Source organism: Roseateles sp. FW305-36 (genome assembly GCF_058787015.1).
On the sequence record NZ_JBYSZK010000001.1, the window covers coordinates 222,046 to 549,377 of the forward strand.

Genomic DNA, 327,332 nt, shown 5'->3' on the forward strand with positions numbered 1-327,332 from the left:
TCATCGTCACCTGCCCCTGCGCCTTGACCTTGGCCGCCCCGGCCGCCTGGCTGACGGCCAGCGGGTCCTTGGCGCGGCGCGGCTTGCTGCTGGCCGACCTGTCGGCGCTGGACCGCCTCTGTGCCGTCGACACCGTCGTCTTCGACAAGACCGGCACGCTCGGCGAAGACCGCCTCGTGCTGCGTCGGTACTGGGCCGTGGGCGCCGATGCCGTTGCGCTGCTCGCCGGGGCCCGCAGCCTGGCCGCGCTGTCGCGTCATCCGCATGCAAGGGCGCTGGCCGACGGCGGGGGCCCGGGTGTCTGGACCGATGTGCAGGAGATCGCCGGCCGTGGCCTGCAGGCACGGGACGCAACCGGCCGGCTCTGGCGCCTGGGCGCGCCGGGCTGGGTCCGTGAGCGTCCCGATGAATCAGCAAGGCTGGCCTTCGGCAGCGAGGGCTGCGTGCTGTGGCTGGATCTGGCCGAAGCGCCGCGGGCCGATGCGGCCGAAGCTGTCACCGCCTTGCGCAAGGCCGGCCTGCGCGTGCGCCTGCTGTCGGGTGACCATCCCGCGGCCGTGGCACGCATGGCCGGGCAACTGGACCTCGTGCATTGGCGCGGTGGCGCGACGCCGCAGTCCAAGCTCGCCGCGGTGCGCGAGTGGCAGGCCGGTGGCGAGCATGTGCTGATGGTGGGCGACGGCATCAACGACGCCCCCGTGCTGGCGGCGGCCGACGTGCGCATCGCGATGGGGCAGGGCGCCATGCTGGCCCGCAGCGCGGCGGATGCCTTGCTCGTCTCCAACCGCCTGATGGCCCTGCCGCAAGCCCTGGCCCTGGCGAAGAAGACCCGCCGCGTGCTGCGCCAGAACCTGGCCTGGGCGGCCCTCTACAACCTGGCCTGCGTGCCGCTCGCCCTGGCCGGCTGGCTGCCGCCGCTGGCGGCCGGCATCGGCATGGCGACGAGTTCCCTCTTCGTCGTCCTCAACGCCCAAAGGCTCAACCGCTGAAGTCAGGCTGATGGACATCCTCTACCTCCTCATCCCCTTTTCCGTCGTCCTGGTGCTGCTCATCGTGGCCGTGTTCGGCTGGGCTGTGAACTCCGGCCAACTCGACGGATTCGAAAACGAGGCTGAACGCATCCTGCTTGACGAGGATCAAGCCGCCTGAGGTCTGCTCCACGAAGAATCGTTTGCATCAGACTGAAGGAGTCGCGATGGCGAACGAAAAGGTCCCGGTGGCGTCCGGGGCGACATACGAGGATGGACCGGTGCGTGCCTTTGCGCTGGCAGCGGTCCTGTGGGGCGTGGTGGGCATGGCCGTGGGTGTCTTCATCGCCGCCCAGCTGGCCTGGCCCGAACTCGGTGCCGGCATTCCCTGGCTCAGCTACGGCCGCCTGCGCCCCCTGCACACCAATGCGGTGATCTTCGCCTTCGGCGGCTGCACGCTGATGGCGACCAGCTATCACGTCGTGCAGCGCACCGGCCAGACGCGGTTGTTCGCACCCGGCCTGGCCTGGTTCCATTTCTGGGCCTGGCAGGCCGTCATCGTCGGTGCCGCCATCACGCTGCCCATGGGGTTCACGCGCGGCAAGGAATACGCGGAGCTCGAGTGGCCCATCGGCGTGCTGATCACCCTCGCCTGGGTGGCCTACGCCATCGTCTTCTTCGGCACCGTGGGGCGGCGCAAGATCCGCCACATCTACGTGGCCAACTGGTTCTTCGGGGCCTTCATCCTGGCCGTCGCCCTGCTGCACCTTGTCAACGGCGCCGTGCTGCCGGTCAGCCTCTGGAAAAGCTACTCGGCCTACGCCGGCGTGCAGGACGCCATGGTGCAGTGGTGGTACGGCCATAACGCGGTCGGCTTCTTCCTGACCGCGGGCTTCCTCGGGATGATGTACTACTACATCCCCAAGCAGGCCGAGCGCCCCGTCTACAGCTACCGCCTGTCCATCGTCCACTTCTGGGCGCTGATCTTCACCTATATGTGGGCAGGCCCCCACCATCTGCACTACACGGCCTTGCCGGACTGGGCGCAGAGCGTGGGCATGATCTTCAGCCTGGTGCTGCTGGCGCCGAGCTGGGGCGGCATGATCAACGGCGTCATGACGCTCAGCGGTGCCTGGCACAAGCTGCGCGATGACCCCATCCTGAAGTTCCTCATCGTGTCGCTGTCCTTCTACGGCATGTCGACCTTCGAGGGCCCGATGATGTCCATCAAGACGGTCAATGCGCTGTCGCACTACACCGACTGGACCGTGGGCCATGTGCACAGCGGTGCCCTGGGTTGGGTGGGCCTGATCTCCATGGGCTCGCTCTATCACCTGATCCCGCGCATGTTCGGCCGCACGGAGATGTACTCCAGGCGCGCCATCGAGCTGCACTTCTGGATCGCGACCCTGGGCATCGTGCTCTACATCGCCGCGATGTGGATCGCCGGCGTCATGCAGGGCCTGATGTGGCGCGCCGTCAATCCCGACGGCACCCTGGTCTACACCTTTGTCGAGAGCGTGAAGGCCACCTGGCCCTTCTACGTGGCGCGGCTGGCGGGTGGCCTGCTGTATCTGGCCGGCATGCTGGTGATGGCCTGGAACGTCGTGAAGACTGTGCAGGCCGGCAAGCCTCAGCAGGTCCGCATCCCTCAAGTCCTGGCGCATGCCTGAAGGAGGCATCGACATGAGCACCAATACTGAACGCTATTCCGGCCACCAGCGCATCGAGACCAGCAATCTGCTGATGATCATCCTGGTGCTGCTGACGGTCTTCGTCGGCGGCTTCGTCGAGATCGTGCCGCTGTTCTTCCAGCGCTCGACCACGCAGGCCGCTCCCGGGCTGAAGCCCTACACGGCCCTGCAGGTGGCCGGCCGCGACATCTATGTCCGCGAGGGTTGCTACAACTGCCACTCGCAGATGATCCGCCCGCTGCTGGCCGAGACCCTGCGCTACGGCGCCTACTCGACGGCCGGCGAATTTGTCTACGACCACCCCTTCCAGTGGGGCAGCAAGCGCACCGGTCCTGACCTGCACCGCGTCGGCGGCAAGTACAGCGACGACTGGCACCGCATCCACCTGAACAACCCGCGTGATCTGGTGCCGGAGTCCAACATGCCTGCCTACTCCTGGCTGGCCAACGCGCCGGTCGACGCGGCGGCCCTGCCGGCCAAGATGACGGCGCTGCGCACCCTGGGCGCGCCCTACACGGACGCCGAGATCCAGGGCGCTCCCCAGGCCGCCGCCGGCAAGACCGAGCTGGACGCCCTGGTCGCCTATCTGCAGGTGCTGGGCACCGCAGGCCCAAGCAACAAGGAGGCTTCTCGTGGGAATCAATGAACTGCGCATGGCCGTGACCGTGGTGTCGCTGGCCGTCTTCATCGGCATCGTCGTCTGGGCCTGGCGCGGCCGCTTCGAGGCCGCCGCCGAGCTGCCGCTGCAAGGGGAGGAGCAATGAGCGATTTCATCAGCCCCGGCTGGTCGATCTTCGTCGCCGCCGCCACCGTGCTGGGCCTCATCGCCTGCATCGTGCTGCTGCTCATCGCCAGCCGCCGCCAGCCTTCGGCCGCCGACAACACCACCGGTCATATCTGGGACGAAGACCTGCGTGAGCTGAACAATCCCCTGCCGCTTTGGTGGATGGGCCTGTTCGTGCTGACCATCGTCTTCGCCGGCGTCTATCTCGCCCTCTATCCGGGCCTGGGCAGCGCCGGCGGCAAGCTGGCTTGGACGAGCGTCAATGAACACGCCGCCGACGTCAGCCAGGCCCGCGCCGCGATGGCGCCGGTCTATGCCGGCTTCGCCAACATGGCGCCCGAGCAACTGGCCAAGGACGAGAAGGCGCATGCCATCGGCGAGCGTTTGTTCGCCAACAACTGCGCCCAGTGCCACGGCGCGGACGCCAAGGGTTCCAAGGGCTTCCCCAACCTGACCGACAAGGACTGGCTCTGGGGCGGCAGCTTCGAGACCATCACCGAGACGATCACCAAGGGCCGCGAAGGCAATATGCCCGTGATGGCACCGGCCGTCGGCACGAGCGAGGACGTGCGCAACGTCGCCCACTACGTGCTGTCGCTGTCCGACAGTCCGCACAACCCGCTCTACGCCCAGCTGGGCAAGCCCAAGTTCGTCGTCTGCGCCGCCTGCCACGGCCCCGGCGGCAAGGGCAATCCAGCCCTGGGCGCACCGAATCTCTCGGACAAGATCTGGCTGCACGGCTGGGGCGAGGAAGCCGTCATGGCCATGGTCAACAACGGCAAGCACAATGTGATGCCGGCGCACGGCGAGCGACTGACGCCCGAGCAGATCCGGGTGTTGGCGGCTTATGTCTGGGGCCTCAGCAACTGAGTCATGGCCGATTCCGAAGCCGTCATCCGGCTCTACCGCTCTGAAGACAAGATCCACCCGCGCGCGGTGGACGGCTTCTACGCGCGCTGGCGCTGGGCCCTCGTCGCCCTGACCCAGCTCGTCTTCTACGGCCTGCCCTGGCTGAGCTGGGGTGACCGGCCGGCCGTGCTGTTCGACCTGGCCGCGCGTCGCTTCTACGTCTTCGGCCTGGTGCTGTATCCGCAGGACTTCGTCTATCTCGCGGTGCTGCTGATGGTCTCGGCCTTCGCCCTCTTCCTGTTCACGGCGGTGGCGGGGCGGGTCTGGTGCGGCTATGCCTGCCCGCAGACCGTCTACACCGAGATCTACATGCGGGTGGAGCGCTGGTTCGAGGGCGACCGCAATGCGCGGTTGCGCCTGGAAAAGGCGCCCTGGTCCTTCGACAAGCTGTGGCGCAAGGCCGGCAAGCAGTTCGTGTGGATCGTCATGGGTCTTTGGACGGGTTTCAGCTTCGTCGGCTACTTCACGCCCATCCCCACACTGGGCGCCGAGGTACTGAGCCTGGGGATGGGGCCGTGGGAGACCTTCTGGGTGCTGTTCTACGGCTTTGCGACCTACGGCAATGCGGGCTATATGCGCGAGCAGGTCTGCAAATACATGTGTCCGTATGCGCGCTTCCAGAGCGCGATGTTCGACCGCGACACGCTGATCATCAGCTACGACCCGGTGCGCGGCGAGCCGCGTGGCAAGAACGCCCAGCGCGGCAAGAAGGGCGAGGCCCGCGTGGAGGCCGTGGGCGACTGCATCGATTGCGGCCTGTGCGTGCAGGTCTGCCCGACCGGCATCGACATCCGCGATGGCCTGCAGTACGAATGCATCAGCTGCGCCGCTTGCATCGACGTCTGCGACGGCGTCATGGACAAGATGGGCACGCCGCATGGCCTGATCCGCTACGACACCGAGAACGGCCTGGAGCACGGGCTCAGCCGCGCGCAGCGCTGGCGCCGCGTTTTCAGGCCGCGTGTGCTCGTCTACGGCACGGTGCTGCTGCTGATCTGCGCCGGCGCCCTCTACAGCCTGGCCTCGCGCCACAGCTTCCGCGTCGACGTGGTGCGCGACCGTGCCGCCCTGGCCCGCATCGTCGAGGACGGCTGGGTCGAGAACGTCTATCGGCTGCAGATCATGAATGCGACCGAGTCGGCGCAGCGCTACCGTCTGGAGGCCGACGGCCTGCCCGGCCTGAAGATCAGCCAGGCGAACACCATCGAGATCGGGCCCGCCGAGGCGCGCTGGGTGGCGGTGTCCCTGCGCATGCCGCCCGAGGCTGCCCTGGCCCTGAAGTCCGGCGCCCATGCGCTGCAGTGGCGCGTGAAGCGCGAAGCCGACGGCGAGACCGTCGCCGAGAAATCCACCTTCGTCGTGCCGCGCTGACGCGGCAGGAGACTTCGATGAACGTCATTCCCACCACCTCCACATCGCCCTGGCGCCAGCCCATGTTCTGGCTCGTCGTGTCCGGCCCGGCCCTCGTCGTCATCGCCAGCTTCTACACGCTGAGCCTGGCCATCCGCCATCCCGACCCGCCGCTGGAACTGCGTCACACCGCGGCCCAGGCCGCCGATGACGTGGCCGACCTGCGCGCCCACGAAGGCGACCCCGTGCCGGCCCTGGTGGCTCGCAACCACGCCGCCACCGGCACGGCAGGCCTGAAGAAATGAACGGTCCCGCCGGCCCCTCGCGCGTCAGGCGTTTCGCGATGGCGGTGGTCTGGTCGTCCTTCCTGGCGGCCGGCGTGATGGAAGCCCTCGTCTTCGCCGTCGTCGACCCGGCCGACCTGCGCTGGTTCGGCGGTGCGTCCCTCGAACTGTCGGCGCAGGCGATCTACACGCTGAGCTTTTTGATCTTCTGGGGTGTCATTGCCCTGGGTGCCAGCCTGTCGCTGCTGCTGGTGAGCCTGCCCGAGGACGACGTCAGGCCTGCGCGTCGCGCGCCGGGCTGGCCTCATTGAGGGCGGCATTGGCGACGACGCGGGCACCGCGGTCGTAGGTCCAGTAGGCCCAGGCCCAGTCCAGCAGCACGACGAAGCGGTTGCGATAGCCGATCAGGAAGTAGACGTGGGCGAACAGCCAGAACAACCAGGCGAAATAGCCTGAGAAGCGCAGCGGCCCGGCCGGCGTGCCGAGATCGACGACGGCGCTGTTGCGGCCGATGGTGGCCAGGTTGCCGTAGTCGCGGTAGCGGAAGGCCTGCGTCGCCTCGCCGCGCAGCCGGCGCTGGATGTTGGCGGCGGCGCAGCGGCCCATCTGCTTGGCAGCGGGCGACACACCGGGGACCGGCTTGGGCGCCTGGCCGGGCGCATGGCTTTGCGCGGCGGCGAGGTCGCCGATGACTTGGAGGGTGGGATGGCCCTTGAGGCTGAGGTCGGGCTCGACGAGGACGCGGCCGGCGCGGTCCAGCGTGCAGCCGGTGGCTTCGGCCAGCACGCGGCCCAACGGTGAGGCGGCCACGCCGGCGGCCCAGACGACGCAGCGGCTCGCCAGGCGTTCGGCGCCGGCACCCGTCGTGACGTCCAGGCCTTCGGCATCGATGCCGGTCACGCGGGCACCCAGGCGTACGTCCACGCCCAGCGCGACGAGTTGCTCGCGTGCGCTCTCGCTCAGCGAATCAGGCATGGCAGCCAGCACACGCGGCCCGCCTTCGACCAGCAGCACCTTGGCCTGGCGCGGGTCGATGCGGCGGAACTCGCCGGGCAGGGTGTGGCGGGCAATCTCGGCAAAGGTGCCGGCCAGCTCCACACCCGTCGGCCCGGCGCCGACGACGACGAACTGCATCAGCGCGGCGCGCTTCACCGGGTCGTCCTCGCGCTCTGCGGCTTCGAAGGCCAACAGCACGCGGCGGCGGATCTCGAAGGCGTCTTCCAGCGTCTTCAGCCCCGGCGCGTGGCTGGCCCAGTCGTCGCGGCCGAAATAGCTGTGCGTGGCGCCGGCCGCGACGATGAGATGGTCCCAGCCCAGCACCGCGCCGTCCTTCAACATGGCAGTCTTCGCACCGGCGTCGATGCCGGTCACCTCGCCAAGCAGCGTCGTCACATTGCGCTGGTTGCGAAAGAGATGGCGGATGGGCGCCGCGATGGACGGGGCCGAGAGGCCGGCCGTCGCCACCTGGTAGATCAGGGGCTGGAAGAGGTGGTGGTTGGTCTTGTCGACGACGGTGATGTCGACTGCAGCAGCGCGCAAGGCACGCGCCGCCTCCAGGCCGCCGAAGCCGCAGCCGATGATGAGGACTTGGGGACGCATGAACCCCATCCTACGCCTGGTTTGCTGCGCTGCAGCATGGGTTCGGTCAAGCCCCGTTTCCTGCTGTTGCAATGGATGCGAAGCTGGGGAGAGGCTGGGCGCGACGGGCCTCATAGGATTTGGAGCGCCCGGTGCAAGGTCGGGCGCAGCCTGCCCGATGTCCGCTACCGCCCTGGTCACTCCCGTCCTCCCATCTCCCACCTGGCAACGCCTGCGCAGCGAAGGCCTGCACGGCCTGTCCTTCCGCCAGGGCCTGCTGGCCGTCTTCCTGTTGATTGCGGTCGCCCTCGGCGGCGCGGCGGCCCAGGCCATGCTGGCGCTCGAGCATGTCGCCCTGCAGGGCCGCGAAGCCTCCCAGGACGCCGCGGCGCTGTCGGCCCAGGTGCAGCGCCTGGCTGAGCGCACCGTCGCCATGGAGCGCAGCGCGCGCCAGTTCCTGGTGCTGGACGATGCCGGCCTGCGCGAGCGCTTCCAGTCCGCTTGGGTGGACGCCCGCGACACCCAGGCAGCATTGGCCATCACGCTTCCCGTACAGGGCGCGCGTCAGCTCTTTGTCGACTGGAATGCCCAAGCCGATGCGGCTTGGCGCGTCGTGCAGAACCCCGGCCGGGCCCGCCAGGTGGCGCTGCAGCGCTTGACGCCGCTGTTCGCCCGCCTGCACGGCATCAACCAGGCGCTGAGCCAGCAGAGCCAGCAGGCCATGGACAGGCGCAGCGACGCCGTGCTGGCCGAACTGGAGCAGCAGCGCCGCCTCATCAGCGCGCTGGTCGTCGGCGCCATCGTGATCGCCGTGCTGCTCGGCCTCGCCTTCGGCCATTGGCTGCTGCGGCCGCTGACGGATGTGGAGGCGGCCATCGGCCGGTTGGGTGACAACCGCTTCGACCAGCCCGTCGATGTGCGCGGCCCGGTGGACCTGCGGCGCCTGGGGCGCCAGCTGGAGTGGCTGCGCCAGCGCCTGGCCACGCTGGAGTCCGACAAGACCCGCTTCGTGCGCCACATCTCCCACGAGCTGAAGACGCCCATGGCCTCCATCCGCGAAGGCGCGGCCCTGCTGCGCGATGGCGTGGCCGGCCCGCTGACCGGCGACCAGGCCGAGATCGTGCGCATCCTGGGCGACAACAGTGCGGCCCTGCAGCACCAGATCGAAGGTCTGCTGAGCTACCAGGCCCTGGCTTCCGACGCCCAGCAGCTGCGCCGTCAGCCGGTGGAACTGGGGGGCCTGCTGGCGCGTGTCGTCGACGAGCAGCGCCTGCTGTGGCAGGCCAAGGGCTTGCAGGTGCAGCTGGAAGCGCCGGACACCACGGCGCTTGTCGACGGCGACAAGCTGGCCGCCGTGCTCGCCAATTTGCTCGTCAACGCGGTGCGCTTCAGCCCACCAGGCGGGACCATCCGGCTGCTGCTGGCGCAGGACGCGGCCGGCATCAGCATCGACTGCATCGACGCAGGCGCGGGTGTCGCGCCCGAGGACGTCGAGCGCATCTTCGACCCCTTCTACCAGGGCCGCCATCAGCCCCCCGGCGCGCGCCGCGGCAGCGGCATCGGCCTGTCCATCGTGCGCGAGATCGTGCAGGCCCATGGCGGCAGTTGCCGGCTGCTTGCCAGCGAGAGCGGCGCCCAATTCCGGATCGAGCTTCCCCATCATGTCCATACCGCCCCGACGACTGCTTGAGATGGGCCTGCTCCTGCTGCTGGCGGCCTGCCAGACGCCGGCGCCCGCGCCCCTGCCGCCCGAGCCGGGCTGTCCCGAGCCGCCGCCAGCGCCAGTCGCCAGCGATGACAACGCCAAGGCCCTGCAGGGCTATGTGGCCGATCTGCACAAGGCCCTGCAGCTCGGTCAGGGCCGCAGCGCCGCCGACCAGGCCCAGGCCACGGCCCAGCTGGAGGCCCTGGGCAATTCCAGCGACCCCCAGGCGGAGCCGCTCAAGCCTCTGGTGGCCCTGGCAACGGCGCGCATGGCCGAGCAGAAGCGGCTGCAGGACAGCATCGACAAGCTCAGCCAGCAATTGCGCGACAGCCAGCGTCGCAACGAGCAGCTCAACGAGAAGCTGGAAGCGCTGAAGGCCATCGAGCAGACCCTGCCGGCCAAGCCCGGCGCGAGATGAAGCCCCTCGTCCAAGGAGTACCTTGGCCGGTCCCCAGGGGGGACGGCGATGCTTGCCGGGTTGACCGGCAAGCACATCGCCCAACGCGGGCCGGCTAGGGAGCGGCCCGGCGCTCGGCCCGCTAAGACCGACAGGAGCCTGCATGACCGCTCAAGCCACCATCCTCGTCGTCGACGACGACACCGACCTGTTGCGTCTGATGACCATGCGGCTGACCGCCGCCGGCCATGCGGTGCAGGCCGTCTCCAGCGCCGAGGCCGCGCTGGCCCATCTGGCCGTGCGCCTGCCGGCCCTGGTCATCACCGACGTGCGCCTGCCCGGACTGGACGGCCTGGCCCTGTTCGATGAGATCCGCGCCCATCACCCCTCGCTGCCCGTCATCCTGTTGACCGCCCATGGCAGCATTCCGGATGCCGTGGAGGCGACGACGCGCGGCGCCCACGCCTATCTGACCAAGCCCTACGACGGCAAGGAGCTGCTGGGCAAGATCAACCAGGCCCTGCGCGTCAACGCGCCCCAGCCCCTGCCTTTCGACGGCGACGGTGAATGGCGCAGCGAGATCATCAGCCGCAGCCCGCGCATGGCCGAGGTGCTGGCCGAGGCGCGGCTGGTGGCCGGGACGGACGCCAGCGTGCTGATCGCCGGCGACAGTGGCAGCGGCAAGGAGCTGCTGGCTCGCGCCATCCACCAGGCCAGCCCGCGAGCGGCCAAGCCCTTTGTCGCCGTGAACTGCGCGGCCATTCCCGAGGCCCTGCTGGAGTCCGAACTCTTCGGCCATGTGAAGGGCGCCTTCACCGGCGCCCAGGGGCATCGACAGGGCCTGATTCCGGCGGCCGAAGGCGGCACCGTCTTCCTCGACGAGATCGGGGACATGCCGCTGGCCCTGCAGGTCAAGCTGCTGCGCGTGCTGCAGGAGCGCGTCGTGCGGCCGGTGGGCAGCAACGAGGCCGTGCCCGTGGACGTTCGCGTGCTGTCCGCCACCCATCGCGACCTGGAGCTGGCCATGGCCGAGGGCGGGTTCCGGCCCGACCTCTATTACCGGCTCAACGTCGTGCAGCTGCGCCTGCCGCCGCTGGCGGAAAGGCGCGAGGACATCGCGCTGCTGGCCCAGCACTTCCTGCTGACCCTGGCCGGGCGGCATCGCAAGCCAGTGCGAGGCTTTGCGCCCGACGCCCTCGACGCGCTCGTGACGGCCCCATGGCCGGGCAATGTGCGCCAGCTCTTCAACGTGGTGGAGCAGGTCTGCGTGCTGGCCACCGCGCCGCTGGTGCCGTTGGCCCAGGTGCAGCGCGCCCTGCAGATGCCGCCGACCGCAGTGCTGAACTATCAGCATGCCAAGCAGCGCTTCGAGCGCGACTATCTGAACCAGCTGCTGAAGCTGACCTCGGGCCAGGTGGCCGAGGCCGCCCGCCTGGCCGACCGCAATCGCACCGAGTTCTACCGCCTGCTGCAGAAGCATGGCCTGGACCCGCAGCTGTTTCGCGGCGACGCCGCCCCCTAGCCCAGCCGTCGCAGTCTGGCGACAGGACGTTGTCAGATGGATCAAGCACTTAGGCCGCTGCCGCAGGGGAGGCGTCGCCACCCGGCGACAAAACGTGCGCCTCGCGACCCTCGTCATGCGTGAGTTCTCCGGCAAGTGCTTGATCTGCAAGGGAAACCGCAAGCTGGCACAGGCCTTGCGCTAAGGCGGAGGTGGCGCCGCCCGGTGCCGCTTTCGATTCACGCATCTCAGGAGATTCCGCATGCGACAAACCTCGACCTTCGCCCGACTGCTGACCGCCGCCCTGATGGCGGGTGCCGCGACCGCGAGCTTCGCGGCCGACCAGGCACCGGCGCCCTCCACCGCGCCGGCCGAACAGGTCGCGCAGGCACAGCCGGCCGGTGATGCCGCCATCGCCAGTCAGGCCCAGGCCGCCCTGCAAAAGGACAAGGACCTGCAAGCCCTGCCGTTGACCGTCAGCAGCACGAGTGCTGGCGTGATCGTCCTGAAGGGCGCTGCACCCACCGCCGACCTGGCCCAGAAGGCCGTTCAGCTGGTGCAGGCCGTGCCCGGCGTGAAGGAAGTGCGTAACGAGATCAAGGTCGGCTGACTGCTGTTCGTCCTCTGATCTCGAGGCCCCGCGCGCCCCCGCGGGGCCTTTTTTGCGCCCGCCAACCGGGCACCAGTATTTCGGGCCGAGCGCTGGGCCGTTCCCGAGCCGGCCCGTCTGGCGATGTGCTTGCGGTTCAAGGCCGCAAGCATCGCCGTCCCCTCGGGGGACCGACTGGGGTTGCCTGCGTTCAGCAAGGCAAGACCAGGCGAGGGGCGTCAGGCCTGGCTGTTGTTGACCAGGGCCTGCAGGCCGTCCTGATCGAGGATGCGCAGCTGGCGCTGCCTGACCTCCAGCAGACCGTCTTCGTGAAAGCGCGAGAAGGCACGGCTGACGGTCTCGAGCTTGAGGCCGAGGTAGCTGCCGATCTCTTCGCGCGTCATGCGCAGCACCAGGCTGGAGGCCGAGAACCCGCGGGCCCGCAGGCGCTGCGTCAGGTTGAGCAGGAAGGCCGCCAGCCTCTCCTCGGCGCGCATATTGCCGAGCAGCAGCATGACGCCATGGTCGCGCACGATCTCGCGGCTCATGATCTTGTGGAACTGGTGCTGCAGCACGCTGAATTCGCGCGACAGGTCCTCCAGCTGGGCGTAGGGAATGACGCACACCGACGAGTCCTCCAGCGCGATCGCGTCACAGTGGTGGTGGTCGCTGCTGATGCCGTCCAGGCCGAGCAGTTCGCCGGCCATCTGGAAACCGGTCACCTGGTCGCGGCCGTCCTCGCTGCCGACGCAGGTCTTGAAGAAGCCGGTGCGCACCGCGTACAGCGCTTCGAAGCGCTCCCCGTTGCGGAACAGCGGCTCGCCGCGCGGCACGCTGCGGCGCCGTGCGACGAGGCCGTCCAGGCGCTCCAGGTCCTGGGGCTTGAGGCCGACGGGCAGGCAGAGCTCACGCAGATTGCAGCTGGCGCAGGCGACCTTCAGAGGCTCGATGGCAGTGGGGTCCTTCAGTGGCGTCTGCATGGCTGTCTTTGGGTTGGATCAATTGCCGTCATTCTTGGCGCTGCCCTGCGCTGCACGCTTGACGTGGATCAAGGCCGCGGCCCCGGGGCGACTGCACAGTGGCTGCATGGACGCCGTGACCCACCCAACGCTGGACCCCGAACTGCTCGACGCCAACATCCGGCGCCATGACGTGGCGGGGCCACGCTACACCTCCTACCCGACCGCCGACCGCTTCGTCGAGGCCCACCAGACGCCACAGCACCTGCAGGCCCTGGCCCAGCGCGGCGCAGCCCAGCCGCTGTCGGTGTATGTGCACATCCCTTTTTGCGAGCAGCTCTGCTACTACTGCGCTTGCAACAAGATCATCACCAAGCACCACGAGCGCTCCCAGCCCTATCTGGATTCGCTCGACGTGGAGATGGACCTGGTCGTCGCGGCCCTGGGCGGGCATGCGCCGGTGTCGCAGCTGCACCTGGGCGGCGGCTCGCCGACCTTTCTGTCGGACGCCGAACTCGGCGCGCTGATGGCCTCGCTGCGCCGCCATTTCCGGCTGCTGCCGGGCGCGGAGCTGTCCATCGAGGTCGACCCGCGCACGGTGGACGCCGGGCGCTTGGCGCACCTGCGCCAGCTGGGCTTCAACCGCCTGTCCTTCGGCGTGCAGGACTTCAACGCCGACGTGCAGAAGGCCGTCCATCGCGTGCAGTCTCGCGAGTCGGTGGCGGCGCTGATGAGCGCGGCGCGTGAGCTCGGCTTCGCCTCCATCAGCGTCGACCTGATCTACGGCCTGCCGCTGCAGACGCCGGAGTCCTTCGCCCAGACCATCGCCCAGGTGGCCGAGCTGCGGCCCGACCGCATCGCGATGTATGCCTATGCCCATCTGCCGCAGCGCTTCAAGCCGCAGCGCCGCATCGCCGCAGAGCTGCTGCCGGCGGCCGGCGACAAGCTGACCATGCTGTCGGGCGCCATCAGCTCCCTGCTCGGCGAGGGCTATGCGTACATCGGCATGGACCATTTCGCACTGCCCGACGATCCGCTGGCCGTCGCCAAGCGCCAGGGCCTGTTGCACCGGAATTTCCAGGGCTATTCGACCCAGCCCGACTGCGATCTGATCGGCCTCGGCGTGTCGGCCATCAGCCGCGTCGGCCCCACCTATGCGCAGAACGCCAAGACGCTGATCGAGTACGACGACGCGCTGCGCCAGCACCAGCTGCCCATCCAGCGCGGCCTGGCCCTGACCCGCGATGACCTGCTGCGCCGCGCCGTCATCATGGCCCTGATGTGCCAGGGCCGGCTGGAGTTCGAATCGATCGCGGCGTCCTATCTCGTCGACGTGCCGACCTATTTCGCGCCCGAGCTGGAGCGGTTGCGCCAACTCGCGGACCAGGGCCTGGTCACGCTCGAGCCGGACGCCGTCCAGGTGACGCCGCTGGGCTGGTATTTCGTCCGCGCCGTCGCCATGGTGTTCGACCGCTACTGCCAGACCGACGCCAGCCGCCAGCGCTTCTCCAAGATCCTCTGAAACCGCGATGGACGCCGCGCTGATCGCCTCGGCGACGCTGATGGGCCTGGCCGGCATGCCGCATTGCGCGGCCATGTGCAGCGCGCCCTGCGCCCTGGCTGGCGGGCGGCGCCCGGCACGCCTGCTGGCGGGCCGCCTGCTGGGCTACACCGCTGCCGGCGCGGTCGCGGCTGCGTCGGCCCATGTCCTGGCCAGCGCCACCCAGAGCGTCATGCTGCTTCAGCCCGCCTGGGTCTTGCTGCAGGCGGCCGTGCTGCTGCTTGGGTTGACGCTGCTGGTGCGCGGTCGCATGCCGGTCTGGCTGGGCGCCGTGCGCTGGCGTCCCCAGCCCCGCCATGCCTTCGCCACCGGGCTGGCCTGGGTCGCCTTGCCCTGCGGGCTGCTGCATGCGGCCCTGCTGCTGGCGGGTCTGTCGGGTTCGGTGCTGAGCGGCGCGACGGCGATGGCAGGCTTCGCGCTGGCCAGCACGCCGGGCCTGATCGTTGCGCCGCTGTGGCGCGCGCGCCTGCTCAAACGCGGCACGGGCGGCGAGGTGCTGGCCCTGCGCCTGGCCGGCCTGGCCCTCGTGCTCGGCGCGGCCTGGGCCCTGGGCCACGGGGTCTGGCAACGGGTGATGCTGGCCTGCTAGCCAGCGCGACGGCCGGCCATAAACTCGCCGGGTTTCGTCGTTTCCCCGTCTCTGTCGCGAAAGCTCACTAGCCATGACCCAACACATCCAGGTGCCCGAAGGCGGCCAGAAGATCACCGTCAATGCCGACTTCTCGCTGAACGTGCCCGACCACCCCATCATTCCCTACATCGAGGGTGACGGCACCGGCCTGGACATCACGCCCGTCATGCTGAAGGTGGTGGATGCAGCCGTGGCCAAGAGCTATGGCGGTGCCCGCAAGATCCACTGGATGGAGATCTACGCCGGCGAGAAGAGCACCCGGGTCTACGGCCCGGACGTGTGGCTGCCCGAAGAGACACTGCAGGTGCTGAAGGACTATGTCGTCTCCATCAAGGGCCCGCTGACGACGCCCGTCGGTGGTGGCATCCGCTCGCTCAACGTCGCGCTGCGCCAGGAACTGGATCTCTACGTCTGCCTGCGCCCGGTGCAGTATTTCGACGGCGTGCCCAGCCCCGTGAAGGAGCCCCACAAGGTCGACATGGTCATCTTCCGTGAGAACTCGGAGGACATCTACGCCGGCATCGAGTACGAGGCCGAGAGCGACAAGGCCAAAAAGCTCATCAAGTTCCTGCAGGACGAACTGGGTGTCAAGAAGATCCGCTTCCCGAACACCTCGGGCATCGGCGTCAAGCCGGTCTCGCGCGAGGGCACCGAGCGTCTGGTGCGCAAGGCCATCCAGTACGCCATCGACAACAACAAGCCCAGCGTGACCATCGTGCACAAGGGCAACATCATGAAGTTCACGGAAGGCGGGTTCCGTGACTGGGCCTATGCGCTGGCCCAGAAGGAGTTCGGCGCCCAGCCCATCGACGGCGGCCCGTGGTGCAAGTTCAAGAACCCCAAGACGGGCAAGGACATCACCATCAAGGACAGCATTGCCGACGCCTTCCTGCAGCAGATCATCCTGCGTCCGGCCGAGTACAGCGTCATCGCGACGCTGAACCTGAACGGCGACTACATCTCCGACGCGCTGGCCGCCCAGGTCGGCGGCATCGGCATCGCGCCGGGCGCCAACATGAGCGACTCCATCGCCATGTTCGAGGCCACGCACGGCACGGCGCCGAAGTACGCCGGCAAGGACTATGTGAACCCGGGCTCCGAGATCCTGTCCGCCGAGATGATGCTGCGCCACATGGGCTGGAAGGAAGCCGCCGACCTCATCATCAGCTCGATGGAGAAGGCCATCCTCAGCAAGAAGGTCACCTATGACTTCGCCCGCCTGATGGACGGCGCGACCCAGGTGTCCTGCTCCGGTTTCGGCCAGGTCATGATCGACCACATGGCCTGACGCGCCGCGCTCGGCCCGGTTCCCGTGCTGAACCCCATCGCGGCCCGCGGCGATGGGGTTCTTGCTTTGGGAACCAGCCTTTTGGGCGTCTCGGTATGCTGCGCTGCACCAGCCGAGGAGTAGCCATGGATCTCGACCCGTCAGGCCTTGCCACCCGCCGTGCCGTGCTAGGCGATGCCTACGTTGATGCAGCGCTCGCCAAGGTCACGCCCTTCAGCGAGCCGCTGCAGGAACTGGTCACCCGCCACGCCTGGGGCAACACCTGGCAGCGGCCGGGGCTGGATCTGCGCACCCGTAGCATCGTGACGGTGTCCATGCTGGTGGCCTTGGGCCGGATGCAGGAGCTCAAGACTCATGTGCGCGGCGCGCTGAACAATGGCGTGACGACGGAGGAGTTGCAGGAGATATTCCTGCACGCGAGCGTCTACTGCGGCTTCCCGGCAGCGGTGGATGCCTTCCGTGCGGCGGCCGAAGTCGTCGACGCCGCGTCCGCATGAGCGCGGGCCATGGCGGCTTGATGGTCTAACGCCTAGACTCCGGGCATGCCCGACTACGCCAACACCTACGTTGCCGAAGAACAGCTGCTGATCTACGAGGGGGCAGACTTCGATGAGGTGGTGCTGGCGGATCGCTCAGGCCAGCGCGGTGCCCAGGTATGGTGCTGGACCCGCCGCGAGACCGACCTCGACAAGGCGAGCTGGCTGCGGCTGATCGTGGCCGTCGACGACAAGGATTCGCCCGAGACTGTGGAGCGGGTCAGGAGTGCCTTGAAGCCGCATCCGCTGCCCGATCCCTTCCGCAGGCCCCTGCCGCACTGAACGGCGCCTGAAAAGGAAAACCCCGGCGTAGGGCCGGGGTTTTGGGGCGCCTCGTGGTGCTTCACTCGGCGTCCGGAAAGGGGCATTGCAGGAGGTCAACGCCTAGTATCAGACTGTATAAAAAGATTGCTGAGCTTGCCTTGCTGTTGCATTACGGACTTCACCTGAGCGTGAAAACCCGACGCGGCTGCTAAAAGCAAAAAGGGGCGCCGATGGCGCCCCCTGGGTTGAGCGGCAGCGGATCAGCTGGCCAGCTTCTGCAGGACCGCGTTGAAGGTGGCGCTGGGGCGCATGACCTTGTCCAGCTTGGCCACGTCCGGCAGGAAGTAGCCGCCGATGTCGGTCGGCTGGCCCTGGACGGCCTTCAGTTCTTCGGCGATCTTGGCTTCGTTGGCGGCCAGGGCCTCGGCCACCGGCTTGAAGCGGGCGGCCAGGTCGGCGTCTTCGGTCTGGGCGGCCAGCTCCTGGGCCCAGTAGAGCGTCAGGTAGAAGTGGCTGCCGCGGTTGTCGAGCTCGCCGGTCTTGGGGCTGGGGCCCTTGCCGTTGTCCAGCAGCTTGCCGGTGGCGGCGTCCAGGGTCTTGGCCAGCACGGTGGCCTTGGCGTTCTTGTTCTTCAGGCCCAGGTCTTCCAGGCTGACGGCCAGAGCCAGGAACTCACCCAGCGAGTCCCAGCGCAGGTGGTTTTCTTCCACCAGCTGCTGCACGTGCTTGGGCGCCGAGCCGCCGGCGCCCGTCTCGTACATGCCGCCGCCGGCCATCAGGGGCACGATGGACAGCATCTTGGCCGAGGTGCCCAGTTCCATGATGGGGAAGAGGTCGGTCAGGTAGTCGCGCAGGATGTTGCCGGTGGCGCTGATGGTGTCCAGGCCACGGATGACGCGCTCCAGCGTGTAGCGCATGGCACGCACCTGGCTCATGATCTGGATGTCCAGGCCGGTCGTGTCGTGCTCGTGCAAGTACATCTTGACCTTGCGGATCAGCTGGGCCTCGTGGGGGCGGTAGCTGTCCAGCCAGAAGACCACCGGCATGCCGGAGTTGCGGGCGCGGTTGACGGCCAGCTTGACCCAGTCGCGGATGGCGGCGTCCTTGACCTGGCACATGCGCCAGATGTCGCCCTGCTCGACGTTCTGGCTCAGCAGCACTTCGCCCGTTTCCAGGTCAGTGATGTTGGCCACGCCGTCTTCGGTGATCTCGAAGGTCTTGTCGTGCGAGCCGTATTCCTCGGCCTGCTGGGCCATCAGGCCGACGTTGGGCACCGTGCCCATGGTCTTGGGGTCGAAGGCGCCGTGCCATTTGCAGAAGTTGATCATCTCCTGGTAGATGCGGGCGAAGGTCGACTCGGGCATCACGGCCTTGACGTCCTTCAGGCGACCGTCGGCGCCATACATCTTGCCGCCGCTGCGGATGGCCGCCGGCATGGAGGCGTCCACGATGATGTCGTTGGGCGAGTGGAAGTTGGTGATGCCCTTGGCCGAGTCCACCATGGCCAGCTCGGGGCGGTGCTCGTGGCAGGCGTGCAGGTCGCGCTTGATCTCGTCCTGGGTGCTCTGCGGCAGCGTGGCGATCTTGGTGTAGAGGTCCACCATGCCGTTGTTGACGTTGACGCCCAGCTGCTCGAACAGCTTGGCGTGCTTCTCGAAGGCGTCCTTGTAGAAGATCTTCACGCAGTGGCCGAACACGATGGGGTGGCTCACCTTCATCATGGTGGCCTTGACGTGCAGGGAGAACATCACGCCGGTCTTGCGGGCGTCCTCGATCTCGCGCTCGTAGAAGGCCAGCAGGGCCTTCTTGCTCATGAACATGGAGTCGATGACCTCGCGGTCCAGCAGCGAGACCTTGGGCTTCAGGACGATGGTCTTGCCGCTCTTGGTGATGAGCTCCATCTTCACGTCGCGGGCGCGGTCCAGGGTCATGGACTTTTCGCCGTGATAGAAGTCGCCGTCATGCATGTGCGAGACGTGCGAGCGCGAGGCCTGGCTCCAGGCGTCCATGCGGTGCGGGTTCTTGCGGGCGTATTCCTTGACGGCCTTGGGGGCGCGGCGGTCGGAGTTGCCTTCGCGCAGCACCGGGTTCACGGCCGAGCCGATGCACTTGTTGTAGCGGGCGCGGATGTCCTTCTGCTCGTCCGTCTCCGGCTTCTCGGGGAAGTCGGGGATCTTGTAGCCCTTGTCCTGCAGTTCCTTGATGGCGGCCTTCAATTGAGCCACCGAGGCGCTGATATTGGGCAGCTTGATGATGTTGGCTTCGGGCTTGAGCGTCAGCTTGCCCAGGGCTGCCAGGTTGTCGGGCGCGCGCTGGTCTTCGCTCAGCAGCTCCGGGAACTGGCCCAGGATGCGTCCGGCCACCGAGATGTCGCTGGTGACGACGTCGATGCCCGCCTGGGCCGCGAAGGCCTGGACGACCGGCAGCAGCGAGGCGGTGGCCAGGCGCGGTGCTTCATCGGTCAGGGTGTAAACAATCTGGGGCGTCTTTTCGGCGGTCATGAACGTGGTCCGGTAAGGGGGAAATCCGTGCAGCGCGCAGCGGCCAGGGCCCCGCGCGCAAGCCATGGACTTTAGCAAGCCGGGGCGTTCGTCGAAATGGCACCCCGCCATGCGAAAGCCCCGTGGCCTTGCGGCTCACGGGGCTTTTTCGGGGTGATCCGCTCAGGAAGCCTGCGGCTGCTCCATGCTGCTGCGAGCGGCTTCCATCGGCGTGATGTTCTGGGCAAGCTGGCCCTTGGGTCCTTGAACCAGATCAAACTGGACCTGGCTGCCTTGTTTCAGCGTTCGGAAACCCTCCATCTGGATCGCCGAAAAGTGGGCGAAGACGTCATCGCCGCCGGCCTCCGGCTCGATGAAACCAAAGCCCTTGGCATCGTTGAACCACTTGACTTTGCCCAGCGCCATCATCTTGTCTCCATTCTTTTGCTGCGCCCCCAAAAAGAGGCGGACGCGATTTTGGTAGCGCGACAAATGGCGTCAATTCAGGACCTTCCCGGCCGGGTTGACCCGAAGCTGCTTGCAATTTCACCGGGCGTCGCCAACTGCCTGCGGTCGGCGGGGGGATACCCCCGTCGATAGAATCCCGACATGCCTGTGCTCCCCGTTTTTTCACCGCGAAACCAGTCGGCTCCGCCTCCGCCCGTGCCTCCCCTGAAGCCGGGCAAGGACGAGGGCGAAGGTGCGGTCGTCGTCGAGCGCCAGACCCAGAAAACCGAGCCTCCGCGGCTCTACCAGGTCCTGCTGCTGAACGACGATTTCACGCCGATGGAGTTTGTAGTCATGGTTCTGCAGGAATTTTTCCGGCATGACCTCGATACGGCGACGCAGATCATGCTCAAAATCCACCATGAGGGTCGCGGGGTCTGCGGTGTGTTCACCAAGGACGTCGCTGCGACCAAGGTGGAGCTGGTTCTGGCCGCCTCACGGCGCGCCGGCCACCCCCTGCAGTGCATTATGGAGGCCGCATGATTGCGCAAGAGCTTGAAGTCAGTTTGCACATGGCGTTTGTCGAAGCACGCCAGCAGCGGCATGAATTCATCACCGTCGAGCACCTGCTGCTCGCTTTGCTCGACAACCCCAGCGCCGCCGAGGTGCTGCGCGCCTGCGCGGCCAACCTGGACGACCTGCGCAAGAGCCTGACGCAGTTCATCAAGGAAAACACGCCGATGGTGGGCGGCAGCGACGAGGTGGACACTCAGCCGACGCTGGGCTTCCAGCGCGTCATCCAGCGCGCCATCATGCATGTGCAGAGCACCGGCAGCGGCAAGAAGGAAGTCACCGGTGCCAATGTGCTGGTGGCCATCTTCGGCGAGAAGGATTCGCACGCCGTCTACTACCTGCATCAGCAGGGCGTGACACGCCTGGACGTCGTCAACTTCATCGCCCACGGCATCAAGAAGACCGACCCCGAGCCGCCCAAGAACCCGGAAGGCCAGGCCCCCGGGAGCCAGGAAGGTGAGCGCGAGGAAGGCGAGGGTGGCAGCGCCAAGGCGTCGCCGCTGGAGCAATTCACCCAGAACCTCAACCAGAGCGCCAAGGACGGCAAGATCGATCCGCTGATCGGCCGCGAGTTCGAGGTCGAGCGCGTGGTGCAGGTGCTGTGCCGCCGCCGCAAGAACAACCCGCTGCTGGTGGGCGAAGCCGGCGTGGGCAAGACGGCCATCGCCGAAGGCCTGGCCTGGAGGATCACCGAAGGCGAAGTGCCCGAAGTCCTCGCCGATGCCATCGTCTACTCCCTGGACATGGGCGCGCTGCTGGCGGGCACCAAGTACCGCGGCGACTTCGAACAGCGCCTGAAGGCGGTGCTGAAGGCGCTGAAGGACCAGCCCAACGCCATCCTCTTCATCGACGAGATCCACACCCTGATCGGTGCCGGCGCGGCCTCGGGCGGCACGCTGGACGCGAGCAACCTGCTCAAGCCGGCGCTGTCCAGTGGCGCGATGAAGTGCATCGGCGCGACCACCTTCACCGAATACCGCGGCATCTTCGAGAAGGACGCGGCCCTGAGCCGTCGCTTCCAGAAGGTCGACGTGGCCGAGCCGTCGGTGGAGCAGACCATCGAGATCCTGAAGGGGCTGAAGAGCCGCTTCGAGGAACACCACTCCGTCAAGTACGCCCTGGGCGCCCTGCAGGCCGCGGCCGAGCTGTCGGCCAAGTACATCAACGACCGCCACCTGCCGGACAAGGCCATCGACGTCATCGACGAGGCCGGCGCTGCCCAGCGCATCCTGCCCAAGAGCAAGCAGAAGAAGACCATCACGCGTGCCGAGGTTGAGGACATCGTCGCCAAGATCGCGCGCATCCCGCCCGCCTCGGTCAACAGCGACGACCGCAGCAAGCTCAAGACCCTGGACCGCGACCTGAAGAGCGTCGTGTTTGGCCAGGACCCCGCCGTGGACGCGCTGGCCGCCGCCATCAAGATGGCGCGCTCGGGCCTGGGCCGTCCTGACAAGCCGGTGGGCAGCTTCCTGTTCAGCGGCCCCACGGGCGTCGGCAAGACCGAAGTGGCCAAGCAGCTCGCCTACATCCTGGGCATCGAGCTGATCCGCTTCGACATGTCCGAGTACATGGAGCGCCATGCCGTCAGCCGCCTGATCGGCGCGCCTCCGGGCTATGTCGGCTTCGACCAGGGCGGCCTGCTGACCGAGGCCGTCACCAAGAAGCCGCACGCCGTGCTGCTGCTGGACGAGATCGAGAAGGCCCACCCGGACGTCTTCAACGTGCTGCTGCAGGTCATGGACCACGGCACGCTGACGGACAACAACGGGCGCAAGGCCGACTTCCGCAACGTCATCATCATCATGACGACCAATGCGGGCGCCGAGGCCCTGAACAAGGCCACCATCGGCTTCACGACCCAGCGCCAGCAGGGCGACGAGATGGCCGACATCAAGCGCCTGTTCACGCCGGAGTTCCGCAACCGCCTGGACGCCATCGTGTCCTTCCGGCCGCTGGACGAGGAGATCATCCTGCGCGTGGTCGACAAGTTCCTGCTGCAGCTGGAAAGCCAGCTGCAGGAGAAGAAGGTCGAGGTCAGCTTCTCGGACGCGCTGCGCAAGCACCTGGCCAAGAAGGGTTTCGACCCGTTGATGGGCGCGCGGCCGATGCAGCGCCTCATCCAGGACACCATCCGCCGCGCCCTGGCCGACGAGCTGCTGTTCGGCAAGCTCGTCGACGGTGGCCGCCTCAGCGTGGACGTGGACGACAAGGGCGAGACGGTGCTGGACATCCAGCCCACGCCGCCCAAGGCAGCCAAGGACAACAAGCCCAAGGCCGAGCCAGCCACGACGGCCTGAGCCTCATCGCGCTGAACTGGAAGGGACGCCGAGGCGTCCCTTTCTTCATTCGGCGGCGGGGTCCTGCCTGAAGAAGCCGGCCAGCAATTCGTACATCGCCGGCTCCTCGGCCCGCATCGCCGCGGGGGCGACGAAGAAGGCCTCGGCGGCGACGGCGAAGTATTCCTCGACGGCCTCGCCGCCATAGGGATCGATCAGGGTCTCCTCACCGGCATCGATGCGGGCGCAGAACTTCTCCCATTCGGCGTCGATGACGGCGATCCAGCGCTCGCGCTCGTCTGCACCCAAGGGCGGCACGCCATCGGCCAGCCCGTCGCGCATGTCGATGACATGGGCGAACTCGTGGATGACGACGTTGTAGACGGCATCGGCGCCGAACTCGGCCGGGTCATCGCTGACGGCGATGGCGTTCCAGGTCAGCATCAGCGGGCCGCCTTCCATGGCCTCGCCGGCCAGTTCCTCGTCGTACTCGTGGACGACGCCGTCCTCGTCCTCGAAGCGGCGCTGGGCGACGACCTCGCCCTCGTGCATGACGATGCCGACAAAGCCGTCGTACCAGGACAGGCCCAGGCGCAGCACCGGCAGGCAGGCCTGGGCCGCGACGGCCACGGCGACCTCGTCGCTGACCTCGAAGCCGCCGACGCCGTGGAACTCCTTGGTCGACAGGAAGAGGCTGCACAGCCGCCGCAGCTCGGCAAGATCGTTTTCGCTGCGCTGGGCCAGGAAGGGATAGCGCAGCAGCGTCAGCTGCCACAGCGCATCCGGGATGGCATGGCGCTCGACGGCGCGTTGCTCGCGCCAGTTGCGAATGGCCTTCAGGATCACAACGGCAGGCGTTGCAGACCGGCGGCCGACAGGCGGATCACGTCGCCGCGTGGCGGCGTCGCGTCCAGATTCCAGTCGGACAGCACGATGCGCTTCATGCCATGGCCAAGATCATGCTCGCCGGGGCGGTGCGTGTGACCATGGATCATCGTCGTCGCGCCGGCTTCGTCCATCAGGGCTCGACAGACATCGGCATCGAGATCGCTGGCCTGCAGTTGGGCAGCCTGCGCCGCACGGCTGCCTTCGCGCATCTGGAGGGCGAGTGCCTGGCGGGCCGCCAGCGGCTGGGCCAGCAGCTCGGCCTGCCATCGGGGCGAGCGAACCTGGTTGCGGAAGAGCTGGTAGGCGGTGTCAGCCAGGCACTGCGCATCGCCGTGCACGAGCAGCCAGCGCCCGCCGAAGGCGGACAGCAGGGTGGGGTCGGGCAGGGCGGTCATGCCGCAGTCGGCCAGCATGTCGTTGCCGACGAGGAAGTCGCGATTGCCATGCATGAAGAAAACGTCCAGCCGTTGGCTGGCCTGTTTCAGCATGGCGACGCAGGCGGCTTCGAAGGGCTGGTGGCGAGAGTCGTCGCCGACCCAGACCTCGAAGATGTCGCCGAGCAGCAGCACGGCATCGGCCGGCGTTTCGGCCAGGTATTTTTCAAGCCGGGCGAAGGTGCCCGGCGTGTCCGGCCCGAGGTGCAGGTCGGACAGCAGGTCGACCTGCCGCCATTGCGCCGGGGCCGTCAGCGTGTGGATCAAACCTCGACGGCCTTCTCGATGATGACGTCCTCGACGGGCACGTCGCCATGGCCGCCGCGGCCGGCGGTCTTGGACTTCTCGATCTTGTCGACGACGTCCTTGCCCTCGATGACCTTGCCGAAGACGGCGTAACCCCAGCCCGACGGGCTCTCGGACTTGAAGTCCAGGAAACCGTTGTTGGTCGTGTTGATGAAGAACTGCGCCGTCGCCGAGTGGGGCGCGTTGGTGCGCGCCATGGCCAGGGTGTAGTGGGCGTTCTTCAGGCCGTTGTTGGCCTCGTTCTGGATGGGCGCCTCGGTCGACTTCTGCTTCATGCCGGCTTCGAAACCGCCGCCCTGGATCATGAAGCCCTTGATGACGCGGTGGAAGACCGTGCCGTCGTAGTGGCCGCTGCGCACATAGCTGAGGAAGTTGGCGACCGACAGCGGCGCCTTTTCGGCGTCCAGCTCGATGAGGATGTCGCCGTGATTGGTGGTGAGTTTGACTTGGCTCATTTTTTGACGGGCTCGACGAGAGCCTTGGTGATGAAGATGGGCTTGACCGGGAAGTGCTGGTGCATGCCGTGAGGGGCGACTTCGGCGGCGCGGATCTTGTCGACGACGTCCATGCCCTCGATGACCTGGCCGAAGACGGCATAGCCGCTGGCCTTGTCCTCGGGTTCGCCGTCCAGGCGCAGGTTGTCTTCGACGTTGATGAAAAACTGAGAGGTGGCCGAGTTCGGGTCGTTGGTGCGCGCCATCGCGATGCTGCCACGCACATTGCTGAGGCCGTTGTGCGATTCCAGCGGGATGGGAGGCTTGGTGGGCTTCTGGTTCAGCTTGGCGTCGAAGCCGCCGCCCTGGATCATGAAGGTGGCGATGACGCGGTGGAAGAGGGTGCCGTTGTAGTGGCCCGCTTTCACGTACTGGACGAAGTTGGCGACCGACTTGGGCGCCTTCTCGGCGTCCAGCTGGATGCGGATGTCGCCCTCGGTTGTCTGCAGCTTGACGGTCTGGGCCTCGGCGCCCAGCGTGACCAGCAGGCCGGCGAGGAGGAGGGGAAGGAACTTGGTCATGGGAGGCGGAGGGTTAGTGGGTTCGCAGTTCGCGGGTCAGGGCCAGCGTGCGGTTGATCTTGCCGGCCAGCGCGTCGCTGGGCATCAGTGACGCCTTCTGGGCACGCTGGTAGGACCGCAGGGCCAGCCGCAGCAGCACATCGCCGAGATTCTCCTGGGCCTGGGCATGCTCGGGGTGCAGGCGCAGGGCCTGTTCCAGCGCGGCCTTGGCCTCGTCGAGCTCGCCGTTTGCGGCATGCAGGACGGCGAGATTGTTGTAGGGGTCGGCCAGGTCGGGGAAGTCCTGCGTGAGGCGCGTGAAGATGTCCAAGGCCTTGGCGCGCTCGCCGAGTTCCATGCGCATGACGCCCAGGGCGAAGCGCAGTTGCAGGTCGTCGGGTTGGCGGGTCAGGGCCTGTTCGACCTGCTCGACGGCCTGGGTTTTCTGGCCGGCCAGCCACAGGCGCTGGGCGCTTGCGAGATCGTCGGCGCGGGCTGGCGTGGCGGCCAAGGCAGCGAGCAGCAGGAGGGTGGAGAAGGGCAGGCGCATGAGGGTTGTAGCGGGGGGCGGTGTCAGGGTCGACCGCTATACTGAATTCATTCTATGAGCCCCGCCTGGCCGGACCCGGTGCGGGGCTTCTTGTTGGTGGCTACCGCCCGTATCTCTCCCATGTCCCTGCGCGTTTTCAATTCCCTCAGCCGCACTCTCGAAGACTTCCAACCGCTCGTGCCTGGCCAAGTGCGCATGTACGTCTGCGGCATCACGGTCTACGACCTGTGTCACATGGGACATCTGCGCATGAACATGGCGTTCGACGTCATCTATCGCTGGCTGCGCGCCAGCGGCCTGGACGTCACCTATGTGCGCAACATCACCGACATCGACGACAAGATCATCAAGCGTGCCGTCGAGCGCGGCATCACCATCCGTCAGCTGACGCAAGAGATGTCGGCCGCGATGCACGAAGACTTCGCCGCCGTCGGTCTGCTGCGCCCCGACCATGAGCCGCGCGCCACCGACTACGTGCCGCAGATGCTTTCGCTGATCGAGCGTCTCGAAGAGCGTGGCCTGGCCTATCGCGCTGAAGGCGGCGACGTGAACTACGCGGTGCGCAAGTTCGAGGGCTACGGCAAGCTCAGCGGCAAGAGCATCGACGACCTGCGCGCCGGCGAGCGCGTGGCGGTGGACGACGGCAAGCTGGACCCGCTGGACTTCGTGCTGTGGAAGGCCGCCAAGGCCGAGGAGCCGGCCGACGCCAAGTGGGCCGCGGCCTTCGGGGAAGGCCGCCCGGGCTGGCATATCGAGTGCTCGGCCATGAGCTGCGCCCTGCTCGGCGAGGCCTTCGACATTCATGGTGGCGGCACCGACCTGCAGTTCCCTCACCACGAGAACGAGATCGCCCAGAGCCAGGGGGCCGGCTATGACTTCGCGAAGTACTGGCTGCACAACGGCTTCCTGAACGTCGACGGCGAGAAGATGTCCAAGAGCCTGGGCAACTTCTTCACCATCCGCGACGTGCTGCAGAAGTTCGACGGCGAGACCCTGCGCTTCTTCATGCTGCGCACCCATTACCGCCGGCCCTTCAATTTCAGCGACGCCCACCTGGAAGACGCCCGCACAGCGCTTACTCGCCTGTACACGGCGCTGGACGCCGTACCGCCGGCTGATGTCGCCATCGACTGGACCGAGCCCAGCGCTGCCGCCTTCAAGACGGCCATGGACGAGGACTTCGGCACCCCCGGCGCCATCGCCGTGCTGTTCGACCTTGTCAACGAGGTCAACCGTGACCGTTCGCCCCAGCGTGCCGGCCTGCTGAAGGCCCTGGCAGGCGTGCTGGGCATCCTGCAGCAGCAGCCGCTCGCCTATCTGCAAGGTGGCTCGGGCGACGAGGCGGCCTGGATCGAGGAGCGCATCGCCGCGCGTGCCGCGGCCAAGGCGGCCAAGGACTTTGCCGGCGCCGACGCCATCCGCGCCGAGCTGACGGCCAAGGGCATCACGCTGAAGGACGGTGCCGGCGGCACGACCTGGGTGAAGAGCTGATGCCGCCAGAAGTGATCCCGGCCTACTGGGACGAGGCCTGCAAGCATCTGGTCAAGCGCGACCGGGTGATGAAGAAGCTCATCCCCCAGTTCGGCGAAGCCCGGCTGCAAAGCCGGGGCGACGCCTTCGCCACGCTGGCCCGTTCCATCGTCGGCCAGCAGATCTCGGTCAAGGCGGCCCAGTCGGTCTGGAACCGTTGGGTGGCGCTCAGCCCCAAGCTCCAGCCCTCCGCCGTGCTGGCCTTGACGGTGGAAGAGCAGCGCGCCGCCGGTTTGTCGGCCCGCAAGGTCGAATATTTGGCCGACCTGGCCAAGCATTTCGACTCCGGCCAGGTCCATGTGCGCCAATGGGCGCAGATGGACGACGAAGCCATCATCGAGGAACTGGTCGCCATCCGCGGCATCGGCCGCTGGACGGCCGAGATGTTCCTGATCTTTCATCTGATGCGCCCCAACGTGATGCCCTTGGACGACATCGGCCTGCTGAAGGGCATCAGCCAGAACTACTTCTCCGGCGAGCCCGTGTCACGAGCCGAGGCCCGCGAGGTGGGCGACGCCTGGGCACCCTACCGCTCGGTTGCGGTTTGGTACATTTGGCGCAGCCTGGATCCACTACCCGTGGATTACTAGCCCACGTCCTACCGCCTCCTCGCGGTAGAAAGATGGTGGGTGTTTGATATCAGGACGACTGATGAGCAAGAAGCACTTTCTAGAGTTCGAGCAACCCATTGCCGAGCTCGAGACCAAGATCGAAGAGCTGCGCTATGTGCAGAGCGAGTCGGCCGTCGACATCTCGGAAGAGATCGACCGCCTCTCCAAGAAAAGCCAGCAGCTGACCAAGGACGTCTATTCCAACGTCGCGCCTTGGCAGGTCTACCAGGTGGCCCGCCACCCGCAACGCCCCCAGACCCTGGACTACTGCGCCGAGGTCTTCACCGAGTTCCAGGAACTCCACGGTGACCGCCACTTCGCCGACGACGCCGCCATCGTCGGCGGCATCGCCCGCTTCAACGGCCAGGCCTGCATGGTCATCGGCCACCAGCGCGGTGGCGACGCCAAGGAGCGCACCCTGCGCAACTTCGGCATGCCGCGCCCCGAGGGCTATCGCAAGGCCCTGCGCCTGATGAAGCTGGCCGAGAAGTTCGGCCTGCCCGTCTTCACCTTCATCGACACCATGGGCGCCTATCCCGGCATCGGTGCCGAGGAGCGCGGCCAGTCTGAGGCCATCGGCCGCAACATCCTCGAGATGGCCCAGCTGGAAGTGCCCATCATCGCCACCGTCATCGGTGAAGGCGGCTCGGGCGGCGCTCTGGCCATCGGTGTGGCCGACCAGGTGCTGATGCTGCAATTCGCGGCCTATTCCGTCATCTCGCCCGAAGGCTGCGCCTCCATCCTGTGGAAGAGCAGCGAGCGTGCATCGGACGCGGCCGAGGCCCTGGGCATCACCGCCCACCGCCTGAAGGCCCTGGGCCTGATCGACAAGATCGTCAACGAGCCGGTGGGCGGAGCGCACCGCGATGCCAAGCAGATGGCGTCCAACCTGAAGCGCGCGTTGAGCGACTCGCTGCGCCAGGTCAGCGACCTCAAGACCCGCGAGCTGCTGGACCGTCGCTACGAGCGCGTCCAGGCCTATGGCCGCTTCAGCGACACCAAGAACCGGTGATGCGGTCGCCGTCGCCTTCAGCGGCGGCCTCGATTCCACGGCCCTGTTGCATGCCACCGCCCGTGCGGGGCAAGGCACCAGGGTCGTTGCCTTTCATGTCCACCATGGCCTGCAGCCGCAGGCAGACGACTGGGCCGCGCATTGCGAGCGCGTGGCGCGTAGTTTCGGTGCCGACTTCGCCTGCGCGCGGCTGAGCGGTGCGCCGGGGCGGGGTGACAGCGTCGAAGCCTGGGCCCGCGAAGGGCGGCATCGTGCCCTGCACGAGATGGCGGTGGCGGCCGGTGCGGACCTGCTGGTCCTGGCCCAGCATCGCCAGGACCAGGCCGAAACCTTTCTGCTGCAGGCCCTGCGCGGCGCCGGCCCGGCGGGTCTTGCCGGCATGCCGAAAGCGCAATGGCGCGACGGCGTCTGCTGGGCGCGGCCCTGGCTGGACCAGCCGCGCGCCGTCATCCTGGCCTATGCCGAAGAGAAGGGGCTGAGCTGGATCGAAGACCCCAGCAATGCCGACCCGCGCTATGCCCGCAACCGGCTGCGGCAGACGCTGTGGCCGGCCTTTCCGGCGGCCGAACCGGCACTGGCCCAGGCCGCGCGTTGGGCGCAGCAGGCTGCGGATCTGGCGGCGGAAGTCGCTGCTGCCGATCTTGCTGTCATTGCTGACCCCGAGCGGCTGGATCTCGTGGCGCTGTCGGCTCTGTCGCCCGCCCGTGCCAGCAATGCGCTGCGGGCCTGGTTGTCGACTTTCACCGCCGCACCGGCCAGCCTGGTCGAGCGTCTGCTGGCCGAATGGCGGCCTGGCGCCACCTTGTCCTGGCCCGCGCCCGGCGGTGCCCTGCATGCCTACCGCGATGGCCTCTACTGGGCTGCCGAATCGGCTTCGTCACCGCCCGCATCGACGCTTGACCTGAGCCGCCCTGGCCTCTACCGCCAAGCCGCTTGGCAAGGTGCCTGGCAAGTCGAGCTTGCCTCACCGGGCATCGCACCCGAACGCCTCGTTCAGCTGACTCAGCGCGATCGCGCCGGCGGTGAGCAGTTCCAACGCGCACCGGCCTCCATGCCGCGCAGCTTGAAGAAGGCCTGCCAGGAGGCGGGCCTGCCGCCCTGGCGGCGCGGCGGACCGCTGCTTTTCGATGCCCGACAGTGCCTGATCGCCGTTGCCGGCCTGGGCATGGATGCCCGTGCCTTCGCCAATCAAGATGAGCCGCAGCTGTCCTTGCGCTGGCTGGACGACTCAGCCTTGCCGCAGAGCGAAGGCGACGGCGGGACTGCCGCATAAAATCAGGGGTTTGCGAGCATGCCGTCCCGGCGGCTCCGTCTTCAGCCTTCGCTCAATCTCATGGCTCTGATCGTCCACAAGTACGGCGGCACCTCGATGGGTTCCACCGATCGCATTCGCAACGTCGCGAAGCGCGTCGCCAAATGGGTGCGCGCCGGCCACCAGATGGTGGTCGTGCCCTCGGCGATGAGCGGCGAGACCAACCGCCTGCTCGGCCTGGCCAAGGAGCTGTCGCCTTCCAGCACGAGCGCGGAAGTCAACCGCGAGCTGGACATGATCGCCGCCACCGGCGAGCAGGTCTCGGTCGGCCTGCTGGCCATCGCGCTGCAGGCTGAGGGCGTGCAGGCCGTCAGCTACACGGGCTGGCAGGTGCCGGTCGCGACCGACTCGTCCTACACCAAGGCCCGCATCGAGAGCATCGACGACAAGCGCGTGCGCGCCGACCTGGCCGAGGGCAAGGTCGTCGTCATCGCCGGCTTCCAGGGCATCGACGCCGACAACAACATCACCACGCTGGGTCGCGGCGGCTCCGACACCTCGGCCGTGGCGATTGCCGCTGCGATGAAGGCCGACGAGTGCCTGATCTACACCGACGTGGACGGCGTCTACACGACCGACCCGCGCATCGTGCCCGAGGCGCGCCGCCTGCACACCATCAGCTTCGAAGAGATGCTGGAAATGGCGTCGCTGGGCTCCAAGATCCTGCAGATCCGCTCGGTGGAATTCGCCGGCAAATACCGCGTGCCGCTGCGCGTGCTGTCCAGCTTCACGCCCTGGGACATCGACATCAACGAAGAAGCCAAGTCCGGCACCCTGATCAGTTTTGAAGAGGACGAAAAAATGGAACAAGCCGTCGTTTCGGGCATTGCCTTCAACCGTGACGAGGCCAAGGTGACGCTGCTCGGCGTGCCCGACAAGCCCGGCATCGCCTTCCAGATCCTGGGCCCCGTGGCCGAGGCCAACATCGACATCGACGTCATCATCCAGAACGTCTCCCACGACGGCAAGACCGACTTCTCCTTCACCGTGCACCGCAATGACTACGCGCGCACGATGGAGCTGCTGCAGAACACCGTCGGCCCGGCCACCAACGCCAGCAAGGTCGTCGGCGACCCCAAGATCTGCAAGGTCTCCATCGTCGGCATCGGCATGCGCTCGCATGTCGGCGTGGCCAGCAAGATGTTCCGCGCGCTGTCGGAGGAGGGCATCAACATCCAGATGATCTCCACCAGCGAGATCAAGACCAGCGTCGTCATCGACGAGAAGTACATGGAGCTGGCCGTGCGCGCCCTCCACAAGGCCTTCGATCTGGATCAGGAAGCGACCGCGGCTTGATTTCTGTCTGAGAGGCTTCCGCGCTGGTATAGAATGCGCGGCTGTGCTGGAGTCGTGACCGAGTGGCCGAAGGTGCTCCCCTGCTAAGGGAGTATGTGGGCAAAACCTGCATCGAGGGTTCGAATCCCTCCGACTCCGCCAAGTACAAGAAAGCCCGTCCTCGTGACGGGCTTTTTCTTTGGCGCCTCCCGTCGTCGACGTCGGCGCTTCCGGGCGATTCGTCACGAATTAACCGTTTCGAGTTCAAATTTGCCAAATCGACCCTCGATCCGCTTATTTATGATCGGTGGGTGGCGATCAAGACAAGAAATAGGTTGGGAAGGGCGAGTTGCGCCCTGTTGGCGCTGACCAGTGCTTTGCTGGCCGGCGCTGCAGCGCATGCCGCCTCGGCCACGGCGTCGGCGGTGCGGGTGTTCGTGCCCTTCATGGCCGGCGGTGAGGCCGATGGCTCGGCGCGCAATTTCGTGCAGAGCGCGACGCGTGTGGGCGGCCAGGGTTTCGAGATCATCCATCTGACCGCCGAGTCGGGTGCTGCCGCCGGGCGCGCCGTCAGGCAGGCCGCGCCCGACGGGCAGACGCTGCTGCTGGCCCGCACGGGCAGCGTCGCCATCCTGCCGGCGCTGTCGCCTCGCACCGCCCCGCCCGTGAGTGACTTCACGGTGCTCGCGGTGCTCGACCAGGCGCCGCTCATCTGCGCCGTTCGCACCGGCACGCCGATCCAGTCCCTGCGTGAGCTGCTGGCCGCCATCGCCGCCACGCCGGGTCAGTTGCGCTACAGCACCGCCGGTGCCGGCACCCTGCAGAACCTGGCCGTGCGCTATCTGCTGGCGCTTAACGGTCTGCCCGCCGAGGCCGCCAAGCCCCTGCATTTCGGCCAGGGCTCGCTGGCCACCCAGGCCCTCATCAACGGCGAAGTGGACTTCAGCTGCAACAACGCGCGCAGCATCGCCCCGGCCGTGCAGTCCGGGGCCCTGCGCGGGCTGATGACGACCGCACAGGGGCGCCTGCGCGCTTTGCCGCAGCTGCAGAACGCCGCCGAACTCGGACTGCGAGACATGCAGCAACTGCAGGGCTGGTCGGCCCTGCTCGGTCCGGCCAACATGTCCGCACAGGCAGTCGAGCGTTGGCACGTGCTGCTCGACAAGGTGGCTGCGGATCCCGACTGGCAAGCCGGCACCGAGGCCCTGGGTGCCTCCGGTCGCATCCGGGCGATCAAGGATCCGACCTTGTACCTGCGCCAGCAGGCCCAGTTCTACGAGCGCCTCGTGACGACTCTGGAGGCGCGGCCATGAAAGCCCCGCCGCGTCGCTGGTTTTGGCCCTGGATGCTGGATGCAGTGCTGGTCGTGCTCATCCTCGTAGTGGGTCTGGCCGGCAGCTTGGGTGCCTACCGCTCGCTGTCCCTGAAGGCGGCGAGCCAGCAGCGCGAACTGTTGACTGCGATGGGGCAGAGCGTCGTCGGCGCCTTCGACCTGCAACTGGTGCGGGTGGTCGAGACGCTCCAGGCGGCTGCCCAGATGCTGTCGGCCCAGCCCGAGCTGACGCGCGCCCAGTTCTCGCGCTATGGCGCCGGCCTGGTGACCGATTCATCGCCATTGACGCTGCTGGAATGGCAGCCGCTGGTGCCCCGGGCGCTACTGGCGGAGTTCGAGAGGCAGGCGGCTCGCGAGCAACCGGGTTTCCGGGTCGTCGAGCCGGCGCCGGAGTTCCAGGGCGAAGGCTTCGTGCCCGCCCGCGAGCGCGAAGTGCACGTGCCGGTGCGCTACTCCTGGCCTGAAAGCGGCGCGGCTGTTGGCGTGGACATGGCCTTCGACCCGCGCCGCATGCGCTCCAAGCTGATCGCGCGAGATGCCGGCGTGCCCATCGCCTCCGAGACCTTCGCGCTGATCCGCCGCGGCCAGCAGGGGGCCGCCATCAGCGGCTTCGCCGTGTCGGCGCCGGTCTATCGGGTGGCGCGGCCCGCGACCGTCGAGGAAAGGCGTCGGGAGCTGACGGGCTATCTGGCCGGTGTCATCGAGCTGCCTGCGCTGATGGCCGAGGCGGCATTGCGCGCCGATGCCAACGGGCTGGACCTCTTTGTCTTCGACCAGGAACAGAAGCACCGTCTCATCTACTCTTCCGCGGGCAGCGAGCCCTTCCGCGGCGACGATCGCGACACGGCCCTCAGCGTCGATGTGGGCGGGCGCGCCTGGGAACTGGTGCTCAGGCCTCGTGCCGTCGCGTTGGGCGCGGAGAGCGACGGCACGCCGCTGCTGGCCCTGGCAGCAGGCTGCCTGGCGACCTTGCTGGTCGCGCTGGCGGTGGCGCGCAGCCTCATCGTCAGGCGGCGTCTGGAGAGAACCGAGGCCGACCTGGCCGAGGACCGCCAGCGCATGGCCAATGTGCTGGACGGCACGGCGGCGGGCACCTGGGAGTGGCATATGGACGACGGCCGCCTGGTCGTCAACGAGCGCTGGGCCCAGATCCTGGGCCGCAAGCTCGCCGAGCTCGAGCCCGTGACCGGCATGACCTGGGAAAGGCTGTGCCATCCGGGCGACCTGATCGAGGCCAACATGGCCCTGAAGCGCCACCTCAGCGGTGCCGACGAGCGCTACACGGCCGAATTCCGCATGCGCCATGCCGCCGGCCATTGGGTCTGGGTGCAGGCCAATGGCCGGGTCTTCGAGCGCGACGCCGAGGGGCGGCCGCTGCGCGTGGCCGGCACCCACATGGACATCTCGCGCCGCCGCGCCGACGAGCAGCGCCTGCAGGACGACGCCCGGGCCCTGGAGGCTGCCAACCGCCAGCTGCGCGACCTGGCCATCGTCGATGCCCTGACCGGCGCGTTCAACCGCCGCCATTTCAACGACGTCTGCCTGGCCGCCCTGGCCGGCGCCCAGCGCGGCCAGGCCGTGGCCCTGTGCATGCTCGACGTGGACCACTTCAAGGCCTACAACGACCGCTACGGCCATCAGGCCGGTGACGCCGTCCTCAAGGCCCTGGCGCAGACGCTCAAGGACAGCCTCAAGCGTTCGACTGACGCGCTGTTCCGGCTGGGCGGCGAGGAGTTCGGCGTGATCTTCTCGGCCACCTCGGCGGACATGGCGCGGCAGTTCGTCGGCCAGCTCAGCGCGGCCCTGCACGCGCTCGCCCTGCCGCACGAAGGCAGCCCGCTGGGCTGCGTCACGGCGAGCTTCGGGCTGGCCTGGTGGGCCGCACCGAGCTCCCAGCTGACGCCCGAGACCATGTATGCCGAGGCCGATGAGGCCCTGTACGAGGCCAAGCGCTGCGGGCGCGACCAGGTGGTCATGCGCTGCTTCCTGGCCGGCGAGGGCGAAGGCGAGGCCAGGCAGTCCGAGTCGATGGCCCTGGGCAGTTCTCAGGCGTAGCGCGTCGCGCGGCCATCGCGCACGAAAGCCCAGAGCTGCAGGCCCAGGCCGCGCGCCGTCGCAATGGCCAGGCTGCTGGGCGCCGACATGCAGGCCAGCAGGCCGGCACCGGCCATCGCGGTCTTGTGCACCAGCTCGTAGCTGGCGCGGCTGGACATCAGCACGAAGCCACTGGCCGGGTCGGCGTCGCGGCGGGAGAGGGCGCCGATCAGCTTGTCCAGCGCGTTGTGGCGGCCGATGTCTTCGCGCGCCAGCAGCAGCTCCCCGTCCAGCCTGCACCAGGCGGCGCCGTGCAGGCCGCCGCAGCGGCTGTTCAGCGGTTGCGCGGCAGGCAGGGCAGCCAGGGCCCGGTCCAGGGCGCCTGCCAGCAGGGCCGGTGCGCGGACGGCAGCGGGCCGCAGCGCGCTGAGCTGAGCCAGGCTCTCGACGCCGCACAGGCCGCAGCCGGTGCGTCCGGCCAGGGTGCGCCGGCGTGTCTTCAAGCGCTGTTCGCAGGCAGCCGTCACGGTCAGCGCCAGCTCGAGGCCTTCGGGGCCAACCTCGGTCTCGACATCGAGCAACTCGCGCCGCGACGTGAACCAGCCTTCCGCGAGACCGAAGCCGAGGGCGAAGTCCTCCAGATCGGTCGGCGTGGCCAGCATGACGGCCTGCGAGATGCCGTTGACGGTCAGGGCCACGGGCACTTCGACGGCGACCTCTTCATCGGCCGCCGTGTTCAGGGGTTTCAGCGTTTGCAGGGCATCGACATTCAGCATGGCGGCGATGATAGGCATCTGAATTCACCGGAGCCGCCGTGTACCAGCCCGCCCACTTCAAGTCCGCCAATCTTGACCATGCCTTGCGCCTGATCGCGGAGCATCCGCTGGCGCTGCTGCTGGGACCGGACGCGACGGGGCAGAGCTTCGGCAGCCACCTGCCGCTGGTCGTTGTGCCGGAAGAGAGTGGCCTGGTGCTGGAGGGGCATATGGCGCGAGCCAATCCACACTGGGGCTGGCTGTCGCAGCAGAAGAGCCTGCTGGCCGTCTTCAGCGGCCCCGGCGCCTACGTCAGTCCCAGGCATTACGAGTCGGCGCAGAACGTGCCGACCTGGAACTATGCGGCCCTGCATGCCTACGGCGACATCGAGCTCATCGACGGCCTCGCCGACAAGGACGCACTGCTGAAGCGCCTCATTGGTCGCTTCGAGCCCGAATACGCCGAGCAGTGGCGTGGCCTGAAGGAGGACTACCAGCACAAGCTGCTGGGCGCCATCGTCGGCTTTCGCATCCGCGTGACGCGCTGGGAGCTCAAGCTGAAGATGAGCCAGAACCGCGCGGCCACGGAGCGCCAGCGCATCCGTGATTCGCTGGCAGCATCGGAGCGCGCCGAAGACCGCGCCACCGCCGAGTGGATGGCGCGGCTTGAGGCCTAGGCTGGTTGGCCGGCAATCCACGCCCGCGCCTCGGCCAGCGTGGCGAAGACCTGGTAGGGAGCCGTGATGAAGTCGTAGCTGCGGAACTGGTCGATGGCCGCGAGGATGTCGGGTCGTCGGGCAACGGCCACGATGAGCAGGCCGGGGTTGGTGAACAGCGGCCCCACATGCAGGGCGGCCATCTCGGCCGTCGATTCCGGGGTAACTTCGTAGGCGTCCACGGCGAGGTAGTCGGTCAGCGCATAGCGCAGGCCGTCGAAGCGATGGTCGCCGCAGATGACGTCGAAGGAAGCTCGCCGTTCCGCGATGCTCAGATCGCCGAAATAGGCCCGATAGACGCCGTCGGGCTCCCAGTGGATGCGATAGGGCATGGCCGCGTCCTGCTCATGAACATGGCCATGATAAGCAGACCGGTTCAGTAGTCGATGCCCACGCGGATGCCATAGGTACGGGGGTCGTTCCAGTACGCCCTGACGAAGCCGCCGCCGTCCTGCACCGCGTTCTTGGTCATCTGGTTGGTCGCGTTCAGCACATAGAGCTCGGCGTGCCAGGTCTTGGGCGCCTGCAGCTTGAGGCTGGCGTCGATCTTGGTGAAGGCCTTCTGCCCGTCGGAGATGTGCGGGTTGTCCAGGTTCAGCATCGTGAAGTACATCTTGTCCTGCCACTTCAGGTTGACCCAGGGCGTCAGCTCCCAGCCCTCGCCGAACATGAAGCTCTGCGAGAAGTTGATGCCGAAGCTGTACTTGGGCGACAGCGGCAGGTGGTGGCCGGTGATGTCCAGGATCTGGCGGCCGGCGAATTCGCGGATGGGGCCGGCATAGGGCTCGGGGCAGGCCGGCGCGCCGACGTCCGCGCGCACGCCGCAGTTCCAGGTGTCGCTGTAGGACGGGTAGTCCTTCATCTTGCTGTTGATATAGCTGAAGAAGGCCCCCAGGCGGGCGCCGGCCCAGGGCTTGTAGTCGAGCTCCAGCTCGAGGCCGGGGATGCTGACGACGCCGACGTTGACCGTCTGCCACTTGGTGACGATGTCGCAGGTCGGGTTCTCCGCGGGGCAGGGTTCCGTGCGCTTGATGCGCGAGGCGAAGTTGTCGCCGGTGACCTGCATGTCCTTGTAGCGGCTGAAGAACAACGTGGCCGACAGGCTCAGCCGCTTGTTCAGCATCAGGCCCTTGTAGCCGATCTCGAAGTTGGTGACGGTCTCGGGCTTGTAGGGGAAGAAGGTGTATTGCGGGCCGGCGGGGCCGTCCACGCAGTCATGGCCGCCGCAGCGGTCGTCCTTGTCGCCGAAGCCGCCGGCCTTGTAGCCGGTGGACAGGGACGTATAGACCATGTCCAGCGGCGTGAGCTGGTTCTGCAGACCCAGGCGGTAGGTGATCTTCTTCCAGCTCTGCGAGTTGTCGTTGCCGGCCGGCGGGCCCCATTCGGCGTAGGCGGCGGTGCCGCCAAAGGGCCCCATCTGCTCGGTGAGGTCGCGGCCGTTGTGGGCGCGGAAGCCCGGATCGCCCGGCGTGCCGGGGTGGAAGAGGCCGTTGTAATAGGCCGGCGTGGAGCCGTCCCAGCCGCCGAAGACCTGGCCGCCCTTGTCGGTCTTCTTGTCGAGGCTGTAGCGGGCGCCCAGCGTCGCCGTCCAGGTCGGCGCGAACTTCCAGTCGGCCTGGGCAAAGACGGCCTTGGCGTCGATCTGGCGGTCGGGCTGGTGATAGAACTGGCTGGTCGGGAAGCCGAAGGGCGCCGTGACGAGCTGCTCCTGCGCATAGTCGATGGCGTTCTTCTCGTGCATCCAGAACAGGCCGGTGACGAGCTGCAGCGTGTCGGTGTGGTGCTTGAACTGCAGCTCGTGCACGCTGGACTTGTAGCTCGAAGCCAGCGTCAGCGAGGTCATGTCGCTGATCGGCCAGGTGCCCCAGTCGCCGTCGGGGCCGACGGGCAGGCTGGCCGTCACCTGGCTGGCGATGGGGTGGTAGCCGCCGTCGTCGTCAGCCTGCTGGCTGCGCTTCTGGTTGGCGAAGGCGAAGCCGTACTCGAGGCTGCTACTGGGGCTGAGGTTCCACACCAGGTTGGAGCGCAGCGTGCCGATGGACATGTCCGTCTTGCCGGGCACGTTGATCTTGACGTCCCATTTGCCACCCGTGCAGGCGAAGGCCGTGCCGGCCGCCATGTCGCAGTCCTTCATCGCCACGTCGCCGGCACCGTTGTTCTGGAACTTCTCGTAGGCCAGCAGCCATTCGACGTTGTCGCTGAGCTTGAGCCGGCCGGCGATGCGGGCCGCCCATTCATCGCGGTTGTAGTAGTAGCGGCTCTTGGAGACGAGGGCGTTGCGGCGCTGGTCGACATCGGGAATGCCATCGGCGATGAAACCGTGCGCCGGCAGGTTGACGTCGGTGAAGTCCTGCTGCTGGTTGATCCAGCCGTCGCGCTGCACCTTGCTGACCGTGGCGCGCAGCGCGAACTTGTCGTTGATGGCGATGTTCTGGATCAGGTTGATCTGGCGCTTGCGGTAGTTGCCGAAGTCGGCCTCGACATTGCCGTAGGTGGAGCCGAACTCGGGCTTGGCCGGGATGATGTTGACGCTGCCGCCGGTGGAGTTGCGGCCGAACAGCGTGCCCTGCGGGCCGCGCAGCACCTCGACCTGCTCCAGGTCGAACATCAGCGCGAGAGCGCCCTGAGGCCGGGGCGAGTACAGGCCACCCACGTGCAGGCCGACGGCGGGGTCACCAATCTCGGTGAAGTTGGTCGAGCCGACACCGCGGATGTTGATCTGGATGCCGGAGTCGGCGCCCGAGGAGATCTGCAGATTGGGCACCGTGCCGGACAGGCCGCGCACATCGTGGATGCCCTCGCGGCTCAACGCCTCCTGCGTGATGGCGGTGACGGCGACCGGTGTCTTCAGCAGATTGGAGTTGACGCGCGTCGCGCTGACGGTGACGGTGGGCAACTCGTTCTTGGCGTTGTCCTTGTCCGCTGCGGTGGTCGTGTCCTGCGCGAAGGCCGTGCTGGCCAGCAGGCTGACAGCGGCGGCGGTGAAGGTTTTCTGGAATCCAGCTCGGTTCGGTCTCATCGCTCTCGGCTCCTTGTGTCGTTGTATGGGCGGTCGCCGTCCTGGCCCGAAAGCCATGGCGTTGTTGAATCAGGAAATCAGGCCCCTGGTCTGGGCTTGGTCTGTGAGAACAGCTGCGCCAGCGAGACGGTCTCGTTGCGCACCAATGGCCTGGCCCAGGCGCTGACGCTCAGGATGTAGGCCAGGGTCAGGAAGACGGTGGACATCGCGGCGCGCAGCCCGATGGCATCGCCGAGCACGCCGACGATCATGGGTGCGATGGCGCCGCCGAGGATGCCGGTACAGAGCACGCCGGAGAAGGCGCCGTGGTGGCGCGGCACGGAGTTCAGGCCCAGCGAGAACACCACGGAGAACATCACTGACAGGAAGAAGCCCGACGCAGGGAAGGCCAGCTGCGATGCGGCGGCGGGGCCGAAGAGGGCGATGGCCGCGCTGCCCATCGCCAGCACCGTGAAGCCGGCCAGCACGACGCGCGAGTCCAGCAGCTTGAGCAGCACCAAGCCGAGCAGGCAGCCCAGCGACATCAGGCCCCAGAAGCGGCCCACTGCGTCGGCACCGGCATCGGTGGCCGAGACGCCGTGATAGGTGGCGAGGAATTGCGACATCCAGTTCGCCAGCGTCTGCTCGGTGCCGACATAGGCCATGATGCCCAGGAAGAAGAGGCGCACGTCGCGCCGCGCCAGCAGCTCCTTGTAGGCCGCCCAGCCGCCCATGCGTTCATCGTCCTTCAGTTCGACCCGGGGCAGGGGCAGGGTCTGGTTGGCGACGATGAGGGCGACGAAGCCGGCGACGAAGGCCCAGTAGAAGGCGATCCAGACGAGGTGGGTGCCGGCCGCGCCGGGCCTCTCCATCAGCCACTGGAAGGCCATGGGGCTGAGGAAGGAAGCCAGGCCGAACACCAGCTGACCCATCACCGAGAAGAAGGCGAAATGGGCCTCGCCGCCGGCCGTGCGCATCAGCGGGTTGATGACGACCTGCAGCAGGGCCATGCCCAGGCCGATGACGAAGAGGCCGGCGATGGCCGTGGCATAGCCGGGCCACATTGCGATGGCCAGCGACCCGGCCAGGTTGAGCATGAAGGCGACCAGGATGGTCAGCCGCGGCCCCTTGGCTTCCACCAGCATGCCGCCCGGAATCGAGACGAGACCATAGGCGAGGAAGAAGGAGAACGGGAGGAAGCCGGCAAGAGCCAGGCTGAGCTTGAAGTCCTGGATGATGATGGGCATCAGCGGCCCGATCAGGTTGGTGACGAAGGAGATCACAAACCAGATCACCAGGATGTAGCCGACGATGAGGGCGCGGTGCTTCATGGTGTCAGGCTACACAGGCCGAGAACTCGCCGGCCTTGATGGTCTTGCGCGGGAAGCGCGACAGGATGGCCCGCGCGGTGCGGCAGCCGGCGGCCAGGGCCTCGGCGAGATGGGCGCCACGCAGGCGGGCTGAGAGGTAGCCGGCATTGAAGGCATCGCCGGCGCCGATGGTGTCGAAGATGTCGGCCGGTTCGGCGTCATGTTCGATGCGTCGGCCGCCTTCGAAGCCCAGGGCGCCGCGCGGGCCGACCTTGACGACGAGGCTGGCGCCGGGCTTCAGCACGCGGGCGATCAGCACCAGGGCCACGTCGAGGTCCTCGGTGCCCGAGATGCTGCGCGCCTCCAGCTCGTTGATGAGGAGGTGGTCGCAATGCGGCAGCCAGGCCAGCACCTCATCGCGCACTTCGGGCGTCCAGCCCTCGGGCGGCCAGCCGGTGTCCAGCGCGATGCGGTAGCCGCGGCTGGCGGCTTCGGCCAGCAGGTCAGCGTAGCGGGCGCGCAGCTCGGTCAGCAGGAAGGGCGCCGTGAAGAGGGCGATGGCAGGCACGTCGCTGGGCAGCAGATGCTTGAGCACATGCTGGACCGACAGCTGCTGCAGATGGCCCTCGGTGGTGAAGAAGTTGCGGTCGCCGCAGGCATGCATCAGGCCGACCGAGATGGTGGTCTCGCGGTCGCAGACCTCGAGGTTGCTGCGCAGGCCGTTGAACTCCTCGGCCAGCCAGTGGCCGAAGTGGTCGTTGCCGACGGCCGAGATGAGTTGGGTGCGCTGGCCGATGTGGCGGGCGGCCAGGGCCGCGTTGGCGCCGGAGCCACCGGCACGCAGTTCGCTGCGCGGCATCAGCAGCTCGGTGCCGATGCGGGGCCAGCCATCGAGGGACCCGAGAACCAGATCGACGCCGACGTCGCCAACGATGCTGAGCTGGGGGCTGAAAAGTGCGCGATCCGTGTCCATGGGGCGCGACTATAGAAGCGCCCTGGAAGCCATGTCAATAAATAAATCCAGTGGATTGAAATATTTATCCGGCGCGCTTGGCGGGGGGGCGGTGGCCCAGCAGCTCGGCCACGTCGGCGTCGCCGCGGCGGTCCTGCTGCAGCACTTCCAGGCGCGGCGACAGCATCTCGTAGATGGGCAGCACGGCCGCGCCGAGGATGGAGGAATCGTCCTGGCGGTCGGACAGCACGATGCGGGTCTCGGGCGTCGCCACGCCGCCGCGCACCGAGCGGTGCCAGGGCTGGGCGAGGGCGACGAGATGCTCCACCAGCACCTTGGGCGCCGAGCCACCGATGACGATGGAGCGCGGGTCCAGCATGTTCTCGATCATGCAGACGGCGTCGCGCAGGCGGTCGGCCGCCTGGCGGCACCAGCGGTGCAGGGCCTCGTCACCGGGCTGCTGCAGTCGTTGGGCCAGATCCAGGGTCCAGACATCGTGGTCGCTCACGCCAAGGGCTTCGGCCAGGGAGTGCATGGAGACATAGCGCTCCAGGCAGCCGCGGTTGCCGCAGTAGCAGGGCGTGCCGCCGGGCACGATGGGCACATGGCCGATCTCGGTGGCGTTGCCGTCGGCGCCGGGGAAGGCCGAGCGGCCGATGACCAGAGCCCCGCCCAGGCCCAGGCCCAGGTGCAGGTAGAAGAAGTCGTCGAGGTTCTTGGCAACGCCGAACAGCGTCTCGCCGAGCGCTCCGGCAACGCTGTCGACACGGTAAAAAAGAGGCAGGCCGGTGGCTTCACGCAGTTCGTCCAGCACCGACAGGTCGCTCCAGCCCTCCAGGGCCGTCGGGCCGATGAAGCTGATGTCGGTATGGCCCAGCGGGCCGGGGAGGGCGACGCCAATGCCCCAGAGGCGCTCGGTCGACTCGCGGCGCAGGCGGGCGACGAGTTGCAGCATGGCGGCCAGCATCTGCTGGCGGTCGCTGGTGTCCATCTCGACTTCGCTGCGGTGCAGGATCTCGCCGACGAGATTGACGAGGGCGGCCGAGGCGCGCCCCGGCTCCAGGCTGATGCCGATGGAGTTGCCGGCCTGCGGGTTCAGCTCGAAGGCAATGGGCGGCTGGCCGCGGGTTTTGTCGACCTTCTGCCGGCGCGACACGATGAGGCCGATGGACTCGAGGTCGTTGGTGATGTTGGCCACCGTCTGGGGGCTCAGCGACACCATGTCGGCGATGTCCTTGCGCGAGGCGGCGCCTTGCTGGCGGATGAAGTCCAGCACCACGCGGCGGTTGTAGGGGGCACTGGACTGTTGGGTGGCTCCTCGGCCGGTGGTTCTCATGCGTGCTCGAAGCTGGGCAGGGGTGACGTGGGTGCCATTCTGGCTCAGGGGCGGGCCTTGTGACCTTTCGGCGGCGAAACAAATATAAACAACCAATGGATTTAAATATTGACGACGCGGGATGAGGGCGCCTACAGTCGCGCCGCTCTTTGGCACAACCCACCCGTGGCATCGCCCACTGACAACTGTTGAGGCAAACATGCAAATTCGTTCTCTCGGTTCCTGTGCAGCCCTTGCGCTGTTCGCTGTCTCATCGCTGGCCGTCGCGGCCGGCGGTACTTCCAACGCGGAGAAGTCCACGGCCTTCGTGCAGGATGGCTGGCTCTATACCAAGACCGAGACGGCCAGCGGCCAGGCCCTGGTGACGGCGGTGCAGCCGGCGGCCGCGAGCGGTGTGATCCCGGTGGGCGACTCGCGTGTGTACGGAAACGTGTTCGACAAGAACCGCAAGCTGACGGTCGCGCAATGGCAGGCCGTGCTCAGCATGGATGCCTACCCGGAGAACGGCACCACCAACTACCAGGACGCGGGCCCCTGGCGCTATTGCGAGGTGGACTACGAAGCCAGCCAAGGCATTTCCGACTACCGCGGCGACACCTTCGGCCCGGTCGGCGTGACGACGGTGGGCGACTTCCCCGAGTACTTCAAGAACGCCTTCTCGCCCTATGTGCTGGGCAAGACGGGCGCCACCAACACCGACATGAAGAACTGGGGCGCGCAGGTCACCGGCGTGTCCGCCAGCAACTTCAAGGCCGACGACACCCAGCTCGATCCCTATCCCAACCTGAGCCGCTCCAACGCCACCAAGCGCGCGGCCCTCACCAAGATCTGCAAGGCCCTGCAGTCGGCCTTCGACACCCAGCAGGACAAATACGTGATGAGCCACTACGCGCACATCAACAACGACAAGCTGCTGCCGGCGCTGAGCGCGCTCAAGGGCATAGGCTTCACGGCCTTCGACAAATACAACCTCATCGGCCTGGCCTTCCAGGTCCAGGTCAACACAGGCTCCATCGCCAGCGTGTCTGCCTTCACCTCGGTCAAGAACGCCGGCAACTGCGGCAGCATGAGCAACGAGACCTGCTTCGCCACCTATCTGACCGACCAATACATCCGCTGGCTCAAGTCCTCCAGCCTGGGCGACGATGCGGGCAACTGCTGGCGCGCCAGCATGGCCCTGGACATCTACAAGAAGAACCCGGCCATGAACAGCGTCAGCACGGTCAACTCGGTCATCAACAGCAGCTACCCGAACAACAGTGGCAAGTGCCCGACCTCGGGCATCAAGTGGTCCAAGAACATGGCATGGGAATGAAGCGAATCCTGATGGCAGCGGCCCTGGTGGCTGCAACGCCACTGTGCGTGGCCGCTGAGACGGTTGCGGCGGCCGCGCCGGTGACGACGGTCTCGGTGCAACTGCCCACCGACCCGCTGCTGGTGCAGCTCAACCAGGTGGCGCTGGAGCGCGTCGGCCCCAAGAAGGCCGTCGTCGAGTCCACGGGCCCGGCGCTGGCCGGGCGCTACCGCGTGCTGGCAGCGGGCAAGGTCGTCGCCCAGGGCGAACTCAAGGCCTTGCCCGAGTTCTCGGCCTGGGGCGCCGGCAAGCGCTATTTCGAGGTGGACTTCTCGGCGCTGCAGGTGCCGGGCGTCTATCGCGTCGAGGCCACGCTCGGCGGCAAGCGGGCGCTGTCGGCGCCCGTGCGCGTGCGTGACCAAGCCCTGTTCACGACCATCGCTGACAAGAGTCTGGACTACTTCCACCGCAGCCGCCACACGGGCAAGGGGGACAGCCACATCCGCATTTTCGAGACCGACAGGTTCGTGGACGTGCACGGCGGCTGGAAGGACGCCGGCGGCGACGCCGGCAAATACCTGTCCCACCTCGGCTATGCCAACTTCTTCAACCCGCAGCAGACCTCGATGGCGGCCTGGGTGCTGGCCTACACGGCGAGCACTTCAAGCGACCTCTACCGCCGTGCTGGCCTCTTGAAGCGCGCCGAGGACGAGGCCTTCTGGGGCGCTGACTATCTGCACCGCATCCTCGATGCCGAGGGCTATTTCTACACGACGGTGTTCGATCGCTGGGGCGACGAGAAGGCCGAGCGCATGGTGGTCGGCTACGAGGGCGAGGAGGGGACCTATACCCAGCTCTACCGCTCGGCCTACCGGGCCGGCGCGGGCATGGCCATCGCGTCACTGGCGCGCGCTTCCCTGCTCGCCAGGCAGTCAGGCCGCCAGGGCGAGTTCAGCGGCGCGACCTATCTGGCCGACGCGGTGCGCGGCTTCGACCATCTGCAGCAGCTCAACGCCCAGTACACGGCCAATGGCGTCGAGAACATCATCGACGACTACACGGCGCTGATGGCGGCCGTCGAGCTGTTCAACGCGACGCGCGAGGCCCGCTTCCTGGATGCGGCCCGGCTGCGCGCCGAAAGCCTGATGGGCCGCCAGACGGCCGCCGGCGGCTTCATCAGCGATGGCGGCACGCGGCCCTACTACCACGCGGTGGAGGCCGGCCTGCCGGTGCTGAGCCTGTCGCACTACCTTGCCGTCGAGACCCAGGAGGCGCGTCGCAGCCGCGCCACTGCGGCCATCGCGTCGGCGCTGAAGTACGAGCTCGCCATCACCGAGCGCGTCTCCAACCCCTACGGCTATGCCCGCCAGGCCTTCCAGCTGGCCGGCAAGGACGGCAAGCCCGAAGGCGAGGTGAGGGAAGGCTTCTTCATCCCGCACAGGAACGAGACCGGCTATTGGTGGCAGGGCGAGAGCGCCCGCCTGGCATCGCTGACGACGGCCATGGTCGTTGCAAGCCGCCAGCCGGGCGTCGAGATGCCGGCCGGCTGGGCCAGCTATGCCCAGAGCCAGCTCGACTGGACCCTGGGCCGCAACCCCTACGGCATCTCCATGCTCTACGGCTTCGGCAAGCGCAACCCGCCGACGGTGGCGTCCAGCGCGGGCGACATGTTCAAGGGCGGCATCTCCAACGGCGTCACCGGCGCCGTGGGCAGCGACACCGGCGAAGGCATCGCCTTCGGCCCGGGACCCGATGGCGAGCAATGGCGTTGGGTGGAGCAGTGGATCCCGCATTCGGCCTGGATGCTGCTGGCGGCCGTGGAGACAGCGCGTCGTTGAAGTCACAAACGTGGGGGGCTGTTCCGTCAGGAGGGAGTTCAGCCACGAAACTCCCGCCATGACCGACGACGACCTCTCGCCCACCGCCCGCGCCCTGCGCTTTGACCGCGACCACGCGCGCCGCCTGCGGGCCCTGGCCTACCGCATGCTCGGCTCGCGCGCCGAGGCCGAAGACATCGTGCAGGAAGCCTGGCTGCGCTGGGCCGAGGTGGACGCTTCCACCGTCCAGCACGAGGGCGCCTTTCTGTCGCGTCTGGTGACCAATCTCTGCCTGGACAGGCTGCGCTCGGCCGCCGTGCAGCGCGAGCACTACGTGGGTGTCTGGCTGCCCGAGCCCATGCTGGAGGACGAGGCCCTGTTTGGTTGGGTGCCCGGCCCCGAGAAGCAGGCCGAATTCGCCCAGGACGTCTCCATCGCCTTCATGCTGGCCCTGGAGCGCCTGTCGCCGCTGGAGCGTGCTGCCTTTCTGCTGCACGACGTGTTCGACATGGACTACGACGAGATCGCCCGCCACCTGGACCGCAGCGAGGCCAGCTGCCGCCAGCTCATCAGCCGGGCACGCAAGAACGTCAAGGCCGACTATGCGCGGCGTGAGGTGGCCAAGGAAGAGGCCGACCGTCTGGTGCATGCCTTCATGGATGCGGTGCGCAGCCAGGATGTGTCGGCCCTGGCCCGGTTGCTGAGCGACGACGCCGTCATGATGGCCGACGGCGGCGGCAAGGTCAGCGCGGTGCCCCAACCCCTGCATGGCAGCGCACAGATCGCGCGCATCTTCATCGGCTTTGCGCAGATGCCCACCAGCCAGGGCTGGCGCCTGGTGCCCACCCACGTCAATGGCCTGCCGGGCGTGCTGATCGTCGACGACAGCAACGGCGGCCACCTGGTGCAGACCATTGCCCTGGCGCCGGCCGCCGAGGCGGGCCAGGTGGGCGCCGTCTACATCCAGCGCAACCCCGACAAGCTCGGTGGAATCAGGATGCGTGTCACAAGCGGCGAAGCTGATCCGTCTTGAGGATGTGGGCGCAGCAATCACGCCGGCCCTATCGACCCAGGAACCATCATGAGCCACCCAGAAGCCCGCCTCGACTACTCCCGCCAGTCCCCTGAGCTGTTCAAGAAGTACCTCGACTTCAGCATGGCCTTCAAGATGGACGAGACCCTGGCCATCCTGATCGACATCCGCGCGTCGCAGCTCAACGGCTGTGCCTTCTGCCTGGACATGCACATCAAGCAGGCCAAGATCCACGGCGAGCGCGAGCTGCGCCTGCACCATGTCGCCATCTGGCGCGAGTCCCAGCTCTTCACGCCCAAGGAGCGCGCCGCCCTGGCTTGGACCGAAGCGCTGACCCGCATTGCGCCCGAGGGCATCTCCGACGCCGCCTTTGCCGAGGCGCGCGAACTGTTCTCCGAGGAAGAGCTGTCCACGCTGACCTGGCGCGTCGCCGCCATCAACGGCTGGAACCGCATGAACGTCGCCTTCCGCAACCCGCCCGGCTCCAAGGACAAGATGTACGGCCTGGACAAGGCGGGTCTGGCCTGAGGCCGCATGGCGCAGCGGCTGGCCTATGCTGAGGCCATGAAGCCCGCCATCCTCTCCCTGCTGCTAGCCGCCTTCTTCGTCGCACCGGTCTCGGCCCAGGAGGCCGATCCGGTCGCCACCCTGGTCGCCCATCTCGATCTCGAGAAGTACAAGGCCACCATCAAGGGCCTGACCCAGTTCGGCGACCGCCGCCAGGGCACCGAGCGCAACCGCAAGGCCCTGGACTGGATCGAGGCACAGCTGAAGAGCTATGGCTGCACCAACACCGAGAGGCTGCAGTACCAGTTCACCGAACCCGCCAGGCGCAACCCTGCCGCGCCGCGGGCGCCGCTGGCCGGCGGTCCGGCCGGGCAGGGCGGCAGCACGCTGTTCGGCAAGCGGGCGCCCATCGGCGTCAACACCGATCCCATGGCCCAGACCGACGACAGGCTGCGCAAGCTGAACGAGGAACCCACGCCCGTCGGCACCGGCCTGCGCGAGAACGTCTACTGCACCAAGGTCGGCACGACCCGGCCCGACGAGATGTACATCGTGGGCGCCCACATGGATGGCATCGGCTGGGGCGAGGCGGCCAACGACAACGGTTCAGGCACGGCCCTGGTCATGGAGCTGGCGCGCATCTTCAGCCTGCCCGGCGTGACGACGGAGCGCTCCATCCGCTTCGTGCTGTGGAACAACGAGGAGACCGGGCTGAACGGCGCCTCTGCCTATGTGGAGCAGCGCAAGGGCCTGCAGGGCATCGAGTTGCCCAAAGGGTCGGGCAAATACCCCGAGCCGAAGTGGCTGGGCATGATCCAGCACGACATGATGATGTTCGACCACGGCATGCCCGTGCCCAAGCTGGACGCGAATGGCAAGCCGGTGCTGGATGCCAAGGGCCAGCCGGTCTATGCACCGCCCAAGGAGCAGCGCGCCGAGGCCGACGTGAACATCGAGTATCAGTCGACGTCCAGGTTCGCGGACGCTGCCGCCAAGCTCGCCTGGCACTTCCGGGCCGCCAACGACAAGTACGCGACGAACTATCCGGCGGCTGTCGGCTTTCACATGACCAACACCGACTCCACGCCCTTCATGGACGAAGTGCCGGCCATCTCGCTGAGGGAGAACGAACGCGGCCAGCAGATCGGCGCGGGCTGGAATCCGCACTGGCACCAGCCCACGGATCTGTTCTCCAGTTACACGGACAAGGATTTTCTGCTGGGCCTCAACGCGGCCCAGACGACACTGGCGGCAGTCGCTCAACTGGCGGGTGTCAAGGTCAAGCCCTGACCCCGTGAATTCGTTCCGCCCGCATTCGCGGGGATGTACAAAAGTTTCAAATGGATACAGTCCGGTCCCATCGCGCAGTTGCTAACCATCTTCATGCGCGGGCACTAGACGTCGCCGGGCCCTGAGGCCCGAGCGCGCAGCAGGGGGAGCAGGCCGTTCGCGGCCATCCGTGAGTCCACTTGAGGTGGGCTCTTTTGTTTCCCCCGACGCCGTGCGGGCCTCTGGCCTGTTACGGAGTCCATCGCCTGCTGCATCGTGGAATCCAACACCGCTCTCGCCCCGTTTTACGTCGGGGCGTCCGACCTGGCGCGCGAGCCTGTCCAGCGTGACGCCGCCGACCTCATCGTCGACGCACTGGCCGCCCTCGGCGTCGAATACGTCTTCGGCGTGCCCGGCGGCGCCATCGAGCCCCTCTACAACGCCCTCGCACGCAGCGCCCGCCGCGGCGGCCCGCAGGCCGTCGTGGCCCGCAACGAGCAGGGCGCGGCCTATATGGCCGACGGCTATGCCCGCGAGACCGGCAAGCTGGGCGTCTGCATCGCCACCTCGGGGCCGGGCGCCACCAACCTGATCACCGGCGTGGCCTGCGCCTATGACAACAACGTGCCCATGCTGGTCATCACCGGCCAGCCGCCGATCAAGAACTTCGGCAAGGGCGCGCTGCAGGAGTCGAGCTGCACCGGCATCAACACGATGGCGATGTTCCGCCCCTGCACCCGTTACAACTCCCTGGTCTCGCACGCCGAGCAGCTGCCCACCAAGTTGTTCAACGCGCTGATGCAGGCGCAGCGGGCGCCGAGCGGGCCCAGCCATCTGTCCATTCCGGTGGACATCATGCGCGCCCCACTTTCAAGCGACGTGGAAACCCCCGATTTCGCCGGCCTGCTGCGCCGCGCGCCGGCCCTCGTCGACCTGCCGGCCGTGCGCCAGCTGGCCCGCCTGCTGTTCTCGGCCCGCCAGGCGGTCTGGCTGATCGGCGACGGCTGCGGCGAGGCGGCCAACGACCTGATGCAGCTGGTGCAGCGCACCGACGGCCACTTCATCACCACGCCCGATGGCAAGGGCTTCATCAACCCGCACCACCCGCGCTTTCGCGGCGTGTTCGGCTTCGGCGGCCACGCCAGTGCGGCCGAGTTGCTGCAGGGCGAGCCCGACCTCGTCATCGCGCTGGGCACGGGCTTTGGCGAGTTCAGCAGCGGGGGCTGGTCCACGGCCCTGCTGAACAGCCGCCTCGTCCATGTGGACGACAGCGACGAGAACCTGATGCGCTCGCCGATGGCGCGGCTGCATGTGCGTGGCCACATCAAGTCGGTCTGCGAGCAGCTGATGACGCTGCTGGCCTCGCCGCAGGAGGGTGCGCTGCTGCCCTTCATGCATCCGCAGGTGGCGCGCCAGGCCTATGAGGCCATGGTCGACAGCCCCCAGGCCCTGCGCAGCGACGACGCGCCGGTCAAGCCGCAGCGCCTCGTCGCCGCGCTGGGGGAGCGCTGCCCGCCCCAGACCCGCTTCGTGGCCGACGCTGGCAACAGCGCGGCCTGGGCCGTGCACTACCTCGCGCCCCATGACAAGCGCGGCGCCCGCATGCCCGGCGGCGCCTATCTGCCGGCCGGCAAGGAGAGGCGCACACGCACATCCAGCTGGCTGCGCGTGACCATGGACTTCGCCCCCATGGGCTGGGCCATCGGCTCGGCCGTCGGCATCGCCATGGCCAACCGCCGCTGTCCCGTCGTCTGCATGACCGGCGACGGCAGCTATCTGATGAATGGCCAGGAAATCACGGTGGCTGCCGAACTCGGCCTGCCGGTGCTCTATGTGGTGCTGAACGACGGGGCGCTGGGCATGGTCAAGCACGGCCAGCGCCTGGCAGGCGCCGAGCCCATCGGCTTCCAGCTGCCCAAGGTCGATTTCGCCATGATGGCCGCCGCCATGGGCATTCCGGGCCATGTGATCCGCTCGTCGCAGGACCTCGATGCGCTGGACTTCGATGCCCTGCTGTCGCGCCGCGGCCCGACGCTGCTGGATGTTCGCATCGACGGCGAGGAAGTGCCGCCGATGAATCTGCGCATGAAGACGCTGGGCACGGCCCGATGATCAGCCAGGTGCACACGCGCATCTGGCACGAGGACGCGGAACCTGCCAACAGCTTTGCGACTCGCAGCGCCCTGTGCCACGGCTATGACGTCTATGGCGACATGCTGGGCCAGGCGCGCTGGGTGGAGATGCTCTTACTGCTGCTGCGCGGCGAGGCGCCGTCGGCCAGGCAGGCCCGCTTGCTGGACGCGTTGGCGCTGGCGTTGGCCAACCCGGGACCGCGTGATGCCGCGGTGCATGCCGCGATGTGCGCGGGCGTTGGCGGTTCGACGTCGGCCGCTGCCTTGATCGCGGCCTTGTCCGTGGGCGCCGGCAAGGCCGGCGGTGCGCGCGAGGTCTGGGCTGCCATGCAGCGCTTCCAGGAGTGCGGCCGCAGCCCGTCGGCCTGGGAGCGCGCGCTGGCCGCACCTGTCGTGGAGCGCGCCGGCATCTGGCCGCAGACCGATCATCCGCCCGGCTTCGATCCCCACGCCAGGCAGGCCTGCGGCATCGTCGTGCGCACCCTGGAAGTGCTCGCGTCGCTCAGCGATGGCCACTACCTGCCCTGGTTGATGCAGAGCCGGATTCCGCTGGAAGCCGCAGCCGGTCACGGCCTGGCCATGACGGGTGTCGCGGCCGCTGCCTTCGGCGACCTGGGCTTCACGCCCGACCAGGGCGAGATGCTGCATCTGCTGCTGCGCCTGCCCGGCGCCGCGGCCCATGCGCTGGAGCAGCGAGAGCGGGGCCACAAGAGTTTCCCCTTCTTCGCGCTGGACCTGCAGAACGATCCGGGAGTCGCCGCATGAACGGTCCCGAAGCCCTCGTGGCCAGCGCCGACCGCATGGCCACCCGCATGGGCCAGGCCTTCGTCGGCACGCGCGCCGTCTTCCGCGGCCAGGACTTGCATGCCGAGCTGCGTCATCTCGACTGGATGGCTCTGTATGTGCTGGGCATCACCGGCCGCCACCATGACGAACCGCAAACCAGACTGCTGCATGCCCTGTGGGTCTGCACCAGCTACCCCGACGCCCGCATCTGGAACAACCGCACCGCGGCCTTGGCGGGCTCGGCGCGCAGCACGCCGGGGCTGGGCATCGCCGCGGCGCTGGCCCTGTCCGAGGCCACCATCTACGGCGGCCATCCCTACGTCAGCAGCATCGACTTCTTCATCCGTGCCCGCGCCCACGAAGAGCAGGGTGGGGCGCTGACCGAATTTGTCGAGGCCGAGCTGGCCCGGGGCCGCATCTATGGCTATGGCCGGCCCATCGCCACCATCGACGAGCGCCTGCCCTGGGTGCTGGGCATCGCGCGCGAACTGCAGCTCGACGGCGGGCCGCATCTGCGCATCGCGCTGGATGTGGAGCGCCAGCTGGTGGCGCGCAGCCCCAAGCTGCGCATGAACTACGCGGCGTTGATGTCGGCCCTGTGCGCCGACCTGGGCTTCTCGGCCACCGAGATGCACCACTTCCAGGTCCCGGTCTTCATGGCCGGCATGTCGCCCTGCTTCATCGAGGCAGCAGAAAAGGCGCCGAACACGGTGTTTCCGCTGTCCTGTGACCACATCAACTACGAAGGCCCGGCCAAGCGCCGCTGGCCCACCGAAGCATCACCAACCTGAGCCCGACGATGAACCCCTATCCGCACTACGCGCAGATGCGCGCCACGACGCCCGTGCACTTCAACGCCGAACTCGGCGTGTGGGAGGTCTACGGCTATCACGACATCCAGACCGTGCTGGGTGACGCCAAGACCTTCTCGTCGGACCTGTCGGACGGCAAGATGATGGTCTTCATGGATCCGCCGCGGCACACGCAGTTCCGCCGCCTGGTGGCCCGCGCCTTCACGAGCAAGGTCATCGCCGATCTCGAGCCCAGCGTGCAGGCCATCACCGACGCGCTGCTGGACCGCGTCGAGAGCAGCGGACGCATGGACCTGGTCAGCGACCTGGCTTTCGCGCTGCCCGTCACCGTCATCGCCGCGCTGCTGGGGTTGCCGGCAGCCGACCACGACAAGTTCAAGCAATGGTCCATCCCCGCCATCCGCGCGGCGGAGATGGAGCTGATGGGCCAGGTGCCTGCTGCCGAGTTCGTGCAGGCTGTCGACGAGCTGGACGCCTATCTGGCCGACCTCATCGCCAGCCGCCGCGATGCGCCAACCCAGGACCTCGTCAGCGGACTGCTGGCCGCCGAGGTCGATGGCGAGAAGCTGACGCTGCAGGAAGTCGCCAGCACCTGCCGCCTGCTGCTGATTGCCGGCTTCGAGACCACGGCCAATCTCATCGGCAACACCTTGCAGCTGCTGCTGACCCACCCGAAGGCGCTGGCCCAACTGGTGGCCGAGCCCGAACTGCTGCCTCAGGCCATCGAGGAGGCCCTGCGCTTCAACACGCCCTTCCTGTTCTTCGCCCGCCGCGCGACGTGCGACGTGGTGCTGGGCGGCCAGCTCATCAAGGCCGGCCAGCAGGTGATGACGTTCAACGCCTCGGGCAATCGTGACGAGTCGGCCTTCCCGCATGCCGACCGCTTCGACATCACCCGCACGGCCAATCGCCACCTCAGCTTCGGCCACGGCATCCATTACTGCCTGGGCGCGGGCCTGGGCCGGCTGGAGGCGCGCGTGGCCATCGCCACGCTGCTGCGCCGCTTCGGTGGGCTGCGCCAGGACGACGGCCGCGCGGCCGAGCCGCTGTCGTCCTTCGTGCTGTTCGGCTTCAGCAGCCTGCCGGTGCGCTTCGAGAACTCAGAGGCGGTAAGCGGCCTGCACGTAGAGTGAGCGTCGCGCCAGCGGGATGTCGTTGGGCAGACCCGCGCCGGGCGCCATGCTCGGTTCGCGGGCATCGGCGTTGAACAGGTTGCGCACCGAGACCGCGAAGTCCCAGCTGCCGCGGCTCTGGGCACTGCGGACAGTGAGGTCGGCCGTCGTGTAGTCGGGAATGGCCGGCCGGGCATCGCCGGCGGAGCGCAGGCGCTTGGCGACATGGTTGACCTGGCCGCTGAGCAGCCAGCCGTTGGTGATGCTCCAGTCGGCCCGCGCGTTCAGGTGCTGGCGGGGCGCATAGCCCGCGTCGGTGCCCGTCATGTCCTCGATGGAGCGCTGCAGGCCGAGGTTGCCGCTCAGACGAAGCTTGCGCGTCACGTCCCATTGCGCTTCCAGCTCCAGGCCCGTGCCGTGCTGCGACCCGATGTTGTTGAACTGGGCCGCCCCGCCGCCGCTGTCCGTCGTGCGGATGATGTCCTTCATGTCGTAGCGGAACAGGCTCAGGTTGAGCTGGGTGTCCGCCCGCGCCTGCCAGGAGAACGCCGCCTCGAAGGTGCTGATGGTCTCGGGCTTCAGGGCCGCGTTGCCGCGGATGACGGGGTTGTTGATGCTGTACTGCTCGGTGAAGGCCGGAGCGCGGAAGGCCCGGCCGTACAGCAGCTTGGCCGTCAGATCGAGATTGGCGTCCCAGACCAGGGCCACGCGTGGGTTGGTGGTGGTGCCGAAATCCGAATAGCGGTCGTGGCGCACGCCGGCCGTCAGCGTCCAGTCCTTGGCCACGCTCCATTCGTCCTGCATATAGACATAGCTGACCGTGCGGCGGTGCGGCGTGACGTAGGACTCCTCGACCGGGAATTCCTTGACCTCGCCGCTCGGAATGGGCACGGGCAGGCCGATGGCGGGGCCGCTCGGGATGATGGTGAAGTTCTTGAACTCCTGGGTGCGGTACATGTTGAGGTCGTCGTGCCCGACGCCCAGGCGCACGCTGTGACCCCTGATGCCGCTGTAGGAGGCCACCGCCGCCAGGCGGACCTGCCGCTCCCAGGTGTTGGGCGCGCCCAGCATGCCCTTGGGAAAGGCGCCGCCGAAGGCGCCCGGCGGGAACAGCTGCAGCGGCACATTGAAGGTCTGCTGGTAGTGCAGATAGCTGGCCGTGAGGCTGCCCCGCCAGTCGCTGCCGAGGTCGATGTCCGACCAGGAAAAGTCCGAGGTGATTCTTTCGATCCTGAAGCGGCCGACGGGGTCCAGCGCGGCGGCGACGCCGGCACCCGTCTGCAGGTCGTCGCGCAGCTTGTAGCTGCCCCGCAGGCGCAGCTTGCCGCGGCCGATCTCGGCATTGGCATCGACGGCCTTGAAGCCGACATTCATCGGTCCCGGTGCCAGGCTGGCCTTGGTGCCGAACAGGCCGTCCAGCAGGGTCTGCTGGTCGGCGCTGACGATCTCCTTCTGGCCATCGGTGCTGCCCACGCGCAGATAGGCGGCGACGTCATAGTCGCCCAGCTTGCTGCCGTACTGCAGCCAGCCGTCGCGGCTCTTGAACGAACCGACGCGCACGCCGAGGTCCGCGCCGCCCACGTCGGTCGCCGTCTTGGTGATGACGTTGATGACGCCCGAGAAGGCGTCGGCACCGTAGAGGGCCGAACCCGGTCCGCGGATGATCTCGATGCGGGCGATGTTCTCCACGGGCATGTCGCCCCAGCCCAGGCCGCGGTTGCCCACGAAGAGGGTGGTCAGGGGCACGCCATTGAGCAGCATCAGCGTCTGGGCGTTGAATTCGCTGTGGATGCCGCGAATCAGGTAGAGCGGCGCAAAAGCGTTGTTGCTGCGGCTGACATGGATGCCGGGCACGCTTTCCAGCACCTCGTCGATGCCCGTGGCGCCCATGGCCGCGATGTCCTGGGCCGTGATCACCGTGGCCACGGCCGGCGCGCGGCGCAGGCTCTGGGCCGAACCCGTGGCGATGCTGACGGTGGTCTTGTCGCCGTAGACCTGGGCCAGTTCCTCTTCTTCGCTCGGGGTTTGGGCGAGGGCGATCAACGGCCCGGCCGTCAAGCAGACGCTTCCCAAAACCACCAGGCCAAAGAAAGGTCGCATTGCCAGCTTCTCCGAGGGGAACGGTGATGGGCGCGTATTGTGGGGGCGGCCAACGGCCGTCAGCGGAAAGTGAGGGGCAGGCGTGGCTTCGGCGCGAAAGCCGGCGGGTGTTGTGCCAAATCCTGACGGATGACGCGGCGAATTTGGGCGGCCGGGCGCAGCCTTCGCGTTTGCTTCAAGCAGGCTTTCGCCTGTGGTCGACCATGGGCAAGCCCTGTACCGCTATTGAGGCTCCATGGCGAAAAAGTGACCGCGCGATTTGCATAATGCCGCCCACCCGTTCTGACCTCGCTACGCAGCACTTCTTCACTTGACTGAGCCTGGTTGCCCCGCCGACGCCACACGCCGCGCCTTGTTGCGCCAGGCCCTGGGCGGCGCCGTGGCATGGGCAGGCGGTTCGGCCGTCGCGGCGGAACTGGGGCGCTCGCTGGTGGTCGTCTATCCGGAGCTGGGGGAGCCGTTCCGGCAGGTCTTCACCTCCATCATCGAAGGCATCGAGGACAAGCTCGGCGGCGGGGTGACCAGCCTGGCGGTGGCCAACAACGCCAACCCGGCCCAGGTCGCCGAGGACATCCGCAGGCGCGAGGCCAAGGTGCTGATCGGCCTGGGCCGCGGCGGCATGCGCATCGCGGCCGCGATGGCCGACGAACTGTCCGTGCTGGTGGGTTGCGTCGTGTCGGTGCAGGAGTCGGAGGCGCGCAGCTTTCCCGTCCACACGCTGGCCCCCGACCCGGCGCTGCTGCTGGCGCGCCTCAAGCGGCTGAGGCCGGGCGCGCGGCGTGTGCATCTGGTCTACGACGCCAAGCTGAATGCCTGGCTGACGAAATTGGCGCGTGAGGCGGCAAGGGCCGAGGGCCTGGAGCTGGCCGCCCAGGAGGTGGCCGACCAGGCCGAGTCCTTGCGGGCCTACACCCAGCTGCTCGCCGCCGCCGATCCGGCGCGCGACGCGCTGTGGCTGCCGCAGGACCCCACGACGGTGGACGACAATGCCGTGCTGCCCCTGGTGCTCAGAGAGGGCTGGAACCGCAACATCACCGTGTTCTCCAGCCATCTGGCCCATGTGAAGCGCGGTGCGCTGTTCTCGCTTTACCCCGACAACCACGAGCTCGGCCGCACGCTGGCGGTGTCGGCCCAGCGCCTGCTGGCGGCGCCGAAGTCCGCCTCGGGCGTCCTGCCTTTGCGCCAGGCCCGCGCGGCCATCAACATTCGCACCGCTGCGCATCTGGGCATCGACGCGGCCGCCGCGCAAGCCGGATTCGATCTGGTCTATCCCTCCAGCTGAGGCCACTGAGTGACACCTCCCTATCCACTCGACAGCCAGCCGCCCGCCATCGCGCGCGACGAGGAGCCGAGCCCGCCCGCCGCGCCGCCGCAGCGGTCCTGGCCGCTGCGGGTCTACGCCCGCTGGCTGCGCGAAACCTCTTTCCGCCGCCACCTCAGCGTGGCCGTTGCGCTCGGCACGCTGTGCCTGGCCTTGCTGATGGCCGCGGTCAATGCCTGGCAGGGCGGCCGACAGGTACGCGCCATGCTGATGGAGCAGGGCGGCCGCGTGGCCGCCAATCTCGCCTCCAACAGTTCGCTGGCCCTGCTCTATGCGGCGGCCGACAACGCCGAGGAGGCGGTGCGCGCCTCCCTGGCCTTCCCCGACGTGATGGGCATCGAGATCCGCGATACCAAGGGCCGGCTGCTGCTGGCCCTGGGTCCCGAGCGCGACCGGCTGCCCGCGGGGGCGACGCCCATCGCGCCCGACCGGGCCGCCAGCGAGCCCTGGCTGGATCAGGAGACCGAGGACAGCTGGGCCTTCGCCGCCCCGGTCTGGACCCGCCCGGAGGCCTCGCCCTTCGATGTGACGCTGCGCCCGCCGCAACTGCTGGGCCATGTGCGCGTCATCCAGAGCAAGGCCACGCTGCACCGCACCCAAGCCTCGCTCTTCCTCGCCAACTTCGGCGTGGCCGTGTTGTTCACGACAGTCTTCCTGCTGGCGGTGCGTTTCCTGATCCTGAGGCTGACGCGGCCGCTGGGCGCCCTGTCCAAGGCCATGGAGCAGGTCGAGGGAGGCGACAGCGATGCGCGCGCGCCGGCCGGCGGCCCGCGCGACATCGCCGCCATGGCCCACACCTTCAACCGCATGCTGGCCGCCCTGCAGGAGCGCGAGGCCGAGCTCGGTGCCCACCGTGATCACCTGGAAGACCTGGTGCGCGCGCGCACGCTGGAGCTCAGTGATGCCAAGGAGCGCGCCGAGATCGCCAGCCGTGCCAAGAGCCAGTTCCTGGCGCGCATGAGCCATGAGCTGCGCACGCCTCTGAACGCCGTCATGGGCTATGCCCAGATCCTGAAGATGGACAACGGCCTCAGCCCCAAGCAGCGCAACGGCCTGGACATCATCCACAGCAGCGGCCAGCACCTGCTGACGCTGATCGTCGACATCCTCGATTTGTCGCGCATCGAGGCCGGCAAGGCCGAATTGCGCATAGCCCCGGTCGAGCTGGTGGCGCGCCTGCAGGCCGTCATCGACATCGTGCGTGTGATGGCGGAGGATAAGCACATCACGCTGGACCTGCAGCTTGATCCGCAGCTGCCGGCCGTCGTGCTGGCCGACGAAAAGCGGCTCAACCAGATCCTGTTGAATCTGCTGGGCAATGCGGTCAAGTTCACCCATGTGGGCGGCGTGACCTTGCGGGCCGAAGTCGTCCATGGCGCCGACATCGAAGCCGGCCACTGCCTGCTGCGTTTCGACGTGCAGGACACCGGCGTCGGCATCGCCGAGGACCAGGCCGTGCGCCTGTTCGAGCCCTTCGAGCAGGCCGGCAGCGCCGAGCAGCGCGTCGGCGGCACGGGCCTGGGCCTGGCCATCAGCCGCCAGCTGGTGCGCATGATGGGCGGCGAGATCCAGCTCGAGAGCCGGCTGGCCCAGGGCAGCCGGTTCTGGTTCGAGATCAGCGTGCCCGTGCAGGCTTGAGCGCCTTCGCTCCCACGTAGTCGGCGAGGTGCTCGCCGGTCAGCGTCGAGCGCGCCTTGACCAGCTCGGCCGGCGTGCCCTCGAAGACGACCTTGCCGCCGTCATGGCCGGCGCCCGGGCCGAGGTCGATGATCCAGTCGGCATGGGCCATGACGGCCTGGTGGTGCTCGATGACGATGACGGACTTGCCCGCGTCGACGAGGCGGTCCAGCAGGCCCAGCAGCTGCTCGACATCGGCCAGGTGCAGGCCGGCGGTGGGTTCGTCCAGCACATAGACATCGCCCTTCTCGGCCATCTGCGTGGCGAGCTTGAGGCGCTGGCGTTCGCCGCCCGACAGCGTCGTCAGCGGCTGGCCGAGGCTGAGATAGCCGAGGCCGACGTCGGACAGACGTTCGAGGATGGCGTGGGCCGCGGGCGTCAGCTTGGAGAAGAAGGCGGTGGCCTCGCCGACCGACATGGTCAGCACCTCGCTGATGTCCTTGCCACCCAGCTTGTAGTCGAGCACCGCGGCCTGGAAGCGCTTGCCGCCGCAGTCCTCGCAGACCGTCGACACGGTGGCCATGGGCCCCAGGTCGGTGAAGATGAGGCCGGCGCCATTGCAGGTCGGGCAGGCGCCTTCGGAGTTGGCGCTGAAGAGAGCGGGCTTGACGCCATTGGCCTTGGCGAAGGCGCCGCGGATGGGGTCGAGCAGGCCGGTATAGGTGGCCGGGTTGCTGCGCCGCGAGCCGCGGATGGCGGTCTGGTCGATGGCGACGACGCCGCCCTGCCTGGACACGGAGCCGTGGATCAGGGAGCTCTTGCCCGAGCCGGCCACGCCGGTGACGACGCAGAGCACGCCGAGCGGGATGTCGACATTGACCTTCTGCAGGTTGTGCGTGCTGGCACCGCGCACCTTGAGCGCGCCGTGGGACTTGCGGGTCTTGTCCTTCAATGCCGCGCGGTCGTCCAGATGCTTGCCGGTCAGCGTGCCGCTCTTGCGCAGGCCCGGGACTTGGCCCTCGTAGACGATCTCGCCACCTGCCGAGCCGGCACCCGGGCCGAGGTCGACGACATGGTCGGCAATCGCGATGACCTCGGGCTTGTGCTCGACGACCAGGACGGTGTTGCCCTTGTCGCGCAGGCGCTTGAGCAGGCCGTTCATGCGCTGGATGTCGTGCGGGTGCAGACCGGTGGTCGGCTCGTCGAAGACATAGGTCACGTCGGTCAGCGCCGAGCCGAGGTGGCGGATCATCTTGACGCGTTGGGCTTCGCCGCCGGACAGGGTGCCGCTGGGCCGGTCCAGGGACAGGTAGCCCAGGCCGATCTCGGCGAAGGCATCCAGCGAATGCACGAGGGCTGTCAGCAACGGCGCGACGGTGGGTTGCTTGAGTCCGCGCACCCAGTCGGCCAGGTCGCTGATCTGCATTGAGCAGGCGTCGGCGATGCTGAGCTTGGCTATCTTGCAGGAGCGTGCCGCCTCGCTGAGCCGCGTGCCCTGGCATTCCGGGCAGGTCTGGAAGGTGATGACGCGGTCGACGAAGGCGCGGATGTGCGGCTGCAGCGCGTCGACGTCCTTGGACAGGAAGGACTTCTGGATGGACGGGATCAGGCCGGCATAGGTCAGGTTGATGCCATCGACCTTGATCTTGGTCGCTTCCTTGTGCAGCAGGTCGTGCAGCTCGCGCCTGGTGAACTTGGCGATCGGCTTGTCGGGGTCGAAGAAGCCGCAGCCGCGGAAGATGCGGCCGTACCAGCCCTCCATGCTGTAGCCGGGAATGTTGATGGCGCCTTCGTTGATCGACTTGCTGGCGTCGTAGAGCTCGTTCAGGTCGAAGTCGCTGACATGGCCCATGCCTTCGCAGCGCGGGCACATGCCGCCGGTGCGCGAGAAGGTCTGCTTGACGGCCTGGCTGCTCTCCCCCTTGTCTACGGTGATGACCCCGGTGGCCTGCACCGACGGCACGTTGAAGGCGAAGGCGCTGGGCGGGCCGATCTGGGGCGTGCCGACGCGGCTGAACAGGATGCGCAGCATGGCGTTGGCGTCGGTCACCGTGCCGACCGTGGAGCGGGCGTTGGCGCCCAGGCGCTCCTGGTCGACGATGATGGCCGTGGTGATGCCCTCCAGCACGTCCACCTCGGGCCGTGCCAGCGTGGGCATGAAGCCCTGCACGAAGGCGCTGTAGGTCTCGTTGATGAGGCGCTGGGACTCGGCCGCGATGGTGCCGAAGACCAGGGAGCTCTTGCCCGAGCCCGACACGCCGGTGAACACCGTCAGTTTGCGCTTGGGGATGTCGACGCTGACGTCCTTGAGGTTGTTCTCGCGCGCCCCTTGGACGCGGATGCGGTCGTGGTTGTCAGCTGTGGTCATGTTCAGTTTCTTGCGGGCCGAGCGACGGGCCGCTCTCTAGCCGGCCCGCCCTGGCGATGTGCTTGCGGCTCAATGCCGCAAGCATCGGCGTCCACTCGGGGGACCGACCAAGGTAATCCTTGGGCGAGGGGCTTCAAGTTCTTTCTTGAATGCGCAGGAGGTTGCCGGCGGGGTCGCGCACCGCGCAGTCCCGCACGCCATAGGGCTGCATGGTGGGCTCCTCGACGATCTCGGCGTCCTCGGCCTGCAGCCTGGCGAAGGTCTTGTCCAGGTCGGCCGTGGCCAGGATGAGCATGCCGAAGGTGCCCTTGGCCATCATCTCGGTGATGGTGCGGCGCTCGTCTTCGGTGATGCCGGGCGTGATGGCTGGCGGGTGCAGCACGATGGAGGTGTTGGGCTGGCCGGCCGGGCCGACGGTGATCCAGCGCAGGCCGTTGTAGCCGACGTCGTTGCGCACCTCGAAGCCGAGGGTGTCGCGGTAGAAGGCCAGCGACGCCTCGGGGTCGGTCTGGGGCAGGAAGCTCGAGTGAATGCTGATGTCCATGGTGTCAGTCTCCGTGGTGGGTTAGGTCCATGGAAGGCAGTCTAGGTTTCGCTCGCTTCCGGCGCTTCTCGATTCCTGATCGGTTTGGTCACCTGGCGGGCCACGCAGGCCGGCATGCCCGCCGTGGCCTGGGCCTGGTCGCGTTTGTAGGCGCTGGGCGACTGGCCCACCAGTTCGCTGAAGCGGGTGCTGAAGGTGCCCAGCGACGAACAGCCCACCGTGAAGCAGACCTCGGTGACGCTGAGGTCGCCGCGGCGCAGCAGGGCCATGGCGCGTTCGATGCGGCGCGTCATCAGATAGCTGTAGACCGATTCGCCGTAGGCGATGCGGAACTGCCGGCTCAGATGGCCGCCCGACATGTGTACGCCGTGGGCCAGGGCCTCGACGTCCAGCGGCTGGGCATATTCCCGGTCGATGCGGTCGCGCACGCGGCGCAGCCGGGTGAGGTCGCGCAGATGCAGTTCGGAACCGGGCTTGGTGGTCATGCCGGCATGCTGCCAGCTTCAACGGCGCGCGGCGAGCGGGCCAGCCGGTCGCGCAGGCGCAGGCCGGGCTTCTCCACCAGATAGTGCAGGGCGGCGCCGACGGCGAGGATGACCGCGGCATAGACCGGGAACAAGGCCAGCCCCCGCAGGGGCAGGTCCGGTGCGATCCAGGTGGCCACGGCGTGCATGGCAAGCTTGTGGCTCAGGTAGAGGCTGTAGGACACGGCGGCCAGCCAGCCGGCACCGGGCACGCGGCGGCGCCAGGCGCTGGCGGCCAGCACGATGAAGCCGAAGCCGGAGGACAGCAGGGGCCAGCCGACGGCGTTGGCGGCGAGGCCGGTGCGATTGGTGAAGAGGGTGAAGGCGAGGGCGGCCAGGGCGAGGCCGGCCAGCATCAGCCCTGTCGAGCGCGCCTGCAGCCGCGCCCACAGCCCGGGCCGGTAGACGTGCAGCGTCGCCAGCATGACGCCCACCAGCAAGCCGTCCAGCCGCATCCAGGTCGGGTAGTAGATGTCCTCGATGAACCAGGGGCGTTGCGGCTGCAGGGCATCGTTGTGCAGCCAGACGCCGGCGCGCAGCGCGATGCCGCCCAGCACCAGCAGGACGCACAACGCGATGAAGCGCGGTGCCGAAGGCCGGCGCGTGAACCACCAGGCCAGCAGCGGGAAGACCAGATAGAAATGCTCCTCCACGCACAGCGACCAGGCGTGCGAGAAGGCCTGGTTGTGGCCGTAGTCGATGAAGAGGTTCAGCGTGAAGCTCGCGAACTGCCACCAGCTCTCCAGGTTCGGCTCCTCGCGCAGCACCGGGAAGGCGACGTAGACCGCCAGCACGACGGCGAAGGCGGGCAGGATGCGCCAGGCGCGGCGCCAGTAGAAGTCGCTCAAGTGCAGGGCGTCGCCACGCTGCAGCTTGCGCAGCAGCTGCGAGCCGATCAGGAAGCCGCTGAGCACGAAGAAGATGTCCACGCCGGCCCAGCCGAAGCGGGTCAGCCAGGTCCAGTCCGGACCCAGGCCGCCGATGAGGAAGGTGTGGAAGCACATCACCCAGACGATGGCGATGCTGCGCAGCAGGTCGAGGCCGGGAAGGCGTGGCATGGAAAGCGGGCGACAAAAAGGGATGGCAGCGTAACGCTGGCTGCAATGGCTGCCGTTCGTCAGGTGACGGCGTGTTCAGCGGGTCAGCGTGACTTCGCCGCAGTCCTGGTCCATGCCCTGGTGCCGGGCCCGCGGCCGCGGCGGCTTGCCGCTGGTCATGACGTCATGCCAGTGCCAGCTGGCCTTCAGGCGCAGCTTGCCGGTGGTGGGCAGCGTGAAGGCGTCGTTCAGGACCAGCTCGGCGCTCAGGCTCTGGCCGGGCGCCAGGCGCAGATAGTCGTCGGCCGCAGGGTCGCCGCGCTTGCGCATGGCGCCCTGGAAGCTCAGCTCCCCGTCGACCGTGCTGGCCTGCACGAAGGGGCCGAACCAGGCACCCTCGAAGGGGCTGCCCCAGCGCAGCAGATAGAGCTCGCGCGGCCCGCTGTTGATCAGCCTGAACTGCAGCGCCACCTGGCCGTCGGGCTTGGGAAGGGCCTGGAACAGGCAACTCAGGTCGGCGGTGGCGGTGGCGGGGGCTGCGGCCATGGTCAGCGGGCTGGCGGCGAGCAGCGCGAGGGCTGCGGCGAATCGGCGAAGGCGCATCATGGCAGCGAGCCTAGCCGACGCAGGGCGCGGTCGGCAGCCCCCATGAAAAAAGCGCCGCCCGAAGGCGGCGCAACACGAGGGATGTCATACCCACCGCCCGGCAGGGCGATGAGGCCAGTCCGATGTCGGACTCAGTTCTGCGCGGGGTTGTTCTCGGCGAAGTATTCGTGGTTGTCCGAGTTGTCCAGGGCCTTGGTCGGGTTGGACTTGGCCAGGCTCTTGGCCGCGCTCTGGCCATAGGCCCAGTCGTCGGTGCTGGCGATGACGTTGAAGTGCATCATCTCGTGCACCAGGGTGCCGCCCTTGCTGTCGGTGCCCGTCATCGGCGCGCTCCAGAAGGCGCCGCAGACGTAGATCTTGTACGGCTGGGTCGGGTAGACGTAGGCATAGGTGCCGCTGTCCTTGCAGCTGCAGTCCAGCGTCAACGCGGCGGTCTGGAAGGCATTGCGGGCCTTGGTGTAGTGGTCGCGCGCGGTGGCCCAGCGCGACGAGCTGTAGGCGCCGAACCAGGTCGTGTAGCGCGGCGTGGCCGAGGGCGTGCCGTTGAGGTAGTTGGTCGAGCTGACCGAGTAGTTGGTGGCCGCGGTGACGGCCGAGGCAAGCGAGGACTTCTGGCTGCTGGTGCAGGAGCCGGTGTAGGCGATGCTGGCCGCGGCGGCAGTGGCCTCCGCGCGTGCCATGGTGGCCGTTTCGGCATCGGCGCTGGCGGCGTCGAGCTTCTCGTTGCGGCCCTGCGTCCACAGATAGGTGGCCGCGGCGCTGTTCATGGACTGCGCGCCCGAGCCGTGGGTGCCGCGGTCGCTGTGGAACTCGATGGCGTAGCGGCCGTTCTTGCTGAAGTCGTAGTGGCCGGTCAGTTCGACCTGGTAGTTCAGCGTGGCGCCGGCGGCGATTTCGACATAGTCCTTGGCCGTCGGTGCGGCGCGCTTGATGATGGCGCCGGTGTAGCGCACGGGCTTGTCGTCGCGGGTCACCGTGAACAGGGAGCCGCTCATGCTGTCGCTGGGCAGCTGCCAGCGCAGCACCTGCACGGCGCTGCGGCAGCGGTTGGTCACGGCGACGTCCACATGGACGTCCACGTCGCCGTTGACGACGGGGTTGGCGCTGCTCAGGCGCACATCCAGGCACTCCGTGCTGCCGGCGGCATAGCTGGCGCTCGTGGCGACAACGGCAAAGGCGGCGGCGGTCAACTTGAACCAGGTCTTCATGCAAGCTCCTGTCGGCCCCCGGTCGGGGCACTGAGTTGAAGAAGCCGCGGATTCTGGTGAGCTGCGGGCCTCTCGCATCCTGGGACAAGCCTGTCCCTGAAACCTGCTGCGTATCTTGTCTAGACAGGTGTGGAGGCGGGACGACGAATCGCGGTTTCCCCTGAGAGACGGGGCGATGAAGAAAGAGCCAGCGCATCGTCGACGCGCTGGCTCTTCGGCCTGGGGCTTGCGGGTTTCTACGCGGCCAGCAGTTGCCTGAGGACGAAAGGAAGAATGCCGCCGTGGCGGTAGTAGTCCACCTCGATGGCGGTGTCGATGCGCAGGATGAGCACCACGGTCTGGCTGCTGCCGTCGGCGCGGGTGATGGTCATGACCGCATCGCCCTGGGGCTTGATCTCGTCGGCCAGGGTGATGTCAATCGTCTCGGCGCCCGTCAGGCCCAGCGACTCCCAGCTGACGCCGGGTTTGAATTGCAGGGGCAGCACGCCCATGCCGATCAGGTTGCTGCGGTGGATGCGCTCGAAGCTCTTGGCGACGACGGCCTTGATGCCCAGCAGCTGTGTTCCCTTCGCGGCCCAATCCCGACTCGATCCGGTGCCGTATTCTTCGCCGGCGAAGATGACGGTGGGCGTCCCTTCCTTGATGTAGTCCATCGCGGCGTCGTAGATGGTGGTCTGCTGGCCGCCCTTCAGCGTGTAGCCGCCTTCCTCGCGCGAGCCGTCGGCGCGGGCCGGCAGCATCAGGTTCTTCACGCGGACGTTGGCGAAGGTGCCGCGCATCATCACGTCATGGTTGCCACGACGGGCACCGTAGGAATTGAAGTCGGCCTTGATGACGCCGTTGGCGAGCAGGAACTTGCCGGCGGGCGTGGTCTCCCGGAACGAACCCGCGGGGCTGATGTGGTCGGTGGTGATGGAATCGCCGAACAGCGCCATGATCTTGGCGCCCTTGACGCCGGCTTCCAGCGCCTTGGGCACCATGGTGAAGCCCTCGAAGAAGGGCGGCTGGGCGATATAGGTGCTCTGGGGCCAGTTGTAGACCTGGCCCTTGACACCCTTGATGGCGTCCCAGAGCTTGCCCGGCTTCTTGGCCACCTTGTCGTAGTTGGCCTTGAAGGCCTTGGCGTTCATGGCGTACTTCATCAGCTGGTAGATCTCGTCGCTCGTGGGCCAGATGTCGCCCAGGAAGACGGGCTTGCCGCCCTTGCCATAGCCGACCGGCTCGGTCATCAGGTCGCGCCTGACGTTGCCGGCAATGGCGTAGGCGACCACCAACGGTGGGCTGGCCAGGAAGTTGGCCTTCAGGTTGGGGTGGATGCGGGCCTCGAAGTTGCGGTTGCCGGACAGCACGGCGGCGCAGACCAGGTCGTTGTCCTGGATGAGCTTGTTCAGCTCGGCCGTCAGATCGCCGGCATTGCCGATGCAGGTCGTGCAGCCATAGGCGGCGACGTTGAAGCCAAGCTTCTCCAGATAGGGCAGGAGGCCGGCCTTCTCCAGGTATTCGGTGACGATGCGCGAGCCCGGGGCCAGCGAGGTCTTGATGTGAGGCGCGACCTTGAGGCCGGCCTCGACCGCCTTCTTGGCCAGCAGGCCGGCGGCCAGCAGCACGCCGGGGTTGCTGGTGTTGGTGCAGGAGGTGATGGCCGCGATCAACACATCACCGTTCTTCACCGGGACGCCCGACTCGGTGACGAAGGGCTGGGCCAGCTTGTCGGCAGGCTGGTTGAAGCCGTTCTCGGCGATGGGCTTGCTGAAGAGCTCGCCGAACTTGCTCGACAGTTCGGTGATCTCGATGCGGTCCTGCGGGCGCTTGGGGCCGGCCAGGCTGGGGGCGACGGTGCCCAGGTCTAGCGAGACGACGGAAGTGAAGTCGATGTCGCCGGCCTTGGGCACGCCGTACATCTTCTGCGCCTTCCAGTAGGCTTCGAAGGCCTCGATCTCGGCCTTGCTGCGGCCGGTGCCCTTGAAGTAGTCGACGGTCTTGTCGTCGACCGGGAAGAAGCCCATCGTCGCGCCGTACTCGGGCGCCATGTTGGCAATCGTCGCGCGGTCGGGCAGGGCGAGGCTGGCGGTGCCTTCACCGAAGAACTCGACGAACTTGCCGACGACCTTGTGCTTGCGCAGGATCTCGGTGACGGTCAGCACCAGGTCGGTCGCCGTCACGCCTTCGCGCAGCTTGCCGGTCAGCTCGAAGCCGACGACGTCGGGCGTCAGGAAATAGACCGGCTGGCCCAGCATGCCGGCTTCGGCCTCGATGCCGCCCACGCCCCAGCCGACGACGCCGATGCCGTTGATCATCGTCGTATGGCTGTCCGTGCCCACCAGGCTGTCGGGGTAATAGACGCCCCCTTTGGTCTTGTGCACGCCACGGGCCAGGTACTCGAGATTGACCTGGTGGACGATGCCGAAGCCCGGCGGCACGACGCCGAAGGTGTCGAAGGCCTGCATGCCCCACTTCATGAATTCGTAGCGCTCGCGGTTGCGCTCGAACTCCAGCTTCATGTTCAGGTCCAGGGACTTCTTGCTGCCGTAGTGGTCGATCATCACCGAGTGGTCGACGACGAGGTCCACGGGCACCAAGGGCTCGATGGTCTTGGGGTTCTTGCCCAGGGTGGCGGCGACATTGCGCATGGCGGCCAGGTCGGCCAGCAGGGGCACGCCGGTGAAGTCCTGCAGCACGACGCGGGCGACGACGAAGGGAATCTCGTCGACCCGGGCCGCGGTGGGCTTCCAGTTGGCGAGCTGCTCGACGTGCTCCTTCGTCACCTTCTTGCCGTCGCAGTTGCGCAGCACGCTCTCCAGCACGATGCGCATGGAAATCGGCATGCGCGCCACGTTGGGGAAGGCCTTGGCCAGGGCGGGCAGGGAGAAATACTGGCCCGACTTGCCGGAGGCGGTCTTGAAGCTGGCCTGGGTGCTGGCGAAAGCGTGGGCGGCGGTGGGTTTCGGCACGGTTACTCCTTTAGGATTCCGGACCATTCTGGCGAGCTTGTCGTGACTTGTGTGAATTCCGCCTTTAAGGCTCGGGCATGACCGCGCCTTCCGCTCGCCCGCGTCTTTTTCCGCTGACCTGGCCCCTGCTGCTCGAGTTGCTGCTCGGCATTGGCCTGGGCGTCATCGGCACGGGCCTGGCGGCCCGGCTGTCGGACAACAGCGGCGCCGCCTTCGGCATTGCCAACCAGGTCTTCGCGGCCCTCTTCGTGCTGTTCCGCGTCATCGGTGCCGGCGTCAGCGTGGCGGTGACCCAGGCCCTGGGGGCCGGCCGGCGCGACCAGGCCGATGCCGTGGCCCGTGCCGTGGTCGGCGCGAGCACCTGGCTGGGCCTGGGTGGGGCGGCCCTGGCCCTGGTGGCCGCCGGGCCGATGCTGTCCCTGGTCAACACGCCGGCCGAGGTCGCGCCGCTGGCCCGTACCCTGCTGCAGGCCCTGGCCCCGGCCCTGCTGCTGGACGCCTGGAACGCCAACATGTCCAGCGTCATGCGCGCCCATCTGCGCAGTCGAGAGGCCTTGTTCGTCGTCGTCGTCATCCAGTCGGTGACGCTGGGCGTGGCCCTGCTGGCCATGCCCCACCTGGGCCTGCCGGGTTATGCGCTGGCCTGCATCCTGGGGCGCGGCATGGGCCTTGCAATGCACATCACGTTGTGGCGCGGCCGGCTGGACCTGAAGCTGAAGGCTCACGACTGGTGGCGGCTGGTGAAGGCGCCGCTGGCCACGGTGCTGCACATCGGCATCCCCGGCGCGGCCGAGAACATCGCCTGGCGCGCCGCCTTCATGACCAGCCTGGCGGCGGTGGCCCAGCTCGGCGCCCACGCCCTGGCGACGCACGCCTACACCATGCAGTTCCTGCACGTGATCCTAATGTTCGGCCTGGCCATCGGCTTCGCCGTCGAGATCCTGGTCGGCCACATGATTGGCGCCGGGGAGTTGCATGCGGCCCACAAGCTGGTGCGCAAGTCGCTCGGGTTGGGCATCGTCGTCGCCTTCCTCGTGGCCAGCAGCTTTGCGCTTGCCGGCCCCTGGCTGCTGACGAAGTTCACGTCCGACCCCGAGATCGTCGCCATGGGCTGCACCCTGCTGTGGTGGACGGTGCTGGTGGAGCCCGGGCGCACCTTCAACCTCGTCGTCATCAACGCGCTGCGGGCCACGGGCGACGCCCGCTACCCCGTCATCGCCGGCGCCGCCTCCATGGCCATCGTGCTGGCCGGGGGCAGCTGGTTCCTGGGCGTGCACCTGGGCTGGGGCCTGGTGGGGGTCTGGATCGCCTATGCGGCGGATGAGTGGATTCGAGGCCTGCTGATGTGGCGGCGTTGGGCGACACTGGGGTGGCTGCCGCACGCCCGGGCGGCCCACCGCAAGCTACGGTTGGCCAAGGTCGGGTAATCAGTATTTTCCTACCCAGTAAAACTTGAGGGATGTTTTCTACAATGCGCCCCTTTCGCCTTGCCACACGCCCACCCATGAAGTTCGCTCTGTCCAGCCTCCCTCTGGCCCTGATGCTCGCCTGCGGCGCGGCTGCCGCCCAGCAGCCCGCGGTGATCTTCGACATGGGCGGCAAGTTCGACAAATCCTTCAACCAGGCTGGCTACCAGGGTGCCGAGCAGTGGAAGAAGGAGACCGGCAAGACCTATCTCGAGTTCGAGATCAGCAACGACACGCAGCGCGTGCAGGCCATCCGCCGCATGGCCGAGCGGGGCGCCAGCCCCATCATCAGCATCGGTTTTGCCCAGGCTTCGGCCCTGCAACAGGTCGCCAAGGACTTCCCCAAGACCCAGTTCGCCATCATCGACGCCAAGGTCGAACTGCCCAATGTGCAGTCCACGCTCTTCAAGGAGCATGAGGGCAGCTACCTGGTCGGCGCCATGGCCGCCATGGTCAGCAAGACCGGCAAGGTCGGCTTTGTCGGTGGCATGGACATCCCGCTGATCCGCAAATTCCAGTGCGGCTACGAGCAGGGCGCCAAGGCGACCAACGCCAAGATCGAGGTCTTCTCCAACATGACGGGCACCACGTCCACGGCCTGGAACGACCCGACCCGCGGCGGTGAGCTGGCCAAGGCCCAGTTCGCCAAGGGCTCGGACGTCGTCTTCGCCGCGGCCGGCGGCACCGGCGTGGGCGTCTACCAGGCGGCCAAGGACGCCGGCAAGCTCGCCATCGGCGTGGACAGCAACCAGAACCACCTGCAGCCCGGCACCATGCTGACCTCCATGGTCAAGCGCGTGGACGTGGCCGTCTACAACGTGCTCAAGGGCTGGAAACCCGGCGTGCAGGTGCTGGGCCTGAAGGAAGGCGGCGTGGACTACGCCGCCGACGAGCACAACGCCAAGCTGCTGAACCCGACGCTGAAGGCCAAGGTCGATGCCGTGAAGGCCGACATCATTGGCGGCAAGGTGAAGGTCGCCGACTACATGGCGGACGGAAGCTGCAAGCTTTGAGGGATGGACCTGACGGCGTACCCGCCGGCAGCTCCGTCCCCAACTGACTCAGATTCAGCCTTTCGCACATGACCGCAGTCGCCGTTCGTCTCAACGCCATCTCCAAGCGCTTCGGCGCAGTCCAGGCCAACCGCGAGGTGTCCTTCGACATCGCCGCGGGGGCCGTGCATGGCCTGGTCGGCGAGAACGGCGCCGGCAAGAGCACGCTGATGGCCATCCTGTATGGCTACTACCACGCCGACGCCGGCCACATCGAGGTCAACGGCCAGCAGGTCCACATCGCCAATTCCCAGCAGGCCATTGGCCTGGGCATCGGCATGGTCCACCAGCACTTCATGCTGGTCGACACGCTGAGCTGCCTGGAAAACATCATGCTGGGCGCCGAGGGCGGCTTCTTCCTGACGCCGTCCAAGGCCAAGGTGAGAGCCAGGCTGGAGGCGCTGATGGCCGAGACCGGCCTGCAGGTGCATCTGGACGCCCTGGTCAGTGACCTCCCCGTGGGCGAGCTGCAGCGGCTGGAAATCCTGAAGGCCCTGTACCGCGGCGCCAGGATCCTGATCCTGGACGAACCGACAGCCGTGCTGACGCCGCAGGAGACCGACCAGCTTTTCGTCACGCTGCGCAAGCTCAGGGAGCGCGGCACGACCATCATCCTCATCACGCACAAGCTGCGCGAGGTCATGAGCCTGTGCAGCGCCGTGACGGTGATGCGCGCCGGCCAGGTCGTCGAGACGCGTCCCATCGTTCAATGGACAGAAGAGTCGCTCGCTGAATCCATGGTGGGCCGCAAGGTGACGCTGGGCCGGCCCGAGGGGCTGGAAGTCCATGCCGGCGAAGTGCGCCTGCAGGCTGCCGGCCTCAGCCTCAAGCATGCCAACGGCGTGCCGGCGTTGAAGGACGTGAGCCTGACGCTGAAGGCCGGCGAGATCGTCGGCGTGGCCGGCGTGTCGGGCAATGGCCAGAGCGAATTGCTGGAAGTGCTGTCCGGCCTGCGCGCGCCCGAGGGTGGCCGCATGGAGCTGGGTGGCCAGACTTTCTCGCCCGAGGCCTGGCTGGATACGGCTCAAGCCCGTCCGCTGCGCCTGGCCCATGTGCCCGAGGACCGGCATGCCGTCGGCCTGGTCATGAGCTTCCCGGCCTGGGAATCCGCCGCGCTCGGCTACCAGGGCCTGCCCAAGTACCGCAAGGGCGCGTCCATGAACCATGCCGCCATGCGCGAGGCGACGAAGCAGATGCAGGAGCGCTTCGACGTGCGCCCGCGCGACGAGAACCTGGGCTCGTCCAAGTTCTCCGGCGGCAACCAGCAGAAGCTGATCCTGGCCCGCGAGATCGGCGAACAGCCCACCGTGCTGCTGGTGGGCCAACCCACCCGCGGCGTCGACATCGGCGCCATCGAATTCATCCACCACCAGCTGCGCGCCCTGCGCGACGCCGGCTGCGCGGTGCTGCTGGTCAGCAGCGAGCTGGACGAGATCCTGGCCCTGGCCGACCGCGTCGTCGTCATGAACTGCGGCCGCATCACCGGTGAACTCGCCATCGAGGACTGCGACGAGAAGCGTCTCGGCCTGCTGATGGCCGCACAAGAAGAACGAGCTGCCGCATGAGCCAGCCTTTGACTCTCCCCCGCTGGATCGACATCGGCCTGCTGCCGCTGTGGAACCTCGCCATCGCCCTGGTCGTGGCCGGTCTCGTCGTCATGGTCATCGGCCACAGCCCCTGGCAGGCGCTGACCGTGCTGCTCAACGGCGCCCTGGGCAGCGTGCGCGGCCTGGGCTATTCGCTCTATTACGCAACGACCTTCATCTTCACGGGCCTGGCGGTGGCGGTGGCCATCCACGCCGGCCTGTTCAACATCGGCGGCGAGGGCCAAGCGACCCTGGGTGGCGTGGGCGTGGCCCTGGTGGCCCTGTGGCTGGGCGCCAAGCTGCCGGCCGTCGTCATGCTGCCGCTGCTGGTCGTGGCCTCGGCCTTCTTCGGCATGCTGTGGGCGGCCCTGCCGGCCTATCTTCAGGCCTGGCGCGGCAGCCACATCGTCATCACGACGATCATGTTCAATTTCCTCGCCGCCAGCCTGAACGGCTATCTGCTGGTGAACTGGCTGCGCCCGGCCGGCAGCATGGCCGTCGAGTCGGCCGAGTTCGCCGACAGCGCCCGCATGCCGGCCCTGCACCAGATCGCGGCTGCCATGGGCTATGAGCTGCCCTCGTCGCCGCTCAACCTCAGCCTCGTCATCGCGCTGATCGCCTGCGTCTTCGTCGGCTGGTTCCTGTGGCGCAGCGCCGCCGGCTACGCCGTGCGCGCCGTCGGTAGCGCCCCGCGCGCGGCCCATTACGCCGGCATCCGCCCGCGGGCCCAGGTGCTGATCGCCATGGCCATCTCCGGCGCGCTGGCCGGCATGGTGGGCATCAACGAGATCTCGGGCGTGCAGGGCAAGCTGACGCTGGACTTCGTCGCCGGCGCCGGCTTCACCGGCATCGCCGTGTCGCTGATGGGTCGCAACCATCCTGTCGGCATCATCCTGGCCTCGCTGCTCTTCGGCGTGCTCTACCAGGGCGGCGTCGAGGTGTCGTTCGAGTTGCAGGGCTTCAGCCGCGAGATGGTCGTGACGGCCCAAGGGCTCATCGTGCTGTTCTCCGGCGCCATGGCCACCGTCAGCGCGCCGCTGTTTGCGCGTGTCTACGCAAAGATCAAGGGAGGCCGCCATGGATGAAGTCCTGATCGCCTCGGTCATCGCCTCCACGCTGCGCGTCAGTGCGCCGCTGTTGCTGTGCGCGATGGCGGGCGTGCTGTCGGAGCGCGCCGGCGTCATCGACCTGGGCCTGGAAGGCAAGATGCTGTTCGCCGCATTCGCCGCAGCGGCAGCCGCCTCGGTCACGCATTCCACCGCCTACGGGGTGCTGGCCGCCATCGCCGTTGCCTGCGTGGCCTCGCTGCTGCACGGCTTTGCCTGCGTGACCAACCGTGGCGACCAGGTCGTCTCCGGCGTCGCACTGAACATGATTGCTGCGGGCCTCACGGTGGTTCTGGGCATTGCCTGGTTCCAGCAGGGCGGCCAGACGCCGCCCATCGACCCCGATGTGCGCCTGACGGCCATCGCCAAGGGCTTTGCCGAGCCCCAGCCCGGCAACTGGTTCGCCTCCGTCTTCGGCCACGGCTTCCTCAGCCACAACGTGCTGGTCTATGTCGCCTTCCTGATGGTGGCGGCGGTCTGGTTCTTCCTGGAACGCACCCGCCCGGGCCTGCGCCTGCGCGCGGTGGGCGAGAACCCGGCCATGGTGGAAGCCGCCGGCATGTCGGTCCAAGGCCTGCGCTACCAGGCCCTGTTGATGAATGGCGTGCTCTGCGGCCTGGCCGGCTCCTATCTGACGCTGGCGCAGAACGCTTCGTTCAGCCCCAACATGACGGCGGGCCGCGGCTTCATCGCGCTGGCCGCCATGATCTTCGGCAAGTGGAAGCCGCTGCCGACGATGGGCGCCTGCCTGCTGTTTGGCTTCCTGGACGCCATGGCCATCCGGCTCCAAGGCGTGCAACTGCCAGGCATCGGCGAAGTGCCGGTGCAATTGATCCAGGCGCTGCCTTATATCTTGACGGTCGTCCTTTTGGCTGGCTTCATTGGTTCTGCCATCGCCCCCAAGGCGCTGGGCCGCCCCTATGTGAAGGAGCGTTGAGATGGAACTGAGTCAAGAACTGCTGGACAAGCTCCTCGCCGAGTCGCTGCGTGCGAGGGAGTTCTCCCATGCGCCTTACTCCAAGTACAAGGTCGGCGTGGCCATCCTGGACGAGCAGGATCGCATTCACATCGGCGCCAACATGGAGAACGCGTCCTACCCGCAGGGCTGGTGCGCCGAGCCTTCGGCGCTGACGGCCATGATCATGGCCGGCGGCAAGCAGGCCAGGGTGGCGATGGTGACGGGCCCCGGCCCGGGCATCATCACGCCCTGCGGCGGCTGCCGCCAGAAGCTGCGGGAGTTCTCCGTCCCCGAAGAGCTCGTCATCATTGCCGGCGATCCTGGCGGCATCCGCCAACGCTGGACCCTGGCCGAACTGCTGCCCCACAGCTTCGGGCCCTCCCATCTGAATTTCTGAGGTCTTCCATGATCGACAACAACAAGCTCGACGTCGCGATCACCGCGAGCGTCGACAAGCTGCAATCCCTGTACGGCAATGCCCCCGAAGTCGCCGTCGTGCTCGGCTCCGGCTGGGCCGGTGCCGTCAGCCATGTGCAGGACGCCAAGAACCTGCCCTATACCGAGCTGCCGGCCTTCCCCCAGCCCAAGGTCGAGGGCCATGTCAACGAGATCGTCGTCGGCAAGATCGGCGAGCAGCGCGTCATTTTCCTGCGCGGCCGCGCCCACACCTACGAGAGCGGCGACTGCACCGGCATGGCCGGCGCGCTGCGCACGCTGAAGCGCTGGGGCGTGAAGCTGGTGGTGCAGACCAATGCCTCGGGTTCTTTGCGCGGCCACATGCCGCCGGGCAGTCTGATGTTGATCGCTGACCACATCAACGCGCCGCAGCGCAGCCCGCTGGTGGGCGAGCAGGGCAGCCATCGCTTTGTCGACATGGTCAACGCCTATGACGGCGAACTGCGCAAGCACGCCCTGGCCTTGGCCAAGCGCGAGAACCTGATGCTCGGCGAGGGCACCTATTGCTGGGCCCTGGGCCCGCAGTTCGAGACCGCCGCCGAGATCCGCATGTTCGCCGCCTGGGGCGCCGATGCCGTCGGCATGAGCACCGTGCCCGAGACCATCCTGGCCCGCCACGCCGGCCTCAAGGTCATGGGTATCGCGCTGATGACGAACATGGCTGCCGGCCTGTCCGCCGAAGCCCTGACGCATGACCTGACGCTGAAGCAGGCGCAGATGTCGGGCGAGCGTGCGGCCTCTTTCCTGGCAGCGCTGATCGCCAGCTTCAAGGACGTCGCGCTGTGACCACCGATCTGAAGGCGGCGGCCCGTACGGCGCTGGCCTGCCTGGACCTGACCAGCCTGAACGACGCCGACACCGCCGCGGACATCGACGCGCTGTGCCAGCGTGCGCAGACGGCGCACGGCCAGGTGGCTGCCGTCTGCGTCTGGCCGCGCTTTGTCGCCCAGGCCCGGGCTGCGCTGCCGGCTTCGATCAAGGTCGCGGCCGTTGCCAACTTCCCGGATGGTTCGCTGGACCTGCAACGCGCGCTGGCCGATGTGGCCGAGATCGCCCAGGCCGGCGGCGACGAAGTCGACGTCGTGTTGCCCTACCGCGCGCTGATGGCCGGCCAGACCACCGAGGTCGCCGAGTTCCTGTCCGAGGTGCGCTTCGCCTCGCGCCCGCTGACGCTCAAGGTCATCATCGAATCCGGCGAACTGGCCACGGCCGAGCGCATCGCCCAGGCCACGCGCATGGCTCTCGCCGCGGGTGCCGACTTCGTCAAGACCAGCACCGGCAAGACCAAGACCGGCGCCACGCCGGAAGCGGCCGCGACCATGTTGAAGGAAATCGCCGCCAGCGGCTTGCCCGCCGCCGGCTTCAAGGCTTCCGGCGGCGTGCGCTCGGTGGTGGATGCCGCCGGCTATATCGCCCAGGCCGAAGCGGCTCTCGGCGCCGCCGCCCTCAACCCGCAGCGCCTGCGCTTTGGCGCCAGCGGCCTGCTGACCGACATCGAAGCCGTGCTCTGCGGCGCCCCATCCGCGGCCACAACCTCCGCGTACTGAACCATGCTTGCCCAAGAAATCATCCGCGCCAAGCGCGACGGCCAGGCGCTCGACGAAGCGCAGATCAACCACTTCGTCCGCGGCCTCGTCGACAACTCCTGGAGCGAAGGCCAGGTGGCTGCTCTCGGCATGGCCGTGTTCCTCAAGGGCATGGGCCGCGACGAAGCCGTGCTGCTGACCCGCGCGATGATGAATTCCGGCCGCGTCATGCGCTGGCCCGACATGCCCGGCCCGGTGCTGGACAAGCACAGCAGCGGCGGCGTGGGCGACAAGGTCAGCCTGATGCTGGCGCCCATGGTGGCGGCCTGCGGGGGCTATGTGCCCATGATCGCCGGCCGCGGCCTGGGTCATACCGGCGGCACGGTGGACAAGCTCGAAGCCATCCCGGGCTACACGACGACGCCCGACCCGGCGAGGTTCGACCAGATCGTGCGCAGCCTGGGCTGCGCCATCATCGGCCAGACGGCCGACCTGGCGCCCGCCGACAAGCGCTTCTACGCGACGCGTGACGTGACGGCCACGGTCGAGAGCGTGCCGCTGATCACCGCCAGCATCCTGTCCAAGAAGCTGGCCGCCGGCCTCGAAGGCCTGGCCATGGACATCAAGTGCGGCAATGGCGCCTTCGCCTCCACGCCCGAGTTCGCCAAAGAATTGGCCGAGAGCATCGTCGCCGTCGCCGGTGGCGCCGGCCTGCGCACGCGCGCGCTGATCACCGACATGAACCAGATCCTGGGCAGCGATGTCGGCAACTCCCTGGAAGTCATCGAGACCATCCGCTACCTGAAGGGCGAGCGTCGTGAGGCGCGCCTGCACGAGGTCACGCTGGCCCTGTGCGCCGAGATGCTGGTGCTGGGCGGCCTGGCTACCGACACCGCCGGTGCGCGGGTCAAGCTGCAGGCTGCGCTGGACTCCGGTGCCGCCGCCGAGAAGTTCGCCCAGATGGTCGTGGCCCTGGGTGGCCCGGCCGACCTGATGGAGCGCCCCGAGGCTTACCTCGCCGCCGCGCCCGTCGTGAAGCCCGTGGCCGCACCGCGTGCTGGCGTCATCACGACCATGTCGACCCGCGACCTGGGCGTCGCCATCGTCGAACTGGGCGGTGGCCGCCGCAAGGCCGGTGATGCCATCGACATGCGCGTCGGCTTCTCCGAGGTGCGCCCTCTGGGCACGCGCGTCGCCGCGGGTGAGCCGCTGGCGCTGATCCACGCGGCCGACGACGCCGCTGCCGATCGCGCCATCGCTTCGTATCTGTCTGCCTGCACGCTGGGCGATGCCGACGTGACGGCGACCCCCATGGTGATGGCCGAGGTGGGTTGATGAGCGACGAGCAAGACCCGCAGCAACCGCCGCGCCGGGCCATCAAGAGTTTCGTCACGCGCGCCGGCCGCATGGGCACGGGTCAGATCAAGGCCCTGGCCGAGCTGGGCCCGAAGTTCGTCCTGCCCTACAAGCCCGAGCGTCTGGACCCCGAAGTGGTGTTCGGCCGCAAGGCACCCCTGGTGCTGGAGATCGGCTTCGGCATGGGCGGTGCGACGGCCGACATCGCGACCACGCTGCCCGACCATGACTTCATCGGCTGCGAGGTCCACGAACCCGGTGTCGGCGCCCTGCTCAAGCTCATAGCCGAGAAGCAGATCCCCAATATCCGTATCGTCCAGCACGATGCGGTCGAGGTGCTGCGCGACATGGTCGGCCCCGGCGTGCTGGCCGGTGTGCACATCTTCTTCCCCGACCCCTGGCACAAGAAGCGCCACAACAAGCGCCGCCTGATCCAGCCCGAGTTCGTCGCCAAGCTGGTGCAACACCTGGCCCCCGGCGGCTATCTGCACTGTGCCACCGACTGGCAGCCCTATGCCGAGCAGATGCTGGAAGTGCTGTCTGCCGAGCCGACTCTGGCAAACACGGCGGCCGGCTATGCTGACAAGCCGGCCTACCGTCCGCTGACCAAGTTCGAAGCGCGCGGCCTGAAGCTGGGCCACGGCGTGTGGGACCTGGTGTTCCGCCGCAAGGCCTGATCGACCGCGCCGACCGACACAACCTGCCTCTTCACTTCGCGACTTCCATGCCCGCAATGATCCGTTCCCTCGCCGTCCTCTCGCTGTTCGCCGCCGCGGGCGCCGCCCAGGCCGCTGCCTACCAGGTGCCCGAGAACATCGGCTACAAGGACATCACCATCATCCAGAGCAATGTCGTCGACGAATGCAAGGAACTGGGTCGCCAGCTGTCGGCCTCGCTGGCCTCGGAGCTGACCAAGACCGGTGCGGAAGTCCAGCGCGTCACGGCCCTGGACGCCGCCGCCGGCCCGGTCATCGACATCAAGATCAGCAACCTCGTCAGCGCCGGCAACGCCTTCATCGGCCATCGCAAGTCGGCCAGCGTCTGGGTCGAACTGCGCCAGGGCAGCGAGGTGCTGGGGGCCAAGGGCTTCACGCGCGACACCATGGGCGGTGCCTTCGCCGGCTTCAAGGGCTCCTGCACGGTGCTGGAGCGGGCGGTGCTGGTGCTGGGCAAGGACGTGGCCCAGTGGACGCAGAGCATCCCGCTGCGTGGCACGGCTGCCGCTCCGGCCGCGGCCGCCAGCGCCCCCTGAGCCCCATGACGCCGAGGTGAAGGCCATGCAGGATCAGCCCACCAGCCCCATGCATGGCAAGCATGTGCTGCTCGCGATGACGGGCGGCATCGCCGGCTACAAGATCGCCGAGCTGACGCGGCTGTTCGTGAAGGCCGGCGCGACGGTGCAGGTCATGATGACCGAGGCCGCCGAGCAGTTCATCACTGCCGTCACCATGCAGGCCCTGTCCGGCCGCCCCGTCTACACCAGCCAGTGGGACGCGCGGCCCGACAACAACATGGCCCACATCAACCTCAGCCGCGAGGCCGATGTGATGCTGGTGGCGCCGGCGAGCGCCGATGCCATCGCGGCCCTGGCCCAGGGCAGGGCGGACGACCTCATCAGCCTGACCGCACTGGCCCGTCGCATCCATGAATGCCCGCTGCTGGTCGTGCCGGCCATGAACCGCGAGATGTGGGCCCATCCGGCCACGCAACGCAATGTGGCGCAGATCCAGGCCGATGGCGCCGCCGTCGTCGGCCCGGCCAATGGCGACCAGGCCTGTGGCGAGATCGGCGATGGCCGCATGCTCGAGGCGCAGGAGATCTTCGACGACGTCGAAGCCTTCCTGGCGCCCAAGCTGCTGGCTGGCAAGAAGCTGCTCATCACCGCCGGCCCGACGTTCGAGCCCATCGACCCGGTGCGCGGCATCACCAACCACAGCAGCGGCAAGATGGGTTTCGCCATCGCCCGTGCGGCTGCGCAGGCGGGTGCCGAGGTCACGCTGGTGGCTGGCCCCGTGCACCTGCCCACGCCGCGCGGTGTGCAGCGCATCAATGTGCAGAGCGCCCAGCAGATGTTCGACGCCGTGCTGCCGCTGGCGGCGCATCAGCATGCCTTCGTCGCCTCTGCCGCCGTGGCCGACTGGCGTCCGGCGCAGGCTCACGAGCACAAGATGAAGAAGGCCGAGGGCGGTGCGACGGCCCCGACCATCGCCATGGCCGAGAACCCGGACATCCTGGCCGCCGTCGCCAGGCTGCCCAAGCCGCCTTACTGCGTCGGCTTCGCCGCCGAGAGCGAGAAGCTGGCCGAGCATGCCGACGCCAAGCGCCGCCGCAAGGGCATTCCCCTCATCGTGGCCAACCTCGGTCCGGCCACCTTCGGCCGCGACGACAACGCGCTGCTGCTCATCGACGAGCAAGGGCAGCGCGAGCTGCCCCGCGCCGACAAGCTCAGCCTCGCGCGCGAGCTGATCCAAGAACTCTCGAAACGACTTTCCTGATGCACGCGATTGATTTGCAAGTGCTCGACGCCCGCATGGCCGAGCAGATCCCCGCCTACGCCACGCCCGGCAGCGCCGGCCTCGACCTGCGCGCCTGCCTCGATGAGGCCATCGTGCTGGCCCCGGGTCAGACGACGCTGATCCCGACGGGTCTGGCCATTCACATCGCCGACCCCGGCCTGGCCGCCATCATCCTGCCGCGCTCGGGCCTGGGCCACAAGCACGGCATCGTGCTGGGCAACCTCGTCGGCCTCATCGACAGCGACTACCAGGGCCAACTGATGGTCAGCTGCTGGAACCGCGGCCAGACCGAGTTCACCATCCAGCCCTTCGAGCGCATCGCCCAGCTCGTCATCGTGCCGGTCGTGCAGGCGACCTTCCGCCGCGTGAACAGCTTCGACGCGTCCGACCGCGGCGCCGGGGGCTTCGGCTCCACCGGCAAGAGCTGAATTCCGTTACTGAATCAGTTGAGGACAGAGCTCGCTGCGCGAGGTCTGTCCCGCAATCAATGAAGCTGCTCGTCCGGCGGTGCGCCGGTCTGCACCATGAAGATGGGCTCGCCGACCGAGCCAGCCTGGACCTCCTGCTCGGTGGCCGCGCGCACGTCCAGCAGCGTCAGGTGCATGCGCAGGCCGATGCCCGCCAGCGGGTGGTTGCCGTCCAGCACCACATGCTCGGGGTAGACCTCGGTGACCGTGTAGACCGCATCCTCGGGCATGCCTTCGGTGACGGCGCCTTCGGGCATGCCTTCGAACTGCATGCCGGGCTCGACATCTGACGGGAACAGGCCGCGCGCCTCGAAGCAGACCAGGTTGGAGTCGTAGTCGCCGAAGGCCTCTTCGGGCTGCAGGGCCAGGTCGGCCTGGAAGCCGACTTCCTGGCCTTCCAGCGCGGCCTCGACCTTGGCGAACAGGTCCTCGCCGCCAAACAGGAATTCCATGGGTTCGGCCAGCTCGTCGATGAGCTGGCCCTGGGCATCTTCGAGTCTCCAGCGCAGGGAGACGACACAGGGGCGGGTCACTTGCATGGCGGCAATTTTCCCACACCGCCCTCGGCACAATGGCCGCATGCAGATTGCCCTCCCCACCCCCATGCTCGCCGGCCTCAGCCCGGCGCAGTTCATGCGCAAGCATTGGCAGAAAAAGCCCCTGCTGGTGCGCCAGGCCTTTGCCGATGTCGCGCCGCCCGCGTCGCTGAAGGAGCTCGCCGCGCTGGCCGCGCGTGACGACGTCGAGTCCCGCCTCGTCACGGCCTTCGATGGCGACTGGAAGCTCAAGCAGGGCCCCATCGCCCGCCTGCCGGCCATGAGCAAGCCGGGTTGGACGCTGCTGGTGCAGGGGCTGGACCAGCACCTGGCCGAGGCGCGCGCCCTGCTGGACCTGTTCCGCTTCGTGCCCGACGCGCGCCTGGACGACCTGATGCTGTCCGTCGCCAGCGATGGCGGCGGCGTCGGCCCGCATTTCGATTCCTATGACGTCTTCCTGATCCAGCTTGCCGGCCGCCGCCGTTGGCGCATCGGCGCCCAGCGCGACGCGGTGCTGCGCGACGACGTGCCGCTGAAGATCATTGCCAACTTCAAGGCCGAAGAGGAGTTCGTGCTGGAGCCGGGCGACATGCTCTATCTGCCGCCGGGTTGGGCGCACGACGGCGTCGCCGTTGGCGCCGGCTGCATCACGGGCTCGGTCGGCTTTCGCGCCTCCAGCGTCGAAGGCATGGCGGCCGAATTGCTGCCGCGGCTGCTGGACGATGTCGACAGCGCCAGCCGCCTCTATGCCGACCCGCGCCAGGAGGCGAGCACCGAACCCGCCCGCGTGCCGGCCGCGCTGCTGGATTTCGCCCGCCGGGCCGTCGAGGCCGCGGTGCAGCGTCCCCAGGCGCTGGAGCGGGCCCTGGGCGAAGCCCTGACGGAGCCCAAGGCCACGGTCTGGTTCGAGCCGGGCGAGCCGCTGCCGGACGGGCAGGGCGCCGCGCTGGACCGCCGCAGCCGCATGCTCTACGACGCAGCCCATGTCTTCCTGAACGGAGAGAGCTTCCGCGCCGGCGGCCGTGACGCCGCGCTGATGCGCAGCCTGGCGGACAACCGCATGCTCAGCGCCGGCGAAGTCGCCCGCCTGTCGCCCGATGCGCGTGAACTCCTGGATCAATGGACCGAGGACGGCTGGCTTCAGCCGATGACGCCATGAACGCACAAAACTTTGCCGGCCGCGCCGAGTTCCAGCGCCTGGTCGTCGAGACCCTGGCCTGGGCCGCCGAGCAGGGCTGCCGCGAACTGCACGCCTGGGATGCCAGCTTCGAGGAGTGGCCGCTGTCCGACGCCGGTGCGCTCACCGCCCTGGCGGCTTGGGCCCGTCATGGCCGCCAATTGCATCTGCTGGCCCTGCAATACGACGACGTCCAGCGTCGCCACCCGCGCTTCGTGCGTTGGCGTCGCGACTTCGCGCATTGCGTCACGGCCCGGGCCGTCGAGCCCGAGCTGAGGCTGGAAGCGGCGCCGGAGAGCTTGCTGCTGGCTGTCGGTCCGGAGTCCAGCGTGACCCTGCGATTGTTCGACCGTCATCTATGGCGCGGCGAAGTCAGCCTGGATGCGGGCCAGCGCCTGCGCGGACTGGAATGGTTTGATGCCCTGGCACAACGTTCCAGCGATTCATTTGCGCCGACGACTTTGGGGTTGTGAGCGTTAGCGACATGCAAACCCCTATAATCACTGGCTAGGCGAGGGAAGCGCTCGAGGTTTTCCGCGTCTTGTTCTGTCGGGGTCGGCAGTCAGTGTGCAAAAAGCACTGGCGCACGACCCCAAAGTTATGGTGTGCACCGTCGTTTAAACGTTTGAGGACAAGTAATGAATAAGTCGATCCTGTTGGCCTCCCTGCTGGCTGCCGTTGCTCTGACCGCCTGCAGCAAGAAGGAAGAACCCAAGGTTGAGGCTCCGGCCCCCGTCGTCGCTCCGGCCCCGGCCGCTTCGGAAGCCGCTTCGGCTGTTGCCGACGCCGCTTCGGCTGCTGCTTCGGCTGTTGTCGATGCTGCTGCCTCGGCCGCTTCGAAGTAATCGCTTCGTCCCCACGGAAAGAGCCGTCGCTGCGCAAGCAGCGGCGGCTTTTTTCTTTTTTGCGACATTTTGACGGTCATTGCAGGCGCGGTTACAAAACTTTGCCTGGATGACTTGGCTGACCCGCTCAGCTCAGGACCATCCAGTCCAGGCCCAACTTGGGATGGGCGATGCGAATATCTGACTGAGCATCGCCCAGGGTTTGGGACAGGGCCTGGCGCGCCAGTTCGGGCGTGTTGTTGTGCTCACTGAGGTGGGCCGCCGCGATGGTCTTCAGCCCCCCGTGCAGGCAGCGCGACAGCAGGTCGGCCGCTGCGGTGTTCGACAGATGGCCGTGGCTGCCCAGGATGCGCTTCTTCAGCGCCGGGTGATACGGCCCGCTGCGCAGCATGCCTTCGTCGTGATTGCACTCCAGCAAGAGCGCCTGGCAGCCTGCCAGGGCTTGGGAAACGTCCGCGGGCGCGCATCCCAGGTCGGTGACGATGCCCAGCCGCAGCGCGCCGTCGTCCAGCACCAGTTGCAGCGGCTCGTTGGCGTCATGCGGCACGGCGAAGGGCCTCAACGCCATGTCGCCCAGCGGCATCGCGTCGCCGTCTTTTGCGATGCGCAGCAGGGCCGGGTCGAAGTCGGCGCTGCCAACTGCCCGCCAGGTACCGCGGCTCATGATGAGCGGCCGGCGGTAGCGCATGGCAAAGGCCAGCGCGCAACCGATGTGGTCGCCATGCTCGTGGGTGATGAAGATCGCGTCGACGTCCTCGGGCTCGCAGCTGGCGCGGTCGAGGCGTTTGACGAGTTCACGCACGCTGAAGCCGGCATCGACGAGCAGGCGGCTGCTCGTGATGCCCTGGCTGGCTTCGATCAGCGTGGCATTGCCGCCGCTGCCGCTGCCGAGGCTGCAAAAGCGCATCACGGCAGGACTTTCTCAGGAGAAGGAGGCGCCTTACTTCAGGTCGTCCATCAGCAAGCTGAGGATGCGCTTGGCATTGTCGTCAGAGATGGCCTGGCCACGATCGTCCAGGATGCGCACCGTGCTCTTGACGCCCTCGGCCTTGACCGAGACGCGGTAGCGAACTGGCGTCGAGGCCTTGGCGCCGAACAGACGCTGGAAGAAGTTGGGCTCGTCCTGGCCGGCCTTCTCAGGGTCGGCGTAGCGCAGGTAGAACAGGCCGGCGGCGCGGTCGCGGTCCTCGATGGTGAAGCCATGGCGGTCCAGCGACAGGCCGACCCGGCGCCAGGCGCGGTCAAAGCCGTCGTTGACGCTGAGACTGTCGGGCACCTCGGACAGCGGACGGCGGGCGGTCTGGCCCTCGCCACCCACGCGCATGGAACTGGGCGTGGTGGCCGCTGCAGGCGAGCCGGCGTCGGCAACAACCGCTTTGGCCGCGTCTTCCTTGCCGCCGAGCTTGAGCATCAGGCGCGACAGCATCTCGGCTTCGAGATAGGGGTCGGCCGGGCGGTTCTGCCAGGCGGTGGAATCGCGGCCCTGGGAGGTGTAGACCTCCTGCATGCCGCGGTGGGTGATGAAGATATCGGTGCCCGTCGCGCTGCGCTCGATGCGGGTGCGGTACATGTCGCGCTCACCGGTGGAGTACAGGCCGTCGAAGACCTTGCCGATGGTGGAGCGGATGAAGTCCTGCGGCAGCTTGGCGCGGTTCTCGCCCCAGTTGGTTTCCATGGTGCCGATCTCGGGCTGCTCCTTGACGACATCCAGGCCGCGCTCCTGCCAGAACGTGCGGATCTGCGGCCAGAGCTGCTCGGGCGTGGCCGAGGTGTGCAACCAGCGGTCGGTGCCGCTGCGCTCCAGGCGCACGTCGCCGGTGGCATTGGCGGCCACGCTGCCGGCCACCAGGGACTGGGCGTTGGTGGAGTTGGCCGGCTTGACGGCGGACAGGGCAGACGCCGTGATCGAGCCGCCCTGCACCTGGGCACGGTTGTCCTTGGCGAGCTGGGTCAGGTCGGGCGGAACGTCCAGGCCCTGGGTCTGGCGCGAGGCCGCCTTGTAGTCGACCTTGTCCGTCGAGAACATGCTGTCGATGGTGCTGCAACCAGCGAGCGACAGGACAAAGGCCGTGCAGGCCAGACGGGTCGCCGTGGGGCGGAGCGAGGAAACAGACATCACGCTGGAAATCTCCGGGGAACTAGAACGCCGGACAAGGCCGGCGCAGCCGCGCATTAGACCAGAGCCTTCAGAGCAATCCGGCTTCGACCATCGCCTGGCCGACACTGGCCTGGCCGGCAGCCGTCAGCGGCGTGATCGGCAGGCGCAGCGCAGCGCCGCAGCGGCCCAGGCGGGACAGGGCCCACTTGGCGGGGCCGGGGCTGGGTTCGCAGAACAGCTGCTTGTGCAGGCCGAGCAGCTTCAGGTGGACCTTGCGGGCCTCGATGGCATTGCCGTCGATGGCCAGGCGGCACAGCTCGGCCATCTCGCGCGGGGCGACATTGGCCGTCACGCTGACATTGCCGTGGCCGCCGAGCAGCATCAGCGCGACGGCCGTGCCGTCGTCGCCCGAGTAGACGTGGAAGCCCTGGGGCGCATGCTTGATCAGGAAGGCGGCGCGCTCGATGTTGCCGGTGGCCTCCTTGATGCCGAAGACACCGCGCAGGCCGGCGCAGCGCAGCGTGGTCTCGGGCGCCATATCGGCGACGGTGCGGCCCGGCACGTTGTAGAGCATCATGGGGATGTCCACGGCCTCGGCAATGGCCTTGAAGTGCTGGTAGATGCCTTCCTGCGAGGGCTTGTTGTAGTAGGGCACGACGGACAGGGTGCAGTCCGCGCCGACTTCCTTGGCATAGCGGCTCAGCTCGATGGCTTCTGCCGTGGAATTGGCGCCGGTGCCGGCCAGGATGGGAATGCGGCCCTTGGCATGCTCGACCGCGACGCGAATGATTTCGCGGTTCTCTTCCATGCTGACCGTGGGTGATTCGCCGGTCGTGCCGACGACGCCGACGCAGGCCGTGCCGGACTCGACATGCCAGTCGATCAGGCGGCGCAGGGCGGGGTAGTCGATGCTGCCGTCCTCGTTCATCGGGGTGACGAGGGCGACGATGCTGCCAAGGATGGGCTTCATGGTGGGACTGTCTGAAGGAATCTGTCGATTTTAGGCTGCCGGCGATGACCGGACGGCCGCAACGCGCTGCACGAATCTCGGGTTGACGCCTGCCTCGAACAGGTCTTCGTAAGCCACGATGCGCCAGCCCGCGCAGACGCGAAGCAGTTCACCCCGCTGCAGCAGGAAATCGGGGCGCGCCGGGCGGCCGATGGTCTGCTGGCCGTCGGCAAAGGTCTCCCAGATCAGCCAGCCGCCGGGTTTGACGGCGGCGCGGATGTCGTCGAGCAGCGGCCGCCACAGGTAGTTGCAGACGACGACGAGGTCGAACTGCTGCTGCGGGAAGGGCCAGGGGCCGTTCTCGATGTCGGCATCGACGATCTTTGCAAGGCTTTGCAGCGCTGCCGTGGCTGCGGCGTCACGGTCCACGCCGGTGACCTGCCAGCCGGCGTCCGCCAGCCAGCGCAGATTGCGGCCCGAGCCGCAGGCGACGTCCAGAGCCGTCCCGGGCGGCGTCGGCGCAAAACGCTGCAACCAGGCCGAAGGCGAGCCGCTCATCCGAAGCAGGCCCAGATCTGTTCGCTGAGCTGCACCATGACGGCAGGATGGCGATACGCCAGCGCCGTCACGGCGAGCACGGCGATGACCAGGCTTGCTCCGAGCCAGCGGCGCGCTTTCATGCCGGCTGCGCCCTCAGGATGGGCGCCTCGCGGACGGGCAGATTGGCCAGCATGGCCATCACGCCCAGCGCCACCGCCAGCCACCAGACGACGTCGTAGCTGCCGGTGGCGTCATAGAGCTTGCCGCCCAGCCAGACGCCCAGGAAGCTGCCGATCTGGTGGCTGAAGAAGACGAAGCCACCCAGCATGGACAGATGCTGGGCGCCGAAGATCTGCGCGACGACGGCATTGGTCGGCGGCACCGTGGACAGCCACAGGAAGCCGATGACGGCGGCGAAGACGTAGACGCTCAGAGGCGTCAGCGGCACCGAGATGAAGGTGACGATGGCCACGGCGCGCAGGCCGTAAATGGCCGACAGCAGATAGCGCTTGGGGAAACGCTGGCCCAGCATGCCGGCGGCATAGGTGCCGAAGATGTTGAACAGGCCGATCAGCATCAGGGCGCCGGTGGACACGCCGATGCCCAGCCCATGGTCCTTCAGATAACTCGGCAGGTGCACGCCGATGAAGACGACCTGGAAGCCGCAGACGAAGTAGCCCAGCATCAGCAGCTGGAAGCTGCGGTAGCCGAAGGCCTCGCGCAGGGCCTGGGCGATGCTCTGGTGGCCCGCTGTCGATGCCGCCAGATTGCGCTCGCGCACGCCCAGGGCCAGGGGTACGATGAGCAGGGCCGCGCCGGCCAGCAGCCACAGCGCACCCTGCCAGCCGAGGTGGCCGATCAGCCAGGTCTCGACGGGGATCATGACGAACTGGCCGAAGGAGCCCGCCGCGGCGGCCACGCCAAAGGCCCACGAACGCTTCTCGGGCGACACCGTGCGGCCCAACACGCCGTAGATGACGGCATAGGTCGAGCCCGACTGGGCGATGCCGATCAGGACGCCGGCGCTGAGGGTGAAGGTCAGCGGCTGGGCCGACACGGCCATCAACAGCAGGCCCAGCGCATACATCAGTCCGCCGGCGACCAGCACCTTCCAGGCGCCGAAGCGGTCGGCCAGCATGCCGGCAATCGGGCCGGCCGCACCCCAGGCCAGGTTCTGCACGGCCATGGCGAAGGAGAAGGTCTCACGCGTCCAGCCCCGCTCCGTGATGATGGGCTGCAGCCAGAAGCCGAAGCCGTGGCGGATGCCCATCGACATCGTGACGATGAGGGCGCCGCAGAGCAGCACCTGCTGGACCGACAGTCCGGTGGCAGTGGGACGGGGGGTGTTCATGGGGCGAATGTAGTCACTGCCGCTTGGCCTTGCTGGACGTCTTGGCTTTGCCGGTGGCGGCCTTTTTCTTGCCGGCGGCCTTCTTCGGCGGGTCGGCGGTCGAGGTGCTGGCCTGCGAACTGGAGGCGGCCACATCCGCCAGGCGGGTCAGCAGCCGTCCCTGCTTGACGCGCAGCATCGGCGTGTCGACCTGCGCCAGGTCGGCCAGCGGGTCGCTGCCCAGCACCAGGAAGCTGGCCTCGCAGCCCGGCTCGAAGCAGCCCAGTTTGCGGCCCGGGAAGAGGGCCCGCGGCGTGTCCTGCGTGGCCAGGCGCAGCAGCGTGGCGCGGTCCAGGCCCAGCTCGTCCAGCGCGTGCAGCTCGGCCCGGGCGGTGGCGATGAAGACGTCGGAGCCGACCAGCAGCGGCACGCCGGCCGCCTGCAGGCGTGCCAGGTTGGCGCGCTGGACCTCGCGCACCGCTGCCAGCGGTGCGGCGTCGAGCTTGAAGAGGGCGGTGGCCGCGGTCGTCGTGATGACGGCGGTGTGCTGGCGCGCGGCGCGGGCGGCCGCCGCCTCGCTGATCGAGAAGCTGTCGGGCGCCTCGTCGATCGTGTTGGCGTAGCCTGGCAGGTGGGCGATGGCGTCGACGCCGGCGGCCAGGGCCGCATCGAAATCGGCGGCCGTCTCGACATGGGCGACGACCCGGCGGCCGTCGGCATGGGCCAGGCGTGTCAGCTCGGCCGCCGTGTCGGGCCTCAGGCCCAGGCGGCCGAACATGGCTGGCTGCTGTCTCAGCTCCGGCCTCTCGCTGTGGGCCAGCACGATGCGCAGCCAGGCGCCGCCGCGGGCCTTGATGGCCGGCCACTGCGCGATGGCCTGCTCGGGGCTGTCGACCAGCACGATCTGGTTCTGGGCCGCAGCGGCCTCGGCGCTGGGCTCCGGCAGCACGGCGGCCAGGGGGTAGCCGTCGGGCGAGGTGATGCAGGCGGTCACGAAGCTGACGTCGGGCGCGGCCGGCGTGGCCGCCAGCGGCTTGACCTCGGCGACGCCGGTCGGGTCGCCGCAGAGCATGGCGGCATAGAACACGCCTTCGTCGATGTATTTGTCGGCGAACTGGCCCCAGCCCCATGCCGTCTGCAGGTTGTGGTTGTGGGCTTCGGCCAGCGGGGCTATGAGGACCTGGCCGCGCATGTCCATCTTGCGGTTGACCTTGGCCGGCTTCTTGGCGACGAAGACGCCGTTCTCGACGTACAGGTTGCCGCGCTGGATCTGGCGGCCGTCAAACCAGCGGGCGTTCTTCAGCTCCCAGGACAGCGGGGCGCTGGCCTGGTAGGGCTGCTGCGGAGGCGGAGGGGTTTGGGCCTGTGAAAAAATACAGGTAAAACCCAAGCAAGCGATCAGGAATCTCAAGCGGCAGGACTCGGGGTTCGAGGGCCGCGAATCCTACTTCTTAGAATCCCGCCCCTATGTCGAGCCGTCCCCCCGTCACTCCCGCCGCCAAACCTGCCGAGTATGGCGAAGCCTCCATCCGCGTTCTGAAGGGCCTGGAACCCGTCAAGCAGCGGCCGGGCATGTACACCCGCACCGACAACCCGTTGCACTGCATCCAGGAAGTCATCGACAACGCCGCCGACGAGGCCCTGGCCGGTTTCGGCAAGCGCATCGACCTGACCCTGCACGTCGATGGCTCCGTCTCCGTGGCCGACGACGGCCGCGGCATTCCCTTCGGCCTGCACCCCGAGGAGGGCGTGCCCGTCGTCGAGATCGTCTTCACCCGCCTGCATGCGGGCGGCAAGTTCGACAAGGGCTCGGGCGGCGCCTACAGCTTCTCGGGCGGCCTGCACGGCGTCGGCGTGTCCGTCACCAACGCCCTGGCCAAGCGCCTGGAAGTGGCTGTCTGGCGCGACAAGCAGGTCGCCGGCATCGCCTTCGAGCATGGCGACGTCGTCCAGCAGGTCGTCACCCGCCCGGCCGCCGGCGGCGACCGCAAGCAGGGCACGACGGTGCGCGTCTGGCCCGAGGCCAAGTATTTCGAGAGCGCCGAACTGCCCCGGCATGAGCTGGTGCACCTGCTGCGCTCCAAGGCCGTGCTGATGCCCGGCGTCATCGTCACGCTGAAGATCGAGAAGACGGGCGAGGTCACGACCTGGCAGTACAAGGCCGGCCTGCGCGACTACCTGGCCCAGGCGCTGACGGCCGACCCCATCGTCCCGTCCTTCGAAGGCGAGGGCTTTGCGACCGCCGGCGAGAGCGAGAACTTCGCGGAAGGCGAGGGCGCCTCCTGGTGCGTCGCCTTCACCGAAGACGGCGCGCCGCTGCGTGAGAGCTACGTCAACCTGATTCCGACGGTGGCCGGCGGCACGCACGAGTCCGGCCTGAAGGACGGCTTGTTCGGTGCGGTCAAGGGCTTCATCGAGATGCATTCGCTGCTGCCCAAGGGCGTCAAGCTGATGCCCGACGACGTGTTCTCGCGCGCCAGCTTCGTGCTGAGCGCCAAGGTGCTGGACCCGCAGTTCCAGGGCCAGACCAAGGAGAGGCTGAACTCCCGCGACGCCTTGCGCCTGGTGTCGGCCTATGTGAAGCCGGCCTTCGAGCTGTGGCTCAACCACCATGTCGAGCACGGCAAGAAGCTGGCCGAGCTGGTCATCAAGCAGGCCCAGACCCGCCAGCGCGCCGGCCAGAAGGTCGAGAAGCGCAAGGGCTCGGGCGTGGCTGTGCTGCCCGGCAAGCTGACCGACTGCGAAAGCCGCGACCTGTCGCTGAACGAGGTCTTCCTGGTCGAGGGCGACTCGGCCGGCGGCAGCGCCAAGATGGGCCGCGACAAGGAGACCCAGGCCATCCTGCCGCTGCGCGGCAAGGTGCTGAACGCCTGGGAGGTCGAGCGCGACCTGCTCTTCAAGAACAACGAGATCCACGACATCTCGGTGGCCCTGGGCGTGGACCCGCATGGCCCGAGCGACACGCCGGACCTGTCCGGCCTGCGCTACGGCAAGGTCTGCATCCTGTCCGACGCCGACGTCGACGGCTCCCACATCCAGGTGCTGCTGCTGACGCTGTTCTTCCGTCATTTCCCCAAGCTGGTCGAGGCCGGCCATGTCTACGTGGCCCGCCCGCCGCTGTACCGCGTCGATGCGCCGGCCCGTGGCAAGAAGCCGGCCGCCAAGCTCTATGCGCTGGACGAAGGCGAGCTGACCGCGACGCTGGACAAGCTGCGCAAGGAAGGCGCCCGCGAGGGCTCGTGGAGCATCAGCCGCTTCAAGGGCCTGGGCGAGATGAGCGCCGAGCAGCTCTGGGACACGACGCTGAACCCCGAAACACGCCGCCTGTCGCGGGTCGAGTACGGACAGCTCGACTTCGCCGCCACGGTGGATGCCTTCAACAAGCTGATGGGCAAGGGCGAAGCCGCCTCGCGCCGCGAGCTGATGGAACTGCACGGCGACAGCATCGAGGTCGACGTCTGATGCAGACGGTCTACAACGCCGGGCACGCGGCCCATGCGGCAACGCATGAGTTCTTCCGCGGCCGTTTGGTGCCGGCGTTCGAGATCCCGGCGCGAGCCGACTACATCCTGCAGGCGGTGCAAAGCGCTGGCCTGGGTGAGGTGCTGGCGCCTGTCGACCATGGCCGCACGCCACTGGAGCGTGTCCACGCCAAGCGCTACCTGGACTTCATCCAGGGTGCCCATGCCGAGTGGCTGGCCACGGGTGGCGAGGGCGACGCCTTCCCGGCCGTGTGGCCCGTGCGCTCGCTGCGCAGCGATGTCGAGCCGGCGAGCTTCGCGGCCCGCATGGGCCTGTACTCCATGGACAGCGGCACGCCGCTGACGCCCGGCAGCTGGGCCGCGGCCTATGCCGGCGCCCAGGCCTCGCTGACGGCCCTGGATCGGGTGCTGGCCGGCCAGCGCTCGGCCTATGTGCTGACCCGCCCGCCAGGCCACCATGCCGGCGCCGACTTCTTCGGCGGCTATTGCTTCATCAACAACGCCGCCGTCGCCGCCCAGGCCGCGCGCGACGCGGGCCTGAAGCGGGTCGCCATCCTGGACGTCGACTACCACCATGGCAATGGCACGCAAGCCATCTTCTACGACCGCGCCGACGTCTTCTACGCCAGCATCCATGGCGATCCGCGCACCGAGTTCCCCTTCTTCCTCGGCCATGCCGACGAGACAGGGGCGGGCGAGGGTGTGGGCTTCAATGCCAACTACCCGCTGCCGGTGGGTGTGGCCAACGAGGACTGGTTTGCAGCGTTGGAGCAGGCACTTGGGAAGCTGACGGCCTACCGGCCCGAGCTGCTCATCGTGTCGCTGGGCGTCGACACCTATGGCGGCGACCCCATCTCCCACTTCAAGCTGGACGAGCCCGAGTTCCGCCGCATGGGCGAGCGCCTGGCCGCCTTCGGTGCACCGACGCTGTTCGTGCAGGAAGGTGGTTATGCCACCGAGGCCATCGGGCGCAATGTCGTCGCCGTGCTGCAGGGTTTTGAAGCGGCATGAGCCTGCGCCTGCGTCCCACCATGCTGTCCGATCTGGACTGGGTCGTCTCGCTCGAGCGCGACGGTGCCAATCTGCCCTTCATCACGCCCTGGGACCGCACCCAGCACGAAGGCGCCATCCGCTTTCCGGACTCGCGCCACTTCATCCTGGAAGAGGGCGACGCGCTCGACCGCATCGGCTTCGTCATCCTGCAGGGCTGCCGCAACCCGAACGGCTCGGTGGAGCTGAAGCGCCTCGTGTTGCAGCCCAAGGGGCGCGGCCTGGGGCGCGCGGCCGTGAGGCAGCTCAAGGCCATGGCTTTCGCGCAGTTGAAGGCGCACCGCTTCTGGCTGGACGTGAAGGCCTTGAACACGCGGGCCTTCGAGCTGTATCGCAGCGAGGGCTTTGTCGAAGAGGGCCGCCTGCGTGAAAGCGTGCGCGTGACCATCGACGGCGCCGACGGCTATGACTCGCTGATCGTCATGTCCCTGCTGGACCGCGAATACCAGGCCCGTGTGGCGCTGGGGGCGGAGGCCGCATGAGGTTCGCGTGGCTGTTGCTCTTCCTGGCGCTACCGGCCCATGCCGACCTGTGGGGCTATGTCGACGCGGCCGGCATGGCCCATTTCGCGCCGCGCCAGCTGGATGCGCGCTACGCGCCCGTACTCGGCAGCGTCGGCATGCAGCGCGTGCCCGGCAAGACCGACGCGGGCCTCGCCCTGCTGAGCTGGCTGGAGATCGCACCCGAGGTGAAGTCCGTCCAGCCCTGGCTGCGCGAGGCGGCCGCCCAGCATGGCGTGGACGCCGACCTGCTGAAGGCCATCATCGCCGTCGAGTCCGGCTATCAGCGCAACGCCGTGTCGCCTCGCGGTGCCACGGGCCTGATGCAGATCACACCCGAGACGGCCAGCCGCTACGCGACACCGGCCGACGCCGCCCGTCTCATCGAGCCGCGCATCAACATCCACACCGGCGCCCGCATGCTGGCCGACCTGATGCGCCGCTTCGGTCGCATCGACGCGGCGCTGGCGGCCTGGAATGCCGGTGAGGGCGCCGTGCGCCGCGCCGGCAACCGTGTTCCCGATATCGACGAAACCCAGGCCCATGTGCATCTCGTCCTCGAGCTGTACTGGGCCCTGCTGCAGCAGAGCCAACCGGCCCGCGCGCAGCACTTGACCTTGCATCCATGAGTTCCCAGACCACGATCGATTTCAACGGCCCCACCGATGGTGGTGGTGGCGACGACAGCAACGCGCTGACGCTGGCGGCCTACGCCCAGCAGGCCTATCTCGAATACGCACTCAGCGTCGTCAAGGGCCGCGCCCTGCCGTCCTATGCCGACGGCCAGAAGCCGGTGCAGCGCCGCATCCTGTATGCGATGAAGCAGCTCGGCCTGGGCTGGACCGGCAACTCCGGCGCCAAGCCCGTCAAGGGCGCCAAGGTCGTCGGCGACGTGCTGGGCGACTTCCATCCGCATGGCGACCAGTCCGTCTACGACGCCCTGGTGCGCATGGCCCAGGACTTCTCGCTGCGCTATCCGCTGATCGACGGCCACGGCAATTTCGGCAGCCGCGACGGCGACGGCGCGGCGGCCATGCGTTACACCGAAGCCCGCCTGGCCCCCATCGCCCGTCTGCTGCTGGACGAGATCGACGAAGACACGGTGGACTTCCGTGCCAACTACGACGGTCGCCTGCAGGAGCCCGTCGAGCTGCCGGCGCGGCTGCCCTTCGCGCTGCTCAACGGCGCCAGCGGCATTGCCGTCGGCCTGGCGACCGAGATCCCCAGCCACAACCTGCGTGAGGTGGCGGCCGCTGCCGTCGCGCTGCTGAAGGACGACAAGCTGTCCGATGACGCCTTGTTCGAGCTGGTGCCCGGTCCCGACTTCCCCGGCGGCGGCCAGCTGATCAGCGCGCCGGAGGACATCCGCGCCGCCTACACCAGCGGCCGCGGCAGCCTCAAGCTGCGCGCGCGCTGGAAGATCGAAGACCTGGCCCGCGGCCAGTGGCAGCTCGTCGTCACCGAGCTGCCCCATGGCACCAGTGCGCAGAAGGTGCTGGAAGAGATCGAGGAGCTGTCCAACCCCAAGGTCAAGGTCGGCAAGAAGACGCTGACCGCGGAGCAGCTGCAGCTCAAGGCCAGCCTGCTGGCGGTGCTGGATGGCGTGCGCGACGAGTCCAGCAAGGACGCGGCCGTGCGCATCGTCTTCGAGCCCAAGAGCCGCACCGTCGAGCAGCAGGACCTCATCAACGCCTTGCTGGCCCACACCAGCCTGGAAAGCAGCGCCTCGGTCAACCTGACCATGATCGGCGCCGACGGCCGGCCGACGCAGAAGAGCCTGCGCGAGATCTTGACCGAGTGGGTGGGCTTCCGCCAGACGACGGTGCGCCGCCGCACCGAGCACCGCCTGGCGCATGTCAACGACCGCATCCATGTTCTCGAGGGTCGGCAGCTGGTGCTGCTGAACATCGAGGAGGTCATCCGCATCATCCGCGAGTCGGACGAGCCCAAGCCGGCGCTGATCGAGCATTTCAAGCTCAGCGACCGCCAGGCCGAGGACATCCTCGAAATCCGGCTGCGCCAGCTGGCGCGCCTGGAAGCCATCAAGATCGAGCAGGAGCTGTCCAAGCTGCGCGACGAGCGCGCCAAGCTGGAAGACATCCTCGGCTCGCCCGCCGCGCTGCGCCGCACCGTCATCAAGGAGATCGAGGCCGACACCAAGCAGTACGGCGACGACCGCCGCACGCTGATCCAGGCCGAGAAGCGCGTGGTCGCCGAAGTGAAGATCGTCGACGAGCCCGTCACCGTCATCGTCAGCCAGAAGGGCTGGGTGAGGGCGCTCAAGGGCCATGAGGTCGACGTCGCCGCCCAGACTTTCAAGGCCGGCGACGCGCTGTGGGGGCATTTCCGCTGCCGCAGCGTGGACCCGCTCATCGTCGTCGGCAGCAATGGCCGGGTCTATTCCGTGCCGGTGTCGACCCTGCCCGGCGGCCGTGGTGACGGCCAGCCCATCACGACCATGATCGAGCTGGAAACCGGCTCGCAGATCGCGCATTACGTGGCCGGAGCGCCGACGCAGCGCCTGGTGTTCGCTGGAACGACCGGTTATGGCCTCGTCGCCCAGGTCGGTGACCTCGTCGGCCGCCAGAAGGCCGGCAAGACCTTCCTCAGCCTGGACGAGGGTGAAGCGCCGCTGCTGGCGGTGGTGCCCAACGACGCCGTCGCTCTGCAGCTCGGCGTGCTCAGTGCCCAGGGACGCCTCTTGAGCTTCCCGCTGGACGAGCTCAAGCACCAGCCCAAGGGCGGCAAGGGCCTGACGCTGATGGATCTGGAGGCCAAGGACAGCATCGCGTCCGTCGCCTGCTTCACCAGCCAGCTGCGCGTGCTCGGCAGCGGCCGTGGCGGCAAGCCGCGCGAAGAGCTGCTGAAGAACCAGTCCCTCGCGGCCCATGCCGGCAAGCGGGCCCGCAAGGGCAAGGCCGTGGACGGCCTGCAGAAGGTGGCGCGGCTAACGTCGGAATGATGCGGCGCCGCTCGAAGATGGTGTCAAGCAGCCGTGACTTGGTGCACATCTGACAAAGCTGGGGCGCCCGCTTACAAGCTGCTACAAGATAGCTGGGCGGCCTCCCTAGCCCATGGGGTGTCCCAGGCCTTCAACAGACTTCGCTGCACCGCACAATGATTTCCGGCGGTTGTGCTTGACCGTCAAAGTCAGGAGCTACGCAATGAAGTTGAAAACCATAGCCGCCGCCTCCGTGGTGGCGCTAACCACGCTCAGCAGCTATGCCGCTGATACCAACTGGGGTACGCACGACCAACTCGAAATTGGTCTGGGCACCACGGCGGGTGGCGCAATCTTCGACACCTTCTCGTTCTGGCTGGGTTCCCAATCCAGCGTCGCGAGCAGTGTCGTGTCCTTCGGTACCGTCATCGGCGGTGCCTACAGCCTGTATTCCTTCGGTGCCGATGGCCTGAAGGGCACGGGTGACGATGTCGGCATCGCCGCCTGGACGTTCAGCGGTGCACCGTCCGTGCACACCGTGTCCCTCGCCTCTGGCAACTACTACTACTCGGTCCTGGGCGGCGCGCCCGGCGCGGCCTCGTACGTGATCAGCTCGGCTGCCACCGCGGCACCGGTGCCGGAACCCGAAACCTATGCCCTGCTGGGTGCAGGCCTGGGTGTCGTCGGCTTCCTCGCTTCGCGCCGTCGTCGCGATTCCTGATCGGGTCAGGCCGGCCTGCGCGCTTCAGGAGAGCGGGCGGGCGGGCAGCACGATCTACCGGCCCTGCAGCCTCCCGGCTCCAGGGCTTTTTCATGCCCGCTCCAATCGGCCAGGCTAGTCGTCGAAGCCAGGGAAGAGCCGACTCGGGAAGACCATGCTCTGCGTGGTGCGCAGGACGACGCCGTCCTTGAAGTGGACGTTGAAGCGCATGCCATAGCCGGTCTGGTCGGGCTCGATGGTCCAGTCCCAGACGTCTTCGCCACTGTTGCGGAAGAAGACCCGCGAGCGCTCGCGGCCGAGGACGCGGCTCACCTGCTCGGGCGTCATGCCAGGCAGGATGCGGGCACGGCCGGCGGGGGCCAGGCCATCCTCGACGGCCAGCAGCCGGCCATCGGCGCCGAGGCGGACCATATAGCAGTGCTGGCCCAGGGGCTGGGTTGAATACTCCAGCGTGCGGCCGCCATCGGCCTCGGGCCAGATGCGGCCGGGCTGGCCGTAGATCGCCACGACATCGGCTTCCTGGCTCGCACCGGGCTGCAGCCGCGCATCGCGGTCCGGCGTCGCGCAGCCGGCGAGCAGCGCGATGCAGAGGGCGAGGGCGGCGAGGCGCATGGGAAAACTTCAGCGTTTGGCCAGGGCCTTCGCGCAGTCCGCCACGAGGCCCGGGCCCTTGTAGATGAGGCCGGTGTAGACCTGCACAAGGTCGGCACCAGCTTCGATCTTGGCACGGGCATCCTGGCCGCTCATGACACCCCCGACGCCAATGATGGGATAGCCGGCCGGCAGGGCCGCGCGCAGCAGGCGGATGACACGGTTGCTGGCTTCGAAGACCGGTGCGCCGGACAGGCCGCCCATCTCGTTGGCATGCGCCAGCCCCTGCACCTTGTCGCGCGCGATCGTCGTGTTGGTGGCGATGACGCCGTCGATGCCATTGGCCTTCAGCGTCTGGGCGATGACGGCGACCTGGTCTTCCTCGAGATCGGGCGCAATCTTGACGAACATCGGCACGCGCCGGCCGCTTTGCGCGTCGAGTTGCTGCTTGCGTTGCTGCAGCTTGCCCAGCAGCGCATCCAGGGCCTCGTCGCTCTGCAGGGCGCGCAGGTTCTTGGTGTTGGGACTGGAGATGTTGACGGTGATGTAGTCGGCATGCGGGTGCACACCTTCCAGACCGAGCAGATAGTCGTCGGCGGCGTTCTCGATGGGCGTCGCGGCGTTCTTGCCGATGTTCAAGCCCAGGATGCCGCCGGCCTTGCGGAAGCTGTGGGCGCGCTTCACATTGGCGATGAAGCTTTGCAGGCCCTCGTTGTTGAAGCCCAGGCGGTTGATCAGCGCGTTGGCTTCGGGCAGGCGGAACATGCGCGGCTTGTCGTTGCCGGGCTGGCCCTTGGGCGTCACCGTGCCGACCTCGATGAAACCGAAGCCCATGGCGCCCAGGCCGTCGATGCAGCGGCCGTTCTTGTCCAGGCCCGCGGCCAGGCCGATGCGGTTGGGGAAGCGCAGGCCGGCGACCGTTACCGCATCGCTGACGCGCTCACCGCACCACAGCAGCTGCGCGGGTGTGTTCTGCAGCTTGGCGATGCTGCCCAGCGTCAGTTCGTGGGCGTGTTCCGGGTCCAGACCGAACAGGAAGGGGCGAGAGAGGGCGTAGGGGATCAGCGGCATAACCCCCGATTGTCGCTAAGCGCGGCTGAGGCCGAACTCAGCCGCCGTCGGGGCGGTCCCAGGGCGGCACCTCGCCCATCTTCTCCAGCATGAAGTCGATCAGCGCCCGCACCTTGGGCGCCGGGTGGCGGCTGGGCAGGTAGACGGCGTACAGCGTGTTGGCGTCAGCCAGGCCGCCGAGCGGCTGCCAATCGGGCAGCACCGTCTTCAGCCGCCCGGCGCGCAGGTCGGCGCCGACGGCATAGGTGGGCAGCACGGCCAGGCCCAGGCCGGCCAGGGCTGCCACGCGCAGGGACTCGCTGCTGTTGGCCGTCAGACCGCTCTCGAAGCGCAGCGCGCCGCGGGTCTCGACCTCGGCTTCGCCCTGTTCGGGGTGGCGAAAGCGCCAGCGGTCGGGCGACTGCAGATAGCCGAAGCGCAGGCAGCGGTGGCCGGCGATGTCGGCCACGGCCTGCGGCTCGCCGTGGGCTTGCAGATAGCTCGGCGCTGCACACAGCACGAAGCGGATGGCCGCCAGGCGCCGCGCCACCAGGCCATCCGACGGCTTGTGGGTCAGGCGCAGCACGACGTCGAAGCCTTCCTCGGCCAGGTCCACATAACGGTCGTTCAGACCCAGCACCACGTCGATCTGCGGATGGCGGCCGCAGAACTCGGCCATCAGGGCCGTGAACTGCAGATTGCCGAAGGCCGTGGACACCGACAGCCGCAGCACGCCGCGCGGCTCGTCGCGGCGGCCGGCGAGTTCGGTCTCCAGGGCCAGCGATTCGTCCAGCAGCCGCAGCGCCCGCTCGTAGACGGCGCGGCCCTCGGCCGTCGGGCTGACGCTGCGCGTCGTGCGGTGCAAGAGGCGCGTGCCGAGCTGGTCTTCCAGCCGCACCACCTGCTTGCTGACGGCCGACTTGGTCGTGCCCAGCAGGCGGGCAGCACCGGAGAAGCCGCGGGCGTCGACGACGCGGGCAAAGGCTTGCAGGTCTTCGAGGCGGCCCATGGTAACTGTGCTCCGTTTGGAAACTCTGAATCGAATTTGTGCTGGATTGTGTCTTGGATATCTAATTTCTAGAGTGTGGACCTGTCTCTTCAAGGAGTCACCGCCATGTCCATCACCGTCTTGTCATCGCCCTGTGCCGCCCGGTCCTTCCGGCCCGGCCGCTTCGACCGCCTGCTGAGCGCCGCCGCGGCATCCAGCCTGCCGCTGCTCTTCATCCTGCTCTGGAGCAGCGGCTATGTGGCCGGCAAGCTGGCCCTGCCGCACACCGGGCCGATGACCTTGCTGACCCTGCGCTTCGGCCTCGCCGCCGTCGTGCTGCTGGCCGTGGCCGCCGCCACTGGCGCGCCCTGGCCGCATCGGGCGCGCGCCTGGGGCCATCTGGCCGTCGTCGGCCTGCTGATGCAGGTGCTGCACTTCTCCTGCATCTACTTCGCGCTGCAATGGGGCCTGAGCGCCGGCGTGGCCGGCCTCCTCATCGGCCTGATGCCGCTGGCGACGGCCCTGGGCGCGCACCTGTGGCTGGCCGAGCGCATCGGTTCGCGCCAGATGCTGGCGCTGCTGGGCGGGCTGGTCGGCGTGGCCCTGGTCATCGCCGACAAGCCGCTGAACGGTGCCTGGACGGCTTATGCCGTGGCCGGCGTCGGTCTGCTCGGCCTCGTGGCCGGCACGCTCTACCAGAAGCGCTTCTGCGCCCACATGGACCTGCGCAGCGGCGCCGGCGTGCAGATGGCGGTCTCGGCCCTGGCCGTGGCTGCCGTGGCCTGGCCCACTGAACACTTCGCCATCGACTGGAGCCTGGAGCTGGTCGGATCCTGGCTGTGGCTGGGCCTCGTCAACTCCATCGGTGCCTTCAGCCTGATGTTCATCATGATCCGCCGCGGCCAGGCGGGGCAGGTGGCGCGTCTCTTCTTCCTGATCCCCGGTGTGTCCGCGCTGATGGGTTTTGTGCTGCTCGGCGAGCGCCTGGAGCCGCTGGCCCTGGCCGGTTTTGCGCTCTCTGCGCTGGCCGTGTGCTTCGCGGCTGCCAAGCGGTGAAAATAGCGGGCTTCTCCGGAGCCCGTACATGAAACCTCTCGACGATCCCCACCACGACCGCGAAGCGGGCTCCCGCGACGAAACCCGCGACACCACGCGCACCGACGACACCCGCATCGGTGCCGTGCGCGCCCTGATCAGCCCGGCCCTGCTGCTCGAAGAGCTGGCCATCCCCGACGCGACGCTGGAGCTGGTCGAGCGCGCCCGCCAGGAGATCAGCGATGTGCTGCATGGCCGCGACGACCGCCTGCTCGTCATCGTCGGCCCTTGCTCCATCCACGACCACGACCAGGCGATGGACTACGCCCGCCTGCTGAAGGTCGCCCGGGACGAGCTTCAGCGCGACCTGCTCATCGTCATGCGCGTCTACTTCGAGAAGCCGCGCACCACGGTGGGCTGGAAGGGCTATATCAACGACCCGCGCCTGGACGGCAGCTTCCATATGAACGAGGGCCTGCGCCTGGCCCGCCAGCTGCTGCTGGACGTCAACGGCCTGGGCCTGCCGGCCGGCACCGAGTTCCTGGACCTGCTGTCGCCGCAATACATCTCCGACCTGATCGCCTGGGGCGCCATCGGTGCGCGCACGACCGAGAGCCAGAGCCACCGCCAGCTGGCCTCGGGCCTCTCCTGCCCGGTCGGCTTCAAGAACGGCACCGACGGCGGCATCAAGGTCGCCAGCGATGCCGTGCTGGCCGCCAGCAGCGCCCATGCCTTCATGGGCATGACCAAGATGGGCACGGCCGCCATCTTCGAGACCCGCGGCAACCGCGACTGCCACGTCATCCTGCGCGGCGGCAAGGCGCCCAACTACGACGCGGCCTCGGTGAATGCGGCCTGCGACGCGCTGAAGGCCTCGGGCCTGCGCGAGCAGGTCATGATCGACTTCTCGCACGCCAACTCCAGCAAGAAGTACGAGCGCCAGGTCGACGTCGGCCATGACGTGGCTGGCCAGATCGCGGGGGGCGATGCGCGCATCACCGGCGTCATGATCGAGAGCCATCTGCAGCCCGGCCGCCAGGACCTGGCCGAGGGCCAGACCAAGGCCGACCTCAAGCCCGGCGTGTCCATCACCGACGCCTGCCTGGGCTGGGCCCAGACCGAGCCCTTGCTGCGCGAACTGGCCGCCGCCGTTCAAAAGCGCCGCGGCTGACGCCGCCCAGGCGCCGTTGGCGCCATCAGCTGTCCACCCGTCGCAGCGCCCTCGCGCCGCGGCGGGGCGGTTTCCATCATTCAGCCATTCCCACTGCTGAATCTGGAGACCGCGATGAACAAAGCGCTTGCCGCTCTGATGGTGCTGCTGCCCTTGTGCAGCCAAGCCGCCGATGTGATCCTGGAGGTCGAGGGCCTGGACACCAGCCGCCTGGCAGGCGCTTCGCTGCTGGTGGGCGTCTACACCGAGCCGGCGAGCTGGCTGCGCCAGCCCCAGTCCGGCCATCGCTTCGGCCTCGAGGCCGCGGTCGGCGGCAAGCTCACCGTCGTGCTGAAGGACCTGCCCGAAGGTCCGCTGGCCCTCAGCCTCTTCCAGGACGCCAACGGCAACGGCCGCCTGGACATGAACCCCATGGGCATCCCGGTCGAGCCCATCGGCTTCTCCAATGACGCCGTCGGCAACTTCGGCCCGCCGAAGTTCGAACAGGCCGTCGTGACGCCCGTGGCCGGCACGCCGGTCAAGGTCAAGCTGAACTGAGCGAGGCGGCCATGACGATGAATCGCCGCTCCCTCCTTGCCGCCTTGCTGGCCGGCGGCCTCAGCCCCGAACTGCTGGCCCTGGGGCTGCCCGCCGACGCCTTCGCGGCCGACGCGCCCGAACTCGCGCCGTTGCGCGGCCTCAGCGGTGAAAGCCTGGATGCCCAGGCCGTCATGGAAGGCCGCCTGCCCGCGGCACTGAACGGCCGCTATTTCCGCAACGGGCCCGGCCTGATGCAGCGTGGCACCCAGCGCTATCGCCACTGGTTCGACGGCGACGGCCTGGTGCAGGCCTGGACGCTGGCCGACGGCCGGGCCAGCCACCGCGCCCGCTTCGTGCAGACCGAGAAGTTCCGCGCCGAGCAGCAAGCCGGCCGCTTCCTGCTGCCCGCCTTCGGCACCGCCATCCCGGCGCAGCGCCCGGTGCGCGGCCCCGACAGCGTCAATGCCGCCAACACCAGCGTGCTGATGCAGGGTGACCACCTCTATGCACTGTGGGAGGGCGGCAGTGCCTATGAGCTGGACCCGGCGACGCTGGCCACGCGCGGCGTCAAGACCTGGGCTCCGGAACTGCGCGGCATGCCCTTCTCGGCCCATCCCAAGGTCGAGCCCGACGGGACGGTGTGGAACTTCGGCACCGCCAACGGACGGCTGGTTCTCTACGAGATCGATGCCGCTGGCAGCGTGCGCCGCCATGCGGTGCTGGACGACATCGTGGCGCCAGCGATGCTGCATGACTTCGCGGTCTCGCAGCACCATCTCGTCTTCCTGCTCGCGCCCATCCGGCTGGACATGGCGGCCGTGCGGGCCGGGCAGTCCATGCTGGAGTCCATGCGCTGGGGGGGCGACCAGCCGACCCGCGTCCTCGTCATTGCCAAGTCCGACTTCTCGCGCCGACGCATCTTCGAGATGCCGGCCGCCCAAGTCTTCCACTTCGGCAACGCCTGGGACGACGGCCGACTGCTGCGCGTCGACTATGTGCAGGGCGTGCCGCTGCCCGAGTTCAATGCCGGCGCCGAAAGCATGATGCGCGGTGAGCGCAGCGGCCGCGAGGTGTCGACGGCACGCCTGCTAGAGATCGACCTGCAGACGGGCCGCCTGAGCCTGGCCTCGCGCGACGAGGCCGTCGAGTTCCCCGTCGTCGACCCGCGCGTCGTCGCGAGGCGCCACCGTTTCGTCTGGTACCCCACCGCCGTCGACACCGGCGCACGCTGGGGCTTCAACGGCCTGATGCGCCTCAACATCGAGACCGGTGCCCGCGAGCGCTTCAGTTTCGGCAACGACGTCGTCGTCGAGGAACATGTGCTGGTGCCCAGGCCCGGCAGCACGCGGGAAGGCGAGGGCTGGCTGGTCGGCATGGGCTATGACGTGAAGCGCCGGCGCAGCTTCTTCAGCGTCTTCGACGCGCTGCGCCTGGCAGACGGTCCCGTCGCGCGGGCCTGGCTGCCCTACTGGGTGCCCTACGGCTTCCACGGCAAGTTCCAGGCCGCCTAGGAGTCTGCACGGCAGAGGGCGTGGCCCGCGCCGGGGCGATTTGCGAGGCCAGGCAAGGCGCCGGCGAGGCGAGGGGTCGGGACCCACGACGAGCTGGCAACGCCGAATGGCCCCGCAAATCGCCCCGGCCCTTCGGGTTGGGCCTGGCAAGAGCGCATGCAGCGTTGCTCGTCGTTGTGGGCATGAGCCCACTGCCTCCTCGCGCCTTGCCTGCTCCCTTGCCAGGCCCAACGCGGGCTACGCCCTCTGCCGCGCAGACTCCCTGCCCATGCCCCCTGCTTCAAGGACAGGGCAGGGGACTCCACATTGACAGCCATCAGCCGCGCCCCTATCGTCCGCGCCGTTTGTTGAAAGCGCTTTCAGAAAGCGCTTTCACTTTCGGCGACCGGCAGCAGTACGTCGTCGCCAGGGATTTTCTTTTCCCTCCCCCAAAACCATGGAGACGACAACATGCTGAATCTGAAGACTAGCGTGGCCCTGGCCGCGCTGACGCTGGCCGGCGCTGCCGGCGCGGCGACAACCAATGGCTTTGCCGACGGCGGTTTCGAGACCGCGGGCAGCGGCCCCTTCATCGCCGCCGGCTGGCTGACCGCGGCCACCAACAGCCCGGCTTCGCTGTCCAGCGACGCCCATTCCGGCAGCCATTCCCTGCTGCTGAGCGCACCTAACGGCTTCGATGCCTCCATCGCCCTGCAGGACTCGGTCGGCCATGGCGGCATGCCGCTGCTCGGTGCCGCCAATGTGGGTGACACCCCCTGGTTGAGCTTCTGGGCCAAGGGCGACGCCAGCACCACCGGCAACGCCTTCGTCACGCTGCGCTACATGGGTGCCAACGGCATCATCAGCACCGGCCTGGACCAGCAGTTCCAGAGCCTGATCAACACCAGCAGCTGGAGCCAGGTCAGCTTCCAGGCCAGCGCCATCCCCGTCGGCACCACGGCCCTGTTCATCGAGATCGGCACGGCGGTCGGCCCCATCCTGGACGGTCGCCCCAATGCCGTCCTGGTCGATGACCTCTCGCTCGGCCTGCAGGTGGCCGCCGTCCCCGAGCCGAGCAGCTATGCGCTGCTGCTGGCCGGCCTTGCCAGCGTCGGCGCCATCGCCCGCCGCCGTCGCGCTTGAGATCGGGGAGATCCATCATGCAATCCAGGATCCACGCCCTCTCCAAGGTCGCCGCCTCGCTGCTGTTCTGCGGCCTGGCCGCCCATGCCAGCGCCGCCGGCACCGTCGTCATCGACACCTATGGCCCCGGCGATGACGTCAGCGGCTGGGCCTCGCTGCTCGGCCCGGGCCAGAACCTCGCGGTCGCCTTCGACATCGGCAGCGCCACCACCCTCCAGTCCTTCCTCACGTCCATCGACGGTGTGGGCGGCATCACCGTCGGCATCATGGCCCGCCAGGGCAATGTGCCCACGGGCAACAGCTGGCTCTACAGCACGCATCTGAGCGATCCCTGGGCCAATACGCTGCAGACGCCGACCGGCTGGAACCTGGCCGCCGGCAGCTACTGGCTGGTGACCCAGGCCGACGCCAACTTTGCCGGCCAATGGCAGAGCGGCACCGACACACCCAGCGCTGCCTGGGCCTTCTCGTCGTCGGGCAACTGGCAGGCCGTCACCTCCGGCTTCACCGGCGCGCCGGCCACCCGCATCACGGTCACCAGCGCCGTGCCCGAGCCGTCCACCTACGGACTGATGTTCGCTGGCGGCCTGCTGCTCGCCGCTGTTGCCCGCCGCAAGTCCAACGTTCAAGGATGAATGCCATGAATCGTCAAACCTTCAAGCGTGCGGTACTGGGCGGCCTGCTGCTGGCCGCCAGCACCTTCGCTTCCGCCAGCGTCACCAGCCCCGTCATCGGCAAGCTGCTCTGGTCCGAGGAATTCAACGGTGCCAGCCTGGACAGCACGCTGTGGACGAGCTACGACGGCAATGGCTGCCAGATCGGCCTGTGCGGCTACGGCAACCAGGAGCTGGAGTACTACCGGCCGGGCAACCTCGGCATCGTCAACGTGCCCTTCGAACCCGGCACGCGGGCCCTGGCCATCACCGCCAAGCGCGAGGTGATGGGCGCCAACCAGTTCACCTCCGGCAAGCTCGACTCGGCCGGCAAGGTGCAGGTCCAGTACGGCATGATCGAAATCCGCGCGGCCACACCGTCGGTGGGCGTGGGCCTGTGGCCGGCGCTGTGGCTGCTCGGCACCAGCCCTCAAGCCTGGCCGCGCAAGGGCGAGATCGACATCATGGAGCAGGGCGGCCGCCAACCCGCGGGCCTGCCGGCCGTGTCGCCGGACCAGTTCGTCGGCGCCAACGTCATCACCTTCAACCAGGCCGCCTGCGTGCCGGGCAATGAAAGCTGTGCTGCCTCCACCGCGTGGCAGACCAAGAACTGGGTGACGCCGTCGCGCTCGCTGGCCAACCGCTTCGTGCTGTATCGCCTCTACTGGACCGACACCCAGATCCGCTTCACGATGGTCGACAACGGCCGCGAGCTGGACATGTACAAGGCGCCCATCTCCACGGTCGGCTCGCCGGCTTTGCAGGCGCCGTTCTACCTGCTGATGAACATGGCCGTGGGCGGCAATTTCACCAACGCCGCCACACCCGCGCAGGTCACGGCGCCGCTGCCCGCCACGATGTACGTCGACTACGTGCGCGTCTACGAGCTGGACGGCAAGGGCGAGGTCAAGCTCGGCGTAGGCATCACGCCCGAGGCCGGCAAGTTTGGTGTCTTCACCGACAACACGCCGGTCGACAACGGCCAGGCCCTGGGCACGTCGGCGGACTTCTTCATCTGGAACACCGCCTCCATGGGCGGCGGCAACATCCCGGCGTTCGAGGGCTCCAACGTGCTGGCGCTGAACTACTTCGCGCCGGGGCAATGGTTCGGTGGCGCCGTCCAGTCGCGCCAGGCCCACGACATGAGCGGCTTCCGCGGCGGCAACATCAAGCTGAAGATCAAGGCTCCCGCCAATGTCGCCTTCAAGATCGGCATCCTGGACAACTACACCAACCACAGCTGGGTGACCTTCCCCGCCAACACCACGGCCTACGGCCTGGTGCGCAACGGTGAATGGGGCACGGCCACCATCCCGGTGGCCGAGATTGCCGGGCCGCTGGTCGCGCTGCAGTCCATGAACTCACTGTTCGAGTTCCTCAGCGTGGACGGCTCCAACCCGACCGCGCCTTTCCAGATGGCCTTCGACGACATCATCTGGGACTCGGGCGTGGCCGGCGTGGCCCCGATGGTGGTCAGCGCACCGACGATGGCCAAGACGGCGGCAGTGCCGACGGCCTCGGCCCAGACCGGATCGAGCACCGTCGAACTCGCCGCCACGGCAAACGGCTGGGTGGACGTGCACTACACGGTCAACGGCGGCGAGACCCGGACGGTGCGCATGCGCCAGGACGGGTCCTCCAGCCGCTACACGGTGGGCGGCCTGAAGAAGGGTGACGTGCTCGAGTACCGCTTCACGTCCTGGGACGGCAAGGCCCAGGTCGCCGTCGACTCGGCGGCCAAGAGCGTCACGGTGAAGTAAGCCGGAGGAAGGGATGGCCGCGGCCCGTCCGCGACCATCCCCGACAATCCGGCCCATGAACCAAGACCAGCTCAAGCAACTCGTCGGCCGCGCGGCCCTGGACTACGTCCCCGCCGGCCAGATCCTCGGCGTCGGCACCGGCTCCACGGTGGACTGCTTCATCGACGCGCTGGCGGCCAGCGGCATTGCGATTCCGGGCGCCGTGTCCAGTTCGGAGCGTTCGACGCAGCGCCTCATCAAGCACGGCATCAAGGTATTCGACGCGGCCGAAGTGGAGCGCCTGGCCGTCTACATCGACGGCGCCGACGAGATCGACGGCCGCGGCTTCATGGTCAAGGGCGGCGGCGCGGCCCTCACGCGCGAGAAGATCGTGGCCGACCTGGCCGACCAGTTCGTCTGCATCGCCGACGAATCCAAGCTCGTGCAGACCCTGGGCAAGTTCCCGCTGCCGGTCGAGATCATCCCCATGGCGGCAGCCCAGCTGACGCGTCGCTTTGCCCGCATGGGTGGCGCTGCGACCCTGCGCGCCGGCGTCGTCACCGACAACGGCGGCCACATCCTGGACGTGCGCGGCCTGGCCATCACCGATCCGCTGGGCTTCGAGGCCGAGGTCAGCCAGTGGCCCGGCGTCGTCACCGTCGGCGTGTTCGCCCGCCACAAGGCGAGCGTCTGCCTGCTCGGCGGGGCGGATGGCGTCAAGACGCTGACCTTCTGAGCCCATGCCGCAGCGCGGCGCCGGCTTCGACGCCGAGGATCACGAGAAGCACCATTGGTGGCGCAGCCTGCTGCTGCGCTTCGTCGTCTGCCTGGCCGTGTCGCTGCCGTTGTGGTGGTTCACCGGCTGGACCGGCACGCTGGTCACGCTGATGCTGTGGGCCAAGGTCTTCGCCGGCGACCTCTACACCCTCGGCGAAATCATCGGCCGAGCCCTGAAGCAACTGGCCTTGCAGCCGGTGCACGGCCGCTTCTACCAGTTCAAGGGCCACCCCGTCCGCGTGCTGGACGACGATATCGAACGCCAGCGCTGGATCGCCCTGGCCGACCTCGCCACGGCGCTTGGTGCGGCCATGCCGGCAGCCTCCATCCGCCGCCGCCGGCTCGATGCGCTGCGCGAGGAACGCGACGGTGTCTACGTGCTCGACGAGGTGGCTCTGGCCTGGTTGCGCGAGCAGCGCAGCGACCGGGCAGGGCGGCTGGCGCATTGGGTGGAGCGCGAGGTCTGGTATCCCGCACGGGGCCGCAAGGCCAGCTATGCCCAGAAAAAAAGGGCATCCGAAGACGCCCCTTCCGAGTGAACCCAGAGGCTCAATTCCGGCCGACGGCACTCCATGCCGCTGCCACGGCACTCGCCTCGGCACTGCCGGCACCGTAGAGCTCGTTGGCGGCCGCGATGGTGCCGGTGCGCGCGCTGGCATAGGTGGTGGACGAAGTGAATTTCGTCGTCAGCGCGCGGTACCAGATCTTTGCGGCCTTGTCCCGGCCGATGCCGGCCAGCGAGCCCGTGCCGGTGGCGACGCGGGTGTTGCCGGCCACGCAGGTCGGGCTCTTGCCGTAGGCGCTGTTGGTGCCTTCGGCGAGCAGGAAGAAGAAGTGGTTGGCCACGCCCGAGCTGTAGTGCACGTTGAGGCTGCCCACACCCGAGTACCAGCAGTCGGCCGAGGAGCCGTCGCTGCTGGGCTTGACCATGCTGCGCAGCGAACCGCCGCCCACCATGATCTTCTCGCCGATCAGATAGTCGCCGGCATCGCTGCTGTTGGCCGCGTAGAACTCGACCATGGTGCCGAAGATGTCCGACGTGCCTTCGTTGAGGCCGCCCGACTCGCCGGAATAGATCAGGCCGGCGGTGCGGCTCGTCACGCCGTGCGTCATCTCGTGGCCGGCCACGTCCAGGGCCACCAGCGGCTTGAGCTGGCTGCCGTCGCCGTCGCCATAGGTCATGCAGAAGCAGGAGTCCGACCAGTAGGCGTTGTTGTAGTTGCGGCTGTAGTGGACGCGGTTGTAGGCGCCCTTGCCGTCATTGGCGATGCCGTTGCGGCCGTGGACGTTCTTGTAGTAGTCCCAGGTGACGGCGGTGCCGTACTGGGCATCGGCGGCGGCGCTGTTGGTGTCGCTGGTGGCGTTGTTGCCCCAGGTGTTGTCGGTGTCGGTGGCGATGCTGCCGCCGCTCGTCTTGTTCTTCAGGTTGATGGTGTAGGTGCTGCCGCGGGTCGGGTCCCGCAGCTCGTAGCCGCCGCTGATGCTGTTGGTCGTCAGCGCGACATTGCCGCTGTAGAGCGTCTTGCCCGTGCCGTTGGCGGCCGCCGTCTGGACGTCGTCCCAGGCATCGAGCTTCTGGCCGTTGCCGGCGTCGATGATGATGTGCTTCTCGAAAGGCGTGCCGTCGTCGCCGTCGCCGCTGACCCGGACTTCCCAGGCCAGGCGGGGCAGGTCCTCGCGGGCCCAGATGACGAGCTCGGGGCGCGGCTGGATGTCGGCCATCGGGTACTCGACGAAGACGGCGAGCAGGGCGCGGGCAGCGCTGATGCTGGGCGTGGTCGATACGCTGGGCAGCATGCGGTTGCTGCGCTGCATGGCGGCGAGGTTGCCGTGGCGGTCGGTCTGCACGATGAGGTCGGCACCGATGGCGCGCAGGCCGGCGATACGGCGGTCGAAATGGACGTGGCTGCCACCGTCGTCGTCCTGTACGACGCGGCGCATCTCATAGCTGTGGTCGCTGCCATGCAGGCTCAGGCCAGGGAGCTGCCGGGCATAGTTCTCGGCGCTGCTGCGCAGCAGGGCCTGGGCGCTGGCGGTGGGGGCGTTGTCCGCCTGGGCCAGGGACGAGAGGGCGGCAAGGCCGAGCAGGGTCAGCTTGTGGCTGGTTCGGAACATGGTGGAACTCCGGTTGGGGTGTTGCTGCGGGAGTACTGCGGCAGCGGCCCGCGCGCCGGATGGGCGCGAGGTGCTGGCGCACTATGCGCAAGGCCTAACGGCCCGACCACTGGCGACCGTCCGTCGCCTCGTCCAGTGACGGGTAGTCCCGGATTTCCAACGCAAAGAGCCGGGCACATGGCCCGGCTCCGCTTCAGTCGCGCAACCTTGCGCGCGTCAGGACGTTTGCAGAACGTTCAGAACGTTTCCCAATCGCCGTCATCCGCTGCCGGTGCGGGGGCCGGGGATGGGGTCGGGCGCGCTGCCACGGCGGGCGCCGCCTTGGCAACGGGCGCGGCGGCCGGCCTGGGGCTGGCGACCGGCCGTGGGGCCGCAGCCGGGGCCTTGGTGGCCGGCTTCACGGCGGCCGGCTTCACCGGGGCTGGCTTGTGCGGGACCGGGGCCTTGGCTGCTGCCGGGCGATGGCCGCCGCCGCCGAGCCTGAATACGCTGATGGCTTCGGCCATGCGGGCCGACTGCTCGCGCAGGCTTTCGGCGGCGGCGGCGGACTCCTCCACCAGGGCGGCGTTCTGCTGGGTCATCTGGTCGAGCTGCACGACGGAACCGTTGACGACGCCGATGCCCTCGCTCTGTTCGCGGGCCGCAGCGCTGATCTCGCCAATGATGTCGGTCACGCGCTGCACGCTGGCCACGATCTCGGTCATGGTGGCGCCCGCATCCTGCACCTGCTGGGTGCCGGAGTCCACGCGCTCGACGCTGGCGCTGATGAGGCTCTTGATCTCCTTGGCGGCCTCGGCGCTGCGCTGGGCCAGCAGGCGCACTTCGCCGGCCACGACGGCGAAGCCGCGGCCCTGCTCGCCGGCGCGCGCCGCCTCCACGGCGGCGTTCAGCGCCAGGATATTGGTCTGGAAGGCGATGCCGTCGATGGTGCCGATGATCTCGTTGATCTTGCGCGAGCTCTGGCTGATCTGGTCCATGGTCGCGACGACCTGGGACACGGCCTCGCCGCCGCGCTGCGCAACGGTCGCGGCCGAGCTGGCGAGCTGGTTGGCCGTCATGGCCGCGTCGGCCGTCTGCTTGACGGTGCCGGTCAGCTCCGACATGGAGGACGCGGCGTTCTGCAGGTTGCTGGCCGTCTGCTCGGTGCGCTGACTCAGGTCCAGGTTGCCGGTGGCGATCTCGGCGCTGGCCGTGCCGATGCTGTCGGCCGCGCCGCGCACCTCGCCGATGAGCTTTTGCAGCGAGCTTTGCATCTCCTGCAGCGCGTTGAGCAGGCGGCCCACTTCGTCCCTGCCGCCGGCCGGGATGTCCTTGGTGAGGTCGAAGTGCGCGATGGCCTCCGCCACTTCGGCCGCGCGGCCCAGCGGCCCGGTGATGGAGCGGCCCAGGGCCAACGACAGCCAACCGGCCAGGGCCAGTGCGATGAGGGCAAAGATGACGAGGCTGGTGCGCGCGTTCGCGTTGGCGCTTTCCAGCGCCTTGGCGGAGGCATCAAGCTGGTCGCGCTGGGACTTCACGATGGCCAGCGTGGCTTCCGTGAGTTTGGTGACAGCCGGCCGGAACTCGTTCTCGTAGGCTTGCTTGGCGGCGGCCTCGTCGCCGGACTTCTTGGTTTTCGTCAAGGACTCGCGGGCGACGCGGTAGGTCGTGCGGGCCTGGTCGAGAGCCTTCATCAAGGCCTTCTCTTCGTCGGTGTCCATCTGGGGCTCGATCTTCTTGAAGATCTCGCTGGCCATCTCGGTGGACTTCGCCGCATGCGGGGCCATCTGGTCACCCAGGGTCAGGTCGCTGGACAGCGCAATGGCCATCGCGCGCACCTCGCCGCCGCTGACGAGCCGGTAGTACTCCGTCGCGTTGCGCTCGGCTGCGAGGTAGTCGTTGTACATCGTCGACGATTGCGTCGCCACGCGGTTCAGCGCGAAGAAGCCGATGGTCGAGCCGATGAAGGAAATCAGCAGCACCACCCCGAGCACGAGGGTCAGGCGTTGCGCAATGCTGCGCGATCCCAGCAAACTGTTGAACATGGGGTCTCCTCGTTGAGCCTTGGCGGCATTGCGGCAGCCGATGAGTTTGCCTTGACGGCACAGCGCTGAACAGCAAGTCAGGGCCCTGAAACCGCCGCTATTGCACGGCGCGAGCGCCTGAGTGAGAAGCGCAGTGGGTCGACAGCGTCCAGCAATTCGGCCTCCAGCGGCCGCGGCGACCCCAGGGCCAGCGCGGCCACGAGGCGGCCGGCCAGGGCTGCCCAGGTGATGCCGCGCGAGGCGAAGCCGGTGCAGACGACGAGACCGGATCGGCGGGCTTGCAGGCGCAGTTGATCGGCTTCGGGCGCGCCGGGCCGGGCCAGGCCGCCGATCAGCGGCAGGCGGTCCGGTGCGATGAGACGCCAGCCGACGCGGCCGGCCAGCGGCGCTTCGGGTACGCGGGCCAGGCCGGCCAGGCGGGCATAGCGCGTGAGGTTGTCGACCTGGTCGGCCTCGCGCAGGGCGGGGTCGAGGTCGCCGTCCTGCGTCGTCGCACCACACCAGATGCCGCCTCGGCCATCGGCAATCGCATAGCCCTCGCCGGCGATCGGCAGGGCCGGGCACCAGGGCGCGTCGGGCAGATGGCTCAGCTGCCCGCGCTGCACGGTCAGCCCTTCGGCCAGCTCACCGAGCAGCGGCAACTGGCCGTGGCCGCCGGCCAGCACGACCAGGGGCGCGGCCTCGATGAGCTGGCCGCCCGCGTCGAGCAGCTGCCAGCCGCCGTCGGTCTCGCGCAGTTCGGCGACGGGGGTGTTCAGGCGCAGCGCCGCACCACTTTCGGCCAGCAGCGCCCTCACATAGGCGGCCGGGTCCAGGGCGCCGCCGCCGGGGTAGAACCAGGCCGGATGGGCGAGGGCCGTTCCTGCCCGGCCCCCAGCCTCCTCGGCGTCGAAGGCCTGGACGTAGCCGGCCGCGGCCTGCATCTGCTCCCGGGCCAGCCGGGTCTCCAGCCGCAGCAGCCCCGGCTGATGCGGCAGGCCCAAACTGGCCAGCAGGTCTTGGGTTGCCAGTGCCGCGGCGCGGTTGAAGCGGGCGTGCGGTCCGTCGTCGGGGTTGACGGTACCGTGGAAGAGGCCGGCCGGATTGCCGGAACTGGCCTGGGCCGATGCTGGCAGGGCATCGACGACGGTGCAGGCCAGGCCGGCGCGCGACAGGGCCAGCGCGCAGGCGGCGCCCGCGAGCCCCGCGCCAACGACGACGGCGCTTCGTGCCTTGGGCGCCAGCGGCTCGCGGCCGACCGGGCGCCGCGGCGTGTGGCGAGGGGCGTAGCGGGCCACCGTCATCTCGGGCTTGTTGGCAAAGCCAGGCGCCAACTCGACCTCGAAGCCCAGCGAAGCCAGCGCCCGGCGCATCGGCCGGTGGATGCTCCAGGTGGCGGCGGTGGTGCCGGGCAGGGCGTGGCGCGACAGGCTTTTCAGCAGCCATTCGTCCCACATCTCCGGATTGCGGGCCGGGGCGAAGCCGTCGAGGTAGAGGGCATCGGCGTCCAGCACGAGTTCGCGCAGCAGCGTGCGGGCGTCGCCCAGGCCCAGCAGCAACTCGACACGGCCGCCCTCGAAGGCCAGGGTGTGCAGGCCCGGCGTCAGCGGCGGCCAGCGTTCCACGAGTTGCCGCGCCAGCGCGGCCAGCGGGCTGGCCGCATGGGCGCGGGTGAGGTCGTCAGGGCGCAGCGGATGCTTCTCGATGCTGACGAAGACGAGGCGCTCGCAGCGTGCCGGGTCCTGCCGCCAGGCGTCCCAGGTCGCCAGGAAGTTGTTGCCCAGGCCGAAGCCCGTCTCCAGCACGACGAAGCGCTCGCGTCCCTGCCAGCGGCCGGGCAGGCCGTTGCCGGCGACGAAGACATGGCGCGACTGGGCCAGGGCACCCGCCCGCGAGTGATAGACGTCGCTGAAGGCGGGCGAAGCGGGCGCGTCGGGCTCGGAGAAATCGACTTCGGCAGGGACGAGGGGCGTGGCCTTCAAAGCTCGACGGTCTCGCCGTGCTGGGGCACGCGCACGGACAGGCCGAGCTCGTCCTGGATGCGGCCACGCAGCGCATCGGCGGCCGCGGGTTCGCCATGCACGACGAAGACCTGGCTGGGCGGGCGGGGCAGGGCACGCAGCCACTGCATCAGGCCATCGGCGTCGGCGTGGCCGGAAAGACCGTCGAGATGGCTGACCTCGGCATTGACCGCCACCCAGCGGCCATGCAGCTTGATCTCGCGCTCGCCCGCCACCATGCGCGCGCCGCGCGTGCCGCCGGCCTGGAAGCCGGGGAAGGCGATGTGATGCCGCGGTTGCGGCGCCAGGGTCTCGATGTAGTTCAGCACGCGGCCGCCGGTGGCCATGCCGCTGGCCGAGATGACCACGGACGGCCTGGCGCGGGGCGCGGCCAGGCTGGCGGCCAGCTTCAGGCTCTGGGCCTGCTTGGTGACGTAGCGCACGCGGTCGGTCAGGCCGCGTGCCTCGCTGGCGGAGATGCGCAGCAGGCGGGCGTGCTTGATCGTCAGTTCGGTGGCCAGCTCGGCCATGGGGCTGTCCAGCCAGATGGGCACGTCCAGTGGCAGCTCGCCGGCATTGCGCAGGCGCTGAAGCAGCAGCAGCAGCGCCTGGGCGCGGCCGACGGCAAAGCTGGGCAGCAGCACGGAGCCGCCGCGCTTGAGGGTCGTGCGCAGGATCTGTGCGAGCCGGGCCTGCGCATCCTCGGCCGGATGCAGGCGGTTGCCGTAGGTGGATTCGATCAGCACCACGTCGGCCGCCGGCGGCACCTGGGGCGTCGGCATCAGCAGGTCGCCCACGCGGCCGATGTCACCCGAGAACAGCAGGGAGCTGCCGCCGCGGCTGACATGGATGGAGGAGGCGCCGAGCAGATGACCGGCCGGCGTGAAGCGCACGTCGGTGCCGGCCAGTGTCAGGCGGCCGTCGCGGGGCAGGGGCGCGAACTGCGCCAGCGTGGCCTCGGCCTCGCGCACGCTGTAAAGGGGCCGGGCCTGCTCGTGGCGGCTGGTGCCCTCGCGGTTGGCGCGGCGCGCGTCTTCCTCCTGCAGATGGGCGCTGTCGCGCAGCAGCACGTCGCAGAGGTCGCGCGTCGCCGATGTCGCGTAGATCGGGCCCTTGAAGCCCTGGCGGCGCAGTGCGGGCAGATAGCCGCAATGATCCAGATGCGCATGCGAAAGCAGCACGGCGTCCAGTTGCGTGGCCGGTGCGCCCAGGGCCATCCAGTTGCGTTCGCGCAGGGTCTTGTAGCCCTGGAAGAGGCCGGCATCCAGCAGCAGACGCTGCTCGCCCAGGGTCAGCAGATGGCGCGAGCCGGTGACGGTGTCGGCAGCGCCGAGAAAGGTGAGCTTCATGGTGCGCCCAGGGTTTGCATGGCGCCGGATTCGAGCACCTGCACGGCCGGGCCGGCTTGAGCCAGCGCAAGCCGCAGCGCGCGGGCGACGCGGTCGGCGGCGATGGGACGCCAGGTCTTGGGAATGAGGCCGGCGACGGGGCGCACCAGGCGCAGCGTCCAGGCTTCCGCCGTGCGGTGGGGCTGGCCCGTGGCTTCCCGCGGGCCGTCCAGCAGCGACGGCCGCGCGATGGCGAGGCGCTCGAAACCCATCGCGATCAGCGCGGCCTCGGCCTCGCCCTTGACGCGGTTGTAGAAGACGCCCGAGCGGGCGTCGGCGCCCAGGGCCGAGACGAGGCCGCAATGGGTGGCGCCACGCTCACGGGCGGCGCGCGCCACGGCGACGACGGCTTCGAAGTCGACGCCGCGGAAGGCCTCGCGCGAGCCGGCCTGGGCCATGGTCGTGCCCAGCGCGATGAAGACGCTGCGGGGTGCTGGCAGGTCGGCGGGCAGGGCGCGCAGGTCGACGATGGCTTCACGCCGCTGCGGGCTGGCGGCGATGCCGCTCAGGGGACGGCGTACCAGGGCCAGCACCGGCTCGTCGCGCAACTGCGCCAGCAGCTCGCGGCCGATCAGGCCGCTGCCGCCGGCGACCCAGGTCAGCTCGGGGGAGTTCATGCCCCCGATCTTGCCTGAGTACCGGCCTCACTCCAGCGTGATCTGCAGGGCTTGCAGGGCCGTGGCGCCGGGCGACCACCTGCCTTTGACGGTCAGTTCGCGGCCGTTGCGCAGGCCCAGGGCGCTGCCGCGGCCGAAGCGGGTGGCGGCCGTCCACCGGACCTGCCAGCCCTTGAGCATGAAGGTCTGCTGCGCGGTGTCGAGCGCGGTCAGCCGGCCGCTGATTTCCAGCGGCTCGGGCGCCTCGGCGGCGACCTCGGTGGCCACCAGCACGCCGTTGCGCATGCGGCCCTGCACCTCGGCTGCCGCGCCGGCCTGCAGCTGGGCCAGGCCCTCGATCTGCGCGTGGCTAGCGTCCACCGTGACGCCGTCGACGGCGAACTGGCGGGTCGAGGTGAATTGGGTCACACGCCCCTGCAGTTCGACGGCCAGGCCATCGGGCGGGCGCAGCGCGTCGTCGCGGGCCTGCAGCAGCTGCCAGCTGCCGTCGGCCAGGGGCGGGCCGAGCACCAGGCGGACGACGGCGCCGGACGCGAGGTCGGCCGGGATGAGGGATGGGTCTGCGGCGCGGGCCAGCAGCGTGCCGACCTGCAGCCAGTCGCTGCCGCGTGCGCTCAGCAGGCCGCGCAGCATGGGCGCGTCGTTGGGCTGGGCGCGTTCCAGCCGGGTGGCGACGATGCGGCCCGCGCTCAGGTCGAGCTGGCCCCAGACCTGCACGTCGGCCGGCGTGCCCGTGGCGCCGGGGCCGCGCTGCGCGCTCGTCGGCACGCTGACGTGCTGGCCCAGCACGAGCAGGCTGTGGCTGTCCAGCCAGCTGGCGCCGCCGACGACCTGGGTGTCGACGATGACCGAATAGGCCTGGGCCGAGGCGGCGACGATGGCGCCGGCCAGCACGCGGGCCGTCATGCCCTCGGCGAGGTCGTTGCCATGCAGCGGGGCGCCGTCGCCATCGGTCAGCGTGGCGCCGCCGGTGGCCAGGCTGACGCCGCCGACTGTCAGCGGCGCCGTCGCGGTGACGGCCGCGCTGATGAAGCTCTGGATGCGGCCCGTGCCGCCAGTGGACACGCCCAGCGGATGGACCGTCGGCGCGTCTTCGATGGCGCTGCTGCCGCCACCGCCGCAGGCCGACAGGCTGCTGGTGCCCGCCAGGGCCAGCCAGTGGCGGCGCGAAAGCCGGGCTTCAGTGGGGATTGGGGGCAGGCGTCGCATCGGAGGGCTCCGGATCGGGTTCGTGGAAGGTGAACACACCCAGGCGGGCGCGGTGGGTGCCGGGGCGGCCGGCGGCCTGGTCGGCGGCGATCAGCCGCTCCAGCTCGGGAATGAGTTCGGCACGCAGGCGGGCCCATTGCGCGCGGGCGAGGTCGGCGATGGCCGCGGCGGAGTCCTCGCTGAGCTCGTCGGCGTAGATGGCCTGCTCGAAATGGCGGCGGTCGCGGTGCACCACGTTGGCGGTGGCGGCGGCGAGGTGGTCGCCGACGTTGGCGCCCAGGAAGCCGAACATCTGCGCATCGTCCTGGGTGGGCGTGACGCGGTCGGGCTCGAAGTGCACGGTCTGGCCGTCGTCCGACAGGCTCACCAGGCCCAGGCGCAGCATCTCGTCGAGCAGGCTGCGCGGATGGACGTGGCGGGTGATGGACTGGGCCAGGCTCTCGAAGCTGGGCGCGGGGCCACCGCGGGGCAGGGCCAGCGGCTGACCGTCGGGGCCGGCGCAGTCGGGGTGGGTCATCCAGTGGGCGTAGAGGCGGCCGGCCGGGCTGGGGCGCTGGGCGGGCAGGGGTGGCAGCTCGCCGCTGAGCCGCGCCACCTCGCGCCGGCTCAGGCCGGTGGCCGTGGCAACCCGGCTCACGTCGCGTGCCCCGCTGCCGCTGCTGGCCTCGCGCGCGGCGCGCACGAAGGCGCGCTTGAGCAGCTCCTCCACCGGTGCATGCGCCAGGCCATGGGCCACGCACAGGCGGGCCAGGGGCACGAGCAGGGCCTCGAGGGCGGGGAGTAACAACTCATCACGTTTGTCCATTTGACGGGTCGATTCTGGGCGCGCAACATGAAATGCGCAATTTGTGCATTTGTTTGAAATCGTAAGCGAGAAGGAGGCACCCGATGCCGAGCTACACGTTGAATGTGAACGGCCGGGACCAGCAGGTCACGGTTGCCTCCTCCGACATGCCCCTGCTGTGGGTGCTGCGCGATGTATTGGGCCTCACCGGCACCAAGTACGGCTGCGGCATCGAGATCTGCGGTGCCTGCACGGTCTGGGTCAACGGCGAGCCGCAGAAGAGCTGCGACATGGACGTGTCCTCGGCTGCGGGCAAGCACATCACCACCATCGAAGGCCTGTCGCCCGACCGCAGCCACCCGGCGCAGAAGGCCTGGGTGCTGCACCAGGTGCCGCAGTGCGGCTACTGCCAGAGCGGCATGCTGATGAGCGTGGCCGGGGCGATGAAGGCCGGCCACCATGGCGCCGAGATCGCGGGCGAGGTCAGCAACCTCTGCGTCTGCGGCACCTACCAGCGCATCAAGACGGCCGTGGCCGGGCTGTGAGGGAGAACGCCATGAATGCACGCATCCCTGCAACGGCCGGCCTGGACCGTCGCCAGTTCCTCGCCGCCGGCACCGGCCTGACCCTGGGCCTGGTGTTGGCCGGCCAGGCCGAAGCGGCCACGGCGACGGCCGTGAACGCCTGGCTGACCATCGCCACCGACGGCAGCATCACGCTGGCCAGCGGCGCCTCGGACATGGGCCAGGGCTCGTTCTCGGGCCTGGCCCAGATCCTTTGCGAGGACCTGATGGTGGACCCCGCCGCCGTGCGCGTCGTGGCCGCGGCGCCGTCGCTGGCGGTGCCGGCACCGGTCGGCGCGGCCATCAACACGGTGGGCTCCAGCGTCACCCGCAGCAACTTCTGGCGGCTGCGCGACGCCGGGGCGATCGCGCGCGAGATGCTGGTCAGTTCGGCCATGGTCGAGGTCGGCGATGCCACGCGGGCCAACTACGCGGCGGCGAACGCGGTGGTCACCCATCTGCCCAGCGGCCGCAGCCTTGGCTATGGCCAGCTGGCCGCGCGCGCCGCGACGCTGCCGGTGCCAGCCGCGGCGCCGCTGGTGCCGGATGCGCAACTGCGCTGCATCGGCAAGCCGCTGCCGCGGGCCGACATCCCGGCCAAGGTGGACGGCAGCACGGTCTATGGCATCGACGTGCGCCGGCCCGGCATGGTGTATGCCGCCATCCGCCACTGCCCCACGTTTGGCGGCGTGCTGGCGGCGACGCCGGCCACCCCGGGTGGCGCGCTCGCCGTCGTGCCGGTCAAGGTCGCGCCCGGCACGGGGCGCGGGCTGGAGGCGGTGGGCCACGTCAACGCGGTGGCCGTCGTCGGCCCGACCACCTGGGATGCCTGGCAGGCTGCCCGGCGGCTCAACCTGAAGTGGACGCTGCCGGCCAATGCAGCGGCATTGAACAGCACGCAGTTCATGGCCGATGCCCAGGCGCTGATGGCCTCGGCCACGCCCTATGCGGCCGGCGCGGCCAACGGCCCCGGCACGGCCTACACGGTGGAGAGCAGCGGCGCGCCCGAGGCCGCCATCGCCGCGGCCGACGTGAAGCTGGAAGCCAGCTACAGCCTGCCCTATGTCTCGCACGCCTGCATGGAGGTGCTGAACTGCACGGTGGATTACCAGGCCGGCATCGGCTGCGAGGTCTGGGCGCCGACGCAGTCGGCCAAGTCGGCGCTGACCCTGGTGATGGCCTTGACCGGCATGACGGCGCTTCAGGTCACGATCCACGTCACGGCCCTGGGCGGCGGCCTGGGGCGCAAGGCCGAGCTGGACTTCATCTCCCAGGCGGTGCAGGTGGCCATGGCCGTCGGCAAGCCCGTCAAGCTGATGTGGCCGCGCGAGGAAGACTTCAGCCACGACCAGTACCGCCCCATGGCCCTGGTGCGCGTGCGCGCCGGGCTGAACAAGTCGGGCCAGGTGCTGGGCTGGACCTACCGCAATGTGTCGCCGTCCATCCTCGGCCAGCGCGGCGTGCCGCTGCCGGCCACGGGCGACAGCCAGGGCAGCGAGGGCTCCCAGGCGCTGCCCTATGACTTCGGCGCGCGGCTGACGGAATGGGTCAGCCACACGGCCGGCATCCCGGTGGGCTTCTGGCGCTCGGTGGGCGCCTCCATCAACACCTTCGCGGTCGAGTCCATGGTCGACGAGCTGGCACTGGCCGCTGGCGCCGACCCCTACCAGTACCGCCGCGCGCGGCTGACCGATGCGCGCTGGCTGGCCGTGCTGGACGCCGCGGCGCAGGCGGCCGGCTGGGGTGGCCCCGTGCCCACCGGCCGCGCGCGCGGCATCGCCATCGGCACGGCCTTCAACAGCATCGTGGCGCAGGTGGTGGAGGTCAGCGCCACCAGCACCGGCCCCCGGGTCACGCGGGTCTGGCTGGCCATCGACTGCGGTTGGGTGGTCAACCCGAACTCGGTGGAGGCCCAGCTCATCGGCGGTGTCGTGCATGGCCTGAACGCGGCCCTCTACGGCAAGCAGACCTTTGTCAACGGCGCGGCCCAGGCGCGCAACTTCAACGCCAGTCGCATGATCCGCCTGGGCGAGATGCCCCAGGTGGTTGTCAAGCTGATGCCCCAGCCGGCGCTGCTGAGCCGCGGCGCCGTGATGGGCGGCGTGGGCGAGCTGGGCGTGCCCACGCTGGCACCGGCCCTGGCCAATGCCTGGGCGCGGCTGAGCGGCAAGCGCGTGAGGGCGCTGCCCTTCTATCCCAACGCCACCATGAGTGACGGCTGAGCCAGCCGCCCGCAGGGGTCAGCCGCCCCCCCCCCCCCCCCGTGAACGGCGGCATCACCTTGTCATGCAAGGACATCGCCATGAAAGCTCTGCTCACGCTGTTCTGCGCACTGGCCGCCTCGGCCGCCGCGCCGGCCCAGACCACGGTGGCCCTCACATCGGCCGCCCCCAGTCCCTTCACGGCGCTGGAGCCGTTGGGCTGCAATGTCGCCAACACGGTCTGCCGCTACACCGATGCCGCCACGCATGCGATGAAGATCGTCGTGACCTTGCAGCCGGCGTTCGGTGTGACGGTGGACGGCGCGGGCTATGGCGTCACCCAGGTCACGTCGACCTTGCTGGTGGACACCCTGTATCGCAAGGTCGTCGACCTCGAATACACGCTGGCGCCGACCGCCACGCTGTCGGGGATGAGGACGATGGCGCGCAGCGGCTCGGGGCGCGGCGGCTGGGCCTGGCATACCCACTACGACTTCTCGGTGCTGACGATCTACTGAAGCGCAGGGCCTAAAAAAACGGCCCGCACTCCGGAGAGGGCAGGCCGTTGCCAGGCAGGTTGTTCAGCGCTTGGGCTGCGTCAGGCGCGGGCCGTTGTTGTGGCGCGGTGCGCCACCGTCACGGCTGGGCTGGCCGCCGGCCGGGCGCGGTGCATGCTGGCCTTGCGGCTTGGCGCCACCATGACCGGCGTGGGCTGCGGGCTTGCCGCCCGGACGGCCCTGGCCCTGCGGCTGGCCGCCGCGGCCTTGCGGCTGCTGAGCACCACGGCCCTGGCCCTGCTGGCCACCCCGGCCCTGGCCCTGGCCCGGACGACCGCCACGGCCACCATGAGGCGGCGGGTTGGGGTTGCGGCCCCGGCTGCCATTGGGGTTGAGCACGGTGCGGCCCAGCACGATGGGCTCGGCCTTCTCGTTGGGATCGGGCACGAAGCCGGGCACCGTCTCCTTGGGAATCTCGCGCTTGATGAGGCGTTCGATGTCGCGCAGGAAGCCGTTCTCGTCGACGCAGACGAGGCTGACCGCCTCACCCTGGGCGCCGGCGCGGCCGGTGCGGCCGATGCGGTGGACATAGTCCTCCGGCACATTGGGCAGCTCGAAGTTGACGACGTGGGGCAGCTGGTCGATGTCGATGCCGCGGGCCGCGATGTCGGTCGCCACCAGGCAGGTCAGGTCGCCCGACTTGAAGTCGGCCAGGGCCTTGGTGCGGGCACCCTGGCTCTTGTTGCCGTGGATGGCCATGGCACTGATGCCCTGGTCGTTCAGGTAGTCGGTCAGGCGGTTGGCGCCGTGCTTCATGCGCGTGAAGACGAGGACCTGATGCCAGTCGCCCGACTTGATCAGGTGGGCCAGCAGTTCCTTCTTGCGCTCGCGGCCGACCGGGTGGACCTTCTGGGCGATCGCGTCGTTGGTCTGGTTGCGGCGGGCCACCTCGATCAGCGCCGGCTGGTTCAGCAGGCGGTCGGCGAGGTTCTTGATCTCGTCGCTGAAGGTGGCGCTGAACAGCAGCGACTGCTTCTTGGCGGGCAGCAGGGCCAGCACCTTCTTGATGTCGTGCACGAAGCCCATGTCGAGCATGCGGTCGGCTTCGTCGAGCACCAGGATCTGCACCTGCGACAGGTCCAGGGTGCCTTGCTGCGCGTGGTCGAGGAGGCGGCCGGGGGTGGCGACGAGGATGTCGACGCCGTCACGCAGCTTGTTGATCTGCGGCTGCATGCCGACGCCGCCGAACATGACCATGCTCTTCAGCGGCAGGTATTTGCCATAGGTCTGCACGCTTTCCTCGACCTGGGCGGCCAGTTCGCGGGTGGGGGTCAGCACCAGGGCGCGGATGGCGATCTTGCCGCGCTTGTTCAGCAGCTTCTCGCCGGTGGCGAGGCGGTGCAGCATGGGCAGGGTGAAGCCGGCGGTCTTGCCGGTGCCGGTCTGGGCGCCGGCCATCAGGTCGCCGCCGTTCAAGACGGCGGGAATGGCCTGAGCCTGGATGGGGGTGGGGGAGGTGTAGCCGGCGTCAGCGATGGCCTTCAGCAGCGGAGCTGCAAGGCCGAGGGTGTCGAAACTCATCGAATCCTAGAAAGGGGAGGGCACGCCGAAAATCACCGGGGCTCGCCGTGCCGCCGGGGAGGCGACACCAGTCTTCGGGCAAGCCAGGCCGCGTGCGGGGGGCTCTAAAAAGTGAAACGCCGCGCAAGACTGTCAGCGCGGCGTTGAAAGACATTCTAGCGGGTTAACTATTTACGAATCGTGACCCAATCCATGCTTGCCCAGTTGTTGGCCGAATGCGGGATGCTGACTTCCTTGCGCATGGCCCAGGGAATGACCTGGCGGTGCAGCGGAATGATGTTGACCTGGTCGCGGTAAGACTGCAGGGCCGCCTTGACGACGGCTTCGCGTTTTTTCGGGTCGGCCTCGATGGTGGACGCCGCGGCCAGCGCGTCAGCGTCGTTGTTGACGATGCCACCATAGTTGGCCACGCCCACGCCCTGCTCGCCACGGTTGCGCAGCACCGGCGTCAGCATGGTCTCGGCATCGGTCGAACCGCCGCCCCAGCCCGTCAGGAAGAGACTGGTGTCGAACTTCTCGATCTTGGGGAAGTAGAGGGTGCGCGGCATGGCGTTGACCTTGACCCTCACCTTGACCTGGGCCCACATGCTGGCCAGGGCGATGCAGATGCGCTCGTCATTGACGTAGCGGTTGTTGGGGCAGTCCAGGGTGATCTCGAAGCCGTCCGGGTAGCCGGCTTCTGCGAGCAGCTTCTTCGCCGTGGCGACGTCATAGGGCAGCCGGCTTTCCAGCTTGGGATCGCCGTAGGCCCCGCGCGAAGACGAGGTCAGGCCGCCGGTGGGCGTCGAATAGCCGCTCATCAGCTTGGTCTTGATGGCCTCGATGTCGATGGCGTGATACAGCGCCTTCCTCACCCTCAGGTCCTTCAGCGGGTTCTTGCCGTCGGGCGACTGGCCGTAGAGCAGCTTGTCGCGGCTCTGGTCCATGCCGATGTAGACGAGGCGGTTCTCCTGGCCGTCGACAACCTTGAGGTCAGGCAAGGTGCGCAGCCGGGCGATGTCGCGCGGCGGCGGGTCGAGGACGAAGTCGATTTCGCCCGAGATCAGGGCCGCGGTGCGCGTTGCGTCGTTGCCGATGGGCAGGTAGACGAATTCCTGCAGATTGCCTTCGAACTTGTTCCACCAGTTGGGGTTGCGCTTGAAGACCGTCTTCACGCCCGGCTGGCGGCTGACCAGCATGAAGGGACCGGTGCCATTGGCGTGCTGGCTGGCATAGGACTCCTCCTGCTGCTTGTAGTTCAGCGGCCGCGCCACCCGGTGCTCTTCGCACCACTTGCGGCTCATGACGAAGAGGGTGGTCAGCAGCTCAGGGACGATGGGGTTGGGCTTGTCCAGCGTGAAGACGACCGTCAGCGGGTCGACGGCCTTGGGCGAGCCGACGGCGTTGGCGTAGACGCGTTGCGGCGAGTTGTCATCCCGCAGGCGCTGCATGGAGAAGACGACGTCGTCGGCCGTGAAGGGCGTGCCGTCGTGGAACTTGACCCCCGGGCGCAGCTTGAAGCGCCAGATCAGCGGCGTGACCTGGGTCCATTCCGTGGCCAGCGCTGGCATCGGGGCCAGATCCTTGCCGCGCCGCGTCAGCGTCTCGTAGACCTGGTTGTTCAGGCTGTTGGTCATGACCTCGTTCTGCGAATGCGGATCGGTGGTCTGCATGTCGCCCTGGCTGGACCAGCGCAGGGTCTGGGCTTGGGTCAGGCCGGCAGCGAGAACGAGCAGGGCGGCGAAAAAGCGGGGCATCTGGCTTCCTGGAAACGCGGCTCGGCGACAATAGCAGGCAATGCAGGCCCTCTTCCGGGGCCTGCCGCTGTTTCAGCTCCAAGGATCGCCCCATGGCCCAGTACGTTTTCAGCATGAACCGTGTCAACAAGACGGTTCCCCCCAAGCGCCACATCCTCAAGGACATCTCGCTGTCCTTCTTCCCCGGCGCCAAGATCGGCGTGCTGGGCGTCAACGGTTCGGGCAAGTCGACCATCCTGAAGATCATGGCCGGCGTCGACAAGGAATACGAGGGCGAGGCCATCCCGATGCCGGGCATCAAGATCGGCTACCTGGAGCAGGAGCCGCGCCTGAACGCCGACCAGACCGTGCGCGAGGCGGTGGAAGAGGGCATTGGCGGCGTGCTGGCCGCCAAGAAGCGCCTGGACGAGGTCTATGCCGCCTACGCCGAGGAAAACGCCGACTTCGACGCCCTGGCCGCCGAGCAGGGCGAACTGGAGGCCATCATTGCCGCCGCCGGCTCCGAGAACACCGATCTGCAGCTGGAACTGGCCGCCGATGCGCTGAACCTGCCGCCCTGGGATGCCCAGATCGGCGTGCTGTCCGGTGGTGAGAAGCGCCGCGTCGCCCTGTGCCGACTGCTGCTGTCCAAGCCCGACATGCTGCTGCTGGACGAACCCACCAACCACTTGGACGCTGAAAGTGTCGAGTGGCTGGAGCAGTTCCTGCAGCGCTTCCCCGGCACCGTCGTGGCCATCACCCACGATCGCTACTTCCTGGACAACGCCGCCGAGTGGATTCTCGAACTCGACCGCGGCCACGGCATTCCCTGGAAAGGCAACTACTCCGAGTGGCTGGACCAGAAGGAACGCCGCCTGGAGACCGAGCAGAAGAGCGAAGACGCGCGCATGAAGGCGATGAAGGAGGAACTCAAGTGGGTCCGCTCCAACGCCAAGGGCCGCCAGGCCAAGAGCAAGGCGCGTCTGGCCCGCTTCGAGGAGCTGAGCGACGTCGAATACCAGCAGCGCAACGTCACCAACGAAATCTTCATTCCCGTGGCCGAGCGGCTGGGCAATGAAGTCATCGAGTTCGAGAACGTCAGCAAGAGCTTCGGCGACCGCGTGCTGATCGACAACCTGTCCTTCAAGGTGCCGGCCGGCGCCATCGTCGGCATCATCGGCCCCAACGGTGCCGGCAAGTCGACGCTGTTCCGCATGCTGCAGGGCGTGGAGCAGCCGGACAGCGGCAACGTCAAGATCGGCAAGACCGCCAAGCTGGCCTTCGTCGACCAGAGCCGCGCCAGCCTGGAGGCCGACAAGACCGTGTGGCAGGACGTCTCCGGCGGCCTGGACAACATCATCGTGGGCAAGTTCATCATGCCCAGCCGTGCCTACCTCGGCCGCTTCAACTTCAAGGGCAACGACCAGCAGAAGCTGGTCGGCCAGCTCTCCGGCGGTGAGCGCGGCCGCCTGCACCTGGCCAAGACCCTGGCCCAGGGCGGCAACGTGCTGATGCTGGACGAACCGTCCAACGACCTGGACGTCGAAACCCTGCGCGCGCTTGAAGAAGCGCTGCTGGAGTTTGCCGGCTCGGCCATGGTCATCAGCCACGACCGCTGGTTCCTGGACCGCATCTGCACCCACATCCTGGCCTGCGAGGGCGACTCGCAGTGGTTCTTCTTCGATGGCAACTTCCACGAGTACGAAGCCGACAAGAAGAAGCGCCTGGGCGAGGAAGGCGCGCGCCCCAAGCGCATGCGTTTCAAGCCGATCAAGTAAGGGTTCGCCCGGTGAGGGCGGTTCACTAAAAGCAAAACCGCCCTCGGTTGCCGACACAGTTCTTTACCCTGGGCCCAAAGATGCCACACAGGCCCCCTGGAAGATGACCTCACTCCCCCTTCTTCCAGGAGACCTTTGATGAAAGCCTTCCAGATCCAGAACCTGTTGCGCGCCGGCACCGTGGCTGCGGCACTGGTCCTCGGCGGCGTTGCCGCCCACGCCCAGCCCGGCCACCATGGCGGCCCGGCCATGATGGCGCCCGGCGGCCTGTTCGGCGGCCACATGGACCATCTGCTCGATGCCGTCGGCGCGACGGATGCCCAGCGCAGCCAGATCGAAGCCATCTTCAAGGCCGCCCGCCAGGACCTCTCCGGTCAGCGCGACGCCGGCAAGAAGCTGCACGAGCAGATGGCCACCCTCTACACGGCCACCAACATCGACGCCGCCGCCATCGAGGCCGTGCGCGTGCAGATGAGCGCCCTGCATGAGACCGCCTCCAAGCGCCTGAGCCAGGCCAGCATCGACGCCGCCCGTGTGCTGACGCCCGAACAGCGTGCCAAGATCGCCGAGCTCATGAAGAAGCGCCAGGCCCGCATGGCCGCCCACCAAGCCGGTTGATTGGCTCTCTGCCTGGAGTTCTGCGATGCTTGAGCTTCGTTCCACCGGCGCGGACGCGCGCCGGCCTCCCTTTACTTCGCTGGCCCCGGTGATGAGTGCCCGACTGCTGCTGATTGACGACGATGCCCGCCTGACCGGTATGGTGGGCGATTACCTGCGCTCCGCTGGCTTCGAAGTCAGCACGGCCGGCAACCTGGCCCAGGCCCGCGAGGCCCTGGCCCATGGCCGCTTCGAGCTGCTGGTGCTGGACCTGATGCTGCCCGACGGCGATGGCCTGGACTTCTGCCGCTGGCTGCGCGGTGACGCGCGCTGGCGCCACCAGCCCGTGCTGATGCTGTCGGCCCGCGGCGAGCCCATGGATCGCATCCTGGGCCTGGAACTGGGCGCCGATGACTACCTCGCCAAACCCTTCGAACCGCGTGAACTTCAGGCCCGCATCAAGGCCCTGCTGCGCCGCCTGGAGCCCAAGCTCGACGGCGACGAGGTGCTGCGCTTCGGCCGCCTGGAGATCGACCTGGCTGCCCGCGTGGCGCGCCTGGACGGCAAGATCTGCGACCTGACCAGCCACCAGTTCGACCTGCTCGTCGTGCTGGCGCAAAGCCCGGGCCGCGTGCTGAGCCGTGACCAGATCATGGATGCGCTGAAGGGCCATCCGCTGGAAGCCTTCGACCGTTCCATCGACGTGCACATCTCGCGCATCCGTGCCGTCATCGAGGACGATCCCAAGAACCCCCGCCGCGTGCTGACCGTGCGCGGAGCCGGCTATGTCTTTGCCCGCAAGCAGGACGCCGACGCCGACGCCGCCTGAACGCCCTGGCTTGAAGTCACTCTACGTCCGCATCTACCTGACGCTGGTCGCGCTGCTGCTGGCATTCGCCTTCGGCTCCGCCTGGCTGTTCCAGCGCCACATCGAGCAGGAGCGCGGCAACGTCGAGTCGGCGGCCGGCGAGAGGCTGAACGCGATGGCGGCGCTGCTCAAGCTCGCCCTGCCGCCGGCCACGGCACCCCGCGAGGAACAGGCCGCGGCCTTCGCGGACTGGGGCTTGCGCCTGCGCATGCCCATCGCGCTGGAAGACGCCGACGGCAAGCGCATCGCGACGACGCAGATGTTCGTGCGCCGTGCCGATGATGCCGGCGCCATCATCGTCAGCGCCAACCTGGGCGACGGCCGCAGCTTGGAGATGGTGCGTTCCGTGCGGCCGCCCAACCCCCAGGTCGGCGCCTCCGGCAGTTCCGCGCCCGCTGGCCCGGGTGCCGCTCGCCCGCCGCGCCTGGACGAAGGTCCCTGGACCGGCCCCTGGCTGCACCGTCCGGTGTCGCCGGGTGCGCCGGCAGTGTCCACGCTGGCCGTCGTGCTGGTTTTGCTCTTCATCGGCGTCGCGGTCGGGGCCTATCCCGTCGTGCGCCGGCTGACGCGCCGGCTGGAGGCCTTGAAGCGGGGCGTCGAGAAGTTCGGTGCCGGCCATCTCGGCCATCGCGTCGACGACGGCGGTCGCGACGAGGTCGCGGCCCTGGCCACCAGCTTCAACCAGGCGGCCGACCGCATCGAGACCCTGCTGCGCTCCCACCAGACCCTGCTGGCCAACGCCAGCCACGAACTGCGCTCGCCGCTGGCGCGGCTCAAGATGGCCTTTGCGATGCTGGACGACGCCGCGCCGGCCCAGCGCCAGCGTCTGGCCCACGAGATCGACGTCAACATCGCCGAGCTGGATGCCCTCGTCGAGGAAGTGCTGCTGGCCAGCCGCCTGGAGGCGGGCAGCGCGGTCGGCGAGACCCATGCCGTCGAACTGCTGGCCCTGGGCGCCGAAGAGGCCGCCCGCGCCGAAGCGGCCTTCGAGCCGGAGACCGATGCCGCGCGCATCCAAGGCCAGGAACGCCTGCTGCGCCGCGCCCTGCGCAACCTGCTCGACAACGCGCGCCGCTATGGTGGTCCCGAGGTGGAGCTGGCCCTGCGGCCGGTGGCGGGGGGCTATGAATTCGTCGTGGCCGACCGCGGCCCCGGCGTGCCGGCCGATCTGCGCGAGCGCATCTTCGAGCCCTTCTATCGCCTGCCCGGCCATGCCGAGATGGCCGGTGGCGTTGGCCTGGGCCTGAGTCTGGTCAAGCAGATCGCCGAGCGCCACGGCGGCAGCGTGCGCTGCCAGGCTCGCGACGGCGGCGGCAGCCGTTTCGTGCTGTTCCTGCCGACGGCGAAGGCCTAACGGTTCTCGTCGAAGACGCGCTTCAGCAAGAGGCTCAGCATCAGCGCGGCCATCATCAAGCCGGCGGTGGCGGCCTGCCAGAAGCCCACGGCGCCGGCGCCATCGCGCCCGAAGGCCAGGAAGTAGCCTCCGCCAATGCCCAGGCCCCACAGCGCGACGACGTAGATGATCATCGGCAGCGTCGCGACCTGGTAGGCGCGCAGCACATAGGCGGCCACCGTCTGCAGCGCGTCGCCGAGGTGGAAGAACCACACCCAGACCAGCAGGGGCAGGGCGGCCGCCGCGGCTTCGGGGTTGTCGGTGTAGAGCTCGACGATGGGCTTGCGTGCCAGCGCGACGATGGCGCCGAGCCCGGCCGCCACCAGGGCGGCCAGCGTCATCGCGTGGCGGCCCACGATGCGTGCTTCGCGCTTCTGGTCGGCGCCCAGGTGCTGGGCCACCAGCGTGCCCGCCGCGGTCGCCAGGGCCAGGGCCGTCATGAACATCATCGCGACCAGATTGACCGCGATCTGGTGGCCGGCCACCGGCGTGGCGCCCAGCCTGGCGATGAAGAAGGCCATGAAGGTGAAACCCGTCACCTCGACCAGGATGGAGCCCCCCATGGGCAGGCCCAGGCGCACCAGGCCCAAGAGTTCACGCCAGTCCGGGCGCGTCTGCCAAAGATGGGGAATCTGGAAGGGCCGGTAGAAGGCGTCGCGCCGGATCAGCACCAGGGCGGCCAGGGCCTGGGCCGTCATCGCGATGGCGGTCGCCCAGCCACAGCCGCCCACACCCATGGCCGGGATGGGACCCCAACCGAACACCAGCACCGCGTTCAGCGGCACCTTGGCGGCCAGACCCGTCAGCTGCATGGCCATGACGGCCTTGGGCCGGCTGACGGCCGTCGAGAAGCCGCGGAAGGCCGTGAAGAGCAGGCCGGCCGGCAACGCGAAGGCTTCGGGACGGGTGTAGGCCCGCACCTTGCCGGCCTGGGTGGCATCGAGCTGGGCCAGCCAGACAAAGGGTTCGGGGAACCAGAGCAGCAGGCAGCCTGGCACGCACAGCAGCACGGCCAGCCACTGCGCCTGCAGGAAGCTGCGGCCGGAGCCGGGCAGGTCATCCGCGCCGAACTGCCGGCCGGCGATGGGCCCGACGGCGAGGACGACGCCCATCAGGCCGACGAAGATGCTGACGTAGGCCGCCGAACCGACCGCCAAGGCGGCCAGGTCCTGCGGGCCGACACGGCCCATCATCAGCGTGTCGACCGTGCTGAACATCATCACGGCGATCTGGCCGACGAGGACGGGCCAGGCCAGCGGTACGAGGCGGCGGGCGCTGTCGATGAAACGGATGCGGGTCATCGCGCGGCCCGCTCTGCGTAGCGGTTGAAGCGCCAGGCCGTACCTTCCTGCGTGATGCGATGCCAGACGATGCGCTTCTCGAAGGGATCGAGGGCCGGCCAGTGCTGCACCTCGTCGAAGGTGCGGCCACAGCCCTTGCAGACCGGGTCGCCCTGGGCGGTGGAGCAGATGGCGATGCAGGGCGAGTCGGGCGTCGTCGTGTACCAGGCCAGCCAGGCCTCCAGCGCCTTGGGCTTGAGGCTGTCGGCGTCGATGTCGGTCGCGCGGCTCAGCGCCAGCAGCGCATAGGCCTCGGCCAGGGCACGCACTTCGGGCGCGGCGCTGATGCCATCGGGCGACGGCGAACGCTCGCGCCACCAGTTGATGGCGGCCTCGAGGTCGGTGACATGGATCGGAGAACTCAAGCCACCAGCCCCATCGCCGCGCGCACCTCGCGCAGCGTCTTGCGCGCGACGGCGCGGGCGCGCTCGGTGCCGACTTCCAGCGTCCACTTCACCTGCTGCGGGTCCAGGGCCGCGGCGCGTTCGCGCCAGGGGGCCTGTTCCTTCTGGATGGACTCGATCAGCGGCTGCTTGCAGTCCAGGCAGCCGATGGCCGCGGTCTTGCAGCCGGTTTCGCAGGCGGCGCGGGTGGCCTCGTCGCTGTAGATCTGGTGCAGGGGCCAGACGGGGCAGCGCGCCGGGTCGCCGGCGTCGCTGCGGCGCACGCGCTGCGGGTCGGTCGGCATGGTGCGGATCTTGGTGGTGACGACCTCGGGCTCGTCGCGCATGGCGATGGCGTTGTCCAGGCTCTTGCTCATCTTCTGGCCATCGAGCCCGGGCACGCGGGCGGTCTCGGTCAGCAGGGCCTGGGGTTCGACGAAGACCGGTGCGGCCTCGGCGTAGAGGCGGTTGAAGCGGCGCGCGACTTCGCGGGTCACCTCGACGTGGGCGGCCTGGTCTTCACCCACCGGCACGCCGGCGGGCTTGTACATGAGGATGTCGGCCGCCTGCAGCAGCGGATAGCCGAGGAAGCCATAGGTGGCCAGCTCGGGATCGGCGGCGACCTGGTCCTTGTAGCTGGGCATGCGTGCGAGCCAGGAGGAGGGCGTGCACATCGCCAGCAGCGCGAACAGCTCGGCATGCTCGGGCATGCGGCTTTGCAGGAAGAGGGTGCAGCGCTCGGGGTCGATGCCGGCGGCCAGCCAGTCGGTCACCATCTCGTAGACGTGGCGGGTCAGCATCTCGCCGCTGGGACGCTGGGTGGTCAGGGCATGCCAGTCGGCGACGAAGAAGAAGCAGTCGTGCGTATCCTGCAGCCGCACCCAGTTCTTGAGGGCGCCGTGGTAGTGGCCGAGGTGCAGGGCGCCGGTCGGGCGCATGCCGGAGAGCACGCGCGGGCGGGTGAGGGTGGGTGTCGTCGACATGGGACGCGGATTGTCGCTCCCCTAAACTTGCGGCCCCATGAAGCGACTGGTCATTCTGATTTCGGGACGAGGCTCCAATATGGAGGCCATCGTCAGGGCATGTTCCAACGAGGGCTGGCCGGCGACGGTGGCTGCCGTCATCAGCAACCGGCCCGACGCCGGCGGGCTGCAATTCGCGGCGGACCGCGGCATCGCCACGGCCGTCGTCGACCACAAGGCCTACGGCAGCCGCGAGGACTTCGACGCCGAACTGGCCCGCGTCATCGACGGCTTCTCGCCCGACCTGGTCGTGCTGGCCGGCTTCATGCGCATCCTGACGCCGGGTTTCACGGCCCGCTATGCGCGCCGCATGCTCAATATCCACCCCTCGCTGCTGCCGGCCTTCACGGGACTGCACACCCATGAGCGGGCGATCGCGATGGGCTGCAAGATCGCCGGCGTGACGGTGCATTTCGTCACCGCCGAGCTGGACCACGGTGCCATCGTCATGCAGGCCGCCGTGCCGGTGCTGGCGGGCGACGATGCCAAGGCGCTGTCGGCCCGCGTGCTGACGGCCGAGCACCGCATCTATCCGCAGTCGGTGCGTTGGTTTGTCGAGGATGCGCTGGTGTGGGATGGTGAGGTGGTGCGCCACCGGGATGGCGCGGCCCAGGCGCTGCTCGTCAACTGATCAGTCCGGCCAGGATATTGATCGACAGGGCCAGCACGCCGGTGTTGAAGACAAAGGCGAGCAGGGCCTGGACGAGTACCAGCCGGCGCATGGCGCGGGAGCTGACGCAGACGTCCGAGGTCTGCGAGGTCGCCGCCACCGTGATCGAGAAATAGAGGAAGTCGCCGTAGTCCGGCGGCCCTTCGTTGTCGCCCGGGAACTCCAGCCCATGCCCGGCCTTGCCGCCGCTGTGATAGCGGCTGGCGTAGGCGATGCCGAACTCCACCGGCAGCAGCAGCCAGGAGCCGGCCACCGTCGTCAGGGCGAGCAGCACATAGCGCGGGTCATGCTGCTGCTTGGCGGCCTGCAATTCCAGCGTGATGGCGGCAAGACTCGCCAGCGCGCAAAGCACGGCCAGGGCCAACATGGCCACGACGCCTTCGTTCAGGCGTTGTGCGCGGCTTTGCACGTCCACCGAGCCGGCGCGGCCCAGCATCATCCACAGCGCCAGCGGCAGATAGATCCAGACGACGAGATTCCAGCCGATCAGCAGTCGTGTCTGCAGGCTCATCATCCCGGGCCAAGCCGCGGCCAGCGCGCTGCCCACGAGGATCGCCGTCGTCAGGCGGGGGCGCAGGCGCAACTGGGTCCAGAGCTTCATTCAGGGAGGTTGGGATAATGCGGCGATGCATCCTAATGCCCTGCTGGAGCTGTGCGCCGAGCTGATCGCCGCCGTCAACAAGCTCGACGCGCCGGCCGACGCCACCGTTTCGGCCTTCTTCCGTCAACACAAGAACCTCGGCCAGCGCGAGCGCGCCAGCCTGGCCGAAACCGTCTATGCGCTGCTGCGCGAGCGGCTGAAGTTCCAGAACCTGGCCCAGAGCGGCAGCGGCCCCATGCCGCGCCGTCTCGCCATGCTGGCCTGGCGCGGCAGCGACTCCTTCCTGCAGGGCGCACTGAACCCGACCGAGAAGCAGTGGCTGCAGCAGGTCAGTGCGATCGACCCGCAAAGCCTGGCCCCCAAGCTGCGCCACAACATGCCCGACTGGCTGGCCGAGCCCCTGCTCGCGCGCCTGGGCGAGGTGGAGTTCTGGAAGCTGGCCTGTGCCATGAACGAGTCTGCGCCGCTGGACCTGCGCGTCAACACCCTCAAGCTCAAGCGCGAGGAAGCCCAGGCGCAGCTGAAGGCGGCGGGTATCGAGGCGACGCCCACGCCCTACTCGCCGATCGGCCTGCGCATAGCCGGCAAGCCGGCGCTGAACAAGCTGGAGCTCTTCACCAACGGCAGCATCGAGGTGCAGGACGAGGGCAGCCAGCTGCTGGCCCTGTTGCTGGCGCCCAAGCGCGGCGAGATGGTGGTGGACTTCTGCGCTGGTGCCGGCGGCAAGACCCTGGCCTTGGGGGCCGCGATGCGCAATACCGGTCGCCTCTATGCCTTCGACGTCTCCGGCCACCGGCTGGATGCGCTCAAGCCCCGCCTGGCCCGCAGCGGGCTGTCCAACGTCTACCCAGCCCAGATCGCTCATGAGCGCGACGAGCGCATCAAGCGCCTGGCGGGCAAGATCGACCGCGTGCTGGTGGATGCGCCCTGTTCGGGCTTGGGCACGCTGCGCCGCAACCCCGACCTGAAATGGCGTCAATCGCCCCAGGCGGTGGCGGAATTGCAGGCCAAGCAGCGCGCCATCCTGGCCAGCGCCGCCCGCCTGGTCAAACCCGGCGGCCGCCTGGTCTACGCCACCTGCAGCCTGCTCGACGCCGAGAACGAGGTGATTGCGGCCGAGTTTGCCGCCGCCCATCCCGACTTCAAGCCGCTGCCGGCGGAGGAGGCGCTGGTCAAGGCCCAGGTCGAGCGGGCCGGCGAACTCGTGGAAAACGGCGCACTCCGGTTGTGGCCTCACGAACACGCCACGGACGGCTTTTTCGCGGTCGCCTGGGAAAAACAGGGTTGACCCGGGTCAAAGAACGCGTCGATTTGCACGCCGCCGCCTGAATGCGGTGCGCCAGACCCCTTGAATTTGGGGGCCGTCCTCTACAATTGACATTCCTTTGCATGGCCGCTCCGGCCGGAGTCCTGGACGCATGAACGACATCCTGAACGCGCTGATCGACTGGGTAGGCTCCGGCCTGCTGGGCCTCAGCGTCTGGCAATTGGTGATCTACACGCTGATTGTGACCCACATCACCATCGCTTCTGTCACCATCTTCCTGCATCGCGCCCAGGCTCACCGGGCCCTGGATCTCGGCCCCATCCCGTCCCACTTCTTCCGCTTCTGGCTGTGGATGACGACGGGCATGGTGACCCGTGAGTGGGTCGCCATCCATCGCAAGCACCACGCCAAGTGCGAAACCGAGGAAGACCCCCACAGCCCGCAGACCCGCGGCCTGAAGAAGGTCATGGCCGAGGGCGCCGAGCTCTACCGCGCCGAGGCCAAGAACGCCGAGACCATTGCCAAGTACAGCCGCGGCACGCCGGACGACTGGATCGAGCGCAACGTCTACCTCAAGCACAGCGCGCTCGGCGTGTCTCTGATGCTGATCATCAACGTCGCGCTCTTCGGCGCGATCGGCGCCACGATCTGGGCCATCCAGATGGCCTGGATTCCGTTCTGGGCCGCCGGTGTCATCAACGGTATCGGCCACTATTGGGGCTACCGCAATTTCGAAGCGCCCGATGCGTCGACCAATCTGACGCCCTGGACGCTGATCGTGGGTGGCGAAGAGCTGCACAACAACCACCACACCTACCCGACGTCGGCCAAGTTCTCGGTCAAGCCGTATGAGTTCGACATCGGCTGGATGTACATCCGCGGCCTGGAGATGCTGGGTTGGGCCAAGGTCCGCAAGACGGCGCCCAAGCTGAGCCTGGGTGAGATCAAGCCGGCCGATGCCCGCACGCTGGAGGCGCTGATCGCCAACCGATACGAAGTCATGGCCAGCTATGCCCGTGACCTGAAGGCCGCCTGCGCCACCGAACTGGCCCGCATCAAGGCCGAGGGTGGCAAGCACAGCGCGCGCTTCGCCGAGTTCAAGCAGGCCCAGCGCTGGCTGCATCGCGACCAGGAGCGTATTCCGGCTGCCGTGCATGGCGACCTGGCCAATGCCCGCGCCGCCAGCCCGGTCATCGACAAGCTGGTGACCATGCGTGAAGAGCTGCGCCAGATGTGGACCCGCACCAATGTGTCGGCCGAGCAGCTGGTGGCTGATCTGCAGGCCTGGTGCCGCCGCGCCGAGGAAAGCGGCATCGCCGAACTGCAGGCCTTCTCGATGCGCCTGCGCGCCGTGCACGCCTGAGCGACGACCGTTTCGCCAAGTAAAGGGCGCCCCGCGGGGCGCCCTTTTTTCTTGGCTGGCCTAGACTTGGCGCACGCAGTCACTCGATTAGGAGGCTTGCCATGAAAACCCGCTGGATCGCTTTGGGCCTGCTGTCGCTGGCCGCCGCCGCACAGGCCGACGTGAAGGTGAATTTCGTCAACCCCGAGAAGTTCACCGACATCAAGGACAACAACGGCTTCAAGCAGATGGAGGTCCTCAAGGACATCGAGGCCTATCTGGTCGAGCAAACGGCGAAGCGCCTGCCGGGGCGCGACGTGCGCATCGACGTGACGGACGTCGACCTGGCCGGCGAGGTCGAGCCCTTTGGCCGGCGCATGCAATGGCTGCGCGTGATGCGTACCGTCACCCTCCCGGCCATGACCTTCCACTATGAGGTGCGCGACGGGGACAAGGTCGTCCAGCAGGGCGAAGCCCAGTTGCGCGACATGAACTACCAGGACGGCTTCAACAGCTATTCCAGCAGCGATCCGCTGCGCTATGAGAAGCGCATGCTCGACCGCTGGATGCAGCAGGAGTTCGGTACCAAGGTCGCCGCCACCCATTGAGGGGCAGGGGCCCCGTGTCCCCCAAAAGCAAAACCCGCCAGCGTTGCCGCTTGGCGGGTTTTGTTTAGCTGGGAGAGCAGGGCGGCTGGGCCGCCCGGCGCATCACTTCAGCTTGATTTCCTTGTACAGGACGTGCTTGCGCGCCTTGGGGTCGAACTTCATGAATTCGAGCTTTTCGGGCGTGGTCTTCTTGTTCTTGTTCGTGGTGTAGAAGTGGCCGGTGCCCGCAGTGGACTCCAGCTTGATCTTCTCGCGGCCGCCTTTGGATGCCATGGTCGTATTCCTTTAGTGAGTCAGTGAACGACGATCAGAGCTCGCCTTTGGCGCGCAGATCGGCGATGACTTGGTCGATGCCGACCTTGTCGATCAAACGCAGAGCGGCGTTCGTGATGCGCAGGCGCACCCAGCGGTTTTCCGATTCCACCCAGAAACGGCGGTATTGCAGGTTCGGCAGGAACCGACGCTTGGTTTTGTTGTTGGCGTGGGAAACGTTGTTCCCGACCATGGGCTTCTTGCCCGTGACTTGACAGACGCGTGCCATGACGCTTCTCCGGTTTGACTTCTCTGACCAGCTGCTCGGGGAGAGCAACCCTTTGACCGCAAATGCCTACTAAATCCTCGGCTGAAAGCGTTGGATGCGGTCTATCCAGCAGGCAAGCCCGCGAGTATAGCGGAAAACCCCTTGCCAGCCTAGGAGCTGGCAAAACGGCCGGGTCAGCTGTTCTCTTGTTCCAGGAAGCGCTGGGCGTCCAGCGCGGCCATGCAGCCCGTGCCGGCGCTGGTGATGGCCTGGCGGTAGACATGGTCCTGCACGTCGCCGGCGGCAAACACGCCGGGCACGCTGGTCATGGTGGCGAAGCCGTTCAGGCCGCTCTTGGTGATGATGTAGCCGTCCTTCATCTCCAGCTGGCCTTTGAAGATGTCGGTGTTGGGCTGGTGGCCGATGGCGATGAAGCAGCCGTGCACGGCGATCTCTGCCTTGCTGTCGTCCTTGACGTTGTGCGTGCGCACGCCGGTGACGCCGGAGGCGTCGCCCAGCACTTCGTCGAGCTGCTGGAAGAGATGCAGCTTGATCTTGCCAGCGGCGGCCTTCTCATGCAGCTTGTCGACCAGGATGGGCTCGGCGCGGAACTTGTCGCGGCGGTGGATCAGATGGACCGTGCTGGCGATATTGGACAGATAAAGGGCTTCCTCGACGGCCGTGTTGCCACCGCCGACGACGCAGACTTCCTGGCCGCGGTAAAAGAAACCGTCGCAGGTTGCACAACCACTGACCCCGCGGCCCATGAAGGCCTGCTCGGAGTCCAATCCCAGGTATTTGGCCGAGGCGCCGGTGGCGATGATCAGCGCGTCGCAGGTGTAGGTGCCGCTGTCGCCGGTCAAGGTGAAGGGGCGCTTGGAGAAGTCGACGGCGTTGATGTGGTCGAAGACGATCTGGGTCTGGAAGCGCTCGGCGTGCTGCTGGAAACGCTGCATCAGTTCGGGGCCCTGCACGCCCATCACGTCGGCCGGCCAGTTGTCGACCTCGGTCGTGGTCATGAGCTGACCCCCCTGGGCCATGCCGGTGATCAGCGTAGGCTTGAGATTAGCGCGCGCGGCATAGATGGCGGCGGTGTAGCCGGCGGGGCCCGAGCCCAGGATGAGCAGGCCGTGATGTTGGGTGGTTGCGGTCATGGCAGGGGAAATGAGGGCGTCGAACGGGCTTGCAAGCCGGCTTTGGGGTGAAAACCCCAAGACCAAGCATTGAGGCAAGCGCTGTCACGTGTGCAAAATGCACGCCATTTTAGGCAGGCGCATTTATTGCCGCCGGCCTGGTGCCCCAAACCTGGAGATTGCATATGGCGATGATTTCCAACCTGGACCTGATCCGCCGGGTTCCGTTGTTCTCGATGCTGACCACCGATCAGGCTCAGTCCATCGCCGACAGCGTCGTCAAGCGCCGCTTCAAGCGCGGTGAACTGATCGTCGAGCAGGGCACCAAGTCCAACGCTCTCTTCATCCTGCTGAACGGCCGCGCCCGCGTGCTGACGGCCGACCACCGCGGCCGCGAGGTCATCCTGGCCGTGCTGCAGTCCGGCGACTACGTCGGCGAGATGAGCCTGATCGACAACGAGCCGCACTCGGCCACCGTGCGTGCCGAGGTCCAGACCGACATGCTGGTGCTGGGCCGCCTGGAGTTCGCGCGCTGCCTGCCCGAGAGCAGCAGCCTGTCCTACGGCATCCTGCGCGGCCTGGTGGCGCGGCTGCGCAACGCCGACCGCCAGATCGAGTCGCTGGCCCTGCTGGACGTCTACGGCCGCGTCGCCCGCACCCTGCTGGACATGGCCGAGGACGAGAAGGGCATCAAGCTCATCCGCGGCAAGGTCTCGCGCCAGGACATGGCCAAGGTCGTCGGCGCTTCGCGCGAGATGGTCAGCCGGGTCATGAAGGACCTGGAAGAGCGCGGCGTCATCGAAACGCTTGAGAACGGTTCGGTGGTCATCAAGGAACGGTTGACCCACGATTGACGGCGACAATGCGGGGATGAGTTTTCCCCTCGGTTCCCTGCTCGGTGGCGACGAAGCCGCCGGCGAGTCTGCCGCCCCCGTCAAACCCACCCGTCGCCAGGCGCCCAAGCGCGAGCCGGCGCCGCCGTCGGCCGCGTCGCGGCTGCTGCGCACGCCGCTGTGGCTGGCCCTGACGGCCTTCGTCCTGGCCCTGCTCGTGCTGGCGATGGCCACGCATGACCTGGGCGATCCGGCCTTCAGCACCAGCGGCAAGCACGACCTCGTCGCCAACCGCGTCGGCAGCGTCGGCGCCTGGGCGTCGGACGGCATGCTGTTCATCTTCGGCTTCTCGGCCTGGTGGTTGCCTTTGCTGGCCTTGCGCGGCTGGTTGCGCAGCCTGGCCGGCCTGCTTCGCCATGATGTCGCCCCCGTGCCGCGCTGGAGCCAGCGCGCCCGTTGGTGGGCGGGTGTCGTGCTGCTGATCGGCGCGAGCTGCGCGCTGGAGTGGAGCCGCCTGTACGCCTTTGAACCTCGCCTGCCGGGCCAGCATTCTGGCGGGCTGGTGGGCTATGTGCTCGGTCCCCTGGGCATGAAGGGCCTGGGCTTTGCCGGCTCCGGCGTCGTCTGGATCGTGCTGATGCTGACGGGCATGTCCTGGGCCTTCCGCTTCTCCTGGGGCCACCTGGCTGAGCGCATCGGCGAGCGCATCGAGCAACTGCGCGAGCAACGCATCGAGAAGCGGGAAATCAAGGCCGACCAGAAGGCCGGCGAGCTGGCGGTCAAGGAGCGCGAGCAGGAGGTCGAGGTCGAGCGCCAGATCGAGCGCCAGGTCGAAGCCGAGCATGCGCCGCTGGTCATCGAGGCGCCCGTCGTCGAGGTGCCGCAGTCCACGCGAGTCGCCAAGGAGCGCCAGCAGACGCTGTTCGTCGACGCCGGCGACGCCAAGCTGCCCCAGGTCGACCTGCTGGATGCCGCGCCCGGCCGCCAGGAGACGGTGACGCCCGAATCGCTGGAGATGACCAGCCGCCTCATCGAGAAGAAGCTGCGCGACTTCGGCGTCGAGGTGCATGTCGTCGCCGCCTCGCCCGGCCCCGTCATCACGCGCTACGAGATCGAGCCGGCCACCGGTGTGAAGGGCTCGCAGATCGTTGGCCTGGCCAAGGACCTGTCACGCTCGCTGAGTCTCGTGTCCATCCGCGTCGTCGAGACCATCCCGGGCAAGAACTACATGGCCCTGGAGCTGCCCAATGCGCGCCGCCAGACCATCCGCCTCTCGGAAATCCTGGGCTCCCAGGTCTACGCTGACGCTGCTTCCCAGCTGACCATGGGCTTGGGCAAGGACATCATCGGCCTGCCCGTCGTGGCCGACCTCGCCAAGATGCCGCACTGCCTGGTCGCCGGCACCACCGGCTCGGGCAAGTCGGTGGGCATCAACGCGATGATCCTCAGCCTGCTCTACAAGGCCGAGGCCCGCGATGTGCGCCTCATCCTCATCGACCCCAAGATGCTGGAAATGAGCGTCTACGAGGGCATCCCGCATCTGCTGGCGCCCGTCGTGACGGACATGAAGCAGGCCGGCAACGCGCTGAACTGGTGTGTCGGCGAGATGGAGCGGCGCTACAAGCTCATGTCCAAGATGGGCGTGCGCAACCTGGCCGGCTACAACAAGAAGATTGACGAGGCCAAGGCCAACGGCATCAGCATTCCGAATCCCTTCGCGCTGAACAACGACGATCCCGAGCCGCTGGAGCGCCTGCCCTTCATCGTCGTCGTCATCGACGAGCTGGCCGACCTGATGATGGTCGTCGGCAAGAAGATCGAGGAGCTGATCGCCCGCCTGGCGCAAAAGGCCCGCGCGGCCGGCATCCACCTGATCCTGGCCACGCAGCGGCCGTCGGTGGACGTCATCACCGGCCTCATCAAGGCCAACATCCCGACCCGGCTGTCCTTCCAGGTCAGCTCCAAGATCGACAGCCGCACCATCCTCGACCAGATGGGCGCCGAGGCGCTGCTGGGCATGGGTGACATGCTCTACATGCCCTCGGGCACCGGCCTGCCCATCCGCGTGCACGGCGCCTTTGTCAGCGACGACGAGGTGCACCGCGTTGTGGAGTACATCAAGTCCCAGGGTGAGCCCAACTACATCGAAGGCATCCTCGAAGGCGGCGTGCTCGACGGCATCGACGGCGAGGCGCCGGCGCCCGGCGAGGCCAGCGGAGAGCAAGACCCCATGTACGACCAGGCAGTCGCCATCGTCCTACAACATCGCAAGGCGTCCATCTCGCTGGTGCAGCGCCATCTGCGCATAGGCTACAACCGCGCCGCGCGGCTGCTGGAGCAGATGGAGAACTCCGGCCTCGTCGGCGCCCTGGCCGCCAATGGCAGCCGCGAGCTGATTGTTCCGAAGCGAGACGAATGAAGAAATTTCTGTTGTCCCTGACGCTGCTGGTCGCAGGCGTCGCCCATGCCGACGCCGTCGATGCGCTGCGCGCCTTCGCCAGCGAGGTGAAGAGCGGCAAGGCCAACTTCACGCAAACCGTTACCTCGCCGGATGGCAAGCGCAAGAAGGTGTCGTCAGGCAACTTCGAGTTCCAGCGTCCCAACCAGTTCCGCTTCGCCTACGCCAAGCCCTTCGAGCAGGTCATCGTGGCGGACGGCCACAAGGTCTGGATCTACGACGCCGACCTGAACCAGGCCAGCTCGCGCAAGCTGGCGGATGCGCTGGGTGCGACGCCGGCCGCCCTGCTGGCCGGCACCAACATCGAACGCGACTTCACGTTGAAGGCCCAGCCCGCCGAGGGCGGTGTGGACTGGGTGCAGGCGGTGCCGAAGCAGGCTGAATCGACCATCCAGTCCCTCAAGCTCGGCTTCAAGGGCAAGGAGCTGGCGGCGATGGAGATCGTCGACGGCTTCGGCCAGCGCTCGCGCTTGGACTTCAGCGCGGTGCAGGCCAATGTGGCCGTGGCGGCCGAGCGCTTCCAGTTCAAGCTGCCGGCGGGCGCGGACCTCATCGAGCAGTGAGCGGTTCGCTGTTCGACGACGACCCCATCCCCGACGCAACCCCTGCGCCGGCGGCACCGCTCGCCGGCATCCCGCTGGCCGAGAGGCTGCGGCCCAAGACCCTGGACGAGGTCATCGGCCAGCGCCATCTGCTCGGGCCCGGCATGCCGCTGCGTGTGGCCTTCGATGCCGGCCGCCTGCACAGCATGATCCTGTGGGGCCCGCCCGGTGTCGGCAAGACGACGCTGGCGCGGTTGATGGCGGGCGCCTTCGACGCGCAGTTCATCGCCATCTCGGCCGTGCTGGGCGGCGTGAAGGAGATCCGCGAGGCCGTCGAGCGCGCTCAGGTGGCGGCAGCGCAAGGGCGACGCACCGTTGTCTTCGTCGACGAGGTGCACCGCTTCAACAAGTCGCAGCAGGATGCCTTCCTGCCCCACGTCGAGGCCGGCCTCTTCACCTTCATCGGCGCGACGACCGAGAACCCGAGCTTCGAAGTCAACTCGGCCCTGCTGTCGCGCGCGACCGTGCAGGTGCTCAAGAGCCTGGATGCCGAGGAGCTGGGCCAGCTCATTGCCCGCGGTTCGGCAGAACTCGGCGTGCCCGAGCCCACGCCCGAGGCCGCGCAGCGCCTCATCGGCTATGCGGACGGCGATGCGCGCCGGCTGCTCAATGCCTTCGACACCGCGGCCTCGCTGGCCCAGGGTGCGCAGATCGACGAGCCGCTGCTGGAGCGTGCGCTGGGCGAGCAGCTGCGCCGCTACGACAAGGGCGGCGACCAGTTCTACGACGTCATCTCGGCCTTGCACAAGTCGGTGCGCGGCAGCAGCCCCGATGGCGCGCTCTACTGGTTCGCGCGCATGCTGGATGGCGGCGTGGATGCCCGCTACATCTCGCGCCGCCTGATCCGCATGGCCAGCGAAGACATCGGCCTGGCCGACCCGCGCGCGCTGCGCATCACGCTGGACGCGGCCGAGACCTACGAACGCCTGGGCACGCCCGAGGGCGAGCTGGCTCTGGCCGAGGCCGTGGTCTATCTCGCCATCGCGCCCAAGTCCAACGCCGTCTACAAGGCCTTCAACGAGGTCAAGGCCTTCATCAAGCAGGACCAGTCCCGCCCGGTGCCCGTGCATCTGCGCAATGCGCCGACGCGGCTGATGAAGGAACTGGGCTATGGCAAGGCCTACCGCTATGCCCACGACGAGCCCAATGCCTATGCGGCCGGCGAGCAGTACCTGCCGGACGGTCTCGAAGACCAGCGCTGGTACGAGCCCGTGCCGCGCGGTCTGGAGCTGCGCATTGCCGACAAGCTGGCCGAACTGCGCCGGCTGGACGATGAGGCTGCTGGCGAAGGCTAGCGCGGCACTCGCCGCGCTGTGCCTGGGCTTGGCGGCGCATGCCGCCGACGGCCCCACGCTGACCCGCGTGCGCGACACCGGCGTCATCGTCATCGGCTACCGGCCGGCGTCCCTGCCTTTCTCGTTTCTCGACGCCCAGTTGCGCCCCACCGGCTACACGGTGGAGTTGTGCGACCGCATCGTCGCGGCGGTGCGCACCAAGCTCCAGCTGCCCGACCTCGAAGTGCGTCGCGTCGAGGTCGCCTCGGCCACGCGCATGCCCCTGGTCATCAATGGCACGCTGGACCTGGAGTGCGGCATCACGACCAACACGGCCGAGCGCGCGCGCAGCCAGGCCTTCTCGCTGACCATCTTCATCGCCGAGACGCGGCTGATGACGCGGGCCGCCGATCGCGTGCAGGGCCTGTCCGACCTGGCCGGTCGTCCGGTCGCGTCGACCATCGGCACGACCAGCATCCAGCACCTGGCCAAGGTCAACGAGCAGCAGGCCCTGGGCATCCGCATCCTGGGTGGTCTGGACGACCCCGAGGGCTTCCAACTGCTGCGCAGCGGCCGCGCCGCCGCCTTCCTGATGGACGACGTGCTGCTGCGCGCCCTGCTGGCCCAGCAGGGGCCGGGCGCCGACGACTACCGGATCTCCGACCAGGCGCTGACGGTGGAGCCCTATGCCATCGGCCTGCGCAAGGGCGACCCGCAGTTCAAGGCGCTGGTGGATGAGGTGCTGGCCGGTCTCTACCGCAGCGGCGAGATCCACGCCATCTACCGCCGCTGGTTCGAGTCGCCGCTGCCCTCGCAGGGGCTGAACCTGAAGCTGCCGATGAGTGCGGCCTTCCGCCGCGTGATCGCGAATCCGACGGATTCGCCGGATCCCGAGAAATACCGCTGATCAGCGGAAGGCGTCCAGCTGGATGCCGTGCCGGTTCAGCTTGTCGTACAGCGTCTTGCGCGGCGTGCCCAGCAGTTCCATGGCGGCGGGCACCTTGCCCTGGACGCGGCGCAGGGCCTGCTCGATGAGGGCCTTTTCGATGACGTCCATCTGCTTGGCCAGCGGCAGGCTGGGCACGGCCTGCAGGGCGGCTTGTGGATCGAGGTCGTCCAGGGCCAGCACGAAGCGGTCGGCGGCGTTGCGGATCTCGCGCACATTGCCGGGCCAGTCATGGGCCATCAGCTCGCGTAGCTTCTCTGGCGTCAGCTCGGGCGCGGTGCGCTCGTAGCGGGTGCAGGCCTGGGCGACGAAATGCTCGAACAGCAGCGGGATGTCCTCGCGGCGCTCGCGCAGCGGCGGCAGTTGCAGCGTGGCGATGTTGAGGCGGTAGTAGAGGTCGCTGCGGAACTCGCCCTTGGCGGCCTGCTCCTTCAGATCGGACTTGCTGGCGGCGATGAAGCGCACATTGACCGGCAGCTCCTCGTTGGAGCCCAGGCGTTCGACGCGCCTTTCCTGCAGCACGCGCAGCAGCTTGATCTGCAGCGCAATGGGCATGGTCTCGATTTCGTCCAGCAGCAGGCTGCCGCCATTGGCATGCTCGATCTTGCCGATGCGGCGCTTGGCGGCACTCGTGAACGAACCTTGCTCATGGCCGAACAACTCGCTCTCGAACAGCGCCTCGGGCAGGCCGCCACAGTTGATGGCGACGAAATGGCGGTCGCGCCTCGCGCTCTGGTCGTGCAGGCAGCGGGCCACCAATTCCTTGCCCGTGCCGGTCTCGCCGACGATGAGCACATCGGCCGAAGTGCCGGCCAGGTTCAGCACCTGGCGCCGCAGCTGCTGCATGGCGGGCGACTGGCCGAGCAGGGCGGCCTCGATGCCGCTGGCGCGCTGCAGCTGGGTGCGCAGCTCGTCGGCCGAGTGGCGCAGGGTGCGCAGGTCCAGGGCCCGGCGGGCCACGTCCACCAGGCGCTCCGGGGCGAAGGGCTTCTCGATGAAGTCGTAGGCGCCGGCGCGCATGGACTGCACGGCCATGGTCACGTCGCCATGGGCCGTGATGAGGATGGTGGGAATGTTCGCGTCGGTGGCCTGCACATGGGCGAGCAGGGCGCGGCCATCCATGCCGGGCAGGCGCACGTCGGTGATGACGATGATGGGGGCGCCAGGCTGGATGTGGGGCAGGGCTTCCTCGGCGCTGCGGCAGGGCAGGACGGCGAAGCCTTCCAGCTCCAGCGTCTGCGTCAGGCTCACCCGCACCGGCAGGTCGTCCTCGACGAACACCACCTTGTAGCCCTCAAACATCTTGGCTCTCCCATGCTTCGACCCCGAGGTCGAACTCGAAACTCATGCCGTGCTCCAGACGCACCGCGCGCAGCGTGCCGCCGAACTCATGCACGATCTTGGCCGAAATGACCAGGCCCAGGCCCAGGCCTTCGCCGGCCGGCTTGGTGGTGAAAAAGGGCTCGAAGAGATGCAACAGCTGCTCTTCGCCAACGCCCGCGCCGCTGTCCTGCACCTGCACCAGCACGCGCCGCCCGCCATCCTGTGCGGTGGCCCGCACACGCAGGTGGCGTTCAGTCTCCTGCTGCATCGCGTCGATGGCGTTGCCGAAGAGATTGACCAGCACCTGCTCGAGCCGGTTGGCCTCGGCGCGCACGCGCAGGCCCGTGGGCACGTCGACGTCGGTCTGCAGGTCGATGGCGCGGCTGCGGTGCTCCAGCAGCAGCAGGGCGTTGCGCACGCAGTCCAGCAGCGACACGGCGCCCGTGACCTGCTCGTCGGCCTTGCGCGCAAAGCTCTTCAGCTGGCGGGTGATCTGGCCCATGCGCTCGACCATGTCGTCCATCAGCTTCAGATTTGTGGCGACGGCGTCCTGGCGGCCGCTCTCCAGCAGCCGGATCGAATTGCGCGCCAGGGCCCGCAGCGCCGTCAGCGGCTGGTTGACTTCGTGCGACAGCCCGGCCGACATCTGGCCCAGCACGGCGAGCTTGCTGGCCTGCAGCAGCTCGCCCTCGGTCTGCAGGCGCTGGGCGATCTGGGTCTTCAGCGCGTCATTGGTCTGGCGCAGTTCGGCGGTGCGGCTGTCCACCAGTTGCTCGAGCTGGCCATGGGCCAGCCTCAACTCGGTCTGGGCTTTGGTGATCTGGCGCAGCGCGCGCCGGCGCGAGGACAGATAGAGCACCAGCAGGCCGATGCTGGCGCCGAAGGCCGCGCCACCCCAGGCGGCGAGCTGGGCACGCTGCTTGACCTCCGTCAGGTCCGACAGGGCCACCAGGCGCAGGCCCAGCGGCACCAGCTGGCGCTGCTGGGCCAGCATGGGGCGTGCACCGGGCAAGGGCAGGGCGACCTGCTGGCCCTGGTGCACCTCCAGCGAGGCGGGCAGGTCGAGGTCGGCGCCGACGGCCTGCGGGTAGCGGGCGCTGGCCTGCAGGGCCTGGCGGCGCGAGGGGTCGGCGTGGCCGAGGACGGTGTACTTCCAGGCCGGCACCGAACTCATGATGACGACGTCCTGGTCATCGGCGACGAGGATGCGCTCGTTCTGCGAGCGCAGGCCAAGGTCGATCCAGGTGGCCTCCAGCGGCGCGAGGTTGAAGCGCACGACGATGACGCCGACCGCCTGACGGGCCTGGCGCAGCGGGTGCAGCAGATAGAAGTCGGTGCTGCCGGTGTTGGGGTCGGCGGCGAAGAAGTGGCTGCGGTCCTGGGCCAGGGACTCGGCCAGGCGCGCCGGCGGGGTCAACGTCTCGCTGGCGGACAAGACCCGGCCCTGGCTGTCGGCGATGAAGATCTGGTTGGTGCCGGCGCGCACGTTGACGCGGGCCAGCGTCTGGCTCGCGACGCGGCGGCGTTCGCTGTCCTCGGGTGCCTGCATCAGCGCCAGCAGCGTCGGGTCGATGGCCAGCAGGCTGGGCAGGGAGGCATGCCGGCCGAGTTCGGCAGCGAGGTTGCTGGCATAGAGCTCCAGCCTCTCGGTGCTGAGCGCCGACAGCTGGTCGCGGCCGCTGCGTTCACTCAAGCGGTGCGCGAGCACGAAGCCGAGCACCATCAGCAGGCCGGTCAGGAAGAGATGGAAGCCCGGTCGGCTCAGCAGCCGGAGCAGGCGCAGCGCGCGCGGACGGGGAGATTCAGACACAGGCATGGCAAAACGGCCGCCTAGTGTGCACACGCCGCAACGTGCTTGACAGGGGCCGCGGCAGTTTTTTAGGCCTTGGCGGAGAACCGCCCGCGGTCGCTGCGGTTTGTGCGGATTTCCGCCCAGTTTTCGGTGGCCGACACTCGTGAAATCTGACCAGGGCCGCCCTCGTGGGATAGATCGAACGGTCGGCTGTTTCAGACCGTCGGTGAATACCCTTGAAACACCGCCGCGAACCGTGTTTTGGCACGAGGGTTGCGATTTGTCCCAGGTCTCATGGCGCATGCTGCGCCCAACACAAAATCAACTGGAGCCCTTATGGAGACTCTGATTCAACAGATCATCAACGGCCTGGTGCTGGGGAGCATGTATGCCCTCGTCGCTCTCGGCTACACGATGGTCTACGGCATCATCAACCTCATCAATTTCGCCCACGGCGAGATCCTGATGGTGGGCGCCATGGTCAGCTGGACGCTGGTCACGGCCTTGGCGGACTCCGGCATCCCTGGCTGGCTGCTGATGGTGATCGGGCTCGCGGCCGCCATCATCGTCTGCGCCACCTTGAACTTCGCGGTCGAGAAGATCGCCTACCGGCCGCTGCGCAATGCACCGCGCCTGGCGCCGCTGATCACGGCCATGGGCATGTCGCTGCTGCTGCAGGTGCTGGCGATGATCATCTGGAAGCCGAATCCCAAGCCCTTCCCGCTGCTGCTGCCGACCACGCCCTTCGACCTGGGCGGCCCCGTCATCACCGTTACGCAATGCCTGATCCTGGGCCTGACGGTCTGCATCCTGGCAGCCCTGATGTACCTCGTGAACTACACGCGCCTCGGCCGCGCGATGCGCGCCACCGCCGAGAACCCGCGCGTGGCCGGCCTCATGGGCGTGAAGCCCGACTTCATCATCTCCACCACCTTCGTCATCGGCGCCGCGCTGGCCGCCGTGGCTGGCCTCATGTGGGCCGCCAACTACGGCACGGTGCAGCACACCATGGGCTTCATGCCGGGCCTGAAAGCCTTCACCGCCGCGGTGCTGGGCGGCATCGGCAACCTGGCCGGCGCCGTCGTCGGTGGCGTGTTGCTGGGCCTGATCGAAGCGATTGGCGCCGGCTACCTCGGCGACCTGACCGGTGGCGTGCTGGGCAGCCACTACGCCGACATCTTCGCCTTCGTCGCCCTCATCCTCGTGCTGACGCTGCGCCCCTCGGGCCTGCTCGGCGAGCGTGTGGCCGATCGCGCCTGAAGGGAGCCAGGACATGGACACCAAAAAGATCTTCACCTTCCTCGCCGCCGCCATCGGCCTGCTGGTTGTGCCGTTGTTCGCACAGCAGCTCGGCAATGGCCCGGTCCGCATCATCGACCTGGCACTGCTGTATGTGCTGCTGGCGCTGGGGCTCAACATCGTCGTCGGCTATGCCGGCCTGCTCGACCTGGGCTACGTCGCGTTCTACGCGGTCGGCGCCTACATGTTCGCGTTGATGTCGAGCCCGCACCTCAGCGAGAACTTCGAGGCCATCCAGGCTGCGTTCCCGACGGGTCTGCATTCGCCGCTGTGGCTGGTCATTCCGGCCGGTGCGGCCCTGGCGGCCTTCTTCGGTGTGATGCTGGGGGCGCCAACGCTGAAGCTGCGTGGCGACTACCTGGCCATCGTCACGCTGGGCTTCGGTGAAATCATCCGCGTCTTCCTGAACAACCTGGAATACCCGATCAATGTGACCAATGGCCCGCGCGGCATCGGCCAGATCGACTCCTTCCACGTCTTCGGCGTGGACCTCGGCAAGTCCTGGGAAGTCTTCGGCTTCACGCTGCCTTCGGTGACGCTGTACTACTACCTCTTCCTGGCCCTCGTGGTGGCGGGCGTGGTGATCTGCTATCGCCTTGAGCAGTCGCGCATCGGCCGCGCCTGGATGGCCATCCGCGAGGATGAGATCGCCGCCAAGGCCATGGGCATCAACACCCGCAACCTGAAGCTGCTGGCCTTCGGCATGGGCGCCACCTTCGGCGGCGTGTCGGGCGCGATGTTCGCCAGCTTCCAGGGCTTCGTGTCGCCCGAGTCCTTCAGCCTGCAGGAGTCGGTCATGATCGTCGCCATGGTGGTGCTGGGTGGCATCGGCCATATCCCCGGCGTCATCCTCGGCGCGCTGATGCTGTCGGCCCTGCCCGAGGTGCTGCGCTACGTCGCCGGCCCGCTGCAGCAGATGACCGACGGCCGCCTGGATGCGTCCATCCTGCGCCAGCTGCTGGTGGCCCTGGCCATGATCGGCATCATGCTGGCCCGCCCGCGCGGCCTGTGGCCGGCGCCAGAGCACGGCAAGGTCGCTCCGCCGGCCGCCAAGTGAAGGGAGGGGACACCATGAGCATCCACGACAACATCGTTCTCAACGTCAGCGGCGCGTCCAAGCGCTTCGGCGGCGTGCAGGCCCTGTCCGACGTCGGCATCCAGATCCAGCGCGGCCAGGTCTACGGCCTGATCGGCCCCAACGGCGCCGGCAAGACGACCTTCTTCAACGTCATCACGGGGCTGTACACGCCCGACGGCGGCAGCTTCTCGCTGGGTGGAACGCCCTACACGCCCCAGGCCGTGCACCAGGTCGCCAAGGCCGGCATCGCCCGCACCTTCCAGAACATCCGCCTCTTCGCCGACATGACGGCCATCGAGAACGTCATGGTCGGCCGCCACATCCGCACCAGGTCCGGTCTCATCGGCGCGGTGTTCCGCACGCCGAAGTTCAAGGCCGAGGAGGCCGCCATCAAGGCCCGTGCCCAGGAGCTGCTGGACTATGTCGGCATCGGCAAGTACGCGGAATACAAGGCGCGCACGCTGAGTTACGGTGACCAGCGTCGCCTCGAGATCGCTCGCGCCCTCGCGACTGATCCGCAGCTGATCGCGCTGGACGAGCCGGCCGCCGGCATGAACGCGACCGAGAAGGTCGTGCTGCGCGAGCTCATTGACCGCATCCGCAACGACGGCCGCACCATCCTGCTCATCGAGCACGACGTGAAGCTGGTCATGGGCCTGTGCGACCGCGTGACGGTGCTGGACTACGGCAAGCAGATCGCCGAAGGCACGCCGGCGGAGGTGCAGAACAACGAGAAGGTCATCGAGGCCTATCTGGGCGCTGGCCACAAGCCGCATTGATGACCCACCCCCGTAGCGCTTCGCGCTCCCCCTCAAGGGGGCGCACCCAGTGGCCTGGCAAAGCCAGTTCCACGGGTGCCGCTGGGTAAATCACGACGTGAATCGAGAGATCGACATGACAACAAAGCAAACCCTGCTCAAGGTCAGCGGCCTGAAGGTCGCCTACGGCGGCATCCAGGCCGTCAAGGGCGTCAGCTTCGAGGTGCGCGAGGGCGAACTGGTGTCGCTGATCGGCGCCAATGGCGCCGGCAAGACGACGACGCTGAAGGCGGTCACCGGCCTGCAGCCGATTGCTGCCGGCAGCGTGGAATATCTCGGCAAGGCCATCAAGGGCCAGGGCGCCTGGGACCTGGCCAAGCAGGGCCTGGTCATGGTGCCGGAAGGCCGTGGCACCTTCACGCGCATGACCATCACCGAGAACCTGCAGATGGGCGCCTACAACCGCAAGGACGGCGAGATCCAGGCGGACATCGACAAGGTCTTCGGCCTGTTCCCGCGGCTGAAGGAGCGCGCCAAGCAGCTGGCCGGCACCATGTCCGGCGGCGAGCAGCAGATGCTGGCCATGGGTCGCGCGCTGATGGCCCGCCCCAAGGTGCTGCTGCTGGACGAGCCGTCCATGGGCCTGTCGCCCATCATGGTGGACAAGATCTTCGAGGTCGTGAACGACATCCACCAGCAGGGCGTGACGGTGCTGCTCGTCGAGCAGAACGCCAGCCGCGCGCTGCAACTGGCCAACCGCGGCTATGTGATGGAGTCGGGCGAAGTGACGATGGACGGCGAGGGCAGTGCGCTCTTGAACGACCCCAAGGTCCGCGCCGCGTATCTGGGCGAATAGATCTCCCACAGCAAAAAAACGCCCGGCACTGCCGGGCGTTTTGCTTTGCGGGGTCGGCAGCCGATCAGAGGCTGGCCACCACGCTGACGTCGGTCACGCCGGTCGCCACGCGGACCGTCTTGACGCTGGCCACCGGCGACGCCGGCGCCGTGCCGCCGGCCTGGCGGGCCATCTTCTTGAAGGTGCAGAGCATCTCGGTCTTGCTCAGCGACACGACGGCATAGCCCTGGGCGTCGCTGTCGACATGCTTGATCCAGGGGTTGTTGACCGTCGGCGGCACGCCCGTCGTCGAGTTGGCGAAGGGGTTGAGGCGCTTCACGACTTCCGACGCGGGCACGAAGTTGGCCGGGATGCCCAGGGCCGCAGCCAGCGACTGCTGAATCAGGCCGAACAGCGTCATCGCGGCGACCGACTTGCCGGCACCGGCCAGCGCGGCGATCGTGCCCGCGACGATGGTGCCCATATTGCCGTTCTGGGTCTCGTCGAAGGTGTTGATGATGGCCTTGGACAGCGTCGCCGTCGGCGCGAAGGCTGCCGCCGGCACCTTGCCGGCCAGGATGGCGCCCTGCACGGCGGCCTGGATGGCCGCGGTGTTGCTCAGGTCGGTCACGCCGGCGGCGATGGCGATGGCGGCGCTCAGCATCTGGATGGCAATGCCTTCGGCCTCGGCCTCGCTGGTCGCGACCAGCGGCTTCAGCGCTGCGAACGCCGGCTGGGTGGCCGCGCTGTAGAAGTAGCTGAAGTTGGAGTTGCTGGACACGCCGGCCGTGACGAGATCGACCATGGCCGGCACGGGCGTGGCGGCGTCGTAGTCGGCCATCACCACGCCGGCATAGAAGGCGTGGATGTCACCGGTGACGGCCACCACGTTCTTCACGCCCTTGGCGAGCAGCTGGCCCATCAGGTATTTGCGCTCGGCGTTGAAGCCGTCCCACTGGTCGGCGTTCAGCACGAACTTGGCCTTGAAGGCGGCGGGCGCGGTCGGGATCTTGTTGCCGTCCATGCCCATGCGCAGCAGCGAGACCTCGTTGCCCCAGACCTTCCACTGCGCGGTGGAGGTGGTCATGGTCTGCACCCACCACTGGCGCTGCGCGCCGCCGAGCACGCTGACCAGGGCCAGCGGGTCGGGCAGGGTGGCGCCGGCGGCGATCTTGGCGGCTTCGACGCCGGCCAGCGTGGCCTGCGGCACCAGATAGCGAGCGCCGATGGAGCCGACGGCCTGGCCCGTCAACGGGCTGGGCGCGGCTTCGGGGATGAGGTGGTCGGCGCGGTAGAGGCGCTGGTCGGTCATGACCAGGTGCATCAGCTTGCCGAACTTCAGGTCGCGGTAGATGCGGATGCCGGTGATGCCGGCGCCCGGGTCCAGCGTGAACGAGATGTCGGCCGGCATGTTCTCGAACCAGGCCTGGTTGGCCGCCAGGCGGCGCGGCGTCTGGGCGGTGTTGTCGCCGACCTGGGTCGTCGCATTGAACGTGCCGTTGTCGTAGGTCTCGCGGTCCTGCCAGCAGTCGTCGCTGAACTCGTGGTCGTCCCAGATGGCCACGAAGGCGAAGCGCTCGTGCAGGTTCTGCAGGCGGCGGTCGGTGCGGTAGCGCTTGTAGAGGTAGCGGTAGTCGGCGAGGGTCGTCGCGTACTTGCCACCCGTGGGCAGGGCCGTGCCGTTGGGCAGGGCCAGCGCTGCGTGGGCGCTCTCGACGCCACCGGCCTGGTAGTCCGCGCCCACGGCTTCGTAGATGTAGTCGCCCAGGTGGACGATGAAGTCGATGTTCTCCTGCGCCAGCGAGTCCATGCCGGCCCAGTGGTTCACGCTCCAGTCCTGGCAGGACACGAAGGCGAAGTTCAGCGCGCTGACGTCGGCGTCGTTGGCGGGCGCGGTCTTGAAGCGTCCCACGCGCGACGCCGTGCTGCCGGCCGTGAACTGGTAGTAGTAGACGGTGTTGGCCTGCAGGCCGCTGATGCGGTGGCGCAGGCTGTGGTCGTAGAACTCGTAGACCGGCACTTCGGCACTGGCGTCGACCGTGCCCGTCAGGGCCGAGGTCGTGCCCAGCAGGGCGGCATTGCCCGCGGCGCTGCTGATCTTCAGCGTCACGGTGTAGCTGCCGGCACCGGCAGCGCTGGTCACGTCATCGGCCGTGCTGGGCACCACGCGGGCCCACAGCACGGCGCCGTCCGGCTTGGGGTCGCCCGAGGCGACCGACTGCGGGAACTTGAAGCTGCCGCTGGCGGCGGCGGTCGCGGGCAGCGGCGTCGACGTGCCCGGGAACATGTCGGGCAGCGGCTGGATGGGCGTCCCGGCGTCGCCACCGCCGCCGCAGCCGACGAGGCTGGACAGGGCGGTGGAGGCGGTGATCAGGGCGCCCGCTTGAGCGGCGCTGCGGCGAAGAAAACTGCGGCGATCCATGATGTTCGCCTCCTCAGAACTTGTAGTTGAACTGGACACCGTAGATGGTGGCCTTGGAGCTGTAGTTGCCGCGCACGGTCGAGTAGGCGCAGTTGCAGGGCTGCACGCCATCGCCGTCGTCAGTCGCACTCATCGAGGCGTCCTTCAGCGTCACGTGGCCGAAGGAGAAGTCGACGCTGGCGCTGTCCATGAAGGCCCAGTTGGCGCCCAGGGCGTACCAGGTGCGCGCCGCATCCGGCAGGGCGGGGCCCCGCGTGGCCGCGGGCACGGGCGACATGTCCTTGCTGAAGCCGGTGCGCAGCGTCACGGAGGGCAGGGCCTTCCATTGCGCGCCGACCGAGACCTTGGTGCTGTCCTTCCAGTGTTCGGCCGTGATGGAGTCGGCGGTCGAGTTCGCGAAGTCGATGCGCAGCTGCTTCAGCTGCGAATCGCGGGTGATCGTGAAGTCGCCCATGACGGCGATGGTCGGCGTCAGCTGCTGGAAGCCATGCAGCGACAGCGACTCGGGCGTGCGCACCGAGAGGCTGGCATCGGAGTCGTTGTGATCCAGGGCCGACACGCCGTTGTAGGGCGCGGCGGTGATGGCCGCCAGCACGGTGGCCGGCAGGTTGCTGGGCTGCGTCCAGTCGCCATGGCCCTTGAGCTTCTGGGCGACGCTGCTGCGATAGCTCAGGCCGACGCGCGTGCCGGCCGCGGGTTCCCACAGCAGGGCGACGTTGAAGCCCAGGCCCCAGTTCTTGCCGTCGACGGCGATGGAGCCGTCATAGCTCGGGTCGCCGAAGATCTGTGCCGCCTGCTGCTGCAGTTGCAGGGCCAGGCCGGGCGCGCCGCCCACGGCCGCCTGATGGGCGGCGTTCAGCAGGCCCGCCGCGTAGACGGACGCATACGGCACCGCGCGCTTCAGCTTGCCTTCCATGTACTGCAGGTTCAGGCCGGCTGCCAGCGACAGCTCGGGCGTCGCCTTCCAGGCCACGTTCGGGTTGATCGACAGCGACTTCAGCTCGACCGATTGCAGGTTGTAGCGCCCGCCCCAGTTGGCCGGGTAGTTGAGCTTGGTGCCCCAGGGTACGAACACGCCCAGGCCGTAGGCCAGGCCGTCGTCGCCCTGATAGCTGAGATACATATGCGGCACCGCCTGGCCCTTGGCGAAGCTCATGGTGTCGCCGGCCGTGCTGGTCGGGCGCGGCGCGAAGCCGGAACCGGGCAGGGAGATGTAGGAACCCGCGTCGGTGAACTTGGTCTTGGGGTCGACGTAGTCGAGCACGCCGGAGAAGTTCCAACCCTTGAGCCGCGTGATGCCGGCGGGGTTGGCGAACAGGGTGCTGGCGTCGGCCGCTTCAGCGCCGTTGGCGTTGGCGGTGCCTTCGGCAGCGGCGCTCTGGGTGCCGAAACGGTAGCCGGCGGCCTGGGCCGTCAGGGCCAGGGGCAGCAGCGCAAGGGCGACCAGCAACGGGCGCAGCGCGCCCGCGGGACGTGGATTTCTCATGATGGGTCTGTCTCCGTAATCGTGCGTAACCGCAGCGGATTGTGCGTAGCGACGATGTCACGCGGAGGACAAACCCGTCCAGGGAAACCCTGGACCCGAGAGGGCTCTCTAGATGTTGGCTGGGCGCAACCACCCAGCCAACCTAGGGATGACTCAGGCGCCGCGGACGAGCTTGGAGCGGGCCCAGTCGTCGGCCACGCGGGCCGGCGTCGAGTCGGCCGTCTGGACGCGCTGCAGCAGTTCCTCGACACGCTCGGCGATCTTGCTGACCTCGGCCATCACGGCCTTTTCTTCGCCCTCGTTGCGGTACTCGCGGGCGACGCTGATGATGCCGCCGGCGTTCACCAGGTAGTCGGGCAGATAGCAGATACCGCGGCGCTGCAGCGCGTCGCCGTCGGCCGGCGTGGCGAGCTGGTTGTTGGCGGCGCCGGCGACGAGCTTGGCGCGCAGCGTCGGCACGGTCTGCTCGTTCAGCGAGGCGCCCAGGGCGCAGGGGGCCAGCACGTCGACGTCGACGGCCAGGATGTCGGCCACGCTGACGGCGGTGGCGCCGAACTGGGCCACGGCGCGCTCGACCTTGGCCGAGTCGACGTCGGCCACGACCAGCTTGGCACCGGCCTGGTGCAGGAATTCGGCCAGATGCCAGCCGACGGCGCCCAGGCCTTGCAGGGCGACGCGCACACCGTCAAGCGACGAACGGCCCAGCACGAGGCGGGCGCCGGCCTGGATGGAGACGAAGACGCCCCAGGCCGTCTTGGGGCTGGGGTCGCCACCGAAGGCAGCTTCGCGCGGGATGCCGCTCACATAGGGCGTCATGGCCTGCATGCCGCGCATGTCGGCGGTCGTCGTGCCGACGTCCTCGGCGGTGATGTAGGCGCCGTTCAGCGACTGCACGGCGCGGCCGAAGGCGGCGAACAGGGCGGGGCGGTCGAACTGACCCTCGGGCTTCAGGATGACGGCCTTGCCGCCGCCGAAGGGCAGGTCGGCCAGCGCATTCTTCAGGCTCATGCCCTGGGACAGGCGCAGCGCGTCGTTCAGCGCGGCGGCTTCGGATTCGTAGTGCCAGAGGCGGCAGCCGCCGAAGGCGGGGCCGCGGGCGGTGCTGTGCACGGCGAGGATGGCCTTGAGGCCGGTGGCCGGGTCGGTGGCGAGCAGCACGCGCTCGTGGGCAGCTTGCTCGGGCAGGCCGAAGAGGGAGGTCGGGGTCATGACGGTGGGCGCTTTTGGCGCGGCAGTAGATGGACAAACGGCCACGCTTTTGGCGCGGCCGTTCGGGATTCTACGGATCTGGTGTCAGGGCCGGATCAGGGCCCCTGGAACCCGCCGCTTCGCAGCGTGATGACCAGGGTGTCGCGCCAACCGCGTTCGCCCGGCTCCACCGGCTGGATGGGCGTGGTCTCGTGGATGACGCGGGCGTCGTCCAGCAGCAGCGCCGTCCAGGGCTGGGTCATGGTGAAGCGCTGGCCGGCCGGGCCGTGGGCCTGGAAGACGCGCGACTCGCCGCCCTTGATGCCATGGCGGCCCACGAACAGCACTGCCACCAGGTCCACGCCGTCGCGGTGGGCGCCTTCGGGCGTGGGGCGACCAATGCCGTCGCTGGTGTCGATGCGGAAGGGGTGAGCCTCGATGAACCAGGCCTGCTCGCCCTTGAGCGCCGAGGCCGTCTTCGCCAGGCCCAGCAGCAGGGCCGTCCAGGCGGGCGAAGTGACCATCTCCTGGCCCAGCGGCACGAACCAGCGCTGGATGCCGCCGTGCAGGGCGTTGTAGTCCAGCGGCTGCCAGTGGGCGCGGTGGGGGGCCAGCGTCAGCGTGCCGCCCTCGGCGACGAAACAGCCGTGGCGGCGGAAGCGGTAGCGGCCGCCGTCGCGCAGATAGCCGTCGGGTGGCAGGTCGTCCCAGCAGGGGCGCAGCGCCTCGAGCTCGGCCGCCGACACGCCCAGCACGTCGAGCGACGCGGGCGCCAGCACGGCCTCGCCGTTGCGCTGCAGGGCGCCGACGACGTCGGCAGGATCGGTCCAGGGCGGCTCGAACATCGCGTTCAGCCTGCCGCGTGCTTGTCGGCTTCGGAGGTGAACGCGTCCGCGTAGAACTCTTCGTCAGGCAGCTTGCATTGGGCGACGAAATCCTTGTGCGCCGACTCGACCATGATGGGCACGCCGCAGGCATAGACCTGGTGGCCGGAGAGATCGGGATGATCTTCCATGACGGCGCGGTGGACGAAGCCGCTGCGGCCGGTCCAGCCGGCATCCGGCTCGGACAGCACCGGCACATAGCTCAACGTCGGCCACTCTTTGGCGATCTGCGCGGCCCAGTCGTTCAGGTAGAGGTCGGCCTGCTTGCGGGCGCCCCAGTACAGCACCATGGGGCGGGTCGACTCGATGTGGCGGGCCCGCTCGATGATGGCCTTGATGGGCGCGAAACCCGTGCCGCTGGCCAGCAGCACGATGGGCTTGGTCGCATCCTCGCGCAGGAAGAAGCTGCCGAAGGGGCCTTCCATGCGCAGGATGTCCTTTTCCTTCAGTGCGCCGAAGACGTGGTCGGTGAACTTGCCGCCCGGCATGTGGCGGATGTGCAGCTCGATCTGGCCCGGCAGCGAGTGCGGCGCATTGGCCATGGAGTAGCTGCGGCGCGAGCCGTCGCGCAGGATGAACTCGACGTACTGGCCGGCGCGGAACTGGAAGTTCTGGTTGGCGGCCAACTGCATGGTCAGCACGGCCACGTCGGCAGCAGGCTTCAGGATCGTCGTCACGCGGCTGGGCAGCTTCAGCACCGGGAACTCGCCGGCACCCGGCACGGTGCGGGCTTCGAGGGTGCAGTCGGTCTGGGGGCGGGCGCAGCAGGTCAGCACGAAGCCAGCGGCTTCTTCCTCGGCCGACAGGGCTTTGGGCTGATGGTTGCCGTGGATGACGGCGCCTTCGAGCAGCTTGCTCTTGCAGGAGCCGCAGGCGCCGTCCTTGCAGCCATAGGGCAGGCCGACGCCGTTGCGGATGGCGGCGGCGAGCAGGGTGTCGTCGCCCTCGGTCTGGTAGACGCGGCCGGCGGGCTGGATGGTGATCTGGTGGGACATGGTTTCCAAAAAGGCAGCGGCCCCGCATGAGATTCCCGGGGCCGTAGACTGCCCACTATTTTGCCCGAGAGACATGTTGACCCCCACGCTCGCAGGGCGAGCTGCCCCCGAGGGGGCGCTCAGCGCCTTCGGGCGGCCGTGCGCCGCTGATATGACCCCACGACTCCTCATCATTGGCTGTGGCGACGTCGGCCTGCGAGTGCTTGAAGCTCTGGCTGGCCGCTGGCGCGTGTTCGCATTGACGTCCAGCCCGGCGCGCTCGGCCGAGCTGCGCGCGGCCGGTGCCGTGCCGCTGGTGGGCAATCTGGATGAGCCAGCAACGCTGGCGCGGCTGGCTGGGCTGGCCGACTTGGTGTTGCACCTGGCACCGCCGGCGCGCGAGGGTGACACGGACGAGCGCACCCGCCATCTGCTGGCGGCTCTGGCGCGCCGGCCGCCGCAAGCCCTCGTGTACGCGAGCACGACCGGCGTTTACGGCGACTGCGGCGGCGACTTCATCGATGAGACACGGGCGCTGAATCCGGCCACCGACCGCGCGGCGCGGCGCGTCGATGCCGAAGCCCAGCTGCGCGCCTTCGGTCGCCGCCATGGCACCCGCATCAGCCTGCTGCGCATCCCGGGCATCTACGCCCGCGACCGCGAGGGTGGTCATCCGCGCGAGCGGCTGGCGCGGGGGACGCCGGTGCTCAGGCGGGAGGATGATGTGTTCACCAACCACATCCAGGCCGACGACCTGGCTCGCGCCTGCCTGCTGGCGCTGCTGCGCGGCCTGCCTCAGCGCGCCGTCAATGTCTGCGACGACAGCCAGTTGCTGATGGGCGACTACTTTGACCTGGCCGCAGACCTGACCGGCTTGCCGCGGCCGGCGCGCATCACACGCGCCGAGGCCGGCGAGACCATGAGCGCCATGCAGTTGAGCTTCTGGAGCGAATCACGTCGCCTGGCCAACACGCGGCTCAAGCGCGAACTGCGCCTGAAGCTGCACTACCCGACGCCGCGAGAAGGGCTCTAGCCGCGCCGCCGCGGCGAGCGCCAGTGGCGGATCAGCAGCCAGGCGCCCAGCATGCCGCCCAGATGGGCGAAGTGGGCGACGCTGCTGGAGCGGCTGAAGCCGAGGATGAGTTCCAGCCCGCCGAAGATGGCGACGAAGTACTTGGCCTTCATCGGGATCGGCGGGATCAGCGGCACGATGATGCGGTTGGGGAACAGCATGCCGAAGGACAGCAGCAGGCCGAAGATGGCGCCCGAGGCGCCCACCGTCGGCGCATGGGTGCCGATGGCCCAGGTGAACAGCAGTTGCACGGCCGCGGCGCTCAGCGTGCTGGCCACCAGGATCTGCGTGTAGCGCTTGGGCCCCCAGACCCGCTCCAGTTCACCGCCGAACATCCACAGGCCCAGCATGTTGAACAGCAGATGCTCGAAGCTGCCGTGCAGAAAGGCGTAGCTCAGCACCTGCCAGGGCATGAAGAGACCGGAGTTCAGCGGCCAGAGCTGGAACCAGAGCGCGAAAGCGCGAAAAGGTGCGAGCTCAAAGAGGCAAAAGACGCCGACGCAGGCCAGGATGAAGGCTTTGGTGACCGAAGGCAGCGGGGGCATGGAGCGTGGCGACGCGCCCGGGGCGGGCGCCTGCACCGGAAGGGCCGGTGCTTACCATTTTGAGTATGCCAGGGACTGGCCAGCCGTTTCGTTGGTGCCTCGGGCCGGACTCGAACCGGCACACCTTGCGGCGGGGGATTTTGAGTCCCCTGCGTCTACCGATTTCGCCACCGAGGCCCGTCGGAAACTGCTGACTCGCCAGCGCGGCGAGAGGGGCTGGATTATGCACTCGCCAAGGCTTGGTCTTTGAACCGGGGCCACAATCGTCGCCATGAACTATCCGACCCTCGAAGACGTCATCGGTGCGACCCCCCTGGTGCGACTGCAGCGCCTGCTCGGCGACGACGCCCGCGGCAATGTCATCCTGGCCAAGCTGGAGGGCAACAACCCGGCCGGCTCGGTGAAGGACAGACCGGCCATCAGCATGATCAAGCGCGCCGAGGAGCGCGGCGAGATCAAGCCCGGCGACACGCTGATCGAGGCGACCTCGGGCAACACCGGCATCGCCCTGGCCATGGCGGCCGCCATCCGCGGCTACCGCATGGTGCTGATCATGCCGGAGGACCTGTCCATCGAGCGCGCCCAGACCATGAAGGCCTTCGGCGCCGAGCTCATCCTGACGCCCAGGACCGGCGGCATGGAATACGCCCGCGACCTGGCCGAGCAGATGGCGCAGGAGGGCAAGGGTCGGGTGCTGGACCAGTTCGCCAACGCCGACAACCCGCGCGCCCACTACGAGAACACCGGCCCCGAGCTGTGGAAAGACACCGGCGGCCAGATCACCCATTTCGTCAGCGCCATGGGGACGACGGGCACCATCACCGGCGTGTCGCGCTTCCTGAAGGAGCAGAACCCGGCCGTGCGCATCGTCGGCGCCCAACCGGCCGAGGGTTCGCGCATCCCGGGCATCCGCAAATGGCCCGAGGCCTACATGCCCAAGATCTACGACCCGAGCGGCATCGACGAGCTGGTGCTGGTCAGCCAGAGCGATGCCGAAGACATGGCGCGCCGCCTCGCCCGTGAGGAAGGCCTGTTCGCCGGCATCTCGGCGGCTGGCGCCTGCTGGGTGGCCCTGCAGATCGCGCGCCGCGTCGAGAACGCGACCATCGCCTTCATCGTCTGCGACCGCGGCGACCGCTATCTGTCGACGGGCGTCTTCCCTGCATGACGGCCTTCAAGTTCTGCCCGCTCTGCGCGAGCGAACTGGCCCTGATCACCCAGGCCGAGGACGGCGGCGACAAGGAGCGCCTGCGTTGCCCGGCCTGCACGTTCACGCACTGGAACAACCCGACCCCCGTGCTGGCTGCCGTCATCGAATGCACCGACCGTGAAGGCCGGGTGCTGCTGGCGCGCAATGCGGCCTGGCCCGGGCGCTTCTTTGGCCTGATCACCGGCTTCATGGAGGCCGGCGAATCGCCCGAGGAGGGCATCCGGCGCGAAATCGCCGAGGAGACTTCGCTGGAGGTCGATTCGCTGCAATTGCTCGGCGTCTGGGACTTCCAGCGCATGAACCAGATCATCATTGCCTACCACGCGGCGGCGCGTGGCGAGATCCACCTGTCACCCGAACTGGTCGAGTACAAGCTGATCGCGCCCGAGGACGTGCGCTGCTGGCCCCAGGGCACGGGCCAGGCGCTGGCGACCTGGCTGCGGTCCAGGAACATCGAGCCCCAGTGGCTAGCCCTCCCAGACATGAAGCGAGAATGAGGCGATGGACGTCCAACGCGAGATCGACACCCGGGGCCTGAACTGCCCCCTGCCCATCCTCAAGGCCAAGAAGGCCCTGGCCGAGATGCAGAGCGGCGAGCTGCTGCGCGTCGTCGCGACCGACCCGAGCTCGACGCGCGACTTCCAGGCCTTTGCGCGCCAGACCGGCAATGAACTCGTGGCCCAGGAAACCCGGGCCGACGAGTTCATCCACGTCTTGCGACGCCGCTGAGAAAACCTGAGTCAGTTGGGGACAGAGCGGCTCGCTACGCTCGCTCGGTCAGTCCCTCAAGGCCTTAGAGATTCAGGTCCTTCAGGAACTCGCGGAAGCCCGGGCCCAGTTGCGGGTGGGCGAGGGCCAGTTCGACATTGGCCTGCAGGAAACCTTCCTTGCTGCCGCAGTCATAGCGCTTGCCTTCGTAGCGGTAGGCGAACACCTTCTCGCGGCGCAGCAGGCCGGCGATGCCGTCGGTCAGCTGGATCTCGCCACCCACGCCGCGCGGCTGATTGGCGATCTCGTGGAAGACGCCCGGCGTCAGGATGTAGCGGCCGGCCACGCCCAGGCGTGACGGTGCCACTTCCGGTGCCGGCTTCTCGACGATGCGGTTGACGTCCATCAGGTTGTCGTTGACCTGCGTGCCGGCCACGATGCCGTAGCGGCGGGTGTGCTCGGCCGGCACTTCCTGCACGGCCAGGATGGAGGCGCGCCAGTCGGCGAACTGCTCGACCATCTGCTTCAGGATGGGCCGGTCCGGAGTCGGGCCCACCATCAGGTCGTCGGCCAGCAGCACGGCGAAGGGCTCGTTGCCCACCAGGCGCTGGCCGCAGAGCACGGCGTGGCCGAGGCCGAGGGCCTGGGCCTGGCGGACATAGATGCATTCCATGTCATCGGGCTTGACCGAGCGCACCACGTCCAGCAGCTCCTGCTTGCCGGACTGCTCCAGGGCGACCTCCAGCTCGAAGGTCATGTCGAAATGGTCTTCGATGGGGCGCTTGTGGCGGCCGGTCACGAAGATCATCTCGCGCACGCCGGCCGCATAGGCTTCCTCGACGGCGTACTGGATCAGCGGCTTGTCGACGACGGGCAGCATCTCCTTGGGCTGTGCCTTGGTGGCCGGCAGGAAGCGGGTGCCGAGGCCGGCGACCGGGAAGATGGCTTTGGTGATCGGCGATTTGGACGAGGAGGCCATGGGCATACACTGGTTTGACAGGGTCGCGAAGATTGTGTCACGGGGGTTGTGACGCTCTGACCCTTGTGTCGGGCACATACAAACAATGACAGTCCTGATCCTGGAACCGTTGGAAGCCGAGGTGGTGCAGTGGCTGGCCGAGCGCCATGACGCCTGCTTTGCGCCCGAGCTGGTTGGCGACAAGCATGGCCTGCTGGACGCCTTGCGCGAGTCGCGCGCCCTGATCGCGCCGCCCGAGGTGAGGGTGGACGCCGACCTGCTGCGCGGGGCGCCGACGCTGTGCGCCATCGGCCGGGCCAGTGGCGGCGCCGAGAACATCGACATCGAGGCCTGCCGCAAGGCCGGCGTGGAGGTGGTGCGCTCCCAGAGCTCGACGGCCAGCGCCGAGGCTGAATTCGCCATCGGTGCGCTGCTCAGCCTGCTGCGCCGCGTGCCCGTGGAAGGCAGCGACGGCCTCAAGGTGGGCCGTGAGCTGGGTTGCTCCACGATTGGCGTGCTGGGCATGACGCCGACCGCCCAGGTGCTGGCCCAACTGCTGCACGCCTTCGGTTCGCGCGTCATCGGCTACGACCCCGGCATGCATCCCAGCGACGCGACCTGGGCGCGCTGGGGCATCGAGTCGGTCTCCTTGAGCGACCTCGTCGAGCACAGCGACGGCGTGGTGCTGCTGCTGCCCTATTTCGAGCGCTTTCGTGGCCTCGTCGGCGAGCGCCAGCTGGAGAACACGCGGGCCGGCCAGGTGCTGGTCGGCCTCAGCCACTCCAGCATCTTCGAGGAGGCCGCCCTGGGCCGGGCCCTGCGCAGCGGCAAGCTGCGTGCGGCCTGGTTCGACAGCCTGGAGCCGGGCTGGCTGGAGATGGGCCGGCCGCTGCATGGCGTCTCGACCCTGCAGGTGACGCCGCGTTTGGCGGGCACGACGCGCGAGTCGCGGGTGCGCGCCGCCTGGGCGGTGGCGCGCGGCCTGGACGAGTTGCTGGGCGCGCCGCCCAGGGGCAACAAGAAAAAGGCCGCCAGCAAGGCGGCCATCGACTTCTACTGAAGCTTCAAGCGGACAGGCGGGCGAGCTGCTCGGTCAGCCGCACAACCGTGGCCTGGTAGTCGGTCAGGCGAGCGCGCTCCTGCTCGACGACGGCAACCGGCGCTCGTGCGACGAAGCTCTCGTTGCCGAGCTTGGCCTCGATCTTGACGATCTCGCCTTCCAGTCGGGTCTTCTCCTTGGTCAGGCGGGTGCGCTCGGCCTCGACGTCGATCTCGACCTTCAGCGCCAGCTTGGCGGCACCGTGCAGCAGCACCGGCGAGGTCGCGCTCTGCTTGGCGAACTCGGTGTCGTCGGCAATCAGTTCGACGGCGGCCAGCTTGGCCAGCACCTTCAGCACTGCAGCCGCTTCGGTCAGGAAGCTGAGGTCACCGCCCACCAGCAGCGGCACGCGGTCGCTCGGGCTGAGGTTCATTTCGCTGCGCAGGCTGCGCGTCGTGCCGACGACTTCCTTCAGCTGTGCCATCCAGGCATCCGCACTGGCGTCGATGCGCTCGGGCTGGGCGACGGGGTAGGGCGCCTGGCCGATGTAGTCGACGGTCTTGCGGCCGGCCACGGGGGCGACGGTCTGCCACAGCTCTTCGGTGATGAAGGGGGCGATGGGGTGCAGCAGGCGCAGCGTGGTCTCCAGCACACGGATCAGCGTGCGGCGGGTGGCGCGCTGCTGGCTCTCGTCACCGGTCTGGATCTGCACCTTGGCGATCTCCAGATACCAGTCGCAGTACTCGTCCCAGACGAAGCTGTAGATGGCGTTCGCCACGTTGTCGAGGCGGTACTCGGCGAAGCCCTGGGCCACGACGGCTTCGACGCGCTGCAGTTCGCTGGTGATCCAGCGGTCGGCCTGGCTGAACTTGTTGTAGCCGGGCGGGCAGTGGCCTTCGGCGTGGGCGAGGCCACAGTCCTGGCCCTCGGTGTTCATCAGCACGAAGCGGGTCGCGTTCCAGAGCTTGTTGCAGAAGTTGCGGTAGCCCTCGCAGCGCTTGGTGTCGAAGTTGATGTTGCGGCCGAGCGAGGCGTAAGACGCCATCGTGAAGCGCAGCGCGTCGGCGCCATAGGCCGGCATGCCTTCAGGGAATTCCTTCTTCACGCGGGCGGCCACCTTGGGCGCCGTCTCGGGCTTGCGCAGGCCGACGGTCGATTTGGCCGTCAGCGTGTCGAGGTCGCAGCCTTGGATGAGGTCGACCGGGTCCAGCACATTGCCTTCGGACTTGCTCATCTTCTGGCCCTGCGAATCGCGCACCAGGCCGTGGATGTAGACGTCCTTGAAGGGCACCTGTCCGGTGAAATGGGTCGTCATCATGATCATCCGGGCGACCCAGAAGAAGATGATGTCGTAGCCGGTCACGAGCACGGAGGAGGGCAGGAAGAGTTCCTGCTCCAGCGTCTTCTGCGGCCAGCCCAGTGTCGAGAAAGGGACGAGCGCCGACGAGTACCAGGTGTCCAGCACGTCGGGGTCGCGCGTCAGCTCGCCGAGGTAGCCGGCGGCCTTGGCGCGGGCTTGCGCTTCTTCCTCGCTGCGTGCGACGAAGAGTTCACCGCCCGTGCCATACCAGGCCGGGATCTGGTGGCCCCACCACAGCTGGCGCGAGATGCACCAGTCCTGCAGATTGCCCATCCAGTGGTTGTAGGTGTTGACCCACTGCTCGGGGTGGAACTTGACCGCGCCGGTCTCCACCGCCGCGATGGCCTTGTCGGCAATGCTCTTGCCGTCGGCGCTGGGCTTGGTCACGGCGACGAACCATTGGTCGGTCAGCATGGGCTCGATGACCTGGCCGGTGCGCTCGCAGCGCGGCACCTGCAGCTTGTGCCTCTTGACCTCGACGAGCAGGCCTTGCGCCTCCAGGTCGGCCACCACGCGCTTGCGGGCGACGAAGCGGTCCAGGCCGCGGTAGGTCTCGGGGGCTTGATCGTTGATCTTGGCCTGCAGGTCCAGCACCGCGATCATCGGCAGCTTGTGGCGTTGGCCCACGGCGTAGTCGTTGGTGTCATGGGCCGGCGTGACCTTGACGACGCCGGTGCCGAATTCGCGGTCCACGTAGTCGTCGGCGATCACCGGAATCTCGCGATCCGTCAGCGGCAGCTTGACTTGTCTGCCGATCAGGGCGGTGTAGCGCTCGTCCTCGGGATGGACCATGACGGCCACGTCGCCCAGCATGGTCTCGGGGCGGGTGGTGGCCACGACGACCGAGCCGCTGCCGTCAGCCAGCGGATAGCGGATATGCCACAGCGAGCCGTCTTCCTCTTCCGACGACACCTCGAGGTCCGACACGGCGGACTGCAGCACAGGGTCCCAGCTCACCAGGCGCTTGCCGCGGTAGATCAGGCCTTCCTCGAACAGGCGGACGAAGGTCTCGACGACGACGGTCGAGAGCTTCTCGTCCATCGTGAAGTACTCATGGCCCCAGCTCACGGAGTCGCCCAGGCGGCGCATCTGGCTGGTGATGGTGTTGCCGCTCTCCTGCTTCCAGTCCCAGACGCGGGCGACGAAGTTCTTGCGGCCCAGGTCGTGGCGGCTCTGGCCGGCGGCCTGCAGCTGGCGCTCGACGACGATCTGCGTGGCGATGCCGGCGTGGTCGGTGCCCGGCACCCACAGCGTGTTGTCGCCCTTCATGCGGTGGTAGCGCGTCAGCGAGTCCATCACCGTCTGGTTGAAGGCGTGGCCCATGTGCAGCGTGCCGGTCACATTGGGCGGCGGCAGCTGGATGCTGAAGGAGGGCTTGGCCGGGTCCAGGGTCGGCTCATAGAGGCCGGCGGCTTCCCATTGGGGGCCCCAATGGGCTTCCAGGGCGGCGGGTTCGAAGGACTTGGCAAGTTCGGTCATCGCGGCGTCGCCCGCTGTGAAGCTGGGGCGAAAAGAGAGCTTTTCGGGGGCCCGCGATTGTAGGGGGCCGCACTGGGCGGCCCCCTCTGACGGTTCAGCGCGTCAGCAGCTTCAGTTGCAGCGGCGTGCCGCTGCTGAAGTCCAGGGCCATGTCGAAGCGCTCACCGGCGCGTACCGGCGGGCCGTAGAGGCTGTCCTGGGTGTCGAAGACCAGCACCAGGCGGTGGCCGGCCGGCACGTCGTAGCCGGTGGCGACCATGTCGAAGCTGAAGTCCTGCGACTGGCCCGGCGTGGCGGCGTGCACGGCGCGGGCGCCATGGGTGATCAGCGTGCCGAAGCCCACCAGGTCGACGTCATAGAGATAGGCCACCAGCATGCCGCGCTTCTGCGACGGGATGGCCTTGAGCTTCAGCGTCGGCGCGCCGCGCAGCTTCAGCGCCTGGCTGAGCCAGGGCCCCTCGTAGCGCACGCCGAAGGCCGGCAGCACGGTCGTCATCTGGTTGATGACCGGCAGGCCGACGCTCTCGGCGAGGGGCGATAGCACGGGGATAGGCCCGGTCGTGGCCGTCGTGTCCAGAGCGTTGTTGATGCTGTCGCGGCCGTTGGTGCTGCGGGTGCCGGTTTGCAGGTCGCCGGTGATGCCGCGCCAGCAGAAGCAGCCCAGCTCCCAGCGCACCGCGCCGCGCGGCGTGATCTGGTAGTCCAGGTTGCGCAGCTCGGGCGCCGGCCAGGTCGACAGGGTCTCCCGGTAGCTGGCGAACTTGGGCTGCAGCAGCACCTTGGGCTCGTTGTCGATGCCATTGGCCTGGCCCTTGAGCCAGCGGTCGAACCAGCGGTGGGCCTGGTCCCAGATCGCGTTGTCGACATCGAACAGCGCGCCCGGTATTTCAGCCGAAGCGTGGATGCCGGGTTGCAGCATCAGCTTCTTGGGCCCAGTCAGCTGGCTGAACAGGGCCAGCGAGGAGTTGGGCGAGAACATGTCGTCCTGCCAGTTCTTGCCGATGAAGACCGGCGCGCCGCGGGCATTGATGGCCGCCACGGCGCTGGCCGGCGAGCGCGGCCAGCCCCAGGCGGTGATCTCGGCGAGCTTGGACGCCGGCGTGTCGGGGTTCTGGATGGCGGCGTTGTACTCGGCCACGAGGGGATCCAGGCGGCCGGTCAACTGGCCGGAGATCTGCAGGATGTCCAGCCAGGTCGGGTTGGGCACCTGGTTGCGGTACATCTGGTCAAGCAGGGTCGCCCAGCCCGACAGGGCCGCGGCCGTCTTCAGCCGCGGCTCGGCGCCCAGGGCCAACAGCGACAGGCCGGCGCCATAGGAGATGCCGGCGGTGCCGACGCGGGCCGGGTCGGCCGGCGTCTGGGCCAGGGTCCAGTCCAGCACGCCGCTGACGTCGGCCACGTCCACCGGGCCGGCGACGCCGATGGTGCCTTCCGAGTCCCAGAAGCCGCGGGCCGTGTAGGCCACGGCGATATAGCCGTCGCGGGCCAGGCGCTGCTGCTGGCCCAGGTATTCGAAGAAGTCGGCCACGGCCCAGCTGGTGACGAAGATCACCGTCGGGTATTTGGTGGCCGAGCCGCTGCTGGCGCCGGCCGGCAGGAAGACATTGGCCGCCAGGCGCACGCCGTCGGGCCGCGTGACCTTGAGGCCGTTGAGGAAGCAGGTGCCGTCCTTGGGCGAGATCACGCCGGGCAGGGCCAGCGGCGTGGTGTAGGTGACGGCTTCCAGCGGCGTGGCGGCCCGGCAGCTCAGGTTGGCGGCCTGGGCGGATCCAAGAGCTAACAGGCAGCCCAACAGGGCCGCTCCCCGGGCGGCGCGGCGGCGCCAGCCCTGCAGAGAAACGTTCATGGCTTGTCTCCTCGGGGTTGATGTGAAGACGGTCGCCACCCCCGAAAAAAGCACGACCGTTCGTTCAATTTTTCGAGGTCCTGGCCGGCCGCCGACTGGGGAAATCCCGCCCGCCATGCTTGACGTTGTGGCGGCGGAACGTTCATGCGGGTTAGGGGAGGGCGACGTTGCGGCGAGCCGTGCTAGCGAGGCCCGTGGACGAAACAAAACGAAAAAAGGCGATACCGCGTCGAGATGCTCTGGCAGGCGCTAACGGGAAACATGCGTGCCATCCCAACCCCGGGCCTCGAGCGCCCTCCGGAGCACACCATGAACTTTTTTCGTCGCTGGCACGCCCACCACGAGTTCCATCACCACTTTGGCCACGGCCACCATGGCCATCATCTCGGCCGCCATGCTGATGGTTTCGCCCACCTCCTTATGGCCCGAGTCGGCGCCAAGCTGGACCTGGACAACGAGCAGCAGCGCCGCTTCGCCGCCTGGATCGAGCAGATCCAGAACCAGCGTGACGCCATGAAGGGCATGGCGCGCGGACCCGAGCTGGTCGGCCTCATCGCCGGCGAGCAGTTTCCGCGCGAGTCGGCCCAGCAGCTGCTGGACGCCAAGCTGGATGCGGTGCGCGCTGCCGGCCCCGGCCTCATCGGCGCCTTCGCCGACTTTTTCGATTCGCTGGACACCGAGCAGCGCCAGGTGCTGCGCTTCATGATGCGGCGCTTCAGCCATTCGCGCCGCCACGGCGACGCCGCTGCGAACTCGTGATGGACGCCCACTGCGGCAAGCAGCCGCGCGGCCTGTTCATGCCCCACATCGACCGCAACCGCTGCGAGGGCAAGGGCGACTGCGTGGCCGTCTGCCCCTTCAATGTCTTCACCTTGGGCAAGCTGGCGCCCGGGCAGCGCCAGGACCTGAACCTGTTCGGCAAGCTGCGCGGCATGGCGCACGGCTGGGAGCAGGCCTTCACGCCCAATGCCGCCGCCTGCGAGGCCTGCGGTCATTGCGTCAGCGCCTGTCCCGAGAAAGCCATCACCCTGGTTCGCGCCAAATAATCGCGACATGCACCGACTGCTGCTGATCGACGACGACGAGGCTCTCGCCGGGCCTCTGACCCAATACCTGGCGCGCTTCGACCTCCAGCTCGAAGCCGTCACCCGCCCCAGCGCCGCGCTGGAGCGGCTGGCGGCCGAGCGCTTCGATGCTCTCATCCTCGACGGCATGCTGCCCGAGATGGATGGCTTCGAGTTCTGCAAGCGCCTGCGGGGCGGCAGCGACGCCTGGCGCGACATGCCCATCCTGATGCTGACGGCGCGCGGCGACCTGACCGACCGCGTCGTCGGCCTGGAGCTGGGCGCCGATGACTACCTGCCCAAACCCTTCGAGCCGCGTGAGCTGGCAGCGCGGCTGCAGACCATCCTGCGCCGCACGCGCTTTGCGCCGCCGGCCGCGCCCGTCGTGGCCCAGGTCGCGAACAGGCTCAGCTTCGTGGGCCTGGAGATCGACACCACGCGTCGCGAGGTGAGGGGCGAGGGCGCCCTCATCGAGCTGACCGGCACCGAGTACGAGCTGCTGCTGATGCTGGCCCGCGAGCCGGGCAAGGTGTTCTCGCGAGACGACATCCTGAACCGCCTGCGCGGCCAGGAGGCCGAGCTGTTCACGCGCGCCGTCGATATCCTCGTCAGCCGCCTGCGCCGCAAGCTGGAGCCGCTGCAGGCGCTCAAGACCCTGCGCAACGCTGGCTACTGCTTTGCCCTGCCATTGAAGTCATGAAGCATCACGCCTACGACCACCGCTGGCGTGAGCGCTGGGAGCGCAAGAAGGCCAAGCGCGCCCGGCGCATGGGCCGTGACTGGGACTACCGCTGGCGGGTGCGGCATCGCTGGCACCAGCGCTGGCATCACCAGCACAAGCGCTTCAAGCACTCGCTGGGCGCGCGCCTGATCGCCATCTTCATGCTGCTGGCCTTTTTCAGCAGCTTCATCCTCTGGGCCGCCATGGGCAGCCCCTACGGCCTGCTGTGGGCGGTGCCCGCGCTGTGCGTGGTCACGGGTCTGGCCTTCGGCATGATCCGCCACATGGTCTGGCCCCTGCATGCGCTGGCCCTGGGCGCCGAGGCCTTCCGGCGTGGCGAGTTCTCGCACCGCGTGCCCGTCATCCATGGCGATGAGATCGGCGACCTGGCCATGCGCTTCAACCAGATGGCCGCCGATATCCAGGCCATGCTGGACGGCAAGCGAGCTCTGCTGCTGGCCATCAGCCACGAGCTGCGCAGCCCCTTGACGCGAGCCCGCCTGCATGCCGAGCTGGTCGACGAAGGCGAGTCGCGCGACGCGCTGCTGCAGGAACTGGCGCAGATGCGCGACATGATCTCGGCACTGCTGGAAAGCGAGCGCCTGGGCAGTGGGCACAGTGCGCTGCAACTGTCGGACTGCGATCTCGCCGCGCTGGCGCGGGAGCAGGCTCAACCAGGCGTGGAGCCGCACATCGAGCCCGATCTGCCGCTGATGAAGCTGGATCGGCTGCGCGTGCAGCTCTGCCTGCGCAATCTCGTGCAGAACGCCTTGCGGCACAACGATGCGGCTCGCGGGGCCGTGCAGCTCACGCTGGCACGTGATGGCATGGGCGTGCGCCTGACGGTGCGCGACTTCGGTCCCGGCGTGCCGGCCGAGTCGCTGCCTCAGTTGGGGCAGCCCTTCTACCGGCCGGACGAGGCGCGCACCCGCCACGGCGGCGGCGTGGGCCTGGGCCTGTGCCTGTGCAGGCTGGTGGCCGAGGCCCATGGCGGGCGGCTCGAGCTGCGCAATGCCGAGCCTGGCTTCGAAGCCTCGATCCGTTTCAGCTGAAGGCCGGGGGCAGACGGTCGAACCAAGGCTGCGCCGCTTCCAGCTCCGCGGCCAGCTGCAGCAGCAGGCCTTCCTCTCCTGACGCGGCGTTGAACTGAACGCCCAGCGGCAGGCCGTCGGCCGTCCAGTGCAGCGGCAGCGAGAGGGCCGGCGTGCCGGTCAGGTTGGCGAGCTGGGTGAAGGGCACATGGCGCAGGCTGTCGGTGGCCATCTGCTGCACGATGCCGTCCAGCAGGCCGGCGCGCTTGAGCAGGCCGAGCAGGCCCGAGGCGCGCAGCACGCCCAGGGCCGCGAGCTGCAGCGGCGGCGTGTCGCCGGTGCCGTGCAGCACGGGTGGCGAGGCCAGTGTGGGCGTCAGGTAGAGGTCGTAGCGCGAATGCAGGGCGGCCAGGCAGCGCCCGAAATCGTTCCACCTCTGCAGCTCCAGCGTCAGCTTCGCGGCGCTGGTGGCGCGGCCCAGCGTGGCGATCAGGCGCGTCAGCGGCTCGAAGCCGGCCTCGCGGCCGCCTTGCGCAACGGTGCGGTCCACGGCGGCGGCCACCTGGCCGAAGTAGATGTGCAGAAAGCTGTTGGCCAGGGCGCGGCCGTCGATGTCTGGTTGGGCCGGCTCGACGGTGTGGCCCAGGCTGCGCAGCAGCGTGACCGCGCCCTCGACGGCCAGCCGGGCTTCGTCATGCACAGGCTCGCCGATGGGAGAGTCGGCACACCAGGCAATGCGCAGCCGGCGCGGTGGCAGGCGCATCTGATCGATGAAGGGCGTGGCGGGCCGGGCAAGGGCGACGGGGTCACCGGGCTCGGGACCGCTGAGGACATCCAGGGCCAGGGCGGTGTCGCGCACGCTGCGCGAGATGACCCCTTCGCAGCAGGCGCCGAACCAGACTTCGCTGGCCGCCGGCCCGACGGAGACACGACCCCGCGAAGGCTTGAGCCCGACCAGCCCGCAGCAGGCCGCCGGGATGCGGAGGGAGCCGCCGCCGTCATTGCCCGCCGCCATCGGCACGACGCCGGCTGCGACGGCCGCTGCCGACCCGCCACTGCTGCCGCCGGGCGTGCGGTTCACGTCCCAGGGGTTGCTGCTGCGGCCGAAGGCCAGCGGGTCGGTGACGCCCTTGAGGCCGAGCTCGGGCGCATTGGTCTTGCCGAAGATGACGAGGCCAGCGTCCAGCATGCGCTTCACGACATGGGCGTGTTCGCGCGGCGGCGGCAGGGCGGCGAGGGCCTGGCTGCCCCAGCTCGTCGGCACGCCGGCGTAGTCCTGGGCCACGTCCTTGATCAGCCAGGGCACGCCGGCCAGCGGGGCATGGGGCAGGCCCTGCGCGAGCTGGGCGCGGGCCTGGCCTTCCATCAAACGGCAGACGGGGTTGAGCCGGGGTTGGACTTCGGCCAGGCGAGCCAGAGCCAGGTCGAGCAAGGCCTCTGGTTTGACCCTGCCGGCCGCCACTTCGGCGGCAAGCGAGGTGGCGTCGTGGCGGCGGTAGCTGGCGAAGTCCATCAGTGCGGCTTACATGAACAGATGTTCGCCCGCATTTTGGCTGCGCCGGCCCGCGGGCCTCGCGCAAAGCGCGAGGTGCTCCCCAGCGTTCCGCAGGGAATCACATGAACAGATGTTCGCCCGCATTCTCTCCGCCAAGAATGACGTAGTTGACCTTCTTCAGGTCCGCCAGCTGCGTGCCGCCTGCATAGGAGATCGAGCTTTGCAGGTCTTCCTGCATCTCGCGCAGCGTGTCGGCGAACTTGCCCTTGACCGGCTCCAGGATGCGCTTGCCTTCGACATGGCGGTATTCGCCCTTGTTGAAGTCGCTGGCCGAGCCGTAGTACTCCTTGTAGAGCTTGCCGTCGACCTCGACCGTCGTGCCGGGCGACTCTTCATGGCCCGCGAACAGCGAGCCGACCATGACCATGGATGCACCGAAGCGCACGCTCTTGGCGATGTCGCCATGGTGGCGGATGCCGCCGTCGGCCACGATGGGCTTGGTGGCCACGCGCGAGCACCACTTCAGCGCCGACAGCTGCCAGCCGCCGGTGCCGAAGCCCGTCTTCAGCCGCGTGATGCAGACCTTGCCCGGGCCCACGCCGACCTTGGTCGCGTCCGCACCCCAGTTCTCCAGGTCGATGACGCCTTCGGGCGTGCCGACATTGCCGGCGATGACGAAGGTCTCGGGCAGCTTGTGCTTGATGTGGGCGATCATGCGCTGCACGCTCTCGGCATGGCCGTGGGCGATGTCGATGGTCAGGTAGTCGGCGCCGACACCTTCGGCGGCGAGCTTGTCGACCAGTTCGAAGTCGGCCGGCTTGACGCCCACGCTCAGCGAGACGAGCAGGCCCTTGTCGCGCATGTCCTTGGCATAGGCCAGGCTGTCGAGGTCGAAGCGGTGCATCACGTAGAAGTAGCCCTCGCGGGCCAGCAGCTCGGTGATGGGCTCGTCCACGACGGTCTTCATGTTGGCGGGCACGACCGGCAGCTTGAAGCGGTGCGGGCCGAACTGCACGGAGGTGTCGCAGTCGGAGCGGCTTTCCACGCGGCATTTGCGCGGCAGCAGCAGGATGTTGTCGTAGTCGAAGATTTCCATGATTCAAGTTCGCAAGTTGCGGCGCGCGTTATTGCAGTGCGTGCCTGGGCTGCGAGCGCTTGACTGGCTCTGCCGGCTCTTCGTCCGTTTCTGCTGCGGACAAAAAAAACCGGACGCCAAATTTGGGCCCGGTGATTGATTCTACGCAGGCCGCGCGACGAGTGAATCGAGATCGTGAATCACCGTCAGGTTGCGGGCCAATGCGGCTTGGACCATGGCATCGGCGCCAACCGAGTCGCCGCCGATGCGCAGCAAAAGGTCGCAGCGCTCCAGCACGGCCTGGGCATGAGGGTGGAAATAGCGGTCCCAGATCGCATCGCCGCGTTGGCCGCCCGTGGCTTCGATGAGAGGCAGCGTGACCCACTCGCCCAGCACCGGCACATGTCCCAGGGCCGCGACTCGCACGGCGGCGTCCTGCATGGCCTTGACGTTGGCGGCGATGAGGTCCTCGCGATCTCCCGTGCCGCTGCGGTAGGGCCCGGCGATGAAGACCAGCAACGGCCCCGTCTTCGGCGGCGGCCCGAAGACATGCCGCTCGGCCCAGCGCAGCAGCATGATCGTCTTGGCGTCGACGATCTGGCCGGCGTCGACCTGGTGCATGGCCTCGTCGAAGCCGATCTCGAAGCGGGCGATGTCCTCGCCTTCGTTGACGAGGCCGCCGCCTTCGCCCACCAGGTCGTCGTCGCCGTACTCGGCGGCGAAGAAGTGCAGCTTCTCGGTCACCGAGCCCGGGCTCATATAGGCCTCGAACAGCGGCCGGGCCTCGCGCAGGCGCACGCCGGCTTCCTGCTCGGCTTCGGCGCGGATGCAGCTCAGCGGGTCGGCCTCGTCCAGCAGGCCGGCCACGGCCTCCACCATCAGCTCTTGCCAGCCATTGACGAAGACCGGGTAACGGAACTGCCGCGTCAGCAGCACGCGGCGGCGCGCGCGCTGGTAGAGCAGGATGCAGGCGCCATTGCCGCGGTCATAGGTTTCGCGGTCCTGGCTCTGCCACTGCCCGTCGCTGCGCAGGAAGTCGAAGCGAGTGGTCTTCAGCGTGTACCAGTTGTCGGACAGCAGGCGCACCTGCTGGACGCGCACGCGGTCGGGCAGGGGCAGGTCGGCGATGCGGGTTTGAGCCGGTGTTTGCATGAAATTTCCTGAATTGAATTTGAATCATGCAAAATAACGCAAAACCATGCAAGCCCACAGATGCTGACCGAACAACGCCACCTGGCCATCCTGGAAGAACTGCAGCGCAGCGGTCGCGTGCTGGCGCGCGAGCTGGCCGAGCGGCTGGCCGTGTCGGAGGACACCATCCGTCGCGACCTGCGCGACCTCTCCGCCCGCGGCGCGCTGCAGCGCGTGCACGGCGGTGCGCTACCGCTGTCGCCGGCGTTGGCCAACCTGGCGCGGCGCAGCGTCATCGCCGTCGACGAGAAGCAGGCGCTGGGGCGCCATGCGGCATCGCTGATCGCAGACGGCCAGCTCGTCTTCGTCGACGGCGGCACCAGCACGCTGGCCATGGTGCGGCAGCTGCCCGCCACGCTGCGCGCGACCATCGCCACGCACAGCCCCGTCATCGCCGCGGCGCTGATCGAGCATCCGACGGTGGAGGTGCTGATGCTGGGCGGGCGCCTTTTCAAGCATTCCGGCGTGGCCGTCGGCGCTGGCGTGGCCCAGGCCATCCAGGCGCTGCGGGCCGACTGCTATTTTCTCGGTGTGACCGGCGTGGACGCGGGCTTCGGCCTGTCCACCGGTGACGCCGAGGAGGCCCAGGTCAAGGCCTTGCTGATGGTCAGCGCCGCCGAGACCGTGCTGATGGCCAGCAGCGACAAGCTGGGCAAGGTCTCGCCCTATCGCGTGGCGCCGCTGTCGGCCTTGTCGACGCTGCTCGTCACGCCGCAGGCCGGCGCGGCCCAGCTCGACGCCTTGCGCCAACCGGGCCTGGAGATCGTCACCGTCAGTGCTTGAAGAACTTGCGGTGGATGCGCCGCGTCGTCTGCCAGACGGCGAACAGCACGACGGGAATCGCCGCGCCGGCCGCCAGCTCCGGCTGTACCGGCAACCAGCCCTCGGCCTTCAAGGCCTTGAAGAAGTAGAGCAGCAGGCTGACCACGTAATAGGTGATGGCCGCGATGGACAGGCCCTCGACGGTGGCCTGCATGCGCAGCTGGGTGGCCTGGCCGCTGTTGAGCTGGGCCAGCAATTGCTGGTTCTGCGCCTCGGTGGCGATGTCGACCCGCGTGCGCAGCAGCGCGCTGGCGCGTGAGATGCGCTGCGACAGCCCGGCCAAGCGTTGCGCCGTCGCGTTGACCGTCGCCATGGCCGGCGACAGCCGCCGCTGCATGAATTCGCCCAGCGACTGCGTGCCGGCCACCTTGCCTTCGTGCAACTCGTCGATGCGGGTCTCGACGATGGCGTGATAGGCCTGCGTCGCAGCGAAACGGTACTGGTGCGAGGCCGTCGCATGCTCGATGCGGGCGGCCGTCGAGATCAGGTCGTCCAGCAGCTCGGCCTCGGACGCCCCGCGCTGCTCCAGCCGCGCCGTGATGTTGGCCAGCGTCGCCTCGACCTCGGCCAGCGTGCCGCCCAGCGACTTGGCTGCCGGCAGGCCGCGCAAGGCCATCAGCCGGTAGGTTTCCAGCTCCAGCAGGCGTTGGCTGACGCGGCCGGCGCGGGTGGCGGAGGTGCCGGGCTCGGTCAGCACCACCATGTGCTCGAAGCCGGTCGCGCGCAGGCAGAAATCCGTCACCACCAGGGAATGCCCGCCCATGGTGGACGCGACGACGGCGTGGGCGCCGAACCAGGCCTGGGCTTCGGCCAGGGCGCTGGGCGTGAAGGTGAGCGGTCGCTCGATCATGACCAGCTTGATGGCGGCGAAGGTGCGGCCCGGGATGCGGCCCAGCCAGTCCGGCGCCACGCGCAGGGCCAGCGCATCCAGGGTCTGGGCGCTGGGCTCGGCATCGGCCGGCAGGGGCTGCACGACGGAATAGCGCGTGAACTCGGCATGGCGCTCCCACTTCAGCGAGAACTCGCCGCAGCGCAGGCGCAGGAAGTTGGCGTTCAGCGCCTCCAGGGCGAGCTCGTGCTGGCCGGGCAGCTGGCGCAGGTGGGTGTGTTCGTCGGCTCGCGTGACGCCGTCGTTCAGCACCGCGATGTGCACGATGACGGCCGGCAGCCGGATGCGTGCCGGCGGGCGGGCGTGCACCTCGTTGTGCAGGGCCAGGCGCAGGGCGTCGTCGGGAGGGAGTAGGCTGTCTTCGTGCATGGGTCCCCAGGCTAGTGCTTAGACGGCGCCCCATGTTGGCTCGATAAAATTTCAGGCTTCGTACATCAACAGGGCGTCCTCCTCATGCAAGCTTCATTCCCGCCCGTCGTCATTTCCGGCACCGGCATCTACCGCCCGCCCCACGTCATCACCAATGCCGAGCTGGTCGAGGCCTTCAATGCCTATGCCGACCTGCAGAACGCGGAGCATGCCGAGGCCATCGCGGCCGGCGAGCGGGCCGCCTTGACACACTCCAGCGTCGAATTCATCGAGAAGGCCTCGGGCATCAAGCAGCGCTACGTCATCGACAAGGACGGCGTGCTGGATCCGGCCCGCATGTATCCGCGCTTCACGCCGCGCGGCGACAACGAGATCTCGCTGATGGCCGAGATTGCCGCCGACGCCGCCCGCAAGGCGCTGGAACAGGCCGGCAAGACCGGTGCGGACGTGGACGCCGTGCTTTGTTCGAGTGCCAATATGCAGCGCGCCTACCCGGCCATGGCGGTCGAGATCCAGCAGGCCCTGGGAGCCGGTGGCTACGGCTTCGACATGAACGTGGCCTGCTCCTCGGCCACCTTCGCGTTGGAACAGGCCTTCAACGCGGTGCGCTCCGGGGCTTCCAAGTGCGTGCTGGTGGTCAACCCCGAGATCACCTCGGCCCACCTGGAATGGCGCGACCGCGATTGCCACTTCATCTTCGGCGACGTCTGCACGGCGCTGATCGTCGAGCGCGCTGAAGACGCCACGGGTCCGGACCAGTGGGAAATCCTCGGCACCCAGCTCGCCACCCAGTTCAGCAGCAATATCCGCAACAACTTCGGCTTCATGAATCGCGCCGAGGACCGCGAACCCAGCGACCGCGACCTGACCTTCTACCAGGAGGGCCGCAAGGTCTTCAAGGAAGTCGTGCCCATGGCCGCCGCCCACATCGAGGCCCACCTGCACAAGCTTGGCCTGGAGCCGACGCAGATGCGCCGCTACTGGCTGCACCAGGCCAACCAGGGCATGAACCAGCTCGTCATCAAGAAGCTGGTGGGTGCGGATGCCGGCGACGATGTCGCGCCGCTGATCCTGAACGAATACGCCAACACGGCCTCGGCCGGTTCCATCATCGCCTTCCACCACCACCGCGGCGATCTGCAGGCCGGCGACACGGGCGTGATCTGCTCCTTCGGTGCGGGTTATTCCATCGGCAGCGTGGTCGTCAAGAAGCGCTGATCAGAACCGCAGCGACAGGCCGACGGTCCAGGCCCAGTCGGGCGTGTTGTGGTTCAGGCCGCGGAAGACGGCCGCGTCGAGCTGGGCGTCGTTCGTGACCTGCCAGGCCAGGCCGGTGCCGGCGGTGACGACATTGCCGCCGTTGCGGCTGGACGCGATCTGCTGGCCGGCGATCTCGGCAAAGCCGTGCAGCTTGTCGCCCAACGGGATGCCGAGGCTGGCCGACAGCACGGCGGCCGTGTAGCGTTGGTCGGCATCGTTGCGGTCGGTGAGGAGGCCGGCCATGGTGCCCAGCGAGTAGCCTCCGGGCAGTTCCCATTGCGCCAGGAAGTTCACGCTCGGTCTCAAGCCATGGCCCTTGAACACGCCGCTGCCGCTGGGCGTCTTCACATCGACCAGCAGGCCCAGGCCGGGTTTGCTCTCGTCGCCGTCCTGCAGCTGCCACTTGAAGCCCAGGCCGAGGTCGCCGCGGCCGCTGGCGTCCGGATTGCGCTGGCGCAGGGCGCCGTCGCTGTCCAGCCGCAGCTCGAAGTCATGGCCCAGCCCCAAGCGCAGCAGCGTCGGTGTCGAGCGCAGCCGCGTGGAAGCGTCCTTCTGCCAGGCGCCGCTGGTCTCGATCTGGAAACGGCCTGCGGCCATCACATCGGGGCCGTTGGTGAAATCGGGCCGGTCCGGGGAAATGGCGTCGTCGCCGGCGTAAGCGGCGCTGGCGCACAGCAGCAATGCAAGGCTGAGGGTTTTCATGACGTCCATTCTTGCCATTGAGTCGGGTCTGCAGCTTGCGCGCTGCTTGCCAGGCGATCATTTCCGCCGGCCCGGTGCCGACCGGTCAAGCCCCAGGCTTCGGCTATCGTGGCGGGATGAGCGACCTGACCTTCTTCTGGCACGACTACGAGACCTTCGGCCGCGTGCCGCGGCGTGACCGCCCGGCCCAGTTCGCCGGCCTGCGCACCGATGCCGAGCTCAACGAGATCGGCGAGCCGCTGATGCTGTATTGCCAGCCGGCGCCCGACTACCTGCCCGACCCCGAGTCCTGTCTGCTGACGGGCATCCTGCCCCAGCATTGCCTGCAAAAGGGCGTGCCCGAGCATGAATTCGCCGCCGCCATCGAGACCGTGCTGGCCACGCCGGGCACCATCGGCGTGGGCTACAACAGCATCCGCTTCGACGACGAGGTCACCCGCCATCTGTTCTGGCGCAACCTCATCGATCCCTATGGCCGCGAGTGGCAGAACGGCTGCGGCCGCTGGGACCTGCTGGACGTGGTGCGCTGCGCCTATGCCTTGCGCCCGGCCGGCCTGGAGTGGCCCAAGCACGAGGACGGCCGTCCCAGCTTCAAGCTCGAGCACCTGACCATCGCCAACGGCGTGGCTCACGAGGCGGCCCACGATGCGCTGTCCGACGTGCGTGCCACGGTGGCGCTGGCGCGCAAGCTGCGCCAGGCCCAGCCCAAGCTGTGGGACTTCTGCGTCAAGCTGCGCAGCAAGCAGGCCGTGTGGGACGAGATCGGCATCGGCAAGCCTTTCCTGCACATCTCCGGCATGTACGGCCCCGAGCGTGGCTGCATCGCCATGGTCTGGCCGCTGGCGCCGCACCCGACCAACAAGAATGAGCTCATCGTCTGGGACTGCTCGGCCTCGCCCGAGGAGCTGCTGTCGCTGAACGCCGCCGCCATCCGCGAGCGCATGTTCACCAAGCAGGAGTTGCTGCCCGAAGGCGTCACGCGCCTGCCGATCAAGACCATCCACGTCAACAAGAGCCCCATCGTCATCGGCAACCTGAAGACGCTCAGCCCGGCGATGGCCCAGCGCTGGGGCCATGACACCGAAGCCCAGCTCGCCAACGCGCAGCTGCTGGCCGAGAAGGGCCGCCTGCTCGACGGCCTGTGGCTGGACGTCTTCCAGCGCGAGCCCTTCGCGCCGGCCGACGTCGACGAGGATCTTTACGGCGGCTTCATCGGCAACGACGACCGCCGTGCGTTGAACCGCGTGCGCACCACGGCACCCGAACAACTCACCGAGCGTGCTGCCCAGGGAAAGCTGGCTTTTCAGGACGGGCGGCTGGACGAGCTGGTGTTCCGTTGGCGGGCGCGCAACTTTCCTCAGAGCCTGTCGGCGGACGAGTCCGAGCGCTGGCAGCACCACCTGGCGGCGCGTCTGCACGAAGGCGAGGGCGGCGCACAGACGCTGTCGGCCTTCATGGAGCGCATCGACCAGCTCGGCGAGACGGCGGACGAGCGCGGCGAGGAGATCCTGTCGGCGCTGTACGACTACGCGGAGCAGATCGCGCCCTGAGGCGGCCAGGCGGATTTCTCCCTAGCTTTGTTGACGCAGCCAGGGGCAGCTTGAGGTCACCATGAGGGCCTTCCGCCAGGAGAGCCCCTCATGACGAATGCCTCCACCGCCGCACAGCAGCAGAAGGCCGCCGCCGCCTCCATCGCCGGTGCCAGCCAGGGCCGGCCGACGATGGACAAGATCATCGTCGCCATCCACGGCATCGGCAGCCAGCTGCGCAGCGACACCATCCGCTCCGTGGCGCGGCGTTTCGGCGACCGGGCCTCGCCGCCGCTGCCCGTCATGCCGCTGGGCTATTTCAACCTCGGCTCGGCGGCGACCGTGCGCATCAGCCGCCTGGACGCGCACGAGGACGACGCCCTGTCCCGCATCGGCTTCGCCGAGGTCTACTGGGCCGACATCCCCGGCCAGGTCGTCAAGGCCAACGACACGCTGGAAGAGACCAAGGCCTGGGGTCATACGGTGGTCAGCCGTGCCGAATCGCAGTACCGCAAGCAGGTGCCGGACGGCCACCTGAAGCCCGAGGACTTTCAGCTCGGCACCGGTGTCGTCGACGAGATCGTCGAGACCGTGGGCGTGCTGGAGAAGCTGCTGGCGGTGCTCGCCCACATGGGCATCTTCAAGTTCGAGCTGGCCCCGCTGCTGCGCGACTACGTCGGCGATGTGCAACTCGTCACCGACTTCCCCTACTACCGCCAGAAGATCCTGCACCGCTTCCACAGCGCCCTGGCCCAGATCGTGGCGACCTTCCAGCAGGCCTGCCCGGGTTGCGACCCCGAGATCCACATCGTCGCCCACAGCGAAGGCACGGTCATCAGCTTCCTCGGCCTGCTCGAGGCCCTGTCAGGGCGCGCCGTCGTCGATCCCGACAACCCGACGGGTGCGCCGGTGGACGATGGCTGGATCCGCTATGTGCGCGGCTACATGACCATCGGTTCGCCCATCGACAAGCACATCGTGCTGTGGCCCGCGCTGTGGCGGGACCTCGACCTGAAATCCAGCGTCGCGGGAGGCCAGGTGCTGTTCGGTGATGCCAAGGCGCCGCGCCTGGCGCTGACGCGCAAGATCAAGTGGCGCAACTATTACGACCTCGGCGACCCCATCGGCTTCAAGCTCGATTCGGCGGTCGGTTTCCTGAAGGAAGAGGGCTGCGAGGCCTTCGAGTTCGGTAGCGAGCACGACTACGGCTTCAGCCGCTACTGGCTGCCCGGCAAGGCCCACAACGACTACTGGAACGACCCCGAGGTCTTCGGTCACTTCATCGACGAGGTGGTGCTGCCGATGCCGGCAGTGAAGCCCAAGGTGCCCGGCAGCAGCTGGCTGGTCGACCGCGTGGGCGTGGCCATTCCCTATGTCGCCAGCTTTCTCTTGCACGTTGCTGCGGTCTTCCTGCTCTACAAGGGCGTCACCAAGACCGGTTCCAACTTCGACCGGCTGCCGCTGCAGATCCTGCTGATGAGCGGCCTGCTGATGGGCATCACCGCCGCCGCACGCTTTCCGCGCCTGGTGCATACGGGCGGCCTGCGATGGCATCTGGCGTCGCTGGTTGCCTTTGCCGCTGGCGCCTGGCCCTTCTTCCACTGGCTGCCGCCTGGCCCGGCGGATTTCCTTGGCGGGCCGCTGACGAAGCTGTTCTCCGTATCGGCCGCGGATTCCGAATTCGCCGGCCGGCTGGCCCCCGTGCTCGCTGCCGCGGTGATCGCCCTCAGCGGCTGGCTGCTGCCGCGCAAGCCCAACTGGGGGCGGCGCTGCCTGGTCGGCGTCGGCACGCTGGTGATCGTCTTCATCGTCGCTTCGCGGCTGGTGGGCGTCGAGATGGAAGGTGGGCCGCCCGTCTGGCCGGTGCTGCTGGCCGGCGCGGCCTTCCTCTATCTGTGGTGGCTGGCCATCCTGATCTTCGACCTCAGCTTCATCTGGCACCGCTACATCCGACGCTCGGTGGCGGTGGACACGATGCGCCAGTGGAAGCATGGGCGCGACGCCAAACCGAATTCCCGCATGGGCCTGGGCGCGCCGGCGGCGCCCACGCCGCCGGCGTCGACGGCCAAGGCCGCGCCCTAGTTGCGCTTCAGGTATTTGTCGCGCAGGGCGGTCTGGCGGTCGCTGAGCTCCACCTCACGGCCCTGGATGAAGACGCGTTCGATGCGCGTTTCCGGTTCCAGCGGGTCGCCGTCGGCCACGAAGAGATTGGCCAGCTTGCCGACCTCCAGCGAGCCCAGCTTGTCGGCGATGCCGAGGATCTGCGCCGGGTAGAGCGTCACCGCCTTCAACGCCTCGTCGTCGCTGAGGCCAAAGGCACGGGCGTGGGCTGCCTCGAAGGGCAGGTTGCGCGCATTGGTCGAATCGCGGCCGCCATCGGCAATGCAATAGCGCACGCCGGCCGCTGCAAGCTGGGCGGGCAGGGCGAAGAGGGCGTCCGGCGGGTCGTCGCGGCGCATGGGCAGGCGCAGCAGGCCGTCGATGACGACGGGCACCTGGCGCTCGCGCAGCGTGTCGGCCACGCGCCAGGCGTCGGCGCCGCCCATGATGATGAGCTTGAGCCCGTGGCGGGCTGCGAAGTCCAGTGCGAAGCGGATCTGCGCGAGGTCGTCGGCATGCATGAAGACCGGGCGCGACGGTGTTGCACCGGGCGTGGCGGGCAGTACCGGCCGCATGGCTTCCCAGCGCGTATCGATGGCCGTGGCCGGGTCGGCGGTGCGGGCCAGGGCGTAGGCCTTGGCCTGCTCGAAGCTGTCGTCCAGCAGCTTGAGGCGAGCCTCGGTGGACTTGCGGATCTCGGCCAGCCGGGCCTCGGGCTGGTTGGGGAAGAGGGCGCTGTTCAGCCGCATGCGCGGCAGCACGATGTGCAGGCCGGCCTCGGGGACCAGGGCCATGTCCTGCCAGTTCCAGCCTTCGAGCTGCAGCAGGGCCGAGGTGCCGGCGATCAGGCCGGTGCGGCCGGCCTCGGGCACCGACAGGGCCGCCAACACGCCACCCGCGCGCGTGATGGGCAGCAACTCGCTGTCGGCATTGAAGGCGACGAGGGCGCGGGCGTTGGGGTTGAGGGCGCCGGTCTCGGTGCTGTCCGTGGACGCGTTGACCGAGCGGATCTCGGCCAGGCCCAGGCTGGTGTTGGCCGCGACCATGCCCGGGTAGACATGGCGGCCGCCGAGGTCGATGGTCCTGGCGTTCGCCGGTGCCGCGAGTTCGGTCCCACCGATCGCGCGGATCTTGCCGGCCTCGATGAGCAGGCTGCCGTTGGCGATGGCGGGGCCGCTGACCGGGTGGATGGTGGCATTGCGCAGCAGCAGCGGTTCGCGCTGCGGCGGGGGCGGCGTGTTGGGTGTGGCCTGGGCGGTGAAGCTGGCTGTCAGCAAGACGGTGATGAGGACGAGCTTCATGTCAGTACGTGTCCACGGTGCATTCATGCCAGGCGTCGCCGCCGAAATAGCTTTGCCGGTCGCGGTTGGCTTCGTGCAGCCAGCGCTGCAACTCGAGCTGGTCCAGCGCCGCGCTCAAGGGCGTCGCCGGGCGCCCCTCGGGGGGCGCCGCGGCCTTGGCGCGTTCGGGCAGGGCCAGAGCGACGAGGCGCGCGCGTTCCATGCGGTCGCGCTCGCGCAGCTGCGCGTCCTCGGCCAGGTCGAAATAGCGCCGCCCGTCGATCCAGGTCTGCTCGGCCTTGGCCGCGCTGGACAAGGGGTTGGCGCTCCAGATGACGAAGTCGGCGTCCTTGCCCACTTCCAGCGAGCCGACGCGCTTGTCGATGCGCAACTGCCTGGCCGGGTTGAGGGTGACGAACTTCAATGCGTCCGCCTCCGTCATGCCCCAGGCCTTGCCGCCATAACGCAGGGCCTTGGCGGCTTCGGTGTTGAGGCGTCGCGCCAGCTCGTCACTGTCGGAGTTGAAGCTGGTCAGCACGCCCATCCGGTGCGTCATCGCGCCGTTGTAGGGGATGGCGTCCTGCACCTCGACCTTGTAGCCCCACCAGTCCGAGAAGCCCGAGGCGCCGGCGCCGATGGACGCGATCTCGGGTGCGACCTTGTAGGCCTCCAGCACATGCTGGAAGGTGGCGACGTCCAGCCCGAAGTCCTTGGCCACGGCGATGAACATCAGGATCTCGTCGGCGCGGTAGGAATGGATGTGGATGACGCGCTTCCTTTCCAGCAGCTCGACCAGGGTGTCCATCTGCAGGTCGCGGCGCGTGTTGGGGTCGGCCTTGCGCTGTACTCGATAACGCTGCGCGGCCAGGAAGGCGTCGCGCATGACCTGCTCCACACCCATGCGCGTGGTCGGGTAGCGCGCTTCGCCGTCGTTGGGCGGGAAGTTGGCGCGCTTGACGTTCTCGCCCAGTGCGAACTTGATGCCGGGCAGGGCGCCCTCGAATTTCAGCGCCTCGGCGTCCTGGCCCCAGCGCAGCTTGATGACCTGGTTCTGGCCGCCGATGGCGTTGGCCGAGCCGTGCAGCAGGTTGGCGCTGGTCACGCCGCCCGCGAGCTGGCGGTAGAGGCTGATGTCGGTGGCATCGACGACGTCGCCGACGCGCACCTCGGCCGTCACCGAGTGGGCGAACTCGTTGATGCCGCGGTTGATGGCGGTGTGGGAATGGGCGTCGATGAGGCCGGGCGTCAGATGCTTGTCCGCCGCGTCGATGACGACGGCGCCGGCCGGCACGGCCAGGTCCTTGCCGATGGCGGCAATGCGGCCGTCGCGGACCAGCAGGTCGGTCGCGGGCAGATTGCCGGCGGCGGCGCTGGTCCAGACGGTGGCGTTGCGTACCAGGACGGCTGCGGGCCGCTCGGGCAGCGCGGCGCGGCCGAAAACGCCGGCCGGGAAGCTGGCAGGCGAGGGCGTCACGGCCAGCGGCGGCTTGGGCGCTGGCGGCTCGAAAGCCGCGATGCGCGTCGCCTTCCAGGCCTGGGTGCGGCCGTCGGGCAGCGTCAGCGCACCGGTCAGCACCGTGCCGCGGCCTTCCAGACGCAGGCTTTCCTTGGGCCCGCCTTCGCAGGGCCAGCGCAGCAGCAGTTCGCGACCGCGCTGCTGCAGCTCGCAGGCCTTGCCGTCGACCTGCAGCATCGGCCTGGCACGCGTGCCGGCAATCTGCCAGCTCTGCTCGGCGCCGCCAGCGGGCTGGACCGTCCAGCGGCCGCGGGCGTCGAAACGCTCCCAGGCTTCGGTCGGCAGCGGCTGGCCGTCGACGAAGGCGAGTTCGACCTCGGCTTGCTCGCTGGTGAAGAGGTCGCCGCTGGCGACGATGACGTCGGCGATCTGGCCCGCGGCCAGCCGGCCCAGGCGCGGCTGGTTCAACAGCTTGGCCGGCGTCGTGGTCAGCGCGGCCAGGGCCGCATCCGGCGCGAGGCCGCGTTGCACGGCCTGGCGCAGCCGCGGCCAGAAGTCCTTCTTCAGGTCCTTGACGCCCTGGGTCGAGATCGCGAACTCGACGCCGGCCGCCTGCAGGGCCGCGGCGTTGCCGGGGGCTTGCTCCCAGTGCTGCAGCTGGTGCAGGGGCACATCCAGTGCGCTCTCGGGCTGCTCGACCTCGGGCGCTGCGGGGTAGGCCAGCGGCAGGATGACGGGCAGGCCCAGGGCCTTGAGCTGACCCGCCTTGCGGTATTCATGGCCGGTGCCTTGAGCGATCACCTTCAGACCGAATTCGTCACGCAGCCTGGCGATGCGCAGCAGGTCTTCCTCGTCCAGCGCTTCGTGGACGATGGGTTGCTTGCCGGCCACGGCGGAGGAGAGGGCCGCCAGGCCGGCGTTGAACTCGCGCCGTTCGCCGGCGGGCGCCGGACCGGCGGCCCAACGGGCGTTCAGCAGGGTCTGGCGTTCCAGCGCGATGCTGCCCATCAGCGAGGTCGGGTAGCTCGGCGCGCCGACGCGGGCGCCGCCTTCGAAGTCGATGGTCTGGTACTCGTGAGCGAGGTGCTGGGCGACGTCGGCCGTCAGCACCAGGCTGCGCGCATCGGCGCCCTGTTTCGGATCCTGCAGGCTGATCAGCGCACTCTGGCCGCGGAACACGGCACCGGTGGGTGGCAGGGAAAGGGCCGTCGTGAAGCCCTGTTCGCGCGCCGCGCGCAGGTCCTCGGGCTTGATCTCCAGTGCGGCGGACTGATGGAAGTCGCTGCGCACCCAGCGCTGGCCCGGCGTCAGGCCCTTGGCCCTGGACGGTTCGATGCGGCCCTGGCCCAGGCTGCTGGCGGCGTCGATGAAGCCGGCGTAGACCGTGCGACCGGCCATGGGCCAGACCCGTGCACCTGCCGGCGGCTTGATGTTGGCACCGACGGCGACGATGACGCCGTCCTTCATGACCAGGGTGCCGTTCTCGACCACCTGGCCCGGCGCCAGCACCAGACGGGCGCCGGTCAGTGCGTGCCAGCGCGGCGTGGCGTCTCGCAGGCCCTGAGGGATTTCACTGAGCTGCTGGGCTTGGGTCAGGCCGGAGAGCAGGGCGAAGAAACAGGCGGGGAGCAAGCGCATCGTCGCGTCTTGTCGTGGCGCCGCATCGCGGCAAGGAGGCGGACTCTAACGCCGTGATCGGCGTCATGGCCGAAACCCGGCAGTCCTGCGATAGTCGAGACTAAAGACCAGCCAGGAGACTCCATGAGCAGCGCCGCCCCCGCCACCCCCGAGGACACCACCGCCGCCCGCCTTCGGGCCCTGCTGGTGCGGGCGCCGACGGCCGTTGCCTTCGTCTCGGGGCAGCGCTTCGAGGTCGTCAGCGAGGAGTTCAACCACCTGTTCGGCTTCGGCGACGACACCGACCTGTCCGGCCAGGCCACGCGCGGCGTCCACACCACCGACCTGGCCCACACGGCCCTGCATGAACGCGCCGCTGCGGCCTTCGCCGCCGGCCAACCTCTTGACGAGGAGATCGAATACGTCAAGCGTGACGGCCACCGCTTCTGGGGCCGTCTGCAGGCCACGCCGGTGCACTGGGATGCCCCGACCGCCGAGTCGTTGTGGATCATCGAGGACGTGACGGCCGCCCGCGCCCTGCGCCTGCAGCCGACCTGGACGGCCAAGCACGACAGCGTCACCGAACTCGCCAACCGCCGCGAGTTCGAGCGCCGCCTGGGTGAGCATGTCGGCAGCCGCCGCAACGAGCCGGTGTCGGTGCTGTGGGTGGACGTGGACCGCTTCGGCGAAGTCATCAAGGACATGGGTGCCGAGGTGGGCGACCATTTCCTCTACGGCCTGGGCCAGATGCTGATCAGCAAGGTGCGCGCCTCCGACCTCGTCGCGCGCCTGGAGGAAGACCATTTCGCCATCCTGCTGCCCGACTGCGACCAGCATTACGCCCAGATCATTGCCGAGAAGGTGCGTTCCGCCATCGCCAGCTACCGCCTGCGCTGGGGCCTGCACCGCACCCGCGTGAAGGCGTCGCTGGGCGTCGTGCAGATCCAGCCGACGCTGGGCACGGTGGATGCCGTGCTGGGCGGCGCGGCTCTGGCCTGTACCGAGGCGAAGGCAGCCGGCGGTGACAGCGTGCGCGTGTTCGTTTCTGCCGGCGGCTACGAGGAACTCGCGGGCTGATTTCACGGTTGGCGCCAGGGCGATCCCCGGAAATGCGGGGTTTTTCGCCAAATGTTCTAAAGTTCAGCCAGGCGTTGCCGATGTACGGCCGAAGCGCTTACCGACTGAATCCCGATGAACGTCGCCCTGTCCTCTGCCCTGACTGGTATCTCGTCCGCGAACGAGCGCCTGCGCGCGTCGTCGGCGAACATCGCCAATCTGGCCGCCAGCAACCAGGGCCGCCCCAGCACCGAGCCGACCAATGTCGACAAGGCGCCGCAGCGCGAGATCAACCCGGCCAACGAGATCGTCGAGCAGCAGTCCGCCGCCTATGCCTATGTGGCGAATCTGAAGGTGCTGCAGACGCAGATCAACACCACCGGCGCGCTGCTGGACATCAAGGCCTGAGCGGCGCGGCCCAGCACGACAAGCGGCTTCAGGCCGCTTTTTCTTTGTCCGCCTCACCCAGATGAGGCAGTGGACGGCGGTCCATTCGGCGCTGACCTGAGCGCGCGCCAACGCGACGACTTCGGCGAAGACGATGCCCGTGGCATCGTGAACTGCGGAACGGCGAGGGCCTGGACCGGCTGGAACTGTCGGTTTCACCCTGTTTGCCGCGCGGCTGCGTAGAAGCAGAGGTCACCACCCCTGCGAAGGTTCCGCCATGAGCTCACCACTTCCCCTGCGCCGCCGCACCGCCCTGCTGCAACTGGCCGCCCTCACCAGCCTGGCCGGCCTGCACGGCGGCTGCGCCGCCGCCCTGCCGTCGTCCCTGCTCGACCTGCAACTCGTCGACCGCGACAGTGGCGCCACGCTGGCCCAATACGCCAGCCGAGGGCGCCGCTACAGCCCAGGCACGCCCGGTGCGCGCTACGCCATCCGGCTCAGCAATCGCAGCGGCGAACGGGTGCTGGTGGTGTTGTCGGTGGATGGTGTCAACGCCATCACGGGCGACACCGCGGCCTGGAACCAGTCGGGCTATGTGCTGAGCCCGGGCGACAGCTTCGACATCACCGGCTGGCGCAAGAGTGACGAGCGCATCGCGGCCTTCGAGTTCACGTCCCTGGGCGAGTCCTACGCCGCGCGCACCGGGCGTCCCGCCAACGTGGGCGTCATCGGCGCCGCGGTGTTTCGCGAGGCGCCACCGGCGCCGGTGCCGTATGAGGCCCCGGTCGTGTCGGCGGCGCCTGCCGCGCCCAGCATCATGGGTCGCCTGAACGGCGCTGCGTCGGCCGATGCGGCCCAGGCGCCCGCCAGGGAAAGCGCCGGCCGTGCCGAGGACGAGCGCACGGCGCGCGCCAAGCTGGGCACGGGGCATGGCGCGTCGGAGTGGTCACCCATCGCGCGCACCGGCTTCGAGCGGCGCAGCAGCCGGCCCGACCAGGTGCTGGAGATCCAGTACGACAGTCAGGCCAATCTGATGGCGGCCGGCATCATGCCGCGGCCGGTCGCGCAGTTGCCGCGCTCCTTCCCCAACAGCGGCGGCTATGTGCCCGACCCGCCGCCGCGCTGGTGAGGTTTCGCCTCATGCTGGATCCCCTCGCGCCGGCGTAGCATCCGCGCCGCATGCCCGCGAGTGAACCGTCCGATGAAGAACTCATCGCCAGCTATCTGCGCGGCGACATGGCGGCGTTCGACCGGCTCTACCGCCGCCACGACCGCAAGACCTTCGCCTTCATCCGCCAGATGCTGCACCCGACGGACCGCGCCACGGTGGAAGACCTGCACCAGGAGGGCTGGCTGGCCGTTGCAGCCAAGGCCGCCAGCTTCACCCCGGGCAAAGCCAGGTTCTCGACCTGGCTCTACACCGTGCTGCGCAACCGCGTGCTGGACCATCTGCGAGCCCGACCGCCCCAGGGCGATGACGAGGCCGATCCGGATCTGCTCGCCTCGGCTGCCGCCGGGCCCGATCAGGTGCTGGCGCACAAGCGCCTCGTCCAGGCCGTGGAGGGCAGCCTGCTGCGCCTGTCCGTCGAGCAGCGGGAGGCATTCTTGCTCTTCACGGTCGTCGAGCTCAGCCTCGCCGAGATTGCCGACGTGACCCAGGCCCACCCCGAAACCGCCAAGACCCGGTTGCGCTACGCCCGGGAAGCGCTGCGGCATCGACTGAGCGAGTGGCGTGATGGCTGAGTTCGATCCCATCCCTCCCAAGGACGCCACCGAGGCCGCCTACGCGCAGGCGCTGCTGGGCGACGATGTGGGCCGCGAACAGCGCCGTGCGCGGCTGATGGCGGCGCTGCCTCGGCCCGAGGTCGTCGCTGCGGCACCGGTGGCGCGCCGTGAACTGGCCTGGCGTTGGCAGCCCTATGCGCTGGGCGTGCTGGCGACGGGACTGCTGGTGGCGGCCGTGCTGGTCTTGAAGGGCCGATCCGCCGATCCGGGGCCAATCCTCGAGCCACGGGTGGCCGCCGCCCCTGCCGCTTCGGAGCCCGTGGTGGTGGCCAAGGCGGAGCCGCCTGCAGGGTCAACCGCGGACGCACGCGTTGCCGCCGCCCCACCCATCGCCGCCAAGATCGTCCCGGCGCCGCCGCCCGCCTTCGTGCCGCCGCCCGCGGTGGTGGTGGCGACTGCGAGCCCGGCGCAGCGGCGGGCGGAGGTGGCAGCCGCGGTGACGACCGCGACCGAGGCCGCCCGGGAGGCGGTGGAGCCTCCTCCGATGGCCGCAGCGCCTGTCACGTCGCAGGCGCCTGCCATCGTTGCGGCAGCGCCCGTCATGCCGCCGGCCGCACCAGCACCGGCGCCCTTCGCGCCGCCGGCCGCGCCCAAGCCTGTGCCGCCTCAGGCCGAGACTCTGGCACGCGCCGAAGCGGCGGGGGGGCTGGTCGCGGACCGGTCTCGCATGTCCCTGGCCGCCTCCGATGCGGCCCCTGCAAAGCTCATGGGGCCCTCGGAAGCCATCCTGTTGGCGGCCGTCGAGCATGCGGACCTGGCCACGGCCCGCTCGACCCTGCAGGCCGGTGCCCCGGTCCATTCGCGCGACTCTCGGGGCCGCACGGCGCTGATGCTGGCCGCGCGCAGCGGATCGCGCGAGATGGTCGATCTGTTGCTGGCCGCCGGTGCGCGCAAGGCGGACCGCGATCCGCAGGGCTGGAGCGCCGCCGACCATGCGCGCGACCAGGGCCACGAGGAGCTGGTCGACCGCTTGCGCTGACGGGTCAGCTGCCCGACAAACGCAGCGCCAGCCAGAGCAGGCAGACCAGCCATCCCCAGCCCGGCCTGGACAGGCGGGCCGGCGCGTCCCGCAGCGCGCCGGGGCTGAAGCGGCCAGCGCGCTGCGCGAAGGCCCAGCGCAGCATGTGTGCCACCTGGGTTGCACCGCTGCCCGTCAGGCCGGGCGTGAGCCGCAGATCGCGGGCGTAGTCGACGCCGCGAGCCCACAGCGCGTGCCGCGGCACCAGGCCCTGTCCGTCGTTGCCGCTGTAGAGCAGTCGCTGGTAGAGGCCGGCCAGGCTGGATCCGGACGCGCCGATGCGGCTGTGCCACAGCCAGGACGCCCGGTCCACCACGATGCCGTCGTCCCTCACTTCCAGCGTCCAGCGGCGGGAGAGGGCGCCCAGCCCGAGTGCCAGCAGCACGGCTTCCAGCCAGATCATCGAGGAAGTGCAGGCGACAACCAGTCCGATCAAGGCGGCCACCCCGAACCATCGCCAGCCGGCCTGGTCGAAGCTGAGCTGCAGCGCGTCGGGGGACTCGCTCAGCCCGATGCCGGCGGGCAGCGACGGCATGGCGTCATCGGATGCCGGCGCAGGAATGTCCAGCTTGACAGGCATCCGGTCGCGCGAAAGACGGTCGATCGCTGCGCCCTCGTCGGTGGCGGCTGCAGCCTGCACCGGGATGGGCACGGCCATCACGACCTCGTCCCGGTCGCCCAGCCACTCCAGTCGCCATTCCACCTTCTCTCCCGAACGCCGGGCGCCCTGGCTGGGCGCATCGGCGGGCAGCTCGAAGCGGGCCTGCAGCCTCAGGCTCCCATCGGGGCCGGAGAGGGTTCGGGTGTCTTGCGTGAACTGTTCTGCCTGCCGCTCCGACGTGCCGGAGCCGCTGTCGTCGATGCGGTAGTGGGCGACCCGCAGCCGCACGGTGGCCTGCCGTACGTGGGCGGCCGAGTCGCGCGGCGGCAAGGTCCAGAACGCCTGGAAGGCCGCTCCGGCCCGAGGCTGGGCCGGCTGGAAACCCGCGGCAGCGCCCCGGTAGGTCCAGGCTCGCCGCGTTGCCTTCAGGGCCGCCCGCACCAGCGTCAGGCCGACGAGGACGAACATGCCCGCGATCAGCGCCACCCAGCCCGGCGTGCCCGGTGCAGAAGCCATGCCGATGGCCGGCAGGGCCATCACGCTCATCACAGCGGCAAACAGCCAGAGGCCGGTGACGTTGTGCCGCGGCTTGTGCGGCGTCGGGACGGTGGAGGGCAGTGCGGGTCGGTCCGTGTGGGTCAGGCTCGCCCAGGCAGCCCACAGCGCCCCGATGGCCACCAGTGGGAAGAGGAGGGCGAAGGGCGACAGGAAGAGCAGCTGGCGCCAGCGCAGTTCCCGGTCCAGCACGGCGCGTTCGGGGCGCATGGGATCGATCCAGGCCTGCAACGGCGGTCCGCCTTCGCGAGCGGCGCGCAGCCGGGTTTCCCAGGCGTGATGCCAGTCGTCGAGGTTGTCGCTGCCGGCGCCCGCCAGCCCGACGCGTGTGGACTCGTAGGAGCGGCCGGCCCATTCATAGTGATAGCGGGCCTGCACCGCGTAGGTGGTGCTGCCTTCGTGGTCGGTCGAGCTGCGGAGTTCGCTTTCCAGCACCTCCACGGGCACCGGCTGCCATGACCTGACCGTCCAGGCGTTGTGGAGCAGGGTGGTCAGCGACCCCAGGGCGCCCACGCCCACCCAACCAAACCCGATGGCGAACAGCGCAGAGATCAGCAATCCCACAGCGCGCCCACGCCACCCCTTCCCCATGTCGTTCTTGTTCTTGTTATTCATGCCGTCAGCATAGGCGTGGGGCATGCGGCGCCGGGTGACAAATCGATGACAGTCGCCTCACCGCGACGCACGCTGAACGGCAAGGAAAAGGCCCGCCGGGCTTGCGCGCGGCGGGCTGGCTTGCGAGGCCTTTCAGTCTCAGGCGGCCACGGTCTTGGCGGTGTCTGCGTACTCTTCGATCTGGTCGAAGTTCAGGTACTTGTAGACGCTGGCCGTGTCCTTGTTGATGATGCCCATGGCCTCGTGGTACTCGGCCACCGTCGGGATCTTGCCCAGCTTGGACGCGATGGCGGCCAACTCGGCCGAGGCCAGGAACACATTGGTGTTCTTGCCCAGGCGGTTGGGGAAGTTGCGGGTGGAGGTGGACACGACGGTCGCGCCTTCACGCACCTGGGCCTGGTTGCCCATGCACAGGCTGCAGCCCGGCATTTCGGTGCGCGCACCAGCCGTGCCGAAGGCGGCGTAGTGGCCTTCCTTGATCAGCTCGCTCTGGTCCATCTTGGTCGGCGGGGCGACCCACAGCTTGACCGGGATGTCGCGCTGGCCGCCCAGCAGCTTGGCCGCGGCGCGGAAGTGGCCGATGTTGGTCATGCAGGAGCCGATGAAGGCTTCATCGATCTTGGTGCCGGCCACGTCGGACAGGGTCTTGGCGTCGTCCGGATCGTTGGGGCAGCAGAGGATGGGCTCGTGGATGTCAGCCAGGTCGATCTCGATGACGGCGGCGTATTCGGCATCCTTGTCGGCTTCCAGCAGATCGGGCTTGGCCAGCCAGGCTTCGACCTTCTCGATGCGGCGCTGCAGGGTCTTCGCGTCGGCATAGCCGTCGGCGATCATGTTCTTCATCAGCACGACGTTGGAGGTCAGGTACTCCTTGATCGGTGCCGGGTTCAGCTTGATCGTGCAGCCCGCGGCGGAGCGCTCGGCCGAGGCGTCGGACAGCTCGAAGGCTTGCTCGACCTTGAGGTCAGGCAGGCCTTCGATCTCGAGGATGCGGCCCGAGAAGACGTTTTTCTTGCCGGCCTTGGCGACGGTCAGCAGACCGGCCTTGATGGCGTACAGCGGAATGGCGTGCACGAGGTCGCGCAGCGTCACGCCGGGCTGCATCTCGCCCTTGAAGCGCACCAGCACCGACTCGGGCATGTCCAGCGGCATCACGCCGGTGGCCGCACCAAAGGCCACCAGGCCGGAGCCGGCGGGGAAGGAGATGCCGATGGGGAAGCGGGTGTGCGAGTCGCCACCGGTGCCGACCGTGTCGGGCAGCAGCAGGCGGTTCAGCCAGCTGTGGATGACGCCGTCGCCCGGACGCAGGGCCACGCCGCCGCGGTTGCTGATGAAGGCGGGCAGCTCGCGGTGGGTCTTGACGTCCACGGGCTTGGGATAGGCGGCGGTGTGGCAGAAGGACTGCATGACCAGGTCGGCCGAGAAGCCCAGGCAGGCCAGGTCCTTCAGCTCGTCGCGGGTCATGGGGCCGGTGGTGTCCTGCGAACCGACCGTGGTCATCTTGGGCTCGCAATAGGTGCCCGGGCGAACGCCCTGGCCTTCGGGCAGGCCGACAGCGCGGCCGACCATCTTCTGGGCCAGCGTGAAGCCGGCCTTGGTTTCGGCGGGGGCCGAGGGCAGGCGGAACTGCGTGGAGGCGGGCAGGCCCAGGAACTCGCGCGCCTTGGCGGTCAGCGAGCGGCCGATGATGAGGTTGATGCGGCCGCCGGCGCGCACTTCATCGAACAGCACATCGCTCTTGAGCTTGAACTCGGCGACGGTCTGGCCGTTCTTCACCAGCTTGCCGTCATAGGGCAGCACGTCGATGACGTCGCCCATTTCGAGCTTGCTGACGTCGACTTCGATCGGCAGCGAGCCGGAGTCTTCCTGCGTGTTGAAGAAGATGGGGGCGATCTTGCCGCCCAGGGTCACGCCGCCGAAGCGCTTGTTGGGCACGAAGGGGATGTCTTCACCGGTGGCCCAGATGACCGAGTTGGTGGCCGACTTGCGCGAGGAACCGGTGCCGACGACGTCGCCGACATAGGCCACGACATGGCCCTTCTTCTTCAGGTCGTCGATGAACTGCATCGGGCCGCGCTTGCCGTCTTCCTCGGGCTTGAAGGCCGCGTCGGAGCGGGTGTTCTTCAGCATGGCCAGGTAGTGCAGCGGGATGTCCGGGCGGCTCCAGGCGTCGGGGGCGGGCGACAGGTCGTCGGTGTTGGTCTCGCCGGGCACCTTGAAGACGGTGACGGTGATCTTCTTCTCGACTTCCGGACGCGAGGTGAACCATTCGGCGTCGGCCCAGCTCTTCATGACTTCCTGGGCCTTGGCATTGCCGGCCTTGGCCTTGGTGGCGACGTCGTTGAAGTAGTCGAACATCAGCAGGGTCTTCTTCAGGCCCGTGGCGGCGACGCCGGCGACTTCGGCGTCGTCCAGCAACTCGATCAGCGGATGCACGTTGTAGCCGCCCACCATGGTGCCCAGCAGCTCGGTGGCCTTGGCCTTGGAGATCAGGTCGACCTTGACGTCGCCGTGGGCGACGGCGGCCAGGAAGCTGGCCTTGACCTTGGCGGCGTCGTCCACGCCCGGGGGCACGCGGTGGGTCAGCAGGTCCAGCAGGACCGCGTCTTCACCGGCCGGCGGGTTCTTGATCAGCTCGATCAGCTCGGCCACCTGCTTGGCATCCAGGGGCAGGGGCGGGATGCCGAGGGCGGCGCGTTCAGCGGCGTGTTGGCGGTAGGCGGTGAGCATGGTCTTCTCCAGTGAAATCAAGCCCCAGGCACGATGACCTTGAGGCCCTTGAAATAGTCGCGAAAAAAGCCCTGGTCACGCGTGATCAGAGCCTGGCATTGCAGCAGCGCGTGAGCGCCGATGAGGAAGTCGGGAACGGTGCGCGGACCGGTGGCCGGCTGGCCGGAGGCCTTGCGGCGTTCCTTGTAGCGGCGCTGCATTTCGCCGGCGCGAACGGCCGCGCGGGATTCGATGGGCGAGTAGACGATGCCGACGCCTTCCAGGGCGTCCAGCAGCTCGGCGCCAAAACCCAGGCCCGAGACGACTTCGCTGAGCACGACATCGCAGGCGACGACCGGCCCGCGCGCCAGCGCCTGACGCAGGCAGTCTTCGGCGGATTCAGCGCCCATGTCACCGCCCAGCAGGTCGATGAGGACCGAGGAGTCGATGGCGATCACGGCTCGACCGGATCCCCTGGCGCGCGGCCACGCAGCTCGCGCATGACGTCGTCGGTGGTGACGCCCTCGGGGAGCTTGAAGCGTCCGCGCAGCTTGGCCAGCGCGTCGTCGACGTTCTTGCGCAGGATGATGCGGCCACCGTCCAGCTCGACCTTGAGCGTCGTGCCCTTGGTCAGGCCGAGGGCGTCTCGGACGGCTTTGGGCAGGGTGATCTGCCCGCGTTCGGCAACGGTGGCTTCCATGGGGCCTCCAGCGGCTGAGCGCCGTGGAGGTGGCGGCTCAGGTATGCATCAGAAAGTATGTATTCATTCTACATACCAAGGGAGGATCTGCCAAACCCCTGTGGGCCGCGTTTGCGGCAGCACCGGCCCGCGAGTAGGCGCAATGCAAAACCGGGGCTGGTGGCCCCGGTTTCGCGGTGTAACACCCTCGCGGGCCGGTTATGTCGCAAACCTTCCGGGGCGTGGCAGACCCTCCCTCGGGGTTTCAACTGAGATGACTCACTTGGCCTTGGCGACCGCCTTGGCCGGCTTGCTCGGTTTCGCCGCCGGCGCGGCGGGCGCCTCGGGCGCCGTCGGCGTGATGCCCAGACCGCTGCGGGCCGCTTCGGCGGCTTCGGCCTCGGGGTCGTTGATCTTGGCGGCCTTGGCGGCTTCGATCAGCTTGAGCTGCTCGGGGTGGACGCAGTCGTCGATGAGGCGCTGGCCGATCTTGGTGTCCAGCAGCATGGACTTGTTGGCGATCTGGATCATCAGCGTGCGGCCGGTGACGTCTTCCAGACGCAGCGCGCCGGTGGACGACAGCACGGGCTTCATCACGAAGGACTGCTTCTGCCAGGCGACGGTGATGTAGCCGGCGACCTTGGGGTGCCTTTCGATATCCACCGTCTGCTTGAACTCGCAGGCGTAGTTGCCGAGATAGGCGCGTTCGGCGGCGGCGAGCTGCGCCTCGTCGGCATCGACCAGCACGGGCTCGGGCGGCGGCGGCGGGGCCTTCTTGGCCGGCGCTGGCTTGGCGGCGATGGCCTTGGGCTTGGCGGCAGGCTTGGCGGGGGCGGTCTGGGCCAGGGCGGGCAGGGCGGCGCAGAGGATCAGGGCAGCGGCGCTGCGGCGAAACAAGGGCATCGGCATCTGGAGTCGGTAGGGGAGGAAGGGTGGAAAGCTGTCACGCATCATGGCCGCAAAGCGGCCACGCAGCAGTGAAAAGATGTAGGCATTGTCGGCGTGACGAAGTGCACGCCGGCTCATGCTCACTTGGCGATTACCCCGATGGCTACGGGGAAGAACGCCGATCGCGCCTCCGACGGCAGCGGGCGGCCGGTGCGCTCGGCGCGCTCCAGCACGGTCCAGAAATAGCGGTAGCTGGCGCGGTCGTGCAGGCGGTCGCGAAAGGACGTCGGCGCCCAGTTCGCGGCCTGCGCGGCCAGCAGCAGCTCGGCGGCTTCCGCCACTTCGTCGGCGGCCGGTGCGAAGGCTTCGACGATGGGGCGGATCTGGTCGGGGTGGATGCTCCACATGCGCGTGTAGCCGAACTCGCGCGCGGCGCGGCGGGCGGCCTGCGCCAGCCGCTCGGCGTCGCGGAACTCGGTGACGACGCAGTGCGAAGGCGTCTTGCCGAAGGCGTGGGCTGCGGCCGCGATCTCCAGCTTGGCGCGCACGACGAGAGGGTGCTCGAACTGGCCTGGCAGTTCCATGGCCGTCTTGGGAATGGCGCCGCCATGGGCCGAGACGAAATCCATCAACCCGAAGGACAGAGACTCGATGCGCGGATGGGCAGCGATGCGGAAGGCCTCGCGCAGCGCGCCGTGGGTCTCGATGAGGGCCTGCAGCGGCAGCTTCGGCTTGCCATGGCGCTCGCAGGCGGCGTCGATGGCAGCCGTTGCGCTGTCGACGTCGTCGGCGCTCTCGGGCTTGGGGATCATCAGATAGGCCAGGCGGTCGCCGGCCCTGGCGATCAGCGTGTCGACATCGGCCTCGAAGGCCGCATGGCCCCAGGGGTGGACGCGCGCGCCGACGCGGCCGAAGCGGTTGGCCGTGCTGGTCGCCAGCTCGGCGATCAGCAGCGCATGCTCGGCCTCGCCACCGACGGGGGCGCCGTCCTCGGCATCGAGCGTGATGTCGAAGACGGGACCGAGCTCGGCCTGCAGGGCCAGGCTCTTGCGCATGCGGGTCTCGACGCCGCAGTAGTGGTCGACGACGGGCAGCGCGGGCCGGGTGGCTTCATGGCCGAACAGGGCCTGACGGGGATGGAGGAGGGCGCTCATCGCGCCACTGTACCCAGGCCGGGAATGGCGGTGGCCGTGACACCGGTCGCGCAATTGCGATGTTCGCGACGTGAAAAGCGCACCGGCGCACTGTCATGTCGGGCCCGGAAGTGCCAGCATCAGGCCATAACGATCCCAGGAGACAAAGCCATGCTCAAGCTCGAGTCGCTCAGAGTTTCCCGCCGCCTGGCCCTGCAGACCTTCGGCGCCGTGCTCGGCGTGCTGCTGGTGGCCGCCATCCTGCTGTTCTCGGAGCGGGAGCTGGTCCTGAACGAGCGCCAGCAGGCGGTGCGCCAGGCGGTGGAGACGGCCCACGGCATCGTGGCGCAGATCCACGCCCAGGTGGCGGCCGGCAAGCTGTCCGACGATGAAGCCAAGAAGGCCGCCATGGCCGCCGTGCGTGGGCTGCGCTACAGCGGCAGCGAGTACTTCTGGATCAATGACATGAGTCCCATCATGGTCATGCATCCGATGAAGCCGGAGCTCGAGGGCAAAACGCTGAACAACAACAAGGACCCGACCGGCAAGCCCCTCTTCGTCGCGATGGTCGACATCGTCAAGGCCGACGGCGCGGGCTATCTGCCCTATCTGTGGCCCAAGCCGGGCAGCGAGCAGCCGGTGCCCAAGGTGTCCTATGTCAAGGGCTTCACGCCCTGGGGCTGGATCATCGGCTCGGGCGTCTACGTGGATACCGTCGACGCGGCGATCTGGCAGCGCGTCTGGAAGGCGGGCTTGGGAGTGGTGGTGCTGGCGGGCGTGCTGCTGGTACTGGGCCTGGCCATCACGCGCAGCATCACGCGCCAGCTGGGCGGAGAGCCCGCCCGCGTCAACGAGATCACGCGGCAACTGGCCGAGGGCGACCTCAGCGTCGACATTGACCTGCGCGGCAGCAGCCAAGAGAGTGTCATGCAGGGCGTGAAGGCCATGCGCGACAGCATGGCCAGCATCGTGCAGCAGGTGCGCGACGGCTCGGAGTCGGTCGCCAATGCCAGCTCGGAGATCGCCTCGGGCAACCAGGACCTGAGTGCCCGCACCGAAAGCCAGGCCAGCGCGCTGCAGCAGACGGCAGCGTCCATGGACGAACTGGGCGCCACGGTGCGCAACAACGTCGACAACGCCCAGCAGGCCAACCAGCTGGCGCAGAACGCCTCCCATGTGGCGGCCGAGGGCGGCCAGGTCGTCAAGCAGGTGGTCGACACCATGAAGGGCATCAACGACAGCTCGCGCCGCATCGGCGACATCATCTCGGTCATCGACGGCATCGCCTTCCAGACCAATATCCTGGCGCTGAATGCGGCGGTGGAAGCGGCGCGCGCCGGCGAGCAGGGCCGCGGCTTCGCGGTCGTGGCCGGCGAGGTGCGGCTGCTGGCCGGCCGCAGCGCCGAGGCGGCGCGCGAGATCAAGACCCTGATCTCGCAGAGCCTCGAGCGGGTGGATCGCGGCAACACCCTGGTCGACCAGGCCGGCGCGACCATGGATCGCGTCGTCAGCAGCATCCAGCGCGTCACCGACATCATGGGCGAGATCAGCTCGTCCAGCGCCGAGCAGAGCGCGGGCGTGTCCCAGGTCGGCACGGCCGTCACGCAGATGGACCAGGCGACGCAGCAGAACGCCGCCATGGTGGAGGAGATGGCCGCCGCGGCCGACGGCCTCAAGGTGCAGGCCCAGCAGCTGGTGGAGACGGTCTCGACCTTCCGCCTGCCCGCTCACCGTTGATCTGATTCAGCCATGAAAAAGGCCTCCCGAAGGAGGCCTTTGTTCTTTCCGCTGGCGGAAATTACAGCAGGTGCTTGACGCCGTCCTGCTCGTCCGTCAGTTCCTTCAGCGTCTTGTTGATGCACTCCTGCGAGAAGGCGTCGATCTCGATGCCCTGCACGATCTTGTACTCGCCGCCTTCGCAGGTGACGGGGTAGCCGAACATGACGTCCTTGGGGATGCCGTATTCGCCGCCCGACGGGATGCCCATGGTGACCCACTTGCCGTTGGTGCCCAGGGCCCAGTCGCGCATGTGGTCGATGGCGGCATTGGCGGCCGAGGCGGCCGACGACAGGCCGCGAGCGGCAATGATGGCGGCGCCGCGCTTGCCGACGGTGGGCAGGAAGACCTCACGGTTCCATTGCTCATCGTTGATCAGGTTCTTGACCGACTGGCCGTCGATGGTCGCGTTGCGGTAGTCGGCGTACATCGTCGGCGAGTGGTTGCCCCACACGGCCAGCTTCTCGATGGAAGCGACGGCCTTGCCGGTCTTGGCGGCCAGCTGGCTGGCGGCGCGGTTGTGGTCCAGGCGCAGCATGGCGGTGAAGTTCTTGGCCGGCAGGTCCGGGGCCGACTTCATCGCGATGTAGGCATTGGTGTTGGCGGGGTTGCCGACGACCAGCACCTTGACGTTGCGCGAGGCCACGGCGTTGAGTGCCTTGCCTTGCGTCGTGAAGATGGCGCCGTTGATCGACAGCAGTTCTGCACGCTCCATGCCCGGGCCACGGGGGCGCGAGCCCACCAGCAGGGCGTAGTCGGTGTCCTTGAAGGCGGTCATCGGGTCGCTGTGGGCTTCGATGCCGGCCAGCAGCGGGAAGGCGCAGTCTTCGAGTTCCATGATCACGCCCTTCAGCGCGTTCTGAGCCTTCTCGTCGGGGATTTCCAACAGCTGCAGGATGACGGGCTGGTCCTTGCCCAGCATTTCGCCGGAGGCGATGCGGAACAGCAGGGCATAGCCGATCTGGCCGGCAGCGCCGGTGACGGCGACGCGAACGGGTTTCTTGCTCATGGAGGTCTCCGAAGGGGCAGTTAAAAAGCTGGGCCGGGACAGATCGCCCGAAACCCGTCGAGTGTACGGGCATACCCTGTGCTGCAATGCAACCCATGCCCAAGTCCGCTGCGCCGCTGTATGAACAGATCCGCCAATTGATCGTGGCCGCCCTGGCGGAGGGCGAGTGGCGGCCGGGCGACGCCCTGCCCAGCGAGGCGGCCCTGGCCGAGCGCTTCCACGCCAGCTCCGGCACCGTCAGAAAGGCCATGGACGAGCTGGCGGCGGCCCATGTCGTCGAGCGCCGCCAGGGCGCCGGTACCTTCGTTGCCACCCACACGGCGCCGCGCGACGCCTACCGCTTCCTGCGCCTGGTGGCCGACGACGGCGCTACCGGCTTCACGCGCGAGCTGCTGCATTGCCGGCGTGCCCGCGCCACGGCCGAGACGGCGCGGGCCCTGCATCTGCGCACGTCCGAGCCCGTCATCGAGGTGCGCCGCCTGCTGCTGCGCCGCGGCAAGGCCGTCGTGCTGGACGACCTTTGGCTGCCCGAGCGGCATTTCCGGGGCCTGACCAGCGAGGTCATCAACGGCTATGCCGGGACGCTCTACGCCCTCTTCGAGGAGCGCTACCAGGTCCACATGGTGCGGGCCGAGGAAAAGCTGCGCGCCGTGGCGGCCCGCGCCGATGCGGCCGAACTGCTGGGCCTGCCGGACGGCGCGCCCCTGCTCAGCGTGGAGCGGGTGGCCTTCACCTATGGCGACCGACCGGTCGAACTGCGTCGCGGCCTCTACCACACGGAAGCCGACTTCTACCTCAACGAGTTGAACTGAATCTGACAATGCCGCAGTGCAGCAACCGCGAAGCTCGGCCTTTGTCTTGGGCCTAGAATCTTTCGGTTTCACATTGATTACGGGCACGACCATGACGGACAGCGTCAAGAAAAGACCGGTCTATACCAATATCCACGTCACGCAGATCGTCAGCTATCGCCTTCCGCCCGCTGGCATCGTCTCCATCCTGCATCGCATCAGCGGCTTCCTGATGTTCCTGCTGCTGCCGTTCGCGATCTGGATGCTGGACAACAGCCTGAGCACGGAAATCTCCTTCGAGAGCTTCACCAACGTGTTCGTCGCGGGCTTTGCAGGCATTCCCGGCTGGTTCGTCAAACTCGTGGCGCTGGCCCTGATCTGGGCCTATCTCCTGCACTTCATCGCCGGCGTGCGCCATCTGTGGATGGACGCGACGCACAGCGTCAGCAAGGCCCAGGGCCACAGCTCGGCGCTGATCACGCTGACCCTGAGCACGCTGCTGACGCTGCTGCTGGGCGCCAAGCTGTTCGGTCTGTACTGAGGAACAACAAGAATGAGTACCTTTGGTTCCAAGCGCATCGTCGTCGGTGCGCACTACGGCCTGCGCGACTGGCTCGCGCAGCGCGTCACGGCCGTGCTGATGGCCCTCTTCACCGTGGTGCTGCTGGCCCAGGTGCTGATGCCCGGCGCCCTCGGCTATGACCGCTGGGCGGCGATCTTTTCCCAGCAGTGGATGAAGCTGCTGACCTTCGTGACCATCCTGTCGCTCGCCTATCACGCGTGGGTCGGCATGCGCGACATCTGGATGGACTACATCAAGCCCGTCGGTGTGCGCCTCGCGCTGCAGGTGGCCACCATCGTTTGGTTGTTGGGTTGCGCCGGTTGGGCAATCCAGGTTCTGTGGAGACTCTGATGGCGGCGCTTTCTACCCGCAAGTTCGATGTGGTGATCGTCGGGGCCGGCGGCTCCGGCATGCGCGCCTCCCTGCAGCTGGCCCTGGCCGGCTTGAACGTGGCCGTGCTGTCCAAGGTCTTCCCGACCCGCTCGCACACCGTCGCTGCCCAGGGCGGCATCGGCGCGTCGCTCGGCAACATGTCCGAGGACAACTGGCACTTCCACTTCTTCGACACCGTCAAGGGTTCGGACTGGCTGGGTGACCAGGACGCCATCGAGTTCATGTGCCGCGAAGCGCCCAAGGTCGTCTACGAGCTCGAGCACTTCGGCATGCCGTTTGACCGCAATGCCGACGGCACCATCTACCAGCGCCCCTTCGGCGGCCACACCGCCAACTACGGCGAGAAGCCCGTGCAGCGCGCCTGCGCCGCGGCCGACCGTACCGGCCACGCGCTGCTGCACACGCTCTACCAGCAGAACGTCCGCGCCCGCACGCAGTTCTTCACCGAGTGGATGGCGCTGGACATCATCCGTGACGCCGAGGGCGATGCCGTCGGCGTCACCGCGCTGGAGATGGAGACCGGCGAGGTCCACATCCTGCACGCCAAGACCGTGCTGCTGGCCACCGGTGGCGCCGGCCGCATCTTCGGCGCCAGCACCAATGCCTTCATCAACACCGGTGACGGCCTGGGCATGGCGGCACGCGCCGGCATCCCGCTGGAAGACATGGAGTTCTGGCAGTTCCACCCCACCGGCGTGGCCGGCGCGGGCGTGCTGCTGACCGAAGGCTGCCGCGGCGAAGGCGCCATCCTGCGCAACAGCAACGGCGAGCGCTTCATGGAGCGCTACGCGCCCACGCTGAAGGACCTGGCCCCGCGCGACTTCGTGTCCCGCTCCATGGACCAGGAGATCAAGGAAGGTCGCGGCTGCGGTCCCAACAAGGACTATGTGCTGCTGGACATGACCCACCTGGGCGCCGAGACGATTGCCAAGCGCCTGCCCTCGGTGCTGGAGATCGGCCACAACTTCGCCAACGTCGACATCACCAAGGAACCGATTCCCGTGGTGCCGACCATCCACTACCAGATGGGTGGCATTCCGACGAACGTCCACGGCCAGGTCGTCATCCCCAAGAACGGCAAGCCCAACGACATCATCAACGGCCTCTATGCCGTGGGCGAGTGCTCCTGCGTGTCGGTGCACGGCGCCAACCGCCTGGGCACCAACTCGCTGCTGGACCTGCTGGTCTTCGGCCGTGCCGCCGGCAACCACATCGTCGACTTCAACCTGAAGACGAAGTCGCACAAGGAGCTGCCCAAGGACGCCGCCGACAAGACGCTGTCACGCCTGGCGCGGCTGGAGTCGGCAACCAACGGCGAGTACGCCCAGAACGTCGCCAATGACATCCGCTCGACCATGCAGAAGCATGCCGGCGTGTTCCGCACGCAGGCCTCCATGGATGAAGGCGTGGCCAAGATCAAGGAAGTCGCCCAGCGCGTCGCCGGCATCGGCCTGAAGGACAAGTCCAAGGTCTTCAACACCGAGCGTGTCGAGGCCCTGGAAGTTGAGAACCTCATCGAAGCCGCCCAGGCCACGATGATCTCGGCCGCCGCCCGCCCCGAGAGCCGTGGCGCCCACGCGCACAACGACTACCCGAACCGCGACGACGCGAACTGGATGAAGCACACGCTGTGGTACTCCGAAGGCAACCGCCTGGACTACAAGCCTGTCAATCTCACGCCGCTGACGGTTGAGTCTGTTCCGCCGAAGGTGCGGACGTTCTAAGCACAAAGAGCCAAGACATGAAGCGCACCTTCCAGATCTACCGCTACGACCCCGACAAGGACGCCAAGCCCTACATGCAGACCCTCGAGGTCGAGCTGGACGGCCATGAGCGCATGCTGCTCGACGCCCTGGTCAAGCTGAAGGCGGTCGACCCCTCGCTGTCCTTCCGCCGCTCCTGCCGCGAAGGCGTCTGCGGTTCGGACGCGATGAACATCAACGGCAAGAACGGCCTGGCCTGCCTGACGAATATGCGCACGCTGCCGGGCGTCATCACGCTGAAGCCGCTGCCGGGCCTGCCCGTCGTGCGCGACCTCATCGTCGACATGACGCAGTTCTTCAAGCAATACCACTCGATCAAGCCCTACCTGGTCAACGACAACCCGCCGCCCGAGAAGGAGCGCCTGCAGTCGCCCGTCGAGCGCGAGGAGCTGGACGGCCTGTACGAGTGCATCCTTTGCGCGAGCTGCTCGACGAGCTGCCCGAGCTTCTGGTGGAACCCCGACAAGTTCGTCGGCCCGGCCGGCCTGCTGCAGGCCTACCGCTTCATCGCCGACAGCCGCGACGAAGCGACCTCCGAGCGCCTGGACAACCTCGAGGATCCGTACCGCCTGTTCCGTTGCCACACCATCATGAACTGCGTGGATGTCTGCCCCAAGGGCCTGAACCCCACGAAGGCCATCGGCAAGATCAAGGAACTGATGGTCCGCCGCGCGGTCTGAGGCATGGCTGCACTGATCGGTGAACGCGAACTCTCCAAGTTGCGCTGGCGCTGCCGGCGCGGCCTGCTGGAGAACGACCTCTTCATCGAACGATTCTTTACCCGGCATGCCGACGAAGGCATCAGCGTCATGCAAGCCGAAGGGCTGACGATACTGATGGACCTGGCCGACAACGACCTTTTGGACCTGTTACTGCGCCGCAAGGAGCCCAGTGGTGAAATCGACACCGCTGCCGTGCACCAAGTCCTTGCCGACCTGCGCACCTGATGCTTTTCAAAACCCTAAGGACCGAACCATGACCCCGTCCGACGTCAAAGCCACCCTGTCGTTCTCCGACGGCAGCCCCTCGATGGACCTGCCCCTGTACAAGGGCACGATCGGTCCGGATGTCATCGACATCCGCAAGCTCTACGGCCAGACCGGCAAGTTCACCTACGACCCGGGCTTCCTGTCGACGGCGTCGTGCAACTCGACCATCACCTACATCGACGGTGACAAGGGTGAGCTGCTGTATCGCGGCTACCCCATCGAGCAGCTCGCGGTGAACTGCGACTACCTCGAGACCTGCTATCTGCTGCTGTACGGAGAGCTGCCGAACGAAAGCCAGAAGGCTGACTTCGAGTTCAAGGTCATGCACCACACGATGGTGAATGAGCAGATGCAGTTCTTCCTGCGCGGCTTCCGCCGTGACGCCCACCCGATGGCCGTCATGACGGGCCTGGTGGGCGCGATGTCGGCCTTCTATCACGACAGCACCGACATCAATAACCCCGAGCACCGCGAGATCGCGGCGATCCGCCTGATCGCCAAGATGCCCACGCTGGTGTCCATGGCCTACAAGTACACCATCGGCCAGCCCTACATCTATCCGAAGAACGATCTCTCCTACGCCGGCAACTTCATGCGCATGATGTTTGCCACGCCCTGCGAGGACTACAGCCCCAACCCGGTGCTGGTCCGTGCGATGGACCGCATCTTCACGCTGCACGCCGACCACGAGCAGAACGCGTCGACCTCGACCGTGCGTCTGTGCGGCTCGTCGGGCACCAACCCCTTCGCGGCCATCGCGGCCGGCGTGGCCTGCCTGTGGGGCCCCGCTCACGGCGGCGCCAACGAGGCCTGCCTGAACATGCTGGGCGACATCCAGAAGCAGGGTGGCGTGGCCCGCATCGGCGAGTTCGTCAACAAGGTCAAGGACAAGAACTCCGGCGTCAAGCTGATGGGCTTCGGTCACCGTGTCTACAAGAACTACGACCCGCGCGCCAAGCTGATGCGCGAGACCTGCCACGAAGTGCTGGGCGAACTGGGCCTGCAGAACGACCCGCTGTTCGAACTGGCCATGAAGCTCGAGAAGATCGCGCTGGAAGACGAGTACTTCGTCGCCCGCAAGCTCTACCCGAACGTCGACTTCTACTCGGGCATCGTGCAGCGCGCCATCGGCATCCCGGTGCCGCTGTTCACTGCCATCTTCGCCCTGGCCCGCACGGTCGGCTGGATCGCCCAGCTCAATGAGATGATCGGCGACCCCGAGTACAAGATCGGCCGCCCGCGCCAGCTCTTCGTCGGCGCCACCCCGCGCGACGTCAAGCCCATCGCCCAGCGCTGATCGGCTCACGCTTCACGCGAACCCCTCGGTTTCCCCCGAGGGGTTTCTTGCTTTTGGAGACCTGATGACCGTTCCCGAGATCCTCGTGCTGGGCAGCGTCAACCGCGACCTCATCGTGCACGCGCCGCGGCTGCCCCTGCCAGGCGAGACGCTGCGTGGCCAGAGGTTCGGTTCCTGCCTGGGCGGCAAGGGCGCCAACCAGGCCGTGGCTGCGGCGCGACTGGGCGCAAAGGTGGCGCTGGCCGCGCGCGTGGGCCTGCTGGAGAACGGGGCGGCCATGGTCGAGCAGCTGAAAGGCGAGGGCGTCGACACCCGCGCCATCGCCCAGCCAGCCGACGAGGTGCCGGGTGTGGCGCTGATCGTCGTCGGCGCCGAGGATGCCGAGAACCAGATCGTCACTGTGGCTGGCTCCAATGGCACGTTGCCGCTGGAGCAGGTCGAAGCGCTGCAACTGGATGGCCTGCGCTGGCTGGTCGCCCAGCAGGAGCTGCCGCTCGAGAGCGTGGCGCGTGCCTTCCAGCGCGCGCATGCAACTGGCGTGAAGACCCTCCTGAACGCCGCTCCCTTTCGCCCCGGATGCGAGGTTCTGCTGCCTCACGTCGACCTGCTCGTCGTCAACGCACTCGAGGCACAAGCGCTGGTGACGACGCTGGGTGGCGGCGCGGCCGATCCCGAATCCCTGGCCAGGTCTCTGCGCGCCAAAGGGCCGGCGGCCGTCCTGGTGTCGCTTGGTGCCGAAGGGCTGTGCTGGGTCGATGCAGAGGGCACGCGCCGGGTGCCGGCCCGCAAGGTCAAGGCCGTCGATACCGTCGGTGCCGGCGACACCCTCGTCGGTGCTCTCGTCACCGCCTTGGCCGAAGGTCAGCCCATCGCCGATGCGCTCGCCTTTGCCCAGGCCGCCGCAGCCATCGCCGTGTCGCGTCCCGGCGTTCAGGACGCGATGCCGCGCCGCGCCGAAGTCGAACAATCGCTGAAGAACTGAATCCCACAAGGAGAACAAGATGTCCCAACAGACCCTGCTGCTGCCCCGCTGGATCCTGACCATGAAGGCCGGTGAGAGCACGCTGGAGAACCACGGCCTGCTGATCGAAGGCGAGCGCATCGCCGCCATCGGCCCGCGCGCCGACCTGCTGGCCAAGTACCCGCAAGCCGAGCGCGTCGAACTGCCCGAGCAGATCCTCATCCCCGGCCTCATCAACGGCCACGCCCACTCGGCCATGACGCTGCTGCGTGGCGTCGCCGACGACGTGCCGCTGATGGACTGGCTGCAGAACCACATCTGGCCGCTGGAGAAGCAATGGGTCAGCGAGGACTGGACCTATCTCGGCTCCAAGCTGGCGGCCGCCGAAGGCCTGCGCAGCGGCACGACCTACATCAACGACATGTATTTCTTCCCGACCGCCATGGCCCGTGCCGCGGTGGACTCGGGCGTGCGTGCCGCCGTGTCGATGAACGTCATCGACTTCCCCACCGGCTATGCCTCGGGGCCCGACGACTACATCGCCAAGGGCGTGGCCGCCTACGAGCAGTACAAGGGCGAGAAGCTGCTGGACTGGACCAGCGCGCCGCACGCGCCCTACACGGTCTCGGACGAAACCTTCATCAAGCTGCGCGACCTGGCCGAGAAGCTCGACATCCAGATGCACTGCCACATCCACGAGACGGCAGGCGAGGTGACGGACGGCATCAAGGCCCACGGCGTGCGCCCCATCGCCCGCCTGGACAAGCTGGGCCTGTTCAACGAGCGCATGATCGCCGTGCACATGGTCCATCTCAACGAGGAAGAGATAGCGCTGATGGCCAGGAAGGGCGTGCACCTGGTGCACAACCCCAACTCCAACCTCAAGCTGGCCTCGGGCGTGATGCCGCTGAAGGCCCTGGAAGCTGCGGGAGTGAACACCATCCTCGGCACCGACGGCGCAGCGTCCAACAACCGCCTGGACATGTTCGGCGAGATCCGCTCGGCCGCCTTGCTGGCCAAGGGCATCACGGGCGACCCGACCGTGGCCACGGCGCGCACGGCACTGGAGATGGCCACCATCCGCGCCGCCAAGGCCATGGGCCGTGCCGATGACCTCGGCTCGCTGGAGGTCGGCAAGTTGGCCGACGTCGTCGCCGTGTCGCTGGACAACCTCGAGTGCCAGCCGGTCTACAACGCGGCGGCTCAGCTCGTCTACGTGGCCGGCCGCGAGCACGTCAGCAACGTCTGGGTGGGTGGCCATCAGGTGCTGCGCGAGCGGCAGCCGACCACAATCGACGTGCCGGCCCTGCTGGCCGAGGTGCGCGACGTCGTGGGTCGCATGAAATCTTCCTGAATGGTCAAAGTCGGGAGGGCTGCATTGCCCTTCTAGAATGCTGGTTTTCCCTTGCCGCAGGCCCGCGGCAGCAGCCTCCCGACGCCAATGACTCGCACCCTGCATCTGCAATGTTTCGAGGGCGGCAACGCCTTGTCCGCCTTCCGCGCGCAGGCGCTGCTTGCCAAGCTGCAACAGGTCAATGAACGCATCAGCGGCGTCAGCGCCCGCGCGGTGCACTGGGTGTGGACCGATGCGCCGATGGCGGCCGATGCGCGTGAGCGTTTCGAAGCCCTGCTGACCTACGGCGAGCCCGCCGACAGCGACGCGAGCGGTGACCTGGTCGTCGTCACGCCGCGCTTCGGCACCGTCAGCCCCTGGGCCTCCAAGGCCATCGACATCGCCCGCAACTGCGGCCTCAACCTGCGTCGCGTCGAGCGCGTCGTCGAATACCGCGTGGCGCTGAAGTCGGGTCTGCTGGGCGGCACCAAGCATCTGAGCGATGCCGAGCTCAGGGCCTGCGCCGAGCTGCTGCACGACCGCATGACCGAGTCGGCCTGCTTCACGCGTGAAGACACGGCCCATCTCTTCGACGAGCGCAGCGCCGAGCCGCTGGCCCATGTGGACGTGCTGGGTGCCGGCCGCACGGCGTTGGAGAAGGCCAATGTCGAATTCGGCCTGGCCCTGTCCACCGACGAGATCGACTACCTCGACACCAACTTCAAGAAGCTCGGCCGCAACCCCAGCGACGTCGAGCTGATGATGTTCGCCCAGGCCAACAGCGAGCACTGCCGCCACAAGATCTTCAACGCGAGCTTCATCGTCGACGGCGAGCAGCAGCCGCTGAGCTTGTTCGGCATGATCCGCAACACCGAGAAGCTGAACTCCCAGCACACGGTGGTCGCCTACTCCGACAACGCGGCCATCATGCAAGGCCATGCCATCGAGCGCTGGATGCCGGCGCCGCAGCCGGGTGCGGCCTACGTGGCGCGCGCCGAGCAGGCCGAGGTGCTGATGAAGGTGGAGACGCACAACCACCCGACGGCCATCTCGCCCCACCCAGGCGCGTCCACCGGCGCCGGCGGCGAAATCCGCGACGAAGGCGCCACCGGCCGCGGCTCCAAGCCCAAGGCCGGCCTGACGGGCTTCTCGGTGTCCAACCTGCACCTGCCGGGCCTGTCCGAGCCCTGGGAGCAGAACCCCGTCGGCAAGCCGGCCCACATCGCCAGCGCGCTGCAGATCATGATCGACGGGCCGCTGGGCGGCGCGGCCTTCAACAACGAGTTCGGCCGGCCCAATCTGGCGGGCTATTTCCGCGTCTTCGAACAGTCCGTGGACGGCGTGCGCCGCGGCTATCACAAGCCCATCATGATCGCGGGCGGCCTGGGCACCATCCGCTCGGACCTGACCCACAAGATCGAATTCCCGGCCGGCAGCCTGCTGGTGCAGCTGGGTGGTCCGGGCATGCGCATCGGCATGGGCGGCAGTGCGGCCTCGTCGATGGCGGCGGGTACCAACACGGCCGACCTGGACTTCGACTCCGTGCAGCGTGGCAACCCCGAGATCGAACGCCGCGCCCAGGAGGTCATCAACCACTGCTGGGGCCTGGGTGAGACGAACCCCATCCTGGCCATCCACGATGTGGGTGCGGGCGGCATCTCCAATGCCTTCCCCGAGCTGGTCAACGACGCCGGCCGCGGCGCGCGCTTCGATCTGCGCAAGGTGCCGCTGGAAGAGTCGGGCCTGGCGCCCAAGGAAATCTGGTGCAACGAGAGCCAGGAGCGCTATGTGCTGGCGATTGCGCCGGACAGCCTGGAGCGTTTTGCGGCGATGTGCGCGCGTGAGCGTTGCCCCTTCGCCGTCGTCGGTGTCGTCACCGAGGAACGCGATCTCAAGCTCGTCGACGAGCAGTCGGGCGACGACCATCCCATCGACATGCCCATGGACGTGCTGCTGGGCAAGCCGCCCAAGATGCAGCGCGACGTCAAGCGCGTGGCACGTGACGGTGGCGCGCTGGACCTGAACGGCGTCAAGCTCGAACAGGCCGCCTTCGATGTGCTGCGCCACCCCACCGTGGCCAACAAGCGCTTCCTCGTCACCATCGGCGACCGCACCGTGGGCGGCCTCAACCACCGCGACCAGATGGTCGGCCCCTGGCAGGTGCCGGTGGCGGACTGCGCCGTCACGCTGGCCGACTTCAAGGGCTTTGCCGGCGAGGCCATGAGCATGGGCGAGCGCACGCCGCTCGCGGCCGTCAACGCGCCGGCTTCCGGCCGCATGGCCGTGGCCGAGGCCATCACCAATCTGCTGGCGGCGCCCTTCGAGCTGCCGCGCGTCAAGCTCAGCGCCAACTGGATGGCCGCCTGCGGCGAGGCTGGCGAGGATGCGGCCCTGTTCGACACCGTCAAGGCCGTCGGCATGGAGCTGTGCCCGGCCCTGGGCATCTCTATTCCCGTCGGCAAGGATTCCCTGTCGATGCGCACGAAATGGAGCGAAAACGGGGACGACAAGCAGGTCACCGCGCCGGTGTCGCTGATCGTCACCGCCTTCGCCAGCATCGCCGACGTGCGCGGCACGCTGACGCCCGAGTGGCAGCGGGAAGACTCCTGCGCCATCCTGGTCGACCTGGGTCAGGGCCGGCACCGCATGGGCGGCTCCATCCTGGCGCAGACGCTGAACCAGTTCGGCTCGGATGTGCCGGATCTGGACGACCCCAAGCTGCTGGTCTCGCTCGTCAACGCCATCAACGAACTGCGCGCCGCTGGCAAGCTGCTGGCCTATCACGACCGCTCCGACGGCGGCCTGTGGGCTGCTGCCTGCGAAATGGCCTTCGCGGGCCAGACGGGCCTGAGCCTGAACGTCGACATGCTGGTCACCGAAGGCGACGGCATCAGCGACAGCCGCGCCGACATGGGCGACTCCAAGAACTGGGCGACGCAAGTCGGCGCCCGCCGCGAGGAACTGACGCTGCGCGCGCTGTTCGCCGAGGAACTGGGCGCGCTGATCCAGGTCCGCGCCGCCGACCGCGACGCCGTCATGCAGGTGCTGCGCGCCCATGGCCTGTCCAAGCATTCGCATGTGGTTGCCAAGCCGAATGCGTCGCGGCAGATGGAAGTCTGGCGCGATGCCAAGAAGGTCTTCGGCGCCGATCTGACGGCCCTGCAGCAGACGTGGGACGAGGTGTCCTGGCGTATCGCGAAGCTGCGCGACAACCCGGCCGGTGCCGATGCCGAGCATGCCGCCGCCGGCAAGGCGGATGACCCCGGTCTGCACGTTCACCTGACGTTCACGCCCGAGGCGCCGTTCGTCTCGACGGGCGCTAGACCTAAGGTCGCCATCCTGCGCGAGCAAGGCGTCAACTCCCATGTCGAGATGGCTTATGCGATGTCGCTGGGCGGCTTCGACAGCTTCGACGTGCACATGAGCGACCTGCAGTCGGGCGCGGTCAAGCTGGACGGCTTTGCGGCCTTTGTGGCCTGCGGCGGCTTCAGCTATGGCGACACCCTGGGAGCCGGCGAAGGCTGGGCGCGCAGCATCATGTTCAACCCGGTGCTGACCGAGCAGTTCCGCAGCTTCTTCTCACGTTCGGACACGCTGGCCCTGGGTGTCTGCAATGGCTGCCAGATGCTGGCGGCGCTGGCTCCGATCATTCCTGGCGCCGAGGCCTGGCCGCGCTTCACACGCAACCAGAGCGAGCAGTACGAGGCCCGCCTGGCCCTGGTCGAAGTGCTGGATTCGCCCAGCGTCTTCTTCAAGGACATGGCCGGCAGCCGCGTGCCCATCGCCGTTGCCCACGGCGAGGGTTTTGCGAACTTCGCCCGCCAGGGTGATGCCAGCAAGGTCATCCGGGCCATGCGCTTTGTCGACAACCACGGCCAGGCCACCGAGGCTTATCCGTTCAACCCGAACGGCAGCCCGGGTGGCCTGACTTCGGTGACGACGCCGGACGGCCGCTTCACGGCGCTGATGCCCCATCCGGAGCGCGTCTTCCGCAATGTGCTGATGAGCTGGACCTCGGGCGACAAGAGCGAGCACAGCCCCTGGCTGCGGATGTTCCAGAACGCGCGGAAGGCTCTCGGCTAAGCCGCGTCGACCTCGAGCAGCAGCCGGTCGAGGCCTTCTTCGGTGCCTCGGCGGCGCTGCTCGATGTCCATATGACCGTCGAGGTAGGCGAGCTGCTCGGTCAGCTTCAGCGTCGAGCCTGAAGCACTGTCCGCGAACTCCACCGTGACCAACGACGCCGACAGCGCGCGTCCGCCCATGGCCATGGAGTAGGCGAAGACGATGCGCGCGTTCGTCACGATGTCGAGAAAGACCTTGTCCACCGCCAGCGGCGTGCCGTCCTCCAGCTTGCTGCGGTAGGTCTCCAAGCCGCCGGGCCGGAAATCCATGCTGAATTCGGTCGCGCCGGTCTCGGCATGGCAGTCGTTCCAGCGCTGCTTGGTGGCCGGATCGGCCCAGGCGGCGAAGACGCGGGCGGCCGAGGCCTTGAAGGAGCGCTCAAGCACAAAGCTGGTGTGGGCAGCGGGCTGCGTCATGGCTTGTCGTCCTGCTCGCTGAGCAGTGCTTCGAGGGCGTCGAACTGGCGATGCCATTGCGTCTTGCGCTCGGCCACCCAGGCCTCCAGGCCGCCGAAAGCATCCCGTGCGATGCAGTAGGTGCGCACGCGGCCGGCCTTGTCCGATTGCACCAGGCCGCCGGCCTCCAGCACGGCCAGGTGCTTGACCGCCGACGGCAGGCGCAGGTCCAGCGGCTTCGCGAGATCGGTCACCGAAGCAGGCCCGCGGCTGAGCTGGTCGACCATGGCGCGGCGGTTGCCGTCGGCCAGGGCGACGAAGAGGCGGTCCAGGCGCTCAGTCGGCGAGGAAGCGAGCGGGGAGGGCATGGCGCAGCGGGTAGTAGGGGAAGACCGGGCGGGCCTCGACGATGACGCGCCAGACCGAGGGCCTAGCCAGCAGGCGCTCGAAGTAGGCGGACAGCCGTGCATGCTCCGGTGAGAAGGGACGCACGATGGCGGCGTAGAACAGGGCTGGTGCGGCGGCGCAGTCGGCCATCGTGAAGGCCTCGCCGGCGGCCCATGTGCGGTCACCCAGGCGGCTTTCGAGGAGGTCGTAGGCCATGCCGAGGTCGGCGACCGTGCCGGTCAGTGTGGCTGCATCGCGCTCGGCCTCGGGGCGCAGCTGCTGGGCGATGAAGCGCTGCATGGGCGTCATCACATACAAGTCGAAGACGCGGTCCCAGAGGCGGACTTCCAGCTGCGCTTCGAAGTCGTCAGGCAGCAGTTGCACCAGGCCCGGGTGGCGGCGTTCCAGGTATTCGATCTGGATCGACGTCTCGGGCACCACGCGCTCGCCGTCGACGAGCAGAGGGATCTTGGCCGTGGGCCAGAGCGCCGCATAGGCCGATCTCGCGGCCGGGTCGCCGAGGTTGACGAGCTGGGCCTCGAAGGGCGCACCGTTCTCGTACAGCGCGATCAAGACTTTCCAGCAGTAGGAGGACAGGGGGTGGTAATGCAGCGTCAATGCCATGGAAGGGTCTCGTCAGTTTCCGATGTGGCTAAGTTTAATAAAACTTTCCAAAAATGGAAACTGTTTGGGCGAAACAAAGGCGGGTCGGAGCCCGCCTTCGATCCGAAGCGCCGGCGCTCAGTCTTGGACGACCGCCGCCGTCTGCAGCCGCTTGTTGATCCGCAGTGCCACCAGGGTGCAGACCACGCCCGACAGCAGGTAGGCGCTCAGCGACACCAGGCCGAAGCGCGAAGACAGGTAAAGCGCCACCACGGGCGCGAAGGCCGCGCCCAGCAGCCAGGCGAAGTCGGCCGTCAGCGCGGCGCCCGTGTAGCGGAAGTGGGGCAGGAAGTTGGACGTCACCGAGCCGGCCGACTGGCCGTAGGACAGGCCCAGCAGCACGAAGCCGATCAGGATGAAGGCTGCCTGGCCGGGCTTGCCGCCACCCAGCATGAAGGGGGCGAACAGCGCGAAGATGCCGATGGCGACGGCCATGGTGCCCAGGTAGCTGCGCCGGCCGATCTTGTCGGCGATCAGCCCGGACATGGGCATGGCGGTGGCGGCGAAGGCCACCCCGAGCAACTCCATCTTGATGAAGTCGTCGACGCCCTGCGGGTCCGACAGCGCCACCCAGGACAGCGGGAAGACCGTCACGAGGTGGAAGAGGGCATAGCTGGCCAGGGCGGCAAAGGCGCCGATGACGATATGGTGGCCTTGGGCCGGCAGCAGTTCGCGCAGATAGGCGGGGTCGAGCTCATGCTCCTCCATGCGCTTCTCGTACTCGTGCGTGACCACCAGGCGCAGCCGGGCGAACAGCGCGACGACGTTGATGGCGAAGGCCGTGAAGAAGGGGAAGCGCCAGCCCCAGGAGAGGAAGTCCTTGGCATCCAGGCTGCCATAGACGTAGAGGAACACGCCCGACGCCACGAAGAAGCCCAGCGGCGCGCCCAGCTGGCCCAGCATGGCGTACCAGCCGCGGCGGTCGGCCGGAGCGTTCAGGGCCAGCAGGGAGGGCAGGCCGTCCCAGGAGCCGCCCAGGGCCAGGCCCTGGCCGACCCGGCACAGGGCCAGCAGCCAGATGGCCGTGGCGCCAACATCGGCATAGCCGGGCAGCAGGCCCATGCCGACCGTGGAGCAGCCCAGCAGGAAAAGGGCGGCGGTCAGTTTGGTCGAGCGGCCGAAATGGCGCTGGATGGACATGCCGATCAGGGTGCCGACCGGTCGGACGACGAAAGCCAGCGCAAAGACCAGAAAGGCGTAGAGGGTGCCTGTCAGCCGATCCGCAAAGGAAAAGAAGACCTGGGGAAAGACCAGCACCGAGGCAATGCCAAAGACGAAAAAGTCGAAATATTCGGACGCGCGCCCGATGATGACGCCCACCGCGATGTCGCCGGGGGCCAGATCCTCGTCCGTGCGGGTGGTCAGCGGACCGGAATTGGGGTGATGGAAAGTACTGCCTGCAACTGCCATTTCGGGCTTGTCTCCGTCTGTGCCTTGGACAAAATGTCCAATCGTTGATTTGCCTCAATCAACTTACATTCCGTCGCTGCACGCAAGATCGTTAACCCTCGCGCGCCTCTCAGGATGTACCCCAACAAGTCTCTCCTTACAAGCGCCCTGGTTTTGTCAGCCAGCTTCGCTTTGTCGGGCTGCGATTGGATCGTGATGAAGCCGCACGGCGACATCGCCAACCAGCAGGCCCAGCTCATCGTCACCTCCACGCTGCTGATGCTGCTGATCATCGTCCCGGTGATCGCCCTGACGCTGTTCTTCGCCTACCGTTACCGCCAGTCCAACGACGAGGCGACGTATGCGCCGGACTGGGACCATTCCACCCGCCTGGAGCTGGTGATCTGGGGTGCGCCGCTGCTGATCATCATCGCCCTGGGCGCCATCACCTGGATCAGCACCCACAAGCTCGATCCCTTCCGCCCGCTGGACCGCATCGCCGAAGGCAGGCCGGTGGCCGCCGACGTGAAGCCGCTGGAGGTCTATGCGGTGTCCATGGACTGGAAGTGGCTCTTCATCTACCCCGAGCAGGGCATTGCCACCGTCAACGAACTGGCCGCGCCGGTGGATCGCCCCATCCACTTCCGCTTCACGTCGACGTCGGTGATGAACACCTTCTACGTGCCCGCCCTGGCCGGCATGATCTACACGATGCCGGGCATGCAGACGCAGTTGCACGCCGTCATCAACAAGGCCGGCGTCTATGACGGCCTGTCGGCCCAGTACAGCGGCGCCGGCTTCTCGGACATGCGCTTCAAGTTCCACGGCCTGACGGACGAGGAGTTCGCGCGCTGGATCGACAGCAACAAGGCCGGCGGCAACGCGCTGACCCGCGCCGACTACCTGAAGCTCGAGCAGCCCAGCGCCAAGGAGCCCATCCGCCGCTACGCCAGCGTCGAGCCGGGCCTGTGGAGCGCCATCATCGACCGCTGCGTCGATGGCAAGAAGATGTGCTCCAGCCAGATGATGGCCATCGATGCCGCCGGCGGCGCCGGCAAGGGCGGCGTGGCCAGCACCATGCGCAGCCCCTGGCGCGATGCCGAGGGCGCCGAACGCGAGCGCACCGTCGTGGCCGCCCTGTGCACGCCGACCAACCTGCTGGGGCTGCCCGTCGAGGCTGCTTCACCCGCTGCGCGGAAGAACTAAGACATGTCCAACGCCGTCGTTGCGCAGCATCAGGCTGCCGATCAGTTGCATCCCCTTCTCGGCCGCCTGGGCTGGGAGGCCCTGCCGCTGCATGAACCCATCCTCGTCGCCACCTTCATCGCCGTCGCCCTGGGCGGCGCGCTGGTGTTCGCGCTGATCACCAAGTTCAAGCTCTGGGGCCCTCTGTGGCGCGACTGGATCACCAGCATCGACCACAAGAAGATCGGCATCATGTACATCATCCTCGGGGTGGTGATGCTGCTGCGCGGCTTCGCGGACGCGCTGATGATGCGCGCCCACCAGGCCCTGGCCTTCGGTGACAGCGCCGGCTTCCTGCCGCCTCACCACTACGACCAGGTCTTCACGGCCCACGGCGTGATCATGATCTTCTTCGTCGCGATGCCCTTCGTGACCGGCTTCATGAACTACGTCGTGCCGCTGCAGATCGGCGCGCGCGACGTCGCCTTCCCCTTCCTGAACAACTTCAGCTTCTGGATGACCGCCGGCGGCGCCATCCTCGTGATGATGTCGCTGTTCATCGGCGAGTTCGCCAAGACCGGCTGGCTGGCCTATCCGCCGCTGTCGGGCCTGCTGGCCAGCCCCGACGTGGGGGTGGACTACTACCTGTGGTCACTGCAGATCGCGGGGGTGGGCACGACGCTGTCGGGCATCAACCTGATCGCCACCATCATCAAGATGCGCGCGCCCGGCATGACCATGATGAAGATGCCCGTCTTCACGTGGACCTCGCTGTGCACCAACGTGCTGATCGTCGCGACCTTCCCGGTGCTGGCCGCCACGCTGGCCCTGCTGACCGCTGACCGCTACCTCGGCACCAACTTCTTCACCAACGATCTTGGCGGCAACGCCATGCTCTACGTGAACCTGATCTGGATCTGGGGCCACCCCGAGGTCTACATCCTGGTGCTGCCGGTGTTCGGCATCTTCTCCGAGGTGGTGTCCACCTTCAGCCGCAAGAAGCTGTTCGGCTATGCCTCCATGGTCTATGCCACGGTCGTCATCACCATCCTGAGCTACCTGGTCTGGCTGCACCACTTCTTCACGATGGGCTCGGGCGCCAGCGTGAACAGCTTCTTCGGCATCACGACGATGATCATCTCGATCCCGACGGGCGCCAAGATCTTCAACTGGCTGTTCACGATGTACCGCGGCCGCATCAAGTTCGAGGTGCCGATGCTGTGGACCGTGGGCTTCATGGTCACGTTCAGCATCGGCGGCATGACGGGCGTGCTGCTCGCGGTGCCGGCGGCCGACTTCGTGCTGCACAACAGCCTGTTCCTGATCGCCCACTTCCACAACGTCATCATCGGCGGTGTGGTGTTCGGCGTCTTCGCCGGCATCAACTACTGGTTCCCCAAGGCCTTCGGCTTCCGCCTGGACGCCTTCTGGGGCAAGGTCTCGTTCTGGTGCTGGTTCATCGGCTTCTGGGTCGCCTTCACGCCGCTGTACATCCTCGGCCTGATGGGCATCACCCGCCGCGTCAGCCACTTCGACGACATGACGCTGCAGCCTTACTTCGTCACCGCCGCCATCGGCGCCGGCATCGTGGCCCTGGGCATTGGCGCCTTCCTGGTCCAGATCGCCGTCAGCGTCTGGCGCCGCAAGGAGCTGGCCGACACGACGGGTGACATCTGGGGCGGCCGCACGCTGGAGTGGTCGACGTCCTCGCCGCCGCCGGACTACAACTTCGCCTTCACGCCCATCGCCCACGAGCTGGACGCCTGGCAGGACATGAAGCAGCGTGGCGTCGAGCGCCCGAAGACCGGCTTCGTGGCCATCCACATGCCCAGGAACACCGGCGCCGGTTTCATCATTGGCATGCTGGCCACCGCCATGGGCTTCGCCTTGATCTGGCGCATGTATCCGCTGGCCGGCCTGGCATTCGCCGCCACGGTGATCGCGTCCATCGCGCACACCTTCAACTACAACCGCGACTATCACATCGGCGCCGATGCCGTGACCCGCACCGAGGAAGAGCGCACCCGTGCGCTGGCTTCCGCCGCCTGAGATCCCTGACATGACTGCAACTGTTGCTACCCATGTGAACGGCGCCCCGGTCTACTACGACCACAGCGGCGAGCACCACCCGCCCGGCAGCACCATGCTGGGCTTCTGGCTCTACCTGATGAGCGATTGCCTCATCTTCGCGGTGCTGTTCGCCGTCTACGCCGTGCTGGGCCGCAACTACGCGGCCGGCCCGTCGGGCGCCGACCTGTTCGACCTGCCGCTGGTGGCCGTCAACACCGGCCTGCTGCTGTTCTCGTCCATCACCTATGGCTTCGCGATGATCGCGATGCAGGCCCGCAAGAAGGGCCTGCTGCTGGCCTGGCTGGCCATCACCGGCCTGTTCGGTCTGGGCTTCCTCGGCATCGAGCTGTTCGAGTTCCACCACCTCATCCACGAGCAAGCCGGCCCCGGCCGCAGTGCCTTCCTGTCCAGCTTCTTCACGCTGGTGGGCACCCACGGCCTGCACGTCACCTTCGGCTGCATCTGGCTGGTCACGCTGATGGTGCAGGTGCAAAAGCTCGGCCTCACGCCTGCCAATCGCCGCCGCCTGATGTGCCTGTCGATGTTCTGGCACTTTCTGGACGTCGTGTGGATCGGCGTCTTCACCTTCGTCTACCTGATGGGAGTGCTGTGATGGCGGCCAACCACGCTCACGATCACGGTCACGACGACCACCTCGACGGTGAGGCCGACTTCCACGTCAGCTACAAGGGCTATGCCATCGGCTTCATCCTGTCGGTCATCCTGACGGCGATTCCCTTCTGGCTGGTCATGGGCAAGGTCCTGCCTACGCCGAAGCTGACGGGCCTGGTCATCCTCGGCTTCGCGGCCGTGCAGATGGTCGTGCACATGATCTATTTCCTGCACATGAACGCCAAGGTCGAGCAGGGCTGGTCCATGCTGGCCCTGCTGTTCACGGCCGCCCTGGTGGTCATCATGCTGTCGGGCTCGGTGTGGGTCATGTATCACATGAACGCCAACATGATGCCGACGCCCGATCCCGCGGCGATGCGCAACATGCCTTGAGCCCGGCATGGGCCGCGCTGCACGCATCGCACTGATCGTTAGCGCGGCTCTCGCCAGCGTCGGCTTCCTGGCGCTGGCTGCCTGGCAGGTCCAGCGCCTGGGCTGGAAAGAGGACCTGATCGCTCGCGTCGAGCGACAGGTCCACTCGGCGCCGGTCGCGCCGCCGCCGGCTTCGGCTGCGGTCTCCAAGGTCGACGAATATCGCCCCCTGCGACTGCGCGGCCACTTCGAGCCGCGTGAAGTCCTCGTGCAGGCCACGACCGAGCTCGGCGGTGGTCACTGGGTGCTGGCGCCGCTGCGCCTGGACGACGGCAGCGCCGTCCTCGTCAACCGCGGCTTCGTGCCGCCCGAGCAGCGTGCGCCCGAACAGCATGTGGCGCCCTCCGGTCCGGTCGAACTGGTCGGCCTGCTGCGCCTGACCGAGATCGGCGGCGGCCCGCTGCGCAAGAACGTGCCTGAGGAAGGCCGCTGGTATTCGCGCGACGTGGCGGGCATCGCCGCCCAACTGGGCGTGGCCGACAAGGTCGCCCCTTACTTCGTCGACGAGTCCGCCGACCCAGCCCAACCTCTGCGTTATCCGCGTCCCGGCCTGACGGTGATCCGTTTCGCCAACAATCACGCCGTCTACGCCGCCACCTGGCTGGCGCTCGCGGCCATGACGGCCGCCGCGGTGGGTTATCTGCTGCGTGAAGAGCGCCGGCGCGCCACGCCTTGAACACGACCTCGCTGCCGTCCACCGTCGAACCCGTTGCCGTCGCGCCCGAGCGCCGCGCCGGCCGCGCCAATCTGCGCCAGCTCATCGAGCTGCGCTGGCTGGCCGTCGGCGGCCAGCTCGCCACCGTGCTGGTCGTGCATGTGGGGCTGGGCATCACGCTGCCCTGGGCCGAGATGATGAGCCTGCTGGGCATCCTCGTTGCCTTCAACCTCTTCAGCCTCTGGCGCAACCGCCTGACCCAGCCGGTCTCTCAGATCGAGCTCTGCATCGCGATGTTGGTCGATGTGGGCGTGCTGACCGGCCAGCTCTACCTGGCCGGCGGCAGCGACAACCCCTTCATCTACCTCTATCTGCTGCAGGTCGCCGTGGCGTCCGTGCTGCTGCGCCCGGCCTATCTGTGGGCGGTGGTGCTGAGCGCGGTGACCGGCTTTGTCGCGTTGATGGAATGGCACCGGCCGCTGTTGCTGGACCCGACCTCGCCGACGACGCTGTCGCCCAACTACCTCGGCGGCCTGCTGCTGTGCTTTTTGCTCAATGTCGGCCTGCTAAGCGTCTTCATCGTGCGCATCAACCGCAACCTGCGCCAGCGCGACGCCGAGCTGGCCGAGCTGCAGCAGCGCGCGGCCGAGGAGGTGCACATCGTGCGCATGGGCCTGCTGGCCAGCGGCGCCGCGCACGAGCTGGGCACGCCACTGGCCACGCTCAGCGTCATCCTCGGCGACTGGGCGCATATGGCACCCTTCGCGGCCGAGCCCGAACTGCGCGAGGAGATCGAGGAAATGCAGCGCCAGATCCTGCGCTGCAAGGCCATCGTCACCGGCATCCTGATGTCGGCCGGCGAGATGCGCGGCGAGGCGCCGCGGCTGACCACGCTGAAGGCCTTCACCGACGGCCTGGCCAAGGACTGGCGCATGGCCCACCCGAATGCCGACCTGGCCCTTCGCAACAAGGATTTGCCCGAGATGGAGATCATCTCGGACACCGCCCTCCAGCAGGTCGTCGCCAATCTGCTCGACAACGCGTTCGAGGCGGCCCCGGGCATGCCGCTGACGCTTGTCGCGGCCTGCCCCGACGAGGAGACGCTGGCCTTGAGCGTGCGCGACAACGGCCCCGGCTTCGACGGCGAGCGGCTCAAGCATTTGGGCGAGCCCTATCAAAGCAGCAAGGGCCAGCCCGGCCGCGGCATGGGCCTCTTCCTGTCCGTCAACGTGGCGCGCACCCTGGGCGGGCGGCTCGAGGCGCGCAACCGCGAAGGCGGTGGCGCCGAGGTCGTGCTGACCCTGCCGCTCGCGTCGCTGCTGCCTCGACAATCCAGGTTCCATGCCCGCTGAAGACGACCGCCTGCTGCTCATCGTCGAGGACGACGACAGCTTTGCCCACACGCTGACCCGCTCCTTCGAGCGCCGTGGCTGGCGTGTCGTGCGCGCCACCGGCCTCGACGACATGAAGAATCTCCTCGACGACCTTCCCGAGGACGAGGAGCTCGGTCATGCCGTGGTCGACCTGAAGCTGGCCAATGGCGCCTCCGGTCTGGCCTGCGTGCAGGCCCTGCATGGCTGGGACCCGGAGGTGCTGATCGTCGTGCTGACCGGCTATGCCAGCATCGCCACCGCCGTCGAGGCCATCAAGCTCGGCGCCTGCCACTACCTCGCCAAGCCGGCCAACACTGACGACATCGAGGCCGCCTTCGCGCGTAGGCAGGGCGACGCCGACGTCGAGGTCACGGAACGCCAGACGGCGTCGATCAAGACCCTGGAATGGGAGCGCATCCACGAGGTGCTGGCCGAGACCGACTTCAACATCAGCGAGACCGCGCGCCGCCTCGGCATGCATCGCCGCACGCTGGCGCGCAAGCTCGAGAAGCAGCGCATCAAGTAGTGATGAGCTCTCTTAAGGCATCCTGCAGCTCCGCCCAGCTGTAGGTCGCCTGGGCCGCCAGAAGCCCCGCCTGGCCGAACACGGGCGTCAGTCCATAACGCTGCAAGCCTGCGGGCAGGGCGGCCCGGCCGCTGATGGCATCGGCCAGCCACTCGCCCGCCGCCGTCGTCGGGGACACGCCATGACCGCCAAAGGCCTGGGCGAACCACAGGCCCGGCGTCAGTTGACCCACCTGGGGCATCTTGTGGCGGGCATAGCTCATCAGTCCGCTCCAGGCGTGCTCGATGCGCACGCCGGCGAGCTGCGGATAGACCTTGAGCATGTCGGCCTTCAGCAGTTCGGCAATGCGATCCGGCTCGCGTTCCTGGATGGAGATGCGGCCGCCCCACAGCAGCCGGTGGTCGGCCAGCATCCGGTAATAGTCGAAGGCGAAGCGGTTGTCGTAGAGGGCCGCTGGCGTGCGGATGGGCCGCAGCTTCTCGGGCAGGGGCTCGGTCGCGATGACATAGGTCGCGATCGGCAGGCGGGCGCTGATCAGCTCCGGCAGCAGCTGCTTCAGATACCCACCGCCCGCGACGACGACCTGGGTCGCGCGGATGGCGACGTCCTGCGCGGTACGCAACACGAAGCCGCCGCTGTCGGTCTTGTCGATGGCCGTCACTGCGCTGTGCTCGTGAACGCGGCCCCCCGCCTGCTCGATGACGCGGGCCAGGCCGAGCGCGTACTTCAGCGGATGGAAATGAAAGGCATCGCGTTCCAGCAGCGCGCCGCCATAGCGCTCGGAGTCCAGCCACTGCCGGACCTGCGCGGGCTCGACCTCGTCCCAGATCACACCGAAGTTTTCGCGCAACCAGCCTGCCTGCTCGCGCAGCTGGCGCTCGGCGCGCGGGCTGTTGCGGAACCAGTTCAACCACAGGGCGCCGCCTTCCTTGCGGTCGCAGTCGATGGCGTGGCGCTCGATGCGTGCGCGTATCAGCGCGACGGCCTCGCGGCTGTGGGCGTAGAACTCACGCGCCGCGTCCAGGCCCAGGTCGCTGACGAGATCCGCCGCGTCGCGGCTGTAGCCGCCGAACACGAAACCGCCGTTGCGGCCCGAGGCGCCATGGCCGATGGTGTGGGCCTCCAGCACGGCCACGCTGGTGATGCCGCGCTCCTGAAGCCCACGTGCCGTCGCCAGGCCGGCGAAGCCGCCGCCCAGCACGGCCACTTCCACATCGACGGTCGGGCCGGCGAGGGCGGGGAAGCTCAGCTGGGGCGCCGTGGCGGCGTAGTAAGTCTCCGTTTGCATGTGCTGGCTTGATTGGCGGGGTCCAATGTAGCCCGGGTGTGGACGGTGAATACACACCGTTGCGGCGGAAAGGGGGGACTGGCAGAGTCGCGCGACTTGATGTCAGGCCGCGATGCTGTCGCCCATATCCATACCTGCAAAACTGCTTGCGGCTGCGCTCACGGTTGCTGCATGCACAGGCGCGCTTTCGAAACCCATCGATGCGCGTCTCGAGATGGCCGACGACGGGCGCTGCACGCTGCAAGGCAAGCCCGTCGCCCTATCGGAGCTGCGTGCGCGGCTTCTCGAACTCAAGGCCGCCCATCCTGACGTGCAACTCCATGTGGCAGGCAGCGACAAGATTTCATATGCCCAGCTGGCGCCAGTGATGAAGATCGTGGAAGAGACTGGCTTGGCACGCCTGCGCTTCGTCATGGAGCCTTCGAGCAGCTCTGTGAGCGCGCCTCCAGCTTCGGCTGCACGTCGATGAAGTGCTGTGCCATCGACGCAACTGGGCGTGCAGCCCGAAGCAGGCGATGCGGATTTGGGATCGTGGGGCTCGCAAGCTGGGCCGCTGCATTGACGGTGACACTGGTTCAGTGCCTGCTGCTGAGCGCCATCCTGTCGGCGAGTGCCCGAGCTGGCGATATCGACGTGATAGCGAGCCTCAGGGCTCATCAGTTCTCTGAATTGGAACGCCATTACGAAGCAGTCGAATCCAAGTTCGAGCAGCATGAGTTGAGTGAGCGCGGTTTGCTGAGTGCCTACTACCCGCTGTACCGCAAAGAGGACACGCTTTCTGACGACTTCGCCGCGTGGATAGAGCAGCGACCTTCTTCGCCTGTTGCACGTCTGAGTCGTGGCATCTATCTCAGAAAACTGGGGGAATACCGCAGGGGCCGGGGCTACGCCCATCAAACACGGGCAGCGGATCTCGAGTACATGACGCAAATGCATGCCCGGGCGAATGAAGACCTGAGCGTGGCATTGAGACTGCGCCCCGGTCCGTACATCACGGTTCTGCACCTGCTGAACATTGCGCAGTTTTCGCTGGATCGCGAAGCCGCTCGCGCTTGCCTCGACACCGCCAACAGGCTGGCTCCAGACAACCTCTTTGCTCGGGCTCGCTACTTGATCAGTCTTGCGCCGAGGTGGAATGGAAGCCACGAGCAGATGGATGCATTTGTCCAAGAGACAAGGACCAGCGGCGTGACGAGCCAGCTGGGGCGCTGGCTCGAAGCCATCGTCAGTGAAGACCGAGCGGATGTCGCCTTTTATATGGGTGATGACGCTGCTGCGGCGGCACATGCCGCGGATGCACTGCGCCTCGCCGCGGATGCAGGGGAGCAATTTCAGTCCGACTTCTTGAGTTTCTCGGTTTGGTACGAGAAGGCGGGCCATCCTGCCTCAGGCCGAGGCATGCCAAGCCGGCCCCGGTGGGTGCCCGTCATTCAATGGGCGACCTGGGGCATCGTCATGTTCGTCGTGATGGGCTGGGTTGCTCGAAGCCGGATGAAGCATCGACCGGAGCAGTTCAGCAATGACATGCGGCACCCTCCGAGCACCCTTGTCATTGGCATCTTGGGTTTCGCGTTGTTTGTAGCGCTCTGCGTGATATCAAACACCACCGGCAAGAACGCAACGACCAGCATCTGGACCAGCCTGCTGTTCCTGTTCTTTTCCGCGATGTCGCTGGCAATGATTGCCGACTACTTCCTTGCCAGGCATCTCCTGACATCCGATGGGCTCGAGTTCGGGCGGCTGTTCGGACGTCGCGGCAAGCTGAGATGGGAGGACGTGAGCAGCGTCGAGTACGCCTCCGTGATGAAGTGGTTCAGGGTCAGGACGAAACAAGGGGCGACGATTCGCATTTCCGCGATGCTGATGGGGCTGCCCGCATTCGCTCAGCAGGTTCTGTCCCATGTCGCCGCAGACCAGATCGCTGAACCCACGAGGTCGATTCTTGCGGAGGCGGCTGATGGAAGGCCGCCACCTGTTTGGGACTGAGTACAAAAGCCGCAGGCCACCGCAAAAGCGACGGCACGTGGGGGCTCAGATTCCCGCCAGCAACTCATGCGACCGCCAGCACAGCGCTTGGTCATGCATGGATTCGCTCAGTGTGCGTCGGCAATGACCCGTCTCTTTGGGTGCCTTGGCCAGGTGAAATAGTTTTGTGCAAATGTAATTGGATATCATTGCGGACCGTGCGCGACGGTTGCGCATCCAAGGACCCTCATTCATGAAGCTGATTTCGACTCAAGGCGCACTCCTGGCCGCTGGCCTCATCCTGGCTGGCTGCAGCAGCACCCCCGTGGAGGCGCCCGCACCGGCTCCTGCCCCTGCGCCTGTGGTCCAGACTCCGGCTCCCACGCCGCCGCCCGCGCCGCAGACCCAGGTTGCGAAGGTCGAGGTGCCCGACTACCTGAACCCGAACAGCCTGATCTCCAAGGAGCGCAGCGTGTACTTCGACTTCGACAACTATTCGGTCAAGTCCGACTACGACGCGATGCTGCAGCGCCAGGCCCAGTACATGGGCAAGAACGCCCAGCTGGCCATCAAGGTCGAAGGCAATGCCGACGAGCGCGGTGGCGCCGAATACAACCTGGCCCTGGGCCAGAAGCGTGCCGACGCCGTCGCCAAGGCCCTGAAGGCCTATGGCGTGCGCGACGGCCAGGTCGAAGCCGTCAGCCTGGGGCGTGAGCATCCCAAGGCCACCGGCCATGATGAAGCGGCCTGGGCGCAGAACCGCCGCGCGGACATCGCCTACCCGCAAAAATGAAGCCCCTCGCTCAGTCTCGCGATGCTGAACGCATGCGAGCCTGATCGGTCTTGCAGACCGCGCCGCGGCAGTGCCGCGGCTCTTCGGCAGGCACAAGACGCCCACTGGGCGTCTTGAGTCCGGCCTCAGCCCCCGAGGGGATGGCGATGCTTGCGGCATTGAGCCGCAAGCACATCGCCCAAGCGGGCCGGCTCGGCGAGGTGGAGTCGGACACAAGCAGTCCCTGCGGACTGCTTGTGCCAACGGAACGCCGTGGGCCTTTGGCCCATGGCAGGCCCAGCGCTCGGCCCGAAAGGCGCTGGCTTAACGCGGGGTGCTACTGGCCCAAGGGCACGTTGGCATTGCGCTCGTCCCCGCCCAGTGCTGCGATGACGCTGGCCAGGTCCGCATCCAGGCGCGCCAGGGTCTGGGCGTCCAGCGTCGTCAGGGCCTGATGCAGCACGCCGTTGACCGGCCCGGGCGCGGTGTCCAGCACGTCGCGCCCGGCGGGCAGCAGCGTCAGTTGCACCGCACGCCGGTCGGCGCCGCCCTTGTCGGCCTGCACGAAGCCGCGGGCGACCAGCGTCTTCACCAGATTGCTGGCCGTGGACTGATGAACGTCCATGGCCCGCGCCAGCTCCCCCGTGCCCACGCCCGGGCGCGACGCGATCACGCCCAGCGCCCACAGCTGGGCACCACCCACGCCGGTCTGCTTCTCGACCTGCTGGAAATGCGTCTTCACCGTGTTGATGACGAGGCGGAAGCGCCTCAGCACGCGGGTCGCGGACTCGCTGAGTTCGGGGGGCGCTTGGACGGGGCGTCGGGGCATCAGCCCATGATAGGGGCCGGGTTGGCTCAGTCCTGAGAGAGTCCTGACAGCAGCTCGTAGCTGCGCCGCCTCAAGCCGTGGTCATGCACCGCGCAGGCGACGATGAACTCGTCGGCCTGGGTGCGCTCCCGCGTCGCGGCGAGGCCCGCGCGCACGGTCTCGGGCGAGCCGACGATGGATTCGCTCAGCATGCGTTCCACCTGCAGGGCCTCGGCAGGCGACCACAGCGTGTCCATGCTGGCCACCGGCGGCGGCAGTTTGCCGCGCCGCCCGCGCACCATGCCCAGGAAGCGCTGCTGGGCCGAAGTGAAGAGGAATTGCGCCTCCTCGTCCGTCGGCGCGACGATGACGTTGAGCCCGACCATGGCATGCGGCTTGGCATGGCGCGCGCTGGGCTTGTAGGTCGCGCGATAGATCTGCAGGGCCTGCATCAGCATCTCCGGCGCGAAGTGCGAGGCGAAGGCGAAGGGCAGGCCGAGATAGGCGGCGAGCTGGGCCGAATAGAGGCTGGAGCCCAGCAGCCAGATCGGCACCTCGGTGCCCTGGCCCGGCACGGCGCGCACGACCGCGTCGGCGGCCAGCGGCGCGAGATAGGACTGCAGCTCCAGCACGTCGTTGGGGAAACCGTCCTCGCCCGTGCTCTCCAGGCTGCGACGCAGCGCTCGCATGGTGGGCCTGTCGGTGCCCGGCGCGCGGCCCAGGCCCAGGTCGATGCGGCCAGGAAAGAGTTCGGCCAGGGTGCCGAACTGCTCGGCGATGGTCAGCGGCGCATGGTTGGGCAGCATGATGCCGCCGGCGCCGACGCGGATGCGTTTGGAGGCAGCGGCGAGCTGGCCAATCAGCACGGCCGTGGCCGAGCTGGCCACGCCTTCCATGTTGTGGTGCTCGGCCACCCAGTAGCGCTGGTAGCCCAGCTCGTCCGCCAGGCGAACGAGGTCCAGGCTGTTCAGCAGGGCTTCACGCGTGGTGGCGCCTTCGACGACGGGCGCCAGGTCGAGGATGGAAAGCGGGGGCAGGGCGGTCATGGCGTCATCTTGCCCAGCCTTGCTTGGCCCCGTCAGCCCGGGGCTTTGCGCAGATGTGATTGCAGCCAGGGCAGCAGCTTGCCGCGGTAGGCGGCACTGTCGAAGTCGTGCAGGTCCTCGTGGCCCGCGCCCGGCACCGGCCACAGCGTCTTGGGCTCGGGCGCCGCGGCGAACAGCTGCTCGGTCTCGACCCAGCGCGTGGATTTGTCCTCCGTGCCCGAAGCGATCAGCAGCGGCGCGCGGGCGGCCTTGATGGCCTCGATGGGGCGCAATTCATGCACGCCCAGGTCCAGTCGCAACGGGATCTGCAACAGCAGCAGCGGCGCCGCCCAGGCACCGGCCGGGCCCAGGCGAGCGACCAGTCGGTCCTGCACGGCGTCGGTGATGGTGGGGTAGACCGACTCCAGCACCAGCGCGTCCAGCTCCGGCTGTCTATCGGTGAACAGCAGCGAGGCGCCACCCAGGGACACGCCGATGCCGCCCAGCTTCTCGCCCGGCAGCCTGTGGCGCAGCCACGCAAGCGCGGCCTGCACGCCGAGGGCCTCGCGGCGACCGAAGGTGATGCGGTCGCCGCTGCTCTCGCCATGCGAGGACAGGTCGATCAGCAGGGCGGCAATGCCTTCGCTCTGCAGCCAGCGGGCGCGCTCCAGCATCTGCAGCCGGTTGCCGCGCACGCCGTGCAGCAGCAGCACGGCACCTTCGCCGGCCCGGCCCGGCAGGAACCAGCCACTGACCTGCTGCTTGTCGCCATAGGGGATGTGGACCGTCTCGGCCGCCAGGCCCGGTGGCGGCGGGCCGATGGGGGCGCGCGCGGGTCGGGTCAGCACTTCGCCGGCGGCCAGGCTCACGAGCAGGGTGCCGGCGGCAAGGGCGAGGCCGGTGTAGAGGAGTCGTCGCATGCACGGATGATCGCCGCGCCGCGGTGAATGCCGCGTAGGCCGCGGCCCCGTCGCGACGAGGCCTTAGCCGGCCGTGGCATCCAGGCTCAGCACCGCACGCACGAGTTGCGCGCCATCGGGATGCGCCTGCAACCGCGCGCCCAGGTCGCGCATCAGCGCCAGCATGCGGCGGTTGTCGGCCAGGACGTCGCCGTACAGATGCTGGACGCCGTGGCGGCGCGCATGGGCGGCCAGGTGGGCGATGAGGCGGCGGCCCAGGCCGCGGCCCTGCCAGTCGTCGGCAACGGCCAGCGCGAATTCGGCATGCTCGGGGCGGCCGGTCTCGTGCACATAGCGCACGTCGGCGATGACGGGATGGTCGGGCTCCTCCGCCTCGACGACCCAGGCGACATGCTGGCTCTGGTCGACCTCGGTCAGCAGCTTCAGCAAGGCCGGGCTGAGCTCGCGCAGGCCGACATGGAAGCGCTTGTGGCGAGAGTCCAGCGACAGCGCGCTGAAGAAGGCCTGCTCGGCGACGGCGTCGGCCGCGGCGATGGGGCGCAGCCTGACTTCGCGCCCGCCCGCCAGCAGCCAGCGCTCGGGCGCTGCCGTGGCGGTGGGCGTCGGCGCCGCCCAGGTCAGCAGGGCGTTCACATCCTGGCCTCGGCCGGCCTCAGGTCCAGCACGGCCGGGCCGCTCAGGGCGCTGACGGTGACGCCTTCGTCGCTCTGGACGACGAAGCACTGGCCGGGCTCCAGCACGATGTCGCGGCTGTCGTGGTCGATGGTGACCCACAGGGTGCCGGCGGCGCTGCACAGGTGGGTGGCGCGCGCTTCGGGCAGGCGCGAGATCTGGCCGCGTTGCAGCAGCAGCCGGGTGCGGGGGACGTCGATCAGCATGGTGTGCTCCTCCGGCGGTGGGCTTGCATGCCGGGTTGGCATGCTTGCGTCCTGGCCGTCTGGGGCGGATATTGCGGGTTTGGCGATGAGCCGACAAACGACGATTCGGAAGGCTTCGCATTCCTCCAGCGCATGTCAAACAAGCCCATCGACCATCTCCCGCCGCTGCAGCTGCTGGCCGCTTTCGAGGCGGCTGCGCGCCATCTGAGCTTTACCCAGGCCGCCGAGGAGCGCTTCGTGACGCAGTCGGCCATGAGCCGGCAGATCCGCGCCCTGGAGGACGAACTCGGCGTGACCCTGTTCGAGCGACGCCACCGGGCGCTGGCCCTGACCGAAGACGGCCAGCGCCTGCATGCCGCCTGCGCGACCGCGCTGAACACGCTGCGGGTGGCGGTGCGGGCCGTGCGCGAGCCCCACCAGCGCCGGGTGCTGGCGCTGACGACGACCCCCGGCTTCGCCTCGCTGTGGCTGATCCCGCGGCTGACGGCGTTCACGCGGGCCCATCCGGGCATCGACGTGCGCCTGGATGCGGGCCTGGGCAACCGCAATCTCGCCAGCGAAGGCTTCGACCTCGCCATCCGCTACAGCCCGATCGGAGCGGCCCAGGGGCGGCAACTGTTCGCCGAGTCCATGCTGCCCGTCTGCAGCCCGCGTCTGGTGGGTGAACTGGGCCTGCCGCTGCGCGAGCCGGCGGACCTGGCCCGGCACACCCTGCTGCATCTGGCCATGGACGGCGATGGCGCCGGCATGCCGGCCGAGTGGGAGCCCTGGCTGACGGCCTGGGGCCTGGCCGATCTGCGGCCCGCCGCGCGCCTGAGCTTCTCGAGCTATTCGGAGGCCATCGCCGCTGCCGTCGCAGGCCAGGGCGTGGCTCTCGGGCGCCGCCCGCTCGTCGATGCCTTGCTGGCCGGCGGCCAGTTGGTGACGCCTTTCGATGCCGGCATCGCCTCGGCGCGGGCCTACCGGCTCATCGTCGATCCGGCGGCCCGCCATCGGCCCGCGGTCAAGGCTTTCGAGCAGTGGCTGCTCGCGGAATGTGGAAGCACCTAACCCTCCGGTGAGATGCCAACTTTGTCACGATCGGGCGTGACGCCCGGGCAGGGCACGGTCTGCCAACTTGTTCACGAACACTTCGCTCCGTCCCCGTGTTGCGGGTGTCGCCGGGCCTTACACAAATTTCCAAGCAAATTCTTGTCCGTTTGTAAATCAACAAGTTAGGGATATGGCATGGTTATCGCTTAAGGGTTTTGCGTCACTTTTACTGTTTTTCAGAATTCCACCCATGAAAACCCTGAGCCTGATCGCCGCCGCCGTTGCCCTGACCGCCGCCAGCACCGCCAACGCCGGCTTCGTCGTCTACTCCAACGCCAGCGCCTTCGCCGCCGCTGCCGGCAGCCTGCACAACGAGACCTTCGCGTCGGCTCCGCTGAGCGGCGTGACGACCACCAACTACTCGCGCGTCTACAGCGACTTCACGCTGAGCAGCGTCTCGCATGGCAACTACAGCGGCATCGTCAACAACGTCTACAACGGCGACAACTACGCGCCGGCCAGCGGCTTCACCGGCCAGAACTTCTACGGCTGGGGCAGCAGCGCCGGCAACCAGGGCCCGACGTCGACCTTCACGCTGACCGGCGCCACCGCCATCGGCTTCGACTTCTTCAATACCGACACGACGGACAACTACCTGATCTCCGTCAACGGCATCGACCGTGGCGGCATCGGCTACTTCACGAGCGGCTTCTTCGGCGTCATCGCCACCGGCGGCGACGTGATCAGCCAGCTGCAGATCCGCACCAACAGCTTCGGCGGTTATGTGTCCAGCGCCGGTGTCGACAACGTTCGCGTCGCGGCCCATGCCCTGCCCGAGCCGTCGGCCCTGCTGCTGACCGCCGGCGCCCTGCTGGCCGTCGCCGGCGTCAGCCGTCGCAAGAACGCCCGCTGATCTTCTGGCCCGCGAGGGCCCGGGATTCGCTGATGTGAAGCGCCTTCGGGCGCTTCACTGCTTTGTGGAGTCCGAAGACTCAGCCGGCGAGCCCGGCATACACATGCTGGACGTCGTCGTTGTCGTCCAGCGCGGCCAGGAAGTTCTCCACCTCCTCGAGCTGCTCGGCACTGAGGCTGTCCGGGGCAACGGGGTTCTTGGGGCGGTAGCCCAGCTTGGCGCTGAGGACCGTGAAGCCCTGGGCGGGCAGGGCGCGGCTGACCAGGTCCAGGTCGGCCGGGTCGGTCAGGAAGAGGGTGACGCCGTCTTCGTCGGCAGGCACCAGGTCCTGGGCGCCCGCCTCGATGGCCGCGGTGTCGGCATCGGCACCGGGCGTCGCCGCTTCGGCCTCGATCAGGCCGAGGTGGTCGAAGTCCCAGCTCACCGAGCCCGGCGTGCCCTGCTGGCCTTTGCGGAACAGCACGCGCATGTCGGAGGCCGCACGGTTGGTGTTGTCGGTCAGCACCTCCACCATCACCGGCACGCGGTGCGGCGCAAACCCCTCGTAGATGACCTGTTCGAAGTGGACGGTCTCGCCGGTCAGGCCGGCGCCCTTCTTGATGGCGCGGTCCAGCGTGTCCTTGGGCATGGACACCTTGCGCGCGGCTTCGACCGCCATGCGCAGCTTGGAGTTGTCCTTGGGATCAGCGCCGTTGCGCGCCGCGATCATGATGTCCTTGGCCAGCTTGCCGAACAGCTTGCCCTTGGCATTGGCCGCGATGTCCTTGTGTTTGGCTTTCCATTGCGCGCCCATGGGTGTCCTGTCTGTCGTGTGAGCCGGGCGTCGGGCGACGCCTTCGGTTGGGGCACTACTTTACGTGGGCCTCAGTCCGAACTCCCGAGCGTTGCCGCCACCTTCCGCGTCTGCCCGCTTCGCCAAACACTGAGCGTCACCTTCTCCCCGATCTGCCGGGTCTCCAGCAACGACAGCATGTCGTCCAGGTCCGCCACCGCCTGGCCGTCGACGGCCGTGATGACATCGCCCTGCACGATGCGCCCGCTGCGGTCGCGGCCGAAGGGCTTGAGGCCGGCGGCGGCGGCCGGGCTGGCGTCGGCCACGTTGACGAGCAGCACGCCCTTGGGCGCGCCCAGCGCCTTGGCCAGGTTTTCCGGCCCGGCGGTCACGCCGAGGGCGGGCCGGATGAAGCGCCCGTCGCGGATCAGGCGCGGCACGATGCGATTCACTTCGTCGACCGGAATCGCAAAGCCTATGCCCGCGCTCGCCCCGCTGGGGCTGTAGATGGCCGTGTTGACGCCGATCAGCCGTCCTGCCGAATCCAGCAGCGGACCGCCCGAGTTGCCGGGGTTGATGGCCGCGTCGGTCTGGATGGCGCCCTTGATGGTGCGTCGCGTGACCGACTCGATCTCGCGGTTCAGGGCCGAGACGATGCCCGTCGTCAGCGTCTGGTCCAGGCCGAAGGGGTTGCCGATGGCATAGACCTTCTGGCCGACCTGCAGGTCGCGGCTGGCACCGACTGAGATGGCGGGCAGCTTGTCGCGCGGCGCCTCGATGCGCAGCACGGCGATGTCGCGGTCGGGGAAGGCGCCGACCAGCTTGGCCGGGTAGCTGCTCTGGTCGTTCAGCGTCACGGTGGCGCGGTCGCCGCCCTGGATGACGTGGAAGTTGGTGACGATGTGGCCGGCGTCGTCCCAGACGAAGCCGGTGCCCGTGCCGCTCGGCTGCTCGCTGGTGCGCAGGGAAAAGAAATCTCTTTGCACGGACAGCGTCGTGATGTGCACCACCGACGGGCTGACGCGTTTGAAGACACCGATGTTGTTCTGCTCCTCGGCGTCCAGCGCGCCGCGGGCGTTGACGACACGGGGTTGTGCATGGGTCTTGGTCTGGGCTTGGGCGCTTCCCGCGCCGAGCAATACGATGAGCGCAAGTGTCAGCAGACGCATGGGCATGGCGCAAACAGGGAGAAAGCTTGTGATGATGGCTATTTTGGTAGGAGATCGCCGCGTGGCGATGAAGCGATGGGGCCTGGGGCTGGGCCTGTGCCTGGCGATGTCGGGCGTCGGCGCACAGCAGGTCTGGAAATGCGAGGTGAACGGCAAGATCAATTTCAGCGACAAGCCGTGTCCGCAGGCCGGCCAGCCGGTGGCAGAGCGCAGCTTGCGGCCCAATGTGGTGGAGGCGATCAAGCCGGAGGTCGTGGACGCCGCCATGGGCCGGGCCCCGGCGGCCTCTGCGCCGCCCGTCGCCTCGGGCAATGCCTGCCCCGGCGACAGCGAAGTCCGCAGCATGGAGACGCGGGCCAACTCGACGACGCTGGGCGATGCCGAACGGCAGTTCCTGCAGGACGAAGTGCGTCGCGTGCGCCAGTGCCGCAGCGGCCAGGGGCGCTACCGGGATGCCGACTGGGTCATCAGCCGTGAAGCCCAGGCCGCGCAGACCCAGATCAGCGACCGCGCCCGCCAGGACGCCCGCCTGCGCGCCGAGGCCATGCACAGCGCCGCCGATCCTGACGAAGGCGACCGCATCGCCCGCCGGCGCATCGCCGAAGAGAAGATGCAGCGCCGCCAGCAGCAGCAACTGCAAAGAGTGCAGGGCATGGCGTCTTCTCCTACGCCCTAGCGGCGTTCCCAGGGCGGAACGGCGTTTGCCGATGAACTCCTGCGCGGCCCTTCCGTGCCGGCCGCGAATGGAGATCGGCAATGAAGCGCGTAACCCTGGGTGTGGCGATGGGACTGACGCTGGGCCTGGCCTCGGCTCAGCAGGTGTGGCGGTGCGAACAGGACGGTCAGGTGCGCTACACCGACCAGGCCTGCGAAAAGAGCGGCCGGCCCCTGCCGGCGCGTGAACTGAAAGCCAATGTGGCCGACGGCCCCGCGGCCGAGTCCGCGCGGGCAGCGCCGGGGCCGTCCGGTGCCGCCGATGTGCCGGCATCGGCCGCTTCAGCCGTTGCCGAAGAGCGCGCGCCGGTTCAGCCGGCGAGAGTCCGGCAGGCCGCCGCGGGCAGCCGGCGCGCCCTCCGCGGCAAGCGGGCGCCGCTGCTGGCCCTGCAGGGTTTGATGGATACCGATTTTGTGCAGCGCGGCTATGTGCCGAAGCGGCAGAATCCGGCGTCCACGCCGAACCCCTAGTCCTGCATGCCTCCGGTCGCCGCCGCCACGACGTCGTCTTCACGCTCCGACCGCCTCGACGCCCTGCGCGGCCTGGCCATCGTCTGGATGGCGGCCTTCCATTTCGGCTTCGACCTCAACCACTTCGGCTGGATCCGCCAGGACTTCTACCGCGACCCGGTCTGGACCTGGCAGCGCGTCTGCATCGTCAGCCTCTTCCTGTTCTGCGCCGGTGGCGGCCAGGCCTTCGCCGTCATGGCGGGCCAGGGGGCCGGGCGCTTCTGGAAGCGCTGGGGCCAGGTGGCCGGCTGTGCTTTGCTGGTGTCGGTGGGCTCCTGGTTCATGTTCCCCAACAGCTGGATCAGCTTCGGCGTGCTGCATGGCATCGCCGTCATGCTGCTGCTGCTTCGCATGGGCCTGAGCCGCCTGCCCAACGCCATGCTGCTGGCTCTGGCCGCGCTGGCCATCGCCGCGCCGCGCCTCGCGCAGGCTGCCTTCTTCGACACGCGCTGGACCAACTGGATCGGCCTCGTCACCCACAAGCCCATCACCGAGGACTATGTGCCGGTGCTGCCCTGGCTGGGTGTCATGTTGCTGGGTTTCGTGGTCACGCGCATGCGGCCCCAGGTCTGGGCCGGCGGCGCGCCGCGGCCTTTGGCCGTGCTGGGGCGCTGGTCGCTGAGTTTCTACATGGTCCATCAGCCGGTGCTGATCGGCTTGCTGATCGTGGTTCAGGTCTTGAAGGGAATGTGATGCGAAAGATGCTCGTGGCCGTGCTTGGCCTGTTTGTCGCGGCGGCCGCAACAGCGGCGCCTTTCGCGTGGCCGGGCGGCGCCCAGGCCGCCGTCAGCCTGGGCTATGACGACGCGCTGGACAGCCAGCTCGACCATGTCATCCCGGCCTTGAACAAGCGCGGCCTGCGCGCCAGCTTCTACATCCCCATCAACGGTCCGACCTTGCCAGGCCGCCAGAACGAATGGAAGGCCGCGGCCGCAGCCGGGCATGAGCTGGGCAATCACAGCCTCTTCCACAGCTGCTCGTCCAAGGGGCCGGGTCGGGAATGGGTGCAAGCGCATCGTGACCTGGAGAAACAGATGGCGGCCGCCGTGCAGGAGCAGGTCATCGCCGCCAACACCTGGCTGCAGGCCCTGGACGGCAAGACCAAGCGCACCTTCACACCGCCCTGTCTGGACATGCAAGCCGGTGGCCAGGATTTCGTCGCAGCCCTCAAGCCTCATTTCGTGGCCTTTCGCGCTGCCGGCCCCGGTCTGGTGACCGACACGGCCGCCCTGGATCCCTACGCCATGCCGGTCTACTTCGTCGAGGGCTGGACGGGTGAGCAGCTGATCGCGCTGGTCGAGAAGGCGGCGGCCGAGCACGCACCGGTGGTCCTGCTTTTCCATGGCGTCGGTGCCGAGTACCTGAGCGTCACCCGCGAGGCCCACGACCAACTGCTGGACCATCTGGCCAAGAACAAGACGCGCTTCTGGACCGACACCATGGTCAACATCATGGAGAACGCTCGCAAGCAAGCCGGCCGCTGAACCGACAATGCGGCCATGAGTTCCCCCAAGTCCGTCCTGTTCGGCTTCCATGCCGTCACCGTCCGCCTCAAGACCCATCCCGCCTCCGTCGCCGAGGTCCATTTCGACCCGGCCCGACGCGACCAGCGCATGCGTGCCTTCGTCGAGCGCGCCAAGGAGGCCGGCGCCAAGCTGGTGGAGAGCAGCGACGAGCGCCTGAGCCAGCTGGCCGGCAGCCCGCGCCACCAGGGCGTCGTCGCCCGTGTGGCCGCCATCGCCCAGCCGCATTCCCTGGATGACGTGCTCGACGCCGTCGAAGGTCCGCCGCTGGTGCTGGTGCTGGATGGCGTGACCGACCCCCACAACCTCGGCGCCTGCCTGCGCGTGGCCGACGGCGCCGGGGCGCATGCGGTGGTCGCGCCCAAGGATCGTGCCGTCGGCCTGAATGCGACGGTGGCCAAGGTGGCCAGTGGCGCGGCCGAGACCGTGCCCTATCTGATGGTCACCAACCTGGCTCGCACGCTGAATGAGCTGAAGGAGCGTGACATCTGGGTGGTGGGCACGTCCGACCAGGCCGAGCGCTCCATCTACGACCTGGACCTGAAGCGCCCGATCGCCTTCGTGCTCGGCGCGGAAGGCGAGGGCATGCGCCAGCTGACGGCCAAGACCTGCGACGAACTGGTGCGCATCCCGATGGCCGGGGCTGTAGAGAGCCTGAACGTTTCCGTCGCTTCCGGGGTTTGCCTCTACGAGGCCTTGCGCCAGCGTCGATAATTCTGACTATTCAGAAAAATTGGGAGCCCCGTCATGGCCGTCATCGAAGTCAAGCACCCCCTCGTCAAGCACAAGATCGGGCTGATGCGCGAGGCCGACATCTCGACGAAGAAGTTCCGCGAGCTGACCGGCGAGGTGGCGCGGCTGCTGGCCTATGAGGCCACGGCCGACTTCCCGACCGAGAAGGTCACCATCAACTGCTGGAGCGGCCCGGCCGAGGTCGACCAGATCTCGGGCAAGAAGGTCACCGTCGTGCCCATCCTGCGCGCCGGCCTGGGCATGCTGGACGGTGTGCTGGACATCCTGCCCAACGCCAAGGTCTCGGTCGTCGGCCTCGCGCGCGACCACGAGACGCTGAAGCCGGTGAACTACTTCGACAAGTTCGTTGGCAATCTCGATGCCCGCACCGCCCTCATCATCGACCCCATGCTGGCCACGGCCGGCAGCATGATCGCCACCGTCGACCTGCTGAAGGCGCGCGGCTGCAAGGACGTTCGGGCCCTGGTGCTGGTGGCTGCACCCGAGGGCGTGAAGGCCCTGCAGGCGGCTCATCCCGATGTGCGCTGCTGGACGGCCGCCATCGACAGCCACCTCAACGACGTGGGTTACATCATCCCGGGTCTGGGCGACGCGGGCGACAAGATCTTCGGCACGACCCAAGGCTGAGTTTTCAGCCCAGCACCTCGCTCAGCGCCCGACGCAGCAGCGCCAGCCCCTGGTCGACTTCGGCCGCGCTGATGTTCAGCGCGGGCATCAGTCGAATGAGGTGAGGGCGGGGCGCATTCAGCAGCAGGCCAACAGGTTCCAGCGCCTGCGCCGCAGCCACCACCTCACCCGCGACGTCTGACGGCAGCACCAGTGCCCGCAGCAGGCCCTGGCCGCGCTCGCCCAGCAGGCCCAGGTCCCGCACAAGTTCCTGCAGGCCGCTGCTGAGCTGCTGGCTGCGCGCCTGCACGCCGGCGAGGAAGCCCGGCCGGCAGACCTCGTTCACCACCGCCAGCCCGACGGCGGCCATCAGCGGATTGCCGCAGAAGGTGCCGCCCTGGTCGCCGGGCTCGAAGCAGTTGAATTCTTCCTTGCACAGCAGGGCGGCCAGCGGCACGCCGCCGCCCAGGCCCTTGGCGAGGGTCATCAGGTCAGGTTCGATGCCGTAGAGCTCGTGGGCGAAGGCCGTCCCGCAGCGACCGATGCCGGTCTGCACCTCGTCGACGATCAGCAGCACCTCGCGCTCGGCGGTCAGCGCGCGCAGCTCACTCACGAAGCCCGGGTCGGCGACGACGACGCCGGCCTCGCCCTGCACCAGCTCGATCATCACGGCCGCCGTGCGCGGCGTCATGGCGCGCTCAACCGAGGCGATGTCGTTGAAACGCGCCTTCACGAAGCCCGTCGGCATGGGCGGGTAGATGTCGCCCCAGCCCGGCTTGCCCGAGGCGCTCATCATGGCCAGGGTGCGGCCATGAAAGGCCTGCTCGAAGCCGATGATCTCGTGGGCACCGCCACGCCGGCGGCTGCCCCAGCGGCGTGCCAGCTTGACGGCGCCTTCATTGGCCTCGGCGCCCGAGCTCGCCAGGAAGACCCGGTCGAAGCAGCTCACTTCCATCAGCCGCCGGGCCAGGTCCAGCAGCGGCCGGTTGTAGTAGGCCGGGCTGGGGTTCAGCAGCCGGCGGGACTGCTCCAGCAGGGCCTGAGTGATCAGCGTCGGGCTGTGGCCGAGGCTGTTCACCGCCCAGCCCTGCACCAGGTCGAGATGGCGCTTGCCGCCCTCGTCGGTCAGCCAGGCGCCCTGGCCGTGGGCGAACACCGTGTCCGGCCGTTGCGTGATGGTGATGAGGTCTTGTCCGGGTGTGTTCAAGGCAGTCCTTCGTTGCTGACCGGCAGTTTGCGTTTGGACTGGCATGGCCGCCATGACGCAGTTCCCACCTTTTCTGCCAAGATGCATCCATGACCTGCCGCATCGCCTATGTGCTCTTCCCGGGCTTCCAGCAGTTCGACCTGGCCGGGCCGATGGCGGTGTTCGAGCTGGCCCGGCTGGCCTTGCCGGGCAGCTATGAATGGCGCCTCGTGGCCAGTTCACCGCCCGCTGTGCGCAGCTCCGCCGGCGTCGACTGGCTGGTGCAGGCCCTGCCGCGCCGCCTGGGCGATCTCGACCTCGTCATGGTCATCGGCGGCGATGGCGTGGACGGTGCCTGCCGGGACGACCGTCTCCTCGCCTGGCTGCGCCGCGCCGCGCAGTCCGGCGCGCGCATCGCCAGCATCTGCAGCGGCAGCCTGGTGCTGGCGGCGGCCGGCCTGCTGGACCGGCGCACGGCGACGACGCATTGGTCGCGCAGCCGGCAGTTCGCCACCGACTACCCCGAGGTTCGCCTGCAGCCGGATCGCATCTATGTTCGCGAGCCCGGGGTGCGCGAGCAGCGCCGGCCCGAGCTCTGGACCAGCGCCGGCATGACGGCCGGCATCGACCTCTGCCTGGCCCTGCTGGCCCATGACCACGGCGAGGACATCGCTCGGGAGGCCGCGCGCCAGCTCGTCGTGGAGAGGCGACGACCCGGCGGGCAGTCGCAGTTCTCGCCGCTGCTGGAGTTGCAGCGTCCGGAGGGACGTTTCGGGGCCTTGCTCGACGACCTGCGCCGTGACCTGCGGCGCGACCACCGCGTCGAGGACCTCGCCGCCCGGGCCTGCATGAGCCCGCGTCACTTCGCACGCTGCTTTCGCGCCGAGACCGGCGCCACGCCCGCTCAGGTGGTGGAGCGCCTGCGGGTGGAGGCTGCGCGGGCGGCGCTGGAGGGCGGAGCGGCGTCAGTGCTGCGGGTGTCGCTGGACTGCGGCTTCGGCAGCACCGAGCGCATGCGGCGGGCTTTCCTGCGCCTGCTTGGCCGGCCGCCGGCGGCCTTCCGGCCGGGCGCCTCGGCCGCAGGTGAAATTTCACCGCTGCGGCGCTGATCCCTGCGGGCGCCCACTTGCGTCAGTACAGGCAGGTAGACCAAGCCCGGTCGGCCACCGACCTGACTCAAGGAGGCCATCATGGCCACGCTTTCCATGCCCACCATCACCCTCGGCGCCATCAGCAACGGCAAGCGCTCGGTGACCACCCAGGCCGGCTTCGGGGTCTAGACGAGGCCGAGCGCCCCGAGCACACCGCCGCCCAGCACCATCCAGACGAGGCCCAGCCTCGTCTTCAGGGTCAGCAGCACGGTGACGGCGATCAGCGCCACCGTGCTCCAGCGGTGGGCCTCGGCGCGCAGATAGGGCAGGGCCAGCAGCCAGCCGGTGGCGACGATCAGCCCGAGGGTCAGCGGCATCATGCCGGCCGAGAAGGCCCGCAGCACGACGTGTTCACGGTTGGCGCGCGCCCAGCGCGTGGCGGTCAGCGTCAACACCGAGGACGGTAGCATCATGCCGCCCATGGCTGCCGCCGCGCCCGCCAGCCCGGCGACGTTCCAGCCCAGCACGGCGACGAACAGGATGTTGGGCCCCGGCGCGGCCTGGGCCAGCGCGATGGAGGAGGTGAAGCCCTCGTCCGTCAGCCAGCCCGTCTTGTCGACGAGGAAGCGGTGCATCTCCGGCACCGTCGTGATGCCGCCACCCACCGCCAGCAGCGACAGCGTCAGGAAGTGCAGGAAGAGGCTGAAGAGGTCGACGGGAGCGTTCATGACCGCATCCGCCACCACGCCAGCAGCATTCCTCCGCCGCCGAGCAGCGCCAACACATAGACGAGAGGCCAGCGCAGCAGGCCGATCAGCAGGAAGGCCGCCAGCGCCAGGCCGAGAGCCGTGATTTGCCCGAGCGGACTCTTCTTCAGCGCCGGCAGCAACTTGATGCCGGTGGCCACGATGAGGCCGGCCGACACCGCGCCCATGCCGCGCAGCGTGTTCGCCGCGATGGGGTGGGAGGCGACTTGGCCGTAGGCCATGGCCAGGCCCAGCACGACGATGGCGGGTACACCGAGCATGCCGGCCAGCGCGACGAAAGCGCCGCGCAGGCCGAAGAAGCGGTCGCCGATCATCATCGACATGTTGACGATGTTGGGCCCCGGCAGCACCTGGGCGATGGCCAGGGTCTCGACGAACTCTTCCTTGCTCATCCAGCCCAGGCGTTCCACCAACTCGCGCTGGGCCACCGCCAGCACGCCGCCGAAGCCCTGCAGCGCCAGGCGCGAGAAAGCCAGGAAGAGTTCGGTGAGGGACTGCGGACGGTTCACCACGGGAACTTCAGCGATGCACCTTCAGCGCGTCCGGGTTGACGATGTTCGTCGGCTGCGCCTGGATGAAGTTCAGCACGTTGTCGAAGGCGGCGTCGAAGTAGAGCTCGTAGCTGTCCTGCTCCACGTAGCCGATGTGCGGCGTGCAGACGGCGTTCTCCAGCCGCAGCAGCGGGTGGCCCTGCAGGATGGGCTCGCTCTCGAAGACGTCGATGGCTGCCATGCCGGGTCGGCCGCGGTTCAGGGCCGACACCAGGGCGCCCTCGACGACCAGTTCCGCCCGCGAGGTGTTGACGAACAGGGCCGTCGGTTTCATATGGGCCAGATCGTCCGGCGTGACGATGCCGCGGGTGGCATCGCACAGGCGCAGATGCACGGACAGCACATCGGCGCCGGCGAAGAACTCCTCGCGGCTGGGGGCCGCCTGGTGGCCGTCGGCCTCGGCCTTCAGCCGCGAGGCCTCGCTGCCCCAGACCATGACCTTCATGCCGAAGGCGCGGCCATAGCCGGCCACCAACTGGCCGATCTTGCCGTAGCCCCAGATGCCCAGCGTCTTGCCCTTGAGCACCATGCCGACCCCGAAGTTGGCGGGCATGGACGCCGCCTTCAGCCCGGCCTGCTGCCAGGCGCCATGCTTGAGGTTGCCGATGTACTGCGGCAGCCGGCGCATGGAGGCCATGATCAGGGCCCAGGTCAGCTCGGCCGGCGCCACCGGGCTGCCGACGCCCTCGGCCACCGCGATGCCCAGCCGCGTGCAGGCCTCGACGTCGATGTGGCTGCCGACCCGGCCGGTCTGGGAGATCAGCTTGAGCTTGGGGAGTTTTTCCAGCAGTTGGCGCGGGAAGGCGGTGCGTTCGCGGATGAGCACGAGGACTTCGGCGTCGCGCAGCCGGACCGACAACTGGCCTATGCCCTTGACGGTGTTGGTGAAAACCTTGGCATTCAGCGGCTCCAGCTTGGCCGCGCAGCGCAGCTTGCGCACGGCATCCTGGTAGTCGTCGAGGATGATCACATTCATGGTCGGGGCCCGTGCCGAGATCGTCGTCGGCCTGGAGGCATCACGTTTTAGGGCATTGTGCCCTCGGCCGATGCAGGCTCAGGGCGTGCTCGCTACGATAGTTTTCCCTCAAGGAGACACCCGATGACTTCGATTTCCATGCACACCGCGAGCGTCCCGGCCTTTGCCAAGATGCTGTCCAACATGCTGAACTGGCTGGAGGCCGCCAAGGCCCATGCCGAGGCGCGCAAGTTCCCGGCTGACAACTACCTCACGCTGCGCCTGGCCCCGGACATGCTGCCCTTCACCAAGCAGATCCAGATCGCCAGCGACGCCGCCAAGGGCTGCGTGGCCCGCCTGGCCAGCCAGGAGATTCCCAAGTACGAGGACAACGAAGCCACGCTGGACGAACTGGCCGAGCGCATCCGCAAGACCCGTGACTTCGTGCTGTCGGTGCCCGAATCCGCTTTCAAGGGCAGCGAAAGCCGCGAGATCACCATCCCGCGCCGCAGCGGCGATCCGCTGAAGTTCGACGGCATCACCTATCTGCAGCACTTTGCGCTGCCGAACTTTTATTTCCACGCGACAACGACTTACGCCTTGTTGCGCCACTCCGGGGTGCCGCTGGGCAAGAACGACTACCTCGGGGGCTGATTCCCCAGTTTGACCCCGCCAGGGTGGGAAATGCTGCGCAATCCGCAGCCTATTCCCCGCTCCCAACGGGGTGGTGCGGCTTGAAAATCGGGGGAACATCCGATCACGCCGCCCTCCGCATGGACATGTCGACGCCTACCGCTGCACAGCCCCAAGGAATTGCCCTCGTCGAGCAATGGCTGGAGCTGGCCCGCAGCGGCCAATGGCCCTTGCCCCAGGTCATGGAAGCGGCCTCGCGCCTGCAGGCGGCCGGCGCCCTGGATGCCGCCGTGCTGCTTTACCAGAGCTGGGTGGCCGCCACCGCTTCGCCGCTGCGCCATGTGGCCTGCTTCAACTGGGGCGCCATCCTGGGCGAGATGCGCCGCCACACCGAGGCGGAGAACGTCTACCGCATGGCCCTGACCCTGGCGCCGACCTTCGCCCAGGCGCGTCTGAACCTCGGCCACCAGCTGGAACACCAGGGCCGCGAGGAAGAGGCCCTGGCGGAATGGCGCACGGTCTACGACAACGAGAACCCCGAAAGCGTCGGCGCCGAGCCGCTCAGCCTGCGCCTTCACGCCTTCAACAACGCCGCCCGCCTGCTGGAGCAGCTCAAGCGCTATGACGAGTCCGAGGCGCTGATGCGCCGCTCGCTGGAGCTGGACGCGCGCCAGGGCGACGTTGCCCAGCACTATGTCCACATCCGCCAGAAGCAATGCGCCTGGCCGGTCTACCAGACCTTCGGCGAGGTCACCCACAACCATCTGCTGATGAGCACCTCGCTGCTCGGCATGCTGGACGAGAGCGACGACCCGGCCCTGCAATTGCTGACGGCCCAGCGCTTCGTGCTGGAAAAAGTCGTCAAGGTCACCGAGCCGCCCCTGCACAAGGGCCGCCAGCGCGAAGGCAAGATCCGAATAGGCTATCTGTCCGGCGACCTGCACATGCACGCCGTGGGCCTGCTGACGGCCGAGCTCTACGGGCTGCACGACAAGAGCAAATTCGAGATCCACGCCTTCAGCTGGAGCAAGGAAGACGGCACGCCGCTGCGCGCCCGCATCAAGTCGGCCTTCGACCACTACACCCCGCTGCACGGCGTGCCCGACCGTCGTGCCGCCGAGATGATTGCCGAGGCCGGCATCGACGTCCTCGTCGACCTGCAGGGCCTGACCAGCGGCGCCCGTCCGGGCATCCTGGCCTACCGTGGCGCCCCCATCCAGGTCAGCTACCTGGGCCTGCCGGCCACCTCGGCCCTGCCGGGCGTGGACTGGATCCTGGCCGACCGCTTCGTGATGCCGCCGGAGTCCCTGCCGTATCACACCGAAAAGCCCATCTACCTGCCGCACTGCTACCAGGTCAGCGACCGCACCCGCGCCGCCAACCCGGCGCCCAGCCGTGCCGAGATGGGGCTGCCGGAAGGCGCCTTCGTCTTCTGCGCCTTCAACAACAACCACAAGATGAGCGAGCAGGTCTGGCGCTGCTGGATGCGTGTGCTGCGCCAGGTGCCCGACAGCGTGTTGTGGCTGCTGGCCGACAACCCCTTTGCCCAGGCCAACCTGACCCGTGTCGCGGTGGAAGAGGGCATCGCGCCCGAGCGCCTGGTGTTCGCGGGCCGCGCCCAGCCGGCCGACTACCTGGCCCGCTTCACGCTGGCCGACCTGTTCCTGGACACCTTCCCCTACAACGCCGGCACCACGGCCAGCGACTGCCTGTGGATGGGCACGCCCATCCTGACGCGCTCCGGCAAGACCTATATCTCCCGCATGGCCGGCAGCCTGCTGACGGCCGTCGGCCTGCCCGACCTGATCACGACCACGCTCGAGGAGTACGAGCAGCGCGCCATCCAGATCGGCAACCAGCCCGCCCGTGCGGCGTCCTACAAGCGTTACCTGGCCGAGTACGGCCACAGCTCGCCGCTGTTTGACATCCCGGCCATCGTGCGCGATATAGAGCATGAATTCGAGCGCCTGGCGCTCGATGCAAGGCAAAAGGCCTAAATGCCACGCCAGCACGACCCCTTCTTCGACGGCCAGCCGCAAGCGCCGGGCCTGCGCCTGGCCGCCAATGGCGAGCCGCCGCCGGCACCCGATCCGCTGGAAGGCCTGGCCAACCAGCCGGCCGGCGATCCGCTGCTGCAGGCCCTGTCCTGGCTGACCCGCCACCACGGCCGGCCGCGCTCGCCCGAGTCGCTGCGCGCCGGGGCGCCGGTGGAAGGTCCGCTGGCACCCGACGGCGCCATCCGTGTCATGCGCGAGGCGGGCTACAACGCCGGCCTGCTGCGCAAGTCCATCGACGACATCCACGAGCTGCTGCTGCCGGCCGTGTTGCTGCTCAATGGCGGGGATGCCTGCGTGCTGGTGCGCCGCCTGGACGACCCGGCCCAGGTCGCCGCCGGCAGCTGCCGTTACGAAGTCGTCTTCCCCGGCCCCGAGGCGGCCGCGGTGCCGGCCACGACCGCCGAGCTGGACCCCGAATACAGCGGCTTCATGCTGGCCGTGTCGCGCCAGGAGGCCGCCCAGGGCCAGCGCGCCGAGTCGCCGCTGCTGAAGCTGGCTGACAAGGGGCTGGAGTCGCACTGGCTGTGGGGCACGCTGAAGCGTTTCACGCCTTACTACCGCGCCTCCATGCTGGCGGCCCTGCTGTCCAATGTGCTGATGCTGGTGTCGGGCCTGGTGACGTCCGTCATCTACGACAAGGTCATCCCCCACCAGGCCATGGTCACGCTGTGGACCCTGGCCGTCGGCGCCTCGGTGGCGCTGCTGTTCGACCTGTTCGCCCGCCAGCTGCGTTCCCACCTCATCGACCTGGCCGGCCGCAAGGCCGACCTCGTCATCGGCGCCAAGCTCTACCGCCAGACCCTGGGCGTGCGCATGGAGCACAAGCCCGCGTCGGCCGGTGCCTATGCGGCCTACCTGGCCCAGGTCGAAATGGTGCGCGAGTTCTTCACCGGCGCCACGCTGTCGGCGCTGTCGGACCTGCCTTTCCTGGTCATCTTCATCGGCATGACCTTCGTCATCGGCGGGCCGCTGGGCTGGGTGCTGGTGCTGGCCGTGCCCGTCATCATCGGTCTGTCCTGGGCCATCCAGGGCGCGCTGCGCCGGGCCATGCGCACGAACATGCAGGAGACTGCCGACCTGCACGGCACCCTCGTCGAATCCCTCGAGGGCCTGGAAGACCTGAAGACCTCGGGCGCCGAAGGCCGCTTCCTGCGCCGCTACGAGCGCACCACGGCCGTGGTGGCCGACACGGCCCTGACCTCGCGCGCGCTGTCGAGCTGGAGCATGAACCTCTCCAGCACGCTGCAGCAGGCGGTCAACCTCATCATCCTGGTCTGGGGCGTCTACCTCATCCATGACGGCGTGATCTCGGCCGGCGCGCTGATCGGCTCGGTCATGTTCGCCAGCCGCGCCGTCGCGCCGCTGGGCAGCCTCGTCAGCCTGGCCACGCGCTACCAGGGCGCCCGCGCCGCCATGCAGGCGCTCAACCAGATGATGAATGCGCCCGTCGAGCGCGACAGCAGCCGCAACTACGTGCCGCTGTCCCAGATCAGCGGCAAGGTGGGCCTGCACGACGTCGGCTTCGCCTATCCGCCTCAGGCCCATCCCGGCCAGCAGACGACCGAGGCGGCGGCACCCAAGGTGCTGCGCAACGTCACCATGCGCCTGGAGGCCGGCGAACGCGTCGCCATCCTGGGCCGCATCGGCAGCGGCAAGTCCACCATCCTGCGCATGCTCGGCGGCCTCTACCAGCCCACCGAAGGCATGGTGGAGGTCGACGGCATTGACCTGCGCCAGGTCGACCCGGCCGAGTACCGCGCCCGCGTCGGCTTCGTCAGCCAGGAGCCGCGTCTCTTCGTCGGCACCCTGCGAGACAACGTCATGATGGGCCGCGCCCACCTGGACGCCGGCCGCCTCGTCGAGGTGGCCAAGCTGACCGGTCTGGATCGCGTCGTCTCCTCCCACCCCATGGGCTGGGACCTGCCCGTCGGCGAAATGGGCCAGCTGCTGTCCGGCGGCCAGCGCCAGCTCGTGGCCCTGGCCCGCGCCCTGGTCACCAAGCCCCAGATCCTGCTGATGGACGAACCCACCAGCTCCATGGACGCCCAGAGCGAAATGGCCTTCCTGCGCCAGCTGCGTGACGCGGCCGGTACGGCGACCCTGGTGGTCGTGACCCACCGCCCGGCCGTGCTGGAGCTGGTGCAGCGCATCGTCGTCGTCGACGGCGGCCGCATCGTCATGGACGGCCCGCGCGACCAGGTGCTGGCGGCGCTGTCCGGCGTGCGCCCGGCCGCTCCCGGCGCCCAGGGCGGCGAGGGCGTGCACCTGCATCCTTCCGCCCAGCCCGTGCAGCGTAGCGCCAGCGTATGAGTGTCCTGACCAAGGAAGAGGGCGTCTTCGTCAGCGCCCTGCACGCCGCGCACATCGACGAGCCCCTGCCGCGCGCGACCTGGGCCCTCTATCTGCTGTGTGCCGTCGTCACGGTGGCCATCACCTGGTCGGCCCTGGCCAAGGTGGACGAGATCACGCGCAGCGACGGCCGCATCGTGCCGGATGGCCGCGAGCAGGTCATCGCCAGCCTGGATGCCGGCATCCTGCGCGAGCTCAAGGTGCGCGAAGGCCAGGAGGTGCAGGTCGGCGAGGAACTGGTCGACCTCGACCCCACCCGCGTCGAGGCCCAGCAGAACGAAGGCCAGGCCAAGCTGCTGGCCCTGAAGGCCGCCGCCGCGCGGCTGACGGCCGAGGCCAATGGCCGCGCCAGCATCCAGTGGCCGCGCGACGTCGACGCCAAGGCCCGCTATGCCCAGGGCGAGGCCGAGTCCTTCGAGGCGCGCAAGCACCTGCTGGACGAGTCCGTCGCGGCCGTCAACCGCAGCCTCGGGCTCATCTCCAAGGAACTCAAGCTGGCCCAGGACATGTCCAAGAGCGGCCTGATGAGCGACGTGGAAGTCATGCGCCTGAACCGCCAGGTCAACGAGATCCAGCAGCAGCGCGCCGAGCGCATCTCGCGCTATCGCCAGGAGGCCAGCCAGGAACTGGTGAGGGTGCAGAGCGAGATGGCCCAGCTCGACGAGCAGATGGTGGTGCGCCAGGACGCGCTGACCCGCACCGTGCTGAAGTCGCCCGTGCACGGCGTCGTCAAGAGCATCAAGGCCGGCACCATCGGCGGCGTCGTCGCCAGCGGCGCGCCCATCCTCGAGATCTCGCCCATCGGCCCCAAGGTGCTGGTGGAGGCGCGCATCAAGCCCAAGGACATCGGTTTCATCCGCCTGGGCCAGACGGCCGAGGTCAAGCTGGCCGGCTATGACTTCAACACCTATGGCGGCCTGGAAGGCAAGGTCACCTATATGGGCCCCGACGCCGTCACCGAAGGCGACAAGTCGGGCGAAGGCCATTACCGCGTCATCGTCACCGCCGAGCGCAACAACCTGAAGTACAAGGGCGAGAAGCTGCCCGTCATCCCCGGCATGACCTCGCAGGTCGAGATCAAGACCGGCGAGCGTTCGGTGCTCAGCTATCTGCTGCGGCCGATGATGAAGTCACAGGAAGCGCTGCGCGAGAGGTAGGCGTTCTGGCACTACCGCGCAGCGACTGGCAGCTTGACTTCATAGTGCTGTGGAGCAGCTTGCGCTTGCTGCGGGTTGAATTCGACGGCCATCAGTTTGTCGCCCATGGAGTAGAGGACCAGCGCCTTGTCGGCGGCGAGCAGTCGGGCTTCGTTGACCCGATCGGCCTTCTCGACCAGCACCCGGTAGTTGCTGCCGTCCGGGTTGGAGCTTGCGATCTGTATCAGGTCCGACTCGGTCAGTGCGCCGTCACCGTTGCTGTCTGCAGCGACAACGGCATAGACGCTGGAGACCCAGCCGCGATGGCGATCTCCGGGTTCGTCTTCCGGCACTGACCAGGTTTGGACGATCAGGCTTTCCATCGAGGGCTTCAGCCACCGCGTCGCTCTGCTGACGGGTTCGTAGTACAGGTAGTTGCGGACCGACGAGGCCTCCTTGGAGACCGAGCCGAGCGAATACGACTGCCTGATTCGCAGCGGCGCGCGCAAAACCGCGGTCCTTGGCAGGTCTTCGAAGCTTCCGAGCATGGCCTTGCTGGCCACGTCACCGCCGACAGCGACTCTGGCAACGTCGTCGACGTGTCTTGGCCGCGTTGCATCCTTGATGAACATGAAGGCCACAGAGCCCAGAACGATGATGGCCAGGATGCCGACGACCAGCAGGAGGATGGCGTTGATGCGCCAGAGCGTGGCAAAGAATCGGTGGGGCGTCATGGATCTTGATGCAGTGCGTGAGGAATCGTCCGGAGACGGCGGGTGCGTCGAGACTATGCCAACAAAGCAGGGGCCGGCGCTGCAACCGGAGGCTTGAGGGCTGGGGCAGGAGGCTTGGGTCGCCGCCGAAAACGACCCTCCCGCCCACCCTTTTCCGGGCTTTGGGACAGGGGTTGCAATGGTCTAGTGACGGAGCCATGCTGTACCTGCTCCGTCCCCTCATCGCCCTCGGCTTCGCCGTCCTCGGCTTCGCCGTCTTCGGCTCGCTTGCGCTGGCGCAGCCTCGCCCGGCCAAAACCGCCACGCCGCCGCCCGCTCCGGTGGCAGAAGCGCCGGCCGGCCAGGGCCGCTGCAACGAGGACGACGCCGGCCTGTCGCGCCTGGGCCGCGACATGAGCGCCCTGGAAACCCAGAACGGCGACCCGCGCGCCGCCCTGCAGTCGCTGATCGACGCGACGCTGTCGCGCAGCAAGGCCCTGGGCGCCGTGCGTCTGCTGGCCGATGCCGCCCGCTCCGACCTCGACGAGACGCGCGCCATGAGCCTGCCGACGGCGTCGCTGAGCGTCGGCATCAACGGCATCCACCAGAGTGTCGGCAGCACGACGGTCGGCCGGGGAGGCCAGCTCAGCACGACCCTGTCGGCCGGCATGCCGGTCTGGGACTTCGGCCGCATCGCCAAGCTGACCGAATGGCGCAAGGAACTGGCCGAAGTCGCGCAGCAGGGCCAACGCAGCGCCGAGGAGCAGCTGTCGCTGAACGTCGTCACTTTGGCCCTGGACCGCAGCCGCTATGTGCTGCAGGGCCAGGTCTACACCCAGTACGTGCGCAAGATGGCCTGCCTGGTCGATGCGCTGGAGATCATCACCAAGGCCGACCGCGGCCGCGCCAGCGAGCTGGTGCAGGCGCAGAAAAGCCTGCAGCAGGCCGACCTGTCGCTGGAGCAGACCATGTCGGCCCTGCGCCAGACCGAGGTGCGCATGCGCCGCCTGGTGGGCGAGCCGTTGCCGCCCAGCATCGGCATGACGGCCCAGCTGTCGGTCATGCCCGACCTGGAGCAGATGCAGAGCGACATCCTGCTCGGCGCCGACGTCGCTCAGGCCGAGGCGCAGGCGCGCTCGCAGCGCAGCTTCGCGGAATCCGTCATCGCCGGCCAGAAGCCCAGCGTCAACCTGACCGGCAGCGCCACCGCCATGTTCCGTAGCGGCCCGGGTGAGTCACGCTCGTCCGACATCGGCGCCGGCGTGTCCGTCACCATCCCGATCCTGCAGCCCGGCGCCCACGCCCAGGCCAGCGCCGCCGTGCAGCGCTACCGCGCCACCGTGCTGCAGCGCGACGAGGCCATCGAGGCCAAGCGCTACCGCCTGCTGGAGATGAACGAGGTCGGCATGTCCACGCTGGACCGCGCGCGCCGCATCGTCGAGATCCTGCGCAACAGCGACCGCGTGCGCGCCTCCACGCTGCAGCAATGGCAGCAGCTGGGCCGCCGCTCGCTGTTCGACGTGATGGCCGCCGAGGGCGATTACTACTCGATGCGCGTCGCCCATGTGAATGCGATGTTCGACGCCCAGCAGATCGTCGCCCTCATCTGGAGCATGGGCCGGGGCGTCGCCGCTCCTCTGCGTTAGGCATACTGAAAGCCGATCACAGTTCGGGAGACCTATCGATGACCGAAGGCAGCGGCTTCGTGCACTCGCACGCGCTGGTCGAATCCACGCAGATCGGGCCGCGCACGCGCATCTGGGCTTTCGTGCATGTGCTGCCGGGTGCCCGCATCGGCGCCGACTGCAATATCGCCGACCATGTCTTCATCGAGAACGAGGTCGTCGTCGGCGACCGCGTCACCCTCAAGAGCGGCGTGCATCTGTGGGACGGCGTCACGCTGGAGGACGACGTGCTGGTCGGCCCCAATGCCGCCTTCTCCAACGACCCCGCGCCGCGCAGCCGCGTCAAGCCCGCCGAGGTGCTGAAGACGCGCGTTCGCGCGGGTGCCAGCATCGGCGCCAACGCCACCATCCGGGCCGGCGTCACCATTGGTCCGGGAGCCCTGGTCAGCGACGGCGCCGTGGTCACGCGCGACGTGCCGCCGCGGGCCATCGTCGCCGGCAACCCGGCCCACATCACCGGCTATCTGGACACGCCCGAGGTGCAGGTCGACGGCCCGACCATCTCGGCCCAGCGGCTGGGTTCCCAGCTGCCCGCCTTGCAAGCGCGGGGCGCGAAGCTTCACGCCCTGCCCAAGATCGTCGACCTGCGCGGCGCTTTGAGCTTCGGCGAGATCGGCGCCCATCTGCCGTTCACGCCGCAGCGCTTCTTCATCGTCTACGACGCACCCAGCGAAGAGGTCCGCGGCGAGCACGCCCACAAGGTCTGCCACCAGTTCCTGGTCTGCGTGAAGGGCAGTTGCACCATCGTGCTGGACGACGGCGATCGGCGCGACGAGCTGCGCCTGGACAGCGCCAAGGTCGGCCTGCACATCCCGCCCATGGTCTGGGGCATCCAGTACCGCTTCTCGCCCGATGCCGTGCTGCTGGTGCTGGCCTCGGACACCTATGACGCGGACGACTACATCCGCAACTACGACGATTTCCTGGCCGCCGTCGGCAAGACGCCCGCATGAAGATCCCCTTCCTCGACCTGCAACCCACCTATGCCGCCTCGCGCGCGGCCATCGATGCGGCCCTGAGCCGCGTGGCCGGCAGCGGCTGGTTCATCATGGGCAAGGAGCTGGAGGCCTTCGAGGCGCAATGGGCCGGCTACTGCGGCTCGGCCCACGCGGTCGGCCTGGGCAATGGCCTGGACGCCCTGCACCTGGGCCTGCGCGCCCTGGGCGTGGGGGCGGGCGACGAGGTCATCGTGCCCTCCAACACCTATATCGCCACCTGGCTGGCCGTCAGCCAGTGCGGCGCGACGCCGGTGCCGGTGGAGCCCGATGCGCGCACCTACAACCTCGACCCGGCCCGCATAGCCGCCGCCATCACACCGCGGACCAAGGTCATCCTGCCTGTCCATCTCTACGGACAACCGGCGGACATGGAGGCGATCAACGCCATCGCGAAGAAGCGCGGCCTGCAGGTGCTGGACGACTGCGCCCAGGCCCATGGCGCGCGCTGGAGCGGCCGCCGCGTCGGCGGCACGGCGGACGTGTCGGCCTGGAGCTTCTACCCCGGCAAGAACCTCGGCGCCATGGGCGACGGCGGTGGCCTGACGACCCACGACGCCGGCGTGGCCGAGCGCGTGCGCGTGCTGCGCAACTACGGCTCCAAGGTCAAATACCACAACGAGGTCAAGGGCGTGAACTCGCGCCTGGACGAGATGCAGGCCGCGGTGCTCGCCGCCAAGCTGCCCGAGCTGGATGCGTTGACCAACGAGCGCCGCCGCATCGCCGCCCAGTTGCTGGACGGCCTGGCCGGCGCCAAGGTCGTGCTGCCTTTCGTACCTGCCGAGGCCGACCCGGCCTGGCATCTCTTCGTCATCCGCCACGAGGCCCGCGACCGCCTGCAGGCGGCACTGGCCGAGCGCGGCGTCGGCACGCTGATCCATTACCCGGTGCCACCGCATCTGCAGCCCGCCTATGCCGAGCTGGGCATGGGCGAGGGCGACTTCCCCATCGCCGAGGCCATCCACCGCGAGGTGTTGAGCCTGCCGCTGTGGCCCGGCATGAGCGAGGCGCAGATTGATGCCGTCGTCGCGGCGGTGAAGGCCTGCGCGTGAGCGAGTCCGCTGCGCTGGAGCACAGCCTGCGCCGCATGGCCGCTCAGCAGACGCTGTTCGCGCCGCGTCCCAGCCGCCTGGACCTGATGGGCCTGGCCCTCGACGCGCCACAGGGCGCCGCACGCCGCATCAACATCTGGCGCAACCACGCCATCGAGACGCTGTTGACCCTGGCCAAGCCTTATCTGGACTGGGCCGACCTGGCCCTGGACCCCTGGCTGTCGGGCTATGACGACAGCCTGTCCTTCGCCGAGTATGGGCCGGCCGAGTTGGAACTGCTTTGGCTGGACGCCTCGCGGCTGCCCACCGATGCGGGCTGGCTGAACGGCCGCATCGCCGCGCTGCGCGCGATGAGCCGTGCTCCCATCCTCGTGCTGGCCACCGCGCCCGCCGAGGCTTACGGCCCCGACGTGCAGGCCGCCGACCTCGCCGCCGTCTGCGCTGATGCCGGCGTGCCGCTGCTGGACGCGCGGCTGGCCAAGGTGGCCGGCTCACCGCTGTCCGCCGCGGCTCAATCCGTCATCGCCCGCGAGCTGGCCTGCCGCTGGCTGCCGGCCCTGCTGCTGTCGCCCGTCAAGGCCGTGGCGGTGGACCTGGATCACACCTTGTATGCCGGCGTGCTCGGCGAGGACGGTGCCGAAGGCGTGCAGCTGACGCCAGGCCACGAAGAACTGCAGCGCCAGATCAAGGCCCTGCGCGAGCGTGGCATCTTCATCGCGCTGGTGTCGCGCAACGAGCCCGCCGACGTGAAGGCCCTGTTCGAGACTCGCAGCGACTTCCCGCTGCGCTGGGACGATTTCTCCGTCACCGAGGTGTCCTGGGGCGACAAGGCCGAGGCGCTGCAGCGCGTCGCCCGGGCCCTCAACATCGATGTGTCGGCCGTGGCCTTCGTCGATGACAACCCCGGTGAGCTGGCCCAGGTGGCTTCGCGCCTGCCGACGCTGCGCAGCGTCTTCGCCCATGCCGACGCGGCGCTGACCGCGCGCGTGCTGGCCCATCTGCCGGCGCTGTGGCGCTGGCGGGTCAGCGCCGAGGATGCCAAGCGCGTGGACGATCAGCGCGCCAATGCCCAGCGCGCCGAATTGGCCGAGGCCGACCCCGAGGCCTATTTCAAGTCCCTGGGCGTCAAGCTGCGCTTCTCGCTGAACGACTCCGCACAGCTCGCCCGCATGGCCGAGATGAGCGGCAAGACCAACCAGTTCAACCTCGCTCTGGCCCGCCTGGGCGAGGCGGACTACGCGGCGCGTCTGGCCGACCCGACGGGCGCCGTCGTCACCATCGCCCTGGCCGACCGCTTCTCCGACAGCGGCGTCATCGGCCTGTTGGCGGCCCACACCGGCAGCGACGGCATCGTCGTCGACGAGTTGCTGATCTCCTGCCGCGCCATGGGCCGGCGCCTGGAGGACAGCATCGTCATCGGTGCCCTGCAATGCCTGCCCGCTGCGCCAGTGCGCTTCCAGGTCACCGAAGGCCCGCGCAACCAGCCCGCGCGCCAGTGGCTGGGCGAGGCCACAGAATGGCCGGCCGAGCGAGTCCAATCCTTCGCGCCGCCCGACGGCGTCCAGATCGAAAGAGTCCTTCCGTGATCCAGACCGTTCTCGACGCGCTGCGCGTCGTGCTCAAGACCGAGGTCAATGCCGACACGTCGGTGCACAACACGCCGCAGTGGGACTCGCTGCGCCATATCGAGGTCATCTTCGCGGTCGAGGATGCCACCGGCGTGCAGTTCGACGAGGCCGAGCTGAGCGAGCTGAACAGCGTGGCGCGCATCGTCGCGGCTGTCGAGGCCAAGCGTGCGCCATGAGCTGAGCCTGCGGGGCGCGGCCTTCGGGCTGCGGCCGGTGCGCGACGAGGACGCAGGCTTCATCGTCGGCCTGCGCAGCGATCCCGAGCTGGGCCGCTGGCTGAACCCGACCTCGCCCCATGTGGACGACCAGCTCGCCTGGCTGGCGCGCTATTACGAGCGGCCGGGCGATTACTACTTCGTCGTCGAGCGCCTGTCGACCGGCGCGCCCGAAGGTCTGATCGGCGTCTACGACGTCGAAGGTGGCGAGGCCGAGTGGGGCCGCTGGCTGCTCAAGCCCGGTTCGCTGGCCGCCGTGGAGAGCGCGGCGCTGATCTACCGCTGCGCCTTCGAGCAACTGGATCTCGACGCCGTCTGCTGCCGCACCCTGGCTGCCAATGAGCGCGTCGTGTCCTTTCACGATTCCTGCGGCATCGTCGAGCGCCGTCTGCTGCCCGGCCACGTCGAGCTGCGCGGCGAGCGCGTCGATGCCGTCGAGCACCGCCTGACGCGCGACGCCTGGCCAGCCATCGATGCGCGGCTGACCCAGCTGGCCCAACTCACCGCCCGGAGACTGCAGCGTGGCGCCTGATGCATTGCCCCAGGGCTTTGACTTCCACCACCTGGGCTATGCCTGCGCCGACCTGGCCAAGGACCGGTCGCAGTTCGAGCGCCTGGGCTACGTCGTCGAGGGCGAGGCCTTCGAGGATCTCGTGCAGGGCATCGCGGGCGTCTTCCTGACCGGTGCCGGCCCGCGCGTGGAGCTGCTGCAGAACCTGCCGGGCAGCGCGACGCTCAAGCCCTGGCTGGAGCAGGGCACGCGCATCTATCACTTTGCCTACCTCGTGCCCGACATGGCCCAGGCCCTGGCCTGGGCACGCACGCAGCGGGCTGTCACGACGGTTCAGCCCGTGCCGGCCGTGGCCTTCGGCGGGCGCCACATCGCCTTCGTGATGCTGCGCACCGGTTTCATGCTGGAGTTCATCGAGAAATGACCCAACCCGACCTCAACGCCATCGCCCAGAAGGCCTACCTGACCGATTCGACGGGGGAGGGCTTCATCGAGCCGCTGATCCACGCGACCCAGCTGCCCAGCCTGCTCGGCCGCATCGGCGCCGCGCCGCGCCGCGTGCTGGAGATGGGCTTCGGCGAAGGCACCATCACCGGGCCGTTGCTGGAGGCCGGCTACGAGGTCGAGCTGGTGGAGGGCTCCAGCGCGCTGTGCGACGACGCCCGCGCCCGCTTCGGCGCCGGGCTGCCGGTGCACTGCAGCTATTTCGAGCGCTTCACGCCAGCGCAGCGCTTCGACCGCGTGCTGGCCCTGCATGTGCTGGAGCATGTCGTGGAGGACGCTGCCGTCGTCGAGAAGATGCACGACTGGCTGTCACCCGGTGGCCAGGTCATCGCCGTGGTGCCCAATGCCGAGTCCCTGCACCGCCAACTCGCCGTCATGATGGGCCTGCAGCCCCGGCTCGATTCGCTGTCGCCTCGCGACCACCTCGTTGGCCACCAGCGCGTCTACGACCTGCCGGGCTTCATCGCGCTGTTCGAGAAGGCTGGCTTCGAGGTCGTCGAGCAGTTCGGCTATTTCGTCAAGACCGTGCCCAACGGCATGATGACCAGCTGGAAGCCCGAGCTGATCCGCTCGCTGACGCAGATCTCCGACCAGCTGCCGCCGCGCCTGCTGGCCAATATCGGCCTGGTGGCGCGACCCAAAGCATGAGCGAGATGGCCGGCTATTCCCGGCTTAGGCGCTGACGGGGCGCCGTAGACTGGTCCGGCCATGGCCTTCACGACGCTCATCCCCGCCTTCAAGCCCGCCTACCTCGGCGAACTGCTGCGCGCCCTGCAGGCGCAGACGATGCGGCCCGCCCGCGTCATCGTGTCGGACGACAGCCCTGACGGCGCCTTCCTCAGCGCGCTGGCGGCAGCCGCCGTGCAGCCGGTGGTGCAGCAGCTCAACCTCAGCGTCGTGCCGGGCCCCAAGCGTGGCGGCTGGGCCAACTGCCAGCAGCTGTTGACGCTCTACGGCGGCGCGACCTCGCACTTCCATCTGCTGATGGATGACGACATTCCCTACCCGAGCTTCTACGCCCGCCATGCCGAGGCGCATGCGATGAGCGCCAGCGGTTGCGTCGTCAGCCGGCGCTGGTATGCCAACGAGGCCGGGCTGCCGCTGGCCAGCTTGCCCGTGCCGGCGGCCGTGGATGCGATGCCGCAGCGCTTGCTGAGCCTGCCCGCCGCCATCCTGTTTGAGCAGATCGTCGGCACCACCAACAACTGGCTGGGCGAGCTGTCCAACACCACCTTTGCCGCCGACCGCCTGGAGGCCATGCGCCAGCCGGAGATAGCCGGCGTGAAGATCCATGGCCTGGAGGACGTCGGCACCATGCTGATGTGTTCCGAGCGTGCGCCGCTGGCCTTCATCAACGAGCACCTGGGCTTCTTCCGCACCAGCGCCGGCCAGAACTCGCAGCAGCCCCTGGGACGCGTGTTCAAGCTGGGTGTGTTGTGCTGGATCGCCTTCGCGCTGGCCGCCTGGCGCGCCGGCCACATCAGCGAGGCGCTGGCGCGCGCCTCCATCGCCCACTCCGCCGACGTCGTGCGCAACCGTTATGCCGCCGAGGCCGACATCCAGCCCTTCATCGCACTGCTGCCGGCCCTGGTGGAGGGTGGAACGGCCGACGATGCCTTCATCGCCCTCTGGCACGAATTCGGAGCCACCCGTTGAGCACCATCGACCTGGTCTGCGCCACCCGGCTCAGCGCCGAGGAGTTCTGGGGCAAGGCTGCCCTGGGCCTGTCGCTGCGCCGCATGGCCCATGACGACCGGCTGAAGCCGCGCGTCTTCTTCGAGAACCGCCGCGGCCTGCCGGCTCTGTACAACGAGCGCATCGCCGCGCCGGACGCCTCGCCGGTGCTGGCCTTCATCCACGACGACGTCTGGCTGGACGACTACTTCTTCTTCGAGCATGCGATGGCGGGTCTGCACGCCTTCGACGTCATCGGTGTCGCCGGCAACAAGCGCCGCGCGCCCATGCAGCCTTCCTGGGCCTTTCCGACCACGAAATTCGAATGGGACGAGCGCGCCAACCTCAGCGGCATCGTCTCGCACGGCGCCGGTCCTTTCGGCCAGATCTCGGCCTTCGGTCCGGTGCCGGCCCCTTGCGAGCTGCTCGACGGCGTGCTGCTGCTGGCCAGGCGCGATCAACTGCGCGCCCAGCAGCTGGGCTTCGACGAGCGCTTCGACTTCCATTTCTACGACATGGACTTCTGCCGCAGCGCGCGCGCCGCCGGCCTGCGCCTGGCTACCTGGCCGATTGCCATCACCCACCAGAGCGAGGGTGGCTTCGGATCGAACGGCTGGATCGAGAATTACAAGAAGTACATCGCCAAGTGGGGTGACTAGCGTCGCTGGCCCGACCAGCTCACCTCGTTGAGGAAGCTGACGTCCAGCCTGGCCGGCGACTGCGAGCGGTCGAGCAGGAAGACGCTGTCGCCCCGCGCCTGCAGGATCTTGCCCATGGCCAGGGTCAGCGGCACCTCGACCACCGGCAGCCGCGGGTAGTCGGACGAGATCCGCACCAGGTTCTTGGCTATGCGCGTGACCGTCAGCGTCACGCCGCTGCGCGACGATCCCTTGGAATCGGAGATCACGTCGCCGCTGTAGCTCCCTTCGGCGGCGTCACCGAGGTCGGGCTTGCGCTTGGGCTCCTCGGCCGCGGCGGCGCCCAGCACCCAGGGGGCGGTGAGGGCGGCGGCGGCGAGACGCAGGACATCGGATCGGCGCAGGGACATGGCGGTCTCCATCGGGATTGAGGGCCAGATGCTAGACCGCTCAACCACCCCTGGCCCCAGGCACGACGCCTCTTGCGCGCAGCTCCTGCATGATGGCCGCGACGAATCTGTCGGCGGCCGCCTCGGCATGCGCCGGGCTCGCGGTGCTCGACAGGGCCGTGGTCTGCGAATACACCGACCACTCGTAGTTGTCGCTGGCCGCGTCGATCACGTCCCACTTCACGTTCAGCACCGTGCCCTGCGCCGCCTTCAGGGTTTCGTGCGGATACACGATCAGGCGATGCGTGGTGCCGAAGGCGATCTCCCGGCCGAGGTTCTCCCAGATGGTCCGCCTGGGGACGACGAAGGTGGAGCTTGCGTAGGTGTGGTTCTTGAGGTTGGCCTGCACGGACTTGCCGTAGGACGTTTCCCCGAACCAGAGCTGCTCGCTGGGGATGCCGCTCTGGCGCAGTGCGTCGGCCAGCCTGGAGCCGGCGGCCCGGCGAAACGCGCTCGAGCTGCTGTCGGGTCTCGCGTCGATGAAGAAGTAGATGTAGAGCCTGGAGACCGGGTGTTCGCCGGCGTAGGCGGGACCGCTGGACAGAATCCTTGAGGTCGAGGGGGCGGCGGCCGGCACCGCCGAGGGCGGCGGGCCGGCGCAGCCGGCAAGGGCCAGCGCCAGGGCGGCTCCGCTCAGGGTGGCTGCGCGGCGAAGGGTGGGAAGCTTGGGCATCGGGGGCGTAGCCTAAGCCAAGCCCTGCTGACGGATCAGCTCCAGCCCCTGGCGGTAGGTCGTCACCCGGAAGTCCGGGAAGTGGCGCTTGAACTTGGTGGCGTCGAAGAGGTTGTCCTGCTCGTAGCGGGGCAGCAGTTCGTGCAGCTCGCGCACCTGCCGGGAAACCAGGCCCGCGGCGGTCAGCGTCCATTTGCCCAGGACCTTGTAGGCGGGCGCCACGCCGAAGACTTCCGCTGCCAGGGCGATGAACTGCCTGTAGGTCAGGCGGTCGTCGTCGCAGGGCAGATGCCAGCTCTGGCCGAAGGCGTCCGGGGCATTGCCGAGGGTGGCCAATGCGCGGCTGGCGTCGGGTGTCCAGATCAGGCTGCGCCGTGTGTCGTCGCGCACCGGCACGCGCGGCGTCTTGCCGGCCTTGATGGCGTCGATGACCAGCGTGTTCGTGATGCTCTGGGTCTTGCCCGGGCCGTAGAACTCCGGCGCGCGGCCGATGAGGACGGGGATGTCGCCGCGCGCCATTTCCTGCATCACGGCCGTGGCCATGGCCGCGCGCACCCGGCCCTTGCGACCGACGGGCTGGAAGGGTGCGTCCTCGGTCAGCAGGCGCGCGTCCTGCGGGTACATATAGGTGTTGTCGAAGTAGACGAAGCGCGCCCCCGCGGCGCGGCTGGCCTCGAGGGCGTTCTTCAGCATCACCGGGAACTGGGCCTCCCACAGCGCCGTGTCGGGCGGCAGGCCGGCGGTGAAGTAGACGACGTCGCTGCCCTGGACTGCCCGCTTCGCCTGCCCGGCGTCAAGCAGGTCGGCCGACGCCAGCGTGTCGGTCGCGTTGACCTGGGCTGGCTTGCGACTGACGAGGCGCAGTTCGTCGGTGTGGCTGCGCTTGAGCTCGCGGGCCAGTTCGATGGCGATCTGGCCGGTGGCTCCGAGGATGGTTTGCATGAGCGTCCCTGCGGTTGGTGCCCAACTCTAGGCCGGCTGGCGCAGGATCTTGTCCATGGCCTTGCCCTTGGCGAGTTCGTCGATGAGCTTGTCCAGCTGGCGCAGCTTCTGCATCAGCGGGTCCTCGATGGCCTCCACGCGGACGCCGCAGACCACGCCCTGCGGACATAGAGCGGGTAGACCTGGGCGACAGGCGTGCCGAAGATGCGGTGACTGGCCATGGTCGCGCCTCCTAGAAGCGCTGCACGCCGCGGCGCGGAATCTGCGAGGACATCACGATGGACGAGCGCGTCTCGCCGTACTGGTTGATGCCGGCCAGGAACTGCTCCAGGTCTTGCATGTCCTTGGCCACGACGGTGAAGAGGCAGGAGTCGGCGCCGGTCACATGCAGGCATTCCAGCACCTGCGGCTTGGCGCGCAGCACCTCGATGAACTTCTGCTTGTAGGGGTGCTGGGTGGTGATGGCGACGACGGCCTTGATGACATAGCCCAGGGCCTCGGGCGCGATGTCGGCGTGGTAGCCGCGGATGAGGCCGGCGGCCTCCATCTTCCTGATGCGCTCGGCGGTCGCGGGCAGGGACAGCTCGGCGATCTCGGCCAGCGTCTTCAGCGAGGCACGGGCATCTTGCTGGAGGGCGGAGAGGAGGCGCCAGGATTTCTCATCGACGATGCTCATGGCCGATGTCTCCTGAATATTTAAGGCGATATGAAGAGTTTGCCTGATTAAATCTATTCATCGCCGGTGCCGGCCTGCCTAGACTTTTGGCATGGAAACTTCAACGCTCGCCGTCCTCTTCAAGTCGGCCCTGATCGGCCTGTCGATCGCCGCGCCCGTCGGGCCCATCGGCCTGCTGTGCATCCAGCGCACGCTGGATCATGGCCCGCGGGTCGGCCTGGCGACGGGCCTGGGCGCGGCGGCGGCGGATGCGCTGTATGGCGCCATCGGTGCCTTCGGCGTGACGGCCGTCATCGCGCTGCTGACCGAGGCGCGCACCTTCCTCGCCGTCGGTGGTGCGCTCTTCCTGCTGTGGCTGGCCTGGGGCGCCTGGCATCAGGGCGAGGCCAAGCAGGCCGCGGCGGTGCAGGGCGGCTTCCGGGGCTGGCATGCCTTCGGTGGCACCTTCCTGCTGACGATGTCCAACCCCGCCACCATCCTGTCCTTCATTGCGGTGTTTTCATCGCTGGCCGCGGGCATGGCGACGCTGTCGCCGGCCTGGATGATTGCCGGCGTCTTCGTCGGCTCGGCGGCCTGGTGGCTGGTGCTGGTAGGCCTGGTGGGGTGCATGCGCGAGCGCCTGCAGCCCCGGCATCTGCGCTGGATACGCCGCGGCTCGGCGCTGCTGCTGGCCGGCTTTGCGGCCTACCAGCTCGCGACGCTGGCCTAGAACCACTCCACCGGCAGGGCCAGGCCCACGCCCTTGAGCAGGCCGGCCCGCGCGGCCTTCAGCTCGGGCGTCGGCGCCGGCCAGCGGCGGTAGACGTGCAGGAAGTCCAGCACGACGGTGGTGTTGTTGGACGACTCCTGCTGGCCGCGGCGGGCGCCGGGGTTCACATAGTCCTTGTGCATGACCGCGCCACCGCCGGCGATGTGGCGGGGCTGGGCGCGCGAGCAGACGCCGAGCAGCCAGTCCCAGTCTTCCTGCGAAGCCAGATGGGCGTCGAACGTGAGGCCCTGCAGCAGGCTGCGGCGGTAGGCCAGGCAGTGCAGGGGAATGAAGTTCTTGACCCACAGCGTGTTGACGTCGGCGCCGTGCAGCGGCGTGGTCTGGCGGCCCAGTTCGGGGATGCCCGGCTGCTGGCGGTCCTCGGTCACGACGGTGATGTCGGTGAACAGCAGCTGTGCATCCGGGCGTTCGCAATGCGGCTTCAAGGCGGCCAGGTGATGCGGCTCGAAGGTGTCGTCGTCGTCCAGGAAGATGACCCATTCGCCGCGCGCCATGGCCAGGCCCTGGTTGCGGCTCTCGGCCGGGCCATTCGGGCCGGTGCGCTTGAGGAAGCTGTCGGTGGGCCTAAGGTCGCGGGCGACGACGGCGGCCGTCTCGGCGTCCAGCGCATCGGCCACCAGCAGGATCTCGAAGTCCGCGCAGGTCTGGGCGCGCAGCGAGTGAATAGCCCGCGCCAGTGTGGCCGGCCGTTTGTGCGTGGCCATCACGATCGAGAAGAAGGGCTGCATCGCGAGCGCGGACTCAGGCCTTGCGGCGGGCGATGGCCAGCAGCGAGATGTTGTTGAAGAACCAGATGCCCTGCAGGTCCAGCGTCGTGTATTTGTGGATGACGTTGGCCAGGGTGTAGGGCGTGTACCAGCAGTTGTGATCGGGGTGCACGACCTCGACGAAGGTCTCGCCCTCGGTCTGGTAGTCGAAGTGGCGGCTGAAGCAGCTGTAGGCGTCGGGCACGGTGATGACGTATTCCTTGGCACCGACGCGGTCGAGCTGCTCCAGGAAGCCCTTCACGTCGGGCACATGTTCCAGCACCTCGGGCACCAGCACCAGGTCGTAGGCATCCTTCACCTCGTCCCAGGACGAGAACAGCCGGCCCTTCAGATGCGGCAGCATGTGGGGGAAGGCCTCGTCGTGGATGTCGAAGCCGTCGAGCTGGCAGATCGGATCCAGCTGCAAGTGCAGGGAGCGGTTCAGGTCGGTGATGGGCCAGTCGACGCAGCCCACGTGCAGCACGCGCTTGCCGCGGCACATCTCCTGCAGCACCTGCACGCGCGGGTGGCCCATCAGGTTGCGGCTGACCGGGATGCGGTGCACGAAGTAGGGCGCGTGGGCGCGCTCCAGGGCCGACACCGGCGGCAGGCCTTCGGGCTGGCACAGGGCCGGCTTGGGACCGCGCTCGGTTTCGGGGGACGTCGTCGTCTGGCTCATGCCACGCTCCGTGTGTGCAGCTCGTCGTAGTTCCGGCGCGTGCTGCCCCATTCCTGGTCGGCGAACACGGGACCCTTGCCGCTGTAGCGGATGCCGGAGTAGTGCTGGGGAATGAAGAAGTGGCTGGGCCAGACCGTCAGGTTGATGTAGTTGTACTTGCGGTGGGCCTCGGTCAGGTAGAGCGGGCCGACGCTCTGCCAGGCCATGCGGTCGATGACGGTGGGCTTTTCCTTCAGGTCCAGGATGAGCTGGCGGAAGAAGGGGTTCTGGGCCTCGGAGGCGACATAGCCGGCGGCGATCAGGCCGGGGCGGATGATCTCGTTCTCCCAGCAGGCGCAGGCCTCGCAGTCGAACAACCAGGGCTCGAGAGGGCGGCGGCAGATGCTGTCGGCGTCGACGACGAAGCCGCCTTCGCGGAACAGGATCTCCCAGCGCATGATGTCGGCCACGCCGTTGAGCTCGCGGCCCGACATGGCGCGGATGTGGTCGGCGTTGTACCAGCCATAGGACATCAGTTCGGCATTGCCCCAGATCTTGAGCTCCCAGTCGGGGTTGTGGACCCGCCAGGTGTTGATGCAGTTGTCCGGCCGTTTGGATTCATCGCCGACCCAGATGATGTGCAGGGTCTTAGGGATCATGGTGCTCTCCTGAGCCTATCCGACGCAGTATCCGGCCGCGGCCCGGCGTCGCTAGCCCGGAACTGAGGCCCATTGTTTGCCCTTTTGCCCTCTGGGTGGGCGATGGGCCTCGCCTATGCTCAGGCCCAGCATCATGACCGCCAGGCTTTTCGTCGCCATCGGCAGCTCGCATCTCTTCGGGCTGATCGACCGTTACATCGCGCCCGTGTCGTCGGCCAAGTACCGCTCGGTCTGGTCGACGGGCGTGCCCTTCCGCGAGCCCATCGAGCTGGACGCGCCGGCCGGCTGGCGCGGCGAGCATGTGCTCTACAACACGCCGGTGGCCGGGCCGCCGCCGATGCTGAAGGCCGATGTGCTCTACATCCCCGAGGTGCTGACCGGCGTGCTGGCCCACATCCCCCCCGAGACCGACGTCATCTTCTCGCTGCTGCGCGGCCAGGAGTTCGCCATCGCGGCCCTCGTGGACGATCCCTCGCATGCCGACTTCCTCGGCGACGACGGCCAGATGGAGGCGGGCCGGCGCTGGATGTCGCGCGCCGACGCCCTGGCCTGGGTGCGCCAGATCGCCGAGCCGCTGTGGACGACGCATCTGGCCCTGCGCCAGCAGTTCCCGCGCGCCCGCATCGTGCATGTGCCGGCGCCGCCCCCGGTGGAGTCGCACGCGCACATCGAGGCCAATCCCGAAGCCTTTGGGGCGCTGTTCGCCGTCCACGGCATCAAGCCGTTCGCGATGCGCCAGCGCATCTACCAGCTGATGTACGCCGACCTCAACCAGCGCCTGGCCCAGGTGGGTATCACCAGCCTGGCGCCGCCGGCCGGCGCGCTGACCGAGAACGGTGGCCTCAAGGCCGAGTTCGCGCGCGGCTGCCTGCATGGCAACGAGCTCTATGCCGAATTGCTGGCGCAACAGATCAGGGAGGTGCTGAGCCATGTCCCATCCGTATGAGGGCATGCCGCCCCAGGCCTTCTGGCGCAAGAGCGTCAGCGCCCAGGCCTGGGCCCAGCTCGACTTCAAGCCTCTATCCAAGTTCAAGCTGACTCCGTCGCTGAAGATCGCGACGGCCGGCTCCTGCTTTGCCCAGCACATGGCCAGGCGGCTGGAGAGCTTCGGCCTCAGCCACTGGGTGGTCGAGCAGGCGCCCGCCGGCCTCACGCCCGAGCGGGCGCGCGAGCTGCAGTACGGCGTGTTCTCGGCCCGCTATGCCAATGTCTACACGGTGCGCCAGTTGCGCCAGCTGGTCGAGTTCGCCTTCGGCCTGCGCCCGGGCGAGAGCCCGGTGCTGACCGAGAAGGACCGCTTCTTCGACGGCCTGCGCCCGCGCATCCAGGCGGGTGGTTACGACAGCCTGGCCGACCTGCGCGCCGACCGCGCCTGGCATCTGGCCCAGGTCAGGCGGTTGTTCACCGAATGCGACGTCTTCGTCTTCACGCTGGGCCTGACCGAGGCCTGGGTGGAGCAGGACAGCGGCATCGTCTTCCCGGTCTGCCCGGGCACGGCGGCCGGCGAGTTCGATGCCGGGCGCCATGGCTTCGTCAACTTCGACTACCCGGAGATCCTGGCCGACCTGGAATGGGTGCGCCAGTTTGTTGCCGGCGTGAACCCCGGCATGCGCTGGATCGTCACGGTCTCGCCGGTGCCGCTGGTGGCCACGGCGACGGCGCATCCCGTCATCGTCGCGTCCAGCTATTCCAAGGCCGTGCTGCGCGCGGTGGCGGGCCGTTTCGCCGACTCGCACGAGGGCGTCGAATACTTCCCGTCCTTCGAGATCATCTCGTCGGCCCAGAGCTTCGGCCAATACCTCGAAGGCGATCTGCGCGAGGTCTCGCCGCGCGGCGTCGACCATGTGATGCGCCAGTTCTCGGCGGCCTTCGTCGAGGGGGGCGAGCGGGTCGCCGTGGCCGCATCCAGCATCGCCGCCCAGGCCGCCGCGGCGGCCCAGGTCGAGTGCGAGGAACTGCTGAACGACAGGCCCTAGACCAGTCGCGGCAGCCACATCCCCATGGCGGCGCCGAAGACGCCGGCGGCCGTGGCCAGGCTCAACAGCACCAGGGTGACGGCCAGCGCCATGGCGCGGCCGCGTGCGCGCAGATAGAGCTCCAGCACGGCCAGCGGCAGCAGGAACTGCGCAAAGCTCAGGGCATAGACGAAAGGACCGGTGAAGGTCTTGGGGTCGAAGCCCACCGGCGCCTGCCAGATCATCAGCCACAGCATCAGGCCGACGCGGAAGAACCAGACGCCGTTGACGGCCATGAACAGGCGCAGCGCCTAGCGCCGGTGCTCGGCAAAGCGGCGTGCCCTGGCGTCGCGCCAGGCCAGCCCGGCAAAGGCGAGGATGAAGAGTCCGTTGAGGCTGATGGCGACATGCATCGCCAAGCCGCCGACCGTGCCCTTGACCCAGACCAGATAGAAGCCGCTGGCGGTGCCCAGCACGGGGCCCACCATGAAGACCCGGCCGAGGTTGCGGTGCAGGGCCGGCGCGGCGCGGCGCAGCGGCGGGATGAGTTGCAGCACACCGATGGCCGTCATCAGCAGGGCGAAGACGAGGTGGACGCTGAGCAATCCATTGCCCAGCCAGTCGCCCGCCACCCAGCGTGATTCGCCCGGCGGCCCGCCGAGGGCGGCGCGGCCATAGCTGATGCCGATATAGCTGGCGAAGATGGCCAGGCCGGTGGCGGCGACGAGAAACCAGAGCCCGGCTGCGGTGGCGACCGGGCGGCTGGGGCGGGCGACAGTGTCCATGGAAGCTTCCTGAGGCTTGGAACGGCGCGGATTCTTCGCAGCGTTGCAGGCACGGTCGTCAACAGGTCGATGGACTGCAGTGCGGCCCTGACGAACTGCAGCGGCGGTCGACAGGCCGAAAGAGAACAGGCCCCGAGGATCACTCCCCGGGGCCTGCGTGGGCCGGCAGCGCGCTACCGGCGTCAGGAGATCGGCTCCCTCAGATCCAGTTGCCGCCGTTGTTGCGACGGTGCTCGTCGTCCTCGGCCAGCTTGCGGTCGATGGCCGCGAGATGGGCGTCGGGGGACGGCTGCGCCGCGGCCGCCTTGGTCAGGTCGACATGCTCGGCGCCGAGCAGCGGGGTGGTCGGCGGTGCCAGCACGTCGTGCAGGCTGACCGTGGCGTCCTTGCCGTCGCTGGTCGACTGCGGCTGCACGTCCTTGCTGAACCAGACGTCGGCCACGTCGTGCTTGCTGCCGTCAGTGCTGGTGTAGCTGGACACCAGGCCGATCAGGTTGCCGTTGTCGCCGCCCGAACCCTTGGCGGCGTTCAGGTCGATGGAGGCGACCCCCACTTCGTCCAGGGTCTTGAGCTCGCCGGCGTCGGTCTTGCCGTCATGGTTGGCGTCGACCCAGACCTTGAGCTCCTTCCAGTTGGCGTCGAGCTTGTCCAGCCTGCCGTCGTGGTTGGTGTCCTGCTCGGCCATGGCGGCATAGCCGTCGCGGGCGTGCTTGCCATTGGCCAGGATGGTGCCCATGCCGAACAGCTCGCTGCCGTTGTTGATGATGCCGTCGTGGTTGCGGTCCATGACCAGCAGGCCATCGCCGCCCGCGATCCAGCCCACCTTGTCGGCGTGGCCGGTACCGACCAGGTCGAAGTTGACGCCCTGGGCGGCGGCCAGCGTGTTGATGCCATGGCCGTCCAGGTCGAGCACGATAGGCGTCTTGGAGAAGTAGGCGTCCAGTTGGGCGCCGGTCATCTCGCTGACGGCCGCGTTGCTCAGTGCATCGAGCTGGGCCATGCTCATCGCGGCGATGTCGCGGGTTTCCAGGCCATGGACCTGGTCGGTCGTGATGGCGGCCATCTGGTCGGTCGTGAGCGCGGCGGCCTGGTCCGTCGTCAGCGCGGTGATCTGGGTCACCTTCAGCGTCTGGAACTGGGCCGTCGTGATGGCGTCGATCTGCGCATTGCTCAGGGCCGCGAAGTTGGCCGTGCTCAGGGCACGCAGGTCGTCGGTCTCCAGCGCCTTCATCTGGTCGGTGCTGAAGGCCATGACCTGGCTGGAGTTCATCACCGAGAACTGCGAGGCCGTGAACGAGTTCAGGTCGTCGGTCGACAGATGGTTGATCTGGCTGGTGGTCAGCACGTTGACGCGGCCACCCAGGCCGGTCAGCTGGTCGGTGGTCAGCGCGGCCAGTTGCGGGTCGGTGAGGGCGCGCAGCGAGGCCGTGGACAGCTTGGCCAGGTCGGCGGCATCGATGGCCATGACCTGGGCCGTGGACAGCGAGGCCACCTGCTCCGTCGTCAACATGGAGATCTGCGCCGAGTCCATCGCCTTCATGTCGCCGGCCGAGAAGCCGTCGAGCTGGCTGGTGGTCAGCGACAACACCTGGGCCGTGGTCAGGGCGGCGACATGGTCGGTCGACAGGGCGGCGAACTGGTCGGAGTCGAAGCCGGCCAGGGCTGCCGTCGTCACCGCACGCAGGTCGGCCGTCTCGAGCTTGCCGACCTGGGCGGTGGTCAGTGCGCCGATCTGGTCGGAGCTGAACGCCGCGAACTGGCCGGTACCGAGGGCGTTGAGGCTGTCGGTGCCGAGGTTGCCCAGCTGGGTGGTCGTCAGCGCCTGGGCCTGGGCGGTCGACAGGTTGGAGAACTGGCCCGTGGTCAGACTGTTCAGGTCGGCCGTGCCCAGGGTGTTGATCTGCGATGTCGTCAGGTTGTTGATCTGCGTGCTGGAGAGGGCACGCAGTTGGTCGCTGGTGAAGGCGTCGAGCTGGTCGGACGACAGGTTGCGCAGGGCCGCCGTGGACAGCGACTTGATGTCTGCCGTCTCGATGGCAGCGATCTGGGCGGTGCTCAGCACGTCGGCCTGGACCGAGGTGAGCGCGGCGATCTGCGTCGATGTCAGGGCCACCATGTCGGCCGTGCCCAGGCCCTGGATCTGCGTCGTGCCCAGGGCGCCGATCTGCGTTGCCGTCATGGAGCCGACGGCGTCGCTGGCCAGCGACGCGACCTGGTCGGAGCTGAGCGCGTTCAGCGCGGCGGTGGACACCGCGCGCAGGTCGGCGGTCTCCAGCTTGCCGAGCTGGGCCGTCGTCAGCGCACCGAACTGGCTGGAGTTCAGCGCTGCGAACTGGGCCGTGCCCAGGGCGTTGAGGTTGTCCGTCGCCAGGTTGGCGAGCTGGGTGTTGTTCAGCGCCTGGACCTGGGTGGACGACAGATTGCCGAACTGGCCGCTGGTGAGGCTGTTCAGGTCGGCCGTGCCCAGGGTGTTGATCTGGCTCGTGGTCAGGCCGTTGATCTGGGTGCTGGACAGGGCACGCAGCTGGTCGCTGGTGAAGGCGTCGAGCTGGTCGGAGGACAGGTTGCGCAGCGCACCGGTGGACAGCGACTTGATGTCGGCCGTCTCGATGGCGGCGATCTGGGCCGTCGACAGCGTGCCGGCCTGGGTCGAGCCGATGGCGGCGACCTGGGTCGAGGTCAGGGCGACCATGTCAGCGGTACTCAGGCCCTTGATCTGGGCCGTGCCCAGCGAACCCACCTGCGCCGTCGTCAGCGTGCCGACGGCGTCGCTGGCCAGGGCGCCGATCTGGTCGGAGCTCAGCGCGTTCAGGGCCGCCGTCGTCACGCCGCGCAGGTCGGCGGTTTCGAGCTTGGCGATCTGTCCGGTGGTCAGGGCGCCGAACTGCGAGGACGACAGCACGGCGAACTGCGTCGAGTTCATCGCGTTGAGACTGTCGGTCGCCAGGTTGGCGATCTGGGTGTTGGTCAGGGCCTGGACCTGGGCCGTGGACAGGTTGGCGACCTGGCTGCTCGTCAGCGAATTCAGGCTGGCGGTGGACAGGTTGGCGAACTGCGGGCTGGTGCTCAGCGCATTCAGCTGGGCCGAGGACAGGGCGCGCAGCTGGTCACTGCTCAGGGCGCCGAGCTGGTCGGTCGACAGGTTGCGCAGGGCCGCCGTGGACAGCGACTTCATGTCGGCCGTCTCGATGGCAGCCAACTGGGCCGTGGACAGGCTGGCCGACTGCGTCGAGCTGATGGCGGCGATCTGGCCTGAGGTCAGGGCCACCATGTCGGCCGTGCTCAGACCCTGGATCTGGGCCGTGCCGAGGCTGGCGACCTGGGCCGTGGTCATGGCGCCGACGGCGTCGCTGGCCAGGGCGGCGATCTGGGCCGAGGTCAGGCCGTTGAGGGCCGCCGTCGTGACGGCGCGCAGGTCGGCGGTCTCGAGCTTGCCGAGCTGGCTGGTGGTCAGGGCGCCGAACTGGCTGGAGCTCAGGGCGCCGAACTGGCCGGTGCCCAGGGCATTCAGGTTGTCCGTCGACAGATTGCCCAGCTGGGTGTTGCTCAGCGCCTGGACCTGACCCGTGGACAGGTTGGCGAACTGGCCGCTGCTGAGGCTGTTCAGGTCGGCCGTGCCCAGGGTGTTGACCTGGACCGTGGTCAGACTGTTGATCTGGCCGCTGGACAGGGCGCGCAGCTGGTCGCTGGTGAAGGCGTCGAGCTGGTCGGACGACAGATTGCGCAGGGCACCTGTCGTCAGCGACTTGATGTCGGCGGTCTCGACGGCAGCGATCTGGGCCGTGGACAGCGAACCCGCCTGGGCGGAGTTCAGGGCAGCGACCTGGGCCGAGGTCAGGGCGACCATGTCACCCGTGGTCAGACCCTTGATCTGGTCGGTGCCCAGCGACCCGACCTGGGCTGTGGTCATGGAGCCGACGGCGTCGCTGGCGAGGGCGCCGATCTGGGCCGAGGTCAGGCCGTTGAGGGCCGCCGTCGTGACGCCGCGCAGGTCGGCGGTCTCGAGCTTGCCGAGCTGGCCGGTGGTCAGCGCGCCGAACTGGCTGGACGTCAGCACGGCGAACTGCGTCGAGTTCATCGCGTTGAGGCTGTCGGTGGCCAGGTTGGCGATCTGGGTGTTGGTCAGCGCCTGGACCTGGGCCGTCGACAGATTGGCAATCTGGCCGGTCGTCAGCGAGTTCAGGTCGGAGGTCGACAGGTTGGTGAACTGCGGGCTGGTGCTCAGCGCATTCAGCTGGGCCGAGGACAGGGCGCGCAACTGGTCGCTGGTGAGGGCGTCCAGTTGATCGGTCGACAGATTGCGCAGGGCCGCCGTCGACATGGCCTTGATGTCGGCGGTCTCGATGGCGGCGATCTGGGCCGTCGACAGGCCGGTCACCTGGGTCGAGGTCATGGCACCGACCTGGGCCGAGGTCAGGGCGACCATGTCACCCGTCGTCAGGCCCTTGATCTGGCTGGAACCCAGCGAGGCGATCTGGGCCGTGGTCATGGAACCGACGGCATCGCTGGCCAGGGAACCGATCTGGTCGGAGGACAGGCCACCCAGCGCCGCGGTGGTCACGGCACGCAGGTCAGCGGTTTCCAGCTTGCCGAGCTGGGCGGTGGTCAGCGCGCCGAACTGGCTGGAGCTGAGGGCCGCGAACTGGCTGCTGCCCAGGGCATTGAGGTTGTCGGTCGCGAGGTTGGCGAGCTGGGTGTTGTTCAGCGCCTGGACTTGGGCCGACGACAGATTGCCGAACTGGCTGCTGGTCAGGCTGTTCAGGTCGGCCGTGCCCAGGGTATTGACCTGGGACGTGGTCAGCGAGTTGACCTGGCTGCTGGACAGGGCACGCAGCTGGTCGCTGGTGAAGGCGTCGAGCTGGTCGGAGGACAGATTGCGCAGGGCACCGGTCGTCAGCGACTTGATGTCGGCCGTCTCGACGGCGGCGATCTGGGCCGTGGACAGGGCCGCGGCCTGGGTCGAGTTGATGGCGGCGACCTGGGCCGAGGTCAAGGCGACCATGTCACCCGTGGTCAGGCCCTTGACCTGGTTGGCCGTGAGCGAGGCGACCTGGGCCGTGCTCATCGAACCCACGGCATCGCTGGCCAGGGCGCCGACCTGGTCGGACGACAGGCCACCCAGTGCGGCCGTCGTGACGGCGCGCAGGTCGGCCGTCTCGAGCTTGGCCAGCTGGCCGGTGCTCAAGCCGCTGAACTGGCCGGAGCTGAGGGTCGCGAACTGCGCGGTGCCCAGGGCGTTCAGGTTGTCGGTCGACAGATGGCCGAGCTGGTCGGAGGTCAGGGCGTGGACCTGCGCCGTCGACAGATTGGCGATCTGGCCGGTCGTCAGCGAGTTCAGGTCGCCGGTCGACAGCGTGGACAACTGCGGGCTGGTCGTCAGCGCATTGAGCTGGGTCGAGCTCAGGGCGCGCAGCTGGTCGCTGGTCAGGGCGTCGAGCTGGTCGGTGGACAGGTTGCGCAGGGCGCCGGTGGAGATGGCCTTGATGTCGGCCGTCTCGATGGCGGCCAGCTGGGCCGTGGACAGCACGCCGGCTTGGGTGGAACTCAGGGCGGCGACCTGGGCCGAGGTCAGGGCGACCATGTCACCCGTGGTCAGACCCTTGATCTGGTCGGTACCCAGCGCGGCGATCTGGGCCGTGCTCAGCGAGCCGACGGCGTCGCTGGCCAGGGCGGCGATCTGGGCCGAGGTCAGGCCGTTGAGGGCCGCCGTCGTGACGCCGCGCAGGTCGGCAGTCTCGAGCTTGCCGAGCTGGGCGGTGGTCAGGGCGCCGAACTGGCTGGAGTTCAGCGCCGCGAACTGGGCCGAGCCCATGGCGTTGAGGTTGTCGGTCGACAGGTTGGCGAGCTGGCTGTTGGTCAAGGCCTGGACCTGGGCCGTCGACAGCGTCGCCATCTGACCGGTGGTCAGCACGTTCAGGTCGGTCGTCGTCAGGTTGTTCACCTGCGGGCTGGTCGTCAGCGCATTGAGCTGGGTCGAGCTCAGGGCGCGCAACTGGTCGCTGGTCAGGGCGTCGAGCTGATCGGTGGACAGATTGCGCAGGGCGCCAGTGGAGATGGACTTGACGTCGGCGGTCTCGATGGCGGCGATCTGGGCCGTGGACAGCACGGCAGCCTGGGTCGAGTTGATGGCGCCGATCTGGCCCGACGTCAGGGCGACCATGTCACCGGTGGTCAGGCCCTTGACCTGGTCGGTGCCGAGCGACCCGACCTGGGCCGTGGTCATGGAACCGACGGCATCGCTGGCCAGGGCGCCGATCTGGGCGGAGGACAGGCCGTTGAGGGCCGCCGTCGTGACGGCACGCAGGTCAGCGGTTTCCAGATGGCCGAGCTGACCGGTGGTCAGCGCACCGAACTGGCTGGAGTTCAACGCCGCGAACTGGCTGGTGCCCAAGGCGTTGAGGTTGTCGGTCGCGAGGTTGGCGAGCTGGGTATTCGTCAGCGCCTGGACCTGGCCCGAGGACAGGTTGGAGAACTGGCTGCTGGTCAGGCTGTTCAGGTCGGCCGTGCCGAGCGTGTTCACCTGGCCGGTCGTCAGCGAGTTGATCTGGCCGCTGGACAGGGCACGCAGCTGGTCGCTGGTGAAGGCGTCGAGCTGGTCGGAGGACAGATTGCGCAGGGCACCGGTCGCGATGGACTTGATGTCGGCCGTCTCGATGGCGGCGATCTGGGCCGTTGACAGCGTACCGGCCTGGGTCGAGTTGATGGCGGCGACCTGGGCCGAGGTCAGGGCGACCATGTCACCCGTGGTCAGGCCCTTGATCTGGTTGGCGCCCAGGGAGGCGACCTGGGCCGTGGTCAGCGTGCCGACGGCGTCGCTGGCCAGGGCACCCATCTGGTCGGAGCTCAGCGCGTTCAGGGCGGCCGTCGTCACGCCGCGCAGGTCGGCGGTTTCCAGATGGCCGAGTTGGGCGGTGGTCAGGGCGCCGAACTGGCTGGACGACAGGGCCGCGAACTGGGCCGAGCTCAGGGCGTTGAGGTTGTCGGTCGACAGGTTGGCGAGCTGGGTATTCGTCAGCGCCTGGACCTGGGCCGTCGACAGCGTCGCCATCTGGCCGGTCGTCAGCGCATTCAGGTCGCCCGTGGCGAGGTTGATCAGCTGCGGGTTGGTCGTCAGCGCGTTGAGCTGGGTGGAGCTCAGCGCACGCAGCTGGTCGCTGGTCAGGGCGTCCAGTTGATCCGACGACAGGTTGCGCAGGGCCCCCGTCGAGATGGACTTGACGTCGGCCGTCTCGATGGCCGCGATCTGGGCGGTGGACAGCACACCCGCCTGAGTCGAGTTGATGGCGCCGATCTGGCCCGACGTCAGGGCGACCATGTCACCGGTGGTCAGGCCCTTGACCTGGTCGGTGCCGAGCGACCCGACCTGGGCCGTGGTCATGGAACCGACGGCATCGCTGGCCAGGGCGCCGATCTGGGCGGAGGACAGGCCGTTGAGGGCCGCCGTCGTGACGGCGCGCAGGTCGGCCGTTTCCAGATGGCCGAGCTGACCGGTGGTCAGCGCACCGAACTGGCTGGAGTTCAGCGCCGCGAACTGGCTGGTGCCCAAGGCGTTGAGGTTGTCGGTCGCGAGGTTGGCGAGCTGGGTATTCGTCAGCGCCTGGACCTGGGCCGTGGACAGGTTGGCGAACTGGCTGCTGGTGAGGCTGTTCAGGTCGGCCGTGCCCAGGGTGTTGATCTGGCTGGTGGTCAGCGAGTTGATCTGGCTGCTGCTCAGGGCGCGCAGCTGGTCGCTGGTGAAGGCGTCCAGCTGATCGGACGATAGATTGCGCAATGCGCCCGTGGTGATGGACTTGATGTCTGCCGTCTCGATGGCAGCGATCTGGGCGGTCGACAGGCCGGCGGCCTGGGTCGAGGTCAGCGACGCGACCTGGGCCGAGGTCAAGGCGACCATGTCACCCGTGGTCAGACCCTTGATCTGGCTGGCGCCCAAAGAAGCGACCTGCGCCGTCGTCATGGAACCGACGGCATCGCTGGCCAGGGAACCGACCTGGTCGGAGGACAGGCCACCGAGAGCGGCGGTCGTGACGGCACGCAGGTCGGCCGTTTCCAGATGGCCGAGTTGGCCGGTGGTCAGCGCACCGAACTGGCTGGAGTTCAGCGCCGCGAACTGGCTGGTGCCCAGGGCGTTGAGGTTGTCGGTCGCCAGGTTGGCGAGCTGGGTATTCGTCAGCGCCTGGACCTGGCCCGAGGACAGGTTGGCGAACTGGCTGCTGATCAGGCTGTTCAGGTCGGCCGTGCCCAGGGTGTTGATCTGGCTGGTGGTCAGCGAGTTGATCTGGCTGCTGCTCAGGGCGCGCAGCTGGTCGCTGGTGAAGGCGTCCAGCTGATCGGACGACAGATTGCGCAATGCGCCCGTGGTGATGGACTTGATGTCTGCCGTCTCGATGGCGGCGATCTGGGCGGTGGACAGGCTGGCGGCCTGGGTCGAGTTGAGCGCGGCGATCTGTGCCGAGGTCAGGGCGACCATGTCGGCGGTGCCGAGGCCGTCGATCTGGGTGATGCCCAGCGAGGCCACCTGGGCCGTCGTCAGCGAGCCGACGGCGTCGCTGGCCAGGGCGCCGATCTGGTCGGAGGACAGGCCGTTGAGGGCCGCCGTCGTGACGGCGCGCAGGTCAGCGGTTTCGAGGTGGCCCAGTTGGCCGGTCGTCAGCGCGCCGAACTGGCTGGAGCTCAGCGCCGCGAATTGCGCGGTGCCCAGGGCATTGAGGTTGTCGGTCGCCAGGTTGGCGAGCTGGGTGTTGGTCAGGGCCTGGGCCTGGCCGGTGGACAGGTTGGCGAACTGGCTGCTGGTCAGGCTGTTGAGGTCGGCGGTGCCCAGGGTGTTGATCTGGCTGGTCGTCAGCGAGTTGACCTGGCTGCTGGAGAGCGCCCGCAGCTGGTCGCTGGTGAAGGCATCGAGCTGGTCGGACGACAGATTGCGCAGGGCACCGGTCGTGATGGACTTGATGTCGCCGGTTTCGATGGCGGCAATCTGGGCCGTGGACAGCGTGCCGGCCTGGGTCGAGGTCAGCGAGCCGACCTGGGCCGAGGTCAGAGCGACCATGTCGCCCGTCGTCAGGCCCTTGACCTGGTTGGCGGTCAGCGAGGCGATCTGGGTCGTGCTCATCGAGCCGACGGCGTCGCTGGCGAGCGCGCCAACCTGGTCGGAGGACAGGCCGCCGAGGGCGGCGGTGGTCACCGCACGCAGGTCAGCCGTCTCGAGCTTGCCCAGCTGGGCGGTGGTCAAGGCGCCGAACTGAGACGACGACAGCGCCGCGAACTGGGCGGTGCCCAGGGCGTTGAGGTTGTCGGTGGCGAGGTTGGCGAGCTGGGTGTTGGTCAGGGCCTGGACCTGGCCCGTGGACAGGTTGGCGAACTGGCTGCTGGTCAGGCTGTTCAGATCGGCCGTGCCCAGGGTGTTGACCTGGGCGGTCGTCAGCGAATTGACCTGGCCGCTGCTCAGGGCGCGGAGCTGATCGCTGGTGAAGGCGTCCAGTTGGTCGGAGGACAGATTGCGCAGGGCGCCGGTCGTGATCGACTTGATGTCGGCGGTCTCGATGGCCGCGATCTGGGCGGTCGACAGGCCTGCGGCCTGCGTCGAGGTCAGCGAGCCGACCTGGGAAGAGGTCAGGGCGACCATGTCGCCGGTCGTCAGGCCCCTGATCTGGGCCGTGCCCAGGGAAGCGACTTGCGCGGTCGTCATCGAGCCGACGGCGTCGCTGGCCAGGGCAGCGATCTGGTCCGAGGACAGGCCGCCCAGCGCAGCGGTGGTGACCGCACGCAGGTCGGCGGTTTCGAGCTTGCCGAGCTGACCCGTCGTCAGCGCGCCGAACTGGCCGGAATTCAGGGCGGCGAACTGGCCGCTGCTCAGCGCATTGAGGCTGTCGGTGGCGAGCTGGCTGAGCTGCGAGGCGCTGAGCGCGCCAATCTGCGTCGTGGTCAGCTTGTTGATCTGATCGCTGGCCAGCAGGTTCAGCGTGTCGGTGTACAGGGCATTGATCTGGGCGGTGCTCAGTGACGTGATCTGCGCGCTGGTGAAGGCGCGCAACTGGTCACTTGTCATCTGCTCGATCTGCAGATTGCTGAGCCCGCGCAGTGCCGCGGTGGAAATCGCCTTGATGTCGCCGACGTCGATGGCCTGGAGCTGATTGCCGTTGAGCTGCGTGAGCTGCGCGCTGTTGAGGGCCGCGAACTGGGCGCTGCCCATGGCGGCCATGTCGGCCGTTCCCAGGGCAGGAATCAGCGAGGTCGAGATCGATGCGATCTGGGCCGTAGACATGCCGGCGACCGCGTCGCTGGCCAGGGCCTGGAACTGGGCGGTGCTCAATGCATTCAGGGCGGCGGTCGAGACCGCCCTCACATCGGCAGTTTCCAGATGGCCGAGCTGGCCGGTCGTCAGCGCGCCGAACTGGCTGGAACTCAGGGCCGCGAACTGGGCGGTGCCCAGGGCGTTGAGATTGTCCGTCGCGAGGTTGGCGAGCTGCGTGTTGGTCAGCGCCTGGACTTGGGCCGTGGACAGGTTGGCGAACTGGCTGCTGGTCAGGCTGTTCAGGTCAGCCGTGCCGAGGGTGTTGATCTGGCTGGTCGTCAGCGAGTTGACCTGGCCGCTGCTCAGGGCGCGCAGCTGGTCGCTGGTGAAGGCGTCCAGTTGATCGGAGGACAGGTTGCGCAGGGCGCCGGTCGTCAGCGACTTGATGTCGCCGGTTTCGACGGCCGCGATCTGGGCCGTGGACAGGCCCGCGGCCTGCGTGGACGTGATGGCGCCCACCTGGGCCGAGGTCAGGGCCACCATGTCGCCGGTCGTCAGGCCCTTGATCTGGCTGTTGCCCAGCGAAGCCACCTGGGCCGTGGACATCGAGCCCACGGCATCGCTGGCCAGGGCGCCGATCTGGTCGGAGGACAGGCTTCCCAAGGCGGCCGTGGTGACGGCGCGCAGGTCGGCGGTTTCGAGGTGGCCGAGCTGGCCGGTGGTCAGGGCGCCGAACTGTGAGGACGACAGGGCCGCGAACTGGGCGGTGCCCAGGGCGTTCAGGTTGTCGGTACCGAGATTGCCGAGCTGGGTATTGGTCAGGGCCTGGACCTGGGCCGTCGACAGCGTGGCCATCTGGCCGGTGGTCAACACGTTCAGGTCAGCCGTGGACAGGTTGACGAACTGCGGGCTGGTGCTCAGTGCATTGAGCTGGGCCGAGGACAGGGCACGCAGCTGGTCGCTGGTCAGGGCGTCCAGCTGGTCGGTGGAGAAGTTGCGCAGGGCGGCCGTGGACAGCGACTTGATGTCGCCGGTCTCGATGGCTGCAATCTGGGCGGTGGAGAGGCTGGCCACCTGGGTCGAGGTCAGCGCGCCGACCTGGGCTGAGGTCAGGGCAACCATGTCGCCCGTGGTCAGGCCCTTGATCTGGTTGGCGCCCAGGGAGGCCACCTGGGCCGTGCTCATCGAGCCGACGGCGTCGCTGGCGAGGGCGCCGACCTGGTCGGAGCTCAGCGCATTGAGGGCGGCCGTGGTGACGGCGCGCAGGTCGGCGGTTTCAAGCTTGCCGAGCTGGCTGGTCGTCAGGGCGCCGAATTGCGACGACGACAGCGCCGCGAACTGGGCCGTGCCCAGGGCGTTGAGGTTGTCCGTCGCCAGGTTGGCGAGCTGGGTGTTGCTGAGGGCCTGGGCCTGGCCCGTGGACAGGGTGGCGAACTGGCCGGTGCTCAGGCTGTTCAGGTCGGCCGTGCCCAGGGTGTTGACCTGGGCGGTCGTCAGCGAGTTGATCTGGCCGCTGGACAGGGCGCGCAGCTGGTCGCTGGTGAAGGCGTCGAGCTGGTCGGACGACAGGTTGCGCAGGGCGCCCGTCGTCAGCGACTTGATGTCGGCGGTCTCGACGGCGGCGATCTGGCCCGTGGACAGGGCTGCGGCCTGGGTGGAGCCGATGGCGGCGACCTGGGCCGAGGTCAGGGCGACCATGTCGCCGGTGGTCAGGCCCTTGACCTGGTTGGCGGTCAGCGAGGCCACCTGGCCGGTGCTCATCGAACCCACGGCATCACTGGCCAGCGCACCCACCTGGTCGGACGAGAGGCCGCCGAGAGCCGCGGTGGTCACGGCGCGCAGGTCGGCCGTTTCCAGATGGCCGAGCTGGCCCGTGGTCAGGGCGCCGAACTGGCTGGACGACAGGGCCGCGAACTGGCTGGTGCCCAGGGCGTTGAGGTTGTCGGTGGCGAGGTTGGCGAGCTGGGTATTGGTCAGCGCCTGGACCTGGCCCGTGGACAGGTTGGCGAACTGGCTGCTGGTGAGGCTGTTCAGATCGGCCGTGCCCAGGGTGTTGATCTGAGACGTGGTCAGCGAGTTGACCTGGCTGCTGGAGAGGGCGCGCAGCTGGTCGCTGGTGAAGGCGTCCAGCTGATCGGACGACAGATTGCGCAGGGCGCCCGTCGTCAGCGACTTGATGTCGCCGGTTTCGATGGCGGCAATCTGGGCGGTCGACAGGCTGGCGGCCTGGGTCGAGGTCAGGGCGGCGACCTGGGCCGAGGTCAGCGCGACCATGTCGCCCGTCGTCAAGCCGTCGATCTGGTTGGCACTGAGCGAGGCGACCTGGGCCGTGCTCATCGAACCGACGGCGTCACTGGCCAGCGCGCCGACCTGGTCGGAAGACAGACCGCCGAGAGCGGCGGTGGTCACGGCACGCAGGTCGGCCGTCTCGAGCTTGCCCAACTGGCCCGTGGTGAGCGCACCGAACTGCGAGGATGACAGCGCCGCGAATTGCGCGGTGCCCAGGGCATTGAGGTTGTCGGTCGCCAGGTTGGCGAGCTGGGTGTTGGTCAGGGCCTGGGCCTGGCCGGTGGACAGGTTGGCGAACTGGCTGCTGGTCAGGCTGTTGAGGTCGGCGGTGCCCAGGGTGTTGATCTGGCTGGTCGTCAGCGAGTTGATCTGGCCGCTGGACAGGGCGCGCAGCTGGTCGCTGGTGAAGGCGTCGAGCTGGTCGGAGGACAGATTGCGCAGGGCGCCGGTCGTGATCGACTTGATGTCGCCGGTTTCGATGGCGGCAATCTGGGCCGTGGACAGCGTGCCGGCCTGGGTGGAGGTCAGCGAGCCGACCTGGGCCGAGGTCAGGGCGACCATGTCGCCCGTCGTCAGGCCCTTGACCTGGTTGGCGGTCAGCGAGGCGACCTGGGCCGTGCTCATCGAGCCGACGGCGTCGCTGGCGAGCGCGCCAACCTGGTCGGAGGACAGGCCGCCGAGGGCGGCGGTGGTCACCGCGCGCAAGTCAGCCGTCTCGAGCTTGCCCAGTTGGGCGGTGGTCAAGGCGCCGAACTGAGACGACGACAGCGCCGCGAACTGAGCGCTGCCCAGGGCGTTGAGGTTGTCGGTCGCGAGGTTGGCGAGCTGGGTGTTGGTCAGGGCCTGCACCTGGCCCGTGGACAGGTTGGCGAACTGGCTGCTGGTGAGGCTGTTCAGATCGGCCGTGCCCAGGGTGTTGATCTGGGCGGTGGTCAGCGAGTTGACCTGGCTGCTGGACAGGGCGCGGAGCTGATCGCTGGTGAAGGCGTCCAACTGGTCGGACGACAGGTTGCGCAGGGCACCGGTCGTCAGCGACTTGATGTCGGCGGTCTCGATGGCCGCGATCTGGGCGGTGGACAGGCCTGCGGCCTGCGTCGAGGTCAGCGAGCCGACCTGGGCCGAGGTCAGGGCGACCATGTCGCCCGTGGTCAGGCCCTTGACCTGGTTGGCGGTCAGCGAGGCCACCTGGGCCGTGGTCATGGAACCGACGGCATCACTGGCCAGGGCGCCGACCTGGTCGGACGACAGGCCGCCGAGAGCCGCGGTGGTCACGGCACGCAGGTCAGCTGTCTCGAGCTTGCCCAACTGGCCGGTGGTCAGCGCGCCGAACTGGCTGGACGACAGGACGCCGAACTGGGCCGAGCCCAAGGCGTTGAGGTTGTCGGTCGCGAGATTGGCGAGCTGGGTGTTGGTCAGGGCCTGGGCTTGGGCCGTGGACAGGTTGGCGAACTGGCTGCTCGTCAGGCTGTTCAGGTCGGCCGTGCCCAGGGTGTTGATCTGGGCGGTCGTCAGCGAATTGACCTGGCCGCTGGACAGGGCGCGCAGCTGGTCGCTGGTGAAGGCGTCGAGCTGGTCGGACGACAGGTTGCGCAGCGCGCCGGTCGTCAGCGACTTGATGTCGGCGGTTTCGACGGCCGCGATCTGGGCCGTGGACAGCGCCGCGGCCTGGGTGGAGCTGATCGCAGCGACCTGGGCCGAGGTCAGGGCGACCATGTCGCCCGTGGTCAGGCCCTTGACCTGGTTGGCGGTCAGCGAGGCCACCTGGGCCGTGGTCATCGAACCGACGGCGTCGCTGGCCAGCGCGCCGACCTGGTCGGACGACAGGCCGCCGAGAGCGGCGGTGGTCACCGCGCGCAGGTCGGCCGTCTCGAGCTTGCCGAGCTGGCCCGTGGTCAGGCCACCGAGCTGGGTGGAGGACAGCACGGCGAACTGGCCGGTGCCCAGGGCGTTGAGGTTGTCGGTGGCCAGGTTGCCGAGCTGGGTGGCCGTCAGGGCCTGGGCCTGGGCCGTCGACAGGTTGGCGAACTGGCTGCTGGTCAGGCTGTTCAGGTCGGCCGTGCCCAGGGTGTTGATCTGGCTGGTGGTCAGCGAATTGACCTGCCCGCTCGAGAGCGCACGCAGCTGGTCGCTGGTGAAGGCATCCAGCTGGGTGGACGACAGATTGCGCAGCGCTGCGGTGGTGATGGACTGGATGTCGCCCGTCTCGATGGCGGCGAGCTGGGCCGTCGAGAGCTTGCCCAGCTGGTTGGAACTCAGGGCGCCGATCTGGGCGGTGGTCAGCGCCACCATGTCGGCGCTGCTCAGGCCCTGGATCTGGACGGTGGACAGGGTCGCGATCTGGCCGGTGCTGAGGGCCTGGACCTGGTCGGTCTTCAGGGCGCCGATCTGGTCGGAGCTGAAACCGGGAATGGCGCTGGTGGCGATGGCCCGCAGGTCCTCGGTCTGGAAGGCGCGGATCTGGTCGCTCTTCAGGACCGCCAGGCTGCTGGACAGGATGACCGAGGCCTGCAGGGTGGTCAGCGCGATCAGCTGGTCAGTGCTGAGGGCGGCGTAATCCTCCGTGGTCCAACCCCGGATCGTCGTCGTGGACAACGTCGGGATGACAGAGACCGGAATGCTGGGGATGACGGTTGACATGTTTTCTCACCTGTACTGATGGCCGCCCTGTCTTGCGACGGGGCGGCCCTGGGCCATCTCTAGCCCGCCTCCGGAACCGGAGACGTTGTCCTGATCTGAGCCTGTGCTCCGGCGCGTCGAGCGGTCAGCCCGACGTGTCCGAGGCACTAAAAAAAATCCGAAGTCCGGGGCCCATCCGACACGGCCGCGACCGGGCAGGCCCGAGCGGAGCGCCGTGACGGAGGAGGCCCGTGCAGTCATGCTAGGGACGAGTCCATGACGTCAACCGGCAAAAAAGCCGGCTTTCCCGGCCCAGGGCCGACCGTTCGGCGGGTGCGCCGAACGGAGTGGAAGGAATTCACGGAATTCATACCCAGTTGCCGCCGATGTTGCGTCGGTGCTCGTCGTCCTCGGCCAGCTTGCGGTCGATGGCCGCGAGATGGGCGTCGGGCGACGGCTGCGCTGCGGCCGCATGGGCCACGTCGACATGCTCGGACCCGAGCAGCGGGGCGCTCGGCGGTGCCAGCACGTCATGCAGGCTGACCGTCGCGTCCTTGCCGTCGTCGGCCTTCTGCGGCTGCACGTCCTTGGCGAACCAGACGTCGGCGACCTCGTGCTTGCTGCCGTCGGTCGTCGTGTAGCTGGACACCAGGCCGACGAGGTTGCCGTGGTCGCTGCCCGAACCCTTGGCGGCATTCAGGTCCAGCGAGGTGATGCCCAGTTCGTCCAGGGTCTTGAGCTCGCCGGAGTCGGTCTTGCCGTCGTGGTTGGCGTCGACCCAGACCTGCAGCTGCTTCCAGTTGGCGTCGTGGGCGTCCAGCTTGCCGTCGTGGTTGGTGTCCTGCTCGGCCATGGCGGCATAGCCGTCCTTGGCGTGCTTGCCATTGGCCAGCACGGTGCCCATGCCGAAGAGCTCGCTGCCGTTGTTGATGATGCCGTCGTGGTTGCGGTCCATGACGAGCAGGCCATCGCCACCGGCCACCCAGCCGACCTTGTGGGCCTGTCCGGTGCCCAGCAGGTCGAAGTTGACGCCCTGGGCGGCGGCCAGCGTGTTGACGCCGTGGCCGTCCAGGTCGAGCACGATGGGCGTGACGTTGAAGTAGGCGTTCATCTGCGCCGCGCTCATCTCGCTGAAGGTCGTGCCTTGCAGCGCGTCGAGCTGGGCCATGCTCATGGCCGAGATGTCGCGGGTTTCCAGGCCGCCGATCTGGTCCGTCGTCAGGCTGTGGATCTGGTCCGTCGTCAGGGCGGCGGCCTGGGCCGTCGTCAGGGCCGTGATCTGCGTCGCCTTCAGCGTGCTGAACTGGTCGCTGGTGATGGCCTGGATCTGCGCATTGCTCATCGCCGCGATATGGGCGGTGCCCAGGGCGCGCAGGTCGTCGGTTTCCAGGGCGCCGATCTGGGCGTTCGTGAAGGACTTGACCTGGTTGGTCGTGAAGGCCGCGAACTGGGCGGTCGTGAAGGTGTTCAGGTCGTCCGTGGCCAGGTTGTTGATCTGGCTGGTCGTCAGCACCGACACGCGGGTGCCCAGGCCAGTCAGCTGATCGGTCGTCAGCGCACCCAGCTGGCTGTTGGTGATGGCCTGCAGCGACGCCGAGGACAGCTTGGCCAGGTCGTCGGAGTCGATGGCGACGATCTGGTCGGTCGACAGCGAATGCACCTGGGCCGTCGTCAGCACCGCGACCTGGGCCGAGCTCATCGCCGTCATGTCGGCGGCATTCATGCCCTGGAACTGCGCCGTGCTCAGCGACATCACCTGGGCCGTGCTCAGGGCGGCGATGTGGTCGGTCTGCAGCGCCGCGACCTGGTCGGAGTTCAGGCTGGACAGGGCCACCGTCGTCACCGAGCGCAGGTCGGCCGTCTGCAGATTGGACAGCTGGTCGGTGGTCAGCGCGCCGAACTGGGCGGAGCTCATCACCGCGTAGTGCTGGGTGCCCAGGGCGGTCAGGTCCTCCGTCGTCAGATGCGACATCTGGCTGGCCGTCAGCGCCTGGACCTGAGTCGTGCTCATGCGGGCGAACTGGTCGGTCGTGAAGGCGTTCAGGTCGTCGCTGTTCATCGTCGACAGCTGGGCCGTCGTCAGCGCGTTGACCTGGGCCGAGCTCAGGGCTTGCAGCTGGTCGCTGGTGAGACCGTCGATCTGGGTGCTGGACAGGGCGCGCAGGGCCGTCGTCGTCAGGAAGCGCATGTCGCCGGTTTCGATGGCGGCCAGCTGGTCCGTGCTCAGCGTCTGCAGCTGGGCCGAGCTCAACACGGCCACCTGGGCGGTGCCCAGCGCATTCATGTCACCGGTCGTCAGGCCCTGGACCTGGACCGTCGTCAGCGAGGCGATCTGGGCCGTGCTCAGGCTGGAGACCTCGTCGGAGCTGAGGACCTGGATCTGGTCGGAGCTCAGGCCGCGCAGGGCCGCGGTGGTGACGGCGCGCAGGTCGGCCGTCTCCATCTTGGGCAGCTGGTCGGTCGTCAGCGAGCCGAACTGGCTAGAGTTCAGCGTCGCGAACTGGGCCGAGCCCATGGCGTTGAGACTGTCCGTCGTCAGGTTGCTCAGCTGCGTCGTCGTCAGCACGGCGACCTGGGCGGTGGACAGCTTGTTGAACTGGTCCGACGTCAGGCTGTTGAGGTCATCGGTGTTCAACGTGCGGACCTGGTCGGTCGTCAGCGAGTTGACCTGGGCCGAGGTCAGGGCGCGCAGCTGGTCGGAGGTCAGGCCGTCGAGCTGGGTGCTGGTCAGGGCGCGCAGGGCCGCCGTCGTCAGCGACTTCATGTCGGACGCGTCGATGGCCGAGAGCTGGTCGGTGTTGAGCTGGGCGACCTGGGTCGAGCTCAGCGAGGCGACCTGGGCGGTGCCCAGGGCCACCATGTCGCCGGTGGTCAGGCCATGGACCTGGGCCGTCGTCAGCGCGGCGATCTGGCCGGTGGACAGGCTGGCGGCCTCATCCGACGTCAGCGACTGGATCTGGTCGGAGCTCAGGCCGCGCAGCGCATTGGTGGTGACGGCGCGCAGGTCGGCCGTCTCCATCTTGGAGAGCTGGTCGGTCGTCAGCGAAGCGAACTGCGAGGACGACAGCGTCGCGAACTGGGCCGAGCCCATGGCGTTGAGGTTGTCCGTCGCCAGGTTGCTCAGCTGCGCGGTCGTCAGCGCCTGGATCTGCCCCGTCGACAGGCGGGCGATCTGGTCCGTCGTCAGGACGTTGAGGTCGTCGGTGTTGAGGTTGATGACCTGCGGGTTGGTGGTCAGCGCGTTCAGCTGGGTGCTGGTCAGGGCGCGCAGCTGGTCGGACGTCAGGCCGTCGAGCTGGGTGCTGGACAGGGCGCGCAGGGCGGCCGTCGTCAGCGACTTCATGTCGGCCGCGTCGATGGCCGCCAGCTGATCCGTGGACAGCGCCTGGGCCTGGGCCGAGTTCAGCACGCCGACCTGGGCCGTGGACAGGGCCGCCATGTCGGCGGTCGTCAGGCCCTTGACCTGGCTGGCCGACAGCGAGGCGATCTGGCCGGTGGACAGGCCCGCCACCTCGTCGCTGGTCAGCGTCAGGATCTGGTCGGAGGACAGGCCCGCCAGGGCCGCGGTGGTGACGGCACGCAGGTCGGCCGTCTCCATCTTGGACAGCTGGTCGGTCGTCAGCGAGGAGAACTGGGCCGAGTTCAGCGTCGCGAACTGGGCCGAGCCGAGTGCGTTGAGGCTGTCGGTGGCCAGGTGGCTGAGCTGGTTGGTCGTCAGCGACTGGACCTGGCTGGTGGACAGCTTGTTGAACTGGTCGGACGTCAGGCTGTTCAGGTCGTCGGTGTTCAGCGTGCTGACCTGCGCCGTGGTCAGGGCCGTGATCTGCGTTGAGCTCAGGGCGCGCAGCTGGTCGGAGGTCAGGCCATCCAGCTGGGTGCTGGTGAGGGCACGCAGGGCGGCCGTCGTCAGCGACTTCATGTCGGGCGCATCGATGGCGGACAGCTGATCGGTGCTCAGCCCCTGCACCTGGGTCGAGCTCAGCACGGCCACCTGGGCGGTGCCGAGGGCGCTCATGTCGCCGGTCGTCAGGCCCTGGACCTGCACGGTCGTCAGCGAGGCGATCTGGGCCGTGCTCAGGCTGGAGACCTCATCGGACGTCAGCGTCTGGATCTGGTCCGAGCTCAGGCCGCGCAGGGCCGCGGTGGTGACGGCGCGCAGGTCGGCCGTCTCCATCTTGGGCAGCTGGTCGGTCGTCAGCGAGCCGAACTGGCTGGAGTTCAGCGTCGCGAACTGGGCCGAGCCCATGGCGTTGAGGCTGTCCGTCGTCAGGTTGCTCAGCTGGGTCGTTGTCAGCACCGCCACCTGGGCGGTCGACAGCTTGTTGAACTGGTCGGACGTCAGGCTGTTGAGGTCGTCCGTGTTCAGCGTGCGGACCTGGTCGGTCGTCAGCGCGTTGATCTGGCCGGAGCTCAGAGCGCGCAGCTGATCACTGGTGAGGCCGTCGAGTTGGGTGCTGGTGAGGGCGCGCAGGGCGGCCGTCGTCAGCGACTTCATGTCGGTGGCTTCGATGGCCGACAGCTGGTCGGTGTTGAGCTGGGCGACCTGGGTCGAGCTCAGCGAGGCGACCTGGGCGGTGCCCAGGGCGACCATGTCGCCGGTGGTCAGACCATGGACCTGAGATGTCGTCAGCGTGGCGATCTGGGCCGTCGACATCGAGCCGACTTCGTCGGACGTCAGCGACTGGACCTGGTCGGAGCTCAGGCCGCGCAGGGCATTGGTCGTGACCGCACGCAGGTCGGCCGTCTCCATCTTGGACAGCTGGTCGGTGGTCAGCGAACCGAACTGGTTGGACGACAGCGTGGCGAACTGCGCCGAACCCATGGCGTTGAGGCTGTCGGTGACGAGGTTGCTCAGCTGCGTCGTCGTCAGTGCCTGGATCTGGCCGGTCGACAGGCGGGCGATCTGGTCCGTCGTCAGCACATTGAGGTCATCGGTGTTGAGGCCGACGATCTGCGGGCTGGTGGTCAGGGCATTCAGCTGGGTGCTGGTCAGGGCGCGCAGCTGGTCGCTGGTCAGGGCATCGATCTGGGTGCTGGACAGGGCGCGCAGGGCGGCCGTCGTCAGCGACTTCATGTCGGACGCGTCGATGGCCGACAGCTGGTCGGTATCCAATGCCGCGGCCTGCGACGAGCTCAGGGCGGCGACCTGGCCGGTGCCCAGGGCCGACATGTCGCCGGTCGTCAGGCCCTTGATCTGGGCCGTCGTCAGCGCGGCGATCTGGCCGGTGCTCATGCCGGCCACCTCGTCGGTGGTCAGGGACTGGATCTGGTCGGAGCTCAGGCCGCGCAGGGCGTTGGTCGTGACGGCACGCAGGTCGGCCGTCTCCATCCTGGACAACTGGTCGGTGGTCAGCGAAGAGAACTGCGAGGAGTTCAGCGTCGCGAACTGGGCCGAGCCCATGGCGTTGAGGCTGTCGGTGACGAGGTTGCTCAGCTGCGTCGTCGTCAGCGCCTGGACCTGCGAGGTCGACAGGCGGGCGATCTGGTCCGTCGTCAGGACGTTGAGGTCGTCGGTGTTCAGGTTGACGACCTGCGGGCTGGTGGTCAGCGCGTTCAGCTGGGTGCTGGTGAGGCCGCGCAGCTGGTCGGACGTCAGGCCATCCAGCTGGGCGCTGCTGAGGGCGCGCAGCGTGGCGGTCGTCAGCGACTTCATGTCGGACGCATCGATGGCCGACAGCTGGTCGGTGTTCAGCGCCTGGGCCTGGGTCGAGTTCAGCACGCCGACCTGGGCGGTGGACAGGGCCGTCATGTCGCCAGCCGTCAGGCCCTTGACCTGGGTGGCCGACAGCGAGGCGATCTGGCCCGTGGACATGGCCGCCACCTCGTCGGTGGTCAGCATCAGGATCTGGTCGGACGACAGGCCCGCCAGTGCGGCCGTGGTGACGGCGCGCAGGTCGGCCGTCTCCAGCTTGGGCAACTGGTCGGACGTCAGGGAACCGAACTGGGCCGAGTTCAGCGTCGCGAACTGGGCCGAGCCCAGGGCGTTGAGGCTGTCGGTGCCCAGGTGGCTGAGCTGGTTGGTCGTCAGCACCTGGATCTGGGTGGTCGACAGCTTGTTGAACTGGTCGGACGTCAGGCTGTTCAGGTCATCCGTGTTCAGCGTGCGGACCTGGTCGGTGGTCAGCGAGTTGATCTGGCCGGACGAGATCGCGCGCAGCTGGTCGGAGGTCAGACCGTCCAGCTGGGTGCTGGACAGGGCGCGCAGGGCGGTCGTGGTCAGGAAGCGGATGTCGCCGGTCTCGATGGCGGCGAGCTGGTCCGTGCTCAGGTTCTGGGCCTGGGCCGCGCTCAGCACGCCGACCTGGGCCGTGCCCAGGGCCACCATGTCGCCGGTCGTCAGGCCCTGGACCTGGAGGGTGGTCAGCGAGCTGATCTGGGCCGTGGTCAGGCCGCCCACCTCGTCGGAGGTCAGCGTCAGGATCTGGTCGGAGGACAGGCCGCGCAGTGCGGTCGTGGTGACCGAGCGCAGGTCGGCCGTCTCCATCTTGGGCAGCTGATCGGAGGTCAGCGAGCCGAACTGGCTGGAGCTCAGCGTCGCGAACTGGGCCGAGCCCATCGCGTTGAGGTTGTCGGTTGTCAGGTTGCTCAGCTGCGTCGTCGTCAGCACGGCGACCTGGGCGGTGGAGAGCTTGTTGAACTGGTCGGACGCCAGCACGTTGAGATCGTCGGTGTTCAGCGTGCGGACCTGGTCGGTGGTCAGCGCATTGATCTGGCTGGAGCTCAGGGCACGCAGCTGGTCCGAGGTCAGGCCGTCGAGCTGGGTGCTGGTGAGGGCACGCAGGGCCGCCGTCGTCAGCGACTTCATGTCGGCCGCGTCGATGGCCGAGAGCTGGTCGGTGTTCAGCTGGGCCGCCTGGGCGGAGCTGAGAGCGGCCACCTGGGCGCTGCCCAGAGCCACCATGTCGCCGGTGGTCAGGCCGTGGACCTGGGCCGTCGTCAGCGCGCTGATCTGGGCCGTCGACATCGAGCCGACCTCGTCCGAGGTCAGCGACTGCACCTGGTCGGAGCTCAGGCCGCGCAGCGCATTGGTCGTGACCGCACGCAGGTCGGCCGTTTCCATCTTGGAGAGCTGGTCGGTCGTCAGCGAACCGAACTGGTTGGACGACAGGGTTGCGAACTGGGCCGAGCCCATCGCGTTCAGGTTGTCGGTGACCAGGTTGCTCAGCTGGGTCGTCGTCAGCGCCTGGATCTGGGCGGTCGACAGGCGGGCGATCTGGTCCGTCGTCAGCACATTGAGGTCATCGGTGTTGAGGCCGACGATCTGCGGTGCGGTGGTCAGGGCGTTCAGCTGGGCGCTGGTCAGGGCGCGCAGCTGGTCGCTGGTGAGGCCGTCGATCTGGGTGCTGGACAGCGCGCGCAGGGCGGCCGTCGTCATAGCCTTCATGTCGGCCGCTTCGATGGCCGACAGCTGGTCGGTGCTCAGCGCCGCGGCCTGGCCCGAGCTCAGGGCCGCCACCTGGCCGCTGCTCAGTGCCACCATGTCGCCGCTCGTCAGGCCCTTGACCTGGGTGGCGGACAGCGAGGCGATCTGGCCGGTGGTCAGGCTGCCCACCTCGTCGGAGCTCAGCGTAAGGATCTGGTCGGAAGTGAGGCCGGCCAGGGCCGCCGTGGTGACGGCGCGCAGGTCGGCCGTCTCCAGCTTGGGCAGTTGGTCGGACGTCAGCGAGCCGAACTGGGCCGAGCTGAGCGTCGCGAACTGGCTCGAGCCGAGCGCGTTCAGGTTGTCGGTGGCGAGGTGGCTGAGCTGGTTGGTCGTCAGCGCCTGGATCTGGCCGGTGGACAGCTTGTTGAACTGGTCGGACGTCAGGCTGTTCAGGTCATCGGTGTTCAGCGTGTTGACCTGGGCCGTCGTCAGGGCGGTGATCTGGCCGGAGCTCAAGGCGCGCAGCTGGTCGGAGGTCAGGCCGTCGAGCTGGGTGCTGCTCAGGGCACGCAGGGCGGCCGTGGTCAGGAAGCGGACATCGCCAGTCTCGATGGCGGCCAGCTGGTCGGTGTTCAGCGCCTGGACCTGGGCCGAGCTCAGCACGCCGACCTGGGCGGTGCCCAGGGCGACCATGTCGCCTGTCGTCAGGCCCTGGACCTGCACCGTGCTCAGCGAGCCGATCTGGGCGGTCGTCAGGCTGGAAACCTCGTCGGAGGCCAGCGTCTGGATCTGGTCGGACGTCAGGCCACGCAGGGCCGCGGTGGTGACGGCACGCAGGTCGGCCGTCTCCAGCTTGGACAGCTGGTCGGAGGTCAGCGAACCGAACTGGGTCGACGACAGCGTGGCGAACTGGGCCGTGCCCAGGGCGTTGAGGTTGTCGGTGGCCAGATTGCTGAGCTGGGCCGTCGTCAGCGCCTGGACCTGGGCGGTGGACAGCTTGTTGAACTGGTCGGACGTCAGGCTGTTGAGGTCGTCCGTGTTCAGGGTGCGGACCTGGTCGGTGGTCAGCGCATTGATCTGGCTGGAGGTCAGGGCACGCAGCTGGTCGCTGGTGAGGCTGTCCAGCTGGGTGCTGGTCAGGCCGCGCACGGCGGCCGTGCTCAGCAGCTTCACGTCGGTCGCTTCGATGGCCGACAGCTGGTCGGTGCTCAGGCCCGACACCTGGGCCGAGCTGAGCGCGGCGACCTGGGCGGTACCCAAGGCGACCATGTCGCCGGTGGTCAGGCCCTTGATCTGAGCCGTCGTCAGCGAGGCGATCTGGCCGGTGCTGAGGCTGGCCACCTCGTCGGACGTCAGGGTCTGGATCTGGTCGGACGTCAGGCCGGCCAGCGCCGCCGTCGTGACGGCGCGCAGGTCGGCCGTCTCCATCGTCGGCAACTGGTCGGTCGTCAACGAGCCGAACTGCGAGGAGTTCAGCGTGGCGAACTGGGCCGAGCCCATGGCGTTCAGGCTGTCCGTCGTCAGATGGCTGAGCTGGGCCGTCGTCAGCGCGGCGACCTGGGCCGTGGAGAGCTTGTTGAACTGGTCGGACGACAGGCTGTTCAGGTCGTCGGTGTTCAGGGTGCGGACCTGGTCGGTCGTCAGCGAGTTGACCTGGGCCGAGCTCAGGGCGCGCAGCTGGTCGCTGGTGAGACCGTCGAGCTGGGTGCTGGTCAGGGCGCGCAGCGCGGCCGTGCTCAGCGACTTCATGTCAGCTGCTTCGATGGCCGACAGCTGGTCGGTGCTCAGCGCCGCCACCTGGGTCGAGCTCAGGGCCGCGATGTGCGCGGTGCCCAGGGCGATCATGTCGCCGGTGGTCAGGCCCTTGACCTGGCCCGTCGTCAGCGCGGAGATCTGGGCCGTCGTCAGGGCGCCCACCTCGTCGGAGGTCAGGGTCTGGATCTGGTCGGAGGAGAGGCCGCGCAGGGCCGCGGTGGTGACGGCGCGCAGGTCGGCCGTCTCCATCGTCGGCAGCTGGTCGGAGGTCAGCGAGCTGAACTGGGCCGAGTTCAGCGTGGCGAACTGGGTCGAACCCATCGCATTCAGGCTGTCCGTCGTCAGATGGCTGAGCTGGGCCGTGGTCAGCACGGCGACCTGGGCCGTGGAGAGCTTGTTGAACTGGTCGGACGACAGGCTGTTCAGGTCGTCCGTGTTCAGTGTGCGGACCTGGTCGGTCGTCAGCGCATTGACCTGGCCGGAGCTCAGGGCGCGCAGCTGGTCGCTGGTCAGGCCGTCGAGCTGGGTGCTCGTGAGGGCGCGCAGGGCCACCGTCGTCAGTGACTTCATGTCGGCCGCGTCGATGGCCGACAGCTGGTCCGTGCTCAGCTGGGCGACCTGGGCCGAGCTCAGCACGGCCACCTGGGCGGTGTCCAGGGCGGTCATGTCGCCGGCCGTCAGGCCCTTGACCTGGGCGGTGGTCAGCGAACCGATCTGGGCGGTGCTGAGGCTGGCGACCTCGTCGGAGGTCAGGGTCTGGATCTGGTCGGAGGAGAGGCCGCGCAGGGCCGTGGTGGTGACGGCGCGCAGGTCGGCCGTCTCCATCTTGGGCAACTGGTCCGAGGTCAGCGCGCCGACCTGCAGGGAGGACAGGGCGGCGAACTGGGCCGAGCCCATCGCGTTCAGGCCGTCGGTCGTCAGGTGGCTGATCTGGCTGGTCGTCAGCGACTGCACCTGGGCCGTCGTGAACTTGTTGAACTGGTCCGACGTCAGCACATTGAGGTCGTCGGTGTTCAGGGTGCTGACCTGGGCGGTGGTCAGGGCGGTGATCTGGCTGGACGACAGGGCGCGCAGCTGGTCGCTGGTGAGGCCATCCAGCTGGGTGCTGGTCAGGGCGCGCAGCGCGGCCGTGGTGATGAAGCGCACGTCCGTCGCTTCCAGGGCCGACAGCTGGTCGGTCGACAGGCCCTTGGCCTGGGCCGAAGTCAGGGCGCCCACCTGGCCGGTGGTCAGGGCCACCATGTCGGCGGTGTTGAAGCCCTGCAGCTGGCTGGTGCTGAGGGTCAGGATCTGGCCGGTGCTCAGGGCCTGCAGCTGGTCGGTCGTGAAGGCGCCGATCTGGTCGGAATTGAAACCGCCGATGGAAGCGGTCGAGATGGCGCGCAGGTCTTCGGTCTGGAAGGAGCGCAGCTGGTCGCTGCTCAAAACGGAGAGGCCGCTGGAGGTGATCACAGCGGCCTGCACGGTGGTCAGCGCGATCAGCTGGTCGGTGCTGAAGGCAGCCCAGTCCTCGGTCGTGAAATCCCGGATCGTCGTCGTCGTCAGACCAGGGATCTTCGAGACCGGAATAAAGGGGACGATGCTTGCCATGGTGTTTTACCTGCTGTGCTGACGGCCACCGCCTCGTGAAAGGCGATGGCCTGCGTCGAATGGAGGCCTCGACGCGGGGCGCTGTCTCGTGGTCTGCCGTGCCCGCCAGACCATCCCTGGCGGGCCCGACCAGGCGCTGAATCCGTGGAAACCCGTGCCGCGCAGGCGGACTCGTATCCCTAGATTTCAAGTGCTTCGATCGGTTATCGGGCCCCTTGGGCTTGACTTGAGGAACAAAGTCTCAAATCGGCCCGCGCGGCTCGAAACCGGGCTCGCCGCACCCGGTCCGAACGCCCGGATCGGGGGTGGTTTACCCAGTAATCGCTATGCTAGTAAGCACTTAGCGAATTCACGAGCCGATAAGGACGGGCTTTCGGTGGCAGTTCACGCCGGCCCCGTTTGCCTTCAAGAAGCTGTCTGGGTGGCGCTCAGGCCGTTACAAAAATGGGCTTGAACCAGGGCCCGGCAGGCCGTCGCATCCCGCGACAGCAGCGCCTTCACGATGGCGCGGTGTTCGTCCAAAGACTCCGCCAGCCGTCCCTCCCGGAACAGCGAATGGTGGCGGTTGAGCTTCATCAGCCGACGCAGGTCGCCGACGATCTGCAGCCGCCAGCGGTTGCCGTCGATTTCCAGCACGCGCAGGTGAAAGCGCTCGTTGGCGGCGAAGAAGGCGTCGCGGTCGGGCAGGGCCTCCTCCAGTGCCCGGTGCAGTTCGCCCAGTTCGTTCAGCTCGGCATCGGTCGCCCGGCTGGCGATTTCGGCCGCGGCGTCACTTTCGAGAAGGGAGAGCAGTTGATAGGCTTCCCTGACGTCGCGCTCGCTCATCTCGGTCACGTAGGCGCCGCGGCGCAGCTTCATCGTCACCAGGCCTTCCGAGGCCAGCACCTTCAGGGCCTCACGCATGGGCGTGCGGCTGATGCCGAGTTCGGCGCAGAGCTTCAGTTCATCGATCCAGGACCCCGGCTCCAACTCGCGCGCCAGGATCTGCTGGCGCAGGCGGTCGGCCACCTGCTCGTAGAGAGCCGAGGCAGCAAGCGGGGCGTGGTCGAGGGAGCCGGCAGCGGACATGGACCGAGTGTAGCGATTCTGAATTCATAATTATGAATAATTACTTCGGCTAAGATGCCCACCCAGTTACAGGAGAGTTTCGATGTCGGACGCCAGCCGCGCCGGGGATGTCCCGGAGTTCAAGACCGAGTTCAAGACGGCTTCGCTGGATCAGTGGAACAAGGCCGCCGCCAAATCCGCCCCTGGCGGTGATGTGAGCGCGTTGAACTGGGTCACACCCGAGGGGCTGACCGTCAAGCCGCTCTACACGGCCGCCGACACGGCCGACCTGCCGCATGCCGACACGCTGCCCGGCTTCGAGCCCTTTTTGCGCGGCCCGCAGGCCACCATGTATGCGGCCCGCCCGTGGACCATCCGCCAGTACGCCGGCTTCTCGACCGCCGAGGAGAGCAATGCCTTCTATCGCAAGGCCCTGGCGGCCGGCGGCCAGGGCGTGTCGGTCGCCTTCGACCTGGCCACCCACCGCGGCTATGACAGCGACCATCCGCGCGTGACCGGCGACGTCGGCAAGGCCGGCGTGGCCATCGACTCGGTGGAGGACATGAAGATCCTGTTCGACGGCATCCCGCTGGACAAGGTGTCGGTCTCCATGACCATGAACGGCGCCGTGCTGCCGGTGCTGGCCGGCTATGTGGTGGCGGCGGAAGAGCAGGGCGTCAGCCAGGACAAGCTGGCCGGGACCATCCAGAACGACATCCTCAAGGAGTTCATGGTCCGCAACACCTACATCTACCCGCCCGAGCCGTCGATGCGCATCGTCGGCGACATCATCGAATACACGGCGCGGGAGATGCCCAAGTTCAATTCCATCTCCATCTCCGGCTATCACATGCAGGAGGCGGGCGCCAACCAGGCGCTGGAGCTGGCCTTCACGCTGGCCGACGGCCAGGAGTACGTGAAGACGGCCATGGCCAAGGGGCTGAGCGTCGACGACTTCGCGCCGCGCCTGTCCTTCTTCTGGGCCATCGGGATGAACTTCTATCTCGAGATCGCCAAGATGCGCGCGGCCCGGCTCTTGTGGACCCGCATCATGAAAGGCTTCGGCGCGACCGCGCCCAAGAGCCTGATGCTGCGCACCCACTGCCAGACCTCGGGATGGAGCCTGACGGCCCAGGACCCGTACAACAACGTGGTGCGCACCACCATCGAAGCCATGGCCGCCGTCTTCGGCGGCACGCAGAGCCTGCACACCAACTCGCTGGACGAGGCCATCGCCCTGCCCACCGAGTTCAGCAGCCGCATTGCGCGCAACACCCAGCTCATCATCCAGGAAGAGACCCACATCACCAGCGTCGTCGACCCTTGGGCCGGCAGCTACATGATGGAAAAGCTGACCCAGGACATGGCCGACAGGGCCTGGGAGATCATCGAGGAAGTGAATGCCCAGGGCGGCATGATCAAGGCGGTGGACTCGGGCTGGGCCAAGCTGAAGATCGAGGCGAGTGCCGCGGAGAAGCAGGCGCGCATCGACTCGGGCCAGGACGTCATCGTCGGCGTCAACAAATACAAGCTGGCCAAGGAAGACCCCATCGACATCCTCGACGTCGACAACGTCAAGGTGCGCGATGGCCAGATCGCGCGACTGCAGCAGATCAAGGCCACGCGCGACACGGCCGCGGTGCAGGTCGCGCTCGCCGCGCTGACCCAGGCCGCCGAGACCGGCGAAGGCAATCTGCTCGACCTGGCCATCAAGGCGGTGCGGCTGCGCGCGACCGTGGGCGAGGTGAGCGACGCGCTGGAAGCCGTCTTCGGCCGCCACCGCGCCGACACCCACAAGGTCAGCGGCGTCTACGCGGCGGCCTACGACTCGGCCGAAGGCTGGGCCAAGCTGCAGGGCGAGATCGCGGCCTTCGGCGACGAACAGGGTCGCCGGCCCCGCGTGATGATTGCCAAGCTGGGCCAGGACGGCCACGACCGCGGCGCCAAGGTGGTGGCGACCGCGTTTGCCGACCTGGGCTTCGACGTCGATATCGGCCCGCTGTTCCAGACCCCGGAGGAGTGCGCCCGCCAGGCCATCGAGAACGACGTGCATGCCGTCGGCGTCTCCACGCTGGCCGCGGGCCACAAGACCCTGGTACCGGCCATCATCGAAGAGCTGAAGAAGCAGGGCGCCGATGACATCATCGTCTTCGTCGGCGGCGTCATCCCGGCCCAGGACTACGACTTCCTCTACCAGGCCGGCGTCAAGGGCGTCTACGGCCCGGGCACGCCCATCCCGGCCAGCGCCAAGGATGTGCTGGAGCAGATCCGCTTAAAGGTGGCTGCCTGATGACACCGACGCTGGCGCCCGTCGCCGACGCCGATTTCGAGGCCATGCCGGAGCTGCGCATCGAGGCGCTGCGCGAGAGCCTGGAGCGGCTCGGCCGCTTCAGCCCCGAGGTGGCGCGGGCGCGGCTGAAGAGCCAGTTCCGACCGGAGTGGATGCAGCATCTCGTCGTGGATGGCGAGCGCGTCGGCTACTTCACCGTCGAGCCGCGCGAGGGCGAATTGCGCCTGCATCACCTCTATCTGCGCCCTCAGGCGCAAGGGCTGGGCGTGGGGGCCTGGGTGCTTGACCAGATCAAGGCGCAGGGTCTGCCCATCACGTTGGCCGCGCTGCGCGAGAGCCGCGCCAACGACTTCTACCGTCGACATGGCTTCAAGGTGGTGGAGGAGCAGGACTTCGACATCGAATACCGCTGGGAGGCCGCTTGAGCGTTGCCGCGCCGCTTCAGGCTGGAGACCGCCGCGCGCTGGCCAAGGCCATCACGCTGATCGAGTCCACGCGCGTCGATCATCGCGAGCAGGCCGATGCGCTGCTGACCGAGCTGATGCCCGCCACCGGCCGCGCGCTGCGCCTGGGCATCTCCGGCGTGCCGGGTGTCGGCAAGAGCACCTTCATCGAGGCCTTCGGCTGTTTCCTGCTGGAGCATGGCCACCGCGTCGCGGTGCTGACGGTGGACCCGTCCAGCAGCGTTTCCGGCGGCGCCATCCTGGGCGACAAGACGCGCATGGAAAAGCTCTCCATGGACCTGCGCGCCTTCATCCGCCCCAGTCCGAGCAGCGGGACTCTCGGTGGCGTGGCCGAGAAGACGCGCGAGGCCATGCTGCTGTGCGAGGCGGCCGGCTATGACGTCGTCATCGTCGAGACCGTCGGCGTCGGCCAGAGCGAGACGGCCGTGGCTGGCATGACCGACCTGTATCTGTTGCTGCAGCTGCCCAATGCCGGCGACGATCTGCAGGCCATCAAGAAGGGCGTCATGGAGCTGGCCGATCTCGTCGTCATCAACAAGGCCGACCTCGACGATGTGGCCGCCACCCGTGCCCAGGCGCAGATCACGTCGGCGCTGCGCCTGCTGCCCACGCACGCCCATGCGACCCAGCGCGTGATGAAGGTCAGCGCCTTGAAGTCCAGCGGCATCGAGCCCGTGTGGGCCGCGCTGACCGCCCTGCGCGGCGAGCGCGAGGCCAGCGGTGCGTGGAGCGCCAAGCGTCGCGAGCAGTCGCTGGCGTGGATGTGGGAACGCATCCAGTCCGGGCTGAAGCAGGCCTTTGTCGCACATCCCGCCGTGAAAACTCAGCTGGACGCCGCCACAGTCGCCGTGCGCGAAGGCCGCACACCGGCTTCCACCGCGGCCCGCCAGTTGCTGGCGACTTTCAGGAATTCCGCATGATCACCGGCCTGCATCACATCAATCTGCGCGCGCCCGCCGAACTGCTGGCCACGCTGCGCGACTTCTACCGGGACGTGCTTGGCCTGGAGCAGGGCGAGCGGCCGGACTTCGGCAGCCCGGGCTACTGGCTGTACGCCGGTGGCCACCCGGTTGTCCATCTGTCCACGCAGAGGGCCGATGAGCCCCTGCGCGGCCCGGTCAACCCGGCGGCGCCGACGACCTACGACCACACGGCTTTCTTCGGCACCGACCCGACCGCGACGGCCGCGCACCTGCGTGCCCGCGGCGTGGCTTTCCACGAGTCCCGCTCCGCCGTCACCGGCCAGCACCAGTTCTTCTTCCAAGACCCCGCCGGCAACGGCGTGGAGATCAATTTCCCGTTCGAGGGTTGAACCGACATGCAAGACATCCTGCAAGCACTTGAAGCCAAGCGCAGCCTCGCGCGGCTTGGCGGTGGCGAGAAGCGCATTGCCGCCCAGCATGCCAAGGGCAAGCTGACCGCCCGTGAAAGGCTGGAGCTGCTCTTCGACGAGGGCAGCTTCGAGGAATGGGACATGTTCGTCGAGCACCGCTGCGTCGACTTCGGCATGGCCGACAACAAGATTCCCGGCGACGGCGTCGTGACCGGCTACGGCATGATCAACGGCCGCCTGGCCTTCGCCTTCAGCCAGGACTTCACCGTCTTCGGCGGTGCGCTCAGCGAATCCCACGCCGAGAAGATCTGCAAGGTGATGGACCAGGCCATGAAGGTCGGCGCCCCCGTCATCGGCCTCAACGACTCGGGCGGCGCGCGCATCCAGGAAGGTGTCGCCAGCTTGGGCGGTTATGCCGACGTCTTCCAGAAGAACGTGATGGCCTCGGGCGTCATCCCGCAGATCAGCATGATCATGGGCCCCTGCGCGGGCGGCGCCGTTTATTCGCCGGCCATGACCGACTTCATCTTCATGGTGAAGGACAGCTCGTACATGTTCGTCACCGGCCCCGAGGTCGTGAAGACGGTGACGCACGAGGAAGTGACGGCCGAGGAACTCGGGGGAGCTGCGACGCACAACAGCCGCAGCGGCGTGGCCGACCTGGCCTTCGAGAACGACGTCGAGGCGCTGCTGATGCTGCGTCGCTTCTTCAACTACCTGCCGCTGTCCAACCGCGAGAAGGCGCCTTGCCGCCCCAGCGGCGACCCCGTCAACCGCCTGGACTACTCGCTGGACACCCTGGTGCCCGACAACGCGAACAAGCCCTATGACATCAAGGAGCTGATCCTGAAGGTCGTCGACGATGGCGACTTCTTCGAGCTGCAGCCCGACTACGCCAAGAACATCGTCACCGGCTTCGCGCGCATGGAAGGCCAGACGGTGGGCATCGTCGCCAACCAGCCCCTGGTGCTGGCCGGCTGCCTGGACATCAAGAGCAGCATCAAGGCGGCGCGCTTCGTGCGCTTCTGCGACGCCTTCAACATCCCGGTCATCACCTTCGTCGACGTGCCCGGCTTCATGCCCGGCACCTCCCAGGAGTACGGCGGCATCATCAAGCATGGCGCCAAGCTGCTCTATGCCTACGCCGAATGCACGGTGCCCAAGATCACCGTCATCACCCGCAAGGCCTATGGCGGCGCCTATGATGTGATGGCCTCCAAGCATCTGCGTGGCGACGTCAACTTCGCCTGGCCGAATGCCGAGATCGCCGTGATGGGTGCCAAGGGCGCGGTGGAGATCATCTTTCGCGAGGACAAGAAGGACCCCGCCAAGCTGGCCGAGCGCGAGGCCGAATACAAGGCCCGCTTCGCCAACCCCTTCGTGGCCGGCGCCCGCGGCTTCATCGACGACGTCATCCAGCCCCACGAGACGCGCAAGCGCATCTGTCGCAGCCTGTCGATGCTGAAGGACAAGAAGCTGGAGAACCCGTGGCGCAAGCACGGGAATATTCCGCTGTGAGCAAGCGCTGGTTGGTGGCGCTGGCGGTCGGTCTGGTGGCCGTCCAGGCTCAGGCCGCGCAGCACAAGGATGCCGCCGGTGGCTGTGCGGTGTCGGCGCCGGCCTATCTGGCCAGCAGCGACTATGCGTTCAGCTATCAGGGCGCCTGCCGCGACGGTCTCGCCGAAGGCCAGGGCAAGGCCGTCTGGACGTTGCGCAATTCGCCCCAGCACCGCGAGGAATGGGCCGGCCGCTTCAGCGCCGGCGTCTACCTGCCCGAGCCGTCGGCGGGCATGAAGGCGCGCGCCCTGCGTGGCGACAGCGTGCTGTTCGATGTCGGCCCCCTGCCCAAGCTGGAAGGCATGAGCCCGAGACTGGCCGTGGAGGCCACCAGCGAGCTGACCCAATACCCTGATCCCTGCAAGCCCGTCACTCTCTTCGTGCTGCAGGCCGACGGCCCGGCCCTGGTGTCGGACGACATCGCCAAGCAGATGCTGCGATCGGCCCTGGACAAGCTCAAGCAGCGCTGTGGCGACGACCGCCTGCGCGAGCGCGGCCGTCCCGGCGGCGAGCGCAGCCATGTCCGCGTGCGCATGGTGCCGCAGCCAGAACTGGAGATGGATCAGTACGGCAACCCCCAGGGCATCGTCGTCGACGCGGCCATGTCGCTGGAGGCTGGCAAGGACTTCACCCAGTACAGCAACAGCGTGGCCAGCCAGCTGCGCCAGCGCCAGGCGCGCGAGGAGCGTGAAGCACAGCGCCAGGCCAATGTGCAGCGCCTGAAGGCCTTTGCCAAGTCGGCCGACGCCAGCGCCTGGGTCAGCCTGCCGGTGCTGATGCAGAACCCCTTCCGCTATCAAGGCAAGGTGGTGCTGACCTCGGCCGCCCTGGACGAGGTGGTCGGCCCGACGCGGGCGCGCCTGCAGGGCCTGGGTCGCGACCGCTACGGCACCCATGCGCTGATCGAGGGCGAGGGACTGGCGCAGTGGGAGCCGGGCGCACGCGTGATGGCCGTACGCGTGCTGGGCCGGTTGTCGGACACCGATGCCACGCTGCCCGGCTGGCTGCATCTGCAACTGGTCAACCAGTTGAAGTGCGAGCAGGGCGATTGCGGTGACCGGCTGCAGCTGCCGGCCCCGCTGAAAGATGGCGAGGCACCGTGATGGGCAAGGCGACCTGCGCTGTCGAGGCGCGCGAACTCACTGACATCCCCAACATCGGCAAGGCCATGGCCGCCGACCTGGTGGGCCTGGGACTGCCCACGCCCGCGCATGTGAAGGCCATGGACCCCTTCAAGACCTACGACCGCCTGCGCGACGCCCAGGGCCGCCTGCACGACCCCTGCGTGCTGGACACCTTCATGGCCGCGCATGACTTCATGAACGGCGGGCCCGCCCAGCCGTGGTGGCACTTCACCGAGCAGCGCAAGAAGCTGCTCGGCAAGACGAAATAAAGAGGTACTGCATGTTCACCAAGATCCTGATCGCCAACCGCGGTGAAATCGCTTGCCGGGTCATTGCTACGGCAAAGAAGATGGACATCAAGACGGTTGCCGTCTACTCCGAAGCCGACAAGGACGCCCGCCATGTCGACCTGGCCGACGAGGCCGTGCTGCTCGGCCCGGCGCCGTCGCGCGAGAGCTATCTGGTCGCCGACAAGATCATTGCGGCCGCCAAACAGACCGGCGCCCAGGCCATCCATCCCGGCTATGGCTTCCTGTCCGAGAACGAGGACTTCGCCCGTCGCGTGGAAGAGGAGGGCATGGTCTTCATCGGCCCCAAGCACTACAGCATCGCGGCCATGGGCGACAAGATCGCCTCCAAGAAGCTGGCCAACGAGGCCAAGGTCAGCACCATTCCCGGCCACAACGAGCCCATCCTGGCGCCCGAAGAGGCCGTCGAGATCGCCAAGCGCATCGGCTACCCGGTCATGATCAAGGCCAGCGCCGGCGGCGGCGGCAAGGGCCTGCGCGTGGCCTTCAACGACAAGGAATGCTTCGAGGGCTTCACGTCCTGCCGCAACGAGGCGCGCAACAGCTTCGGCGACGACCGCGTCTTCATGGAGAAGTTCGTCGAGCAGCCGCGCCACATCGAGATCCAGGTGCTGGGCGACTCGCAGGGCAACGTCGTCTACCTGCATGAGCGCGAATGCTCCATCCAGCGCCGCCACCAGAAGGTCATCGAAGAAGCGCCGTCGCCCTTCATCAGCGAGGCGACGCGCAAGGCCATGGGCGAACAGGCCGTGGCCCTGGCCAAGGCGGTGAAGTACCAGAGCGCCGGCACGGTGGAGTTCGTCGTCGGCAAGGACCAGGACTTCTACTTCCTGGAGATGAACACGCGGCTGCAGGTCGAGCACCCGGTCACCGAATGCATCACCGGCCTGGACCTGGTCGAGCAGATGATCCGCGTCGCCGCGGGCGAGGCGCTGTCGTTCAAGCAGGCCGACATCAAGCGCGATGGCTGGGCCATCGAGTGCCGCATCAACGCGGAAGACCCCTTCCGCAACTTCCTGCCCTCGACCGGCCGCCTGGTGCGCTACCAGCCGCCTGAAACGACGATGACTCAGGCCGAGCCCGAGCGCTTCGGCGTGCGCGTGGACACCGGCGTCTACGAGGGCGGCGAGATCCCGATGTTCTACGACTCGATGATCGCCAAGCTCATCGTGCACGGGAAGGATCGCACCGAGGCGATCGGCAAGATGCGCGAGGCGCTGAACGGCTTCGTCATCCGCGGCGTGTCCAGCAACATCCCCTTCCAGGCGGCCCTGCTGGCGCATCCGGATTTCGCGACCGGCAACTTCAACACCGGTTTCATTGCCAAGCACTACGCCGAGGGCTTCAGGGCCGAGGACGTGCCGCATGCCGACCCGCTCTTCCTGGTGGCCCTGGCCGGCTTCATTCGCCGCAAGGCCCGCGAGCGCGAGGCCGGCATCAGCGGCCAGCTGCGCGGCCACGAGGTGCAGATCGAGCATGACTACGTCGCCGTGGTGAATCTGGGCGGCGGCAAGACCGAACAGCACCCCATGCACATCAGCGAATTCGCCGGTGCCCTGGGCGAGGCGCGCGTGCAGGTGGGCGGCAAGGATTACCGCATCGTTTCCCGCTCGCGCCTCAACGACGTGCGCATCAGCGGCACGGTGAATGGTCAGCCCTTCACGGCCCAGGCCGAGCGCGGCACGGCCAAGAACCCGCTGGCCTACCGCATCCAGCATGGTGGCCGCTCCATCGAGCTGACCGTGCTGAGCCCGCGCGCGGCCGAGTTGCAGGCCCTGATGCCCTACAAGGCGCCGCCCGACACCTCCAAGCTGCTGCTGTCGCCCATGCCGGGCCTGCTGGTACATCTGGCCGCCCAGGTCGGCCAGACCGTACAGGCCGGCGAACGCCTGGCCGTCATCGAGGCGATGAAGATGGAGAACATCCTCTCCGCAGTGCAGGACGTGACCGTGGCCGAAGTGCTGGCCAAGCCGGGTGAGAGCCTGTCCGTCGATCAGCCCATCCTGAGGTTTGCCTGATGAACGCGCACCGTCCCTTCAAGGTCCTGGGCCTGCAGCAGATCGCCATCGGCGGCCTCGACAAGGGCAGGCTCAGCCATCTGTGGGTGAACCTGCTCGGCGTGCCGGTGACCGGCAACTTCAAGAGCGAGCGCGAGAACGTCGACGAGGACATCTGCACGCTGGGGCAGGGCGTCCATGCCGTCGAGGTCGACCTGATGCAGCCGCTGGACCCCGAGAAGAAGCCGGCCGTGCATGCCACGCCGCTCAACCACATCGGCCTGTGGGTGGATGACCTGCCGGTGGCCGTGCAGTGGCTGGAGTCGCAGGGCCTGCGCTTTGCGCCTGGCGGCATCCGCCGCGGCGCGGCCGGTCATGACATCTGCTTTGTCCACCCCAAGGGCAACGAGCAGTTTCCGTTCGGCGGCGAAGGCGTGCTGATCGAACTGGTGCAGGCGCCGCCCGAGGTCATCGCGGCACTGGCTTGACCTGGTCGTCCAGGCCGTAGCGGTGCTGCAGCGCGGCGAGGGCGGCTTCTTCCTCGCGCAGGAAGCGGTCGAACTGCGCCACGAGTTCCGCGTGCCTGACGCTGGAGAGCCGGTAGTGGAATTCGTAGTTCGTCGGTGGCACGGACCTTGATGGCACGAGGGCGCCTTCCCCTCCCAGTTGCTTCAACTGGTACTGCGCGACGGGCAGGGCCAGGTGCACGCCATCGATACGTCCGGCCAGGGCCATGCGGATGAGGCGAGATGGATCGCCGGCCTCGGTCACGCGCAGGTCGCCGGCCTGGATCTGCGGCAGGAAGCGCTTGGGCGTGAAGCCGCGCACGATGCCGAGTTCATGCGGGGGCAGGTCCTGTCTGGCGGGCGGCACCATGACAACGTCCTGGAAGGGCACCGTCGGCGCCGAGTAGGTCAGTTGATGGCCACGCTTGGCCTCGGCCTGCCAGTTCGGGTTGTCCGGAAAGACGCCGTCGAGCCGGCCGGCCACATGTTCGGCCGTCAGCCGCCTGGTGGGCAGGGCCCGGTACTCGAAGCTGTGGCCATGGCGGCGGCCGAACAGGTCGAACAGCTCGCGCACATAGCCGCGGAACTCGCCCCCGCTGCCCGTGCTCATGATGGGCGCGTAGTCCATGTCCTCCACGCCGATGACGAAATGCCCCGCCAGCGCGGGCTGGGCGGCCAGCAGCAGGGCCGCGGCGACGTGGGCGGGGCGGAGGGTACGTCTTCCCGAGGTCATCGCCGCACCGGGCTGAGGGCCGGGCCGCGCTCAGCCGGCCTGGCGCGGCGTGCTGGCCAGCTTGTTGAGGTCGACACCGCCGATGACGCTGCGCAACTGCTCGATGCCGACCTGATCGCCCTTGGCCTCGACGATGACGCCGTTGGGCAGCAACACCGTCATCTCGGCGTGGGAGCCATCCTTTCGATACTCCTCGCGCACCGTGCGGTCGCCCTGCTTGAACACGCGCTCGACGCGGCCATCGGCCTCCTTGTCGAGCGTCATATTGGCCCAGCCGGCCAGGCTGGCCATGCCGGCGAGGCTGCCCATGTCGGTGATGTCCAGGGCGATGGACTTGTCGCCATTGCCGTAGCGGGCCTTGGCAGAGGACGAGTTGATGCCCATGGCGCCGCCGCTCTGGGCTTCCACGCTGGTGCGCTTGAAGTCGCCAATGTTGTCGGGCAGCAGGGCCTTGAGGTCGGCCGCCGGCATGGGCTTGCCGCCACCGGTGGCGCCGGTCATCGCGCCCATCATCTCGCTCAGGGCCTTGCCCGTGGCGGCACTGTCGCCCTTGGCCTGCGCCTCTTCCATCTTCTTGCCCAGGGCCTCCATGCGCTTGGCGGCCGCTTCCATCTTGCTGGTGTCGAGGGTGACATCACCGCCCGGGGCGTGGACGGTCACCGAGCCGCCGTCGGGCTGTCCGCCGCCCCAACTGCTCAAGCGATGCGAAGCGCCCAGCACCGCCCCGGTCACCGCCCCCACCACCAGCCCTGCCACGATGCCGGCCACGACGATGACGGCCGTGTAGCCGGCTGACTTCTCCGGCGGGTTGCGCATCAGCACCGGCAGCCCGAGGTAGATGAGGTAGACGGAATAGAGGCCGGCCAGCAGGCCCAGCAGGCCCAGCGAGGGCAGCAGCTGAAACACGCCGCCGACGAAGCCGGCCGTGCAGCCATAGGCCACCAGCTTCAGCGCTGCCAGCGGGTCCGGCGTGCCGCCGAAGGTGGGTGCCAGCGCGTTCACCAGCAGCGACAGCAGATAGACCATGCCCAGCGACATCGCATAGCCCAGCACCATGTGCACCAGGCCGCTGGCGAAGGGCACGCGGTAGCTGAAGCCGAAGCCGCCCATGCCCACGACCGACATGCCGATGAAGCCGGCCACGGCCGGAATCGCCGCCAGGATCAGCAGCCATTCCTTGTACAGCGACTGCGTCGTGGCGGCCTCCTGGGCGATCTGCGGCCAGGTGTCCTTGGGCTTGAGCAGGATGTCTTGGATGCGTTGGACCAGGTTCATGAGGGTCTCCGGGTGAGATGACCCATCCTAGAAGCCTGTACCGGCGCGGCACTCGGGGCTTTCATGTAGCTGCTTGCGGCAGGTCGGCTTGAACGTTCGCGAAGCGCCACTTCCCGAATCGCCGCTTCTGCGAACCCGTACCCGCCCGTAACCTGCGCAGCAGCAAAACTTGCGCGTGCCGCGCTGGGCTGACCGGCCCGTGGCACACCGGGAGGCGAGGGGGCCACAAGCCGTTTCGCGAGTTCGGTCGCAAGGCTTTGCTCAGGCTCGCGCCAGAATCGGCCACCTCTCACGCCGCCTGCCGATGCGCAAGTCCTTCCTTCTTCTGCTCCCCCTGCTGCTGCCCACGCTGGCGCAGGCCTGGGGCAACCACACCCCCATGTGCTATCGCGCCTTCGAGCGCATGCCCGAGGTCGCCGGCGCCGCGGCGGTGAAGGCGGAGCCCCTGGTCGATTTCCTGCGCGACCAGGAGCGGTCGATCGCGCTCACGCTGGACGCCCAGGAGGCCTGGGCGCGCGAGCATCTGAACCACCACGCACCGCGGCCGGAGGCGCTGCGCTTCGTCGCCGACGCCAGGCGCAGCGACGCTGACCGCCGCATGGCCTTCCTGCAGGCCCTGCGCCTGTCGCCGCAGTCCCGCCTCGCCCTCTATCTGCAACCCGACCCGCGCGAGACCGTGCCTTCGCGCGCGCCCATGGACGCGACCCTGGTCACGGCCACCAAGCCCGGCGCGGGTGCAACGCAGCGCTTCCTGGCCCTGCAGCCTGGCGAAGCGGTCGTGCCGCTGGCCGTGCTCGCTTCCGCCTGCGACGAGCCCGACTACGGCCACGACCTCAATCTCTTCGACGACAACCCCGGCCACCCGGACTACGGCTTCGGCAAGCAGCCCTTCGGCAACCCGGCCGTGTCCATCGGCTCGCAGGCGCCTTTCCACATGGGCTTCTTCCACCAGGGGGCCGTCTTCAACACGCTGGCGCCGAGCTTCGCCCGCACCTTCACCGAGCTGCGCGTGCAGCAGTACGCCACCCTGGCCGTGCTGGCCTGGCAGACCGGCCACGCCTACTGGGGCTGGCGCTTTGCCGGCCTGGCCCTGCATCACGTCGAAGACCTGACCCAGCCCTATCACGCGAGCGCCGCGCCGGGTGCGACCCTGGGCCACATGATGTGGGTCAACTTCAAGGCCCAGGTCGGCGCGCCGGCCGACCGGCAGGGTCTGGTCGTGCTGCAGGGCAATCGCCATTTCGTGCTGGAGCAGTTCCAGACGCGCTGGATCATCGAGGCGGCCCGCAAGCAGCAGGACGGCCCGCTGGAGTTGGCGCTACGCGATGCGGCCCGCGACGCGCGCTATCCGGCCTGGAGCGTGGCCTATGTGCGCGACGTCGTCGCTGCCGAAGCCTTTGCCGCCGGTCCGGCGACCGACGCGGCCGTCGTCGTCGGCGCGCCGGCGAAATTCGTCACTGACCCCAATTTCGACTTTGCCGCCAACGAGGCCCGGCTCGGCCCCGACCTCGCCAGGGACATGCAGGGCCAGCGCGACGCCCTGCAGAGCCAGGTTGCAGAGCTGCTGGGGCATTTCGGTGCGCACAGCCGCAACGCCCTGCGTGGCTTGCTGAAAAAGGCGGGCCAAGCGACGCACTGAGCTTCGCAAAATACGAAACAGAAGTCAGTTATTGGCGCAGAATCGCGTTCTTCACGAAGGCTATGCTGGAGTTAGACGATCACCATGCGCCACGACCTCACCACCCTCAATCTCGTGCTGGCCATCGAGCAGACCCGCTCGATCACCCGCGGTGCCGCCCAGGAACACCTGGCGCTGGCAGCCGCCAGCAAGCGCCTGTCTGACCTGGAAAGCCGCCTCGGCGTGCAGCTCTTCGAGCGGCGCGCCCGGGGCGTCGAACCCACCGAGGCCGGCCGTGCGCTGGTGCGTCATATCCGTTCGCTGCACGCCTCCCTCTATGCCCTCGAAACCGAGGTCATGGAGTTCTCGCGCGGCATCAAGGGCCATCTGCGCATTGCCGCCAACAGCAGCGCCATCACCGAGGCCCTGCCGCCTCATCTGGTGGGCTTCTCGCAGGCGCATGCACAGATCCGCATCAGCCTCGAAGACTTGACCAGCGCCGAGGTGCAGGCCGCGGTGGCCGAGGGCAGGGCAGACGTGGGCGTCTTCACGCCGCCGCTGGTGGACAACCGCCTGCAGACCTGGGTGGTCGGCCACGGCCGCCTGGCGGCACTCGTGCCGCTCAAGCACCCGCTGAGTGCCCGCGAGGAAGTCACCTTCGACGACCTGCTGGCCTATGACCTCATCGGCCTGCATGCTGGCGCCAGCGCCCAGGAGCTGATGCGCGAACAGGCTGCGGCCCGCGGCAAGACGCTGAACGCGCGCTGGCAGGTGCGGGGCTTCGACGCCATCGCCCAGCTCGTCGAGGCAGGCCTGGGCGTGGCCGTGCTGCCCGAGCAGCCGGCGGAACGCTTCACCCGCGTCTTCGGCGTGCGCAGCATCCGCCTTGAAGAGCCCTGGGCGGAGCGCGAATATGTATTGGGTGTGCTGCGTCAGCAGCGTTTGCCCACCGTGGTGCAACGCTTCGTGGACACCCTGATTCCTCGAGAGAAGCAATGACCTCTAGAACCCTTTACGACAAGCTCTGGGATGAGCATGTCGTGCATACCGAGCCCGACGGCACGGCGCTGCTCTATATCGACCGCCACCTCGTCCATGAGGTGACCAGTCCCCAGGCCTTCGAAGGCCTGGATCTGGCTGGCCGCAAGGTCTGGCGCTTGAGCGCCAACCTGGCCGTCAGCGACCACAACGTGCCGACGACGGACCGCTCTCAAGGCATCGCCGACCCGGTCTCCAAGCTGCAGGTCGACACCCTGGATGCCAACTGCGACCGCGTCGGCATCACGCAGTTCAAGATGAACGACAAGCGCCAGGGCATCGTTCACGTCATCGGCCCCGAGCAGGGCGCCACGCTGCCCGGCATGACCGTCGTTTGCGGTGACAGCCACACGTCCACGCATGGCGCCTTCGGTGCGCTGGCCCACGGCATCGGCACCAGTGAGGTCGAGCATGTGCTGGCCACGCAGACGCTGTCGGCTAAGAAGGCCAAGAACCTGCTCGTCAAGGTCGAGGGCCAATTGCCCCGCGGCTGCGGCGCCAAGGACATCGTGCTGGCCATCATCGGCAAGATCGGCACGGCCGGCGGCACCGGCTACACCATCGAGTTCGCGGGCGCGGCCATCCGCTCACTCTCGATGGAAGGTCGCATGACCGTCTGCAACATGGCCATCGAAGCCGGTGCCCGCGCCGGCCTGATCGGCGTGGACGACACGACCATCAATTACGTCAAGGGCCGCCCCTTCTCGCCGCAGGGCGTGGAGTGGGACCAGGCCGTCGCCTACTGGCGCAATCTGCATTCCGACGCCGGCGCGCATTTCGACAAGATCGTCGAGATCGATGCCGCCCAGATCCGCCCGCAAGTCACCTGGGGCACCTCGCCCGAGATGGTGCTGGCCATCGACGACCGCGTGCCCGATCCCGACAAGGAGCGTGACGCCGTCAAGCGCGGTGCCATCGAGCGCGCGCTGACCTATATGGCGCTCGAACCCAACAAGGCCATCAACGACATCCATGTCGACAAGGTCTTCATCGGTTCCTGCACCAACAGCCGCATCGAGGACATGCGCGAGGCCGCGGCCGTCGTGAAGCGCGTCGGTGGCCGCGTCGCCAAGAACATCAAGCTGGCCCTGGTCGTGCCGGGCTCGGGCCTCGTCAAGGCGCAAGCCGAAGCCGAAGGCCTGGACCAGGTCTTCAAGGCCGCCGGCTTCGAATGGCGTGAACCGGGCTGCTCCATGTGCCTGGCCATGAACGCCGACCGGCTGGAGCCGGGCGAGCGCTGCGCTTCCACCAGCAACCGCAACTTCGAAGGCCGCCAGGGCGCGGGTGGTCGCACCCACCTCGTCAGCCCGGCGATGGCTGCTGCTGCGGCCATGACCGGCCATTTCGTTGACGTTCGTACCCTGAGCTGACATGGACAAGTTCACCATCCACAAAGGGTTGGTCGCGCCCATGGACCGCGACAACGTCGACACCGACGCCATCATTCCCAAGCAGTTCCTGAAGTCGATCAAGCGCTCGGGCTTCGGCCCCAACCTGTTTGATGAGTGGCGCTATCTGGACCATGGCGAGCCCGGCCAGGACCCGGCCAGCCGCAAGCCCAATCCTGACTTCGTGCTGAACCAGCCGCGCTATGCGGCGGCAAGCGTGCTGATCGCGCGCAGCAACTTCGGTTGTGGCTCCAGCCGCGAGCACGCGCCCTGGGCCCTGCAGCAGTACGGCTTTCGCGCCATCTTGGCGCCGAGCTTCGCCGACATCTTCTTCAACAACTGCTTCAAGAACGGGCTGCTGCCCATCGTGCTGCCGGAGAGCGCCATCGCTCGCCTGTTTGATGAGTGCTATGCCTTCCCCGGCTACCAGCTCGTCGTCGACCTGCCGCGCCAGGTGGTGGTCAAGCCCGATGGCGCCGAGTTGCCCTTCGACATCGAGCCCTTCCGCAAGGAATGCCTGATCGGCGGCCTCGACGAGATCGGCCTGACCCTGCAGCACACCGACAAGATCCGCGCTTACGAGGCGCAACGCATTGCCGCCAAACCCTGGCTCAACAATCGAGTGATTTGAGATGAAGAAGATTGCAGTACTGCCGGGCGACGGTATCGGCCCGGAGATCATGGCCGAGGCCGTCAAGGTGCTGAAGGCCCTGGACCTGCCCCTGCAGCTGGATTGGGCCGATGTCGGCGGCAAGGCCTACGAGACCAGCGGCCACCCGCTGCCCCCAGCCACGCTGAAGCTCGCGCAAGAGGCTGACGCCGTGCTGTTCGGCGCCGTTGGCGACTGGAAGTACGACAAGCTCGAGCGCTCGCTGCGCCCCGAGCAGGCCATCCTCGGCCTGCGCAAGGCCCTGGGCCTGTTCGCCAACTTCCGTCCTGCCATCTGCTACGAGCAGCTGACCCACGCCTCGTCGCTGAAGCCGGAACTGGTGGCCGGCCTCGACATCCTGCTGATCCGCGAACTCACCGGTGACATCTACTTCGGCCAGCCGCGCGGCCGTCGCACGGCCGTGGACGGCCACTTCCCGGGCGCCGACGAAGCCTTCGACACCATGCGCTACTCGCGCCCCGAGATCGAGCGCATCGCCCACGTCGCCTTCCAGGCCGCCCGCAAGCGTGGCAAGCGCCTGACCAGCGTCGACAAGGCCAATGTGCTGGAGACCTCGCAGTTCTGGAAGGACATCGTCATCGAAGTCCACGCCCAGTACCCCGATGTCGAGCTGGACCATATGTACGTGGACAACGCCGCCATGCAGCTCGTCAAGGCGCCGAAAAAGTTCGACGTCGTCGTGACCGGCAATATGTTCGGCGACATCCTGTCCGACGAGGCCGCCATGCTGACCGGCTCCATCGGCATGCTGCCGTCCGCTTCGCTGGACGCCAACAACAAGGGCCTCTACGAACCCAGCCACGGCAGCGCCCCGGACATCGCAGGCAAGGGAATTGCCAATCCTCTGGCTACAATCCTGTCAGCCGCCATGATGCTCAAGTTCTCCCTCAACCAGCCCGAAGCCGCCGCTCGTATCGAAGCCGCGGTTCAGTCGGTGCTGGCCCAGGGCTTGCGCACGGCCGACATCTGGAGTGAAGGCACCTCGAAGGTCACGACCACCGAGATGGGCGACGCTGTCGTCAAAGCCATCACGACCACCAAAACCATTAAGAGCTGAAGCTCCGTCTCGTCTCGCCCCTCCAAACCCGGCGAACGAGCCGGGGCCCAAAGTGGATGGGGTTTGGTGACAGTACGAAAGGATTTGATGATGACGACCTTGGTAGGCCTCGTAGGCTGGCGTGGCATGGTGGGCTCGGTGCTCATGGAGCGCATGACCGCCGAGCGCGATTTCGACCTGATCGAGCCGCTGTTCTTCTCGACCTCCAACGCCGGCGGCGCTGCCCCGGCCCAGGCCAAGAACGAGAAGTCGCTGCAGAACGCCTTCGACATCGAACAGCTCAAGCGCTGCGACATCATCATCACCGCCCAGGGCGGCGATTACACGACCGAGGTCTATCCCAAGCTGCGCGCCGCGGGCTGGAACGGCCACTGGATCGACGCGGCCTCGACGCTGCGCATGGCCGATGACGCCGTCATCATCCTGGACCCCGTCAACCGCCCCGTCATCGACCAGGCGCTGAGCAACGGCGGCAAGAACTGGATCGGCGGCAACTGCACCGTCAGCTGCATGCTGATGGGCGTGGGGGCTCTGTACAAGGCAGGCCTCGTCGAGTGGATGTCCACCCAGACCTACCAGGCCGCTTCCGGCGGCGGCGCCCAGCATATGCGCGAACTGCTGACGCAGTACGGCACGCTGAATGCCTCGGTGAAGCCGCTGCTGGACGACCCCAAGAGCGCCATCCTCGAGATCGACCGCCAGGTCATCGCCAAGCAGCGTTCGTTGTCGGCTGAAGAGACGGCCAACTTCGGCGTGCCGCTGGGCGGCTCGCTGATCCCCTGGATCGACAAGGACCTGGGCAACGGCATGTCCAAGGAAGAATGGAAGGGCATGGCCGAGACCAACAAGATCCTCGGCTCCGGCGCCATTCCTGTCGACGGCTTCTGCGTCCGCGTCGGCGCCATGCGCTGCCACAGCCAGGCCCTGACCTTCAAGCTGAAGAAGGACGTGCCGCTGGCCGACATCGAGGCCATGATCGCCGCCGACAACGCCTGGGTGAAGGTGGTGCCGAACACGCGCGAAGCCACCATCCGTGACCTGACGCCCGTGGCCGTCACCGGCACCATGACCATCCCCGTCGGCCGCCTGCGCAAGCTCGCCATGGGCCCCGAGTACCTGGGCGCCTTCACCATCGGTGACCAACTGCTTTGGGGCGCGGCCGAACCGCTGCGCCGCATGCTGCGCATCCTGCTGGAGCGTTGACAGCACGGGCCCTTCGGGGCCCGTTTCATTTCGGTTTCGCTTACTGTCTTTTACGACTTGACTAAGGGTTCACCCGGGCGTCGATATTGAATCCAAACGACACATCAGGTACCCCTTGAGCATTTCAGCGTATATGCTTGATACCGTTGTGTTTTTGATTCGAAACTCGACGCAGGCCACACCGTGCAAACCAGGTTCGTGCAGCTGAAGATCGAGACAGGCGGGGCCCATTGCCCCGCCTTGTTGCTTTGGGGAATGCCTTGAAAGACCATATTCGCGACGCATTCGAGGGAGTTCGACCCATGGGCTTTGCTCGTCACCATCTCGCCCTCGCTGCTGCTCTGCTGGTAGCTGGCGGCGGCGCTCAGGCCCTGGGCCTGGGCAAGTTGAACGTGCAGTCGGCCCTCGGCGAGACCATGCGGGCCGAGATCGACGTCAGCAGTCTGACGCCCGAGGAAGCCGCCACGCTCAAGGTGCGCGTTGCACCGCCCGAGTCCTACCGCGCCACCGGCGTTGAATACAACCCGGTGCTGACCTCCGCGCAGGTGCAGATCGTGCGCAACAACGGCCGCACGGTGCTGCGCGTCAGCAGCGACCGCTCGGTGCAGGAGCCGTTCGTCGACGTCATCCTCGAGCTGACGTGGTCCAGCGGCCGCCTGGTGCGCGAATACACGCTGCTGTTTGATCCGCCGAGCCTGCCCAAGCCCGCTCCCGTGGTGACCGCGCCAGCGGCCATCGCTGCCGCGCCCGCCACGGCCGCGTCGAGCGAGGCGGTGCCTGCTCCGGCGCCCGCGGTGACGACGGCGCTGCCCCGCAACGGCTCTGCGTCGGCGCCCGCTCCGGTTGCGGCAGCCCGCCCGCCCGCGGCCGCCCCCGTCGCCGTGCGTCCTCCCGTCACCGCGGCCTCCGAATACGCCGTGCGTCCGGGCGATTCGCTGTCCAAGGTGGCGGCCAAGACCCAGGTGGCCGGCATCTCGCTGGACCAGATGCTGGTCGGCCTGTTCCGCAACAACCCGGACGCCTTCATCGACGGCAACATGAACCTGCTGAAGTCGGGTGCCGTGTTGCAGGTGCCGTCCAGCGAGTCGCTGGCCACGGTGCCGGCGCCGGAAGCGCGTCGCGTCATCCTGGCCCAGAGTGCCGACTTCTCGGCCTACCGCCAACGCCTCGCCTCCGCCGCGCCCACGCTGCAGAGCAACGAGAGCGAGCGCCAGTCCAAGGGGCAGGTGCAGGCTGCTGTCGAGGACCGCAAGCCCGCGGCCGCGCCGACGCCCGACAAGCTCACGCTCAGCAAGGCCGGCAGTGCCGCGAGTGCGGCCGAGGCCAAGCTGTCCAAGGACGCCGAGAAGAAGGACGCCGCCGCCCGCGTGGCCGAACTGACCCGCAATGTGGAGGAGCTGAAGAAGCTTTCCAGCGCTGCCAAGCCCGGCGCGACGACGGCTTCCGCAGCGGCCCCTGCGGCGGCACCGACACCGTCCCCGGTGACGGCGCCTGTCGTCGCGACCGCAGAACCCGCTTCGGTCCCGGCTTCCGCACCCGCCGTGGTGGCTGCTGCAAGTGCACCGGCCTCGCGTCCGGCCCCTCGCGCCAGCGCACCGCTGGCGCCGCCCCCGGTTGCCGAGCCGCCGGGCCTGATCGAGCAACTGCTCGACAGCCCCATCGTGCTGCCGCTGGCCGGCGTTCTCGTCGCCGTCCTCGGTGGCCTGGGCCTGTACCGCCTGCGCTCGCGCCGCCCGGTCAATGCGGCCGAGACCAGCTTCCACGAAAGCCGCCTGCAGCCCGATTCCTTCTTCGGTGGCACCGGTGGCCAGCGCGTCGACACGCGTGACGCGCAGAATAGCGGCCAGTCGTCCATGAGCTATTCGCTCAGCCAGCTCGACGCCATCGGCGACGTGGACCCGGTTGCCGAGGCTGACGTCTACCTGGCCTATGGCCGTGACCTGCAGGCCGAGGAAATCCTCAAGGAAGCCCTGCGCGCCAACCCGACGCGCCTGGCCATCCGCCTCAAGCTGCTGGAGGTCTACGCCAAGCGCCGCGATACCAAGGGCTTCGAGCAACTGGCCGTGCAGCTCTACGCCGAGACCAAGGGCGCGGGCGAAGACTGGTCCAAGGCCCAGGAACTGGGTCGCGGCATTGATCCGGACAATCCGCTCTACCAGCCGGGCGGCGCGCCTGCGCACGTGGAAGACGGCCCCGAACTGCGCCCCGAGCCGATGAACGCCAGCACGTTGCCGCAGACGGCCCTGCCCAGCGCCGCAGCCGCAGCCGCGGCTCATCTGGCCACCGACGCCATGCGCGGCGGCCCGGATACCGGCCCGGTGAGCGGCTTCGACCTGGCCCTGGATCTGGACCTCGACGCCCCCGAGCCGGTCTCGCCGAACGCGATGGCCGCGACCCAGGCCATGCCCGCTTCGATCGAGCAGGCGCCGATGACGATGGACTTCGACATCTCCAGCCGTGGCACGCGCACGGCACCGCCCGCGCCCGACCTGAGCTTCGACGTCAGCAGCATGGGTACCCTGACGCCCGCGACGCCGGCCTCGGCATCGCCGGATCTGGACTTCGACCTGGGCGATTCGACGCTGCCCGGCGAGACTGATCCCCACCATCTCAGCCAGGCGCTGCCGCCCCTGAGCGACGATGAAGGCGACCCGCTGATGCGCCAGCTCGAATTGGCCGACGAGTTCCGCCAGATCGGTGACACCGAAGGTGCCCGCGAAGTGCTGCAGGAGCTGATCCAGCGCGCCAGCGGTCCGCTGCGCGACAAGGCGCAGGCGATGCTGAACGAACTTCGCTGATAGCAACCGCGATACTTCGACGCCCGGCCTTGGCCGGGCGTTTTTACTTGGGAGCCCATGAGAGTCGCACTAGGAGTCAGCTACCGCGGCGGCGGCTACAACGGCTGGCAGAGCCAGCCCAACGGCCGCACCGTGCAGGACGCCCTCGAGAAGGGCCTGAGCGCTTTTGCGGCCCAGCCCATCCGCACCCTCTGCGCGGGCCGCACCGATACCGGTGTGCATGGCATCAACCAGGTCATCCATTTCGACACCGAGGTCGACCGCGAACCCTTCTCCTGGGTGCGCGGCAGCAACCGCTATCTGCCGCCCGACATCGCCATCCAGTGGTGCCGTTTTCCGGGTGACGCCTTCCATGCGCGCAACTCCGCGCGAGGGCGGCGTTATGCCTATCTGCTGCTGGAGTCGGCCGTCAGGCCTGCCATCGAGTCCGGCCAATGCGGCTGGATCTTCCGCCCGCTGGAGCAGGCGGCGCTGGAGGCTGCTGCCGAGCGCCTGATCGGCGAGCACGATTTCTCGTCCTTCCGTTCCTCCGAATGCCAGGCCGCGTCGCCCATCAAGACGCTGCGCGAGATCAGGGTGCAGCGCCGCGGCGCCTACTGGCGCTTCGAGTTCGAGGCCAGCGCCTTCCTGCATCACATGGTGCGCAACCTGATGGGCTGCATCCTGGCCGTCGGCAGCGGCACGCGCTCGCCGGACTGGGTGTCGGAAGTGCTGGCCGCCCGCGACCGCAAGGTGGCCGCGCCGACCTTTTCTCCTGACGGCCTCTATTTCCTGGGTCCGACCTACGATGCCGAGCTGGACATCCCGCGCGAAGTCGCGGCCCTGAGCTGGTTGCCATGACACGAATCAAGATCTGCGGCCTGACCCGCGAAACCGACGTTGAAGCCGCCGTCGCGGCGGGCGCCGATGCCATCGGCTTCGTCTTCTACGCCAAGAGCAAGCGCTTCGTGACGCCGGAGCGGGCGAGGACGCTGGCGCGGCTGCTGCCGCCTTTCGTGACGCCGGTAGGCCTCTTCGTTAACGCGACCGATGCCGAGTTGCAGGCGGGCCTCGAGGCCCTGCCCAATATGCTGGTCCAGTTCCATGGCGACGAGACACCAGCCGACTGCGACCGCATCAAACGCCCCTACCTCCGGGCCGCCGCCATGTCGCCGGGCTTTGACTTGGTAGACTTCAGCTCTCGTTTTTCCAACGCTCAGGCCATCCTGCTCGACGCTCCTGTCGAAGGCTATGGCGGTGGCGGCAAGGTCTTCGATTGGTCACTCATTCCACCAAGCGCAGCCTCTCACCTCGTTTTGTCTGGTGGGTTGAATGCAGCAAACGTCGGCGATGGCATCGCCCGGGTGCGGCCCTGGGCCGTTGATGTGAGTTCCGGCGTCGAGGTGTCCAAGGGCATCAAGAGCGCCGACCTGATCCACGAGTTCTGCCGTGCGGTGCGCCGCGCCGACGCCGAACTGACCAGCTAGGAAAGACCATGTTTGCCTACGACCAGCCCGATGCGACCGGGCATTTCCGCCATGCGGGCACGCCCACCTATGGCGGCAGCTTCGTCTCCGAGACCCTCGTCCATGCCCTGGACCAGCTCAAGGACGCCTACGCCCACTACCAGCACGACGCCGAGTTCCTGGCCGAGTTCAAGCGTGAGCTCAAGCACTTCGTTGGCCGGCCCAGCCCCATCTATCACGCCGACCGCCTGAGCCGCGAGCTGGGCGGTGCCCAGATCTACCTCAAGCGCGAGGACCTCAACCACACCGGCGCGCACAAGATCAACAACGTCATCGGCCAGGCCCTGCTGGCCAAGCGCATGGGCAAGCCGCGCGTCATCGCCGAAACCGGCGCCGGCCAGCATGGCGTGGCCACGGCCACCATCTGCGCCCGCTACGGGCTGGAATGCGTGGTCTATATGGGCAGCGAGGACGTCAAGCGCCAGTCGCCCAATGTCTACCGCATGAAGCTGCTTGGCGCCACCGTCGTGCCCGTGGAGAGCGGCAGCAAGACGCTGAAGGACGCGCTCAACGAGGCCATGCGCGACTGGGTCACCAACGTCGAGAACACCTTCTACATCATCGGCACCGTGGCCGGCCCCCATCCCTATCCCATGATGGTGCGCGACTTCCAGCGCATCATCGGCCTGGAGTGCTTGGAGCAGATGCCCGAGCTGGCCGGTCGCCAGCCGGATGCCGTCATCGCCTGCGTGGGCGGTGGCAGCAATGCCATCGGCATCTTCCACCCCTATATCCCGCACGAGAACGTGCGCCTCATCGGCGTCGAGGCCGAAGGGCAGGGCGTGGCCAGCGGCAAGCATGCCGCCACGCTGACCGCCGGCAGCCCCGGCGTGCTGCATGGCAACCGCACCTATCTGCTGCAGGACGAGGACGGCCAGATCATCGAGACCCACTCGATCTCGGCCGGCCTGGACTATCCCGGCGTCGGTCCCGAGCATGCCCACCTGAAGGACATCGGCCGCGCCGAATACGTCGGCTGCACCGACGCCGATGCGCTGGCGGCCTTCCATCGCCTGTGTCGCACCGAGGGCATCATCCCGGCGCTGGAATCCAGCCATGCCGTTGCGCATGCCATCAAGCTGGCGCCGACGCTGGGGAAGGACAAGGTGCTGCTGGTCAACCTCAGTGGCCGCGGCGACAAGGACATCGGCACCGTGGCCGACCTGTCCGGCGCTGCCTATTTCGACCGCCCGTCGCAAGCCGGTGAGAAGGTGAAGCAATGAGTCGCATCACCACCACCTTCGACCAGCTCAAGGCCGGCGGCCGCAAGGCGCTGATCCCCTTCGTCACCGCGGGCGATCCGCATCCGACCGCCACCGTCGACCTGCTGCTGGCCATGGCCGAGGCCGGCGCCGACGTCATCGAACTCGGCGTGCCTTTCTCCGACCCCATGGCCGACGGTCCCGTCATCCAGCGCGCCGGCGAGCGGGCGCTGAAGAACGGCATCGGTCTGCGCAAGGTGCTGGCTTACGTCCGCGAGTTCCGCGCCCGCAATGACAAGACGCCGCTGGTGCTGATGGGCTATGCCAACCCGGTCGAGCGCTACGGCCTGGATGCCTTTGTGGCGGACGCGGCCGCAGCCGGCGTCGACGGTGTGCTCATCGTCGACTATCCGCCCGAGGAATGCGCCGAGTTCGCCGCCAAGCTGCGTGCCGCCAACATGGATGCCATCTTCCTGCTGGCGCCCACGTCCACCGAGGCCCGCATGGCCCAGGTGGGCCAGCTCGCCAGCGGCTATGTCTATTACGTCTCGCTGAAGGGCGTGACCGGTGCCGGCCACCTCAACACCGCCGCCGTGGCCGAGGCCGTGCCGCGCATCCGCCAGCATGTCAGCACGCCGGTGGGGGTGGGTTTTGGCATCCGCGACGGTGCCACGGCACGGGCCGTTGCCGATGTTTCGGACGCCGTCGTCATCGGTTCCAAGCTGGTCGAATTGCTCGAGCGCCAGCCAGCCGATAATGTCGCCTTGACCGGCGCGGCCTTCATCCGAGAGATCCGCGCTGCACTCGACAGATAAAAGGACTGACCATGAGTTGGCTCGACAAACTGCTCCCGCCCAAGATCCAGCAAGGCGACCCCGCCGACCGCCGCACGGTCCCGGAAGGCCTGTGGATCAAGTGCCCGAGCTGCGAGACGGTGCTCTACAAGACCGATCTGGAGCAGAACATCAATGTCTGCCCCAAGTGCAGCTTCCACCACCGCATTGGCGCCCGGGCCCGCCTGGACGCTTTCCTCGACGGTGAAGGCCGTTATGAGATCGGCCAGGAAGTGCTGCCCGTCGACGCGCTGAAGTTCAAGGACAGCAAGAAGTACCCCGACCGCCTGAAGGAAGCGCTGGAAAACACCGGCGAGACCGACGCCCTGGTGGTCATGGGCGGTGCCGTCATGAGCGTGCCCGTCGTCACGGCCTGCTTCGAGTTCGACTTCATGGGCGGCTCCATGGGTTCCGTCGTCGGCGAGCGCTTCGTGCGCGGCGTCGAGACGGCCATCGAGCAGAAGACGCCTTTCATCTGCTTCACCGCCACCGGCGGCGCGCGGATGCAGGAAGGCCTGCTGAGCCTGATGCAGATGGCCAAGACCAATGCGTCGCTGACGCGCCTGGCCAAAGCCAAGCTGCCCTACATCAGCGTGCTGACCGACCCGACCATGGGCGGCGTCTCAGCCTCGTTCGCCTTCGTCGGCGACATCGTGCTGGCCGAACCCAAGGCGCTGATCGGCTTTGCCGGCCCGCGCGTCATCGAGAACACCGTGCGCGAAAAGCTGCCGGCCGGCTTCCAGCGCGCCGAGTTCCTGATGGAGAAGGGCGCCATCGACATGATCGTGGACCGCCGCCAGCTGCGCGAGACCATTGCCCGCCAACTCGCCATGCTGCAGCGCCAGAGCGCGGACGCCGTGGCTTGACCCACCCCGTACCGGCTTCGCCGGCCCCCTCAAGGGGGCGCTGCCGATGGCCCGGCAAAGCCGGTTCCATGGCAGCTGCTGGATTGATCGCGGCCAGGCCTTACGCCTGGCCGCTCAGCTTTTTGATGCCATGAATCTCGACGAATGGCTCGCCCACTGCGAGCGCCTGCATCCCAAGACCATCGACATGACGCTGGACCGCGTCAAGGCGGTGAAGGACAAGCTCGGCATTGCCTTCGACTGCCCGACCGTCATCGTCGCCGGCACCAATGGCAAGGGCTCGACCTGCGCCATGCTGGAGTCCATCGCCCTGCACGCCGGCTATCGCGTCGGCCTCTACATCAAGCCCCATCTGGTGCATTTCCAGGAGCGTTGCCGCGTGGGTGGCGCGCCGGTGGCGGCCGAGTCGCTAGAGGCGCATTTCGAAGCCGTCGAGGCCGCGCGTGGCGACATCACGCTGACCTATTTCGAGTTCACGACCCTGGCCATCATGAGGCGCCTGCAGCATGAGCCGCTGGACCTGGTCATCCTCGAGGTCGGCCTGGGCGGTCGACTGGATGCGGTCAACGTCATCGACGCCGACTGCGCCGTCATCACCAGCATCGACCTGGACCACACCGAATTCCTCGGCCCCGATCGCGACAGCGTCGGCCGTGAGAAGGCCGGCATCATGCGCACCGGCCGGCCCGTCGTCGTCAGCGACCCGGTGCCGCCGGCCTCGCTCGCCGAACGCGCGCTGGAGATCGGCGCCGACCTGCGCCAGTTGGGCAAGGACTTCACCTTCAGCGGCGACCGCACCCAATGGCAGTGGGCTGGCCGCAGCAAGCGCTACTCCGGCATGTCCTATCCGGCCCTGCGCGGCGTCAACCAGCTGCTGAACGCCTCGGGCGTGTTGGCCGCCTTTGAGGCCCTGGCCGACCGCCTGCCCATCAGCGCCCAGGCCGTGCGCACCGGCCTGGCCCTGGTCGAACTGCCGGGCCGCTTCCAGGTGCTCGCCGGCCAGCCGGCCGTCGTGCTGGATGTCGCCCACAACCCGCACGCCGTGGCGGCTCTGGCTCAGAATCTGGACCAGATGGGCTTCTTCCCACGCACCCACGCCGTCTTCGGCGCCATGGCGGACAAGGACCTGGCCGGCATCCTGGGCCGCATCGCGCCGCTGGTGGATGTCTGGCATTTCACCGACCTGCCCATCCCGCGCGCCGCGACCGCCGAGCAGCTCGAAACGGCCTTTCTCGCCGCCGGCCTGAAGACCCCGGCCGACGTCACGACGCATACCCACGCCAACCCCCTCGACGCCCTGCAGGCGGCGGCGCTCGGGGCGACCACGGCCGATAGAATCCTGGTCTTCGGATCCTTCTTCACCGTGGGCGGGGTGCTCCAACAGGGCCTGCCTCGCGTGACGGCCGGTGCCACCTCGGCGCAGGTTCTCCAGCCTCCCACCCTCCACTGACCGTAGACGCCGCCAATGGGCCTGTTCTCCTTTCTCAAGCGCGACGACGCCACCGCTGCGGCGGCGCCCAAGAAGTCGGCTGGCAAGTCCGGCGCCAAGGCCTCTGCGGCCGAGGATGTGCAGGTGCTGCGCATCCGCGCTCGCCGCCGCCTCATCGGTGCCGCCGTGCTGGTTGCCGCCGGCGTGGTCGGCTTCCCGCTGGTCTTCGAAACCCAGCCGCGGCCGATTCCGGTCGATCTGCCCATCGACATCCCGCGCAAGGAAACCGCGCTGCCGCTGACGGTGCCGACGCGCGAGCCGCTGTCGCAGGCCGAGCCGGCTTCCACGCCGACGCCAGCCCCCGCCGTGGCGACCGCACCGGCGCCGGTCGAGCAACCGGTGGTCGAAAAGCCCGTGGCCGAGAAGCCGCAGGACAAGCCGGCGGTCAAGGTGGCCGAGAAACCCGCTGAAAAACCGGCGGAAAAGCCTGCAGAGAAGCCGGCCGACAAGCCCAAGGCCCACGCCAACGACGGCGCCCGTGCCCAGGCCCTGCTGGAAGGCAAGGAGCCCGCAGCGGCCGCTGCCGCGCGCTTCATCGTCCAGGTCGGCGCCTATGGCGAGAACAAGGCCGCCCAGGACGTGCGCACCAAGGTCGAGAAGCTCGGGCTCAAGACCTACGCCCAGGCCGTCGACACGGCCGATGGCCGCCGCATCCGCGTGCGCCTCGGCCCCTTCGCCAGCCGCGACGAGGCCGAGCGTGCCGCGGCGAAGATCAAGGGCGCGGGCCTGCCCGGCGCCATCCTGACGCTCTGACGGAACGGACATGGACGTCGCGCTGAGCTGGGTCGATCTTGCGTTGGCAGTGGTGCTGCTGATCTCGATAGCCCTGGGCATCTGGCGCGGCCTCATCTTCGAGGTCATGTCCCTGGCCGGCTGGGTGGTGGCTTATTTCGCCGCCTCGCCGCTGGCGCCCGTCGTCGAGGACCTGCTGCCGGACTCCTTCACCCACCAGCTCAGCCCGCCCGTGCTGCACATCGTCGCGCTGGCCATCGCCTTCTTCTTCGTGCTGCTGGTCTGGGGCCTCGCCTCGCGCCTCGTGAAGATGCTGATCCATGCCACACCGCTGTCGGCCATCGACCGCCTGGGCGGCGCCGGCTTCGGCGCGCTGCGCGGCGTCTTCATCGCGCTGCTGCTCGTGCTCATCATTGGCGCCTCGCCATTGGCCGAATCCTCCACCTGGCGGGCCTCGCGCGCCGCGCCGGTGCTGAACGGCGTGCTGCATGACGCAGCCCCGCTGCTCCCGGAACCTGTTGCCCGTTTTATTTCCCGCTCGATGACCCCATCTGAGGCGGAAGCTACTGACTAAGGACCCTCGCCATGTGCGGCATCGTCGGCACCCTCGCTGCCACCCCCGTCAACCAGCTCCTCTATGACGCGCTGCTGCTGCTGCAGCACCGCGGCCAGGACGCTGCCGGCATCGTCACGATGCAGGGCCAGAAATGCTTCATGCACAAGGCCCGCGGCATGGTGCGCGACGTCTTCCGCACCCGCAATATGCGGGCCCTGCCGGGCAATATCGGCCTGGGCCAGGTGCGCTACCCGACGGCCGGCAATGCCTACAGCGAGGAAGAGGCCCAGCCCTTCTACGTCAATGCGCCCTTCGGGATCGTGCTGGTGCACAACGGCAACCTGACGAATGCCCTGGCGCTGAAGGACGAGCTCTTCGACATCGACCGCCGCCACATCAACACCGAGAGCGACACCGAGGTGCTGATCAATGTGCTGGCCCACGAGCTGGAGCTGGCCGCGCGCGACCTGCCGCTGACGCCCAAGGAGATCTTCTCCGCTGTGCGCGCGGTGCAAAAGCGCATCAAGGGCAGCTATGCCGTCATCGCGCTGATCGCCGGCCAGGGCCTGCTGGCCTTCCGCGATCCCTTCGGCATCCGCCCGCTGTGCTTCGGCAAGTCGGCGAATGGCGAGTTCATGGTGGCCAGCGAAAGCGTGGCGCTGGAAGGCACGGGCCACCAGCTGGAGCGCGACCTGGCGCCCGGCGAGGCCCTGTTCGTCGACATGACGGGCAAGGTGCACACCGAGCAGTGCAACGATAACCCGTCGCTGAACCCCTGCATGTTCGAGTTCGTCTACCTGGCTCGCCCGGACTCGGTGATGGACGGCATCTCGGTCTACCAGGCCCGCCTCAACATGGGCGAGACCCTGGCCCAGCGCGTCATCTCCACGATGCCGCCCAATGAGATCGACGTCGTCATTCCCATCCCGGAAAGCAGCCGCCCGTCGGCCATGCAGCTGGCCCACCGCATCGGCAAGCCCTATCGCGAGGGCTTCGTGAAGAACCGCTACGTCGGCCGCACCTTCATCATGCCGGGGCAGGGCGCTCGCAAGAAGAGCGTGCGCCAGAAGCTCAACGCCATCGGCGTCGAGTTCAAGGACCGCAATGTGCTGCTGGTGGACGACTCCATTGTGCGCGGCACGACGTCCAAGGAGATCGTGCAGATGGCCCGCGAGGCCGGCGCGCGCAAGGTCTATCTGGCCTCCGCTGCGCCGCCGGTGCGCTACCCCAACGTCTACGGCATCGACATGCCGACGGCCGAGGAACTGATCGCCCACAACCGCTCCATCGAGGAGATCCGTCAGTACATCGGCGCCGATGCGCTGATCTACCAGGACGTCGATGCGATGAAGCGTGTCGTGGCTGCGCTGCGCCCCGGCCTTGCCGGCTTCGAGGCGAGCTGCTTCGATGGCCATTACGTGACCGGCGACGTCAGCCTCGCCGACTTCGCCGCCATGCGCGAGCAGCGCACAAGCCAGTCCACCGAGGAAGACGCCGACGCGCGCGGCCGCCTGGCCCTGCAAGGCGGCGGCGAAGGCTGAGCGCATGAGTAGCGAGCGACGCCTGCCCGACGGCCTGCGCCCCGAGACGCTGGCCGTCCGTGCCGCGCTCGCGCCCAGCCAGCATGGCGAGAACTCCGAGGCCTTGTTCCTGACGACGGCCTACGTCCAGCCCGACGCCGAGACCTCGGCGCGCAAGTTCTCCGGCTCCGAGGACTTCACCTACTCGCGCACCAGCAACCCCACCGTGCGCAGCCTGGAGGCGCGCCTGGCCGCGTTGGAAGGCACGGAAGCCGCCATCGCAACGTCCACCGGCATGAGCGCCATCCTGCTGCTCGGCATGGGTGTGCTCAAGGCCGGCGACCACGTCGTCTGCTCGCGCTCGGTGTTCGGCTCGACGATCAACCTCTTCGCCAAGGAGTTCGCCAAGTTCGGCGTCGAGACGAGCTTCGTCTCGCAGACCGATCTGGCCGAATGGCGCGCGGCCATCAAGCCGACCACCAAGCTGCTCTTTGCCGAGACGCCGACCAATCCGCTGACCGAGGTCTGCGACATCCGTGCGCTGGCCGACATTGCCCATGCAGCCGGTGCCATCCTTGCCGTCGACAACACCTATTCGACGCCAGCCCTGCAGCGCCCCGCGGAGATGGGGGCCGACATCGTCATGCACTCGGCCACGAAGTACATGGACGGCCAGGGCCGCGTGATGGCCGGCGCCCTGTGCGGGCCCAACGCGCTGATCCGCGACGTCTTCGGGCCCATCCTGCGCACCGTGGGCATGACGCTGGCGCCCTTCAACGCCTGGGTGGTGCTCAAGGGCTTGGAGACGCTGGCCCTGCGCATGAAGGCCCAGAGCGAGCAGACCCTGGCTGTCGCCCGCTGGCTGGAAGCGCAGCCCGAAGTGGCGCGCGTCTACTACCCGTCGCTGGCCTCCCACCCTCAGCACGAACTGGCCATGCGCCAGCAAGGCGGGCAGGGCGGGGCGGTGCTGTCTTTCGACGTCAAGGCGAGCTCGCCCGAGGCTGCACGCGCCGCGGCCTTCCACGTCATCGACAGCACGCGCGTCGTCTCCATCGCCACCAACCTGGGCGATACCAAGACCATCATCACCCACCCCGCTACGACCTCGCACGGTCGCCTCACCGAGGCGCAGCGCCAGGCGGCGGGTATCGGCCAGGGCCTGATCCGCCTGGCCGTCGGCCTCGAGCATGTCGACGACATCTGCGACGACCTCGCTCGTGGCCTTTCCACCCTGAAAACCTGATGAGCTCCAACTTCGACAAGGTCCGCACGCGCATCGCGCCGTCGCCGACCGGCTTCCTGCACCTCGGCACGGCCCGCACGGCCCTCTACTCCTGGGCCTACGCCCGCCATCACGGCGGCGAGTTCGTGCTGCGCATCGAGGACACCGACGTCGCCCGCTCCACCCAGGATTCGGTCGACCAGATCATCGCGGCCATGAACTGGCTGGGCCTGTCCTACGACGAGGGTCCGATCTATCAGATGCAGCGCCTGGAGCGCTACCAGGCCGTCATCGACCAGATGATTGCCGACGGCAAGGCCTACCGCTGCTACGCGACGCCCGAAGAACTCACCGAGATGCGCGAGGCCCAGAAAGCCCGCGGCGAGAAGACGCTGTACGACCGCCGCTGGCGCCCCGAGCCGGGCAAGACGCTGCCGCCGCCTCCCGAAGGTGTGAAGCCCGTGGTCCGCTTCGCCAACCCCGTCGAAGGCGACGTGACCTGGAACGACGTGGTCAAGGGCCCGATCACCATCAACAACCGCGAGATCGACGACCTCATCATTGCGCGCGCGCCATCGGATGGCGCACCTGAGGGCGCGCCGGGCGTGCCGACCTACAACTTCGCCGTCGTCGTCGACGACTGGGACATGCGCATCAGCCATGTCTTCCGCGGCGACGAGCATGTCAACAACACGCCCTGGCAGATCAACATCTTCAAGGCCCTGGGCGCGCCGCTGCCGTCCTTCGGCCACCTGCCCATCATCCTGGGCGACGACGGCCTGAAGTTGTCAAAGCGCCGCGGCGCCGTCAGCGTGATGGACTACGCCGCCAACGGCTATCTGCCCGAAGGCATGCTGAACTATCTGGCCCGCCTGGGCTGGAGCCATGGCGACGACGAGCTGTTCTCGGCCGAGCAGATGGTGAGCTGGTTCGACGGCTCCCATCTGTCCAAGAGCCCGGCCCAATGGGATCCGGCCAAGCTGGACTGGGTCAACGGCCATTATGTGAAGCAGATCGACGAGGCGCGTCTGGCGGGCCTGGTGGTCGAGCAGCTGGCGGGCCGGGGCATTGCCGCGACGGTCGAGCAGATCCAGCCCAAGGTCGGCCTGTTCAAGGATCGCTGCGCGACGGTGGCGGCCCTGGCCGATTGGCTGGCGATGTATTTCGTCCCCGTCATGCCTTCCGCAGAGGATCTGGCGACGCACATCACCGATGCGGTGCGCCCCGCGCTGGCCGAGCTGTCTCAGCGCCTGTCCGCCTTGAGCGACTGGAGCAAGGCCAGCATCCAGCAGGCCCTCAAGGAGACCTTGGCCGCCGTCGGTTTGAAGATGCCCCAGCTGGCCGTGCCGGTGCGCGTGCTGGTGTGCGGTCGTGCGCAAACTCCGAGCCTGGATGCGGTGCTCGAGCACTTCGACAAGAAAAAAGTTCTCGATCGCTTGCAAAGCCTCTGAATTTCGTCATATACTCTTGGTCTCGCTTGAACAGCGCTGTTAACGAAGAAGTCGAAGACGAAAGTTTGAGACAGAATCGAAAACACGGGGGTATAGCTCAGCTGGGAGAGCGCTTGCATGGCATGCAAGAGGTCAGCGGTTCGATCCCGCTTACCTCCACCAA

Annotated in this window: 287 protein-coding genes, 3 tRNA genes and 1 pseudogene (1 of these 291 running past the window's edge); 183 read left to right on the top strand and 108 right to left on the bottom strand. The window is 68.1% G+C overall.

Annotated elements, in window-relative coordinates; translation table 11 throughout:
- The 9 genes in view from AC3WOE_RS01045 to AC3WOE_RS01085 are tightly spaced (at most 46 nt apart) and all read left to right on the top strand, a layout consistent with a single transcriptional unit that may run on beyond the window.
- A protein-coding gene (locus tag AC3WOE_RS01045; RefSeq protein WP_492687644.1) for a heavy metal translocating P-type ATPase crosses the window boundary here: on the top strand, positions 1 to 989 show its 3' end. It extends 1,216 nt beyond the left edge of the window; 989 of the gene's 2,205 nt are visible here — the last part of the coding sequence; its start codon lies off the left edge, out of view; the stop codon is at positions 987 to 989.
- Between the two features lie 10 nt (positions 990 to 999).
- Positions 1,000 to 1,149, top strand: a complete 150-nt coding sequence (ccoS, locus tag AC3WOE_RS01050) for a cbb3-type cytochrome oxidase assembly protein CcoS (RefSeq protein WP_477935541.1) — start codon at positions 1,000 to 1,002, stop codon at positions 1,147 to 1,149.
- Between the two features lie 46 nt (positions 1,150 to 1,195).
- Entirely contained in the window at positions 1,196 to 2,641 is a 1,446-nt protein-coding gene (gene ccoN, locus AC3WOE_RS01055) for a cytochrome-c oxidase, cbb3-type subunit I (protein ID WP_492687645.1), read from the top strand.
- 13 nt (positions 2,642 to 2,654) lie between these two features.
- On the top strand, positions 2,655 to 3,308 hold the full coding sequence (gene ccoO, locus AC3WOE_RS01060; protein WP_492687646.1) for a cytochrome-c oxidase, cbb3-type subunit II: 654 nt from the start codon (positions 2,655 to 2,657) through the stop codon (positions 3,306 to 3,308).
- Positions 3,295 to 3,426 carry a cbb3-type cytochrome oxidase subunit 3 gene (locus AC3WOE_RS01065; protein ID WP_492687647.1) on the top strand — a complete coding sequence of 44 codons (132 nt, stop codon included), beginning with the start codon at positions 3,295 to 3,297 and terminating at the stop codon, positions 3,424 to 3,426. The genes ccoO and AC3WOE_RS01065 overlap by 14 nt, the downstream gene beginning before the upstream one ends.
- On the top strand, positions 3,423 to 4,316 hold the full coding sequence (gene ccoP / locus AC3WOE_RS01070) for a cytochrome-c oxidase, cbb3-type subunit III (protein WP_492687648.1): 894 nt from the start codon (positions 3,423 to 3,425) through the stop codon (positions 4,314 to 4,316). The genes AC3WOE_RS01065 and ccoP overlap by 4 nt, the downstream gene beginning before the upstream one ends.
- A 3-nt stretch (positions 4,317 to 4,319) precedes the next feature.
- Positions 4,320 to 5,726 carry a cytochrome c oxidase accessory protein CcoG gene (ccoG, locus tag AC3WOE_RS01075; RefSeq protein ID WP_492687649.1) on the top strand — a complete coding sequence of 469 codons (1,407 nt, stop codon included), beginning with the start codon at positions 4,320 to 4,322 and terminating at the stop codon, positions 5,724 to 5,726.
- A gap of 17 nt (positions 5,727 to 5,743) precedes the next feature.
- Complete coding sequence (locus AC3WOE_RS01080; protein ID WP_492687650.1) at positions 5,744 to 6,010, top strand: hypothetical protein; 267 nt, start codon at positions 5,744 to 5,746, stop codon at positions 6,008 to 6,010.
- The gene (locus AC3WOE_RS01085) at positions 6,007 to 6,300 is read left to right on the top strand and encodes a hypothetical protein (protein ID WP_492687651.1); all 294 of its coding nucleotides are present in this window, start codon (positions 6,007 to 6,009) and stop codon (positions 6,298 to 6,300) included. The genes AC3WOE_RS01080 and AC3WOE_RS01085 overlap by 4 nt, the downstream gene beginning before the upstream one ends.
- Here AC3WOE_RS01085 and AC3WOE_RS01090 read toward each other — a convergent pair.
- Positions 6,263 to 7,588, bottom strand: a complete 1,326-nt coding sequence (locus AC3WOE_RS01090; RefSeq protein ID WP_492687652.1) for an NAD(P)/FAD-dependent oxidoreductase — start codon at positions 7,586 to 7,588, stop codon at positions 6,263 to 6,265. The genes AC3WOE_RS01085 and AC3WOE_RS01090 overlap by 38 nt on opposite strands.
- Positions 7,589 to 7,745: 157 nt before the next feature.
- Between AC3WOE_RS01090 and AC3WOE_RS01095 the strand changes: the two genes are divergently transcribed.
- The 4 genes from AC3WOE_RS01095 (at position 7,746) to AC3WOE_RS01110 (ending at position 11,780) form a co-directional block, all read left to right on the top strand.
- The gene (locus tag AC3WOE_RS01095) at positions 7,746 to 9,257 is read left to right on the top strand and encodes a sensor histidine kinase (protein WP_492687653.1); all 1,512 of its coding nucleotides are present in this window, start codon (positions 7,746 to 7,748) and stop codon (positions 9,255 to 9,257) included.
- 1 nt (position 9,258) lies between these two features.
- Positions 9,259 to 9,690 carry a hypothetical protein gene (locus AC3WOE_RS01100; RefSeq protein WP_492687654.1) on the top strand — a complete coding sequence of 144 codons (432 nt, stop codon included), beginning with the start codon at positions 9,259 to 9,261 and terminating at the stop codon, positions 9,688 to 9,690.
- Between the two features lie 142 nt (positions 9,691 to 9,832).
- A complete protein-coding gene (locus tag AC3WOE_RS01105) occupies positions 9,833 to 11,191 on the top strand; it encodes a sigma 54-interacting transcriptional regulator (RefSeq protein ID WP_492687655.1) in 1,359 nt (452 codons plus the stop codon).
- Between the two features lie 241 nt (positions 11,192 to 11,432).
- Positions 11,433 to 11,780 (top strand): BON domain-containing protein, encoded by a 348-nt coding sequence (locus tag AC3WOE_RS01110; RefSeq protein ID WP_492687656.1) that lies wholly within the window; start codon positions 11,433 to 11,435, stop codon positions 11,778 to 11,780.
- Positions 11,781 to 11,998: 218 nt separating this feature from the next.
- On the opposite strand, the gene fnr is transcribed toward AC3WOE_RS01110, so the two are convergent.
- Positions 11,999 to 12,739 carry a fumarate/nitrate reduction transcriptional regulator Fnr gene (gene fnr / locus AC3WOE_RS01115; RefSeq protein ID WP_492687657.1) on the bottom strand — a complete coding sequence of 247 codons (741 nt, stop codon included), beginning with the start codon at positions 12,737 to 12,739 and terminating at the stop codon, positions 11,999 to 12,001.
- Between the two features lie 106 nt (positions 12,740 to 12,845).
- Between fnr and hemN the strand changes: the two genes are divergently transcribed.
- The 5 genes from hemN to AC3WOE_RS01140 all read left to right on the top strand — a co-directional run bounded on the left by hemN (position 12,846) and on the right by AC3WOE_RS01140 (position 17,016).
- Positions 12,846 to 14,240: an oxygen-independent coproporphyrinogen III oxidase gene (gene hemN, locus AC3WOE_RS01120; protein ID WP_492687658.1), complete on the top strand. Its 1,395-nt coding sequence runs from the start codon at positions 12,846 to 12,848 to the stop codon at positions 14,238 to 14,240.
- A gap of 7 nt (positions 14,241 to 14,247) precedes the next feature.
- Positions 14,248 to 14,868 carry an urease accessory protein UreH domain-containing protein gene (locus AC3WOE_RS01125; RefSeq protein ID WP_492687659.1) on the top strand — a complete coding sequence of 207 codons (621 nt, stop codon included), beginning with the start codon at positions 14,248 to 14,250 and terminating at the stop codon, positions 14,866 to 14,868.
- A 73-nt stretch (positions 14,869 to 14,941) separates the two neighbouring features.
- A complete protein-coding gene (gene icd / locus AC3WOE_RS01130) occupies positions 14,942 to 16,198 on the top strand; it encodes an NADP-dependent isocitrate dehydrogenase (RefSeq protein ID WP_492687660.1) in 1,257 nt (418 codons plus the stop codon).
- A 125-nt stretch (positions 16,199 to 16,323) separates the two neighbouring features.
- Positions 16,324 to 16,695 (top strand): carboxymuconolactone decarboxylase family protein, encoded by a 372-nt coding sequence (locus AC3WOE_RS01135; RefSeq protein ID WP_492687661.1) that lies wholly within the window; start codon positions 16,324 to 16,326, stop codon positions 16,693 to 16,695.
- Between the two features lie 45 nt (positions 16,696 to 16,740).
- Entirely contained in the window at positions 16,741 to 17,016 is a 276-nt protein-coding gene (locus tag AC3WOE_RS01140) for a hypothetical protein (protein WP_492687662.1), read from the top strand.
- 242 nt (positions 17,017 to 17,258) lie between these two features.
- Here AC3WOE_RS01140 and AC3WOE_RS01145 read toward each other — a convergent pair whose 3' ends face one another.
- Positions 17,259 to 19,499: an NADP-dependent isocitrate dehydrogenase gene (locus tag AC3WOE_RS01145; RefSeq protein ID WP_492687663.1), complete on the bottom strand. Its 2,241-nt coding sequence runs from the start codon at positions 19,497 to 19,499 to the stop codon at positions 17,259 to 17,261.
- 162 nt (positions 19,500 to 19,661) lie between these two features.
- On the bottom strand, positions 19,662 to 19,904 hold the full coding sequence (locus tag AC3WOE_RS01150) for a cold shock domain-containing protein (protein WP_492688469.1): 243 nt from the start codon (positions 19,902 to 19,904) through the stop codon (positions 19,662 to 19,664).
- 183 nt (positions 19,905 to 20,087) lie between these two features.
- Here AC3WOE_RS01150 and clpS point away from each other — a divergent pair, with 183 nt between their 5' ends.
- Positions 20,088 to 20,468 (top strand): ATP-dependent Clp protease adapter ClpS, encoded by a 381-nt coding sequence (gene clpS, locus AC3WOE_RS01155; RefSeq protein WP_492687664.1) that lies wholly within the window; start codon positions 20,088 to 20,090, stop codon positions 20,466 to 20,468.
- Positions 20,465 to 22,795, top strand: a complete 2,331-nt coding sequence (gene clpA / locus AC3WOE_RS01160; RefSeq protein ID WP_492687665.1) for an ATP-dependent Clp protease ATP-binding subunit ClpA — start codon at positions 20,465 to 20,467, stop codon at positions 22,793 to 22,795. Before clpS ends, clpA begins: the two co-directional genes overlap by 4 nt.
- Before the next feature lie 45 nt (positions 22,796 to 22,840).
- On the opposite strand, the gene AC3WOE_RS01165 is transcribed toward clpA, so the two are convergent.
- The 5 genes from AC3WOE_RS01165 to AC3WOE_RS01185 are packed head-to-tail and all read right to left on the bottom strand — an operon-like array spanning position 22,841 to position 25,946.
- Positions 22,841 to 23,617 (bottom strand): M90 family metallopeptidase, encoded by a 777-nt coding sequence (locus AC3WOE_RS01165; protein WP_492688470.1) that lies wholly within the window; start codon positions 23,615 to 23,617, stop codon positions 22,841 to 22,843.
- On the bottom strand, positions 23,617 to 24,363 hold the full coding sequence (locus AC3WOE_RS01170; RefSeq protein WP_492687666.1) for a UDP-2,3-diacylglucosamine diphosphatase: 747 nt from the start codon (positions 24,361 to 24,363) through the stop codon (positions 23,617 to 23,619). Before AC3WOE_RS01170 ends, AC3WOE_RS01165 begins: the two co-directional genes overlap by 1 nt.
- Entirely contained in the window at positions 24,360 to 24,857 is a 498-nt protein-coding gene (locus AC3WOE_RS01175; protein ID WP_492687667.1) for a peptidylprolyl isomerase, read from the bottom strand. Before AC3WOE_RS01175 ends, AC3WOE_RS01170 begins: the two co-directional genes overlap by 4 nt.
- Positions 24,854 to 25,417: a peptidylprolyl isomerase gene (locus AC3WOE_RS01180; RefSeq protein ID WP_492687668.1), complete on the bottom strand. Its 564-nt coding sequence runs from the start codon at positions 25,415 to 25,417 to the stop codon at positions 24,854 to 24,856. The genes AC3WOE_RS01175 and AC3WOE_RS01180 overlap by 4 nt, the downstream gene beginning before the upstream one ends.
- Positions 25,418 to 25,430: 13 nt before the next feature.
- On the bottom strand, positions 25,431 to 25,946 hold the full coding sequence (locus AC3WOE_RS01185; RefSeq protein WP_492687669.1) for a tetratricopeptide repeat protein: 516 nt from the start codon (positions 25,944 to 25,946) through the stop codon (positions 25,431 to 25,433).
- 120 nt (positions 25,947 to 26,066) lie between these two features.
- Here AC3WOE_RS01185 and cysS point away from each other — a divergent pair, with 120 nt between their 5' ends.
- From cysS to AC3WOE_RS01225, 8 genes are all read left to right on the top strand, one after another.
- Positions 26,067 to 27,437 (top strand): cysteine--tRNA ligase, encoded by a 1,371-nt coding sequence (gene cysS, locus AC3WOE_RS01190; protein WP_492687670.1) that lies wholly within the window; start codon positions 26,067 to 26,069, stop codon positions 27,435 to 27,437.
- Entirely contained in the window at positions 27,437 to 28,066 is a 630-nt protein-coding gene (locus tag AC3WOE_RS01195) for a DNA-3-methyladenine glycosylase family protein (RefSeq protein ID WP_492687671.1), read from the top strand. The genes cysS and AC3WOE_RS01195 overlap by 1 nt, the downstream gene beginning before the upstream one ends.
- A gap of 61 nt (positions 28,067 to 28,127) precedes the next feature.
- Positions 28,128 to 29,099: an acetyl-CoA carboxylase carboxyltransferase subunit alpha gene (locus tag AC3WOE_RS01200; RefSeq protein ID WP_492687672.1), complete on the top strand. Its 972-nt coding sequence runs from the start codon at positions 28,128 to 28,130 to the stop codon at positions 29,097 to 29,099.
- A complete protein-coding gene (tilS, locus tag AC3WOE_RS01205) occupies positions 29,068 to 30,372 on the top strand; it encodes a tRNA lysidine(34) synthetase TilS (protein WP_492687673.1) in 1,305 nt (434 codons plus the stop codon). Before AC3WOE_RS01200 ends, tilS begins: the two co-directional genes overlap by 32 nt.
- 60 nt (positions 30,373 to 30,432) lie before the next feature.
- Positions 30,433 to 31,707, top strand: coding sequence for an aspartate kinase (locus AC3WOE_RS01210; protein ID WP_492687674.1), 1,275 nt, complete (start codon positions 30,433 to 30,435; stop codon positions 31,705 to 31,707).
- A 48-nt stretch (positions 31,708 to 31,755) separates the two neighbouring features.
- Positions 31,756 to 31,848 (top strand) — tRNA-Ser (locus AC3WOE_RS01215).
- Positions 31,849 to 32,045: 197 nt separating this feature from the next.
- Positions 32,046 to 32,999 carry a tripartite tricarboxylate transporter substrate binding protein gene (locus tag AC3WOE_RS01220; protein WP_492687675.1) on the top strand — a complete coding sequence of 318 codons (954 nt, stop codon included), beginning with the start codon at positions 32,046 to 32,048 and terminating at the stop codon, positions 32,997 to 32,999.
- Entirely contained in the window at positions 32,996 to 35,074 is a 2,079-nt protein-coding gene (locus AC3WOE_RS01225) for a sensor domain-containing diguanylate cyclase (protein ID WP_492687676.1), read from the top strand. Before AC3WOE_RS01220 ends, AC3WOE_RS01225 begins: the two co-directional genes overlap by 4 nt.
- Here AC3WOE_RS01225 and fdhD read toward each other — a convergent pair.
- Complete coding sequence (gene fdhD / locus AC3WOE_RS01230; RefSeq protein ID WP_492687677.1) at positions 35,065 to 35,847, bottom strand: formate dehydrogenase accessory sulfurtransferase FdhD; 783 nt, start codon at positions 35,845 to 35,847, stop codon at positions 35,065 to 35,067. The two genes, AC3WOE_RS01225 and fdhD, sit on opposite strands and share 10 nt — an antisense overlap.
- Positions 35,848 to 35,867: 20 nt before the next feature.
- Here fdhD and AC3WOE_RS01235 point away from each other — a divergent pair, with 20 nt between their 5' ends.
- On the top strand, positions 35,868 to 36,485 hold the full coding sequence (locus AC3WOE_RS01235) for an FMN-binding negative transcriptional regulator (RefSeq protein ID WP_492687678.1): 618 nt from the start codon (positions 35,868 to 35,870) through the stop codon (positions 36,483 to 36,485).
- Here AC3WOE_RS01235 and AC3WOE_RS01240 read toward each other — a convergent pair.
- The 5 genes from AC3WOE_RS01240 to AC3WOE_RS01260 form a co-directional block, all read right to left on the bottom strand.
- Positions 36,482 to 36,856: a hypothetical protein gene (locus AC3WOE_RS01240; protein WP_492687679.1), complete on the bottom strand. Its 375-nt coding sequence runs from the start codon at positions 36,854 to 36,856 to the stop codon at positions 36,482 to 36,484. The two genes, AC3WOE_RS01235 and AC3WOE_RS01240, sit on opposite strands and share 4 nt — an antisense overlap.
- Before the next feature lie 44 nt (positions 36,857 to 36,900).
- The gene (locus tag AC3WOE_RS01245; RefSeq protein WP_492687680.1) at positions 36,901 to 39,543 is read right to left on the bottom strand and encodes a TonB-dependent receptor; all 2,643 of its coding nucleotides are present in this window, start codon (positions 39,541 to 39,543) and stop codon (positions 36,901 to 36,903) included.
- Positions 39,544 to 39,620: 77 nt separating this feature from the next.
- The gene (locus tag AC3WOE_RS01250; RefSeq protein WP_492687681.1) at positions 39,621 to 40,853 is read right to left on the bottom strand and encodes an MFS transporter; all 1,233 of its coding nucleotides are present in this window, start codon (positions 40,851 to 40,853) and stop codon (positions 39,621 to 39,623) included.
- A gap of 4 nt (positions 40,854 to 40,857) precedes the next feature.
- Positions 40,858 to 41,805 carry a carbohydrate kinase family protein gene (locus AC3WOE_RS01255; protein WP_492687682.1) on the bottom strand — a complete coding sequence of 316 codons (948 nt, stop codon included), beginning with the start codon at positions 41,803 to 41,805 and terminating at the stop codon, positions 40,858 to 40,860.
- A 64-nt stretch (positions 41,806 to 41,869) separates the two neighbouring features.
- A complete protein-coding gene (locus AC3WOE_RS01260; protein WP_492687683.1) occupies positions 41,870 to 43,120 on the bottom strand; it encodes an ROK family transcriptional regulator in 1,251 nt (416 codons plus the stop codon).
- Positions 43,121 to 43,319: 199 nt separating this feature from the next.
- Here AC3WOE_RS01260 and AC3WOE_RS01265 point away from each other — a divergent pair, with 199 nt between their 5' ends.
- From AC3WOE_RS01265 to AC3WOE_RS01305, 9 genes are all read left to right on the top strand, one after another.
- Entirely contained in the window at positions 43,320 to 44,435 is a 1,116-nt protein-coding gene (locus tag AC3WOE_RS01265; protein ID WP_492687684.1) for a hypothetical protein, read from the top strand.
- On the top strand, positions 44,432 to 46,252 hold the full coding sequence (locus AC3WOE_RS01270; protein ID WP_492687685.1) for a glycoside hydrolase family 9 protein: 1,821 nt from the start codon (positions 44,432 to 44,434) through the stop codon (positions 46,250 to 46,252). Before AC3WOE_RS01265 ends, AC3WOE_RS01270 begins: the two co-directional genes overlap by 4 nt.
- 58 nt (positions 46,253 to 46,310) lie before the next feature.
- Entirely contained in the window at positions 46,311 to 47,264 is a 954-nt protein-coding gene (gene sigJ / locus AC3WOE_RS01275) for an RNA polymerase sigma factor SigJ (protein ID WP_492687686.1), read from the top strand.
- A gap of 48 nt (positions 47,265 to 47,312) precedes the next feature.
- Positions 47,313 to 47,792 carry a carboxymuconolactone decarboxylase family protein gene (locus tag AC3WOE_RS01280; RefSeq protein WP_492687687.1) on the top strand — a complete coding sequence of 160 codons (480 nt, stop codon included), beginning with the start codon at positions 47,313 to 47,315 and terminating at the stop codon, positions 47,790 to 47,792.
- Between the two features lie 36 nt (positions 47,793 to 47,828).
- The gene (locus AC3WOE_RS01285; protein WP_492687688.1) at positions 47,829 to 49,061 is read left to right on the top strand and encodes a M28 family metallopeptidase; all 1,233 of its coding nucleotides are present in this window, start codon (positions 47,829 to 47,831) and stop codon (positions 49,059 to 49,061) included.
- 255 nt (positions 49,062 to 49,316) lie between these two features.
- The gene (locus AC3WOE_RS01290; RefSeq protein WP_492687689.1) at positions 49,317 to 51,152 is read left to right on the top strand and encodes a thiamine pyrophosphate-binding protein; all 1,836 of its coding nucleotides are present in this window, start codon (positions 49,317 to 49,319) and stop codon (positions 51,150 to 51,152) included.
- Positions 51,153 to 51,160: 8 nt separating this feature from the next.
- Complete coding sequence (locus AC3WOE_RS01295) at positions 51,161 to 51,937, top strand: citrate synthase family protein (RefSeq protein WP_492687690.1); 777 nt, start codon at positions 51,161 to 51,163, stop codon at positions 51,935 to 51,937.
- A complete protein-coding gene (locus tag AC3WOE_RS01300) occupies positions 51,934 to 52,749 on the top strand; it encodes a citrate synthase family protein (protein WP_492687691.1) in 816 nt (271 codons plus the stop codon). Before AC3WOE_RS01295 ends, AC3WOE_RS01300 begins: the two co-directional genes overlap by 4 nt.
- Positions 52,750 to 52,757: 8 nt before the next feature.
- Positions 52,758 to 53,903, top strand: a complete 1,146-nt coding sequence (locus tag AC3WOE_RS01305; RefSeq protein ID WP_492687692.1) for a cytochrome P450 — start codon at positions 52,758 to 52,760, stop codon at positions 53,901 to 53,903.
- On the opposite strand, the gene AC3WOE_RS01310 is transcribed toward AC3WOE_RS01305, so the two are convergent.
- On the bottom strand, positions 53,871 to 55,982 hold the full coding sequence (locus tag AC3WOE_RS01310) for a TonB-dependent receptor plug domain-containing protein (RefSeq protein ID WP_492687693.1): 2,112 nt from the start codon (positions 55,980 to 55,982) through the stop codon (positions 53,871 to 53,873). The two genes, AC3WOE_RS01305 and AC3WOE_RS01310, sit on opposite strands and share 33 nt — an antisense overlap.
- A gap of 310 nt (positions 55,983 to 56,292) precedes the next feature.
- Between AC3WOE_RS01310 and AC3WOE_RS01315 the strand changes: the two genes are divergently transcribed.
- On the top strand, positions 56,293 to 57,264 hold the full coding sequence (locus AC3WOE_RS01315) for an ABC transporter substrate binding protein (RefSeq protein ID WP_492687694.1): 972 nt from the start codon (positions 56,293 to 56,295) through the stop codon (positions 57,262 to 57,264).
- Between the two features lie 9 nt (positions 57,265 to 57,273).
- Positions 57,274 to 58,941: an ATP-binding protein gene (locus AC3WOE_RS01320; RefSeq protein ID WP_492687695.1), complete on the top strand. Its 1,668-nt coding sequence runs from the start codon at positions 57,274 to 57,276 to the stop codon at positions 58,939 to 58,941.
- Here AC3WOE_RS01320 and AC3WOE_RS01325 read toward each other — a convergent pair.
- The 7 genes from AC3WOE_RS01325 to acnA form a co-directional block, all read right to left on the bottom strand.
- Complete coding sequence (locus AC3WOE_RS01325; protein WP_492687696.1) at positions 58,919 to 61,288, bottom strand: ATP-binding cassette domain-containing protein; 2,370 nt, start codon at positions 61,286 to 61,288, stop codon at positions 58,919 to 58,921. The genes AC3WOE_RS01320 and AC3WOE_RS01325 overlap by 23 nt on opposite strands.
- 133 nt (positions 61,289 to 61,421) lie before the next feature.
- The gene (locus tag AC3WOE_RS01330; protein WP_492687697.1) at positions 61,422 to 61,832 is read right to left on the bottom strand and encodes a VOC family protein; all 411 of its coding nucleotides are present in this window, start codon (positions 61,830 to 61,832) and stop codon (positions 61,422 to 61,424) included.
- A 41-nt stretch (positions 61,833 to 61,873) separates the two neighbouring features.
- Positions 61,874 to 62,317 (bottom strand): helix-turn-helix transcriptional regulator, encoded by a 444-nt coding sequence (locus AC3WOE_RS01335; protein ID WP_492687698.1) that lies wholly within the window; start codon positions 62,315 to 62,317, stop codon positions 61,874 to 61,876.
- Positions 62,314 to 63,414, bottom strand: a complete 1,101-nt coding sequence (locus AC3WOE_RS01340; RefSeq protein ID WP_492687699.1) for an acyltransferase family protein — start codon at positions 63,412 to 63,414, stop codon at positions 62,314 to 62,316. The genes AC3WOE_RS01335 and AC3WOE_RS01340 overlap by 4 nt, the downstream gene beginning before the upstream one ends.
- 75 nt (positions 63,415 to 63,489) lie before the next feature.
- A complete protein-coding gene (locus tag AC3WOE_RS01345; RefSeq protein ID WP_492687700.1) occupies positions 63,490 to 63,999 on the bottom strand; it encodes a hypothetical protein in 510 nt (169 codons plus the stop codon).
- A gap of 131 nt (positions 64,000 to 64,130) precedes the next feature.
- Positions 64,131 to 65,207 carry a M35 family metalloendopeptidase gene (locus AC3WOE_RS01350; protein WP_492687701.1) on the bottom strand — a complete coding sequence of 359 codons (1,077 nt, stop codon included), beginning with the start codon at positions 65,205 to 65,207 and terminating at the stop codon, positions 64,131 to 64,133.
- A gap of 236 nt (positions 65,208 to 65,443) precedes the next feature.
- The gene (gene acnA, locus AC3WOE_RS01355) at positions 65,444 to 68,158 is read right to left on the bottom strand and encodes an aconitate hydratase AcnA (protein ID WP_492687702.1); all 2,715 of its coding nucleotides are present in this window, start codon (positions 68,156 to 68,158) and stop codon (positions 65,444 to 65,446) included.
- Between the two features lie 77 nt (positions 68,159 to 68,235).
- Between acnA and AC3WOE_RS01360 the strand changes: the two genes are divergently transcribed.
- The 13 genes from AC3WOE_RS01360 to dut all read left to right on the top strand — a co-directional run bounded on the left by AC3WOE_RS01360 (position 68,236) and on the right by dut (position 80,608).
- Positions 68,236 to 69,585, top strand: coding sequence for an MATE family efflux transporter (locus AC3WOE_RS01360; RefSeq protein ID WP_492687703.1), 1,350 nt, complete (start codon positions 68,236 to 68,238; stop codon positions 69,583 to 69,585).
- A 77-nt stretch (positions 69,586 to 69,662) separates the two neighbouring features.
- On the top strand, positions 69,663 to 70,637 hold the full coding sequence (locus tag AC3WOE_RS01365) for a BMP family lipoprotein (protein ID WP_492687704.1): 975 nt from the start codon (positions 69,663 to 69,665) through the stop codon (positions 70,635 to 70,637).
- Positions 70,638 to 70,705: 68 nt separating this feature from the next.
- Positions 70,706 to 72,241: an ABC transporter ATP-binding protein gene (locus tag AC3WOE_RS01370; RefSeq protein WP_492687705.1), complete on the top strand. Its 1,536-nt coding sequence runs from the start codon at positions 70,706 to 70,708 to the stop codon at positions 72,239 to 72,241.
- Entirely contained in the window at positions 72,238 to 73,347 is a 1,110-nt protein-coding gene (locus tag AC3WOE_RS01375; protein ID WP_492687706.1) for an ABC transporter permease, read from the top strand. The genes AC3WOE_RS01370 and AC3WOE_RS01375 overlap by 4 nt, the downstream gene beginning before the upstream one ends.
- Positions 73,340 to 74,305, top strand: coding sequence for an ABC transporter permease (locus AC3WOE_RS01380; protein ID WP_492687707.1), 966 nt, complete (start codon positions 73,340 to 73,342; stop codon positions 74,303 to 74,305). The genes AC3WOE_RS01375 and AC3WOE_RS01380 overlap by 8 nt, the downstream gene beginning before the upstream one ends.
- A gap of 1 nt (position 74,306) precedes the next feature.
- Positions 74,307 to 74,723 (top strand): cytidine deaminase, encoded by a 417-nt coding sequence (gene cdd, locus AC3WOE_RS01385; protein WP_492687708.1) that lies wholly within the window; start codon positions 74,307 to 74,309, stop codon positions 74,721 to 74,723.
- An 8-nt stretch (positions 74,724 to 74,731) separates the two neighbouring features.
- On the top strand, positions 74,732 to 75,568 hold the full coding sequence (locus AC3WOE_RS01390) for a purine-nucleoside phosphorylase (protein ID WP_492687709.1): 837 nt from the start codon (positions 74,732 to 74,734) through the stop codon (positions 75,566 to 75,568).
- Positions 75,565 to 76,329: a deoxyribose-phosphate aldolase gene (gene deoC, locus AC3WOE_RS01395; RefSeq protein ID WP_492687710.1), complete on the top strand. Its 765-nt coding sequence runs from the start codon at positions 75,565 to 75,567 to the stop codon at positions 76,327 to 76,329. Before AC3WOE_RS01390 ends, deoC begins: the two co-directional genes overlap by 4 nt.
- Before the next feature lie 3 nt (positions 76,330 to 76,332).
- Entirely contained in the window at positions 76,333 to 77,643 is a 1,311-nt protein-coding gene (gene deoA / locus AC3WOE_RS01400; protein ID WP_492687711.1) for a thymidine phosphorylase, read from the top strand.
- Positions 77,643 to 78,341, top strand: a complete 699-nt coding sequence (gene trmB / locus AC3WOE_RS01405; protein ID WP_492687712.1) for a tRNA (guanosine(46)-N7)-methyltransferase TrmB — start codon at positions 77,643 to 77,645, stop codon at positions 78,339 to 78,341. The genes deoA and trmB overlap by 1 nt, the downstream gene beginning before the upstream one ends.
- A gap of 56 nt (positions 78,342 to 78,397) precedes the next feature.
- Positions 78,398 to 78,916, top strand: coding sequence for a hypothetical protein (locus AC3WOE_RS01410; protein WP_492687713.1), 519 nt, complete (start codon positions 78,398 to 78,400; stop codon positions 78,914 to 78,916).
- Between the two features lie 25 nt (positions 78,917 to 78,941).
- Positions 78,942 to 80,159: a bifunctional phosphopantothenoylcysteine decarboxylase/phosphopantothenate--cysteine ligase CoaBC gene (coaBC, locus tag AC3WOE_RS01415; RefSeq protein ID WP_492687714.1), complete on the top strand. Its 1,218-nt coding sequence runs from the start codon at positions 78,942 to 78,944 to the stop codon at positions 80,157 to 80,159.
- Positions 80,159 to 80,608, top strand: a complete 450-nt coding sequence (dut, locus tag AC3WOE_RS01420; RefSeq protein ID WP_492687715.1) for a dUTP diphosphatase — start codon at positions 80,159 to 80,161, stop codon at positions 80,606 to 80,608. Before coaBC ends, dut begins: the two co-directional genes overlap by 1 nt.
- Positions 80,609 to 80,664: 56 nt before the next feature.
- Here dut and AC3WOE_RS01425 read toward each other — a convergent pair whose 3' ends face one another.
- Positions 80,665 to 81,186 carry an FKBP-type peptidyl-prolyl cis-trans isomerase gene (locus AC3WOE_RS01425; protein ID WP_492687716.1) on the bottom strand — a complete coding sequence of 174 codons (522 nt, stop codon included), beginning with the start codon at positions 81,184 to 81,186 and terminating at the stop codon, positions 80,665 to 80,667.
- A 40-nt stretch (positions 81,187 to 81,226) separates the two neighbouring features.
- Here AC3WOE_RS01425 and AC3WOE_RS01430 point away from each other — a divergent pair, with 40 nt between their 5' ends.
- On the top strand, positions 81,227 to 82,342 hold the full coding sequence (locus AC3WOE_RS01430; protein WP_492687717.1) for a JmjC domain-containing protein: 1,116 nt from the start codon (positions 81,227 to 81,229) through the stop codon (positions 82,340 to 82,342).
- Complete coding sequence (locus tag AC3WOE_RS01435) at positions 82,339 to 82,833, top strand: hypothetical protein (protein WP_492687718.1); 495 nt, start codon at positions 82,339 to 82,341, stop codon at positions 82,831 to 82,833. The genes AC3WOE_RS01430 and AC3WOE_RS01435 overlap by 4 nt, the downstream gene beginning before the upstream one ends.
- 499 nt (positions 82,834 to 83,332) lie before the next feature.
- On the opposite strand, the gene AC3WOE_RS01440 is transcribed toward AC3WOE_RS01435, so the two are convergent.
- The 7 genes from AC3WOE_RS01440 to AC3WOE_RS01470 form a co-directional block, all read right to left on the bottom strand.
- Positions 83,333 to 84,112 (bottom strand): MBL fold metallo-hydrolase, encoded by a 780-nt coding sequence (locus tag AC3WOE_RS01440; protein WP_492687719.1) that lies wholly within the window; start codon positions 84,110 to 84,112, stop codon positions 83,333 to 83,335.
- 33 nt (positions 84,113 to 84,145) lie between these two features.
- Positions 84,146 to 85,321 (bottom strand): NlpB/DapX family lipoprotein, encoded by a 1,176-nt coding sequence (bamC, locus tag AC3WOE_RS01445; RefSeq protein WP_492687720.1) that lies wholly within the window; start codon positions 85,319 to 85,321, stop codon positions 84,146 to 84,148.
- 70 nt (positions 85,322 to 85,391) lie between these two features.
- Positions 85,392 to 86,273 carry a 4-hydroxy-tetrahydrodipicolinate synthase gene (dapA, locus tag AC3WOE_RS01450; protein ID WP_492687721.1) on the bottom strand — a complete coding sequence of 294 codons (882 nt, stop codon included), beginning with the start codon at positions 86,271 to 86,273 and terminating at the stop codon, positions 85,392 to 85,394.
- Positions 86,274 to 86,303: 30 nt separating this feature from the next.
- Positions 86,304 to 86,810: a class I SAM-dependent methyltransferase gene (locus AC3WOE_RS01455; protein ID WP_492687722.1), complete on the bottom strand. Its 507-nt coding sequence runs from the start codon at positions 86,808 to 86,810 to the stop codon at positions 86,304 to 86,306.
- The gene (locus tag AC3WOE_RS01460; protein ID WP_492687723.1) at positions 86,807 to 86,932 is read right to left on the bottom strand and encodes a hypothetical protein; all 126 of its coding nucleotides are present in this window, start codon (positions 86,930 to 86,932) and stop codon (positions 86,807 to 86,809) included. Before AC3WOE_RS01460 ends, AC3WOE_RS01455 begins: the two co-directional genes overlap by 4 nt.
- The gene (locus AC3WOE_RS01465) at positions 86,929 to 88,143 is read right to left on the bottom strand and encodes an MFS transporter (RefSeq protein ID WP_492687724.1); all 1,215 of its coding nucleotides are present in this window, start codon (positions 88,141 to 88,143) and stop codon (positions 86,929 to 86,931) included. Before AC3WOE_RS01465 ends, AC3WOE_RS01460 begins: the two co-directional genes overlap by 4 nt.
- Before the next feature lie 13 nt (positions 88,144 to 88,156).
- Entirely contained in the window at positions 88,157 to 89,512 is a 1,356-nt protein-coding gene (locus AC3WOE_RS01470; protein ID WP_492687725.1) for an amidohydrolase family protein, read from the bottom strand.
- 77 nt (positions 89,513 to 89,589) lie between these two features.
- Between AC3WOE_RS01470 and AC3WOE_RS01475 the strand changes: the two genes are divergently transcribed.
- The 6 genes from AC3WOE_RS01475 to AC3WOE_RS01500 all read left to right on the top strand — a co-directional run bounded on the left by AC3WOE_RS01475 (position 89,590) and on the right by AC3WOE_RS01500 (position 96,816).
- The gene (locus tag AC3WOE_RS01475; protein ID WP_492687726.1) at positions 89,590 to 91,584 is read left to right on the top strand and encodes a DNA topoisomerase IV subunit B; all 1,995 of its coding nucleotides are present in this window, start codon (positions 89,590 to 89,592) and stop codon (positions 91,582 to 91,584) included.
- Positions 91,584 to 92,615 (top strand): histone deacetylase family protein, encoded by a 1,032-nt coding sequence (locus tag AC3WOE_RS01480; protein WP_492687727.1) that lies wholly within the window; start codon positions 91,584 to 91,586, stop codon positions 92,613 to 92,615. Before AC3WOE_RS01475 ends, AC3WOE_RS01480 begins: the two co-directional genes overlap by 1 nt.
- Positions 92,612 to 93,136 carry a GNAT family N-acetyltransferase gene (locus AC3WOE_RS01485; RefSeq protein ID WP_492687728.1) on the top strand — a complete coding sequence of 175 codons (525 nt, stop codon included), beginning with the start codon at positions 92,612 to 92,614 and terminating at the stop codon, positions 93,134 to 93,136. The genes AC3WOE_RS01480 and AC3WOE_RS01485 overlap by 4 nt, the downstream gene beginning before the upstream one ends.
- A complete protein-coding gene (locus AC3WOE_RS01490) occupies positions 93,133 to 93,783 on the top strand; it encodes a lytic transglycosylase domain-containing protein (protein ID WP_492687729.1) in 651 nt (216 codons plus the stop codon). The genes AC3WOE_RS01485 and AC3WOE_RS01490 overlap by 4 nt, the downstream gene beginning before the upstream one ends.
- Positions 93,780 to 96,116 (top strand): DNA topoisomerase IV subunit A, encoded by a 2,337-nt coding sequence (gene parC, locus AC3WOE_RS01495; protein ID WP_492687730.1) that lies wholly within the window; start codon positions 93,780 to 93,782, stop codon positions 96,114 to 96,116. The genes AC3WOE_RS01490 and parC overlap by 4 nt, the downstream gene beginning before the upstream one ends.
- A 202-nt stretch (positions 96,117 to 96,318) precedes the next feature.
- Positions 96,319 to 96,816: an FxDxF family PEP-CTERM protein gene (locus tag AC3WOE_RS01500; protein WP_492687731.1), complete on the top strand. Its 498-nt coding sequence runs from the start codon at positions 96,319 to 96,321 to the stop codon at positions 96,814 to 96,816.
- Between the two features lie 114 nt (positions 96,817 to 96,930).
- On the opposite strand, the gene AC3WOE_RS01505 is transcribed toward AC3WOE_RS01500, so the two are convergent.
- From AC3WOE_RS01505 to AC3WOE_RS01515, 3 genes are read right to left on the bottom strand one after another with little or no spacing between them, the layout of a single operon-like run.
- Positions 96,931 to 97,428, bottom strand: coding sequence for an outer membrane protein assembly factor BamE (locus AC3WOE_RS01505; protein ID WP_492687732.1), 498 nt, complete (start codon positions 97,426 to 97,428; stop codon positions 96,931 to 96,933).
- A gap of 9 nt (positions 97,429 to 97,437) precedes the next feature.
- Entirely contained in the window at positions 97,438 to 98,478 is a 1,041-nt protein-coding gene (locus AC3WOE_RS01510) for a quinone-dependent dihydroorotate dehydrogenase (RefSeq protein WP_492687733.1), read from the bottom strand.
- 37 nt (positions 98,479 to 98,515) lie between these two features.
- Complete coding sequence (locus AC3WOE_RS01515) at positions 98,516 to 99,466, bottom strand: LysR family transcriptional regulator (protein ID WP_492687734.1); 951 nt, start codon at positions 99,464 to 99,466, stop codon at positions 98,516 to 98,518.
- Between the two features lie 105 nt (positions 99,467 to 99,571).
- Here AC3WOE_RS01515 and AC3WOE_RS01520 point away from each other — a divergent pair, with 105 nt between their 5' ends.
- The 9 genes from AC3WOE_RS01520 to AC3WOE_RS01560 all read left to right on the top strand — a co-directional run bounded on the left by AC3WOE_RS01520 (position 99,572) and on the right by AC3WOE_RS01560 (position 108,511).
- On the top strand, positions 99,572 to 100,501 hold the full coding sequence (locus tag AC3WOE_RS01520; protein ID WP_492687735.1) for a DMT family transporter: 930 nt from the start codon (positions 99,572 to 99,574) through the stop codon (positions 100,499 to 100,501).
- Positions 100,502 to 100,529: 28 nt separating this feature from the next.
- Complete coding sequence (locus AC3WOE_RS01525; protein ID WP_492687736.1) at positions 100,530 to 101,651, top strand: 3-deoxy-7-phosphoheptulonate synthase; 1,122 nt, start codon at positions 100,530 to 100,532, stop codon at positions 101,649 to 101,651.
- 114 nt (positions 101,652 to 101,765) lie between these two features.
- Entirely contained in the window at positions 101,766 to 102,188 is a 423-nt protein-coding gene (locus AC3WOE_RS01530; RefSeq protein ID WP_492687737.1) for a DUF2141 domain-containing protein, read from the top strand.
- A gap of 17 nt (positions 102,189 to 102,205) precedes the next feature.
- Entirely contained in the window at positions 102,206 to 103,681 is a 1,476-nt protein-coding gene (locus AC3WOE_RS01535) for a carotenoid oxygenase family protein (RefSeq protein ID WP_492687738.1), read from the top strand.
- A 450-nt stretch (positions 103,682 to 104,131) separates the two neighbouring features.
- Entirely contained in the window at positions 104,132 to 104,803 is a 672-nt protein-coding gene (locus tag AC3WOE_RS01540; protein ID WP_492687739.1) for a PEP-CTERM sorting domain-containing protein, read from the top strand.
- 17 nt (positions 104,804 to 104,820) lie between these two features.
- Entirely contained in the window at positions 104,821 to 105,438 is a 618-nt protein-coding gene (locus AC3WOE_RS01545; RefSeq protein ID WP_492687740.1) for a PEP-CTERM sorting domain-containing protein, read from the top strand.
- A gap of 5 nt (positions 105,439 to 105,443) precedes the next feature.
- Positions 105,444 to 107,216 (top strand): glycoside hydrolase family 16 protein, encoded by a 1,773-nt coding sequence (locus AC3WOE_RS01550; protein ID WP_492687741.1) that lies wholly within the window; start codon positions 105,444 to 105,446, stop codon positions 107,214 to 107,216.
- Positions 107,217 to 107,271: 55 nt separating this feature from the next.
- On the top strand, positions 107,272 to 107,931 hold the full coding sequence (gene rpiA, locus AC3WOE_RS01555; RefSeq protein ID WP_492687742.1) for a ribose-5-phosphate isomerase RpiA: 660 nt from the start codon (positions 107,272 to 107,274) through the stop codon (positions 107,929 to 107,931).
- Positions 107,932 to 107,935: 4 nt separating this feature from the next.
- The gene (locus AC3WOE_RS01560; protein ID WP_492687743.1) at positions 107,936 to 108,511 is read left to right on the top strand and encodes a hypothetical protein; all 576 of its coding nucleotides are present in this window, start codon (positions 107,936 to 107,938) and stop codon (positions 108,509 to 108,511) included.
- Positions 108,512 to 108,521: 10 nt separating this feature from the next.
- On the opposite strand, the gene AC3WOE_RS01565 is transcribed toward AC3WOE_RS01560, so the two are convergent.
- From AC3WOE_RS01565 to AC3WOE_RS01595, 7 genes are all read right to left on the bottom strand, one after another.
- The gene (locus AC3WOE_RS01565) at positions 108,522 to 110,087 is read right to left on the bottom strand and encodes a M4 family metallopeptidase (protein WP_492687744.1); all 1,566 of its coding nucleotides are present in this window, start codon (positions 110,085 to 110,087) and stop codon (positions 108,522 to 108,524) included.
- A 236-nt stretch (positions 110,088 to 110,323) separates the two neighbouring features.
- Positions 110,324 to 112,111, bottom strand: coding sequence for a methyl-accepting chemotaxis protein (locus tag AC3WOE_RS01570; protein WP_492687745.1), 1,788 nt, complete (start codon positions 112,109 to 112,111; stop codon positions 110,324 to 110,326).
- A gap of 77 nt (positions 112,112 to 112,188) precedes the next feature.
- Positions 112,189 to 114,072: a bifunctional tRNA (5-methylaminomethyl-2-thiouridine)(34)-methyltransferase MnmC2/FAD-dependent 5-carboxymethylaminomethyl-2-thiouridine(34) oxidoreductase MnmC1 gene (gene mnmC / locus AC3WOE_RS01575; protein WP_492687746.1), complete on the bottom strand. Its 1,884-nt coding sequence runs from the start codon at positions 114,070 to 114,072 to the stop codon at positions 112,189 to 112,191.
- On the bottom strand, positions 114,069 to 115,439 hold the full coding sequence (locus tag AC3WOE_RS01580) for an MBL fold metallo-hydrolase RNA specificity domain-containing protein (protein ID WP_492687747.1): 1,371 nt from the start codon (positions 115,437 to 115,439) through the stop codon (positions 114,069 to 114,071). The genes mnmC and AC3WOE_RS01580 overlap by 4 nt, the downstream gene beginning before the upstream one ends.
- Positions 115,436 to 116,095: a Rossmann-fold NAD(P)-binding domain-containing protein gene (locus AC3WOE_RS01585; RefSeq protein ID WP_492687748.1), complete on the bottom strand. Its 660-nt coding sequence runs from the start codon at positions 116,093 to 116,095 to the stop codon at positions 115,436 to 115,438. The genes AC3WOE_RS01580 and AC3WOE_RS01585 overlap by 4 nt, the downstream gene beginning before the upstream one ends.
- 27 nt (positions 116,096 to 116,122) lie before the next feature.
- Complete coding sequence (locus tag AC3WOE_RS01590) at positions 116,123 to 117,304, bottom strand: DUF5666 domain-containing protein (protein ID WP_492687749.1); 1,182 nt, start codon at positions 117,302 to 117,304, stop codon at positions 116,123 to 116,125.
- On the bottom strand, positions 117,276 to 118,109 hold the full coding sequence (locus AC3WOE_RS01595) for a DUF6502 family protein (RefSeq protein ID WP_492687750.1): 834 nt from the start codon (positions 118,107 to 118,109) through the stop codon (positions 117,276 to 117,278). Before AC3WOE_RS01595 ends, AC3WOE_RS01590 begins: the two co-directional genes overlap by 29 nt.
- A gap of 83 nt (positions 118,110 to 118,192) precedes the next feature.
- Here AC3WOE_RS01595 and AC3WOE_RS01600 point away from each other — a divergent pair, with 83 nt between their 5' ends.
- The 3 genes from AC3WOE_RS01600 (at position 118,193) to AC3WOE_RS01610 (ending at position 121,370) form a co-directional block, all read left to right on the top strand.
- Positions 118,193 to 118,633 carry a (2Fe-2S)-binding protein gene (locus AC3WOE_RS01600; RefSeq protein WP_492687751.1) on the top strand — a complete coding sequence of 147 codons (441 nt, stop codon included), beginning with the start codon at positions 118,193 to 118,195 and terminating at the stop codon, positions 118,631 to 118,633.
- A gap of 11 nt (positions 118,634 to 118,644) precedes the next feature.
- On the top strand, positions 118,645 to 120,873 hold the full coding sequence (locus tag AC3WOE_RS01605; RefSeq protein ID WP_492687752.1) for a xanthine dehydrogenase family protein molybdopterin-binding subunit: 2,229 nt from the start codon (positions 118,645 to 118,647) through the stop codon (positions 120,871 to 120,873).
- A gap of 80 nt (positions 120,874 to 120,953) precedes the next feature.
- A complete protein-coding gene (locus AC3WOE_RS01610; protein ID WP_492687753.1) occupies positions 120,954 to 121,370 on the top strand; it encodes a hypothetical protein in 417 nt (138 codons plus the stop codon).
- Positions 121,371 to 121,433: 63 nt separating this feature from the next.
- Here the strand turns inward: AC3WOE_RS01610 and AC3WOE_RS01615 are convergent, their stop codons facing one another.
- Together AC3WOE_RS01615 and AC3WOE_RS01620 are read right to left on the bottom strand one after the other, a co-directional pair.
- On the bottom strand, positions 121,434 to 122,930 hold the full coding sequence (locus tag AC3WOE_RS01615; protein ID WP_492687754.1) for a DEAD/DEAH box helicase: 1,497 nt from the start codon (positions 122,928 to 122,930) through the stop codon (positions 121,434 to 121,436).
- A 167-nt stretch (positions 122,931 to 123,097) separates the two neighbouring features.
- Positions 123,098 to 124,666, bottom strand: coding sequence for an ABC transporter substrate-binding protein (locus tag AC3WOE_RS01620; RefSeq protein ID WP_492687755.1), 1,569 nt, complete (start codon positions 124,664 to 124,666; stop codon positions 123,098 to 123,100).
- A 92-nt stretch (positions 124,667 to 124,758) separates the two neighbouring features.
- On the opposite strand from AC3WOE_RS01620, the gene ettA reads away from it, so the two are divergent.
- The 4 genes from ettA to AC3WOE_RS01640 all read left to right on the top strand — a co-directional run bounded on the left by ettA (position 124,759) and on the right by AC3WOE_RS01640 (position 129,242).
- Entirely contained in the window at positions 124,759 to 126,423 is a 1,665-nt protein-coding gene (gene ettA / locus AC3WOE_RS01625; protein ID WP_492687756.1) for an energy-dependent translational throttle protein EttA, read from the top strand.
- Positions 126,424 to 126,561: 138 nt separating this feature from the next.
- Positions 126,562 to 127,041: a Spy/CpxP family protein refolding chaperone gene (locus tag AC3WOE_RS01630; RefSeq protein ID WP_492687757.1), complete on the top strand. Its 480-nt coding sequence runs from the start codon at positions 126,562 to 126,564 to the stop codon at positions 127,039 to 127,041.
- 91 nt (positions 127,042 to 127,132) lie between these two features.
- Positions 127,133 to 127,849: a response regulator gene (locus AC3WOE_RS01635; RefSeq protein WP_492687758.1), complete on the top strand. Its 717-nt coding sequence runs from the start codon at positions 127,133 to 127,135 to the stop codon at positions 127,847 to 127,849.
- 10 nt (positions 127,850 to 127,859) lie between these two features.
- Positions 127,860 to 129,242, top strand: coding sequence for a sensor histidine kinase (locus AC3WOE_RS01640; protein WP_492687759.1), 1,383 nt, complete (start codon positions 127,860 to 127,862; stop codon positions 129,240 to 129,242).
- Here the strand turns inward: AC3WOE_RS01640 and AC3WOE_RS01645 are convergent.
- Genes AC3WOE_RS01645 through trpS form a run of 3 tightly spaced genes read right to left on the bottom strand, consistent with a single transcriptional unit; the run spans position 129,239 to position 131,987 of the window.
- Positions 129,239 to 130,582 carry an MATE family efflux transporter gene (locus tag AC3WOE_RS01645; protein ID WP_492687760.1) on the bottom strand — a complete coding sequence of 448 codons (1,344 nt, stop codon included), beginning with the start codon at positions 130,580 to 130,582 and terminating at the stop codon, positions 129,239 to 129,241. The genes AC3WOE_RS01640 and AC3WOE_RS01645 overlap by 4 nt on opposite strands.
- Positions 130,579 to 130,986 carry a DUF3717 domain-containing protein gene (locus tag AC3WOE_RS01650; RefSeq protein WP_492687761.1) on the bottom strand — a complete coding sequence of 136 codons (408 nt, stop codon included), beginning with the start codon at positions 130,984 to 130,986 and terminating at the stop codon, positions 130,579 to 130,581. Before AC3WOE_RS01650 ends, AC3WOE_RS01645 begins: the two co-directional genes overlap by 4 nt.
- Positions 130,983 to 131,987 carry a tryptophan--tRNA ligase gene (gene trpS, locus AC3WOE_RS01655; RefSeq protein WP_492687762.1) on the bottom strand — a complete coding sequence of 335 codons (1,005 nt, stop codon included), beginning with the start codon at positions 131,985 to 131,987 and terminating at the stop codon, positions 130,983 to 130,985. The genes AC3WOE_RS01650 and trpS overlap by 4 nt, the downstream gene beginning before the upstream one ends.
- Before the next feature lie 37 nt (positions 131,988 to 132,024).
- Between trpS and purN the strand changes: the two genes are divergently transcribed.
- Positions 132,025 to 132,657: a phosphoribosylglycinamide formyltransferase gene (gene purN / locus AC3WOE_RS01660; RefSeq protein WP_492687763.1), complete on the top strand. Its 633-nt coding sequence runs from the start codon at positions 132,025 to 132,027 to the stop codon at positions 132,655 to 132,657.
- On the opposite strand, the gene AC3WOE_RS01665 is transcribed toward purN, so the two are convergent.
- Positions 132,650 to 133,297, bottom strand: a complete 648-nt coding sequence (locus AC3WOE_RS01665) for a DUF1345 domain-containing protein (RefSeq protein WP_492687764.1) — start codon at positions 133,295 to 133,297, stop codon at positions 132,650 to 132,652. The genes purN and AC3WOE_RS01665 overlap by 8 nt on opposite strands.
- Positions 133,298 to 133,322: 25 nt before the next feature.
- On the opposite strand from AC3WOE_RS01665, the gene AC3WOE_RS01670 reads away from it, so the two are divergent.
- The 3 genes from AC3WOE_RS01670 to AC3WOE_RS01680 all read left to right on the top strand — a co-directional run bounded on the left by AC3WOE_RS01670 (position 133,323) and on the right by AC3WOE_RS01680 (position 136,514).
- On the top strand, positions 133,323 to 134,585 hold the full coding sequence (locus AC3WOE_RS01670; protein ID WP_492687765.1) for an RsmB/NOP family class I SAM-dependent RNA methyltransferase: 1,263 nt from the start codon (positions 133,323 to 133,325) through the stop codon (positions 134,583 to 134,585).
- A gap of 130 nt (positions 134,586 to 134,715) precedes the next feature.
- The gene (locus AC3WOE_RS01675) at positions 134,716 to 135,927 is read left to right on the top strand and encodes a DesA family fatty acid desaturase (protein ID WP_492687766.1); all 1,212 of its coding nucleotides are present in this window, start codon (positions 134,716 to 134,718) and stop codon (positions 135,925 to 135,927) included.
- Between the two features lie 101 nt (positions 135,928 to 136,028).
- The gene (locus tag AC3WOE_RS01680; protein WP_492687767.1) at positions 136,029 to 136,514 is read left to right on the top strand and encodes a DUF3016 domain-containing protein; all 486 of its coding nucleotides are present in this window, start codon (positions 136,029 to 136,031) and stop codon (positions 136,512 to 136,514) included.
- A 102-nt stretch (positions 136,515 to 136,616) separates the two neighbouring features.
- Here AC3WOE_RS01680 and rpmG read toward each other — a convergent pair whose 3' ends face one another.
- The 3 genes from rpmG to trxB all read right to left on the bottom strand — a co-directional run bounded on the left by rpmG (position 136,617) and on the right by trxB (position 138,188).
- Complete coding sequence (gene rpmG, locus AC3WOE_RS01685) at positions 136,617 to 136,787, bottom strand: 50S ribosomal protein L33 (protein ID WP_025564431.1); 171 nt, start codon at positions 136,785 to 136,787, stop codon at positions 136,617 to 136,619.
- A 34-nt stretch (positions 136,788 to 136,821) separates the two neighbouring features.
- Positions 136,822 to 137,055, bottom strand: a complete 234-nt coding sequence (rpmB, locus tag AC3WOE_RS01690; protein ID WP_056876784.1) for a 50S ribosomal protein L28 — start codon at positions 137,053 to 137,055, stop codon at positions 136,822 to 136,824.
- Between the two features lie 173 nt (positions 137,056 to 137,228).
- Complete coding sequence (gene trxB, locus AC3WOE_RS01695) at positions 137,229 to 138,188, bottom strand: thioredoxin-disulfide reductase (RefSeq protein WP_492687768.1); 960 nt, start codon at positions 138,186 to 138,188, stop codon at positions 137,229 to 137,231.
- A 164-nt stretch (positions 138,189 to 138,352) separates the two neighbouring features.
- Between trxB and AC3WOE_RS01700 the strand changes: the two genes are divergently transcribed.
- The 5 genes from AC3WOE_RS01700 to AC3WOE_RS01720 are packed head-to-tail and all read left to right on the top strand — an operon-like array spanning position 138,353 to position 144,241.
- A complete protein-coding gene (locus AC3WOE_RS01700; protein WP_025564077.1) occupies positions 138,353 to 139,021 on the top strand; it encodes a Crp/Fnr family transcriptional regulator in 669 nt (222 codons plus the stop codon).
- A 16-nt stretch (positions 139,022 to 139,037) separates the two neighbouring features.
- Entirely contained in the window at positions 139,038 to 141,419 is a 2,382-nt protein-coding gene (locus tag AC3WOE_RS01705) for a DNA translocase FtsK (RefSeq protein ID WP_492687769.1), read from the top strand.
- Positions 141,416 to 142,021, top strand: a complete 606-nt coding sequence (gene lolA, locus AC3WOE_RS01710) for an outer membrane lipoprotein periplasmic chaperone LolA (protein WP_492687770.1) — start codon at positions 141,416 to 141,418, stop codon at positions 142,019 to 142,021. The genes AC3WOE_RS01705 and lolA overlap by 4 nt, the downstream gene beginning before the upstream one ends.
- The gene (locus tag AC3WOE_RS01715; RefSeq protein ID WP_492687771.1) at positions 142,018 to 143,355 is read left to right on the top strand and encodes a replication-associated recombination protein A; all 1,338 of its coding nucleotides are present in this window, start codon (positions 142,018 to 142,020) and stop codon (positions 143,353 to 143,355) included. The genes lolA and AC3WOE_RS01715 overlap by 4 nt, the downstream gene beginning before the upstream one ends.
- Positions 143,333 to 144,241, top strand: coding sequence for an amino acid ABC transporter substrate-binding protein (locus AC3WOE_RS01720; protein WP_492687772.1), 909 nt, complete (start codon positions 143,333 to 143,335; stop codon positions 144,239 to 144,241). The genes AC3WOE_RS01715 and AC3WOE_RS01720 overlap by 23 nt, the downstream gene beginning before the upstream one ends.
- Here the strand turns inward: AC3WOE_RS01720 and AC3WOE_RS01725 are convergent, their stop codons facing one another.
- Together AC3WOE_RS01725 and AC3WOE_RS01730 are read right to left on the bottom strand one after the other, a co-directional pair.
- On the bottom strand, positions 144,242 to 145,582 hold the full coding sequence (locus AC3WOE_RS01725; protein ID WP_492687773.1) for a sigma-54-dependent transcriptional regulator: 1,341 nt from the start codon (positions 145,580 to 145,582) through the stop codon (positions 144,242 to 144,244).
- Positions 145,575 to 147,413 (bottom strand): sensor histidine kinase, encoded by a 1,839-nt coding sequence (locus AC3WOE_RS01730; protein WP_492687774.1) that lies wholly within the window; start codon positions 147,411 to 147,413, stop codon positions 145,575 to 145,577. Before AC3WOE_RS01730 ends, AC3WOE_RS01725 begins: the two co-directional genes overlap by 8 nt.
- A gap of 318 nt (positions 147,414 to 147,731) precedes the next feature.
- On the opposite strand from AC3WOE_RS01730, the gene AC3WOE_RS01735 reads away from it, so the two are divergent.
- The 4 genes from AC3WOE_RS01735 (at position 147,732) to AC3WOE_RS01750 (ending at position 151,386) form a co-directional block, all read left to right on the top strand.
- Positions 147,732 to 148,655 carry a branched-chain amino acid ABC transporter permease gene (locus tag AC3WOE_RS01735; RefSeq protein ID WP_492687775.1) on the top strand — a complete coding sequence of 308 codons (924 nt, stop codon included), beginning with the start codon at positions 147,732 to 147,734 and terminating at the stop codon, positions 148,653 to 148,655.
- A gap of 13 nt (positions 148,656 to 148,668) precedes the next feature.
- Positions 148,669 to 149,751, top strand: coding sequence for a branched-chain amino acid ABC transporter permease (locus AC3WOE_RS01740; RefSeq protein ID WP_492687776.1), 1,083 nt, complete (start codon positions 148,669 to 148,671; stop codon positions 149,749 to 149,751).
- Between the two features lie 14 nt (positions 149,752 to 149,765).
- A complete protein-coding gene (locus tag AC3WOE_RS01745; RefSeq protein ID WP_492687777.1) occupies positions 149,766 to 150,551 on the top strand; it encodes an ABC transporter ATP-binding protein in 786 nt (261 codons plus the stop codon).
- A gap of 115 nt (positions 150,552 to 150,666) precedes the next feature.
- Positions 150,667 to 151,386 carry an ABC transporter ATP-binding protein gene (locus AC3WOE_RS01750; protein ID WP_492687778.1) on the top strand — a complete coding sequence of 240 codons (720 nt, stop codon included), beginning with the start codon at positions 150,667 to 150,669 and terminating at the stop codon, positions 151,384 to 151,386.
- A gap of 64 nt (positions 151,387 to 151,450) precedes the next feature.
- On the opposite strand, the gene AC3WOE_RS01755 is transcribed toward AC3WOE_RS01750, so the two are convergent.
- The 5 genes from AC3WOE_RS01755 to AC3WOE_RS01775 all read right to left on the bottom strand — a co-directional run bounded on the left by AC3WOE_RS01755 (position 151,451) and on the right by AC3WOE_RS01775 (position 158,340).
- Positions 151,451 to 153,787 carry an alkaline phosphatase D family protein gene (locus AC3WOE_RS01755; protein ID WP_492687779.1) on the bottom strand — a complete coding sequence of 779 codons (2,337 nt, stop codon included), beginning with the start codon at positions 153,785 to 153,787 and terminating at the stop codon, positions 151,451 to 151,453.
- Between the two features lie 13 nt (positions 153,788 to 153,800).
- A complete protein-coding gene (locus tag AC3WOE_RS01760) occupies positions 153,801 to 155,273 on the bottom strand; it encodes an OmpP1/FadL family transporter (protein ID WP_492687780.1) in 1,473 nt (490 codons plus the stop codon).
- A 153-nt stretch (positions 155,274 to 155,426) separates the two neighbouring features.
- Positions 155,427 to 156,482, bottom strand: a complete 1,056-nt coding sequence (locus AC3WOE_RS01765; RefSeq protein WP_492687781.1) for a Leu/Phe/Val dehydrogenase — start codon at positions 156,480 to 156,482, stop codon at positions 155,427 to 155,429.
- A gap of 95 nt (positions 156,483 to 156,577) precedes the next feature.
- Positions 156,578 to 157,306: a 2OG-Fe dioxygenase family protein gene (locus AC3WOE_RS01770; protein WP_492687782.1), complete on the bottom strand. Its 729-nt coding sequence runs from the start codon at positions 157,304 to 157,306 to the stop codon at positions 156,578 to 156,580.
- 5 nt (positions 157,307 to 157,311) lie between these two features.
- Positions 157,312 to 158,340 (bottom strand): CDP-6-deoxy-delta-3,4-glucoseen reductase, encoded by a 1,029-nt coding sequence (locus tag AC3WOE_RS01775; protein ID WP_492687783.1) that lies wholly within the window; start codon positions 158,338 to 158,340, stop codon positions 157,312 to 157,314.
- A gap of 151 nt (positions 158,341 to 158,491) precedes the next feature.
- Here AC3WOE_RS01775 and AC3WOE_RS01780 point away from each other — a divergent pair, with 151 nt between their 5' ends.
- A complete protein-coding gene (locus tag AC3WOE_RS01780) occupies positions 158,492 to 159,352 on the top strand; it encodes an NAD-dependent epimerase/dehydratase family protein (RefSeq protein WP_492687784.1) in 861 nt (286 codons plus the stop codon).
- Here AC3WOE_RS01780 and AC3WOE_RS01785 read toward each other — a convergent pair.
- Together AC3WOE_RS01785 and AC3WOE_RS01790 are read right to left on the bottom strand one after the other, a co-directional pair.
- The gene (locus AC3WOE_RS01785; RefSeq protein WP_492687785.1) at positions 159,349 to 159,936 is read right to left on the bottom strand and encodes a rhomboid family intramembrane serine protease; all 588 of its coding nucleotides are present in this window, start codon (positions 159,934 to 159,936) and stop codon (positions 159,349 to 159,351) included. The two genes, AC3WOE_RS01780 and AC3WOE_RS01785, sit on opposite strands and share 4 nt — an antisense overlap.
- 92 nt (positions 159,937 to 160,028) lie before the next feature.
- Positions 160,029 to 160,113: transfer RNA gene (locus AC3WOE_RS01790), tRNA-Leu, on the bottom strand.
- A gap of 94 nt (positions 160,114 to 160,207) precedes the next feature.
- Here AC3WOE_RS01790 and cysM point away from each other — a divergent pair.
- Genes cysM through AC3WOE_RS01805 form a run of 3 tightly spaced genes read left to right on the top strand, consistent with a single transcriptional unit; the run spans position 160,208 to position 161,875 of the window.
- A complete protein-coding gene (gene cysM / locus AC3WOE_RS01795; RefSeq protein WP_492687786.1) occupies positions 160,208 to 161,104 on the top strand; it encodes a cysteine synthase CysM in 897 nt (298 codons plus the stop codon).
- A complete protein-coding gene (locus AC3WOE_RS01800; protein WP_492687787.1) occupies positions 161,101 to 161,643 on the top strand; it encodes an NUDIX domain-containing protein in 543 nt (180 codons plus the stop codon). The genes cysM and AC3WOE_RS01800 overlap by 4 nt, the downstream gene beginning before the upstream one ends.
- 4 nt (positions 161,644 to 161,647) lie before the next feature.
- Complete coding sequence (locus AC3WOE_RS01805; RefSeq protein WP_057299823.1) at positions 161,648 to 161,875, top strand: sulfurtransferase TusA family protein; 228 nt, start codon at positions 161,648 to 161,650, stop codon at positions 161,873 to 161,875.
- 64 nt (positions 161,876 to 161,939) lie between these two features.
- On the opposite strand, the gene galU is transcribed toward AC3WOE_RS01805, so the two are convergent.
- A complete protein-coding gene (gene galU, locus AC3WOE_RS01810; protein WP_492687788.1) occupies positions 161,940 to 162,839 on the bottom strand; it encodes a UTP--glucose-1-phosphate uridylyltransferase GalU in 900 nt (299 codons plus the stop codon).
- 79 nt (positions 162,840 to 162,918) lie between these two features.
- On the opposite strand from galU, the gene AC3WOE_RS01815 reads away from it, so the two are divergent.
- Positions 162,919 to 163,872 carry an NAD(P)-dependent oxidoreductase gene (locus AC3WOE_RS01815; protein ID WP_492687789.1) on the top strand — a complete coding sequence of 318 codons (954 nt, stop codon included), beginning with the start codon at positions 162,919 to 162,921 and terminating at the stop codon, positions 163,870 to 163,872.
- 4 nt (positions 163,873 to 163,876) lie between these two features.
- Here the strand turns inward: AC3WOE_RS01815 and AC3WOE_RS01820 are convergent, their stop codons facing one another.
- Together AC3WOE_RS01820 and AC3WOE_RS01825 are read right to left on the bottom strand one after the other, a co-directional pair.
- A complete protein-coding gene (locus AC3WOE_RS01820; protein ID WP_492687790.1) occupies positions 163,877 to 166,690 on the bottom strand; it encodes a valine--tRNA ligase in 2,814 nt (937 codons plus the stop codon).
- A 94-nt stretch (positions 166,691 to 166,784) separates the two neighbouring features.
- Positions 166,785 to 168,536 carry a CocE/NonD family hydrolase gene (locus tag AC3WOE_RS01825; protein WP_492687791.1) on the bottom strand — a complete coding sequence of 584 codons (1,752 nt, stop codon included), beginning with the start codon at positions 168,534 to 168,536 and terminating at the stop codon, positions 166,785 to 166,787.
- Positions 168,537 to 168,845: 309 nt separating this feature from the next.
- Between AC3WOE_RS01825 and AC3WOE_RS01830 the strand changes: the two genes are divergently transcribed.
- Genes AC3WOE_RS01830 through AC3WOE_RS01845 form a run of 4 tightly spaced genes read left to right on the top strand, consistent with a single transcriptional unit; the run spans position 168,846 to position 171,373 of the window.
- The gene (locus AC3WOE_RS01830; protein ID WP_492687792.1) at positions 168,846 to 169,295 is read left to right on the top strand and encodes a hypothetical protein; all 450 of its coding nucleotides are present in this window, start codon (positions 168,846 to 168,848) and stop codon (positions 169,293 to 169,295) included.
- Positions 169,295 to 169,582: an ATP-binding protein gene (locus AC3WOE_RS01835; protein WP_492687793.1), complete on the top strand. Its 288-nt coding sequence runs from the start codon at positions 169,295 to 169,297 to the stop codon at positions 169,580 to 169,582. Before AC3WOE_RS01830 ends, AC3WOE_RS01835 begins: the two co-directional genes overlap by 1 nt.
- A gap of 7 nt (positions 169,583 to 169,589) precedes the next feature.
- Positions 169,590 to 170,300: a response regulator transcription factor gene (locus AC3WOE_RS01840; protein ID WP_492687794.1), complete on the top strand. Its 711-nt coding sequence runs from the start codon at positions 169,590 to 169,592 to the stop codon at positions 170,298 to 170,300.
- Positions 170,297 to 171,373 (top strand): sensor histidine kinase, encoded by a 1,077-nt coding sequence (locus AC3WOE_RS01845; RefSeq protein WP_492687795.1) that lies wholly within the window; start codon positions 170,297 to 170,299, stop codon positions 171,371 to 171,373. Before AC3WOE_RS01840 ends, AC3WOE_RS01845 begins: the two co-directional genes overlap by 4 nt.
- Here AC3WOE_RS01845 and AC3WOE_RS01850 read toward each other — a convergent pair.
- From AC3WOE_RS01850 to AC3WOE_RS01860, 3 genes and pseudogenes are all read right to left on the bottom strand, one after another.
- Entirely contained in the window at positions 171,366 to 172,865 is a 1,500-nt protein-coding gene (locus tag AC3WOE_RS01850) for an amidase (protein ID WP_492687796.1), read from the bottom strand. The genes AC3WOE_RS01845 and AC3WOE_RS01850 overlap by 8 nt on opposite strands.
- A gap of 100 nt (positions 172,866 to 172,965) precedes the next feature.
- Positions 172,966 to 173,943, bottom strand: coding sequence for a GMP reductase (locus AC3WOE_RS01855; protein WP_492687797.1), 978 nt, complete (start codon positions 173,941 to 173,943; stop codon positions 172,966 to 172,968).
- 528 nt (positions 173,944 to 174,471) lie between these two features.
- A pseudogene (locus AC3WOE_RS01860) lies at positions 174,472 to 175,074 on the bottom strand (GDP-mannose pyrophosphatase); the annotation flags it as partial.
- 60 nt (positions 175,075 to 175,134) lie between these two features.
- On the opposite strand from AC3WOE_RS01860, the gene AC3WOE_RS01865 reads away from it, so the two are divergent.
- Positions 175,135 to 175,896 carry a DeoR/GlpR family DNA-binding transcription regulator gene (locus tag AC3WOE_RS01865; RefSeq protein WP_492687798.1) on the top strand — a complete coding sequence of 254 codons (762 nt, stop codon included), beginning with the start codon at positions 175,135 to 175,137 and terminating at the stop codon, positions 175,894 to 175,896.
- Here AC3WOE_RS01865 and AC3WOE_RS01870 read toward each other — a convergent pair.
- On the bottom strand, positions 175,886 to 177,193 hold the full coding sequence (locus AC3WOE_RS01870; RefSeq protein WP_492687799.1) for a DUF3422 family protein: 1,308 nt from the start codon (positions 177,191 to 177,193) through the stop codon (positions 175,886 to 175,888). The two genes, AC3WOE_RS01865 and AC3WOE_RS01870, sit on opposite strands and share 11 nt — an antisense overlap.
- Before the next feature lie 84 nt (positions 177,194 to 177,277).
- Here AC3WOE_RS01870 and AC3WOE_RS01875 point away from each other — a divergent pair, with 84 nt between their 5' ends.
- The gene (locus AC3WOE_RS01875) at positions 177,278 to 178,411 is read left to right on the top strand and encodes a beta-ketoacyl-ACP synthase III (protein WP_492687800.1); all 1,134 of its coding nucleotides are present in this window, start codon (positions 177,278 to 177,280) and stop codon (positions 178,409 to 178,411) included.
- On the opposite strand, the gene AC3WOE_RS01880 is transcribed toward AC3WOE_RS01875, so the two are convergent.
- Positions 178,412 to 179,155 carry a transporter gene (locus AC3WOE_RS01880; RefSeq protein ID WP_492687801.1) on the bottom strand — a complete coding sequence of 248 codons (744 nt, stop codon included), beginning with the start codon at positions 179,153 to 179,155 and terminating at the stop codon, positions 178,412 to 178,414.
- 116 nt (positions 179,156 to 179,271) lie between these two features.
- Between AC3WOE_RS01880 and sbcB the strand changes: the two genes are divergently transcribed.
- Positions 179,272 to 180,705 carry an exodeoxyribonuclease I gene (gene sbcB, locus AC3WOE_RS01885; protein ID WP_492687802.1) on the top strand — a complete coding sequence of 478 codons (1,434 nt, stop codon included), beginning with the start codon at positions 179,272 to 179,274 and terminating at the stop codon, positions 180,703 to 180,705.
- 90 nt (positions 180,706 to 180,795) lie between these two features.
- Positions 180,796 to 182,766, top strand: coding sequence for an MFS transporter (locus AC3WOE_RS01890; protein ID WP_492687803.1), 1,971 nt, complete (start codon positions 180,796 to 180,798; stop codon positions 182,764 to 182,766).
- On the opposite strand, the gene AC3WOE_RS01895 is transcribed toward AC3WOE_RS01890, so the two are convergent.
- Both AC3WOE_RS01895 and AC3WOE_RS01900 read right to left on the bottom strand, forming a co-directional pair.
- Positions 182,763 to 184,085 carry an amidohydrolase family protein gene (locus AC3WOE_RS01895; protein WP_492687804.1) on the bottom strand — a complete coding sequence of 441 codons (1,323 nt, stop codon included), beginning with the start codon at positions 184,083 to 184,085 and terminating at the stop codon, positions 182,763 to 182,765. The genes AC3WOE_RS01890 and AC3WOE_RS01895 overlap by 4 nt on opposite strands.
- A gap of 1 nt (position 184,086) precedes the next feature.
- Positions 184,087 to 187,158 carry an amidohydrolase family protein gene (locus AC3WOE_RS01900; RefSeq protein WP_492687805.1) on the bottom strand — a complete coding sequence of 1,024 codons (3,072 nt, stop codon included), beginning with the start codon at positions 187,156 to 187,158 and terminating at the stop codon, positions 184,087 to 184,089.
- 123 nt (positions 187,159 to 187,281) lie between these two features.
- Here AC3WOE_RS01900 and AC3WOE_RS01905 point away from each other — a divergent pair, with 123 nt between their 5' ends.
- From AC3WOE_RS01905 to AC3WOE_RS01925, 5 genes are all read left to right on the top strand, one after another.
- Positions 187,282 to 188,214 carry a GGDEF domain-containing protein gene (locus tag AC3WOE_RS01905; protein ID WP_492687807.1) on the top strand — a complete coding sequence of 311 codons (933 nt, stop codon included), beginning with the start codon at positions 187,282 to 187,284 and terminating at the stop codon, positions 188,212 to 188,214.
- A gap of 114 nt (positions 188,215 to 188,328) precedes the next feature.
- Positions 188,329 to 188,601, top strand: coding sequence for a hypothetical protein (locus AC3WOE_RS01910; RefSeq protein WP_492687809.1), 273 nt, complete (start codon positions 188,329 to 188,331; stop codon positions 188,599 to 188,601).
- Positions 188,602 to 188,857: 256 nt separating this feature from the next.
- The gene (locus tag AC3WOE_RS01915) at positions 188,858 to 189,709 is read left to right on the top strand and encodes a hypothetical protein (RefSeq protein ID WP_492687811.1); all 852 of its coding nucleotides are present in this window, start codon (positions 188,858 to 188,860) and stop codon (positions 189,707 to 189,709) included.
- A gap of 50 nt (positions 189,710 to 189,759) precedes the next feature.
- Complete coding sequence (locus AC3WOE_RS01920) at positions 189,760 to 190,323, top strand: sigma-70 family RNA polymerase sigma factor (protein WP_492687812.1); 564 nt, start codon at positions 189,760 to 189,762, stop codon at positions 190,321 to 190,323.
- A complete protein-coding gene (locus AC3WOE_RS01925) occupies positions 190,316 to 191,344 on the top strand; it encodes an ankyrin repeat domain-containing protein (protein ID WP_492687814.1) in 1,029 nt (342 codons plus the stop codon). Before AC3WOE_RS01920 ends, AC3WOE_RS01925 begins: the two co-directional genes overlap by 8 nt.
- A gap of 4 nt (positions 191,345 to 191,348) precedes the next feature.
- Here AC3WOE_RS01925 and AC3WOE_RS01930 read toward each other — a convergent pair whose 3' ends face one another.
- The 6 genes from AC3WOE_RS01930 to AC3WOE_RS01955 all read right to left on the bottom strand — a co-directional run bounded on the left by AC3WOE_RS01930 (position 191,349) and on the right by AC3WOE_RS01955 (position 198,584).
- A complete protein-coding gene (locus AC3WOE_RS01930; RefSeq protein ID WP_492687816.1) occupies positions 191,349 to 193,154 on the bottom strand; it encodes a DUF3592 domain-containing protein in 1,806 nt (601 codons plus the stop codon).
- Between the two features lie 138 nt (positions 193,155 to 193,292).
- Positions 193,293 to 195,884: a bifunctional aconitate hydratase 2/2-methylisocitrate dehydratase gene (acnB, locus tag AC3WOE_RS01935; protein WP_492687818.1), complete on the bottom strand. Its 2,592-nt coding sequence runs from the start codon at positions 195,882 to 195,884 to the stop codon at positions 193,293 to 193,295.
- 17 nt (positions 195,885 to 195,901) lie between these two features.
- Positions 195,902 to 196,321: a type II toxin-antitoxin system VapC family toxin gene (locus AC3WOE_RS01940; protein ID WP_492687820.1), complete on the bottom strand. Its 420-nt coding sequence runs from the start codon at positions 196,319 to 196,321 to the stop codon at positions 195,902 to 195,904.
- Positions 196,318 to 196,563, bottom strand: a complete 246-nt coding sequence (locus tag AC3WOE_RS01945) for an AbrB/MazE/SpoVT family DNA-binding domain-containing protein (protein ID WP_056196361.1) — start codon at positions 196,561 to 196,563, stop codon at positions 196,318 to 196,320. The genes AC3WOE_RS01940 and AC3WOE_RS01945 overlap by 4 nt, the downstream gene beginning before the upstream one ends.
- A gap of 258 nt (positions 196,564 to 196,821) precedes the next feature.
- Positions 196,822 to 197,445, bottom strand: a complete 624-nt coding sequence (locus AC3WOE_RS01950; RefSeq protein ID WP_492687822.1) for a hypothetical protein — start codon at positions 197,443 to 197,445, stop codon at positions 196,822 to 196,824.
- 125 nt (positions 197,446 to 197,570) lie between these two features.
- Positions 197,571 to 198,584: an HpcH/HpaI aldolase/citrate lyase family protein gene (locus tag AC3WOE_RS01955; RefSeq protein WP_492687824.1), complete on the bottom strand. Its 1,014-nt coding sequence runs from the start codon at positions 198,582 to 198,584 to the stop codon at positions 197,571 to 197,573.
- Positions 198,585 to 198,734: 150 nt separating this feature from the next.
- On the opposite strand from AC3WOE_RS01955, the gene AC3WOE_RS01960 reads away from it, so the two are divergent.
- Entirely contained in the window at positions 198,735 to 200,300 is a 1,566-nt protein-coding gene (locus AC3WOE_RS01960; protein WP_492687826.1) for a methyl-accepting chemotaxis protein, read from the top strand.
- Positions 200,301 to 200,361: 61 nt separating this feature from the next.
- On the opposite strand, the gene AC3WOE_RS01965 is transcribed toward AC3WOE_RS01960, so the two are convergent.
- Positions 200,362 to 201,348, bottom strand: a complete 987-nt coding sequence (locus tag AC3WOE_RS01965) for a malate dehydrogenase (protein ID WP_492687828.1) — start codon at positions 201,346 to 201,348, stop codon at positions 200,362 to 200,364.
- Positions 201,349 to 201,434: 86 nt separating this feature from the next.
- Here AC3WOE_RS01965 and AC3WOE_RS01970 point away from each other — a divergent pair, with 86 nt between their 5' ends.
- From AC3WOE_RS01970 to purL, 10 genes are all read left to right on the top strand, one after another.
- Entirely contained in the window at positions 201,435 to 202,160 is a 726-nt protein-coding gene (locus tag AC3WOE_RS01970) for a GntR family transcriptional regulator (RefSeq protein ID WP_492687830.1), read from the top strand.
- A gap of 91 nt (positions 202,161 to 202,251) precedes the next feature.
- The gene (sdhC, locus tag AC3WOE_RS01975; protein WP_492687832.1) at positions 202,252 to 202,680 is read left to right on the top strand and encodes a succinate dehydrogenase, cytochrome b556 subunit; all 429 of its coding nucleotides are present in this window, start codon (positions 202,252 to 202,254) and stop codon (positions 202,678 to 202,680) included.
- Positions 202,681 to 202,692: 12 nt separating this feature from the next.
- Positions 202,693 to 203,052, top strand: a complete 360-nt coding sequence (sdhD, locus tag AC3WOE_RS01980) for a succinate dehydrogenase, hydrophobic membrane anchor protein (RefSeq protein WP_492687834.1) — start codon at positions 202,693 to 202,695, stop codon at positions 203,050 to 203,052.
- A complete protein-coding gene (gene sdhA / locus AC3WOE_RS01985) occupies positions 203,052 to 204,818 on the top strand; it encodes a succinate dehydrogenase flavoprotein subunit (RefSeq protein WP_492687836.1) in 1,767 nt (588 codons plus the stop codon). Before sdhD ends, sdhA begins: the two co-directional genes overlap by 1 nt.
- A gap of 17 nt (positions 204,819 to 204,835) precedes the next feature.
- Entirely contained in the window at positions 204,836 to 205,537 is a 702-nt protein-coding gene (locus AC3WOE_RS01990; protein ID WP_492687838.1) for a succinate dehydrogenase iron-sulfur subunit, read from the top strand.
- A 3-nt stretch (positions 205,538 to 205,540) separates the two neighbouring features.
- A complete protein-coding gene (locus AC3WOE_RS01995; RefSeq protein ID WP_492687840.1) occupies positions 205,541 to 205,804 on the top strand; it encodes an FAD assembly factor SdhE in 264 nt (87 codons plus the stop codon).
- Positions 205,805 to 205,832: 28 nt separating this feature from the next.
- Positions 205,833 to 207,143, top strand: a complete 1,311-nt coding sequence (gene gltA / locus AC3WOE_RS02000; RefSeq protein ID WP_492687842.1) for a citrate synthase — start codon at positions 205,833 to 205,835, stop codon at positions 207,141 to 207,143.
- A gap of 64 nt (positions 207,144 to 207,207) precedes the next feature.
- A complete protein-coding gene (locus AC3WOE_RS02005; RefSeq protein WP_492687844.1) occupies positions 207,208 to 208,125 on the top strand; it encodes a ribokinase in 918 nt (305 codons plus the stop codon).
- Between the two features lie 19 nt (positions 208,126 to 208,144).
- Positions 208,145 to 209,458: a TRZ/ATZ family hydrolase gene (locus AC3WOE_RS02010; RefSeq protein ID WP_492687846.1), complete on the top strand. Its 1,314-nt coding sequence runs from the start codon at positions 208,145 to 208,147 to the stop codon at positions 209,456 to 209,458.
- 87 nt (positions 209,459 to 209,545) lie between these two features.
- A complete protein-coding gene (purL, locus tag AC3WOE_RS02015; RefSeq protein ID WP_492687848.1) occupies positions 209,546 to 213,520 on the top strand; it encodes a phosphoribosylformylglycinamidine synthase in 3,975 nt (1,324 codons plus the stop codon).
- Here the strand turns inward: purL and AC3WOE_RS02020 are convergent.
- From AC3WOE_RS02020 to AC3WOE_RS02035, 4 genes are all read right to left on the bottom strand, one after another.
- On the bottom strand, positions 213,517 to 213,975 hold the full coding sequence (locus tag AC3WOE_RS02020) for an SRPBCC family protein (RefSeq protein ID WP_492687850.1): 459 nt from the start codon (positions 213,973 to 213,975) through the stop codon (positions 213,517 to 213,519). The genes purL and AC3WOE_RS02020 overlap by 4 nt on opposite strands.
- Positions 213,972 to 214,322 carry an ArsR/SmtB family transcription factor gene (locus AC3WOE_RS02025; RefSeq protein ID WP_492687852.1) on the bottom strand — a complete coding sequence of 117 codons (351 nt, stop codon included), beginning with the start codon at positions 214,320 to 214,322 and terminating at the stop codon, positions 213,972 to 213,974. Before AC3WOE_RS02025 ends, AC3WOE_RS02020 begins: the two co-directional genes overlap by 4 nt.
- On the bottom strand, positions 214,291 to 214,965 hold the full coding sequence (locus AC3WOE_RS02030) for a glutathione S-transferase family protein (protein WP_492687854.1): 675 nt from the start codon (positions 214,963 to 214,965) through the stop codon (positions 214,291 to 214,293). The genes AC3WOE_RS02025 and AC3WOE_RS02030 overlap by 32 nt, the downstream gene beginning before the upstream one ends.
- Positions 214,966 to 215,082: 117 nt before the next feature.
- A complete protein-coding gene (locus AC3WOE_RS02035; protein WP_492687856.1) occupies positions 215,083 to 216,414 on the bottom strand; it encodes an MFS transporter in 1,332 nt (443 codons plus the stop codon).
- 114 nt (positions 216,415 to 216,528) lie between these two features.
- Between AC3WOE_RS02035 and cyoA the strand changes: the two genes are divergently transcribed.
- The 7 genes from cyoA to AC3WOE_RS02070 are packed head-to-tail and all read left to right on the top strand — an operon-like array spanning position 216,529 to position 223,246.
- Positions 216,529 to 217,599 carry a ubiquinol oxidase subunit II gene (gene cyoA / locus AC3WOE_RS02040; RefSeq protein ID WP_492687858.1) on the top strand — a complete coding sequence of 357 codons (1,071 nt, stop codon included), beginning with the start codon at positions 216,529 to 216,531 and terminating at the stop codon, positions 217,597 to 217,599.
- A gap of 3 nt (positions 217,600 to 217,602) precedes the next feature.
- Complete coding sequence (gene cyoB, locus AC3WOE_RS02045) at positions 217,603 to 219,627, top strand: cytochrome o ubiquinol oxidase subunit I (protein WP_492687860.1); 2,025 nt, start codon at positions 217,603 to 217,605, stop codon at positions 219,625 to 219,627.
- Positions 219,628 to 219,637: 10 nt separating this feature from the next.
- Positions 219,638 to 220,261: a cytochrome o ubiquinol oxidase subunit III gene (gene cyoC, locus AC3WOE_RS02050; protein ID WP_492687862.1), complete on the top strand. Its 624-nt coding sequence runs from the start codon at positions 219,638 to 219,640 to the stop codon at positions 220,259 to 220,261.
- A complete protein-coding gene (gene cyoD / locus AC3WOE_RS02055; protein ID WP_492687864.1) occupies positions 220,261 to 220,653 on the top strand; it encodes a cytochrome o ubiquinol oxidase subunit IV in 393 nt (130 codons plus the stop codon). Before cyoC ends, cyoD begins: the two co-directional genes overlap by 1 nt.
- Before the next feature lie 7 nt (positions 220,654 to 220,660).
- Positions 220,661 to 221,368, top strand: a complete 708-nt coding sequence (locus AC3WOE_RS02060; protein WP_492687866.1) for an SURF1 family protein — start codon at positions 220,661 to 220,663, stop codon at positions 221,366 to 221,368.
- Complete coding sequence (locus AC3WOE_RS02065) at positions 221,365 to 222,699, top strand: ATP-binding protein (protein ID WP_492687868.1); 1,335 nt, start codon at positions 221,365 to 221,367, stop codon at positions 222,697 to 222,699. Before AC3WOE_RS02060 ends, AC3WOE_RS02065 begins: the two co-directional genes overlap by 4 nt.
- A complete protein-coding gene (locus AC3WOE_RS02070) occupies positions 222,689 to 223,246 on the top strand; it encodes a response regulator transcription factor (protein ID WP_492687870.1) in 558 nt (185 codons plus the stop codon). The genes AC3WOE_RS02065 and AC3WOE_RS02070 overlap by 11 nt, the downstream gene beginning before the upstream one ends.
- On the opposite strand, the gene AC3WOE_RS02075 is transcribed toward AC3WOE_RS02070, so the two are convergent.
- Positions 223,239 to 224,534 carry an NAD(P)/FAD-dependent oxidoreductase gene (locus AC3WOE_RS02075; RefSeq protein WP_492687872.1) on the bottom strand — a complete coding sequence of 432 codons (1,296 nt, stop codon included), beginning with the start codon at positions 224,532 to 224,534 and terminating at the stop codon, positions 223,239 to 223,241. The two genes, AC3WOE_RS02070 and AC3WOE_RS02075, sit on opposite strands and share 8 nt — an antisense overlap.
- Before the next feature lie 112 nt (positions 224,535 to 224,646).
- Between AC3WOE_RS02075 and AC3WOE_RS02080 the strand changes: the two genes are divergently transcribed.
- The 3 genes from AC3WOE_RS02080 to pal all read left to right on the top strand — a co-directional run bounded on the left by AC3WOE_RS02080 (position 224,647) and on the right by pal (position 227,292).
- Entirely contained in the window at positions 224,647 to 225,003 is a 357-nt protein-coding gene (locus AC3WOE_RS02080; RefSeq protein WP_492687874.1) for a biopolymer transporter ExbD, read from the top strand.
- Positions 225,004 to 225,065: 62 nt separating this feature from the next.
- On the top strand, positions 225,066 to 226,520 hold the full coding sequence (locus AC3WOE_RS02085; protein WP_492687876.1) for a hypothetical protein: 1,455 nt from the start codon (positions 225,066 to 225,068) through the stop codon (positions 226,518 to 226,520).
- A gap of 232 nt (positions 226,521 to 226,752) precedes the next feature.
- Entirely contained in the window at positions 226,753 to 227,292 is a 540-nt protein-coding gene (gene pal / locus AC3WOE_RS02090) for a peptidoglycan-associated lipoprotein Pal (protein ID WP_492687878.1), read from the top strand.
- 316 nt (positions 227,293 to 227,608) lie between these two features.
- Here pal and AC3WOE_RS02095 read toward each other — a convergent pair whose 3' ends face one another.
- The 5 genes from AC3WOE_RS02095 to AC3WOE_RS02115 all read right to left on the bottom strand — a co-directional run bounded on the left by AC3WOE_RS02095 (position 227,609) and on the right by AC3WOE_RS02115 (position 230,902).
- Positions 227,609 to 228,100: a MarR family winged helix-turn-helix transcriptional regulator gene (locus tag AC3WOE_RS02095; RefSeq protein WP_492687880.1), complete on the bottom strand. Its 492-nt coding sequence runs from the start codon at positions 228,098 to 228,100 to the stop codon at positions 227,609 to 227,611.
- 26 nt (positions 228,101 to 228,126) lie between these two features.
- Positions 228,127 to 229,125: an LLM class flavin-dependent oxidoreductase gene (locus tag AC3WOE_RS02100; RefSeq protein WP_492687882.1), complete on the bottom strand. Its 999-nt coding sequence runs from the start codon at positions 229,123 to 229,125 to the stop codon at positions 228,127 to 228,129.
- 32 nt (positions 229,126 to 229,157) lie between these two features.
- Positions 229,158 to 230,024 (bottom strand): alpha/beta hydrolase, encoded by an 867-nt coding sequence (locus tag AC3WOE_RS02105; protein WP_492687884.1) that lies wholly within the window; start codon positions 230,022 to 230,024, stop codon positions 229,158 to 229,160.
- A gap of 63 nt (positions 230,025 to 230,087) precedes the next feature.
- Positions 230,088 to 230,657 (bottom strand): GNAT family N-acetyltransferase, encoded by a 570-nt coding sequence (locus AC3WOE_RS02110; RefSeq protein WP_492687886.1) that lies wholly within the window; start codon positions 230,655 to 230,657, stop codon positions 230,088 to 230,090.
- Positions 230,654 to 230,902, bottom strand: coding sequence for a DUF2917 domain-containing protein (locus AC3WOE_RS02115; RefSeq protein WP_492687888.1), 249 nt, complete (start codon positions 230,900 to 230,902; stop codon positions 230,654 to 230,656). The genes AC3WOE_RS02110 and AC3WOE_RS02115 overlap by 4 nt, the downstream gene beginning before the upstream one ends.
- A 132-nt stretch (positions 230,903 to 231,034) precedes the next feature.
- Between AC3WOE_RS02115 and gcvA the strand changes: the two genes are divergently transcribed.
- The gene (gcvA, locus tag AC3WOE_RS02120) at positions 231,035 to 231,952 is read left to right on the top strand and encodes a transcriptional regulator GcvA (protein ID WP_492687890.1); all 918 of its coding nucleotides are present in this window, start codon (positions 231,035 to 231,037) and stop codon (positions 231,950 to 231,952) included.
- Positions 231,953 to 232,184: 232 nt separating this feature from the next.
- The gene (locus tag AC3WOE_RS02125; protein WP_492687892.1) at positions 232,185 to 232,847 is read left to right on the top strand and encodes a hypothetical protein; all 663 of its coding nucleotides are present in this window, start codon (positions 232,185 to 232,187) and stop codon (positions 232,845 to 232,847) included.
- A gap of 79 nt (positions 232,848 to 232,926) precedes the next feature.
- Here AC3WOE_RS02125 and AC3WOE_RS02130 read toward each other — a convergent pair whose 3' ends face one another.
- Positions 232,927 to 233,640 carry a YebC/PmpR family DNA-binding transcriptional regulator gene (locus AC3WOE_RS02130; protein WP_492687894.1) on the bottom strand — a complete coding sequence of 238 codons (714 nt, stop codon included), beginning with the start codon at positions 233,638 to 233,640 and terminating at the stop codon, positions 232,927 to 232,929.
- A gap of 71 nt (positions 233,641 to 233,711) precedes the next feature.
- Entirely contained in the window at positions 233,712 to 234,788 is a 1,077-nt protein-coding gene (locus AC3WOE_RS02135) for a S1C family serine protease (protein WP_492687896.1), read from the bottom strand.
- 67 nt (positions 234,789 to 234,855) lie between these two features.
- Here AC3WOE_RS02135 and AC3WOE_RS02140 point away from each other — a divergent pair, with 67 nt between their 5' ends.
- The 6 genes from AC3WOE_RS02140 to upp all read left to right on the top strand — a co-directional run bounded on the left by AC3WOE_RS02140 (position 234,856) and on the right by upp (position 238,915).
- Positions 234,856 to 235,464, top strand: coding sequence for a DUF4124 domain-containing protein (locus AC3WOE_RS02140; RefSeq protein WP_492687898.1), 609 nt, complete (start codon positions 234,856 to 234,858; stop codon positions 235,462 to 235,464).
- Positions 235,465 to 235,544: 80 nt separating this feature from the next.
- Positions 235,545 to 235,973 (top strand): hypothetical protein, encoded by a 429-nt coding sequence (locus AC3WOE_RS02145; protein ID WP_492687900.1) that lies wholly within the window; start codon positions 235,545 to 235,547, stop codon positions 235,971 to 235,973.
- A gap of 6 nt (positions 235,974 to 235,979) precedes the next feature.
- Positions 235,980 to 236,705 (top strand): acetyltransferase domain-containing protein, encoded by a 726-nt coding sequence (locus AC3WOE_RS02150; protein ID WP_492687901.1) that lies wholly within the window; start codon positions 235,980 to 235,982, stop codon positions 236,703 to 236,705.
- Positions 236,705 to 237,496 carry a polysaccharide deacetylase family protein gene (locus AC3WOE_RS02155; RefSeq protein ID WP_492687903.1) on the top strand — a complete coding sequence of 264 codons (792 nt, stop codon included), beginning with the start codon at positions 236,705 to 236,707 and terminating at the stop codon, positions 237,494 to 237,496. Before AC3WOE_RS02150 ends, AC3WOE_RS02155 begins: the two co-directional genes overlap by 1 nt.
- Before the next feature lie 15 nt (positions 237,497 to 237,511).
- The gene (rlmB, locus tag AC3WOE_RS02160; protein WP_492687905.1) at positions 237,512 to 238,249 is read left to right on the top strand and encodes a 23S rRNA (guanosine(2251)-2'-O)-methyltransferase RlmB; all 738 of its coding nucleotides are present in this window, start codon (positions 237,512 to 237,514) and stop codon (positions 238,247 to 238,249) included.
- A gap of 33 nt (positions 238,250 to 238,282) precedes the next feature.
- Positions 238,283 to 238,915 carry a uracil phosphoribosyltransferase gene (upp, locus tag AC3WOE_RS02165; RefSeq protein ID WP_477933882.1) on the top strand — a complete coding sequence of 211 codons (633 nt, stop codon included), beginning with the start codon at positions 238,283 to 238,285 and terminating at the stop codon, positions 238,913 to 238,915.
- Between the two features lie 4 nt (positions 238,916 to 238,919).
- On the opposite strand, the gene AC3WOE_RS02170 is transcribed toward upp, so the two are convergent.
- The gene (locus AC3WOE_RS02170) at positions 238,920 to 240,101 is read right to left on the bottom strand and encodes an acetylornithine transaminase (protein WP_492687907.1); all 1,182 of its coding nucleotides are present in this window, start codon (positions 240,099 to 240,101) and stop codon (positions 238,920 to 238,922) included.
- An 89-nt stretch (positions 240,102 to 240,190) separates the two neighbouring features.
- Here AC3WOE_RS02170 and AC3WOE_RS02175 point away from each other — a divergent pair, with 89 nt between their 5' ends.
- On the top strand, positions 240,191 to 241,189 hold the full coding sequence (locus AC3WOE_RS02175; protein WP_492687909.1) for a GlxA family transcriptional regulator: 999 nt from the start codon (positions 240,191 to 240,193) through the stop codon (positions 241,187 to 241,189).
- A 167-nt stretch (positions 241,190 to 241,356) separates the two neighbouring features.
- Here the strand turns inward: AC3WOE_RS02175 and AC3WOE_RS02180 are convergent, their stop codons facing one another.
- Genes AC3WOE_RS02180 through AC3WOE_RS02190 form a run of 3 tightly spaced genes read right to left on the bottom strand, consistent with a single transcriptional unit; the run spans position 241,357 to position 243,465 of the window.
- Positions 241,357 to 241,899, bottom strand: a complete 543-nt coding sequence (locus AC3WOE_RS02180) for a chromate transporter (protein WP_492687910.1) — start codon at positions 241,897 to 241,899, stop codon at positions 241,357 to 241,359.
- Positions 241,896 to 242,447 (bottom strand): chromate transporter, encoded by a 552-nt coding sequence (locus AC3WOE_RS02185; protein WP_492687911.1) that lies wholly within the window; start codon positions 242,445 to 242,447, stop codon positions 241,896 to 241,898. The genes AC3WOE_RS02180 and AC3WOE_RS02185 overlap by 4 nt, the downstream gene beginning before the upstream one ends.
- A gap of 10 nt (positions 242,448 to 242,457) precedes the next feature.
- Complete coding sequence (locus tag AC3WOE_RS02190) at positions 242,458 to 243,465, bottom strand: D-2-hydroxyacid dehydrogenase family protein (protein WP_492687912.1); 1,008 nt, start codon at positions 243,463 to 243,465, stop codon at positions 242,458 to 242,460.
- A 123-nt stretch (positions 243,466 to 243,588) separates the two neighbouring features.
- Between AC3WOE_RS02190 and AC3WOE_RS02195 the strand changes: the two genes are divergently transcribed.
- The 4 genes from AC3WOE_RS02195 (at position 243,589) to AC3WOE_RS02210 (ending at position 249,640) form a co-directional block, all read left to right on the top strand.
- Positions 243,589 to 244,098 carry a DUF1993 domain-containing protein gene (locus AC3WOE_RS02195; protein ID WP_492687913.1) on the top strand — a complete coding sequence of 170 codons (510 nt, stop codon included), beginning with the start codon at positions 243,589 to 243,591 and terminating at the stop codon, positions 244,096 to 244,098.
- A gap of 125 nt (positions 244,099 to 244,223) precedes the next feature.
- Positions 244,224 to 246,074 (top strand): O-linked N-acetylglucosamine transferase, SPINDLY family protein, encoded by a 1,851-nt coding sequence (locus AC3WOE_RS02200; RefSeq protein WP_492687915.1) that lies wholly within the window; start codon positions 244,224 to 244,226, stop codon positions 246,072 to 246,074.
- Positions 246,075 to 248,444, top strand: a complete 2,370-nt coding sequence (locus AC3WOE_RS02205) for a type I secretion system permease/ATPase (RefSeq protein ID WP_492687917.1) — start codon at positions 246,075 to 246,077, stop codon at positions 248,442 to 248,444. It begins immediately after the preceding gene.
- Complete coding sequence (locus tag AC3WOE_RS02210) at positions 248,441 to 249,640, top strand: HlyD family type I secretion periplasmic adaptor subunit (protein ID WP_492687918.1); 1,200 nt, start codon at positions 248,441 to 248,443, stop codon at positions 249,638 to 249,640. Before AC3WOE_RS02205 ends, AC3WOE_RS02210 begins: the two co-directional genes overlap by 4 nt.
- Positions 249,641 to 249,651: 11 nt before the next feature.
- Here the strand turns inward: AC3WOE_RS02210 and AC3WOE_RS02215 are convergent, their stop codons facing one another.
- Positions 249,652 to 250,353: a hypothetical protein gene (locus tag AC3WOE_RS02215; protein WP_492687919.1), complete on the bottom strand. Its 702-nt coding sequence runs from the start codon at positions 250,351 to 250,353 to the stop codon at positions 249,652 to 249,654.
- A 197-nt stretch (positions 250,354 to 250,550) separates the two neighbouring features.
- On the opposite strand from AC3WOE_RS02215, the gene AC3WOE_RS02220 reads away from it, so the two are divergent.
- From AC3WOE_RS02220 to AC3WOE_RS02265, 10 genes are read left to right on the top strand one after another with little or no spacing between them, the layout of a single operon-like run.
- Entirely contained in the window at positions 250,551 to 251,978 is a 1,428-nt protein-coding gene (locus AC3WOE_RS02220; RefSeq protein ID WP_492687921.1) for a TolC family protein, read from the top strand.
- A 38-nt stretch (positions 251,979 to 252,016) separates the two neighbouring features.
- The gene (locus AC3WOE_RS02225; protein WP_492687922.1) at positions 252,017 to 252,970 is read left to right on the top strand and encodes a WxcM-like domain-containing protein; all 954 of its coding nucleotides are present in this window, start codon (positions 252,017 to 252,019) and stop codon (positions 252,968 to 252,970) included.
- Positions 252,967 to 254,064, top strand: a complete 1,098-nt coding sequence (locus AC3WOE_RS02230; protein ID WP_492687923.1) for a DegT/DnrJ/EryC1/StrS family aminotransferase — start codon at positions 252,967 to 252,969, stop codon at positions 254,062 to 254,064. The genes AC3WOE_RS02225 and AC3WOE_RS02230 overlap by 4 nt, the downstream gene beginning before the upstream one ends.
- On the top strand, positions 254,061 to 255,650 hold the full coding sequence (locus tag AC3WOE_RS02235; RefSeq protein ID WP_492687924.1) for an HAD-IIIC family phosphatase: 1,590 nt from the start codon (positions 254,061 to 254,063) through the stop codon (positions 255,648 to 255,650). The genes AC3WOE_RS02230 and AC3WOE_RS02235 overlap by 4 nt, the downstream gene beginning before the upstream one ends.
- Complete coding sequence (locus tag AC3WOE_RS02240) at positions 255,647 to 255,868, top strand: acyl carrier protein (RefSeq protein ID WP_492687925.1); 222 nt, start codon at positions 255,647 to 255,649, stop codon at positions 255,866 to 255,868. The genes AC3WOE_RS02235 and AC3WOE_RS02240 overlap by 4 nt, the downstream gene beginning before the upstream one ends.
- Entirely contained in the window at positions 255,858 to 256,439 is a 582-nt protein-coding gene (locus tag AC3WOE_RS02245) for a GNAT family N-acetyltransferase (protein WP_492687926.1), read from the top strand. Before AC3WOE_RS02240 ends, AC3WOE_RS02245 begins: the two co-directional genes overlap by 11 nt.
- Positions 256,429 to 256,842, top strand: a complete 414-nt coding sequence (locus tag AC3WOE_RS02250; RefSeq protein WP_492687928.1) for a VOC family protein — start codon at positions 256,429 to 256,431, stop codon at positions 256,840 to 256,842. The genes AC3WOE_RS02245 and AC3WOE_RS02250 overlap by 11 nt, the downstream gene beginning before the upstream one ends.
- On the top strand, positions 256,839 to 257,570 hold the full coding sequence (locus AC3WOE_RS02255; RefSeq protein WP_492687929.1) for a class I SAM-dependent methyltransferase: 732 nt from the start codon (positions 256,839 to 256,841) through the stop codon (positions 257,568 to 257,570). Before AC3WOE_RS02250 ends, AC3WOE_RS02255 begins: the two co-directional genes overlap by 4 nt.
- A 60-nt stretch (positions 257,571 to 257,630) precedes the next feature.
- Complete coding sequence (locus AC3WOE_RS02260) at positions 257,631 to 258,578, top strand: glycosyltransferase family A protein (RefSeq protein WP_492687930.1); 948 nt, start codon at positions 257,631 to 257,633, stop codon at positions 258,576 to 258,578.
- Complete coding sequence (locus tag AC3WOE_RS02265; RefSeq protein WP_492687932.1) at positions 258,575 to 259,255, top strand: hypothetical protein; 681 nt, start codon at positions 258,575 to 258,577, stop codon at positions 259,253 to 259,255. Before AC3WOE_RS02260 ends, AC3WOE_RS02265 begins: the two co-directional genes overlap by 4 nt.
- On the opposite strand, the gene AC3WOE_RS02270 is transcribed toward AC3WOE_RS02265, so the two are convergent.
- From AC3WOE_RS02270 to AC3WOE_RS02290, 5 genes are all read right to left on the bottom strand, one after another.
- A complete protein-coding gene (locus AC3WOE_RS02270) occupies positions 259,252 to 259,644 on the bottom strand; it encodes a hypothetical protein (protein ID WP_492687934.1) in 393 nt (130 codons plus the stop codon). The genes AC3WOE_RS02265 and AC3WOE_RS02270 overlap by 4 nt on opposite strands.
- Positions 259,645 to 259,684: 40 nt before the next feature.
- Complete coding sequence (locus AC3WOE_RS02275; protein ID WP_492687936.1) at positions 259,685 to 260,356, bottom strand: hypothetical protein; 672 nt, start codon at positions 260,354 to 260,356, stop codon at positions 259,685 to 259,687.
- Between the two features lie 12 nt (positions 260,357 to 260,368).
- On the bottom strand, positions 260,369 to 261,298 hold the full coding sequence (locus tag AC3WOE_RS02280) for an NAD-dependent epimerase/dehydratase family protein (protein ID WP_492687938.1): 930 nt from the start codon (positions 261,296 to 261,298) through the stop codon (positions 260,369 to 260,371).
- 27 nt (positions 261,299 to 261,325) lie between these two features.
- A complete protein-coding gene (locus AC3WOE_RS02285) occupies positions 261,326 to 261,454 on the bottom strand; it encodes a DUF2200 family protein (RefSeq protein WP_492687940.1) in 129 nt (42 codons plus the stop codon).
- 76 nt (positions 261,455 to 261,530) lie between these two features.
- A complete protein-coding gene (locus AC3WOE_RS02290; protein WP_492687941.1) occupies positions 261,531 to 261,974 on the bottom strand; it encodes an Lrp/AsnC family transcriptional regulator in 444 nt (147 codons plus the stop codon).
- A 91-nt stretch (positions 261,975 to 262,065) separates the two neighbouring features.
- Between AC3WOE_RS02290 and AC3WOE_RS02295 the strand changes: the two genes are divergently transcribed.
- A complete protein-coding gene (locus AC3WOE_RS02295; RefSeq protein ID WP_492687943.1) occupies positions 262,066 to 262,683 on the top strand; it encodes a LysE family translocator in 618 nt (205 codons plus the stop codon).
- Here AC3WOE_RS02295 and AC3WOE_RS02300 read toward each other — a convergent pair.
- Genes AC3WOE_RS02300 through AC3WOE_RS02310 form a run of 3 tightly spaced genes read right to left on the bottom strand, consistent with a single transcriptional unit; the run spans position 262,680 to position 264,806 of the window.
- The gene (locus tag AC3WOE_RS02300) at positions 262,680 to 263,447 is read right to left on the bottom strand and encodes a glycosyltransferase family 2 protein (RefSeq protein WP_492687944.1); all 768 of its coding nucleotides are present in this window, start codon (positions 263,445 to 263,447) and stop codon (positions 262,680 to 262,682) included. The two genes, AC3WOE_RS02295 and AC3WOE_RS02300, sit on opposite strands and share 4 nt — an antisense overlap.
- A gap of 37 nt (positions 263,448 to 263,484) precedes the next feature.
- Complete coding sequence (locus AC3WOE_RS02305; RefSeq protein ID WP_492687945.1) at positions 263,485 to 264,168, bottom strand: class I SAM-dependent methyltransferase; 684 nt, start codon at positions 264,166 to 264,168, stop codon at positions 263,485 to 263,487.
- Positions 264,165 to 264,806, bottom strand: coding sequence for a glycosyltransferase family 32 protein (locus AC3WOE_RS02310; RefSeq protein WP_492687947.1), 642 nt, complete (start codon positions 264,804 to 264,806; stop codon positions 264,165 to 264,167). Before AC3WOE_RS02310 ends, AC3WOE_RS02305 begins: the two co-directional genes overlap by 4 nt.
- Before the next feature lie 133 nt (positions 264,807 to 264,939).
- Between AC3WOE_RS02310 and AC3WOE_RS02315 the strand changes: the two genes are divergently transcribed.
- A complete protein-coding gene (locus AC3WOE_RS02315) occupies positions 264,940 to 265,752 on the top strand; it encodes a hypothetical protein (protein WP_492687949.1) in 813 nt (270 codons plus the stop codon).
- Complete coding sequence (locus AC3WOE_RS02320; RefSeq protein ID WP_492687951.1) at positions 265,736 to 266,782, top strand: GSCFA domain-containing protein; 1,047 nt, start codon at positions 265,736 to 265,738, stop codon at positions 266,780 to 266,782. The genes AC3WOE_RS02315 and AC3WOE_RS02320 overlap by 17 nt, the downstream gene beginning before the upstream one ends.
- On the opposite strand, the gene AC3WOE_RS02325 is transcribed toward AC3WOE_RS02320, so the two are convergent.
- The 5 genes from AC3WOE_RS02325 to AC3WOE_RS02345 all read right to left on the bottom strand — a co-directional run bounded on the left by AC3WOE_RS02325 (position 266,779) and on the right by AC3WOE_RS02345 (position 294,455).
- The gene (locus AC3WOE_RS02325; RefSeq protein ID WP_492687952.1) at positions 266,779 to 267,057 is read right to left on the bottom strand and encodes a hypothetical protein; all 279 of its coding nucleotides are present in this window, start codon (positions 267,055 to 267,057) and stop codon (positions 266,779 to 266,781) included. The genes AC3WOE_RS02320 and AC3WOE_RS02325 overlap by 4 nt on opposite strands.
- Before the next feature lie 15 nt (positions 267,058 to 267,072).
- Positions 267,073 to 267,546 carry a DUF2306 domain-containing protein gene (locus tag AC3WOE_RS02330; RefSeq protein WP_492687954.1) on the bottom strand — a complete coding sequence of 158 codons (474 nt, stop codon included), beginning with the start codon at positions 267,544 to 267,546 and terminating at the stop codon, positions 267,073 to 267,075.
- 199 nt (positions 267,547 to 267,745) lie between these two features.
- Positions 267,746 to 282,700 (bottom strand): SPM autocatalytic domain-containing protein, encoded by a 14,955-nt coding sequence (locus AC3WOE_RS02335; protein WP_492687956.1) that lies wholly within the window; start codon positions 282,698 to 282,700, stop codon positions 267,746 to 267,748.
- A 346-nt stretch (positions 282,701 to 283,046) separates the two neighbouring features.
- The gene (locus AC3WOE_RS02340) at positions 283,047 to 293,387 is read right to left on the bottom strand and encodes a beta strand repeat-containing protein (protein ID WP_492687957.1); all 10,341 of its coding nucleotides are present in this window, start codon (positions 293,385 to 293,387) and stop codon (positions 283,047 to 283,049) included.
- A 405-nt stretch (positions 293,388 to 293,792) separates the two neighbouring features.
- Positions 293,793 to 294,455 (bottom strand): GntR family transcriptional regulator, encoded by a 663-nt coding sequence (locus AC3WOE_RS02345; RefSeq protein ID WP_492687959.1) that lies wholly within the window; start codon positions 294,453 to 294,455, stop codon positions 293,793 to 293,795.
- 82 nt (positions 294,456 to 294,537) lie between these two features.
- Here AC3WOE_RS02345 and scpA point away from each other — a divergent pair, with 82 nt between their 5' ends.
- The 9 genes from scpA to AC3WOE_RS02390 are packed head-to-tail and all read left to right on the top strand — an operon-like array spanning position 294,538 to position 303,995.
- Positions 294,538 to 296,724, top strand: a complete 2,187-nt coding sequence (scpA, locus tag AC3WOE_RS02350; protein ID WP_492687961.1) for a methylmalonyl-CoA mutase — start codon at positions 294,538 to 294,540, stop codon at positions 296,722 to 296,724.
- Entirely contained in the window at positions 296,724 to 297,149 is a 426-nt protein-coding gene (locus AC3WOE_RS02355) for a GNAT family N-acetyltransferase (protein ID WP_492687963.1), read from the top strand. Before scpA ends, AC3WOE_RS02355 begins: the two co-directional genes overlap by 1 nt.
- The gene (gene meaB / locus AC3WOE_RS02360) at positions 297,146 to 298,108 is read left to right on the top strand and encodes a methylmalonyl Co-A mutase-associated GTPase MeaB (RefSeq protein ID WP_492687965.1); all 963 of its coding nucleotides are present in this window, start codon (positions 297,146 to 297,148) and stop codon (positions 298,106 to 298,108) included. The genes AC3WOE_RS02355 and meaB overlap by 4 nt, the downstream gene beginning before the upstream one ends.
- A complete protein-coding gene (locus AC3WOE_RS02365; RefSeq protein ID WP_492687967.1) occupies positions 298,105 to 298,500 on the top strand; it encodes a VOC family protein in 396 nt (131 codons plus the stop codon). Before meaB ends, AC3WOE_RS02365 begins: the two co-directional genes overlap by 4 nt.
- 6 nt (positions 298,501 to 298,506) lie before the next feature.
- Complete coding sequence (locus AC3WOE_RS02370; protein WP_492687969.1) at positions 298,507 to 300,039, top strand: acyl-CoA carboxylase subunit beta; 1,533 nt, start codon at positions 298,507 to 298,509, stop codon at positions 300,037 to 300,039.
- The gene (locus tag AC3WOE_RS02375) at positions 300,036 to 301,181 is read left to right on the top strand and encodes a hypothetical protein (RefSeq protein WP_492687971.1); all 1,146 of its coding nucleotides are present in this window, start codon (positions 300,036 to 300,038) and stop codon (positions 301,179 to 301,181) included. Before AC3WOE_RS02370 ends, AC3WOE_RS02375 begins: the two co-directional genes overlap by 4 nt.
- Positions 301,181 to 301,471 (top strand): helix-hairpin-helix domain-containing protein, encoded by a 291-nt coding sequence (locus tag AC3WOE_RS02380; RefSeq protein ID WP_492687972.1) that lies wholly within the window; start codon positions 301,181 to 301,183, stop codon positions 301,469 to 301,471. Before AC3WOE_RS02375 ends, AC3WOE_RS02380 begins: the two co-directional genes overlap by 1 nt.
- A gap of 11 nt (positions 301,472 to 301,482) precedes the next feature.
- Positions 301,483 to 303,528, top strand: a complete 2,046-nt coding sequence (locus tag AC3WOE_RS02385; RefSeq protein ID WP_492687973.1) for an acetyl-CoA carboxylase biotin carboxylase subunit — start codon at positions 301,483 to 301,485, stop codon at positions 303,526 to 303,528.
- Positions 303,528 to 303,995, top strand: coding sequence for a VOC family protein (locus AC3WOE_RS02390; RefSeq protein ID WP_492687975.1), 468 nt, complete (start codon positions 303,528 to 303,530; stop codon positions 303,993 to 303,995). Before AC3WOE_RS02385 ends, AC3WOE_RS02390 begins: the two co-directional genes overlap by 1 nt.
- Here AC3WOE_RS02390 and AC3WOE_RS02395 read toward each other — a convergent pair.
- Positions 303,976 to 304,746 (bottom strand): substrate-binding periplasmic protein, encoded by a 771-nt coding sequence (locus AC3WOE_RS02395; protein WP_492687977.1) that lies wholly within the window; start codon positions 304,744 to 304,746, stop codon positions 303,976 to 303,978. The two genes, AC3WOE_RS02390 and AC3WOE_RS02395, sit on opposite strands and share 20 nt — an antisense overlap.
- A 30-nt stretch (positions 304,747 to 304,776) precedes the next feature.
- Complete coding sequence (locus tag AC3WOE_RS02400; RefSeq protein ID WP_492687979.1) at positions 304,777 to 306,021, bottom strand: Yip1 family protein; 1,245 nt, start codon at positions 306,019 to 306,021, stop codon at positions 304,777 to 304,779.
- Between the two features lie 304 nt (positions 306,022 to 306,325).
- On the opposite strand from AC3WOE_RS02400, the gene AC3WOE_RS02405 reads away from it, so the two are divergent.
- The 19 genes from AC3WOE_RS02405 (at position 306,326) to AC3WOE_RS02495 (ending at position 327,331) form a co-directional block, all read left to right on the top strand.
- A complete protein-coding gene (locus tag AC3WOE_RS02405; RefSeq protein WP_492687981.1) occupies positions 306,326 to 307,660 on the top strand; it encodes a hypothetical protein in 1,335 nt (444 codons plus the stop codon).
- A gap of 84 nt (positions 307,661 to 307,744) precedes the next feature.
- Positions 307,745 to 308,638, top strand: coding sequence for a LysR family transcriptional regulator (locus tag AC3WOE_RS02410; protein ID WP_492687982.1), 894 nt, complete (start codon positions 307,745 to 307,747; stop codon positions 308,636 to 308,638).
- On the top strand, positions 308,635 to 310,047 hold the full coding sequence (leuC, locus tag AC3WOE_RS02415; protein ID WP_492687983.1) for a 3-isopropylmalate dehydratase large subunit: 1,413 nt from the start codon (positions 308,635 to 308,637) through the stop codon (positions 310,045 to 310,047). Before AC3WOE_RS02410 ends, leuC begins: the two co-directional genes overlap by 4 nt.
- A gap of 1 nt (position 310,048) precedes the next feature.
- Positions 310,049 to 310,696: a 3-isopropylmalate dehydratase small subunit gene (gene leuD, locus AC3WOE_RS02420; protein ID WP_492687984.1), complete on the top strand. Its 648-nt coding sequence runs from the start codon at positions 310,049 to 310,051 to the stop codon at positions 310,694 to 310,696.
- Position 310,697: 1 nt separating this feature from the next.
- Entirely contained in the window at positions 310,698 to 311,792 is a 1,095-nt protein-coding gene (leuB, locus tag AC3WOE_RS02425; RefSeq protein WP_492687986.1) for a 3-isopropylmalate dehydrogenase, read from the top strand.
- A gap of 90 nt (positions 311,793 to 311,882) precedes the next feature.
- Positions 311,883 to 312,995, top strand: coding sequence for an aspartate-semialdehyde dehydrogenase (gene asd, locus AC3WOE_RS02430; RefSeq protein ID WP_492687988.1), 1,113 nt, complete (start codon positions 311,883 to 311,885; stop codon positions 312,993 to 312,995).
- Positions 312,996 to 313,297: 302 nt separating this feature from the next.
- Positions 313,298 to 315,793: a motility hub landmark protein FimV gene (locus AC3WOE_RS02435; protein WP_492687990.1), complete on the top strand. Its 2,496-nt coding sequence runs from the start codon at positions 313,298 to 313,300 to the stop codon at positions 315,791 to 315,793.
- Positions 315,794 to 315,850: 57 nt separating this feature from the next.
- On the top strand, positions 315,851 to 316,633 hold the full coding sequence (gene truA, locus AC3WOE_RS02440) for a tRNA pseudouridine(38-40) synthase TruA (protein ID WP_492687992.1): 783 nt from the start codon (positions 315,851 to 315,853) through the stop codon (positions 316,631 to 316,633).
- A complete protein-coding gene (locus AC3WOE_RS02445; protein ID WP_492687994.1) occupies positions 316,630 to 317,259 on the top strand; it encodes a phosphoribosylanthranilate isomerase in 630 nt (209 codons plus the stop codon). The genes truA and AC3WOE_RS02445 overlap by 4 nt, the downstream gene beginning before the upstream one ends.
- Before the next feature lie 8 nt (positions 317,260 to 317,267).
- The gene (trpB, locus tag AC3WOE_RS02450; protein ID WP_492687996.1) at positions 317,268 to 318,521 is read left to right on the top strand and encodes a tryptophan synthase subunit beta; all 1,254 of its coding nucleotides are present in this window, start codon (positions 317,268 to 317,270) and stop codon (positions 318,519 to 318,521) included.
- Positions 318,518 to 319,315 carry a tryptophan synthase subunit alpha gene (gene trpA, locus AC3WOE_RS02455; protein ID WP_492687998.1) on the top strand — a complete coding sequence of 266 codons (798 nt, stop codon included), beginning with the start codon at positions 318,518 to 318,520 and terminating at the stop codon, positions 319,313 to 319,315. Before trpB ends, trpA begins: the two co-directional genes overlap by 4 nt.
- An 11-nt stretch (positions 319,316 to 319,326) precedes the next feature.
- A complete protein-coding gene (gene accD / locus AC3WOE_RS02460; RefSeq protein ID WP_439462335.1) occupies positions 319,327 to 320,199 on the top strand; it encodes an acetyl-CoA carboxylase, carboxyltransferase subunit beta in 873 nt (290 codons plus the stop codon).
- Positions 320,200 to 320,329: 130 nt separating this feature from the next.
- Positions 320,330 to 321,649 (top strand): bifunctional tetrahydrofolate synthase/dihydrofolate synthase, encoded by a 1,320-nt coding sequence (gene folC, locus AC3WOE_RS02465; protein WP_492687999.1) that lies wholly within the window; start codon positions 320,330 to 320,332, stop codon positions 321,647 to 321,649.
- Between the two features lie 15 nt (positions 321,650 to 321,664).
- Entirely contained in the window at positions 321,665 to 322,441 is a 777-nt protein-coding gene (locus AC3WOE_RS02470; RefSeq protein WP_492688001.1) for an SPOR domain-containing protein, read from the top strand.
- A 10-nt stretch (positions 322,442 to 322,451) separates the two neighbouring features.
- Positions 322,452 to 322,994 carry a CvpA family protein gene (locus AC3WOE_RS02475; RefSeq protein ID WP_492688003.1) on the top strand — a complete coding sequence of 181 codons (543 nt, stop codon included), beginning with the start codon at positions 322,452 to 322,454 and terminating at the stop codon, positions 322,992 to 322,994.
- A gap of 11 nt (positions 322,995 to 323,005) precedes the next feature.
- Positions 323,006 to 324,517, top strand: coding sequence for an amidophosphoribosyltransferase (gene purF, locus AC3WOE_RS02480; protein ID WP_492688004.1), 1,512 nt, complete (start codon positions 323,006 to 323,008; stop codon positions 324,515 to 324,517).
- A gap of 4 nt (positions 324,518 to 324,521) precedes the next feature.
- Positions 324,522 to 325,739, top strand: coding sequence for an O-succinylhomoserine sulfhydrylase (locus tag AC3WOE_RS02485; RefSeq protein WP_492688006.1), 1,218 nt, complete (start codon positions 324,522 to 324,524; stop codon positions 325,737 to 325,739).
- Positions 325,739 to 327,169, top strand: a complete 1,431-nt coding sequence (gene gltX / locus AC3WOE_RS02490) for a glutamate--tRNA ligase (protein ID WP_492688008.1) — start codon at positions 325,739 to 325,741, stop codon at positions 327,167 to 327,169. The genes AC3WOE_RS02485 and gltX overlap by 1 nt, the downstream gene beginning before the upstream one ends.
- Before the next feature lie 86 nt (positions 327,170 to 327,255).
- Positions 327,256 to 327,331, top strand: a tRNA-Ala gene (locus tag AC3WOE_RS02495).
- The last annotated feature ends 1 nt before the right edge of the window (position 327,332 follow it).

Bases quoted from the DNA above. Each gene is read 5' to 3' on its own strand.
- tilS (WP_492687673.1), top strand. From the start codon at position 29,068: ATGGCCGCTTCAGCGACACCAAGAACCGGTGATGCGGTCGCCGTCGCC.
- AC3WOE_RS02305 (WP_492687945.1), bottom strand. From the start codon at position 264,168: ATGAGCCAGACGACGACGTCCCCCGAAACCGAGCGCGGTCCCAAGCCG.
- leuD (WP_492687984.1), top strand. From the start codon at position 310,049: ATGGACAAGTTCACCATCCACAAAGGGTTGGTCGCGCCCATGGACCGC.
- AC3WOE_RS01380 (WP_492687707.1), top strand. From the start codon at position 73,340: ATGGATGAAGTCCTGATCGCCTCGGTCATCGCCTCCACGCTGCGCGTC.
- cdd (WP_492687708.1), top strand. From the start codon at position 74,307: ATGGAACTGAGTCAAGAACTGCTGGACAAGCTCCTCGCCGAGTCGCTG.
- AC3WOE_RS01175 (WP_492687667.1), bottom strand. From the start codon at position 24,857: ATGAGCCAAGTCAAACTCACCACCAATCACGGCGACATCCTCATCGAG.
- AC3WOE_RS02125 (WP_492687892.1), top strand. From the start codon at position 232,185: ATGAAAACCCTGAGCCTGATCGCCGCCGCCGTTGCCCTGACCGCCGCC.
- trpB (WP_492687996.1), top strand. From the start codon at position 317,268: ATGTTTGCCTACGACCAGCCCGATGCGACCGGGCATTTCCGCCATGCG.
- AC3WOE_RS02230 (WP_492687923.1), top strand. From the start codon at position 252,967: ATGAAGATCCCCTTCCTCGACCTGCAACCCACCTATGCCGCCTCGCGC.
- AC3WOE_RS01760 (WP_492687780.1), bottom strand. From the start codon at position 155,273: ATGAGAAATCCACGTCCCGCGGGCGCGCTGCGCCCGTTGCTGGTCGCC.
- hemN (WP_492687658.1), top strand. From the start codon at position 12,846: ATGGACGCCGTGACCCACCCAACGCTGGACCCCGAACTGCTCGACGCC.
- AC3WOE_RS02130 (WP_492687894.1), bottom strand. From the start codon at position 233,640: ATGGGCGCGCAATGGAAAGCCAAACACAAGGACATCGCGGCCAATGCC.
- AC3WOE_RS01265 (WP_492687684.1), top strand. From the start codon at position 43,320: ATGCAAATTCGTTCTCTCGGTTCCTGTGCAGCCCTTGCGCTGTTCGCT.
- AC3WOE_RS02225 (WP_492687922.1), top strand. From the start codon at position 252,017: ATGACCGAAGGCAGCGGCTTCGTGCACTCGCACGCGCTGGTCGAATCC.
- AC3WOE_RS01590 (WP_492687749.1), bottom strand. From the start codon at position 117,304: ATGCGACGCCTGCCCCCAATCCCCACTGAAGCCCGGCTTTCGCGCCGC.
- AC3WOE_RS01610 (WP_492687753.1), top strand. From the start codon at position 120,954: ATGAAAGCTCTGCTCACGCTGTTCTGCGCACTGGCCGCCTCGGCCGCC.
- sdhA (WP_492687836.1), top strand. From the start codon at position 203,052: ATGGCGGCGCTTTCTACCCGCAAGTTCGATGTGGTGATCGTCGGGGCC.
- AC3WOE_RS01515 (WP_492687734.1), bottom strand. From the start codon at position 99,466: ATGGGCCGCCTCGAAGACCTGCAAGCCTTTGCCCGCGTCGTCGACGCC.
- AC3WOE_RS02300 (WP_492687944.1), bottom strand. From the start codon at position 263,447: ATGGCCACGCACAAACGGCCGGCCACACTGGCGCGGGCTATTCACTCG.
- AC3WOE_RS02025 (WP_492687852.1), bottom strand. From the start codon at position 214,322: ATGCCCTCCCCGCTCGCTTCCTCGCCGACTGAGCGCCTGGACCGCCTC.
- AC3WOE_RS02275 (WP_492687936.1), bottom strand. From the start codon at position 260,356: ATGCCCAAGCTTCCCACCCTTCGCCGCGCAGCCACCCTGAGCGGAGCC.
- AC3WOE_RS02435 (WP_492687990.1), top strand. From the start codon at position 313,298: ATGGGCTTTGCTCGTCACCATCTCGCCCTCGCTGCTGCTCTGCTGGTA.
- AC3WOE_RS01255 (WP_492687682.1), bottom strand. From the start codon at position 41,805: ATGGACACGGATCGCGCACTTTTCAGCCCCCAGCTCAGCATCGTTGGC.
- AC3WOE_RS02310 (WP_492687947.1), bottom strand. From the start codon at position 264,806: ATGATCCCTAAGACCCTGCACATCATCTGGGTCGGCGATGAATCCAAA.
- ccoN (WP_492687645.1), top strand. From the start codon at position 1,196: ATGGCGAACGAAAAGGTCCCGGTGGCGTCCGGGGCGACATACGAGGAT.
- AC3WOE_RS01820 (WP_492687790.1), bottom strand. From the start codon at position 166,690: ATGACCGAACTTGCCAAGTCCTTCGAACCCGCCGCCCTGGAAGCCCAT.
- fdhD (WP_492687677.1), bottom strand. From the start codon at position 35,847: ATGCCTATCATCGCCGCCATGCTGAATGTCGATGCCCTGCAAACGCTG.
- AC3WOE_RS01830 (WP_492687792.1), top strand. From the start codon at position 168,846: ATGAACTTTTTTCGTCGCTGGCACGCCCACCACGAGTTCCATCACCAC.
- AC3WOE_RS01490 (WP_492687729.1), top strand. From the start codon at position 93,133: ATGAGGTTCGCGTGGCTGTTGCTCTTCCTGGCGCTACCGGCCCATGCC.
- ccoO (WP_492687646.1), top strand. From the start codon at position 2,655: ATGAGCACCAATACTGAACGCTATTCCGGCCACCAGCGCATCGAGACC.
- AC3WOE_RS02445 (WP_492687994.1), top strand. From the start codon at position 316,630: ATGACACGAATCAAGATCTGCGGCCTGACCCGCGAAACCGACGTTGAA.
- AC3WOE_RS01545 (WP_492687740.1), top strand. From the start codon at position 104,821: ATGCAATCCAGGATCCACGCCCTCTCCAAGGTCGCCGCCTCGCTGCTG.
- AC3WOE_RS02215 (WP_492687919.1), bottom strand. From the start codon at position 250,353: ATGACGCCCCACCGATTCTTTGCCACGCTCTGGCGCATCAACGCCATC.
- AC3WOE_RS01305 (WP_492687692.1), top strand. From the start codon at position 52,758: ATGAACCCCTATCCGCACTACGCGCAGATGCGCGCCACGACGCCCGTG.
- parC (WP_492687730.1), top strand. From the start codon at position 93,780: ATGAGTTCCCAGACCACGATCGATTTCAACGGCCCCACCGATGGTGGT.
- sdhD (WP_492687834.1), top strand. From the start codon at position 202,693: ATGAGTACCTTTGGTTCCAAGCGCATCGTCGTCGGTGCGCACTACGGC.
- rpmB (WP_056876784.1), bottom strand. From the start codon at position 137,055: ATGGCACGCGTCTGTCAAGTCACGGGCAAGAAGCCCATGGTCGGGAAC.
- AC3WOE_RS01580 (WP_492687747.1), bottom strand. From the start codon at position 115,439: ATGAAGCTCACCTTTCTCGGCGCTGCCGACACCGTCACCGGCTCGCGC.
- AC3WOE_RS01100 (WP_492687654.1), top strand. From the start codon at position 9,259: ATGGGCCTGCTCCTGCTGCTGGCGGCCTGCCAGACGCCGGCGCCCGCG.
- AC3WOE_RS02410 (WP_492687982.1), top strand. From the start codon at position 307,745: ATGCGCCACGACCTCACCACCCTCAATCTCGTGCTGGCCATCGAGCAG.
- AC3WOE_RS01330 (WP_492687697.1), bottom strand. From the start codon at position 61,832: ATGGACATCAGCATTCACTCGAGCTTCCTGCCCCAGACCGACCCCGAG.
- truA (WP_492687992.1), top strand. From the start codon at position 315,851: ATGAGAGTCGCACTAGGAGTCAGCTACCGCGGCGGCGGCTACAACGGC.
- AC3WOE_RS01195 (WP_492687671.1), top strand. From the start codon at position 27,437: ATGCCGCCAGAAGTGATCCCGGCCTACTGGGACGAGGCCTGCAAGCAT.
- AC3WOE_RS02270 (WP_492687934.1), bottom strand. From the start codon at position 259,644: ATGTCCCTGCGCCGATCCGATGTCCTGCGTCTCGCCGCCGCCGCCCTC.
- AC3WOE_RS01300 (WP_492687691.1), top strand. From the start codon at position 51,934: ATGAACGGTCCCGAAGCCCTCGTGGCCAGCGCCGACCGCATGGCCACC.
- AC3WOE_RS01325 (WP_492687696.1), bottom strand. From the start codon at position 61,288: ATGACCACAGCTGACAACCACGACCGCATCCGCGTCCAAGGGGCGCGC.
- AC3WOE_RS01785 (WP_492687785.1), bottom strand. From the start codon at position 159,936: ATGCCCCCGCTGCCTTCGGTCACCAAAGCCTTCATCCTGGCCTGCGTC.
- AC3WOE_RS02295 (WP_492687943.1), top strand. From the start codon at position 262,066: ATGGAAACTTCAACGCTCGCCGTCCTCTTCAAGTCGGCCCTGATCGGC.
- AC3WOE_RS01360 (WP_492687703.1), top strand. From the start codon at position 68,236: ATGACCGCGCCTTCCGCTCGCCCGCGTCTTTTTCCGCTGACCTGGCCC.
- AC3WOE_RS01520 (WP_492687735.1), top strand. From the start codon at position 99,572: ATGTCCATCACCGTCTTGTCATCGCCCTGTGCCGCCCGGTCCTTCCGG.
- coaBC (WP_492687714.1), top strand. From the start codon at position 78,942: ATGCAGGATCAGCCCACCAGCCCCATGCATGGCAAGCATGTGCTGCTC.
- AC3WOE_RS01270 (WP_492687685.1), top strand. From the start codon at position 44,432: ATGAAGCGAATCCTGATGGCAGCGGCCCTGGTGGCTGCAACGCCACTG.
- AC3WOE_RS02355 (WP_492687963.1), top strand. From the start codon at position 296,724: ATGACACCGACGCTGGCGCCCGTCGCCGACGCCGATTTCGAGGCCATG.
- AC3WOE_RS01770 (WP_492687782.1), bottom strand. From the start codon at position 157,306: ATGTTCGAGCCGCCCTGGACCGATCCTGCCGACGTCGTCGGCGCCCTG.
- ccoG (WP_492687649.1), top strand. From the start codon at position 4,320: ATGGCCGATTCCGAAGCCGTCATCCGGCTCTACCGCTCTGAAGACAAG.
- AC3WOE_RS02075 (WP_492687872.1), bottom strand. From the start codon at position 224,534: ATGCAAACGGAGACTTACTACGCCGCCACGGCGCCCCAGCTGAGCTTC.
- trpS (WP_492687762.1), bottom strand. From the start codon at position 131,987: ATGTCGACGACACCCACCCTCACCCGCCCGCGCGTGCTCTCCGGCATG.
- cyoB (WP_492687860.1), top strand. From the start codon at position 217,603: ATGTCCAACGCCGTCGTTGCGCAGCATCAGGCTGCCGATCAGTTGCAT.
- AC3WOE_RS01435 (WP_492687718.1), top strand. From the start codon at position 82,339: ATGAACGCACAAAACTTTGCCGGCCGCGCCGAGTTCCAGCGCCTGGTC.
- AC3WOE_RS01475 (WP_492687726.1), top strand. From the start codon at position 89,590: ATGTCGAGCCGTCCCCCCGTCACTCCCGCCGCCAAACCTGCCGAGTAT.
- AC3WOE_RS01390 (WP_492687709.1), top strand. From the start codon at position 74,732: ATGATCGACAACAACAAGCTCGACGTCGCGATCACCGCGAGCGTCGAC.
- AC3WOE_RS01890 (WP_492687803.1), top strand. From the start codon at position 180,796: ATGACGAATGCCTCCACCGCCGCACAGCAGCAGAAGGCCGCCGCCGCC.
- AC3WOE_RS02210 (WP_492687918.1), top strand. From the start codon at position 248,441: ATGAGTGTCCTGACCAAGGAAGAGGGCGTCTTCGTCAGCGCCCTGCAC.
- AC3WOE_RS01700 (WP_025564077.1), top strand. From the start codon at position 138,353: ATGGCGATGATTTCCAACCTGGACCTGATCCGCCGGGTTCCGTTGTTC.
- AC3WOE_RS01145 (WP_492687663.1), bottom strand. From the start codon at position 19,499: ATGACCGCCGAAAAGACGCCCCAGATTGTTTACACCCTGACCGATGAA.
- AC3WOE_RS01525 (WP_492687736.1), top strand. From the start codon at position 100,530: ATGAAACCTCTCGACGATCCCCACCACGACCGCGAAGCGGGCTCCCGC.
- AC3WOE_RS01960 (WP_492687826.1), top strand. From the start codon at position 198,735: ATGCTCAAGCTCGAGTCGCTCAGAGTTTCCCGCCGCCTGGCCCTGCAG.
- ccoP (WP_492687648.1), top strand. From the start codon at position 3,423: ATGAGCGATTTCATCAGCCCCGGCTGGTCGATCTTCGTCGCCGCCGCC.
- AC3WOE_RS02325 (WP_492687952.1), bottom strand. From the start codon at position 267,057: ATGGCCGTCAACGGCGTCTGGTTCTTCCGCGTCGGCCTGATGCTGTGG.
- AC3WOE_RS01645 (WP_492687760.1), bottom strand. From the start codon at position 130,582: ATGACCCGCATCCGTTTCATCGACAGCGCCCGCCGCCTCGTACCGCTG.
- AC3WOE_RS01595 (WP_492687750.1), bottom strand. From the start codon at position 118,109: ATGGACAAACGTGATGAGTTGTTACTCCCCGCCCTCGAGGCCCTGCTC.
- AC3WOE_RS01775 (WP_492687783.1), bottom strand. From the start codon at position 158,340: ATGTCCCACCAGATCACCATCCAGCCCGCCGGCCGCGTCTACCAGACC.
- dut (WP_492687715.1), top strand. From the start codon at position 80,159: ATGCACGCGATTGATTTGCAAGTGCTCGACGCCCGCATGGCCGAGCAG.
- AC3WOE_RS01365 (WP_492687704.1), top strand. From the start codon at position 69,663: ATGAAGTTCGCTCTGTCCAGCCTCCCTCTGGCCCTGATGCTCGCCTGC.
- AC3WOE_RS01110 (WP_492687656.1), top strand. From the start codon at position 11,433: ATGCGACAAACCTCGACCTTCGCCCGACTGCTGACCGCCGCCCTGATG.
- AC3WOE_RS02190 (WP_492687912.1), bottom strand. From the start codon at position 243,465: ATGAATGTGATCATCCTCGACGACTACCAGGATGCCGTGCGCAAGCTG.
- AC3WOE_RS02005 (WP_492687844.1), top strand. From the start codon at position 207,208: ATGACCGTTCCCGAGATCCTCGTGCTGGGCAGCGTCAACCGCGACCTC.
- AC3WOE_RS01180 (WP_492687668.1), bottom strand. From the start codon at position 25,417: ATGACCAAGTTCCTTCCCCTCCTCCTCGCCGGCCTGCTGGTCACGCTG.
- AC3WOE_RS02280 (WP_492687938.1), bottom strand. From the start codon at position 261,298: ATGCAAACCATCCTCGGAGCCACCGGCCAGATCGCCATCGAACTGGCC.
- AC3WOE_RS01635 (WP_492687758.1), top strand. From the start codon at position 127,133: ATGAGTGCCCGACTGCTGCTGATTGACGACGATGCCCGCCTGACCGGT.
- AC3WOE_RS01995 (WP_492687840.1), top strand. From the start codon at position 205,541: ATGGCTGCACTGATCGGTGAACGCGAACTCTCCAAGTTGCGCTGGCGC.
- galU (WP_492687788.1), bottom strand. From the start codon at position 162,839: ATGCCCATGGCCTCCTCGTCCAAATCGCCGATCACCAAAGCCATCTTC.
- leuC (WP_492687983.1), top strand. From the start codon at position 308,635: ATGACCTCTAGAACCCTTTACGACAAGCTCTGGGATGAGCATGTCGTG.
- AC3WOE_RS01910 (WP_492687809.1), top strand. From the start codon at position 188,329: ATGAACGTCGCCCTGTCCTCTGCCCTGACTGGTATCTCGTCCGCGAAC.
- AC3WOE_RS01965 (WP_492687828.1), bottom strand. From the start codon at position 201,348: ATGAGCAAGAAACCCGTTCGCGTCGCCGTCACCGGCGCTGCCGGCCAG.
- AC3WOE_RS01245 (WP_492687680.1), bottom strand. From the start codon at position 39,543: ATGAGACCGAACCGAGCTGGATTCCAGAAAACCTTCACCGCCGCCGCT.
- AC3WOE_RS01630 (WP_492687757.1), top strand. From the start codon at position 126,562: ATGAAAGCCTTCCAGATCCAGAACCTGTTGCGCGCCGGCACCGTGGCT.
- upp (WP_477933882.1), top strand. From the start codon at position 238,283: ATGGCCGTCATCGAAGTCAAGCACCCCCTCGTCAAGCACAAGATCGGG.
- AC3WOE_RS01335 (WP_492687698.1), bottom strand. From the start codon at position 62,317: ATGACCACCAAGCCCGGTTCCGAACTGCATCTGCGCGACCTCACCCGG.
- AC3WOE_RS01740 (WP_492687776.1), top strand. From the start codon at position 148,669: ATGGACACCAAAAAGATCTTCACCTTCCTCGCCGCCGCCATCGGCCTG.
- AC3WOE_RS01875 (WP_492687800.1), top strand. From the start codon at position 177,278: ATGCAAGCTTCATTCCCGCCCGTCGTCATTTCCGGCACCGGCATCTAC.
- AC3WOE_RS02195 (WP_492687913.1), top strand. From the start codon at position 243,589: ATGACTTCGATTTCCATGCACACCGCGAGCGTCCCGGCCTTTGCCAAG.
- AC3WOE_RS01550 (WP_492687741.1), top strand. From the start codon at position 105,444: ATGAATCGTCAAACCTTCAAGCGTGCGGTACTGGGCGGCCTGCTGCTG.
- AC3WOE_RS01825 (WP_492687791.1), bottom strand. From the start codon at position 168,536: ATGAACGTTTCTCTGCAGGGCTGGCGCCGCCGCGCCGCCCGGGGAGCG.
- AC3WOE_RS01865 (WP_492687798.1), top strand. From the start codon at position 175,135: ATGCTGACCGAACAACGCCACCTGGCCATCCTGGAAGAACTGCAGCGC.
- AC3WOE_RS01615 (WP_492687754.1), bottom strand. From the start codon at position 122,930: ATGAGTTTCGACACCCTCGGCCTTGCAGCTCCGCTGCTGAAGGCCATC.
- purN (WP_492687763.1), top strand. From the start codon at position 132,025: ATGAAGCGACTGGTCATTCTGATTTCGGGACGAGGCTCCAATATGGAG.
- gltX (WP_492688008.1), top strand. From the start codon at position 325,739: ATGAGCTCCAACTTCGACAAGGTCCGCACGCGCATCGCGCCGTCGCCG.
- AC3WOE_RS01240 (WP_492687679.1), bottom strand. From the start codon at position 36,856: ATGCCCTATCGCATCCACTGGGAGCCCGACGGCGTCTATCGGGCCTAT.
- AC3WOE_RS01370 (WP_492687705.1), top strand. From the start codon at position 70,706: ATGACCGCAGTCGCCGTTCGTCTCAACGCCATCTCCAAGCGCTTCGGC.
- AC3WOE_RS01375 (WP_492687706.1), top strand. From the start codon at position 72,238: ATGAGCCAGCCTTTGACTCTCCCCCGCTGGATCGACATCGGCCTGCTG.
- pal (WP_492687878.1), top strand. From the start codon at position 226,753: ATGAAGCTGATTTCGACTCAAGGCGCACTCCTGGCCGCTGGCCTCATC.
- AC3WOE_RS01440 (WP_492687719.1), bottom strand. From the start codon at position 84,112: ATGCGCTTTTGCAGCCTCGGCAGCGGCAGCGGCGGCAATGCCACGCTG.
- AC3WOE_RS01185 (WP_492687669.1), bottom strand. From the start codon at position 25,946: ATGCGCCTGCCCTTCTCCACCCTCCTGCTGCTCGCTGCCTTGGCCGCC.
- AC3WOE_RS01800 (WP_492687787.1), top strand. From the start codon at position 161,101: ATGACGGCCTTCAAGTTCTGCCCGCTCTGCGCGAGCGAACTGGCCCTG.
- AC3WOE_RS02260 (WP_492687930.1), top strand. From the start codon at position 257,631: ATGGCCTTCACGACGCTCATCCCCGCCTTCAAGCCCGCCTACCTCGGC.
- AC3WOE_RS01705 (WP_492687769.1), top strand. From the start codon at position 139,038: ATGAGTTTTCCCCTCGGTTCCCTGCTCGGTGGCGACGAAGCCGCCGGC.
- AC3WOE_RS01340 (WP_492687699.1), bottom strand. From the start codon at position 63,414: ATGCCACGCCTTCCCGGCCTCGACCTGCTGCGCAGCATCGCCATCGTC.
- AC3WOE_RS01085 (WP_492687651.1), top strand. From the start codon at position 6,007: ATGAACGGTCCCGCCGGCCCCTCGCGCGTCAGGCGTTTCGCGATGGCG.
- AC3WOE_RS01665 (WP_492687764.1), bottom strand. From the start codon at position 133,297: ATGAAGCTCTGGACCCAGTTGCGCCTGCGCCCCCGCCTGACGACGGCG.
- trpA (WP_492687998.1), top strand. From the start codon at position 318,518: ATGAGTCGCATCACCACCACCTTCGACCAGCTCAAGGCCGGCGGCCGC.
- AC3WOE_RS01350 (WP_492687701.1), bottom strand. From the start codon at position 65,207: ATGAAGACCTGGTTCAAGTTGACCGCCGCCGCCTTTGCCGTTGTCGCC.
- leuB (WP_492687986.1), top strand. From the start codon at position 310,698: ATGAAGAAGATTGCAGTACTGCCGGGCGACGGTATCGGCCCGGAGATC.
- AC3WOE_RS01680 (WP_492687767.1), top strand. From the start codon at position 136,029: ATGAAAACCCGCTGGATCGCTTTGGGCCTGCTGTCGCTGGCCGCCGCC.
- AC3WOE_RS02115 (WP_492687888.1), bottom strand. From the start codon at position 230,902: ATGCTGATCGACGTCCCCCGCACCCGGCTGCTGCTGCAACGCGGCCAG.
- AC3WOE_RS01970 (WP_492687830.1), top strand. From the start codon at position 201,435: ATGCAACCCATGCCCAAGTCCGCTGCGCCGCTGTATGAACAGATCCGC.
- sbcB (WP_492687802.1), top strand. From the start codon at position 179,272: ATGAGCGACCTGACCTTCTTCTGGCACGACTACGAGACCTTCGGCCGC.
- AC3WOE_RS02475 (WP_492688003.1), top strand. From the start codon at position 322,452: ATGGACGTCGCGCTGAGCTGGGTCGATCTTGCGTTGGCAGTGGTGCTG.
- AC3WOE_RS02320 (WP_492687951.1), top strand. From the start codon at position 265,736: ATGTCCCATCCGTATGAGGGCATGCCGCCCCAGGCCTTCTGGCGCAAG.
- AC3WOE_RS01500 (WP_492687731.1), top strand. From the start codon at position 96,319: ATGAAGTTGAAAACCATAGCCGCCGCCTCCGTGGTGGCGCTAACCACG.
- AC3WOE_RS02095 (WP_492687880.1), bottom strand. From the start codon at position 228,100: ATGCCCCGACGCCCCGTCCAAGCGCCCCCCGAACTCAGCGAGTCCGCG.
- AC3WOE_RS01150 (WP_492688469.1), bottom strand. From the start codon at position 19,904: ATGGCGCTGGGCAAAGTCAAGTGGTTCAACGATGCCAAGGGCTTTGGT.
- AC3WOE_RS01900 (WP_492687805.1), bottom strand. From the start codon at position 187,158: ATGCGCTTGCTCCCCGCCTGTTTCTTCGCCCTGCTCTCCGGCCTGACC.
- AC3WOE_RS01990 (WP_492687838.1), top strand. From the start codon at position 204,836: ATGAAGCGCACCTTCCAGATCTACCGCTACGACCCCGACAAGGACGCC.
- AC3WOE_RS01670 (WP_492687765.1), top strand. From the start codon at position 133,323: ATGCATCCTAATGCCCTGCTGGAGCTGTGCGCCGAGCTGATCGCCGCC.
- AC3WOE_RS01915 (WP_492687811.1), top strand. From the start codon at position 188,858: ATGAGCTCACCACTTCCCCTGCGCCGCCGCACCGCCCTGCTGCAACTG.
- AC3WOE_RS02470 (WP_492688001.1), top strand. From the start codon at position 321,665: ATGGGCCTGTTCTCCTTTCTCAAGCGCGACGACGCCACCGCTGCGGCG.
- rpiA (WP_492687742.1), top strand. From the start codon at position 107,272: ATGAACCAAGACCAGCTCAAGCAACTCGTCGGCCGCGCGGCCCTGGAC.
- icd (WP_492687660.1), top strand. From the start codon at position 14,942: ATGACCCAACACATCCAGGTGCCCGAAGGCGGCCAGAAGATCACCGTC.
- AC3WOE_RS01465 (WP_492687724.1), bottom strand. From the start codon at position 88,143: ATGAACACCCCCCGTCCCACTGCCACCGGACTGTCGGTCCAGCAGGTG.
- AC3WOE_RS02335 (WP_492687956.1), bottom strand. From the start codon at position 282,700: ATGTCAACCGTCATCCCCAGCATTCCGGTCTCTGTCATCCCGACGTTG.
- bamC (WP_492687720.1), bottom strand. From the start codon at position 85,321: ATGTCTGTTTCCTCGCTCCGCCCCACGGCGACCCGTCTGGCCTGCACG.
- AC3WOE_RS01430 (WP_492687717.1), top strand. From the start codon at position 81,227: ATGCAGATTGCCCTCCCCACCCCCATGCTCGCCGGCCTCAGCCCGGCG.
- AC3WOE_RS02035 (WP_492687856.1), bottom strand. From the start codon at position 216,414: ATGGCAGTTGCAGGCAGTACTTTCCATCACCCCAATTCCGGTCCGCTG.
- AC3WOE_RS01750 (WP_492687778.1), top strand. From the start codon at position 150,667: ATGACAACAAAGCAAACCCTGCTCAAGGTCAGCGGCCTGAAGGTCGCC.
- AC3WOE_RS02080 (WP_492687874.1), top strand. From the start codon at position 224,647: ATGCTGTCGCCCATATCCATACCTGCAAAACTGCTTGCGGCTGCGCTC.
- AC3WOE_RS02220 (WP_492687921.1), top strand. From the start codon at position 250,551: ATGCTGTACCTGCTCCGTCCCCTCATCGCCCTCGGCTTCGCCGTCCTC.
- AC3WOE_RS02145 (WP_492687900.1), top strand. From the start codon at position 235,545: ATGAAGCGCGTAACCCTGGGTGTGGCGATGGGACTGACGCTGGGCCTG.
- AC3WOE_RS01950 (WP_492687822.1), bottom strand. From the start codon at position 197,445: ATGCCCTTGTTTCGCCGCAGCGCCGCTGCCCTGATCCTCTGCGCCGCC.
- AC3WOE_RS02100 (WP_492687882.1), bottom strand. From the start codon at position 229,125: ATGACCGCCCTGCCCCCGCTTTCCATCCTCGACCTGGCGCCCGTCGTC.
- AC3WOE_RS01845 (WP_492687795.1), top strand. From the start codon at position 170,297: ATGAAGCATCACGCCTACGACCACCGCTGGCGTGAGCGCTGGGAGCGC.
- AC3WOE_RS01210 (WP_492687674.1), top strand. From the start codon at position 30,433: ATGGCTCTGATCGTCCACAAGTACGGCGGCACCTCGATGGGTTCCACC.
- AC3WOE_RS01815 (WP_492687789.1), top strand. From the start codon at position 162,919: ATGACAGTCCTGATCCTGGAACCGTTGGAAGCCGAGGTGGTGCAGTGG.
- AC3WOE_RS01565 (WP_492687744.1), bottom strand. From the start codon at position 110,087: ATGTTCCGAACCAGCCACAAGCTGACCCTGCTCGGCCTTGCCGCCCTC.
- AC3WOE_RS02390 (WP_492687975.1), top strand. From the start codon at position 303,528: ATGAACGCGCACCGTCCCTTCAAGGTCCTGGGCCTGCAGCAGATCGCC.
- purL (WP_492687848.1), top strand. From the start codon at position 209,546: ATGACTCGCACCCTGCATCTGCAATGTTTCGAGGGCGGCAACGCCTTG.
- ettA (WP_492687756.1), top strand. From the start codon at position 124,759: ATGGCCCAGTACGTTTTCAGCATGAACCGTGTCAACAAGACGGTTCCC.
- AC3WOE_RS01920 (WP_492687812.1), top strand. From the start codon at position 189,760: ATGCCCGCGAGTGAACCGTCCGATGAAGAACTCATCGCCAGCTATCTG.
- AC3WOE_RS01560 (WP_492687743.1), top strand. From the start codon at position 107,936: ATGCCGCAGCGCGGCGCCGGCTTCGACGCCGAGGATCACGAGAAGCAC.
- AC3WOE_RS02010 (WP_492687846.1), top strand. From the start codon at position 208,145: ATGTCCCAACAGACCCTGCTGCTGCCCCGCTGGATCCTGACCATGAAG.
- acnB (WP_492687818.1), bottom strand. From the start codon at position 195,884: ATGCTCACCGCCTACCGCCAACACGCCGCTGAACGCGCCGCCCTCGGC.
- AC3WOE_RS01780 (WP_492687784.1), top strand. From the start codon at position 158,492: ATGACCCCACGACTCCTCATCATTGGCTGTGGCGACGTCGGCCTGCGA.
- AC3WOE_RS01510 (WP_492687733.1), bottom strand. From the start codon at position 98,478: ATGCCGCTGATCCCCTACGCCCTCTCTCGCCCCTTCCTGTTCGGTCTG.
- AC3WOE_RS01310 (WP_492687693.1), bottom strand. From the start codon at position 55,982: ATGCGACCTTTCTTTGGCCTGGTGGTTTTGGGAAGCGTCTGCTTGACG.
- AC3WOE_RS01755 (WP_492687779.1), bottom strand. From the start codon at position 153,787: ATGGATCGCCGCAGTTTTCTTCGCCGCAGCGCCGCTCAAGCGGGCGCC.
- AC3WOE_RS01530 (WP_492687737.1), top strand. From the start codon at position 101,766: ATGAACAAAGCGCTTGCCGCTCTGATGGTGCTGCTGCCCTTGTGCAGC.
- AC3WOE_RS01485 (WP_492687728.1), top strand. From the start codon at position 92,612: ATGAGCCTGCGCCTGCGTCCCACCATGCTGTCCGATCTGGACTGGGTC.
- AC3WOE_RS01455 (WP_492687722.1), bottom strand. From the start codon at position 86,810: ATGAGCGGCTCGCCTTCGGCCTGGTTGCAGCGTTTTGCGCCGACGCCG.
- AC3WOE_RS01720 (WP_492687772.1), top strand. From the start codon at position 143,333: ATGAGGCTGCTGGCGAAGGCTAGCGCGGCACTCGCCGCGCTGTGCCTG.
- cyoC (WP_492687862.1), top strand. From the start codon at position 219,638: ATGACTGCAACTGTTGCTACCCATGTGAACGGCGCCCCGGTCTACTAC.
- AC3WOE_RS02345 (WP_492687959.1), bottom strand. From the start codon at position 294,455: ATGTCCGCTGCCGGCTCCCTCGACCACGCCCCGCTTGCTGCCTCGGCT.
- clpA (WP_492687665.1), top strand. From the start codon at position 20,465: ATGATTGCGCAAGAGCTTGAAGTCAGTTTGCACATGGCGTTTGTCGAA.
- AC3WOE_RS02030 (WP_492687854.1), bottom strand. From the start codon at position 214,965: ATGGCATTGACGCTGCATTACCACCCCCTGTCCTCCTACTGCTGGAAA.
- gltA (WP_492687842.1), top strand. From the start codon at position 205,833: ATGACCCCGTCCGACGTCAAAGCCACCCTGTCGTTCTCCGACGGCAGC.
- AC3WOE_RS02255 (WP_492687929.1), top strand. From the start codon at position 256,839: ATGACCCAACCCGACCTCAACGCCATCGCCCAGAAGGCCTACCTGACC.
- AC3WOE_RS01745 (WP_492687777.1), top strand. From the start codon at position 149,766: ATGAGCATCCACGACAACATCGTTCTCAACGTCAGCGGCGCGTCCAAG.
- AC3WOE_RS01925 (WP_492687814.1), top strand. From the start codon at position 190,316: ATGGCTGAGTTCGATCCCATCCCTCCCAAGGACGCCACCGAGGCCGCC.
- AC3WOE_RS01345 (WP_492687700.1), bottom strand. From the start codon at position 63,999: ATGATGCGCCTTCGCCGATTCGCCGCAGCCCTCGCGCTGCTCGCCGCC.
- AC3WOE_RS01125 (WP_492687659.1), top strand. From the start codon at position 14,248: ATGGACGCCGCGCTGATCGCCTCGGCGACGCTGATGGGCCTGGCCGGC.
- asd (WP_492687988.1), top strand. From the start codon at position 311,883: ATGACGACCTTGGTAGGCCTCGTAGGCTGGCGTGGCATGGTGGGCTCG.
- AC3WOE_RS01225 (WP_492687676.1), top strand. From the start codon at position 32,996: ATGAAAGCCCCGCCGCGTCGCTGGTTTTGGCCCTGGATGCTGGATGCA.
- AC3WOE_RS01410 (WP_492687713.1), top strand. From the start codon at position 78,398: ATGATCCGTTCCCTCGCCGTCCTCTCGCTGTTCGCCGCCGCGGGCGCC.
- rlmB (WP_492687905.1), top strand. From the start codon at position 237,512: ATGAGTTCCCCCAAGTCCGTCCTGTTCGGCTTCCATGCCGTCACCGTC.
- AC3WOE_RS02205 (WP_492687917.1), top strand. From the start codon at position 246,075: ATGCCACGCCAGCACGACCCCTTCTTCGACGGCCAGCCGCAAGCGCCG.
- ccoS (WP_477935541.1), top strand. From the start codon at position 1,000: ATGGACATCCTCTACCTCCTCATCCCCTTTTCCGTCGTCCTGGTGCTG.
- folC (WP_492687999.1), top strand. From the start codon at position 320,330: ATGAATCTCGACGAATGGCTCGCCCACTGCGAGCGCCTGCATCCCAAG.
- AC3WOE_RS01675 (WP_492687766.1), top strand. From the start codon at position 134,716: ATGAACGACATCCTGAACGCGCTGATCGACTGGGTAGGCTCCGGCCTG.
- AC3WOE_RS01460 (WP_492687723.1), bottom strand. From the start codon at position 86,932: ATGAAAGCGCGCCGCTGGCTCGGAGCAAGCCTGGTCATCGCCGTGCTC.
- AC3WOE_RS01535 (WP_492687738.1), top strand. From the start codon at position 102,206: ATGAATCGCCGCTCCCTCCTTGCCGCCTTGCTGGCCGGCGGCCTCAGC.
- accD (WP_439462335.1), top strand. From the start codon at position 319,327: ATGAGTTGGCTCGACAAACTGCTCCCGCCCAAGATCCAGCAAGGCGAC.
- AC3WOE_RS02370 (WP_492687969.1), top strand. From the start codon at position 298,507: ATGCAAGACATCCTGCAAGCACTTGAAGCCAAGCGCAGCCTCGCGCGG.
- AC3WOE_RS01570 (WP_492687745.1), bottom strand. From the start codon at position 112,111: ATGTTCAACAGTTTGCTGGGATCGCGCAGCATTGCGCAACGCCTGACC.
- cyoD (WP_492687864.1), top strand. From the start codon at position 220,261: ATGGCGGCCAACCACGCTCACGATCACGGTCACGACGACCACCTCGAC.
- AC3WOE_RS01855 (WP_492687797.1), bottom strand. From the start codon at position 173,943: ATGGAAATCTTCGACTACGACAACATCCTGCTGCTGCCGCGCAAATGC.
- clpS (WP_492687664.1), top strand. From the start codon at position 20,088: ATGCCTGTGCTCCCCGTTTTTTCACCGCGAAACCAGTCGGCTCCGCCT.
- gcvA (WP_492687890.1), top strand. From the start codon at position 231,035: ATGTCAAACAAGCCCATCGACCATCTCCCGCCGCTGCAGCTGCTGGCC.
- AC3WOE_RS01425 (WP_492687716.1), bottom strand. From the start codon at position 81,186: ATGCAAGTGACCCGCCCCTGTGTCGTCTCCCTGCGCTGGAGACTCGAA.
- AC3WOE_RS01880 (WP_492687801.1), bottom strand. From the start codon at position 179,155: ATGAAAACCCTCAGCCTTGCATTGCTGCTGTGCGCCAGCGCCGCTTAC.
- AC3WOE_RS02290 (WP_492687941.1), bottom strand. From the start codon at position 261,974: ATGAGCATCGTCGATGAGAAATCCTGGCGCCTCCTCTCCGCCCTCCAG.
- AC3WOE_RS01135 (WP_492687661.1), top strand. From the start codon at position 16,324: ATGGATCTCGACCCGTCAGGCCTTGCCACCCGCCGTGCCGTGCTAGGC.
- AC3WOE_RS01585 (WP_492687748.1), bottom strand. From the start codon at position 116,095: ATGAACTCCCCCGAGCTGACCTGGGTCGCCGGCGGCAGCGGCCTGATC.
- AC3WOE_RS01850 (WP_492687796.1), bottom strand. From the start codon at position 172,865: ATGGACTTCGCCAGCTACCGCCGCCACGACGCCACCTCGCTTGCCGCC.
- AC3WOE_RS01725 (WP_492687773.1), bottom strand. From the start codon at position 145,582: ATGTTTGAGGGCTACAAGGTGGTGTTCGTCGAGGACGACCTGCCGGTG.
- AC3WOE_RS01945 (WP_056196361.1), bottom strand. From the start codon at position 196,563: ATGGAAGCCACCGTTGCCGAACGCGGGCAGATCACCCTGCCCAAAGCC.
- AC3WOE_RS01540 (WP_492687739.1), top strand. From the start codon at position 104,132: ATGCTGAATCTGAAGACTAGCGTGGCCCTGGCCGCGCTGACGCTGGCC.
- AC3WOE_RS02380 (WP_492687972.1), top strand. From the start codon at position 301,181: ATGGGCAAGGCGACCTGCGCTGTCGAGGCGCGCGAACTCACTGACATC.
- AC3WOE_RS01080 (WP_492687650.1), top strand. From the start codon at position 5,744: ATGAACGTCATTCCCACCACCTCCACATCGCCCTGGCGCCAGCCCATG.
- trmB (WP_492687712.1), top strand. From the start codon at position 77,643: ATGAGCGACGAGCAAGACCCGCAGCAACCGCCGCGCCGGGCCATCAAG.
- lolA (WP_492687770.1), top strand. From the start codon at position 141,416: ATGAAGAAATTTCTGTTGTCCCTGACGCTGCTGGTCGCAGGCGTCGCC.
- AC3WOE_RS01600 (WP_492687751.1), top strand. From the start codon at position 118,193: ATGCCGAGCTACACGTTGAATGTGAACGGCCGGGACCAGCAGGTCACG.
- AC3WOE_RS01895 (WP_492687804.1), bottom strand. From the start codon at position 184,085: ATGAAGCTCGTCCTCATCACCGTCTTGCTGACAGCCAGCTTCACCGCC.
- sdhC (WP_492687832.1), top strand. From the start codon at position 202,252: ATGACGGACAGCGTCAAGAAAAGACCGGTCTATACCAATATCCACGTC.
- AC3WOE_RS02485 (WP_492688006.1), top strand. From the start codon at position 324,522: ATGAGTAGCGAGCGACGCCTGCCCGACGGCCTGCGCCCCGAGACGCTG.
- AC3WOE_RS01200 (WP_492687672.1), top strand. From the start codon at position 28,128: ATGAGCAAGAAGCACTTTCTAGAGTTCGAGCAACCCATTGCCGAGCTC.
- AC3WOE_RS01955 (WP_492687824.1), bottom strand. From the start codon at position 198,584: ATGAGCGCCCTCCTCCATCCCCGTCAGGCCCTGTTCGGCCATGAAGCC.
- AC3WOE_RS02315 (WP_492687949.1), top strand. From the start codon at position 264,940: ATGACCGCCAGGCTTTTCGTCGCCATCGGCAGCTCGCATCTCTTCGGG.
- AC3WOE_RS01285 (WP_492687688.1), top strand. From the start codon at position 47,829: ATGAAGCCCGCCATCCTCTCCCTGCTGCTAGCCGCCTTCTTCGTCGCA.
- AC3WOE_RS02150 (WP_492687901.1), top strand. From the start codon at position 235,980: ATGCCTCCGGTCGCCGCCGCCACGACGTCGTCTTCACGCTCCGACCGC.
- AC3WOE_RS02070 (WP_492687870.1), top strand. From the start codon at position 222,689: ATGCCCGCTGAAGACGACCGCCTGCTGCTCATCGTCGAGGACGACGAC.
- AC3WOE_RS02395 (WP_492687977.1), bottom strand. From the start codon at position 304,746: ATGACCTCGGGAAGACGTACCCTCCGCCCCGCCCACGTCGCCGCGGCC.
- AC3WOE_RS02400 (WP_492687979.1), bottom strand. From the start codon at position 306,021: ATGAACCTGGTCCAACGCATCCAAGACATCCTGCTCAAGCCCAAGGAC.
- purF (WP_492688004.1), top strand. From the start codon at position 323,006: ATGTGCGGCATCGTCGGCACCCTCGCTGCCACCCCCGTCAACCAGCTC.
- AC3WOE_RS01805 (WP_057299823.1), top strand. From the start codon at position 161,648: ATGGACGTCCAACGCGAGATCGACACCCGGGGCCTGAACTGCCCCCTG.
- cysM (WP_492687786.1), top strand. From the start codon at position 160,208: ATGAACTATCCGACCCTCGAAGACGTCATCGGTGCGACCCCCCTGGTG.
- AC3WOE_RS01620 (WP_492687755.1), bottom strand. From the start codon at position 124,666: ATGCCCCGCTTTTTCGCCGCCCTGCTCGTTCTCGCTGCCGGCCTGACC.
- AC3WOE_RS01835 (WP_492687793.1), top strand. From the start codon at position 169,295: ATGGACGCCCACTGCGGCAAGCAGCCGCGCGGCCTGTTCATGCCCCAC.
- AC3WOE_RS01870 (WP_492687799.1), bottom strand. From the start codon at position 177,193: ATGCACGAAGACAGCCTACTCCCTCCCGACGACGCCCTGCGCCTGGCC.
- AC3WOE_RS02180 (WP_492687910.1), bottom strand. From the start codon at position 241,899: ATGAACGCTCCCGTCGACCTCTTCAGCCTCTTCCTGCACTTCCTGACG.
- AC3WOE_RS02175 (WP_492687909.1), top strand. From the start codon at position 240,191: ATGACCTGCCGCATCGCCTATGTGCTCTTCCCGGGCTTCCAGCAGTTC.
- dapA (WP_492687721.1), bottom strand. From the start codon at position 86,273: ATGAAGCCCATCCTTGGCAGCATCGTCGCCCTCGTCACCCCGATGAAC.
- AC3WOE_RS02020 (WP_492687850.1), bottom strand. From the start codon at position 213,975: ATGACGCAGCCCGCTGCCCACACCAGCTTTGTGCTTGAGCGCTCCTTC.
- AC3WOE_RS01140 (WP_492687662.1), top strand. From the start codon at position 16,741: ATGCCCGACTACGCCAACACCTACGTTGCCGAAGAACAGCTGCTGATC.
- AC3WOE_RS01840 (WP_492687794.1), top strand. From the start codon at position 169,590: ATGCACCGACTGCTGCTGATCGACGACGACGAGGCTCTCGCCGGGCCT.
- AC3WOE_RS02140 (WP_492687898.1), top strand. From the start codon at position 234,856: ATGAAGCGATGGGGCCTGGGGCTGGGCCTGTGCCTGGCGATGTCGGGC.
- AC3WOE_RS02405 (WP_492687981.1), top strand. From the start codon at position 306,326: ATGCGCAAGTCCTTCCTTCTTCTGCTCCCCCTGCTGCTGCCCACGCTG.
- AC3WOE_RS01090 (WP_492687652.1), bottom strand. From the start codon at position 7,588: ATGCGTCCCCAAGTCCTCATCATCGGCTGCGGCTTCGGCGGCCTGGAG.
- AC3WOE_RS01095 (WP_492687653.1), top strand. From the start codon at position 7,746: ATGTCCGCTACCGCCCTGGTCACTCCCGTCCTCCCATCTCCCACCTGG.
- AC3WOE_RS02200 (WP_492687915.1), top strand. From the start codon at position 244,224: ATGTCGACGCCTACCGCTGCACAGCCCCAAGGAATTGCCCTCGTCGAG.
- AC3WOE_RS01905 (WP_492687807.1), top strand. From the start codon at position 187,282: ATGAGCAGCGCCGCCCCCGCCACCCCCGAGGACACCACCGCCGCCCGC.
- fnr (WP_492687657.1), bottom strand. From the start codon at position 12,739: ATGCAGACGCCACTGAAGGACCCCACTGCCATCGAGCCTCTGAAGGTC.
- AC3WOE_RS01250 (WP_492687681.1), bottom strand. From the start codon at position 40,853: ATGAAGCACCGCGCCCTCATCGTCGGCTACATCCTGGTGATCTGGTTT.
- AC3WOE_RS02155 (WP_492687903.1), top strand. From the start codon at position 236,705: ATGCGAAAGATGCTCGTGGCCGTGCTTGGCCTGTTTGTCGCGGCGGCC.
- deoA (WP_492687711.1), top strand. From the start codon at position 76,333: ATGCTTGCCCAAGAAATCATCCGCGCCAAGCGCGACGGCCAGGCGCTC.
- AC3WOE_RS02105 (WP_492687884.1), bottom strand. From the start codon at position 230,024: ATGCGACGACTCCTCTACACCGGCCTCGCCCTTGCCGCCGGCACCCTG.
- rpmG (WP_025564431.1), bottom strand. From the start codon at position 136,787: ATGGCATCCAAAGGCGGCCGCGAGAAGATCAAGCTGGAGTCCACTGCG.
- AC3WOE_RS02365 (WP_492687967.1), top strand. From the start codon at position 298,105: ATGATCACCGGCCTGCATCACATCAATCTGCGCGCGCCCGCCGAACTG.
- AC3WOE_RS01735 (WP_492687775.1), top strand. From the start codon at position 147,732: ATGGAGACTCTGATTCAACAGATCATCAACGGCCTGGTGCTGGGGAGC.
- AC3WOE_RS01505 (WP_492687732.1), bottom strand. From the start codon at position 97,428: ATGCGCCTCGCCGCCCTCGCCCTCTGCATCGCGCTGCTCGCCGGCTGC.
- AC3WOE_RS02385 (WP_492687973.1), top strand. From the start codon at position 301,483: ATGTTCACCAAGATCCTGATCGCCAACCGCGGTGAAATCGCTTGCCGG.
- sigJ (WP_492687686.1), top strand. From the start codon at position 46,311: ATGACCGACGACGACCTCTCGCCCACCGCCCGCGCCCTGCGCTTTGAC.
- AC3WOE_RS02135 (WP_492687896.1), bottom strand. From the start codon at position 234,788: ATGCGTCTGCTGACACTTGCGCTCATCGTATTGCTCGGCGCGGGAAGC.
- cyoA (WP_492687858.1), top strand. From the start codon at position 216,529: ATGTACCCCAACAAGTCTCTCCTTACAAGCGCCCTGGTTTTGTCAGCC.
- cysS (WP_492687670.1), top strand. From the start codon at position 26,067: ATGTCCCTGCGCGTTTTCAATTCCCTCAGCCGCACTCTCGAAGACTTC.
- AC3WOE_RS02330 (WP_492687954.1), bottom strand. From the start codon at position 267,546: ATGGACACTGTCGCCCGCCCCAGCCGCCCGGTCGCCACCGCAGCCGGG.
- AC3WOE_RS01930 (WP_492687816.1), bottom strand. From the start codon at position 193,154: ATGAATAACAAGAACAAGAACGACATGGGGAAGGGGTGGCGTGGGCGC.
- AC3WOE_RS02060 (WP_492687866.1), top strand. From the start codon at position 220,661: ATGGGCCGCGCTGCACGCATCGCACTGATCGTTAGCGCGGCTCTCGCC.
- AC3WOE_RS01480 (WP_492687727.1), top strand. From the start codon at position 91,584: ATGCAGACGGTCTACAACGCCGGGCACGCGGCCCATGCGGCAACGCAT.
- trxB (WP_492687768.1), bottom strand. From the start codon at position 138,188: ATGACCGCAACCACCCAACATCACGGCCTGCTCATCCTGGGCTCGGGC.
- AC3WOE_RS01765 (WP_492687781.1), bottom strand. From the start codon at position 156,482: ATGACCCCGACCTCCCTCTTCGGCCTGCCCGAGCAAGCTGCCCACGAG.
- AC3WOE_RS01605 (WP_492687752.1), top strand. From the start codon at position 118,645: ATGAATGCACGCATCCCTGCAACGGCCGGCCTGGACCGTCGCCAGTTC.
- AC3WOE_RS02340 (WP_492687957.1), bottom strand. From the start codon at position 293,387: ATGGCAAGCATCGTCCCCTTTATTCCGGTCTCGAAGATCCCTGGTCTG.
- scpA (WP_492687961.1), top strand. From the start codon at position 294,538: ATGTCGGACGCCAGCCGCGCCGGGGATGTCCCGGAGTTCAAGACCGAG.
- AC3WOE_RS01105 (WP_492687655.1), top strand. From the start codon at position 9,833: ATGACCGCTCAAGCCACCATCCTCGTCGTCGACGACGACACCGACCTG.
- AC3WOE_RS01280 (WP_492687687.1), top strand. From the start codon at position 47,313: ATGAGCCACCCAGAAGCCCGCCTCGACTACTCCCGCCAGTCCCCTGAG.
- AC3WOE_RS01260 (WP_492687683.1), bottom strand. From the start codon at position 43,120: ATGAGAACCACCGGCCGAGGAGCCACCCAACAGTCCAGTGCCCCCTAC.